Origin of the sequence: Winogradskyella pulchriflava (assembly GCF_042434315.1) — a bacterium.
Classification (GTDB): domain Bacteria; phylum Bacteroidota; class Bacteroidia; order Flavobacteriales; family Flavobacteriaceae; genus Winogradskyella; species Winogradskyella pulchriflava.
Genome location: NZ_JBHLTQ010000005.1, coordinates 173,015 through 575,225, shown reverse-complemented (window position 1 = coordinate 575,225; position 402,211 = coordinate 173,015). Strand labels below are relative to the sequence as shown.

General features: G+C 33.6%; 355 protein-coding genes and 1 pseudogene (1 of these 356 only partly in view). 188 read left to right on the top strand and 168 right to left on the bottom strand.

Going from position 1 to position 402,211, the window contains the following annotated elements:
* The 7 genes from ACFFGA_RS11975 to ACFFGA_RS11945 all read left to right on the top strand — a co-directional run.
* The coding region (locus tag ACFFGA_RS11975; RefSeq protein ID WP_386064333.1) for a T9SS type B sorting domain-containing protein at positions 1-1,235 on the top strand (1,235 nt) is incomplete at its 5' end.
* 34 nt (positions 1,236-1,269) lie between these two features.
* Positions 1,270-2,199 carry a PorP/SprF family type IX secretion system membrane protein gene (locus tag ACFFGA_RS11970; RefSeq protein ID WP_386064331.1) on the top strand — a complete coding sequence of 310 codons (930 nt, stop codon included), beginning with the start codon at positions 1,270-1,272 and terminating at the stop codon, positions 2,197-2,199.
* 10 nt (positions 2,200-2,209) lie between these two features.
* The gene (locus ACFFGA_RS11965; protein WP_386064329.1) at positions 2,210-4,183 is read left to right on the top strand and encodes an OmpA family protein; all 1,974 of its coding nucleotides are present in this window, start codon (positions 2,210-2,212) and stop codon (positions 4,181-4,183) included.
* 108 nt (positions 4,184-4,291) lie between these two features.
* Positions 4,292-4,819 carry an isopentenyl-diphosphate Delta-isomerase gene (gene idi, locus ACFFGA_RS11960; RefSeq protein ID WP_386064327.1) on the top strand — a complete coding sequence of 176 codons (528 nt, stop codon included), beginning with the start codon at positions 4,292-4,294 and terminating at the stop codon, positions 4,817-4,819.
* Positions 4,816-5,226 carry a 6-pyruvoyl trahydropterin synthase family protein gene (locus ACFFGA_RS11955; RefSeq protein ID WP_386064324.1) on the top strand — a complete coding sequence of 137 codons (411 nt, stop codon included), beginning with the start codon at positions 4,816-4,818 and terminating at the stop codon, positions 5,224-5,226. Before idi ends, ACFFGA_RS11955 begins: the two co-directional genes overlap by 4 nt.
* Positions 5,227-5,230: 4 nt before the next feature.
* Complete coding sequence (locus ACFFGA_RS11950) at positions 5,231-6,202, top strand: type I phosphomannose isomerase catalytic subunit (RefSeq protein ID WP_386064321.1); 972 nt, start codon at positions 5,231-5,233, stop codon at positions 6,200-6,202.
* Between the two features lie 71 nt (positions 6,203-6,273).
* A complete protein-coding gene (locus ACFFGA_RS11945; protein ID WP_386064318.1) occupies positions 6,274-6,543 on the top strand; it encodes a hypothetical protein in 270 nt (89 codons plus the stop codon).
* A 119-nt stretch (positions 6,544-6,662) separates the two neighbouring features.
* Here ACFFGA_RS11945 and ACFFGA_RS11940 read toward each other — a convergent pair whose 3' ends face one another.
* The 8 genes from ACFFGA_RS11940 to ACFFGA_RS11905 all read right to left on the bottom strand — a co-directional run bounded on the left by ACFFGA_RS11940 (position 6,663) and on the right by ACFFGA_RS11905 (position 12,797).
* Complete coding sequence (locus ACFFGA_RS11940; RefSeq protein ID WP_386064315.1) at positions 6,663-7,373, bottom strand: DUF4369 domain-containing protein; 711 nt, start codon at positions 7,371-7,373, stop codon at positions 6,663-6,665.
* Between the two features lie 52 nt (positions 7,374-7,425).
* Entirely contained in the window at positions 7,426-8,709 is a 1,284-nt protein-coding gene (locus ACFFGA_RS11935; protein WP_386064352.1) for a DUF819 family protein, read from the bottom strand.
* A gap of 129 nt (positions 8,710-8,838) precedes the next feature.
* Entirely contained in the window at positions 8,839-9,018 is a 180-nt protein-coding gene (locus ACFFGA_RS11930) for a type II toxin-antitoxin system antitoxin (protein WP_386064313.1), read from the bottom strand.
* Entirely contained in the window at positions 9,011-9,520 is a 510-nt protein-coding gene (locus ACFFGA_RS11925) for a hypothetical protein (protein ID WP_386064310.1), read from the bottom strand. The genes ACFFGA_RS11930 and ACFFGA_RS11925 overlap by 8 nt, the downstream gene beginning before the upstream one ends.
* On the bottom strand, positions 9,520-9,687 hold the full coding sequence (locus tag ACFFGA_RS11920) for a DUF4177 domain-containing protein (RefSeq protein ID WP_386064308.1): 168 nt from the start codon (positions 9,685-9,687) through the stop codon (positions 9,520-9,522). Before ACFFGA_RS11920 ends, ACFFGA_RS11925 begins: the two co-directional genes overlap by 1 nt.
* 2 nt (positions 9,688-9,689) lie before the next feature.
* The gene (locus tag ACFFGA_RS11915; RefSeq protein ID WP_386064305.1) at positions 9,690-10,550 is read right to left on the bottom strand and encodes an SPFH domain-containing protein; all 861 of its coding nucleotides are present in this window, start codon (positions 10,548-10,550) and stop codon (positions 9,690-9,692) included.
* 292 nt (positions 10,551-10,842) lie between these two features.
* On the bottom strand, positions 10,843-11,769 hold the full coding sequence (locus ACFFGA_RS11910; protein ID WP_386064303.1) for an alpha/beta hydrolase family protein: 927 nt from the start codon (positions 11,767-11,769) through the stop codon (positions 10,843-10,845).
* Positions 11,770-12,203: 434 nt separating this feature from the next.
* Entirely contained in the window at positions 12,204-12,797 is a 594-nt protein-coding gene (locus ACFFGA_RS11905) for an alpha-ketoglutarate-dependent dioxygenase AlkB family protein (protein WP_386064302.1), read from the bottom strand.
* Between the two features lie 120 nt (positions 12,798-12,917).
* Here ACFFGA_RS11905 and ACFFGA_RS11900 point away from each other — a divergent pair, with 120 nt between their 5' ends.
* On the top strand, positions 12,918-13,598 hold the full coding sequence (locus tag ACFFGA_RS11900; RefSeq protein ID WP_386064299.1) for a M15 family metallopeptidase: 681 nt from the start codon (positions 12,918-12,920) through the stop codon (positions 13,596-13,598).
* On the opposite strand, the gene ACFFGA_RS11895 is transcribed toward ACFFGA_RS11900, so the two are convergent.
* The 4 genes from ACFFGA_RS11895 to ACFFGA_RS11880 all read right to left on the bottom strand — a co-directional run bounded on the left by ACFFGA_RS11895 (position 13,599) and on the right by ACFFGA_RS11880 (position 15,910).
* Entirely contained in the window at positions 13,599-14,141 is a 543-nt protein-coding gene (locus ACFFGA_RS11895; protein ID WP_386064297.1) for a hypothetical protein, read from the bottom strand.
* Between the two features lies 1 nt (position 14,142).
* Positions 14,143-14,499: a DoxX family protein gene (locus tag ACFFGA_RS11890; protein ID WP_386064294.1), complete on the bottom strand. Its 357-nt coding sequence runs from the start codon at positions 14,497-14,499 to the stop codon at positions 14,143-14,145.
* Complete coding sequence (locus tag ACFFGA_RS11885; RefSeq protein WP_386064291.1) at positions 14,492-15,466, bottom strand: peptidase associated/transthyretin-like domain-containing protein; 975 nt, start codon at positions 15,464-15,466, stop codon at positions 14,492-14,494. Before ACFFGA_RS11885 ends, ACFFGA_RS11890 begins: the two co-directional genes overlap by 8 nt.
* Positions 15,467-15,565: 99 nt before the next feature.
* Positions 15,566-15,910, bottom strand: a complete 345-nt coding sequence (locus ACFFGA_RS11880) for a CPP1-like family protein (RefSeq protein ID WP_386064289.1) — start codon at positions 15,908-15,910, stop codon at positions 15,566-15,568.
* Between the two features lie 144 nt (positions 15,911-16,054).
* Between ACFFGA_RS11880 and ACFFGA_RS11875 the strand changes: the two genes are divergently transcribed.
* From ACFFGA_RS11875 to ACFFGA_RS11855, 5 genes are all read left to right on the top strand, one after another.
* Entirely contained in the window at positions 16,055-16,639 is a 585-nt protein-coding gene (locus tag ACFFGA_RS11875; RefSeq protein ID WP_386064287.1) for an RNA polymerase sigma factor, read from the top strand.
* Positions 16,626-17,030 carry a hypothetical protein gene (locus ACFFGA_RS11870; RefSeq protein WP_386064284.1) on the top strand — a complete coding sequence of 135 codons (405 nt, stop codon included), beginning with the start codon at positions 16,626-16,628 and terminating at the stop codon, positions 17,028-17,030. The genes ACFFGA_RS11875 and ACFFGA_RS11870 overlap by 14 nt, the downstream gene beginning before the upstream one ends.
* A gap of 130 nt (positions 17,031-17,160) precedes the next feature.
* Positions 17,161-17,709 carry an RNA polymerase sigma factor gene (locus ACFFGA_RS11865; RefSeq protein WP_386064282.1) on the top strand — a complete coding sequence of 183 codons (549 nt, stop codon included), beginning with the start codon at positions 17,161-17,163 and terminating at the stop codon, positions 17,707-17,709.
* Positions 17,693-18,208, top strand: coding sequence for a hypothetical protein (locus ACFFGA_RS11860; protein ID WP_386064279.1), 516 nt, complete (start codon positions 17,693-17,695; stop codon positions 18,206-18,208). The genes ACFFGA_RS11865 and ACFFGA_RS11860 overlap by 17 nt, the downstream gene beginning before the upstream one ends.
* Positions 18,192-19,355 (top strand): hypothetical protein, encoded by a 1,164-nt coding sequence (locus ACFFGA_RS11855; RefSeq protein ID WP_386064276.1) that lies wholly within the window; start codon positions 18,192-18,194, stop codon positions 19,353-19,355. The genes ACFFGA_RS11860 and ACFFGA_RS11855 overlap by 17 nt, the downstream gene beginning before the upstream one ends.
* Positions 19,356-19,467: 112 nt before the next feature.
* Here the strand turns inward: ACFFGA_RS11855 and ACFFGA_RS11850 are convergent, their stop codons facing one another.
* The 8 genes from ACFFGA_RS11850 to ACFFGA_RS11815 form a co-directional block, all read right to left on the bottom strand.
* Positions 19,468-20,703: a DEAD/DEAH box helicase gene (locus ACFFGA_RS11850; RefSeq protein WP_386064273.1), complete on the bottom strand. Its 1,236-nt coding sequence runs from the start codon at positions 20,701-20,703 to the stop codon at positions 19,468-19,470.
* Positions 20,704-20,778: 75 nt separating this feature from the next.
* Positions 20,779-21,735, bottom strand: a complete 957-nt coding sequence (rlmF, locus tag ACFFGA_RS11845; RefSeq protein ID WP_386064271.1) for a 23S rRNA (adenine(1618)-N(6))-methyltransferase RlmF — start codon at positions 21,733-21,735, stop codon at positions 20,779-20,781.
* A gap of 115 nt (positions 21,736-21,850) precedes the next feature.
* Positions 21,851-22,528, bottom strand: coding sequence for a DUF4377 domain-containing protein (locus ACFFGA_RS11840; protein WP_386064268.1), 678 nt, complete (start codon positions 22,526-22,528; stop codon positions 21,851-21,853).
* Positions 22,529-22,604: 76 nt separating this feature from the next.
* Positions 22,605-23,390 (bottom strand): class I SAM-dependent methyltransferase, encoded by a 786-nt coding sequence (locus ACFFGA_RS11835; protein ID WP_386064265.1) that lies wholly within the window; start codon positions 23,388-23,390, stop codon positions 22,605-22,607.
* Between the two features lie 10 nt (positions 23,391-23,400).
* Entirely contained in the window at positions 23,401-26,853 is a 3,453-nt protein-coding gene (locus tag ACFFGA_RS11830) for a pyruvate carboxylase (protein ID WP_386064263.1), read from the bottom strand.
* 16 nt (positions 26,854-26,869) lie between these two features.
* The gene (locus ACFFGA_RS11825) at positions 26,870-27,931 is read right to left on the bottom strand and encodes a hypothetical protein (RefSeq protein ID WP_386064260.1); all 1,062 of its coding nucleotides are present in this window, start codon (positions 27,929-27,931) and stop codon (positions 26,870-26,872) included.
* Between the two features lie 373 nt (positions 27,932-28,304).
* Positions 28,305-30,215, bottom strand: a complete 1,911-nt coding sequence (gene htpG / locus ACFFGA_RS11820) for a molecular chaperone HtpG (RefSeq protein ID WP_386064257.1) — start codon at positions 30,213-30,215, stop codon at positions 28,305-28,307.
* Positions 30,216-30,474: 259 nt separating this feature from the next.
* Positions 30,475-32,916 carry an alpha/beta hydrolase family protein gene (locus ACFFGA_RS11815; protein ID WP_386064254.1) on the bottom strand — a complete coding sequence of 814 codons (2,442 nt, stop codon included), beginning with the start codon at positions 32,914-32,916 and terminating at the stop codon, positions 30,475-30,477.
* 199 nt (positions 32,917-33,115) lie between these two features.
* Here ACFFGA_RS11815 and ACFFGA_RS11810 point away from each other — a divergent pair, with 199 nt between their 5' ends.
* The 3 genes from ACFFGA_RS11810 (at position 33,116) to ACFFGA_RS11800 (ending at position 35,683) form a co-directional block, all read left to right on the top strand.
* On the top strand, positions 33,116-34,126 hold the full coding sequence (locus tag ACFFGA_RS11810) for a 3-oxoacyl-ACP synthase III family protein (protein WP_386064251.1): 1,011 nt from the start codon (positions 33,116-33,118) through the stop codon (positions 34,124-34,126).
* A gap of 134 nt (positions 34,127-34,260) precedes the next feature.
* Positions 34,261-34,836 (top strand): calponin homology domain-containing protein, encoded by a 576-nt coding sequence (locus tag ACFFGA_RS11805; protein ID WP_386064248.1) that lies wholly within the window; start codon positions 34,261-34,263, stop codon positions 34,834-34,836.
* A 115-nt stretch (positions 34,837-34,951) separates the two neighbouring features.
* Positions 34,952-35,683 carry a hypothetical protein gene (locus ACFFGA_RS11800; protein WP_386064246.1) on the top strand — a complete coding sequence of 244 codons (732 nt, stop codon included), beginning with the start codon at positions 34,952-34,954 and terminating at the stop codon, positions 35,681-35,683.
* A gap of 473 nt (positions 35,684-36,156) precedes the next feature.
* Here ACFFGA_RS11800 and ACFFGA_RS11795 read toward each other — a convergent pair whose 3' ends face one another.
* Complete coding sequence (locus ACFFGA_RS11795) at positions 36,157-38,643, bottom strand: TonB-dependent receptor (RefSeq protein WP_386064243.1); 2,487 nt, start codon at positions 38,641-38,643, stop codon at positions 36,157-36,159.
* A 92-nt stretch (positions 38,644-38,735) separates the two neighbouring features.
* On the opposite strand from ACFFGA_RS11795, the gene ACFFGA_RS11790 reads away from it, so the two are divergent.
* Complete coding sequence (locus ACFFGA_RS11790) at positions 38,736-39,098, top strand: CoA-binding protein (protein ID WP_386064240.1); 363 nt, start codon at positions 38,736-38,738, stop codon at positions 39,096-39,098.
* Positions 39,099-39,110: 12 nt separating this feature from the next.
* Here the strand turns inward: ACFFGA_RS11790 and ACFFGA_RS11785 are convergent, their stop codons facing one another.
* Positions 39,111-40,571, bottom strand: coding sequence for a sodium:solute symporter (locus ACFFGA_RS11785; RefSeq protein WP_386064237.1), 1,461 nt, complete (start codon positions 40,569-40,571; stop codon positions 39,111-39,113).
* Between the two features lie 78 nt (positions 40,572-40,649).
* Here ACFFGA_RS11785 and ACFFGA_RS11780 point away from each other — a divergent pair, with 78 nt between their 5' ends.
* The 5 genes and pseudogenes from ACFFGA_RS11780 to ACFFGA_RS11760 form a co-directional block, all read left to right on the top strand.
* On the top strand, positions 40,650-43,196 hold the full coding sequence (locus ACFFGA_RS11780) for a T9SS type A sorting domain-containing protein (RefSeq protein ID WP_386064234.1): 2,547 nt from the start codon (positions 40,650-40,652) through the stop codon (positions 43,194-43,196).
* Positions 43,197-43,281: 85 nt separating this feature from the next.
* Complete coding sequence (recR, locus tag ACFFGA_RS11775) at positions 43,282-43,899, top strand: recombination mediator RecR (RefSeq protein ID WP_386064231.1); 618 nt, start codon at positions 43,282-43,284, stop codon at positions 43,897-43,899.
* Positions 43,900-43,906: 7 nt separating this feature from the next.
* A complete protein-coding gene (locus ACFFGA_RS11770) occupies positions 43,907-45,007 on the top strand; it encodes a glycosyltransferase family 2 protein (protein ID WP_386064229.1) in 1,101 nt (366 codons plus the stop codon).
* 88 nt (positions 45,008-45,095) lie between these two features.
* Positions 45,096-46,436 (top strand): dihydrolipoamide acetyltransferase family protein, encoded by a 1,341-nt coding sequence (locus ACFFGA_RS11765; protein WP_386064226.1) that lies wholly within the window; start codon positions 45,096-45,098, stop codon positions 46,434-46,436.
* Between the two features lie 62 nt (positions 46,437-46,498).
* Positions 46,499-46,699 (top strand): annotated as a pseudogene (locus tag ACFFGA_RS11760) (IS110 family transposase); the annotation flags it as partial.
* A gap of 48 nt (positions 46,700-46,747) precedes the next feature.
* Here ACFFGA_RS11760 and ACFFGA_RS11755 read toward each other — a convergent pair.
* Entirely contained in the window at positions 46,748-47,137 is a 390-nt protein-coding gene (locus ACFFGA_RS11755) for a hypothetical protein (protein WP_386064223.1), read from the bottom strand.
* A 234-nt stretch (positions 47,138-47,371) separates the two neighbouring features.
* Between ACFFGA_RS11755 and ACFFGA_RS11750 the strand changes: the two genes are divergently transcribed.
* The 10 genes from ACFFGA_RS11750 (at position 47,372) to ACFFGA_RS11705 (ending at position 55,093) form a co-directional block, all read left to right on the top strand.
* A complete protein-coding gene (locus ACFFGA_RS11750; protein WP_386064220.1) occupies positions 47,372-48,148 on the top strand; it encodes an exonuclease domain-containing protein in 777 nt (258 codons plus the stop codon).
* Between the two features lie 41 nt (positions 48,149-48,189).
* Positions 48,190-49,107, top strand: a complete 918-nt coding sequence (locus tag ACFFGA_RS11745) for a carboxypeptidase-like regulatory domain-containing protein (protein WP_386064218.1) — start codon at positions 48,190-48,192, stop codon at positions 49,105-49,107.
* Between the two features lie 32 nt (positions 49,108-49,139).
* On the top strand, positions 49,140-49,751 hold the full coding sequence (locus ACFFGA_RS11740; RefSeq protein WP_386064215.1) for a fumarylacetoacetate hydrolase family protein: 612 nt from the start codon (positions 49,140-49,142) through the stop codon (positions 49,749-49,751).
* A complete protein-coding gene (locus ACFFGA_RS11735) occupies positions 49,752-50,093 on the top strand; it encodes an Hpt domain-containing protein (protein WP_386064213.1) in 342 nt (113 codons plus the stop codon).
* Complete coding sequence (locus tag ACFFGA_RS11730) at positions 50,093-51,340, top strand: competence/damage-inducible protein A (protein ID WP_386064210.1); 1,248 nt, start codon at positions 50,093-50,095, stop codon at positions 51,338-51,340. The genes ACFFGA_RS11735 and ACFFGA_RS11730 overlap by 1 nt, the downstream gene beginning before the upstream one ends.
* 114 nt (positions 51,341-51,454) lie before the next feature.
* Positions 51,455-51,691, top strand: a complete 237-nt coding sequence (rpmB, locus tag ACFFGA_RS11725; RefSeq protein ID WP_386064207.1) for a 50S ribosomal protein L28 — start codon at positions 51,455-51,457, stop codon at positions 51,689-51,691.
* A 25-nt stretch (positions 51,692-51,716) separates the two neighbouring features.
* Entirely contained in the window at positions 51,717-51,899 is a 183-nt protein-coding gene (gene rpmG / locus ACFFGA_RS11720; protein WP_008271040.1) for a 50S ribosomal protein L33, read from the top strand.
* Positions 51,900-51,905: 6 nt separating this feature from the next.
* Positions 51,906-52,058 carry a DUF4295 domain-containing protein gene (locus ACFFGA_RS11715; RefSeq protein WP_008271041.1) on the top strand — a complete coding sequence of 51 codons (153 nt, stop codon included), beginning with the start codon at positions 51,906-51,908 and terminating at the stop codon, positions 52,056-52,058.
* Between the two features lie 176 nt (positions 52,059-52,234).
* On the top strand, positions 52,235-53,209 hold the full coding sequence (ftsY, locus tag ACFFGA_RS11710) for a signal recognition particle-docking protein FtsY (protein WP_386064201.1): 975 nt from the start codon (positions 52,235-52,237) through the stop codon (positions 53,207-53,209).
* Positions 53,210-53,416: 207 nt separating this feature from the next.
* On the top strand, positions 53,417-55,093 hold the full coding sequence (locus tag ACFFGA_RS11705; RefSeq protein WP_386064198.1) for an amidase family protein: 1,677 nt from the start codon (positions 53,417-53,419) through the stop codon (positions 55,091-55,093).
* Here the strand turns inward: ACFFGA_RS11705 and ACFFGA_RS11700 are convergent.
* Positions 55,090-56,169: a serine hydrolase domain-containing protein gene (locus tag ACFFGA_RS11700; RefSeq protein WP_386064195.1), complete on the bottom strand. Its 1,080-nt coding sequence runs from the start codon at positions 56,167-56,169 to the stop codon at positions 55,090-55,092. The genes ACFFGA_RS11705 and ACFFGA_RS11700 overlap by 4 nt on opposite strands.
* Before the next feature lie 83 nt (positions 56,170-56,252).
* On the opposite strand from ACFFGA_RS11700, the gene rimO reads away from it, so the two are divergent.
* Positions 56,253-57,557, top strand: a complete 1,305-nt coding sequence (gene rimO, locus ACFFGA_RS11695) for a 30S ribosomal protein S12 methylthiotransferase RimO (RefSeq protein ID WP_386064192.1) — start codon at positions 56,253-56,255, stop codon at positions 57,555-57,557.
* A 58-nt stretch (positions 57,558-57,615) separates the two neighbouring features.
* On the opposite strand, the gene ACFFGA_RS11690 is transcribed toward rimO, so the two are convergent.
* The 26 genes from ACFFGA_RS11690 to ACFFGA_RS11565 form a co-directional block, all read right to left on the bottom strand.
* The gene (locus ACFFGA_RS11690) at positions 57,616-58,548 is read right to left on the bottom strand and encodes a cadherin repeat domain-containing protein (RefSeq protein ID WP_386064189.1); all 933 of its coding nucleotides are present in this window, start codon (positions 58,546-58,548) and stop codon (positions 57,616-57,618) included.
* Between the two features lie 628 nt (positions 58,549-59,176).
* Positions 59,177-59,725, bottom strand: a complete 549-nt coding sequence (locus ACFFGA_RS11685; RefSeq protein ID WP_386064186.1) for a VOC family protein — start codon at positions 59,723-59,725, stop codon at positions 59,177-59,179.
* Positions 59,726-59,881: 156 nt separating this feature from the next.
* Complete coding sequence (locus ACFFGA_RS11680; protein ID WP_386064183.1) at positions 59,882-60,511, bottom strand: hypothetical protein; 630 nt, start codon at positions 60,509-60,511, stop codon at positions 59,882-59,884.
* 161 nt (positions 60,512-60,672) lie between these two features.
* A complete protein-coding gene (locus ACFFGA_RS11675) occupies positions 60,673-61,176 on the bottom strand; it encodes an Imm63 family immunity protein (RefSeq protein WP_386064180.1) in 504 nt (167 codons plus the stop codon).
* A gap of 112 nt (positions 61,177-61,288) precedes the next feature.
* Positions 61,289-61,774, bottom strand: coding sequence for a hypothetical protein (locus ACFFGA_RS11670; RefSeq protein WP_386064177.1), 486 nt, complete (start codon positions 61,772-61,774; stop codon positions 61,289-61,291).
* Positions 61,775-62,004: 230 nt separating this feature from the next.
* The gene (locus ACFFGA_RS11665) at positions 62,005-63,042 is read right to left on the bottom strand and encodes an alpha/beta hydrolase-fold protein (RefSeq protein ID WP_386064174.1); all 1,038 of its coding nucleotides are present in this window, start codon (positions 63,040-63,042) and stop codon (positions 62,005-62,007) included.
* 251 nt (positions 63,043-63,293) lie between these two features.
* Positions 63,294-63,743: a DUF7832 domain-containing protein gene (locus ACFFGA_RS11660; protein ID WP_386064172.1), complete on the bottom strand. Its 450-nt coding sequence runs from the start codon at positions 63,741-63,743 to the stop codon at positions 63,294-63,296.
* A gap of 30 nt (positions 63,744-63,773) precedes the next feature.
* Entirely contained in the window at positions 63,774-64,310 is a 537-nt protein-coding gene (locus ACFFGA_RS11655) for a hypothetical protein (RefSeq protein WP_386064169.1), read from the bottom strand.
* A gap of 149 nt (positions 64,311-64,459) precedes the next feature.
* Positions 64,460-64,858: a hypothetical protein gene (locus ACFFGA_RS11650; protein WP_386064166.1), complete on the bottom strand. Its 399-nt coding sequence runs from the start codon at positions 64,856-64,858 to the stop codon at positions 64,460-64,462.
* Between the two features lie 175 nt (positions 64,859-65,033).
* Complete coding sequence (locus ACFFGA_RS11645) at positions 65,034-65,699, bottom strand: hypothetical protein (RefSeq protein ID WP_386064163.1); 666 nt, start codon at positions 65,697-65,699, stop codon at positions 65,034-65,036.
* Between the two features lie 164 nt (positions 65,700-65,863).
* The gene (locus ACFFGA_RS11640; RefSeq protein WP_386064160.1) at positions 65,864-66,568 is read right to left on the bottom strand and encodes a hypothetical protein; all 705 of its coding nucleotides are present in this window, start codon (positions 66,566-66,568) and stop codon (positions 65,864-65,866) included.
* Between the two features lie 183 nt (positions 66,569-66,751).
* Positions 66,752-67,555, bottom strand: a complete 804-nt coding sequence (locus tag ACFFGA_RS11635; RefSeq protein ID WP_183490593.1) for a DUF6090 family protein — start codon at positions 67,553-67,555, stop codon at positions 66,752-66,754.
* Between the two features lie 357 nt (positions 67,556-67,912).
* Complete coding sequence (locus tag ACFFGA_RS11630) at positions 67,913-69,040, bottom strand: hypothetical protein (protein WP_386064156.1); 1,128 nt, start codon at positions 69,038-69,040, stop codon at positions 67,913-67,915.
* Between the two features lie 324 nt (positions 69,041-69,364).
* A complete protein-coding gene (locus tag ACFFGA_RS11625; RefSeq protein WP_386064153.1) occupies positions 69,365-70,090 on the bottom strand; it encodes a DUF6090 family protein in 726 nt (241 codons plus the stop codon).
* 164 nt (positions 70,091-70,254) lie between these two features.
* Positions 70,255-70,821, bottom strand: coding sequence for a DUF4411 family protein (locus tag ACFFGA_RS11620; protein WP_386064150.1), 567 nt, complete (start codon positions 70,819-70,821; stop codon positions 70,255-70,257).
* Positions 70,821-71,918 (bottom strand): ImmA/IrrE family metallo-endopeptidase, encoded by a 1,098-nt coding sequence (locus ACFFGA_RS11615; RefSeq protein ID WP_386064147.1) that lies wholly within the window; start codon positions 71,916-71,918, stop codon positions 70,821-70,823. The genes ACFFGA_RS11620 and ACFFGA_RS11615 overlap by 1 nt, the downstream gene beginning before the upstream one ends.
* Before the next feature lie 244 nt (positions 71,919-72,162).
* Complete coding sequence (locus ACFFGA_RS11610) at positions 72,163-72,708, bottom strand: hypothetical protein (protein ID WP_386064144.1); 546 nt, start codon at positions 72,706-72,708, stop codon at positions 72,163-72,165.
* Positions 72,709-73,265: 557 nt separating this feature from the next.
* Positions 73,266-74,579, bottom strand: a complete 1,314-nt coding sequence (locus ACFFGA_RS11605) for a DUF3570 domain-containing protein (protein WP_386064141.1) — start codon at positions 74,577-74,579, stop codon at positions 73,266-73,268.
* A gap of 13 nt (positions 74,580-74,592) precedes the next feature.
* Positions 74,593-74,805, bottom strand: a complete 213-nt coding sequence (locus ACFFGA_RS11600) for a DUF4266 domain-containing protein (protein ID WP_386064138.1) — start codon at positions 74,803-74,805, stop codon at positions 74,593-74,595.
* Positions 74,802-75,743 (bottom strand): FAD:protein FMN transferase, encoded by a 942-nt coding sequence (locus ACFFGA_RS11595; protein WP_386064135.1) that lies wholly within the window; start codon positions 75,741-75,743, stop codon positions 74,802-74,804. Before ACFFGA_RS11595 ends, ACFFGA_RS11600 begins: the two co-directional genes overlap by 4 nt.
* Positions 75,744-75,783: 40 nt before the next feature.
* Positions 75,784-76,224 (bottom strand): thioredoxin family protein, encoded by a 441-nt coding sequence (locus ACFFGA_RS11590; RefSeq protein WP_386064133.1) that lies wholly within the window; start codon positions 76,222-76,224, stop codon positions 75,784-75,786.
* Positions 76,225-76,806: 582 nt separating this feature from the next.
* On the bottom strand, positions 76,807-77,349 hold the full coding sequence (locus ACFFGA_RS11585) for a DUF4287 domain-containing protein (RefSeq protein ID WP_386064130.1): 543 nt from the start codon (positions 77,347-77,349) through the stop codon (positions 76,807-76,809).
* A gap of 226 nt (positions 77,350-77,575) precedes the next feature.
* Entirely contained in the window at positions 77,576-77,947 is a 372-nt protein-coding gene (locus tag ACFFGA_RS11580; protein ID WP_386064127.1) for a VOC family protein, read from the bottom strand.
* Positions 77,948-77,992: 45 nt separating this feature from the next.
* Positions 77,993-78,352 (bottom strand): bleomycin resistance protein, encoded by a 360-nt coding sequence (locus ACFFGA_RS11575; protein ID WP_386064125.1) that lies wholly within the window; start codon positions 78,350-78,352, stop codon positions 77,993-77,995.
* Positions 78,353-78,364: 12 nt separating this feature from the next.
* Entirely contained in the window at positions 78,365-81,187 is a 2,823-nt protein-coding gene (locus ACFFGA_RS11570) for a M16 family metallopeptidase (RefSeq protein ID WP_386064122.1), read from the bottom strand.
* Between the two features lie 26 nt (positions 81,188-81,213).
* A complete protein-coding gene (locus ACFFGA_RS11565) occupies positions 81,214-83,694 on the bottom strand; it encodes a M14 family metallopeptidase (RefSeq protein ID WP_386064119.1) in 2,481 nt (826 codons plus the stop codon).
* A 119-nt stretch (positions 83,695-83,813) separates the two neighbouring features.
* On the opposite strand from ACFFGA_RS11565, the gene bshC reads away from it, so the two are divergent.
* The gene (bshC, locus tag ACFFGA_RS11560) at positions 83,814-85,412 is read left to right on the top strand and encodes a bacillithiol biosynthesis cysteine-adding enzyme BshC (protein WP_386064116.1); all 1,599 of its coding nucleotides are present in this window, start codon (positions 83,814-83,816) and stop codon (positions 85,410-85,412) included.
* A gap of 24 nt (positions 85,413-85,436) precedes the next feature.
* On the opposite strand, the gene ACFFGA_RS11555 is transcribed toward bshC, so the two are convergent.
* Positions 85,437-87,128 (bottom strand): tetratricopeptide repeat protein, encoded by a 1,692-nt coding sequence (locus ACFFGA_RS11555; protein ID WP_386064114.1) that lies wholly within the window; start codon positions 87,126-87,128, stop codon positions 85,437-85,439.
* Between the two features lie 348 nt (positions 87,129-87,476).
* Here ACFFGA_RS11555 and ACFFGA_RS11550 point away from each other — a divergent pair, with 348 nt between their 5' ends.
* The 10 genes from ACFFGA_RS11550 to ACFFGA_RS11505 all read left to right on the top strand — a co-directional run bounded on the left by ACFFGA_RS11550 (position 87,477) and on the right by ACFFGA_RS11505 (position 102,226).
* The gene (locus ACFFGA_RS11550; RefSeq protein WP_386064111.1) at positions 87,477-88,124 is read left to right on the top strand and encodes a hypothetical protein; all 648 of its coding nucleotides are present in this window, start codon (positions 87,477-87,479) and stop codon (positions 88,122-88,124) included.
* A gap of 73 nt (positions 88,125-88,197) precedes the next feature.
* Positions 88,198-88,746 carry a COA_001 N-terminal-type choice-of-anchor domain-containing protein gene (locus tag ACFFGA_RS11545; protein ID WP_386064108.1) on the top strand — a complete coding sequence of 183 codons (549 nt, stop codon included), beginning with the start codon at positions 88,198-88,200 and terminating at the stop codon, positions 88,744-88,746.
* A gap of 33 nt (positions 88,747-88,779) precedes the next feature.
* On the top strand, positions 88,780-91,101 hold the full coding sequence (locus ACFFGA_RS11540; protein ID WP_386064106.1) for a hypothetical protein: 2,322 nt from the start codon (positions 88,780-88,782) through the stop codon (positions 91,099-91,101).
* A 34-nt stretch (positions 91,102-91,135) separates the two neighbouring features.
* Positions 91,136-96,598, top strand: a complete 5,463-nt coding sequence (locus ACFFGA_RS11535; protein ID WP_386064103.1) for a T9SS type A sorting domain-containing protein — start codon at positions 91,136-91,138, stop codon at positions 96,596-96,598.
* Entirely contained in the window at positions 96,595-97,296 is a 702-nt protein-coding gene (locus ACFFGA_RS11530; RefSeq protein ID WP_386064101.1) for a hypothetical protein, read from the top strand. Before ACFFGA_RS11535 ends, ACFFGA_RS11530 begins: the two co-directional genes overlap by 4 nt.
* Positions 97,297-97,457: 161 nt before the next feature.
* Positions 97,458-98,993, top strand: a complete 1,536-nt coding sequence (gene guaA, locus ACFFGA_RS11525) for a glutamine-hydrolyzing GMP synthase (protein WP_386064098.1) — start codon at positions 97,458-97,460, stop codon at positions 98,991-98,993.
* A 102-nt stretch (positions 98,994-99,095) separates the two neighbouring features.
* Positions 99,096-101,000 (top strand): LysM peptidoglycan-binding domain-containing protein, encoded by a 1,905-nt coding sequence (locus ACFFGA_RS11520; RefSeq protein WP_386064095.1) that lies wholly within the window; start codon positions 99,096-99,098, stop codon positions 100,998-101,000.
* A 1-nt stretch (position 101,001) separates the two neighbouring features.
* A complete protein-coding gene (locus ACFFGA_RS11515) occupies positions 101,002-101,403 on the top strand; it encodes an OsmC family protein (RefSeq protein ID WP_386064092.1) in 402 nt (133 codons plus the stop codon).
* Positions 101,404-101,949 (top strand): DUF922 domain-containing protein, encoded by a 546-nt coding sequence (locus ACFFGA_RS11510; protein WP_386064089.1) that lies wholly within the window; start codon positions 101,404-101,406, stop codon positions 101,947-101,949. It begins immediately after the preceding gene.
* Positions 101,950-101,998: 49 nt separating this feature from the next.
* Positions 101,999-102,226 (top strand): DUF3820 family protein, encoded by a 228-nt coding sequence (locus tag ACFFGA_RS11505; protein WP_386064086.1) that lies wholly within the window; start codon positions 101,999-102,001, stop codon positions 102,224-102,226.
* A 76-nt stretch (positions 102,227-102,302) separates the two neighbouring features.
* Here the strand turns inward: ACFFGA_RS11505 and ACFFGA_RS11500 are convergent, their stop codons facing one another.
* From ACFFGA_RS11500 to ACFFGA_RS11485, 4 genes are all read right to left on the bottom strand, one after another.
* Entirely contained in the window at positions 102,303-102,962 is a 660-nt protein-coding gene (locus ACFFGA_RS11500; RefSeq protein ID WP_386064085.1) for a hypothetical protein, read from the bottom strand.
* 162 nt (positions 102,963-103,124) lie between these two features.
* Positions 103,125-103,406 carry a hypothetical protein gene (locus ACFFGA_RS11495; RefSeq protein WP_386064082.1) on the bottom strand — a complete coding sequence of 94 codons (282 nt, stop codon included), beginning with the start codon at positions 103,404-103,406 and terminating at the stop codon, positions 103,125-103,127.
* 4 nt (positions 103,407-103,410) lie between these two features.
* Positions 103,411-103,845, bottom strand: a complete 435-nt coding sequence (locus tag ACFFGA_RS11490) for a hypothetical protein (RefSeq protein WP_386064079.1) — start codon at positions 103,843-103,845, stop codon at positions 103,411-103,413.
* A gap of 200 nt (positions 103,846-104,045) precedes the next feature.
* Entirely contained in the window at positions 104,046-104,606 is a 561-nt protein-coding gene (locus tag ACFFGA_RS11485) for a hypothetical protein (protein ID WP_386064076.1), read from the bottom strand.
* 185 nt (positions 104,607-104,791) lie between these two features.
* Here ACFFGA_RS11485 and pyrG point away from each other — a divergent pair, with 185 nt between their 5' ends.
* Positions 104,792-106,411 carry a CTP synthase gene (gene pyrG, locus ACFFGA_RS11480; RefSeq protein ID WP_386064073.1) on the top strand — a complete coding sequence of 540 codons (1,620 nt, stop codon included), beginning with the start codon at positions 104,792-104,794 and terminating at the stop codon, positions 106,409-106,411.
* 166 nt (positions 106,412-106,577) lie between these two features.
* On the top strand, positions 106,578-108,485 hold the full coding sequence (gene yidC, locus ACFFGA_RS11475) for a membrane protein insertase YidC (protein ID WP_386064071.1): 1,908 nt from the start codon (positions 106,578-106,580) through the stop codon (positions 108,483-108,485).
* A 104-nt stretch (positions 108,486-108,589) separates the two neighbouring features.
* Here yidC and ACFFGA_RS11470 read toward each other — a convergent pair whose 3' ends face one another.
* Complete coding sequence (locus ACFFGA_RS11470; RefSeq protein WP_386064068.1) at positions 108,590-109,588, bottom strand: fasciclin domain-containing protein; 999 nt, start codon at positions 109,586-109,588, stop codon at positions 108,590-108,592.
* A gap of 67 nt (positions 109,589-109,655) precedes the next feature.
* On the opposite strand from ACFFGA_RS11470, the gene ACFFGA_RS11465 reads away from it, so the two are divergent.
* From ACFFGA_RS11465 to ACFFGA_RS11445, 5 genes are all read left to right on the top strand, one after another.
* Complete coding sequence (locus ACFFGA_RS11465) at positions 109,656-110,366, top strand: toxin-antitoxin system YwqK family antitoxin (RefSeq protein WP_386064065.1); 711 nt, start codon at positions 109,656-109,658, stop codon at positions 110,364-110,366.
* 214 nt (positions 110,367-110,580) lie between these two features.
* The gene (mnmA, locus tag ACFFGA_RS11460) at positions 110,581-111,768 is read left to right on the top strand and encodes a tRNA 2-thiouridine(34) synthase MnmA (protein WP_386064062.1); all 1,188 of its coding nucleotides are present in this window, start codon (positions 110,581-110,583) and stop codon (positions 111,766-111,768) included.
* 142 nt (positions 111,769-111,910) lie between these two features.
* On the top strand, positions 111,911-113,518 hold the full coding sequence (locus ACFFGA_RS11455) for a S8 family serine peptidase (protein ID WP_386064059.1): 1,608 nt from the start codon (positions 111,911-111,913) through the stop codon (positions 113,516-113,518).
* Between the two features lie 203 nt (positions 113,519-113,721).
* Positions 113,722-114,663 carry an NAD(P)H-dependent flavin oxidoreductase gene (locus tag ACFFGA_RS11450; RefSeq protein WP_386064056.1) on the top strand — a complete coding sequence of 314 codons (942 nt, stop codon included), beginning with the start codon at positions 113,722-113,724 and terminating at the stop codon, positions 114,661-114,663.
* A gap of 192 nt (positions 114,664-114,855) precedes the next feature.
* Entirely contained in the window at positions 114,856-115,206 is a 351-nt protein-coding gene (locus tag ACFFGA_RS11445) for a lipocalin family protein (RefSeq protein WP_386064053.1), read from the top strand.
* Positions 115,207-115,379: 173 nt separating this feature from the next.
* On the opposite strand, the gene ACFFGA_RS11440 is transcribed toward ACFFGA_RS11445, so the two are convergent.
* Positions 115,380-115,754, bottom strand: coding sequence for a winged helix-turn-helix transcriptional regulator (locus ACFFGA_RS11440; RefSeq protein WP_386064050.1), 375 nt, complete (start codon positions 115,752-115,754; stop codon positions 115,380-115,382).
* Positions 115,755-115,867: 113 nt separating this feature from the next.
* Between ACFFGA_RS11440 and ACFFGA_RS11435 the strand changes: the two genes are divergently transcribed.
* Entirely contained in the window at positions 115,868-116,248 is a 381-nt protein-coding gene (locus ACFFGA_RS11435) for a DoxX family protein (RefSeq protein ID WP_386064047.1), read from the top strand.
* A gap of 212 nt (positions 116,249-116,460) precedes the next feature.
* Here ACFFGA_RS11435 and ACFFGA_RS11430 read toward each other — a convergent pair whose 3' ends face one another.
* On the bottom strand, positions 116,461-116,736 hold the full coding sequence (locus ACFFGA_RS11430; protein ID WP_386064351.1) for a winged helix-turn-helix transcriptional regulator: 276 nt from the start codon (positions 116,734-116,736) through the stop codon (positions 116,461-116,463).
* 157 nt (positions 116,737-116,893) lie between these two features.
* Between ACFFGA_RS11430 and ACFFGA_RS11425 the strand changes: the two genes are divergently transcribed.
* The 8 genes from ACFFGA_RS11425 (at position 116,894) to ACFFGA_RS11390 (ending at position 123,199) form a co-directional block, all read left to right on the top strand.
* Positions 116,894-117,406, top strand: a complete 513-nt coding sequence (locus ACFFGA_RS11425; protein ID WP_386064044.1) for a lactoylglutathione lyase family protein — start codon at positions 116,894-116,896, stop codon at positions 117,404-117,406.
* Between the two features lie 242 nt (positions 117,407-117,648).
* A complete protein-coding gene (locus tag ACFFGA_RS11420) occupies positions 117,649-119,106 on the top strand; it encodes a potassium/proton antiporter (protein ID WP_386064041.1) in 1,458 nt (485 codons plus the stop codon).
* Between the two features lie 19 nt (positions 119,107-119,125).
* Positions 119,126-119,500 carry a hypothetical protein gene (locus tag ACFFGA_RS11415; protein ID WP_386064039.1) on the top strand — a complete coding sequence of 125 codons (375 nt, stop codon included), beginning with the start codon at positions 119,126-119,128 and terminating at the stop codon, positions 119,498-119,500.
* Between the two features lie 111 nt (positions 119,501-119,611).
* On the top strand, positions 119,612-120,082 hold the full coding sequence (locus ACFFGA_RS11410; protein WP_386064036.1) for a hypothetical protein: 471 nt from the start codon (positions 119,612-119,614) through the stop codon (positions 120,080-120,082).
* A gap of 153 nt (positions 120,083-120,235) precedes the next feature.
* Positions 120,236-120,745, top strand: a complete 510-nt coding sequence (locus ACFFGA_RS11405; RefSeq protein ID WP_386064034.1) for a DUF3124 domain-containing protein — start codon at positions 120,236-120,238, stop codon at positions 120,743-120,745.
* Between the two features lie 107 nt (positions 120,746-120,852).
* Positions 120,853-122,229 (top strand): MATE family efflux transporter, encoded by a 1,377-nt coding sequence (locus tag ACFFGA_RS11400; protein ID WP_386064031.1) that lies wholly within the window; start codon positions 120,853-120,855, stop codon positions 122,227-122,229.
* 137 nt (positions 122,230-122,366) lie between these two features.
* The gene (locus ACFFGA_RS11395; protein WP_386064029.1) at positions 122,367-122,594 is read left to right on the top strand and encodes a DUF8828 family protein; all 228 of its coding nucleotides are present in this window, start codon (positions 122,367-122,369) and stop codon (positions 122,592-122,594) included.
* A gap of 14 nt (positions 122,595-122,608) precedes the next feature.
* On the top strand, positions 122,609-123,199 hold the full coding sequence (locus ACFFGA_RS11390) for a phosphatase PAP2 family protein (protein ID WP_386064028.1): 591 nt from the start codon (positions 122,609-122,611) through the stop codon (positions 123,197-123,199).
* Positions 123,200-123,228: 29 nt separating this feature from the next.
* On the opposite strand, the gene ACFFGA_RS11385 is transcribed toward ACFFGA_RS11390, so the two are convergent.
* The 3 genes from ACFFGA_RS11385 to ACFFGA_RS11375 are packed head-to-tail and all read right to left on the bottom strand — an operon-like array spanning position 123,229 to position 125,645.
* Positions 123,229-123,945, bottom strand: a complete 717-nt coding sequence (locus tag ACFFGA_RS11385) for a glycosyltransferase family 2 protein (protein WP_386064025.1) — start codon at positions 123,943-123,945, stop codon at positions 123,229-123,231.
* 42 nt (positions 123,946-123,987) lie between these two features.
* Complete coding sequence (gene meaB, locus ACFFGA_RS11380; RefSeq protein WP_386064023.1) at positions 123,988-125,067, bottom strand: methylmalonyl Co-A mutase-associated GTPase MeaB; 1,080 nt, start codon at positions 125,065-125,067, stop codon at positions 123,988-123,990.
* A gap of 14 nt (positions 125,068-125,081) precedes the next feature.
* Positions 125,082-125,645, bottom strand: coding sequence for a DUF2911 domain-containing protein (locus ACFFGA_RS11375; protein WP_386064020.1), 564 nt, complete (start codon positions 125,643-125,645; stop codon positions 125,082-125,084).
* 300 nt (positions 125,646-125,945) lie between these two features.
* Here ACFFGA_RS11375 and ACFFGA_RS11370 point away from each other — a divergent pair, with 300 nt between their 5' ends.
* The 4 genes from ACFFGA_RS11370 to ACFFGA_RS11355 all read left to right on the top strand — a co-directional run bounded on the left by ACFFGA_RS11370 (position 125,946) and on the right by ACFFGA_RS11355 (position 129,505).
* On the top strand, positions 125,946-126,443 hold the full coding sequence (locus tag ACFFGA_RS11370) for an RNA polymerase sigma factor (RefSeq protein ID WP_386064018.1): 498 nt from the start codon (positions 125,946-125,948) through the stop codon (positions 126,441-126,443).
* Positions 126,427-126,993, top strand: a complete 567-nt coding sequence (locus ACFFGA_RS11365) for a hypothetical protein (protein WP_386064015.1) — start codon at positions 126,427-126,429, stop codon at positions 126,991-126,993. Before ACFFGA_RS11370 ends, ACFFGA_RS11365 begins: the two co-directional genes overlap by 17 nt.
* 72 nt (positions 126,994-127,065) lie before the next feature.
* On the top strand, positions 127,066-128,697 hold the full coding sequence (locus ACFFGA_RS11360; protein ID WP_386064012.1) for a hypothetical protein: 1,632 nt from the start codon (positions 127,066-127,068) through the stop codon (positions 128,695-128,697).
* Between the two features lie 121 nt (positions 128,698-128,818).
* Positions 128,819-129,505 carry a peptidoglycan DD-metalloendopeptidase family protein gene (locus ACFFGA_RS11355; RefSeq protein ID WP_386064009.1) on the top strand — a complete coding sequence of 229 codons (687 nt, stop codon included), beginning with the start codon at positions 128,819-128,821 and terminating at the stop codon, positions 129,503-129,505.
* Here the strand turns inward: ACFFGA_RS11355 and ACFFGA_RS11350 are convergent.
* Positions 129,497-130,021: a nuclear transport factor 2 family protein gene (locus tag ACFFGA_RS11350; protein ID WP_386064007.1), complete on the bottom strand. Its 525-nt coding sequence runs from the start codon at positions 130,019-130,021 to the stop codon at positions 129,497-129,499. The two genes, ACFFGA_RS11355 and ACFFGA_RS11350, sit on opposite strands and share 9 nt — an antisense overlap.
* 177 nt (positions 130,022-130,198) lie before the next feature.
* On the opposite strand from ACFFGA_RS11350, the gene ACFFGA_RS11345 reads away from it, so the two are divergent.
* The gene (locus ACFFGA_RS11345; protein WP_386064004.1) at positions 130,199-130,621 is read left to right on the top strand and encodes a DoxX family protein; all 423 of its coding nucleotides are present in this window, start codon (positions 130,199-130,201) and stop codon (positions 130,619-130,621) included.
* Between the two features lie 79 nt (positions 130,622-130,700).
* Here ACFFGA_RS11345 and ACFFGA_RS11340 read toward each other — a convergent pair whose 3' ends face one another.
* Positions 130,701-131,246, bottom strand: coding sequence for a hypothetical protein (locus ACFFGA_RS11340; RefSeq protein WP_386064002.1), 546 nt, complete (start codon positions 131,244-131,246; stop codon positions 130,701-130,703).
* 112 nt (positions 131,247-131,358) lie between these two features.
* Between ACFFGA_RS11340 and ACFFGA_RS11335 the strand changes: the two genes are divergently transcribed.
* Positions 131,359-132,009: a GNAT family N-acetyltransferase gene (locus ACFFGA_RS11335; RefSeq protein ID WP_386063999.1), complete on the top strand. Its 651-nt coding sequence runs from the start codon at positions 131,359-131,361 to the stop codon at positions 132,007-132,009.
* A gap of 26 nt (positions 132,010-132,035) precedes the next feature.
* On the opposite strand, the gene ACFFGA_RS11330 is transcribed toward ACFFGA_RS11335, so the two are convergent.
* The 8 genes from ACFFGA_RS11330 to ACFFGA_RS11295 all read right to left on the bottom strand — a co-directional run bounded on the left by ACFFGA_RS11330 (position 132,036) and on the right by ACFFGA_RS11295 (position 141,987).
* On the bottom strand, positions 132,036-132,599 hold the full coding sequence (locus tag ACFFGA_RS11330; RefSeq protein ID WP_386063996.1) for a hypothetical protein: 564 nt from the start codon (positions 132,597-132,599) through the stop codon (positions 132,036-132,038).
* Positions 132,600-132,777: 178 nt separating this feature from the next.
* Positions 132,778-133,449, bottom strand: a complete 672-nt coding sequence (locus tag ACFFGA_RS11325) for a hypothetical protein (RefSeq protein ID WP_386063994.1) — start codon at positions 133,447-133,449, stop codon at positions 132,778-132,780.
* 186 nt (positions 133,450-133,635) lie between these two features.
* The gene (gene secA / locus ACFFGA_RS11320) at positions 133,636-136,992 is read right to left on the bottom strand and encodes a preprotein translocase subunit SecA (protein WP_386063991.1); all 3,357 of its coding nucleotides are present in this window, start codon (positions 136,990-136,992) and stop codon (positions 133,636-133,638) included.
* 182 nt (positions 136,993-137,174) lie between these two features.
* On the bottom strand, positions 137,175-137,396 hold the full coding sequence (locus ACFFGA_RS11315) for a DUF2795 domain-containing protein (RefSeq protein WP_008272287.1): 222 nt from the start codon (positions 137,394-137,396) through the stop codon (positions 137,175-137,177).
* Between the two features lie 162 nt (positions 137,397-137,558).
* Positions 137,559-138,134: a cob(I)yrinic acid a,c-diamide adenosyltransferase gene (locus ACFFGA_RS11310; protein ID WP_386063984.1), complete on the bottom strand. Its 576-nt coding sequence runs from the start codon at positions 138,132-138,134 to the stop codon at positions 137,559-137,561.
* Positions 138,135-138,339: 205 nt separating this feature from the next.
* Entirely contained in the window at positions 138,340-139,029 is a 690-nt protein-coding gene (locus ACFFGA_RS11305; RefSeq protein ID WP_386063982.1) for an ABC transporter ATP-binding protein, read from the bottom strand.
* 182 nt (positions 139,030-139,211) lie between these two features.
* On the bottom strand, positions 139,212-139,982 hold the full coding sequence (locus ACFFGA_RS11300; RefSeq protein ID WP_386063979.1) for an O-methyltransferase: 771 nt from the start codon (positions 139,980-139,982) through the stop codon (positions 139,212-139,214).
* Between the two features lie 142 nt (positions 139,983-140,124).
* On the bottom strand, positions 140,125-141,987 hold the full coding sequence (locus ACFFGA_RS11295; protein ID WP_386063977.1) for an ABC-F family ATP-binding cassette domain-containing protein: 1,863 nt from the start codon (positions 141,985-141,987) through the stop codon (positions 140,125-140,127).
* Between the two features lie 102 nt (positions 141,988-142,089).
* On the opposite strand from ACFFGA_RS11295, the gene ACFFGA_RS11290 reads away from it, so the two are divergent.
* From ACFFGA_RS11290 to ACFFGA_RS11130, 33 genes are all read left to right on the top strand, one after another.
* Positions 142,090-142,890, top strand: a complete 801-nt coding sequence (locus ACFFGA_RS11290; RefSeq protein ID WP_386063974.1) for a polysaccharide biosynthesis/export family protein — start codon at positions 142,090-142,092, stop codon at positions 142,888-142,890.
* A gap of 4 nt (positions 142,891-142,894) precedes the next feature.
* A complete protein-coding gene (locus ACFFGA_RS11285) occupies positions 142,895-145,378 on the top strand; it encodes a polysaccharide biosynthesis tyrosine autokinase (protein WP_386063971.1) in 2,484 nt (827 codons plus the stop codon).
* A gap of 19 nt (positions 145,379-145,397) precedes the next feature.
* Complete coding sequence (locus tag ACFFGA_RS11280) at positions 145,398-145,988, top strand: sugar transferase (protein WP_386063968.1); 591 nt, start codon at positions 145,398-145,400, stop codon at positions 145,986-145,988.
* Positions 145,985-147,280, top strand: a complete 1,296-nt coding sequence (locus tag ACFFGA_RS11275) for a nucleotide sugar dehydrogenase (protein WP_386063966.1) — start codon at positions 145,985-145,987, stop codon at positions 147,278-147,280. Before ACFFGA_RS11280 ends, ACFFGA_RS11275 begins: the two co-directional genes overlap by 4 nt.
* A 21-nt stretch (positions 147,281-147,301) precedes the next feature.
* A complete protein-coding gene (locus ACFFGA_RS11270; RefSeq protein WP_386063963.1) occupies positions 147,302-148,279 on the top strand; it encodes an SDR family oxidoreductase in 978 nt (325 codons plus the stop codon).
* Between the two features lie 185 nt (positions 148,280-148,464).
* Positions 148,465-149,160, top strand: a complete 696-nt coding sequence (locus tag ACFFGA_RS11265; RefSeq protein WP_386063960.1) for a WbqC family protein — start codon at positions 148,465-148,467, stop codon at positions 149,158-149,160.
* A complete protein-coding gene (locus ACFFGA_RS11260; protein WP_386063957.1) occupies positions 149,157-150,080 on the top strand; it encodes a glycosyltransferase family 2 protein in 924 nt (307 codons plus the stop codon). Before ACFFGA_RS11265 ends, ACFFGA_RS11260 begins: the two co-directional genes overlap by 4 nt.
* On the top strand, positions 150,073-150,696 hold the full coding sequence (locus ACFFGA_RS11255) for a class I SAM-dependent methyltransferase (protein WP_386063954.1): 624 nt from the start codon (positions 150,073-150,075) through the stop codon (positions 150,694-150,696). Before ACFFGA_RS11260 ends, ACFFGA_RS11255 begins: the two co-directional genes overlap by 8 nt.
* A gap of 3 nt (positions 150,697-150,699) precedes the next feature.
* Positions 150,700-151,359, top strand: coding sequence for an acetyltransferase (locus ACFFGA_RS11250; RefSeq protein WP_386063951.1), 660 nt, complete (start codon positions 150,700-150,702; stop codon positions 151,357-151,359).
* Complete coding sequence (locus ACFFGA_RS11245) at positions 151,359-152,282, top strand: glycoside hydrolase family protein (RefSeq protein ID WP_386063949.1); 924 nt, start codon at positions 151,359-151,361, stop codon at positions 152,280-152,282. Before ACFFGA_RS11250 ends, ACFFGA_RS11245 begins: the two co-directional genes overlap by 1 nt.
* A gap of 5 nt (positions 152,283-152,287) precedes the next feature.
* Entirely contained in the window at positions 152,288-153,832 is a 1,545-nt protein-coding gene (locus ACFFGA_RS11240) for a hypothetical protein (protein WP_386063946.1), read from the top strand.
* The gene (gene rffA / locus ACFFGA_RS11235) at positions 153,829-154,950 is read left to right on the top strand and encodes a dTDP-4-amino-4,6-dideoxygalactose transaminase (RefSeq protein WP_386063943.1); all 1,122 of its coding nucleotides are present in this window, start codon (positions 153,829-153,831) and stop codon (positions 154,948-154,950) included. The genes ACFFGA_RS11240 and rffA overlap by 4 nt, the downstream gene beginning before the upstream one ends.
* Before the next feature lie 3 nt (positions 154,951-154,953).
* Positions 154,954-156,165, top strand: a complete 1,212-nt coding sequence (locus ACFFGA_RS11230; RefSeq protein WP_386063940.1) for a hypothetical protein — start codon at positions 154,954-154,956, stop codon at positions 156,163-156,165.
* Between the two features lie 111 nt (positions 156,166-156,276).
* Entirely contained in the window at positions 156,277-157,218 is a 942-nt protein-coding gene (locus ACFFGA_RS11225) for an NAD-dependent epimerase/dehydratase family protein (protein ID WP_386063937.1), read from the top strand.
* A gap of 60 nt (positions 157,219-157,278) precedes the next feature.
* Entirely contained in the window at positions 157,279-158,151 is an 873-nt protein-coding gene (locus tag ACFFGA_RS11220; RefSeq protein WP_386063934.1) for an ABC transporter permease, read from the top strand.
* The gene (locus ACFFGA_RS11215; protein WP_386063931.1) at positions 158,151-159,431 is read left to right on the top strand and encodes an ABC transporter ATP-binding protein; all 1,281 of its coding nucleotides are present in this window, start codon (positions 158,151-158,153) and stop codon (positions 159,429-159,431) included. Before ACFFGA_RS11220 ends, ACFFGA_RS11215 begins: the two co-directional genes overlap by 1 nt.
* A gap of 20 nt (positions 159,432-159,451) precedes the next feature.
* Entirely contained in the window at positions 159,452-160,240 is a 789-nt protein-coding gene (locus ACFFGA_RS11210; RefSeq protein WP_386063928.1) for a hypothetical protein, read from the top strand.
* Positions 160,241-160,271: 31 nt separating this feature from the next.
* Complete coding sequence (locus ACFFGA_RS11205) at positions 160,272-161,177, top strand: class I SAM-dependent methyltransferase (protein WP_386063925.1); 906 nt, start codon at positions 160,272-160,274, stop codon at positions 161,175-161,177.
* 12 nt (positions 161,178-161,189) lie between these two features.
* Positions 161,190-162,032 (top strand): glycosyltransferase family 2 protein, encoded by an 843-nt coding sequence (locus ACFFGA_RS11200; protein ID WP_386063922.1) that lies wholly within the window; start codon positions 161,190-161,192, stop codon positions 162,030-162,032.
* Positions 162,029-163,195 (top strand): glycosyltransferase family 4 protein, encoded by a 1,167-nt coding sequence (locus tag ACFFGA_RS11195; RefSeq protein WP_386063919.1) that lies wholly within the window; start codon positions 162,029-162,031, stop codon positions 163,193-163,195. The genes ACFFGA_RS11200 and ACFFGA_RS11195 overlap by 4 nt, the downstream gene beginning before the upstream one ends.
* Before the next feature lie 12 nt (positions 163,196-163,207).
* Positions 163,208-164,200, top strand: coding sequence for a glycosyltransferase (locus ACFFGA_RS11190; protein WP_386063916.1), 993 nt, complete (start codon positions 163,208-163,210; stop codon positions 164,198-164,200).
* Entirely contained in the window at positions 164,201-164,869 is a 669-nt protein-coding gene (locus ACFFGA_RS11185; protein WP_386063913.1) for an acylneuraminate cytidylyltransferase family protein, read from the top strand.
* Positions 164,862-165,905, top strand: coding sequence for an N-acetylneuraminate synthase (gene neuB, locus ACFFGA_RS11180; protein WP_386063910.1), 1,044 nt, complete (start codon positions 164,862-164,864; stop codon positions 165,903-165,905). Before ACFFGA_RS11185 ends, neuB begins: the two co-directional genes overlap by 8 nt.
* Positions 165,905-166,564, top strand: a complete 660-nt coding sequence (locus ACFFGA_RS11175) for a TylF/MycF/NovP-related O-methyltransferase (RefSeq protein ID WP_386063907.1) — start codon at positions 165,905-165,907, stop codon at positions 166,562-166,564. The genes neuB and ACFFGA_RS11175 overlap by 1 nt, the downstream gene beginning before the upstream one ends.
* A 2-nt stretch (positions 166,565-166,566) precedes the next feature.
* The gene (gene neuC, locus ACFFGA_RS11170; RefSeq protein ID WP_386063904.1) at positions 166,567-167,685 is read left to right on the top strand and encodes a UDP-N-acetylglucosamine 2-epimerase; all 1,119 of its coding nucleotides are present in this window, start codon (positions 166,567-166,569) and stop codon (positions 167,683-167,685) included.
* Positions 167,678-169,066 (top strand): hypothetical protein, encoded by a 1,389-nt coding sequence (locus tag ACFFGA_RS11165; RefSeq protein WP_386063900.1) that lies wholly within the window; start codon positions 167,678-167,680, stop codon positions 169,064-169,066. Before neuC ends, ACFFGA_RS11165 begins: the two co-directional genes overlap by 8 nt.
* Positions 169,066-170,220, top strand: coding sequence for a glycosyltransferase family 4 protein (locus ACFFGA_RS11160; RefSeq protein ID WP_386063897.1), 1,155 nt, complete (start codon positions 169,066-169,068; stop codon positions 170,218-170,220). Before ACFFGA_RS11165 ends, ACFFGA_RS11160 begins: the two co-directional genes overlap by 1 nt.
* Before the next feature lie 5 nt (positions 170,221-170,225).
* On the top strand, positions 170,226-170,777 hold the full coding sequence (locus tag ACFFGA_RS11155) for a serine O-acetyltransferase (RefSeq protein WP_386063894.1): 552 nt from the start codon (positions 170,226-170,228) through the stop codon (positions 170,775-170,777).
* Entirely contained in the window at positions 170,778-171,914 is a 1,137-nt protein-coding gene (locus tag ACFFGA_RS11150) for a glycosyltransferase (RefSeq protein WP_386063891.1), read from the top strand. It abuts the gene before it with no gap.
* Positions 171,914-172,993, top strand: a complete 1,080-nt coding sequence (locus ACFFGA_RS11145) for a glycosyltransferase (protein WP_386063888.1) — start codon at positions 171,914-171,916, stop codon at positions 172,991-172,993. The genes ACFFGA_RS11150 and ACFFGA_RS11145 overlap by 1 nt, the downstream gene beginning before the upstream one ends.
* A 22-nt stretch (positions 172,994-173,015) precedes the next feature.
* A complete protein-coding gene (locus ACFFGA_RS11140; protein ID WP_386063885.1) occupies positions 173,016-174,365 on the top strand; it encodes an O-antigen ligase family protein in 1,350 nt (449 codons plus the stop codon).
* Positions 174,325-175,332 (top strand): glycosyltransferase family 4 protein, encoded by a 1,008-nt coding sequence (locus ACFFGA_RS11135; RefSeq protein ID WP_386063882.1) that lies wholly within the window; start codon positions 174,325-174,327, stop codon positions 175,330-175,332. The genes ACFFGA_RS11140 and ACFFGA_RS11135 overlap by 41 nt, the downstream gene beginning before the upstream one ends.
* 53 nt (positions 175,333-175,385) lie before the next feature.
* Entirely contained in the window at positions 175,386-176,780 is a 1,395-nt protein-coding gene (locus ACFFGA_RS11130) for an exopolysaccharide biosynthesis polyprenyl glycosylphosphotransferase (RefSeq protein WP_386063879.1), read from the top strand.
* 3 nt (positions 176,781-176,783) lie between these two features.
* Here the strand turns inward: ACFFGA_RS11130 and ACFFGA_RS11125 are convergent, their stop codons facing one another.
* Together ACFFGA_RS11125 and ACFFGA_RS11120 are read right to left on the bottom strand one after the other, a co-directional pair.
* Complete coding sequence (locus ACFFGA_RS11125) at positions 176,784-177,953, bottom strand: lipoprotein N-acyltransferase Lnb domain-containing protein (protein WP_386063876.1); 1,170 nt, start codon at positions 177,951-177,953, stop codon at positions 176,784-176,786.
* A 40-nt stretch (positions 177,954-177,993) separates the two neighbouring features.
* Positions 177,994-179,064, bottom strand: coding sequence for a putative type IX sorting system protein PorV2 (locus ACFFGA_RS11120; protein ID WP_386063873.1), 1,071 nt, complete (start codon positions 179,062-179,064; stop codon positions 177,994-177,996).
* 144 nt (positions 179,065-179,208) lie between these two features.
* On the opposite strand from ACFFGA_RS11120, the gene ACFFGA_RS11115 reads away from it, so the two are divergent.
* Together ACFFGA_RS11115 and ACFFGA_RS11110 are read left to right on the top strand one after the other, a co-directional pair.
* A complete protein-coding gene (locus ACFFGA_RS11115) occupies positions 179,209-179,967 on the top strand; it encodes a CDP-alcohol phosphatidyltransferase family protein (protein WP_386063870.1) in 759 nt (252 codons plus the stop codon).
* 22 nt (positions 179,968-179,989) lie between these two features.
* Positions 179,990-180,808 (top strand): TerC family protein, encoded by an 819-nt coding sequence (locus tag ACFFGA_RS11110; protein WP_386063868.1) that lies wholly within the window; start codon positions 179,990-179,992, stop codon positions 180,806-180,808.
* Positions 180,809-181,168: 360 nt separating this feature from the next.
* Here the strand turns inward: ACFFGA_RS11110 and lptB are convergent, their stop codons facing one another.
* From lptB to ACFFGA_RS11090, 4 genes are all read right to left on the bottom strand, one after another.
* The gene (gene lptB / locus ACFFGA_RS11105) at positions 181,169-181,909 is read right to left on the bottom strand and encodes an LPS export ABC transporter ATP-binding protein (protein ID WP_386063865.1); all 741 of its coding nucleotides are present in this window, start codon (positions 181,907-181,909) and stop codon (positions 181,169-181,171) included.
* Between the two features lie 73 nt (positions 181,910-181,982).
* Positions 181,983-182,330 (bottom strand): carboxymuconolactone decarboxylase family protein, encoded by a 348-nt coding sequence (locus ACFFGA_RS11100; protein ID WP_386063862.1) that lies wholly within the window; start codon positions 182,328-182,330, stop codon positions 181,983-181,985.
* On the bottom strand, positions 182,323-183,147 hold the full coding sequence (tatC, locus tag ACFFGA_RS11095; protein WP_386063859.1) for a twin-arginine translocase subunit TatC: 825 nt from the start codon (positions 183,145-183,147) through the stop codon (positions 182,323-182,325). The genes ACFFGA_RS11100 and tatC overlap by 8 nt, the downstream gene beginning before the upstream one ends.
* On the bottom strand, positions 183,147-184,112 hold the full coding sequence (locus tag ACFFGA_RS11090; protein ID WP_386063856.1) for a KpsF/GutQ family sugar-phosphate isomerase: 966 nt from the start codon (positions 184,110-184,112) through the stop codon (positions 183,147-183,149). Before ACFFGA_RS11090 ends, tatC begins: the two co-directional genes overlap by 1 nt.
* 87 nt (positions 184,113-184,199) lie before the next feature.
* Between ACFFGA_RS11090 and recQ the strand changes: the two genes are divergently transcribed.
* The 7 genes from recQ to ACFFGA_RS11055 all read left to right on the top strand — a co-directional run bounded on the left by recQ (position 184,200) and on the right by ACFFGA_RS11055 (position 190,704).
* Positions 184,200-186,401, top strand: a complete 2,202-nt coding sequence (recQ, locus tag ACFFGA_RS11085; RefSeq protein WP_386063853.1) for a DNA helicase RecQ — start codon at positions 184,200-184,202, stop codon at positions 186,399-186,401.
* A gap of 109 nt (positions 186,402-186,510) precedes the next feature.
* Positions 186,511-187,170, top strand: a complete 660-nt coding sequence (locus ACFFGA_RS11080; RefSeq protein WP_386063851.1) for a hypothetical protein — start codon at positions 186,511-186,513, stop codon at positions 187,168-187,170.
* A 19-nt stretch (positions 187,171-187,189) separates the two neighbouring features.
* Positions 187,190-187,561, top strand: coding sequence for a hypothetical protein (locus tag ACFFGA_RS11075; protein ID WP_386063848.1), 372 nt, complete (start codon positions 187,190-187,192; stop codon positions 187,559-187,561).
* A 169-nt stretch (positions 187,562-187,730) separates the two neighbouring features.
* Entirely contained in the window at positions 187,731-188,423 is a 693-nt protein-coding gene (locus ACFFGA_RS11070) for a hypothetical protein (RefSeq protein ID WP_386063845.1), read from the top strand.
* A gap of 52 nt (positions 188,424-188,475) precedes the next feature.
* Positions 188,476-189,240 carry a DUF6090 family protein gene (locus ACFFGA_RS11065; protein WP_386063842.1) on the top strand — a complete coding sequence of 255 codons (765 nt, stop codon included), beginning with the start codon at positions 188,476-188,478 and terminating at the stop codon, positions 189,238-189,240.
* Between the two features lie 160 nt (positions 189,241-189,400).
* Positions 189,401-190,039 carry a DMP19 family protein gene (locus ACFFGA_RS11060; RefSeq protein ID WP_386063839.1) on the top strand — a complete coding sequence of 213 codons (639 nt, stop codon included), beginning with the start codon at positions 189,401-189,403 and terminating at the stop codon, positions 190,037-190,039.
* Positions 190,040-190,233: 194 nt separating this feature from the next.
* The gene (locus tag ACFFGA_RS11055; RefSeq protein ID WP_386063837.1) at positions 190,234-190,704 is read left to right on the top strand and encodes a DUF2207 domain-containing protein; all 471 of its coding nucleotides are present in this window, start codon (positions 190,234-190,236) and stop codon (positions 190,702-190,704) included.
* A 246-nt stretch (positions 190,705-190,950) separates the two neighbouring features.
* Here the strand turns inward: ACFFGA_RS11055 and ACFFGA_RS11050 are convergent, their stop codons facing one another.
* Entirely contained in the window at positions 190,951-191,394 is a 444-nt protein-coding gene (locus tag ACFFGA_RS11050; RefSeq protein ID WP_386063834.1) for a hypothetical protein, read from the bottom strand.
* Positions 191,395-191,508: 114 nt separating this feature from the next.
* Here ACFFGA_RS11050 and ACFFGA_RS11045 point away from each other — a divergent pair, with 114 nt between their 5' ends.
* The 3 genes from ACFFGA_RS11045 to ACFFGA_RS11035 all read left to right on the top strand — a co-directional run bounded on the left by ACFFGA_RS11045 (position 191,509) and on the right by ACFFGA_RS11035 (position 193,831).
* Positions 191,509-192,444, top strand: a complete 936-nt coding sequence (locus tag ACFFGA_RS11045) for a peptidylprolyl isomerase (RefSeq protein ID WP_386063831.1) — start codon at positions 191,509-191,511, stop codon at positions 192,442-192,444.
* A 91-nt stretch (positions 192,445-192,535) separates the two neighbouring features.
* Complete coding sequence (locus ACFFGA_RS11040; protein ID WP_386063829.1) at positions 192,536-193,255, top strand: tetratricopeptide repeat protein; 720 nt, start codon at positions 192,536-192,538, stop codon at positions 193,253-193,255.
* Positions 193,256-193,408: 153 nt separating this feature from the next.
* Entirely contained in the window at positions 193,409-193,831 is a 423-nt protein-coding gene (locus tag ACFFGA_RS11035; protein ID WP_386063827.1) for a hypothetical protein, read from the top strand.
* Positions 193,832-193,980: 149 nt separating this feature from the next.
* Here the strand turns inward: ACFFGA_RS11035 and ACFFGA_RS11030 are convergent, their stop codons facing one another.
* The 3 genes from ACFFGA_RS11030 to ACFFGA_RS11020 form a co-directional block, all read right to left on the bottom strand.
* Positions 193,981-194,775 carry an anti-sigma factor gene (locus tag ACFFGA_RS11030; RefSeq protein WP_386063825.1) on the bottom strand — a complete coding sequence of 265 codons (795 nt, stop codon included), beginning with the start codon at positions 194,773-194,775 and terminating at the stop codon, positions 193,981-193,983.
* A gap of 2 nt (positions 194,776-194,777) precedes the next feature.
* Complete coding sequence (locus ACFFGA_RS11025; protein ID WP_386063822.1) at positions 194,778-195,308, bottom strand: RNA polymerase sigma factor; 531 nt, start codon at positions 195,306-195,308, stop codon at positions 194,778-194,780.
* Between the two features lie 89 nt (positions 195,309-195,397).
* Positions 195,398-195,973, bottom strand: a complete 576-nt coding sequence (locus ACFFGA_RS11020) for a superoxide dismutase family protein (RefSeq protein WP_386063820.1) — start codon at positions 195,971-195,973, stop codon at positions 195,398-195,400.
* Between the two features lie 148 nt (positions 195,974-196,121).
* Between ACFFGA_RS11020 and hemN the strand changes: the two genes are divergently transcribed.
* From hemN to ACFFGA_RS10990, 6 genes are all read left to right on the top strand, one after another.
* Positions 196,122-197,486, top strand: coding sequence for an oxygen-independent coproporphyrinogen III oxidase (gene hemN, locus ACFFGA_RS11015; RefSeq protein ID WP_386063818.1), 1,365 nt, complete (start codon positions 196,122-196,124; stop codon positions 197,484-197,486).
* 12 nt (positions 197,487-197,498) lie between these two features.
* Positions 197,499-198,332 carry a universal stress protein gene (locus ACFFGA_RS11010; RefSeq protein ID WP_386063815.1) on the top strand — a complete coding sequence of 278 codons (834 nt, stop codon included), beginning with the start codon at positions 197,499-197,501 and terminating at the stop codon, positions 198,330-198,332.
* Positions 198,333-198,562: 230 nt separating this feature from the next.
* Entirely contained in the window at positions 198,563-200,008 is a 1,446-nt protein-coding gene (gene nirK, locus ACFFGA_RS11005; protein WP_386063812.1) for a copper-containing nitrite reductase, read from the top strand.
* 8 nt (positions 200,009-200,016) lie between these two features.
* Complete coding sequence (locus ACFFGA_RS11000) at positions 200,017-200,796, top strand: formylglycine-generating enzyme family protein (RefSeq protein ID WP_386063809.1); 780 nt, start codon at positions 200,017-200,019, stop codon at positions 200,794-200,796.
* A gap of 146 nt (positions 200,797-200,942) precedes the next feature.
* Positions 200,943-201,563 carry an SCO family protein gene (locus ACFFGA_RS10995; RefSeq protein ID WP_386064348.1) on the top strand — a complete coding sequence of 207 codons (621 nt, stop codon included), beginning with the start codon at positions 200,943-200,945 and terminating at the stop codon, positions 201,561-201,563.
* Between the two features lie 9 nt (positions 201,564-201,572).
* Positions 201,573-202,835, top strand: coding sequence for an alginate export family protein (locus ACFFGA_RS10990; protein WP_386063806.1), 1,263 nt, complete (start codon positions 201,573-201,575; stop codon positions 202,833-202,835).
* Here the strand turns inward: ACFFGA_RS10990 and ACFFGA_RS10985 are convergent.
* The 13 genes from ACFFGA_RS10985 to ACFFGA_RS10925 all read right to left on the bottom strand — a co-directional run bounded on the left by ACFFGA_RS10985 (position 202,832) and on the right by ACFFGA_RS10925 (position 215,090).
* A complete protein-coding gene (locus tag ACFFGA_RS10985) occupies positions 202,832-203,281 on the bottom strand; it encodes a pyridoxamine 5'-phosphate oxidase family protein (protein ID WP_386063804.1) in 450 nt (149 codons plus the stop codon). The two genes, ACFFGA_RS10990 and ACFFGA_RS10985, sit on opposite strands and share 4 nt — an antisense overlap.
* An 84-nt stretch (positions 203,282-203,365) precedes the next feature.
* The gene (locus ACFFGA_RS10980; RefSeq protein ID WP_386063801.1) at positions 203,366-203,827 is read right to left on the bottom strand and encodes a hemerythrin domain-containing protein; all 462 of its coding nucleotides are present in this window, start codon (positions 203,825-203,827) and stop codon (positions 203,366-203,368) included.
* Positions 203,799-204,956, bottom strand: coding sequence for a hypothetical protein (locus ACFFGA_RS10975; RefSeq protein WP_386063799.1), 1,158 nt, complete (start codon positions 204,954-204,956; stop codon positions 203,799-203,801). Before ACFFGA_RS10975 ends, ACFFGA_RS10980 begins: the two co-directional genes overlap by 29 nt.
* 168 nt (positions 204,957-205,124) lie before the next feature.
* On the bottom strand, positions 205,125-205,856 hold the full coding sequence (gene ric / locus ACFFGA_RS10970; RefSeq protein ID WP_386063796.1) for an iron-sulfur cluster repair di-iron protein: 732 nt from the start codon (positions 205,854-205,856) through the stop codon (positions 205,125-205,127).
* A gap of 50 nt (positions 205,857-205,906) precedes the next feature.
* Positions 205,907-206,341, bottom strand: coding sequence for an RrF2 family transcriptional regulator (locus ACFFGA_RS10965; RefSeq protein WP_386063794.1), 435 nt, complete (start codon positions 206,339-206,341; stop codon positions 205,907-205,909).
* A gap of 72 nt (positions 206,342-206,413) precedes the next feature.
* Positions 206,414-207,115 (bottom strand): sulfite exporter TauE/SafE family protein, encoded by a 702-nt coding sequence (locus ACFFGA_RS10960; RefSeq protein WP_386063792.1) that lies wholly within the window; start codon positions 207,113-207,115, stop codon positions 206,414-206,416.
* Complete coding sequence (locus tag ACFFGA_RS10955; RefSeq protein ID WP_386063789.1) at positions 207,116-207,562, bottom strand: FixH family protein; 447 nt, start codon at positions 207,560-207,562, stop codon at positions 207,116-207,118.
* Positions 207,563-207,614: 52 nt separating this feature from the next.
* Entirely contained in the window at positions 207,615-209,039 is a 1,425-nt protein-coding gene (ccoG, locus tag ACFFGA_RS10950) for a cytochrome c oxidase accessory protein CcoG (protein ID WP_386063786.1), read from the bottom strand.
* A 30-nt stretch (positions 209,040-209,069) separates the two neighbouring features.
* The gene (locus ACFFGA_RS10945) at positions 209,070-210,044 is read right to left on the bottom strand and encodes a cbb3-type cytochrome c oxidase N-terminal domain-containing protein (protein WP_386063783.1); all 975 of its coding nucleotides are present in this window, start codon (positions 210,042-210,044) and stop codon (positions 209,070-209,072) included.
* Entirely contained in the window at positions 210,041-210,226 is a 186-nt protein-coding gene (locus ACFFGA_RS10940) for a CcoQ/FixQ family Cbb3-type cytochrome c oxidase assembly chaperone (RefSeq protein ID WP_386063780.1), read from the bottom strand. The genes ACFFGA_RS10945 and ACFFGA_RS10940 overlap by 4 nt, the downstream gene beginning before the upstream one ends.
* 4 nt (positions 210,227-210,230) lie before the next feature.
* Positions 210,231-212,444 carry a cytochrome-c oxidase, cbb3-type subunit I gene (ccoN, locus tag ACFFGA_RS10935; RefSeq protein WP_386063777.1) on the bottom strand — a complete coding sequence of 738 codons (2,214 nt, stop codon included), beginning with the start codon at positions 212,442-212,444 and terminating at the stop codon, positions 210,231-210,233.
* An 8-nt stretch (positions 212,445-212,452) separates the two neighbouring features.
* The gene (ccoS, locus tag ACFFGA_RS10930) at positions 212,453-212,641 is read right to left on the bottom strand and encodes a cbb3-type cytochrome oxidase assembly protein CcoS (protein WP_386063774.1); all 189 of its coding nucleotides are present in this window, start codon (positions 212,639-212,641) and stop codon (positions 212,453-212,455) included.
* A 73-nt stretch (positions 212,642-212,714) separates the two neighbouring features.
* Positions 212,715-215,090 (bottom strand): heavy metal translocating P-type ATPase, encoded by a 2,376-nt coding sequence (locus tag ACFFGA_RS10925; protein ID WP_386064347.1) that lies wholly within the window; start codon positions 215,088-215,090, stop codon positions 212,715-212,717.
* Between the two features lie 152 nt (positions 215,091-215,242).
* On the opposite strand from ACFFGA_RS10925, the gene ACFFGA_RS10920 reads away from it, so the two are divergent.
* Positions 215,243-215,878, top strand: coding sequence for a Crp/Fnr family transcriptional regulator (locus tag ACFFGA_RS10920; RefSeq protein ID WP_386063771.1), 636 nt, complete (start codon positions 215,243-215,245; stop codon positions 215,876-215,878).
* Positions 215,879-215,950: 72 nt separating this feature from the next.
* Here the strand turns inward: ACFFGA_RS10920 and ACFFGA_RS10915 are convergent, their stop codons facing one another.
* From ACFFGA_RS10915 to ACFFGA_RS10820, 20 genes are all read right to left on the bottom strand, one after another.
* Positions 215,951-217,900: a S9 family peptidase gene (locus ACFFGA_RS10915; RefSeq protein WP_386063768.1), complete on the bottom strand. Its 1,950-nt coding sequence runs from the start codon at positions 217,898-217,900 to the stop codon at positions 215,951-215,953.
* A 20-nt stretch (positions 217,901-217,920) separates the two neighbouring features.
* The gene (locus ACFFGA_RS10910) at positions 217,921-221,133 is read right to left on the bottom strand and encodes a VPS10 domain-containing protein (protein ID WP_386063765.1); all 3,213 of its coding nucleotides are present in this window, start codon (positions 221,131-221,133) and stop codon (positions 217,921-217,923) included.
* 107 nt (positions 221,134-221,240) lie between these two features.
* Positions 221,241-221,849, bottom strand: coding sequence for a YdeI/OmpD-associated family protein (locus ACFFGA_RS10905; protein ID WP_386063762.1), 609 nt, complete (start codon positions 221,847-221,849; stop codon positions 221,241-221,243).
* 19 nt (positions 221,850-221,868) lie between these two features.
* On the bottom strand, positions 221,869-222,057 hold the full coding sequence (locus ACFFGA_RS16130) for a GIY-YIG nuclease family protein (protein ID WP_512701470.1): 189 nt from the start codon (positions 222,055-222,057) through the stop codon (positions 221,869-221,871).
* Between the two features lie 154 nt (positions 222,058-222,211).
* Entirely contained in the window at positions 222,212-223,852 is a 1,641-nt protein-coding gene (locus ACFFGA_RS10895) for a M1 family metallopeptidase (protein WP_386063759.1), read from the bottom strand.
* Positions 223,853-223,898: 46 nt separating this feature from the next.
* A complete protein-coding gene (locus tag ACFFGA_RS10890) occupies positions 223,899-225,245 on the bottom strand; it encodes a M28 family peptidase (RefSeq protein WP_386063756.1) in 1,347 nt (448 codons plus the stop codon).
* A 7-nt stretch (positions 225,246-225,252) separates the two neighbouring features.
* A complete protein-coding gene (locus ACFFGA_RS10885) occupies positions 225,253-226,395 on the bottom strand; it encodes a DUF6265 family protein (protein WP_386063753.1) in 1,143 nt (380 codons plus the stop codon).
* Positions 226,396-226,415: 20 nt separating this feature from the next.
* Positions 226,416-226,988 carry a Pycsar system effector family protein gene (locus ACFFGA_RS10880; protein ID WP_386063751.1) on the bottom strand — a complete coding sequence of 191 codons (573 nt, stop codon included), beginning with the start codon at positions 226,986-226,988 and terminating at the stop codon, positions 226,416-226,418.
* 31 nt (positions 226,989-227,019) lie between these two features.
* Positions 227,020-228,060 carry an adenylate/guanylate cyclase domain-containing protein gene (locus ACFFGA_RS10875; RefSeq protein WP_386063748.1) on the bottom strand — a complete coding sequence of 347 codons (1,041 nt, stop codon included), beginning with the start codon at positions 228,058-228,060 and terminating at the stop codon, positions 227,020-227,022.
* Entirely contained in the window at positions 228,060-228,434 is a 375-nt protein-coding gene (locus ACFFGA_RS10870; RefSeq protein ID WP_386063745.1) for a response regulator, read from the bottom strand. Before ACFFGA_RS10870 ends, ACFFGA_RS10875 begins: the two co-directional genes overlap by 1 nt.
* Before the next feature lie 33 nt (positions 228,435-228,467).
* Positions 228,468-230,549, bottom strand: a complete 2,082-nt coding sequence (locus ACFFGA_RS10865) for a tetratricopeptide repeat-containing sensor histidine kinase (RefSeq protein ID WP_386063742.1) — start codon at positions 230,547-230,549, stop codon at positions 228,468-228,470.
* Positions 230,550-230,639: 90 nt separating this feature from the next.
* The gene (locus tag ACFFGA_RS10860) at positions 230,640-237,941 is read right to left on the bottom strand and encodes a sensor histidine kinase (protein WP_386063740.1); all 7,302 of its coding nucleotides are present in this window, start codon (positions 237,939-237,941) and stop codon (positions 230,640-230,642) included.
* Between the two features lie 4 nt (positions 237,942-237,945).
* Positions 237,946-239,361, bottom strand: coding sequence for a nuclear transport factor 2 family protein (locus ACFFGA_RS10855; RefSeq protein ID WP_386063737.1), 1,416 nt, complete (start codon positions 239,359-239,361; stop codon positions 237,946-237,948).
* Positions 239,362-239,364: 3 nt separating this feature from the next.
* Positions 239,365-240,417 carry a sensor histidine kinase gene (locus ACFFGA_RS10850; protein WP_386063735.1) on the bottom strand — a complete coding sequence of 351 codons (1,053 nt, stop codon included), beginning with the start codon at positions 240,415-240,417 and terminating at the stop codon, positions 239,365-239,367.
* Positions 240,414-241,574, bottom strand: coding sequence for an FIST signal transduction protein (locus ACFFGA_RS10845; protein ID WP_386063733.1), 1,161 nt, complete (start codon positions 241,572-241,574; stop codon positions 240,414-240,416). Before ACFFGA_RS10845 ends, ACFFGA_RS10850 begins: the two co-directional genes overlap by 4 nt.
* A 2-nt stretch (positions 241,575-241,576) precedes the next feature.
* Positions 241,577-242,740: an FIST signal transduction protein gene (locus tag ACFFGA_RS10840; protein WP_386063730.1), complete on the bottom strand. Its 1,164-nt coding sequence runs from the start codon at positions 242,738-242,740 to the stop codon at positions 241,577-241,579.
* A 3-nt stretch (positions 242,741-242,743) separates the two neighbouring features.
* On the bottom strand, positions 242,744-243,883 hold the full coding sequence (locus ACFFGA_RS10835) for an FIST signal transduction protein (RefSeq protein WP_386063727.1): 1,140 nt from the start codon (positions 243,881-243,883) through the stop codon (positions 242,744-242,746).
* A gap of 16 nt (positions 243,884-243,899) precedes the next feature.
* On the bottom strand, positions 243,900-244,208 hold the full coding sequence (locus tag ACFFGA_RS10830) for an EthD family reductase (protein ID WP_386063724.1): 309 nt from the start codon (positions 244,206-244,208) through the stop codon (positions 243,900-243,902).
* A gap of 15 nt (positions 244,209-244,223) precedes the next feature.
* A complete protein-coding gene (locus ACFFGA_RS10825) occupies positions 244,224-245,363 on the bottom strand; it encodes an FIST signal transduction protein (protein WP_386063721.1) in 1,140 nt (379 codons plus the stop codon).
* A gap of 296 nt (positions 245,364-245,659) precedes the next feature.
* Positions 245,660-247,270, bottom strand: coding sequence for a nuclear transport factor 2 family protein (locus tag ACFFGA_RS10820; RefSeq protein ID WP_386063718.1), 1,611 nt, complete (start codon positions 247,268-247,270; stop codon positions 245,660-245,662).
* A 310-nt stretch (positions 247,271-247,580) separates the two neighbouring features.
* Between ACFFGA_RS10820 and ACFFGA_RS10815 the strand changes: the two genes are divergently transcribed.
* On the top strand, positions 247,581-250,826 hold the full coding sequence (locus ACFFGA_RS10815) for a RemA C-terminal-like gliding motility protein (RefSeq protein WP_386063715.1): 3,246 nt from the start codon (positions 247,581-247,583) through the stop codon (positions 250,824-250,826).
* Positions 250,827-251,091: 265 nt separating this feature from the next.
* Positions 251,092-251,928: a T9SS type A sorting domain-containing protein gene (locus ACFFGA_RS10810; protein ID WP_386063712.1), complete on the top strand. Its 837-nt coding sequence runs from the start codon at positions 251,092-251,094 to the stop codon at positions 251,926-251,928.
* 111 nt (positions 251,929-252,039) lie between these two features.
* Here the strand turns inward: ACFFGA_RS10810 and ACFFGA_RS10805 are convergent, their stop codons facing one another.
* The 9 genes from ACFFGA_RS10805 to ACFFGA_RS10765 all read right to left on the bottom strand — a co-directional run bounded on the left by ACFFGA_RS10805 (position 252,040) and on the right by ACFFGA_RS10765 (position 268,299).
* Positions 252,040-253,848 carry an acyl-CoA dehydrogenase FadE gene (locus ACFFGA_RS10805; protein ID WP_386063709.1) on the bottom strand — a complete coding sequence of 603 codons (1,809 nt, stop codon included), beginning with the start codon at positions 253,846-253,848 and terminating at the stop codon, positions 252,040-252,042.
* 27 nt (positions 253,849-253,875) lie between these two features.
* Entirely contained in the window at positions 253,876-255,066 is a 1,191-nt protein-coding gene (locus ACFFGA_RS10800) for an acetyl-CoA C-acyltransferase (RefSeq protein WP_386063706.1), read from the bottom strand.
* An 81-nt stretch (positions 255,067-255,147) separates the two neighbouring features.
* A complete protein-coding gene (locus ACFFGA_RS10795) occupies positions 255,148-257,556 on the bottom strand; it encodes a 3-hydroxyacyl-CoA dehydrogenase/enoyl-CoA hydratase family protein (RefSeq protein WP_386063703.1) in 2,409 nt (802 codons plus the stop codon).
* 1 nt (position 257,557) lies between these two features.
* Positions 257,558-258,013, bottom strand: a complete 456-nt coding sequence (locus ACFFGA_RS10790) for a MarR family winged helix-turn-helix transcriptional regulator (protein ID WP_386063701.1) — start codon at positions 258,011-258,013, stop codon at positions 257,558-257,560.
* 176 nt (positions 258,014-258,189) lie between these two features.
* Entirely contained in the window at positions 258,190-259,962 is a 1,773-nt protein-coding gene (locus tag ACFFGA_RS10785; protein ID WP_386063699.1) for an AMP-dependent synthetase/ligase, read from the bottom strand.
* 298 nt (positions 259,963-260,260) lie between these two features.
* A complete protein-coding gene (locus ACFFGA_RS10780) occupies positions 260,261-261,067 on the bottom strand; it encodes a helix-turn-helix domain-containing protein (RefSeq protein WP_386063696.1) in 807 nt (268 codons plus the stop codon).
* Between the two features lie 257 nt (positions 261,068-261,324).
* Entirely contained in the window at positions 261,325-265,011 is a 3,687-nt protein-coding gene (purL, locus tag ACFFGA_RS10775; protein ID WP_386063693.1) for a phosphoribosylformylglycinamidine synthase, read from the bottom strand.
* A gap of 158 nt (positions 265,012-265,169) precedes the next feature.
* Positions 265,170-267,065: an endonuclease gene (locus ACFFGA_RS10770; protein WP_386063690.1), complete on the bottom strand. Its 1,896-nt coding sequence runs from the start codon at positions 267,063-267,065 to the stop codon at positions 265,170-265,172.
* Between the two features lie 22 nt (positions 267,066-267,087).
* Positions 267,088-268,299, bottom strand: a complete 1,212-nt coding sequence (locus tag ACFFGA_RS10765) for an RsmB/NOP family class I SAM-dependent RNA methyltransferase (protein WP_386063687.1) — start codon at positions 268,297-268,299, stop codon at positions 267,088-267,090.
* 76 nt (positions 268,300-268,375) lie between these two features.
* On the opposite strand from ACFFGA_RS10765, the gene ACFFGA_RS10760 reads away from it, so the two are divergent.
* The 10 genes from ACFFGA_RS10760 to ACFFGA_RS10715 all read left to right on the top strand — a co-directional run bounded on the left by ACFFGA_RS10760 (position 268,376) and on the right by ACFFGA_RS10715 (position 276,437).
* On the top strand, positions 268,376-268,954 hold the full coding sequence (locus ACFFGA_RS10760; RefSeq protein WP_386063683.1) for an RNA polymerase sigma factor: 579 nt from the start codon (positions 268,376-268,378) through the stop codon (positions 268,952-268,954).
* Between the two features lie 39 nt (positions 268,955-268,993).
* A complete protein-coding gene (locus ACFFGA_RS10755; RefSeq protein ID WP_386063682.1) occupies positions 268,994-269,308 on the top strand; it encodes a hypothetical protein in 315 nt (104 codons plus the stop codon).
* 77 nt (positions 269,309-269,385) lie between these two features.
* Positions 269,386-269,817 carry a Spy/CpxP family protein refolding chaperone gene (locus ACFFGA_RS10750; protein ID WP_386063681.1) on the top strand — a complete coding sequence of 144 codons (432 nt, stop codon included), beginning with the start codon at positions 269,386-269,388 and terminating at the stop codon, positions 269,815-269,817.
* Between the two features lie 131 nt (positions 269,818-269,948).
* Entirely contained in the window at positions 269,949-270,233 is a 285-nt protein-coding gene (locus tag ACFFGA_RS10745; protein ID WP_386063678.1) for an EF-hand domain-containing protein, read from the top strand.
* Positions 270,234-270,266: 33 nt separating this feature from the next.
* Positions 270,267-271,877: a carbohydrate-binding domain-containing protein gene (locus ACFFGA_RS10740; RefSeq protein WP_386063675.1), complete on the top strand. Its 1,611-nt coding sequence runs from the start codon at positions 270,267-270,269 to the stop codon at positions 271,875-271,877.
* Positions 271,878-272,004: 127 nt separating this feature from the next.
* Entirely contained in the window at positions 272,005-273,132 is a 1,128-nt protein-coding gene (locus ACFFGA_RS10735; protein ID WP_386063672.1) for a YHYH protein, read from the top strand.
* A 72-nt stretch (positions 273,133-273,204) separates the two neighbouring features.
* On the top strand, positions 273,205-273,954 hold the full coding sequence (locus ACFFGA_RS10730) for a YHYH protein (protein ID WP_386063670.1): 750 nt from the start codon (positions 273,205-273,207) through the stop codon (positions 273,952-273,954).
* 1 nt (position 273,955) lies between these two features.
* Entirely contained in the window at positions 273,956-274,573 is a 618-nt protein-coding gene (locus ACFFGA_RS10725; RefSeq protein ID WP_386063667.1) for a toxin-antitoxin system YwqK family antitoxin, read from the top strand.
* A complete protein-coding gene (locus ACFFGA_RS10720; RefSeq protein WP_386063664.1) occupies positions 274,548-275,243 on the top strand; it encodes an SCO family protein in 696 nt (231 codons plus the stop codon). The genes ACFFGA_RS10725 and ACFFGA_RS10720 overlap by 26 nt, the downstream gene beginning before the upstream one ends.
* A 90-nt stretch (positions 275,244-275,333) precedes the next feature.
* Complete coding sequence (locus ACFFGA_RS10715) at positions 275,334-276,437, top strand: WD40/YVTN/BNR-like repeat-containing protein (RefSeq protein WP_386063661.1); 1,104 nt, start codon at positions 275,334-275,336, stop codon at positions 276,435-276,437.
* Between the two features lie 33 nt (positions 276,438-276,470).
* On the opposite strand, the gene ACFFGA_RS10710 is transcribed toward ACFFGA_RS10715, so the two are convergent.
* Genes ACFFGA_RS10710 through ACFFGA_RS10700 form a run of 3 tightly spaced genes read right to left on the bottom strand, consistent with a single transcriptional unit; the run spans position 276,471 to position 278,019 of the window.
* Complete coding sequence (locus tag ACFFGA_RS10710; RefSeq protein ID WP_386063658.1) at positions 276,471-276,914, bottom strand: Spy/CpxP family protein refolding chaperone; 444 nt, start codon at positions 276,912-276,914, stop codon at positions 276,471-276,473.
* 5 nt (positions 276,915-276,919) lie between these two features.
* Positions 276,920-277,420: a hypothetical protein gene (locus ACFFGA_RS10705; protein ID WP_386063655.1), complete on the bottom strand. Its 501-nt coding sequence runs from the start codon at positions 277,418-277,420 to the stop codon at positions 276,920-276,922.
* A 56-nt stretch (positions 277,421-277,476) separates the two neighbouring features.
* A complete protein-coding gene (locus tag ACFFGA_RS10700; protein WP_386063652.1) occupies positions 277,477-278,019 on the bottom strand; it encodes an RNA polymerase sigma factor in 543 nt (180 codons plus the stop codon).
* Positions 278,020-278,391: 372 nt separating this feature from the next.
* Between ACFFGA_RS10700 and ACFFGA_RS10695 the strand changes: the two genes are divergently transcribed.
* Positions 278,392-280,398: a phage tail-like protein gene (locus ACFFGA_RS10695; RefSeq protein WP_386063650.1), complete on the top strand. Its 2,007-nt coding sequence runs from the start codon at positions 278,392-278,394 to the stop codon at positions 280,396-280,398.
* Positions 280,399-280,404: 6 nt separating this feature from the next.
* On the opposite strand, the gene ACFFGA_RS10690 is transcribed toward ACFFGA_RS10695, so the two are convergent.
* From ACFFGA_RS10690 to ACFFGA_RS10675, 4 genes are all read right to left on the bottom strand, one after another.
* Entirely contained in the window at positions 280,405-282,231 is a 1,827-nt protein-coding gene (locus tag ACFFGA_RS10690) for an ABC transporter ATP-binding protein (protein ID WP_386063648.1), read from the bottom strand.
* 4 nt (positions 282,232-282,235) lie between these two features.
* Positions 282,236-283,963 carry a phospho-sugar mutase gene (locus tag ACFFGA_RS10685; protein WP_386063645.1) on the bottom strand — a complete coding sequence of 576 codons (1,728 nt, stop codon included), beginning with the start codon at positions 283,961-283,963 and terminating at the stop codon, positions 282,236-282,238.
* Positions 283,964-284,040: 77 nt separating this feature from the next.
* Entirely contained in the window at positions 284,041-284,991 is a 951-nt protein-coding gene (locus tag ACFFGA_RS10680; RefSeq protein WP_386063643.1) for a glycosyltransferase family 2 protein, read from the bottom strand.
* A 55-nt stretch (positions 284,992-285,046) separates the two neighbouring features.
* A complete protein-coding gene (locus ACFFGA_RS10675) occupies positions 285,047-285,562 on the bottom strand; it encodes a DUF4199 domain-containing protein (protein WP_386063640.1) in 516 nt (171 codons plus the stop codon).
* A gap of 162 nt (positions 285,563-285,724) precedes the next feature.
* Between ACFFGA_RS10675 and ACFFGA_RS10670 the strand changes: the two genes are divergently transcribed.
* The 4 genes from ACFFGA_RS10670 (at position 285,725) to ACFFGA_RS10655 (ending at position 289,061) form a co-directional block, all read left to right on the top strand.
* Complete coding sequence (locus tag ACFFGA_RS10670; protein ID WP_386063638.1) at positions 285,725-285,976, top strand: type B 50S ribosomal protein L31; 252 nt, start codon at positions 285,725-285,727, stop codon at positions 285,974-285,976.
* Between the two features lie 206 nt (positions 285,977-286,182).
* Positions 286,183-287,358, top strand: a complete 1,176-nt coding sequence (locus ACFFGA_RS10665; protein ID WP_386063635.1) for a GlmU family protein — start codon at positions 286,183-286,185, stop codon at positions 287,356-287,358.
* A gap of 4 nt (positions 287,359-287,362) precedes the next feature.
* Entirely contained in the window at positions 287,363-288,271 is a 909-nt protein-coding gene (locus ACFFGA_RS10660) for a TolB family protein (protein ID WP_386063632.1), read from the top strand.
* A 97-nt stretch (positions 288,272-288,368) separates the two neighbouring features.
* Positions 288,369-289,061, top strand: a complete 693-nt coding sequence (locus ACFFGA_RS10655; RefSeq protein WP_386063630.1) for a lysoplasmalogenase family protein — start codon at positions 288,369-288,371, stop codon at positions 289,059-289,061.
* Positions 289,062-289,093: 32 nt separating this feature from the next.
* Here ACFFGA_RS10655 and ACFFGA_RS10650 read toward each other — a convergent pair whose 3' ends face one another.
* The gene (locus tag ACFFGA_RS10650; RefSeq protein ID WP_386064346.1) at positions 289,094-290,653 is read right to left on the bottom strand and encodes an ABC transporter substrate-binding protein; all 1,560 of its coding nucleotides are present in this window, start codon (positions 290,651-290,653) and stop codon (positions 289,094-289,096) included.
* A 174-nt stretch (positions 290,654-290,827) separates the two neighbouring features.
* On the opposite strand from ACFFGA_RS10650, the gene mtaB reads away from it, so the two are divergent.
* Complete coding sequence (mtaB, locus tag ACFFGA_RS10645) at positions 290,828-292,162, top strand: tRNA (N(6)-L-threonylcarbamoyladenosine(37)-C(2))-methylthiotransferase MtaB (protein WP_386063628.1); 1,335 nt, start codon at positions 290,828-290,830, stop codon at positions 292,160-292,162.
* 190 nt (positions 292,163-292,352) lie between these two features.
* On the opposite strand, the gene ACFFGA_RS10640 is transcribed toward mtaB, so the two are convergent.
* Entirely contained in the window at positions 292,353-293,693 is a 1,341-nt protein-coding gene (locus ACFFGA_RS10640) for a vanadium-dependent haloperoxidase (protein WP_386063626.1), read from the bottom strand.
* 116 nt (positions 293,694-293,809) lie between these two features.
* Complete coding sequence (locus ACFFGA_RS10635; protein ID WP_386063624.1) at positions 293,810-295,204, bottom strand: short-chain fatty acid transporter; 1,395 nt, start codon at positions 295,202-295,204, stop codon at positions 293,810-293,812.
* Positions 295,205-295,380: 176 nt separating this feature from the next.
* On the opposite strand from ACFFGA_RS10635, the gene ACFFGA_RS10630 reads away from it, so the two are divergent.
* Entirely contained in the window at positions 295,381-296,469 is a 1,089-nt protein-coding gene (locus ACFFGA_RS10630) for a DUF2911 domain-containing protein (RefSeq protein ID WP_386063621.1), read from the top strand.
* Between the two features lie 175 nt (positions 296,470-296,644).
* Here ACFFGA_RS10630 and recG read toward each other — a convergent pair whose 3' ends face one another.
* Positions 296,645-298,747 carry an ATP-dependent DNA helicase RecG gene (gene recG, locus ACFFGA_RS10625; RefSeq protein WP_386063619.1) on the bottom strand — a complete coding sequence of 701 codons (2,103 nt, stop codon included), beginning with the start codon at positions 298,745-298,747 and terminating at the stop codon, positions 296,645-296,647.
* A gap of 79 nt (positions 298,748-298,826) precedes the next feature.
* Here recG and ACFFGA_RS10620 point away from each other — a divergent pair, with 79 nt between their 5' ends.
* Together ACFFGA_RS10620 and ACFFGA_RS10615 are read left to right on the top strand one after the other, a co-directional pair.
* Positions 298,827-300,800: a M1 family metallopeptidase gene (locus ACFFGA_RS10620; RefSeq protein ID WP_386063616.1), complete on the top strand. Its 1,974-nt coding sequence runs from the start codon at positions 298,827-298,829 to the stop codon at positions 300,798-300,800.
* Positions 300,800-301,684: a patatin-like phospholipase family protein gene (locus tag ACFFGA_RS10615; protein ID WP_386063613.1), complete on the top strand. Its 885-nt coding sequence runs from the start codon at positions 300,800-300,802 to the stop codon at positions 301,682-301,684. The genes ACFFGA_RS10620 and ACFFGA_RS10615 overlap by 1 nt, the downstream gene beginning before the upstream one ends.
* A gap of 51 nt (positions 301,685-301,735) precedes the next feature.
* Here ACFFGA_RS10615 and ACFFGA_RS10610 read toward each other — a convergent pair whose 3' ends face one another.
* From ACFFGA_RS10610 to ACFFGA_RS10600, 3 genes are read right to left on the bottom strand one after another with little or no spacing between them, the layout of a single operon-like run.
* On the bottom strand, positions 301,736-302,254 hold the full coding sequence (locus tag ACFFGA_RS10610; protein WP_386063611.1) for a DUF7935 family protein: 519 nt from the start codon (positions 302,252-302,254) through the stop codon (positions 301,736-301,738).
* Between the two features lie 25 nt (positions 302,255-302,279).
* On the bottom strand, positions 302,280-303,833 hold the full coding sequence (locus tag ACFFGA_RS10605; protein WP_386063608.1) for an FMN-binding glutamate synthase family protein: 1,554 nt from the start codon (positions 303,831-303,833) through the stop codon (positions 302,280-302,282).
* A 2-nt stretch (positions 303,834-303,835) separates the two neighbouring features.
* Positions 303,836-303,961, bottom strand: a complete 126-nt coding sequence (locus ACFFGA_RS10600; protein ID WP_386063605.1) for a hypothetical protein — start codon at positions 303,959-303,961, stop codon at positions 303,836-303,838.
* Between the two features lie 133 nt (positions 303,962-304,094).
* Here ACFFGA_RS10600 and ACFFGA_RS10595 point away from each other — a divergent pair, with 133 nt between their 5' ends.
* Positions 304,095-306,425, top strand: a complete 2,331-nt coding sequence (locus ACFFGA_RS10595) for an ATP-dependent helicase (protein WP_386063603.1) — start codon at positions 304,095-304,097, stop codon at positions 306,423-306,425.
* A 2-nt stretch (positions 306,426-306,427) separates the two neighbouring features.
* Here ACFFGA_RS10595 and ACFFGA_RS10590 read toward each other — a convergent pair whose 3' ends face one another.
* From ACFFGA_RS10590 to ACFFGA_RS10580, 3 genes are all read right to left on the bottom strand, one after another.
* A complete protein-coding gene (locus tag ACFFGA_RS10590; RefSeq protein ID WP_386063600.1) occupies positions 306,428-307,369 on the bottom strand; it encodes an early set domain-containing protein in 942 nt (313 codons plus the stop codon).
* Positions 307,366-308,340 (bottom strand): pepsin/retropepsin-like aspartic protease family protein, encoded by a 975-nt coding sequence (locus ACFFGA_RS10585; RefSeq protein WP_386063597.1) that lies wholly within the window; start codon positions 308,338-308,340, stop codon positions 307,366-307,368. The genes ACFFGA_RS10590 and ACFFGA_RS10585 overlap by 4 nt, the downstream gene beginning before the upstream one ends.
* Before the next feature lie 65 nt (positions 308,341-308,405).
* Positions 308,406-309,269, bottom strand: a complete 864-nt coding sequence (locus ACFFGA_RS10580) for an alpha/beta hydrolase (protein ID WP_386063594.1) — start codon at positions 309,267-309,269, stop codon at positions 308,406-308,408.
* 47 nt (positions 309,270-309,316) lie between these two features.
* Between ACFFGA_RS10580 and ACFFGA_RS10575 the strand changes: the two genes are divergently transcribed.
* On the top strand, positions 309,317-309,937 hold the full coding sequence (locus ACFFGA_RS10575) for an L-threonylcarbamoyladenylate synthase (protein ID WP_386063592.1): 621 nt from the start codon (positions 309,317-309,319) through the stop codon (positions 309,935-309,937).
* On the opposite strand, the gene ACFFGA_RS10570 is transcribed toward ACFFGA_RS10575, so the two are convergent.
* A complete protein-coding gene (locus ACFFGA_RS10570; protein ID WP_386063589.1) occupies positions 309,934-311,139 on the bottom strand; it encodes a multidrug effflux MFS transporter in 1,206 nt (401 codons plus the stop codon). The two genes, ACFFGA_RS10575 and ACFFGA_RS10570, sit on opposite strands and share 4 nt — an antisense overlap.
* A gap of 82 nt (positions 311,140-311,221) precedes the next feature.
* On the opposite strand from ACFFGA_RS10570, the gene ACFFGA_RS10565 reads away from it, so the two are divergent.
* Together ACFFGA_RS10565 and ACFFGA_RS10560 are read left to right on the top strand one after the other, a co-directional pair.
* Positions 311,222-311,668: a DinB family protein gene (locus ACFFGA_RS10565; protein ID WP_386064344.1), complete on the top strand. Its 447-nt coding sequence runs from the start codon at positions 311,222-311,224 to the stop codon at positions 311,666-311,668.
* A 4-nt stretch (positions 311,669-311,672) separates the two neighbouring features.
* Positions 311,673-312,206 carry a GNAT family N-acetyltransferase gene (locus ACFFGA_RS10560; RefSeq protein WP_386063586.1) on the top strand — a complete coding sequence of 178 codons (534 nt, stop codon included), beginning with the start codon at positions 311,673-311,675 and terminating at the stop codon, positions 312,204-312,206.
* Here ACFFGA_RS10560 and ACFFGA_RS10555 read toward each other — a convergent pair.
* The 6 genes from ACFFGA_RS10555 to ACFFGA_RS10530 form a co-directional block, all read right to left on the bottom strand.
* A complete protein-coding gene (locus ACFFGA_RS10555; RefSeq protein ID WP_386063584.1) occupies positions 312,203-313,744 on the bottom strand; it encodes an acyl-CoA carboxylase subunit beta in 1,542 nt (513 codons plus the stop codon). The genes ACFFGA_RS10560 and ACFFGA_RS10555 overlap by 4 nt on opposite strands.
* 124 nt (positions 313,745-313,868) lie before the next feature.
* On the bottom strand, positions 313,869-315,308 hold the full coding sequence (accC, locus tag ACFFGA_RS10550) for an acetyl-CoA carboxylase biotin carboxylase subunit (RefSeq protein ID WP_386063582.1): 1,440 nt from the start codon (positions 315,306-315,308) through the stop codon (positions 313,869-313,871).
* A complete protein-coding gene (locus tag ACFFGA_RS10545) occupies positions 315,309-315,785 on the bottom strand; it encodes an acyl-CoA carboxylase biotin carboxyl carrier protein subunit (RefSeq protein ID WP_386063579.1) in 477 nt (158 codons plus the stop codon).
* An 82-nt stretch (positions 315,786-315,867) separates the two neighbouring features.
* Positions 315,868-316,542: a PrsW family intramembrane metalloprotease gene (locus ACFFGA_RS10540; protein WP_386063576.1), complete on the bottom strand. Its 675-nt coding sequence runs from the start codon at positions 316,540-316,542 to the stop codon at positions 315,868-315,870.
* Complete coding sequence (locus tag ACFFGA_RS10535; RefSeq protein WP_386063574.1) at positions 316,539-317,099, bottom strand: NUDIX hydrolase; 561 nt, start codon at positions 317,097-317,099, stop codon at positions 316,539-316,541. Before ACFFGA_RS10535 ends, ACFFGA_RS10540 begins: the two co-directional genes overlap by 4 nt.
* A gap of 47 nt (positions 317,100-317,146) precedes the next feature.
* The gene (locus tag ACFFGA_RS10530) at positions 317,147-318,235 is read right to left on the bottom strand and encodes a M42 family metallopeptidase (RefSeq protein WP_386063571.1); all 1,089 of its coding nucleotides are present in this window, start codon (positions 318,233-318,235) and stop codon (positions 317,147-317,149) included.
* A gap of 127 nt (positions 318,236-318,362) precedes the next feature.
* Between ACFFGA_RS10530 and ACFFGA_RS10525 the strand changes: the two genes are divergently transcribed.
* A complete protein-coding gene (locus ACFFGA_RS10525; RefSeq protein ID WP_386063568.1) occupies positions 318,363-319,058 on the top strand; it encodes a DUF4294 domain-containing protein in 696 nt (231 codons plus the stop codon).
* Positions 319,059-319,685: a PAQR family membrane homeostasis protein TrhA gene (gene trhA / locus ACFFGA_RS10520; protein ID WP_386063565.1), complete on the top strand. Its 627-nt coding sequence runs from the start codon at positions 319,059-319,061 to the stop codon at positions 319,683-319,685. It abuts the gene before it with no gap.
* On the opposite strand, the gene ACFFGA_RS10515 is transcribed toward trhA, so the two are convergent.
* Genes ACFFGA_RS10515 through ACFFGA_RS10505 form a run of 3 tightly spaced genes read right to left on the bottom strand, consistent with a single transcriptional unit; the run spans position 319,682 to position 321,524 of the window.
* A complete protein-coding gene (locus ACFFGA_RS10515; protein WP_386063563.1) occupies positions 319,682-320,110 on the bottom strand; it encodes a DUF4268 domain-containing protein in 429 nt (142 codons plus the stop codon). The genes trhA and ACFFGA_RS10515 overlap by 4 nt on opposite strands.
* Complete coding sequence (locus ACFFGA_RS10510) at positions 320,111-320,785, bottom strand: ZIP family metal transporter (RefSeq protein ID WP_386063560.1); 675 nt, start codon at positions 320,783-320,785, stop codon at positions 320,111-320,113.
* Between the two features lie 7 nt (positions 320,786-320,792).
* Positions 320,793-321,524: an SAM-dependent methyltransferase gene (locus tag ACFFGA_RS10505; protein WP_386063557.1), complete on the bottom strand. Its 732-nt coding sequence runs from the start codon at positions 321,522-321,524 to the stop codon at positions 320,793-320,795.
* A gap of 211 nt (positions 321,525-321,735) precedes the next feature.
* Here ACFFGA_RS10505 and ACFFGA_RS10500 point away from each other — a divergent pair, with 211 nt between their 5' ends.
* The gene (locus tag ACFFGA_RS10500) at positions 321,736-322,902 is read left to right on the top strand and encodes a THUMP domain-containing class I SAM-dependent RNA methyltransferase (protein WP_386063554.1); all 1,167 of its coding nucleotides are present in this window, start codon (positions 321,736-321,738) and stop codon (positions 322,900-322,902) included.
* Positions 322,903-322,906: 4 nt separating this feature from the next.
* Here the strand turns inward: ACFFGA_RS10500 and ACFFGA_RS10495 are convergent, their stop codons facing one another.
* The 9 genes from ACFFGA_RS10495 to uvrA all read right to left on the bottom strand — a co-directional run bounded on the left by ACFFGA_RS10495 (position 322,907) and on the right by uvrA (position 336,708).
* The gene (locus ACFFGA_RS10495) at positions 322,907-323,713 is read right to left on the bottom strand and encodes a class I SAM-dependent methyltransferase (RefSeq protein ID WP_386063552.1); all 807 of its coding nucleotides are present in this window, start codon (positions 323,711-323,713) and stop codon (positions 322,907-322,909) included.
* A 56-nt stretch (positions 323,714-323,769) separates the two neighbouring features.
* On the bottom strand, positions 323,770-324,243 hold the full coding sequence (locus tag ACFFGA_RS10490) for a hypothetical protein (protein WP_386063549.1): 474 nt from the start codon (positions 324,241-324,243) through the stop codon (positions 323,770-323,772).
* A 109-nt stretch (positions 324,244-324,352) separates the two neighbouring features.
* Positions 324,353-325,957 (bottom strand): class I SAM-dependent methyltransferase, encoded by a 1,605-nt coding sequence (locus ACFFGA_RS10485; RefSeq protein ID WP_386063547.1) that lies wholly within the window; start codon positions 325,955-325,957, stop codon positions 324,353-324,355.
* A gap of 81 nt (positions 325,958-326,038) precedes the next feature.
* On the bottom strand, positions 326,039-328,450 hold the full coding sequence (locus ACFFGA_RS10480; RefSeq protein WP_386063544.1) for an alpha-ketoacid dehydrogenase subunit alpha/beta: 2,412 nt from the start codon (positions 328,448-328,450) through the stop codon (positions 326,039-326,041).
* Positions 328,451-328,605: 155 nt separating this feature from the next.
* Positions 328,606-331,443, bottom strand: a complete 2,838-nt coding sequence (locus tag ACFFGA_RS10475; protein WP_386063542.1) for a gluzincin family metallopeptidase — start codon at positions 331,441-331,443, stop codon at positions 328,606-328,608.
* Positions 331,440-332,714 carry a T9SS type A sorting domain-containing protein gene (locus ACFFGA_RS10470; protein WP_386063539.1) on the bottom strand — a complete coding sequence of 425 codons (1,275 nt, stop codon included), beginning with the start codon at positions 332,712-332,714 and terminating at the stop codon, positions 331,440-331,442. Before ACFFGA_RS10470 ends, ACFFGA_RS10475 begins: the two co-directional genes overlap by 4 nt.
* A 26-nt stretch (positions 332,715-332,740) precedes the next feature.
* Entirely contained in the window at positions 332,741-333,427 is a 687-nt protein-coding gene (locus ACFFGA_RS10465) for an LOG family protein (RefSeq protein ID WP_386063536.1), read from the bottom strand.
* Between the two features lie 171 nt (positions 333,428-333,598).
* Complete coding sequence (locus ACFFGA_RS10460; protein ID WP_386063533.1) at positions 333,599-333,766, bottom strand: lmo0937 family membrane protein; 168 nt, start codon at positions 333,764-333,766, stop codon at positions 333,599-333,601.
* Positions 333,767-333,873: 107 nt separating this feature from the next.
* Positions 333,874-336,708 carry an excinuclease ABC subunit UvrA gene (uvrA, locus tag ACFFGA_RS10455; protein WP_386063530.1) on the bottom strand — a complete coding sequence of 945 codons (2,835 nt, stop codon included), beginning with the start codon at positions 336,706-336,708 and terminating at the stop codon, positions 333,874-333,876.
* Between the two features lie 609 nt (positions 336,709-337,317).
* Between uvrA and ACFFGA_RS10450 the strand changes: the two genes are divergently transcribed.
* The 19 genes from ACFFGA_RS10450 (at position 337,318) to ACFFGA_RS10360 (ending at position 360,829) form a co-directional block, all read left to right on the top strand.
* The gene (locus ACFFGA_RS10450) at positions 337,318-338,358 is read left to right on the top strand and encodes a S1 family serine peptidase (protein ID WP_386063527.1); all 1,041 of its coding nucleotides are present in this window, start codon (positions 337,318-337,320) and stop codon (positions 338,356-338,358) included.
* Complete coding sequence (locus tag ACFFGA_RS10445; RefSeq protein WP_386063525.1) at positions 338,348-339,235, top strand: FlgO family outer membrane protein; 888 nt, start codon at positions 338,348-338,350, stop codon at positions 339,233-339,235. Before ACFFGA_RS10450 ends, ACFFGA_RS10445 begins: the two co-directional genes overlap by 11 nt.
* Positions 339,235-339,936 carry a hypothetical protein gene (locus tag ACFFGA_RS10440; RefSeq protein WP_386063522.1) on the top strand — a complete coding sequence of 234 codons (702 nt, stop codon included), beginning with the start codon at positions 339,235-339,237 and terminating at the stop codon, positions 339,934-339,936. The genes ACFFGA_RS10445 and ACFFGA_RS10440 overlap by 1 nt, the downstream gene beginning before the upstream one ends.
* On the top strand, positions 339,933-340,817 hold the full coding sequence (locus ACFFGA_RS10435) for a hypothetical protein (protein WP_386063519.1): 885 nt from the start codon (positions 339,933-339,935) through the stop codon (positions 340,815-340,817). The genes ACFFGA_RS10440 and ACFFGA_RS10435 overlap by 4 nt, the downstream gene beginning before the upstream one ends.
* Before the next feature lie 120 nt (positions 340,818-340,937).
* Positions 340,938-342,023, top strand: a complete 1,086-nt coding sequence (locus tag ACFFGA_RS10430; RefSeq protein ID WP_386063516.1) for an adenylate/guanylate cyclase domain-containing protein — start codon at positions 340,938-340,940, stop codon at positions 342,021-342,023.
* A 169-nt stretch (positions 342,024-342,192) separates the two neighbouring features.
* Positions 342,193-348,261: a PKD domain-containing protein gene (locus tag ACFFGA_RS10425; RefSeq protein ID WP_386063513.1), complete on the top strand. Its 6,069-nt coding sequence runs from the start codon at positions 342,193-342,195 to the stop codon at positions 348,259-348,261.
* 7 nt (positions 348,262-348,268) lie between these two features.
* Positions 348,269-349,270 (top strand): PorP/SprF family type IX secretion system membrane protein, encoded by a 1,002-nt coding sequence (locus ACFFGA_RS10420; RefSeq protein WP_386063510.1) that lies wholly within the window; start codon positions 348,269-348,271, stop codon positions 349,268-349,270.
* 220 nt (positions 349,271-349,490) lie between these two features.
* Entirely contained in the window at positions 349,491-350,477 is a 987-nt protein-coding gene (locus ACFFGA_RS10415; RefSeq protein ID WP_386063508.1) for a hypothetical protein, read from the top strand.
* Positions 350,478-350,644: 167 nt separating this feature from the next.
* The gene (locus tag ACFFGA_RS10410) at positions 350,645-350,935 is read left to right on the top strand and encodes a DUF2188 domain-containing protein (RefSeq protein WP_386063505.1); all 291 of its coding nucleotides are present in this window, start codon (positions 350,645-350,647) and stop codon (positions 350,933-350,935) included.
* A gap of 136 nt (positions 350,936-351,071) precedes the next feature.
* Positions 351,072-353,441: an EcoAI/FtnUII family type I restriction enzme subunit R gene (gene hsdR, locus ACFFGA_RS10405; protein ID WP_386063502.1), complete on the top strand. Its 2,370-nt coding sequence runs from the start codon at positions 351,072-351,074 to the stop codon at positions 353,439-353,441.
* Between the two features lies 1 nt (position 353,442).
* A complete protein-coding gene (locus ACFFGA_RS10400) occupies positions 353,443-353,877 on the top strand; it encodes a hypothetical protein (protein WP_386063499.1) in 435 nt (144 codons plus the stop codon).
* Positions 353,878-353,881: 4 nt separating this feature from the next.
* Positions 353,882-355,312 (top strand): class I SAM-dependent DNA methyltransferase, encoded by a 1,431-nt coding sequence (locus ACFFGA_RS10395; protein ID WP_386063496.1) that lies wholly within the window; start codon positions 353,882-353,884, stop codon positions 355,310-355,312.
* Positions 355,305-356,648: a restriction endonuclease subunit S gene (locus ACFFGA_RS10390; RefSeq protein WP_386063493.1), complete on the top strand. Its 1,344-nt coding sequence runs from the start codon at positions 355,305-355,307 to the stop codon at positions 356,646-356,648. Before ACFFGA_RS10395 ends, ACFFGA_RS10390 begins: the two co-directional genes overlap by 8 nt.
* 5 nt (positions 356,649-356,653) lie before the next feature.
* Entirely contained in the window at positions 356,654-357,664 is a 1,011-nt protein-coding gene (locus ACFFGA_RS10385; protein WP_386063491.1) for a PD-(D/E)XK nuclease family protein, read from the top strand.
* 30 nt (positions 357,665-357,694) lie between these two features.
* Complete coding sequence (locus tag ACFFGA_RS10380) at positions 357,695-358,018, top strand: hypothetical protein (RefSeq protein WP_386063488.1); 324 nt, start codon at positions 357,695-357,697, stop codon at positions 358,016-358,018.
* Positions 358,019-358,098: 80 nt separating this feature from the next.
* A complete protein-coding gene (locus ACFFGA_RS10375) occupies positions 358,099-359,193 on the top strand; it encodes a HipA domain-containing protein (RefSeq protein WP_386063485.1) in 1,095 nt (364 codons plus the stop codon).
* Complete coding sequence (locus ACFFGA_RS10370) at positions 359,190-359,843, top strand: HIRAN domain-containing protein (RefSeq protein WP_386063482.1); 654 nt, start codon at positions 359,190-359,192, stop codon at positions 359,841-359,843. Before ACFFGA_RS10375 ends, ACFFGA_RS10370 begins: the two co-directional genes overlap by 4 nt.
* A 207-nt stretch (positions 359,844-360,050) precedes the next feature.
* Entirely contained in the window at positions 360,051-360,179 is a 129-nt protein-coding gene (locus ACFFGA_RS10365; RefSeq protein ID WP_386063480.1) for a hypothetical protein, read from the top strand.
* 8 nt (positions 360,180-360,187) lie between these two features.
* On the top strand, positions 360,188-360,829 hold the full coding sequence (locus tag ACFFGA_RS10360) for a hypothetical protein (RefSeq protein WP_386063478.1): 642 nt from the start codon (positions 360,188-360,190) through the stop codon (positions 360,827-360,829).
* Positions 360,830-362,468: 1,639 nt separating this feature from the next.
* Here ACFFGA_RS10360 and ACFFGA_RS10355 read toward each other — a convergent pair.
* Positions 362,469-363,269, bottom strand: coding sequence for a hypothetical protein (locus ACFFGA_RS10355; RefSeq protein ID WP_386063475.1), 801 nt, complete (start codon positions 363,267-363,269; stop codon positions 362,469-362,471).
* 1,065 nt (positions 363,270-364,334) lie between these two features.
* Here ACFFGA_RS10355 and ACFFGA_RS10350 point away from each other — a divergent pair.
* Positions 364,335-364,481 (top strand): hypothetical protein, encoded by a 147-nt coding sequence (locus tag ACFFGA_RS10350; protein ID WP_386063473.1) that lies wholly within the window; start codon positions 364,335-364,337, stop codon positions 364,479-364,481.
* A gap of 95 nt (positions 364,482-364,576) precedes the next feature.
* Here the strand turns inward: ACFFGA_RS10350 and ACFFGA_RS10345 are convergent, their stop codons facing one another.
* A complete protein-coding gene (locus tag ACFFGA_RS10345) occupies positions 364,577-364,927 on the bottom strand; it encodes a hypothetical protein (RefSeq protein WP_386063470.1) in 351 nt (116 codons plus the stop codon).
* Between the two features lie 187 nt (positions 364,928-365,114).
* Here ACFFGA_RS10345 and ACFFGA_RS10340 point away from each other — a divergent pair, with 187 nt between their 5' ends.
* Entirely contained in the window at positions 365,115-365,639 is a 525-nt protein-coding gene (locus ACFFGA_RS10340; RefSeq protein WP_386064342.1) for a DUF8685 domain-containing protein, read from the top strand.
* Positions 365,640-365,777: 138 nt separating this feature from the next.
* On the opposite strand, the gene ACFFGA_RS10335 is transcribed toward ACFFGA_RS10340, so the two are convergent.
* On the bottom strand, positions 365,778-366,509 hold the full coding sequence (locus ACFFGA_RS10335) for a hypothetical protein (RefSeq protein ID WP_386063467.1): 732 nt from the start codon (positions 366,507-366,509) through the stop codon (positions 365,778-365,780).
* 305 nt (positions 366,510-366,814) lie between these two features.
* On the opposite strand from ACFFGA_RS10335, the gene ACFFGA_RS10330 reads away from it, so the two are divergent.
* Positions 366,815-367,006, top strand: a complete 192-nt coding sequence (locus ACFFGA_RS10330) for a hypothetical protein (protein WP_386063465.1) — start codon at positions 366,815-366,817, stop codon at positions 367,004-367,006.
* Positions 367,007-367,011: 5 nt separating this feature from the next.
* Here the strand turns inward: ACFFGA_RS10330 and ACFFGA_RS10325 are convergent, their stop codons facing one another.
* From ACFFGA_RS10325 to ACFFGA_RS10315, 3 genes are all read right to left on the bottom strand, one after another.
* Positions 367,012-370,290 carry a S41 family peptidase gene (locus tag ACFFGA_RS10325; RefSeq protein WP_386063463.1) on the bottom strand — a complete coding sequence of 1,093 codons (3,279 nt, stop codon included), beginning with the start codon at positions 370,288-370,290 and terminating at the stop codon, positions 367,012-367,014.
* A 90-nt stretch (positions 370,291-370,380) separates the two neighbouring features.
* Positions 370,381-372,087 (bottom strand): gamma-glutamyltransferase, encoded by a 1,707-nt coding sequence (ggt, locus tag ACFFGA_RS10320; RefSeq protein ID WP_386063461.1) that lies wholly within the window; start codon positions 372,085-372,087, stop codon positions 370,381-370,383.
* Positions 372,084-372,686 (bottom strand): acyl carrier protein phosphodiesterase, encoded by a 603-nt coding sequence (locus ACFFGA_RS10315; protein WP_386063458.1) that lies wholly within the window; start codon positions 372,684-372,686, stop codon positions 372,084-372,086. The genes ggt and ACFFGA_RS10315 overlap by 4 nt, the downstream gene beginning before the upstream one ends.
* A 79-nt stretch (positions 372,687-372,765) precedes the next feature.
* Here ACFFGA_RS10315 and glmM point away from each other — a divergent pair, with 79 nt between their 5' ends.
* Together glmM and ACFFGA_RS10305 are read left to right on the top strand one after the other, a co-directional pair.
* Entirely contained in the window at positions 372,766-374,154 is a 1,389-nt protein-coding gene (gene glmM, locus ACFFGA_RS10310) for a phosphoglucosamine mutase (protein ID WP_386063455.1), read from the top strand.
* A gap of 36 nt (positions 374,155-374,190) precedes the next feature.
* Positions 374,191-375,696, top strand: coding sequence for an aminotransferase class V-fold PLP-dependent enzyme (locus tag ACFFGA_RS10305; RefSeq protein WP_386063452.1), 1,506 nt, complete (start codon positions 374,191-374,193; stop codon positions 375,694-375,696).
* Positions 375,697-375,702: 6 nt separating this feature from the next.
* Here the strand turns inward: ACFFGA_RS10305 and ACFFGA_RS10300 are convergent, their stop codons facing one another.
* Positions 375,703-376,593, bottom strand: coding sequence for a lysophospholipid acyltransferase family protein (locus ACFFGA_RS10300; RefSeq protein WP_386063449.1), 891 nt, complete (start codon positions 376,591-376,593; stop codon positions 375,703-375,705).
* Between the two features lie 62 nt (positions 376,594-376,655).
* On the opposite strand from ACFFGA_RS10300, the gene ACFFGA_RS10295 reads away from it, so the two are divergent.
* Entirely contained in the window at positions 376,656-377,306 is a 651-nt protein-coding gene (locus tag ACFFGA_RS10295) for a rhomboid family intramembrane serine protease (RefSeq protein WP_386063446.1), read from the top strand.
* 76 nt (positions 377,307-377,382) lie between these two features.
* Here ACFFGA_RS10295 and ACFFGA_RS10290 read toward each other — a convergent pair whose 3' ends face one another.
* Together ACFFGA_RS10290 and ACFFGA_RS10285 are read right to left on the bottom strand one after the other, a co-directional pair.
* Entirely contained in the window at positions 377,383-378,177 is a 795-nt protein-coding gene (locus tag ACFFGA_RS10290; protein WP_386063443.1) for a cation efflux transmembrane domain-containing protein, read from the bottom strand.
* A gap of 73 nt (positions 378,178-378,250) precedes the next feature.
* Complete coding sequence (locus ACFFGA_RS10285) at positions 378,251-378,967, bottom strand: DUF4369 domain-containing protein (RefSeq protein WP_386063441.1); 717 nt, start codon at positions 378,965-378,967, stop codon at positions 378,251-378,253.
* Positions 378,968-379,110: 143 nt separating this feature from the next.
* On the opposite strand from ACFFGA_RS10285, the gene mnmE reads away from it, so the two are divergent.
* The 17 genes from mnmE to ACFFGA_RS10200 all read left to right on the top strand — a co-directional run.
* Entirely contained in the window at positions 379,111-380,517 is a 1,407-nt protein-coding gene (gene mnmE / locus ACFFGA_RS10280) for a tRNA uridine-5-carboxymethylaminomethyl(34) synthesis GTPase MnmE (RefSeq protein ID WP_386063438.1), read from the top strand.
* 273 nt (positions 380,518-380,790) lie between these two features.
* Positions 380,791-381,390: a helix-turn-helix domain-containing protein gene (locus tag ACFFGA_RS10275; RefSeq protein WP_386063435.1), complete on the top strand. Its 600-nt coding sequence runs from the start codon at positions 380,791-380,793 to the stop codon at positions 381,388-381,390.
* The gene (locus ACFFGA_RS10270; protein WP_386063432.1) at positions 381,383-382,522 is read left to right on the top strand and encodes a tyrosine-type recombinase/integrase; all 1,140 of its coding nucleotides are present in this window, start codon (positions 381,383-381,385) and stop codon (positions 382,520-382,522) included. Before ACFFGA_RS10275 ends, ACFFGA_RS10270 begins: the two co-directional genes overlap by 8 nt.
* On the top strand, positions 382,509-383,477 hold the full coding sequence (locus tag ACFFGA_RS10265) for a hypothetical protein (RefSeq protein WP_386063429.1): 969 nt from the start codon (positions 382,509-382,511) through the stop codon (positions 383,475-383,477). The genes ACFFGA_RS10270 and ACFFGA_RS10265 overlap by 14 nt, the downstream gene beginning before the upstream one ends.
* Before the next feature lie 174 nt (positions 383,478-383,651).
* Positions 383,652-383,984: a helix-turn-helix domain-containing protein gene (locus ACFFGA_RS10260; protein ID WP_386063426.1), complete on the top strand. Its 333-nt coding sequence runs from the start codon at positions 383,652-383,654 to the stop codon at positions 383,982-383,984.
* Between the two features lie 18 nt (positions 383,985-384,002).
* Entirely contained in the window at positions 384,003-384,671 is a 669-nt protein-coding gene (locus ACFFGA_RS10255; protein ID WP_386063423.1) for a hypothetical protein, read from the top strand.
* Position 384,672: 1 nt separating this feature from the next.
* Positions 384,673-385,407 (top strand): P-loop NTPase family protein, encoded by a 735-nt coding sequence (locus ACFFGA_RS10250; RefSeq protein ID WP_386063420.1) that lies wholly within the window; start codon positions 384,673-384,675, stop codon positions 385,405-385,407.
* Between the two features lie 55 nt (positions 385,408-385,462).
* On the top strand, positions 385,463-385,912 hold the full coding sequence (locus ACFFGA_RS10245; RefSeq protein ID WP_386063417.1) for a hypothetical protein: 450 nt from the start codon (positions 385,463-385,465) through the stop codon (positions 385,910-385,912).
* A 343-nt stretch (positions 385,913-386,255) separates the two neighbouring features.
* Positions 386,256-390,518, top strand: coding sequence for an NACHT domain-containing protein (locus ACFFGA_RS10240; protein ID WP_386063414.1), 4,263 nt, complete (start codon positions 386,256-386,258; stop codon positions 390,516-390,518).
* 251 nt (positions 390,519-390,769) lie between these two features.
* Positions 390,770-391,183 (top strand): HYC_CC_PP family protein, encoded by a 414-nt coding sequence (locus tag ACFFGA_RS10235; RefSeq protein WP_386063411.1) that lies wholly within the window; start codon positions 390,770-390,772, stop codon positions 391,181-391,183.
* A gap of 108 nt (positions 391,184-391,291) precedes the next feature.
* Positions 391,292-394,999 carry an efflux RND transporter permease subunit gene (locus tag ACFFGA_RS10230; protein WP_386063408.1) on the top strand — a complete coding sequence of 1,236 codons (3,708 nt, stop codon included), beginning with the start codon at positions 391,292-391,294 and terminating at the stop codon, positions 394,997-394,999.
* Entirely contained in the window at positions 394,996-396,231 is a 1,236-nt protein-coding gene (locus tag ACFFGA_RS10225) for a TolC family protein (protein WP_386063405.1), read from the top strand. The genes ACFFGA_RS10230 and ACFFGA_RS10225 overlap by 4 nt, the downstream gene beginning before the upstream one ends.
* Before the next feature lie 3 nt (positions 396,232-396,234).
* Complete coding sequence (locus ACFFGA_RS10220) at positions 396,235-398,736, top strand: heavy metal translocating P-type ATPase (RefSeq protein ID WP_386063403.1); 2,502 nt, start codon at positions 396,235-396,237, stop codon at positions 398,734-398,736.
* Between the two features lie 2 nt (positions 398,737-398,738).
* Positions 398,739-399,323 (top strand): DUF2911 domain-containing protein, encoded by a 585-nt coding sequence (locus tag ACFFGA_RS10215; RefSeq protein WP_386063400.1) that lies wholly within the window; start codon positions 398,739-398,741, stop codon positions 399,321-399,323.
* Positions 399,324-400,031, top strand: coding sequence for a PepSY domain-containing protein (locus ACFFGA_RS10210; RefSeq protein WP_386063398.1), 708 nt, complete (start codon positions 399,324-399,326; stop codon positions 400,029-400,031). It begins immediately after the preceding gene.
* A gap of 23 nt (positions 400,032-400,054) precedes the next feature.
* A complete protein-coding gene (locus ACFFGA_RS10205) occupies positions 400,055-400,537 on the top strand; it encodes a DUF305 domain-containing protein (RefSeq protein ID WP_386063395.1) in 483 nt (160 codons plus the stop codon).
* Positions 400,527-402,211, top strand: the 5' portion of a protein-coding gene (locus ACFFGA_RS10200; RefSeq protein WP_386063393.1) for an efflux RND transporter periplasmic adaptor subunit. It continues 94 nt past the right edge of the window; 1,685 of the gene's 1,779 nt are visible here — the first part of the coding sequence; it begins with the start codon at positions 400,527-400,529; the stop codon falls past the right edge of the window. Before ACFFGA_RS10205 ends, ACFFGA_RS10200 begins: the two co-directional genes overlap by 11 nt.

The following is a 402,211-nucleotide window of genomic DNA, read 5'->3' as shown; positions in this document are numbered from 1 at the left end:
TCGAGCAGGATGCTGTAGATGCCGGAGGGTTTAGCAACAGTGTAGTAGCCGATGGAGACAGTCCAGCGGGAACCAATGTCGATGACACGAGTGATGATGATGACGATACAGACGGCAACACAGAAGATGACCCAACAGAAATTACAATACCACCAAACCCTAGTATTAGTTTAATTAAGACTACACTTCCATTAGAAGATACTAATGGAGATGGTATTGCAGGAAGTTTAGGTGATATTATTTCGTATGTATTTATTGTTGAAAATACAGGGAACTTAACATTAACTAATATTGAAGTTCAAGATGTATTACCAGGCTTAAACTTAGTTGGTGGACCAATAGCTCAATTATTACCTGGTGAAATTGATAGTACAACATTTACTGCTACGTATGAAATCACACAGGATGATTTAGATACAGGATTCGTAATGAATTCTGCGACAGTAAGTAGTGAAGCACCGGGAGGAGATTTAGGTGATCCAACAGATGATATTAGAGATATTAGTGATGACCCTAATGACCCAAGTGATAATGATGATAATGGAGATGGTGATCCAGATGATCCAACTGTGACTCCAGTAAATTCAATCTTTGATTTAGAAGTTACTAAAATTGTAGATGAAGTTAGACCTGTTGTGGGAGCTGAAGTTACATTTACCATTGAAGTAGCTAATATTGGAAACGTTACCGCTACAAATATTGTTATTAGTGAGCAAATTCCTAGTGGATATGTATTTGTGTCAGCAATAACAACAGCAGGTACTTATTCAGAATTTGATGGTGAATGGACTATTGCTCAGTTAGATCCTGATCAAGTAGAAATACTTCAAATTACTGTAGAAGTGCTAGGATTTGGTGACTATGCTAATACTGCATTTGTAAGTAGTGCAGATGGAGGTACAGATGTTAACCCAACTAATGATGAAGATACTGCAATAGTTGATCCAATATGTTTAACCATTTACAACGAGTTTTCTCCAAATGATGATGGTGTTAATGAAACCTTTGTAATTGATTGTTTAGAACGATTCCCTAATAACAAATTAGAAGTCTATAATAGGTGGGGTAATATTGTTTACTCTAAGAAAGGCTATCTGAATGATTGGAGAGGAACTTCTAACGGAAGAGCAGTAATTAATGAATCTGATAAATTACCTGTAGGTACGTATTATTATGTGCTTGATTTAGGAGATGGTTCAGATCCACGAGTAGGATGGTTATATATAAACAGATAAAACTAATTAACACTTAATTATAAAATACAGAAAAATGATACATAAATCATCACTAATAAAAGGATTAATAGTTCTAGTATTTATACTACTTAGTGCTAATAGTTTTGCACAACAAGATCCTCAGTATACGCATTATATGTACAATACGCTTAGTGTTAATCCAGCTTATGCAGGACAGCGCGAAACATTGAGTGTTGTGGGATTACATAGATCGCAATGGGTAGGTATTGATGGAGCTCCACAGACACAATCATTAGGTATTCATTCACCATTACGTAATGAGCGTATAGGTTTGGGACTAAATATTGTAAGTGATGCTCTAGGTCCAGTGAGAGAAACTTATTTAGATGCTAATTTTTCTTACACTATTCCATTAAATGCTAATGATCTAAAATTATCATTTGGAGTGAAAGGAGGTTTCCATAACTTACAATCAGATTGGTCTTTAGGTGTTATTCGAGAAGTTGGTGACCCTACATTTGCAGATAATTTAAGCACATGGTCTCCAACTATAGGAGCAGGTTTATACATGCACACTAGAAAATGGTATTTAGGATTAGCAGTTCCAAATTTTTTAGAGACAGAGCATTATGATGATGTTCAAGTTTCTTTAGCTAGTGAGCGAATGCATTTTTACGCAATTGGTGGTTATGTGTTTAATCTAAGTGAGACCTTAGAACTGAAACCTGCTTTCTTAGTAAAAGGGGTTTCAGGAGCACCACTCATTGCAGATATATCGGCAAATTTCTGGTACAAGAAGAATTTAACAGCAGGATTAGCTTGGAGATGGGATGATTCAGTAAGTGCATTAGTTGGTTTTCAGGCAACACCTGGTATGTTTATAGGCTATGGTTATGATTTAACTACTACTGGATTAAACAATTATAATAGTGGAACTCACGAAATAACTTTAAGATTCGAAATTAAACGATTAGGTAGAATTTTATCACCACGTTTCTTTTAAAAATACAACTATGAAAACAATTTCAAGATATATATGTATAGCATTTGTAGGTATGTTTGCCTTATCTACTTATGCACAGAACGGAAAAATACAAAGTGTTAAAGACGACTATAGAGATTTTGCCTACGTAAAAACAAGTGAGGTGCTCTTGGAAGTAGCAAATAAGGGCTACAAGTCAGTTGATCTTTTTCAGAAGTTGGCCAACTCCTATTATTTTAACAACGATATGGAGAATGCTGCTAAATGGTATGGTGAATTAATGGCTATGAACGAAGTCATCGATCCTGAGTACTATTTTAGATACGCCTTGGCTCTAAAAGGAATTGAAAATTATGAAGACTCTGATAAATGGATGAAAAAATTCCATGAGCTTAAGCCAGATGATTTAAGAGGAAAAGCATTTCTTTCGAGTGTAGATTATAGATCTAATATTGAAGAAGCTAGTCGTGATGATATAGAGCCACATAATTTAGAGATTAATACAGAACTTTCAGATTTCGGTACAACCGAATACGAAAATGGTATTGTATTCGCTTCTGCAAGAGGTGGTGGAAGAAAATACCGTTGGAATGAAGAACCGTATTTAGATTTATATTCTGCTGAAAAGACAGAAAACGGATTTGGTGAAGTAACAGAAATTGGTGGTAAGGTAAATACAAAATATCACGAGTCTAGTGCTGTCTTTTCCCCAAATGGAAAATATATGTTCTTTACCAGAAATAATTTTTTCAGATTAAAGTACAAAGAAGATGATACAGGGATTAATAGATTACAATTGTATAGAGCTACGTTGAGCGAAGATGGTACTTGGGACGAAATTCATAAGGTACACTTTAATAGTGAAGATTATAGTGTCGCTCATCCAGCGTTAAACCTTACAGGTTCTAGGTTATACTTTGCTTCAGATATGCCAGGTACTTTTGGACAATCTGATATTTTTGTAGTTGATGTAAATGATGATGGTACTTTAGGCGAGCCTGAAAATTTAGGTTCATCGATTAATACAGAGGGTCAAGAATCATTTCCGTTTATAAACACTAATGGCGATTTATTTTATTCTTCTACAGGCTTTCCAGGCTTAGGTGGCTTAGATGTTTTTAAGTCTGAAGGATTGGACCAAAAAGTCTCAACCAGTAAAAATAGAAGCTTTCCAATAGAAAATGTAGGAAAACCAGTAAACAGTGCTTTTGATGATTTTGGGTATTACGAAAATTTAGTAACTAAGCGTGTTTATTTTAGCTCAAATAGAGAAGGAGGAAAAGGTAGTGATGATATATACACGTTTGAAGTGCCAGAATGCGAACAACTTGTTGCAGGTACAGTTCAAGATAAAAACACAGACGAGTTAATTCCTAACGCAACAGTTATTTTATTTGATGGTGAAGGTAATGAGCTTGAACGTAAAACCGTTGGTGCTGATGCAGCTTTTGAGTTTCAACTTGAATGTGAAAAGGAATACTTAATTAGAGGAGAAAAGGAAACTTACGCTTCTGATGAAAAACGTTTTACAACTCCAAAAAAGAAACAAGAATTACAACTTCAATTATTACTTGAAAAAGATGTACAAGAAATTAATCCTTGTGATGATTTGGCCAAAATTTTAGATATTCCAATTATCTATTTCGACTTTGATAAGTTCAATATCAGGTATGATGCCGAAATAGAATTACAAAAAGTATTGGCTGTACTGAACAAGTATCCAACAATGAAAATTGATATTCGTTCTCATACAGACTGTAGAGCAACAATGGCTTATAACGAAAGACTTTCAGAAAATAGAGCACAATCTACACGAAAGTATTTAATAGATAATGGCATTGCAGCAGACCGTTTAACCGCTAAAGGTTATGGAGAATCACAATTAGTTAATGATTGCGGTTGCGAGCCAACAAACGAATCTAACTGTACAGAAGAAGAACACCAGTTAAACAGACGTAGTGAATTTATCATTACTAGTATTAATGGTAAATCTTGTGATGATTAACTAGAATTTTTGAGATATAATAAAACAATAGCCATTTAATTTTTTTAAATGGCTATTTTTTATGAATTCCTTTACCTTTTTTAAAGCTTTAGTCATTAATTTTGCTTTATGACAGAAGAACAAGTCATCCTTGTGGATGAAAACGATAATCAGATTGGTCTAATGCCTAAAATGGAAGCGCATGAAAAAGCACTTCTTCATCGTGCGTTTTCGGTATTTGTTTTTAATGATAAAAACGAATTAATGCTTCAGCAACGTGCTTTACATAAATACCACTCTCCAGGATTATGGACCAATACCTGTTGTAGTCATCAGCGTAATGGTGAAAACAATTTACAAGCCGGTAAAAGACGTTTACAAGAGGAAATGGGTTTTGTTACAGATTTGGAGGAAACAACATCTTTTATATACAAAGCACCTTTTGATAATGGACTAACTGAGCATGAATACGACCATATAATGATTGGTTATTATAACGATAAGCCAAAGATTAATGCAGACGAAGTTGCCGATTGGAAATGGATGCAACTAGAAGAAGTAAAAGTTGATATGGCTTTACATCCAGAACATTACACAGCTTGGTTTAAGATTATATTCGAAAAGTTTTACGAATTTATAAACGTTAACAACTCATGAAAGTAACCGTACACAGAAAAGCACATTTTAATGCAGCACACCGACTTTATAGAAAAGACTGGAGCGATGAAAAAAATGAAGCTGTTTTTGGTCTGTGTAACAATCCAAATTTTCATGGACATAACTATGAATTAATTGCTAGCGTAACTGGCGAAATAGATCCAGAAACAGGTTATGTTATTGATGTTAAGGTTTTAAAAGATATTATAAAAACTGAAGTTGAAGATGCCTTTGACCATAAGAATTTAAATGTAGAAGTTCCAGAATTTAAAAACCTAAATCCTACTGCAGAAAATATTGCAGTGGTTATATATAATAAGATAAAACCAAAATTAGATTCTAAATTTCATTTAAAGATTACGCTTTATGAAACGCCACGTAATTTTGTAACCTATTCTGGCGAATAACCATATGAAAAATGTTTTACATCCTTTAAGGTTTTATCCCATCTTACAAGACAAAATTTGGGGTGGTGAAAAGCTCATAACACAATTCAATAAGGACTCAGATTCTAAGCAATTGGGTGAGAGTTGGGAGGTAAGTACAGTGCCTAATGCTGTTTCTATAGTTGCTAATGGAGAATTAAAAGATAAATCATTACAAGAACTTTTAGAACAGTATAAATCTAATCTTCTAGGCGAAAAAAACTATCAACGATTTGGTAACGACTTTCCGTTGCTTATAAAGTTTATTGATGCTAAAGAAGACTTAAGCATTCAGTTGCATCCAAACGATAGATTGGCAAAAGAGCGCCATAATTCCTTTGGGAAAACAGAAATGTGGTATGTTATGCAGGCTGATGAGGGAGCTAATCTTATTGTAGGATTTAATAGAGATATGGATAAAGAAACATATCTAAAACATCTGGAAAATAAAACACTTACCAAGATTTTGAATTTTGATAAGGTAAAAGAAGGAGATGCTTATTTTATTGAAGCTGGGCGAGTTCACGCTATTGGAGCAGGAGTATTGTTAGCAGAAATTCAGCAAACAAGTGATATTACCTATCGTGTGTATGATTGGGATAGAGTAGATGAGGAAGGTAACGAACGTGAGCTTCATAACGACATCGCTCTTGATGCTTTTGATTTTAATTTGAAAAATGATTTTAGAGTGGAGTATAAAAAATGCGCTAATGTTTCTAACGAAATGGTTAGTTGTCCTTTTTTTACCACAAATTATTTAGAAATAGATACAGAAATTGAAAAGACAAATACTCAGGATTCATTTCTTATTTACATGTGTGTAAACGGAAAAGCTGAAATTTTAACGGATAATACAACTGATGTAATTTCTAAAGGTGAAACTATTTTAATTCCTGCAGCAATCAAAAATTTTAGACTTAAATCTAACGGAGCCAAACTTCTTGAGGTGTATGTTTAAAACTTCAAAATTAAATTCAGTAAATAAATTTAAGGATTCCTTACATTTGCACTTAAATAAACACAATTATTATGGCGAATAAAAGAGATTTAAAAAAAGATATAAATTACGTTTTAGGTGATATCATAGAAGCAGTATATGTTTGGGAATTGACTAATTCAGAAAAGCCAACAAAAGAGAGTGAAGCAATTATAGATGACGCTATTACTACTTTTGATGAGCTTATTGCACGTGTTAATGACAGAACTGTTGAAGATAAGAAAGGGCACTTTAAGGCTATAAATAGCGATTTAGAATCCAAAGGTAAAGCGTTAATTGAACGCATTAATAAACTTAAGTAAGCATATTACATTTACTATATTTATAAACAAAAAAACCAATCATAATTTGATTGGTTTTTTTGTTTTACCTCTTTCCCATACCATACTGAAATTGATTCAGAATTAGATGAACAGTGATTTTATTCCTCAAGTTTTCTATTAGCGATAACTTCTGCTAACTTCTTTCCATATAACGATTGCTTTATGTTATCAGTCAAGCCATTGTAAATTGAATCTATATAAATAGGGTTTGCAGATTGCATCTCGTACACAGCCAAATAAGGCGCAATAATATTATCTCTATTATTTAGTGCAAACTGAATAGTATAAGAATACTTGCGTTTTATTATGGTTTCTGAAAGTTTATTTAGGGAATCCATAGCAATAGTATCCTTGTTTTTTTGCGCTAAAAAATTAGCTTCTATATTTTCTAAATGCTGATCATTAAAACGAGATAAAACCTTTCTGTATTCATTTAATAATTCTTGTTGTTTTGAGCCATTAATTTCAGCATCAAAATTAAAATTCTTTAACGATGTTTTTATTTCAGTAATTCCTTTGTCAGCAAAAAACGGGATGTAATGTTCTTCTCCATCATTCTTAAAAAGCTTTAGATATAACAGAATAGGCTCATCTAAATTGGTGTGCAGTGTAAATTCTGGTTGACCTGTAATTACTAATGAGTCCAAGTCAACAATGCTAGAATCTCCTTCTTTCTGAAGGTAAACAATGCCCTTTTTTAGACCTTTTATTTCACCTTTTAATGTAAAGTTTGAGTTGTTTTCTTTACTGCAAGAAACTACTACTAATACTAAAAGTATAAGGCTTAATGTTTTATTAAATATCGTCATGGTTGTTTTTAATGTTTAGGTGCGCAAATATCTTATTTTGAAATATAAAATACTAACCACCAGCAGCAATTTTCATAAGTTCTGCACAAAGAATTGCTCCATAGGTTCCTACTACATATCCAAATACAGCTAATAAAGCACCTACTGTTGCTAAAGATGGGTGAAAAGCTGCAGCAACAACAGGAGCGGATGCTGCACCACCAACGTTTGCTTGACTACCAACGGCTAAGAAAAAGTATGGCGCCTTGATAATTTTAGCTACAAGAATTAAAAGACCTGCATGTATCGCCATCCAAACCAAACCGATTAATATTAGTCCTGGGTTTTCAAGAATTTTACCCAAATCCATTTTCATACCTATTGTGGCAACTAATATGTATATAAAAACACTTCCTACTTTACTTGCTCCAGCACCTTCGTAATTTTTTGCTTTTGTAAATGACAACAATACTCCGATAAGTGTTGCAATAGAAATTAGCCAAAAGAAGCCACTACCAAATGAAGATAATGCGCTTTTAGGATCGCTAACAGCTTTAAAATTATCCTTTAAAAATGCAGAAATATTATCAGCTCCAAAATGGGCAATACCTACTGCGCCAAAGGCAAGAGCCAATATTATAATAAGGTCTGTTGTTGTTGGGATTTTGGTTATTTTGTCACTAAAAGTTTGCACTTTATGTTGTAACTCATCAATGGCTGTGTTATCTGCTTTTAGCCAGTTGTCTATCTTTTTTCGTTTACCAATTCCAAGTAAAATAATTGCCATCCAAATATTGGCAACTACAATATCCACTAATACCATTCCGCCATAAAGCTCTTGGTTAAACTCATAAATTTCTAGCATAGCGGCTTGGTTAGCTCCACCACCAATCCAACTACCAGCTAAAGTTGCTAAACCTCTCCATGTGGCATCAAAGCCTGCTCCTCCAACAGTTTCTGGTGAAAACGATGAGATTAACAAAATAGCTATAGGTCCACCTATTATTATACCAGCTGTACCAGTAAAGAACATCACTAAGGCTTTCCATCCTAGATTAAAAATAGCTTTTAGGTCTATACTTAGTGTCAGTAACACTAATGAAGCAGGTAGCAGATAGCGACTGGCAATAAAATAGGTTTTAGAAATTTCATCCGAAATTAAACCCAATGAGTTAAATATCGCAGGAATTAAATAACACATTAAAAGTCCTGGGACTATTTTATAGAAATAATACCAATAACCTGATTTTTTAGATTCAGTAAAAAACACAAAACCTAAGGCTACCATTAATAAGCCAAATACTATGGCATCATTTGCAAAAATTGGCTCTTCTGGTTTTTCGTAAAAAAAATACATTAGAACAGAAGCAACGGCAATGGCTAGGACTGTTGAAATGAGAGCTACGATGTACTTATTTTTTGAATTCATAAATTAAATTTGCCACAAAATACAAAAATTAAAAACTAAAAAAGTGACCACTCAGGATCACTTTTCTTCTTTTGGGTTATCTTTCTTTTTTGGTTGCCTGTTATGCTCTTTTAGGTATTGCATTAGCATCCATTCTATCTGGCCATTGGTACTACGAAACTCATCAGCTGCCCATTTTTCAACGGCTTTTAGCATGTCTTCATTAATTCTTAGAGCAAAGGCTTTTTTCTTAGACATTATCGTTAATTTTTGTTTTATAAGTCGCTAATACACTTTCGGCTTCATCTTTCTTTTGTGTGCCTATCAAAAGTTTTTTACCGTTTTTTAATTCTAATTGAATACCTATATCACCAGCTACATTAATAGCTCTTCCTTTAGATTTTTTCCAAAGCGGACCACCTTTAAATCCCCAACCTCCATATTCGCTCAAGGCATCATATTTTCTAACATATATATTATTTATTTCGTTCCATTTTATGGTTTTAAATTTAAAATGAAACGGAAAGAATTTATAATGGATTCCATTTTCGTCTATCCGAGATGTTAGTTTAAACAAAAATATAAAAGCCGAAGCCAACACGATAATGCTAATTAATAACACTAATTCCATAACAGAAAAACTACTTGGGTCTTTTATGTAAGTGCCAATTATAATTGCAATAGGCACCAAGAGGCTTACCATCATTAAGATGATAAGCCATAATTGGTTAAAGCGTTGTTCTTCTTTAAAGATTCTCATTATCTATTTTTGTCGCGTTCAAAAACTATGAAGGATATGATATGCTGGTTTGGTGTTATTTCGACCAATTTCCAACCTTCCTTAGCATATTTGTTGAGGATTTCTTCCATCTTTTCTACTTGGTTTCGCCAGCCTAATTTTGGTTTAATAACTTTATATTCTTTCATTATTAATGACTTAAAGTTCCTGTATTTACTATTGGAGAAGCGTCTTTGTCTCCGCATAACACTACCATAAGATTGCTCACCATTGCAGCTTTACGCTCTTCATCTAAATCTACAACTTGTTTTTTATTAAGTTCTTCAATAGCCATTTCTACCATACTTACAGCACCTTCAACAATTTTATGCCTTGCAGCAACAATAGCTGTAGCTTGTTGACGCTTAAGCATTGCATTAGCAATTTCTTGTGCATAAGCTAAGTAACCTATACGTGCTTCCAGGACTTCTATACCAGCAATGGATAATCGCTCGTCGATTTCTTTTTCTAAAGCATTACTCACCTCATTAACGCTTGAGCGTAATGTTATGTCTTCGTCAACACCTTCATCTGCAAAATTGTCGTATGGATACATACTTGCTAACTTACGTACTGCTGCATCGGTTTGCACACGTACAAAATTCTCATAGTTGTCAACATCAAAAGCTGCTTTGTAGGTATTTTGTACGCGCCATACTAAAATAGTACTAATCATTACTGGGTTTCCAAGTTTGTCGTTAACCTTAAGACGTTCACTGTCAAAATTACTAGCTCTAAGTGATATTTTCTTTTTGGTGTAAAATGGGTTGACCCAATAAAAACCATTCTTTTTTACTGTACCTACATATTTACCAAATAAAAGTAAAACTCTTGAACCATTTGGTTGTACCATTAAAAAGCCAAAAGCGAGTAGTAGAGCTACAACAATACCAAATGCTGACCAACCAGTTTGTGTTATTGGAATTAAGGCGATACTCCCAAAAAAGAGTATGATAAATAAAAACAGCATTAAATAGCCATTTGCTGGAACGATAATTTTTTCTTCTTTCATAATTAAAAGTTTAATTGATTAATTACTTTGTATTTTATTATGATATTAAAATGATATCATAAAGATATAACTTATAATGTTAGTATGCAAATAGATTTTTTTGTTACAATTTTGCAAAAGAAAATAAAATTTAAAGTTTGGCACGCGGTTTGCTATATACTAAATGTAATGGTTACAGCGATAGTTACAATCGTAACAACACTACAAAATCGCAACATTACGTTTGGTTGGTTAGTTAGTAAAAAAGCATCTCGTTTGAGATGCTTTTTTAATTTATGACAATTTGAAGGAACTAAGATTTTATAAATTCTGTAATACTATCAATGAGTTGTGGTGAAATAGGCCTAAACGATTCGTTATAAGATTTTGAGTTTTCCAGATCATCACCTTCTATTTCAAAAAGGACATGATTCATATTCTCAATAATCGTTAATGTAGCATTTTCGTTTGCAGTTTTTAATAATTCTGCTTCACTTTCAGAAACTTGAAGATCTTTAGTACCATTAATAATTAGGATGGGCATTTTTAGTTCTTTTATAACTTCGGTAGGATTGTATTGCATCCAGTTGATCATAAAAGGTTGTAAATCTTGTCCAAAAAATGAGGCTAAGGCATTTGGGTAATCTGTTGTGGTCTTTCCTTCTTTTAGAATATTTACAATACGTTGTGTTTCTTCTCCTAATTTAGGTGCCATTTTTGTCACTTGCTCCACCAGGACGTCTCCGATATTATTTCCTGCTCCTGCTAGTGAAATAAAGCCATCAACAGTGTCTTTAGAAGCCAGCATACCAACCAAACTGCCTTGACTATGACCAATAACATAGATTTTTGAATACTTGTCTTCTTCCTTAAAATAGTTGATAACATCAGATGCGTCACTTACAAAATCATCAAACATTATGTCTTTATCTACATTTCCTTTTTTGATTTGTTTTACAATACGTTTATCGTACCTAAATGTAGAAATGCCATTATTGGTAAGGCTTTCGGCTAGTTTTTTAAGCGAATTGTTTTTTAGGAAATTCTGATTACCATTTCTATTTGTTGGACCAGAACCAGCTATGATAATTGCTAAAACTTCCTTGTCGTTAGTGGTAGGGCTTAGTAGAGTACCATCTATCCATTTTGAAACTGAGATGTCTTCTTCAGTATATAATTTATCTTGACTATAATTTCTAGTTGAAAAAAGAATAAGAACTACAAATAAATAATATTTCATTTTAGAAGTTTTTATAGATGTAAATGTAATTGATATGGAATCTAATAATAAAACTGAAACACTTTTTATGCCAATTTATTTTAAACGATTGCTGTTTTTTGATTTAATTTAAAATGTATTTCATCGATGAAATACATTATTTCATCTTCAAATGTTAAAATTATATGCTTTTTATCGATTTAATATGTTTTTAGACGTTAAAATTAAAACCTAATTATATATTTGAAGTGTACTAAAATTTAGTTTTTAGTTCAATGGATTAATTAATTAATATTTGCATATGTTATGTTGACTTAGAGACCCTGAATCTACTGACATATATTAAAAAGCAAATTAGAGAAACCGGGTTTGAGGGAACCCGGTTTTTTGTTTTTTAGACTTCAACTAAGCTTAATATCAAGTTTCTTTATCTGCTTAAATAAACGTTTATAGCTTCATATTATTTTCCTGAATGTGAGATTTATTCTCGGTCCAATTTTCTTTTTTGTTTTTGCTATTTGATGTAGCCAATGGTGTTGCATTTCACCTTTCATAAGCAACAAACTTCCGTGTTCAAGAGTTAGCTTGTGCCTTTCTTCTTTTAGTGTTCTGTGTTTAAAGTGAAACGGACGTTCTTCACCAAAACTAACAGAGGCAATTACTGGATTTGTTCCTAATTCTTTTTCATTGTCTGCGTGCCAACCATTGCTGTCATTGCCATCGCGATACAAATTAATGAGTAAGGTATTGAAGGCGCGCTCGGAAAAATTTTCAACCTTATCTTTTATATTTTGAAGTGTTTCTGTAAAAGGTTCAGGATGCATTGTAATATTAGAATAACTGTAAGGCTTATCACCAAATAAAGCGGTTAATCTTGGTTGTTTGTAGTTTTTTCCAAAGACAATAATAGTATCGTGTTGCCAATTGGTTTGGGCTTCAATCGTTTTAAAATAAAGGTCTGCTTCAGTATTGGAAAAGAAATCTGAAATATAGACAAGTTCTGCATTTGGCAATTTAAAATGCTGTTTCTTTTTAGAAAACAAGTCCATAGTATAATTTTTCTCTAAATTAGTGCTACAATAGGAACCGAGCACATCCACTAATATTGTTGTTTGTAAAATTAGTGAATAGTGAACAACATGTGACTTCTAAAAATAAATAATGACCACATGAAATATAAAATTCTTACATCTTTAATTTTAATAGCTATTTTAACTTTAGGGTTGAATAGCAAGCAGGATTTACCAGAAGGTTTTGTGTATGTTAAATCTGTAATTCCAGATTTGGATGTAGAGTTACGTTATTATGGTCCTAACAACTTTGTAGGAGATACTATTAACGGTTATAACGCAAATAAACTAATCCTTACCAAGGCAGCAGCTGAAAAGCTAAAGCTTGTACAAGCCGAATTACAGGAACAGAATCTTTGTCTTAAAGTTTATGATGGTTACCGACCGCAACGAGCGGTTAATCATTTTGTGCGTTGGGCAAGAGTGCTGAATGATACTGTAAACAAATCTGTTTTCTATCCTAACGTAAAAAAAAGAAACCTGTTTAAGGAAGGTTATATCGCTTCAAAATCTGGACACAGTAGAGGCAGTACAATAGATTTAACTATTATTTGCGGTATCAATGGTGAACCGCTGGATATGGGGAGTGCTTATGATTTTTTTGGTGAGGCATCATGGGTAGATTACCAAAATATTACTGAGGAACAAAAACAGAATAGACAATTGCTACAAACTGTAATGTTAAAACATAATTTTAGAAATTATCCTAAAGAATGGTGGCATTTTACCTTGCGTTGGGAACCTTTTCCTGATACTTATTTTGATTTTGTGGTGGAATAACTATTTTCTTGTAATTTTTAAATCTATCTCAATATCGTCGTCACTGTTATTTTTTAGAAAATTAATGTCAATATCATACTTAATTCCATAAAGACTTAAAATTGTATCTAAGTTTTCTTTTTTTACTTTAATTAGTTTAAAGTTATTGAGATAATGAGATAAGTAATTTGTAGCAATAGGAAAAATAAATAATATGCTTCCCAGAATTAACATTACAGCAGCTGATCCGGTATATCTGTCAAACTTGTGGCCGTAATTCCAATTTTCAAATAAAATCCAACCGATATAACAACCTGCTATAATTGATATCGTACCTATTATTAAAAACGTAATAAAATAAATATATGCACGCCATTTAGTTTTGAGTATGTTTTCGTATTCAACGTTAATAGAATTAATTTCATACTCGAGTTTATTGTCAAATTTTGCATTTACACATTTTCCGTGAAACTCAGGTTTTCTATTGGTTAAACCGCAATATGTTCCTGTTTTAAAATCAATTTTTTGATAGTCGCAAAGCTTGCAGTGTTTTGTAACGTCCATATTAGTTCAAATAAACCCAAGCCCAATACATCAACACAAACTGAAGTGGAATACGTAAAACCAAAATCCACTTAGGGATTCCTGCAGAAGCTTTTTTACTAGAGAGCATATAAAAATGAACTACTAAAAATACCAGTAGCATTGCTATAATTCCAAAAATTGCAATTGCTTTTAGTTCTGGTATACACAACCCTATACCTAAGAGTATTTCTACAACTCCACTCCATAAGACTAAGGCTTTATGATCAGGCAAGTATTTTGGTATAATGCGCATATACATTTCTGGTTTTACAAAATGCATGATACCGGCTAAAATATATAAGCCAGCCATAATGTATAGTCCTAAAGGTTCATTCATCTTTATAGGTTTTAAAAGTTAATCCAATACCGTAATTAAATAGGTCTCGTTTTAGTAAACTAGATTCAAAACCATTGCCTTTTTCAAATTTCACCCAATTATTGCCATTGATGAATACGCGCTTTATATAGGTGTTTTTGGTTTCAATTTCGTCTGTAAAGGGTAAAAGTGGTCTAAAATTGGTCGGAATCTTAACGACTCCATTTTTTGTTTTTATCTCTTTATACTTTTTGTTGGGTAATAATTTTCCAGCTTTATCTGTATAGCCCATAACTTGTATTGACACAAAAAAGCCGTCTTTTGGTATATAAAGGTCATAAGCTTCAGTATTGAGTGTGTAAGCATCACCATTTTTTTCTGTAGCTCTAAAAACGATGGTTTCGTAGGTTAATACTTTTCCAGGAAGTCCATTGTTGTTGGCATAGAACTTCACTTTAAACAAAGTCGAAAATTTCTTTTTATCGCTATTAGCACGCTTTCGCTTTTCCCAATCTTTAGACTCTAAAGCAATAGGGAAAATGACTTCTGTTAGCTTTTGATCTTTGGTAGTGGTTTTAGGAAAATAAACTGCAATTTCAGATTCTATGGTTGGCAACCAACAGTTGTAGTAATCATCGTCTAGGTAAGGTTTAAGCTGTTCTTCCTTAAATTTTCTGTTGAGTTTGGTGTCTATGACCACCTCGTCCAATTCATCTGCTTGTGGCTGCAATAGTAGTTGATTGGGTAGATTATCAGTAGAAATATTCAAATCCTTAAAACCTAATGCAGAAATAAATAACGAATCGATATCTGGATACAATTTCTTAGTAAAGAAAAATTTGCCTTCATCATCCGCAAAAGTTCCGTTGCCATCACCAAATGAGATCGTGGCATAGCTGACAGGATATTTTGTAATGCTGTCTAACACTAGGGTTTGGGCAATACATATCTGGCTAACGAATAGAATAAAAATAAAGATCTTGGGCATGCTTAAAACTTTAAGCTTAAAGATACATTTTTTATGCCATAAAAAACGCCTCATAATCATGAGGCGCTTTAGTGTTTTTTGATTGATTAGTTTTTATATCTAGTCGTCCATTGCTTTTTTGGTCTGCGTATAGCCTACATAAAGCCCTAAACCTGCCATTAAAAAGGTCATAGCTGGATAAATGACATTATCATCTAAACTAGTAGTGCTTTCTAACAAATTAGCAATGAAAAGACCTAAGCCAATACCCATAAGAAGAAATGCAATATTTATTACAACGACCTTCCATGCTGAGCCTGAGCGCTTTCCTAAGTTAAATATACTGGCATCAGCTCCTTTTTCAATAAGCGCTAAACGTTCTTTATTTCTTGTTGAGAAATACAAATACACGATTCCAAAAATTGCTAAGAAAAGACTAATTGGTATTAAAATTTCTTCGTCCATAATGTTTGTTTTTTAATTGATTAATTTTATTCGGTTCATAGCTTATGACGACAAGTTTTGTTCTGAGGTTACAAATTTTTCAAAAAAAATAATTTTTATCAATTGTTGTAACCTATAATAGATTAATGTCGTCTTAAATACAGAATGACCACCAACGACGAAAACATACTTATCCAATCCATTAAGGATGGCGATGCTAAAGCCTATGCGCAATTAGTCAATCGGTATAAGGCTATGGTATATACTTTAGCGTTACGTATGCTTAAAAATAGGGAAGAGGCAGAGGAGGTGGCACAAGACACATTTATAAAAGTGTTTAGGTCATTACATAAGTTTAAAGGAGATTCTAAGTTTTCTACTTGGGTTTATAGAGTCGCTTATAACACCTGTTTAGATACTATTAAAAAGAATAAAAAGTATATAAATGATGTTGCAATAGATGAATTTACCTTTAATAAATTAGATGTTATTGATAATGCTTTAGAAAACATTATTAAAGAAGAAAAAAGTGCATTAATAAAAGCGTGCATCAATAAACTACCAGAAGATAGTAGTGCGTTGTTGACCTTATTTTATTTTGAAGAACTATCTTTAGATGAAATATCTACAATCATTAATATAGAAGCGAACACAGTAAAGGTGAAACTTTTTAGAGCTCGAAAAAAATTAGCTGTTATTTTAGAACAGTATTTACAACCTCAAAACAGTATGAATTATGGAACGCGATGAGAAAAAAATAGAAGATTTTATAGATAAATTAATGTCTAGTGAAGCATTAGAACAACCATCTTTAGACTTTACAGATAAGGTAATGGCTGAGGTTGAAATCATTTCTAATTCCACAGCAACGGTTTATAAACCCTTGATACCAAAATCGGTGTGGTGGTTAATAGCTGCAGGTTTTATAACTTTATTTGGCTATGTATTATTTAATAAATCGAGTAATACTACGAGTTTTTTAGACCGTTTTAATCTTCCTGAAGTTTCCTTAAATCTATTTGAAGGTTTTTCATTCGATTACTCTAGCACGTTGATGTACGCAACTGTAGTATTAGCAATAATGGTTGGTATTCAAATTCCGTTGTTAAAACAATATTTTAATCCAAAATTGTCGTTTTAGTCTGGATAATTTAAATTTTTATACATTAAGAATTCAAAAATTAATTTTTGAATTCTTTTTTTTTATCCCAAAATTGAAACCCTTTTGTTTTTTATTCGTTTTTTAAAAATAGAGACGCTAACCAAACTACATGCAAAACCAAATTAAAAGTTTAATAACCGCTAGCAAAAAAGGTAATCAAGTAGCACAAATGCAGATTTACGACAGCTATTGCAACGCTATATTTACAGTTGCTCTGCGTTATTTAAATAACGAAGAAGATGCAAAGGATGCTATGCAAGAAGGGTTTTTAAAGGCTTTTTTAAATATTGAAACCTATCAGCCAAAAGCAACTTTTGGATCTTGGTTAAAGCGAATAATCATCAATCAATGTTTAGACGTTTTAAAGAAAAATCAATTGAGATTTGATGATGTAGAAGTTTCAGATTTACAAATTATAGATGAAGATAATTGGCATTTTGATAACACAATTACAAAGCAAGACATTCTATATACTATAGATCAATTAAGCGATAAATACAAAATAGTGGTAAAACTCTATTTAGTTGAAGGCTATGACCACGAAGAGATTTCAGAGATATTAGAAATCCCAGTGAAGACATCAAGAACACACCTAAGACGAGGAAAATTAAAATTACAAGAACTTCTAAAAGTAAAGTACAATGAAGCGAGATATTAGAGATTTATTTAAAGAGGAAGAGGAATTACAAACACCTCCAGCAAAACATAGGAATGAGTTTTTAGGAAAGTTAAAAGAACAATCCAACGCAAAGCGAAAACCTTACACTTTGTTAGGTGTTGCAGTTGTCTTAATTGTTGCATTAACAGTAGGATTTAGCATTTTTGATACAACTCCAAAAGCTAAAGAAAAATCACCAATAATCGCACAAATTGAAGCCGTTGAAGCCGAATACTTGCGAGATATAGAAGCAGAATGGGAAAGCTTCGTAGCAATTACAGACGATGAAGTTTTGGTTGAACGTTTCAGAAATAAGTTAGATGATTTAGATAAAGATTATCAAATGATTTCATCACAATTTAAAAATGACCCAAACAATATTTTAGTGATAGAGTCCTTAGTGGAAAATTTACAAACGCGACTTCAGATATTAAAAGATATTCAAAAGCATATCAAAATATTAAATCAAAAAAACGAACAGCATGAACAATCAATTTAAATTATTATTTCTGATGCTCATCACATCAGCAATAGGTAACACACAAGTAAAGGAAATTTTCAAGAAAAGCTATGAAACAAACGATTTAGAGTCTATTTATCTCCACCTGAATGGGACGTATGTAGAATTTTCATTGTCTGAGGATGATAAAGTACATTTTGATTATAAAATTGAGTTTGAAAACTATTCAAAAAAAGAGATAGAAAATAAGCTCAATGAGATTAAAATCGAAGCATTAATAAAAGATGATGTATTAGAATTTAAAACAGGCGGAAGTGAAGTCAAAAGTGATATTTCCTATAGTTTAGAGACACTTTACGGCATTACTTTTGAAGGTGATTTTATAAACTTTAAGGAAAAGACAAATCGTGAATTTAGAAAATCTAAACAATATTTTTTAGATATAAACAGTAGCTCAAGAGGGAAGAGCCTAAAAGAATTTTTAAAAAAATATAGTGAAGTAGATAAACAAGGAAATAAGAGAAAAATTAATACCAAAAATGTAAAGATTTTGAAGACTAAATTTTTTATAAAACTTCCTCCAGAAATTAAGCTTCGTGTAATGACAGAAAACTCTAATTTAATCTTTAAGAATGATGTAAAAAATCAGTTGGTTGTTAACGCTAGAACTACGAAATTAAAATTTCAGAATATTCAAAATCCATTCAATGTTTTTGATGTGGTAAACGGAAGTCTTAGAGCAAATTTTTTAGAAGGAGGAAAATATAAATTCACACATGTTGATGAGGTGCAAGTGGCACAGTTAAAAAAAGTAGATGTTGATACCGAGTTTAGCGATATTAAAGTTGGTGAAATAGGTGAGAACGTAGAAATTGTCGATTTTAACAGTAAATTCTGGATACATAATTTTTCTAATGATTTTGGAACCCTTGTTATGAATACTGAATACTCTGAAATCAACTTATTCTTTCCGGAAAATATGAAGTATTTTATTGAAACTTATGGAAATAATACAGTTCATTATATGAATGGAGTCACAACAGAAATTCCTCCTAGTAGAAAAAATGAACGTTCAAAAATGATGTTGATAGGCGAAAAAACAAATCCAAATAAAATTAAGATTAATATCACCAATGGCATTATTAGATTTGGTGAAGACTTTATTGATTTCGGTGACAGAGAATAAACCAAAAAGACCTCAAATGTTTGGCTTCGGCTTCGCTCAGACACCAAAAACCTTTGAGGTCTAAACTATGTTTTCAAGTCTAAGTTCTAAAATCTGAAGTCTAACGACTCAATTAATACCAACGCTTTTTCTTCTTCTTAGAAGCTTCACTTTTACGTCCTTTTTTATACTTGCTACCTTTCTTTTTATGAACGATAGGTTTGGCCTTAGGGTCTAAAGGATAAGGATGTTCTTGCTCAACAGGAATCTGAACATTAATGTATTGTTCAATAGTTTTTACATAGCTTTTTTCGTCTGCGGAGCACATGGCATAAGACTTTCCAATATTGCCAGCTCTACCTGTTCTACCAATTCTATGAACATAGGTTTCTGCAACATTTGGCATATCAAAATTGAGCACATTATCGAGTTCGTTAATATCAATACCACGTGCAGCAACATCGGTTGCAATCAGCACTTTTACATAACCGTTTTTAAATTTATTTAAAGCAGTTTGTCGTTCGCTTTGCGCTTTATCACCATGAATACTATCAACTGTATAACCGTTTTTAAGTAAGGTTTGCTCTAGCTTATTTACGCCAAATTTGGTGCGTCTAAAAATGAGTACGTTGCCTTTTATGGTGTTTCGCATTAAATGCAAACACAATTCAATTTTATTACGTTTTGGTACATAATATAACACCTGACTCACATCTTGCGCCACAGATTTAGTAGGAGTAACGTCTATACGTTCTGGACTTTTAAGAATGGTATTAGCTAACTCTTCAATTTTGTATGGAATAGTTGCCGAAAACAGTAAAGTCTGTTTGTTTTCTGGGCAAAGGCGTTCAATCTTTTTTACATCGTCTATAAAACCCATAGCTAGCATTAAATCGGCTTCGTCTAAAACAAAAGTTTCAATATAATCTAGGTTAATGTAATCTTGTTTATGTAAATCGAGTAAACGACCAGGAGTTGCTACTAATATATCAACACCTTTTTTCAGTACATCAATTTGAGGTTCTATTGATGCTCCTCCAAAAATCACCAAAGAACGTAGGTTTGTAAACTGAGCGTAGTTTTTAAAATTTTGCTGAATCTGTACCGCTAATTCTCTCGTTGGACTCACAATAAGCGCTCTTATTTTCTTGCCCTTTTTTGGAGCATCTTGCTTATCGAACAATTGTTGCAAAATTGGTAGTGCAAAAGCTGCTGTCTTTCCAGTACCAGTTTGCGCAGATACAATAACGTCCTTTTTTTCTAGTATTAAAGGAATAGAACGTTGTTGCACCAAAGTAGGTTCAACATAGCCAGAAGCTTCAATAGCTTTTTGTAAGGGTTTTATGAGTTTTAAGTCTTTGAATGACATATAATTTTGTTTATAAATCTGTCATTCCTGCGAAGGTAGTAATGACAGAGAGGCAACAAAGGTATGATAAATGTTTTACCAACGTTCTACCATCCAATTCTTTTGTTCTTGTTCGGTTAAAAACGTCCAAGCAATAAAACGGCTTATTTTCTGTCCTTGTCCCATTTCAATAGTTTTTACTTCGGTAGTTTTTACTTTTTGTAAAATCTTGTAGGTCGGTTTCAGTGTAAGTTCTTTGGAAATTAAGCTTGTAAACCAAAAGCATTGTTTTGCAAAATTTCTACTTTCATAAATCATGTCTTTTACAAATCGCGCTTCACCACCTTTGGTCCACAATTCGTTTTGTTGTCCACCAAAATTTAATTGCGCTTTACTAGGTCGTTTTCCTTTAAGGTTTTTGAGTTTTCTTAAACTTGCTTTTTGAGCATCTTCCAATGATGAATGAAAAGGTGGATTGCAAATGGAGAAATCAATTTTTTCATCAGGTTTTAAGATCCCTTTAAAAAAAGCATTCGATTGTTCTTGGTGTCTAATATCCACTTGAGACTTTAAACTTGAATTTTCTTCAACTATTTTTTTTGCTGAGGTAATTGCTATTTCATCCGTATCACTAGCTATAAACGACCAGCCGTATTCATGGTTACCAATAATGGGATAAATACAGTTGGCACCAACACCAATATCTAATCCATTTATGTGATTTCCTGTTGGTATTTCAAAACTATTTCCAGCTAACAAATCTGCTACATTATGAATATAATCTGCTCTACCAGGAATTGGAGGACATAAATAATGCTTTGGAATATCCCAAAACTCTAATCCATAATGATGTATTAATAAAGCTTTATTTAATGCTTTAACTGCTTCAGGATTAAAAAAATCTACAGACTCATCACCATATTTATTTGGTGCTACAAAAGCTGCTAATTCTGGTGAACTACTTATGAGTTCCTTAAAATTATAACGCTCACGATGTTGGCTTCTGGGATGAAGTTGAGATTTTACTTTAGGATGATCTTTCTTCTTTTGCAAGGTGCTGTGCTTTGGTTGTCCAAAGGTAGTTATTATGAAATTAAGTTATTACAACGATCCGTCCGAGAAACTTAATAACTCAATAACTTTTTTACTTTATTTCATTAAGAAGCTATCAATCTACTTTATTAAACCTAAGAACTTCTCCACCGTTTTCATCATAAAAAGTTAAAGTTAAATCGTCTTTTTTATAACTAGAAGTATTGTAGAGTGCTTTGTCATAACTGTCAGGAATAGCCATATCTAAACACATTTTTCGTGTTGAAGCAATAGGTCCAAAAGCGATGGTTTTAGATGTTAGAGTCTTAATTTGACCGTTGTAGTTGTTACAACCGTTTGAACCAAAAACTCGCATTTCTGTTGTATTTATTTCAAGATTTGGTGCTTTGGTTCTATCGATCTCTTTACCATTGATGTGTGTCGCTACCCAAATATCATGTATAGCCAATTTTGGGTCAGTTATTTTTTCTAAAACCTTAACCAGATCGTACTGAATGCTCGAAGCATCTGCAGGAACATTCTCTGAATCCAATTTTGTTTCAGTTACTTCAATTTTTTGAAGAAAGCCTGGTTCAAAAGTGAAACCATTTATGGGAGCGTAAAAATTAGACCATTCTGCGTTTTCATGGTTGTCTGCAGTTGTGACTTGTAGGCATGTTGTTTTTCCAGCACCAGCATCGCAATCTACCTTTGCGCTGTTAACCCAATAGGTTGCTGTTGTTTGTTTTGTTGTGCCACAAGAGGTCATCATAACAATTAGTGTAAGGATTGAAAATGTTTTATATAAGTGCATGTTTTATATTGGTTTTTGTTAGAAGTGTTAATTTCAAAAGTCTTGCCAGCACTTGTGCTAAAACGTTAAAACTATGTTATTTTAATTGTGCTATAATGTAGAGGTAATCGCCTAAATCATTTTTGTAAGATGCTATGACTTCGTCTATTTTTCCATTGTCTATATCTGTTCGTAGTTTTCTTAAACCATTCTCAACTTCATTTTTATTGGCTAGAGCGCTAAACGAAGAAATACCGTGTCTTATGCTTTCATCAAAATACAACTCAGGATTTTGTTTACCACAATACAAAAATTGATCTTTTAAATCGGGTTGAATATTATAAATTTCTGTCGATGAGATTTTGAGTCCAACTAAGTTCATAGCGTCTTTAACAGCTTCAAACGTTGGCATTTGTGCCATTGAATTTTCTAACATTTTCGGAAAATAATGATTCAGCCAATACCCTTTCATTTGTTGTGGAGTAGAGGTAAAGATGACAATCTTGCCATTGGGTTTTAGAATATAAGCTAGTTCAGAAAATGCTCTTGCTAAATTTGTCCAATGATGAATGGTTAGCGTGGCAATTATACCATCAATGCTCTGCTGGGCTAAATCTGTTTTCTCTGCAGTTCCAATTTTCCATTGAATGTTTTTGTTTTGGGCTTGTGCCTTTTGAAGCATTTCTATGGATGGATCAATACCAATAAAGTTAAAGCCTCTTTTTTGAAATTCGTTGGTGTAATTGCCTGTGCCACAACCGATATCTAAATACAAACCTTCTTTGTTTGGATTTAGGTGTTTTAATAACTGCGAGGTTAAATAAGGATCAGCCTTCCGTGTCTGATTATAGTTGATACCTATTTTGTTGTATTTGGTTGACATTACATAATATTTACTCCATAGTAATAACTAAATCATCTTGTTTTACCATGCTTCCTTCATCTAAGATAATGGATTTTATTTTCCCAGATTTGTGAGCAGTAACTGTTGTCTCCATTTTCATGGCTTCTATGATAAATAACGGATCGTTTTCTTTTACTGCTTGTCCCTTTTTTACCAACACTTTATAAAGCGAACCTTGTAGCGGAGCACCAATTTGATTGGCGTTTTCTGGATCAATTTTTATATTTTCTTCATTCTTAATATTGAGAGATTTATCTAAAACTTCAACATATCTATTCTCTCCATTTACTTTGAAAAACACAATACGTTTTCCTTCGTCATTAGGAATACCAACCGATAAAAGTTTGATGATGAGTGTTTTTCCTGGTTCTAAAGTAATTAAGGTTTCTTCGCGCAGTTTCATACCGTAGAAGAAATTCTTTGTTGGTATCAGTGCTACGTTTCCGTAATTCTTATAATTTTCGTGTGCTTTGTCAAATACTTTTGGGTATAACGTGTAGGATAGAAAATCTTCCATCTCAATAGCTCTGGTAAATCCTTTTTGATATTTCTTTTTGAAGGCGTCATATTCCTTATCAAAATCAATAGGTTTTAAGTGCGCATTTGGTCTGTCTGTGTAAGGCTTTTTGTCTTTCAGAATAATGCTTTGCAGTTCTTTTGGAAAACCTCCTGTAGGTTGTCCTAAATCTCCCTTAAAGAAACTAATCACAGATTCCGGGAAAGAGAGCTCCTTACCACGAGTCATGACATCTTCTGGTGTAAGGTTATTGGTAACCATAAAAATAGCCATATCACCAACCACTTTAGAACTTGGTGTAACTTTTGGAATTTCACCAAACATGTCGTTCACTTGTGAGTACATTTTTTTGACTTCGTCAAAACGATCTCCTAAACCTAAAGCTTCAGCTTGTGGTCTTAAATTTGAGTATTGTCCACCAGGAATTTCATGCTGAAATACTTCAGCAGTTCCAGCTTTTAAACCAGATTCAAAAGGGTAATACATTTCGCGTGTGTCTTCCCAGAAATTTGAAAACTGATTGAGCGTTGACATGTCAAAATCATGTGAACGTTCATGGTACTTCATCATTTCTACAACAGCGTTAAAATTAGGTTGCGAAGTCAATCCGGAAAGGCCTCCAAGTGCCACGTCAACCACATCAACTCCAGCTTCAATAGCCTTAAGATACGTGGCAGTTTGAAGCGAAGAAGTATCGTGCGTATGTAAGTGAATAGGAAGGTTAACAGTGTCTTTTAAAGCTGTAACCAGTTCAGTAGCGGCATAAGGTTTTAGCAATCCTGCCATATCCTTGATGGCTATCATGTGTGCACCAGCATTTTCTAAATCCTTGGCGAGTTGCGTGTAATATTTTATGTTGTATTTGGTCTGCGTAGTATCTAAAATATCACCTGTATAACTCAGTGCAGCTTCGGCAATTCCACCAGTTTTGTTACGGACATAATTAATGCTTGGTTCCATAGCTTTTACCCAATTGAGCGAATCAAAAATTCTAAAAATGTCGACACCATTTTCCCAAGATTTTTCAACAAATTTTTCAATTAAATTATCAGGATAGGCTTTGTAACCTACACCATTAGAGCCACGCAATAACATTTGAAATAAGATGTTAGGCACAGCCTCTCGCAATTTTTTGAGGCGTGTCCAAGGGCTTTCGTGCAAAAATCGCAGGCAGACATCAAAAGTTGCTCCTCCCCAAACTTCCATACTAAAGGTGTTTGGATGATTTTTAGCGAAGCTTTCAGCGACTTTTAGCATATCATAAGAACGCATACGTGTGGCCAGTAATGACTGATGCGCATCACGCATTGTGGTATCTGTAAAATGGATTTTTTTATCAGCTTTTAGCCACGCACAGAATTTATCTGGACCAAGTTCGGTCAATAAATCTTTGGTGCCTTTTGGAAATGCATCTTTACTACTAAACTTCGGGACTTTTGCTTCTCTAAAGACTTTGCTTTCATCAATAAATTTTACATCAGAATTGCCGTTGACAATAACTTCCGCTAAGAAGTTTAAGGCTTTTGAGGTACGATCTTGCGGTAGCCTAATGTCAAAAAGTTCAGGTGTATTTTGAATAAAATTGACATTCACCTTACCATCTCTAAAGGTTTGATGCTGAATAACATTTTGTAGGAAATGAATATTGGTTTTTACACCACGTATTCTGAATTCTTTCAGTGCACGTGTCATTTTTCTGATGGCTCCATCTAGCGTTCTACCATGGGCAGAAACTTTAACCAACATGGAATCAAAAAACGGACTAACACTGTAACTTTGATAGATACTACCAGCATCTAATCGAATTCCCATACCAGATGCGCTGCGATATGTAGTGATGTCTCCGTAGTCTGGTGTAAAATTATTTTCAGGATCTTCAGTTGTTAACCGGCATTGTAATGCAAAACCATAAGTTGCTAAACTTTCCTGATCGTAAATTTTTATTTGCTTATCAGATAATTTGTAACCACCAGCAATAAAAATTTGTGTTTTCACCAAGTCAATTCCAGTGACCATTTCAGTAACCGTATGTTCTACTTGGATTCTTGGGTTGACTTCAATAAAATAAATGTTATCATCATTATCTACTAAAAATTCAACCGTTCCAATGTTGTTATAGTTGACTTCAGAAGTAATATCTACGGCATATTTGTAGAGGGCATCTTTTACTTTTTGCGAAACATTATAGGAAGGAGCAACTTCCACCACTTTTTGATGGCGTCGTTGCACAGAGCAGTCACGTTCAAACAAATGACGAATATTACCATGTCTATCTGCCACGATTTGAACTTCTATGTGTTTAGGGTTTTCAACATATTTTTCTATAAACATAGTGTCGTCACCAAAAGCATTTAGCGCTTCATTTTTAGCAGAATTAAAATTAGATTCTAAATCTTCATTGTTTCTTATAACACGCATACCACGACCTCCACCACCTGAAGCTGCTTTCAGCATTATAGGATAACCGATTCTGTTGGCTTCGGAAATAGCAATTTCTAGAGACGATAAATCTTCTTTATTGCTTTCAATAATTGGTACATTGCATTGTACAGCAATTTTCTTGGCAGTAATTTTATCACCAAGCGCATCCATAACTTCTGGATCTGGACCAATAAAAATGATGTCGTTTTCTGCACATCGTCTGGCAAATTCCGAGTTTTCAGAGAGAAAACCATAACCAGGATGAATGGCATCCACGTTTTTAGATTTAGCCAAAGCCACAATTTCATCGATATCTAAGTATGGTCTTAAAGGCTCGTTGTTCTCGCCAATTTGGTAAGATTCATCTGCTTTATAACGATGTTGCGAGTAGCGATCTTCGTAAGTGTATATGGCAACTGTGCTTACATTGATTTCTGCACAAGCCCTTAAAACTCTTATGGCAATCTCACTTCGGTTGGCAACTAATATTTTTTTGATCTTCATGATTGGATGGTTAGGTTTATTTTATGAGATACGGATTTTCGTTGATATAATTTCTTGTAATAAAGTCTAAACCGTTGCTGAGTAGTTCACCCATATTCTTCGATTTTTTAAAGTTAACATCCTTGGTTAACTTGAATAAGGCAGCTCTTAACTCGTTTATTTTTTCAGGAGTAGAAATGGTATCGGCTTTCATGCATTTTACAAGATCATCCAAACGCTCACGTTCACTTGTAGCACGTTTTGCCAAAAGTGAACGTTCTTCTTTTTCATACTGTTCTATGGACTCCTTTGCTAATACACTTAGGGTCATTTCTACATAAGCATTATTCTCTTTTAAAAATTGAGGTTTGTAAACTTTTGGATTGCCTTCATAGCATTGCTGGTCAAAATCTATAGCACGAATACGGTATTGTACACGATCAAAATCTTGGGTTATGACAATAACATAGTTGTATGAACGCATATCTGCTAATAAGCGTACAAAACAGCGTTCGTTAAACTTTACAAACTCTTTAGCCAAAGCACGCTTGTCTTGTTCAGAAAGTGTTTTGATATGATTACTAACAAATGTATCTCCAGGAATACCTGAAATATGTTCTTCGATAAGCGTGTCTTTATGGACTAAGAAGTTAATATGGTTGGGAGATAATAAATGTTCTAGTTCAAGACCATAAATACGTGAAGCATCTGCTTTTTTGATGTAGAGAAAGATATAGTTGTCATTAAGAATGTTTCTGACTTTAACTCGGAATGGTTTTGTGTTTCCAAATGTGCAGAAATCGATACTGTCGATATTGAGATAGGGAATGATATTATCACTACCATCTGAATGTAGAATAGAATACATTTGCTTTAGACTATGCTCAATTTCATCACGCTCATATTCAGCATAGTAACAGCTAATCCATAAAGTGTCTTTGCCTTCATTATCAAAAATCTCTATGGCTCCCTGAAAACGCAAAAGGTCATCATAAAATATAGGAATTTTTATGTTTCTACCTTGCTCGCTGAGATAATTGGAAAGACAATTACTTATTGGGTATGCAGGTTTTTTTTTGGATATCAGCTTTTCACTCATTACAAATTTAGATTTGGTTCGAGGTAGTTTTTGATAAAAATAAGCAAACTTACTACAACGTTTTCGTGAAAATTACATAATTTATTAATGTGCTGCTTTTTAGGTACTTAGATTATAGATGTATGGTTGGTAATTGACTATGAATTGATGAGGTTTTCAAAAATAATCGATGTAATTCCTATTTCTTATTTTTAATTGTTATCTCAAGATGAATTTTAAGCGTTTTTTAATACGTTATTATTAAGTTTGGTATAATCCATTTTGTTTTATGTAGAAGTCTTTTTTAGAATTAACAAAAAAACCACTTTGAATCAACAAAGTGGTTTTTTGAATATGTGAGATGCTGAAACTCGTTCAGCATGAAAAATTGAGATTATTTAATCATCTCATAACTACGTTTAATAAAGTTAGTCAACTCTTCACCTTTAAGTAAACCTTGAGATAAACGTGCTAAATCTAAGCTTTGATTAATTAAACGCTCTTGTTTCTTTTTGGTTTTGGTGTTTAGAATTTCATTAACCAATTCAGAATTTGTATTTACGATGAGGTTATACATTTCTGGCATATGTCCAAACATATTCATTCCGCCACCACCTGTTTGCTGCATCTCTTTCATACGACGCATAAATTCTGGTTGTGTAATAATAAATGGAGACGCATTACTATCCATAGCCTCTAATTGTACAGAGAATTTTTCAGAAGGCACTACTTCTTTCAGTATCTCATCTAATTTTGTTTTTTCTTCATCAGATAATTTAGAAATTGTAGTGTCATCTTTTTTAATAAGGTTATCAATGTGGTCACCATCTACACGTGCAAAAGAAATATTCTCTTTTGTTGTTTCTAATTTCTGAATAAGATGTGAAACTATCGGTGAATCTAATAATAAGACTTCATAGTTTTTGTCTTTTGCTGCTTGAATATAGGCATGTTGATCATCTTTATTTGACGCATAAAGAATCACCATTTTATCATCCTTATCCGTTTGCTTCGCTTTTATAGCATTGGTTAACTCTTCAAAAGTGTAGAATTTACCATCAACTGTTGGGTAAAGTGCAAATGCATCTGCTTTTTCAAAGAATTTTTCTTCTGACAGCATTCCATATTCAATAACAATTTTGATATCGTCCCATTTCTTTTCAAAATCTTCACGATTATTATTGAATAATGATTTTAATTTGTCTGCTACTTTACGAGTAATGTAAGATGAAATCTTTTTTACATTACCATCCGCTTGTAAGTAACTACGCGATACGTTCAATGGAATGTCTGGCGAATCTATAACACCACGTAACATGGTTAAGAACTCCGGTACAATACCTTCAACATTATCTGTAACAAATACTTGGTTTTGGTACAGTTGAATCTTATCTTTTTGAATGTTAAGATCATTCGTCATCTTAGGGAAATACAAGATTCCGGTTAAGTTGAATGGATAATCTACATTAAGATGAATGTTGAATAACGGCTCTTCAAATTGCATTGGATACAATTCTCTGTAGAAACTGCTGTAATCTTCATCCTTTAAATCTGCTGGTTGTTTGGTCCAAGCCGGATTTGGATTGTTGATGATATCATCTACAGTGATTTTTTTATGTGGCTCAGTGGTTTCCTTACCATCCTTATCCTTCGTTGTTTTTGGTGTGAAGTTTGGATCGTTTATTTCCTTAGTTCCGAATTTAATTGGAATAGGCATAAACTTGTTATACTTATTCAGTAATTCACGGATACGAGCTTCTTCTAAAAACTCAGTAGAATCTTCAGCGATATGAAGAATGATTTCTGTTCCTCTATCTGTTTTATCGGCTTCTTCTAATGTAAACTCAGGAGAACCATCACAAGTCCAATGAGCCGCTGGTGCACCAGTGTGTGATTTTGTAATAATTTCAACTTTTTCTGCTACCATAAAAGCCGAATAAAAACCAAGTCCAAAATGCCCAATAATTCCTGAATCTTTTGCTGAGTCTTTGTATTTGTCTAAGAACTCTTCAGCACCAGAAAATGCGACTTGGTTGATGTATTTTTCAACTTCTTCTGCTGTCATACCAATACCTTGGTCTATGATGTGAAGTTTCTTTCCTTCTTTATCAATCTTTACTTCAATCTTAGGGTTTCCGTATTCAGATTTAGACTCACCAATACTGGTAAGGTGTTTTAATTTTAGCGTGGCATCTGTACCGTTACTAATAAGCTCACGTAAAAAGATTTCGTGATCAGAGTATAAGAATTTTTTAATTAACGGAAAGATATTCTCTACCGATACATTAATACTTCCTTTTGTCATGATATATAGTTTTTTGTATAATTAATTTGAATACTATCTCATAGTCAAATAAAATACCAAGACATCATTTGTGACAAGATGGCATAAAAAATTCCCCTCCTGGGAGGGGATTAAGGGGTGGGTTAATTTTTTAAGGAATCATTTGGTTTTGATGTTGCTCTGATTAAAACCCATCGCTAACCCTTCCAAGGAAGGGAACCTCAAGTATTTGAAAAGAAAGAAATTAGATGACTTAATAGGCTTCAATTTTGCTTGAACTTTAATTCTTCATCGTCTCCTCATTTTCAATTTTTTCTTCTTTTTCTTCTCTATTTTTTACGTGTTTTTCTAACCATTGGTCTTGTTCCCAAAGCATGTGCATAATAGATTCTTTTGCTCTGTAACCGTGACTTTCTTTTGGCAACATTACTAATCTTACTGGAGCACCCAGTCCTTTAAGCGCATTAAAATAACGCTCACTTTGTAATGGATAGGTGCCAGAATTATTATCTGCTACACCATGGATTAAAAGTAAAGGAGTTTTCATTTTATCTGCATGCATAAATGGTGACATATTATAGTAAACCTCTGGCGCTTCCCAATAACTGCGCTCTTCACTTTGAAATCCGAAAGGAGTCAGCGTTCGGTTATAAGCACCACTTCTAGCAATTCCTGCAGCAAATAAATTAGAATGTGATAATAAATTAGCCGTCATAAATGCCCCATAACTGTGCCCTCCAACTGCTACTTTATTTCGGTCTATATAACCAAGGTTATCAACTGCATCTATGGCTGCTTTTCCGTTGGCTACTAACTGTGTTCTAAAAGAATCGTTTGGTTCTTCATCTCCTTCACCAACAATAGGAAATGCTGCGTCATCTAATACAACATAGCCTTTAGTAACCCAATATATTGGTGAGCCCCAATATGGATATACAAATTCGTTTGGATTGGCTGTACTTTGCGATGCACTTGCTTTGTCCTTAAATTCACGAGGATAAGCCCATAAAATCATTGGGTATTTTTCTCCTTCTTTATAATCTAAAGGCAGGTACAAGGTGCCTTCTAAATCCAGACCATCATCACGCTTATAATTAATAACACGTTTATCTACTGCTTCTAGACTTTTAAAAGGATTTTCAAAAGCTGTAATGGCAGTAAGATCATTCTTTTTTATATTTCTTATGTAGTAATTTGGATATTCAGTTTTGGATTCAATACGAACAAGGATATCTCCTTTTTTCATATCGATTGCATAGTTTAAGCTTTCTAATTTATCAGTATATTCAGATTGGTATAAACGCTCAGTTTTATTTGTTTTTATATTGTACTCATCAATAAAAGGAAATTGACCATCTTTTGTGTAGCCATCACCCATTAAATACAATTTGTCTCCATTCATGTTAAGAGTATAGCGTCCAAATTCATTCCTTGCACTTACAAAATTTCCAGGGTCACTATACACATCTTGATAATTTCTGTCTGATATTATTTTAGATTTAGCATTAGATGGGTTAAACATATACGTTTTTGTGTTTCTTGTATTCCACCAGTAGTCGTAAGCTATAGCAGTTTTATCATTTCCCCATTCTATTCCGGCAAAGCGTTGTTTTGTTTTTAAGATGAGTTTTGGTTTTCCATTAAAAGGTGCATCTACTTCATAAACAGCATCTCTAAAATCTGCTTCAACAGCAGGATCTCCTTTGTCTAAAGCTTCTGCCCATACCAATGTTGAAGGTTTGTCATTTCTCCAGGTCATATTACGTTTTCCCATTCTCGTGGCCATAAATCCTTTTGGCCTCACTTCATCTAAAGCAACTTCATTTACGGTTTTGATTTTGTCACCATTTACATTGTACATAATACTTTCACTAGGAAATCTTGTGTAGGTTACCAAGTAGGAAAACGGACGTTTTATTTTAGTCACCATAACATAGTTTCCATCTGGCGAAAAACTGATGCCACGATACATATCTGCACCAAGGAAATCTTTAACCTCACCAGTTATAGACACTTTTTTAATTTCTGAACGTGCCAGTTGCTCAAAGTTAAATTCGTCATTAGGTGTCTTTAATAAATCTTGGTAAGTTCTGTTTTGTGCCTTAGCACCATCACTTTCAGACACTGTTGGACCAGTTGGTACTGCTATATCAGTGTTAATTAATGGTTTTCTATCTGAAGGAAGCATTTTTACTAAAAGGTGTTGGTTGTCTTTAAACCAATTTATTGTGCTTCTCATATTGGCATTAACATTGGCATCTGTTATTTTGGTAGCTGTGGCTTTTGCTATATTTAATACCCAAACTTCAACACCAGTTTGGGTGGTATTGAGACAAGCAATCATAGTTTCGTCTGGAGACCAACTAAAGCCAGATAATCTAGCATTTTCTGGTAAGCCAGATACTTGTGTAGCATCCTTATCTTTTATTTTTTTAACTTTTATGTTGGTGTAGTAATTTGTTCTACTACCAATGTTGGTAACAGGATTAATTCGCAAACCAGCTAATCTTAGTTCTGTTTCGGAGAGTTCTGCTATGGATTTGTATTGATTACGATAAAGTAATACCATGTGTTCTCCTTTACTGTCTATTTGGACACCTGGCGCTAAATCTACATCAGCTAATTCCAGAATTTCTTCTGAGGGCTGTTGGTACGTTAAACTCTGCTGAGCGTAGCTATTGCACAGAATTAAAAATGCAAATAATTGGATAAATTTTTTCATGTTTTTTGAAATTGATTAAAGCCCTTAAGTTAGTTAAAATTGAAGCCCATAACTGTGAGAGAGTTGTTAAAATTTAGCATAAAGCTATGCGTGCATAACGAATATAAAATGGAATAAAAATAAATTGTATCTTAAGGTTTAAATTCGCACAACTAAATAACAAGTTTTTCGATGTCTCGGAAACGAAAATAGATTTTCAATGTACAACTCAAAAATAATAGGCTTAGGTAAATACGTGCCAGACAATGTAGTAACAAACGACGATTTATCAAAGATGATGGATACCAATGACGAATGGATTCAAGAACGCACTGGTATAAAGGAACGTCGTTGGGTAAAGAAAGGTAGCGATGATACCACTGCCACTATGGGAGTAAAAGCTGCTAAAATTGCAATTGAACGCGCAGGTATAGATAAGGACGATATAGACTTTATTATCTTTGCTACATTGAGTCCAGATATGTATTTTCCTGGTCCTGGAGTACAAGTACAGCATGCCTTAGATATAAAAACGGTCGGAGCGTTAGATGTACGTAACCAATGTTCTGGTTTTGTATATGCACTTTCTGTAGCCGATAATTTTATTAAAACTGGGATGTACAAAAATATTTTGGTTATTGGTAGTGAGTTACACTCTTATGGATTGGACAAAACCACTAGAGGTAGAGGAGTGTCTGTAATTTTTGGAGATGGAGCAGGAGCGGCAGTTTTAACTCGAGAAGAAGATACTTCTAAAGGTATTTTATCGACACATTTACACTCGCAAGGAGAACATGCTGAGGAACTAGTTTTAATTGCGCCAGGAATGGGTAAACGTTGGGTAAATGACATCTTAGCAGAAAACGATCCTAACGACGAAAGTTATTTTCCTTATATGAACGGACAGTTTGTATTTAAAAATGCCGTAGTACGTTTTAGCGAAGTGATTATGGAAGGTTTAGTGAAGAACAATTTACAAGTTGAGGACGTAGATATGTTAATTCCACACCAAGCTAATTTGCGTATTGCGCAGTTTATACAGCGTAAGTTTAAGCTTAATGACGACCAAGTTTTTAACAACATACAAAAATACGGAAACACTACTGCTGCTTCAATCCCGATTGCTTTAACTGAAGCTTGGGAAGAAGGAAAAGTAAAAGAAGGTGACACTGTTGTATTGGCCGCTTTTGGTAGTGGTTTTACTTGGGGAAGTGTTATAATTAAATGGTAATAGTTATGCTTGTTTTTAAATGGGTATAGTTTTAAGTCTTTACCTATCTTTCTGTAAAGTTTGAAAACCTTAGTGTATTTCCAGCAATAAGCAATATACAAACGCTTTTTAGGTAATTTGACCTAACCAAGAAAATGATAGTAAAATATAAAGATTTCGAAGTTGAAATAACAAATGAACCTCATTTGGATTCAGCGGAATTTGGTCAGAGATTTAAGAAACTTTATCCAGTCGATTTAGGACTTGAGTTGGAATTTAAACCATCCTCAAAATATGGAATTCGAATAATAGATAAGGGAATTGAAAAGTGCAGCGCTTTATTGTTAGAGTCTGGAGGAGCGACTGGAATTTTTGAGAATTCATTTCTAATTAAAAATGACCGAATCTATATTTGTTGTTCTAACCAAATATATTCATTGAATTTAACGGATTTATCAGTCAATTGGAGAAATTCATACGATTGGGCAACTTGCTTCGGAATACATGAGTTCAAGAATGATTTTATAATTCATGGTGAAACTCAAGTCAGCCGAATTAATGAAAACGGAGAAATTGTTTGGGATTTTAGTGCTAGAGACATTTTTGTAAATCCAGACGGAAAAACTGAATTTAAGATCATCGAAAATAGAATTGAATTAATAGATTGGCAAGGTTATAAATACGAACTGAATGCTGATGGAAAAATATTAACTGAAATAAAAACTAAGTAGAATACTTTTTATAAATAATTCCTTAGTCACTATTAGCATACTAACATCCCTAGGTATATTTTATTTGTAGTTTATTTGCTAAATTAGACAACTACAACCAACATGTTATCACTGCATGAAAATTACACAAATAGTACTATTAATAACCATTGGATTCCTTTTCAATTCTTGTTTAGATAAAGAAAAACCTGTTTCACCTTCTGAAAATACCGAAACTGATAATTGGAACATGGAAAGATTAAGCCACATAGCTACACAACACCTTGATAGCAGTAAGTGGGACTTAAAGCTATTTCAACAAGACATTGAAACCTATAACAAATATTCTGAAATATTTAAAAGCTATCCTTTAAACAAATCACCTTTTCCTGTTGCAGAATATGACTATGCTGTGTCTAGCATTCCATTTACAATAGAAACCGATAAAGTTTTTTTTAAAGGTGTACGAATTGGTGAATACAAAAACCCTGAAAGCGAAGACATAATCGATAAATTAACTTTGCTAATTCTAACTAATGACAAAGATTCTAAAGAAAATACATTGGTCGATTCTAGAAATTATCCTTATTTAACAGCGCAAGGAATATTTGAAGTAAAGAACAATGAATTTGATTGGGTTTTTTCGGCAAGTCCAGATGGATTTTCAACTTTAATTCTCAATATGAAGCTTTTTGATTTAAGATATGGAGAAACCATCATTATTTATCCTCAAATAGATCAATCATTCCTATATGAGCAGATTAAAGATTCTCCTAATAATTACAGCAATTTTGATGAATTTAAGAATACGTTATTAAATAACCCAAAAGTTCAAAATCAGCTAAATTCTCAAAAGAATATTAAGTAAAAACATTTACAATGCTAACTTTGAGTAACTATTTTCTTATGCCGTTTGGAAATTATGGGTTTAGTTAGTTGCACCTGATTCATATCAGTTTTATTTGCTACAACATTCACTTAACCATATACATACATATAAAAACACAAAGCCAACCTTTAAAACCAAAAAAGCCCAAACATTACGTTTGGGCTTTTTCAGCTATTAACCAACTTAACTAACACTATTATAAATTCTCATTTATAATCTCATTACTTAAAACTTATCTACATACTTAGACGTTGTATTTCTGTTTTTATTTCAAAATTTAACGTATTTAACGCCTTTTTAACAAAAACCCGAAACAAGACGTTTCGGGTTTTCTTATTTAATAGCTAAACATTAACACTAACCATCAACTATTTATGTAAACTATTAAATATCACTTTATATCATAAAGACAGTTAATCACGATATGTGTGACACTTTAACGTCTTAAAATTTTATAGGAATCCTCCGCTTCCAGATTTTTCTCTGCTATCGCGTTGCTTTCTTCTTAAGGCTTGGTATTTACCACCACCAAATCGGTAAGCTAAAGCTACGTTCCATGTATTGCTTTCCCAGTTAAATTCTCCAACTTGAGGATACGGTCTATCTCCTTCAAATTCAAACTTCATAGTGTTAAAAATATCACTATAGTTAAAGCTAAATGTTGCTCTTCGGTCTTCCATAAAACTGTAACGTAAACCTGTATTAACCATAATCATTGGTTTTCTGGTAAACTGTAAGCCTTTTTCTTCGCCTCTATACATTGAAAACAGTGATAAACTAAGCTTTTCCGTTACTTTAAAGTTGTTAAACAGTCGTATATTATAAACAATGTTATCTACTTTTACTGTAGAGCGTACAATATCATCTACTGTGGCAACCTCTGGTGATGCAGTTAAGGTTTCTGCTATTCCTTTTTGTTGTCTCGCAAATAAATCAAAACTACCATTAAGGCTCCACCATTTTGTTGGTCTGTAATTACTGCTCAGTTCAATACCGTAAGCTGTAGTGTTTTCAAAATTATCATACGTTAAGATGTTTTTATTTAAATCCAAACGATCTACAAAAACGGCTCTATTGATCTCGTCTTCTACCAATCTGTAAAATACACCAGCAGTAATAGTACCTTTTTCTAATTTTCTGGTATAATTTACTTCAACTGAGTTGGTAAACTGTGGTTCTAGTTCGGTATTTCCAAATGACGATACTAAAGGCGTACTCCATTCTCTAATAGGATTTACTTGTTGCAAACCTGGTCTATCCACACGACGACTAAAACTCATTTGATAAGTGTTTTTGTCACTAGGATTGTAAGTAAAGAAAGCCGATGGATATATTTGAAAGTAATCATTCTCAAAAGGCGAAGTTTCACTGCTGTTTTCTAATTGTCTGATAGCTTTAGCCTCTTCCTTAACACTTTCTGCCCTTGCACCAACTTGGTAACTCCATTTTTCAAAAGTCTTTCCGAACGTCGCATATAATGAATAAATATCTCTTTTATAAGTAAAATCTGTTGATGGAGTTGGTATAAACTCGTCTCCATTGTTTGGTACATTATCCTGGTTTTCATTTACTGAAAGTCCAGTAGAATTATAGTCTATATTGGTTTCAAAAATTCTGGCTTCTGCACCAACTTCAAGCTTTGCTTTTTCGGATAAAGGATTTACATAATCCAAGTTCACAACAGTTTGGTCTCTATCTGTATCTACAAAATCTCTGTAGTTTGGAGGAAATGCAATGTTTATAAAGCTAAAATTTGCTATTTCATCTTGTGAGAATGTGCTATAATCTACCTCTAAATCTAATTTTTCACCCTCTTTCTTAAACTCATGCTTGTAGGCACCATTGTACTGTGATACTTTGTTTTCTGTATCATTATTAAAGGTTTGTAATTGTAAGGGCTCGTTTACATACTGAATTCCTGTAGAGCCATCACCAGTACCGTTAAAAAGATTCTGATTGGTAAAGAATGAAATAGTGTTGTTATCATTCATATAAAAATCAACACCAACTTTATAAAGGTGAGATTTGTTGTTGTTTCCAAAATCGAATAGTTGTTGCGAGTTATCATCCAAACGCTCTATGGTTCCATAATTGGCATATTTACCAACATTGTTACCGTAATTTCCATAGAAGTTGAATTTTCCGTTACGGTAATTCATATCTATTGAGCTATTGAACTTAGCAAAAATCTCTTTAGTTAAACCAAGATTAATGTTTCCATTAAAGCCTATAGTTGTGTTTTTATGAAGAATTATATTAATGATACCGCTCATTCCTTCAGGATTGTATTTAGCTGAAGGGTTGGTTATCAATTCAATTTGCTTAATTGATGTTGAAGGAATTTGTCTAAGTAACTGCGCAATTGGCACGTTAGATAGTTTTCCATCAACCATAACACGCACATTCTCATTACCGCGAAGGCTAATGTTTCCTGTTTGCTGATCAACGTTTACAGATGGTAAGTTGTTCATTATATCACTTGCGGTTGCACCTGCAGTTGTAAGATCTTTACCAATATTGATAACTTTTCTATCTACTTTTTGCTGAATTGTGGTGGTCTCTGCAACGACAACAACTTCATCTAGACTTGCAACATCTTCCTCTAATAAGATATCACCTACATCTATTTTGTAACTGTTTTTGCCAATGTTAACGTTTTTGGTAATGGTTTTATAGCCTATAAAAGATATTTCAACTATTACCGTCCCTTCTGGGATTTTTTTAATTTCAAAATTACCACCATCGTCAGTAATGCTACCAGTGATAATTTTGCTTGACGCGTCCTTAACAATAACGTTTACGTAAGGTAAGGGCTGATTAAGCTGTGCGTCTAATACACGTCCTGAGATGGAACCGTCTATTATATCGGAATTTGAATTAGGTTGTGCACTTAAAATAGTTGATGAAACTATAATAAGCATTAAAAAGAAATGCTTCATTTTTTGATTGATTTGATAGTTTATTAATGTGTAGACGACTATTTTTATATCATGTTACTCTTTTTAACACTACTTAACATCTTTTTAACATTATGAAGAAAACAACTTTAGTTTTTGGTGCATCGCTTAAGCCAGAGCGTTATTCTAATTTGGCAATAAATAGACTTATAAATAATGGGTTTACTGTGAAAGCTTTTGGTATGAAAAAGGGCGAGGTAGCAGGAATTACTATCAATACCGAGTTGATGCCTTATAAGGACATAGGCACAGTGACTTTGTATATAAATCCTGAAAGGCAAAAAGGCTATTACGATTACATAATTGCACTAAAGCCAAATAGAGTTATTTTTAATCCAGGTACAGAAAATCCTGAGTTTTATAACTTACTAAAACAGAATAATATTCATTTTGAAGTAGCATGTACTTTAGTATTGTTAAGTACTGGGCAATATTAAAGCGTGAATAACTTATTCTATACTTAAAGCCTTTTTTCTTTTAATTAAAAGCAAGCCAATAAAGGTTAGTAGACCATTGATAATCAATATTTCAAAACCTATTTCATAGCCATTGAATAGCTCTTTAGAATAGAGGTTTAAAATATAAGATAGTAATGGAGCAAGTATTGCTATAATCCACACATAGTTATCTTTTATTTGAGATTTAGTTAGTAAACCAAAAGCAAATAAACCTAATAATGGTCCGTAGGTGTAACCTGCCGCTTTAAAAAGTTCCCATATAACAGAGACGTCTTTGAAAATTAAATCGAATAACAAGATAACCACTACCAATACAACACTAAAAGCGACATGTATTTGTTTCCTTATTCTTTTTCTTTCGTGTTCTGGTTTGTTTTCTATCTCAACAATATCTATACAAAATGAGGTGGTTAATGATGTTAAAGCAGAATCTGCACTTGAATAAGCAGCTGCAATTAAACCTAATAAAAAGAAAGCAGATGTTATAACTCCAATTTCTGGTAACATAGCTATTGTGGCAAAGAGGTCATCTTTAGTGGCACTAATGTTATTGATTTCAGCATATTGCGTTAACATCAATCCAAGAACTAAAAATAGAATATTCACAAAGATTAAAACAACACTAAAAGAAACCATATTTTTTTGAGCATCTTTTAGGTTTTTACAAGTAAGGTTTTTTTGCATCATATCCTGATCAAGACCAGTCATGGTTATGGTAATAAATATTCCTGAAAGAAAACTTTTCCAGAAGTACTGCGAATTATTTACATCATCAAAAAAGAAAACTTTGCTCAAACTGCTTTCTTTTGCATTACTGATAACATCGCCAATACTATTTAAGTCTAAAGCAGAAGCTAAAAACACAATAGTAACAACTACAGATACTAACATAAATAAGGTCTGTAGCGTGTCTGTAAAAATAATAGTTTTAATACCTCCTTTAAATGTGTAGAGCCATATCAACGCAATGGTAATGACAACTGTTATAGCAAACGGAATATCAAAAAGATCAAAAACCAAAAGTTGCAATACTTTAGCCACTAAGAATAATCTAAATGAAGCGCCAACAGTTCTGGAAATTAAAAAAGCAAATGAACCAGTTTTGTAACTAACATTACCAAAGCGATCTCTTAAGTAGGTGTATATAGAAGTGAGGTTTAACCTGTAGTAAAGTGGTAGAAGTACATAAGCTATGATGAGATAACCAAAAAAGTATCCAAAAACAACTTGTAAATACCCAAACTGTTTAGCTTCTACTGCACCAGGAACAGATATAAAAGTTACACCAGATAATGATGCGCCTATCATACCAAAAGCCACTAAATACCAAGGAGCAGTTTTGTTAGCTTTAAAAAATGCAGCATTACTATCTTCTTTACCAGTGAAATATGAAATTAAAATGAGTACACTAAAATAAGCAAGGATTAAAAGTAGAATTGAAAAAGGACTCATGTTTAAAATGTTTTATCAGATAAATTTTATGAAAAATAGTACATTTGGAAAAAAGAGCTACTTAAAAAATAATAAAATATGAAAAAGATTACTTTGTTATTCACATGTTTCCTATTTGCATTTAGTCTTTATGGACAAGATTATAAAGAGCTTATTGCTGAAGGAAATCACACCGTAGAGTCCATTGTTGCTGTAGCAGAGCAGCATTTCGATTCAGTAGGTAGAGGTCGTGGAACGGGATATAAACCTTTTAAGCGCTGGCAATATTTTGCAGAACGTGCCATGGATGAAACAGGAAAACTAAAGTCACCAGAATATTATTATAACGAATTACAAAATTATAATGCGAGAATAAATGACGAAGGTCTGGCATCTAGAACCGTTGTAGGTACTTGGGAAGAAATGGGACCAACATATTGGAATGCAACTTCAGGGTACAATCCCGGAGTTGGAAGAATTACTTCAGTTGCTGTTGATGAAACTGATTTAAACCATATTATAGTTGGTGGTGAAACTGGTGGTGTGTGGAGAAGTATTGACGGAGGTGCAACTTGGACCGTTTTAACCGATAATTTAGCTAACATAGATGTGTATGCACTTGCTATAGACCCTCAGAATAGTTCACACTATTATTGGGGATCTACTGGTGGTTCAATATTTAAATCTACAGATAGTGGTGCAACATGGACGTTGCATGGCAATTTGTCTTACGGAACCGTGAATAAAATTTTAATTCACCCAACAAATGCTTCAATTATGTATTGCAGTGTGCAAGGAAATGGGCTATACAAATCTGTGGATGGAGGTCTAACATGGAGCTCTATTTATTTCGTGGCTACAGGAACAGGTTATGATATTGAGTTTAAACCAGGTGATCCTAGTGTTATTTACGCTTCAGGAAGTAGTTTTTACAGGTCAACCAACAATGGAACCAGCTTTTCGCAAATAAGTGGTGTAGGAGCAGACCAGTTTTCTAATGGCCCAAAAATGATTGGTGTGTCAGCAAACGATCCTACTGTGGTTTATGTTCTTGAGGCTTCTGGTGGTGCTTTTGGTGGTTTGTACAAATCTACCGATAGTGGAGCCACTTTTACTAAGTTAGACCATACAGGTAAAAACTATTTTGGTTATTCTTCTGACCCAGAGGATGTAGGTGATGTTGGAGTAGGGCAAGCTCCTAGAGATATGGATATTGTTGTACATCCAAATGATGTTAATGATGTTCATATAGCGGGAGTAAATACATGGAGATCTATTAATGGAGGAATTGACTTTCTTAATACGTCTCAATGGGTGCCATTTAATGCTGCAAGTCAAAATATAGGATATTGCCACGCAGATGTTGACATTTTGTTATTTGCAGGTGCAGGAGCAAATGCTAAACTTTTTTTAGGGACAGATGGAGGTATTTATAAAGCAGAAACCCCTTCAATTGTAAATAGTAATTATTATACAGATTTAACAACAGGATTAGGTATAAGACAATTTTATAAAATTGGTATAAGTCAAACAGACCCAGTAGTTGTTACTGGTGGATCGCAAGATAATGGGTCTTCTGTATTAGGTTCTGATGGTAATTGGACTGATTGGTGGGGAGCAGATGGAATGGAAGGTTTTGTGGACAAAAACAATTCGCAAATAATATACGGAACTACTCAATTTGGCTCATTTATTAAATCATTTAATGGTGGATCTAGTGTTTCTGGTGTAACACAACCAGATGGTAAAGGCGGTCAAAATACCTGGAACTGGGTTGTGCCTTTTGAGCAAGATCCAATAACTCAAGATGTTATTTATTGTGCTTTTGATGAAGTATATAAGTCAATAGATGCAGGGAGCACATGGACATCTATATCTCAAAACTTCGGAGCTGATGTTGATCATTTTAAAGTTGCTCCAACAAATAATCAAATGATGTATTTGGCTATTAATGGAGTATTTTGGTATACAACTAATGGTGGAACAACTTGGACGGCATCTTCTTTAAACTTAGGAGGTGGCTGGATTAATGAAATTGCAGTGCATCCAACAGATCCTTCTAAAATTGCAATTGCTACAACCAACAGTCAAAAAGTTTATATAAGTACAGATAATGGAGTGTCTTGGACATCTATGTTATGGGATTTACCTAGTTTCTCAGCGCAGGCTCTAGCTTGGCAAAATAATGGTCAGGATGGTCTATATGTTGGGATGAACTATGGTGTGTATTACACGGACAACGATTTAGGGAATACTTGGGTTCCGTTTAATAATGGTTTACCAAATGTTAGAATTAATGAGTTAGAAGTAAATACTGCAGACAATAGACTATATGCTGCAACTTATGGTAGAGGTTTATGGAGATCTAATGTTTATGATGAAGCTTTAAATGTCAATGATTTTGAATTTAACGATTTCGCTATTTACCCTAACCCAGCAACTAACGAGTTAAATATAAAATGGAACACTTCTGAAAATGTAAGTGTGAGAATCTTCAATACGCAAGGGAAGCTAATGTTTTATGGAAAGGATATTAATTTGTTAAATGGATTTAAAATGGATGTATCATCCTTTAATTCTGGTGTTTATTTTGTGAAATTAAATAGCACTAAAGGAGAAGTGACTAAAAAACTTATCCTTAAATAACTAGAAACAATTTTTAAGAAAAGCCCAATTGTAATTCACTTGCAGTTGGGCTTTTTTATATCCAAAAATCAGTACCTTCGCAATTATGGAATTTTCTTCAAAACTTTTAGAAAATGCGGTTAACGAAATGGCACAATTACCAGGCATAGGTAAACGTACCGCTTTGCGTTTGGTGCTACATTTATTAAGGCAGCCAAAACAACAAACATTTCAGTTGTCAGAGGCTTTGTCTAAAGTTAGAGCAGAAATAAATTTCTGTAAATCTTGTCATAATATAAGTGATAAAATCTTGTGCGAAATATGCGAAAACCCAAACCGTAATGAACAATTAATTTGTGTGGTTGAAGATATAAGGGATGTTATGGCAATTGAAAACACAAGCTCATTTAAAGGGTTGTACCATGTTTTGGGAGGTAAAATTTCTCCTATGGATGGCATTGGTCCTCAAGATCTAAATATTAATTCTTTAGTAGAAAAAGTAAAATCAGGACAAGTTAAGGAACTCATTTTTGCTATGAGCCCAACAATGGAAGGTGATACCACAAATTTTTACATCTTTAGGCAAATCCAAGATTATAATGTCGAAACGTCAACTATAGCAAGAGGAGTAGCTGCTGGTAACGAATTGGAATACACGGACGAAATCACACTAGGTCGCAGTATCATAGACCGAATTCCTTTTGAAGCCTCTTTAAAATCGTAACCTTATTTTGAAGCTATCCGTTATCATACTCAATTATAATGTGCGTTACTTTTTAGAGCTCTGTCTTAAAAGTGTTGAAGCTGCTATAAAAGAGTTGGATGCCGAAATTATAGTTGTGGATAACAATTCTCCAGACGATAGTTGTGAGATGGTAAAATCGCTATTTCCAAATGTTAAATTAATTGAGAATAAAGAAAACTTTGGGTTCTCTAAAGGAAATAACATTGGAGTAGCTGAAGCCAAAGGAGAATATTTATGTATTCTTAATCCAGATACGGTTGTTGCCGAAGATACCTTTTTTAAGCTTTTAAAATTTGCAGATTCCAAAGAAAATCTTGGGATAGTTGGTTGTCAGCTTATTGATGGTAAAGGGCAATTTCTTCCTGAAAGTAAGCGCAATGTTCCAACTACAAAAATTGCGTTTCAAAAGATGGTTGGCTACGCAAACAATTATTATAATCTTAATATTGATAAGGATGGTATTGGTAAAACCGATGTATTGGTTGGTGCATTTATGCTCTTAAAACAAGAGGTTTATAATAATGTTGGAGGTTTTGATGAAGATTATTTTATGTATGGTGAGGATATTGATTTGTCTTTCAAAATTTTAAAGGCAGGTTATGCTAATTATTATTTTGGTGAGGCAACCATTATTCATTTTAAAGGCGAAAGTACTTTGAAGGATAAGGTTTATGCCAAGCGTTTTTACGAAGCCATGGAGATTTTTTACAAGAAACATTTTAAGAAAAATTCATTGTTTTCAGTATTGGTAAAATTGAGTACTAAACTGGCTTCTAAAAAAGGCAGACACATTCCAGAAGTAAAGACCAACAATATTTCACAAACTACGGTTGTGTCCAATGATATTCCAGAATCGTTAAAAACAAAGTTACAGCAACCTGTGTCTATAACAACAGAACTCTCTGGTGCGTTTGAAAACACCTTATTGGTTTTAGATGCGCATTACCTTAGTTATAAGACGATTATCGATTTTATGAAATCTAAAACTATTTCAAAATCGAATTCGTTTAGAATTTTATCAAAAAATAGTACTTTTATCCTTGGTAGTGACAGCAGTGTTGGTAGAGGGCATGTGCTTCATTTTTGAATATTTAATTGAATAAAAATCAGAAAAACATCTTGTTTTTTATTAATTTTGCAGTCAACTAACAAATAAAGACCTTCAAATTATAGATATGGCAAAGTTTGAACTTAAGTTACCTAAAATGGGAGAAAGTGTTGCTGAAGCAACAATTACCTCATGGCTTAAAGATGTTGGAGATACTATTGAGGCAGATGAAGCCGTTTTAGAAATCGCCACAGACAAAGTTGATAGTGAAGTACCAAGCGAAGTGGACGGTGTTTTGGTTGAAAAACTATTCAACGTTGATGATGTTGTACAGGTTGGGCAAACTATAGCAGTTATAGAAATTGAAGGAGGAGATACTGTTGAAGTAAAAGCTCCAGCAGCAGAGACTGTAGCTGAGCCAGAACCTCCAAAAGCTGTTGCTGAGGTTGCTCAAACCGTTGTAGCAGCTAAAGAAACTGTTGCGCCTGTGGTATCTTCAGAGGGTCGTTTTTACTCTCCATTGGTTAAGAATATTGCAAAGCAAGAAGGTATTTCTCAAACAGAATTAGATGCTATTCCTGGTACGGGAAAAGATGGTCGTGTTACTAAAAATGATATTAAATCTTATTTAGAATCACGTGGTTCTGCACCAGTTGCAACACCAAAAGCCGATCCTGTGGTTGAGAAAAAAGTAGAAACCTCACCTGAGGCACCTAAACCAGCAGAAAAAACAGTCGCTCAACCAGTTGTTACTTCTGGAGATGATGAGATTATAGAAATGAGCCGAATGGGTAAACTTATTTCTAAGCACATGGTAGATTCTGTACAAACCTCTGCTCACGTGCAGTCGTTTATAGAAGCAGATGTTACTAAAATCTGGAATTGGAGAAACAAGCATAAAGACAACTTTAAAAAGCGTGAAGGTGAAAATCTTACGTTTACACCAATATTCATGGAAGCTGTGGCAAAAGCCATTAGAGATTTCCCTATGATAAATATCTCTGTTCAAGGAGATAGTATTGTAAAAAAGAAGCATATCAATTTGGGTATGGCTGCTGCGCTAGGAGATGGTAATTTAATTGTACCAGTAATTAAAGATGCAGACCAACTTAATTTATTAGGTATGGCTAAGAAAGTTAATGACTTAGCTAATAGAGCCAGAGAAAATAAATTAAGCCCAGACGATATACAAGGAGGAACCTACACGGTTACTAATGTTGGTACTTTTGGTAGTATTATGGGTACACCAATAATCAATCAACCACAAGTAGCCATTTTAGCTTTAGGAGCTATACGTAAAGTACCTGCAGTTATTGAAACAGCAGAAGGAGATTTTATTGGCATACGTTACAAAATGTTCTTATCACATTCTTACGACCACAGAGTAGTCAATGGAGCACTTGGTGGACAGTTTGTAAAAGCCGTTAAGGATTATTTAGAAGCTTGGGATTCAGATAGAGAGATATAACTATAACTAATGTTTTGTCATGCTGAACTTGATTCAGCATCTCACATATATTAAAAAGCACAGTTTTAGGACTGTGCTTTTTTTATGCTTGTAAATACAACAAACCTTGTAGAGATTTATATGAGCGCATTGTAGCCAAAGGAAAGAGCAAAAAATTAGCGTTAATCGCAGTATGCAATAAACTATTGAAACAAGCCTTTGCAATTGCTAAATCGGGATTAATATATGATGATACTTATAGAAGCACGTTGGTGAAAAATTAATGCTATTTTACTTGTTTTTTACCACAGTACTTTGTTGTGTACAGTATTTTATTTTTCGTATTTATAATATTCAGTTTCTTTTCCGTCCGTTATCAAAATCAGTTTGTTAGAATTCAAGTATTTCAATTCCGAAATCCAATTTTCGTAAGGATAAGTGAAATTGATTTTAAATCCACCGTCATATTTAATTATTTCTACAAATGGTTGAACTTCGATTTCAATTAATTCGTCTCCATTTTCGGCAATTTCAATTTCCGATAAATGACCTTTTCCATTTTCAAACCAATATTCATAAATAGTATTAGATTCGTCATTCTTTTCTTTCCACTTTCCGCTCAAATATGTTTCTACTTCTTTTTCCGATTCACAACATTTTAACTGTTGTCCGAGTAAGGTCAGAGGTAAAAATGTCATTATTAAAATCAGAATTTTTTTCATTTTCAGAGTTTAGTGGATATTGTACACAACAATTGAATATAGATATTAACTATATCCTTACTATAACGACTAAGATAATAAATCTTTTCAATGTTTTTATCAAGCATCATTGAATCAGGTTCAGCATATATAAACGAAGTTAACTTTTTTAATTTATAAAGTTTAGCCAGCTTTTTCAATACAAACAATGCTATTCAGCTAATTCTATTTATCTTTGGTTTTCAAAATTTTAATATGCAACTCAACCTTAGCAAACCCATTTGTTTTTTCGATTTAGAAACCACAGGAATCAATATTTCTAAAGATAGAATTGTTGAGATTTCAATACTAAAAGTCTATCCAGATGGTAAAGAAGAAACGTATACAAAGCGCGTAAATCCAACAATTCCTATTCCGCCAGAAGTAACGCTTGTGCATGGCATATCTGATGCAGACGTGGCAGATGCGCCAACGTTTAAGGAAATTTCTAAAGAAGTTTATAATCTAATTAAAGACTCGGACTTAGGAGGTTTTAATTCTAACCGTTTCGATATTCCGCTATTGGCAGAAGAAATGTTGAGGGCAGAAATTGATTTTGACATGAAAAACAGACAGTCTGTAGATGTGCAGACTATTTTTCATAAAATGGAACAACGCACATTAAGTGCTGCCTACAAATTTTATTGCGATAAAAATTTAGACGATGCACATAGTGCCGAAGCAGATACAAAAGCAACTTACGAGGTCTTAAAAGCACAATTAGAAAAATACGACGAGTTAGAAAACGATACTAAGTTTTTAGCAGAATTCAGCTCAAGAAAAAAGTTTGCCGATTTTGCAGGTTTTCTAATCTATAATAAAAAAGGAGAAGAGTGTTTCTCTTTTGGAAAGCACAAAAACAAACGCGTTGTAGATGTTATGGAACAAGAACCTGGTTATTTTGGTTGGTTGCTCAATGCAGATTTTCCGTTATATACCAAGAAGGTGTTAACTGCTATTAAGTTGCGACAGTTTAATAATAAGTTAAGTTAGTTGTCATTCCAGCGAAGGCAGGAATCTTAGTAATTAGTAGAATGAAGTTCCTTTTATTATTTATCCCGTTTTTAATATTTCCTCAAGCACGAATAGCAGAAGGTTTTGCTTTAGATAAGGTTACAAAAAAACCTATCCCTTATGTTAACATTTCTATTATTGATTCTCAAATTGGAACATCCAGTAATGAAGATGGCAGTTATTCACTTCAAATCAAAAAAGAAGACCTTAACAAAACTGTAAAGTTGTCGTCACTCGGTTATAAGGATACAATGTTTGTAGTTAAATCCTTATTGAAATTGAAAGCACTATTTCTTCAGTCTAAAGTTGAACAATTAGATGAAGTTGTTATTTCTGAAAAGTTTGAAGAAGAATTCTTAGAGATTAATCCCATTAAAAAGAATGAAATCGTTGGTGGCATTGGTGGAATGCGAGAACATCCTTATATTTTTGCACTTTACATACCATTTGACTCTTTATTTTCAAAGACAGAATATATTAATAAAGCGAAGATTCTATTAAATAAAACTTCACCGTTAGGTGGCAGTCAATCTATGTCATCAAAATTTAGATTTCGTATGTTTGCTGTTGGTAAAGACAGTCTTCCAGAAAATGATTTGATTTCTAAGAATATAATTGTGGAGACTACGAAAAAGCAAAGACAGGTTGATATTGATTTATCAGAACTCAATTTAGTTTTTCCAAGGGAGGGAGTTTATGTAGCAATTGAATGGCTATATATAACCACCAATGCCTATAAATTTTCTTATACCAAAAAAAAATCGAGAAAAAAATATGTTGAAACTAGATATGCACCAAGAATTTCTTGGATTAAAAGAAAAGGAACTACAAATAATCTAGCTGTTTATTCTAGTGGGACATGGTATGCTATGCCTATACCATCTTCGAAGAAAAATGAATATATAGTTCCGGCAATAACCTTAACTTTGTCTAATTAAACTTTGCGCCTTACGCGCCTTAGCGAGAAATCATGAAATTAATCTGCATAGGTCGAAACTACACAGACCACATCAAAGAGCTAGAAAACGAAAAACCATCAGACCCTGTTGTGTTTCTAAAACCAGATACAGCCATTCTGTTGAAAAAACAACCGTTTTTTATTCCAGATTTTTCTGATGATGTACACCATGAAGTAGAATTATTGGTAAAAATCAAAAAAGTAGGAAAGTATATTGATAAAAAATTTGCGCACAAATATTATGATGAAATAGGACTTGGTATAGACTTCACTGCACGCGACCTTCAAGCACAGTTAAAAGCAAAAGGCTTACCTTGGGAAAAAGCCAAAGCCTTTGATGGTGCTGCTGTTATAGGGAAATGGTTGCCAAAAACTAAGTTCGCAAACATTGATAACATCAACTTTAGTTTAAAGAAAAATGATGAGGTTGTTCAGTCTGGAAATACCGAATTAATGCTTTGGAAAATTGACGAACTTATAGAATATGTCTCAAAATATTTTACTTTAAAAATTGGAGATATTATATTTACGGGCACACCAGCAGGAGTTGGTAAGGTTTTTGCAAATGATACTTTAAAAGGATATATTGAAAACGAGGAATTGTTTTCTATTAAAATAAAATAAATGCCACAACATTATAAATTAGATCGCGTTCGCGAAATGGCTGATAACGACGAAGACTTCGTTATGGCTTTAGCAGCAGCTTTTATAGAAGAAGTTCCAGCAGATGCAGAACGATTAAGAGTAGCAGTACCAGAAGGTGATTTTTACGAAACTTACCAAGCAGCACATAAAATGAAACCAACAATAGAGTTGTTTGAATTAGGTGTTTATGACGAGCTAATCGTTGTACAGGATTGGGGAAAATTTGAACAGTCCGATAAAAATGTGGACGAAGAACTACAGAAAGTGATTACTGCAGTAGAAAATGCTACAAACGAGATAAAGTCTGATTTTGGTCTGTAATGCAAGTAGAAATCATCACTATTGGCGATGAAATTCTCATTGGTCAGGTTGTAGATACAAATTCGGCTTTTTTAGGAAAGGAATTCAATAAGATAGGTGCTTCAATCTATCAAATTACTTCGGTACAAGACGATAAAACGCATATTCTAAAAGCGTTAAAGGAAGCAGAAGATAATGCTGATATTGTGATTGTAACTGGTGGTTTAGGACCAACCAAAGATGATATTACCAAGCATACACTTTGCGAATATTTCAATGATACTTTAGTTGAAAATAAGGAGGTTTTAGCGCATGTAGAAGAATTGTTTTCAAAATATATCAGCACACCAATTTCAGATTTAAACCGTCAGCAAGCCCTTGTCCCTTCAAAAGCTAAGGTGCTTAAAAACCAATTTGGTACTGCGCCTGGTATGTGGTTAGAAAAAAACGGAAAAGTGTTTGTGTCGCTTCCTGGTGTACCATACGAAATGGAGGCTTTAATTAGTAATGAGGTGATTCCGGCTCTGAGATCGAGATTTAAGTTTCCATATATAAAACATAAAACCATTTTAACTTTTGGTTTGGGTGAAAGTGCGCTTGCAAATAGAATTGAAGCTTGGGAAGATGCATTGCCAAACTTTATTAAGCTTGCTTATTTGCCAAGTTTAGGCAGTGTAAGGTTACGATTGTCTGGTAAAACTACTGACAAAGCACAATTAGATAATGAAATTGATAAGCAGGTAGCGTTGCTTTTACCCCAAATTGAAGATATTTTTATTGGTTTTGAAGAAGATCTATCCATAGAAGCTATTATTGGTAAACAACTAACATTAAAAGAAAAAACGATTGCCATAGCAGAGAGTTGCACAGGAGGACGACTAGCAGAATCCTTAACAGCTAATGCAGGTGCATCAAAATATTTTAAAGGAAGTATTGTAAGTTATGCTACGGAATCTAAAGAGAATATTTTAAAGGTTTCTGAAGCTATAATTAATAAACATTCTGTAGTAAGTAAGGAAGTTGCTGAGGCTATGGCAAAAAATGTCAGATTGCTTTTTAATACAGACTACGGAATGAGCACAACAGGAAATGCTGGACCATCAAAAGGAGATTCTGATGCAGATGTAGGAACAGTTTGGATAGCTATAGCAACAAAAACAAAGGTATATTCCGAAGTTTTTAACTTTGGCAACCACCGTAAAAAAGTAATTATAAAGGCAACAAATAAGGCTTTTGAAATGCTTCTAAAAGAAATTTCGAAAAAGTAGGATTATATGTTTGCTGAAACGTAAAGTTTTCTTAAATTTGCACCCTGTTTTAAAATATCTGTTGTAGGATTGTAAATAAACAGGAAAAATTAATAGACCTAAAGAAAGAAAACAATGTCAAGAGTTTGTGAACTTACTGGGAAAAAGGCGATGGTTGGAAACAATGTTTCTCACGCTATGAATAAAACTAAACGCAAGTTTGATGCAAACTTGATCAAAAAGCGTTTTTACATTCCTGAAGAAGATAAGTGGGTAACATTAAAAGTTTCTACATCTGCATTAAAGACTATCAATAAAATTGGTATTACTGCAGCATTAAAAGAAGCTAAAGCAAAAGGATTTTACAAATAATAGCGTACGCTAAAGTCAATTTACAATGGCAAAAAAAGGAAATAGAATACAGGTTATCTTAGAGTGCACAGAGCACAAAGCTTCTGGTCAGCCAGGAACTTCTAGATATATTACAACGAAAAACAAAAAGAATACGCCAGACCGTATGGAGATTAAAAAATTTAATCCTATCCTTAAGCGTATGACAGTTCATAAAGAGATAAAATAAGAAATCATGGCAAAGAAATCAGTAGCGTCTTTACAGACAGGATCAAAAAGATTGACAAAAGCTATTAAAATGGTGAAATCACCAAAAACTGGAGCCTACATGTTCGTAGAATCAGTTATGGCACCAGAATTTGTCAATGACTTTTTAAACAAAAAATAATCTTTATTTTAATATAGATTTAGTAAACTGCTTTCATTTGAAAGCAGTTTTTTTATGGCTATATTTGAGCGGATATGACAACTTAGCAGTAAAGCATTAAAGGCAAGGTTGTTGTTTGTATGATTTTATAATAATGTCACACTGAGCGCAGTCGAAGTGTGTTTTTAAGCAACAAAATGAGTTTTTTTAAAAAAATATTCTCTTCAGAAAAGAAAGAAACCTTAGATAAAGGTTTAGAGAAATCTAAATCTTCTTTTTTCAATAAATTAAATAAAGCTGTCGCAGGTAAGTCTAAGGTAGATGATGATGTTTTAGATAATCTTGAAGAAGTACTAGTAACAAGTGATGTTGGTGTTAATACAACTTTAAAAGTTATAGAACGTATTGAAGAGCGTGTAGCTAAAGATAAATATCTAGGTACATCAGAGCTAAACAAAATTCTTAGAGAAGAAATAGCAGGTTTACTGTCCGAAACCAACTCTGGTGAAGAAACCGAATATATCATTCCGAACCTACCAGCTCAAGAAAACGGTAAAAAAACACCTTATGTGCTTATGGTGGTTGGAGTCAATGGTGTTGGTAAAACGACGACAATTGGTAAGTTGGCTTATCAGTTTAAAAAGCAAGGTTTAAAAGTAGTACTTGGTGCTGCAGATACCTTTAGAGCTGCTGCAATCGACCAATTACAAGTATGGGCAGATCGCGTAGATGTACCAATGATACGACAAGAAATGGGTTCTGATCCTGCTTCTGTAGCTTTTGATGCTCTGCAATCTGGTGTTAACCAAGAAGCAGATGTTATTATTATAGATACAGCTGGTCGTTTACATAATAAAATCAATTTAATGAATGAGCTCACCAAAGTAAAACGCGTAATGCAAAAAGTAGTAGGTGATGCACCACACGATGTATTATTAGTTTTAGATGGCTCTACAGGACAAAATGCTTTTGAACAAGCTAAACAGTTTACTGCTGCAACGGAAGTGACTTCGTTAGCCGTTACAAAATTAGATGGTACAGCAAAAGGAGGAGTTGTAATTGGTATTTCTGACCAATTTCAAATTCCTGTAAAATACATTGGAGTAGGAGAAGGTATTGAAGACTTGCAAGTCTTTAATAAGTACGAGTTTGTGGATTCTTTTTTCAAATAATATACGAAACTTGTTATACTGAACTTGTTTCAGTATCTCATTAATAATACATCTTCGACGAGTTTAGCATTATTTTAAATTTAGTTGAAGTCAAATTATAATATTTTAAATCGACCTCAAAGGTTTCCGTAACCTTTGAGGTCTTTTTTGTTTAGTTCAAAAAGTTTTAATAAAATCCATTTAGTATTTTTATAAAAAATACTAACTATGCGTCATATCCTATCTCTTCTAGTTTTTGTTTTTGCACTTTCCTGTAAGAACTCTAATTCATCAGATGTTAGAACACCTATAGAAAATTCTGAACCCACTGAGCAATCTTCAGCCGATGAATCTTCAGACCTATCTGCCATTTCAACCAAAGATTTCAGGGAATTTAAAATCTTGGATTCTAAAAATTTAACCAAATCTGAAATTTGGGAAACTATTAATCCTCAAATAGAAGATTTTAAAGAGGCTGATTATGAGCGTTTAAAACCATTTATATTAGAGAAGGATATTACGGAACTGCAAGTCAATAGAACTCGTAACAAATTTACTTATGAGGAATTGACCAAATTTTATCTCTATCGCATAAGAAAGTTTGACAGAGAGAATCCTTTATCATTGAATTCTGTAATTGCCATCAATCCAAATGTAATTGAAGAAGCTAAAGAAAAAGATCGCTATTTTGTTGATAGAGGTCTGAGTAAGCATCCAATTTATGGAATGCCAATTCTACTTAAAGATAATGTTAATGCTTTAGGCATGGCAACAACTGCTGGAGCTGTAGCATTGAAAGATAACATTACAGATGATGCTTTTATCGTTAAACAACTAAAGGCTAATGATGCATTAATCCTCGGAAAAGCAAATCTAAGCGAATGGGCTTATTTTTTCTGTGGTGACTGTCCAAGTGGATATTCTGCCGTTGGTGGACAAACTTTAAATCCCTATGGACGACGCATTTTTGATACAGGTGGTTCAAGTTCGGGTAGTGGAGTTGCTGTTGCAGCTAATTTTTGTGCAGCTGCCATAGGAAGTGAAACCGCTGGTTCTATTTTGTCGCCTGCGAGTCAGAATTCAGTGGTTGGGTTAAAACCAACGATTGGCTTGGTGAGCCGAAGTGGCATTGTGCCTATTTCTTCAACTTTGGATACAGCTGGTCCAATAGCAAGATCTGTTAGAGATATAGGTATTGTGCTCAGTGCTATATATGGTTATGATATATCTGATTCTAAATCTGTGGATCTCAACCAGTCTCAAGGCTATTTTGAGAAACCATCTTTGGGTGCCATACAGGGTAAACGTTTTGGCGCACCTAAGCGCTTAATGGAAGATTCACTATACCAAAAGGCTTTAGAAGTATTAAAACAGCAAGGTGCTGAAATTGTAGAAATTGAAGAGGAGAAATTAGGATTGCCAAACTTTATTCGCTTATTGAATTTAGACATGAAGAAGGATTTACCAACGTACATGCAAAATTATGCCAATACGTCCATTAAGTTTAGAACGGTTGAAGATGTTATGGATTTTAACTTAAAAGACTCATTAAAAACCATGCCTTACGGTCAGAAATTATTTAAAGGAATAGCTGACGATAAAGGTGATGCCAAGTATTTGGTGGCAATAAAGGATACTTTAAAAACAAACGGTTTACAATATTTTAACCATCCTATGAAAGATAGAAGCCTTGATGGTTTCTTGTCTATTAATAATTATCATGCTGCATTTGCTGCTGTTGCCGAATATCCTGCATTAACAGTACCAATGGGTTATACGGAAAAAGGTGAACCAAAAGGATTGACGTTTATTGCAAAGCGGTTGCAAGAAAAGCAATTGTTGCAATGGGCTTATGTTTATGAGCAAGCCTCAAAAGCCAGAGTTGCACCTAAAGATTATAACTAATCAATTAATGCGTTGATTTTAATCCAAAGGTCATTATCAAACGTTGAGAGTGCAAAATTCTCTTCGTCAGCAGATTCTCCCATTCTAATTACCACTAATTTTTTACTTGGGACCACATATATTTTTTGGTCATTTTTACCTAAAGCAGCATACATATCATTTGGTGCATCCTGAATAAGTTTGCCGGGAAACTCAACTTGACTTTGCGGTAAATGATAAGAAGATTTCCCATTTAGCCACCATAAATAACCATAAGCTAAGTTAATATCTTGCGACGTATTTGTTGCTTCATTAAGATAAGCTTCGCTTACAATTTGCTGGTCTTCCCACATACCATTTGCATAAGTTAGTAAGCCAAAACGCGCCATGCTTCGTGTGTTACTCCAGTACACATTAAGACTTCCTAGAGCAAACCAACTACCACTCATGCCAATAGGTGCTTTTAATTTTAAATTAAAATAGTCATCCCAAGTTTGATTTGTAGCTTCAGCAACAACGTCTTGCATTTTTACATAGACGTTATGATATGCCCAACGTGTGCCTGCATCAGCAATGTAATTTAAGTTGGCAGGAGAAATATCATCGCCAGCTTCATCATCTAAGCCAGAAGACATTGATAACAGATGTTTACATGTAATTAGGTTTTCTTTTTCTAAAGGTGCATTTGTCCAACCTGTTCCTACATAGTCAGAAACTTTATTACTGATATCAATAAAACCTTCATCTTCAGCAATACCAGATAGTGCTGTTGTAAGTGTTTTTCCTGCACTTGCCCAATACCAAATAGCGTTACTATTATGGTCGTTCATGTATTCTTCCACAACTATTTTTCCGTTATGTAGTATTATGAATCCTTTTGTATTTTTTTCTTCAAGAAAATCTAATAGCGGCTGTAGTTGGTCTTCATTCCAGTTTAATTCTGAAATCGTTTTGGTTTCCCAAGTATCAGAATTTAAAGGTGGAAAATAGATATCTTCATTTTGTGGGTCTTGATCATCAGAGGATTCATTATCACTAGAACACGATAATAGAATACAGAAAAGCGTAAAGATGAATGTATATCTAATAAGTTTCATATGGTGGTTTGCATTTTTAGACTCGTAAATATACTAAAGGTTTAATTTACGTTGTATCTTTGCCCACTGATTTATACAATGGTATGAGAACAAAAACACTTAAGAAAAATAGAATTAATGTTGTAACCCTAGGCTGTAGTAAAAATGTTTACGATAGCGAAGTACTAATGGGTCAACTTAAAGCTAGCGGCAAAGACGTGGTACATGAGGAAGAAGGAAACGTTGTTGTAATTAACACTTGTGGTTTTATAAATAATGCCAAAGAAGAAAGTGTAAATACCATTTTGGAGTACATGCAAAAGAAGGAAGATGGTGAAGTGGATAAGGTTTTTGTTACGGGTTGTTTAAGTGAGCGCTACAAACCAGATTTAGAAAAAGAAATACCAAACGTAGATCAGTATTTTGGTACAACAGAGTTACCAGGCTTATTAAAAGCACTAGGAGCAGATTATAAACACGAATTAATTGGTGAACGTCTAACGACTACACCAAAGAATTACGCATATTTAAAGATAGCCGAAGGCTGCGACAGACCTTGTAGTTTCTGCGCTATTCCTTTAATGAGAGGGAAACACAAAAGTACTCCAATAGAAGAGATTGTTATTGAAGCAGAAAAATTAGCTGCAAACGGAGTTAAAGAATTGATATTAATTGCTCAAGATTTAACCTATTATGGTTTAGATCTTTATAAAAAGCGAAATCTCGCTGAATTATTAGAACACTTAGTAAAAGTTGAAGGTATCGAGTGGATTCGTTTACACTACGCATTCCCAACAGGTTTTCCAATGGATGTTTTGGATGTAATGAAACGAGAGCCAAAGGTGTGTAATTATTTAGATATTCCGTTGCAACATATTTCAGATGCTATTTTAAAAAGTATGCGTCGTGGTACAACAAAGGAAAAAACCACAAAGTTGCTTAAAGATTTTAGAGCAAAAGTTCCTGAGATGACCATTAGAACTACATTAATTGTTGGTTATCCTGGTGAAACACAAGAAGATTTTGAAACGTTGAGAGATTGGGTAAAAGAGATGCGTTTTGAACGTTTGGGTTGTTTTACATATTCACACGAAGAGAATACACATGCTTATAACTTAGAAGACGATGTGCCAGAAGCCATAAAAATGCAACGTGCCAATGAGATTATGGAAATTCAATCCCAAATTTCCTGGGAATTGAATCAGGCTAAAATTGGGCAAGAGTTTAAAGTGGTGATTGACCGTAAAGAAGGGAATTATTTTGTTGGACGTACAGAATATGATTCACCAGACGTTGATAACGAAGTGTTGATTGATGCTACCACAACTTACTTAAAGACAGGTGAGTTTACAACTATCAAAGTTATTGAAGCTGAGGATTTTGATCTTTACGGTGAAGTGTTGCTTTAGACAAAAGCAGGCTTGCGCCTGCTCTTTATCAACCAACTAAATAATATATATATTAAAATTAATCCCATTGCTTTACAGTTGTGGTTAGCCCTTGGTATAAGGCAATGCCTGTCCAATTATACGGAAGCTCATTGACATCAAAATCTCCGTATTTAAAATTGAAACCAGAAACTCCACTAAAATACCCAAAGCGTTCTGCACTCACAGCCATATAAGATGTTTCAGGCGTTGGGCTTGAGTTACCTTTGAGAACAAAATAATTTTCACCACTATTGTGCATTGGTACATTGCCTCCAATATTGGTATAACCTTCTGAAACACTTGTCGATGATAGTTTTACCTTGGTGTTAGTAAGGTTATCCCTATTGCAAGTATATTTAAATGCAAATAAATAGTTTTGTTGTGCTATAGTGGCACCATTATCGTTAGCATAGGTATAATAATTGCTATCGTAAGATATTTGGTTGTTTCTATTGTATTGCGAATCCGTAGAACCACATTTTGTTACATCGAATAAATTGTTTGCCAAATGGTTATATTCTCCTTCGGTTATGGCAATCCAATCTCCTGCTGAGGCGTTTGCATAATTATCTCTAGAGCTGTTAAGAAAAAACCAAATATCATCCATGTTGTTAAGGTTTACAATAATGATTTTGTTTTCCGAATCCGTTCCATTAGACACAGATACTGTTGCTGTAATTATCGGATTGATTTCGTAATCATAAACCTGCCAAGCTGCCACGCGTAATTCACCTGAGTTTGAATCTAGTGTAAATGCTTGAGAAATGGATTCAGAAGTTAAACTATAGCTAACATCACCTGAAAGACTAGTAGTTATCGTAGTTACTAGATGTCCACTCGAAGGGTTTTCGTTAATACTTATTTCAATGGTATCGTTAGAAGAGGGATTATCGCTGTCGTCTGTACTGCTACAGGAAACAATAGTAGTTAGCAGTACAATAAGGGTAAAAAAACTAATTAAATTTTTCATAATGTTTGTGTTTTGTGGTTTTTAATTTAGTTTTCGTAGCGACTTGCAGCTGGAAGTCTGCAGCCATATCCAGTGCAAGGCACCACAAAACTGGTTTGCCATTAATTAATGACAACACAAACTTATAGCTACACTAGGTTGAAGAATAAAATACATCGTGGACATAAAGTGGACAGTCTGTTAGAAATACGCGGACAAAAGGTAGACGCTTTTGGTTAATAAGTTGAATATCAGTATTTTAAATGTATTAATCAAAGACTCCAAACATTGTGCTAAAAGACGAGTCAGGATTATAAAAGGCAATAGTCATCCATATAATCAGCTTCTTATAACCAATCAATTACTTAGTTGTTTTTCAATTTCAGTCAGCGTTTTTTGTCTAATATTTCGAAAAAAATATAATTGTTTATTGGTTGGTCATAATGAAGACAATGGTAGGTGTATGGTTAATTACCTGTTTTAGTAATTAATTTAGTAAACAAAAAACGAATGCGAGAAAATTCCGGAGGTGTTTTTCCAATAAATAACGACCAAAACAATTATTTACACATGTTGTTTGCAATTGGCTTTTTTTTCATTTAGAACTCCGTTTAGTCTTAAATTCTAGATTATTCCAATTTGCAATATCCTATTGTAAGTTTAGTTGCCACGAAACTCCAAATTGGTCTTCTACAAATCCAAATTTTTGGCTAAAGCCATAATTATTTAATGGCATCATTATTTTTCCGTTTTCAGATAGTTTTTCAAAGAGGTTTTCAAGTTCAATTTCATTTTCACATTCAATGTAGTTAGAAACTGCAGGTGTGAAATCCCAATCGTGAATGGGAGGACTGTCGCTGCACATAAATAGGTTTCCGTTTAAATTAAACGTGGCATGCATAATTTTTCCTTCTTCAACTGGTCCTTCTTTTCCCCAACGTTGTACATTGATAATTTTGGAATTATCGAACAATTCCACATAAAAGTTCATAGCTTGTTCTGCATTGCTCTTTTGAAATGTTAGAAACGTAGTAATTTGTTGTTTCATTTTAGGTTTATCTTTGATTAGTATTTTTTTTAGACTATCATTTTCAGTCTGTAACCTCTCAATTTGTACAGCCGTATTTTTGTCGGATTTAAAATCTGAACAACTACTTGTCGTTAAGATTAAAATTAAAATATAAATCGCTTTTTTCATATAGATTGGTTTCAAATTTTGCTAACGTGTTCGTGTTATGATGAGTTACGGAAAAGGACATAAGTCATTTTCCGTTAAGTTACTAAGTTAATTAAATTTAAGGATTTTTGGGCAGGTAAATCATTAGCAATTAATTATATACGTTGTTTTGCAACGTTATTTTTCCCAAACTATCAAAATTCCTTGCGTAAATCCATATCCATAGCCACCACCACCAACTTCATGAACTCCATATGAAATATAAGAACTTCCAGACTGTATTCCTTCAATTTGTTTTATAGACCAACCATTATTATTCATATCTTTAATTATACTGTTGAGTTCATTTAAATCGTCAATTTCAATTCTTTCATGTAAATTGGTCTGTTCGACTAGCCTTTTGCTTTTTTCATATCTCTTAAAACGATTGTTGTATTCTTTTTGCAAGATTAATTCGTTAAGCTCTTCTAAATTAAATTCTGAAGCAATTTTGATATGAAGGCGTTGTTTTACAGGGTTGTTGTTTAATTCCGACTTTAATAATCGTTCGTCAATATTATTAATATCAAGACTATTTTTATCTTTTATCGATAATTCAGTTATAAACGCCTTCTTTATCTGACTATATTTATCTAGAGTTAGGTTTTCGTTTTTGCTTAAAGTTCTATGTTTTCTATTAGGTTTACTATCTAAATAGTTTTGTAGTTCTTCTAGAGTTTCTTTTGTATTAACTTGTTCATTTCTCAGATCCTGGTCGAAATAAGATTTTGAGTTAGAAAATCTAAAAAAGGTAATTTTATTTGTCATTTGTGATTTTACGATAATGTTGCACGATGGTCTCGTATAACCGTCAGTTACGGGATTAAAGTTAATGTTTTTCGGTTTAGTACTGATGTTATCAATTCCGAGTGAATTTGGACGTAGTCATATGCGCCGTAATTGCCGTTATACATTGTTCTGTAACGTATTTATTCAGGATATTTTTCATAAGCGAGTTTATCAATTTCAGCTTCAGAAAATCCTTTTGCTCTCAATTCTCCGCAGTATGTTGCTCTTAATCCAGCTAAATCATCAAATGGACTATTTACAAGAATAGATAGGTGTTCTTTCCTTTCTTTTTCCTCCCATTTTTTATCCAAAATTCCGAGTAATTCTTCCTGTTTTTCGAATATTATTCTTCTACAATCTTTATCCTCAACTCTGTTTTTTAATTCATAGTCACAAGCCATTGAAAAAGACACAGAAGAAAATATCCAGTATAGTAATTCATTCAAGTCAGAAGTCAATTTCCTTTCATATTCATTTCCTCGTTCCGAAATCACATAATTATAAAGACCTGAATTATCAACTTCAATATTCGGTGTTGCATCTCCAATTGGTGAGCTAAATGTCGGAAGTAAATAGCTTGGTGCATTTATCTTTTCAGCCAATTGATTTACTATGGTTTGTATTTCAGTTATGGTTTTTGTCATGTGTTGCAAGATGGTCTCGACTATGAGTAGTTGTTTGTTTTAGCAACTAATTTAGCAAACTAATAACAGATAGAAAATTCTAGCGGAATTTTTGTAAGTAGGCGAGTATTAACTATGAATAAAACAAATTATTGCTTACAGTTTTTACCTGCTTAATGCGTTTAATAAAAAATCCCAAATTCCGTATAATATTTTTTTTTGAAGTCGGTAACGGTTTTTCTTGATTAGGGTCTTCTAACCAATATCCACAAACGTTGCAAATTATTTCATTTTTATAAGTTGCTCGTCCACCAATTCCGTCCCAAGTTGCTACTTCGTCTCCAATTCCAATTCCACCACCAGTGTTTGTCCATTCCACTTTGTCTTTTCGGATTTTGTCAGAATAACAACGTGGACATCTTTTTCTGTCGTCATTTAATTTTGACTTCGGGTTTTCCAAAATCAATCGGTCAATTTTTGATTCATTCAGGTTTCTTTCAACGAGATATTCTTTTATTTCTAATTGAGTATCTTTCATATAAGTCTGAAGCTTGAACTTTGTAAAATATGCTAATTCATAGTCATCTAATTCAGTCAGAAAGTTTTTTACTCTGCTCATATTTTAAATTGTGTACAACGGTTGTTATAAGAATAGTAGCCGACTACAGAAATCGAAATTTTTATGTAATAATTAAATTCTATGCGTGCTTAAGCTTTCATATTTCCTACTATCTCAGCTATTATTTTTATCCTTTGTTTAGGTAGTTATTTTGTTCTTTTTAACGCTTCTATTTCTTTAAGGAAGTTTATTCGATCAGATTCTGAAACGGATTCATCCTTATTTATGAGTTAAATAGCTTTGTTGAGGTATTGATTTCCTTTGTCAATCTTTTTTTGAGTCATATAGATTTCTCCTATCCAACTATAGTAGCTAAAATTTTTTGGATCCTTTTCTACTGCCTTCAGCAGAATTTCTAGCGTAAAATTCAGATTGTTGTTACCGTATATATTGTCGTAATCATTGTAATATTCCGAAGCAATACTATTGAAAAATAACTCAGATGGTTGGATTTTTAAACCTAGGTCAGAGGATATGGATGAATATAAATCTTCAAATTCTTCCCATGGCACTTTATTTCTCGATTCTTTTGCAAGATCAAAACAGATGTCTATTCTCCTACCGTAGTTTTTAAAAATTTCACTTAAAGCTTTATTCACGGTTACACCTGGTGTAAGATCGTGTGCTACTTTATGTTTAAAGTATTTCCATTCCAAATTATCGGGTAATGCTTTGGATGTTAAATACATGTTTAAAGTATCTACTGCCGATTCATGTAAATCTCCATAGGATTCTTCTCCTACAGAAAAGTAGTAATAGTAATTATGGGAACTAGATGGAATCTTATTCAAGAAATCTTCAAACTGTGCTTGCTGTAGTTTATCTCCAAAATCGAAATTTGAAACACTATTGGCTATTGCTCCATTAAAAAAATCAGGACTTTTGGACAGCGCGTAAGATGAAAATATGGCTGTACGTGAATGCCCTATCAATAGATTAAAATCTGAAATAGGGTATTTCTTCTTCAGTTCATTATTCAATTCCTGCTCAATAAATTGTATTAAATCATCGGCTTGTCCTCCGTTGATATTAGGATTGGTCCACGAATTTCTATTTTTCCAAGAAAAGGTAATCCCAACAATTATAGCCTCAGGCATCCATTGTAAAGTACTTAAGTAGTCTATTGTGTATAGATTGTATTTGTAATTACTCTGCAGCTGTTTGTCTAACAAATAAATAATAGGATATTCTGTGTTTGTGTTGTTTTTTAGTTGTTTTGGTAGGGTTATCTCCAGACTTATAGAGTCGTTTAGTGCCTCTGAATACATCTTTGTTTTAATAGGACTTTCGTACGAAGAGAAGTCTTGAGCCTGTGACCAAAAAGTAATAGTCAATAGCGAAAAAAATAAACAATAAAATCTCATATATTATTTAATCTTCATTTAATTACGTACAACGTGTTTGTGTTTGGTTTGTTGCGTGGTTTAGCAAGTACACACCAAGCTAAAAATCCTTGCGGATTTTTAAGAAATAGGCGAGAACAAGCAATTACTTGTAACCATTGTTGTACACCGTTTTTTTATTTCCAAAACTCCCAAAATTTCTTGTTTTTACGAGAGTTCCATTTTTTAAATCTTTGGTCTAATTTTTCTTTAATTAGAGAATAATTTTGTCGATTGTCATTAACTTCATAAATACTGTCCAATTCGTTTGCCAAAACCTTGTTATAATCTCCGAAATATTTGTCACTTGAGTAATAACTTTCGGTAAATTCAAGTCCAATTTCATTTAATTGTTCATTCCAAAATTTTCCATCACAATAATCGAATAGAAAATCTCTTCCTGTAATTTTTCCAGATTTTACTTTTTCAATCCCATCTTTTGATTCAATCAAATGAAATTCACTTATTAGCTCATTTTCAATTATCCAATTTAAGTACATACCAATATGAGTACCTCCATTTTCCTCTGGAAGGTTTTCAGGAAAATCATTTCCGTAATGCCAATCAGCTCTGTCAATACTTGCCATTAGTTAGTTTTAAATCTTATGAAACGCTTTTTATTCTATTTTAAACGATTTAATTATGTTTTCAAGCTCACACAATTCCTTTTTACCGTATTTGTTTTTTGAAACTGCAAGGTTCAAAGTATAGAATAAATCATCTGTTGGATGCTCAACTGTCACATATATTCCAATTATTGGAATCGTATCGAATTTTTCTTCTACTAGATTCCAAATCGCTTTTTTTTCAAAAACGTCTGTAATTCCATTCTCAATTACTTCATACTTACTTTCAATATCTTTTTGTTGCTCCGCAAGTGTCATCCAAGGTTTTGCTTTTCCCATTTCTGTAAGTCCGAAATATTTAAAAGCATTTTCTTCAAAAATTCCAGCACTTATTCCATTATCAGTAATTTCTGGATTCCAGTTATTGCTTGGTAATTTAATTGAATATCTATGTTCCATTCCAAACAAAGTAACATCACTATCTAAATTGATTTTTTTACATTCGCAATCATTTAGAAATTCCGATTTTTCAGAACAAGAAATCAGAAATAAAATTCCAAAAATTAATAATGAGATTTTGTTTTTCATCAAATGTTGTACAACGTGTTTGTGTTTGGTTTGTTGCGTGGTTTAAGCACCTAATTTAGCAAATAAAACCGAATAGAAAGTTCGCGAGGATTTTCGTAAGTAGGCTAGAACCAGCCATTAATTATACAAGTTGTTTTATACAGTTTAGCTTATTCAAAAGTATACTCAATTGATCCCACTTGATTTTCTTGAGTAATTGTGAAAACCTCACTTTTTACAGATTGATTATCAACTAAAATTTTTAACTCTATTTCTTCGCCAATTGTAAATGACTGAGTTTGAAATTGGACTTTTAAATAAGTTCCAATGTTTACTTCTTGTTGTGCATAGGTATATGAAAAAGGTAAGGTTTCTAGATGATCTTCAGAATCATTATCTATTGTTGTTGCTAGGACTTGTAAATTTCCACCAGTATTAGCTAGAGCTTCAAATTTAATGTTTACTGTTTGAGGGTAATTGCTTCCACCTGAATCATCATCACTAGAGGATGAACATGAATTTAGAGTTAGAAAAGATAATGTGATTACAAATAATAAGACTTTTTTCATTCAATTAGTATTTTAATTATTAATAGGTTAAAATTGTGTACAACGGTTACGGCTATGAGTAGTTGCGTGGTTTAGCACGTAATTTAGCAAATAAAAACCGAATAGAAAATCCGCGAGGATTTTTGTAAGAAGGTTAGAACTAGCAATAAATTATATACGTTATTGCCAGTAGTTTTTATTTTTCCACTTTATTATTTTTCATTATCATTTTAATGTCCGAATACAAATACATTCCGCAAATTCCGATTCCAAATAAGGTTAAAAAGATGCTTTTTATTCCATTCGAAAATAAGCTCCAAGCACAAATAGTTATTACAAAAATCGCAAAAGGATAAGTAAATAATCTTATCAGGATATTTTTCAGCGACCATTCATTTTCAGGTGCTTTTTTCTCAATTTCAATATCCAAAATCTCGTATATTTCCTCAAGTTGATTTTTCCTTTCCATTTTGTAAATCTTTCGAGAAACCCAAGCTACTAAAAAGACGAAAACAGCAATTATCGTAATCCATTGCCAATTATCAATTGGATTAAATTCAGTCGGATTGTTAGGGAAAATCAAATACAGAAACCATAAAGAGGCAATTCCAATCAGAGTTTTTCCAACAGGATTCATCTTATCCGTTATGTTTGTCAGATGATTATTAGCATTAAATTCGAATATAAAAATCGAATAGAAAGTCAGATTCCACATATTTTGGCTCCATACTTTTATTTCATTCCGATTTATTTCTCCTTTCGCTCGCATATCACCTGAAAAGATATTCCAAAAGTGATTAAGAAAACTGTCTTTTTTTCTTAATTCAATTAGTTCTTCAACATCTTTTTTTGTGACTTCCATTCGGTTTGGTCAAATTACTGGCAACGGTTTTGTGGATGGTTAGTTGCGTGTTTAAGTACCTAATTTAGCAAATAAAAACCGAATAGAAAATCCGCGAGGATTTTCGTAAGTAGGCTCGTAGCAAGCAATTAATTTTATACGTTGTTAGGTGGCGTTTTTTATATTCAGTTATTAATTTTTCCGTTTATTTCATTCGAGTAAATTTTGTTGTCTCCAAGTCGAAATCTCACTCTAAATTTTGTTTTATTCGTTCCATAATTTTGTCTCAAAGCAGAAATTGCAATTTGATTTGGTGGAAGATAAAATTCAGTCAAACCTGTTCCACAATCATATATAAATTGTCTCTCAACTTGTTTCCAATTACCAATCGAGTCTTTCACTTCTGTTAGCATAGGTAATACATCTCCAAATCCGATACTCAAAGTGTCAGAACTTTGGTTTTTAATAAAAATAGGATATGACTTTTTATTTACGCGATGTTCAGGTGCTTTATAATATTCCCATATCCACATTGGAAATCCGATTGTTTTTGTTGTGTCAATGAATATATTTAAGTCTGTAGCCTTTGGGCTTCTATATTTTCCCCAATCAGTATCCTCAATTCTATGTCCGATTTTTGAGGTTTTGTAGCATAATTCAATTGAGTCCGCTATTTGTCCAATATAAACCGGTGAAAATTGAGATTCCCTTCTTTTTGAAATAGTGTCAAGAATTAATTCATTGTCAAAATTGTCATAAAGGATTAAGTCCGAATACGGTTCACTGATTTGTTTTTTTAGTTCAGTTTTGGCAATTCCGTTATTCTCCTTTTTGTTTTGGCAAGAAGTTAAAATCAGAAGTAGTAATATGATGTTTACAAGATGTTTCATTCAAATGACACCTAACGTGTTGTGTATGATTTCGTTGTGTAGGCTAGGACTAAATTAATAAAAGAAAACTGACCAGAGGAAAATTCCGCAGGAATTTTCCGAGTACACACGAACCGAACAATGAATTATACACGTTGTTGTGCTTTCGTTATTTAAATAATTTGTTTGATTTTTCGAAAGACCTTAATCATCGGCTCTGTTCTCTATTTCCAATGCAATTAAATCATTTAATTCTCTGACATCGCTTTCTAATTTTTTGAAAGCACTTAATTGTCTATGATAATTATCGCTTAATACGTCTAAATTATTCATAACAAGTTTGTTATCAATCATATTTGATATAGAGTTTTTCAAAGCGCTCATTGCGTTTTCAAAATCTTTTTTAGCGAATTTTATATCTACATATTCAGAAAAAACAGGACTTAAAGGCGCAAAATCTTTGGCATTATAAAGACCTTCTGAATGCTGCATAATACGTTTGTGAGTAGTTTCAGATGTTTTGTCCCAATTTATTATCGACGTATAATTATTGTTCAATGCAATTAGTTTTATTTTAATGGAATCATTTTTTATGATGTCTAAATTCCCACTACTCAACATTTCTGAAAATGTGTCTTGTGTTGGATTAATATTATTCCACGTTACAGCGAATTTCAAATTCTCTGCTAATTTTATATAGTCAATGGTATCTTTTTGTTTATTAAAATTAAGAGCTATTGTATTTTGTATATGCTGCACTTGAGTTTTACGTCTTGTGTGAGTGTCTTTCCATAGAATTTCGTTTTTATTTAAATCAACTAATAATCGTTTTAAGTAACTTATTTCAACTTTTCGTTGTTTACTTCTTTCATTGCTGTTGTTAATTTGCAATGCTATTAGTATTCCAATAACAACAAGAATGATTTCTCCAACTGCATAAATCAAATACTTACTGAATTTATTTTCAGAGAGTAATTTTTGTCTAATTTTTCTAAAGAATTTTATCATTGGTTAGTTCTTTCTCTAAAGTTAGAATAATTTTTTTATTCCGTAAGAGTGAGAAATAATGAAGCACAACGTCCGCGCAGCTATGCGCAGTTTTTCGAAGTTGAAAATAGTGAAACATTTTCACTTTGTGAAATTGCGTATAGCTGACTGTTCTGCGGCGTCCTCGCCGAAGGGCAGGCAACGTAGCTGCGCGGACGTTCGGCGGTATTTGGTCCGATAGGACCGGATGCCGCCGAACGTGTTTGTATATGGTTTGTTGCGTGGTTAAGCACCTAATTTAGTAAATAAAAACCGAATAGAAAATCTGCGAGGATTTTCGTAAGTAGGCTAGAACCAAGCAATAAATTATATACGGTGTTACCTGTTGTTATTTCTCAAATATTCCTTAACTCCATCGTAGTAAAAATTCGGCTTTCTATTCCCGAAAAATGATTTATATCTGTTTTCTGCAAATGCCCATTCATAACCTGAAACAGGCTTATCATATTTCGATAATACTACGTCAATTTCAACGTTGTCTTTTACCATTCTTGATAACAACTGGCGAAGTTCAAAATCTGCTTGTGGTAATGAATACCCAATGAAAACAATTTTATCAGCCTCGGCAAGTTCAACACCTGCATTTTGCCAAATTAGTTTTATTTGAAAATTATTTAAGTCTTTTAAAAAAGTAGGCATAAGAAGATTACTTCTTAATTTTAAAGAATTGTTGTTATTTTCAGTATAATTCTTTTTACAATGTCTGCAATGTTGATTGTGAAAAACAATATCTCCAGCAATTTTTTCGTAAAACTTAACAAATACTCTTTGGCATTTTGGACAATGTAGCCAATTCATTGAGCCGTGTAATTTTAAAAGTTTGACATTAAACTTTCCTTTTCCCAAAGCGTAAAGTCCAGGTTTTATTGAATGGTCATATTTATCTAATGAGCTTACATAGCAACAATAGTCAACAACTCCTTCAAAATCTTCATTAGGTTTCTTTAAATTCTTTAATTTTCTTTGTAATGAATTATCTAATAAAATATCCCAGTTTGTTGTCAAAACAGAAACTTCGTCTAATTGAGGATTATCAATTTTAGGCTGTGTTTTTTTTATAAGAAAATCTGCAAATTCATCTATATAGCCAGTATCTGCAACTTTTAGTTTTTCACGTAAAGCAACTATTATTAAATTATAAATTACTTCACGAATTTCAATTAATTTTTTAGGCTCAATTGAGCGATACGAAGCATTTTCTATTATACATCTATCTATTGGTGTAAAGATGTCTTCAAGTGCTACATCTTTCAAGTCATCTTTGTCTGTTAGTAGTTGTCTTTCCAGAAACTCCTCAAATTTTTCAAAATACTGCTGAAGAATTTTGTTGTCAGTATATAAGCGAGTAGCTTTTAAATCAAAAATTGCTTTTGTTAATCCTGCTTGTGTTGGTGCTCCAGCAGGTATGCTAAATCCTGCTCCTAAAATGTAAACTGTTTTACTCATAGTTGGTTTTTCTTAATAACAGGTAACGTCCGCGCAGCTATGCGCAGTTTTGCGAAGTTGAAAATAGTGAAACATTTTCACTTTGTGAAATTGCGTATAGCTGACTGTTCTGCGGCGTCCTCGCCGAAGGGCAGGCAGCGTAGCTGCGCGGACGTTCGGCGGTATTTGGTCCGATAGGACCGGATGCCGCCGAACGTCTCCGGCTATGAGTAGTTGCGTGGGTTAGCACATAACTTTGCAAGTACACACCAAACTGAAAATCCGTTAGGATTTTCAGAAGTAGGCGAGAACAAGCAATTACATATAGCCATTGTTGTGCTTTCGTTATTTTTTTATTTCTGATTCGATTGCGATATTAACTTTTTTAAGAAATTCCAATAAATCATTCTCTTCTTCCAATCCTGATTGCCTAACAGTTGTAATGAAATCAACCCAAAAAATAAATTCAGGATTACGAAAAGATTTTTTGTTGTCCCTTGAGAGCTTGTTATAATCAATTATTTCTTTTTTTGATGCAATCATTGGCCAATAATATTCTCCTCTTAATTTTTCTATAACTTTAGTATCTTCATCTGCGTCAATAATAAATTCATTTATTGATGATAACATATATCTAATTTCTTTATTCTGTATTAAGTTAATTCTCCCTGAATTTATTACTGAATTCAAAATTCCAAGTTTAGGGTCATAGGTATAATTATAATTCATAACAATTAAGATAGACTGCAAGCTATCATTGGAAATACTATTTAGCTTATTAGTGTCAGTTATCATTGATTTAATTTCCTTTCCTGCAACCAAAGATTTTTCGTGTTCAGCTATTATTATTTCCAGTGCTTTTATATTAGATTTTATCTCTGTATTTAAATCAAAAAGAGCTTCTTTTTCAGAATCAGAGTCAATTCTTTTTTTGTTCCAATTACTAACTTGCAACGCAATTAAAATTCCAATAACTACGAGTATAATTTCTCCAATTGCGTAAATCAGATACTTACTGAATTTGTTTTCAGTTAGCATTTTTTGTCTAATTTTTCTAAAGAATTTTATCATTGGTTAATGGTTGGCTATAATGAAGCACAACGTGTTTGTGTATGATTTCGTTGCGTGTTTCAGCAACTAATTTAGCAAATACAAACTGAATAGAAAATCCGCGAGGATTTTCGCAAGTAAGCCTTTACTAGCAATGAATTATACACGTTGTTGTACGCTGGCTTTTACTTAAATTCAATGTCAATGCCTTGGTAGATTTTTAGTAAATCAGGTAAGGTCATAACTTTAATATCAAGCATTTTACAAATAGAAGGTATCTTTTTAAATGCTTTGTGGTCATTTCCATTTTCAGATTCCTCCGTAACAATTGCTATTTCTTCTTTTTCATTTTTCTTAATCAATGCAAGTATTATCATTCTAGCGTCTGCTGTCTCTAGAAATTCTTTTTTACGTTCTTCAAATTCTGCATCATTAAGTCTTCTAGATAATGGTGTTCTGAAGTTGTCATTTAATAGATTGTAAAATTTCTTCGTCGAAGGTGGAAGTAAATCTTTTGTTTTTAAAGGAACTTTAAAGTCTTTTTTGAAATCTTTATCTTTTAAATAATCTAAAGATTTTAAAACTAAACCTTGTGTAGTGTATGCACATTCCTGATAAACAGCATCTATAATAATTAAATTCCCGTTTTCAATTTCAGATTTTATGAAATCAAATAATTTTGTTTTTTGGTCAAATGGTAAGTAATAACGAACCAAGGACAGTAAGGAACTTGTATCTATTATTACTTTCATCAAATGTATTTATCTAATTTTTCGGGTTTGATATTAAGTTTTTTACAAACTTCATATTCGTTTAGTACACCTTCATAATAAGCAGTTTGAATTGTTGATAAGAACAAAGGTGAAGGTATTGGTTTTGCGACAGAACCTCTTTGTTTAATTCCTTGTTCTTTTAATAATTCTTTTTCTCGTTCTTTTTCTTCTTGCCTTTGTCTAAAAATTTCTTCAAATTCTTCTCTGACTAAATTATAGTTAGACTTTGATATTTTACCTTGATAAAGAAGTCTGGTGAAAAGTGATAACTGACTTAAATGAGTGTGTTGAGAAACTTTCTCAATAAAGTCGTGATGATAATCATTGCTTGATGATGCTTTTTCTAATGAATCTAATGTTTTAGAGTAATTACCTGCTAGAAAGAAAAAAGCAAAATCATTACACCATCTTTCTATTGCCGAAAGATTTTTATTGTAAACACTATAATTTATTTCTTCAATTTCTTCTTCATCAAGTAAGTAATGACCTAATTCGTGAGCAAGAGTAAATATCTCTCTAGAAAAAGATTGATGTCTTTTAAGGACAATCATATTTGGTTTCAGATAAAATCCATCAATATTTGCTTTCTCTTTTTTATTCCAAGTCTCTATAAATTCAAAAACCATTATGTTTTTGGTAGCCAATGAAGAAATTAAAGCTTTTAAAAAATTACGTCTGTTTTTATCGAACCTAGGATATAAAGCTTTTCGAGCTTTTAAAGCTATTTCTCTTGGATTATCTGAAATAGAATATTTTTTTATTTGTCTTTTAAAATCTAAATCTGAAAGTTTTGCAATTGCCGAAAGTGAAAGTTTTAACTCTTCGAATTGGTTTACAATTTTTATAGCACCTAGATTAAGCTCATCGTTTTGAAAATTTTGCTTTCTAAAGAATACACTCGCTTCTTTTGATTTTTCTGGTGCTTTTGGGTCAAGATAATAGTGAAGCCCTTTTTCAAAAATTTTGTCAATTCTTTTTAAGTAAGATACTTGAATTTCTTTACCAAACACATCTTCTTTAGTAATTGGGTTTTTAAGTCCACTACTAATTTTTTGCAAGAAGTCTTGTACGTCCATTCTGTACATTTCTAGCAAATGTCTAATTCGTGATATGTTATGTTCTACTTTCAATATAGTTTTTAAAACTTTTGTTCAAAGTTACGATTTCTTTTCAGCTTGCGTACAACGTCTCCGTGTATGGTTAGTTGCGTGGTTTGGTTACTAATTTAGCAAACTTGGACGAACCTGAGAAAATTCCAACGGAATTTTCGTGATAAGCAAATAACCAGCAATTAATTATACACAATGTTGCCAGTAGTTTTTATTCAGATATAAATTTTTCAAATTCCGATTTATTTATTTTCTGTTCTATTCTTGGTTGTTCAAACTTCAGTCGTCCATTTTCCGAAACGGAAACAACTTTATTATTAGGCTTCTCGATAAAATATTCGAACGTGTCAATGGTAAAGTCATATTCCGACCATACGTAAATTCCTTCTTTGTTTTCGTTTTTATAATAGTCGTTTTCCGATTTCACGTTTAGAATTCCGTATTTGATTATTTTCTTAAAATGTCTATCAGACTTATCATCATTCCACCACGAAACAGTGTATTGGTCAGAATCATATTTTCTGTTCTCCCAAGTATTCCCAATTTTTGGTACTCCGAGTTTTTCTCGTTCCGAATTAAACTCAATTCCGTGATTTTTATTGAATGGTATTACTAATTCATAGATTGCGTTCAAACCTATTAGAAAACCAACATACACAAGTCCTTTAAATATTCCTTTTCCTAAAGTTTTAATTGAGAAAGTAAATTCTTTTGGGTCTTTTTTGTAGTCATAATAATATGCGATTCCAATTGGCACAATTATTAATATTATTATCAAAATTCCGTAAATCATTCGTGGTCTCTTAAATTACTGGCAACGTCCGCGCAGCTATGCGCAGTTTTGCGAAGTTGAAAATAGTGAAACATTTTCACTTTGTGAAATTGCGTATAGCTGACTGTTCTGCGGCGTCCTCGCCGAAGGGCAGGCAGCGTAGCTGCGCGGACGTTCGGCGGTATTTGGTCCGATAGGACCGGATGCCGCCGAACGGTCTTGTATATGGCTCGTAGCGTGCAAATTATCAATATTTTTTCGGTTTAGCACGAGCCGAATTTTTTAATTTTCTTATTACTTTTTCTTTTCAATAAGCCAAATTAAAAAATTTGGCGGACTTCGCAAATACGCCTTGATTTTGATTAAGCAACTAATTAGCTATGAGCTATATACGTTGTTGTGCATAGTGCTTTTTCCGTCCTGCTTGGTTTTCCGATGCTTCTTATTTAGTTAAGATTGAGCGTTGGCAAGACATACTCTTTTACAGTTTTGGTGGTGCGTTGGCTTGAGCGACTGTAAATGTGTATGGCTTTAGCGTTGGATTAATCCATTACAAACTTAAATCCTGCTGTTATAATACTAGAACTAAAAGATGTATCTCTATCGTACTGATAAAATTTTAAATCAATACTTTTTAAACCTAGTTTCCAAATATGTGCCTTTGCGAAAATATCTGTATAAGACACGCCAAACCCAAATTGATTAGCAGAATATTCGGAAAGGTCATAATCAGACGTATAAAACTCATCGGTAGATAACGCACTTTCGTATGGTCTAAAATAATCAGCTGCTGTTTGGTTGTAAAATCTATACGATGGATACAACGTAAATTTATTTGTTATCTTAATTGGCACTTCAATACTTGCGGTATGCGAGGTAATTCCCCAATCATCAAAATAATAGCGATAGAATGTTCTTACTGTAAATGTTTCATTTAAATACCAATTTAAACGTCCACCAGCTGCTACTTTAAATCTTGAATCTGGCAAACGCTCAACTGCATCGGCAAGTTGAAAATTATCTATAAATGAATCTGCTACATCACTAAAATACACGCGTTGAAATGGTGTAGATAATAAACCTTGTTGTTGCACAAAATCTAATGCTAACGAACCTTGTACATTCTTATGAAGAATTTGAGAGAATCCGAAACCTAAAGAATAAGAATTACGCCCTTCATCTTTAAACTCACTAAATCTAGGATTGTAATTTGTGTTTCCTGTAATTGTGTTTTGAGTAAATAAACTATTGTTTAAACCATTTCCATTTTCTCCAAACGGTCTTAATTCAGTTGGGTATATTGCATTCCAAGTATCGATGTAAACATTTGCGTTTACGCTTAATTCTGTGTTCTTTTCGTTTAATAATTTGGTGTAGCTACCTCCAACACCAGCTGAAAAGTAATCGTATTCTGATGAAATAGATATTTTTGCAGACCAAATATCATTTCTATCGTCAGAGCTATGGCTATAACTACCTGTTAAATTTACCCAAAGGTCACTACTTGATGCACCAGAAGATGCTTGAAAAGGGTCTGCTGGCCCATCATCAAATGGCCCAACGTTACTTGATGATGCTGATGTGTATGCAGAAACTCCTGCATCAATGGTTAATACGTCATCATCATTTAGTGGGATTGAAACGACAAAAGTTCCTGTAATATCTGTTAATTCTTCAGTGCCTATTCCTCCACTTACCGCAGCGTTATCTCCATCTTGAGAGTAATAACTTGTTAGAAAATCTACTTCTGTAGTTTCTAATACACGTTTTTTATAAACTTTGGTTGAGTCTTGTGTTGCTTGCGAATATGATTTAGCAAAAGCAAATACGCAGAATATTAAAATTATTTTTTTCAAATTTCTTGTTTTATTAATTACAGCCGCAGCCTCCACCAGTTTTTCCTCCATTTGCTCCTACAGCTGCTTCACGATAGGAATGCATAGTGGAAACATTTCTGTCACATTTCTTATCTGCCAATGCCATATCTGGGTCATTTATATTTACTTTTTCGTATTCTTTAACCACAACACAACTACTAAAACAAGTTGTTATTAATGCAGTGCATATCAACTTTTTAATCATAATTTATCTATTTCTATATTCTTTGATTTCGTAATATTTCCTTTATCATCTATGATAATACATTCTATTTTTGGTAATTGATTAATGCGGTCTAAACCAGCTTCTTTTCCCATAACAAACACTGAAGTTGCTAGTGCATCTGCCAATTCTGCTTTTGGCGCAAATACGGTTACACTTATAATTCCGGTAGAAGGATATCCAGTTCTTGGGTCAATAATATGTGTGTATCGTTTACCATTAAAGTTTACATATTTTTCATAATTTCCAGAAGTAACTACAGCTCCATTTGTAATAGGTAGTAATGCAAAGACTTTATTTTTATCCATTGGGTTTGTGATGGCTACTTTCCATTCATTTCCATTGGGTTGTTTTCCCCAAGTATTCATATCGCCAGAAGCATTAATAATTCCAGAGCTTACACCTTTTGAAATAAGAAGTGTTTTTGCCTTATCAGCTGCGTATCCTTTTCCAATAGCACCAAAACCAATTTTCATTCCTTCTAATTTAAGAAATACAGTACTATTCTGTTTATCTAAAACAATATTTTGATAGCCAACTTTTTCTACAGAAGCAATTATTTCCTCTTTTGAAGGCATTTTGGTCATACTGCCATCAAACTTCCAAATTTTGTCCATTGAAGCATAACTAATGTCAAAAGCACCATCAGTTAATTTTGAAATGCCTATTGCTCTTTCAATTAAATCAAACAATTCTTTGTCAACTTTCACAGGTTTAATTCCTGCATTGCGATTAATCTCGGATGTTTGAGAATTATCATCCCAAGATGAAATTAAATTTTCAATTCTTGATATTTCTGTGACAGCAGTATCAATATATTTGTTTGCTTGTATAGAATCGTTTGCCACAACAGTAATATCAAATCGACTACCCATTAGTTTGAGTGTTCTCTTATATGGTTGTTGTGCTGAACAAGCCATTATTGAGAATAAAAATAATAATGTGATTAGATGTTTCAAATTACTTTGTAAAAGCGTTTAATTCTTTAATATAATTTTCTGGTGTAGTTTTTTTGTAACTACTTTCTCCTAATACTTTGCCATTAGAGTCTAGTACCACAACAAAAGGAAAAAATCCTTGCTTATTGTATTTTTCAGCAAGTAATGCGTTCGCTTTTGTTTGTTTTTCTGATAATGTGTTTTTCTTTCTTCTCGGAAAATCTGCCTTTAGCATAACATAATTATCTTTTGCGTACTTTTTGAAAGCTTCTGTACTCCAAATCTCACGGTCTAGTTTAATACAAGGTGCACACCAATCGGAACCTTGAAACACTAAAATAATGGGCTTACTTTCTTTAGTTGCAATTTCTTTAGCCACATTAATATCTGTTTGCCATTCTTGAGCCATTGTTGTGCTTACACTTACAAACATTACAAATAATATTACAATTATTTTTTTCATTTTTACTTTTACTTTATATTCATAAATCTATAGTCTACAATTAGACCAATACCTATCAACGAATGTTTTATTTTTTTGTTATATGAATAGCTCATTTTTTTAGTTGAATATTAGAGTCAATTCGAGCGTTGGCAAGAAACAGCTCTTTTATTTTTTTAGCAATGGCTTTAGTGTCGGCAAAAAAATAAATGTGCTGTTTGTGCGTTGGCTTTTTTAGTTCATATGTTCAATTTTAGCTGGATTTCCGCATTATGCACAACGTCCGCGCAGCTATGCGCAGTTTTGCGAAGTTGAAAATAGTGAAACATTTTCACTTTGTGAAATTGCGTATAGCTGACTGTTCTGCGGCGTCCTCGCCGAAGGGCAGGCAGCGTAGCTGCGCGGACGTTCGGCGGTATTTGGTCCGATAGGACCGGATGCCGCCGAACGTTAGTATATGTAAACTTAGCATTTTTTGTAACGATATACAACGTAAATAGGTAGGTTATAGACACTTATTTGGCAATTACGCCATAACCTCTCAGCTAAGCGTTATGTCACACTTTTATAGATTTTATAAAAAAATTGTTGCTAATTCTAGTTCTATTCAGCTTTTTCGTAAGCCTCTTGCATCCAACGCACCAGTTCCTCGTCCACATCATTAACCGAAGTAATTTGAACACGATGTGTACACATGGTACCAAAAGGACCAGAATCACCAAGTCGGTTTGTAGTTGGTTTATTGGGTAGTTTTAAACCTAAATCTATACGTGTTTTGGTTGCAGGCTTTATTAATACAAACTGACGTTTTCTAATAACGCTAACACTGCCTTTTTTTGGTGTTATAGTTACGTCATTACCAAAACTTTTAACTATTGGCAGGAGTTTTTCGTAGATAGGAAATAGAGCTTCTTTGCCTTTATATTGATTGGTAACTAAGTCTTCATCAGAGTTGTTTGCCTCCTTAGATAAAAGTACAATGGTATTGGCAAAGCCATGAGTGACTCCGTGTTCTTTTTTTAGAAAATTGACAGCTTCAGAATGTTTGGCAAAGGCTTTTGTTTTTAAAATTTTCTTCCAGTCTTCTAAAGACTTACCTGTTTTTTCAGGCATGTTGTTAATCATGGTTTGTAGTGCGTCGCTCATAAATAGTGTGTTTTAATAATTGTGTCATTCCGTACTTGATTCAGAATCTATAATATATCTTTCTATTTGGATTCTTGCCTTGCATCTCCGCTAAAGCTATAGCGACACACAGACTTAAGAATTACAAAAATTAATTTTAGTCTATAGTTTTTAAACCTGTTAGGTGTTTGCTTTGGTTTTAATGTAAAATGTAAGCAAAACTCTGTTCAAAATAGTTGACCTTAAACTAAATATGTTGATCTATTAAGATGGCATTACCATCTGGATCTAAAAGCACAAAGCTTGCAGGTCCTGAAGTGGCTTCATCGGCTTCATGTTCTAATTTAATGTCATTTGATTTTAAATGTTTCTGAATTTCACGGACATCATCAAATTTAGATAGTGTATTAGCATCTTGATCCCAACCTGGATTGAAGGTTAAGATGTTATTTTCAAACATACCTTGAAACAAACCAATTAAGGAAGATTCGTTTTTCATAATAAGGTAGTTTTTTTCTAAATCACCAGCAAAAACTTTAAAACCTAAAGTTTCGTAAAATGCTTTTGAGGCTTTTATGTCTTTTACAGCAAGACTTACTGAGAATGCTCCGAGTTTCATAATACGTCTGTTTTAGTTAGCATTTAAAGATACTAAAACTAAGCTTTATAACACGTCTTGTCCAAAAGTCAGCAAATTAGTATCAGGATCGAGCAAAGAAAATTCTTTTTGTCCCCAAGGTTTTATATCTAATTTTCCGTTTGGGTGAATAGCTACATTTTTGTCTAATAAATCTTGGTATAGTTTATCAATATTATCAGTTCTTATGTAAACTTGACCGTAATTCTCTTTTGGATTTAAATCTTTAAATTCAAAAAAATGAATCTCGATGTTGTCCTTTTTTAGCATTAAATACCCATCATAATCTACACTGCCCAGTTGTTGAAAGCCTAACTGATTAATGTAATAATCCTTGGTTATGGCTTTATTCCGCATTGGTAGCTTTGGATGAATTGCAGTGAGCATTAAAAAATAGTTTTAATTCAACAAAACAGGCTTCCCAAAACCTAAACCTTCAAGTTTTTCTAATTGTGTTTTTGCATCACCCACAATTAAATATATCATTTGGTTCGGTTTTATATAATGCTCTATTAAGGCTTTTACATCATCTACAGTAAGATCTTTTACAATGGTTTCGCGTTGCTTTGCATAATCGTCTGCAAAACCATAATTACTGATGTTTGTAAGCATATTGAGTTTAGCTCCTAAGGTTTCAAAGGCTCTGGCATTACTTTTTATGGTATAACCCTTTGTGACTTCTAGATCTTCTGCACTATAGTTTTTACCATAATCCTCTAAAATCTGTTTCACTAAGCTCGAAGCTTCATAAGTAACATTGGTACGTATGCCACTGCTTATTCTAAAATAGCCTTCATGAGCTGTGCCATTAAATGCCGACCTTATGCCATACGTATAACCTTTGCTTTCTCTTAATTCTTGAGTTAATTGCGATGCAAAACCACCTCCACCTAGACGATAATTCATCACTGTAGCTGGATAATAATCCTTATGCGTAGCCTTAAGTGCTGGATAACCAAAACTAATTACGGATTGTTTAGCGTCTGGCACGTCGTAAAAATAGACGGTTGATTTTTCAGGATACAATGGCATTGGTAATTCTGGCAACACAACATCTCTTGCTTTCCATTTGGTATTGATGGTTTCTAAGGCTTTAACAACACTTGCTTCTGAAATAGCACCCACAACATGCATGTTGGTTAGTTTTGGCGAGAGGTTAGTGTTATAGTAATTCTGTAAATCTGCTATAGAAATACGTTCTACAGAGCTTTCAGTTCCTCTATTGTTATAGGCTAATATGTTGTTTTCTCCATATAGTAATTTAGCGAATTCATTAGAAGCGATACTATTAGGATTCGCTTTACTACGTTGAATACCACTAATGGTACTTTGTTTTAGCAAATCGAATTCTTTTTCGTCCCAACGTGGTTCTAATAAAATTTCTGAGACCAATGCCATTGTTGCATCAAAATGCTTTGAAAGGGTAGTGCCAGAAATTGTAATGTTATCCTCTGAAGCTCTAGCATTAATTGATGCTCCGATGCTTTCTATGGCATTTTCTAATTCTTCTGGTGTTTTGCTTTTGGTGCCTTTGGTCATGAGATTGGCCAAAAGGTTAGAAACACCAACTTTGTCCTTGTTTTCGAGTAATAAGCCACCAGCAATCTGCATTTCAAATTGTACTAATGGCACTTCATCATTCTCAATACCAAACACCTTAATGCCAGAATCTAGCTCGCGTTTCCATACTTGTGGAATGGTTAGCTCTGGACTTTCTCCATAAGGTGGCTCAACACTTCTATCAAAACTACTAGGTGTTTTTTCGTAAGTGGCAGCTATGCTTGGGTCAAAAGCTTCCTCTGCACCTTCAATAATTTTTTCTTCAACCACATTAGCCAATTGCGAGTTTTCTAAAACCAAATTTATTTGACCTTTAGGTACAAAGCTTGTGGCTATATAATTTTTGCCTTTTACATAAGTATTGTAAACGCGCATAACATCTTCTGGTGTTACGGCTAAAATGTTCTTTACATCTTGGTTGATAAATCCAGGATCGCCTGCAAAAATCTCGTATTGCGCCAGTTGAAATCCTTTGCCCAATACACTTGAAAGCCCATTGTAAAACTGTGTTTCTTGTCCGGCTTTAATACGATTTAAATCCGTTTCAGAAATACCATTCATTTCAAATTCCTTGAAGCCATCATTGATAGCTGAAGCCACTGTGTTTAAATCCACTTTGTCAAATGCGGTAACACTAAGCATTAATTGTCCTGCAATTTCTGATGAATATTGATACATACTTACATCACTAGTAAGTTGTTGGTCTTCCACTAAAACCTTGTGTAATGGTGCTTTTTTACCTTCAGTTAAATATTGCGATAAAACACTCAAAGCATAAGAATCTGGATGGTACTCATAAACTGCTGGCCAAGTCATGGTCAACCTTGGTGCACGTGCAAAATTATCTTCGTAGAATAAGCGTTTAGACGATTTTAGGATTACAGGTTGTTTTTCAATTTTTGGAATGTCTTCACCTCTTGGAATTTCATCAAAGTACTTTTTTACCCAAGCTTTAGTTTGCTCTACATCTATATCTCCAGCAATGGTTAAAGTTACATTATTTGGCACATACCAACGTCTGTAAAATTCTTTAACATCCTCTAAAGTGGCATTTTGTAAATCTTCTAAGGAACCTATGACTTCCCAACTATAAGGATGACCTTCAGGATATAGATTGCTGTTTATTACTGCAGAATTATGTCCGTAAGGCTGATTGTCCACACGCTGGCGTTTCTCGTTTTTTACCACTTGTTTTTCTTTGGCTAAAACAGGCTCAGTAACTGTATTGATAAAGAAGCCTAGTTTATCAGCTTCTGCCCAAATCATTTTTTCAAGAGCATCTTTTGGTACGGTTTGAAAGTAGTTGGTACGATCTCTACTCGTAGAACCATTGGCACCAGAACCACCAATACGAGCACTCATTTGGTCGAGTCCGCCTTTGCCTAAGTTTTCAGATTCCAAAAACAATAGATGCTCAAATAAATGAGCGAAACCTGTACGACCTTCTTTTTCTCTTGCAGAACCCACATGTGCCGTTAAAGCCACAGCAGCAACAGGATCTGATTTATCTACATGAAGAATAACTTGTAAGCCGTTATCTAAAGTGAATTTTTCGTAATCGACTTTAAATTCTTTGGTTTCCGTTTTGGCTTCGTTTTGTTTGCAGGATGCAATAGTGCATACAAGAACTAAGCTTAAGATGAGTGATTTAAAATGTTTCATAATATGATTTTTTGATTGATGTTGCATTAAAGTTCAAAAGCATTGTTATTCACAAAGAAAACAGCGTTGACCAAAAACAGTTTTCCATTTTCCCAAAAACTTCTAAATAAGGTGTTGTCCACCATATAGATAAAACTACCGCTTCCCATTCGTTCTTCTCCAAATACTAACGTTTGGTTGAGGTTGCTTAGTGCGTCCTTACCAGCAAAACCAGAATAGACTTTTGTGTCATCTAAATGTGCAACATTATAACCGCTTTCCAATAAACTATAAGCAGAGCTGCCTAGTTTTAATGTAAAATAGTCATCGCCATAGCCAAATGCCATAGGATGGGTTTTATCTACTTTAGTTTTAAAAATGGCACCAGTTATAAGTTGGTTGGTATATTCACGTTCGCGATCTGCGTAAGACGTTAAATTATCGTCTTTTTCATCATTTTCAGTGTCTTTATATTTTAGACTGAATCCTTCTTTACCAGCAAAACTTCTCAAAGCTCCATCAATAGCAATGACTTTTCCGCCAGCGCGAACCCAATCTTTTAGTTTGGTCATATTGCTTTCATTTAACACGCTTCCATAATAACCATCCGGAATAATGAGTACATTGAATTTATCCAAATTAGTTCTACTAAAATTATCAGTGTTTATGGAGGTTAAAGGATAGTGTAATTGTTGTTCAAAGAAATGCCAAATAGCGCCATAACTTAGTGATGACGTACCTTCGCCAGACAATACAGCAACTTTTTGTTTGTTAATTAATTTAATATCTGGTGAACCAACATCTGGTGTGGTTTGTGAGAATCCAGAATTAATTTGTGTTAAAGGTTGTGCATGTTCTTGTGCAATGGTGTTGAGTTTTGTAACAAACTGTTCAATATGTTTATTGTCTCCTTTAGTTATGATTAAAGAACCACGTTCAAAATTAGAGCCATTAGATGTAAAAGGTTTTTCTGTAAAGCGAACTTTGAATTTTTGTTTTAATAATTCGGCTAGAAACTGAGCGTCTTTAAGTGAATTCCATTTGCTTACATAACCATAAGCATCATTTAAAGTTTGTAAGGCTTTTTTCTCCAATAACTTAGAACTCGGAACTTTAGTAGTACTTGCAATAGCATCCAAGCCATAGGCATAAGGTACAGACCAAGCCGTAATATCGTAGGTCAACGAATCTGAAAGTTTTGCGTTTGGTTCAAACAACACTTTTACCATTTTTCCTTTTGGCTGATTGGAGTGTACTACTAAGTCAAAATAGGAAACATTCATATTACCTTGCAATCCTGTTTTATAATTGTAACCAGAAACCGATTTAGCAGTTGGGTTTTCAAAAGCAATTTCATGTTTACTCAATAGTGTTTTTAAGCTATTGATTTTATCAGCATTTCCTGAAACCACATAGCTCTTATATTTTAAGTTGGAATTATCAAAGAACTTAGCAAATTCAGAATTTAATTTTGAAGCATTTTTTGAAGCAATTTCAACTGTTGAAAGTCCAGTTGTGGTATGATGGGTTAACCGTTCTACTAAAGTTAGTACATGACCTTCATCATTCAAAATACCTAATCCAGCCATACCATGACCACCTTGTTCGTAAGTCATACCAATCGCTCCCATATACGTTGGATACGTATCTCCGTAACTCGGGTAAAACAAATCGAAACGCTCTCTGGTGAAAAATAACCAACCTTCGGCATCAAAATATTTGGCGTGATTTTTTCCTATTTGAGTCTGAAAATCGCGTTGCCAATCGCTAATAATTTCATGAAATGGTTCCGCTGCTGGCGCAAAATAATAAGGCTCATTTATGCCTTGCTCATGAAAATCGACATGAATATGTGGCATCCATTTGTTATAGACTTTTAAACGTTGTTGTGTTTCTACTTGTGTAGCCCAAGCCCAATCTCTATTTAAATCAAAGAGATAATGGTTTGGTCGTCCTCCAGGCCAAGGTTCGTTGTGCTCGCTTGCATTTCGGTCAATATCATATGGCTGACTAGCCGTTTCGTTATACCAGTTTACGTAGCGATCTCTTCCGTCAGGATTAATTGATGGGTCAATGATGACAACCGTATTTTTTAATAAATCTTTGCGTTCTGTAAGTAGTTTATACAAAGTAAGCATTGCGGCTTCTGTACTCGATGCTTCATTACCATGAACGTTATAACTTAACCAAACAATAGCAATATCTGTAGCCGTAGGTGTGCCTTCTAACAAGCCTGTATTTTTTAGATTGTTTTCACGAATTGTCTCAAGGTTTTTAATGTTTTCTTCGCTCGATACATAAGCCAAATACAAAGCTCTACGCTCATTAGTTTTGCCATATTCCTCAAGTTTTACTTGGTTAGGTACTGCATTTGCAACAGATTTAAAATAATCGATAACTTGATGATGACGACTAAATTGTGTGCCAATTTCATAGCCTAAAAAGTCGCTTGGAGACTGAATGTTTTGTGCAGATGTTAAGGTTAAGCTACCAAGAGCGACCAACAGAACTAAAACTAATTTTTGCATTTAATAATTTATTTTTTGGTTGAAAGCTAGTAAAGATAGTCAGCCAAACTGAATTAACTAAAAATTAGCAGTTAAAAAATAGAAGTGCATTATATTTATGCCATAATTTAGACTTGTGTATGCCAACCGACTGTATTCCGTTTAGAGAAACCAATTATTTTTCGGATTTTATTTGCGATTATTTAGATCAGAAATCAGAGTTAAAGCCTTTGTACAATAGGTTTCCGATGCTGGAGAATTTTAAAGCTCAGATAGAAGAGAAAGCAAAAAGTTATGAAGTTAAGAGTCGAAAGGTCTTGATTGATGTGCTAATGGAGCAATACAGTAAATTAGAAACTTCGGATGTAACACTTGAAAATATAGAAAGTCTTAAATCTGAAAATACGTTTACCATTACAACAGGTCATCAATTAAATTTATTTACAGGACCGTTGTATTTTTTATACAAGATCATTTCAACCATAAATCTTACCAAAGAGTTAAAAGAACAATACCCAGAATACAATTTTGTACCTATTTATTGGATGGCGTCTGAGGATCATGATTTTGAAGAAATCAATTATTTCAATTTTAGAGGAAAGAAAATTCACTGGAATTCTAACCAAACTGGAGCTGTTGGTCATTTTAATACTGAAGGTTTAGATGCTGTTTTTGAAGTGGTTTCGGCAGAATTTGGACCAGGAAAAAATGCAGAACAATTAAAAACCTGGTTTAAAGAAGCATATTTAAACCATGATAATTTGGCTGATGCCACGCGTTATTTAGCCAATGAATTATTTGGTGCACATGGTTTAGTGATTTTAGATTCTGACCACGCTGATTTAAAACGTTTATTTATCCCAAATATTAAAAAGGAACTTATAGAGCAAACGGCTTTTAAAACGGTTTCTGAAACCAATAATACGCTTGAAGATTTAGGGTTAAAAATTCAGGTGAATCCTAGAGAGATCAATTTCTTTTATATTAAGGATGGTTTGCGAGAACGTATTGTTGAAACTGATGGTGTTTTTTCGGTTTTAGACACAAACATCACTTGGAGTAAGAGTGAGCTACTAAAACACCTCGAAGAGGTGCCTGAACGATTCTCACCAAATGTTATAATGCGACCTTTATACCAAGAAGTAATTTTGCCAAACCTCTGCTACATAGGTGGAGGTGGAGAAATGATTTACTGGCTGCAATTAAAATCTAATTTTGAAGCCCAACAAGTTACTTTTCCAATGTTGTTATTGCGAAATTCAGCATTGGTAAAAACCGTGAAACAAGCAGAGAAGTTAGAAAAGTTGAATATTTCGGATAAAGATTTATTCTTAGATAGAAATTCCTTCATCAATAAAAAAGTGCGAAAAATATCTAATATAGATATTGATTTTTCAGAACAAATTCAACATTTAGAAGCACAGTTTAAAAATCTACATCAACTTGCAGAACAAACCGACAAATCCTTTTTAGGTGCAGTTAAGGCTCAAGAAGTAAAGCAAATAAAAGGGTTGCAAGCTTTAGAAAAGCGATTGCTAAAAGCCCAAAAAAAGAAACTAGCAGATCAAATTAGTCGTTGTACCGAGTTGCAAGAACAACTCTTTCCTGGTCAAAGTTTACAAGAACGAAATACTAATTTCTCGGAGTTGTACCTAGAATATGGAGATGAATTAATTCCTGAATTAATGAAATCACTCAAACCTTTAAAAGGTGAGTTTACAATAATCACCATCTCATAAACTTTTATTTGTCAACTTAATATTTTATAATTCTATAACCAATTCTTGTAATGATTCTTCACTACTGAGATTTAGTTTTTTACGAAGGCGATAACGCGCTTTTTTAACACCTTCAATTGAAATATTTAAGATGTTTGCAATTTCTTTACTAGATAAATTCATTTTTAAAAGTGACATTAAGCGTAGATCATTATTACTGACATCAGGATAATTTCGCATGACTTTAGAGTTGAAATCCTTGTGTACGTCTTCAAAATAATTTCTAAATTGTTCCCAATTGTTATCATTATTGATATCGAGATTGATAGTGTTTATCACCTTTTGATAACTTCTGGCATTTGGGCTTTCAGATTTTAGTTCTTTGAGCTGAGATTTTAAATCCAATAGCACTTCATTTTTGTGTGCCAAGTGTAGGGCATGTGTTGTAAGTTCCTTTTCCTTAAATTCTAAATCACTGTTTAATTTTTCGCGTTCTATTTTGTTTCGTTTCATTTTTTGCCTTAATCCATATACAATGGCAATAGCTAATGCCAAAGCACCAATAAGTGAAATTAAAAGAAACAATTTCTCGTTTTCAGCCTTTTGTTTTCGTTCTTCAAGCAGTTGTAATTCCTTTTGTTTTAAAATGAGCTCTTTCTCTTTCTTTTCGGTTTGGTACTGCACTTCTAGCTCATTCATTTTTTTAATATTTTCTTCCCCTAGAATTTCATCGTGTAGTTTGTGATAATCTGTATGAAACTCATAAGCTTTTTTGTAACGTCCAAGACCAGCATATGCCTTTGACATTTCTAAAAGATCACCAATCATTTTTTTTCTTGTACCTGTTTCTTCGGCATTTTTTAGAGCATCTTTGATATATCTCAACGCTTTGCGATACTCTCCTTTTTTATTATAAAGTTCTCCTAGGTGTCTTTGATTTAGACCAATAAGAGAGGTTTCGCCATAATTTTGACTAATAGCTAAGGATTTCATATAATAATCTTCTGCAAGCTGAAGACTATCTTGTTGCGCATAGATCCAGCCTAAATTGTCATAAAGTCCAGCTAAGTCATTGTTATAGTTTTTTTCGATATAATAAGGCATGGTTTCAATAAATAAAGCCTTAGCTTCTTCGTATTCTTTTTGACCTTTAAGGTTAATAGCTAAGTTAATATTGATACTAGCGATATCATCTTTTAAATCTAATTTCTCATAGATCACTTTAGCTTTGTTATAATAATCATTTGAAATATCATAATTGCCTATATCTCCTTGTATGTTTCCTATATTCCAATAACTGGCTGCAATACTTTCTTCTGTATCTCCTATCTCTTCTTTTAGTTTTAAACTTTCCATATGCACTTCCAAACATTCATTATAACGACCTAAACTTCGAAAAGAATTTGCTTTATTGTTCATAGCTGCACAAACTTGAGTCATATCATTAAGTTCTGTGTACATCTTAATAACATCATTGTAGATAGGAATAGACGCTTCATATTGAGATGTCATATTGTGATATACACCTAAATAGTTGGTGGTTCTGGCAATAAACTTTTTATTGTTTAGGCGTTTTGCTAAAACCAAAGTACTGTCCAAATATGGTTTTGAAGCTAAGGGATCTACATAAAGGTGTTCTGCCCATAACATAGCATAAGTTATTATTTGTGTGGTATCCGTTTGTTGGGATGCAACCTGTAATAAACTATCTACACGCTTTTGATTTTGACTTTGCATACTGTGAGCACTTATCAAAAATGCAAATAGGAGAAGCGGAAACAATTTGTCCACTTTAACGTGGACTTCTGCACAAATTTTGATTAGCCGGACAATAAATGGTCTTTTTGAGATGGTCATGGTTTCTGGTTGTTAGGTTATCTAAGATAACATTATTTATTTTTTTAATATAAAACACTGATAGTCAAATCATTGAGATTTTTAAAAATCACTATGTCTACTTATAATAAATATCATCAAAAATTTAAAAAGTCGGTTTTTTAATAGGTGGACAAATGGTGGACAACCCACTTTTGATGTAATCTGAGTGCTTTTATTACATAACTTGGCTTAACAAAAACTGGTTTTATGGTAAAAAAATATACCATTATTTTATGTGCTTTATTGATTAATGAGATTTGTTTTAGCCAACAACTTTACTTTGAATTTGGTACCACAATTTCCTCTTTCGATTACGAAAATTCAGAAGGCAATTCATTAAACAATTTATTGTCCAAATCAAAATCATATTACGGAATGGGTTATAGACAATCTATAAATAATGCTAACACATTGTTTCTGTCACTTGGTGCTACTTATAACAGTTATGGTGCTATTGGCAGCGAGCCTAGTATTGATAATTATTTTGAATGGGATGTAAGTTACTTAGGTGTAAGGGCAGGTTTAGGGATAAAGTTATTTGAATTAAGGGATCTTACCTTTTTTAGCAATGTATCTATAGCTTCAGAATTTTTAATAAGAGGCAACCAAACTATAAATAACGATGTGTATAACCTTGTTGGTGAGGAAGAGTTTAACAATAGCATATTATTCTTTAGAGGAGGTTTGGAGATGCAATATCCAGTTTCGAGGAGCACAGCCATTTTTGTAGGTTATAATTATGGTACATCTGTTTTGATAAGCAGTGGTGAAAATGCCGAAAAATTAAAACTAAATGCCCATCAATTTGGACTGGGCTTTATTATAAACCTCCCTAAATGTTACTGTGATTATTAATTTTTTAAAACCCTAGTAGACAAAAGGTGGACACAATCTAATTATCTGATAGTCAATAGAAATAAATTATAAATTGAAAAATAAAATAAATGAAGCCATGAAAACGTATCAATTAAAAGGACTACTTAGCTCAGTGTTTCTGTTATGTTTTGTAACTGAATTTTATGCACAAAGCAATTCAGGATATAGAATTATTAGAACCAATTTAGGAAGTGCTGGCTCGTCCACAACAGTACAAACTTCTAATGGAAAATATAATGTGAGCCAAAGTATTGGACAGTCTAGTGTTATTGGCACGTATTACAACAATGGCTATTATTTAAGACAAGGCTATCAACAACCATCTTCTAAGGTAAAAGTGGACAAAGAGAAAAATTACACATTAGATGCCAAGGTGTTTCCCAATCCATTTAGTCAATATGTTACTATAGGGTTTAGCGATAACATTATCAACGATATTTCTGTAACGATTTTAGATGTTAATTCTAAGCATATCTATTCTCGTAGGTTTTCGCCATCACAAACTGTAAAACTCAATATAATTGATATTTCAAATGGTATATATTTTTTAAATGTGATATCTGGTATCAAACAATTCAATACAAAACTAATCAAGATATAAAGCCTAAATAAAAGCAACCAAAATTCAAGAATTATGAAAAAAATACTAACCTTAGCCATACTTTTATGCCTATCTTCATTTGTCTTTTCACAGTCAGAAGGCATTTCCTATCAAGCTGTTATTATTTCTCCAGATAATTTAGAATTACCTGGTGTAGATTCCGAAGGGAATTATTTGCCTAATACAACTGTAGCCCTTAGGTTTTCAATTCTCTTTAGTACCAATCCGTTAGAAACTCCAGAATTTCAAGAAGTACGTGTGGTAGATACTGACGAATTTGGTCGTATCAATTTAATTATTGGTGAAGATAATGATGATTTTGAAGCTATCGAATGGGACGGAACAACGAAATTTTTAAAAGTTGAAATCGACTTTGAAGGTGGGTCTAATTTTGAAGAAATAAGCAGAGAACGACTGACTTATGTGCCATATGCACTCCACAGAAAAATAAGAGCCACAGATAGCCTTACCGTTGAAGGTCATACCTTGTTATATGGTCATTTAGATGTGGAGTTACCAACAAATCTAAATAGTACTTTAAATGTAAATAATGGTAATGCCACCAACTTATCGGGTAATTTAACTGTGGTAGGCGAAACCAATTTAGAGAGCATTTTCAATGTTAATAATGCTAGTCCATCGCATTTAACAGGTGATTTGACTGTTGACGGTAATTCGTCTCTAAATGGTACTTTAGATGTCATTGGGCAAACTACACTCAATGATTTAACCGTAAATGGAGAAGCAAGTTTTGGTGATTTAACAGCAGAGTTTTTGCAGGTAAGCGATTCTACCAGTATTGCAGGTGGTTTAAATATTGCTGCCGATTCACAGGTAAAAATAATCAGTAGTGTAAATGGCTCTGATAAAAACATTAATAACTATCCATTATTAGTAGACGGAGGCAGCCAAGGTATTGCCATAAAGGTTAACGTTGTTGGTGCTAAAAATCAGAATAATTTTATTTCGTTTTGGGACAATACATCACCAAGTCCATCATTAAGAGAGCCAGCTTACGATGGTATTGGGATAACCGATGCTATAGTCGATCTGTTTGATGGTTTGGAGGTTTTTGATATTCCCACTACAGATGACGCTCCAGCTGGTAACACAACTTCTTATGAAACCGTGGCAGAATATACTGGTGCACCAATGATGTGGGGAAGAATAGAGGGAGAAACGGATGTTTCAGAGTTTACTAATAATGCAGATTATAACATGGGTAGATTAAGCTATACTTATGATATGATAGATGGTAGTTTAGATTTAGCATGGCAAACTATAGATCTAATAAAAGCAGGTAACGATGTCCTAGCCGCTGCAACTGAGGTGCAGCCATGTCTTGGGCTTGGTGGTTGTCTTGCTGGTCCAGCGCCATCAAATATATATGCTTCATTGGCTAATCTAGCTTTGGAGATTATTAAAGAATTAGCGGCTGTTGCTAATGAATCTTTTGCTGTAAGAAATTTAGAGGTTTTTCATTATCACAAAAGACGATTTAAAGGTGTTTCATATGCATCTGGAGCAGGAGATTATGCTGAATATTTACAGAGAATAGATCCAGCGGAAAAAATGACGTATGGAGATATTGTTGGCTTATACGGAGGAAAAATATCCAAAAACACTAAAGACGCACAACAGATTATGGTAATATCTTATAAGCCTGCTGTACTTGGTGCTTTACCACAACCACATGAAGAAAAAAACTATGAAAAAGTCGCTTTTATGGGCCAAGTATTGGTTAAGGTTTTTGGAACGGTAAATATAGGTGATTACATAATACCCAGTGGTAACAATGATGGTTTAGGTATAGCGATTGCACCACAAAATTTAACTTCAAAAGATATTAAAAATATTGTGGGAGTCGCTTGGGACGCATCGGATAATAAATATGGTTTCAAGCTGATTAATGTTGCTGTTGGTATCAATAACAACGATAATACGGTGGTTATAGAAAAACTGGAAAAACAAGTTAGCGATCAGGCACAAGAGTTAAACGATTTAAAAACATTACTGTCTGAAACAATTAGCAGACTAACAAATCTTGAAAATAATAATAACAATTCGGGAATAGCATTAAATGCTGCTAAATCCGATTACAATCATAATGAAGATCTAGAGACGAGTTATTCAGGTGATATTGTGTATTATAAAATTACAGATGCAGATATAGAAAAAGCGCTTGTAATGGTTGAAGATAAGTTGAGAGAGGAAGGAATAAATATTGAAAAGCATCTATTTAATAAAGTAAAAACGGATCCTTCATTTAAATCTAAGCTTGTACAAAAAATAAAACAACGCGTAGAAAACGGACTTCATTACCACAAAAAATTAGACGAACAAGCTGGACATTAAAAAATGTACTTCAAACTCATTTAAAAAATCAAAAATGAAAAAGCACATTTTATATTCTGTATTAATGGCATTGTTGTCTGTACTATATCTTAATGCGCAGACAACACCTATACCAGATTCGAATTTTGAGAATTATTTAGAAACGCATGCCTCAGATGGTTCTGTTGTTAGTGTTGGAGATGTTAATAGCATGGGAGACGGTATTGCGGATAACGGTCTGGTGTTTACGGATCGAATTTCTAATATTACTTCTCTGAGTATTATTAATCTTGGTATAGATGATCTTACGGGAATCGAAGATTTTACAAGTTTAGAGATTTTAGTGTGTAGTAATAATACTTTATCAAGTGTTGATGTTTCATCTAATGTCAATTTAAAATTGTTAAATGTATCTAATAATAGAATAGGTGGTGAACTCATAGTAAGTAGTAATACCAATCTCGAAAGCTTGTTTTGTGCTTCAAATCAAATTACTACTATAGACCTCTCTTCAAACACGGTTTTAAAAAACCTCGATGCCTCTGAAAATGCCATTACAAGCATAGATTTAAGTAATATAAATACTTTGGTTTGTCCAGAACCTCAAACTAATCCTTTAACAATTTGCCAAGGCGTAGGTTCTGTCAATGTATCTAGAAACCAATTAAATTCTTTAGTTGTTAATAATGGATACAACGATTTAATTACAGTTTTTAATGCTACAAATAACCCGGATTTGTTTTGTATTCAAATAGATGCGGGTTTTACTCCTACGGGTTGGTTAAAAGACGATTGGACTTATTTTAGCGAAAATGCCTGTGTAGATATATTTACTTATGTGCCTGATGATAATTTTGAGCAATCTCTAATCACAGATGGACTTGATGACGTATTGGATAATCTGGTGTTAACCGAAAACATTGATACAGTTGTAAATTTAGATGTATCTAACGCCTCTATTTCTAGTTTGGTAGGAATTGAAGATTTTTTAGCACTAGAAACACTGGATTGTAGTAACAATACCATCGAAGATATTGACCTTTCAAACAATGTGCTTCTTCAAGAATTGGATGTTTCTAATAACAATTTAACCGTTTTAGATATAAGCTCAAATCCGGCTTTGACCATATTGAATTGTGCAAATAATATAATCAATGCGTTAGATATAAGCAGTGTTACAATGTTAACTATACTCAATTGTTCAATTAATGTATTGGCAAATTTGGATTTAAGTGCAAATGTATTATTGGAAGATTTAGATGTTTCGTTTAATGAAATAGAAAGCTTAAATGTTAGTGCAAATAATGCATTAACTAGTCTATTGTGTAATAACAATAATTTGTTTGCATTGAATGTTAATAATGGTAATAATGCCTCAATAAACACATTTAATGCTACAAACAATACCAGTTTATTCTGTATTGAAGTCGATGATGTTGCTCTAGCTAATGCAGCTGCTGGCTGGCAAAAAGATGCTTCTACTAATTACAATCTGGATTGTGGTACTTATGTTCCTGATGATAATTTTGAACAAGAATTGATTGATGCTGGAATTGATTCGGATGGCACACTTAATAATTATGTGGCAACCTCAGATATAGTTGGGATCACTTCTTTAATCATTTCTGGACTATCTATAGAAGACTTGACAGGAATTGAAGATTTTACAGCACTTCAGGATTTGGACTGCTCTAACAATAATTTATCAATTTTAGATTTAAATGCTAACACAGTACTACAAACTTTAGATTGTTCCAACAATCAAATCATCGACTTGAATTTAAGCACTAATACAGCTTTAACTGCGTTATTATGTAATGATAATGCCCTTTTAACCCTTAATATTGAAAATGGCAATAATGCATCAATGGCGACATTTAATGCCACCAATAATCCCAATCTTTATTGTATTAATGTCGATGATACCATAGTAGGAAACATTCCTGGAACATGGCAAAAAGATGCTATAGCTGATTATAATGGAGATTGCTACAATAGCCGATTTACAGCCATTCCAGATGCTTTTTTTGAACAAGCTTTAATTAATCTAGGTTATGACGATGTTATAGACGCACAAGTGCTTACCTCGAACATTGAGCATATTACAAACCTGAATGTTAATGACAAAGGTATTTCGGATTTAACAGGAATACAAGACTTTAAATCGTTAGTAGAACTCGATTGTAGTGGGAATTATCTAGAGAACCTTGATGTAAGTGGAATGATTTACTTAGAGCGTTTAAACTGTAGTTTAAATTATTTACTCACCAATGATACCAATGCCACAAATGGCATATTAAATATTACAGGAACTGTAAGTTTAGTTGAGTTGTATTGTTCAGGTAATAATTTAAATGATTTAGATATGTCTCAAAACCCAAATTTAGAACTTTTGGACTGCTCAGATAATGATATCTTGAGTTTAGATGTCAGTAATAATGGGCTGTTAAGAACTTTAAATTGTTCCAACAATGATTTAACGACTTTGGATGTAAGCGCAAATTCCTCATTAGAAAATCTCAATTGCAATAGTAACGAACTTAATGATTTAACAACTATAGGAATACCAAATACCACATTAATTAGTTTAAGCTGTGCAGACAACGATCTATCTAATTTAATAGTTGAAAATTATCAAAGTTTAGAAGTGTTGAATTGCTCAACAAATGAACTTACACAACTAAACGTCGTTGATAATGTAGACCTACATTACTTATCCGTTTCAAACAATCAAATTTCTGATATCAACCTACTGAACAATACTAATTTATTAGAGTTTCAAGCTTCTCAAAATAGTTTAACTCAGCTCGATATTTCGACAAATGTAGTGTTAGAGCAATTAAACTGTAATTTTAATCAGATATCGCAGTTAGATTTCAACTCTAACACACTTTTGGAATTAATTACATGTACAAATAATTTACTGTCAGAAGTAAATGTTAGTAACAATATTAATTTAATAGAACTTAATGCGAGTGCAAATAATTTAACGAGTTTAGTTCTAGCTAATAATCTTGGGACATTAAAAACACTAAATGTAAGTAACAACCAAATAGAAGGAGATTTGGATTTAACAACCATGGCAATTTCTGCTTGTGTATACCAAGCTAACCAAACCGAGTTTTGTCCTGAAAATGTTTCAATTAATGTGTCCAATAATCAATTGACCTTTATCAATCTGCAAAATGGTATCAATGACGATATCATAAATTTTAACGCTTCTGGTAATCCAAACTTAGATTGTATTCAGGTTGATGATGTCAATAATATTGGGATCAATTGGATTAAAGATGCAGACACGTCGTACAATATCAATTGCAATTTTGGTGAAACCTATATACCCGATGATAATTTTGAACTAGCTTTAATTACAATGGGTTACGATTCTGGACCATTAGATGACTATGTTCTCACAGCTAATATAGATACCTTAATGAGTTTGGATGTTAGTGGAAATGCCATTGCAGACCTAACTGGTATAGAAGATTTTGAAGCTTTAGAAATTCTAAATTGTTCTAATAATGCTTTGATTGAAATCGATTTAAGTTCTAATTTCAATTTGCTAAACATTGATTGTTCAAATAATCAATTATCGAGTTTGGATGTTTCTGAAAACATTCAATTAACAAATTTAAATTGCTCAACCAATACTATAGAAACATTAGATCTCAGTGCTAATACAAATCTTCTTAGTTTAAATATTTCTAGCAATTCATTTGCATCTTTTACACCAAGTGAAGTGTTGTCCTTACAGGAGTTTAACTGTGATAATAACAGTATTGTTGAGCTCAATTTTCAGCTTAATCAGTCTTTAACAAGTATCAGTTGTCAAGATAATTTATTAGAGGTACTTAATATTAGAAATGGCCAGAATGCGATATTGACTAATCTAAACGCTCAGAACAATCCTAATTTAACATGTGTTGAAACAGATACAGGTACAATTCCTGCAAATGCCACTTGGTTGATTGATCCTACTGCTCAATTTGTTGTAGAATGTTTCTTCGGACAAACCTATGTGCCAGATGATAATTTTGAACAGGCTTTAATTGATTTAGGTTTTGATTCAGCACCATTAGACGATTACGTATATACTGAAAACATTGAAGATATTAACTTTTTGAATGTTAGTGGACGCGAAATATTAGACCTAACAGGTATTGAGGATTTTGTGAGTTTAACGCATTTGGATTTTAGTTTAAATAGTGTTTCAAGTGTAGATTTAAGCAACAATACACTTCTTGTAAACTTAAATGTTTCTAATAATGAATTATCAGATTTAGATTTAACAGCACTATCAAATTTAACATCCTTAAATGCTTCTTATAATTTTTTAACTCAACTGGATTTAGATAATAATGTAAGTGTCATTAATTTAAATGTTTCCAACAATCTATTGACCAGTTTGATGGTTGATGACTTAATGAATTTAGAAGATTTTAATTGTGGGTCTAATGCAATAACGAGTTTAAATCTGGCTCAAAACCCAAATTTGTCTTTAGTTTTTTGCCAGGCCAATATGCTAATTGCTGACCAGCTCAACCTTCAGAATGGCAACAATGAAAGTATACTTGTTTTTAATGCAACAAACAATCCTGATTTAGGCTGTATTTTAGTGGATGATCCTGTGGCAATTATTACAAATACTGATGGTATCTATGATAATTGGCTAAAAGACGCAACAGCGAGCTATCAATTAATATGTGAAGATGCCGATAATGATGGTGTGCCAAACGAAGATGATTTGTGTCCCAATACAGAGTTTGGAGCTTCAGTAGATTTATTTGGTTGTGCTATAATCGATTTGCCTAATGACAACTTTACGATTCTAATTACGGGAGAATCTTGTATGAACAGTAACGACGGCAAAATTACAATTGATGCGCAGCAACTATATGCATATACAGCAACACTCACAGGTGAAAACTTTTATCAGGAATATAATTTTACCAATGATGTAGATATGCTAAACCTCTTAGCAGGTGCCTACGAAATGTGTATTACCATTGAAGAATGGCCAGATTATTATAGTTGTTATACAATAGTTATTACGCAACCAGATCCGCTTGAGGTCTTTGCCAGTAGAGCTGCTTCAGGCACAGAGGTTTCAATAGATATGTCTGGTAGTAATTCCTATACAATAGAGTTTAATGGTACTTCTTTTATTACACATAATTCAAACATTACCTTACAATTACAACAAGGTATTAACCATTTAAGAGTAAGTACTGATTTAGAATGCCAAGGTGTTTATGAAAAGGAAATATTGATGACCAATGCCTTTTTTATATATCCAAACCCATTCAAAGATGCTATTAATCTATATCATAATAACATAGGTGAAGAAAAAGTAACAGTAAGTGTTTACTCTAATTTAGGTCAATTAATGATACAAAAGAGCTATAAAGGTGAAGGAGATGGTTTTAATATAGATACAAGCAATTTAGAAGCAGGATTATATATCGTAAAAATAAAGTCACTGACACAAGCATCAATTCATAAAATCATAAAACAATGAGAAGAGTAAGTTTCCTATTTTGTTTAGTCGTTTTAATGTACGGATGTAAAGATACAACCGATGACATTTCTGATAACAACGGAAATGGTGCACAAGATCCTCCGGATGGAGTTCAGTTAATATTCCCCTTTGAAGGGTCCTTGTGTAACGAAGGGCTTAATATAACACCAACAGAAAGCACGGTGAATTTTGAATGGGAGCCTAATGACAATGCGTTAAGTTATAAGCTAAGTGTGAAAAATTTAGATACAGATATTATAACAGAATACTTTACAGAAGATTTTATAATGCCAATAACCTTACAGCGTTCTCAGGCGTATAGATGGGTTGTAGAATATGACATTCAGGATGAAACTAAAACAAGTGCCACTTGGAATTTTTATAACGCAGGACCAGGCGAACAAACCTATGCTCCATTTCCTGCAGAAGTAACGTCTCCAAGTATGGCAGAAGCTATTTCTGCTACAAACGCTGTAAACCTACAATGGAGTGGAAGTGATGTTGATAATGATATAGTGGACTATGATGTGTATTTCGGCATGGAAAATCCTCCAGATATACATACAAGCGACATTTCTACAAGTCAGCTCACAGTTTCTGTTTCTCCAGGGAATATTTATTATTGGTATGTAGTTACCCATGATTCAGCAGGCAATTCTTCAGATTCTGGTGTGTATCAATTTAGAGTTTTGGATTAGTTAAATAGATTTACTTTTTAACAACTAACATCAACTTAATTATTTATAAATCTTAACGTTTCATAATTATTGAGTTTTAAGAAATAAATACTTTCTCTAAATTAGATATAAAATTTGTTTGGTTGTTATACTAATTTTAGTTGCAATTGCTATTTTTGCACATGCAACACAACAAAGTCCTAATATTAGATTTCGGATCGCAATACACGCAGCTGATAGCGAGACGTGTAAGAGAATTAAACATCTATTGCGAAATTCACCCATTCAACAAAATTCCAGCAGATTCAGACAGTTTTAAAGCTGTTATTTTATCTGGTAGCCCTAATTCGGTTAGAGGAGAAGATGTTCTTCATCCAGACCTCTCAAAAATTCGTGGTAAAAAACCAATGCTAGCCGTATGCTATGGTGCACAGTATTTAGCACATTTTTCCGGAGGAGAAGTGGCTGAGTCTAATACCAGAGAATACGGTAGAGCTCACTTAAACTTTATAAAGGAAAATGAAGACTTCTTTACAGGAATTTCTAAAGGAAGTCAGGTTTGGATGAGCCATAGTGATACAATTAAAGCCTTACCTACAAACGGAGTGTTATTGGCAAGCACACACGATGTAGAAAATGCAGCTTATAAGATTGAAGGTGAAACAACCTATGCAATTCAATTTCACCCTGAAGTGTATCATTCTACTGACGGAAGACAATTGCTAGAAAATTTCTTAGTGCATATTGCTAAAGTAGAGCAGGATTGGACACCACAATCATTCGTAGAAGAAACCGTTGATGAATTAAAAGCGAAGCTTGGTAATGATAAAGTTGTACTGGGATTATCTGGTGGAGTAGATAGTTCTGTTGCTGCTATGTTATTGCATAAAGCTATTGGTAAAAATCTGTATTGCATCTTTGTAAATAACGGTTTACTTCGTAAAAATGAATTTACAGATGTCCTTACCCAATACGAAGGCATGGGATTAAACGTTAAAGGTGTAGATGCTTCGGCACGCTTTTTGGAAGCGTTAAAGGGATTAAGTGATCCAGAGCTTAAGCGAAAAGCTATTGGAAAAACGTTCATTGAGGTTTTTGATGATGAAGCACATCATATACAGGATGTAAAATGGTTGGCACAAGGTACTATTTATCCAGATGTTATAGAAAGTGTTTCTGCAACTGGTGGACCTAGTGCAACGATAAAGAGTCATCATAATGTTGGTGGATTGCCAGATTTTATGAAACTCAAAATAGTTGAGCCACTTAAGGCTTTGTTTAAGGACGAAGTAAGACGTGTTGGTGCTTCTATGAATATGGATAAGCAATTATTAGGACGTCATCCATTTCCAGGTCCAGGTTTGGCAATTCGTATTCTTGGAGATCTGACTGAGGAGAAAGTTCGTATATTACAAGAGGTAGATGCTATTTTTATAAATAACCTTCGTACTTGGAATTTATACGACAAAGTTTGGCAAGCTGGTGCTATGTTACTACCAGTAAATAGTGTTGGTGTTATGGGAGACGAACGTACCTATGAAAAATGTGTGGCATTAAGAGCGGTAGAAAGTACAGACGGTATGACTGCAGATTGGGTAAATTTACCATATGAATTTTTACAAAAGACCTCAAATGAAATAATAAATAAAGTGAAAGGTGTAAATAGAGTTGTGTACGACATCAGTTCTAAACCTCCAGCTACAATTGAGTGGGAATAACAAACTTCCTGCGAAAGCAGGAATCTCTTTGGAAATTGCTATAAGACTAAATTTTTGAATTTAGTCTTATAAAATTCGAAGGGATGATAAATTCAATACTAAATGAAAAACATTTTAACCATAATAGTAATCGTCTTAACTATTAACTTAAGTGCCCAAAACTATATTGAGCACAAAATAAAGGATGGAGAAACTATTGAGAGTATAGCCAAAAAATATATGGTGACTCCTTTCGATATCTATGCTTTAAACCCAGATGCTAAATCCAAATTTCAGACGAATACAGTTCTTATTATTCCTAATTCCAAAGTTAAAAACCAACCTATTGAAGAACAATCACGCGAGTTAATAGGTTATAAAACCCACAAAGTTAAACGTAAAGAAACGCTCTACGGTTTATCCAAGAAGTACAATATCTCTGAAGAAGAAATAAAAAAAGCCAATCGGTTTTTATATTCAGAAAATTTAAAAAAAGGTGATAAAATACGTATTCCAAGATATAAGACATTTGTTTCTAAGCAATCTTACACCAATACCATAAAAAAATATACCGTTCAGCCAAAGGAAGGCAAATGGAGAATAGCATACAAATTTGATATTACAGTTGCAGAACTAGAGGCTTTAAATCCTAATATGAAACCAGTGCTTCAACCTGGTGACGAGCTTAACGTGCCTAATATTGAAGATAAAGAAGAAAAGGTAATTGAATCGGCTTACAATTATTATGAAGTTTTACCAAAGGAAGGTTTTTATAGGTTGAAAGTAAAAACAGGCTTAACACAAGAACAGCTTGAAGAACTAAACCCTGAGCTTAAAGAAACAGGTTTAAAATCAGGCATGATTTTAAAAATTCCTGCGTCAGTTGATACTAAAGCCAATCTTTCAGATGTTGAAACTACAAAACTAGAATCTAAACTAAAGAACTTTAAAACCAAACGTTTGGCTTTAATGATGCCATATCGTCTAAACAGAATTGATACCGATTCTGTTGCCGAAGCTAAGGCTATGATAAAAAACAATAGGCTGCTATCCATTGTTTTAGATTTTCATATTGGAGTAAAGATGGCATTAGATTCTGCAAAGCAATTGGGTATTTCTACAGATTTAAAAGTTTTAGATACACGTTACCAACCATCAACTACTAGCAAACTGTTAGAAGAGAATGATTTTTCAGAGTACGATGCGGTTATTGGACCAATGGAAGAAACCAGCTTCGATAGAGTTGCGAATGCACTTAAGCAAGATCGAGTGCCTGTAATTGCAGCATTAAATAAGCCAAAAGAGGTATATGTTAATGTGTTTCAAACCATTCCTGAAAATAAATTATTGGAAAAAGCCATGATAGACTTTGTAAAAGCCGATAGTTTAAAAAGAAAGGTTGTAGTTATTTCAGATCAGGATAATCGTCCTACGGCAGAGTTGCTTAAAACGGAATTTCCTGATGCTAAGGTTATCTATTCGCAAAAGCACAAAAAATCGGGTAAGGATGCCCATTATATCTATCCTGTACAATTAGAAAATGTTTTTCCACAAGGTAAAACTGTAGTGTTTCTAGAAACCGATAACAACGAATTTGCATCAAGTGTTATAAGCATACTTAATGGTTTGGTAAGTGATACTACTGAAATTGTTTTAGTAACACTCGATAAAAACAAAGCCTTTGATGGCAAAAATATTGATAACAACAATTTGTCTAACCTTAAGTTTCATTATCCATCAGTACACAAGGAATTTGATGAAACCGTGTCTAATGGTTTTGTAAAAGCTTACCGAAATGAGTATGGTGTATCACCAAGTAAATATGCTGCACGTGGCTTTGATATTACTTTAGATATTTTACTACGTCTGGCTACTGAAGAAAACTTGTACGATGCCTCTAGCGATGTTATTGAAACCGAATATGTAGAAAACAAGTTTAGATATAACAAATCGTTATTTGGTGGTTATGTAAACGAAGCGATTTACATTGTAAAGTACGACAATCTAAGAATTGTAAAAGCCAACTAAAATGACATCAAAAGTAACTTATCTAGGCAATCTCAGAACCGAAAGCGTTCATGTAAAATCCAATAATTCTTTTATTACAGACGCGCCAATAGACAATAATGGTAAAGGTGAAGCGTTTTCTCCTACAGACACTGTTGCTACAGGATTGGCTAGTTGTATGCTAACCGTTATGGGAATTAAAGCAAGGGATTTGGGAGTTAATATGTCTGGTACCACAGCAGAGGTTACCAAGACTATGGCAAGCAATCCAAGACGAATTTCTAAAATAGAAGTCGTTCTTAATTTTTCTTTTGAAGCAGATGACAAAACAAGAAAAATTTTAGAGCGTACTGCAAACACTTGTCCTGTGCATTATAGTTTACATCCAGATATCGAAAAGGATATCACGTTTAACTGGCAATAAATGCAATTAAAATATGTAATAGTTTGTGTTGTTTTTCTTTTTGTTGGAATGACTTCCAATGAAGAGACCATGTCTTGGAATGAAACACAGAAACTCACTTGGGCAGATTTTAAAGCAAGTCCAGATCCAAATTCTGATGCTGTAGCATTAACAGCCTCAGGGATTACTTTTGGATATTCCGTTAAAACTTCTGGTAGAAGAATCATAGCATTTACAACAACCGTTGAAGCCCATTTTTATCCTAATAAATCGTGGTATATTAAGGATAGAGGAGACGATCATATTTTACGACACGAGCAACTGCATTTTGATATCACAGAATTGTATGTCCGTAAGTTTAAACAACAATTAGAGCGTTTGGTAGTTAACCAAAATATAAAAGAGCAAATGGCTCAGGTGCATACAGCAATCAATGAAGCCTTAGGGAAGACCCAAAAAGAATACGACGCACAGACCAACCATTCTATCAATGTTGAAGCACAAAGGTATTGGGAATCGTTTATTGCTGATGAGCTCAAAAAATTAGATGAATACAAGTCACAATAATTTCCCAATGTCACACTGAGCGCAGTCGAAGTGTCTTCAAATAAAATTTATGCAACCAGACAAGAAAGCTTTGATAGAACTAGCGCATTACAAAATGCCCTTCGGAAAATACAAAGGTGAATACTTAGTAGATATTCCAGAATACTACTACACTTGGTTTAAGCAAAAAGGCTTTCCTGAAGGTAAATTGGGTAGAATGATGACCCAAATGCACGACATTAAAATCAACGGACTAGAAGAGTTGATTTATACGATTAAACGGGATTTCAGGCGGTAGTTTTTTTGAGATTCTCTAACGGTTATACATTGTTAGCCACAGTTTTTTAATTTCCAAAAGAAAATTTCGTCTCATTCTATGCTTTATGTCTTGTAATAAAATCTTGAATACTTGAGATGAATAATTTTACCTGTTCTGAATTATATTCATCATAATTACCGTGTGCAGCTTTATTTCTTAAATCGAGCCAAGCAGTTACATTTTTATTGTCAAGTTTTTCATAAACATTCGCTTTTGTAAGCTCTACATTTATATTACTTGCTTTTTTTGGATTTCCCTTTGCATCTAGTAAATCAATACTATGCTTTGTAGCAAGTTGTTTTAAATGGTTCTCTAATGTTGAACCTGCCAAAACTGCTGCTGCATCTTTATATCCTGTTTCGTTTAAGTGGTTAGACATTTCTAAAAAATCCGAAAACACATTTGAATGAACTAGTTCAACCAAACTTTGTAAGTAGCCATTCTCAATGTCATCTTTTAACGAACTTACTACACCTAAAATGTCAGAAGTATGCTTATGTAAGTAAGGATTTAATGCTTGAATTTTGTTTATTTCTTTACTGTATGTAGAATTTTCCCCAGTGATTCTATGAATTGCGGCTATTGAACTTGTCACTAAACTTTGCCTATCTATTTTGGGCTTATCACTCAAATCATTGTATTCCGATGTTCTTCTATATTGGTGATATTTCTCAAGAAGTCTGTTTAATTGATTTAAGTGGAGTTCGTTATTCATAATGGTTTTTCAAATTGTGGCTAACGGTTTGGCTATGATTCCGTTACGAGAAAATCCGCGAGGATTTTCGGAGTAGGAATCAAGCCAAGTTAAATATACAGTTTTTTGGTTTAGCATTTAGCGAGCAATGGATTATAGCCAGTGTTGTGTGCTGTTTTTTTATTAACTTAAAAATTCTAATGTCCAGCTGATATTGGTTTTTAAAAAATTAAGTTCAGTTCCGTCAATATCACAAGTCTGCCATAGTCCATCTTTCCTAGTTATTGTGAAATCTCCGTGTTTTGAATTTAGCCCTATGTCATTTAATTTGATATGAAAACTGTCAATATTATCACTAGTTGTTTCAGTAAACACAGCACTAGTTAAAAATGCAGTATCACTTTCTATAAATTGCTTCTCTTTTGGTAATGGGATATACCAGAAATTTATTTTATACTGTTTCATTTCATTATGAATTAGCAAATTCCAGAACCTCATTTAAAAAATATATACTTTTATTTCTGTAATCTTGATAATTTAATTTAACTAAAGAATTATCTATTTTTTCAACTTCTTCTCTGATAACTTTAAGAATATCATCAATATTATCATTTGTTACTCCCCATCGGAATTGTTTTGTTTCTAAACATTCTAACGAAAAAACAAATAAAGGCATATCTTCCTCATTGATAATTTGGCCTATTCTATCATAAAATTCGGCCAATAAACTACCTCTATTTCTTAATTTGTCTTGGACTGATATTCTGAACTCGTAAATCTGAAAATATTTTTCTTCATTTGATGAAATTCCAAAATTAGTTTGCTTGTACAATTTTACAATTGCCCTTGCCGTATGCCCAGGCGAACCAGGTCCGTTTCTTAAAATCCATTTTGAGAATCCCATAATTTGATTAAGTTATTTGAGTCTTGTTTAAAATTGCACACAAATTTAGTGATATGAGTCCGTTTTAATGACTCATATCAGACCTTAACGAAGTTAACCGAAAATTTTCACAAAGTCAACCGTTAAAATTAACAGTAAAGTGTTTTCTAGTTTTTTAGACTTCATTAAAGCTAAAAAGTACACTGTTAGGTCTATTTTATTTAGAATAATTTATACGTTGATATCACATCGTATTTTCCATATTCACCAACTTTAAGGAAATAATCTCCATTGGGTTTTAAAATTAAAAAACCGCCATTGAGCCCTTCATTCTTAAAAAAGAAATTTCTAATGACATTATTTTTATCTACTTTCCAATTAATTTTCTTTCCGTGATAATAATGCAAGTCTTTAACTCTTTTATTTATAATCCAAAAGTGATTGCATTCCTCTATCTTATCTAAATTCTTTTTAATGTTTCCAGAAAATATATCCCAAGGAACTCTATAACCCTTTCTGTATATAGTTGGATCATTGTCTATGAAATTTATAATGATTTTTTTATCAAAATCAATATCGTGGTCAATAATATTTAATAAATGACTTTTTAAGATTTCATAGTTTTCATTGGATAATTTTCCTGTGGTATGGCTTTTTACTTTAGTTTGTGTGCCATCATAGTTTTCTATAGTATATACGTAAGGTTTTTCGTTAATCAAATTTTTAGATGAAGAACATCCAAGTATAGCTATTATGACTAAAATTTTTAGCAGATTTTTCATTGTAGTTGCCAAGTTTTATAGTTTAAATCGAGCATTAACGAAGTTAGTTGAAAAATTTTATAAACTCAAAATAGATATATTCTGAATTTATTTCAGAATCTTAATAAAAAATTGATTTATCCTTACTTTATAATTGTACTAAAGCCATTTTTTATTGTAAATTTGCCTGCGTTTAACAACGCATCATGACCACAAACCCTAAGTATATTTTTGTAACTGGCGGAGTGTCTTCCTCACTTGGAAAGGGCATTATCGCAGCTTCTTTAGCCAAACTCTTGCAAGCTCAAGGTTACAGAACTACCATCCAAAAATTAGACCCATATATTAACATAGATCCTGGTACACTAAATCCATACGAGCATGGCGAATGCTACGTTACGGATGATGGTGCCGAAACCGATCTAGATCTGGGACATTACGAACGTTTTTTAAACGTGCCAACATCTCAGGCAAATAACGTTACAACTGGTAGAATTTACCAAAGTGTTATAGACAAAGAACGTCGTGGTGAATTTTTAGGAAAAACAGTACAAGTTATTCCACATATTACGGATGAAATTAAACACAGAATTCAAATTCTTGGTAATTCTGGTGATTACGATATTATTCTTACTGAAATTGGTGGAACCGTTGGTGATATTGAGTCTTTACCTTATATAGAGGCTGTACGTCAATTACAATGGGATTTAGGCGAAAACAATGCTTTGGTTATCCATTTAACCTTAATTCCTTATTTATCTGCTGCTGGTGAGTTAAAAACCAAACCAACTCAGCACAGTATTAAAACCTTAATGGAAAGCGGAGTACATGCTGATATTTTGGTATGTAGAACAGAACACGAGCTACACGATGGTCTAAAAACCAAGTTGGCACGTTTTTGTAACGTAAAGAAGGAAGCTGTTATTCAATCTATTGATGCATCTACTATTTACGATGTGCCAAATTTAATGCTCGAGGAAGGTTTGGATAAAGTAGTTTTAGATAAACTTAATCTAAAGAGCGACGTACCAGACTTAGGACGTTGGAATGAATTTTTAAAGCGTCACAAAAATCCGAAGAGTGAAGTAACCATTGGCTTAATTGGTAAATACGTAGAGCTTCAAGATTCCTATAAATCTATTCTCGAAGCCTTTATCCATGCAGGTGCAGAAAATGAAGTTAGTGTTAATGTAGAGCCAATTCATTCTGAATATTTGAATGAAGATAACATAGAGTTCAAACTACAACATTTAGATGGTGTTTTGGTAGCACCAGGTTTTGGTGAGCGTGGTATAGAAGGAAAAATTGAAGCCGTACGTTATGTTCGCGAAAACAATATTCCATTCTTAGGTATTTGTTTGGGTATGCAAATGGCAGTTATAGAATATGCAAGAAATGTATTAAACCTTAAGGATGCCAATTCTATTGAAATGGATGAAACCACTAAGAATCCAGTAATCAATTTAATGGAATCTCAAAAAAATGTGGTTAATAAAGGAGGAACAATGCGTTTGGGTGCTTGGGATTGTGAAATTACAGACGAAAGCAGTATAGCGTATAAAGTCTATGGAAAGTCGCACATTAAAGAGCGTCATAGACATCGTTTTGAATTTAATGACGATTATAAAGCGCAAATTGAAGCAGCTGGATTGAAAGCTACAGGATTAAATCCTGAAACTGGTCTTGTAGAAATCATAGAAATACCAAGCCATAACTGGTTTGTTGGTGTACAATACCATCCTGAATACAAGAGTACTGTTGCTAATCCACATCCACTTTTTGTGGCATTTGTTAGTGCAGCATTAAAATATAAAAACAAAAAATAATGTGTCACATTGGCACAAATGCTATTTTTGGATAGCTTTTTGGGTTGTCCAATTAAAACAGATAAGCCTTTTAAATTTGTTATTCTGAACTTGTTTCAGAATCTAGGCTTTTTTGATAAAACTAAACTAAGTAAGAAATCAGATTACCGTTTTCACGGCAAACAATATGGAAGAAAAGAAACTAGACATTAACTCAATAATAGGATTTATCCTCATTTTCGGAATCCTGTTATTTATGATGTATCAAAATAGTCCTACTCCAGAAGAGATTGAGGCACAAAAAAAGGCAGAGCAAGAGCAGGTTGAAGCTGAAAAGAAAGAGAGCAAGCAAAATGAAGCTGTTGTAACTACAGCACAGGATTACACTAATATTAAGACTTTAGATTCTACACAACGCGTAGCTGCGGAGAATAAAGTTGGTGCGTTTGCATATGCATTAAACCAACCAACATCAGGAGATGGCCAGACAACAGTAGAAACTGATGTGTTTGAACTAAGGTTCAACAATAAAGGTGGGCATTTAGCAGAAGTAAAATTAAAGAAGTTTGTCACTTTCGATTCGGTACCTATTTATATGGTAAAGGATAATAATAGTAATTTTAATATTACGTTCGGAACATCAGACAACAGAACACTTAATACCCAAGATTTACCGTTTCAGCCAACAGTTTCTAAAAATGGGGAAAACACTGTAGTGTCAATGAAACTTAAGGTTTCAGAATCTCAATTTTTAGAGTACAGATACGAGCTAAAACCTGATGATTACATGATTGATTTTTCAATCAAATCACAAGGCTTAAGTAATGTTTTCAATACATCACAACCGATTACTTTAGATTGGAAACAAAAAGGCATAAGGCATGCTAAGAGTATTAGTTACGAAAATCGTTATACACGATTAACCTATATGCATGATGAGGACAGAGTAGATAAATTGTCGCAAATGGGTGATGATGATGAGACTATTGAAGATGTAGAGTGGTTATCGTACAGACAGCATTTCTTCAGTTCTATTTTGGTAACGGATGATAGTCCGTTTAAAAAAGCGGAAATCACATCTACAAATTTGGTTGAAGATGAAGAGGTCGATACTTTATTCACCAAGCTTTATACTTCTAAAATGCCTTTAGCGTATAGCGGAGGAGAAATTAATAAGGATTTAGGATTGTACTACGGACCAACAGACGCTAAGACTTTAAAAGCTTATGATAAGGATTTAGAAGAAAGCATTCCATTTGGCTGGGGAATTTTTGGTTGGATTAACAAAGCTTTATTCATTCCTTTATTCGGGTTTTTAAGTGGATTTCTTCCTTATGGTATTGCTATTATAGTGATGACTATTTTGGTAAAAATCATGTTGTCATTTGTGCAGTACAAGCAGTTTTTATCTCAGGCTAAAATGAAAATCTTAAAGCCAGAGTTAGATGCGATTAGAGAAAAGTATAAAGACAACAAATTAAAAGCACAGCAAGAAACAATGGCATTGCAGAATAAAGCAGGAGCTAGTCCGTTGAGTGGTTGTTTACCTGGTTTAATGCAGATACCTGTATTCTACGCTTTGTTTATGTTTTTCCCAACAGCTTTTGATTTAAGACAAAAAAGCTTCCTTTGGGCAGACGATTTAAGTTCTTATGATTCTATAGCAGAGTTACCATTTAATATTCCTTTTTATGGAGACCACGTAGCATTATTCCCAATATTAGCAGCAATTGCTATCTTCTTCTATATGAAGATGACGACAGGTCAACAAATGGCAACACAGCCAACACAAGAAGGTATGCCAGATATGGGTAAAATGATGAAGTATATGATTTACTTCTCGCCATTATTAATGTTGGTGTTCTTTAATAATTATGCTTCTGGATTAAGTTTGTATTACTTCATTTCTAACCTAATTAGTATTGGTATTATGTTAGTGATTAAAAACTACATCATTGACGAAGATAAAGTACTTGCTAAGATTGAAGTGAGTAAAAGCAAGCCTAAAAAGCAAAATAAGTTTCAGAAGAAAATGGCTGAAATGATGGAGCAAGCAGAGCAACAAAAGAAGGCGCAACAGCGAAGAAAAAAATAATTTTTTATAATATATAAAATGAAAAAAGCCGTTTGAAAATATTTCTTACGGCTTTTTTACTTACTAATTAATTAAGGTAATCACCCTTAAAGCTTTCTTTTTCATTAATCTTCAGATTGTAGTGGTAGTATAACTCTATCAATCACATGTACAACACCATTCATAGATTGAATATCCACTAAAGATGTTATAATATTACTTACTCTTCCATTTGGGTCTGTTAACGTAAAATTACTGGTGTCTGCAGTAATATTACCTCCAATTGTAGCTACTGTACCAGTTGATAATTCATCAGATTGTACATTTGCACCTACTATATGATAAGTCAATACAGCATCTACTGTTGCAGGATCTAGGTCTGCTAATGTTGTATTTCCTGAAGGATCTAATTCTAATAATAACGCAGCGAAAGCTTCATTTGAGGGTGCGAAAACCGTAAACGGACCAGCTTCGGCATTAGATACCGTAGAAATGTATGGTACGGTTGGCGAACCAGAGTCTGCTAATTGTAAAGCACTTACCAAGTTGCTTAGAGCAGGATTTGTTGTGGCAAATGTTGCAATAGTTGGTAAGTCAATTACCGTATCTACAATATGAAGAACACCATTTGAAGCTAAATAGTCTGCATTAGTTACTGTAGACATTCCATTTATCATTACACCAGTAGTAGTAGTGTAATAAAGACTTAAATTTTCACCGTTTGGACCAACTGCAGCTGTATTTGCATAACCCGAACCAGAACTTATTAATGAAGATGATGTTATAGTACTACCAATTATAACATGATTTAACAAAATGTTTCTAACTAAATCTTCTTCTTCAGATGAAAGATTATTCAAATCTAATCCAGTAGCGTTTAAAAGTTGAGCAAATGCAGCATTTGAGGGAGCAAATACCGTAAATGGACCTTCACCTTGTAAGGTTGTTACTAAATCTGTAGCCTGAAGAGCTGCTGCCAAAGACGTTAAGTTGTTTTGCAAAGCGATATCCACAACAGTTGTAATTTGACTACTATTTGAACTGTCGTCATCACTACAAGCAGTAACTGACGCCATAAGTAAAAATACTGCTAGTAATTTGAGTGTTTTTGAAATAATTTTCATTTTTTTGAGTTTTTAAAATTGTTCAACATTTTCAAACTTTTATTAGTTTGTTTAACAAATTTACAAAATGATTAAACAAAAAGTTTATTTCTTTTTTATTTTAACATTAATTTTAACAACTGTTAATGCACAAAATGCAGTCAATCAATTTGATAAAGACGGCAAACGTCACGGTTTGTGGACTAAAAATTATCACAAAACAGATCAAATACGCTATAAAGGAAACTTTAGGCATGGTAAGGAAATAGACACGTTTAAATATTACACCTTGTCTAATGGAAAGAGTGTGTTGAGCGCAACTAAAGTTTTTAATGATAAGGATAGTATTGCCGAAGTCATTTTTTATACCTCAAAGAAAAAGATAATTAGTAAAGGAAAAATGAACGGTAAGCTATATATAGGCGAGTGGGTATATTATCATAAAAACACTTCTCAGATAATGATTACCGAAAACTTTAATGACAAAGGCAATCTGGAAGGTGAACGTACCGTTTTTTACGAGAGTGGAAAGATAGCAGAACAGACTTTTTATGAAGATGGAAAACTAAATGGTGTCTGCAAATGGTTTTACAAAAGTGGCAAACCGCTGCGTCAGTCGCATTACAAAGACGACTTATTAAACGGTAAAACCATTAACTACGATCCTGATGGAAATATCATCTCTGAAGGTGATTATGAAAAGGACATGAAAGCTGGAATTTGGAAATATTACAAAAACGGTAAAATCACCAAGGAAATAGACCATACCAAGCAAAAGGTTATTAAAAAATACGAATAGTTTTAAGCTATACTGATAATAGAATTTTGAAATGGTAATCCTAACGCGATTACCTTTTTTATTTTGTAATTTTGCCGAAGTTTTTCAGACAAAAAAGTAATTCATTCGAGTTCCCTTTCAGGGAAGGGCTAGGGATGGGTTTTAATATATTAATAAAAAAAATGCCTTGCGCCTCCGCTAAAGCTTTGGAGACAAGCGGACGTAGGAAATAAACATGAAACGTGTTATAGTAGGACTTTCAGGAGGAGTAGATTCTAGCGTTGCAGCCTATCTTTTAAAGGAGCAAGGCTATGAGGTTATTGGCCTGTTTATGAAAAACTGGCACGATGATTCCGTAACCATTTCAGATGAATGTCCTTGGTTAGAAGACAGCAATGACGCTATGTTAGTGGCAGATAAGTTGGGCATTCCGTTTCAAACGGTTGATCTCAGTGTACAATACAAAGAGCGTATTGTGGACTATATGTTTAACGAATACGAAAAAGGACGTACACCAAATCCAGATGTGCTGTGTAATCGCGAAATAAAATTCGATGTCTTTATGGATATCGCTATGGAATTGGGCGCAGATTATGTTGCTACGGGTCACTATTGCAGAAAAGCTACTATTGAAACTGATGGTAAAGAAATCCATCAACTATTAGCTGGTGTCGATAACAACAAAGACCAATCGTACTTTTTATGTCAGCTGTCACAAGCACAATTGGCAAAAGCCTTATTTCCAATAGGTGAATTAACCAAACCTGAAGTTAGGGAAATTGCTAAAGCACAAGATTTAATCACTGCCGAAAAGAAAGATTCGCAAGGTTTATGTTTTATAGGTAAAGTAAGATTACCAGACTTTTTGCAACAACAATTAAAACCCAAAGAAGGTGTCATTGTTGAGGTTGAGGATTCCTTTGAAGTTTATAACCAAGCCATTCCAGAATTCAATTCAAAAGAAAACGAATTGGCATTTTTTGCCAAAAAACCTGAGTATGCTATTTCAGACGGGAAAGTTGTTGGTAAACATCAAGGAGCGCATTATTTTACTAAAGGTCAGCGTAAAGGCTTAGCTGTAGGTGGTACTACGGAGCCGCTTTTTGTTATCGATACAGACGTTAAGGAAAATGTAATTTACACTGGTCAAGGCAAAAATCATCCTGGTTTATTGCGTAATGTGCTATTTGTAAGCAATGACGAATTGCATTGGATTCGTGAGGATTTGGCACTAAATGATGGCGAAACTCTAGAGGTTATGGCAAGAATTAGATATCGTCAACCATTAGAAAAAGCAACACTTTATAAAGTCAGTTCAGGACTCTACGTAGAATTTGCAAACAAACAATCTGCCATTACCGAAGGTCAGTTTGTAGCGTGGTACAATGGTGAAGAATTATTAGGTTCAGGAGTTATTTCTTAGTAAAGTATAACGTCACTTCGAGTGTCCCGACAGCAATTGTCGGGATGTATCGAGAAGGCATTACAAACATTTTGTTCCTTAGATGTATTGTGAACATTTAAGAATTCCCAACAAATCCTTAACTTGCACTAAAAGCAAAGCTATGATAAGTAAAATCACCATGCTTTTATTGCTCCTCATCACAATAAACAGCTACGCTCAAGAAGATGCTTGGGTTTACCTTACTGACAAGCCAAACGAAGCGACAGCTTTGGCTAATCCTATTTCAATTCTAACCCAAAAAGCCATAGACCGAAAGCAAAATCATGGTGTTGCAATAGATGCCAGAGATGTGCCTGTTCACGAGCCTTATATTGCCAATTTAAAAACCCAAACAGGCATTACGGTTTTAGCAAAATCAAAATGGTTTAATGCTGTACACGTGAGAGGAACAGAAACCGATATCAATGCGTTAAGCGCATTAGCTTATGTAGATAGCATTGATTTTGCCAATAACAATTTAGATGCTCCATCGCGTGCTTCAGTAGTTAACAATAAAACCAAAATAGAAGATCAACTTGTGGATTTTACTTATGGTGATACCCAAAACCAGGTTGAGATGATTAATGCAGACAATCTTCACCTTTTAGATTATACAGGAGAAAACATTACCATTGCGGTTTTAGATTCTGGCTTTCCTAATGTCAATACAATGGCTGCATTTCAGCGTTTGCGTACCAATGGAGACTTGCTAGATGGTTACGATTTTGTGACCCGAAATGCAGATGTCTATGCCAACACAGCAAGTTCGCATGGCACACGAGTATTGAGTACTATGGCAGCTTTTATACAAGACGAATTTGTTGGTACAGCACCAGATGCATCGTACTATTTGTTTATAACAGAAGATGCAACCAGCGAAAATCCAGTAGAAGAAAGTTACTGGGTTGAAGCGGCTGAACGCGCTGATAGTTTGGGAGTGGACATAATAAATACCTCTTTAGGTTACCGTGTGTTTGATAATCCCAATTACGATTATACTCCTGCAGATATGAATGGTCAAGTGGCTTACATCACAAAAGGAGCGTCCATTGCAGCAGAAAAAGGCATTTTGATAGTTGTTAGTGCGGGAAATTCAGGTGCTACAGCTTGGCAAACCGTTGGTGCGCCTGCAGATTCACCAGATGTGCTCACCGTTGGTGGAGTAGATGATAATGGAGATTATGTATCGTTTAGTTCACAAGGTGGAGCAGCACAAGTTGGTTATCAAAAACCAGATGTCGTAGCTAGAGGTGGATTGGCTTATGTTGTGGATGAGGATAATAACATTAACCAAAATAATGGCACATCATTAAGTGCTCCAATTTTATGCGGAGGTATTGCATCGTTATGGGAAGCAATTCCAGATACAACACCAACTGAAGTGATGGATCTTGTTAGGCAATCGGCTTCACAATACACAACACCAGACGATTTGTTGGGTTATGGTATTCCAGACTTGGATTTGGCAAGGAGTTTAGGACTAGGTGAAGAACAAATAGACAGTTTTAACTTTTATCCTAACCCAGTTACAACGCAATTAAATTTTAGCTTGATTTCTAATATTGACTATACAATTACGCTCAATAACCAGTTAGGTCAAGAGGTTTTAAGAACCAAACTTAATGCAACACATAATGCCATAAATGTTGAAGGATTATCAACAGGATTATATGTCATGCAAGTATCTTCTGAGTCAACTACAAAAACCTTCAAACTGATAAAGCAGTAATTTAAGTTTCAGCTGTCAGTTTGAGTGAATTTGAAACATAAAAAATCGTATCGAAAACATTTTCAATCATGAAATTCAATCGACACGAGACAAAGTAGAACTTAGCAAAGCTAATTGTCAAATTTCATAAAAACATTTCCTTGTTATGCAGAACTTGATTCAGCATCTTTTTACATAACTTTACCTGATAAATTTTTAAATTCATGACGAACAGAATCACAAACCTTTTCAATATAAAATACCCAATCATACAAGCAGGAATGATCTGGAACAGTGGTTGGCGACTAGCGTCAGCAGCAAGTAATTCAGGGATTTTGGGTTTAATTGGAGCTGGCTCAATGTATCCAGAAGTTTTAAGAGAACACATCCAAAAATGCAAAGCAGCAACCGACAAACCGTTTGGAGTAAATGTGCCAATGCTATATCCAAACATTGAGGAAATTATGAATATCATTGTAGAAGAAGATGTAAAAATTGTGTTCACTTCTGCCGGAAATCCAAAAACCTGGACCAAATGGTTACAGGACAAAGGGATAACCGTAGTGCATGTGGTAAGTAGTGTAAAGTTTGCTCTAAAAGCACAAGAGGCTGGAGTAGATGCTGTAGTTGCCGAAGGTTTTGAGGCAGGAGGCCATAACGGACGCGATGAAACCACAACACTCACCTTAATCCCAATGGTAAAAGAGCATTTGCAAATCCCACTAATTGCAGCAGGAGGCATTGCCACAGGAAAAGCCATGTTGGCCTGTATGGTTTTAGGAGCCGATGGAGTGCAGGTTGGTAGCCGTTTTGTAGCTAGTGAAGAATCCTCAGCACACCAAGCCTTTAAGCAAGTTGTGGTCGATGCTAAAGAAGGAGATACACAACTCACCTTAAAAGAATTAGCACCAGTACGATTGATTAAAAACAAATTCTACAACGAGATACAAGAACTGTATAAAACCGCACCAACACCAGAACAACTCAAAGAACTTTTAGGCAGAGCCAGAGCCAAACGTGGCATGTTTGAAGGCGATCTAGACGATGGCGAACTAGAAATTGGGCAAATAGCAGGCTTAATCCACGATGTAAAACCTGTAGCCGAGATTGTAAATGCTATGGTAACCGAGTTTGAAGAAGCAAAGCAAAATGTAGCCTCACTATAGACAAAATACGTAGTATTACGTATTGGTTTTGTGGATTTTATGTTTTAGTTTAGTGGTTGGTATCGTGTGGATATAGTTATTGACTATATTCAGTTGTTGTGTGTAATTTGGCTCAATATTTGCGAATAACATAGAATGACAAAAATAATTTCACTTTTTTTATTTATCAGTATCAGTTTTAACTCAAACGAGATGAAGCGAACTACGACTGAATTAAATATAAATTACCTAACTGGAACTTGGAAATATACTTCAAAATTGAATCACAGTCTTTTAGTTCTTTATAAAACATCAAATACAAAAAAAAGTTATGATGAAGGAATTATGAAATTTTCAGCAGACGGAAAAATGAGTAAGCAACTTTCTGGTAATTCAAGAAAATGTGGAAATGACAGAAGCTCTAATCGATATTTAGGTGGAAATTGGACTTTTGATAAAGAACATAGTATTTTAACAATAAAATTCGGGAAGTTCAGTACTACCGAATATGAAATTTTGGAATTGTCATCTAATAAATTAATCTTAAAAAGAATAATTAGATAATAAAAAAATAAAAACTACACACAACAAAGCGTATAATTAATTGCTAGTTCACTGCCGACTTACGAAAATTCCGCTGGAATTTTCTATCTGTGATTTGTTTGCTAATTTAGTTGCTGAAACACGCAACGAAATCATACACAAGACCGTTGGGAGTAATGTAATCCGAATTCACACTATGCACGAACTGAATTATTTGTGTATGACTTATCTCCAAAGATTTTCTTTCTGTGATTGATACCCCAATTATGCAATTCAAAAATGACCTTTTCCAGCGTTTTGGAATGCTCTGTAGGCATATATTCTGTTCTGACAGGAAAACCATTTAAAACAGTTCTTGTAATCAACTGATTTTCTTCCAAATCTTTCAATTCCTTTGACAATACTTTGGTACTTAACTTTGGAATACTTCGCTCTATTTCCCTAAAGTGCTTGTTTCCTTCCCAAATTGAAATTAAGATTAAAAGTTTCCATTTTCCACCTATTACATCTAAAGTGTCCCTTACAGGTAACAAAGCGGACATACACTCTTTATGTTCCTTTTTCTTCATCTCTACTAATTTAATGATTACCTTAAAGTAACTGATTACCTAAAGGTAGTTGATTACTATTGGTAATCAAAAATAGTTAATTTTGCCATATTATTAATAGCAACAATTTAAAAATGAAAAACAAGATTTTTACAGCTTTATGTATTCTATTCGGATTAATGATGATTAATTCAGGATTAAACAAATTCTTCAACTATATGCCTATGCCCGAAATGTCTGAAGAAATGATGCAAATTATGGGCGGATTTATGACAATTAAATGGATTTTTCCGCTTGTAGCAATTATTGAAATCATTGGAGGTGCTTTAATGGCAATCCCAAAAACAAGAGCATTGGGAGCAATAGTAATTCTTCCTGTCATGGTAGGAATATTTGTTCATCATTTAGTACACGACCTATCAGGAATTGGAATCGCATTAATACTATTTGCTATTAATATTTGGGCAATTATTGTCCACTGGAATAAATACGAATCAATCATAAAAGGCGAATAGAAAAGAATAAAAAAAGAATTCTATTCTATGAGTAGGAAGTAATTAAAACATTACTGCCAACATTGTATATGAGCCATAGCTGAGTTAATTCTTAACCAATGGCTTTTTTGTATATTTATAATCTGAGTAAAACCGAAGAAATAGCATATAAAAATCCGCTACGGCTCATATACGAGATCTTTGCCAACAAGCTTAAAATCGAGCGCTTTTAATTAATTTTGACAATCTTCCAAACCCCATTTATCCAAACTTCTTAAAATATTCTCAAGTGATTTCCCTCTAGTCGTTAATCTGTATTCCACTTTAGGAGGAACTACAGGAAAAACTTTTCTAGATATAAGTCCATCTTTTTCTAAATCTCTTACTGTTTGTGTAAACATTTTATTTGAAATCCCTAGAATTTTCTTTTGTAATATTCCTGAACGCAAACCTCCTTCTAATAAATGAAATAAAATTAAAGGCTTCCATTTTGTCCCTATTAAATTCATTGTGTAATTTAGAGGACAACTAATTTCTTTATTCAAAATTTAAACTTTATATTATTGATTATCATTATTTTACTCTTTTAAGTAACTATACCACTTTTTAGTAAGTTATTGCCAACTAGGCAAATATAGATTAATATTGCAATATAAAATATAACTTATGACAACTGATAAAAATTATCCAAAATCATTTTCGCATATAGGAATTACAGTACCTAACATTAATAAAGCCGTTGAGTTTTATGAAGAAGTTATGGGATGGTATGTAATTATGAAACCATCAAAAGTTAAAAAGGAAAACGATACAGCAATAGGGCAAATGTGTATTGATGTATTTGGTGACGATTGGGAAGAATTTGATATTGCTCACATGTCAACATCAGACGGTATTGGAATTGAACTTTTTTCGTTTCCACATGGCAAAAAAGAAGCACCGGAATTTAACCCTTTCAATACAGGACTTTTCCACTTTTGTGTTCAAGATCCAGACATCGAAAATTTAACTAAAAGAATAGTAGAAGCTGGCGGCAAACAGAGAATGCCAATACGAGAATACTATCCTAACGAAAAGCCTTATAAAATGGTTTATGTAGAGGATCCATTTGGTATCGTATTCGAAATTTATACCCACAGTTACGAATTAACATATTCATCAGGTGCATACCAACAGTAAAAAAGGTATGTAATAATGGCTATATGTAATTGCTAGGTTTAATCTATTTCTGTAAATCCGCAAGGATTTTTGTTTACGCCAGTTAATTGCACTTGTGTCCTGCGGATTTTTAACTTGGCAGTATTTAATAAGTAATGTGCTAATCTACAGACTAAAACTTTAAACTTCTTTTAAGTAAACTAATTCATTATCTTTTTATAAAAGACTTAAATTTGCGCTGTCTAAAAACAAGGCAAACACTAATGAATTTAACCACCGAAAACATACTATTAGTAGGCTCGCTATTACTTTTTATAAGTATAATAGTTGGTAAGACCTCTTATAAATTTGGTGTGCCAACACTTATTCTCTTTTTGGCTATAGGTATGTTGGCTGGTTCTGATGGTATTGGAGGCATTCGTTTTGATGATCCTAAACTCGCACAGTTTATAGGTATTGTATCCCTTAATTTTATATTGTTTTCAGGTGGTTTAGATACCAATTTTAAAGCTGTAAAACCCATTCTTAGGGAAGGTATAATGCTTTCTACGTTGGGAGTTTTACTCACAGCAGTGTCATTGGGTACCTTTGTTTGGTACGTTACAGATTTTACCATTTATGAAAGTATGTTGTTGGGTTCTATTGTGTCTTCCACAGATGCAGCTGCGGTTTTTTCGATTTTACGTTCTAAAAACCTGGCATTAAAGAATAATCTAAGACCAACACTAGAGTTAGAAAGTGGTAGTAACGACCCAATGGCTTATGTGCTTACCTTGGCATTTTTAACCTTGGTGATTAATCAAGATCAAGGTTTAGCGTCTATTATTCCGTTGTTTTTACAACAAATGATTTTTGGTGGTATTGCAGGCTTTGGTTTTGGCAAACTAAGCAAACTCATTATAAATAGAATTCAACTTGGTTTTGAAGGACTTTACCCAGTTTTAGTCATTGCACTGATGTTTATCACATTTTCGGCAACAAACTTTGTAGGAGGAAATGGCTTTTTGGCCATTTATATCTGTGCTGTGTACTTAGGTAACCAGGATTTAATTCATAAATCAACCATCTTAAAAATGTTTGATGGTATTGCATGGTTAATGCAAATTGTATTGTTCCTTACTTTGGGCTTACTGGTGTTTCCTTCTCAGATTATTCCTTATATGGGTATTGGATTACTGATTTCCGTATTCCTTATTGTGGTAGCAAGACCAGTTGGAGTGTTTTTAAGTCTTATGTTTTTCAAAATGAAATTACGTAGACGTTTTTATATTTCGTGGGTAGGTTTGCGTGGAGCAGTGCCAATTGTGTTTGCTACGTATCCGCTTTTAGCAGGTATAGATAAAGCCAATATCATCTTTAATATTGTGTTTTTTATTTCCGTGACATCGGTTTTAATTCAAGGTACAACCTTATCCATTTTTGCAAAATGGCTCAATGTAGCATTACCAGAAAAATTAATGCCTGTAGAACAAAATGATAGATATATCCTTAATTTACCTAAGTCGGCAATGGAGGAAATTACAATTCTGCCAGATAGTCCTGCAGTAGATAAAAGAATTGTAGATTTGCATTTTCCAAGTTCGGCATTTATTATAATGATAAAACGAGATGGTAAATATGTGCGTCCTGGAGGCGCTACAGTTATTGAAGCTAATGATATCTTAATGATATTATTGGATAATGACGATAGTTTAAAAGAAGTCCAAGACGTGCTGTTTTAAGTTATACAGTGATAAAAAAGTGAAGAATACCAATCACATACTAAAAGTACTACTGCTCATTACAATTTATTGTTTTGGGATTTATGCATCTGCAAAAACGGTACATTATCCAAGTGTGTTAACGGTTCAAAACACCAATGAACAGCAAGATTATTTGGTTAACACTTCTAAAGTTCACTTTCTTCACACACAACAAGCAGAAAATATACTGACCTCTGTAGAAATTAATGTATCTCCAGATTTTAAGTTGTCTTTTGATGATTTTTGTAAGCTTACATTTTCTAACGAATTACAGTACTCAGCAAAATATAAGCAGTATAAAGATCACTTACAAACCCTTAGGATTAGGTATAGAAAATCCGATCTCATTTTTCCTTTCCATAATTTTTGGTAATTCCTGTTTTTTAAAAACTACAATTTTAGTAGTTCAATTTATCGTAACCGTATGTTGTGGATGACCACTTCATATAGGAATTAGTATATCAAAAAATTAAACAAAATAAAAATGGATTTAGGAACAATCCTTACAGGAATGGTATGCGTTGTTATATGCGCTTCACCTTTTGTACTTATAGGTATAGGTAGAAAGAAAAAAGAAAAACAATTTTTAACAGTGCTTAAAAACATAGCCAAAAAGCACGAGAGTGAAATAACTCAATATGAAATTTGTGGAAGCTACGCCATTGGTGTAGATGAAACTAAAAAAACACTGATTTTTGTGGAAAAAACAGAGGATGCTTACAAAGAGCAATTTGTAGATTTAAACTCAGTTATAGATTGTAAAACAGCTAATGTTTACAGATCAATTAAAGGCAATAAAATAATTCAACGTCTTGCTTTACAATTGAGTTTTGCAGATCGTCTTAAACATGAAGTTGTCTTAGAGTTTTACAACGCAGATGTCAACTATCAATTAAATGGCGAATTTGAAACTATTGAAAGATGGAACAAAACCATTAACAACGTATTGAATTAGTTAGAAATAAGTAAATAGCATTAAAGTATGTAAGCCAAAATTTATATACTTTAATGCTTAATTAAAATAAGAATAGAATCTCTTAAAATTAATTCTATAAACTAACTACAAACTGTTATTTTTGTAAGGTATCGTAAATCAAATCATTGCATTATGAAGAAAATAACACTTTTACTTTTCGTAGCCATTAGCTTTTATTCTTGTGATGAAAGAGCTGTAGAAGAAGAATTTGAAAAAATACATTGGGAACGTAGAATTGCAGATGTTTCAAAATTAGATTCTTTAGAAAGCGGTAGATCTTACCTGTCTATATATTCACAGATTTATAGTATTTCCCAGCATAAAAAATACAATCTTACTGCGATGATAAGTCTAAGAAACACAAGTATTACAGATACGATTTATTTATACAAAGCAAACTATTATGGTACACATGGCGAATTGCTTAAAACATATATTACAAAGCCAGTGTATTTAGGACCTTTGGAAACTTTGGATATTGTCATTAAAGAACTTGATGTTTCTGGCGGAACAGGATCCAACTTTTTATTCGATTGGAAAATTCCAGAGCATTGTTCTGAGCCAATTTTTGAAGGAGTCATGACATCTACAGCAGGTCAGCAAGGATTATCCTTTTTAACACAAGGCAAAAGGATTGATTAAAGCGTTTCTTTTTGGTCTGCAACATGTTGAAAATGGTTATTCGAGATTTTAAATATTTTGTAAAATAATTAGACTTTTTTACCCAACCGAAGTGTTACTTTTGCACAATGGTTTTAAGCAACTATACCAAAGAATTTAAATACAACCTTAAACTGGCATCTCCTGTGATGTTAGGCATGCTTGGGCACACTTTTGTCAGTTTTGTCGATAATGTTATGGTTGGGCAATTGGGAGCCGCAGAATTGGCTGCTGTTTCTTTAGGCAATAGTTTTATTTTTATTGCCATGTCTATAGGTATTGGCTTTTCTACAGCCATTACACCTTTAGTTGCTGAAGCCGATTCGGAGAATAATTTTGAAAAAGGAAAATCAGTTTTTAAACATGGTTTTTTTCTTTGTACGGTTTTAGGCTTGTTACTGTTCTTAATGCTATTGCTTGCCAAGCCATTGATGCACATTATGGACCAGCCAGAAGAAGTGGTAGAATTGGCCATTCCGTATCTAGATTTAGTAGCATTTTCTTTGGTGCCATTAATCGTATTTCAGGCATTTAAGCAGTTTATTGATGGTTTATCGCTGACGAAGTATCCAATGTATGCAACTATAATTGCTAATATTTTAAATGTAGCTATTAATTACGTACTCATCTTCGGAAAATTTGGTTTTCCAGAAATGGGCATTGTAGGTGCTGCAGTTGGTACCTTGGTATCACGATTTGTCATGCTGTTTTATCTATGGTGGTTATTAGCCAAGCGCGAAAAATCGAAAGCTTTTGTTACCAATATAAAATTCTTTAAATTAAGTAAACAACCACTCAGAAGGCTTACTAATTTAGGTTTGCCAAGTGCAATGCAAATGTTTTTTGAAGTAGCCATTTTTACAGCAGCCATTTGGTTAAGTGGAACCTTAGGTGCAAATGCACAAGCAGCCAATCAGATTGCCCTTAATTTATCTTCAATGACCTTTATGGTGGCTACAGGTTTAAGTGTAGCAGCAATGGTAAGAGTAGGCAATCAAAAGGGCTTAAAAGATTTTAAAGCCTTAAAACGTATTGCAGAATCCATCTTTTTAGTCGGTTTTATTTTTGCAGTTGTTTTTGCATTGTTCTTCGTGATTTTTCATCAGTTTCTTCCAGATTTATATGTAGATTTAGATGATCCAGAAAATGCTGTAGATACTGCAGAAGTAGTAAGTATAGCAGCAACTTTGTTATTGGCAGCAGCAGTTTTTCAGATTAGCGATAGTTTACAAGTGATTGCTCTTGGTGCGCTACGTGGATTGCAGGATGTAAAAATGCCAACCTTAATTACTTTTATTTCGTATTGGGTTATTGGCTTTCCAATTAGTTATTATTTAGGCAAAGAAGAAGCTTACGGAAGTCTAGGTATATGGATAGGACTTATTGCAGGTTTAAGTGCTGCGGCAGTTTTATTGTTCTTTAGGTTTAATTATCTCACCAAGAAGTTGATTGTTAGTCGTGCTTAAAACTTTAGGCACTTCAAGTACTTTTAACTTTTTAGAGACTTCAAGTACTTTCAACTCATAACTAAATTTGTATTTTTGCCACAAGAGTAAGAAAAACTTTAGGCACTTTAAGTACTCAAAAACTTTTAATTAATAAGATGGAGCTACCAAAATTCATACTAGGCGATAATACAGATTATCCGGATGCCATATTTATAATTCATACAGAATTTCCGAGATTCATCATCAATCTAGAAAATGATGAGGTAGAATGGTTTGAAGAGTTTGATGACCATGACCAAAAGGAATTGGAAACAGAAATGGAAAACTATATCCGGCAAGCAACAGACTTTTACGATAGAGAAGTTGCGAGATATGAAGATTAAAAAAATACAATTGCATGCTAGAACAACTTGTTGAGTTTGATAGAGAATTATTTTTATACCTTAATGGACTAGGCACAGATAGCTGGGACTGGTTTTGGATGGCTTACACTACAAAATGGCATTGGATTCCCTTATATGCTTTTTTACTTTACCTTTTATACAAACGACTAGGAACAAAAATGGTGGTGCTTACATTAATTACAGCGGTATTAATGGTTTCTTTTACAGATCAGGTTACTAATTTGTTTAAACACGGATTTGAACGTTTTAGACCATGTCATCAAGATGGTGTAAAGGATCTAATGCGTTTGGTTAGAGAAGGTTGTGGAGGTAGATTTGGTTACTTTTCTGGACATTCAAGTAATTCAATGGGTGTGGCTATTTTAGTTGGTTTAATACTGCGAGAAAAATATAAATACCTAGTCTATATTCTCGTTTTTTGGGCAATTTTAATGGGTTACAGTCGTATTTATATTGGTGTGCATTATCCGTTAGACGTACTTTCAGGATTTATCTTTGGTGGTGTATCAGGCTATGGTTTTTATAAGCTTGATAAATATGTACAATCTCGTTTTACGATTAAGGAAGTTGACGAAGGTCTTTAGCTTAGCATTGCTAATAAATCCATAAGGCATTATTTACTGGATTTGGTAACTTCATAGTTAATATAGTTTTTCTTCATCCATAGATAGGCAAAACAATCTATTAAAGGGCCAAAAAGCCGATTCCAAAACCCGTATTTTGAAGTGCCAGCAACTCTGGGGAAATGCTGTATTGGTATTTGCACTATAGTACCTTTTTGAAGCATTATCATAGCTGGCAAAAAACGATGCAAGCCTCTAAACATAGGAATACGCTTGGCATAATCCGTTTTTATAATTCGCAACGGACAGTTAGTATCGTCCATACCATCTTTCGTAAACATTCGTCTAATGCTATTAGCAATTTTTGAAGACATCTTTTTTGCAAATGCATCTTTTCGGTTAGTACGTACACCAGTAACAAGTGCATGAGCATCAATATGTTCTAATAGTATGTTGAAGTCTTCTGGCTTGGTTTGTAAATCTGCATCAATATAGCCAACAAGTTCAGTATCAGTATAATCAAAACCTGCTTTTATAGCAGTGCTTAAACCTCTGTTTTGTTTAAAAAGAATATACTCAAACGCTTCATTTCTATCGCAAATATCTTCTATTAAAGTCTGGCTGCGATCTGTAGAACCATCATTAACAAACAATACGGAAGAAGGTACAGAGGCTATTTTAAGATAGTTGGCAAGTTCAGTTTCTAAACGCTCAAGGTTTTCTTCTTCATTATAGACGGGAACGATGATGTTCAGTTTATACCTCATGCGTTTTGATGCTTAGTCTATACAAAAGTATAGTTTTTTAAACTACAAGGAAAGCAAGTATTCTGCAGCAGCAAAAGGAGTTGTTTTTCCAGCTTCAACCAAATCGATTTGTTTTTGTAATTCTAATTTGATTTTTGGAGATTCATAGAAGTTGGATTTTAAGTGCTCATCTATGGTTTGAAGCAACCAAAACTTATTTTGATTATTACGGTTGTGTTCAAAATACTGATTAGAAGTGGTTATTTCGCAGTAGTCTTTAATTAAATTCCAAGCATCGGCAATACCTACTTTTTTTAAGGCACTACACAAAGTTACTTTTGGCGACCAACCTGATGCTTTAGAAGGATAGAGATGCAAGGCTCTGTTAAACTCCACCTTTGCAGATTTTGCAGCTTTAAGATTAGATCCATCAGCTTTATTAATAATTATAGCATCTGCCATTTCAATAATACCACGTTTAATGCCTTGCAATTCGTCACCAGCACCAGCAAGTTTTAAAAGCAAAAAGAAGTCTACCATGCTATGCACAGTGGTTTCACTTTGTCCAACACCAACGGTTTCAATAATTATAATATCAAATCCTGCAGCTTCACATAAAACAATGGTTTCTCTGGTTTTGCGCGCAACACCACCTAAGGAATTTCCAGAAGGTGATGGTCTTATGAAGGCATTTTCGTCTTTTACAAGGTCTTCCATCCTTGTTTTATCTCCCAAAATACTGCCTTTACTCAAGGTGCTACTTGGGTCTACGGCCAATACAGCAACCTTTTTGCCAATACTTGTGAGATAAGTGCCAAAAGCTTCTATAAAGGTGCTCTTACCAACACCTGGAACACCAGTTATACCTATTCTAATGGATTTGTTAGCGTAAGGTAAGCAAGCGGTAATAATATTACGAGCTTTGTCTGTATGAGCCTTATTGGTGCTTTCAACTAAAGTTATGGCTCTACTTAATGCAGTTATGTTTCCTGACGTTATGCCTTCTACCAAATCATCAACGGATGGTTGTTTTTGGCGTTTGGACTTAATGGATATAGCAGAATCCTTACTTAATGTTTTAGGAGGATCAATACCATCTTTTTCATGCAAAGCAGATTGATATGTCTTGTCTTTTTTTGCCACTTTGCAATTTCATTTTAAGATTTACTAGGTGAGACTTTCATTGGGATTTCAATTAAGGTTTGATCCCAAGCCATGGTTAATTTTAAAGTGCCTAATTTATTATCAAAGGCAATGGTGAATTGCTCAACGGTTTCTTCAAGGTCTTGAGAAGGGACTACAATTTCTAATACATCATAGTTAGGATCCCACATAGGCTCCATCTTTTCATCAACTCCCCATTCGTATTGTTTTGAGTTGAACATCACTTTCCATGAATTCTCCATTGGTACCGTCCAAAGTGTATATTTTCCTTTCTTAAGTAATATACCATCAATCAATAAATTTTGATTGGTTTCAAACGTAGTGGCTTCGTTTGCTCCAGTTCTCCAAACTCTATCATAAGGCACAAGAGCACCAAAAACAATACGGTCGCGTTTAGATGGTCTGTTGTATTCAACTTCTAATTTTAAGTCGTTAAGCGTAATTTTAGCAGTATCTTTTGGACTTAAGCGCGGTGCAAAAATATTTTCAACAAATACAGAATACAGAAGCAAGCCCAAAGCTATGATGGATAATGCAATAAGGAGGCGTTTTAACATAGTTCTTTTTCTAGCGATTTTTTATGGAACATAATTTTTAAAAATTAAAGATAATTCAATTCCCTAAATTTATAGAACGAAACGCTGAATTTTAAGTAAATGTTATAAAATGTAAAATTTTTCAAAGTTTTTTGCCACACTTAGAATTTTGTGTCGTCTTTAGAGTGAAATTAGTTTGAAATAAGTTTCAACTATTTAATCTCGATTATCGAGTATAACCAATCAAAAATTAAAACCAAAATCAGCACGTTTCAAATTCATATTGTTGAAAAATGCAAGCAGAATGATAGACAAGCGCAAATGCAATTGTACAATCAATACTGTAATGGTATGCTTATAGTTGCACTTAGGTTTGTAAAGGACACTATGGAGGCTGAAGATATTGTGCAAGAAGCCTTTATAAAAGCGTTTTCAAAATTAGAACAATATAAGGCAGAGGTGAGTTTTGGAGCGTGGTTAAAACGCATCGTAATTAACAGATGCATAGATGTTTTAAAGTCTAAACGTCAACGATTAATTGAGTTGGAAGAACATCATCTTAATGTTGTTGATGCAGATTATCAAAGCGAATGGTTGGTTGATGATGAAATAACAATAAAAGACGTAAAAACTGCTATTGAGCAGCTACCAGAAAAATATAAATATGTAGTAATGCTCTATTTGATTGAAGGTTACGATCATCAGGAAATATCTGAAATTCTGGATATTTCTGAAGTGGCATCAAGAACACAATTATCTAGAGGGAAACAAAAATTACAATTAGCATTAAAAACAGAAAAAAATGGCACAAGATCTTAGAAACTTATTTAGTGAAGACGCAAAGGAGCAAGATGTGAAAATGTCTAAAGGTCATGAAGCACGCTTTTTAGACAAGCTTGAAAAAGAATTGCCTAAGAAAAAAGCACCTAGTCGTTTCAGTTACTTAAATATTGCAGCTAGTGTAGTTGTTTTATTAGGGCTGAGTTATGGTGCATTTCAGTTTTTTCAATTACCTGATTTACCTGATGAGCCTGTTAAGGTTGTAGAAACTGATATAAAAACCTTAGGTGATGTTTCACCAGACCTAAAGAAAGTAGAAGACTATTATTTAGCAAGTATCAATTTAGAATTGTCTAAAGTACAGCTAACACCAGAAAACAAAGAGTTGTTTGATGGTTATGTACTTCGTCTTAAAGAGTTAAATGAAGAATACGATAGACTTACTATAGAACTCAATGAAAATGGGCCTAATGAAGAAACTTTAGATGCATTAATTGACAATTTAAAGTTCAGATTAAATCTAGTCTTACGTCTTAAGGAAAAGCTTCAAGAGTTTAATGACGATTCCTTTGAACCAGAAAGTATCTAATCAATATTTATAAATCAAAAAACGAACAGATTTTACTCAGCTTTACTGAGTATCTCTAAAAATCAAACAAACATGAAAAAAACAATCAAAATTTTAATGTTGTGCCTTTTAACCACAGTTGGTTATGCGCAAAAGAAATTAAGTAAAACGTCGCAGTCCATTAAAGTGAACAAAGACGTAGTAGTTGATTTAAACACAAGCTATGTAGAAATTGAAATCGATACATGGAACAAGGATGTTGTAGAAGTTGAGGCTTATATAGAAAGTGACAAACTTTCTCCAGAAGAATTAAAACGTGCTTTAGAAGCCTGGAATTTAAAAGTTGAAGGCTCTAGCGATCATGTTATTATATCGTCTAGTGGAGGAAGGTCTATAGGTTTATTAGGTGAAGGAGATTACGTAGATGTATTACGAGATTTAGAAATGGACTTGGCAGAAATACCAGAAATGCCTGAAATAGCAGTAATGCCTCGTATGCCACTAATAGGAGGCTTTCCGGATATGCCAAAAATGCCTAAAGTTCCTGAGATGCCAGAAATGCCAAAATTGCCAGAACTTCCAAAGGGTATTAATACGATTAGGTTTGATTATGAAAGATATCAAAATGAAGGTGAAAAGTATTTAGAAGAGTGGAGTAAAAGGTATGAGAAAGAAGGTGGTAAAGAACTTCAAGAGCGTATGGAAGCTTGGGCTAAACAATTTGCTGAATCTGGTTATCAGGAAAAAATGAAGAAATGGGGAGAAGAATACAGCAAACGTTTTGAAGGCAAATGGGCAAAGGATATGGAAAAATGGGGTGAGAAGTTTGGAGAAGAGTATGCAAAAGATATGGAAAAATGGGGAGAAGAATTTGGTGAAAAATTCGGAAAAGAATGGGCAGAAAAAATGGAAGCTTGGGGAGAACGCTTTGGTGAAAAATATGAAAAGGAAATGGAGGAACGTGCCAAGATTATGGAGGAAAGAGGCAAGGCTATGGAAGAGCGCCAAGAAAAAATGGCAGAGCGTCAAGCAGCAATAGCAGAACGTTATGTTGAACGTGCAGCACAAGCTCAAAGCCGTAATGATGTATTACGTGCTAAAAGAGATGCTATTTTAGTAAAGCGTTTGGGTGAAGGCAGCAACAGTAAAGTAAAGAAGATTATTAAAATTAAAATCCCTAAAAAGGCAAAACTTAAAACCAATATAAGGCATGGTGAGTTAAAATTATCTTCGGTTATTTATAACCTTAAAGGAGATATATCGCATGCATTTTTAATAGCAGAAAACATTGATGGAAGTGAAACTTCCATCAATGTTTCTTACTCACCTGTTGTTATAAAAGATTGGAATTTAGGAACACTCAATCTAAATTATGTAGAAAGAGCTCAGATTAGAAATGCCAAAAATTTAGTGCTGAACTCTAAATCGTCTAACATAAATATTGAAAATTTAACGGATACTGGCATTATTGATGGAAGTTTTGGTGACTTGACAATTTCTAACCTTACGGAATCGTTCAAAAACTTAAACCTAGTTTTAGAGAACAGTGATGCATTAGTCAATTTACCGAAAAACATAGATTTTAGTTTGTATTTTAAAGGGAGTCGTTCTAAACTTAATAACAAACCGACTTCACAGAAAACTATTAGAAACTATCCAGATGGCCAAAGCTCTAATAGAAACATAGTGATTAATGCAAAGTATAGCAACCTGATTATGAACTAAAACTACTTTTACTATGATTTAAATGTTTGCCATTCTGAAGTTATTTCAGAATCTTTTTTTCAATTTTCTTTTGCTGCTTTCCATTAAAATAGAATCGTATTTTTATGGAAATTTTCTTTTTATGGCACTATCTTCTTTTGAAGTTTTTTTTAAATCAATTAATCCTCATCCTTTGTTAGAGGTTTCAATTCCTAAGAGTGCCTATAAACCTATAGATTTATCAGTAAATAATCCTACGTTAAAAGCAGTTAATATCTCATCTTCTGATGACTTGGAAACCTTTATTTGGAATTATATAAAAAGCCATAATGCCAAAGTTGCTTTTGGAGGTTATTTAGAACAACGTGGTATTTACGAACGAAGTACTTACTTTAATCAATCGAATCCTGAAACAGAACGTAATATTCACTTAGGAATGGATATTTGGATTGAAGCCGAAACACCAATCTATGCACCTTTAGCAGGAACAATTCATAGCTTTAAAAATAACACCAATTTTGGTGATTATGGTCCGACGCTAATTTTGAAACATCATATTGAAGATCATCAGTTTTTTACGCTTTACGGACATTTAAGTACAGCTTCAATTGAAAATATAAAGGTTGGAGTAGAAGTGAGGCAAGGAGAGCAAATAGCAACATTAGGAACGGCTGAGGTTAATGGAGATTATCCACCACATTTACACTTTCAAGTTATAAGGGATATTCAAGATTTTAGTGGTGATTATCCTGGTGTATGTAATCAATTAAATTTAGAGTTTTACAAGCAGAATTGTCCTGATCCTAATTTACTTTTAAAGTTAGTTTAAGAATTTATCAAAATCATCAATAGCAAAGGCTTTCTTGTAATCATCTTCGTCAATAGTTCCACTTTCAGAGGAATCATAGTCCATAGTAATTTTCCATTCATCATTTATTTTTTTTAATACCACATGAAACTGACCATAATATGCCTGTTCGTTGTCTGTACCTTTATTTCTTACCAATTTATAAATGCCACGTTCACTAGCCGTAAATTCGTTACTAATACGCTCAAAAAAACGCAATGAAATAGTACTGGTTTGACCTGCTTTTTTATCGCTTTCAAAGCCAACTTTGTAATTATTAATATAGGTATCGTAATCTAAAATACGTTTGCCTCCGGAAACACGAACTAAATCCTTGGAATGGATGTCTGCCATTAAGGTGTAATCTAGGGTTTCAAAAGCCTTATAGAATTTTGCCCAAACAATGTTTATTGCTTTAAGGTTGTCTGCTTTTTGAGCGTACATTGTAGTGCTGGTAAACACCAGAAATACTAATGGTAAAATTATTCTTTTAATCATGTCTATGAGTTTTTTGTAGATTGGTTATTGGTATCAAGATACTAAAAAGGTTTATTGACTTTTAAGGACATTAACACATTTTAACTATTGATTTTCAGTTGGTTTTATAAATATTTCGTTCTATATCTCAAGAAAATTGAGTAACTTTAAAGAAGTGAAACCAATATCAGTTGTATTATGGGTTATATAAAATCACTAAACAAATGGGCAAATGCGCATACGTATTACCCTCTTGATCTTTTACGAGTTGCATTAGGTATTTTTTTGTTTTACCAAGGCGTTTACTTTATGTCTAACCTGCCACTTTTAATGAAACTTTACGAGCCAATTAAACCGTTAATAGGTGATGTATTTTTAGTGCATTACATCGCTCCAGCACATTTTGTTGGTGGCTTCTTAATTGTTTTTGGATTGTTAACACGTTGGGCTATAATTGCACAATTACCAATACTCATTGGTGCTGTGTTGATTAATTTTATTGGCGAAATGAATGCTACAAACCTTATCCTTGCTACAACTGTATTACTAATAAGTATTTTCTTTTTGTTTTACGGCTCTGGAAAGCATTCGGTAGATAAGTATTTAAAAATGCAACAGTAAACTTTGTATGTTAGCACTTTTACAAAAAAAATCCTGATGGTTTTGCATCAGGATTTTTTGTGATAAAATGGTGACTTATTTAATCAATACCATTTGGTGCTAAATAATTACCATCATAACTACCAGAAATTACTTGTCCATCATTTCTGGTAAATGTAAACGTAAAAGCAATATTATATTCTGTAAAATTGGTAACCGTTACAGAACCTGATTGCGCATAGACATCAGATTCAGAATCATTGTCTGAGAGTAATATAGTACCATAATTAAATTCGCTATCTACAATAGTACCATTGATTGAAATATTGTAATCTTCAATTTGGGTATAGGTTGTATTCTGTATGGTAACAGCTTCAAAATCGAAATAGACATAGCTAATATCGTTTAAGTTACTATTTCCGGTAATTTCAGAACTTGTTTTGTTGAATAAGCTAATGCCAATTTCACTTGGCTCATTAGTAGATGTGTTTTCGTCTGTAACTATTGCTGAGATTAAATTATACGTCACACCATTGACTATAAATTCATTGGTTTCTTCTTCAGTTGTGTTATTGCTTTCTGGAGAGCAAGCGGTAATTATAATTGCAAAAAACAACGTGAGTAGGTAATACAGTTTTGGTTTCATAACATTAAAATTATAAGTAGGTTTGGAGTCTAAATATAGAATAAAAAGTTTAAACCTGTTTAGAGCCGTAATTTTTAAATCCTATTTTTACAAGGCAATAGATTCTATTAATATGAAAAAAATAGTACTCAGACTTTTAGATTTAATAAAAAAAGGGGAACTAAGATTTCTTATTAAAGGCATCTCTAAACGCGTCTTTTCAAAAACGGAAGCCTTTGGTTTAAAGCGCGATTTAACTGAAGAGTTTTCAACACCAAATGCATCCATAGCCATTTCTATACGACCTTATAAACCGAGTGATAAAACTCATTTTGTGGCAGATTTGCAAAATGATGGGCTTATAGAAAAGGACATTCCTACCTGTTATATAGCAACAACAGATAAAGATATTCCCTGTTACCGACAATGGTTAATGGATGCTAAGCAGAACAATAAAATTCAGGAATTTTGGGGAGATGCATTTCCGATTTTAAAAGATGATGAAGCCATTGTAGAAAGTGTGTTTACAATCCCTGAATTTAGAGGGAAAGGTATTATGCCAACGGCATTAGATCGTATTTCTAGAAAAGCAAAGGATTTTGGTGCAAGATATGTGATGCTTTTTGTTGAGATAGACAATATTCCATCACTAAAAGGTTGTCATCGTTCAGGATTTTCGCCTTATGTGTTACGTACGGAAAGGTGGTTCTTTTTAAAACGTACTATTGTTTTTGAAGCGGTACCGAAGGAGGTTATGGATGCTTATCTTACAAACGTTAAGTAAATCAACTAAAGTATAAAAATGTGTAGTTATAAAACAAGGAGTTTATCTAGTATATCAAAATGGTGTTGTTTAGATCTTAGTTCGATATTAAGTTTTTCATTGATAAGTTCAACTTTATATATTTCTCCTGATACAAAAAGTGGTTTTAATATTTCAATAATTGATTTTAAAACCCTAATTGATTCTCCTTTGGAATAAATGATGTATTTATCAGTAATGTCCAAAATTGATAAGGACTTATTGAAATGTAGTATAAAACTATCTAAACGTTTTCTTTTCCGTATTTTAACTTCAGAAGTATAAGTTCCTTTAAGTTCGGTTTTCCACTCAGCTAATACTAAAAGGCTTTGGGATTCTGAAGAAAGCAATAGATTACCTGTAGATGTAAAGGTGGATTTCTTATAGATTAAATTCCATGGTTTTGGATTTATTATTTTACCATATACGAGATAGGAATAAGCATTGTATATTCCTTTTACTTTGCCGTTTTTACTTGCTATATAATGTTCAAATGTAGAGCAAAACGTTTTGTTTTTATCGTAAAAAGGTGATGATAATTCTATAGGTAATGCATTGGATTTTATTTTCATAGTATGAAGATGCTTAATTATATGTAGTAATATTTAGCATTCTGTTACAAGAACATGAAAAGTGTTTATTACGCCTGTTAAATTTATGAGATTGCGTTGTCACTTTGTTCCTCGCAATGACGTATAATTAAAAACCCTGATAGTTACATCAGGATTAAAAAAAGCGTATTTATATTTTTTATTCTGGTAATGGTGAAATCATAATATGTGCTCTATGTGTTCCAGGATTCATAATCCAAGGATGGTTAGAGGCTGCTGGTGCTTCTGGTAAACCTGTGGATTCAGCTGTTGCATAAGGCATATAAACCACATAGCGGAGTCGTGCATCATCTACTTTTGAAGTTTCAGGGTCATAAAGCGTGTTTTTGCCATAGTAGATGTGCAAGGTGGCACCTGTAGGTATTTTAAGTTTACCTGATTTTACTTCCTCTTCTCTTATATCAAAGATTTCTTGGTGTTTCTTTCCTTCTGCTTTTAAGGCTCGTCCTCTTGCCATAAAGGGTTCGAGGTCTTTATGATAACATGCGGCACTAAACCCATCTTTTTTAGGGTCATCTGCTAGTACGATAAATTCATTGTTTCCTTCTTTTAAAGTTACAAATTCACCTGCCATATTATAGCCAATAACTTTACAGTCTGCTCTACTTACTTCTGGCGCAGCCATTAATGCTGTTGCAATTAATGCTTCATCAGAATCTATAGGTTTTAAATTTTTAGTGGCTTCGTTTGATGCACTTTCAACTGTAATTTCCTTTGTAACAGTTTCTTCTGTGGTCGATTTCGTTTTGTCCGATGAATTACAAGACCATAAAATTCCTGCAAAAACAAGTGCTATAATGATATGTTTCATATTCTAATATGGATAAGTGATTTTTAAAGTTACTAAAATCTATGCACTTTTATTTATTACAATGCATAATTAACAAACTGCTTCACTTGGTTTTGCAATGACGAAAAAAAATCCTAATGGTTTACATCAGGATTTTTAATGTTTAGATTCTGAAACGAGTTCAGAATGACAAAATGAATAGTTTTGCTAATTATTAACCAAAACCCATTCGCCTTTTTCAATTAAAGGAATGGCTTGCTTATACTTTACAGTTTTGTTTTCACCACTCATTACATGCTTAATTGTTACTTTATCATTACGGCCAATTTTTGGTTGTTCTCTTACAATAGTTTCAACCACTTGTTGTTGGCGAGATGCACCTTCACCAGCAGCTCTACTTTGAGAAGAACGCTCGTCTAAATTAGGGATTTCGTCTTTTTGCGTTTCTAACTTTTCTTGCTTTCTACGCTTAGCTTCTTGGATGTTATTAGCAGTTTCCTGCGGAATTTCACCTTTAAATAAGAATGAAATCACATCTTTGTTCACTTGGTCAATCATAGACTTAAACAGCTCAAAAGACTCAAACTTGTAAATCAATAACGGATCTTTTTGCTCGTGTACTGCCAACTGAACAGACTGCTTCAACTCATCCATTTTACGTAAATGCGTTTTCCAGGCATCATCTACTATAGCTAGTGTAATGTTCTTTTCAAAATCATTAATAAGCTGTGTTCCTTTGGTTTCGTATGCTTTTTCAAGATCAGTTACGACTTGAAGGTTCTTTACACCATCAGTAAAAGGTACAACGATACGTTTAAATCTGTCGCGTTGTGTGTTATATACATTTTCAATTACAGGGAAAGCTAAATCTGCAGCACGTTGCATTTTTTCGCGATAGTGCTTAAAGGCTTCTTTATAGATTATTCCTGCAATTTTCTGTGCATCCATTTTTCCAAATTCAGCTTCAGAAATTGGTGATGACATTGAGAAGTAACGAATTAATTCAAACTCAAAGTTTTTATAATCGTTAGCATCCTTATTACTTATAGCAATACCTTCTGAGGTATCAAAAATCATGTTGGCTAGATCGACTCTTAGACGTTCACCATGCAAAGCATTACGACGACGTTTGTAAACTACTTCACGTTGCGCATTCATTACATCATCATACTCTAGTAAACGCTTACGTACACCAAAGTTATTTTCCTCTACTTTTTTCTGTGCACGTTCAATAGATTTTGAAATCATGGAATGTTGAATTACTTCGCCTTCCTTAAGTCCCATTCTATCCATCATTTTGGCAATACGTTCAGAACCAAATAGACGCATTAAGTTATCTTCTAAAGACACATAGAACTGTGAACTTCCTGGATCTCCTTGACGGCCAGCTCTACCACGCAACTGTCTATCTACACGACGCGAATCGTGACGTTCCGTACCAACAATGGCTAAACCACCAGCTGCTTTTACTTCGTCACTCAATTTAATATCTGTACCACGACCAGCCATATTGGTTGCAATGGTTACTTGGCCAGCATTACCAGCTTCTGCAACAATCTCTGCTTCCTTTTTGTGCTGTTTTGCATTTAAGACATTATGTGGAATCTTACGAATGCTCAACATTTTGCCTAAAAGCTCTGAAATTTCAACGTTGGTTGTACCAATCAATACTGGTCTGCCAGCGTTAGATAAGTTAACAACTTCGTCAATAACTGCATTGTATTTTTCGCGCTTGGTCTTATAAACCAAATCTTCTCTGTCATCTCTTGCAATAGGTCTGTTGGTAGGAATTTCTACAACATCCAACTTATAGATTTCCCAGAATTCGCCAGCTTCCGTAACCGCAGTACCAGTCATACCAGAAAGCTTGCGGTACATTCTAAAGTAATTTTGAAGTGTTACCGTAGCAAAGGTTTGTGTGGCAGCTTCAATCTTTACATTTTCCTTAGCTTCAATCGCTTGGTGAAGTCCGTCACTATAACGACGACCATCCATAATACGACCCGTTTGCTCATCTACAATCATTACTTTGTTGTCCATAACAACGTACTGAACGTCTTTTTCGAACAAGGCATAAGCTTTAAGTAACTGGTTAAGCGTATGAATACGTTCTGATTTAATTCCGAAGTCTCTAAATAAGTCTTCCTTAAGGTTGGCTTCTTCCTCAGAAGATAACCCTTGACTTTCAATCTTAGCGATTTCTGTACCCATTTCTGGCATTACAAAGAAGTTAGGGTCATCTTTACCTGAAAGGAATTCTACACCTTTGTCAGACAATTCTACCTGATTATTCTTTTCATCAATAACATAGTAAAGATCTGCATCTACTTTTGGCATCTCTCTATTGTTATCTTGCATGTAGAAGTTTTCGGTTTTTTGAAGTAATTGTTTTACACCTTCTTCACTCAAAAACTTTATAAGTGCTTTATTTTTTGGAATACCTCTGTAAACTTGTAGTAGTTTGAAACCACCTTCTTTAGTGTCTCCTTCGGCAATCAATTTCTTGGCTTCTGCTAAAACACCTACTAAATATTTACGCTGAACGGCTTCAATTTGTTCAACCTTAGGTTTTAAGGCATCAAACTCATGCTCATCTCCTTTTGGAATAGGACCCGAAATAATTAATGGTGTACGTGCATCATCGACCAAAACAGAATCCACCTCATCCACAATAGCATAATGATGGCGACGTTGTACTAAATCGTCTGGCGAATGCGCCATATTATCACGTAAGTAATCGAAACCAAATTCGTTGTTAGTTCCGTAAGTAATATCTGCATTGTATGCTTTACGACGTGCGTCAGAGTTTGGTGTGTGGTAATCAATACAATCTACACTTAATCCGTGGAACTCAAAAATTGGTGCCATCCAAGCGCTATCACGTTTTGCTAAGTAATCGTTTACTGTTACCAAGTGTACACCTTTACCAGCTAGAGCATTAAGATATACTGGAAGCGTTGCTACCAATGTTTTTCCTTCACCAGTCTGCATCTCAGCAATTTTACCTTGGTGCATAGCAATACCACCAATAAGCTGTACATCATAGTGAATCATATCCCAAGTAATAGGCTTACCTGCAGCATCCCAAGAATTTGCCCATACAGCTTGGTCACCATTTAAAGTAACATAATCTTTTTCACCAGAGACTTCCCTATCAAAAGCGTTAGCTGTTACAGAAATTTCGGTATTATGTACAAAGCGTTTTGCGGTTTCTTTTACCACAGCAAAGGCTTCAGGTAAAATGTCGTTTAAGACTTCTTCGGTAACTTCATAGATATCGTCTTCAATTTTATCTGCTTCTACGTAGATATCTTCACGCTCGTCAATATCTTCAGTAACTTCGGCTTTAGCTAAAAGTTCTTCTTTCTTTTCAAGAAGAGGTTTTCTGGCTTCGGCAATTTTTTCTTTAAACTCAGCAGTTTTTGCTCTAAGTTCGTCATGCGACAAAGCTTCGAGGGCTTGCTCAAAGGTTTTTATTTTATTTACGATTGGTTTAATTGCACTAACATCTTGTTTGGATTTATCTCCAACAAAAACCTTAAGTACTTTATCTAATATGCTCATGTTATATATGTTGTAAAAGATGGATTGATGCCATCCTTGTTTTTAATTCGTTAGTTATTAAGACACTTCTATAGTTCCTTCAAGGAAACAATTGAAGTGGGCTTATTTTTCGAGTTTTCGAAAATAAAAAAAGTCTCTCAGTTAAGATAACGCAAGAGACTTTTTTGTGATAATATTATATGTTAATATTCATCCTCATTCCAGAGGTAATCTTCATCAGTTGGATAGTCTGGCCAAATTTCTTCAATAGAGTCATAGGAATCACCTTCATCCTCTATCGCTTGTAAATTTTCAACAACTTCTAAAGGAGCTCCTGTTCTAATTGCGTAGTCAATAAGTTCGTCTTTTGTTGCTGGCCAAGGTGCATCACTTAAATAAGATGCTAATTCTAATGTCCAATACATTTGCGTTGTAATTTTAATTTTTGCAAAAATAATTTTTTAGTTGAATAATTCAAGAAAAAATCAAATTAATTAATCATTAATAGAAAGAACGTATAATCTTCAACTTTTATTTAGGGTTAACTATTGCAATTGTTAAACCTAAACTGGCTCTGGAAAAATGAATTACGATTCTTTATTAGGAATCCATTTAATCTCTTCGGCCTGCAAATCATGTGACAACTTCCGTGCCAATACAAAAAGATAGTCAGATAGTCTATTAATATACATTAAAGTCTCAGGTTGAAATGGTTCTAATTCGTTAAGGTGAGACGCCAAACGTTCGGCTCTACGGCAAACTGTACGAGCAATGTGACAGAATGACACGGTTTGATGACCTCCTGGTAATACAAAGTGTGTCATTGGAGGTAAGCTGTTTTCCATTTGGTCCATTTCTTTCTCAAGACGTTCAATATCTTCGTTGGAAATCTTTGGAATATTTAACCGAGCCTTACCGCTTTTTAATGTTGCTTTTTCTGGATCGGTTGCTAAAATGGCGCCAACTGTAAATAAACGATCTTGAATATGCATCAAAGTGTTTTTGTATAATTGATCTATATCCTGATCTCTTATGAGCCCAATATGCGAGTTAAGCTCATCAATAGTGCCGTAGCTTTCTATGCGAATATGATGTTTAGGAACTCGTGTGCCACCAAATAGGGCAGTAGTACCTTTATCTCCTGTTTTTGTGTAGACTTTCAATGGTTTGAAGTTTAAAATTCAATATTCAAAGTTACGTATTTAAGCTTGAAGTACGAAGCATGGAGTTTGAAGTTTGAAGTTCCTCGCAAAGTCGCAGAGACGAAAAGAATTGAAATCGTAAAAGTATAATTTAGAATAATCTAGTAATTGTTAGTTCCACTAATCACTAATCACTAATCACTAATCACTAATCACTAACCACTAACTACTGATTATAAGTGTCACTCTCAATAATACCATCACGCAAACGAATAACACGTTTAGCGTGCGCTGCAATTTCTTCTTCGTGCGTTACCATAATAACGGTGTTACCAGCAGCATGGATTTCATCGAACAAAGCCATAATTTCTGTACCAGTTTTAGAATCTAAATTACCTGTAGGCTCATCTGCTAAGATAATAGAAGGTTTGTTAACTAATGCTCTGCCTACTGCAACACGTTGTCTTTGACCACCAGAAAGCTGATTTGGTTTATGGTCCATACGGTCTGCCAAGCCAACATCAGTTAGAACTTGTGTTGCACGTTCTTCTCTTACTTTTTTTGATGCACCAGCATAAATCATTGGTAATGCTACATTATCTAAAGCTGTGGTTCTAGGTAGGAGGTTAAAGGTTTGAAAAACGAATCCGATTTCAGTATTTCTAATCTCCGCTAATTCATCATCCGACATTTGACTAACATCTTTTCCATTAAGTCTATACATTCCTGCTGTAGGTGTATCTAAGCATCCTAATAAATTCATCAGTGTAGATTTACCAGAGCCAGATGGTCCCATAATAGCGACATATTCGCCACGTTTTATGTCTAAATCTATGCCTTTTAAGACATGAACAATTTCTTGTCCTAATTTAAAATCTCTAATGATGCCTCTAATCTCAATGACGTTGTCACTCATAGTTACAGATGTTGGTTGCTTTTATCTTGCAAGATAAAAGAAATTAAAAGTCAGTTCTCAAAATTAGACGTTAAAGTTGTAAGGTTGTTACAATATCAATAAAATAAAAAATAAGAATTGGGTTTCGCCTTTCGACTGTGCTCAAGGTGACATTATAAAGCGGTATTTGTCATTAAAGAATTTTAAATTCTAATTTTAAAATGTTCTTTGACTTGTTCTTTTCTGAAAAATACAAAACCTAAATGAAAACAATCCACAGTTACCATAACATCAGGATGCGTTTTTATGTATTTCCATGCTTCGGTCATGCCTTTAGACCAATAGATGTCGTCAAAAATAAAAACTGAATCGTTGTGAGCCTTTGGTAAAAGCGCATTAAAATATTGAATTGTAGCATCTTTGTTATGATGACCATCAAAATAGACGCAATCAAAATGAGTTTCGTCTAATTTTTGAATTTCTGAAGAAAATGCACCAATTTTAAAATTGATATTGGTTGTAAGTAGATTTTTGAATTGAGATTTTGTGAAATTGGATGTATTGGCACAACCTTCAATGGTAATGATTTCGGTATTTTTATTTGCTAAAGCTAAAGCATATGTTCCCATGCCTAAGGAAGTGCCTAACTCTAGGATTGTTTTGAAATTGAAATATTTTGAAACCCTAAACAATAGCTCAGATTCTTGTTTTGAGCTGCTCGAAGTCTTTATCATATGGCTCACTTTCCGTTTGCTTGAGCCTAAAACTCTAGAGCCTTCGCCTAGGTCGGTAATTTCTAATTCTATTTTTGAATGTCTTAAAACGCTTCTGTAATTATTTAGCTCCGTGTATGCAGGATGTTTTTCTTTGTCATACAAACATTTTGTAACAAAATCATACACAAATGGCGAGTGTACACCGTGTTGGTTGGTGGAGTTTAGGAGGAATTTTATGTAGGATACTAATTGATGCATTTGTTTCTTTCAAAGTTGTTCTCGCAAAGGCGCAGATGCCAAAGTTGTTAAGCGTAAGTTATTCAGTTATTGGGTTATTGTTTTTATTCATAATAATCGACCATCTTTCTTCTTTGCGTCTTCGCGACTTTGCGAGAAACCCTTATTCTTCCAATCGCTCAGCCAACTCAAACCAACGCATTTCCTTTTCTTCAATAGTATCAATGATGCCCTGTAATTCTTCTGACAGTTTATTAATATCGTCTTGGGATAATTCAGGATTGTTGAACTTAGCTTCTAATGCTGTTTTATCTAACTCTAACGATCTAATTTTAGATTCTAAATTTTTATACTCTTTCTGCTCGTTGTATGATAATTTATTAGCTTCATTTTGTTTTATAATCTTAGTATTATCTGTTTTTTCAGTTTGTTCTATTTGTTTTGGTTGGCTGCTGTCATAAGCTCTAAAGTCTGAGTAATTGCCAGGAAAATCATCAACCAAACCATCTCCTCTAAATACAAATAAATGATCTACGATTTTGTCCATAAAGTAACGGTCGTGAGAAACGACCAATAGTACTCCAGGAAAATCCATTAAGAAATCTTCTAACACGTTTAGGGTAACGATGTCCAAATCGTTAGTTGGCTCATCTAAGATTAAAACATTTGGGTTCTGAATTAAAACTGTACATAGATACAAGCGTTTTTGTTCACCACCACTTAATTTTTCAACAAAATCATATTGTTTTTTACGATCGAATAAAAAACGCTCCAGTAATTGTTGCGCGCTTATTTGTCTGCCTTTTGCTAGAGGAATATAATCACCAAACTCCTTAATGACATCAATGACTTTTTGTTCTGGTTTTACTGTAATTCCACCTTGGGTGTAATAACCAATTTTTACGGTTTCTCCAATGACTATTTTACCACCATCTGGTTGTAAACTCTGTGTCAATAAATTTAGAAAAGTGGATTTTCCAGTGCCATTTTTTCCAATGATACCAATACGTTCTCCTTTTTTAAAGGTGTAATCAAATCCATCTAAAATGGTCTTGTCCTTAAAAGATTTTGAAACATTATGGAATTCTATAATTTTACTACCTAAACGTTCCATATTAATTTCAAGTTGTACTTGATGGTCTTTTCGTCTTTGATGCGCTTTTTTCTTTATTTCAAAAAAATCATCAATTCTACTTTTGGATTTAGTGGTTCTAGCTTTTGGTTGACGACGCATCCAATCGAGTTCCTTTTTAAATAGTTGTTTTGCCTTGCCGACTTCGGTAGTTTCGTTTTCAATTCGAGCTTCTTTTTTCTCTAAGTAATAAGAGTAATTGCCTTTGTAGGTGTAGAGTTGTCCTTGGTCTAATTCAATAATCTCATTACATACACGCTCAAGAAAATAACGGTCGTGCGTTACCATAAAAAGGGTTTGCTGTGTTTTTGCAAAATAATCCTCTAGCCATTCAATCATTTCTAAATCGAGATGGTTGGTTGGCTCATCTAAAACCAATATATCTGGTTTACTCAGTAATGCTTGTGCTAGTGCTAAACGCTTTTTTTGCCCTCCAGAAAGTGTGCTCACCTTCATGGTTAAATCATTTAGCTTAAGTTGGGATAAAGTTTGCTGATATTGTGTTTCAAATTCCCAAGCATTGTTTCTGTCCATAGCTTCAAAAGCGAGTTGATAAGCTTCAGTATCTTCAGGATTTTTTAAAGCTTTTTCATAAGCTTCAATTATTTTTAGAATCGGAATGTCTGATGCAAAAATGGTTTCTTCAACTGTAAGCTTGGTGTCTAAATCTGGTTCTTGGTCTAAGAAAGCAAGTTTTAAGCCTTTTCTAACAACTACTTGACCTTCATCTGGAGTGTCTTTTCCAGATAAAATATTTAGAATAGATGTTTTTCCACTTCCGTTTTTGGCAACAAAAGCAATCTTTTGATCTTTATGGATGCTAAAAGATAAATCTTTAAAGAGTACAAGCTCTCCGTAAGACTTGGATATATTTTCTACGTTAAGGTAATTCAAATCAATTTTTTTACAAATAACGTAAATAAACCAAAAAGAAACTCAATTGTTTTGTTATTGCTGTTGATACATTATATTTGTCTGTAAACATATAATTTACCTATGAGAAGCATTAAGCTTTTGATTGTTGTTCTAAGTTGCATCATCGTTTCATCTTGTATTCCGCATAAAGACACTGTTTATTTACAGAACAAAGGAAATGCCACTAATGATACTATTCCATACAATCTATCTGAAGTACAAAAACCTTACAGAGTACAGATTGATGATATTTTGAATATTAGGATTAAGGTTTTAGACCAAAAGAATGTACAGATTTTTAATCCAATTGGAGATGGTAATCTTAATGCTAGTAGTGCTGAGCGTGCTTATTTTGATGGTTTTACAGTAGATGTTCATGGGAATATTCGTATTCCTACTTTAGGAGAGCTTAATGTATTGGGTTATACAACTTTTGAAATTGAGGATAAGATAAAAAAGCAATTGTTAGACGAACAGTTTAAAGAAACTTCAAATATTTTTGTTACTGTAAAACTTGCTGGTCTACGATATACTACAAATGGTGAAATTACTAATCCTGGTACAATAACATTGTTTAAAGAGCGAGTTAATATATTTGAGGCTATTGCAAATGCAGGTGATATACCTGTTACAGGAAATAAGAAGGAGGTGATGATTATTCGTCAATATCCTCAGGGGCAAAAGATACATAGTTTAGATTTGACTGACATTAATGTTATGAAATCTCCGTATTACTATATACAGCCAAATGATATTATTTACGTTAAACCACTTAGGCAAAAATCAATTGGAACTGGAGAAACAGCTGTGTCTAGTTTAAGTACAATTGCTACAGTAGTATCGTTAATTACTTCAGGAATATTAATTTTTTCACGCTTATAATAGAATGGATTATAAAGACTTTGAAGATAGTGAAATAGTTGATTCTCAGCGTGTAGGCTTTGATTTTAAGGGTTTTTTATTTAAAGCCCTTAACCTTTGGAAAATGGTATTGCTTTGTGTGGGTGTAGCATTGGTTATTGCATATTTTATTAATGTAAGAAAACAGAATATTTATAGATTAGATTCGTTGATTACCGTAAATAATGACCAAAATCCTTTTTTTACAGCTAATACAAGTATATCATTTAATTGGGGCGGAGTATCTGGTAAGGTAGGGAGCATTATTACTGAAATCAAAACAAGGACTCATAATGAACTCGTTGTTGACTCATTAGAATACTATAAACAATATCTAAAAGAAGGAAAATACCACCTAGAAGATATTTACAAAGCTGCACCATTTGAAGTTATCACAGATAAATCTAGACCTCAAATGCTTGGTAAGCCTATTGAGGTTAAAATCATTGATAATTCAACTTATGAATTGCATTATGAGTTTGAGACTGAAAGTGTATTGTGTCAAGTATATGAGACAAAAGATAAGTTAAATGTTACAGTTCAAAAAGGAATTTTCTCTCGGAAATTTAATTTTGGACAAACTGTAAACCTTCCTTTTTTTAATGGAATAGTTACCTTAAAGCCAGATGTCAATATATCTAAAGACGATGCTTTTTTTATTAAATATTTGAATTTTGACAGCGTAGTAAATAACTATAAAAATAGTATTAAAATAGAGCCTACATCTAAAGACGCATCTTCTGTGTTAAGCTTGTCTTTAATTGGTAATAATAAATCCAAGATTGTAGATTACCTAAATGCTACCTCTGCGATATTAAGCAGAACAGAGTTAGAGCGTAAAAACCTATATGCTACTAACACAATTAAGTTTATAGATAGTAGTCTTGGTGCTGTGAATTCAGATTTAAAGGCTATCACAGATGAAATGAATGATTTTAGAAAAACTAATAAAGTTTTTAATGTTGAAGAAGAAATTGTTCAAAAATCTGATTTATTAAAAGAATTTGACAAAGAAAAATTAGAGGAGCAGTCTAAACTAAATTACCTAAATAGTTTAGAAAAATATTTAATAAACCAAAATGACTACACTAAGATTTCTGCACCATCTTCAGTAGGTATTGAAGAACAAAATATCTTATCTAGTGTTAGCAAAATAATAAGTTTATCTGTAGAGCGTCGAAATTTAGAATACTCTACAAAAGAAGGGTCTATTCTTTTTGATGAATTAGATAGGCGTATAGAAACAGAAAAAAGTGTTTTACTAGAGGCTATTGGTGTTACTAAGCAAACAATAGGTGTTCAGTTAAATACAATAAATCGTAAAATTGCTAATATCGAAGCGGAACTGTTGGATTTACCTGCCGATCAGCAAGAATACTTAAAAATACAAAGAAAGTTAGATTTAAGCAGAGAGGCTTATAATATTTACCAAGCAAAACGAGGTGAAGCTGCAATAGTAAAAGCAGCAAATGTATCTGATATTAATGTGATAGATGAAGCAAAGGATATTGGTAATGCGCCAATAGGTCCTAAGAAATCGCTTAACTATATGATGGCATTAATGATTGGTTTTTTTACACCAATGTTTTTAATATTTGTCATTTATTTATTAGATAGCACAATTCACGGCTCTGATGAGATTACTAAAATGTCTAAAATCCCTATTTTAGGACTCATTGGTAAATACCGTTACAAAAACAATTTAGTGGCTTACGAAAAGCCTAAGTCTGCTGTTGCGGAATCATTTAGGGCTATTAGGTCTAGTTTGCAATTTATTTTTAAGAATAATCCTCCGACTTCAAGAGCTAATACATTAATGGTAACATCTTCTGTTAGTGGAGAGGGTAAGACATTCACCTCTATTAATATAGCTACTGTTTATGCTATTTCTGGCAAAAAAACTATTTTATTAGGATTAGATTTACGTAAGCCTAAAATATTTGACGATTTTAACATTACTAACGAAAAAGGAATTGTAAATTATTTAATTGATGATAGTAGTTTAGACGAAATAGTTACCCATACTCATATAGAGAATTTAGATGTAATACCTTCAGGTCCTATACCTCCAAACCCATCAGAACTTTTAATGGGTGGGAAATTAAGAGAGCTCATAGAGACGTTTAAACAGAATTATGATATAATTATTTTAGATACGCCTCCATTAGGTTTAGTAACAGATGCTTTAGAATTAACACAATATGCAGACGCAACCATCTTTATGGTGAGATTAGACTATACCAAAAAGGGTATGCTTCAATTGGTAAATGCTAAGCATAGAACAGGTGAGCTAAAGAATATTAGTTTTGTGCTTAATTTCTACAGGCACAAAAATAATCACAATTATGGTTATGGTTATGGCTACGGCTATGGCTACGGTTATGGATATGGTGTTTATGGAAATGCTTACCATGAAAAAGATAATCTATCATTCTTTAGAAAAGTTAAGAACTTGTTTAGGAGACTGTAACTAGAATAAATTTCAAATTTTGATTACTAGAACGCAACTTAGAATTAAACGCATTTTTGATGTTGTTTTAGTATTGGTTTTGCTCCCTATACTGTTAATACCCATATTAATTTTAATTACTATTGCTACTATAGACACAAAAAGATATGGAGTGTTTTCTCAGTGGCGTGTTGGTCAACATGGTAGATTATTTAAAATCTATAAAGTAAGAACATTAAGAGAAGAGCTTCACCAGCTTGGACATCTAGATATGAGTGCTACATATATAGGTAAATATCTAAGGAAGACAAAACTAGATGAGCTGCCACAATTATTTAATGTGCTTATTGGTGATATGAGTTTTGTCGGTCCAAGACCAGATATTCAAGGTTTTGCAGACGAATTAGAAGGGGAGGATAGAATTATTTTAATGGTAAAACCTGGAATAACTGGAGAGGCAACATTAAAATATAAAGATGAAGAGCGTGTATTAGAACGACAAAAAGACCCAGAGCACTACAATAGAACGATTATTTGGGTAGATAAAGTGAAAATAAACAAAAACTACGTACTGAATTATAGTTTTTATTTAGATTTGAGGCTCATTTTAAAATCTACTTTAAACAAATGACACATTCAGAAGACAAAATTGCAATCATAGGATTAGGTTATGTCGGTTTGCCCCTTGCCGTAGAATTTGCAAAAAAATTCTTCGTTGTTGGTTTTGATATCAACAAACAGCGAATCAACGAGTTAAATTCTGGTTTAGATAAAACACTAGAAGTTGAAAATGACAACCTTAAATCTGTTTTAACAACAGATCTAAAAGCAGAAAAAGGGTTATATATCACAGATAGTTTAGAAGCATTATCAGTTGCTAACGTTTATATAATTACTGTACCAACTCCAACAGATGCTTTAAATAAGCCTGTGTTTACACCTTTAATTAAAGCAAGTGAAACTGTAGGTAAAGCCATGGAAAAAGGTGATATTGTAGTATATGAATCTACAGTATATCCAGGTGCTACTGAGGATATTTGTATCCCAGTTGTAGAAAGCACATCTGGCTTAGTATATAATAAAGATTTTTACGCAGGTTATTCACCTGAGCGCATCAATCCAGGAGATAAACATCATACGGTTACAAAAATTTTGAAAGTAACCTCTGGATCAACACCGGAAATTGCAAAAAGAGTAGATGATTTATATAAAACTGTAATTACTGCTGGAACACATTTAGCACCATCAATTAAGGTTGCTGAAGCTGCTAAAGTTATTGAAAATTCTCAACGTGATATCAATATTGCTTTTGTTAATGAATTGTCTAAGATTTTTAGACTTCTTGATATTGATACCAAAGCAGTTTTAGAAGCAGCAGGTACTAAATGGAATTTTTTAAAGTTCTCACCTGGTTTAGTAGGTGGACATTGTATTGGAGTAGATCCTTATTATTTAGCTCAAAAAGCAATAGAGTCTGGCTATAACCCAGAAATTATATTAGCAGGTCGTAAGATGAATGACAGTATGGGAAGTTACGTGGCGACTGAGACTGTTAAAATGATGATTAAAAAAGGAGCAACAATAAAAGGCTCTAATGCACTTGTTTTAGGAATTACTTTCAAGGAAAATTGCCCAGATATTAGAAATTCTAGAGTTATAGATATTATAGAAGAATTACAATCCTATCATGTAAATGTAGATGTATATGATCCATGGGCTTCAGCAGAAGAAGTAAAACATGAATATAACTTGGATTTAAAATCGTCAACATCTGAATTAAAATCAGATTATGATTCCATAATATTAGCTGTATCACATAACGAGTTCTTAGAAATGTCTATAGACAATTTAAAATCTGACAAATGTGTGGTTTTTGACGTAAAATCTTTGTTACCACACGATGCTGTAGATGCTCGCTTGTAAACCAAATCACCCTACTAAATTATGTACTCAAACCCACATCATACCGAAGATTTATCTCAATTAAGTTTTTTAATTACAGGAGGCGGAGGCTTTATTGGCTCTAATCTTGTGGAATACTTACTTAAGTATAATGCTAAAAAAGTAAGAGTTTTAGATAACTTTTCTAACGGTCATCGTAAGAATTTAACCGAGTTTCATGACAATCCAGCTTTTGAGTTAATTGAAGGTGATATTAGAGATTTAGAAACCTGTAAAAAAGCAATGGATGGTATGGATTACGTGTCACATCAAGCGGCTTTAGGTTCTGTACCTCGATCTATTAATGACCCAGCAACAACTAATGAAGTTAATATTTCTGGTTTTTTAAATATGATGATTGCTCTTAAGGACAGTCCATCTGTTAAACGTATGGTTTATGCAGCTTCAAGTTCTACTTATGGAGACAGTAAGTCTTTACCTAAGGTAGAAGATACTATTGGAAAGCCATTATCACCATATGCTGTTACTAAGTATGTGAATGAATTGTATGCAGATGTTTTTGGCACGACATATGACACCGATGTAATAGGTTTAAGATACTTCAATGTTTTTGGTCCTAAGCAAAGTCCTGATGGTGCTTATGCTGCTGTAATTCCATTATTTATGCAAGCTTTAAAAGACAATAAGCCTTCAAAAATAAATGGTGATGGAGAACAGACAAGAGATTTTACATTTATAGATAATGTTGTGCAAGCGAACATAAAGAGTTTCTTTGCATCTAAAGATGCTAAAAATGAAGTCTTTAATGTAGCCTGTGGTGAACGAATTACAGTAAACTATCTATGGGAATCACTTCGAATAGCTGCTAACTCTGATTTGAAAGCCGTTTATGGTCCACCAAGACAAGGTGATGTTAGGGATTCTTTAGCAAATATTTCTAAAGCAGAAAAGCTTTTAGGTTATAAACCGCAATATACAGTTAGAGAAGGATTGAAAATTACCTGGGATTATTTTAATTAATCTTATAATTCTCTTTATAGAGAATAGAAAAACCTGTACTTATACTTTAGTGCAGGTTTTTTTAATATAATTGTTTGTCACAAAAACTATGTAGTAATATTTCGCCAATATTATTTTAAAATTTTCATACTGATATTACTATATTTGAGGTAAGTAAAAATCTTTTAAATTAGGAATTTCATTTCATGAAAATTGCAATATCTCAATCTAATTACATTCCTTGGAAAGGTTATTTTGATAATATTGCTTTAGTTGATGAATTTGTATTGTATGATGATATGCAATACACTAAGCGCGATTGGCGTAATAGAAACAAAATAAAAACACCCCATGGTTTAAAATGGCTAACTATACCAGTAGAAGTAAAAGGTAAATTTTACCAAAATATTAATAAAACTAAGATTAGTGAAGTTAGTTGGTCTATAAAACATTTAAACATCTTAAAGCAGAATTATAAAAAAGCACGATGTTATAATGATGTTATAGATTTTATTGAAAGTATGTATTTATCAGCTACACAAGTAACAATTTCTGAAATTAATCATCATTTTTTAAGTCATATTTGTAATTACCTTGATATCGATACCAAAATATCCTTTTCAAGTGATTATCGCCTATTAGAAGAAGGAAAAACTGAGCGTTTAGTGGATTTGTGTAAGCAGTTAAATGCTACTGAATATTATACTGGTAGCGCGGCTAAAAATTATATGGATGAATCTTTATTTACATCAGAAAATATAGATGTTAAGTATTTTGATTATTCAAATTATGCAGAATATGACCAATTATATGATGATTTTGAACATGCAGTTAGTATATTAGACTTAATTTTCAATGAAGGCCATAATGCAAAATATTATTTAAAACACTGCAAAAAATGAAAATTTCGGTAGTCAGTCCTGTTTATATGGCAGAAAAAATTGTTCCAGAGCTCGTAAAACGAATCACAGCAGAATTGGAACTTATTACCAACGACTTCGAGATTATTTTAGTGGATGATTGTGGACCTGATAACTCATGGCAAAAAATTCAAGAAGAATGTAAAAATAAATCATTTGTTAAGGGTATAAAACTTAGTAGAAATTTCGGACAACATTATGCAATAAGTGCTGGAGTAGCCAATGCAAAAGGAGATGTTATTGTTTTGATGGATTGTGATTTGCAAGATAACCCTAAAGACATTCATCTATTATTACAAAAACACAAGGAAGGTTATGATGTGGTTTTTACTAAAAGAAAAAAACGAAAACATACGTTTGTAAAGAGGGTAAATGCTTATATCTACAATAGGTTATTTACCTTTTTTTCAAAAGGTGATTATGATATAAATTCAGGTTCTTTGGTTTTGTTTACAAAGCGAGTTGGTGAAGAATTTAATAAGTTGCAAGATACAGATAGACTGTATTTACAAATGCTGAAATGGATAGGGTTTAAATCTACGGTTGTTACAGTTGAGCATAATAAAAGATTTGAAGGTAAGTCAAGTTATAGTTTTTTTAAGCTTGTAAAAATTGGAATTCAAGGTTGGACATCGCACTCTGACAAACTGCTTAAGTTAAGTGTTTATTTGGGGTTGGTGTTATCACTTATTTCATTCATAGCAAGTATTTCTATAGTAATAAAATATTTTTTCTATAACCTTCTTCCTGGATGGCCTAGTATAATTGTTACAATTTTATTTTCAACTGGTGTAATCTTAATGAGCATTGGTGTTCTAGGACTTTATGTAGGTAAAATATTTGTTCAATCCAAAAACCGACCTTTATATATCATAGATAAATCAGTAAATATTAATGAATAAGGATATTATAAATAAAGTAGATAAATATTACACTGATAAAATACGTGAATATGGTACTACGAGTAAAGGTGTTGATTGGAATGGTAAAGCTTCTCATTTCTTAAGATTTGATCAATTAAGCAAAGTACTAAAAGAAAAGGAGAACTTTTCTATTATGGATTATGGTTGTGGGTTTGGTTCTTACATTGAGTATTTGATAGATAATAATTATAAGGATTTTGAATATTTTGGTTTTGATATATCTGATGATATGATAAAAGAAGCTAAACAGAAATATAATATGCCTAATATTGAGTTTTTGAATAGTATAGACTCTATTGAAGCGGTTGATTATATTATTGCTAGTGGCATTTTTAATGTTAAGTTAGATACCGATACAAAAGAGTGGGAAGCATATATAGAAAAGACCTTAATGTCAATTAACAATAAAGCTAAAAAAGGGTTCTCGTTTAATATTTTAACATCATATTCAGATGAAGAGTATATGAGGCCTCATCTTTTTTATGCAGATCCAATGTTTTACTTCAAATTGTGCAAAGAGAGGTTTTCAAGAAATGTAGCACTCTTGCATGACTACGATTTATATGAATTTACAATAATTGTTAGAAAAGTGTAATAAATGGCAAAAATCATAATTTTTGGAACTGGTGATATAGCACAAATAGCGAATTATTATTTTGAAAATGATAGCGAATATGAAGTTATAGCTTTTACGGTAGATAGGGATTATATAAATAGCAATTCTTTTGAAGGTAAGCCTTTAGTTGCTTTTGAAGATATAGAAACTTTATATCCTTCTTCCAACTATAAAATGTTCATTGCTTTAAGTTATTCAAAAATGAATAAAATTAGAGAAGCAAAGTACAATGAAGCTAAGTTAAAAGGTTATGAATTAGTGTCTTATGTTAGTTCAAAATGCTCTTATGTGTCTCAGTATGCTCATGGTGATAATTGTTTTATTTTCGAAGACAATACTATTCAACCTTTTGTGAAAATAGGAAATAACGTGACGCTTTGGAGTGGTAACCATATTGGACATCATTCTCAAATTGATGACCACAATTTTGTAAGTTCTCATGTAGTCATATCTGGTCATTGTAGAATAAAATCCAATTGTTTTTTAGGTGTTAATGCTACACTTGCACACAAAATAACTTTAGAGAAAGAGACATTGCTTGGAGCTGGAGCAATTATTTCCAAAAACACTATAGAAAAAGGTGTTTATGTAGCTCCAAGAACCGTGAAAATAGAAAAAAACAGTGACCAAATTAAACTATAATGACTTGGAAAAAATTAAAGCATTTATTTGTAGCTGATAAGCAATATGAGTGGATGTATTCTCATGGATCTAATCCTGTTTTTTCTAATCTAGAAGGTTCTATAAACCGCATATACTTTACATGTAGAGATGCTCTGTCCAGAAGTCATATTGCTTATATTGATGTTGATTTTGATGATGATTTTAAAGTTGTTAATATAGCAAAAGAACCAGTTCTTAAACCAGGTAAACTAGGTATGTTTGATGATTCTGGAGTCGTTATGGGTTGTTTTCAAAATGTAGGTAAGCGTAAATTTCTATATTATTTAGGTTGGAATTTAAAGGTTACTGTACCTTGGCTAAACACAATAGGTTTAGCTATTTTAGACCCAGAAACTGATACTTGGGTAAAAGCAAGTAATGCTCCAATTATGGACAGAAGTCATGAAGATCCTTTTTCTATTTCTTACCCTTCTATATTATTTGAAAATAATGTTTATAGAATGTGGTATGGCTCTAATTTATCATGGGGAGAAAAACAAGAGGATATGAAGCATGTATTTAAATATGCCGAATCTACAGATGGTATCCATTGGGAGAGAACTAATAAAATTGTTGTTGGTTTAGAGCATAAAAATGAATATGCTCTTTCTAAACCATGGGTAATTAAGGATGGTGGCATATACAAAATGTGGTATTCTTTCCGTGCGAATAATAATATTTCTACCTACAGAATAGGTTATGCTGAGTCATCTGATGGCATAAATTGGCAGCGATTAGACAAAACTGTAGGAATCGATGTTTCTAAATCAGGATGGGATTCTCAAATGATAAGTTATCCTTGTGTATTTGATTATAATAATAAACGTTATATGTTATACAATGGTAATGATTATGGGAAAACAGGTTTTGGAATAGCGGTTTTAGAAAACCCAAACGGCTAATCAAGATGTTTGCACGATCTATCTACAGATTAGTTATTGAAAAATCGTACTTTCCAAAGGTAAAATCGGTTACTGATGAACTTAGAAAATCGGGCATTCTTAGAATTATCTTAGGCTTAATAATGTTTGTTAGATTTTTTGAAATCACCTTCGATTACAGCCTGTTTTATGGTTATAATTCATGGTTTTGTGTTGCTAACCTTATTTTAATAATTCTCTTTACTGTTGGTTTTTCAGTTCCGTTAGTAACAGCATTATTGTTGTTTTTTGTAAGGTTTAATGATGCTGTAGCTAATACAAGCACACTTGGTACAACCATTTTAATGCAGACGTTGTTTGTGTTTTTATTGATGAATTCTGGACAATATTTTTCTGTTGATAATATACTATTGAAAAGGCAATATTTTTTATCTAGATTTTTAAGGTTTCAATATAATATCATTGGAAAACATACAACATCATCATTAACATTCGTATACTTTTTTGCTTTTTTTGTATATGGCTTAATTAGTTTTGGTGCATTGCTTATGCATGTACAAGATTATTTTTGGATAAATGGTTTAACAGTAAAAAGTTTGCTATCTAATAGTTATTTGTCTTTATATTATAATGAGTTCAGATGGTTTGAGACCAATTTCCCAAATATTTCAAGTGTATTTAGTATTGTAGTAGGTATACTACAAAGCATCTTTCAGTTTTTTATGATTTTTCTTGTGTTTTCAAAAATTGGAACCTTCTTCGTGAAGTGGTGGGGAATGCAATTCTTTTTAATATCATTATTTGTTATTAACCTTTCCTATTTGCCACATGTTGAAATTATACTTTGGTTATTAATACTTTTCCCATCATTGACAATAAAAAGAAATGTAAATACGAGTAAAATAGCTAAATATGAATATAATAATGCTAAAGAAAATGCTCAGCCAAAATTAAACACAAAACTTTTAAAGACATTTTATTCTTCGTACAGTGTACTGTTAGTAATATTAGTGTTTACATATTTTCCGTTTATTTCAAAATATACATCAAATTTTTTAGGTGATAAGAGTAAATATGTTAGACTTGCTCTCTATAGGTCAGGATTAGAAGTGCCTTCCGTTTTTAATGTAAAAGACTTATCTATGGGAGATCATTGGATGGTCTTATACAGAAAAGAAAAAAATGCCAATGATTGGGAACTTGTGCCAATAACCAGTGAGAGTGGAGAACGGTTAACATATAACGGAAATAATATTTTTATATTTAGCAATCATAATTCTGATTTTCTTTATTTTGGAACTACTTTACTTTACAGAAGAAATGTGCTGTATGTAAAAGACTATAAGACATTTCATGAAGAAGGAGTAGGTTACCATTCTTTAACAAAGCGAATAGCCTATGATTATAAAAAAGAAAGACTAAAAGGTGTTTACCATTATAAGATTACCGTATATAAAAGCGAAAGCTCTAAAGTAACGCACCATATCGAAGATTTCTATAGACACGAAAAGCATGTTGTATATTACAAAGAACTTACTTATGATGGATTAAACTTTATAATAGACAAATGAAAATAGGATTCAATAAACCGTATTTTACTGGTAAAGAAACATTTTATATAGAAGATGCTGTAAAACGGAAAAAGATTTCCGGAAATGGTTATTACACAAAAAAATGCCAAAACTACTTTGAGTCCAATTACGGATTTAAAAAAGCATTGCTCACAACATCTTGTACAGATGCTTTAGAGATGTGTGCTATACTTTGTGAAATTAATAATGGAGATGAAATCATAGTACCTAGTTTTACATTTGTGTCATCTGCTTTAGCTTTTGTGAGGCAAGGGGCCAAAATAGTTTTTGCAGATTCTTACAATGATAATCCTAATATAGATGCAGATAAAATTGAAAGTTTAATAACTCATAAAACTAAAGCAATTGTAGTGGTGCATTATGCTGGTGTAGCTTGTGATATGAAAAAAATTATGGCATTATCAGAAAAGTATAACCTAATAGTTATTGAAGATGCCGCACAAGCCATTTGTTCAAAAAGTAATGGTCAGTACTTGGGGTCTATAGGTCATTTTTCTACATTTTCGTTTCATGAAACAAAAAATATAATATCAGGTGAAGGTGGACTTTTAGTGATAAATGATGATCGTTTTATAGAGCGTTCTGAAATCATTTGGGAAAAAGGGACTAATAGAGCTGCTTTTTTTAGAGGTGAAGTTGATAAGTATGGATGGGTTGATACAGGTTCTTCATTTTTGCCATCAGAAATTATCGCTGCTTTTTTGTGGGCGCAATTAGAGAATATTGTGGATATTCAAAATAAAAGATTAAGTCACTGGCATTATTATCAAAAACATTTACAATTATGGTCAGAAGCTAATAATATTCAGTTAATGCCAATTCCATCAGAAGAAACAAATAATGGACACATGTTTTATATTGTTTGCAAATCTGCAGATCATCGTGGACAAATTATAAATCATCTTCAAAGAAATGATATTTCAGCGGTATTTCATTATATAAGCTTGCACTCTAGTAAATTCTATAATGATAGGCACGATGGTAGAGTACTTAGTAATAGTGATAAATTCACAGATTGCTTATTAAGATTGCCAATGTATTACGAACTGAATCCTTCGCAAGTTGTTGAGGTGCTTACAAAATTTAAAAACCATTAATTAGTGAAACACATATTTAGCAAAACTCTTCTTGTTATTACTATTATATATGCGCTAATTGGTGCTTATTTTATGTTAAACCTCTCTATTGGAAGTGGAGATGAACAATTGTTTATATCTGATTTAAATTTTATAAATAAAGAAGGTTGGATAAAAGCAATTGAAAAAGGTATATCCTTACCACATGCACTGATAGTATATCCATTGAGTAAAATTTTAGAACCTTATATTGCTTTAAGAGTAACAAGTGTGTTTTGTCTTTTACTTCTATATTACTATATCTACCGTAGAAATAAGCCAACGCTTTGGTTTTTTATATATTTCACTTTTTTTATAGGTACAGCCAAGGTCTTTTTTATTGGAACGAATGATGCCTTTTTTATTATGGCTTTAGTCATATTTTTAAATGAAATTCATAAAGTAATTATTGGAAAAGAATGGAAGCCATCTCTAGCATTAATAGCACTTGTTATTGCTATTTTTACACGAGAACTAATAGTTATATATATGCCTATTTTACTATTAGGTATGTTTATTGCATTGAAAACTAAAAAAATAATATCAAAACAAATAATTGCTCCAAGTATTGTTTTGGTGATGTGTTTGATTGTAAACATCCCTGCTTTTATGTTAAATGGTAAACCATCTTATGATGCCAAAAAACCACCAGAGAATGTAAATGTCAATTGGACACAGAGGCAATATTTAGCCCAATTACTGGTTAACGAAGGCAAATTACCCAACTATCAACATCCTTCTTTTGTTGAAACTCAAAATTATATTAATGAAAATGGTGAGGATGCCTTGCCAAAATCGTTATTGCAAAGTCTCTTTTTTAATCCTCAATTAACCATATTGGAGTTTTATAAAGATTTTTGGAGTATTATTTATTTTGGCTCGAGACAATTAAGTTTAATTTTATTAATTGTAATTGGTTGTTTCTTTATAAATATTAAGAAACTTTCGTTGTTAAATGTCAAAAATTATATACCATTTTCATTGGTGGCGCTTACTTCTATATTTGCATTACTAATAATATCTTATGTAGAGTTGCGTTGGTTGGTTCCCATTTTTATAATGGCAATCATTTATTATGCCTATCTAGAAAAAGTGGGCGATATTACCAAAAAGTTGTCTGTTGCTAATTTAGCCCTAATGTTAATATTAATTGTTTATGGTGTGTATAGAATTGTTCCAGAATTGATTATGATATAAATAAGAAATGTTTTTTGTTTGTTTAACAACAATTACTACATTTATATCTAATTTTAAAAGTCTATTATATTCCCTAAGTATATAAGTCTTTAATAAAAAGTTTTTCTATTAATGACAAATATTTTAATTACGGGAGGGGCAGGACAGCTGGGTAGCTCCTTGGCAACAAAATTAGCTTTAATTGATAACGTTACAATAGTTATTATAGACAATCTCTCAACAGGAGATATTTCTAAAGTCCCTAAACGTAAAAATGTAAAATTTATTAGAGCTAATGTTAATGACTACAATGACATAATCTCTATTTTTGCTACTTTTAAATTTGAATATGTATTTCATTATGCAGCCGTTGTTGGTGTTGAGCGAACACTTAGTAACCCTATAAATGTACTTAACGATATTGATGGTATTAAAAATATATTGTCTTTATCTAAAAACTCAGGTGTAAAAAGAGTTTTTTATTCAAGTTCATCTGAGGTTTATGGAGAACCGTTTGAAATTCCACAAAATGAAAAAACAACTCCTCTAAACTCAAGGTTACCGTATGCCATAGTTAAAAATGTTGGCGAAGCATTTTTTAAAGCTTACCAAAGAGAATATAACTTAGATTATACTATTTTTCGTTTTTTTAATACTTACGGTCCAATGCAAAGTAATGACTTTGTGATGCCAAGATTCATGAGATTGGCCTTAAACAATCAACCAATTCCTATTTATGGTAATGGTAGCCAAACCAGATCATTCTGTTATATTGATGATAATGTAGATACATGTATAAAAGCGTTGTATGACAACAAATATGTCAATGATGTACTCAATATTGGTAATGACATAGAGATTAGTATATTAGAATTAGCAGAGAAAGTCATAGAGATTACAAATTCTAAATCTGAAATTATTTTCCTACCGTCTTTAAAGGAAGGTGATATGAATAGAAGGTGTCCGGATATTTTTAAAATGAAAGAGTTATTAGGTAGAGATTTAATTTCATTAGAAGAAGGTATAATTAAAATGAAAAATCATTATAGCAGATACTCAATAGAAAAAGCATAGTATTATCCTTACTTACCTCTTTTTCATTTCTTATATTAGCCATTATAAAACACATTGTAATTGAAAACTGCTGAAGAGCGCTGGTTATACATTATTTCCTCTAAGAAAAGCCTAATAGATTTTAATTTTAGAGAGATTTGGCGATATAAGGATTTGTTGTTTTTGTTTGTAAAAAGAGATATTATAACACTCTATAAACAAACTATACTTGGACCACTTTGGTATTTAATACAACCATTATTTACATCTTTAATTTTTACTTTAATTTTTAATAATTTAGCCGATATACCCGTTAATGAGGGAGTTCCTAACTTTTTATTCAATTTGGCAGGTATCACATCTTGGAATTATTTTAAAGAGTGTTTAGTAGGTACTAGTGATACGTTTAAAAAGAATGAAAATATTTTTGGTAAAGTCTATTTTCCTAGGGTAATTATGCCAATGTCTATTGTTATTTCAAACTTATTAAAGTTTGGTATCCAACTTTTGGTTTTTGCAGGTTTCTATTTGTATTATATATATATTGCCCAACCAAGTTATAATATATTTCCTCAGGTTAATTTATTGTTCTTTCCGGTATTAATATTTTTAATGGCCTTATTGGGTTTAGGATTTGGAATGATTATATCTTCAATGACTACAAAATATAGAGACTTATCATTTTTAGTTCAATTTGGTGTACAATTACTAATGTATGGATCGGCTGTAATGTACCCAATGTCTTATTTTAAGGAAAAATTACCACAATATTATTGGTTAATCGAGTGGAATCCTATAGCGATTATTGTAGAATCATTTAGAACTATGATATTTGGTGCTGGAGAATTGGAGGTAAATAAGATAATTTACGCTATAATATGTAGTATTGTCGTTTTCCTAATTGGATTGATTATATTTAATAAAACAGAAAAAAGCTTTATTGACACTATATAATGAGCTCGGATATAATTTTAAAAGTAGAGGGTGTAGGAAAGCAATATCGATTAGGTCTTGTGGGTACAGGAACATTAAGTCATGATTTAAATCGATGGTGGAATAAAACCATAGGTAAAGAAGATCCTTATTTGCAAGTTGGAGAATCTAATGATAGAAGTAAAAAAGGAAAATCAGATTATGTTTGGGCAATTCAGAATATTAATTTCGAAGTTAAACGTGGTGAAGTACTTGGAATTATAGGAAAGAATGGAGCAGGAAAATCAACATTGTTAAAAATATTGTCTAGAGTTACAAGCCCTACAACAGGACAAATAAAAACAAAAGGCAGGATAGCGTCTTTATTAGAGGTCGGTACAGGGTTCCATCCCGAAATGACAGGGAGAGAAAATATATATCTTAATGGTGCTATTCTTGGCATGACCAAAAAAGAGATAAATAGTAAAATTGAAGAAATAGTTGATTTTTCAGGGTGTTTAAGATACATAGATACACCTGTAAAACGTTATAGTTCAGGAATGAAAGTGCGTTTAGCTTTTGCTGTAGCTGCACATTTAGAACCCGATATTTTAGTTGTGGATGAAGTATTGGCAGTTGGTGATGCAGAATTTCAGAAAAAGGCCATTGGAAAGATGCAAGACATTTCTGGCTCGGACGGGAGAACAGTTTTATTTGTAAGCCATAATATGGCAGCCGTAAAAAATTTGTGTACTAAAGGTATTGTTTTAGAGGATGGCTTATCAATTTTTGAAGGGACTTCAGAAGAAGCTGTACATTTTTATCTTAATCGGCAAAGTAACCTTAATACTCAAAATTTATTAGAAAGAACCGACAGAAAAGGTTCTGGTGAAATAAGGTTTTCTAAAGTTGAGTTATTAAACGATAACAATATCTCTGTAATAGAACTGTTATCTGGTGAATATGCTAAGTTCAGGTTACATATGGTTTTTAACAAAGAGATGAACTATAAAGATTTGGTTTTTGGATTGGTTATATACGATCAAAATGAAATTAAGATAGCCGATTTTTATTCTGATGAAATGGGTGTAATCTTTAATCATCTAGACTCTTATGTAGATTTAGAAATACCAAGATTGATGTTAAGGGGTGGAAATTATTATATCTCTATTGTAGTACAAACTGCAATTAGAGTAGTGCAGCAATTAGATGTAATGCATCGTGTGTTTAACTTTAAGGTGTTCTCTGGTGATTATTGGGAAGCAGGCAAAGTAAATAGGGCTACAAATGTAGCCTTGCTCGAAGGGAAGTTTAAAAATTAAAGTACTCAAAAAAACCAAAAATGATTAAAAGGATAAAATGGGGTTTGTTCAAATTGGTAAAAAACCCATATAAACTCTATAAGAAGAACTCAGAGTTAAAGCAAACCTTTTCTAAGTACAAACAAGCAATTATATTTGGATCAGCCGATTCTATAAATAAGTTAGATGTTACTCAGTTTTCTAAAGATTTGGTGGTTACAGTAGGTAATTTTTATGAACATCCTAAAATTGATGAGATTGATCCCAAGATACATATTTTTGCTGCTTCACATCCACCAATAACGACGCAAGTGTTACAGAATTGGTGGGCAAGATGTAATAATGTTCTTCCAAAATCAACTTTATTGCTTATAGAAAAGCGAGATAAAATTGTTGCGGAACAAGTTTTTACAAATAGAAAAATATATTACTATTCCTATGGAGGAAGTTTACCAGCAGATTTCACTAAACCAATTATGTCGCCTTGGAGTGTTACTATTGTAGCTTTGCAATTAATGGTTTATTGCAAAATTTCTAGAATTGGTTTGTTAGGCGTTAATCACGAATGGCAATGTATCAACGATTATAAACATTTTTACGATCACAATAAACCATCGCTAGAATATTATTTACATGAAGCGGGAATTGAAATAAGTTACGAAAAGCAAAAAGCGCCATTGCCAAAAGATCGATTGTATAAAGAATATGAATTGTATCAGCAATATGAAGCAATTAAGCAAAATGCTGAAGAAATAAATATTGAAATCTATAACGCAGATCCGTACTCTAGTTTTGATGTTTTTAAAAAGGAACCAATCAAACAAGCCTAACGTTTATAATGTTATGTAAACAAAATATTAAATGAACGTTTTAAAGAAGATAATAAACAAACTACCCTATGTAAGGGGATTATACAGACAATCTCAATTATATAGAGACAATGCATATTTTCCTCCGGGTCATTTTTATTCTGTTATACCTAATATAGATGAAATTAAAAAAGACGAAGCCAAGATATGGAAAGGTTTAGATGTAGATAGTATAGAAGGCGTTGATTTGAATACCAATATTCAGTTAGAACTGACTAAAAAAATTTCAGAATTTTATGATGAACTTCCTTTTACAGAAGAACCCTCAGAAGTTCTAAGGTACAATTTCAACAATCCATACTATTTACATACAGATGGAATAGTGTTATACGGAATGATGAGATTTATAAAACCAAAACATATTATAGAAGTCGGTTCAGGTTACTCATCCGCACTTATGCTAGATGTCAATGATAAATTTTTTAATAATAGTATAAAATTTACATTTATTGAGCCTTATCCCAATCGTTTAAACTCTATTTTAAAACCTACTGATAAAAATACAGTTGCGATTATAGAAAACAGAGTTCAGGATATAAGTTTAGAGCATTTTATAAGCTTAAAGGCCAATGATGTTTTATTTATAGATAGTACTCATGTTTCAAAATGTGGCAGTGATGTTAATTATATTTTATTCGAAATTCTCCCAGTTTTAAATAAAGGGGTCTATATTCATTTTCACGATGTGTTTTTTCCTTTTGAATATCCCAAGGAATGGGTGTTTAAGGGATACAACTGGAATGAGAATTATATGTTAAGAGCATTTTTAATGCATAATAAAAATTATGAAATTAAACATTTTGCCCATTACTTGCATACACATCATAAAGATGTATATAGAGATATGCCTTTAGCCTATAAAAATACTGGTGGTAACTTATGGTTAATGAAAATATAAAAACAGCCTAAAATGTCCTTTCAACTATCAATAATTACTATCAATTACAATAATGCTTTTGGACTAAAGAAGACCATGGAAAGCGTTGCTGTACAAACATGGAAAAGTTTTGAGCATATTGTTGTAGATGGTAATTCTACAGATGAAAGTGTAAATATTATAAAATCCTTTGATTACAAAAACCTCAATTGGGTTAGTGAGCCAGATACAGGTATCTATAATGCAATGAATAAGGGCATTGATAAAGCATCTGGAAAATACTTGTTGTTCTTAAATAGTGGTGATGTATTAGAGAGCACAAATGTTCTTGCAAAAGTACATGGGTATTTTGAAAAGAATTATTCAGTTCTGTCTGGTAATATTATATTTAATGAAGAGCGAGGTGCAAGGTTAAGAGTACACCCAGAAAAAATGACTTTCTCATATTTGGTAGGTAATGCTATTTCTCATCCTTCTACATTTATAAAAAGGGAGTTGTTTGAAAAATATGGAAAATATGATGAGGATTTTAAAATAGTTTCAGATTGGGCTTTCTTTATAAAAGTGTTAGGTTTGAGCAATGAGACTTATATGATGTTGCCAGAAACAATCACGATTTTTGATGTAGAAGGTGTATCTACCCAACAAGAAAATTTAAAAAATATTTATAAGGAAAGAAATGAAGTATTAAAAAAATATTTCCCTAGAATATATAATAATAAGAATGACACTTATATCTTTAGCAAGTTCATTAGTAATCATAAGCGCTTAAAAAATCTAATGCTTATTGAAGAATTTCCTTTCTTTAGAAAAGTAACGACAATAATTTTGACAACCATTGGGTTTATTCTTAAACCATTTAAATCATCTAAATGAAATATAAAGTTTCCATAATAGGTCCAATTGGAGATATTGGTGGTAGGGAACTAGAATCTGGTTTTATTAGTAAAACTTTACAAGAAAATGATTATGATATTAAGGTTGTTTCTACAATAAACTATACTGCCGATTCTCAAATATTTGATTTTGTAGATCAGACAAATGTTCAAAATATCAATAAAATAATTTGTGATAAAAACCTTTGGTTTAGGTTTTTAGCTTATTTGGGTTATCTTAAAAGTAATAGAAAGAAGCCCTTAAGTTATTACGTTTCTAATGCTATTTCAAAAAAAACATGGCTTAAGAATTTTACAGTAAAAATTATAAAGAAAATTGTTGAACAAAGTGATATAATAATCTTATGTGTCCAAATAAGTAGTGTCTATGTAAAAGAGATAGTAGAATATGCACATATAAAAAAAAAGCCAGTAGTTATAAGAACATCTGCAACTATAAATGAAGCAGATAGGAGCCATAAGGAGTGGTTAGAAAAAGTGACTTTATTTATACATCATTCAGAGTCTAATGCTTCTAGATTATCTTTTCTAAATAAACATAACTATAAAATAATTGACCAATGTACATACAAAGAAAATGAGCTCTTAAAGTTAAACCCAAGTACCACGTTCAATAATTTCCTTTATATAGGTCGACTTTCATCAGAGAAAGGGATTATTGAATTCGTAAATATGTTTAAAAACTTAAATGAGAATATTCATCTTAAAATTATTGGTGATGGTGAGTTGGCAAATGTTGTTTGTCAAAATATTAAAGATTTAAAAAATATTGAGTTTCTAGGTTATTTGAGTCAACAAAAAATAATTAAGCATATAGAACAATCTGATACTATTGTAATATCCTCGTATGAAGAATCTGGACCGCTTGTAGGTGTGGAAGCAATGGCAGCAGCTCGATTGATTATATCTACAAAGGTTGGTGCTATGCCACAACGCCTTAATGGTTTGTCCAACCAATTTTGGTTTAATATTAAGGAGCAAGACAGTTTGGCATTGGTTGTTAATAAATTAAAGGCTTTAAGCTCTCAAGAAATTAAAGCCATTGCTAATGAAAATAGAAAACATTATTTAGCTAATTATAGGGAAAACACTTTAGGAAATCTTTATAAAAACGCTATTTTTAACCTTGTTAAAAACCAATAGATAAAGTGGAATATGAGAGTAGGAATGAATCCTCAAAAACAATCTAAAAAAATACAATTAAAATGTCAACACAGACTTATTATTGTTGTCTTTATTCCTGCTTTAGATGGTTACTACAAAAATGTTCTAGAAGTATTCAAGTTATGTTTGGACTCCGCTATTACAACTACTAATTCTAATTGTGCCATTACCGTAGTTAATAATGCTTCTTGTAATGAAGTAGATGAGTTTTTAGAAAAAAAACTTAATGAAAACAAAATAGATACTATAATCCATCATAAAGAAAATATAGGGAAAATTGATGCACTAATTGGTGCAGCTAGGGCAAGTAGAGAGCCAATAATTACAATATCAGATGTAGATATTTTGTTTACACAAGGTTGGCAAGAAGAGACAGAAAATATTTTTGCTAAAATGAGCAACGTGGCTTCTGTATCACCAATACCGTGTAGAAAATTTCTTGAATACGAAACTTCTTCAACTTTGAGTAAAATTTTGTTTGGACAAGTAAAGTTTAAATTTAAGTCTATACCAGAAAATCATATGGCACACAATCGATTTTTAGAGAGTTTTCATTGGGATTTGGAAACTGATAAAAATTGTTTATGGCCAGTTGTTGAGTCTAATGGAACTCAAGCTATCGTCGGTAGTGGTCATCAAATTTTAAGTATGCGTAGAGAACTTTTTTTTACAACAGTTCCTAAAGAGCCTTCATTAACTTTAGTTGGTAATAATTCGGAGTACTTGTACTGTGACCAACCAATTAATTACTCTGGTGGAATGAGATTGGCGACCTATAATAATTATGCCTTCCATATGGGTAATACCGTAGAGGAGTGGATGCGAGAAGTTCAAAAAGAAAATCTTACAAAAAAAGCATCCAAGAATAAACAAGAGAAGCTACCATTATCCGCATTTTTGCCTAAACAACCTAATAAATCATGGTATGTGTTAAAAAAACGAGCTGTGCATAAATTGTTTAATTTATTTTATAAAAAGCGTTAAATGGGTAAGACTATAGCAATAATTCCTGCTCGTGGTGGTTCAAAAAGGTTGCCTAATAAAAATATAAAGCTTTTATGTGGTATACCATTATTGGCATATTCCATTAAATATGCTTTAACAAATTTAGATAAAATTGATGATGTATATGTATCATCAGATAATGAAAATATAAAACAAGTAGCATTAAAATATGGTGCAAAGGTAATAGATAGACCAGCTGAGTTGTGTGGTGACTCAGAACCTACAATTACAGCATTAAAGCACGCTCTGGAAGTTATAAATGATGAGATAGATACTGTGGTTTTGTTGCAAGCTACAAATCCTTTAAGACCAAAAGACTTATTAAAAAATGCACTTAACGTTTTTAACGAGAAAAAATTAAATAGCTTATTTACAGTAAGCCGTGATCATAAAAAACTAGGAAAAATAATAGACCATAAGTTTAAGCCATTTAATTACAAAATAGGACAACGAAGCCAGGATTTAGAGCCTCTATATTACGAAAATGGTTTGTTGTTTATTACCAAAACTAGTTTAATAAAAAAGGATATCATTTTTAATGAATTGTCCTATCCATTAATTGTAAATCATAAATTTACAGAAATCGATATCGATACTCAAGAAGATTTTGAGTATGCAGAATATATATTAAAGAATTCTAATGAATAACCCGTTTATAGAAATATCAGGTAGAAAAATAGGAAGAGATTTCCCTCCAATGGTGATTGCGGAAATAGGTATAAATCATGAAGGGTCGCTTTCTGTTGCAAAAGAAATGGTAGATGCAGCACATAGAGCAGGAGCAGAAGTTGTAAAGCATCAAACCCACATTGTAGAGGACGAAATGAGTAAAGCAGCCAAGAAAGTTATTCCTGGTAATGCTGATATCTCTATTTATGAAATTATGGAGCGTTGCGCTTTAGATGAAAAAGACGAGTTAGAACTAAAGAAATATGTAGAAAGTAAGGGTATGATTTTTATATCTACACCATTTTCACGAGCTGCTGCTGAGCGCTTAAAGAAATTCGAAATACCTGCGTATAAAATAGGTTCTGGCGAATGTAATAATTATCCATTGCTAGAGCATATTGCCAAATTTAGGAAGCCTGTGATTTTAAGCACAGGAATGAATACAATTGAAAGTGTTACAAAAGCTGTCGAAGTTTTTAAGAAGCATAACACACCATTAGCATTATTGCATACTACAAATTTATATCCAACACCAGCACACTTAGTACGTTATGGTGCAATGATGGAATTGTATGAGGCATTTCCAAATAATGTATTTGGTTTAAGTGATCATACGTTAAACAATAATGCATGTTTGGGTGCTGTTGCTTTAGGTGCATCTATATTAGAGCGCCATTTTACTGATCATATGAAAAGGCAAGGCCCAGATATCGTTTGTAGTATGGACGAGCAAGAATGCGCCAATCTCATAAAGGGAAGTAAAGAAATTTGGTCTATGCGTGGTGGAACCAAAGAACCTGCTAAAGAAGAAAAAGTAACCATAGATTTTGCGTTTGCTACAGTTTGTACAATCGCAAAAGTCGTTAAAGGAGAAAAGTTTACAGAGCACAACATTTGGGTAAAGCGCCCTGGTACTGGAAAAATATTAGCAGAGGACTACAATAAAGTTTTAGGCAAAATAGCTAAAAGAGATATTGAAGAGGGTGAACATATAGACTATAAAGATTTTGAATAATGGGTGATTTATACAATTTAGAGAGGCGTTTTGAATACGAAAACGGATTTTATGCAACTGCTGACCCATCAAGGTTTAGTAAATTTATATCACATTTAGAGTTCTTTAAACGAACCTCAAAAATTAGAGGAGAAATTGTAGAGTTTGGTATTTTTAAAGGCAATTCATTTTTTAGATGGATAAAATTTAGAGATTTACTAGAACAAACCAGCAGTCGTAAAATAATTGGGTTCGATATTTTTGGTGATTTTCCAGAAGCAAATTTCGAGCAAGATAAACTTAAAAGAGATGCTTTTGTAGCAGAAACAAAAGGAGGGAAAAGTATTTCATACCATGAGATTATAGAATTACTTAATGAGCAAAATCTTAATAAAAATGTAGAAATTATTGAAGGCGATATTCTATTAACATTAGATAAATATTTAGACAATAACCCTCACTTAAAAATTTCATTATTGCATATAGATGTTGATTTATATGAGCCAACAAAAATTGTTTTAGAAAAGTTGTACAAAAGAGTAACAAAGGGTGGAATTATTGTTTTAGATGATTATGGTGCCTTTGCAGGTACAAACAAAGCTGTCGATGATTTTTTTGAAAATAAAGTGGAAATAAATAAGTTACCATATTCTAATGCTATTTCTTATATAGTAAAATAATAATGAGAAAAATAGTTTTTTTAACAGGTACTAGAGCTGATTTTGGGAAAATAAAAGCATTGATACAAAGTGTAGAAAACCACTCCGATTTTATGCCTTTTATATTTGTAACTGGCATGCATCTTTTAGAGGAATATGGTTATACCTTAATTGAGGTAGAACGTTGCGGATTTAAAAATATTTCCACTTTTCATAACCATACAGATGAAGCTACAATGGACTTAACTTTAGCTAAAACTATCAACGGTTTTTCAAATTACATTAAGGATATTCAGCCAGACTTAATAGTTGTTCATGGTGATAGAGTAGAGGCGCTTGCAGGTGCTATTGTCGGTAGTTTAAACAATATTTTAGTGGCACACATTGAAGGAGGTGAGCTGTCGGGAACAATAGATGAGTTAATTAGGCATTCAGTTTCTAAGTTGAGCCATATACACTATACATCTAATGAAGAGGCAAAAAAGCGTCTGATTCAAATGGGTGAGTTAGAAGAGTCAATCTTTACTATCGGTTCACCAGATGTAGATATTATGTTTTCAGATAATTTGCCAAATATTCAAGAGGTTAAAAACTATTATCAAATAAATTTTGAAAATTACGGAGTAGCCATGTTTCATCCAGTGACCACAGAAATTGATTTAATTGCAAATAAAGCTGAAGAATTTGTTGAGGCTCTCATTGAAAGCGAAAAAAATTACGTGGTTATTTTTCCAAATAATGATTTAGGAAGCAAACATATTTTAAAAGCTTACAAGAAAATTCAAAATAATTTGAGATTTAAAATTTTTCCATCTATTAGGTTTGAGTATTTTTTAACGCTTTTAAAAAAATCAGAATTTATTATTGGTAATAGCAGTGCAGGTGTAAGAGAAGCGCCATATTATAATGTTCCAACAATTAATATAGGAAATAGGCAGCTTAACAGAGCTAGTTCATCAAAGATAATTAATGTGCCATGTAAAAAATCGGAAATATTAGAGGCGTTTAGTTATTTATCAAATACATCTGATGAAACTATAAATGTCTTTGGAAAAGGTAATAGTGCTAAGCTATTTTTAGATAGCCTTACATCTTCCAAAGTTTGGTCTATAAACCATCAAAAGCAATTTAAAGATGCCTAAAAAAAAGCATATTCTTTTTTTAGTGCCTGATGGTGTAGGAATTAAAAATTATCTTTTTTCTGATATTATAACACTTATAAAAGAAGATTGTGAAATAACAATTTGGTCTACTTTACCAATTGAAGCATTTAAGGATGTAAAAAGGATTCATAGTATAGACTTTAATTATAAGCAAATTCGTCTAAACCCGGAAAATAGCCTTACAAGATTTTATAGAGAGGCTACTACATTTGCAAGATTAATACACAATAGTAAGTTAAAGAACAACCCTACTATATTAACAAATTGGAGACGACCAAAGTATAGCTTTAAAGTAAAAGTGTTGTATAGATGCGCTGAGATTTTTGGTAAATTTCTTTCAAAAAAATACAATAGAATACTAAATTTTGAAAGCAAAAGTAGAAATAGCATACCTCAAGCTTCTATATTAAAATATACTGAAGAATTAAAAGCTATAGAACCTACTTCTATTTTCATAACACATCAACGTGTTGCTGGTTTAATGCCAATTTGTTTAGCTGCAAGAGAGTTAAATGTAAAAACGACTAGTGCTATTTTTTCTTGGGATAACTTGCCCAAGGCGAGATTAACCGTAGATACAGATTATTATTTGGTTTGGTCTCAATGGATGAAAGCAGAAATGAAAGACTATTATCCAGAAATTCCCGAAGAAAGAGTACTTCTGGTTGGTACACCGCAATTTGAATTTTACTTTGATAAAGAAAGAATATCTTCTCGCGAAAACTTTGCAAACCAGCACGGATTAGACAGTAATAAAACATGGATTTGTTTTAGTGGTGATGATGTTACTACATCTCCATTCGATCAAGTTTTTTTAAGAGATGTTGCTGAAGCATTAAATTCTGAAAAAGATAATATTCAAATTATATTTAGAAGGTGTCCTGTGGATTTCTCTAGTAGGTACAATGATGTATTAAGTAAATTTAAAGATTTAATTATACCTATTGATCCAATATGGAACATACAAACTCAAAACGGGTGGACAGGTTATTTTCCTAAATACGAGGATATTAATATGCAGATTAATTTAGCATATCATTGTAGTTTAGTTGTAAATTTAGGCTCCACAATGGCCTTAGATTTTACTACTTATAATAAACCGAGTTTGTATCTTAATTATAATCCAACAGATGATGCTGACTGGTGCAGCGAAACTATTTACAGTTTTCAACATTTTAGAAGTATGAAGAGTTTAAATCCAGTTGGTTGGATTACAAGTAAGAGTGAGATTGAAACACTTGTTTTAAAAGCACTAAATAAATCAGAAGAAGTTGGTCCTGATAAAAAAGAATGGATGCAAACACTTGTGCTTCATCCACTAGAAGAAAATTCTGTTAAAATAGCTAAAGCAATATTATAATGCATATTTGTTTTATAACAAATGAATATCCTAAACAAAACTATGCTCATGGAGGTATAGGTTCTTTTATTTATACGATGAGTCATCAATTGGTGAAAATAGGGCACCAAGTTTCGGTAGTAGGCATTAATGTTTATACAAAAATAGATGAGAGCCAAATTGATAATGGTGTTTCTGTTTTTAGAGTAAAACCAAGAGTTATAAAAGGTCTAACGTGGTACCTTAATAACCAAGCTGTAAATAAAAAAATAAATGAAATCCACAAACAAAGCCCTATTGATATAATAGAAACCGCAGAACTTGGACTTGCATTTATTAAAAAGATAAAATCAATAAAATATATTATTCGTCTCCATGGAGGTCATCATTTTTTTGCCGAAGCAGAAAATAGAAAAGTTTCTTGGTGGAAAGGGTTTCAAGAAAAAAAATCATTTAAAAGGGCAGATGGTTTTATAGCCGTTTCAAAGTTTGTGAAAACCCATACATCAAAATATTTGAGTTATCATAATAAGCCAATTGAGATTATTATGTCACCAATAAATCTAGAAATTTTCAAGCCTAAACCAGATATTAAAATTGAAGAAAATACAATTATGTTTGCTGGTACAGTATGCGATAAAAAAGGAGTGGAGAAATTAATAAAAGCTATGCCAAAAGTGCTTCAATTACGTCCAGAGGTTAATTTATATATTTATGGTAGAGATTGGTTTTTTAACAATGGTAGATCTTATGTTTCTTTTTTAAAAGAAGATATTATCTCAAATCTAGGAAAGTTAAAAGCACATATTCATTTTATGGGCGCAGTACCTATTACAGAATTGGTGAATAAATATGCGTCTGCAGAAGTTTGCGTTTTTCCTTCTTTAATGGAAACTCAAGGTTTGGTAGCACCTGAAGCTATGGCCGTTGGAAAATTAGTTGTGTTTTCTGAGCTTGGTCCAGGCACAGAGACTGTAGAGCATAAAAAAACAGGCTTACTTTGTAACCCTTACGATGAAGATGATATTGCTGACACTATTTTGTGGGCTTTAAATCATAAAACAGAAGCAAATAAAATTGCTGAAAATGCGAGAAAATTTGTGCTTTCAAATTTTAATATGGATATAGTTATTAGTAAGAATTTAGAATTTTATAATTTCGTGATAAATCAATAATATTAATGGGGTTTTTTAAAACCGATATAAAAAAATATAAGCGTTATAGTGGTAATAAATCAACTTTGGTTTTATTACTAACCACACAAGGTCTCTGGGCGCTTTCTGTATATCGCTTTTCTAACAAAATCTATCGTTCAAAGCTACCCTTTGCTTTAAGGAAACCCCTCTTGGTTTTATGTGTTATTTGGCAAAAATGGATAGAGATTACTACTGGTATATCATTACCATATTCTGCTACAATAGGTCACAGTTTTTATATAGGTCATTTTGGAAATATAATTATAAACTCAGCAACTATTATTGGAAATAATTGTAATATTTCTCAAGGTGTTACAATTGGTATTAGTGGCACATTAGAAAAGCGAGGTGTTCCAGTAATAGGAGATAATGTTTATATTGGTGCAAATGCTGTAATTGCCGGAAAAATAATGGTAGGAAACCATGTTGTAATTGGTGCAAATTCAATGGTAAATAAAAATGTTGAAGATAATAGTACCGTGCTTGGTGTACCAGCAAAAAAGATTAGTGATAAATCATCTGATGGTTATATTTAAATGAAAAAAAGTAAGATAAAATTCTTAGTAGTCACATATACACCTACTTTAAATAAAGATGGTAAATTTTATTCGTATTCGCCATATGTAGATGAAATGGATAAGTGGTTTAGTTATGCAGATGAGTATAGAATAATTTCACCTAATACTTACCCAACTGATTTTCTTTCAAAGCCATTTGAATCAAAAAAAATAGGATATTATCACATTCCATTTATTGCTTTTAATTCATTTATTATGGCAATAAAGAGTATCATTTTTTTACCATATATTTTTTTTCAACTGTTTCGGTCAATGTTTTGGGCTAATCACATTCACTTTAGAAGTCCAGGTAATATAACTTTGTTAGGGAGTATTGTTCAGATTTTTTTTCCGTCAAAGAGTAAATCAGTCAAATATGCTGGTAATTGGGATCCGAATAGTAATCAACCCTTCAGTTATAGATTGCAAAAAGCAATTTTTAGAAACACATTTCTATCTAAAAACATAAAAGTATTAGTGTATGGTGAATGGCCAAATGAAACAAAAAATGTTTATCCATTTATATCGGCAACATACAAAGATTCAGAAAAATTAGCTTTAGAAAAGCGTAATTATAATGGTAAGTTAAAGTTTGTTTTTATTGGAGCTATGGTTATTGGAAAACGACCTAAATTTACAGTAGAGATTATAAAGGAGCTTATAGAAAAAGGTATAGACGCAGAATTGCATATGTTTGGGGATGGCAACCTAATCGAAGAGGTTAAGACTTATATTATTGACAACAATCTTGAAGATTCAGTTTTTGTTTACGGTAATAAGGATAAAGAAACTTTAAAAAACGGTATTAAGGATGCACATTTTACAATTTTACCTTCTAAAAGTGAAGGTTGGCCTAAAGCTATAGCAGAAGGAATGTTTTTTGGCGCAATACCTATTTCAACAAAAATATCTTGTTTGCCTTGGATTTTAGGTTTTGGTAATCGTGGAATTTTAATCGAGGCAAATCTAAAATCAGCCGTTGATGAGATCACAAATGAATTACAAAAAGGAAATGAGTATTTAAATGAAATGTCTAAGCAAGCTTATGATTGGTCACAACAATATACTGTAAATAGACTTACAGCCGAAATACAAAAAGTAATAGAACAAACATAATGCGTATAATACAAATTATAGATTCCTTAGAGGCAGGTGGTGCTGAAAGAGTAGCTGTAAACTATGCTAATGGGTTGTCTAGCTTAAGGATTCAATCATATATATGCGTAACAAGAAAAGAAGGATTGCTTAAACAAAATTTAAGTTCTAATGTTGGTTATATATTTCTTAATAAAAAGTCGACTTTAGATCTGAACGCTTTTTTGAAACTTAAAAAATACATAACTAAAAATAAGATAGACATACTTCATGCGCATTCAACATCTTATTTTATTGCAGTTGTAATGAAGTTTTTTAATCCAAAGCTCAAGATAGTTTGGCACGATCATTATGGAAATAGTGAATTTCTTAGTGTAAGACCATACAAACTATTGAAGCTTAGCTCATTTTTTTTCAACTATATATTAAGTGTAAATCCTAAACTTGCTGATTGGGCTAGGTTAAAATTAAGCTGTAAGAATATAGAATATGTTAAAAACTATCCCATTTTATCTAGTTCTGCAACTGATAACACAAAATTAAAAGGAAAAGATGGTAAAAGAGTCGTTTGTTTAGCAAACCTTAGAGAACAAAAAAATCATTTAATGCTTCTAGAAGCGTTTAAAACAGTTACTCAAGATCATCCTGATTGGAGCTTGCATTGTATTGGTAAAAATTTCGAAGATGATTATGCCAATTCTGTTTTTAATAAGGTCAGAGATTTAAATTTAGACTCTAATGTGTATTTTTATAATAGTAAATCAGACATTTTAAATATCTTACAACAATGCCAAGTAGGTGTACTGGTTTCTAAGTCGGAAGGGTTGCCATTATCACTTTTGGAATATGGTTTAGCTAAATTGCCAGTTATTGCTACAGATGTCGGTGACTGCAGAAGCTTAATTAATGACTCCAATTTAGGGATACTAATTGAAGACATAAATAAGCAAACAATATCGGAAGCAATAACTAAATTTATTACTAATGAAGATTCTGCCCAATTATGTGCCAATAACTATATGATAAAAATAAATAAAGAGTATTCTGAAAATGCAGTTTTAGATAAATTGAAAAAGATTTATAAAACTATAATTGAATAATGCGTTTAAGCTAAAGGGCTGTATGGACAACAAATACATTTTTAAAATATTGCTACATATAGGTCTAGGTGCAATGCTCTATTTTATTAATATATTCCCTAAACTGTTTTTTTATGGCGTAATAGTTTATTTTTTGTTTCAGATAATTGTATCACCAAAAAAAGATAAAATTACTGAAGTTCTAAAGGCTTGTGCTTATCTAGTAGGTGCTGAGGTAATTTTTAGGATGACTAATGCAGGTATTTTCTATGAATCCTCAAAATACTTCGTAATTATATTTGTATTGTTTGGGATGTTCTATAATGGAGTTTCTAACAAATCCTACCCATACTTTTTATATTTAATTTGTTTAGTACCCTCTATAATTGTTGCAGGAGTTAATATTGATTTTGATTCAAATTTAAGAACTAATGTTGCTTTTGTTTTAAGTGGTCCTGTTTGCTTAGGTATATCTACATTATATTGTTATAATAAGAAAATTAGCCTAAAACAATTGCTTGATGTACTACTGTATTTGGCATTACCTATAGTGTCCCTAACAACGTATTTGTTTTTTTATTCCCCAAGTATAAAAAGTATTTTATCTGGTACACAGTCTAATTTTGCTGCATCTGGAGGTTTTGGCCCAAACCAAGTTGCTACTACGTTAGGCTTAGGCATGTTTGTCTTTTGTGTTAATTATTTTCTAAATTCAAAGACACTAACATTAAAAATAATCAACGTTATTTTATTTGGTGCTATTTCTTTTAGAGGAATTGTAACCTTTAGTAGAGGAGGAGTTATAACTGCTATTATAATGATTATAGCTTTTTTGTTTGTTATTTATTCTAAAACCAATTGGCGCCAAAAAAATACAATTTTAACCTCTCTGTCGCTACTATTGGTGTTTTCCTTTGCGGTATGGGTTATAAGTTCTAATCAAACAGAAGGATTAATAGATAAGCGCTATGCAAATCAGGATATTACAGGAAAGCAGAAAAAAGATGTATCTGCTGGTAGGGTAGAGCTATTTACAGGTGAGTTAGAAGGGTTTTTTAATGAGCCTTTTGTGGGTGTAGGTGCTAGTGGAATGAAAGAACAACGCGAGGAAACTCTCGGAAGAGTAATAGCAACTCATAATGAGCTCAGTAGGTTGTTGTCAGAACATGGAATATTGGGTGTTATTATATTATTAATATTAATTATTCACCCACTTGTTTATAGGGCTAAGAATAAGAGTAATTATTTTTTCTACGCTTGTTTAGCTTTTTGGTTCGCTACAATAAATCATTCAGCAATGCGCATTGCAGCACCTGGTTTTATTTACGCTTTAGCACTTTTAAATATAAGAAATGAAAAACGTTCTCTACATAGGAAACGCGTTATCCAATAAAGGAAAAACAACAACTTCAGTAGAAAGTTTGGGTGCTAAATTAAGTGAGTTTTGCGCTGTTAAAATAGCATCTAATAAATCTAATAAAATCTTACGCTTATTAGATATGATGAAGCTGGTTGTTGCTAATAGGTCTAGTGCAGAGTATGTACTCATTGACACTTATAGTACTACAAATTTTTATTATGCACTTATAATTGCACAATTATGTAAGCTATTTAAAATTAAATATGTTCCGATACTACATGGTGGAAACCTTGAAAAGCGTTTAAAAAATAACCCTAAGCTATGTCGTTTAATTTTTAATAAATCGTATAAATTAGTCTCACCCTCTAGTTTTTTGAAAAGCGTATTTCAAAATTATGGCTATGATAATATTGAATATATACCTAATTCCATAGAAATCATGGATTTTGAATTTCAAAATAAAGATATAGAAACTATAAGCCTATTGTGGTTAAGATCTTTCGCCTCAATTTACAATCCAGAGCTTGCGATTTTAGTATTAGAAACGTTACAGTTAAAGGGGTATAAAGCTGAACTAACAATGGTTGGTCCTGATGTAGGTGGGCTGATGAACAGGATTAAAAGCTTAGCAAACGATAAAAACCTTAAGGTTAATTTTGCAGGTAAGCTTTCAAAACAACAGTGGATTACAATATCTAAAAATTGTAATATATTTATTAATACCACCAATTTTGATAATATGCCCGTAAGCCTTATAGAAGCCATGGCTTTAGGTTTGCCAATTGTCTCAACAAATGTAGGAGGCATACCATTTTTAATTTCAAATAACGAAGACGGTCTTTTGGTGCCACCAAATGATGTTGCAGCAATGACGAATGAGATTATAAAATTAAAAAATGATAAAAAACTAAAAGACAAATTGGTAATTAATGCCAGAAATAAGGTGGAGCATTTCGATTGGAAGACTATAAAACCAAAATGGCAATCTCTTTTATCTTAATTTGTTTTAAAATTGGATTTACTTGTTATCTTTACATCACACCAAAACTAACAATGAAGCGTAAAAAAGGCATCCATTTCGAGGTCTCTGAGAGAAAAATTCTTCTTAGAATTGTGGATTTGGTTATGGTATTTTTGGCCATCTATAGTTTAAGTTTTTTTTTAGATTTTGAATACATAATATTCAATGAAGAAAATACAGTTGCTTTAGTTTTACTAGGAATCTATATAACAATTTTCGGAACTGTATTTGAATTATACGACTTACAAAAGGCGAGTAAGTTAGACACAACTTTCAGAAACATAGTTATTACAACTTCTACAGTTGTATTGTTTTATCTTTTAACACCAGTGTTGTCGCCTTATTTACCTGAAGAACGTATTCAGATAGTCTATTTTTATCTCGCTATTATTATATCCATTCTTTTATGGAGATTAATCTACATAAACCTTATAGAGTCACCAAGATTCTACAAGCGCGTTCTTTTAGTTGGGGAAGTTTCAAATATTGATGGTTTAGTAAAAGCTCTAAATACATCCGATCCTAATTATAAAATTGTTGGATTTATAAACAGTGAGGTTTCTACAGATGAGTCGATAAAGTTTAAAGGCCTTAAGGAATTTGAGGCGAAACATTTTCTTGATATAATTGATAAAGAAAGAATATCAGAAGTATTGGTAGCAAGTTTTAATACCGAATCTATTATTGCTGAAGTTTACCACGATTTAATGTTGTTGTTGGAACGTGGATTTAAAATAAGAGAATATACACAAGTATATGAAGAGCTACTGTATAGAGTACCAATACAATTTGTAGGAAAAGATTTTTATAAATATTTCCCTTTTAGCAGAAGTAATGAAAATAAGCTTTATATATTTTTTCAACGTGGTTTTGATGTTGTTTTTGCAATCTTTGGATTAATTGTTGGTATAGCCCTATTGCCTTTAATTCTTTTGGGTAATTTATTGGGTAATAGAGGACCGCTTTTTTATTCTCAGGAGCGTGTAGGCAGAAATAGTAAAACATTTAGAATATTAAAGCTCAGAACAATGATTGTCAATGCTGAAAAAGACGGTATTAAGTGGGCAAAAAAAGATGATAAACGTGTCACTGCATTCGGAAAGTTTTTAAGACGTTCGCGATTAGACGAAATTCCACAGTTTTACAATGTTCTAAAAGGTGAAATGAGTATTATAGGTCCAAGACCAGAGCGACCTTTTTTTGTTAGCGAGTTGTCTCGAATTATTCCTTTTTACGAAACAAGACATATCATAAAACCTGGTCTTACAGGGTGGGCTCAGGTAAATACAAGATACGGCTCTTCAGTTGATGATAGTTTAACTAAGCTTCAGTACGACTTGTATTATATTAAGCACAGAAGTATGTTCTTAGACTTTAGTATTTCTATTAAAACTTTAAGTACAATATTATACTACAGAGGTCAGTAACGCTTAACTTTTACTAAAGAATTTTAATATATAAAAGTATCTTACCAGTACTGCAAAAAGTAATGGAATTAAGCCAATGGCAAATATTTGAACGCCAATAAGCCAATGCAAGGTTAAAAGGCAAAGCATTATAATTAAGAACTTTATATAATTTTTAAACCAATTCTTAACCTGTTTTTTAAATAACTGACCAATAACAAAAATGTTAAGCGGTACAGCCCATAAAACATTATAATTCTGAGCAGTAGCAGAATGGTCTGTGGCAAACCATAAAAGTAATAAGAGCACTCCTATAATACCTGTAATACTAAACAAAGAAACATCTAACCAATTACTTCTTTTATTGTTTTTATAGTCTCTATAAGTGATATATAATATCAATAAAGCAAAAACACCTAATATTGCTAAAGGACTAAATAAGAAATTTGAAGTCGATTTTGTATCCCTCTTTTCAAAAAGCGTAGATCCACTTTTTACTAATTTTTTATCGGTACCGATTTTTGCAACTTCAAAAAAAGAATGAATGTATTTTGGTAAAAACATATAATCCTTTGCAGTAGCATTTTTATCTATCACCGAACCTAAAGCTATATCAATACCCAAACTTCCCCAAGTATTTCTATTTAAATGCTCGTGTATAAGTTGTCTAAAGGTTTTTTGCTCAAAGTTAGCTGGTAAATCAAACTGAATATTATTACCCGTTACATTATTTGCTACATCCCTAATTCTGGTTGCACAATTGTCATAAAAGAAATCGTACAAATACCTTCTGTTTTCGGGTTTGTAATTATTTTCTAAGAAATTGAAAAGCTTCTGTTTTTCCTCAGGCAAGAGATTGAGAACTTGTTCGTTTATAGAACGATTATAGCTTGAATAATGATAATAAATATCGGAGAAATTATGCCTGCTGATAAGGTAATTTAATTTGCCTCTAGCAAACTTGAGATAAAAATTTGGAGCGTCAAAATCGTATTCACCATAACCATAAACGACATCAATACCTCTGCTTTTATCTTTAATTCTAAAGGCGTTGTGTCCAAAAGCATCATTTAAAGATGAACCAGGTCCAAATGTTAATACAGAGACTTCAGTATCTTCGGTTAGTGTGTATTGCTGACCAGATGCCAACAACATGGTAAAAAGAAACAAAAAGGTGAGTATTTTTTTTATCACAAAATCCAAGTTTTATTTGCTAAATGCCCTTTGAGGGTTACTATCTAAAAACACTGAAATCTATTTTTAAAGAAAACACATTAGAGTATAAGGCAGCACTTTGGTCACCAATGTCTGTAAATGCATAATCTATTTGTATACCTTTATATTTAAACCCAACACCAAAATTTGGTTGAAAGGTTAAGTCTTCAGAATCATCAATTTGTCTTTCGTTCTGAAAATTACCAACACCACCTCTAAGGAAAACTAAATCGGTATAGCCAAACTCAAATCCCAATGCAGGATTTATGCTTGCGAAAGATGTTGAAAACACATCGTTATTTTCTTCAAATCTAACATTTAGGTTTGCTGCAGCTAAAAGAGAATAATCATAATGAAAAATCCATTTTTTAGACATTCCCAATTGCAGTTTTGGTATTGTTATCTCTGTTGTTTCTGGTAATTCTTGGTTTTGTCCTTCTACTGCACCGCTTATTTGTTCAAATTTGTCTTCATCTATGGACCACGAATTGTATGTTGTGGTAATATCTCTTGCCATTAAACCAAATTTCCATCCTGAGTCGTTTTCAAACTGAATTCCAGCATCAAGACCAAATCCCCAAGACGAAGCAAAGTCTCCTATAATACGTCTAATAACTTTAGCATTGACTCCAAAATTAAGACCATCTAATGGTAATTTTCTGGCGTATGAAAATGTTAATCCATAATCTGCAGTAGAAAAGGTACTAATTCTATCATAATTAACATTGCCTTGGTCGTCTATGAGTTGTGTTGTGTCCAAAATATCATCAACACCAAATCTAATGAGCGATATACCTACTGCACTTCTATCATCAAGAGGCATTGCATAGGCTATATAATTGTAGTTGGCAATATTTGCAAAATAACTAGAGTGCATTAATGCGAGTTGATTGTCTTCTAGATGCACCAATCCTGCTGGATTCCAATATCCAGAATTTACATCACCAGTTTGTGACACAACAGCGTTACTCATTCCTAAAGCAGCAGCATCAACACCTATATTCATAAATTCGTTAGAATATTTTCTGGTGGTTTGAGCCGAAGCAAAAAGTGTGGCAAGTGTTAAGACAATTACAATGTAATTTTTCAACAGCAAAATTTTTTACAAATATGCACAATTTTTCTATCTATTTAACTTCAAAATAGGCTTCTTATTGTTTAATTAATAACGCAATTTGAAAAAAATAATAAGTTAAGCTCAAATACTTTTATATTTTTACAAAAAGTTAAATCGATGAGTTTAAAACGACACATACCCAATATAGTTACGCTTTTAAATTTGTTTTCGGGTTGTATTGCCCTAATTTTTGCGGTACATGGCAATTTTGTAGCAGCCGCAATATTTGTGTTTTTAGGAATATTTTTTGATTTTTTTGATGGTCTATTGGCCAGAAAACTTAATGTGCAAAGTCCGTTAGGCATTCAATTAGATTCTTTAGCAGATTTGGTGACGAGTGGTGTGGTACCTGGTGTTATAATGTTTGAACTAATTTCATTGACAGTAGATGCACCAGATTATTCAACATACAGTGATAGCTGGAACTCAATGTTTCACTGGCAAGGTTTTAAGTTGTCCGTTCTACCACTTATAGGTTTGTTAATTCCATTAGCATCAGCATATCGTTTGGCTAAGTTTAATCTAGATGAAGACCAGCAAACCTATTTTAAAGGACTTCCGGTGCCAGCAAATACATTGGTCATTTTATCCTTACCACTTATTTTAGAGTATCAGAATAGTGATGTAATAAATGATATTATAATTAACAAATGGTTTCTAATAGGCTTAACGCTTTTAAGTTGTTATTTGTTGAATTCTAGCATAAAACTATTTGCTCTAAAATTTAAAGATTGGAGTTTTAAAAACAATGCTACGCGTTACATATTTTTAGTTATAAGTTTGGTTGTTTTAATCGTTTTGCATTTTGCAGCAATTCCACTTATTGTTTTCTTTTATATTGCACTGTCATTATTAGACAGAAAGAACATTCATTAATCATTTTAATAGTTTATAACCTATGGCTGAAGTAATTTTTACACTGTTAATGCTTGTGATGCTGCAAGCAGTTTTAGGGTTTGATAATTTGCTCTATATCTCATTAGAATCTAAAAAAGCACCAGTATCAGATCAAAAACGTGTTAGAAAAGTAGGTATTCTTATAGCAATTGTGTTGAGGATAGCACTTCTTTTTATACTGGTTTCGGTTATTGAGTACTTTCAAGAGCCCTTTTCATTCTTAACAGGGAAAATAGAAAATGTATTAGATTTTGCCTTTAATGGGCATAGTTTAATAGTACTTGCTGGTGGAGGCTTTATAATTTATACAGCAATAAAAGAGATTTGGCACATGATTTCTATTAAAGATTTGAATCATGATGTAGAAAGTGATGGAACCTCAAAACGAAGTAAATCTGCCAATGCAGCAATTGTAAGTATTGTAATTATGAATTTGGTCTTTTCTTTCGATTCTATTTTGGCTGCCATAGGTTTAACTAGTGATATTGAAAACTCAACAACAGCATTTATCGTAATGGCGATTGCCATTGTAGCAAGTGGATTATTGATGCTTTTATTAGCTGATAAAATCTCTGTATTCTTGGCAAAAAATAGAATGTACGAAGTCTTAGGACTGTTTATCTTATTTATTGTAGGTATAATGTTAGTCACCGAAGGAGGTCATTTAGCACATCTTAAAATCTTTGGAAACGAAATTGTGCCAATGAGTAAAACCACATTCTATTTTGTAATTGCTGTATTGGTAATTGTAGATATTGTACAAGGTCGTTATCAAAAGAAGTTGATAAATGAGGTTGCTGATTCACAGAAAATGGATTAGGTATGAATAGGTTCAAAACGAAATTCTTTTTCAAAGTATTCTTCGTGTTGATGCTTATTGAGTTTTTAGTTGGACTCTTAGATGCTTATTTAGCTTTCTACAATTCTGATTTAAATACAATTACCTCTTGGTTAATGTTTGTTTTTAGTTTACCTATTAGTTTTATAAGTCGGGACTTGCCTTTTTATGTAGCTGAAGGTACAGTTGCCGCTATATTATATTGGGTGCTAAACCTCTTAATTCAAACTACCATTATATATGTTGTGATAGAATTATTTAAAAGCAGAAAAACATTCAAAAATTAGTAGATTTCTGCCTGCACAGGAATGACAAAGAGAATTGCCAAATAACGCTTAGCATTTAAAACTCAAGCTTCTTCTTACGAAGCTCAAAGTTTTGCCCTAAGTAAACCTTACGTACCATTTCGTCGCTAGCCAATTCTTCAGGGACTCCTGCTTTTAAGATACCTCCTTCAAACATTAAATATGTTTTGTCGGTTATAGCAAGTGTTTCTTGTACGTTGTGGTCTGTGATTAAAATGCCAATATTCTTTTTTGTAAGCTTGGCAATAATACGCTGGATGTCTTCTACAGCAACAGGATCTACACCTGCAAAAGGCTCATCTAAAAGGATGAAATTTGGGTCAGTTGCCAAAGCACGTGCAATTTCTGTTCGACGACGTTCACCACCAGATAATAAATCACCTCTATTGGTTCTTATATGTCCTAAACCAAATTCCTCAATTAGGGATTCCATTTTAAGATGTTGCTCTTTCTTGCTTAATTTAGTAAGTTGAAGCACGCTTAAAATATTATCTTCAATACTCAACTTTCTAAATACAGAAGCTTCTTGTGCCAAGTAGCCAATACCGTTTTGAGCACGTTTGTACATCGGGAATTTTGTAATGTTGGTATCGTCTAAAAAGATATTTCCACCATTAGGTTTAATGATACCAACAATCATATAGAACGATGTTGTTTTCCCTGCACCATTAGGTCCAAGCAAACCAACAATTTCACCTTGGTTAACTTCCAAAGAAACGTCCTTTACTACTTTTCGTCCACTGTAGGACTTCATTAAATGCTCTGCTCGTAACTTCATAACTTTACTATGAACGCTAAAAATAACAAAATCATATAGATTGTGGTGGAGTTAGCGTTCATTTATAATAAGTTTAACCTTGATTCTCTAATGCTTCCCAATACTCATGGGCACGCCTTAAGTGCGGAATTACAATCGTACCACCAATTAAAGTTGCTATGCCTAGAGCTTCGCTAATTTCTGATTTAGATAAGCCTTCTTTATAGGAAGATTCTAAATGGTACTTTACACAATCATCACATCGCAACACAGCAGAAGCAACCAAACCTAACAATTCTTTCGTCTTTTTATCTAAAGCACCTTCTTGAAAAGCATTAGTGTCTAGATTAAAAATACGTTTTACAATTTTATTGTTATCTGCTAAGATTTTATCATTCATTTTAGAACGATAATCATTAAATTCTTTGACGATATCAGACATTTTTCATTTTTCTTTTTTGATTTCTAACAACAATTGCAGAAATATAAATACTAACTTGATATAATATTAAAATTGGTATTGCAACGATAACTTGACTTGCAATATCTGGAGGTGTAATAATTGCAGATAGTATTAAAACAATAACTAGTGCATATTTTCTGTATTTTCTTAAAAATTGAGGAGTTACCAATCCTATCTTAGTTAAGAAGTAAATAATAATTGGCAATTCAAAAACAAAACCAGATGCTAATGCAGACGAACGCACAATAGCAATAACTGAGCTTACATCAAATTCATTAGAAATCTGATCACTAATGTTATAGTTAGCTAAAAAGTTAATTGATAAAGGCGTTACTATATAGTATCCAAATAAGACTCCTGTAAAAAATAGAAGCGAAGCAATAACTAAAAAACCTCTTGAGTTTTTACGCTCACTAGATTTTAAACCAGGACTTATAAAACTCCACAATTGGTAGAGTACATAAGGAAATGCAACAATAAAACCAGCATAAATGGATGTCCAAATATGTGCAGAAAACTGACCTGCAACTGTTCTGTTTTGAATTTTAAAAGGAAACTTTTCAGCACAAAACGTTGTGTCTGTCATTCCGAAAAACTTAGAGACTTGACAAAGTCCATTGTAGGTGGCAAAATCCATACGTGTCGGACCAAAAATAATAACATCAAAAATGAACTTATAAAAAATACCAGCTAGCGTAGCAGCAATTACAATCCCTAAAGTTGCTCTAATTAAATGCCATCTTAAATCTTCGAGATGGTCTAAAAAAGACATCTCGTCAATATTCTTCTTCGCCATTATATAATGCCTTCTTTTATTAAATCATGAAGGTGAACAACACCTGCATATTTTCCTTCGTGTTCTACAAGCAATTGCGAAATACCAAATTCTTCCATAATCTCTTTAGCATCTACAGCCATAGCGTCTTCTGCAATGCGTCTTGGGCTGTTACTCATAATATCTTTAGCTTTTAAGCCTGTAATATCGTCACTTTTGCTTAGCATACGTCTTAAATCACCATCTGTAATAATGCCAACAATTTTGTCATTATCAATAACAGCGGTAACACCAAGCATTTTTTCTGTAATTTCAACAATGACTTCCTTTAAACTTGCCTGTAAACCGACTTGTGGTTTTAAGTTTTGAGATGATAAATCGTTTACTCTTAAATACAGTCGTTTTCCTAAGGCTCCACCTGGATGGTATTTTGCAAAATCTTTACTAGAAAAACCTCTTAATTCCAAAAGGCAAATTGCCAAAGCATCTCCCATTACAAGTTGTGCTGTGGTACTTGTTGTTGGTGCTAAATTATTCGGGCAAGCTTCTTGCTCAACATAGGTATTCAGAATATATTCTGCTTGCTGACCTAAAAAAGAATCTTTATTACCAGTAATGGCAATCATTTTGTTTTTAGCATTCTTAATAAGTGGTACTAGAACTTTAATTTCTGGTGTGTTGCCACTTTTAGAGATGCAAATCACAACATCATCTTTTAAAATTAATCCTAAATCACCATGAATAGCATCTGCAGCATGCATAAAAACAGCTGGTGTTCCGGTAGAATTTAGAGTTGCTACTATTTTATTGGCAATAATTGCACTCTTACCAATGCCTGTAATTATGACTCTTCCTTTAGAATTATAAATCAATTCCACGGCACTTGCGAAGTCTTCTGTAAGTAATTCTGACAAATGTGCTATCGCTTCACTTTCGGATTTTATGGTGCTTTTTGCAGTATTTAAAATAGATTGAGCAGTGTTCAAAATTAATTATTTATTGTGTTTTTTAGAATTAAAGAAATTGTTATCTTTAAGGTTATGCAAATGTATATAAAATACTAATAAGGATTAATGAGTATTGCAGAAATTGACTTACACTCCGCACTAAAAAAATACTTTGGTTTTTCGGGATTTAAAGGTCTTCAGGAAGAAGTTATTAAAAACGTCGTAGCTGGCAATAACACTTTTGTTATTATGCCTACTGGTGGTGGAAAATCACTATGTTATCAACTACCAGCGCTTATTAAAGACGGAACAGCAATTGTGGTTTCTCCACTTATTGCTTTAATGAAAAACCAAGTTGATGCTATTAGAGCGGTATCGGAACACGAAGGAGTAGCCCATGTTTTAAACTCTTCTTTAAATAAAACAGAAGTACAACGGGTGAAAGATGACATTACAAACGGTATTACAAAATTACTATATGTAGCTCCAGAATCTTTGACAAAAGAAGAATATGTTGACTTTTTAAGATCTGTCAAAATTTCTTTTATGGCTGTAGATGAAGCACACTGTATCAGTGAATGGGGACACGATTTTAGGCCAGAGTACAGAAATTTAAGACATATTATAAAGCGTATTGGTGATGATATTCCAATCGTTGGACTTACGGCAACAGCTACGCCAAAGGTACAAGAAGACATTCTTAAGAGTTTAGGTATGAGTGATGCTGTAACATTTAAAGCCTCATTCAACAGACCTAATTTGTATTACGAAGTACGTCCTAAAACAAAAAATGTGGACGCAGACATTATTCGTTTTGTAAAACAGAACGAAGGTAAATCTGGAATTGTCTATTGTCTAAGCCGTAAACGTGTTGAAGAATTAGCACAAGTATTACAGGTTAATGGTGTAAAAGCTGTGCCTTATCACGCTGGTTTGGATGCTAAAACAAGAGTGAAGCATCAAGATATGTTCTTAATGGAAGACACCGATGTTGTTGTGGCAACCATAGCTTTTGGAATGGGAATTGACAAACCAGATGTGCGTTTCGTCATTCACCATGATATTCCTAAGAGTATTGAAAGTTATTACCAAGAAACAGGTAGAGCAGGTCGTGATGGTGGCGAAGGTCATTGTATAGCTTACTATGCTTATAAAGATATTGAGAAGCTCGAAAAATTCATGTCTGGCAAACCTGTAGCCGAACAAGAAATTGGTCATGCACTTTTACAAGAAGTCGTAGCTTTTGCCGAAACTTCTATTTCTAGACGTAAGTTTATACTGCATTATTTTGGTGAAGAATTTGATAATGAAACAGGCGAAGGTGGTGATATGGATGATAATGTCCGTAATCCTAAAAAGCAGGTCGAAGCCCAAGATGAGGTAAAAATACTTCTAGATACAGTTCAAAAAACCAATGAAAAATACAAATCAAAGGATTTGGTACAAGTCATAGTTGGTAAGTCTAATGCTCTAATTTCTTCACACAAAACTGATGAACAACCGTTCTTTGGAGTAGGTAAGAGTAAAGAGGCTAGATATTGGATGGCATTGATACGTCAAGTTATTGTTGCTGGGTATTTAAAAAAGGATATTGAAACCTATGGTGTATTACGCTTAAGTGATTCTGGTAAAGATTTTATAAAAAAGCCTAAGTCCTTTATGATGGCTGAAGATCATGTTTATGATGATGAATCTAATGACGGCATTATAACCAATACTAAAGGTGGTGGAGCAGTAGCAGACGAAAAGTTAATGACCATGCTCAAGGATTTGCGTAAGCGAAATGCTAAAAAATTAGGTGTGCCACCATTTGTTATTTTTCAAGATCCATCGTTAGAAGATATGGCTTTAAAGTATCCTATTACTTTAGACGAATTATCTAATGTGCATGGAGTAGGTGAGAGTAAAGCCAAAAAATATGGTAAGGATTTTATTGCTCTAATTGCCCAATATGTAGAAGAAAATGATATTATGCGACCAGATGACATGGTTGTAAAATCTACAGGATCTAATTCGGCTTTAAAACTCTATATTATACAGAATGTAGATAGAAAACTACCTTTAAATGATATTGCTTCTTCAAAAGGTATGGAAATGCCAGCGTTTATTAAAGAAATGGAATCTATAGTGTTTTCTGGTACGAAACTGAATATTAGCTATTGGATAGATGAAATTCTGGATGAAGACCAGCAAGAAGAAATCCATGAGTACTTTATGGAATCTGAAAGCGATAAAATTGATGATGCTGTTGAAGAGTTTGATGGCGACTACGAAGATGAAGAGTTACGTCTCTATCGTATTAAGTTTATGAGCGAAGTGGCGAATTAAAATTCCAGATTCTTACTATAAATTATAAAAAGTTGTGTTATCCTGAGATTTTATCAGGATAACACAAATGATTATTACTATATAACGAGTTGGGCATAATAAGAAAAAAATGAGTTATGAAATAATTAACAACATCACAGGACAATTTCTTTTAAGTTCTGACATTGATAAAGGTGCTGTCAAGAAATTACTCAAGCATTCAAATTTGAATTCTATACAATTTAGCGAACCAGTAACTGACAAAAATGTTTGGATTAATATCAAGGAAATAATAATTCCAAGAAAACCAAAATTGGAATTATTTGTTTACTCAAACCACAACAAACCTTGGGATTTGTCATTTTTAGAATTATTTCCAAATCTTAAAACTTTTGGAGTCAGCGGTTATATGGAATGTTCGAATATTAACTCAATTGGCAATCTTGTTAACTTAAAATCTCTATCAATTAATGTTTATAACATAGAAAATATTGATTTTTTAGATAAGATTAATTCTTCTTTAAAATCACTAATTTTAGGCAACACTAAATCAAAAAAAATTGACATATCAATTTTATCAAGATTTGATAATTTAGAAAATTTATCAGTTTGGGGACATAAACGAGGTGTCGAAGAAATTTCTAAATTATCCTCTTTAGTGAAACTTCAACTTTCTGTTAATCTCGAAAATTTAGATTTCATTTCGCATCTAGACAAATTACGGTCTGTCAAATTGAGTTTTAGTGAAATTAAAAATCTAAATGCATTAACTAAATTAAAGTCCCCTTAAATATCTTGATATTTATCAGTTGAGAAAATTAGGCAATATTGAATTTATTTCAGAGTTAAAAAGTCTTCAATATCTTGTATTGGCTAATTTACCAAACATTGTGAATCTTCCTGATTTTAGTCTTAATAAGCAACTAAGAAGAATTGATTTTGAAAATTTGAAAGGATTAACAAATTTAAAGAGTTTAGAATTTGCAGAAGTTCTAGAAGAATTTCGATTCGTGAATTGTAGTCACTTACAACCTGATGACTTACTTCCTGTTTTAAGGAATAAGTCCATAAAGGATGCAATAGCCGGTTTTGGGAGTAATATAAAGAATAATAAATTTGACCAACTTAAGACTGAATTCGGATTGAAAAAACATAATTGGAATGAATTTATATTTAAGTAAACTACTATGCCCAACACCGTATAAAAATAATTGCGGTTTAGTGCTAAATCAAAGGTCGTTGCGTATTTGTAACGTCTGATTTTCCGAAGGAAAATCTTCGTACGCAAACACGCAACTTTTCATATACATACATGTTGGCAATAATTAGACTCAAAACCTGAATTGAACTATGAACATAAAATTTCTGATTTTTTCATTACTAATCTATTGCAATATCTATTCTCAAAATTCAGTAGAAGAAAATCAGATTAGTGTAATGCTAATGAATTGCTATGAAGGAAGCGAAATGGATGAATCGAAAATTGATTTTTCTGACTACTTCGCTATTTATGAAAAAGAAAAATATTTAATAACTAATTTCAAAATAAAAAAATATAATTCCGATAGTATTGCTCAACCAAAGTTCCTAATCAAAGGATTGAACTCAATAAAGGATTCTACAAATGGTAGATGGATTAATCGGAAAATGTATCCTGGTGAAACAATAATATTCTCTGTCCCAAACTTGGAAAATGAAGAAAAAAACAAATACTATTGGATTTATATAAAAGGTGAGATAATAGAAACTGAAAACAATGAATTCCCATACTTTAAAGAAATTAAAGATTATGAATTGAGAGTAGCTTCTGGAAAAACTAATGAAAGTATAGTCAAAATGGATATTGACTCTTGGTCAGCAGGTGGATTTGAAGGCGGAATTTATCTTTATTGGATTGGAGATTTAAATGGAGATAATAGACTAGATATGTTGGTTGGAACTTCATATCATTACGCTGGAATTGAATTAATTCTCTATTTATCTGACAAAACCGACAAAGAATTATTTGTGAAACATACAGTTGGAAGTTGTTCTTCCTGCTAAAAATAACTATGGTAAACAGAGGCTATAGTTAATTACCAGAAACCAATAACCAATGATTAAGTTTTTTAGAAAAATACGCTACGACCTTATGGGAAAAAATAATGCTGGAAAGTATTTAAAGTATGCTATTGGAGAAATTGTTTTGGTCGTTATTGGAATTTTGATTGCGCTGAGTTTAAATAATTGGAATGAATCAAGGAAAAATGAGATAATTAAACAGCAGTTAATTGAAGACTTAATTGTAGAATTACAATCATCGAGGGTTATAATAAATGATGCTATTGCCCTTGGTGATTCTCTAATTGCAGACGGTCAATTGTATTTAAAACACATCGGATCTAGAGAATTGACAATTCAAATAGATTCACTGAAAAAACTTGGAGATTTTATAACATATGGTATTCCTTATGATCTCAATTTACCAATTTATGAAGATTCAAAATCGTCAGGCAGGCTTAGTATGATTAATAATAAGAAAGTACTAATACTTTACGCTGAGATAATGTCTGCCGACATTGGTGGAACCATTCACCGTAAAATTAGTAATGATATGTATTATAATGGTTCTGACTGGGAACTAAGAAAAGAAATAGGATTAAACGAAATTTTATCTACGCCTAATGAAATGATACCTGAAAGATTTAGATTAACTGAAAAAGATTTTTTGGAAATCCTAGCACGTCCTTCTACGTTTGCCACATTAAATAATTCTTTACAGATGAAAGTTGTAAGGATTAAATATATGAATAGAATAAGCAATGGAATGACAGAAGTTATTGGATTACTTGAAGAAGAAAAAAATAATCTTAAGTTATAAAAATAACGAAAGCACTACACCGTGTATAATTAACTGCTTGGTCACTGCCGACTTACGAACATTCCTGCGGAATATTCTATCTATGATTTATTTGCTAAATTAGGTGCTTAACCATGCAGCTAACCATACACAACAACGTTAGCCACAATGTGACCATCTAATGAACAAAAAGATAATAACGATAATGATTCTATCTTCCATATTAAGTTTTTTCGGCTGTAAAAAAGAAAAAGAAAAATCTGAAGTTGACCTTGAAATCGAAAAAATATTAAATTCTGTGGATGATTGGAAAAATAGAAAAATCTATAAAGTTCTGACTAAAGAAATTTTAGATTCCATTCCTGATGATGAACTTGAACAATCTGTTTTCGACAATATTTACGAAATAATTGGAGACGATTACGAAAATGAACTATCAAATATCCAAAAATTGACAAATGGGCAACAAAGTTTTTGGTCAACTTGGATTATAGAAGGAGAAGTAAATAATGGTGGATTTAATCAATTCTATTTTAATTCGAGTGGGCAGTATGCAAAAATGGCTGAAATCGGATTTAAAACAATTGGAGCGGAAAAATATGCGGAATTAACTTCTCGCGCGAATGATATTTATGCAGAAAACAAAGAGAGACTTGCAGAATTTGATGATGGAACTATGGAAAGTTTCAGTGAATCTTATAAAGACAATCCTTTAAATAAACTTGATAATGAATTTTACGAATTAGGAGACATAGAAAGTATTAGTGATTTACGGATTAAATATATTCGGGAACACGTAAAAGAATTTACAACTGAATAAAAAACACAGTGGCTAACACCATATATAATTTATTGCTGGTTCTAGCCTACTTACGAAAATCCTTTCGGATTTTCTATTCAGTTTTTATTTGCTAAATTAGTTACTGAAACAAGCCACCATTCATACGCAAACCCGTTGTGTATAATATCTCAATCTTATCCTACAAATTGTACGGAATTCTAAAAATAAAAGATATGAAATATTTAATCTTCATTTTAACGCTTTCACTATGTTACCCATTAAATGCTCAAGAGAAAGCCGTTAAATCAAATACATTTTTGAGAGTTTACAATTTAGAGGGTAAAAAAATTGCTAAAGGAAAGTTATTGTCTGCCGACGAGTTTAATTTAAAGTTAAAAAGACATAAAAAAATAATAACAATCTCTTTGGATAGTATCGGTAAAATTAAAACTAGAAGGTCTTTTGGCAATAATATATTAATAGGGTCATCAATTGGTGCTGGAGCTGTGATTCTCATAAGCAGTGGCTCTAGTGAAGCACCTTATGAAGGGTACACAGGTATTGGAACTTTATTCTTCTCTGGAGTTGGTGCTGGATTAGGTGCTATTTCTGCTATTGGTAAAAATGCAAGAACTTTTCAGATTAATGCAGATAAGGCACAATGGGAAGCATTTAGAAGTCTTTTAACTAATATGTCTGATTAACTTATTTTCTAATGGTAAGTGAATTAACATACACAATACAGTACTGAGTTAAAAAGACAAATAAAAATCCATAAGTACTTTATGGAGTCTGAAAGCGATAAAATTGCTGATGCTGTCAAAGAATTTGATGGCAACTACAAAGATGAAGCGTTACATCTCTAGCGTATTAAGTTTATGAGTGAATGGAATTAGTTTTCAGTTGCGGTAAACAGTGTTTCTTATAAATTCTAGATTTTAATTTAGCGGTTATTCCTCTTCATCAGAGGCAATATACTTGCTAAAAGTAATCTCTTGTTGTTTTACTTTTAATAAGACCTGCTTTAGTTCAGCTTCTTTTAATCGTTCTATATCAGTTTCTTCAATTAAAAAATCAATTTTAGTTACAAATCTGCCTTTTACATCTGTATGGTCAGATTCAAATTCATTGGAATCAGAATTTAAGCGCAGTTCAAAATCTTTACCTATAAAGGTGAGTTTTGCACCATTTTTACATTTCACCTTAAACGCTCCAACAATAACGGTCTGAAAGAAAAAATAACCACCTAATTCATTTAACCCAGAAAAAAGCACATTGTTTTTAGAAACACCGTACGGTTCATTACCTACAGCTTCAATAATAGCTTCTATAGAATCATTAGATGATGATTCTGGTTTAGTTTTTCCTAAAAATTTAGAAAATGAAAATCCCATAAATTATGTTTTCAGCAAAACTAACTTTTATAAACTAATTCTCAAATCTTCGTCCTAAATTCGTAAATCATAAATCATTGACTATCTTTGCAGCCTTAAACAAAAGAGAAAACAATGCAAGACGGTTTATACGCAAAATTCAACACTTCAAAAGGTGAAATATTAGTAAACTTAGAGTTTGAGAAAACTCCAGGAACAGTTGGTAACTTCGTTGCTTTAGCAGAAGGAAATTTAGAAAATTCTGCTAAACCACAAGGCACTCCGTATTATGATGGGCTAAAGTTTCATAGAGTAATTCCAGATTTTATGATTCAAGGTGGTTGTCCTCAAGGCACTGGTACAGGAAATCCTGGTTATAAATTTGATGATGAGTTTCACCCAGATTTAAAACACGATGGTCCTGGTGTATTGTCTATGGCAAATGCAGGTCCTGGTACTAATGGGAGTCAATTTTTTATCACACATATCGCTACAGATTGGTTAGATGGTAAGCACACTGTTTTTGGTAAAGTAGTAGAAGGACAAGATGTTGTAGATGCAGTTGCACAAGGTGATACTATAGAGAGTTTGGAAATAGTAAGAGTAGGTGAGGCTGCTGAAAAATTTAATGCTATTGAAGCTTTTAGAACTTTTGAAGGTTCACGAGAAAAGCGTATCGCAGCAGAGCGCGAAGCAGCAAGAGCTGAGTTAGATAAATTAGCAGCAGGTTTTGAAGAAACAGAAACAGGATTACGTTATAAAGTTATCCAAAAAGGTGATGGTAAGAAGGCTGAAAAAGGAAATATGGTTTCTGTACATTATAAAGGTCAGTTAGCTGACGGAACGGTATTTGATTCGTCATACAAAAGAAATTCGCCTTTAGATTTTCAAGTAGGAGTAGGACAGGTTATTCCAGGTTGGGACGAAGGTATTTGCTTACTTAATGTTGGTGATAAGGCACGTTTAGTAATTCCAGGTGATTTGGCTTATGGTGCTGCTGGTGCTGGAGGCGTAATTCCACCAAATGCTACTCTGGTTTTTGATGTAGAATTGATGGATGTAAAAAGTTAAAAGCTATTTTTTAACGTAACAAAATCTATATAAAATCGTCTCACTTTTAGTGAGACTTTTTTATTTTTAATCAACCGATCATCTTATCACAATGAAAACTCAAGCCGTAATTTTATTCCTATTATTTGCAACCGTTAGTTTTAGTTGCTCAAATTCAGTAGAATATTCTAAAGAGTTTAAAGAGCAAACTTCAGGAAAATATCTTTACAATCCAGACGAGCTTATAGAAGTTTACTATAAAGAAGATAAGCTATTCTTAAATTGGAAAGGTGGTGAGATTAAGCCTGTGTCCTTGGCACAAAATGAATTTTTTGTGCCAGATATGTACAATAAGTTTCGCTTTGTACAGCATCCTAAAACTAAAGAACGTTATTTATCAATTATAGATGAGGATGACGAAAAAAAGATAACTTACGATTATATAAAAGTTTCTAAAGACTATAAAACGCCCAGTCAGCATTTGGCAGCAGGTAATTATGAAAAAGCGCTGTCGGGTTATTTGGAAATTAAAAAACAAGACTCTACAAGCTCTTACATTAGAGAAAAGGATTTTAATTCCATCGGTTATCAGCATCTTAGAAAAAATGAATATGAAAAAGCCATTGCGGTTTTTAAACTAAATGTTGAATTGCATCCTACCAGTGATAACGTATATGATAGTCTAGCAGAAGCTTACTTAAGAAGTGGTGATAGCTTGCAAGCTTATAACAACTATAAAATAGCGTTAGAAATAAATCCAAGAAACCCTCGTGCAGAACAATATGTAGATGCTTTTAAGGCTAAGGGCAAAGTAGAAAGTTTACCAAAGTAAAATTGGTAAGATATTTCTGTGAATTTTTTTATTGCAATTGGCTATTACAGTTGTAGTAAAATATTAGCATTTTTTACTTTCTTAGACATCTTTGTCACTATAAAATAATTGATAGCATTTTTTTCTTTAAATGAAAAAGTCTAACTTAACGTTATGGTCAGTATATCAAAGACAGGTTTATATAGTGAAGTCCTTAAAGAAGTTAACTACAAATTTGGTAATGTATTTATTTTTGATGGCTTTATTATTTCTGAAATAAATGAAGGAGTAAGTTTCTCTTGGGAGAATCATGCACAACTTATAGTTAAAGATGTTACCGATTTTACTAAATGCAACGGTAGTGATTTGGTTTATCTATCTCACAGAATTCACTCTTATTCCGTAGTACCAATTGATTGGCTTAAGTTTTTTAAGAATAGTTTTGATATTAAAGGCTATGGAATCATAGGGTATTCTAAAGTTAGTTTTGTAAATTCTGTTATAGAAAGCCTATTTTTTAAAAAGAAAATAAGACGTTTTACATCTATTGAAAGTGCCGTACATTGGGCCAAAAGATTCGATTTGGTTGAGGTGTAATTACCTAGTATCTAGATAAAATTATATATTAAGAAAGCGCTATTTAGAGTGCTTTTTTTGTTAAGATTTTATCTATTAAAATTTACTTTTTAATAAAAAAATCACCAAGCAAAGCAAAAAGGTTTTAATTTATAATATAGACTCAGAGATTATGGCTGAGTATTCACTACACCAAGTGTGTAAAGCTGCTCCATTGTTGGACTTTCACTACCACCAGCTGGTTCTAAAGTTATACCAAAAGCTTGACTTTCGTTAGCATTGGCAATAGTAAATATTTTGTTGTCGTCTGTGTTAAAGTTGTCTATTGTACCTAAACTGGTAGGTGTTAACGGATTTAAAGTTAATGACCATACTTGCCATACCTTACCTTCTGGTGCGTTTGGTAAACCTTCCGCATCGAGGTAAATGGTATTATCTGCTTTGTTCCAATAGACCTTAGCATAATTAGAAGCATAGTCTCCTTGACCACCAAGTGGTACAGCGATAATGTCTTTGTCTCTTATAGCATCCAACAGATTTTTAGTTGCTGCCAAATCGGTTCTGGCATCTTCTATTTGAATCTCTAAATAGCGTTTTTCTGTTTCTGCAGTTTGTAATTGGTCTTCTAACTGATTTTTGTTATTCAGTGTCCATAATAATCCACCAGCCAGTAATATTGATGCTGCCCAACCTGTGTAAGATATCCAATTTGGTTTCTTAGGTTTAAGATCTACTACTTTAGTATCTGTTGCGTTTAATTTCCCTTTAAAAGAATCAAAATCTATAGCATGTGGAGATACTGCAGCAGTTAATTTTACAACAGCTGCTTCTATTTCTAAGACTTCTTGTAATAATTCTGGATATTGTTGCAAAAGGTCATAGACTTCCTGATTTTCTTTTTCAGAAAGTTGGCCTGCTACGTATAGCTCTAAAATGCCAGATTCTATATATGCTTTAATATCCATAACTATAATACCATGTCTCTGAGCTGTTGTATACAGCTTCTGTTTCTTGTTTTAATTGTGCCTATCGGCATTTGTAATTCTTCTGAGGCTTCTTTTTGTGTAAATCCTTTAAAGTAAAGGAGCTCAATTACCTCTTTGCATTTTTGACCTAAATTGGTCACAAACTTTTTAATTCCGATAGCATCTGTACTAGCGTCTAAATTATCATTGCTTGTTATGATATCTACGAAGAAATCTGAGTTGAGGTTTTGTTTGGATTGCTTAAATGCCTTAGAACGTGTCTTGTCTATAGCAGTATTGCGTGCTATGTTAAGAATCCACGTAAAAAATCTTCCTTTTTTTGATGAATAAGTGTCTGCTTTTTTCCATGCCTTTATAAAGACATCTTGCATAAGTTCATCTGCAATATAGGTGTCTTTTACAATGTTGTAAACAACTCCATGTATGCTTTTACTATACATACCGTATAGTTTTTCAAATGCAACCTGATCTTTATTCTGAAATTGCACTACAAGGGTATCTAAATCTGCCATTAGAGGTTTGTTTTAGAATTTTTGCAGTAAAAGGGGAAGAAAGTAGTGCTGCAATAGCTCTATTAGTTAATTGTTATGTTGTTGATGTTTTATTCAATAATGCCACCACAACTTATTCTACTGCCAGCAGCACCAGAAGGTTGAGATGTATAGTCGTCTGTACCTTGATGAACAATAATGGCTTTTCCTATAATATCTTTTGTGTCATCTCCGCAGCCAATACACCATTCATCAGTTGTTAAGGTTACAATACCTTCACCATCAGCAGCAACTTTAAAGTTACCAATATCTCCTTTATGGTAACCTGTCTCAGCTTTCCATTTTCCGTGTGGTTGATTTGTAGGATTCCAATGACCACCAGTAGAAGTGCCATCTGCAGAAGAACAATCTGCTTTTTCGTGTATATGAATAGCATGTTCTCCCTCGCTAAGTCCTGTCATTTTAGCCGTCATACTAACGATACCATCTTTTTCTTTAAAAGTTACGCTACCTTCAACTTTGCTGTCGCTTTTTGGCGACAAACTAATCGTTAATTTTTTTTCGGTTGATTTTTCCGTTACAATTTCTTCTACTTCTGTTTCTGTAACTTCTTCTTTTTTCTTCTTTTTACAAGATGTTGCAAATACGAGAGCAAAAACAATAGCGACTAGTTTTAAGTTTTTCATAATCGGTGATTTTAGTTTTTAGTAAAGTTAATAATATAACTGCGCTTCTGCAAATGTTGTGTCGATATTGCTGTATTTTCTAGAGACATGATAAATATCATATTTTAAAATTGGACATACCAGTACTTTTGAAGTATAAGAATTAATTATGTGTCAATCTTTAATCAATAAGTACAACGTTTCAGGTCCTAGATATACTAGCTATCCTACGGTTCCGTATTGGGATATGGATTCGTTTTCATTGCAAAAATGGAAGACATCTTTAAAGCAATCTTTTAATGAATCTAATAGGTCTGAAGGTATAAGTTTGTATATACATTTACCTTTTTGCGAAAGCTTGTGCACTTTTTGTGGCTGCCATAAACGGATTACAAAGCGACACGAAGTGGAATCTCCTTATATAAAAGCGGTTTTAAAAGAGTGGAATTTGTACTTAAATTTATTAGGAGAAAAAACAAAAATTAAAGAATTGCACCTCGGAGGTGGTACACCAACATTCTTCTCTCCCGAAAATTTAAAATTTTTAATTTCAGAATTATTAAAATCCTCTGAATTAGCCCAAGGTTATGAGTTTAGTTTTGAAGGTCACCCTAATAATACTACTGCAGAACATCTTCAGGTGCTTTACGATTTAGGTTTTAGACGTGTGAGTTTTGGAGTTCAGGATTATAATTTAAAAGTTCAGAAAGCTATTAACCGCATTCAACCTTTCGAAAATGTAAAAAAGGTTACGGAATTAGCCAGAGAGATTGGTTATACTTCTGTTGGTCATGATATAATATTTGGTTTACCTTTTCAAACAGAAGCCGATGTTATAGAAACCATAAACAAGACTGAAAGCTTGTTGCCAGATCGCATAGCCTTTTATAGTTATGCGCATGTGCCTTGGATAAAAGGTAATGGTCAACGAGGTTTTAAGGACGCAGATTTGCCTTCAGGTACATCTAAGCGTCAGCAATATGAAACAGGAAAATTACTTCTTGAAAAGATTGGATATACTGAAATAGGTATGGATCATTTCGCTTTAAAAAGTGATTCTTTATACAAAGCAGCAGTTCAAGAAACTTTGCATCGTAATTTTATGGGTTATACGGCTTCTACAACACAGGCTATGATTGGTTTGGGAGTATCTTCAATAAGTGATAGCTGGTATGGTTTTGCCCAAAATGTAAAAGCTATAGAGGAATATTATCATCTTATTAACGAAGGAATTATTCCAGTGTATAGAGGTCACATTTTAAATACTGAAGACCTTAAAATAAGAAGACATATCCTTAACCTTATGTGCAATTTTAATACCTCATGGCAACATACAGCGTTAAATTTTGATGAGTTGCCAGAAGTTCTTATGAAGTTAAAAGAGTTTGAACAAGATAACCTACTTGAGTTTGGAGATAAGCAAATCATTGTAACAGCAAAAGGAAAACCTTTTATAAGAAACATTTGCATGGCTTTTGATTTGCTATTGCAACGCAAAAAACCTAATACTCAATTATTTTCAATGACCATTTAAAAATATATTAATATGAAACGAATTATAGTACCAATAGATTTTTCAGAACATTCTGAATATGCTTTAGAAACTGCAGCTTCAATTGCAAAAAAATATAACTCAGAAGTGTATGTTCTACACATGTTGCAGTTATCAAATGCTATTATAACTGCAAGTGCAAATTCCTTAAATGAAGAGGCTGTGTTTTATTTAAAGTTAGCCGAGCAAAAAATGGAAACTTTTTTGGATAGGCCATACCTAAAGGGAGTAAATGTAATTCCTGTGGTAAAGCACTTTATGGTTTTTAAAGAAATTAATGAGTTAGTTAAGGCGCACGATGCAGACTTAATTGTAATGGGGTCTCATGGTGCTTCTGGTGCAAAAGAAGTGCTATTAGGTTCTAACGCAGAAAAGGTTGTGAGATATGCAGATATACCTGTTTTAATTGTAAAGCATAATCCAATTTTGGTAGAATTTAATACTGTTGTTTTTGCCAGTGACTTTACAGATGAGTCTGTAGAGAGTTATATAAAAGCCAAAATGATCTTCGAAAAATTAGAAGCAAATGTTCGTTTGGTATATGTTAATACACCAAACACAGATTTTAAAAGTTCCATAGAAATTGATCGATTAATATCAAGATTTTTAAAGAAAATAGAAGGAAATTTAGACAAGTTTAAAGAAGTTACTGTGGTTTCAGATTATTCAATAGAAGAAGGCATTCTTAATTTTGCAAATAAGGTTGATGCAGATTTAATAGCTATTACCACGCACGGCAGAAAAGGATTGGCGCATTTCTTTGAAGGTAGTATTTCTGAAGATGTTGCCAACCATTCTACATTACCAGTAATGACATTTAAATTATAATTCTTGATGTTTAATTAGTTAGGGTTATTTCAATGTCAAGACTAAACGCCAAAGGAGAATTCTTTTGGCGTTTATTTATTAGTAATTTATTTGATTATAGTTTTCAGAACTGATAAATGTCATGTTTTATAATGCAATTGCGTTGTATCTTCGCTTATAAATAGGATAAAATTGTCTTATTTAAAACAATGTTTAATTCAGCAAATTAAAATAACCAAAAACGATATAAAATGAAACATCTAAAATTTTTATTTGGCATTGCAATATTAGGAACGCTCTTTTTTACATCTTGTAAAGAGAATGATACAAAAGTTAATCCTACTACAGCAGATATTCCTGTGAGCAGAGAAATGATAGCAGAACTAACTGCTCCACCTCATGTGCCTACTCCCGTAGGAAGACGAAAAGCAAAAAAGCTTATCGTTAATATGGAAATCCTTGAAGAAGAGGGCGAATTAACGGATGGTGTAAAATATGTGTATTGGACCTTTGGAGGTTCTGTACCAGGAAGTTTTATAAGAACTAGAGTAGGTGATGAGGTTGAGTTTACATTGTCTAATCACCCAGACAACAAGTTACCACATAACATAGATTTACACGCTGTAACAGGTCCAGGTGGTGGAGCCGAATCTTCATTTGTAGCTCCTGGACATGAGAAAGTGTTTTCTTTTAAAACCTTAAATCCAGGCCTGTATGTTTACCACTGTGCTACAGCTCCTGTAGGAATGCATATAGCAAACGGCATGTACGGTCTTATTTTGGTGGAGCCTGAAGGAGGTTTGCCACAAGTAGATAAGGAGTATTACATTATGCAAGGTGATTTTTATACCAAAGGAAAAAATGGTGAAAGAGGATTGCAACCATTTGATATGCAAAAAGCAGTTGATGAAAATGCAGATTATGTAGTTTTTAATGGTAGCGTTGGTGCTTTAACTGGTGATAATGCTATTACAGCAAAAGTCGGTGAAACGATAAGACTTTTTGTTGGTAATGGTGGTCCAAACTTAGTGTCGTCTTTCCATGTCATTGGTGAGATATTCGACAAAGTCCATGTAGAAGGTGGAGATTTAGTAAACGAAAATGTGCAAACAACATTAATTCCTGCTGGTGGTGCCGCAATTGTGGAGTTTAGGGTTGATGTACCAGGAACATTTATTTTAGTAGATCACTCTATTTTCAGAGCATTCAACAAAGGTGCCTTAGGAATGTTAAAGGTTGAAGGCGAAGAGGATAAAAAGATTTATTCTGGTGAAATACGCGAAGGCATTTATTTACCTGAAGGCCCAGGAATACAAACCATGCCAACAACTGATGAGATTGTAGAATCTGAAATTCCGGCAAAATCTTTTGACGAGCAGATGGAGTTTGGTAAACAAATCTATATGCAAACGTGTTTTGCCTGCCATCAAGGTGAAGGACAAGGTATTCCTAACGCATTTCCTCCATTGGCAAAATCAGATTACCTAAATGCAGATGTAGATAGAGCTATTGGTGTTGTCGTTAACGGATTGAGTGGAGAAATAACCGTAAACGGTGAGAAGTACAATAGTGTAATGACTAAGCAGTTAATTTCTTCAGATGATGTGGCCAATGTATTGACCTATGTTTATAACAGTTGGGGAAATTCTGGTAAAGTAGTTACCAAACAAATGGTAGAAAAAGTAAAAAATAAATAAATATTATCATGAAAACCAAAGTCTTCAGCTTGCTTTTACTGTGTTTTATGTTTCAATCTTTTGGTTTCGCACAAGTTGAAGACATGGTTCTCATTGAAGGTAGTCGTTATATTCCTTTGTATGGTCGCGATTCAACAGTTGTCGAGGTCAAGGATTTTAAAATGGATATTTATCCGGTAACTATTGCTGATTATGAGGCTTTTGTAGAAAAATATCCGAAATGGAGAAAATCAAATGTGATTTCTCTATTTGCTGATGACAGCTATCTGTCTAATTGGAAAAACGACTTAGAAAGTATAGATTCATTAAAATCCCAAAGCCCAATAACGTATGTCTCTTGGTTTGCTGCTAAGGCATATTGTGAATGTCAGAACAAACGCTTACCAACAGTAGATGAATGGGAATATGTAGCTATGGCAGACGAAACCACACGAGATGCTCGTGTTAAGCCAACCTACAATGAGAAGATCTTAGCTTGGTATGAAGCTCCACGAACTAACCAAAATCTAATTGGAGAAACACCAAAAAATGTTTGGGGAGTTTACGATTTACATGGTTTGGTTTGGGAATGGACATTAGATTTTAACTCGGTATTAATTACTGGTGAATCTCGAAAAGATGTCGATAAGGATAGTAATCTTTTTTGCGGAAGTGCAGCAGTTAACGCTACGGATTTAATGAATTATGCAGCATTTATGCGCTATGCCATTAGAGGAAGTTTAAAAGCTAAGTACTCCATGAAAAATTTAGGGTTTAGATGTGTTCAAGATATTAAAACAGACAACTAATGAAATTTTCAAAAAAAAATCACGAAGACTTAATCAATAAGTATGGCGTGCGTAAACATTTTAAAATAATAATATCAGCATTTGTATTGCTTGTAAGTATAACTGCTTGCAATTCAGATAAAACGAAAACAACAACCGATCAGTCACTGGTTTATCAATGTCCTATGCAATGCGAAGGAGATAAAATTTATACTGAATCTGGCAGTTGCCCTGTGTGCAAAATGGACTTGAAACAAATAAAAAATGCTTCAAAAAAAATAGAAACGGATGCGATTTCTGAAGAATCTATTTTCAACTTAACAAGCAAATGGCATACTGAAGAAGGAGAAGAAATTCAACTGGAAGATTTAAAAGGCAAAACACTTGTTATGGTAATGATTTACACGTCTTGCAAAGCAGCTTGCCCAAGATTAGTGGCAGATATGCGCAATATTGAAGCTCAAATTCCTGATGAAAAAATAAAAAATCTAACGTTTGCATTGGTCAGTATCGATCCAGAAACCGATACTCCAGAACGCCTAAAAGCCTTTGCGATAGAAAATGCAATGGATGATGAACAATGGACTTTTTTGCAAGGTACAGAAAGTGGAGTTAGAGAATTTGCTAATGTTCTATCTGTGAAGTATAAAGAAATCTCACCTATCGATTTTTCGCATTCAAATATTATAAGTGTGTTTAATGCTGAAGGAGAATTAATTCACCAACAAGAAGGTCTAGGTGTTGACAATAAAGAAACTATAGAAACCATCCTTAAGCTAACTCAATAAATAATAGTGATGAAAACAATTCTAACAATCCTATGTATAGGCGTTGTAATGACATCCTATGCTCAAGAATTTGAACTATCAACAGAGTTAAGGCCACGTTTTGAGTACAGACATGGTTACAAAACTCTAATTCCTGATGATGTGGATGCAGCTTCATTTATATCGCAACGTACGCGATTAAACCTAGGTTATAAAGGTGAAAAGTTGAATGCTTATGTGGCGTTTCAGAATGTAAGAATTTGGGGAGATGTGGAGACATTATCGGTTTCGGATAAAAATGGAATTACAATACACGAAGCTTGGGCACAATTAATTTTAAGCCCTAAGTTTTCATTAAAAATGGGACGACAAGAGATTAGTTATGACGACCACAGAATATTCGGAAATGTAGGTTGGGCACAACAGGCACGAAGCCATGATGCCTTTATTGCCACTTATCAACCCAATTCTAAAAACCGTTTAGATTTTGGGTTAGCAATGAACGAAAATGCTGAAACATTATTTAATACGGATTATTTGGTTAACGACCATAAAGCGTTTCAATATTTGTGGTATCATACCGAATTTAAAAATGTTGATTTAAGCGTTTTAATATTAAATAATGGTTTAGCTTATTTAGATGATAATGATGAGCAACAAGTAGATTATAACCAAACTATAGGTTCTAGATTTAGCTTTAAGAAAAACAAGTTGAATGCAGATGCATCTGTCTATTATCAAACTGGAAAAATCGCAAATACAGATTTGAATGCTTATAATATTGCGGCGAATGTTTATTATAGTATCAATGATGATTTTACCACTGGTTTGGGTGCGGAATATCTTTCTGGCACGGATATGAATACAACGGATAATACGCTAAAATCATTTAATCCTTGGTTTGGTACCAATCATAAGTTTAATGGGTTAATGGATTATTTTTATGTTGGTAATCATGCAAATTCTGTAGGGTTATTAGATATCAATGCCACATTTGGCTATCAAAAAGATAAGCTTTCGGCAAAACTCGTGCCTCATATATTTTCATCAGCCGCAGCTGTAATTGATAATTCTGGACAAGAATTAAGAAATAATTTAGGTACTGAACTCGATTTAGTTTTAGGTTATAAATGGACAAAGGACATCCATTTTCAAGCAGGATATTCTCAGTTGTTTGCAACGGAAACTATGGAAGTTTTAAAAGGTGGGAACAAAGACAATACCAACAATTGGGCTTGGTTAATGATAACGGTTAAGCCGAGTTTGTTTAAAACAACTTTTAAAGCTGATTAATTATTTCTTATTCTTCCTGTGATGTCATCAATATTAATGACAAAAACAATTGGAATATTTTCATTGCTGATTTTTGCTGAAAACTCACTGATAAAATTAAGATCCCTAAGCTCACTTCGCATAATAACATCCTTTACGCCCAACGAAAAAGTGTGTAACATCGCTTTTGCATTACTGCCACGAAGTTCTTGGTATGTGCCATGCACTAAAACAGATTTCCATTGATTTACAGAAGTTATTTCAGAGACTTCTAGCGCAACCGCGTTGTGTTTGCGTAGCGCATCAATTTTATGACCTTCACCAGAATAGCAAATAATTTTATCGCCTTCATAGAAATACGTAATAGGGATAACAAACGGTTGGTTTAGGTAGGTGTATCCTAAATGGCCAATATAATTCTGCTGCAATAAACGTTTGCAAGCTTCTTGTTTTAATTTACTTATCATAATAACTTGGTTTTATTAACTATAAATTTATAGCTAACATTGAGCATAAACTATGATAAATATCAGTTCAGACGCAATAACAAACTATTTCCAAAACGGGTCACTTTCGTTATCCACAAATTTTTCTGGTTGATGAATCTTTTCAATTTGAAGCATTTGAGTTTCAGTAGCTATTTTTTGAATTTCAGGGAAAAGAATGCGTTCTTCAAATCTTATGTGTTGATCTAATTTTTCTTCAATATTGCTTAAGGTTTTTGTATCATCTCCTGTTTCTTCAAACAAACGTTTTAATCGTCTGTGATCTGCCAAAGCACGCTTTACCAATTTATTTTCATCTTCTAGAATAGGAAAAATATGATTTTCTTCAATTTCAAAATGTGGAATTAATTGATTTTTAAAAAACCAATCAGCGTAAACGCGCATACGTTTGGGATCAACTTCTTTACTAAATCCAGCTCTAATTTTCCAGGATAATAATAACCCATGATGATGCTCTCTGCTTAACGGCTGAAGCGCTTTATGTCGTTTTTGGGGTTTTGGTTGCATAGTTTTTACGTTTTAGAATGTTGTGGATAAGAAAGCCAATGCCAAGCGGTAATAAGATACTTGAAATAAATAATAACAAGTAATAATTTGAGAGCATTCCACTTCCGAAGTAAAATTTAACACCTTGAATGAGTAATAAAATTTCAGTTGTAACAAAGCCTAAAAGAAAAGTGTAAATACCGATGTATAAAGTTTTAGAATAAGTAACTAATCCACCTTTTAGAATAAAAGCTAGCAAAAATCCTGAAATAGCACCTAGCATTAAGAGATGAATAAAACCAATTACAAAATTGCGATTGCTGTAAATCACTTCTGAAAATTTTGGTAAAATACTCATGAGCTGAAAAAATATTTTCAGCGCAAAGCAAATCAAGGCAAAACTGTACAAATAGAATTGAGGTTTTGATGTTTTGTTAATTACATTAAGTCGTTTGGGATTTATAATTAATATGAATAAATAAAACATTACAGCTTGTATAATAACACCAAAGCCATTTACAGCTAATAATATTTTATGCGGAGCAAACCATTGAATTGGCAGAGCAAGGGTTAATAATGTTGAAGAGATTAATAGCCAAAAATACGTTCTGAATAATTTAGAATCTTTAATCTTTAAAAGATGAAAAAATAAGGCAGTTACCGCAATTAAAAACCAACCATTAAACTGAAAATGTAAAAAGAACTGAATTGCAATTTGATAAAAAGCAGAAGCTTGTCCTAGCATTGTAACTGCTGGACCCAAACACCAAACACCTATGGTAGACAATACCATAAATATAAGTGAGGCTTTTAATAATTTTTTGGTTGCTAGAGATTGGGTTTTGTGATGTTTCCATATAAGAAAGGCAAAGCAATAACTACAGAAAATATGTAGAGTTGAAAACGAAATTGAAATGGCTGCATATCCTTGAAATGGAAAGCTTAACATCATACCAACTACAGAAATTTGTGTGAGCCAAAACAAACGAATGTAAATAGGTTTTTTGTCAGGAATAAAGTAATATACAAAAAAGGTATATAGCATTAAATACACCCAACCTAACATGGCTCCATGAGAGTGAGCGTGGGTTAAAAACCTGTAATTTATGCCTATGGGTTCTAAAATCGAAAAACGTAATACTAATCCCATAAGGGCAGCAATAAGAAAGTTAAATAGGCATATTATGGTTAATTTTTTAAGCATTGAACATAAAAGTAAAGGTTTTCATTTAAAATCCCAGAAGGCAAATATTAATGCCTTCTGGGATTATACGCTACTAATCTTGAGTTGCTATTAATCAAAATAGAAGTAGGTTATTTAGGTAAATTGTTTTTCGAGTTGTATGGCTTTAGGAAATAGAATATTATTCTCTAAATGAATATGTAAATGCAAGTCTTTTTCGAATTCATCTAGCATGGCAAAAGTGACTTTATAGGTATTACAAGCATCTGCTGGTGGATTGTAATTAGAAGTCAATTCTGCAATTTCTCTAAAGCGTTCGCCTTCAGTATCATGTTCGTGTTTCATCATGTTAATTGGATTTTCCACTGTGCCAAATTGAGGCGATTGTACAACTCCATTTTCTAATTTTGCTTTTACCATTTTTTTAATGAAAGGGAAGAGTATAAGTTCCTCTTTTTTCATATGCGATGCTAATTCACCTGCTGAAGAAGTGAATAGTTCATTTATTTTATACAACTCAGGATGACGTTCTCCATGCACGCGACATAATTTATCTAAAAACTGACATAGTACTGGGATTTTTTCTTCAACATACCTGTGATGTTTTTTTTCAATATATTCTGCAAGTAGATCTAATGGCCACGATTTATAATCAATAGTTTCGCTTGAGCTAGAATTTAAAACTTGATTAAGTTCTTCCATTATAATTTTGCTGTCAATTCCTTTTTTTTCACAAGCCTCTGTTAGTGTTCTGTTGCCATTACAACAAAAATCAATTTTGTATTTAGAGAAAATGGCAGCTGTTCTAAAGTCATCAGCAACATATTTTCCTATTTCTTTTTCGGTGTTTTTTTGTAGTACTTCCATATTATTTATTTTATTTCGGACAAAATTATCCTATTTATATTCAAATTTTTTTAGATTTTTAAAAATGAGACACCAGATTTAATGTCTAATGCTAATTGTTCTATTGTTGTATTTTCTAGCATGTTCCTTAGTTCGTCTCTAATCACTTTAAATCTATCGTGTACAGGACAAGGATGATTTTCATTGCAAGTGTGTAATCCTAAACCACAACCTTTATAAATATTATCACCATCAATAGCATATACAATTTGAGATAGTTTTGTAGAAGCAATTTTATCTTTATCCATCTCAAAGCCACCATAAGCTCCTCTTACAGATTTTATAACTCCGTGTCTAACTAAGGCTTGAAGAATTTTTGCAGTAAAGGCTGTTGGAGAATCAATTTCAGCGGAAATTTCACTAGGTGTCACACGCTTATTTTCCGACGAATTTACCGCAATAAAAATTGTTGCTTTTATGCCATATTCACAAGCTTTAGAAAACATATTGAGTGTATTATTATGTTACAAAGATAAGTCAAAAATCTTAATTAAGATAAAAATATCTTAATTAAAAAATTAATGACATTCCATTGCACTAGAGGCCATTTCTACAATTGGAGCAGGTGAGATGTAAGGGATTCCTAAACCTAATCCACGTAGAATAAATAGAACACCTATAACAACCACAAAAACAGGTATTGCTTTTTGGATGCGTTGTTTTACAGTGCTATTTAAAAATTTACCTAAATAAATTGCTGTAGTCATCAGAGGAATTGTGCCTATTCCAAATAAAACCATGTACAGACTTCCTTCTAATAGACTTCCTGTTGCTATAGATCCAAAAACTGCCATATAAACCAGGCCACAAGGTAAAAAACCATTTAGAAATCCTATAGTTAAAAAGGTGTCTGCGGTTTTCTTTTTTAAGGCTTTACCTAAAGATGATTTTACCTTGGAAATTAATTTATATAAGGGTTTAGAAAGGTTGTATTTGCCAATTATTTTATGAGGTAAAACAACAATTACAATCATTAAAATTCCGATAATTATAGATAATTGTTGTTGCATTCCAAACAGATAAAGACTTTTACCTACTAAACCAAACACTAAACCAATTAGGCTATATGCAACTATTCTGCCGATGTGGTATACGCCAATCTGACTCACTTTTTTAAAAGAGTTAGAACGATCTACAGGTAACATAAAGGCTATTGGTCCGCACATGCCAACGCAATGCAAACTTCCTAATAAACCTAATATGAGAGCAGAAATTAGCATTTAGTATATAATTTCAGTTTTATATAAATAGGCTTCTTCGTTGTAATTCCAATCAACTTTAATGTTCCAACGACCACCTAATAAACGTTTGTCAGGTATGAGCAAATTGCGGTTAGATAATGAAATAGGTATTTCAAAATCAAATTGTTTATTAGATGGTCTATATAGGAACACTTTTCCCTCTATTTTTGTGAGATCTAAATCCTCTGGAAATACTATAACAATACCATCGTTTGTTTTTTTCCAATTGATATTTTCTGTTAAGGCTTGCGAATTTTTTTCTTTATTTAAATCTGCTTGAAACTGTAATTCTTGACCATAGTAATCTTCGGTTACTAAATCAAAATCATACTTATCGTTTGTACTCATAGTAATAATAAAATACAATATGAAGCTTATAAAGCCTATAAATGCTAGTACAATGCCTGTTCCCCAATTTATTTTCATGGAAAAATTTATTTTGTCATCCTGAACTTGATTCAGGATCTTATTAATTCAATTAATTATAACTTCTAGGTCCTAAAAAGTTAACCGTAGTTGTTTCTATCAATTCCTCATTACTGTAAACCTCGATCACTAACTTGTTTTTGTCACCAGATAATTCATTTTTATCAATTTCAATAAATAAGGTGCCTTCTGCTAATTCTTGAGCAGGAACCATAAAATTATCAGTTGTAGAAACCAATTTGATTTTTCCTTTATATTTTCTGAGTTTAAAGCTAATGTTATTGATATCTTTAGTTGTTTTATTGACTAATTTATAGGTAAATACATTACTTATAAGATTACCTTCTTTACGTTCGTATAATTGACCAGGAAGTCTAAGTATTGTTGCTTCAACATCGTTGCGTAGAAAGAGCAAGCCTATAAAAATACCTGTTAAAATGGATAATACGGCTATGTAACCTTTCATTCTGGCCGTGATTTTAAACTTGGCTTTCTTTTCGATTTCGTCTTCACTTGCAAAACGTATTAACCCTTTAGGAAGATTAATGCTTTCCATAATATGATCGCACTCATCTATACAAGCCGTACAATTCACACATTCTAATTGTGTACCGTTTCTAATATCTATTCCTGTTGGGCAAACATTAACACATTGCATACAATCTATACAATCTCCATAACCTAAAGCTTTGCGATCTTCGTTTTTTCTGAATTTCTTTCTTCCATTTTCTGCTTCTCCTCGTTTATAGTCATAAGCTACAACGATGGATTTATTGTCTAATAGAACACTTTGCAACCTTCCATAAGGGCAAGCGATAATACAGACTTGCTCTCTAAACCAAGCAAATACAAAATAGAAAACGGCTGTAAAAATAATAAGCGGAATGAGCGTTCCTAAATGATTTAACGGATTGTCAGAGATGTATCTTAGAAGTTTATCACTACCAATTAAATAGGCCAGAAACACATTTGCGATGATAAAGGAAACGATTAAAAATATAAACCATTTAAAGCCTTTCTTTCTAACTTTTTCAGCATTCCATTCTTGCCTATCTAGTTTACGTTGTTTGTTTCTATCTCCTTCAATCCAATATTCAATACGTCGGAAAACCATTTCCATAAAAATAGTTTGTGGACAAATCCAACCACAAAATACTCGTCCAAAACTTACAGTAAATAAGGTTATAAATACAACACCTATTAGCATTGACATAACCACCAAATAAAAATCTTGTGGCCAAAATGGCAATCCAAAAACATTAAAACGGCGTTCTAGAATATTGAATAATATAAACTGATTACCATTAATTTTTATAAATGGTGAAGCCAATAAAAACACCAACAAACCATAACTTACAATCTTGCGGTAGTTGTAAAGTCTACCACTAGGCTTTTTAGGATAAACCCAAGCGCGTTTACCATCTTCGGTCATTGTGCCAATCGTATCTCTAAAAGATTGGTTTTCTGATGGTTCCATTTAATTAGGGTTTGTTTAAAGTTCGGTTAATTAAAAATCAATTGAAGTGCCTATTGAATCAGGAATGACTTTTTTTACTTCAATCTCAACATCATGTACTTTCTCTCCTGTTTCTGTGTCTTTTAAAGTGGCATCAATCCAAATATCACCTTCAGCTGGTTTTCCATTAGCTGGTGTTGTGCCCTGAAATTGTAATACATAACTAGCTACTTGAGCAATTTCTGATGGCTTTAAGCTTTGTTTCCAGGCAATCATACCTTTTCCATCTCTACCACCTTCTGATATGGTTTTAAATACATTTTTAATACCACCACCTAAAATCCAATTGGTATCTGTTAGGTTTGGTCCAATGCCTCCTCCACCATCTGCTTGATGACAAGCTACACAATTGGCTTCAAATATTTTCTTACCACTATTCAGATCTGAAGCATCTGTAAGGACTTCTACAGTATTAAAATCCACAAGATCTTTAGCTGTTTTTAAATATTCTTGTAGTTCAATTTCTGCTTCTGCATATTCCGTTGCTAATTCATCAACCTGGTTATCTCCATTAAAGACTTCATATTTAAACAAATAGATTACAGCAAAAATGATGGACGCATAAAACCCATAAAGCCACCAAGGCGGAAGGTCGTTGTCTAATTCTTTAATACCGTCGTAATTGTGGTCAAGAATAATTTCATGTTCTTCTTGAATTGGTCTTGTACCTATTAGTTTTTTGTAAGTCGTTTTTACCCAACTAACAAATTTAGATTCTTTTTGCTTTTTGGCATTGTAACGTGCTTTGCCTTCTTCATCTAAACTTTGATATAGAATATTCTCTAAAGAACCAGAAATTGCTTCGATTGCAATTAATATTAGAAGGACTAATAAAAGAAACAATAATATGGCTGGTTGTTCCATAAAAGCTGGCTTGTCTCCAGATTCTACGAAGTATTCTATAAGTCCGAAAATGATAAAAAAGACAATCGGCACTCTTAACCAAGATGGCATTAAATTTCTCATAATTTTGTATCGTTTTGGTTATCTAATGGTAAGTTGCTAACGGTTGTTATATAATCTTTTTTTGCGGTGATTACCCACCAAAATAGAGCTACAAAAAAGATGAAAAAAATAAGTAATGATATGATGGGATAAATCTCTATTCCAGATATACTATCCATATGATTTTTTACAAATTTTAGCATGATTCTAGTTTTCTGTGGTTTGTAAATCTTTTACTTTTATGTCTGTTCCTAAACGTTGTAAATAGGCAATAAGTGCTACTATTTCTCTGTCTTTTACTGCAATGAATTCCTCGCCGTTTGCTTGAGCTTCTTTTTTACCTTCTTCAAAAGAAATCGATAAATCGGAATCCTCATATAGGTTTTTTTCAATTTCAGAACCTTGTTCTGTCATCTGTTGTTGTGCATTAGCAATATCCTCTTCTGTGTATGGTACACCAAGTGATACCATAGTTCTCATTTTGGCTTCGGTTTGTGATTTGTCTAATTTATCCCTAATAAGCCATTGATATGCTGGCATTATAGATCCACTAGAGACACCTTGAGGATCGTACATATGTTTAAAATGCCATGAGTCTGGTCGTCCACCTGTCATTTTTCCGCCAACTCCTTCTCTAGCTAAATCTGGTCCTGTACGTTTACTTCCCCAAAGGAATGGATGATCGTAAACAAATTCTCCAGCTTTAGAATACTCACCATAGCGTTCTACTTCAGATCTAAATGGGCGAATCATTTGAGAGTGGCAGCTTACACAACCTTCACGTATATAGATGTCCCTTCCTTCTAATTCTAATGGTGTATAAGGCTTTACACTCGAGATAGTTGGTATGTTAGATTTCACCATTATAGTTGGTACAATCTGCACAATACCACCAATTAAAATAGCAATAGTCGCGTAGATGGTTAATTTTACTGGTTTTCGTTCTAAAACGGTATGCCATCCTTCGCCTGCAACTCTGTGTTTTGAAACACGTTGTAATGCAGGTGCTTCCGCTAACTCGTCTGTGACTCCTGCCTTAGAGGTTTTAATAGTTAGAATAATATTATACAATAAAATAAGCATTCCTATAATGTATAATGTTCCACCAATAGCACGCATCCAGTACATTGGCATAATTTCGGTTACTGTTTCTAAGAAGTTACCATACATTAATGTGCCATCTGGATTAAACTGCTTCCACATACTTGCTTGTGTAAATCCAGCTACATAAAGCGGTAAAGCATAGAAAATAATTCCAAGAGTTCCTATCCAGAAATGCGCGTTAGCCAATTTTGTTGAGTATAATTTTGTTTTAAATAATCGCGGTATTAACCAATATATCATACCAAAGGCTAAGAAACCATTCCAAGCTAATGCACCAACGTGTACGTGTGCAATGATCCAATCGGTAAAGTGACCAATAGCATTAACGTTTTTAAGCGATAGAAGAGGACCTTCAAAAGTTGCCATACCATAACCAGTAAGCGCCACGACCATAAATTTTAACACGGGTTCTGTACGTACTTTATCCCAAGCACCACGTAAGGTTAAAAGGCCGTTTATCATTCCGCCCCAAGATGGCATTAAAAGCATTACCGAAAATGCAACTCCTAAATTCTGAGCCCATTCTGGTAAAGCAGTGTATAATAAGTGGTGAGGTCCTGCCCAGATGTAAATAAAAATTAATGACCAGAAGTGAATGATGGATAGCCTATATGAATATACAGGTCTATTTGCAGCCTTTGGTACAAAATAGTACATTAAACCTAAAAATGGTGTTGTTAAAAAGAATGCTACAGCGTTGTGTCCATACCACCATTGCACTAAGGCGTCTTGTACACCAGCATAAACTGAGTAACTTTTTAAACCACTAACAGGAAGTGCTAAACTATTAAAAATATGAAGTACAGCAACAGTAACAAATGTTGCTATGTAAAACCAAATGGCAACATACATGTGGCGTTGACGACGTTTTAAGATGGTACCGATTAAATTCCAACCAAATACGACCCAAACAACTGCAATAGCAATATCTATAGGCCACTCAAGCTCAGCATATTCTTTTGAAGTAGTATATCCCAAAGGTAATGTGATTGCTGCAGCAACGATGATGGCTTGCCAACCCCAAAAATTAATTTTACTTAGAGTGTCATTAAACATTCTGGCTTTAAGCAAACGTTGTGATGAATAATATACACCAGCAAAAATGGCATTACCTACAAAGGCAAAAATAACAGCGTTGGTGTGTAATGGTCGTAATCTACCAAAGCTTAGCCACGAGATGCCATCAGTTAAGTTGGGGAAAACAAACATGAATGCTAATAGTAACCCTACCAACATTCCGATAACGCCCCAAAATATAGTGGCGTAGAGGAAATTTTTAACGATTTTGTTATCGTAATAGAATTGTTGTACTTCCATAGTATTAATTAATTGGTCTTATTGGTTTTAATAGTTGATTTTGGTTTTTCTTTTACCAGTTCGTCTTCAAAAAGCATGCGTACCGAAGGAGTATAGCTATCATCAAACTGACCATTTCTAACTGCTACTATAAAGGCGACGAAGAAAATGATAGCCACAATGATGCTAATCGTTAATAAAATATAAATAACACTCATACCTACTGAAGTTATGGTTCAAAATTACTGTTGATCTTATTCTTAAAACATGATATTTATCATATTGAATAAATTATTTTAATTTTCGTCCTAGAAGATTTGTAGCAATGGTTGTAAATACTACAATACTTATAGAACTCAGTGGCATTAATATCGCTGCTACTACAGGTGCTAATTGTCCTGTAACTGCAAAGTATAAGCCTATAATGTTATAGAAAAATGAAAGCACAAAGCTCCATTTAATAATCTTTATAGCAGATTTTGATGCTTTTATATAAGCATAAAGTTGTTTGAATTTTGAGGCATCTAGTATGGCATCGCAAGCAGGGGAGAAGACATTAACATCTTCAGAAATTGCTATGCCTACATCACTTTGCGCAAGAGCACCAGCATCATTTAATCCATCTCCTATCATAAGAACTTTTGCTCCTTCAGACTGATGGTATTTTATAAACTCTAATTTATCTTCTGGTTTCTGATTAAAAATTAGTTTTGTTTTAGCAGGAAGCAGTTTCTTTAAATTTTCGAGTTCTCCTTCATTATCACCTGAGAGAATAACTAAATCATATTGTTTTTTTAACTGGTTAAAAAGTTTCGACACACCTTTTCTGTAACTATTATAAAAGGTATATTTTCCTTTGTAAACAGCATTACTGCTTATATGAACTGTGGTATTTAAGACTGAAGTTTCTTGAGGGTTACTTACAAAACTTGCAGATCCGATTTTTAGATTAATAGTGTTATGCTTGGCTTCAATCCCTCTGCCAATATGCTCTTCAAAGGCGTCAAGTGTTACAATGTCATGCTCTTCAAGAATGTTATACAATGTTCTGCTTAATGGGTGATTAGAGCCACGAAGAGAATTTTTTAATACTAAAGACTCTTGTTTAGATAATGTCTCTCCTTCGTACTCTGCATTACTGTGTTTGTTAGATGTTATAGTTCCGGTTTTATCAAAAATAATAGTATTGATTTGTGCCAATTGCTCTATAACGCTTGCATTTTTTATATAGAACTTTAGTTTTCCAAAGATTCGTAATAGGTTCCCAAACGTAAAAGGCGCAGAAAGTGCAATGGCACAAGGACAAGCTATAATTAAAACTGCGGTAAAAACATTCATTGCTTTACTTACATCAGTTATTAGCCAATAAGTTGTTGCAATGACAGCAATTGTTAAAATGGCAATAGTAAAGTGTTTACTGATGTTATTGGTGATAGTTGTAAAGCCTTCTTCTTTATTTTTATTAAAGACGTCATTGCTCCATAATTGGGTTAAATAACTTTGCTCTACTGACTTTAGAGCTTCAAGTTCAATAACACCAGAGGTTTGTTTGCCTCCAGCAAATAATTTGTCACCAGACTGTTTTGATACGGTTTGCGATTCGCCTGTAACAAAACTATAATCGATTTTGGCTTTACCATTAATTAATATGCCATCTACTGGAATTAACTCTTCATTCCGAATTAAAATCCGGTCTCCTTTTTCAATATCATAAACTTGAATGGTTTCTTCATAACCTTCAGTGTTTATCTTAGTTACTGCAATAGGGAAGTACGATTTATAATCGCGTTCAAATGACAAGAAATCATAGGTTTTTTGCTGAAAATATTTTCCAACTAACAGGAAGAAAACTAAGCCTGCTAAACTGTCGAAAAAGCCAGAGCCCAGATCAAACATAATTTCAATTGTACTTCTAATAAAAAGAACAGAGACACCTAGAGCAATTGGTACATCAATGTTCAGTAACCTAGCTTTTAAACCTTTATAGGCTGAAATAAAATAATCTTGAGCAGAATAAAATACTATAGGAAGCGATAGAGCAAACATTAACCATCTAAAAAATGGTTTGTATTGCTCTAGCCAAAATTCGTTAACTTCAAAATACTCAGGAAATGATAAAAACATTATGTTTCCAAACCCAAATCCAGCAACTCCTAATTTGTAAATTAAAGAGCGATTGATCTGCTTTTTACCCGATTTAAAATCATCTAAACTGATATAAGGCTCGTAACCAATAGAACTCAATAAGATGACCAAAGACTTTAAATCAGTTTCCGTAGAATTGTAAGTTACGCGTACTGTTTTCTTACCAAAATTAACTTGAGAATCTGAAATATTAGGATTGAGCTTGTTGAGGTTTTCAAGAATCCAAATACAAGAACTACAATGAATATGCGGAATATAAAGGGTTACAATTTCTAATGTATCACTTCTAAATTCTGTTAGTTTTTCTATAATATTTTCTTGGGATAGAAAATCGTATTTCCCTTCAATTTCTTTTGGGATAGCACCTGGTGAGTTTTGTAAATCGTAATAACAGGTTAAGTCATTTTCGTTAAAAATCTCGAAAACGGTTTTACAGCCATTACAACAGAATGATTTTTCTTGAAAAGAAATGACATGATTGCCACACTCATCACCGCAATGAAAACAAGTGTTGTTTTCCATTTTTAATTTGCTCATTTATACCTGTAACAAAAGTCACAAAACTTGTGCTTTTAAAATATGATATTTGTCATGTTTTATATAACTTTGAAAAGGTTGAAAACTAAACAGGTATGAGTAGATGTGAAAGTTGTATTGCAAGGCAGTTAAACTCAATGAAATCCCTCACAAAAGAGGAATTGAAACGTGTTTCGGATTGCAAGACAACAAAATATTATAAGAAAGGTGAAGTAATTTTTGATGAAGGGGAATCGCTACACGGTGTTTATTGTGTGCGTAGTGGTGTTTGCAAAATGACTAAACTAAGTGCTAACGGAAAAGATCATACTGTAAAGTTATTAGGAAAAGGAGAACTTATTGGCCAGCGGTCTATAATTAGCGATGAACGAACGAATCTAAGTGCAATTGCACTTAATGATATTGAATTATGTTATGTGCCTAAAGATCAAATTTTAACGAATATTCACGAGAATAAAGATTTTTCTTTTGATGTATTACAACATTTAGCTTCTGACTTGAAAGGTGCCGAAGATGATTTAATTAATATGGCTCAGAAGTCTGTAAAGCAACGATTGGCTGAGGCTTTAATTTATGTTGAGCGAACATTTGGAAGTGACTCTAATGGCTATTTTAACTTGGTGCTTTCAAGGGAAGATTATGCCAGTATCGTTGGTACAGCAACGGAATCCGCTATCCGGATTCTTTCGCAATTTAAAAAAGATGGACTTATTTCTACATCTGGAAAAAAAATTAAGATAGAAGATGATAGTGGACTTAAAAGAATAGAGTAGATATTGGCATTAAAATTAAAAAGGCTGTCTAAAAAGAATACTTTTTAGACAGCCTTTTTTTATTTAGATAGCTTAGTTAGACTCCGTCTCTATCTTTTTTGAAGGTGTTTCTCCATCTAGAGGTTCGTTTTCCTTTTTTAAATGAATATCTAAAAATTCTATAATTTTACTATAAGCTTCAATTTGGTTTTCCTTTTTAATAAAACCGTGACCTTCGTCTTCAAATAAAACGTATTCAACAGGTACACCATTTTTTCTCACTCCAGCAACAATCTCATCAGACTCTACTTGCAAAACTCTTGGGTCTTTTGAACCTTGTAATACTATTAAAGGCTTAGTAACTTTATCGGTATGAAATAATGGTGAAATCTTTTTGAGCCTTACAGAGTCTGCTGAAAAAGGATCACCTAATTCTTTGTAAAGTGCCTCTCTAAAAGATTCCCAATATGGTGGAATACTTTTAAGTGTACGCATCCAGTTGGTTACACCAAATAGATTAACACCAACATCAAATTCTTCGGGAGCATAGGTTAATGCAGCCATAGTCATATAACCACCATAAGAACCTCCAATAATTCCGATTTTATTACCATCAATCTCAGGTTGAGTTGCCAACCAGTTTTTACCTTCAACACAGTCTTGTAAATCTTTTTCTCCATGGTTTTTATCATCCATTTGATAAAAGGTTTTACCATAACCACTACTACCACGATTATTTACGGCAAGAACCGCATAACCTTGATTAACCATATATTGGATTAACGAATTAAAGTTTTGACGTGTTTGCCCTCCAGGACCACCATGTACCCAAACCATTGCTGGAACTTTACTTTCTGCTGAAGCTTGATGAGGTAAATAATATATGGCTGGAATTTCCACTCCGTCAAATGATTTGTAACGAATCACTTTTGCAGTTACTAAGTCCTCTGAATTTATTTCATCATTAAGAACATTGGTTAATTTGTGTTGTTCCTTGGTATTAAGATTATAAGTATATAAATCTGAAGGTGCATTAGAGCCGCCAACGTACATGCGCATCCAAGTTTCATCATCGCTAAAACTTACACTTGTTATGCTTTTTCCTTCAAAATCTGGTAATTCAATTGGTTTCATTGTTTTAGCGTCTAAAACTTCAATGGCATTCTTTCCATCTTCATTAACGTAAACGACCATGTATGTTCCTTCGGAAGTAAAACCACTACCCATAATGTCCCATGACTTCTCAATTTCCTTTTTCTTTTCTTTGGTTTCAAAATTATAAGACATAAGGTATGAGAATTCTGAGCCATCATCTGTTGTATAGTAGAATTTTGAATTATCCTTAGAAAAATCTTGAACTGAATTACCACTAAGATTGTCATTTATTTTAATAGTTTCCTTGGTTTTGGCATCATAAACAAATAGATCGCTATCATTGGTGTTTATGGTTTTTGACAAAGCGAAATAGTTTTCGTCTTCAGACATGCCACTAAAATCCATTCCATCATTGTTTTGATATAATAATTCTGATGAATAATCTTCAATAGACATTTTGTAAACGTCAAAAAAACGTGGGTCTCGTTTATTAGAGCCGTAATAAAGATGTTTATCGTCCTTAGACCAACCATAGAAGTCTGCCTTTGCACCTTCAACAGGTGTAATATCTTTAATGTCTCCATTTATTTCCCTAACAAATAAGTGGTCAATTTCATCACCATTACCATCAGCACTTAACAACATTCTATTATCGTTTGGAAAATAGGCATTAGCAAAGTATGAAGTGCTATCTGATGCTGTAATTGGAGTCATTTCACCACCTTTTGTCGGTATGGTATAGGCATTGTAAATACCAGAGCGGTTACTGGAAATTAATAAATTACTATTATCTGGGGAGAAACTACCTCCTCCAACGGCTTCATTATCCATAAATTGATTTATGGTATAATTTTGAATTTCGCGTTGTGCGATCTTTTGGTCTTTCTTGTCTTCTTTGCAAGAAAACATGGAAAGCGCAATGCATAATGTTAAAAATTTTGTTTTCATATGATATTGTTTTTTGATTGTTAGTCTATGCTAAAAACTTTGGTTTCTTTAAATGGATCCATCTGAATTTGTTTCATTTGGTTTTGATAATCTTTCCATTCCTTATTAAAGAAACTATTGGTTTCTCCTAATAATTTGTCTAAAGCATCTTTTGCATGCTTTATTAATGTGGTTTCCGTTGAGGTTATACCTGTTTGACTATTATTAACATAGCCTTGAGCAGCCCTCAATCTTTGTATTGGTGTAACTTCAGGGTTTCTGGTAATACCTTGGCGTTTATCTTCTTTACCTAAATATTTATCAATTAAACTGTCTATAGCTTTAGCGGTATTTTTTGACGCTTCTATCTGTGTTTTATACTTTTCTTTGTCTAGCTCAGCCAGCTCTTTTTTATACTTTTCTGCTATGTCTTTGCTTTCAATTAATTGTTTTACAGCATCTGCAGTTGTTTCTTGCATTTTTTCCAACTGTTTAGAAGCAGCATAAACTTCGTCTATGTTTTTTTGAGATACATTTAATCGAGGATCTGATTCTACTTTTATAGTTGTCTCAGACATCTGATCTCCGTAATGTAAAACGGCCTTGTAAGTTCCTGGCTTTACACTAACACCACCTGGTTCTCTTGTTTGTTTTCTTATGCGACGCGATGGTCTGTTTACGCCAGCTTCATCCATATACCATGTCCATTTATGAATGCCGTTTTCTTTTGGAGCCTTTTGTTTTAGCGTTCTAATGAGTCGTTCTCCATCATATAATTTAAGTGTTAAAGAATCCCATTTGGAATCTTTTTCTAATCCAACTTTCTTATCACTAATAGCTTTATCACCTTTTTTTGCATCTGATTTAATATCAGATTTTACAGCATCTTTTTTGTTGAATAAATAGCTGAATCGAGCTCCACCACCACGATTATCACCATGATACATAGCATCTGCTCCAAAACGACTTCCCGTTGGTTGCTGATATGCTGCTTGGTACGCTGTAGGAGGATTGAATAACGCTATGTTTGAAGTCATAACAGAACTATTCTTTGCCATTTCTCGTAAAGGTCTAATATCATCTAAAACCCACGCAGCACGACCAAAAGTTCCAATGACCAAATCGTGTTCTCTTGGATGAATTACCAAATCCTTAACCGATGTTGTTGGGAAACCTTCGGTCCATTTCGTCCATTTTTCACCAGCATTTATGGATACATATAAACCATCATCAGTGCCTAGAAACATTAAGTTGGGTTCTTCTAAATCTTCAACAATGGCAAGCGTGTAGCTTTCTACATCTTCTGCATCAACAATACGTTCCCAAGTTTTACCATAGTTTTTTGTTCTGTAAGCGTAAGGCGTATAGTTAAAACGTCTATAATCGTTTGCGATGAGCAATGCTTCTCCTTTATTTTTATTTGATGCTTTTATTTGAGCGATCCAACTGCCTTCTGGTAAACTTTTTATTTTTGAAACATCATTCCAAGTTTTTCCTCCATCTTGTGTGTAATGAATTCGCCCATCATCTGTGCCAACCCAAAGCATATCTTTTTCAACTGGCGAAGGCTCTACGACCAAAATAGTACAATGATTTTCTGCACCAGTGGCATCCATAGTTAATCCACCACTTTCTGATTGCTTTAATTTTTCAGGATCATTAGTACTTAAATCTGGCGAGATGACTGTCCAAGTTTCGCCTTTATCGGTGGATTTATGCACAAATTGACTTCCGAAGTAAACAGTACTATTATCAAATGGATCGATATTAATAGCAGCATTCCAATTGAATCGTAATTCTACATCAGTATCTGGATGCGTAGGTCTAACACCATAATTATTTCCGGTTTGCCAATCGTAACGGCTTACGTAACCTTGTTGACTCATCGTCCAACCATAACGAGAATCGTCTCTATCTGGAATGACATCAAAACCATCACCAAAACTAATTTCTTGCCAATAGCTATTTCTTATACCTTGCGCACGCCAAACATAAGCTGGTCCTCGCCAAGAGCCATTATCTTGCATACCACCATAAACATTGTAAGGAAATTCGTTATCTACATTAATATGATAGAACTGTGCTACAGGTAAGTTGCCAATAAAACGCCAAGTTTTCCCTCCATCTTTAGTAATGTTCATGCCTCCATCATTTCCGTCTAGCATAAAATTGCCATTTTCTGGATGAATCCACCAAGCATGATGGTCTGGATGAATACCATTATCTACGCCATAAGCTGGCATCAGTTGTGTGAAATTTTTTCCACCATCTTCTGAAACATTAACATAGGTAAAAACCGAATAGACGCGATTTTCGTTTTGAGGATCTACATAAATTTCAGAATAGTAAAATGGACGGTTGCCTATATCGGATTTATCATTTATTTTTTTCCAATTAAAACCACCGTCTTCACTTTTGTACAATGCATTTTTCTTGGCTTCAACTATTGCGTAAATTATATTCGGTTTGTTTGGTGCTATTGCCACTCCAATCCTCCCTAAGTCTCCTTTTGGAAAACCATCATCTTCAGTTATTTTTTTCCATGTTTTTCCTCCATCATGCGTGATGTGTAAGCCTGAGCCCTTTCCTCCAGAATTGAAGAACCACGGATCGCGTTTGTGTTCCCACATGGCAGCAATTAATTTGTTAGGATTTGTAGGATCCATTACCAAATCAGCAACACCAGTTTTATTATTTTCAAAAAGAATTTTAGTCCAAGTTTCTCCTCCGTCTGTGGTTTTAAAAACTCCACGCTCTGGATGTTCTCCCCAAGGTGAACCAATGGCACCAACGTAAACCACATCTGGATTTGTTGGATCAACAATGATTCTATGGATATGTCTCGTTTTTTCAAGACCCATAGCCATCCACGATTTTCCACCATCCAGAGACTTGTATATACCATAACCTCCGTTAAGTGAGTTACGAGGATTACCTTCACCAGTACCAACCCATATAACACTTGGATTAGATTGTTGAATTTCAACGGCTCCAATAGAAGCAGTCACTTCTTTATCAAAAATGGGTTCCCATTTAATGCCTCCGGAAGTTGACTTCCAAAGGCCACCAGAAGCTGTGCCAACATACATTATATCAGGGTTTTTGGTAACCACATCTATAGCTGTTACACGACCAGACATGCCACCAGGACCAATATTACGTGGTGCCATGTTTTTAACCATATCCATTGAAAATTCTTGTGCAGAAGTAAGTGCTATGCAAAACAGCATAACGAGCGTGACTAATTTCTTCATTATTTTAAGGTTAGTTAAGTAAAGCTTAAAATTAATGAAAAGAAATCATAGATTTCTAAAAGAGATGTTAAGTTGTTAAAGGTTTTAATAAAATTATGGCTAGGCTTTTACCATGCATTACGACTTTTAACATTAGCATCGCAGAGTTTAATTATCTCTGCGATTCTTTTTTGTTTGGTTTCGTGTCGTTTGGCTTGATTCAACCAGTACAAATAATTTTTTCTATAACTAGGAGCAAAGTTGAGGTAATTGGTATAAGCATTTTTATTATTGTCGAATGCTTTTTGAAGCTCATCAGGAATAATGCCATTTTCAACATCATCCAAGGCCGACCAACTTCCGTTTTCTTTAGCAATTTTAATCGTATTAAGTCCGCTTTTATGAATTAACTTTTGCTGCTTTAATTCTTTAATGTAGGTTTTGTTTAGCGCACTCCAAACGCTTTTTGGTTTTCTAGGGCAGAAGTATTGTCTTCGTTTTCCATTGCCCAAACTTTTTACTGTAGAGTCTATCCAACCATAGCAAAGCGCAACTTTAACAGCTTCTTCCCAACGCATGGAATCGTTTTTATGTTCTACTTTATAGAAAATAAGATGAACTCCATTTACTGAGTCATGGTTTTGGTGTAACCATTCTCTCCATTCGGTATCGGTTTTGAAATATAGCTCTGGTAATTCCATTTTCTTTTCTAGTAATTTTTTGCTGAGTTTTGTCATTCCAGCGTAGGCAGGAATCTTATTCTTCAAACCAATCTACAGACAAATCAGACCAATCTTTATTGTTTTCTTCAATTAAGTTAATCTTCCAATCTCTCTTCCATTTTTTCATATTCTTTTCTCGTTTAATAGCGTCATTTCTATATTGAAAAGATTCAAAATAAATCAATTTATCAAGGTTATATTTTGAAGTAAAGCCCTTTACTATTTTCTTTTTATGCTCAAGTATTCTTCTTTCTAAATCGTTTGTAACACCAATATAAAGACTCCATTTTTCTTATTTGTTAAAATATATAGATAATGTTGATGAACTGTTTTATACATATTATAGATTCCTGCTTTCACAGGAATGACAATCTATATTATTTTTTAATAACATTAGAATTCACATAGAAATCTCTGTCAATTTTGATAGCATCAGTCTTAATTTTTTTCGTTTGCCATACCGCTTTAGGAAACAGCCATTCAGATTTTCCATCAATTTCAATTTGTATAGGCATATCAAAACCATCAACAATTTCTGTCCAACGGTAAGTTAGTTCACCATTTTCAATTTTGTATTCTAGTGTTGGAATTTTTGTGGTTCTTAAATACTGATTGAAAAACTCGGTTAAATCAATACCAGTTTTTAAACTGATATAATCTTCTATCTGTTTCGTAGTCACTGTTTGATGATAGAATTCTGAATTTAGACCTCTGAGAATTTGTCTCCACTTTTCATCGTCCTCTAAGAGTTGACGTAGTGTATGCAATATATTAGCTCCTTTGTAGTACATGTCACTAGAGCCTTCATTATTTACGTTGTAAACACCAATTAATGGTCTGTCATTCTGAATACTTTCGCGCGTACCAATAACATAATCGGAAGATGCTTCTTTACCATAATAGTAGTCTAAAAAGAGGTTTTCAGAGTAGGCTGTGAACCCTTCGTGTATCCACATATCTGCAATGTCCTTGTTGGTGATATTATTTGCAAACCACTCGTGACCACCTTCATGGATGATGATAAAATCGAACTTTAAACCCCATCCTGTTTGTGATAAATCATAACCTAAATAGCCTTTTTTATATTGATTACCATAGGTTACAGAACTTTGATGTTCCATACCTAAATAAGGGACTTCCACCAGTTTAAAACTATCTTCGTAAAATGGATAGGGTCCAAACCAATGCTCAAATGCTTTCATCATTTTTGGTGTATCTTTAAAGTGTTCTTTAGCTTTTTCAAGATTATAAGAAAGCACCCAATAGTCCAAATCTAGCTTTCCTTTTTCACCTTCATAAACTTCAGAGAAATTTACATAATCACCAATGTTAACATTTACACCATAATTATTGATTGGATTGCTGACAAACCAATGAGATTTTACTTTATCTCCTAAGTCTTCCAACTTTCGCAATCTGCCATTTGATACATTTGTTAGCCCTTTTGGAATTGTTACACTAATCAACATACTATCTACTTCGTCGTACATATGGTCTTTATTTGGCCACCAAACACTAGCTCCAAGTCCTTGACAAGAGGTGGCAATAAAGTGTTTACCATTTTTATCTTTTTTCCATGAAAATCCACCATCCCAAGGAGCACGTTTGGCTTCTCTTGGATTACCTTTATAGTAAACTTCAATTGAATTTATATCTCCAATATTTTGATTTTCGGTAAGTGTAATAAAATGTGCGTTACCGTTATGTTCAACTTGTAATTCTTTACCATTCTGAAGTACTTTGGTCATTTCCATTGGTTCTTGCAAATCAATTTGCATTACCTGATGCGGTTTTAATACTTTGTACTGAATGGTGTTCTTTCCTGAAATAAACTTTTCTTCCGGTTTAACTTCAATATCTAAATGGTAATAGGTTAAATCCCACCATTCACGCTCTGGTGTGATGCTGCCTCTTAATGTATCTTGACTTGTAAAGCTGTTTTTTTCTTGAAGCAGTTGTGCATGGGTTACTAGACTAAAGCCTAAAAAGACTGTAAGAGCTATAAAATTTTTAATCATACTTTTATTAATATTAAAATTCCTGCCAACTCAGGAATGACAAAATCTATCTAATTATTTTATTAGGAAACACTACAACGCTTTCATGTCCATCTTCACCAATTGCTGCAACGCCAAAGAAGAAATTATCAATAACGATACCATCTAGTGTAAATTCAGTAACATTTTCTACATAACGACTATGATTCCAGGTTGGTGAAGTAGTATTTCGCCAATATATTTTATAACCTTTTGCACCTTCAACTTTAGTCCATTTTAACTTAGCAGAAGCTTCTACAATACCTCCAATACCAACTTCGGTTGGTACAGGTGGAGCAGAGGCGAGGTTAGCCATGGTAATCGCATTAACTGTGGTTAGTTTTTTGCAATACGGAAAATTGACATGCTCAAAGGTATCTCCATACTCAATACCATTTTCGGTACGAATATCTTGATGTTGTTGTGTGTAATTTTCATGCGCTTCCATAATTCTAATACCTGCGAAACCAACATCATTAAAAGGTCTGTGATGTCCACCACGACCAAAACGGTCTAATCGGTAAACCATCATTGGATTCATTTCTGGCATGTAGGTTCTAGTTGTTTCATAGACGTACCTCGCTAATTGACGAGATGTGCCATCAACCTCTCCACCATAAAAACGGCGACTTCTGGCTTGTCTTGCTAATTTTTCAGGATCTGTTTCTGCAGTTGTTATAGGCTCGGAGAAAATTCTGAAAGTACGGTTGTCAACAACACCATCAACACCAGAAATATTGCCAATCATATCGTTATTTAAAACTCCGATGATGTCCCAATTGTTTTCCTTTGCATATTTCGCCATACCTTGACCACCAAACAAACCTTGTTCTTCACCTGCAAGTCCTAAATAAACAATGCTGCTTTCAAATTTATATTTAGAAAGCACTCTTGCAGCTTCCATAGCACCTGCCATACCTGTTGCATTATCATTCGCACCAGGTGAATCTGAAGTAAAATCTGTTGGGTCTGATACTCTAGAATCAATATCGCCACTCATTATAATATAACGGTTTGGATATTTTGTGCCACGTTGAATGGCAACAACATTAACCACATTGACATCTTTTACGATGCGCTGGTTAGTGCCTTTTTCAATTAAATTACTTTGATAAAAAACTTCTAAACAGTTATTACAATCTTTAGAAATATTATCGAATTGCGATTTTATCCATCGACGAGCAGCTCCAATACCACGTGTTTGTGAAACGGTGTCGCTAAGCGTATGCCTTGTGCCAAAGTCGGCAAGTGTCTTTACATCGTTACGCAATCGCTCTTCTGAAATAGCATCTATTATGTCATAGATTTTTTGATCGGTTTGAGTGAAAGATTTTAATGAAAAGAAAATAACAAAAAGCGTGATAATATATTTCATAGCAGTCTTAATTTGTAAGCTTTAAAGTTCCGAAAATATTGGCATCAATCCAACCTTTGTTTTTGTCTTCTCCTTCTACATAGATGGATCCAATAAAATTTTCGCGTTCGACACTTTTATCGTTATCGCAGTAGGCTAGGGCAAAGCCAACAGTTTTACCAACATGGAGTTTTACTGGTGAATTTTGAGCATCGTCTTTATATGTATCATCAAATAATGAAATTTTTACTTCCCAAACTGAAGTATTGCCTTTAGTAACTCTTTTAGACTCTATATGCGAATTATATAATTTCCCGTCTTTTTTTGTTGACATATCAACTACGTTGCCATCCAAGGCAATATGATAAGCAAAGGCATTATGGTTGTATTGATGTTCGCCACCACTGTTGTCTTCATCAACAAAAATTTCAAGGCAATCATCGTCCCACCATGCTTCGAGAGGATTACTATTTTTGTCTAATAATACATCATCTTTTATTTCGGCTAATAGATATAATGCGTCTTCTGACCAAGCTAATTTGTAACGACCAGAAAAATCGTCTTTAGTGTAAGCTTCACCTAGCCATAATTCATTCAATGGTAGCCAATCTGTATGCGACCAAATAAAATCATCAGCTATTCCATTGATAATAGGGTTTGTTTTTGCTTTTTTTACAGTAGTGATTTGGCAATTACGTTTATTAACTCGTTTTTTATAGTGTAATTTTACGGTTTCGGTTTTGCCTTTATCTTTGATATCTACATAAACATTCATTTCCGTGTCATTTACTTTTTCAAAAGACATACCTTCAAAGACTACTTTGTTCTCAGTAATTTCTTTAAGCGGAAAATCGACCGTTTCCTCTTTAGTTTCCCAACCTTTTATATCTGGTCCAAAATGTTTGAGTTGAAGAATTAATGAGTTTTCAATTTCTCTGATGACTTCGATTTCATAAAAGGTAACTTTTCCATCATTGATTAATTTGAATGTAGCCATCATAGAACCTCCAGAGGGTTCACTCCAGATTTCTTCGGTTTTACCACCAAAAGCTTCACCATGCCATGTGCCAGCAATCCAAGCAATGTTTTCTAGTTTTGGTTCTAATGTTTTGGTGTTTTGAGCGTTACTATTTAATGTAAATACGATTAATATGAACAATAATAATTTCATTTGCTAGGTTTCAAGTTTTACTAGCTCAAGATAAAAAGAAAATGGTATAAACCTGTTATAAACAATATAATTAGACCAATTGCTAAAAGACTAATTGCGCGTTTTACGTTTCTAAATTTCCAATCTGATATTTTCGAAATAATAAATATTTGCTCTCCCAGTTGCATAAACAATTGGTCCTCATTTTTACTCATGGTAAGAAAGGTTTGAGAAAACTCTTTTACATCACCAAATTTTGTAATGATGTCCTTAAAGAAAAACATGTTTTTGGAAAATTTCCCTTCAATTTTTGGAATAAAACAGCGAATACAAAAAAAGATGGAGGCAGAGGTACAAAGGATCCAAGCACCTATAAGAATATATAAAACAGTATCGTTAGTCAACTTATCTGAAAAATTTTCAGTGCCTTGATAAATGAAATTTAGAAGAATACCATAAAAAGATAGAATTAAACCAGCTTTGAGCTCAGAAGCCTTTATTAAACTGGTTAAATAACCAATGGTTCCCCAATAATGATCTACTAATTCTTCAGTATGGTTATTTTGACTTACCTTCTTGGTGGATGGTTTCTTAATTGGTTTTTGTTCTTCCATGATTTATAATGGTTGGTTAAATGTCTTAAAGTTATTCCTTTACTTGATAAATTGTTAAAGGTTGAGCTTTATTTTTTAAGGTTATGCTTCCAACCTTTTCACACTTAAAAGATTCCTTTACCTGATTATAACAATCTTCTGAAATAATAATTTGGTTTTCCTTCGCGGCATCTTGCAGTCGCGCTGCTGTATTAACGGTATCACCAATTACGGTGTAATCTAAACGCTTTAAACTTGCAGACCCAATATTTCCTGAAATCATTTCTCCACTCTTTATACCTATGGAAACTTTTGGTTTAAAGTCTAAATTATCATCAAGTGCAGGCAGATTATTGATTTTTTCGCAAACTGCAAGTGAAGCATCAATAGCTCTGTCTAAATGGTATTCGCCTCTAAAAACAGCCATAATAGCATCACCAATAAACTTATCAATATAGCCTTTGTGCTGCATAATTTCTTTAACCATTTCATCAAAATAAGCATTGACTAATGCGACAACTCTATCGGCTTCTGCATTTTCACTGATTTTAGTAAATCCACAGATATCAATAAATACTACTGTAGCTTCAATAGTTTCATTCGCCATAATGGTAGATTCGTATTCACGGTTTCCCATAAAGTTCAGTACATTTTCATCCACATACATTTTTAAGATATTGTTCTCTTTTATGGCTTGTAGTGTTTCCTTAATATGCTGTGCATGTTTTAAGGTTTTTTCCATTGTAACGGTTAAATCTTCGAAATTGATTGGTTTGGTTATAAAATCGAAAGCACCTCTATTCATGGCAGTTCTTATGTTTTCCATGTCGCCATAAGCCGATACAATTACTGATTTTATTAATGGAGTCAACTCACTGAGTTTGCTTAACAAAGTAAGTCCGTCCATTTCTGGCATATTGATGTCGCTCAACACAATATCAACATCAGGTTCTTCATCTAATTTTTCTAATGCATGACGCCCGTTTTCAGCAAAAAGAAATTCGTATTCCTTTTCTCGTATTTTTTTTCTGAACTTTTGTTTTATCAAAACTTCTAAATCGGCCTCGTCATCTACTACTAATATCTTTGCCATTATATTTTTTGAATTAATTTTTCCTTTAATAATTTAAAATCAACAGGTTTGGTGAGAAAATCATCAGCGCCTAATTTTTTTGCCGTATTATAATTTTCTTCATCACCATAAGCTGTAACCATCATTACCACTGGAGGTGGTGCTATAAAATCTTGTTTTATTTTTTCCAAAAGTTGAAGTCCGCTCATGCCAGGCATATTAATATCAGATAGAATTAATACGGCTTCTTGCTCTATGGATCTTAATGTTTCTAACGCTTCTTCGCCTGAAAAAGCAAACATAAATTCTAGTTCTTCTTTTCTTATTTCTTTTCTGAAGCGTTGAAGAAACAATGTCTTTACATCTTGTTCGTCATCTACTACTAATATTTTCATTGTGCTAAGTTTTTAAATTAATCCCCTTTTAATTTATGTTTTTGGAAGGCTCACTGTAAAAGTGGTACCTTCTTTATCTTTACTTTCTACTTGTAATTTTCCATTATGAGCTCTAATGATATCATAACTCATGCTTAATCCTAATCCTGTACCTTTTCCAGTAGGTTTTGTGGTGAAAAACGGTTGGAAAATTTTGTCTAGGATGTTTTCAGGAATACCATTGCCATTGTCCTTAATAATTATTTCAATAGTATCTTTTAATTTTATAGTACTTACTGAAACCGTAGGTTTAAAATCTTTGGATTCGGAATTTGATTTCTTCTCATCAACCGCATAAAATGCGTTTGTGATCAGGTTTAAAATCACACGACCAATATCTTGAGGAACGACGTTAAGGGTTTTTATATTTTCATCAAAATCTGTTTCTAATTGTGCATTAAACGACTTGTCTTTTGCTCTCAGACCATGATAGGCTAATCGAAGATATTCGTCTGCTAATTTGTTAATATCCGTAGGTTCCTTTTTGCCTGTATTACTACGACTATGCTGTAACATGCCTTTTACAATACCATCAGCACGCTTGCCATGATGATTAATTTTTTCCAGGTTTTGTTTAATATCTGAGGCAATATGCTTTGCTTCTTCAATATCTCCTTTGTCCAGCTCTTCATTCATTTCATCAACGAGTTCATTACTCACTTCAGAGAAGTTATTGACAAAGTTTAGTGGATTCTGAATCTCATGCGCGATACCAGCAGTTAACTCTCCCAAACTTGCCATTTTTTCAGACTGTATTAATTGTGCTTGTGTGGCTTTTAATTCATCTAAAGACTGCTGAAGTTTATTGTTGGCAGCTTCTAAATCCTTTTGGTTTTGAGCGAGTTCCGTATTAAGTAGTGCGAGCGCTTTTCTTTTCTTTCTGATATTCTTCATGGTAAAATACATGCCAAAAAGAATTATTCCCAATAATACAGCAATGCCTATGTATAAAAGTTGTGTTTTACGTTGACGACTAATGGTAGCATCTTGTGTTTCAATGGTTTCATCTTTTTTCTCAGATTCGTATTTTATTTGAAGTTCAGACTCTAACTGTTCTATGATTTGCTTAAGTTCATTAATTCTGGCATCGGAATAAAGGTGATTGTATTCTAATGCTTTTTGGTAATCTTCTAAAGCTTCATAAGAATTTGAAGCATGCATATAGTTTTCCCTGAGATTTGGTGTGTTTCCACTCTTTTTCATCAACTCAATGGCTTCCAAAGTATAAGTCAATGCCTCCTCATTTTTATTTTGAAGTCGGTAAACATGTCCAATATTAGCCAAAGCTGGAATAATTCCTCGTTCTATATTGTAATCCTTAGCAATTTGGTAGCATTTTTTATATTCTGCAATAGCATCGTCATAGCGTTGCATATACTTATAGATGTTACCACGTGTGTTGTAATTTTTAGCTAGAGCTGTTTCGCCACTATTCGCAGCAGTTAATACTTCGATGGCTTTGTTTATTGTATTGAGCGCTTCATCGTATTTTTCTAATATTAAAAGATTGTCTGCTTTATACCTATAACTTAGAGCCAATTCATTAGGTGTATCAAGTGTTTTTTGGATATCTATAGCTTTTTGACAATAATCAGCTCCTTCACTATATTTTTCTTGGTAATACAGAAGGTCGCAAAGTCTGGTGTAACATCTTGCGACACCATCTTTTGCATTAAGGGTTTCATATAGTTTTAAGGCTTTAAAATCTTCAGTCATAGCTTGGCTATATTCACCACGTTGCTTGTAGGCATCTTCCTTTTTTAAGTAGGTTTCGGCTTCAAGTAGTGGAAGTTTTGCCTCTTTTGAAACTTTTTCGGCGTTTTTGAGATAAAATAAGGTTGAATCTATAGACGTATTGCCTTGGTGCCATTTGGCGAGATTATGGTAAGATTTTATAAGGTAGGTTTTATTGTCATTTTGTTTTGAACTGTTAACGGCATAAAAAAGGCTTTTATATACTTTAGTTGAGTCTGTTATAGGTTGTGTAAGTTGTTCTGAAATTGATGAAACCAATGCTTCAACATCATTTTGGTTTACTGTTGATGTGTTTTGAGCAATGCAATTAATGCTAAGCATAAACATTGCGACTAATAGTATATAGCCTTGAATGTACTGTCTGAAAATATGTCGTAAATACTGCTGCCTCATCATTATTTTTTATGTAATTTATCCATTTAAAGGTAATTGAATTGTAAAAGTTGTGCTTTCACCTTCTTCTGTTTCAACTTCTAGTTCGCCATTATGTGCTTTTACGATATCAAAACTCATGGACAATCCTAAACCAGTTCCTTTCCCAGTAGGTTTAGTGGTGAAAAAAGGTTGGTATATTTTGTCAATAATATGTTTAGGTATGCCATTACCATTATCTTTTACTGAAATTATGACCTTGTCTTTTAACTTTTCTGTTTTCACTGAAACGGTAGGTTTATAAGCTTTGTTTTTAGAATTTGATTTCTTTTCACCAACAGCATAAAACGCATTAGTAAATAAGTTAAGAACTACACGTCCAATATCTTGTGGTACTATATTCACAGTTTTTATACTATCATCGTAATCCGTTTCTAGTTGTGCGTTAAATGATTTGTCTTTTGCTCTTAAACCATGATAAGCTAATCGAAGATATTCGTCTGCTAAAGCATTGATGTTTGTAGGTTCCTTTTTGTCTCCACTAGCGCGACTATGCTGTAACATCCCCTTTACAATGCCATCAGCACGCTTACCATGATGGTTTATTTTTTCTAAATTCTGAATGACATCATCCATGATAGCTTTAACTTCTTCCATATCACCATTTTCCATTTCCTCAAGCATTTCGTCTAACAACTCTTTACTAACTTCGGAAAAGTTATTGACGAAGTTTAATGGATTTTGGATTTCGTGAGCAATACCTGCAGTGAGTTCACCCAAACTCGCCATTTTTTCAGACTGGATAAGTTGTTTTTGGGTTGCTTGAAGATTAGACAAAGTCTTTTCTAATAACTTTTTTTCAGCCAAAAGTGCACTGGACTGCTCCTCTTTAATTTCAATATCTCTAAAACGTACATAAGCCTGTTCAAAGACTTTTGCAAACCGTATAAGAATTTGATTTTCCTCATCAGTATAGGGTTCTTCGGAATATCTTACTATTTGAATACCAGACGACTTGCTATAAGAGATTGACGTGGTAAAAGCATCAGACTCTACCATAATTTTCTCTAGCTTTTTTGGGAATGAATTAGCGGCTAATAGATAGTCGATATATTCTTTTTTAATAGCACCAGTATATGTTCTTGTAAATAATTCATCTCTATTGGCATTAATAATGTTATAGTCGCGCTGAACTTTTGTGGCTTTACTATGCGGTATCGTTAATGGCTTTTTAAAGGTAGAGCCACCTATCCAAACATCATAATCTTTCGTAGCATCCATTTCACCACTCATACCAACAGCATCCATTTGTAATCCAAGAGCCTGCATTTGGTAGAAGATTTCATTTGCTACATCTTGCATCTCATTAGAGCCATCCATAGCAAGCGAACGTGACCTTACTTTTTCTAAACCAGCTTCAATATGGGCTTCTCTTGTTTGCGCTTCTGCTTTTTTAAGATCCATAAATCGAATATAAGCTTGTTCAAAAACCTTTGAGAAACGTATCAGGATTTCTTTTTCAGAATCCGTAGGCAAGACACCTGTATTTGATGGAATAAGTATGGCCGAATTTTTTTGCCAGGCAAAGGAAAGAACGTGTTTATCATTATTAAAAATCCATTCCTTGACTTTTTCAGGAAAATATTTGTAGTCTGAATGTTCAAACGCATGTTCAAAAAAACTGTTTTTCTTTTCAACTGAATATGATTTTGAAAAATAGGCTTCGCCACTTTCTTTAGATTGCCATGCGTCTTTAAAAATAACATGGTCGAAATAGGGAAGAAGGTACTTGCCCACATGGCTAAAATCTGGCGAAGCAATCCAATGCAATACATCTTTTGAATCTGGAAAATAGGTGCAGAGGGTAACTCCATTGGCATCTAAAATAACTCCTAATTCCTTCAATTTTTCTACGATCACCACGACTACATCCTTGAGTTCATTGGCGTTGTGCATGGCAAGGGAACGTGAACGCACTTTTTCTAAAGCGGCTTCAATCTGTGCTTCTCTAGCCTGAGCTTCTGCTTTTTGCAGGTCGAGGAAGCGTTGGTAAGCCATCCCAAACTCATTGGCAAACTTTATGACGATTTGTTCCTCTTCCTCGGTTGCAGGACGTACTTGGTTCATACCGATGTAGCCAAAGGGATGTTTGCCTGCGGTGTGATAAATGCCGTCAGGATAATCTTTTGGTGTGATGCGTGAATCTTTTGGCATCGATGCAAAAGACTCATGGAATACATCCCATACTGTAGATAGTTGTTCTTTAGGGAAATGTAATTTGTTGATGGCCGTGGCTTTGTCTGCTTTCCATTTATCAACCGTTTCTTTCCAGTTGTCCATGGCATCTAGTGCGACGGTTTGCTCGCCAAAACTTCGGTTACCAAATTTTCCCGTTTCCCGAAAGGTAAAGGTGTTGTTCTCAAAGTCTAAGACCGTCATGTGTGTGCTCATGGGCACAATTCCTAAGACATCAAATTGCTCACAAAGTACCGAAAGCACCTCATCCAATTCATTGGAATCGTGCATTGCCATAGCTTTGGCTCTTACACGTTCCAACGAGGCTTCGATTTGTGCATTTCGTGCTTGTGCTTCCGCTTTTTTAAGGTCGAGGAAACGTGTATAGGTACGTTCAAACTCTACACTAAAACGTTGTAATATTTGATTTTCTTCTTCAGTAATGGCACGTTTAATATTAATACCGAAACAACCGTATTTCATGAAGGCTTCGGCGTAATACAGTCCATTTGAAAAGTATTTTGGTGTCAAATTTTTGGCATCCTTCAACAGTTCTTCCCATGCCATAAAGAACGTTGTAACCTCCTTGGGTTTAATATGGTGGATGTGTACCGGCACACCACTTTCCCAATCCTTAAAACATTTAGCCGTATAAGGTTCGGATTTATCCAAAGGATAGACAATGGCCTTACTTTGCGTTGAAGTATTCTGTTTTCCATTTAGGTTCCATGCTACCCAAAATTGATGCTCGTTATTGGCTTCATCTGGCAACCATACATAGGAAAATTCAGTCTCTATTCCCAACAATTGCAACTGCTCGTGGAATACCTTTGACGTGGCATCTATTTCTTCCGAACGTTGCATGAGCATACTTTGGGTACGCGTGCGCTCCAATGCTGCTTCAATTTGTGCTTTGCGTGTCTGTGCTTCTGCTTTTTGTAAATCCAAAAACCTTGTATAAGTCTGTTCAAAGACTTTGGCAAAGCGTTGAAAGATTTCGTGGGCTTCAGGTACACGTTCATAGGTAATAAACAAAAGAAAACCATTTGTAAACTTCGCTAAATGATTGACCTGAAAGGTTGGTAAGGTAATATTAGCATCCCTTAATTGTTTGAAAGTATCTTGAAGCTCTGGCAGGCTTTGCATGTAATCGTAATGTTCCTCTAAATCCTTGTCACCTTGTTCATAAACAAAAAACTGTTCATTGTTTAAAATAGCGTTGTGCCATGGCTTAAGACTTTTATGTTCTGTTAAGGGTAGTATAAAAGGCGACTGAATCTCACCTTCGCTACTCATGATACATGTACTCGATTTTTTATCTTCGGAAAGAATATTGTAACCACAACTCCAAGCAGGAATTCCTAAATTCTGTACTTCTGTAAATAACACGTTGGCAGCTTCTGGCAGTTCCTCACTATGTTGCATGGCCATGGTACGACTTCGTACTTTCTCTAAAGCTGTTTCAATCTGTGCTTCTCGTGCTTGGGCTTCTGCTTTTTGTAGGTCTTGAAACCTTATATAAGCTTGCTCAAATGCATGGGTCATTTTGATGACAATATTTTTAACGTCCTCATCGGGTGGTTGCACCATATCAAAAGCCAAGAGACCATTGGCTAAGCGTCCACAAGGGTTCCATTGGTGGGTGAGATTTCCTTCTGTGATTGCTTTCTTGAACTCCGCAGCAATAGCTGGATTAATGTCTCCCCATTCTCTAACAGCCTTATTAAGTCGTTTTAAATCATACTCGAATACCATGTAATTTTTACCTTTCTTCAGTTCGTCCAAAAGTTCAGTTCCGAGCAATTGATAGTCGTGCGCATTGTATGTGCTGAGTTGACTTTTTGGGTCGCCAATATTTCCAGGCGATGAAAAATCCCACCAGGTAAAGTAATCGTTTTCATCCCTCAACCCGATAGATGCACCTGTAAAGCCGTCCAATTCAAGATTTTGGACCTGATTTAAGAGTTGTTGGGTTACTTTTTCAAAATCGGTTGTAGTGTGCATAGCCATTGCTTCTGCACGAACCCTTTCAACAGCCACCTCAATCTGTGCTTCTCTTGCTTGTGCTTCGGCTTTTTTGAGGTCAAGAAAACGGGTATAAGCTTGCTCAAATACTTTGGCAAAGCGTTCTAATATTGCATTTTCATTAGGTGCAAATGTTTTACCTTTATGATTAACCACTAATAGGGTCGTATTCTCAGATACGTAAAATGATCTAGAATATCCTCCTGAAGTATTCAGTGTTTTTGACTTTTCTTTTTTACTAAGGTCTGACCAAGGTTTTTGTTTTAATAAAAAACTAAAAAATTTCGTTTTTTCTTCATGGGTAAACTCTTCTGTATAAAGCCCATTTCCGTTCTTAACATATTGCAATAAGTTGGTGTAGATGAGATTTTTAGTATATGGAATTTTTGTTTCCATAGCAGTATCAGTTGTACCTCCAGAACCCCAAATAAAAAGTTCTTCGTCAATGTCTTCATTAACAATAATAAATGAGCCGCCATCAATACCAATATTTAATCTTAATAACTCCTGATGGACTGTATGAATGACCTCTTGTAGCTCTTTAGTTTGATGCATGGCCATACTTCGGGAACGGACACGTTCTAAAGCGGCTTCAATCTGTGCCTCTTTTGCTTGTGCTTCTGCTTTTTGTAAGTCAAGGAAGCGTGTATAGGCTTGTTCAAACACCTTAGCAAACCGTTTAAAGATGGTCTCGTTTGGATATGGTTCAGTTGTAATAACTAGCATATAGCCATATTTAAAATAGGCGGCATGCCACTTTTGCCATGTTGGGAAAGCAATACCTTCGTTTAACATGCCTTGAAAAATAGGTTGAACATCAGGAACCGTAAGCATGTATTTATAATGATCCTTGAGTTCTTTACCTCCTTTTTCAATTGAAAATAAATCTAGATTTTTCTTCCAGCCTTGGTACATTTTTTTATGAGCTGAATCTTTGGTGTTAGGGATTTTTAAATGAGGCATGATGCCCTTTTCATTGGCAAACCAAAACTCATCGACATCGGAATCAGTTTTACAAAAACCAAATCCAGTTCCCCAAAGTTCACCACCTAAGCTCTTTAGCTGTTCGAAAAGGACGAATGCTACATCACCAATTTCCTCGCTTTTATGCATTGCCATACTACGAGAGCGCACTCTTTCTAAAGTTGCTTCAATCTGTGCTTCTCGTGCCTGTGTTTCTGCTTTTTGAAGGTCAAGAAATCGGGTATAAGTTTGCTCAAATACTTTGGCGAAACGTTTAAAGATAGCATGTGAGTCAGGTACATGTTCTCTTGTGATAAATAGCAGATAACCATATTTAAAATAAACAACATGGTCTATTTGGTAGGTTGGAAAACCATGGTTTGTTTCTTTTAAGGTTTTTAATACATCTCCTATAACAGGAAGTGAGCTCATATATTCGTAATGAGCTACACAGTCGTCACCAGAAAATTCTTGAATGACAAGTGTTTCACCTTTTTGACCTTTGTCGTAATAATCCTTAAATATACCTTCTCGTGGAACTGTATAGGTGTGTAAAACACCAGCTTCGTTACCAAACCATTCGGTTGATTCGTTTTCTCCGTAAATATTAAAAGCGCAACCCCAAGTTTTAATGCCTAAAGCTCTTACTTGTTGATCGAGTAAGAAAGAGGCTTCTTGCAGTTCGTCACTGTGCTGCATGGCCATGGTTCGGCTTCGTACTTTCTCTAAGGCGAGTTCAATTTGGGTTTCTCGAGTTTGTAATTCTGCTTTTCTAAGGTCGAGGAAACGTGTGTAGGTTTGCTCGAAAACTTTGGCGAAACGAATCAATATAGATTGTATCTCTTCGCTTAAGGCTTCTCCAGTAACAATCAATAGATGACCATATTTAAAATTTGCGCTACTCAGCACCAAGCAATCCGGTAAATCTTTTAATGATGATTTTTTCCAAGGTGCGTATTTAGCAATTATTTTATGGTGCTTAATATTAGCATCACCTTTAAGTTCAGTGCTGTGAAATGGTTTCTTTTTTTGCCAATTTTCGTATCTATCTTTAATATGTTGGTCTGCATTATAAGGTAGTGTCCAAAAACTTTTGAAAGACTCATCATTGGCATCGGTCATCCAAACATTCCATTGTTTTTCTGTATCATTATTGATAAGATAACCACAAGAGAAAGGCGTAACTCCTAGTTTGTAAAATTCTTTATAGAGTATTTCTGCGGCATCTGATAATTCATCACTTTTTTGCATAGCCATGGATCGACTCCTTACTTTTTCAAGTGCCAATTCAATTTGGGTTTCTCTCGTTTGTGCTTCAGCTTTTTTAAGGTCTTCAAATCGTTTATAGGCCAAATCAAATACAGAGGCAAAACGGACTAAAATATCTATAGATGCTTGTGGTGGATTATCAATTTTTCCAGCAAGACTAAAACCAATTTCACCATGGGTTGTACGTGCCATGATAAAGGTCAATCCGCCAATATGAAGGATGTCTTCTTCAGTAGGTGCATGCGGATCTACTAACTTATACTTGCCATAAGTATTCATTTTGTCAATATAATCCCAAGCGTCTTTACCATTGAGTGCAAGTACAAAATATGGACTGTTGCTTTTTTCCCATTGGTGTAAATCTTCCATTTGTTCATGAACGAACTTTGGAACTGTTATGACCATGCCAAGACGACCACCATCTTCGGCTGTCATGGACATTTCGTAGTTGTCTTTAGCCCAATTCATGTGCCAGAAATAGTCAGCTTCATGACCTAGTGAAAGGAATTCATCACGCATGGTTACCACAATATCAAACAAATCAGAAGACGCTTGCATAGCCGTAACTTGCGAGCGAATACGTTCTAGAGACAGTTCAATTTGAGTTTTTTGCGCTTGGATTTCCGCTTGTTGCAGGTCGAGAAAACGTATGTAGGCTTGATTAAAAACCTTCGCCACTCTTTTAATGATTTCAATGTCATCCGTAGATAATTCTTTGCCTTCAAAATCATTCACATTAAAAACAACATGCTTTGAAGCTACCATTGTAATGGTATATGAAGGACTTTCGAAAATCATATTAAGAATATCTTCAGGTAGGTCTTTGAACTCTACGGTATTTTTTAACACATACTTATAAAAAGTGTCCTTTTGTTTTTTTGTATAATGACCAACATAAGTATCTATTTGCTTTTCGATGGCAGTACAGATTCTTGGAAATTTTATTATTAAAATAGGGAAGCCTATAGTTAGAAATAACTAAGCCTGTTTCATTTTCTCCACAAACGTAAGTATTGAGATCCTTTGAGCCTTGTATTTGTATTCCAATGCCAACAGCAGTAGCTGGAATATTCAACTCTTTTAATTTTTCGAAAACAATACTTATGACCTCATTAAATTCTTCGGTCTTGTGAACAGCCAAGGAACGTGAGCGGATTTTTTCTAATGCTAATTGTATCTCAACTTCCCGAGCTTGTTTTTCAGCTTTCTGTAAGTCTAGAAAACGTTGATGTGCTAAATCAAAAGCACCAGCAAATTTTACTAAAATATCAATGTCTTCTTTTGGTGGATTTTTTACGACTCCTGGTAAACTGTACCCAATTTCACCATGTGTAGTGCGAGCCATAATGAAGGTTAAACCACCAATATGCCTGATGTCATCTTCAGTAGGTGCTTGTGGATCTATATTTTGAAAATCGCCAAGTGTCACCATTTTATGGACATAGTCTAAAGCGTCGTCAACATTCATAGCATGTACAACAGTTGGCTTTTTACTTTTTTCCCATTTAGCTAATTGAGGAATATCACCATGGATATGCCTTGGTAGTTTCATTACAAAACCAATTTTACTACCATCACCAGAAGTCATGGCTTTTTCATAGGTTTCTGGTAACCACATCATATGCCAGAAATAATGCGCTTCATGCCCAAGTTTGATAAACTCCTTACGCATCGAAACCACAATATCCAACAAGTCTGAAGATTCTTTCATGGCGACAGCTTGTGCACGAATGCGTTCTAAAGCGGTTTCAATCTCTAATTCACGATTTTTTTGTTCAAGCTCAATTGTCCGCTTTTGTACAGCTTTTTGAAGCTTGATGTTTTCGGCTTTGATGGCATCAACTGCGAAAGCCTCACCTTTTTGTGTTTTGGAATCTGGGAAAGAACCATGTTGGTGTAAAACGATCCAACCTGTATCTTGTTTTTGTATGAGTGATGACAATCTGATAGGCGCATAGAAAGTCCACTTTTTTCCATTTTTTATATAGAGGTCACCAAGTTCATGGGTCATGATATAAGGATCGTAAGGAATAATTTGAACAGTTTTGTTGCGAACAACAGCATTGCCAACCATTTGGTCTAAAACTTTATTGGTGTAATCTAAAATCTCTCTTTTACTATTCCATATTTCCTCCTGATTGGTACCAATATTTTTATAATCTTCAGTTATAAACGACTGCCACTGCATAAGATTACCTTCAAAATAGGTTTCCCAATACTTTTGTAAGAATTGTGTTATTTCTGTTTCTATTTTTTTTGTCAGTTTCATTAATTAGAGGGTTGTTGGTATCGTGATTATAAATTTGGTGCCTTTGCCTTCTTCTGTTTCAACATTTAATTCGCCGCCATGCGCTTTAATAATGTCATAGCTTAGGCTTAGCCCTAATCCAGTACCTTGACCAGTAGGTTTGGTTGTGAAAAAAGGCTGGAATATTTTGGCTACAATATCTTTAGGAATGCCGTTTCCATTATCTTCTACAGAAATTTCAACGCTTTGATTTATCTTTTGGGTATGTACTGAAACGGTAGGTTGATATTCATTTTTTTTAATGTCTGCCTTAGTATGTAAACGCTGGTTACAAGCATAAAACGCATTCGTAATGAGGTTTAGAACCACGCGTCCAATATCTTGAGGTACGATGCTTTGCTTACCGATAGAGTCATCATATTTTGTTTCTAATTGCGCATTGAAGGATTTATCTTTAGCTCGTAAACCATGATAAGCCAATCGTAAGTATTCATCTACCAACACATTGATGTCGGTTGCTTCTTTTTCACCAGAATTTTTCCGACTATGTTGTAACATCCCTTTGACAATACCATCGGCTCGTTGTCCGTGGTGATTTATTTTTTCTAAATTTTCTATGACATCTTGGGCAATGGCATTGACTTCTTCCATATCGCCATTTTGGATTTCTTCCAGCATTTCTTCTAATAATTCTTTACTGACTTCAGAAAAATTGTTGACGAAGTTGAGCGGATTTTGAATTTCGTGAGCGATGCCAGCCGTTAATTCACCCAAACTTGCCATTTTTTCGGATTGAATTAATTGTGATTGTGCAGCTTTTAATTCTTTTAAGGATTTTTGTAAGGCTTCGTTAGAATCTTCAATAGCTTTTCGTTTTAGTTCAAGCTCTTCAATCGTTTCTTCTAATAAGATAGCTGTGGTGCGTTTTACTTTTTCGGTACGTTCTAATTTAAATTCCGAAATCAGTAAATCTTTATCTGCGCTTTTAAGAGATTTTAATAAGGCAGCTTTGTCTTCTTCAGAAAGATGATTTAAGCTTTCAATAAAATCTTGAATATGTTGTAGGTGTTGATTCATTCTTTTTCTTTAAGTGTTACCCAACAGCAGGCTCCTCCATGGAAATTTTGTCTTCCGTTTAAAACCCGTCCAAACTCACCATAGGTAAAAAAGCCTGCCATTGGTGTGTTCCACAATTCGGCTAGTCCTTCATTTTCATCGGTTACCATAGGACCAAGAATCGGTTTTCTACCACCACAAGAAAATATCAAGAGCGCATCTGCCTCTGTACCTAAATCTGTTTTTAACTGGGTAGCTTTTTCAATGACTTCTTCGACTATATCAAATTCTGGTGGTTGCGTGAACCAAAATTTTGTCCCTTCTTGCATTGGATTATCCATAACCAGCGCATTTGTTGCATGATCAATTTTTGTTGGTGATTTTATAACGGTTTCATTGTTGTCACGTTCTACTAAAAATGGATATTCTATTGCTAGATCCTCAAAAATCTTAAAATCTTTTTCGGTTATTTTATCTGACTTGCCCAAGTATTTTAGGTATAGCTCTACAGCAGATTTCCCATCTATTTCGAGGAGTAACTTGCCTTCACTTTTTGTAACAGTTCTTGCGATTCCCATTGGTTTCCATCCCGTAATAGCCATCCCATTCAGGGAAATTTTATCTCCATTTAGAGCAAGTGCAACGATTCCATAGTTGGATTCTTTTGTATTGGTAAAAACGAATGTTTCTTTTAGTGCCCAATCATCGCCTGCCATACCGCCAAAAAATAACTTTTCTGCTCCAAGCTGTTTTTCTAAACTTTTAACCAGTTTTTCCCCTTCAAAATGTTCTCCTTTTTGGTTGATGCCTGGACCACATACGATAAGTGATGGATTCGCAAATTGTTTTAGAGCGTTATTCGCCAACTTGGAAACGGCATTATCCATATTTCCGTCTTCCATGTTTTCAAACAAAACGGTATAGTGTTCCTTAGCTAATTCTAAAAGTAAAATGGCAATTTCTCCTTCAGTTTGATGACCATTAATGAATTCACCACATGATGTCGCACCAAAGACATCCATGTTTTTGGAATCCAATAGCTCACAAATGGCTTTTCTGTCTTGTTTTACAGATATGAATACTAAGGCAATTGTTGGTGCAAAACCATCTGTTAGACTATCTTCTAGTTTCTTTTTAATGTCTTCTGTGGATTTGCCACTTATGGATTTACTTTTCATATTTATTTCTCTTTTAAAGCAATAACGCAGCATGCATTGTTATGAAACTCATGTGTGCCAATTTTTGATTTTCCATATTCACCATAGGTAAAAAAGCCAATCATGGGAGCATTCCAAATATTTTGCACCTGTTCAATTTCTTCTTTTATTAAAGCGCCAAATGATAAATGCCTGCTTACGCATGAAAACATAATAAGGGCATCGGCATTTTGTTCTGTATTGTCTTTTATGCTTTCACATTCTGCGACCACGGTTTCTATAGCATCAAAATCTGGTGGTAAGGAAAATTTTATTTGTGATCCTTGAGGCACACTTCCTGTACAAATTAGTGAACGGTCTTTCTGATTGGCAAATCTTGTTGCTCTTATCACCGTGTCGCCATTGTCGCGTTCTAATTGCAAAGGATAATACCAAGAGTTTAAAAATGCGACGATTTCCTGGCTTTCATCTAATTTTACATCAACACCAAGATACTTCATCAATGTATCCAATGCTGGTTTGTTGTCTATAGTGTAAACGATATTACCTTCACTTTTTGTCACTGTTTTTGAAGTTCCGATGGCTTCCCATCCACAGGTTGCAATGCCTCTAACATCTATTTTGTCTTCATCTATAATGAGCGCAATAAGTGCATTGTCCTTGCTTTTTCCGTTGGTAAACACAAGTGGTTTTTCAGCTATTAAATCATCTCCTGCCATGCCACCAAATATGGTGACTTCGCTCTCGTTTGATGAGTTTCCATCACCAATACCTTGCATAATACCTTCAATAACGAGGTCACCATCTATAAATATGCCGCCTGTAGCTATAATTAAGGCAGGATTTGAAAACGATGCTTTTGCCGTGAAACCAAGTTTTTTTGCATCTTCTAGTGTGGTTGCTTGACTTGTTTCAAGAAATTCTAATTTGAAATAATCAGGATTTATATCAAGCAACATCATGACGATGCTACCTTCTTCAACATCACCATCTATAAACTCGCCCGCAGTTGTTGCTCCAAAAATTGTAATACCCTTTTGATCTAATAGGTCGCTAACGGTTTTCCAATTTTGTTGTATTGAAGAAAACACGATAGCTAAAGTTGGTTTAAAACCATCAGAAGTTGCCTTATCAATGTCTTTGATTAGTGCTTCAGTAGAATTTGCTTTTATGGTTTTAGATGTCATTGTTTATTTCTCTTTTAAAGCCACTACGCAGCATGTGTTATTATGAAACTCATGTTTTCCAGTTTTAGATTTCCCGAATTCTCCATAGCTAAAAAAGCCAACCATTGGAGCGTCCCAAACTTGCTTCACCTGTTCAATTTCTTCGGTCATTAAAATTCCAAATGATAAATGACGACTAATGCAGGAAAACATGATAAGTGCATCGGCTTCCTGTTGTCTTTCATTTTTTACATCTTTGCATTCGTCAATCACCTGCTCAATAGCATCAAAATCTGGAGGCAAAGAAAACCTGACTTTTGCCCCTTGAGGTACTGTACCTGCACAAATAAGCGAACGGTCTTCCTTATTTCCCCACATTGCTGTGCGCATCACTGGTGATACATTTTCTCTTTCTAATTGCAAGGGATAGTAAGCTCCAATATTAGTTAACACATCATTACCAGAATCTAAATCTATATCGAGACCGAGGTACTTCATCACCATATCCAGAGCTGGTTTGTCATCAATGGTGTAAACGATATTGCCTTCACTTTTTGTAACTGTTTTGGTGGTTCCAATAGGTTTCCAACCACAAGTTGCAATACCGTTGATTTCAATTTTATCTTCATCAATAACTAGTGCTACTAAACCATTAACAGCACTTTTATTGTTGGTAAAAACAAGTGGTCCTTGCATAGCCAAATCATCACCTGCCATACCTCCGAAAACAGTTACTTCTTTGCCAAAGCCTTGTATGATGCCTTCAATGATTTTTTCGCCATCTATATGCAACCAACCTGAAGCGATAATAAATGCTGGATTCTTAAAGGTGTTTTTTCCAGCGATGCCAATTTGTTTCGCATTTTCGTGGGTTGTATGCTCACCTGTTTCAAGGAATTGGATTTTAAAGTGCTCAGGGTTTATATCGAGTAGCATTATTACAATGCTGCCTTCTTCTATATCACCATCTATAAACTCTCCAGCTGTTGTAGATCCAAAAACAGCAATATCTCTTTTGCTTAATGCCTCACTTATGACTTTCCAATCTTGTTTTATAGACAGAAATACAACTGCTAATGTTGGTTTGAAACCATCTGAAGATGCATTATCAATTTCTTTTATAATGGTTTCTGTAGAATTTGCTTTTATGGTTTTTGAAATCATGTATTCTTATGAATTGTTAATCATTGTCGACAATACCCACAATCACATTTACTCCACCTGTAGCAAAATTTGATAAATCATCTGTAGTTGCTTGTCCTTCAGGTGAGCTCATGGTTTCTTGCATTTGTTCAGGGCTAGTAAAATATAGTTCTGCCATACGATAATAGTCAGCTTTTTGACCATCTGGAGTACCCATAAATTTGGTCAACTCCATTTTAGCAACACCTTCCATGGTTGCCGCTTGTGGCAAGTGGTTTTCACTATAATAGTTTTCAAAAGCTTTGGCATCTTTAGGATGACCATATAAAACAGTTAATTTTAGCATATCATTTCTATTAAATTATTTTTCTTTTAGTACGACACAGCAAGTCGTAAGGTTGTGCATTTCTAGATTTCCGCCAGTAGCACGTGCTAATTCGCCATTAGAGAACATACCGATCATTGGCACGTTCCATACATTTTTTACTCCTTCTATTTCTTGGTTCATTAACGGACCTAAGGATAAAATCCTACCAGCACAACTAAACACAACTAAAGCATCTGCTTCTGGCATTTCTGTATCTTTTAAGCTTTGAACTCCTTTAATAACTTTTTCCATGACATCAAAATCTGGAGGTAAAGAAAAGCGCACTTTAGAGCCTTGAGGCACAGTGCCACTACAAAGAAAGGAACGGTCGCTCCAATCTACAACCAAACCAGGACGCATTACAGGGTCACCTTTTTCTCTTTGAAGTTGTAGAGGGAAGTTAGCCGCTATCTCAAGCAATAGATTTTCGTTTTCTGGAGTAACATTTTCTAATCCACCATATTTTGTGGTAATATCTAAGACGGGAATATTATCTACAGTATAAACATGGTTGCCTTCACTTTTGGTAACAGTTCTTACTGTTCCTACAGCTTTCCAACCACAGGTAGCAACACCTTTGATGTTTATCTTATCCTCATCTAAAACTAAAACCACTGTACCCACTTTGCTTTCTTTGCCATTTGTAAAGACAAACTGATCTGAAAATGTATAATCATCTCCAGCCATAGCACCAAATACATTTACATCATTTCCAGTAATATCAGATATGCCAAAGAGTAATTGTTCGGCATCTGTTTCTAAATGGCTAGCTGCAATTAAAAATGCTGGTTTTTGAAAATCATTTATGGCTTTTGAAGCAATGTTTTGTGCAATTTCACGATAATTTTTTTTAGGATATTCTTCGAGATAAATGTTGAAATGCTTTCTTTTCATATCGAGCAATAAAATTGCTACAGATTCTTTTTCGGTATTTTCATCTATAAACTCTCCGTTGGTTGTTACTCCAAAAACTGAAATTTGTTTGTCGTCCAATAATTGGATAATTGCCTTGTGATCTTGCGCTATTGACAGAAACACAATGGCTAAAGTTGGTTTAAAACCATCGCTTAAACAATTGGTTAATGCAGTTTTTATTTCAGCAGTGGAGTGCCCTTTTATTGATTTTGATTTCATTAGTATATGAATAATACATTAATTTAGGTTTTAAATGCTATTAATCAATTTAGGGTAAAGGGATTGCTAAATTTAGTGAAAAATACAATGGATTCTAAATGAAGTGAATAATAAAAGTCACTTTTATTTTAGAATTTGTTATCTGTTTTTCATTATGATTTTGTTTTATCAAAAATGTTTTTGGTATTGGTTTATATACCAAAGTAGCTCCATAATGATTGGTTTTACAATGTAGGACATCATGGATAGTTGTTGGTGTGCTTATTATTGGTGTATGAAAAAATGAAATTGTTACACTATTGTACAAAAGTTACTTTAGAAATTAAACCGTCATTTACTTCGTAGATTGCTATGGCATAGAATGTTTTTCCGTTAATGACAACTTTTTCCTTATCAATAACTTTGTTGCCGAGGACTATTCTGTTTACAATTTCTGCGTTTAGGTCTGGTGTTTGCTGAAAAAATATCCCATATTCTGTTTTGAGTGCTGATTGCCCTTCTAGGGTAACTGTGTTTGGTAGTTTGTATAGCTTTATATCTTCACTGTAGGTTTTTATAAAATTTTTGATATCTCTTTCGTTGTATTTTTCTAATTGTTCATTGACAATAATTTCAGGATTTGAAGTGGTGCTTTTGTTTCTAATGAACGTCATAGATTTTATCTTATCATTATCAACCTTGTATATTGTGGCTTGCCTAACAGTTATATTATTAATAGTCACCAATTCTTCATCAATAACGATGTCGTTTAAAACCATTCTATTAAGGACTTTTACATTTGCTTTATCATAATTTTTAAAGAAATTTTTATAATTTTCTTTAAGTGTGTTAATACCAGAATACATATGTTCGTTTGGAAACTTACTTACAATAATGTCATTTGCAAAGGCATCAACAAATTCGTCTAATTTTTTATTATTAAAAGGCTCAATATGTTTTTGTACAATACTTCCTGCTTGTTGCTCGGTGAGTTGTAGGGTATTTGTCTGGCTGGTTTCTGAGGTATTTGATGTATTGGATTCTGAGTCTTGATTTGAGGTGGTTGGCTCAACCTCTCCTGCAATTAAAAGTTTTGTTGCATTACTGTTCAAAGCCATACGTGTAATATTTGTAATGCCATCAGCAGTTAAGTCTGCTACTTTTTTCCAATTATTATCGTGTCTTAAAGTTAGTTTGTACAAAATACCTCCTTTACCTGAAAGGATGGTGTTATTGCTTAACCAACAAATATCTTCTATACCTTCTATGGTATTGGCAATGAGTCTTGTTCTTCCTGTCAATGGATTAAGAGATCTTATTTGCCATTGTTTATCACTTTCTTTATATATGAAACTTACTAGGTTAGAATTAGGTATTTTATGAAACGAGCGTCCAACATTAGTAGCATATCTTTCACTTTTACCATCCAAAACATTAGTTACGTACAAATTAAGGTTTTCATCTTCTATTACAGCCGATACCACAGTGTCTTCATTATACCACGTGTAATAAGCAACTACTAAATCTTTAATAAGTTCAGTAGATTCTCCATTACTTAAGTTATATGAATACAAACGCTGTTTTCCATCTTCGTCTAGTCTTACAGCTGATACAGCATTTTTATTCGGAATCTTTAAAGGTGTATATTCTCCTCCCTGAGTAGAGTTTATAAATATTTTTGATTTGTAATTAATATTGTATTGTGCTATATCTGTTTGCCCATTTCTAGTAGATGCAAATAATATGTTGTCTTCATTTAAAAATGATGGTTGATTATCATAACCTTTATTATTAGAAATGTTATTAGCATTTTTAACTTGAATTTTTGAATTGTTTTGTTCTATATCAAAAAGAAAAATTTCGGTTTCTGATTGAGAGAAAACTATGGAAATAAATAAGGAGCATAGGATTAATAATAAATATTTCATCAGGTAGCAAGATTGATTTTTTAAATATAATAATTATCTGCGTTAAACATATTAGGATTCTCTTAATTACTAAAACAAAAAATAATATAATAATTAGATGTGATAATAGTTGAAGTTGTTGTAACTGTCTAACTAACTTGGTGTTACGCTTTGTCGGTAAGAATTGCAAAACCATTTCATTTTAACGAATTATTGAGTCATTGGTAGAGATAATTGTCTTTATAACTTTAAATGTTGAAATCTTTGAGTCCCCTCATCATCAGACAGTTGCCCCTCAAATCTGTTTGCAACATTAAAACTTAACCGAGTTATGAAAAATTTTACTTCTATTGTAAAGATGGTAATGTGTATTACCAGTTTTACCTTTGTTAACTTATGTTTGTCTCAAAATTCTGGCGTATGGACGGCTTCAGGTAGTGGAGCGAGTACAACATGGAGTACTACAGCAGGAGGTATTGGTATAACTGCTTCTGCTACAAGTTATGGATCAGGTACATCCTACACATTAAATGATTTTCAAACACATGATACTATGGGCTGTAATAACTCGGCTTATAGTGATGGATCAATTGTAGGCAACCCATCTTTAAGTATTAGGCATACGTTTCCTAATACGGCTCAAATCACTTTTAATTTTAGTACAGCTGTGGAGAACCCAGTTTTGCACTTTGATAGATTAGGTGGTGGCCAAGTAAGTAATAAAACTTCATCGTCACTTGTTAAAATACTTACTCCAGGAATTACTTATACCAGACTATCTGGAAATGACGTTCATTTTGAGTGTACTTCTACAACAGTTGGTAGAAAAGCTGGTCAAAGCTATACAAGTTTACCGTCAGAGTGTGGACCGCCTTTGGCAGGAACCGCTTCAGGTAGCGCACGTCTAAATGGAGTTTTTAGTACTATAACATTTGAAATATCTATGGATGCAGTTGGTAGTTCATCCAGTATAAACGATAGATTTGAAATTGCCTTTAGTGATGTAAGGAACTTAACTTTAGATTTTGATGGTGTGGATGATTATATCAATAGATCTGCCTTTTTAGGCAACAATTCTGAGGTTACTATGATGTCTTGGATTAAATTAGATAATGGTTTTGATGGAGGAGAGGTAATGGGTCAACGTAATTTTAGAATCTTTTTGGATTCTTCTAGAAGGTTAAAGACTTATGTAAGAACTAATGGAATTACCTTAAATAACATAACTACACCAAATTATGATGCTCCGGTTTTAGAAACAGAATTATGGTATCATGTAGCAGCACTCTATGATGCAAGTAAAGGCACTATAAAGTTGTTTTTGAATGGTGAATTGGAATGGGAATACAACCTTTTATTAGGTAGTGTTATTAATAATAGTTCGTCATGGAATTCTAACCATGATTTTGAGATTGGAAGAAACTCAGAAAACGATAACAATTATTTTGAAGGTTCTATTTACGAAACCAGAGTCTATACAAAAGCTTTAACTGACGACCAATTACAGAAACAGGTATATCAAGAAATTGAAAACAACTCAGGGCAAGTTAGAGGTGCAGTTATTCCTAAAGATATTGATGGTTTATCGTGGAGTGATTTAAAACTCTATTACAAAATGGATGTTCTTAATACAGGTAAAACACCAGATGAATCTATTAGTAATGTAGATGGTAACTTACATAATATGCGCACGTACCAAGATCGCACAGCACCATTACCTTATGTTACAAGATCTGGAGGTAATGGTGATTGGGATAACCCAGATAATTGGCTATACGGTAGTGTATGGGATATACCTAATAAGCATAATGCTTGCGCTATCATAAAAATAGCCGACGATATCACAACTGATATAGATCATTCTACTATTGGATTAATTGTAGAAAACGGAAAACAATTGACTATTGAAGGAGATTCAGGATTATTTAATTCATGGTATGTTAAATTAGATGGAAAAATTGATCTAGTAGATGAGTCACAGTTCATTCAGACAGAAGATAGTGATTTAGATACTGCCAGTTCTGGTTCTTTAGAAAAAGACCAGCAAGGTACTAAAGACCTTTATACTTATAATTATTGGTCATCTCCTGTAGGTGTTACAAGTACCACATCTAATAATACAAGTTATAAAATTCCAGATGTATTGAGGAATGGTACAAATCCAAGTGCTCCTACAGCAATAAATTTTATAAATGGTTATGATGGTTCAGTATCTGGATCTAATATTTCTATTGCAAAATACTGGATATGGAAGTTTAGTAATTTAGAAGATGATAACTATTCCTTATGGCAACAGATTGGCAATACAGGAACCATGTTGGCTGGTGAAGGTTATACTATGAAAGGAGTATCTAATACCAACGGCAGTGTTTCTCAAGAACAAAATTATGTATTTGTTGGAAAACCTAACAATGGTACAATAGAATTACAATTAGATGCAGGTAACGACTATTTGGTAGGTAATCCATATCCTTCAGCTATAGATGCAAGGCAATTTATATTAGACAATGGACCTTTAATTACAGGTAATGGTAATACTACAGGAACTTTATACTTTTGGGAGCATTGGGGCGGAGGATCTCATTTGTTAGCAGAATATCAAGGCGGTTATAGTACTTATAATTTGTCTGGTGGTGTGCCAGCAGCTTCTAAAGCAATTGCAGATGAAGATGTAGATCAATCTTCTCTTGTCGGAACTAAAACACCAGGACGTTACATTCCAGTAGGACAAGGCTTTTTTGTTATTGGTGAAGCAAGCGGAAAAATAGAATTTAATAATGGTCAACGTGTGTTTGTAAAAGAGGATAGTGGTTCTTCTGTGTTTTTGCGTGGCGCAAATAATTCAACTTCCAGAGCTAAAGTTAACACAGAAGAAAACAATGAAAATGGAGATAATAGAATGAAAATCCGTTTAGGATTCGACTCTGTAAATTCTATACATAGACAATTGTTAGTAACTGTAGATGAAGCAGCAACTATGGATTATGATTGGGGATTTGATGGTATATTATACGAAGATCAAATGGATGACATGTATTGGATGATTGATAATGAAAAATATATTATTCAAGGTATTAATGAAATAGACGAACAAACTTCGGTGTTGCCTTTGGGTATACATACTAATATAGAAGGTAATAATTCTATTACCATAGACAGTTTAGAAAATGTGCCAGATGAGTTACAGGTATTGTTACATGACATGGATTTGAATATCTATCATAACTTAAGAAATGGACATTATAATGTGTTTTTACCAGCAGGAGATCATTTAGATCGTTTTGAAATTGTATTTACAACACCAGAATCATTGAGTACAAACGACAATGATTTAAGTGAACTTAATTTGTATTATTCAATAGTAAGAGAAAAAGTAATTGTTTTAAATCCTAATAATTTAAACCTTAAATCTCTAGAGATATATAGCATTGAAGGTCAATCTGTATATACCAATAATCAGTTATGGGAAGGCAATTATGGAGAGTATGAAATAAACAATCTAAGTACAGGTGTGTATATCGTTAAGCTTAAAACCGACGAGAATGTAGAGGTTACAAAAAAGATAATAGTAAAGTAAATTTTTAATTTTTATATATTTTAGTTAGTAAGTAAAGTGCCCCAAAACAATATGTTTTGGGGCACTTTTTTATAATTTTCTTCATTTAAGTATGCTAATTGCATCTTAATCAAAATCCTTAGTCAATAAAAATATGTTTTTCATCGGAAATATATGTAGCTTAAAGTACTACAACGAATTATTATACGTCTTAAAGAAGCAATGTTTTAAAACAAGAAATAAGTAATAGGTTTGTTTAGCCCTCAATAATTAAAAGTAACTACTTATGAAAGTCTCTAACTTAAAGCTTACAATTACTACTGTATTAGTTTCATTAGTTTTTATAGGAAAATCATTTGCCAATACTACGGTTGTAAATGAAAATGTTTCCATTTCTCAAGAGAACTCCTCATTTAGTATACCAAATGATAACAGACGTAAGATTAGATTAGGTTTTACAGCTCCTAGTACAATGCACAGACAGTTACTTTTAACAGAAGATGCAAACGCTACTTCAGGTATTGATTGGGGATATGATGGAGAGTACTATGAAACGGAATATGATGACATGTATTGGTTAATTGAAGGACAGTTATTTACAATTCAAGGAACGAATATTGTTGATGAGACTTCAAATTTTCCATTAGGATTTCATATTAATGACAGTGGTTTAAATACAATTGGTATAGATGCTTTAGAGAATATCTCTGATGAGTTTAATCTTTACTTATTAGATAAAGATCTAGGTGTTTATCATAATCTAAGAGATAGTGCCTATGAGTTTCATGCAGATGCAGGTGAATATCTTGAACGTTTTGCATTGGTTTTTAATGTACCTGTTGAATCTTCTTCTGTTTTGCCAACAAATGAAAATGATGAGTCAGATATTAAGATATACTATAAAAGCCCTTTAAATATATTGGTACTAAATAATCTATCTGATTTAACATTAAAAGAATTATCAATCTATAATATAGCTGGTCAACTAGTTTATAATTATGCATTAAACGAAACTTCAGCTAGACAAGAAATTCAATTTAATAATCAACCTATTAAAGGCACTTATATTGTATTAATTGAAACGGATGATGGCACTGTATCTAAAAAGACCATATTGTATTAGGTAATAATTAGCTTTACTTCGTTAAATTAGTATTAAATATTTTACATTTTATAAGAATAAAAAAGCCAATTCAATTGAATTGGCTTTTCTCATTTCCAACTTAAACCTAACCTAAAAGCAGTACTTGTTCTCTGCTTTTACTTTTTCAGCTATCTCAATACGTAAGTCTACAATATCTGGATAGTTTACATATTTTGTAAAGCGTTTCAGTCCCATTAATAACATACGTTGCTCATCGCCTTCAGCAAAAGAAATAATACTTTCTTTTCCTTTCTCTTCAACAATATCAACAGCATGGTATAAATATAGTTTTGCCATAGCAATTTGTGCCGATTGAGACTCTGCACCAAAACGCTTCGCATTTTTCTCTGTTCTTAAAATTGCTGATTCTGCCATATAGATTTCAATCAATATATCTGCAGCAGCAATTAATAGTTGTTGGTGTTCTTCTAATTGAGGTCCAAATTTTTGAACAGCTCCACCAGCAACCATTAAAAACGTCTTTTTAAGTTTCTTAATCATTTCTTTTTCTTCTGAAAACAATTCAGAATAATCTGGTGTTTCAAAAGAAGGAATACCCATTAATTCTTCTTGCACTGCTTGAGCAGGGCCTAATAAATCAACATGACCTTTCATTGCTTTTTTAACTAACATCCCAACAGATAACATTCTGTTAATTTCGTTAGTACCTTCATAGATACGAGCAATACGAGCATCTCTCCAAGCTGCTTCCATTGGTGTTTCTTCCGAGAATCCCATTCCTCCAAAAATCTGAATACCTTCATCTGCACAATTTTGTACATCTTCTGACACGGCAACTTTTAAGATAGAACACTCAATGGCATATTCTTCAACACCTTTAAGTTCTGCTTCCTGATGTGAATTACCAGCAGCTTCACGTATAGCGATACGATCTTCAATATTTTTAGCAGCTCTGTATGTTGCAGATTCTCCAGCGTAGGCACTAGCGGCCATTTCGGCTAATTTTGTTTTAATAGCACCAAAATCTGCTATAGGAGTTTTAAATTGCTTACGCTCATTAGCGTATTGAACAGCAGTTGTTAAAATTCTTCTTTGTGAATCTAAACAAGCAGCAGCTAATTTAATACGGCCAACGTTTAGCGCATTCATAGCAATTTTAAAACCTTCACCACGACCAGCTAACATGTTTTCTACAGGAACTACTGTATCATTAAAGAATACTTGTCTTGTAGAAGATGCACGAATACCTAATTTATGTTCTTCTTCACCAAGTGTAATTCCGTTAGGATTTTCAGGATCATATTCAACTATGAAACCAGTAATGTTTTTATCATCTTCAATACGTGCAAAAACAATCATCAAACTACAGAATCCTGCATTTGATATCCACATTTTTTGACCGTTGATTTTGTATGATTTTCCATCAGAGGAAAGTTCGGCAGTAGTTTTACCAGAGTTAGCATCAGATCCTGCACCTGGTTCTGTTAAGCAGTAAGCTCCAAACCATTCTCCAGTTGCTAATTTTGGCACGTATTTTTGTTTTTGTTCTTCGGTGCCATAAAGCGTTATTGGCATTGTACCAATACCTGTATGTGCCCCAAAGGCTGTGCTAAAAGAACCAGTTCCAGACGATATATAATCGCATGTTAAACATGTGGAAACAAATCCCATTCCCAGACCATCGTAAGCTTCTGGAACAGCCACACCTAAAAATCCCATTTCACCAGCTTTTCGCATAACTTCTTCAGTTAGTGCATAATCTTTGGCTTCAAATCTTGGTTTATGAGCAATGATTTCTCGTTCATTGAATTCCATAACGGATTCCTTCATCATTTTTTGTTCTTCTGAAAAATCTTCAGGAGTAAAAACGTCTTCACATTTTGTTTCTTTTACTAAAAACTGACCTCCACGTAGGATGTCTTTTTCTAACTCTGCCATTTTATAGTATTGTATTAAGTTCTTTTATTAATTCAAAAATTCAAAAATTCCACATGCACCTTGGCCTGTACCAACACACATGGTTACTGCACCATATTTACCTTTCAAATCACGTTTACGCATTTCATCAAATAACTGTACCGATAATTTTGCTCCAGTACAACCTAATGGATGTCCTAAAGCAATGGCACCACCATTAACGTTGATGATATCAGGATTTAAGTCTAATTCTCTAATGACTGCTAAGGATTGTGATGCAAATGCCTCATTAAGTTCTATTAAACTTAAATCAGATTGTTGTAATCCCGCTTGTTTTAATGCTTTAGGAATCGCTTTTACAGGTCCGATTCCCATGATGCGAGGTTCAACACCAGCAGCAGCATAGCTCACTAAGCGTGCAATAGGTTCAATGTTTAATTCTTTTACCATGTCTTCACTCATGACCATAACAAACGCGGCACCATCACTCATTTGAGACGAGTTACCTGCTGTGACACTTCCACCAGCAGCAAAAACCGCTCTAAGTTTTGCTAAAGCCTCTTTGCTAGTACCTGCACGCGGACCTTCATCTTTGGTTACTGTATAAGATTTTGTGGCTTTTTTTCCATTTTCATCTATATAAGTTTGATCTACAGTAATAGGAACGATTTGATCTTGAAAGCGATTTTCAGCTTGTGCTTTTAGGGCTTTCATATGTGAGTTGTATGCAAACTCATCTTGATCTTCACGAGAGACATTAAACTGATTGGCAACCGCTTCTGCTGTATTTCCCATGCCCCAATAATATTCTTCGTGCCCAGCTTTAACCGTGTCATAATTAAGTTCAGGTTTAAATCCTGTCATTGGAACCGAACTCATACTTTCTGAACCACCAGCGATAATACAATCGGCCATTCCAGCCTGAATTTTTGCTGTTGCAATTCCGATAGTCTCAATTCCGGAAGAACAGAAACGGTTGACGGTTACACCAGGAACATCCACACTATTTAATCCGATAAGCGAAATAAATCGTGCCATGTTTAAGCCTTGAGAACCTTCAGGCATAGCATTTCCAACAATGACATCGTCAATACGTTTTACGTCAAGTTGTGGTAATTCCTTCATCATATGCTGAATGGTTTCAGCACCTAATTCATCGGCTCTTTTAAAACGGAACACACCTTTTGGTGCTTTACCAACTGCTGTTCTGTATGCTTTTACTATATATGCTTGTTTCATTTTTTTAGTATTTAGTTGTTAGTAATCAGTAGTTAGTGAGCCACTTGCTCCTAATGACTAATTCCTTTTTACTTTTCGCAACTAGTTGCGAAGTGGTTTTCCTGTTTTTAACATATGCTGAATGCGTTCTAAGGTTTTACGCTCTGTACAAAGCGACAAGAATGCTTCACGTTCTAGATCTAATAAGTATTGTTCACTTACTAATGTTGGTTCAGATAAATCACCACCAGCCATAACGTAGGCTAGTTTGTTAGCAATTTTATGATCGTGTTCACTGATGTAGTGGCTTGCTTCCATGGCATCGGTTCCTACTAGAAACATTCCTAAGGCTTGTTTACCTAATACTTTAACATCAGTTCGTTTAACAGGTTGTGTATAGCCAGCATCTGCCATTAATTTGGCATGTGCTTTAGCCGTAGCAATTTGACGGTCTTTATTGACCACCACTATATCTTTTCCTTTTTGAAGAATCCCTAAATCGAATGCTTCATAAGCCGAAGTTGCCACTTTAGCCATACCAATGGTTAAGAAATATTCCTGCAGTACATTTAGTTCTACATCACCTTTTCTGAAAGTATCCTGTGCACGTAAGGCCATTTCTTTAGAACCACCTCCACCAGGAATCACACCAACACCAAATTCTACTAATCCGATATAGGTTTCTGCTGCAGCAACCACTTTATCAGCATGCATTGATAATTCACATCCACCGCCAAGTGCCATGCCGTGAGGCGCAGAAACTGTTGGGATAGCAGAATAACGCATACGCATCATTGTGTCCTGGAAGTATTTGATTGCCATATTAAGCTCGTCATATTCCTGTTCGGCAGCCATCATGAAAATCATTCCGATATTTGCCCCAACAGAGAAGTTTGCCGCTTGGTTACCAACAACTAAACCAGCAAAGTCTTTTTCAGCTAAATCAATAGCTTTATTTAAACCAGCAAGAACATCACCACCAATGGTATTCATTTTAGATTGGAATTCTACATTTAAAATGCCGTCACCCAAATCTTCAACAACAACACCTGAATTTTTAAAGACTTCATTTGATTTTCTGATATTGTCCAGAATAATGAAACTGTCTTGTCCAGGGATTTTCTCTTGAGATTTCTTCGGAATATCATAAGCATAAGTTGCGCCATCTTTTACTGTGTAGAATGAGGTGCTACCAGAAGCTAACATCTCGTTAACCCAAGCGTTAGGTTCTAAACCTTCGGCTTTCATCATTTCGATTCCTTTTTCAACACCAATTGCATCCCAAATCTGGAAAGGTCCGTGTTCCCATCCGAAACCTGCTTTCATGGCGTCGTCAATTTTGTATAAATCGTCAGTGATTTCAGGAATGCGGTTAGAAACATAGGCAAATAATGCTGCGAAGCTTTTTCTGTAGAATTCTCCAGCTTTATCTTTTCCTTTGACTAATATTTTAAAACGGTCAACCACTTTGTCTACCGTTTTGGTCAATTCTAAGGTTGCAAACTTTGCTTTTTGAGCCGATCGGTATTCTAGTGTATTTAAGTCTAGTGATAATATTTCCTTCTTACCTTCAGCTGAAACCGATTTTTTGTAGAATCCTTGACCGGTTTTACTTCCCAGCCACTTGTTCTCCATCATGGTATTAATGAAGTCTGGTAAGACAAATAATTCATTACGTTCATCCTTCGGACAGTTTTCTTTGATACCGTTAGCGACATGTACCAACGTATCTAAACCAACCACATCAACTGTACGGAAGGTTGCCGATTTTGGGCGACCAATAACAGGACCAGATAACTTATCGACTTCTTCGATGGTTAAGTCTAAATCTTTAACCGTATGGAACAAACTCATGATGCTAAAAATCCCGATTCGATTTCCAATAAACGCAGGAGTATCTTTAGCGACTACAGAAGTTTTTCCGAGGAATTTTTCACCGTATTCATTTAAGAATTCTAAAACAGACGCATCGGTTTTAGGACCTGGAATGATTTCAAATAATTTTAAGTAACGTGCAGGATTGAAGAAGTGTGTTCCACAGAAATGTTTCTGAAAATCTTCACTTCGGCCTTCGCTCATAAATTTAATAGGAATTCCAGAGGTGTTGGATGTAATTAAAGTTCCTGGCGTACGATGTTGTTCTAGTTTTTCAAAAACCTGTTGTTTAATATCTAAACGTTCAACAACAACTTCCATAATCCAATCCACATCTTTTACTTTAGAAATATCATCTTCAAGATTTCCTGTAGTGATACGGTTTGCAAAAGAAGGATGATAGAGTGGAGCAGGCTTCGATTTAATTGAAGCTGCTAATGCTTCATTGACCAAGCGGTTTCTAACCACTTTATCTTCTAAAGTTAAACCTTTAGCTTTCTCTTTATCATTAAGTTCTCTAGGTACGATGTCTAATAACAAAACATCAACACCAATATTGGCAAAATGACAAGCGATACCGCTTCCCATGATACCAGAACCAATAATGGCTATTTTTTTTATTCTACGTTTGCTCATTTTATTTAGAAATATTTTCTTTTTGATTGTATATCTGTTTGTTGGAAATCATATTATTAATGATTTCTGCTACTTTATAAAAGTTAGTTAATTCTTCATCAGAAACATTGTCTTTAATGGTTTCGTTGAATGTTATTACTTTTTCTTTTGAATATGCTCTTTTTTCCTTTCCAAAATCGGTTAAAAAAATTAGGACACCACGACCATCTTCTGGATTTGGCTTTCGGATAATTAAGCCTTTCTTTTCCATCATTTTTAATGTTCGTGATAGGCTTGTGGCTTCCATGCCCATTTTTGGACCAAGAGAGGTAGAAGGAGTTCCTTTCTCAGGGTCAATACTTAGTAATGCAAAACCTGTTGCCATTGTAGAATCGAACTTTGCAGCTTCCTCGTTATACATTTTATTGACAGCTAACCAAGTGGTTCGCAATACATAATCTATAGTTTTATCTTTCATTTTAAAATCTTGCGATTCCAAAGATAATAAAAAATACTATGCACGCATAATAAATTTATAAAATTTTAACTAGGATTGTTTCAAAAAAAACGCCTCAGTTAGAGACGCTTTTTTTAGAATGTTAGTTTAATCTTTAAGAGATTTTTCTTCTTGTAGAAGTATTGTGGTAATTGTTTTTATCTATATATTTTGTCGTATAGATCTTGATAAATTTCTTTTATAACGCTACGTTTCATTTTTAAAGTAGGCGTGAGTTGTCCACCATCAATGGACCATATATCTGGTGTGAGTTCAAAACGTTTTATTTGTTCCCATTTACCAAAATGTGCATTGTATTTATCAATTTCTTTTTGAAAACGTTGAATTACTATATCGGATTTTGCAATTTCGGCTTCAGAAGTACCAATATCATGACCTTTTAGTTTTATCCAATCTCTAACAAATTCAAAATTTGGTTGAATTAAGGCTGCTGGCATTTTTTCGCCTTCACCTATAACCATTATTTGTTCTATAAAAAGGGATTGTTTCATATCGTTCTCTAAAAGTGGTGGAATTATATATTTACCACCAGAGGTTTTAAACATTTCCTTTTTACGACCTGTAATTTTAAGGAAACCATCTTCATCAATTATTCCTTTATCTCCTGTATGGAAGTAATCACCAGTCATTACTTCATTAGTTTTTTCGGCATCTTTATAATATCCCAACATTACATTAGGACCTTTAATTAACACCTCTCCGTCATCAGCAATTTTTACCTCGACATTCGCAATTGGTTTGCCAACGGTACCTACCTTATAATGTGCATTTGCATACATGCCAACTGAAACAACAGGAGAGGTTTCTGTTAAGCCATAACCTTCCATGACTCTCATCTTTGCGGCACCAAAAATTCTTGCCAACCTAGGTTGTAATGCAGCACTTCCTGAGACCATAGTTGTTAGTTCTCCACCTAATGCTTCTCTCCACTTACTAAAAATTAGTTTGTTTGCAATTTTTAGTTTAAACTCATACCACGTACCATTAGCTCCATAAGGTTCCCATTGTTCGCCAAGTTTTACAGCCCAAAAGAATAATGCTTTTTTTATGCCAGTTAACTCTTCGCCTTTGAGCATTATTTTATCAAATACTTTTTCGAGTAATCGAGGCACAACACTCATTAAATTTGGTTTAATTTCTTTAGCGTTATCACCAATTTTGTCAATAGCTTCAGCATAATAAATCGATGTGCCTGCATATTGATAAATATAAATTAATACACGTTCAAAAATATGGCAAATAGGTAAAAAGCTTAAGATTCTAGTCTCACCACTTGGTGGAAGAGGAACACGAGGCGAGCTATCTAAAACGTTACTGGTAATATTCCAATGCGATAGCATAACGCCTTTTGGTTTTCCTGTTGTACCAGAAGTGTAAATTATTGTAGCTAAATCTTCAGGTTTTACTGCGTTTTTTCTTTCTTCAACTTCAGGTTGATTGCTTGGGTCTTTTCCTAATTCAAATAATTCGGAATAGTGTTTACAACCTTCAATATGATTGAAGGAATACACTTCTTTGATGCCTGTATTTGCTTGTACTTTTCTTACCTTTTCAAGTACTTCTTCGTCCGAAACAAAACAGTATATAGAGCCACTATGATTTAATACATATTCATAATCTTCAGCACAAATAGTTGGATATATAGGAATGTTTTGAGCACCAACTTGTAAAATACCAATGTCCATGATATTCCATTCCGTTCTATTGGTTGAGGAAATAACAGCTATTTTATCGTTCTTTTGGACACCTAAGTTTAATAATGCTCTACTAACCATATTAGATTTCTCTAAATACTCATGTGTAGACATAGGCTCCCATTTTCCGTTATACTTTGTAACCAAAGCAGACTTATTTGGTTTATTTTCGAGTTGGTAATATGGAAAGTCAAAAAGACGTGTTATTTCTGTCATATCTAGTAATACTTGTTAAGGGATTTTACGAAAATATGAAATTTAAGGCTATTATTTTATAGTACTAATATTAATAAGCTAAGAAAAATCATTTTTTGAGAATTACTTGTACTGCCTTCAATTGAAAAATAAAAAAGAGCTCTAAATATAGAGCCCTTTTATATATTGATACTTTTAACCCTAACTACTAACAAAATCTGTTATAATAACCCTAAGTAATTAATCATTTATTAGCAAAAAAAGTATCATCACAAAACTACTGACATTTAGCTGTCATTTGTTGTAAATTATCGAAAAGCTACCTGTTTAAATATTTATTTAGAAATGGATGCTCTGATTTGAAGTAATGTTTTGGGGATTGTTTCATAAAATGCTTAAAGTCTTTAGAGAAGTGAGAATGATCATAATAGTTATACATATATATTAAATCCTTTAGTTTTATTTCCTTACCCTCATATTTGCGCATTAAATTCACAAAACGATAAAGACGGATATATTTACCAGGAGTTAAACCAACAATTTTTTTGAAATGTGTTTCTAAAGTCTTTTGGCTAAAACTTACTTTATCTAATAATTCATAAGTGTTAAGCATGCCTTCCTTAGTATGGATGAGATCTATGACTTGGTCTATCTGGCTAACCACGTTATCATTGTCAGTAGGTAATTTTAAAATAACTTTTTTTAAACATTGAACTAATTTTGGTATATCGTTATGGTGTGCCTGAAATATGGGATATAACAAATGGTGTAATTCATTAGAAAATTCAATTAATGGTATGTGCTTGTTTTTAATTTTTGACACATTTAATTTTGTTAACTTATAAAGTGAAGTAGGATGTAATGATATTCCTAAAGAGTATCCTTTATTGTTAACTGAAAATTGGTAAGAGTCGTAAAATTGGCCTGAAACAATTAATCCGTTGAGTTCAGTTTTTTTCTTTTTGTATGTAAAACGATGAGAGTTATTATAAATAAATATTATTGTAGTAGAGCATATTGGTAGAATAGTAGATTCAAAAGGAATGTCGTCTTCATAAAAAGACAGATGGAAAAATTCTTCAACTAAAGAACCTACATCGTCAACATCATAATATTCAAGTGTCATAGTTAATATTTGTTGTGTAAGTAAATTACGACAAAAAATACTAAGAACTCAAATTTTATGTTATAAAAATATAATATTATTTATAATATAATAATTAGTGCGTAAGATTGTTATAAGTTTTGACAAATGTTTGAATTTTAATCAAAAAAAAAATTAGATAATTTTTTAATCATAAAAACTTTTTACTCTATTAAGTGACTAATGTTTTTAATTCAATCAGACTTCAAAACATTTCTTAAATAATAAAACCAAAAAGTTTAATGAGTGTTTAATAACCATTTTCTTGCATTAACAAAAGCTTCTAACCAAGGTGAAACATCGTCCTTTCTACCTTCTGGATAGTGAGCCCAATTCCACTGAAAAGTTGAACGCTCAATATGTGGCATCGTCACTAAATGACGACCAGTTGAGTCGCACATCATAGCTGTATTAAAATCTGAACCATTTGGATTATGCGGATAAGCTTCATAACCATATTTAGCTACAATATTGTATTTGTCTTCATTATAAGGTAGGTTGAATTTTCCTTCTCCATGAGAAATCCAAACACCTAAAGTAGAGCCTTCTAAACTAGAAAGCATTACAGAATTGTTTTGTTGAATTTTTACAGAAGTAAATGAGCTTTCGTGTTTTTTAGAGTCGTTATGAACCATTTTGCCATGAACTTCATGCTCTGGATTGATGAGATCTAATTCCATCCATAGTTGGCAACCGTTACAAATACCAACTGATAATGTGTCTTCTCTTTCAAAAAAGTTTTTAATGACTTTATTGGCTTGCTCATTATATTTTATAGCACCAGCCCAACCTTTGGCAGAGCCTAAAACATCTGAATTACTAAAACCACCAACGGCTCCTAGAAATTGAATATCTTCTAAAGTTTCTCTACCCGAAATTAAGTCGGTCATGTGGACATCCTTAACATCAAAACCTGCTAAGTACATCGCATTTGCCATTTCTCGTTCTGAGTTGCTTCCTTTTTCTCTAAGAATTGCTGCCTTTGGTCGTTTACTGTCATTGCGAGGAACTGGTGACGTGGCAATCTCATCAAGTTTACCTGTAAAATGTGATGGAAATTTATATTGCAATGGCTGGTTTTTATAATTATCAAAGCGATCTTGTGCTAAACCATTTGCTGTTTGTTTTTGGTCGAGTAGGAAAGAGGTTTTAAACCACATATCTCGTAATCTCGAAACCGTCATGGTAAAGACTTGATTATAATTAATCACGCTTAGCGTGTCACTTTCAGTTACTTCACCTAGCTTATGGAATTCTATTGCTGCATTAGATAATATATTTTCAATCTCATTATCATTTTCTGCTTGAAACACAATTCCTGCATTTTCAGCAAAAAGAACTTTGAAAGCATCTTTTTCATTAAGACTTGTTATATCTAATTCAGCACCTATATTATTGTCAGCAAAACACAGTTCTAATAAGGTTGTAATTAAACCACCAGAAGCCACGTCGTGTCCAGCAACAATTTGATTGTCTTTTATTAAATTTTGAATGGTGTTAAAAACCGTTTTAACGTAGTCTGCACTTTTAATGTTTGGTGTAGTGTTACCAATTTTATTATTAATCTGTGCAAAAGAACTGCCACCGAGTTCGTAAGAGTCTTGAGAAATGTTGATATAATAAATTGAGCCTTTTCGTTTTTGAAAAACAGGTTCAACAACTTTAGTTATATCGTTACAATTAGCTGCTGCTGAAATAATAACTGTACCAGGAGAAATAACATCTCCATCAGGATATTTTTGTTTCATAGAAAGGGAATCCTTTCCTGTTGGAACATTGATGCCTAAGTCTATTGCAAATTCTGAAACGGCTTTTACAGCTTCATACAAACGAGCATCTTCACCTTCATTTTTACAAGGCCACATCCAATTTGCAGAAAGTGAAACGCTTTTTAGTCCATCTTTTAAAGGTGCCCAAATAATATTAGTTAACGCTTCTGTAATTGAGTTTCTACTACCAGCTTCAGGATTAATTAATCCCGAAATAGGTGAGTGACCAATACTCGTTGCAATACCTTCTTTCCCTTTATAATCGAGAGCCATTACACCAACATTGTTCAATGGTAATTGTAAAGGACCAGCACATTGTTGTTTAGCAACTTTGCCACCAACACAACGGTCTACTTTGTTAGTTAGCCAGTCTTTACAGGCTACAGCTTCAAGCTGAAGAACTTGATCTAAATAATCGTAAAATTTGTCTGTATTATAAGAAATTTCACTGTATGCTTTCTCTACTGTAGTATCTGTCATTATAGTTTTTGGTGAGCTACCAAACATATCTTCTAAAGCTAAATCCATTGGTTTAGCACCATTAGTTTTAGATTCAAAAGTAAATCGATGTTTCCCTGTGACTTCTCCAACATCGTAAATTGGAGAGCGTTCTCTATCCGCTATTTTGTGTAAGGTGTCTAAATGTTTATCTGCAATAACTAATCCCATTCGTTCTTGAGATTCGTTACCAATAATTTCTTTAGCAGATAAAGTAGGATCACCAATTGGTAATTTATCTAAATCTATGTGTCCACCTGTGTCTTCAACTAATTCTGATAAACAGTTGAGGTGGCCACCAGCACCATGATCGTGAATTGAAACAATGAAATTTTCATCACTTTCTACCATACCTCTAACAGCATTTGCAGCACGTTTTTGCATTTCTGGGTTAGAACGTTGCACAGCATTTAATTCGATACCAGAAGCAAATTCGCCTGTATCAGCAGAAGACACTGCAGCGCCTCCCATTCCAATTCGGTAATTGTCACCACCAAGAATAACAATTTTATCACCTTCTTTTGGTGTATCTTTTAATGCTTGTTCTGCTTTTCCATAACCAATTCCACCAGCTTGCATAATTACTTTGTCATAACCAATTTTTCCGTTTTGGTCTTGATGCTCAAAGGTTAAAATTGAGCCACAAATTAAAGGTTGTCCAAATTTGTTTCCAAAATCAGATGCTCCGTTACTCGCTTTAATTAAGATGTCCATTGGTGTTTGGTAAAGCCACTTACGCTCTGGAAATGCCTTCTCCCATGGACGCTCATCGTTCAGTCTAGAATATGAAGTCATATAAACCGCAGTTCCTGCAAGAGGTAAAGAGCCTTTTCCACCAGCAAGTCTATCTCTAATTTCACCTCCAGAGCCTGTAGCAGCACCATTAAAAGGCTCTACAGTAGTTGGGAAATTGTGTGTTTCGGCTTTAAGGGAAATTACAGATTCAAAATCTTTGGTTGCATAATAATCTGGAACATCGGCACGCTTTGGTGCAAACTGTTCCACAACTGGACCTTTTATAAAAGCGACATTATCTTTATATGCTGAAACAATATCATTGGGATTTTGTTTCGAGGTTTCTTTTATAAGTTTGAATAACGACGTTTCTTTTTCTTCACCATCAATAACAAAAGTCCCATTGAATATTTTATGACGACAGTGTTCTGAATTAACTTGAGAAAACCCAAAAACTTCAGAGTCGGTTAATGGTCGTCCTATTTTTTTTGAAACACCTTCTAGGTATTCTACTTCTTCATCACTTAGCGACAACCCTTCTTGTTGGTTATATGCTGAAATATCTTCAATGTTTAAAATGGCTTCAGGTTGAATATCAATTTTAAAAACATCTTGATTTAGACTCGAAAATTTTTCAGAAATCATAGGATCAAAATCCTTGAAATCTTTGGTTGTCGAAGTAAATTCTTCAATTCTAATGATATCAGAAATTCCCATGTTTTGGGTGATTTCAACAGCATTTGTACTCCAAGGAGTAATCATTGCTGCTCTTGGCCCAACAAAAAAAGCATCTAGTGATGCTTGTTCTATTTTTGGCTGGTTGCCAAATAACCATGTCAATTTAGAAATGGTTTCGGTTGATAATTCTTTTGTGGCTTGAACAGCAAATACTTTGCTGTTTTGGTTTCCAAAGAAATGAATCATTTATAGGTTGTGTTTGGTGTGAAAAATAAAAACACAAAGTTAATTCATTTTAAGCTAATGTACGCTATAAATTGGATTACAAAAACAAGACTTATTCAACAGGTTTTGAACAAAAAAAAGCAGCTGTAAAAGCTGCTTTAATATAATTTTGCTATCGGTTAATTCTTAATCAATCGTTTGCTAATACTAGAATTTTCTTGAGAAATCTTTACGATATAAATACCAGCTTTTAGAGATTGTACATCTAAGGTTGCCGATGCGCTTATTGTTTTGTTAAAAACAAGTTTACCTAAGATATCGTAGATTTCAATTTTAGTCTCTAAATCTGATTTTAAACTAATGTTTAAATGAGATTTTACAGGATTAGGGTAAAAAGAAATGGTTTTAATCGTAGCATCAACAATACTCAAAGTTTGTGTATGTGAACCCAAATCATCACAATTATTTGATGCATAGTTATCCCATTCATTGATATTAAATGTTGTTGTCGGTCTGTCAATTGTAGATTTTCTAACTAAAGTTGTGTTTTGTGCATAATTAGCACTACTGTTAAAATCTCCAATAATATCAATTAGTACATCGTTCTTAAATAGTCCTATGGCATCATTACCATTAAAGGAAGTTATAGCGTTATTTAGGTCATCATATTCACTCGTACAAACCGCAGCCGCACCGTTAGCAACTACAAAAACATCTTCGTTGGCAATAGTAGAACTAGATGGGAATGTGTATGGTGAACCCCAAGAAGCATTTCCATTTGTGCTAAGTTTTAAGGTGTATATTGATAAACTTACACTTGCCCCTGTAAAGTTGGCTATTTCTAGAACTTTATTATTGCTAGAGCCTTCAATGTATTCTGAAAAAAACAAGTCTATATCACCACCACTAGAACCATTATCTGTAGTTGTTTCACAGTCTTGGTTGCTAAAACCAGATTCATTTCCAGAAGTGTCTTTAGCTTTTAATGTAAAACAATAATTTGTGTCAGCAAGCAAACCCGTAACAGTTGTGCTTGTATTAGTATTACCAGTATTATATGCAAAAACACCATCAATATAGACATCATAAGAAGCAACAGCAACATTATCTGTTGATGCTGTCCAATCTAAATCTATTGAATTATCTGTTGGGTTAGAGGCTACTAAATTTGTTGGGTCTGTTGGTGCTTCAATATCTGGATCTGAAACCCATATATCTGTGACGTATTGTGGATTGTCAACAAATGGATTTCTATTATTTTGATAATTAAAAATGGCATTGTTTCTATCAATTTCCTTTTGAGATACTGGGTCGTTTTGGTGCCAAGTCAGTAAGATATTTAGAAAAGGATCTGCAATGGCTTTGTCATTAGTACCGTCAAACATTGCATAAGCACTCCAATTGTCCACTTGGTCTTCGTAGCGTGTTACGAAATAAAAATACATTCTTGCCACATCACCTTTAAATTCATCTATTGGTTCAAAAACAGTACCTGTGTAGCCAGCAGAATAGCCGCTGTTTAAATTTCCACCCAATTTAGAACCATTCATAGTTGGGTTAGAAATTCCACTTTGAGAAACCAATTGAGAATCATCCACAACACCAAAAGGGTAGTTGCTTCTAAAACCATTAACACGTCCATCAGTTGGTACAACATGATGTGCATCGTGAATCATAGGGCTTCCGTCGTTTACTGCTGATTGTGGAATTATATGCTCCTTATTGTAGCAATCGGACTCACTATTGTAATTTCCACATTCGTCTGAACCATAATCATAAGTATATGGGTCTGTGCCTGTTGGGTTTTCAGAATAAATATCAAGAATGGTATTATCATTCTCATAATAAATATCCCTATCGCTAATGGAATAAAGCCCATCTAAATTATCACCTTGATTATTATGCGTGTATTCTGGCGATAAGCCGTCATTTGTGCTATTGATTATTTCTTTTAGTTGGGTCTTAAGTGCATAACCTGTTAAACCGTCAGCAGAGCTATAATAATTAGCTGGAGCTTGTGCGCTCGCTATAGCGCATAGTAGTGTAGAGACAACAAAAAAGTAAAGTTTTTTCATAAGTAATTAAAATGTAGAGTGGCTATTTTTTTTCTAATAGTGCCATATAAAATCCATCAAAACCAGATTTATGGGCTAGTATTTTTTTATCTTTTATTAAGGAGAATTCTTTTCCAGTTTCCGAAGTTAAGAATTTTTCTACTTGTTTTTGGTTTTCTGACGGTAAAACTGAACAGGTAGCATACACCATTTTTCCGCCAGATTTTACCATTTTAGAATATTGTTCTAAAACTTCTTGTTGTGTTTGTTTAATATTTTCAACAAACTCTGGTTGTAGTTTCCACTTGGCATCCGGATTTCTCCGTAATACACCTAATCCTGAGCATGGAGCATCAATAAGTAAACGATCTGCTTTGCCATGTAATTTTTTAATCGGTTTCGTAGAATCAATAACTTTCATCTCAATATTATGCACACCATTACGACGTGCTCTAATTTTGAGTTTTTTCAATTTACTTTCGTAAATGTCCATAGCTATAATCTGACCTTTATTTTCCATTAAGGAAGCCAAATGCAATGTTTTTCCTCCTGCGCCTGCACAAACATCCACCACTTTCATACCTGGTTTTACATCTAAAAAGTCTGCAACCAACTGAGAGGATGCATCCTGTACTTCGAACCAACCATCTTTAAAAGCCTCTGTCATAAAGACATTGGCGCGCTCTTTTAATTTTAACGCATAGGGATGATTTGGTAAAGTTTCAGTTTCGATGTCTTCAGATTGTAGCTTAAGCTGTAAATCTTTTTTGTTGGTTTTTAGAGTGTTAACTCTTAGGATGACATCGGCTTGTTCGTTTTGTTTTGCTATTTCCTTAGTCCATTCGGTTTCGCCTAATTCTTTTGAGCCTAACTCATCAATCCAATCCGGAATAGACTCTCTGTATTTTCTAATTTTAGACAATTCATCAAAACGCCCTTTTATTTTTCGAGACGGAGTGTCGGTAAAGTATTTCCAATCGGGTAATTTAATACCTTTTAAAGTTGCCCAAACAGCAAATATTCTCCATAGATTATCTCTGTCATAAGGTGCTTTTACATTAGCAATTTCAGCATAAAGTCTTTGGTAGCGTACAATTTCATAAACGGTTTCTGCAACAAAACCTCTGTCTCGACTTCCCCAGCGTTTATCTCTTTTTAGTAATTGTTGAATTACCTTATCGGCATATTCTCCTTCATTGAAGATTTTATGTAAACCATCTATTACCGCAAAGCATAAGTTTCTGTGTAGTCGCATTATAAAATTTTATAGCGTGCAAATTTACGCTTAATTACTAATAAATTTTGTTAATTTTCCACCGAAATTATAATATTTGGAAGATAAGAATTTTATTCAGGCCTTAAAAGACAAGGATACCTCTGCTTATAGTCGACTATTAGACGACTTTCAGCAAAAGGTTTTTAGTACTTGTATTTCTTTTGTTCCTAATAAAGAAGATGCAGAAGATATTGCTCAAGAAGTGTTTGTAGAAGTTTTTAACTCTATTAATAAGTTTAAGGGAGATTCAAAATTATCAACTTGGATCTATAGAATTACCACCAATAAATGTTTAGAATTTATTAGAAAAAAGAATACTAAGAAGCGTTTTGCTTTTCTTCAGTCGATAACAGGAAATGCCATACCTATAGATAAAACAGATTATTTTACAGAAATGAACCATCCTGGAATATTATTAGAGAATAAAGAGCTAAATGCTACTTTATTTAAAGCTATTAGTAGTTTGCCAGAGAGTCAATCTGTAGTTTTTACGCTTCATAAAATTGATGGTAAGAGCTATCAAGAAATTTCTGAAATAACTCAAAAAAGTTTGTCTTCAGTGGAATCAATAATGTTTAGAGCCAAAAAGAATTTACAGAACATTTTAGAGAATTATTATAAAAATGAACATTAGCACAAGTTTTTCTAAACTTATGCATCTAAATATATAGTTATGAAAACTAATGTTGAAATGAATAAAAAAGTTAAAGAGACGTTGGATTCTATTGAGTCCATTAAAGAGGTGGAAGTGTCTCCTTTTTTTAAGGAAAAGGTGATGCATCAAATTAGAAATGCGTCTGAAGATTTACAAGAAGCCACTTGGTCTTGGTTTACTCCAAAAGTGCAACTAGCCACCTTGGTATGTGTTGTTGTTTTAAATGTTATAGCTTTTAATAATCTACAAAAAATGACCTACAATGAAAGTGTAAGTTCTTTTGCAGAATCCTATGGACTATCAACTGACACTGAAAACTCAATACTATATTAGTCATGAAAAAAAATACAATTCTATACGTTTTACTTATTTTTTTAATTGTGGTGAATGGTTTTTTTCTATTAAATTATATGGGAAAAAGCAACAGTAAAACCCAGCATGAACCACAAAGAGATAAAGATTTTATAGTGAAAGAACTTGAATTTAGCGAATCGCAAATCGCTCAATTCAAGGAAAATAGTAAAGAGCACCATAAAACAATGAAGCGCATTTCAGATGAGATTAAAATTCTAAAAGATGAACTTTTCGGCAAATTATCTGACGACTCTGTAGATGAAGCAACTATTGATTCTATTTCCGCATTAATTGGTGAAAAAGAAAGCGTAAAGGACAAGGAAGTTTTTTATCATTTTAAAATGATTCAAGAATTATCTAATGCTAAACAAAAGGAAAAATTTAAAGCGATAATTATGGATGCCTTGAGGCAAGGAGATCAAGGAAACAGGCCACCACGGCTAGGAGAAGGGGAAGGACACAGACCGCCTCCACCGCGTAGAGATTAATATTAAAGTATTGTTATCTATAGACCTTCAAAATAATGAAGGTCTTTTTTTTTGTGATTTTTTTAACAAACCTACACACAAGTTAAAAAAAAGAAGTGCATCTAAAACCATATAACTTAAAAATTTAAAATATGACAAGTAGCACTTTAAAAACAGCAGTATTAGTATTTGGTATAGCAATTATTTCAAATATATCGTATGGTCAATCTGGTGATAAACAAGAAAGAAAAGGACCACCAACATTTGCGCAATTATTAAAAGAGATGGATAAAAATGAGGATGGAAAACTTTCTAAAGATGAATTAAAAGGCCCTTTAAAGGAAGATTTTTCTAAAGTTGATACCGATGAAGATGGATTTATATCAGAAGAGGAATTTAAAAAGGCACCAAAGCCAAAAAGAAAGGAAAGAAATTAATACGTAGATAAACTAATTTAAAAACGTAAAGAGATGAAAAGAGTTAAAAAGAATTTTTTCCGTGTATTTGTAGCAACAATATTTTTTGCTCACATAATAACTTTTAATTCATGTAGTGATGATGAAAGTGACAGTATAGTATCAGTATCAGAAGAAATTGCCATAACCGACAATAACTTAACAGGTACAGCTGAAGGCGACACCAACAACACAGGTTACGACGAAGATGATTTAGTAGAAAACGTAACTTTTGAAAATACAGTTCAAATTGTATTTTCCAATACGTCGGCTACAATAACTAATCCTGTTCCTAATGATGTAGTCATTACACAAAACGGAGCTGAGGTCACCATAAATTCCACTATTTCAAAAGTGGCATATGAAGTTTCTGGAACAACAACCAACGGTATGTTGAAAATTTATAGCGATAAAAAATTCAAATTAGCGTTGAATGATGTAAGCATCACTAATGCTGATGGACCTGCGATAAATATTCAATCTTCAAAAACAAGTTTTGTGATATTAGAAGGTACGAACAATTTGACCGATGCTTCAACTTACAGCAATATACCTGATGATGAAGATGCCAAAGCAACATTTTTTAGTGAAGGACAACTAGTTTTTAGTGGCTCAGGTGCACTTAATGTAGCTGGACTCTACAAACATGGAATCGCAAGCGATGATTATGTAAGGGTTATTAGTGGAACTATAACTGTGTCTGAAGCAGCATCGGATGGTATTCATACCAACGATTACATCATTGTAGATGGAGGTACCCTCAACTTAACGGTTGATAGCGACGGCATGGATTGTGAAGAAGGCTATATAATCATAAATGATGGAACATTTATAATAAATGCTGTTGATGATGGCATTGCTGCTTCGTATGACATTGATGATGAGGAAGAACCAGATGATTCTATTACCCCTTATGTAACCATAAATGGAGGAAATCTTACAATAAACACTTCTGAAGGTGAAGGTATAGAAGCGAAAGGCGTAATGACCATTAATGACGGAACCATAAATGTCAGTTCTTATGATGATGGCCTTAATTCTGGCGGGAATTTATATATAAATGGAGGCAACATCTATGTGTACACTACGCTTAATGATGCCATAGATAGTAATGCAGGCATTACCATTACAGGAGGTACTACCATTGCTCTAGCAGTTAGAACGGATGAGCCTGATGGTAGCTTTGATTGCGATGATAGTTCATTCAAAATTACCGGAGGAACCATTTTAGGATTGGGATTAAACACGTCATTTCCAACAGAAAGCGAGAGCACACAAAATTCAGTGATTTTTGATGGAGTCGGTGCAAATCAGTTATTGAATATTCAATCAGAAGATGGTACAGAAGCCATTACGTACGAAGTACCTAGAAGCGTAGTTACTATTATTTATTCCAATGCAAAATTAGAAACGGGTCAAACGTATAAAATCTATACAGGCGGAACTGTAAGCAATGGTACAGAAGTAAACGGACTATACACTTCTGGAATTTATAGTGGTGGAACAGCGTCAGGTGATTCGTTTACCATTAACAGTAGAGTTACACAAATTGGTGGAGTAATGGGACCAACTGGTGAGCCTGGAGAGGGAGGGCCTGGAGGGCCTGGAGGACCTGGAGGTAATTAGTGATCTTTAAAATTTCACTAAGCATCAACCATTAAAACTGAAGAACGAAAGGCATCAGATAGACTATAAGGCTATAGGTTAATAATTAAAAAATATTAAAGCGATATTATCTCATAAAAATTAAAAAATGAAAAATAACTTATTCTTTTATGCCATTGCAATGATTGGAATATTTAGTTTCGTTAGTTGTAATGGCCATAAAAATACTGCTGGTCACACGCACGATGGCTCAGAAAACCATTCCCACGCAGAACCCGAAACGCCTAAGAATTATTATGGTAATTATACCTTAAAAGATGCCAACTATGGTACGGAAACTGTTGTCACTGTAAATGGCAGCACAAGAACGATGCGAACCAATGCTTTGCCCAACCATAAGACAGGTGATTTTCCAAATCAAGGGAATCCAAATACCATTTCTGCACAGAATAGAACTTATACATTTCCAGTCAATCCAAAATATACAGGAAATGCACAATGGATAAGAGAGCCAGGTGTAGCAATCAACGGTATTAAGTTTGAACCAGGAACAGCAGAAGTTGTGGAATGTGAAACGGGTGAAAACTATCGTGTTGAAGCGCTTCAGGATGTGATTGATTTGGGCTTAGATTTTAACCACGCACATGTTCAGCCAACGGGAGCTTACCATTATCATGGTACACCAACTTCTGTTATCGAAAATTTTGATACAGGTGAAGATTTGGTGCATATCGGTTTTGCACACGATGGGTTTCCAATGTACTATTCAAAAAGTGGAAAATATAAACCTAGCTATAAAGCAATATCCGGAGATAGAGAAGGAGAGGACTGCACGTATGAAAATCCGCATCAATCCATGGATATTTCTGTGGGTGGACATCATGATGGTACATTCACTTCAGATTTTGAATATGTTGATGGTTCGGGTGATTTAGATGAGTGCAATGGCATAAACATAGACGGAAAATACATGTATTTGGTCACTGCGGAATTTCCATACGTTAGCCGTTGTGTTATGGGAGAGGTTGATGCAGATAAGCAACGAGAAGTGGGTATGCAGGGAGGACAAGGGCAAGATGGCCCACCGAATATAAATGAGTTGTTTATTAAAATGGATACTAATAAAGATGGCAAATTATCTAAAGCCGAAGTTAAAGGTCCTTTGAAAGAAAATTTTGATAGAATTGACGCCAATCACGACGGTATGCTAACAAAGGAGGAATTGGAAAATGGTGGTCAACAAAATAGACCGAGACCAGGAGGTAGAAGAAATTAAATTAAACTAAAGCGCAAGATTTTTTTAATAACCGCATCTAAACATTTGTACAAACTAAAAAAATAATTAAACATGAAGAATTCCTTTAAATTTATGTTATTGATGATATCAATAGTTTTATTAAATATTGCCTGCTCATCAGATGATAGCTCAACATCAACTGATGATGGAGATGATGGAGTTGTTGCAGAATTACATCCAGCGTTTGCAGCATTCAATACAGATGCAACAACGATTTATGTTGATGGCTCTAATGTTGTCATAGAAACCACGGGTTTGCCAGACCATGAAACTGTATATTGGGGAGAAGGTCATGCGCTTTATAGAGACGAGCCAGATGTAGAATTAACACCAAGTATTATGTCTAGTAACAACAATGCTGTAACAATCACTGTAGATGCAACTCCAGATTTAACAGGAAATACAGTCTCAACAACTTTTAATACCATTGGTATTGCTGTAAGTGGAGCATCCATTTTTAATGATCAAGAAGGTGGAGGTCCATTAAATCAGGCTGCTGCTAGTTTAGATTGGACAGGAGCACACATTGGTCCAGGTGTATATCACTATCACTTAGAGCCAAAAGCATTTAGTAATGATGATGAAAATTTAGTCGGAATTCTTTTAGATGGTGTTTTCTTATACGGTAGAAAATGTAATTCTACAGGAACTTACCCAACTGATTTAGATGTTTCTGGTGGACACACATCAACAACACAATACACAAATGGTGAAGAAGAATATCATTACCACATAATTAATGAAGTCTATTCTACAACTGGGTCGTACTTAGCATTTGCTGGACCTTACCAAGGATATTAATATGAAGCCAATAGTATTAGCAATTATAATATGTTTATTGAGCTGTAAAGAAGCATCAATAAGTAATTCTTCTGATATCTCAAGCACGAATGAGAAAGAAGACATAATTGCTATTAAGACTTTTGAAGTCCTAAAATCTGATTTAAAGCTCAACCAGTTAGAAGGCATTTGGTATTATAAAGAGCAACCTTATAATGGATATGCTGTAAAGTTTTATGAAAATGATACCTTAAGAGAAAGGCTAGGATTTTACAATGGTAAAAGACAAGGCGTAGCTAAAACGTGGTCAGCAAATGGTAATTTACGTATTGAGTGTAGCTACAATCAAAATAAATTAACAGGAGATTATAAGAGCTATTGGGATAACGGAAATTTAGCCTTGCAGGTCAATTACGTTGATGGAAAAAAGCAAGGTGAAGAAAAGCAATGGTATTCCAATGGTGAAATCTCTAAATTACGTCAGTTAGAAGATGGAAACGAAAAGGGAATCCAAAAAGCTTGGTTACCAAACGGAAAATTGTATGTGAATTACGAAGCTAAAAATGGACGCGTGTTCGGAATGATGCGTGCTAATTCTTGTTATAAATTAGAAGATGAAAAAGTTATTAAAACAGAATAAAATAAGTTTAATAATATTTTGCTTAGCCGCTATTGCTTTAAGTTGTAAAGAGCAAGTAAAGAAAGAAGCTATACAAGTAAAGGAAACAAGTAGAGTAGACTATCTGCCTTATTATAATGATGAATCTTTTACACCAAATTGGCTAATACCTGGAACGAAAGAAGAGCAACAGTTTCATAAAATTCCAGATTTTAAATTAACCAATCAACTAGGTGAAACGGTAACACAAAAAACGTTTGATAATAAAATTTACATAACAGACTTCTTTTTTGCGAGTTGTCCCGGAATTTGTCCGCAGATGACAGGTAATATGTTTAAACTTCAAGAAGAATTTATAGATGATGATGAAATTTTGTTTTTATCACATTCAGTTACACCAACACAAGACTCTGTTCCTGTACTAAAAAATTATGCAGAGAAATTTGGTGTTATAGACCATAAATGGCATTTAGTTACTGGAGACAAATTAGAGATCTACAACTTAGGACGCGAGCAATATTTTGTCGAAAATGACCTAGGTGAACCAAAGAATATTGAGGATTTTCTACATACCGAGAATTTCTTACTTATAGATAAAAACAAACATATACGTGGAATTTATAACGGATTAAATAGGGCATCAATGCAACAATTAATTATAGATATTAAAGCATTGAAAACAGAAAGCTAGAGTGATGACCTAGTTTATTTTTGATTGATTGATGAAAAGCTTCGCGGTTATATCGTGAAGCTTTTCTATTTTTATGGGAAATATAGAAGGATGAAAAAAATTATATTGCTTTTAATAAGTCCAATACTAATTATAGTTTTTTGCGCTTGTGGGTTATTTAATTACGACATCAATAACAAGGAATCTCAGATACTTAGAAATTTTTCTAAGGTTGAAAATAAAACTTTAGTTAAAGACTCACTTTTAAATGTTAGGGCTATTCAGTTGATAGATAGTGTAGGTGTGACCTATTTAACTTCCAATGGTGAATTGGGTGTGATTTTTAATGAAGCGTTAGATTTGCCTAAAATTATTCAAGATCGCTTTCCTGTGCAAGTTAAGTATGATTCTTTAAAATTGAATTTTAGAGCACTGGCAGTAACAAATAAAAAGTGTTTTGGTATTACAATAGGTTCGCCAGCTTTATTATTTTCCTTAGATGTTGATGCATTTAAAAACAAAGTAGTCTACAAAGAAAACCACCCAAAAGCCTTCTACGATTCTATGGACTTCTGGAACGACCAAGAAGGCATTGCTATTGGTGACCCAACAGACGATTGTATGAGTATTATCATTACACGAGATGGTGGTGAAACTTGGAATAAACTCTCATGCAACAATTTACCCAAAGCTAAAGAAGGCGAAGCTGCCTTTGCTGCAAGCGATACCAATATTGCTATTGTAGGTGACCATACTTGGGTTGCAACAGGAGGTAAAACAAGTCGTGTTTTATATTCACCAGATAAAGGAAAAACTTGGGAAGTCTTTGACACACCAATAGTTCAAGGGTTAGAAACCACAGGAATGTATTCCATAGACTTTTATGATGAAAAGAATGGTTTTGCTATTGGTGGAGATTACACCAAACCAAATGACACTTTAAACAATAAAATCAGAACCACAGATGGCGGAAAATCTTGGGAAGCTGTTGCTAATGGAAAAGGTCCTGGTTATAGAAGTTGTGTGCAATATATTCCTAATAGTAACGGTAAAGAATTAGTGACTGTTGGTTTTAAAGGAATTGACTATAGCAATGATGCTGGTGATACATGGAAACATCTAAGCGATGAGGGTTTTTATACCATTCGGTTTCTTAATGATTCTATCGCTTATGCTGCAGGTAAAGGACGAGTAAGTAAACTCACATTTAGATAATAAAAAAGGAAGCAATTTTGCTTCCTTAATTTATTATTTTTTATTACGTCTGTTAGTGTGTCGCTCTTTAAATTCTTGTATTATTTTTTGTTTAAATGAACGTTCTGCTTGCACTAAAGCAATGATTTTTTTTGCGGGTAAAATTTCTAACAAATCATTTAGCATTTTAGATCTGAGTGCTACGCGCTCTTTTTCTATGCTAACCATTTCTAATAAAAGTGCTTTTGCTTCGCTCTCTGATAAATCATCTGATTTATTGTTTTTTCTTGCTTCATTAGATCTAGCTCTTAACTTGTTTTCGGCTTCTTCGTTAGCATTATAGATAGGCCAAAATTTTTGAGCTTCTTCTTTTGTTAAGTCTAGTTGCTCTGTGATATGAGCAATTTTTAAAGCTTCAATCTTTTCTCTATTTGGTCTTTGAGCAAATACACTCGCAGAGATAAAAAGTAAAAAGATTAATGTGTGTACTGTTTTCATGTTTTTTAATCTAAAATAAGTTCTTCAGTATCTATAGTTTCTAAATATTGATTTAATGTTTCGTCGCTAATGTTTAAATCTATAAAATCATTTACAGAAATCTCATTAGGTTTAAATAAGGATGCTAATTCATCATTTGAATAATCCTCTTGGTATAAATAACTTTCAATGGCTAAGGTATCGATACTTTCAATCGAGATATCCTTCTTAAGGTTAAATAAAACACCAAAAAGTAATATAAAACTTGCAGCTATACCAGCAATATAATATAATTTTCGTTTTGGTTGTAGTGTAATTACAGGCTTATCTTGGTTTATGTTTTCCAGAAGATTATCCTCAAATGATTCAAAATAACCTTTAGGAACAACATAGCCTGTATGTTCTACACCTTCAATTGTTTCTTTGTTAGATAAGCGCTTCTGTAACTTGGCTTCAAAAGATACAAAGTAGTTGTCTGGTGTTTTAAAACCAGTAGATGTAATGTTATTTAATTTATCTTTTTTCACGTTGTGCTGAACTTGTTTCAGTATCTATATCTTTGACTATAAATTACTAAAATGGTTTAATCTGATGTTAAAAAGCTTTCAATTTTTTTTACTGCAATATGATATGAAGCTTTTAAAGCTCCTTCACTTGTATCTAAAATTTCAGCCATTTCTTTATATTTAATGTTGTCAAAATACTTCATATTAAAAACCATTTGTTGTTTTTGAGGTAATGAGGCTATGGCTTTTTGCAATTTTAATTGAATTTCATCTCCTTCAAAATAAACATCGGCTTCTAGGTTATTTATAGTATTTGTTTTATGTTCTTCATTAGATATCTGTAAGCGTTTTGCATTTTTATTAAGATGTGTTATAGATTCGTTTGTTGCTATACGATACATCCATGAAAACAACTTACTGTCTCCTTTAAATTTATCTATGTTGCGATATACTTTTATAAAGGTATTTTGAAGTACATCATCTGTATCATCATGCGATATCACAATTTTACGTACGTGCCAATACAGTCGCTCTTTGTAGAGTTGTAATAACTCACTAAAAGCTGTTTCCTTAGATTTAGCGTCTTGTAAACGTCGTATAAATTCTTCTTCGTTAATCAAAAAAAGTCTTTAGTCTTTAGACTTATGAAAGTACTAAAAGTTTAATTAAAAACTAATTATTTCAGCCAATACTGATTATCAGGTAGTTATACTTATTAAAATCGATTAAAAGCAAAAAAACACGATAAAAAGCATTTTTTTCTTGTTTTGTTGTATTATTTAGTTTATGTTTGAACCAGCTTAACCTATTAACCGTTATCAGTTTCCCCAAATCTGGTAACAAATGGAGAGGATGCACGTAAAAGTGCATCCTTTTTCTATTATGATGTTTAACCTATTTGGCTGATTTTTTTGAGGTTACATAAGGTTTATAATAGTTTTATCCGTTAATTGTTGTAAATTTAGAATACATATTCTTAAAATTTAAAAGCGATGAAATTATTCTCCCTACTTTTTTCACTGTTTCTGCCTATATTGCTGTTTGGGCAAGTGGGTGTCGGGACAACAAGCCCAGATGCATCCTCAATTTTAGATATTTCTGCTTCAGATAAAGGTGTTTTGGTACCAAGGGTTAGTTTAGTTGATGTGAGTAATCTTACAACTCCAATTAGCACACCAGCAGTTGGTTTATTGGTTTGGAATACAAATGCTGTTGTTACAGGAGGTGATGGTATAGGCTTTTATTTTTTTAATGGAACCCAATGGGTGCCAATTCAGCAAACATTAAGTGATGATGCTGATTTTTATCTTGAAAATACAACTGCTGCACCAACAGATATAAATGATGATATTTATACGCAAGGTAATGTTGCTATTGGTAAGAATACTGCGGATTACAATTTAGATGTCATAGAGATTATTGATACGAGAACCATTAACCTATATAATGGTGCCACTAGTGGAGAGACTTCAGGGATTTTTAATCAAGTTTCTGGAACTATGATAAATACTGATTCGCAACGTGGTCTTTATAATTTATTGAGTGGAACAGGAAACAATCCTCACTATGGTGTTTACAACAACTTATTAAGCGAAGGGGCTGGTCCTAAATATGGAAGCTCTAACATATTTTCTGGATCTGGTACTGGTGCCATAACAGGTCTGTACAATCATATTACAAATACAGGAGGAGCTGCTCATTATGGATTACATAGTATCTTTGATGGATCATCTTTTGATGAGAGAGGTATATATAATAATTTTATGCAATCTGAATCCGCTACGAGATACGGTCTCTACAATAGTTTTGATTCTTCAAATTCTCTTAGTCCAACGGATTACGGTGTTTTTACGTCTATGACAGGTGACTCTAGTTCTAATCAGTATGGCGTTTTTCAATTTATAGGAAATTCTGGTACTGGTACCCATTACGGAATCGTCAATCAAATGCAAGCTGGTGCTGGATTTAAATTTGGTTTAACCAATGAGATTTCTCTAGCTGGCAGTACTGAGGGTACAGGTGTGCATAACACATTCTCAACATCAAGTACAGCTAATTTAATAATTGGTAGTCATAATGAATTTAGTGGATCAGCTTCTGAGATATCAGGAGTAAAAAATGAGTTCTTAGGAAGTGAAGGTCTTATGACAAAGGGAATTGATAATGATTTTTCTGGTACAATTGCAACTGGTGCTTATAATTATGGTGTTTATTCAGCATTTAATAATTTAGCAACGGGAAATCAATACGGTTCTTATAATGAATTCACATCTTCATCAGGAATTATGTATGGTGTTTCTAATGTGGTTAATGGAGGGCAAGATTTTTGTGGTTTATATAATAATGTGACGAGTGCAAACCCAGGAGATAAGTATGGAGTCAACAATTATTTTAATCCTGCTGCAGGTGGAACTCATTATGGTGTTTATTCTGATGTTAGAAAATCGAACAGTTACTCTGGTTATTTTTTAGGTCGTGTTTCTATAGGAACTGATGGTACAGATAATTATATATTGCCTGAATCGAGAGGAACAGATGGGCAAATCATGCAGACTGATGCTACAGGTAATGTTACTTGGGTCGATAATATTAACCCAATTTCTTCCATACCAGTTTATTCTAATGGCAATTACAATATGAATCACGGAACAGGAGGTATTGATTTGAGCTCTATGGATTCTTCATTAGAGCCTTCTATTTATAATGCAGCTGGAAACATTCAGGTAAAATTGGTGATTAGATATACTAATGCTTTAGGAACAAATAACTTTCAACTTAGAGCTCATGATGGTACTACTGAAACTTTTCCTATAACTAATGCCTCTGGTTGGACGTTTGCTGCAACACAAAATGGAGGAGTGGCTACAAGTGCTTGGGTAGATTGGAATGCAGGAACAAACGCACAAGAAATACATGTTTTTGGTTGGAGCAACTCAAACAATCCTGCATCAGATAGTATTACTATTATAAATGCTTATTTATTAGTACGCTCTCAATAGTATTAATTATTCAAAACTTTGCATTTCTACCAGGCTTTTGTAAACACCATTTTTAGCCATAAGTTCTGAATGTGTACCTTGTTCTGAAATTTCTCCTTTTTGCATTACGACAATGACATCGGCATTTTGAATGGTAGAAAGACGATGGGCAATAACAATAGAAGTTCTGTTTTTCATCATTTTTTCTAAAGCATCTTGTACTAGGCGCTCACTTTCAGTATCTAGTGCTGAGGTTGCTTCGTCTAATATCATTATTGGTGGATTTTTTAATACTGCACGTGCAATATTAATACGTTGCTTTTGTCCACCAGATATTTTGCCACCAGAATCTCCTATATTGGTATTAATGCCGTTAGGTAAATCTTTTACAAATTCCCATGCATTTGCAATTTTTAAGGCTGCTATAATTTCTTCGTCTGTAGCATCTTGTTTTCCAACTTTTAAGTTGTTGGCTACAGTATCATTAAATAGTATAGAATCTTGGTTAACCAAACCTAGAAAACTTCTTAAAGACTTTTTAGACAAATGTTTTATGTTATCATCGTCTATGCTTATGCTACCTTCATTTACATCGTAAAAACGTGTAACCAAATTTGCAATTGTGCTTTTGCCACTTCCAGACTGTCCAACGAGTGCCACCGTTTTGCCTTTAGGAATATCTAGACTGAAATTTTTCAAGACATAAGTGTCTTCATACTTAAAAGACACGTTATCTATAGTGATTTTATTTTCAAAAGTCTCTTTTTCAATTGGGTTTTCAACCTCCACAATTTCATTTTCAGTTTCTAAAAACTCTAAAATTCTGTTTGCAGCTCCATTACCTCGTTTTACACTGTAACTTGCTTTAGCAATAGCTTTTGCAGGTGTAAGGATGTTATATGCTAATGAAATGTATCCAACAAAAAAACTAGCGTCCATAGTTTTATCTACAAAAACAAGATAGCCACCATAAACCAGTAAAACACCAATAACAATTATACCTAACAACTCACTTAATGGTGATGCAAGGTTTTGCCTGTTTAATAATTTGTTTGAATATTTATAGAATCTGTCATTACTGTCTTCAAACTTTTTGGCAAACATTTTTTCAACGTTGAATGCTTTTATAATTCTAAGACCAGACATGGTTTCTTCTAAAACGGATAAAAATATACCTTGCTCTTTCTGAACCTTTAATGAACCTTTTTTTAACGACTTACCAATTCTTGAAATAATGAAACCAGATATAGGTATAAATATAAGTACAAACAACGTAAGCTTTAGACTGAGAATAAGCATTGTAACTAGTGAAAATAGAATGGTAAGTGGTTCTCTTACAATCATTTCTAAAATAGCTAGAAAGGAGTTTCTAACTTCGTTAACGTCTGCACTTACTCTAGATATAGTATCACCTTTTGACTTCTCTGAATAAAAAGCGAGAGGTAATGATACGATCTTGTTATAGAGTTTATTCCTAATATCTTTTAAAACACCATTTCTTAAAAAAGTGATGAAGTACATCGCCAAATAGTTGGAAATATTTTTAAGTAAAAACATACTTATTATAATACCAACCATCATCATAAGTACTTTAAAGTCACCATATTTTTCAATATTGTCAACGATAAAATAATTTAGAAAATCTTCACCGTAATCTTGCAGTTTTAGCCAACCTTGCCACTCTGGCTTAGCACTTACTTTACGTTGGTCACTAAAAATAACCTTAAAAACAGGTATTAATGCCACAAAAGAGAGTGTACTAAATAGTGCATATAAAATATTGAAGAAAATATTTAGATAGGCATACTTTTTATACGGTAAGGCAAAAGGTATGAGTTTTTTTATATAATCCATTAAGCTAGATATTCATATCCCTTAGGATAGCGTCAATTTGGTTTTCCAACAATTGCTCCGTTTCTTTAAAAGCAGACACATTGTCAAGTTTAGTGTTAACGCTAATGTAGAATTTTATTTTAGGCTCTGTTCCACTTGGTCTTAAGGCAATTTTACTTCCATCTTCAGTATAATAGATTAATACGTTAGATTTTGGAATATCAATTGTTGATTCCTTACCTGTATTTACATCTTTAACAATAGATAATTGATAATCTTCAATTTTCACCACTTTAGAGCCATTAACTTCTTTTAATGGATTTTCCCTGGCATCAATCATCATTTGTTTTATTTCCTGAGCGCCTTCAATGCCTTTTTTAGTTAGGGATATTAAACGTTCTTTATAGAAACCATGCTCTACGTACAATTCAATTAAAGTCTCATACAGTGTTTTGCCATTAGCTTTAGCTTGTGCTGCAATTTCGCATGCCAAAAGGGTAGAGGTTACAGCATCTTTATCTCTAACAAAATCACCAACCATAAACCCAAAGCTTTCTTCACCACCACCAATAAAATTAAGTTCTGGAAAATCCTTAATCATCTTAGCAATCCATTTAAAACCTGTTAAACCAATTTTACATTCTACGTTGTAGGCATTTGCAAGAACTGACATCATTGGTGTAGAAACAATTGTAGAGCCTACAAATTGTTTACCGTTAATTCTACCAGAATTTTTCCATTGCTTTAAAAGGAAATCTGTCATTAAAAGCATGGTTTGGTTACCATTAAGAATCACTAGTTCGTTTTCTAAGTTCCTAACCACAACACCTAAACGGTCACAATCAGGATCTGTACCAATAACAATATCTCCATCTACTTTCTCAGCTAGAGCCATTGCCATTTTTAGGGCTTCAGGTTCTTCTGGATTAGGAGATACCACCGTAGGGAAATCACCATTTGGCTCACGTTGTTCTTCTACGATATGTACATTGGTATATCCAGCACGTTTTAAGGTCTCTGGAATAGACATAATTGATGTACCGTGTAAAGAGGTGAAAACCACATTAAGATTTTCCTTGGCTTCAGAGGAAGTGTCAAAGCTTCCATTTTCAATTGAAGCATTAATAAAGACATCATCAACATCTTTTCCTATGTACTCAATTAAATCAGAATTGGCTTCAAACTTAATTTCAGAATAATCTAAACGGTTTATTTCTGCAATAATTTCTTCATCTTGAGGCGGTACTAATTGCCCACCATCTTGCCAATACACCTTATAACCATTATATTCTGGTGGATTATGAGATGCTGTTAATACAATACCACAATGACAGTTGAGATGTTTTAGAGCAAAAGACAATTCTGGAGTAGGTCTTAAATCTTCAAATAAATAAACCTTAATGCCATTTGCAGAAAACACATCAGCAACGACTTTGCCAAAGGTTTTACTATTGTGTCTGCAATCGTAGGCAATTGCCACTTTTGCCTGTTCGTTTGGAAAGGATTGTTTTAAATAATTACTTAAACCTTGCGTGTTTTTTCCTAAGGTATATTTATTGATTCGGTTGGTGCCAAGTCCCATAATACCTCGCATTCCACCAGTACCAAATTCTAAATCTTTATAAAAGCTTTCTTCTAATCCCTTTGGGTCAGAAGCAATAGTATGTTTTATTTGATCTTGCGTCTCACTGTCAAAAGCAGGTGTTAACCAAGAATTAACACGTTCTAAAATCTCTGGTTTAATGTAAATCATAAGTAAAAAGGTATAACATTACAAAAGTAAACAATCTTGAATATGCGTCCTTTAATATAAAAGATAAATCTGTGTAATTATGATAAATTTATGGCTTCTTTTATAAAATAACGTTGTTCTTGTCGTTTTGAACGCAAAATAAGTTCGCCTAAAAAGCCAGCTATAAAAAATTGCGAACCAATAATCATAGTTGCCAAAGCAATATAGAACTGAGGCCTGTCAGTTATAAGACGACCAGTTGGGTTAAAGAACAATTTATCTAAGCCAAGATAAAACGCAAATGAAAATCCAATAATAAACATAATAACACCTAGCGCACCAAAGAGATGCATAGGTCTTTTTCCAAATCGTGAAATAAACCAAATGGTTATTAAATCTAAAAAACCATTGATAAAACGGTTCATGCCAAATTTAGTTTTGCCATACTTACGCGCTTGATGCTGTACAACCTTTTCGCCAATGTTCGTAAAACCAGCATTTTTTGCCAATACAGGAATGTAACGATGCATTTCGCCATACACATCAATATGTTTTACAACGGTATTTCTATATGCTTTTAAGCCACAGTTAAAATCATTGAGTTTTACACCAGAAGTTCTTCGTGCTGCCCAATTAAATAATTTTGAAGGCATATTTTTTGATATCACAGAATCGTAGCGTTTCTTTTTCCAACCAGAAACCAGATCGTAGCCTTGGTGAGAAATCATTTGATACAATTCTGGAATTTCTTCAGGATTGTCCTGTAAATCCGCATCCATTGTAATAACAACATCTCCTTTTGCTTTTGCAAAACCTGCATGCAATGCTTGTGATTTTCCAAAGTTTTTTAGAAAACGAATACCTTTTACGTAAGGATTGGTGTCTGAAAGTTCTGATATCACTTTCCATGAACCATCAGTGCTGCCATCATCTATAAAAAGAATCTCGTAAGAAAACTGATTGGATAGCATCACAGATACTATCCAATCATGTAGTTCTTTTAAAGATTCTTCTTCGTTTAGTAGTGGTATAACTACTGATATATTCATATAAATGTTGTCTAATTTCTAGACTTCAAAAATAATGAAATTATTTAACGCGTAATTACGAATTGTTTTTCATTACTAATCCTGCAATCAATGACCATATTAAGCCAAAAATTGCACTCATCGCAATCCAGAACGCAGAACCAATTAATGGATTGGTAAACATTTCAATCATTTTTAGACTTTGCTCTATTTGCTCTTCGGTCATGTTAGGATTTTCGAGCATTTTATCTTTAGCGACCTCTAATGCTTGTCCCATAAATTCTGGATCTATAACATAATTAAAAATAAAGCCATAGATAATATATGCGATTGCACTTACTACAGCTATAGCCAATCCTACTTTTATGGCATCTCCAAGACTTAATACATTAGCGTTTGCTTTTTTGTACTGACCAATTGCATAAAAAATCACTACAGGAAATATTATATAATATAGATAATTTGGCCATTGAACTCCTTCAAGTGCCATGCCAGTAACATACATTATTACTGCAATAGAAATCATTACTAATCCTAAGATTAGACCGTAGTTAATCGCAAATTTACCAGCCTTTGGTTTTAAATTTTCCATAATTAAAGTTGATTATTTAGTTAATATGCTTAGTTAGTACTCAAAGATAGTAATATGTTACATCAAAATTGTAAAATAAAAATTATTAAAAAGATTGTACATTTATAAAAAATACTTAAATTTGCACCTCGAAAAAATCGAATTATTTTAAAGCATTTAGTGATGAAAGCAGGAATACATCCAGAAAATTATAGAGTAGTAGCGTTTAAAGATATGTCTAATGACGATGTGTTTTTAACTAAATCTACAGCAAATACAAGTGAAACTATTGAGGTTGATGGTGTTGAATATCCATTAGTAAAATTGGAAATTTCTAGAACATCTCATCCATACTATACTGGTAAGTCTAAATTAGTAGATACAGCTGGTCGTATTGATAAATTCAAAAACAAATACGCTAAGTTTAAGAAATAAACTTAGCTTACAGATAATCGATAAAGCCTTTCTATCAACAGAAAGGCTTTTTTGTTTTATACAATTAACCTACTTTTGAGATAAATAAATACCTCACAAAGTGCAAACATAGGTTTAGAAATTTTGTAATTGGTGTTTATGCAACTGGTTTTTAAGTTGAAGTATATAAAACTTCAAACTTTTAAGCTTTTAATATTAGACTTAAAATGAATTACATATTATTTGACGGACCTTACCGTAACAACCTGTTACCATTTACATTTACAAGACCAGTGGCTGATATAAGAGTAGGTATCCTAACGATTCGTCAGAAATGGGAATCTTACTTAGAATATACCACCACCACAGTAACCGAAGATTATCTTGCAGATAAGTTTCCTATGGTGGAAATGGAAGAAAACATTATGATTAATGCTTCTTTCTTGCCAAATATGGAGGTTGTTGAGTTTGTAAAAAACTTGGAAGTTAACCAAGCTTTATTTAAAGGTGATGACGTTGTCGCCTTTTTTGCTAAAGAAGGTGAAGAGGTTAATGATTTTTCAGGCTTTGAATCCATTGAATTTGAAGGTGAAATTCTATCTATTGAAAATACTTGGGATATTTTTTCTAAGAATGGTGAAGCCATACAAGAGGATTTTGCGTTAATTACAAAAGATAGACAATCGCAACCAATTCCTGCGACTGTAAACACAATCAATCCAGAAAACATATTTATAGAAAAAGGAGCGACTCTAAATTTTGTAACGCTCAATGCAAGTTCTGGTCCTATTTATATTGGTAGAGATTCTGAAATTATGGAAGGCTCTGTGGTTAGAGGACCATTAGCACTTTGTAATAATGCGACTCTAAAACTGGGCACAAAAATTTATGGACCTACAACTGTTGGGCCGCATAGTAAAGTAGGTGGTGAGGTAAATAATTCAGTGATTTTTGGATACTCTAACAAAGGACATGATGGATTTCTAGGAAATTCAGTTTTAGGTGAATGGTGTAATCTTGGTGCAGATACAAACAACTCAAACCTTAAAAATAATTACGCTGAAGTTAGACTTTGGGATTACCAAACCGAAGGCTTTGCAAAAACCGGATTACAATTTTGTGGACTTATGATGGGAGACCATAGCAAATGTGGTATCAATACTATGTTTAATACTGGTACGGTTGTTGGTGTAAGTGCTAATATCTTTGGTAGTGGTTTTCCGCGTAATTTTGTGCCAAGTTTTTCTTGGGGAGGAAGTAAAGGTTTTGTTACCTATAAAACCAATAAAGCCTTTGAAGTGGCTGAGGTTGTAATGGCAAGACGCAAGGAAGAATTTACAGATAAAGACAAAGCTATTTTAGAGCATATTTTCGAAGAAACAAAGCAATATAGAAGAGAATAAAGTTATGTTACGAACCAAATTTACAGGACTACTTTTACTTATCTTAACCTATGGATTTTCGCAAAGCGAAGATATTGAAGTAAAAAAACTAGACATTAATAACGAACTCGATCATTTTGCAGCGCGAGTGGTTGGAGAGAAAATTTATTTTAGTCATAACCTAACTACAAAACGAGGGCGTCCTATCAAGGATAAGTACGATGGATTTATCTATATTATGTATGAAGCTCCATTAAGCGAAGACGGTGAAATTAAAAATGAAAAGCCAGTAGAAAAGACAGAACTTGGTAGGTTCAATATGTCTTCAGCTACATTTTCTAATGATGGTAAATACATGTATTTTACCACTAACCATATAGATAAAGGAGAGAATAAATTAAAAGGTGTTGAAACCTACAACTTACAAATTCAGCGCGCCGAATATGTAGAAGGCAAAGGTTGGACCAATTTTGAAACTTTGCCTTTCTGCGATCCCAATCATAATTTTGCGCATCCAGCGTTGAGTCCAGATGGATCTACTTTGTATTTTATTGCTGATGTAAAAGGAACAAAAGGTAAATCTGATTTATATAAGGTTTCTGTCTCTAATCATAAAGCTTATGGTGAAATTACACCCTTAGGAGAAACCATTAATTCATCTCGTACCGAAATTTTCCCTTTTGTAAGCTCAGATAACAAATTGTATTTTACTTCAAACAGACGTGGAGGAAAAGGTGGCTTGGATATTTACGTTTACGATTTAGAATCGGAAGACGAGGGACAGGTTCCGGTATCTTTAGATGAGCCTATTAATAGCAAAGGAGATGATTTTTCCTTCTTTTTGAATGATGATCTAACCACAGGTTATTTGTCCTCAAGACGTTATAGAGGCGAAGGTGGTGATGACCTTTATTACTTTTCCGGTTATAAATAATTAAAATGATTTAAACTCTATTTGAAAATTAGATAAAAATCATTATACTTAATTGGTTTTCAAATTATTATTAGTGTGCAGTGAAATATTGTGAGCTATGCGTAAAATTTTATCTTATCATTTTGTTGGCTATATAACCTTAATCATTGTAGTTTTAATGATTAACATAGTTCTGAAATATGAAGATAATTCAAGTTACTACCGTTATTTCTTAAAGCCAATTGTCCCAGCCCTTATAATACATTATTTTTTTAAGAATATTCAAAATTATAAAAGAGAAAAGGCTGCTTTAGTGGTTTTTGGGATACTATTATTTTTTCTTGGGGACCTATTTTTTTTAGACCGTTATTCTGTTTTCAGTTTTAACATTGCAATAGTGTTATTGGTTTTTGCCAGAATTTGTTTTATAGTTCGTTTTTTAAATTACGAAGATTTTAATATTAAGCGTGTAATTCCATTCTTAATTTTCTGCAGTTTGTATATACTCTTTATTTTAACAGCTATTATTAACAACTTAAAGGATATTTATTTTGTTCAGGTTTTGGTTTATTTCTTCATTACGTTGTTATTTGGTTTGTTTACTTATCTAAGGTACAGGGCGGTAAATAAAATTAGTTTTATCCTAGTTTTAGTGGGTTACTTATTAATGTTAGTTGTAGATGGTTTAACTGCTTTAAACATGTTTTCGCCTGGTTTTCAATATAATTTTTTTAGTAGCACTATTATTGCCTTAGCATTTAACCTATCACAGTTTTTTATTGTTGTGGGACTATTAAATGAAAATCCATAAACCTTACATATTAAACCATAATGCACTATCTTCTAGTGTTTTTCAACGTATTTTAATTCTAACAAATTAGTAGCATTAATCCCAAGACCTTTTACTTCTTTTCTTGTAAATCGTACCACTTCATCATAGAATAAAGGTACAATTGGAGCAGAAGCCATGATAAGAGAGTCCATTTTTGTGTACAACTGCGCACGTAAATTTGGATCAGTTTCTAGATAAGCAGATTCATACATTTTGTCAAACTCTTCGCTTTTAAAATGGGTGTAATTTGGGCCATTGGGAGCAAAATTCTTACTGTAATAAAGTGATAAATAGTTCTCAGCGTCAGGATAATCGGCAATCCAACTGGCTCTAAAAAAATCGAGCTGACCTTTGGCCTTACCATCTTTAAGGCTAGAAGCAGGTATAACATCAACATTAACTTGTAAACCGGTTTTTTGCAATTCACGTTGAATAAACTCGCAAAAGCTTAGGTAGTTACTCGTGGTTGTTAATGTAATTTCTGGATTTGTAATTCCAGTTTCAGATTTAAACTCCGCAACCAATTGTTTAGCTTTTTCTGGTTGATAGGTAAAACCAATGGTGTCATTATAACCAGGTAAGCCTTTTGGAATAAAACCACCATAAGCAGGAATTCCAATACCATTTCTTAAGTACGTCATCATTTTTGCTCTGTCAAAACCTATATTAATGGCTTTTCTTAGCTTTAAGGATTGCAATTCAGAAACTTCTGTTTCCATAAAAAATGCCAGATATTCTGTGTTTAGATATGGGCCTCTAATCATGTTTACATCTTCAGAATAGTACGGTTTTAGTTTTCCATCAGAAGTTAAAATTTCATCTTTATAAGAACCATCTAGGCCTGAAACAAAATCAATATTACCTTGTGCAAATTGTAAAAACTCACTTTGTTTATCTGGTAAAAAGGTAATGGCTACTGCTTCTAAATAAGGTAACTGTTTGCTATTAATGTCTTTTTCAAAATAGTTTTCATTTCGTCTAAAGACTAGTTTTATATTTTCTTCCCAACGTTTAAATTTAAAAGGACCAGTTCCTATTGGGTTAGATCTAAAATCACTACCGTAATGTTCAACAATTTCCTTAGGGACAACGGAACAATATTTCATAGTCAACAAGCCTAAAAAAGCAGGAAATGGTTGCTTAAGTTTAATTTGAAATGTTGAATCGTTAACAGCGGAATAGCTTTCAACTTTATTCAATACCCAGCTTCCTGGTGATGCTATGTTTTTATCTTTTAATCTGTTGAAGCTGTACTCAAAATCTGATGCTTTTACAGTTCTTGTGGAATCCTTTCCAAATAACTCGTGTTTATGAAAAAACACGTTATTTTTTAATTTAAAGGTGTACATTGTAGCACTGTCAGTAATCTTCCAGTTTTCTGAAATACAAGGCTTTACATTCAGTTGGTCGTCCATTTGCACCAAGCCATTATACAGTTGGTGATTAGCCCAGTTATCTGCATTGTCTTTTGAAAATGCAGGATCTAATGTGCCAATGTTTTTGTGCTCATTGTATCTAAAAACAAGGTGGTCTTGTTCTTTGTTGGCTTTTGAACCGCAAGATAATAGCATTAAAATCAATACATAAAAAGGTAATTTACTGATTGAGAATTTGATGGGTTTTCGCATATAACTTATATGTTGTAAATTTGCAGCCACAAAATTTGTAAGATACTTTTTGCTCATAATACACGTGCTAAAGGTAAATTTAAAAAGATCCTGAAACAAGTTCAGGATAACAAAAAAATGAAAACAAAAAAAGTCGCATTTTACACTTTAGGCTGTAAGCTCAACTTCTCAGAAACATCTACGATAGCTAGAAGTTTTAAGGACGAAGGTTTTGACCGTGTAGATTTTAAAGATAAAGCAGATATTTATGTTATAAATACGTGTTCGGTTACCGAAAATGCAGATAAGCGCTTTAAAACTATTGTAAAACAAGCTCAAAACGTTAATCCAGATGCTTTTGTTGCTGCTATAGGTTGCTATGCGCAGCTTAAACCAGAAGAATTAGCAGATGTTAATGGTGTGGATTTGGTTTTGGGTGCGACTGAAAAATTCAAGATTACAGATTATTTAAACGACCTTACCAAAAATGATTTTGGCGAAGTACATTCTTGCGAAATTGAAGAAGCCGATTTTTATGTTGGTAGTTATTCTATTGGAGACAGAACCAGAGCGTTTTTAAAAGTACAAGATGGTTGCGATTATAAATGTACATATTGTACAATTCCTTTAGCAAGAGGGATTTCTCGTAGTGACACTATGGAAAATGTGCTTAAAAATGCTAAAGAAATTTCAGAAAAAGGGATTAAGGAAATTGTTTTAACTGGCGTAAATATTGGTGATTATGGTAAAGGTGAATTTGGGAATAAAAAACACGAGCATACGTTTTTAGACCTCGTAACAGAGCTAGATAAGGTAGAAGGCATTGAACGCTTAAGGATTTCATCTATTGAGCCCAATTTACTAAAGAATGAAACTATAGACTTGGTTTCAGAATCCAGAGCATTTGTACCTCATTTTCATGTGCCTTTGCAAAGTGGAAGTAATACTATTCTTAAAAAAATGAAGCGTCGTTACATGCGCGAATTATACGTAGATCGTGTTTGTAAAATAAAAGAAGTAATGCCACATGCCTGTATTGGTGTGGATGTTATTGTTGGTTTTCCTGGTGAGACAGATGAGCACTTTTTAGAAACTTATAATTTTTTAAATGAGCTAGACATTTCTTATTTACACGTTTTTACATATTCCGAACGCGATAATACTGAAGCTGCTGCTATGGATGGTGTAGTGCCAAAGCATATAAGAGCAAAGCGAAGTAAAATGCTTAGAGGTCTTTCTGCAAAGAAACGAAGAGCTTTTTATGAAGCACAATTAGATACAGAGCGAACTGTTTTATTTGAAGGCGAAAACAAAGAAGGTTATATTCATGGATTTACGGAAAACTACGTAAAAGTGAAAACACCTTGGAATCCAGGCCTTGTAAATACACTTCATAAAGTAAGTTTAACAAGCATTGATGAGGATGGTTTAGTGCGATTTGAGTTTGTAAACGATTTGGCGTCTATAGCTTAATGATGTTAATGACTTGATTTTTTTGGTCTTACAACTTTAGATATACGATTCCGTTTCTATACCAAACTATTTGAACGCTAGGTGATTAAATTAGTCTTTAACATAAAGCATAAAAAAACAGCAGACAATTTTTAAGATTTGTCTGCTGTTTTTGATTTCTATTGTTCTCTTAGGTTTAAGAAACCTTTATTTATTTAAACTGCAAAGTATTTATGTTTTCTCCAATTGAAATACCTTGGTCAACACCAATATATATAGCAGAGCTGTAGTGTATGCCTCCGTAAAGTCTGCTAATAGCAGCTTCGTCAGCAAAATCATAGAACGAACTAAAACTTCTAGGAGAACCATCAATATCTGTTCTGTTTATATGTGTGCGGTCAGTAAAAGCATAGTTGTCACCAAACAAATCGGTTAAAATTTGAGCTGTCGCACCAGATTGTACAGAGTGTCCTGAGGTATATTCTGGGAAAGGTGGTGTTGCTAAAGGTATAGACCAAGTATTATCAATATGATCATGGATGTAGGTAATAGGTCTTACCAAATTATAATGGTACTTGGCATTCCAGCAAGAAATAAAAGCATCGTGTACTCCCATCCCAAGTTTAGCATACACTTCTGCAGTAAATGCAAGGTCAGCACCTTCATCAGATAGTATTTGCATCATAATAGAATAAGAATGACCAGGTGGTGTTGCCGTATTTCCAGGATCGTCACTCCAAAACTCAGCAATTACAACTTGTTCTTCAGTTAAATTATTAACTGCGTTATAAACTTCCATAGCTTCTGCATAAAAATCAGAATTTGTATCTGTTGAATAAGCTGGAGGAGGTACAGGTAATAAGTCATCTATATTAGATTCCATGAAAGGCCTAACATTTCCCCAATATGGTTGTAATGGAATAGGGTTGGCTGTACTGGTTGGTTCCCATAATCCATCACCTACAGGAACAACATAAGAAGAAGGGAAGTTAGAATTATAACATTCCGATTGTCCATCACTGTGTGCATAAGCTAATAAAGCGTTTGCAACAGCTTCACCGTAAGCAATGGATCGATCTATAATTGCATCTGAAGCTTCTGATCTAAATTGAGTTTCATACTGTGCTTTCAAATCACTAATTAATGTAAGGTTTTCAGTAGAGGTAGTTTGAAAGCAATTTTGTAAAAACACTCCCAATGTACTATTAGCTACTGCTCCCCAATGATAGTCTTTGTTTTCTTCTATAGCAGGAATAGTGCCTTCGTTGAATTCTGTCAATTGTCCTTCAAGAGTTTTGTAGCCAGGCATTCCGTGTCTTACACTTTCATATAAAGCTAAACCAGAATAGCCATATACTCTAGCTGCTACTGGAGGTGAAAATCCAGGAGTTTCTTTGGTTAATTGTAAGGTCAGTTCAATCCACGATAAAACAACATCAGCAGAATAGTCTGCTGTGTCTAATCTAGTAGGTTGATCGTCATCTTTATTACAGCTATTAAGGCTTAATGCAGCTATAACAAAACAGGTTAAGTAAAAAATGGGTTTTTTCATAACTAATTATAATTTCTGTGAATAAATATTACATAGGTTTATGAGATAAAATTAGATTTTAAAATATGAAATTCAATAAGTTATAATGTAATTATCGATGTAATTTATAAATTATTCTACAACGGAATGAAAGTCACCAAAAATGTCTGTAAAATGCATAAGACAATAAATGGGATAAACAAATAACCAATAACATCTCTAGCTTGTATTTTGATGCCTTTTCCCATTACAGGAAATACTACCAATAAGAAAAAGGGTTGCAAAAGATTGCTTAAGCTTTCGCCGTAAGCTACTGACATAGATGCTCTGGCGATCATAGCAGTGGTTTCAGTAGGTGAGAGGTTGCTACCTAATTCTTGAACCATATTAATAATACTTGGGCCTATTACTGCAAACTCTCCACCTGCAGAAGGAATTGCAAAATTGATTATTCCACCTGTGAGGTAAGATATAAATGCGTAAGACTCTGGAGTAGCTATAGAGATTAAGCCATTACTTATTTTTTCTCCCAAACCAGAAGCCATCATTATACCCATTATACCTGCATAAAATGGATATTGAAACAATACTCCAGAAATGTTACTACTGGCGCGTTTCATGGCAATAGTGTAGCGCATAGGCGTTATGTGCAATAACATACCAACAATTAAAAAGATAAAAATCATAATGTTGAAGTTTAAATCAAAACCATTGGTGGTAAAATGGTAAACGATGTAAATCACACCTAAAAATGCAACACTAAGTTGTAGCCAACCAGCATTGTTTAAAGCATCAGACATAGCTTTGAATGGTAGTTTGTAAGACAAAGCTTCTTCTTTTATAGTGTTATCGTCTTCAGTAGTATTTGTTTGTAAATCTTTAAGCTCTTTACCGGCAAACGATTTGGGTATAAGTATCCAAAATAAAACAGGTGAAACCACTACAAATAGAATAATCATAAGTAAATTTAGAGTAGAGCCTAAACTATAACTTGTTGAAATGGTTTCGGAGAGCACACCACTTTCAATTAAAAAATTATTGTCTGTGTTTAATAACAGCGCAATTGAACTCGATAAGCCACAAACCCAACCATTGAACGAGAAATACACACAAGCGACTAAAAAAGGGTAGTGGATGCCTTTTATCCTAAGAGCAAGTTCACGACCTAAAATAGCGGTTATAACAACCATACCAAAGCTAATTAAGGATAGTAATGAGCCAAGGGCTATGATAACAAAATAGACTTGCGTTGGTGTTTTTATAACTCTAGCTAATTGGTCAATGCCTTTTTTTACAACTGAAGATTGTGCTATACAGTAAGCGGTAATAATGATTAAAACAATCTGCATTCCAAAGGAAAGTAAATTCCAAAAGCCGTTGTACCATCCTTCTAAAACTTCAATAGGCTTACTTTCTGTAAGTATTAAAGCTAAAATTGCTGTTAATATAGTTAATAGCAGTGCAAAAACATATGCACTTGGCATGTATTTGGTAAAGCTATCAGTAAACTTTTGACCGAATTTGGTAATCATAATATGCTTAGTTGGTTGACTAATATAAATGATTTAGTGGAATTATTTTTCTGAAGATTTACTGTTCTTAACAATACGTTAATTAACAGAGTTGGTTATTTCTTTAACAACTTGCTAACAGTCATGCTTTTATAATCAGACTAATTTGTGGTACTACTAATCTAAACCCTATTAAAATGAAAACGACAATTACTTCTTTTGTAACATGTTTGTTGCTGTGTTTTTCTTCTTCAGCAATGGCGCAACTAAACACTCCGCGTGGAAGCCAAATGGCTTCGGTGATGCAACGTGTAGGTACTACAGATATTACTATAACATATTCAAGACCAAGTGTAAATGGTCGTGAAATTTGGGGAAAGTTGGTGCCTTATGGTATGAATAACTTAGGCTTTGGAACGTCTAAAGCGGCACCTTGGAGAGCAGGAGCTAACGAAAACACTACAATTACATTTACACACGATGCTAAAGTTGAAGGTAAAGCTATTGAAGCGGGTACTTATGGTCTTCACATTAATGTAAAGGACGCAGATAATGCTACCATTATTTTATCTAAAGACAAGGATGCTTGGGGAAGTTACTTCTATGATCCTGAAAATGACGCCTTGCGAGCTGATGTAAAACTTAAAGACATTGACCATACCGAATTGTTGACATACGATTTTGATGAGGTGACTGCTAATTCTACTACAGCGACATTAAAATGGGAAAAGAAAGCGATTCCTTTTAAGGTTGAAGTTGATGTTAGTGAAATTGTATTGGAAGACATAAGAGCTCAGTTTAAAGGGCAAACTGGCTTTACAAGACAAAATTGGGAGCAAGCAGCAAGTTTTGCGCTGAATAATGGTGGTGATTTAGATGAAGCTTTAGGTTGGATTAATTCGGCATTAGAAGGGCAATTCTTTAGTCAGAAAACAGTAAATGGATTAACCATTAAAGCACAAATTCTTCAGAAAAAAGGGGATGTGGAAGGCTTTGGAAAAACTATGGATGAGGCTATTACTATGGCGAATCCCAATCAAATTAATAGAATAGGCTATGCTATGATTGCTGCAAAGGACTACGATAGAGCTATTGAATATATGAGTATGAATGTAAAAAATGATCCAGATAATGCTAATTGGCACGATAGTCTAGGTGAAGCTTATAGAGCAAAAGGCGAAAATAAAACTGCAATTAAGTGTTTTAAAAAATCTTTAGCTTTAAATCCTCCAGCTAATGTTAAAGCAAATTCCGAAAAGAACCTAAAAGAATTAGGTGCTATGTAAGATATTCATCAATCAAAAACACGCACAGTTGTGTTTTGGAGGTCTGGTTATGTTGGTGCCAGACCTTTTTTTATTCTTGAGAGGACAGAAATCTGATTATAAACAATAAAACTTAACTTTTAACCATTACGAGTAGTCGTTCAAAATTTGTTTCAGAATCTAAAAAATAGCGTCGTCAACTAATATAATTCCAAATATTACGATACTTACTCATTTGTCTGTAGGTGTTTAAAATGGGTTGATGCTCTGGAAAGCTTAAGCTTGGGTCTAATTTCAAAATACTTTTAGCATAGTAACGTGCTTGTTGTAAAATGTCTTTATCTTTTACGATATCCGCAATTCTTAGGTTTAAAACACCACTTTGTTGTGTACCCATTATATCACCAGGACCACGTAGCTTTAAATCAACTTCTGCAATCTCAAAACCATCGCTACTACGTACCATAGTTTCTAAGCGTGTTTTGCTATCTTGACTAAGTTTATGGCTCGTCATTAAGATACAATAGCTCTGCTCAGCACCACGACCTACACGTCCACGCAATTGATGTAACTGTGATAATCCAAAACGTTCTGCGCTTTCAATAATCATTACTGATGCATTTGGTACGTTAACTCCAACTTCAATTACCGTGGTTGCAACCATGATGTTGGTTTCACCATTGGCAAAACGTTGCATTTCATAATCTTTATCTGCAGGTTTCATTTTGCCGTGTACAATAGAAATCTGATATTCTGGCATTGGAAATTCCCTAGATATGCTTTCATAGCCATCCATTAAATCCTTATAATCCATTTTTTCACTTTCCTGAATTAACGGATAGACCACATAAATTTGTCTCCCTTTGGCAATTTCATCTTTCATAAACCTGAAAACTTTCAGTCGATTGTTATCATATCTATGAACTGTTTTTATCGGTTTTCTTCCTGCTGGTAATTCGTCAATAATTGAAATATCTAGGTCGCCATAAACAGACATTGCCAAGGTTCTTGGGATTGGAGTTGCAGTCATCACCAACACATGTGGAGGTGAGGTGTTTTTGTGCCATAATTTACTTCTTTGCGCTACTCCAAAACGGTGTTGTTCATCTATAATTGCAAGTCCTAAATTCTTGAATTTTACCTTATCTTCAAGTAGTGCGTGAGTGCCAACAAGTATCTGTAAATTGCCATTTTCTAAATTTTCATGAATTATTTTTCTGTCTGAAGTTTTAGTTGAACCAGTTAATAATGAAATACTGATATTCAATTTATTACACCATTCAAGTAATCCGTTATAGTGTTGAACTGACAAAATTTCAGTTGGTGCCATAAGGCAGCATTGAAAGTCGTTGTCAAGTCCCATGAGTATTGACATAAAGGCGACTATGGTTTTTCCAGAACCCACATCTCCTTGTAAAAGACGATTCATTTGTGCATTGCTCCCTAAATCAGCTCTTATTTCTTTTAAAACACGTTTCTGAGCATTGGTCAATTCGAAAGGTAAATGATCGTTAAAAAATGTGTTGAAGTAATCTCCAACTTTATCAAAAGTGAAGCCTTTTATTTTTGATTTGTGGATTAAATTCTTCAAAATTAATTGCAGCTGAATGTAAAATAATTCTTCAAATTTCAACCTGAATTGAGCTCTCGCAAGTAACTCTGGAGACTTTGGGAAATGCACATTAAAAAGCGCATCGGATTTTGATAATAATTTTAATTCTCCCTTAACGGTTTCCGATAAAGTTTCTGAAAATCGTCCCTTGGTTTCCAAAAACAGTTGTTGCATTATCTTGGTAACAACCCTATTGGTAATTCCTTTGTTTGATAATTTTTCGGTAGATGGGTAAATGGCTTGCATGGCAGAACGGAGATTGGTCTCGTGTTTCGATTTTAATTCAATTTCAGGATGTGCCATATTATATTTACCGCTAAACCAATTGGTTTTTCCAAAAATAACGTAAGGTTGTCCGGTTTTTAGGCTCTCTCTAATCCATTTCTGGCCTCTAAACCATACGAGCTCCATCATTCCTGTGTCGTCTTTAAAGTCAGCAACTAGGCGTTTTCCTCGTTTTTGGGCAACTTCTTTAAATCCAGTGATAACACCAATAACTTGAACTTCGGCATTGTTGCGTTGTAGTTCATTAATTTTGTAATATTTAGTGCGATCTATATAGCGATTTGGGAAAAGATTAATCAGGTCTTGATAAGTATGAATACCTAATTCTGAGCGCAATAAGTCTGCTCGGTTTGGGCCAACGCCTTTAAGATAGTCAATGGGAGTTTGTAAATTCACACTCATAAGGCGAATTTAAGTCATTTCTTTAAAAGTTGTAAACTGAGATTTGTAATTTGGCGTTATACTTGTATAGTTTTATGATATGAAGAATACTTTTATTGTTTTTTGCCTTTTTATTGTTAATTTTTGTTTTGCTCAACAAGCAGATTTTGTTGATTTTAAACGTGTTGAATCGTTAATTGTATTTAATCAATTGGCAGTGGATAGTACAACGTATAACTCTTACGATGTTAGTTTTAAAATTTTAAAAGCTACGGACTCTATCTATTTAGATGCTGTAAATATGGAGTTTAAACATGTGGCTCTAAATAATTCTGCTGCTAAATTTAAAAATGATGGTAAAAAACTTATTATTTATAATGATTTTCAAAAAGATGAAGAACATAAGTTAAGCTTCATCTTTTTTAACGCTCCTAAAAAAGCCATGTACTTTTTGGGCTGGGAAAATGATGGTAGAAAACAAATCTGGACTCAAGGGCAAGGAAAATATACCAGTAATTGGTTGCCAAGTATCGACGATGTTAATGATAAAATAGAATTTGATTTAAAGTTTTTAGCTCCTCGTGGTTATGAAGTTATTTCTAATGGTAAGCTAAAATCAAAGGCTGATAGTGGTAGTGGTTTGCTTTGGGAATATGATATGGAAAAGCCTATGTCTAGTTATTTGGTTGCTGTTGCTGTTGGTGAGTATAGCAAGAAAAGTGAGTTGTCAAAAAGTGGCATTCCTCTAGAATATTACTACTATCCAGAAGACTCCCTAAAAGTTGAGCCGACGTACCGCTACAGTAAGCAGATGTTTGACTATCTCGAAGACGAAATAGGTGTGCCTTATCCGTGGCAAAATTACAAACAAGTGCCTGTGCATGACTTTTTGTATGCTGGTATGGAAAATACGAGTATCACTATTTTCTCAGATGCTTTTGTGGTGGACTCTATTGGTTTTAATGATAAAAACTATGTTAATGTCAACGCGCACGAGTTGGCACATCAGTGGTTTGGTGATTTGGTGACTGCAAAATCTGGTGAGCATCATTGGTTACAAGAAGGTTTTGCTACCTACTACGCTTTACTAGCTGAGCGCGACATATTTGGTGACGAATACTTTTACTTCAAGCTCTTTGATTCTGCTCAGGATTTGGGTAGGCAAGATATGGCAGGTGATGGCACATCGCTTTTAAATCCAAAATCGAGTAGCTTAACATTTTATCAGCGTGGTGCTTGGGTGCTTCATGCGTTGCGAACTGCTGTTGGTGATAATGTCTTTAAGCAAGCTGTAAAAAATTATTTAAACAAATATCAATTTTCTAGTGCGGAGACTAATGATTTTATTCGTGAAGTGGAGCGATTATATGGCGCAAAATTAACAGGCTTTGTAAATCTATGGCTAAAACAAAAAGAGTTTCCGTTTGATGAAGCTATTACGCTTCTGCAAAAGCAATCCAAGAGGGTTAACGAGTATATAATGGTGAATTGTGAAGCTAATTCATCAAAATGTGCAGAGCAGTTAAAATATTACATATCAGATAAGGCGAAAATTAAAATTATAGCTCAAAATCCGCAATTGGTTACAAAAGAGTTGTTTAATAATAGCTTGAAAGTAAGGCAAGCCATTTCGCAATATGTAACTATTATTCCAAAGGATTTAAAAGAGCACTATGAATCATTGCTTGATGATAAATCTTATATCACTATAGAAAGTGCTTTGTATAATCTTTGGGTTAATTTTCCTGAGGAACGCGCTAAATACCTAACAAAAACAAGAAATATAGAAGGCTTCAAAGATAAAAATGTTCGTTTGTTATGGATTTTGTTAAATCTCAACACACCATTTTATCAAGCTGATAATAAACAAGGTTTATTTGATGAGTTAGTGAACTATACCAGTGATAAGTATAATGCGGATTTAAGGATTAATGCGTTTAATTACTTAAAGCTAATTAAGTCTTGCAACGAACGATGTAAATCTAATCTTGAAAATGCAAAAACACATCACAATTGGAGATTGGTTAAGTTTGCAAAAGAAATGTCTGACGAATTAAATCAAAAACAAAACTAATGCGAGCATTGGTAATCTCAGGAGGTGGAAGTAAAGGGGCATTTGCTGGTGGAGTAGCGCAGTATCTCATGGAGCGCGAAAAACGTGAGTATGATATGTTTTTAGGGACTTCAACTGGGAGTTTGTTGGTACCACATTTGGCTGTAAATGATATTTCTAAACTTTATGACATCTTCACTAATGTACAACAGCAAGATATTTTTAGCGTAAGCCCTTTTGTGCAGCGTAAAAAAGGAGATAGGGAATTTGTATCTATTGATTTTGTGAATTCCATATGGCAATTTATAAGAATGAAACGGACGTTTGGTGAAAGTAAAGCGTTGAGAAGACATATTCGCAAGCATTTTACGCTTGAGGAATATCAAAAAATAAAGAACACAAAGCATGATGTAGTGGTCACGGTCTCTAATCTTTCTATGAATAGAGTGGAGTATAAGTCTATTAACGAATGCTCTTATGATGAATTTTGTAATTGGATATGGATTTCATGTAATTACATTCCGTTTATGTCTTTAGCTAAAGTTGATGGTTATGAATATGCAGATGGAGGTTTAGGTTGTGTAATTCCAATAAGAGAAGCGATATTAAGAGGTGCAACAGAGGTGGATGCGATTGTTTTAGAGGCTGAAACTTTAGGGAAACAAAAAGTATTAGGGAAAAACCCATTTTCGTTAATGATTAGCCTTTTTAGTCATTTGCTAGATCAGGTAGAGCGAAGTGATATTGTTATTGGGAAATTAGCAGCCAAGAATAAAGATGTTAAGCTTAATTTGTATTATACACCAACAAGTTTAACTGAAAACTCATTAATATTCAGTAAGCGTCTTATGGAAAAGTGGTGGCAACAAGGTTATAATTATGCTGAAAAACGACATGATACATAACTGTGCAGTCTTGGTGTTGCATATAAATTGTTTATTTTCTACTAACTAAAACTACCACAATTCACCAACTTCTTGCTTAATATAAGACAAAGCTGCTTTACTAGGTGCTGGCTTGTCCATGAGCTCTGTTAGAATAACTTCGCGCAATTTATTAGCAGTATCGGTTTTGTCATTCATAGTAGCTTTTCTAATAAGTTGGATGGTCGCATTTTTTGCAGCGATTGTTATGTTCCAACATTCATCACTTAGGTAGATTTGTTGTGATAAATTATGCTCAAATTCCTGTTCAATTGTAGCTATAAGTAAATTTTCGTAATCTTCTTTATTTGAGGATGTTGGGTTAACTCTAGTTAGTAATTTTGAAGGAGCTATTCTTTCAAGGAAAAGCGACATACGTTCATAAGCCTGAAGACGAATTGGAAACGCTTCTTTTTGTAAATCTTTTGTGATTAAAAAATTACGACGATTGTTTTCGTTTTCAATATGTTCTCTAAAAAATAAATAAGCAATAGTACCTGTAACTAAAGCAGGTATCGTGTACATTAAAAGATTGATAAGTTGTTGTTCCATTTTATAACTTTATTATTCAGTCTTCTCAAATTTTTCCGCCAAGATACTCACAATCTTTCAAATGCTGCATAGATTTAAAAGGAACTGGAGTTTTTTTGTATTGATAGGTGTTGCTTAGCTCTTCAGAAAGATTATGGTCGTCCACATTAACATCAATGTCATCCATGGTAAATTGGCATGGATGCTCATAACCTGCAGCATGTGTTATTTCTACAAATTCTTTTCTAAAAGTTTTAAAATACTGAGCTAAACGTTCAGATTTTAAAGGAATATCAATACCACGTTGTAACCATTTATTTTGTGTGGCTACACCACTCGGACAACGATTAGTGTGGCAAATTTGTGCTTGTATGCAGCCAATACTCATCATAGCTTCACGAGCAACATTAATACAATCGGCTCCCATAGCAAAAGCCATGGCTGCCTTAGCCGGAAATCCAAGTTTACCACTACCTATAAACACAATGCGCTCAGTAAGCCCTTTGCTTTTAAATAGTTTGTACAAATCGCCAAAGCCGTAAACCCATGGTAATGACACATGATCCGCAAAACTTGGTGGAGCTGCACCTGTTCCGCCTTCACCACCATCAACAGTGATAAAGTCTGGTCCCTTACCAGTTTTAATCATTATATCTGCTAGTTCTTCCCATTGCTCTAGCTTACCAATTGCCGCTTTTATACCAACAGGTAATCCAGTTTCTTCTGCTATGGCTTCAATAAAATCTACCATTTCTGGTACTGTAGAAAAAGCTTTATGGTTTGGAGGCGATAACACAGTTTTACCAACTTCAACGCCTCTGATGTCTGCAATTTCTTGAGTAATCTTTGCTCCGGGCAGCACACCTCCTTTGCCAGGCTTTGCTCCCTGAGACAACTTAACCTCAATGGCACGTATAAAAGGGTTATCTTGTACAAGTTTTTTCATTTTTTCCATTGAAAAACCACCATCTTCTGCACGTACTCCGAAATAACCTGTTCCGAAATGAAAAACAACATCTCCACCATTACTGTGATATGGAGATAATCCACCTTCTCCAGTGTTGTGATAGGCGTTTGCAATTTTAACTCCTTTATTTAGGGATTCAACAGCCCTTGCAGATAGTGAGCCAAAACTCATTGCAGAAACATTAATTACAGATGCTGGACGATACGGTTTACGTCTTTTGTTATATTCGCCCATCACTTTTGCGCAAGGCAGAAATGTTTTGTCTATAGCGTTTGGATGGTTACCTTCAATCTTAAAGGGAAACATTGCGTTGTTTATAAAGATGTGCTGATGCGCATAGATATCTCTATCTGTACCAAAGCCTTCATAATTATTTTCATTTTTAGAAGATGCATAAACCCAGCTACGCTCAATACGATTAAAAGGCAGTTCTTCTCTGTTGTTTGCTACAAAATATTGCCGAATTTCTGGACCAATACCTTCAAATAAGTAGCGAATACGACCAATTACAGGAAAGTTGTGTCGGATGGTGTGTTTTTTCTGAATGATGTCTATAAAAGCTAAAATGGCTAAGATGATAATAATCCATAGCCACCAAGAAATAGAACCTAAGAATTCTAAAATGGAATCCATAATTAATTGTTTAAATAATCTAATGTAAGTTGTGTAAATGTTTCGGTATTAATAATATCTTGATTAATAGTATTTTGAGCAAAAGTGCATGAACATGCAAACAGTACTAATACTAAAAAGGTCTTCATAGATTTATAATTTGCACTAATATATTGATTTTTGATAAAAATGAACTCTTAATATATTGTTTATAATTATTGACTTTTAAATATGGTAAAACCTAGGACAATGGTTATTTTCACAGTTCGAAAAATTTAGCTTTTGGAAAAGTATCTCAATCAACTAAACGACGCTCAATTAGCACCAACATTGCAGAAAGATGGCCCAATGATAATCATTGCTGGCGCAGGTTCTGGTAAAACACGTGTACTAACTTATAGAATAGCTTATTTGATGAGTCAAGGTGTTGATGCATTTAATATTTTGGCTTTAACGTTTACCAATAAAGCGGCTAAAGAGATGAAAGGTAGAATTGCTGACATTGTTGGTGATAGTGGAGCCAAAAATCTTTGGATGGGTACGTTTCACTCAGTGTTTGCAAAGATTTTACGTTTTGAAGGACATCACTTAGGTTTTCCAAGCAATTTTACTATTTATGACACTCAAGATTCTCAAAAACTTTTAGGTTCTATTATCAAAGAACTGGGATTGGATAAAGACATCTATAAAACCAAACAGGTGTATAGCAGAATCTCTTCTTATAAAAACAGTCTTATTACTGTTAAAGCGTATTTCAACAATCCTGAACTAATGGAAGCCGATGCTATGGCGCGACGTCCTAGAATGGGAGATATTTACAAAGAATATGTAGATAGATGTTTTAAGGCTGGCGCTATGGATTTTGATGATTTATTGCTCAGAACTAATGAATTGCTAACACGATTTCCTTCGGTTTTAGCACAGTATCAGAGTAGATTTCGTTACATTTTGGTAGATGAGTACCAAGATACCAACCATTCGCAGTACTTAATTGTAAGAGCTTTGTCTGATCGTTTTCAGAATATATGCGTGGTAGGAGATGACGCACAAAGTATATATGCATTCCGTGGTGCAAATATTAATAACATTCTCAATTTCCAAAAGGATTATGACAATGTAAACGTGTATCGTTTAGAGCAGAATTATCGCTCTACAAAAATGATTGTAGGTGCGGCTAATTCGGTAATAGAGCATAACAAAACAAAACTCGACAAAATTGTTTGGACGGCTAATGATGTTGGCGAAAAAGTAATTGTGCATCGTTCTATGACTGATGGTGATGAAGGTAGGTACGTTGCCAATACTATTTGGGAAACCAAAATGAATGAACAGCTGCCTAATAGTGATTTTGCAGTGCTATATCGTACTAATGCACAGTCGCGTGCTATTGAAGATGCTTTGAGAAAGCGCGATATACCTTATCGTATTTATGGAGGTTTATCATTTTATCAACGTAAGGAAATAAAGGACGTTACGGCATATTTGCGCCTTATCCTTAATACGGCAGATGAAGAGGCTTTAAAACGAGTTATTAACTATCCTGCTAGAGGTATTGGGCAAACTACAATAGACCGATTAGTGGTTGCGGCTAATGCTACAGGTAAAACGATGTACGATATTATGAAAGATATTGATAACGTTTCTATCAATATCAATAACGGTACAAAAAACAAATTAAAAGACTTTGTGACACTTATAGAGAGTTATAAAGTAATGAACCAAAACTCCAATGCTTTTGATTTGGCTGAGCATGTTACAAAAACCAGCGGCTTAATTAGAGAATTGAATAAAGATGGTACTCCAGAAGGTGTAACCAAAATGGATAACGTACAAGAATTGCTCAATGGTATTAAAGATTTTGTTGAAGGCCAAATTGAATTAGCAGATGCTGGTGATTCTTTAGCAGAATTTTTGGAAGATGTGGCTTTGGCTACTGATTTGGATGGAGATAAGGGAGACCCAAACCATGTTGCATTAATGACCATTCACTTAGCAAAAGGTTTAGAGTTTTCGCATGTGTTCATTGTTGGTATGGAAGAAGATTTATTTCCAAGTGCCATGAGTATGAATACTAGAAGTGAGCTCGAGGAAGAACGGCGTTTGTTTTATGTGGCATTAACCAGAGCAGAAAAACAAGCATATCTAACTTATACATTATCGCGTTACCGTTGGGGAAAATTAATAGATGCTGAGCCTAGCCGATTTATAGAAGAAATAGACGAAGAATTTGTAAACATTACGACTCCGTTAAAAGAGCAACGTATTAACCCAATGTTAGATGCGTCTATTTTTGGGGATATTGAGCCTAACAAAATCCGATTTGCAAAACCAAAATCACCAAAATTTCAAAAGAAAGCTCCAAAGCAAAAGACAGAAAATTTTAAGATAAGTACTCCTAAGAAATTGAAACCAGTTGCTCAATCTAATGGAGCTTCAAACCTTTTTGATACGAAACTCACTGTTGGTAATATTGTTAATCATCAACGTTTTGGTAGAGGAGAAGTCTTAAAAATTGAAGGATCTGGTGGTGACCTTAAAGCCGAAATTAAATTTGAAAATGGTGATACCAAGAAGTTGCTATTACGCTTTGCTAAGCTTGAAGTTATAAGCTAGGCTTATTTTACCATGCAAACCGAATTGATATTACCATCATAATCGTATTCTTTAACACTATTGGCAGGATCAGTAATCCATTCGCCATCAACAATAAACTTGTAATGGTACTTACCACCTGAGAGTTTTTGGTTGTAAACCCAACAGCCATCTACTTTTGTCATTTTGTAGTCGTGTTCTGTCCAATCATTAAATTCCCCACTTAATATTACAGTTTTAGCGTTTGGATACTCGCACAGCCTAAAAGTCACAGTTTTTTGAACATCAATAACCGAGTTGTAACCTTCGTGCTCATTTTCAATTTTTGATGGGTTATGAGGGTCTGTAATCCATTTTCCGTCTACAATGAATTTGTACTGGTATATATCTGGTTTTAGTTGTAGTGTTACTTCCCAGCCGTCATCAGTTGGTTTCATCTTAAAACCAGTTTCGTCCCAACGATTAAATGTACCACTTAGAATTACTTTTTTGGCGTCTGTATATCCTTTCAGCTTAAAAGATACATTACCGTAATCTGTTGCAAAAGCACTATAAAGTTTTAGGTTGTAAACACCGTACGACCAACCGTAGTCAGATCTAGCGTCTGTTATATTTTTAAATTCGCGAGAAGGTTCTGCCCAATGCTTGCTATTTACAATAAACTTAAATTCCCAATCAAAATCTGAAGTAAAATCAGCTAAGTCCTTTTTTAAAGTGTATATGGAGTCATTTACTTTGGTCATTTGCCATTGGTCTTTTGCCCAGTTGTTAAACTCACCAGAGACAAAAACGTTCTCTACAGGATCGCCATTGTTTTCAATATTAGGATAATCCTTTATATTAAAAATAAAAGTAACCTCTTCACCTTGTATGTCGTACCCTTTTTTTGTGTTGCTCTGCGCAACGATACTAAGGCTAGATACTAGGAAAACAAAATATAAGATATAGTATTTAGTTATTTTCAAGGCTTTATTATAGGACTCTTTATAAAGTAAAGTTTCCTTTTTTTGTAATTGATTATCGTTCGTTTTTGAGCGAAGAATTCAAAGCCTAATATACCATCGAGGTTAGTGCCAAATGCACTTTTCATGTTTTTCAAGTCAGTAAGCACAGTTTTCATTGGACCTAGATAAATTGAATCGTTCAAACTAACTCTATACAATTTCCCTGCCAAAACTTTTCTTTTTTTACCGCTAGCACCTGAAAGCTTCAATTCTTTGCTAGGATAAAAATACTCTAAAATTTCAGAATCTATGTCTTTATTTAGCTGATTATACTCTGCAGCCGTATCTAAACCAAATATAACATCTTTGTCTCCAACAAGAGCATCAATAATAATCGTGTGTTGTTTCAGCTTAAAATCTATACTATCGTGTATGGTTTCTGCATAGACCTTGTCGCTTAAGTGGTCACCATATTTATCAGTTTTGGTTAAGGTAATCTGATTTAAGTGCATGTCTATAAACACTTCAAAATCTTTAAGAATACTATAGCCAATAATTCCTAGTAACTCTATCCTTTTTACCTTTTCTATATGAGAAAGGTCAATAACATCAGCATCAATATTTTCTAAACTAAGGGTTTTAATGCTTAACTCATCGAGGTATTTTTCTTTTACATTTTCTATATCGTCGTGGACACCACTTTTAGACTTTCCGTCGTCTCTATATTTTCTGGTAGGTTGAAAATGAACACTATTGAGTATTAACGCCTCCGAGCCTGTGTCTATAATAAAATTACCTTCTTTGTCCAGGATTTCCACTTCAACGATAATAAGCTGGTCGATTATTTTAAAAGGAATACGTGTTGTTGATGCGTTTACAATTTCGGCTTTAGAAAAAATAATAGGAGGTTTTGCTTCTAAAGGAATGTCTTCGGTAGCAAAAAGATTCACTGTGATTAGCAGTGCGATGATGATTTTGATTGATTGATGCATACCTAAAAGACTACAATACAGCCCTAAATGTTACATTTTTTTTATTTTTTAACATTTTAAAATGATTACATATGTGTTTCAATAAACGAATGTAGTTTTATAGTGGTATCTAATAAATTGAGACCTATCCAGCCGTGAGCTTCATTTGGGTACAGTGTAAATTCGTGTGTTACGTTTAATTCTGCTAGCTTATCACGCATATCAGTGCCTTGGGTTGTAGGTATTAAAGGATCTTGTCCACCATAAAACAAAATTGTTGGAGGAGCTGAAGACGTTACTTGGTGGTACGGACTCACTTCTTCCAAAAATTCAGTGGTCATATCAATTCCAAAAGTGTCTAAAACTTCTTGTAAAATTGGATTGCTGTTATTCAGATAAGCAGGATCTGTAAAATTGGTTGGGCCAACAACACTACAAACCATATCTACTTGACTAGCGTTATCAAAAGCATAACTCCATAGAAGCGACAAATGAGCTCCTGCACTCACTCCAATAAAACCTAAATCATCAGAAATTGTATAATAATTTTCATTATCCTCTAAATAATCCACAACCGTTGTAATGTCATTTATTTGCATTGGATACGGTTGGTTATTAGCATCTGCCAGTCTATAATTCATGTTCACAATGGCATAGCCTGTCATTTGTGTCTTTATATAATCCTTAAAGGCGTTCATATCGGCTTTATCACCAGTTGTCCAGCCACCTCCATGAATTAAAATGATAGTTTTTGTATCAGCATTACGGTTTGGTGGTAAGTACAAATCAAAAACCTGATCACTGTCATTACCATAAGAAATATTAAATTCTTCGTAAGCAGTCAAAGGGTCTAACACGTTAGAATTGCCATCATCAGAACTGTCCGACGAGCATGAAATAAGTGCTACAACAAAAAATAAGTTGATGAAAAAGAATTTTAAAGCTTTCATAATGAAAATAATATTTACTTTGTAAACGTATTTGAAAGGTACAAATTATGGCTGAGTTTATTAAAATATATCCTGAAAACCCAAACCAAAAGGAAATACAGAAGATTGTAAAGGTTCTAAAGAATGGCGGATTGGTCATTTACCCAACAGATACCGTTTATGGATTGGGTTGCGATATCACTAATGTTAAAGCTCTAGAGCGTATAGCAAGAATAAAAGGTGTAAAGCTCGAAAAGTCTAATTTCTCGTTTGTATGTGAAGATTTAAGTAATCTCAGTGATTATGTAAAGCAAATTGACACGACCACTTTTAAAATCTTAAAACGTGCTTTGCCAGGTCCTTATACCTTTATCTTACCAGGTTCTAAAAATTTGCCTAATCCTTTTAAAAAGCGAAAAACAGTTGGTATAAGAGTACCAGATAATTCTATTGCTTTAGCTTTGGTGAATGCTTTAGGAAACCCAATAGTTTCTACATCTATAAGAGATGAGGATGACGTTATTGAATATACCACAGATCCAGAATTGATTCTTGAAAAATGGGACAATCTTGTTGATGTTGTCATTGATGGTGGTTATGGAGGTAATGAAGCATCTACTATTATTGACTTGTCAGAAGACGAGCCAATAATTGTTAGAGAAGGAAAAGGGGATTTAGAGATTTTTTAAATCTTAGCTGGTTTTACTCTCACAGGCTTTTTTAAACTATAGAATAAACCCATAGTAATAAGACCTGTAACTAAGAAACCTATAAATAGGGGCAAAACAGAAGTCTTTACAAAACTACCTATAAAGTTCGCTATAGGCACAGCCATTACTGTAGAAATAAAGCCATTTAGTGCAGATCCAATTCCGGCAATATGTCCCATAGGTTCCATAGCTAGAGCTCTGTAATTCCCAAACAAAAAAGCAATACTTGCAAATTGAAGGGCAAAAAACAAGAGTAATATTTCAATACTTGGATTTTGTCCAGACCAAAATAAAACAACATAAATAAAAGAAATGGATACAAATGCGATTAATGCTAGATTAACTAAGTTTCGCATACCAAATCGCATTACTAGAGTACTATTTAGATAAGTAGCTAAACCAATAGTTATGGCTAGACTAGCAAATATATATGGGAAATACTCACCTAAATTATATTGTTCTTGAAAAATTTGTTGCGATGTGCTCAAATACACCATAAATGAACCTGTGATAAAACCTGAAAGTAAGGTGTAAATTACAGCAGGTTTTATTTTAAAAAATTCAATTGCACCTGTTTTAAAAATGGACAGCCGAAAGGTTTTTTTATGATGTTCGTTAAGTGTCTCTGGTTGACGTCTCCAAAACCATAACATTACTAATAAGCCAAAGATTAGGTTTACAGTAAAAATTGATTGCCACCCAAAATTAAATAATAAGAATTGGCCCAATATTGGTGCAATTACAGGTACTAAAATAAAAGTCATAACCACAATAGAAAGGATCTTTGCCATATGATCTCCACTATAAGAATCCCTTACAATAGCAATGCTCATAGTCCTTGGAGACGAAAGACCGATACCTTGTAAAACACGCCCCAATAGCATAACTTCAAAACTACGCGTAGTAACACATATAATTGATGCAATTACAAAGACACCAAAACCAAAATATACCATGGGTTTTCGTCCAAAACTATCAGAAAGTGGTCCAAAAATAAGTTGTCCAACTCCAAGCCCTAAAAAAATAGTAGTTATGAGTTTTTGGTTTTCGGTTGCATTAACACTATTTAAATAGTCACCTATTTCTGGTAGTGCAGGTAACACCGCATCAATAGATAAAGCTACAATAGACATTAGTGCTGCCATTAAGGCAACGAATTCAAGTTGTGACCGTTTTTGCATGGCGCAAAAGTAATTTAAATATTGCCTATTTTTGGTATATCTTATATTAAAAACCGATATTAATATTCAATTACCACATAGCATGCTAAAGCATACGTTAATAAAGCTCTTTAAGAGGGATTTAAATAAATTAAAAGAAGAAATAAATTTATATAAAGATGAAACAAACCTATGGAAGGTTGAAGGTTTGGTAACCAATTCTGCTGGTAATTTATGTCTTCATCTGTTTGGAAACTTAAATCATTTTATAGGTGCTATACTAGGAGATACTGGTTATGTTAGACAACGCGATTTAGAGTTTTCGCTTAAAAATGTTCCAAGAGCTGAACTGATTGAACAAATAGATGATACTATTAAAGTTGTTGAAGAAACTATAGATGGATTATCCGAAAGTGATTTGCAAAAGCAATATGAATTATTAGTCTTTAAAGAACAAACTACCACTGAATATTTTTTAGTGCATTTAGCGATGCATTTAGCTTATCATTTAGGACAGATTAATTACCATAGACGATTATTAGACAAGTAATAGAATGATGACTTTCGATAACTTTAAAATTAACTTGATGCAACCAAATGAAAGTGAGGCCTTTTTCTATTTGATTGAAAATAACAGAAATCGGCTTGAAGATTTTTTTGCTGGTACCGTTGCTAAAACTCTAACCTTAGAAGATGCGCTAACTTATGGTGAAGAAATTCAAGAGCGGATAAGTCAACAAAGCTATTTTCCTTTTTTAATTACTGATACGACAACTGATACTTTTGTGGGTTTAGTAGATGTTAAAAACATTTCTTGGGATATCCCAAAAGCAGAATTAGGTTATTTTATAGATGCTAATTATCAAGGAAAAGGTTTAACCTCAAAAGCTTTTAAATTGGTCATAGATTATCTGATTGAAACCTATAAGTTCAAAAAAATGCTTTGCAGAGTTGGTAGCAAAAACACGGCTAGTATTAATGTCGCATTGAAAAATAACTTTCAGCTCGAAGGTACTATTCGTAATGATTATAAAACTACTAAAGGTGAAATTGTGGACTTAAATTATTATGGACGTGTGTTCGACTAAAGCGGAATATTCCCATGCTTACGCTGAGGTCTAACAACTTCTTTGTTTTTAAGCATACTAAACGCTTTTATCAGTTTACGTCTTGTGTTTTGAGGTAAAATCACTTCATCAACAAAACCTCGCTGTGCAGCACTGTACGGATTTGCAAATAACTCGGCATATTCGGCTTCTTTTTCTTTCCACTTCGCTTCTTTGTCTTCTGCAGCTGAGATGTCGCGTTTAAAGATGATTTCAGCAGCACCTTTTGCTCCCATTACGGCAATCTCGGCATTTGGCCACGCAAAATTCATATCTGCTCCAATGTGTTTAGAATTCATTACATCGTAAGCTCCACCATAAGCTTTACGTGTAATAACAGTTACTCTCGGTACTGTAGCTTCACTAAATGCATATAATAGTTTTGCTCCGTTTACAATAATACCATTCCATTCTTGGTCTGTTCCTGGTAAAAATCCTGGCACATCTTCTAAAACTAACAACGGAATATTAAAACAATCGCAAAAACGTACAAAACGTGCACCTTTTTTGGAACTGTCAACATCTAATACTCCTGCTAAGAACATAGGTTGGTTAGCAATAATACCAATAGACTTTCCTCCTAATCGAGCAAAACCTACTATAATATTTTCAGCATAGTTTTTATGAATTTCATAAAACGAACCTTCATCTATGATGCCTTCAATAACCTGATGCATATCGTAAGGTTTATTAGGATTTTCTGGTACTATGTCCGAAAGCACATCTCTAACCTCATCATCAAGCTCAAAAGCTAAATCTTCAGGTTTTTCTTTATTGCTTTGTGGTAAATAGCTCAATAAGGTTTTGATACCCTCTAAACATTCCACATCGTTTGATGAGGTTTTATGAGCCACACCAGATTTTGAAGCATGTACACTTGCTCCACCAAGTTCTTCACTTGTAACCTCTTCATTAGTTACGGTTTTTACCACGTTTGGACCTGTAACAAACATATAGCTTGTATCTTCTACCATCAAGGTAAAATCGGTCATTGCTGGAGAGTAAACCGCTCCACCAGCACATGGACCCATAATAGCAGAGATTTGAGGAATAACACCAGAAGCTTGTACATTTCTGTAAAAAATATCTGCATAACCTCCTAATGAACGCACACCTTCTTGGATACGTGCTCCACCAGAATCGTTAAGTCCAATGATTGGAGCGCCAACGTTAACAGCCATATCCATAATCTTACAGATTTTCTCCGCATGGGTTTCTGATAAAGAACCACCAAACACTGTAAAATCTTGAGCAAAGACATAGATTAATCTTCCATTTACCGTTCCATAACCTGTAACCACACCATCACCGTAGAACACTTGTTTATCCATACCAAAACTCTTGGTTCTGTGCGTAACTAATGCTCCAATTTCTTCAAAAGAGCCTTCGTCAAGTAAATACATAACACGTTCTCTAGCGGTTAACTTTTTCTTTTGGTGCTGTTTGTCAATTCGTTTTTGTCCACCTCCTAATTTGGCTAAGGCAAGTTTATCGTTTAGTGTTTTTATTTTGGAATCCATATTGTCTTATTTTGTCATTCTGAACTCGTTTCAGAATCTATAATATTGTGAGTTCTTAAGCATTTCGACTGCGCTCAATGTGACAGCAGAACTTAAAACTACTATCTGAGACTGCGACTGAAAACTAACCAGGTACTCTTAATAATTTCTGATCTTTTAAATAGCGTTTTAATGCAATTTTTGCTGCAATTTCAGCTTCTTTTTTATGTTGTTTCTCAAGTAGGCTAGGTGAGTAGTACTTTTTTACAAAGTGCGTATCAAAATTACCACTTCTAAAGGCTTCGTGTTCACAAACAAAACGTCCAAAAGGTAAAGTGGTTTCTACACCTTCTATATGATAATTGTCTATAGCTTGAAGCATGGTTCCAATAGCCTCTTCACGTGTTTTTCCGTAAGTAATCAATTTTGAAAGCATTGGGTCGTAATAGATAGGAATATCCATACCTTCTTCAAAACCGTTATCAACTCTAATGTTATTTCCTACAGGAAGTCTGTAAACCTCTAAGTTTCCAACGCTAGGCAAGAAGTCGTTCATTGGGTCTTCTGCATAAACACGTAGTTCTAATGCATGGCCATTGATTTTTAAATCCTCTTGTTTAATATCTAGTTGTTCACCTCTGGCTACTTTTATTTGAAGTTCTACCAAATCTACACCAGAAATCCATTCGGAAACGGGATGCTCTACTTGTAATCTGGTATTCATTTCTAAGAAGTAAAAATTTAAATTTTCATCTAAAAGAAATTCTACAGTACCAGCTCCAATATAATCGCAAGAACGTGCCACATTGATTGCTGCTTGTCCCATTTTTTCTCTTAACTCCGGTGTTAAAACCACAGAAGGAGCTTCCTCTACAACTTTTTGATGACGACGCTGTATGGAACATTCGCGCTCAAAAAAGTGAAGTACATTGCCATGCATATCTGCCATCACTTGTATTTCGATATGGCGAGGAGAACCCACATATTTTTCAATAAATACAGAGCCATCACCAAAAGCATTTGTGGCTTCACTGATAGCTCTATCCATTTGCGATTCAAATTCAGATTCCTTTTCTACAACACGCATGCCTTTTCCTCCACCTCCTGCAGAGGCTTTAATAAGAATAGGAAACCCAATTTCTGAAGCTATTTGTTTTGCTTTCGAAATATCGGTTATGGCTTCGTCTGTACCAGGAACCATAGGTATGTCGTAAGCTTTTACAGTTTCTTTAGCTGCTAACTTACTTCCCATTACTTTTATAGCCTTAGAACGAGGTCCAATAAAAATGATATCGTTTGCTTCGCATAGCTCCGCAAAGTCAGCATTTTCACTTAAAAAACCGTACCCAGGATGTATAGCATCTACTTGTAGTGATTTTGCAACATCTATAATTTTATCTCCTTTTAAATACGATTCGTTAGAAGGTGCAGGACCTATACAAACCGCTTCATCGGCATATTTTACATGAGGAGCATTTCTATCGACTTCAGAGAAAACAGCAACTGTTTTAATACCCATTTTTTTCGCAGTTCGCATGACACGAATCGCAATTTCTCCACGATTTGCAACTAATATTTTTTTCATTTACTCAAATTCTATTAAAAGTGCATTTTTATCTACTGTTTCGCCTTTGTTCACCTTAATGGATTTTATAATACCATCTCTTGGTGATGTCAATACATTTTCCATTTTCATGGCTTCAAGAATTAAAAGCGCATCACCTTCTTTAACTTCAGCACCTTCATTGATTGTGATTTCCAAAATTAAGCCTGGCATTGGTGCTTTAATATCGCTAACGGCTTTTGAAGCTCCAATTTCAAAACCTAAGGCTTCTATTTGTTGGTCTAAAGCGTCATGGATATTGACTTTGTACGTATTGTTATTGACTTTAACCGTGTATACTTTGGAGTTGAAATCAGAATCTAGGATTGTTGATTTTATTGAAGTGCTTTTGTCTAACACATGGAAGTTGTTGGGTGACGATTCAACACTATCTAAACCATCAACATCTTGTTTTGAAATATCAAATTGGTGTGATGCGTTCACTTTTACTTTATACATGATAATCTATTTTAAAATTCAAGGATTATGAATTTAAAGGTATCAAAATTATGAAATTAATAATTTTAAGCCGATAATTTTTTTAAGTTTTAAAATGAGAAGCCTCTTGATGGCTTTTAATGGCTTTTTTTGATAAATATATGGCGATTGCCAATGAGATAAAAGCTCCAATAGAAATACCAGGAATAAACCTTATAAACAAAAAGAAATCATAGGCTCCATGAAATAAAACTGCCAAAAATAATCCTGCCATATTAAGAGCAAACCTATTATTTGAAAACTTTGCTTTTCCCATAAAATAACCCATTAAAATTCCAAATGTAGCATGTGCTGGGACTGCTGTAAACGCTCTTAGTATAGCAGTTTCGTAGCCACTTTGTAAAACGTACATAATATTTTCGGTACAAGCAAAACCCATAGACACCATAACAGCATAGATAATACCATCATAAGGTTCGTTAAAGGCCTTTTTTGGTTGGGCAAAATATTTTACGATTACATATTTGCTAAATTCTTCAGCCAAGGCAACCACAACAAAAGCCTGTACAAACTGTTGCCATATACTATACTCATCTGTTAACGGAATTAGTTTTCCGGTAAAAAGGTATAATACGGTAACAATGATAATACTAAGAATGGCACCAAATAAAAAGCCTAATAACAATAAACCTTTAGGCTCTTTTTCATATTTATCCTGAAAATAGATATAAAGTATAATGGTGAAAACTGGTGCAACTGCTAGTAAGATTAGATTCATTCAAAGGTGAGTTCATTATGTATTTCAAAATTAACAAAATGATAATAGCCTTGATTACTATCAACAAAATGCATGTTTTTGGCACTATTAAGCGCTAGGTCTGTAAAGGTTTCTAATGTTACAAGCTTAAGCGCTTCTACTTCATTGGGCTGTGGAACTAAATCTTCAAACGGTACTTTTAATTCTGATATAAAAACATGATGAAATTCGTTATCCTGTATGGCTCCATTAAAATAAGTAGCTTCGTGAAATTGTGTAGAAATTCGTCTTAAATCGTTACGATGAATTTCTAAACCAATTTCTTCTTTGGTTTCCCTTACAGCTGCGTCTTCAATAGATTCGCCAGCATCTACATGTCCTGCTACCGAAACATCCCAAAGCAATGGACATATTTTCTTTTTGTGAGATCGTTGTTGCAAAAGTATACGACCATCATTTGTGTAAAACCAAACATGAACCGTATTGTGTAACCATCCGTTTTTATGAACTTCGGATTTTAATGCTACTTCTCCTGTTGGTCTACATTTTTCATCTACTATGTCAAGATACTCGTCCATAATAAAAATTTAAAGTCTTAATAAATCCTATAGAGCGACCTATTAATTTATTTAAAATAACTAAATGTCTCTCCTTCTTTTATTTTAAGGAGTGTTTCGTAAATCAGTTTAATCACATTTTCCACATCGCTTTTGTGTACCATTTCTACAGTTGTGTGCATGTAACGTAATGGTAAGGAAATCAATGCAGAAGCAACTCCGCCATTGCTATAAGCAAAAGCATCTGTGTCTGTACCTGTTGCTCTAGATAATGCAGCGCGTTGAAAAGGTATTTTCTTTTTCTCAGCAGTATCAGTGATTAAATCTCTTAATTTTTGTTGTACAGCTGGTGCATAAGCAACCACAGGTCCTTTACCAATTTCTGCATAGCCTTGTTTCTTTTGGTCTATCATTGGAGTAGTGGTATCATGAGTTACATCTGTAACAATGGCAACGTTTGGCTTTATGGTTTCTGTAATCATTTCTGCACCACGTAAACCTATTTCTTCCTGCACAGAGTTGGTAACATAAAGCCCAAATGGTAATTTCTTTTTGTTTTCGTGTAGCAAGCGTGCCACTTCAGCAATCATAAAACCACCCATTCTATTATCTAAGGCACGACAAACAAATTTATCTTTGTTTAAAATATGAAATTCATCAGGATAGGTAATAACACAACCAACATGAACTCCCATTTTTTCAACTTCCTCTTTATCTTTTGCACCTATATCAATGCAGATGTTATCTGGTTTTGGTGCTTCTTCTTTTGATTTATTTCTTGTGTGTATTGCTGGCCATCCAAAAACACCTTTTACAATGCCTTTTTTGGTATGTATGTTTACAATTTTACTTGGTGCAATTTGGTGATCGCTACCACCATTACGAACAACATAAAGTAAGCCTTTATCAGAAATGTAATTAACATACCATGAAATCTCATCAGCATGACCTTCTATAACTACTTTGTATTTGGCTTTTGGGTTTATAACGGCAACTGCTGTGCCATAAGTGTCAGTTATAAATTCATCTACATAAGGTTTTAGATAATCCATCCAAATTTTTTGCCCTTCCCATTCATAACCAGTTGGTGATGCGTTATTTAAATATTTTTCTAAAAAGTCCATTGACTTTTTATTTAGTAATTGTTGTTTCGCCATTCTTGTAAAATTTTCCCCTAAAATAATAATATTAATACTAATTTATGGTTAGTGGTAGTATTAATTATTAATTTTGAAAACCGAGTGAAACCATAACTTTGGAATGATTTTGGTACAAACAAATTACATGAAGTATATTACATACATAGCGTTATTGTTTTCCTTTATGGGTTTTGCGCAAGAAGATCCTGTAAAGCAAGATTCAACAGAAGTGCATTATATCATTATTGAAGGAGATTCTATTCCTGTAACTTCTGTAGAACTGGACGAAGTTTTAGTATTGCCAAATCTTAATTTTGAAGACAGAGATGCTAGGATTAGATATATCATTTTAAGACGTAAAACGCTTAAAGTGTATCCTTATGCCAAATTGGCTGCCGAACGTTTGGAAACCTTACAAAAGCGTCTTGATCAATTAGAACGTAAACGCGATAAGAAGAAGTACGCTAAAGTCATTCAAAGATATATTGAAGACGAATTCTCAGAAGAGTTGAAAAAACTGACTAAAACCGAAGGGCAAATCCTGGTAAAATTAATTCACAGGCAAACTGGCAAGACCACCTTTGAGCTTATAAAGGAACTGCGAAGTGGTTGGCGCGCCTTTTGGTTTAATAGTACTGCAAATTTGTTTAACATTTCCTTAAAGAAGGAGTTTGCGCCCATTGATGTAGAGGAAGATTATTTAATAGAGGATATTCTTCAACGTGCTTTTCAGAATGAACAGCTAAAGCGCCAAAATCCTGCGTTTGATATCGATTTTTATGCTTGTGTGAATAAATGGTCTAAACCAAAAACTGGCGATAAAACAAAAGCTAAGCAATAAATGCGCATACAGACCAAACTCGAAGAACAGCTTAATGCATGGTCGCATGGTATTGGAGCAGCCTTAGGTATTGCAGCCTTAATTTTACTGATTGTTTATGCAGATGACTCTAAACCTTGGAGTTTGTTTAGCGTTATTGTTTATGGCATTTCTATCATTATTTTGTTTTTAGCATCAACATTTTACCATGCTGTAAAAGGGGAGAAACGCAAACATTATTTTAGAATTGTAGATCATATAAGCATCTATTTATTGATTGCAGGAACTTACACACCTGTATTATTAATTACACTTTCAGATAGTTTGGGTTGGCCATTATTTTGGACAGTTTGGGGAATTGCAGCTTTTGGTGTTATTCTGAAACTCTTTTTTACAGGCCGATTTGAGCTGTTTTCAACGCTTTTGTACCTGGTAATGGGTTGGCTTATAATATTTGACTTCACTAACTTATCTAATGCTATTGGACCAAACGGAGTGTTGTGGTTGTTTGCTGGTGGATTATCTTATACAATAGGCATCATTTTTTATGCTTTGCATAAAGTGCCTTATTTTCATGTGGTTTGGCATTTATTTGTGCTTGGTGGTGCTATTTGCCATTTTTTTATGATATATAATCATGTGATTTAAGGTTTAATAATATCGTGATATTCTTCAAAAAAAGTTTCAAACAAAATCATGTTGGTATTAAAGAATTCCATAACATCGCGCCAGGTGTTTTTGTTATGGATAGATACCTTTTGTTTTAACGGTAAATAGATGCGTGAGATTTCTTTTCCGTTTTCAAGATAGTATTCTTCTTCGTAAATGGCTTCTGGTAAGTATTCCTCTATAAGAATGCTTTTTAGGGCTACAAGTTTTTCCCAGCAATTAATACGGTTTTCTAAATCGTCCTCTAGGTCTAGCGCTATCAATGCAGACTTGGTGTCGAAATGAAATTTAAAGGCTAAACCTTTTATTTTGGTATTGTACAATAGCCATTTTCTTGGAAAGGATTTGCCAAAACTGGTCCAAAATTCTTGTCTTAAAAGTCTGCTTTGTTCTTTGCTAAACATTTAGATAAAATACGCAATTAACACACCCAAACAAATCGCTAAGAGCTTAGATAAATTAAATTTATGACCTTCGCCTGTTTCAAACAAAATAGTGGTTGAAATGTGTAAAAAGATACCAATAACGATTGCATTAACGACATCTACATAATCGGCTACAAAAGAAACATTATTAGATACTATAGTCCCTAAAGGCGTCATAGCAGCAAATACAATTAAAAAGGCTGCAATTTGAAGTTTACTATAATTAGAATGTAGTAAAAATGCCGTAATTAAGGCAGCAATGGGTATTTTGTGAATTAGCACTCCGTACACCATGTCATTATGTTGGTGAATAGGAAAACCTTCTAAAAAACTATGAATACATAAACTAATAAACAATAACCACGGAAAGACTGTATCTTCTTTATGAATATGGATATGGCCATGCTCAGCTCCTTTAGAGAAAAACTCTAAGATAATCTGTAGCAAAATACCACACATTATAAAAAGTCCAGTTTGTTTGGCTTCTATATGGTGATATACTTCTGGCAACAAATCAAAAAGTGTAAGTGCTAATAAAAATGCACCGCTAAAGGATAATAGAAGTTTGGTGCCTACAGATTTTTGCTTTTTGGTTAAAAAAGCGATAATAACACCAATTATAATTGCATATACAGGAAACAGGTATTTGTTCATGTTTACTTTACTTAAAAATCATAATCAAACGTTCTGATGTTTTTGAGTGGTATTTGCGTAGTTTATAATCACCAAAAACATCCAATAAATAGACTCCAGCTTTTTTAAAAAGCAATTGAAAATCTTCTAAAGTAAACGCTTTTACACGTTCTTGAAACTCATAGATTTCACCATCTGCTTTAAAGCTTATGTCTTTAACTATATAACCATCTTTTACACTTCTTTTCTGATGAAAGTCTATGCCTTCAACAGTCTTAACATCTTCGGTAACTAAGTTGTCAATCACATAATTTACGTTCATAAAGTCGATAACTCCAAAACCAAAATCATTAAGTTCAGCCTTAATGGATTCAATAGTGTGAAGATTACAGTTGTCGTCTTCAAAATAGCCAAAACTTGTAAAAAGATTAAACACAGCATCAAAACGATCAGGATAAGGTTTGCTCATATCGTGCACATCGAACTTTAAAGTGTCATTTTCAAATTGTTTGGCGTGTGCAATGCTTTGCTCAGATAAATCAACACCTGTAACTTGGTAACCTAACGTATTTAAATACACAGAATGTCTGCCTTTTCCGCATGCCAAGTCTAAGATTTTTCCACCTTCAGGAATATTTAGGTAGTTGGTAAGATTATCCATAAACACTTGGGCTTCTGCATAATCTCTGTCTTTATATAGAATGTGGTAATATGGTGTGTCAAACCACGACGCATACCATTGTTTAGTTGATTTACTCATATCATTTCCTGCGAAAGCAGGAATCTTTTTAATTATTGGTTGTCATTCAGAGCAAAGCGAAGATTCTCTAAAAAAAAGAGAGCGATTTCTATAACTTTGCCCAAAGTTTTGCTTGTCTGCCAGTTAGAAAGACAATGAGGTCTCCTATTGCTATTTTTAGGATGCCGTCCTGCAAAAATAGTGTAAATTTGCAATCTATTAGACGTACTACATGGACAATAATTTCAAGATGGTTGCCAAAACCCTATTTGGCTTCGAAGATATTTTAGCAAAAGAATTGACACAACTTGGTGCCATGGATGTGGAGAAAGGTGTTAGAAATGTGAGTTTCGTGGGCGACAAAGGTTTTATGTACAAAGCTAACCTTGGTATTAGAACAGCTATTAAAATTTTAAAACCTATTAAGTCGTTTAGAGTTACAAGGGAGGATGATCTTTATAAAAATGTAAAGAACATTAAGTGGGAAAACTACTTAAAGTCTTCGGGTTCTCTTGCGGTAGATGCAACGGTACATCATAGTGTGTTTACGCATTCGCAGTACACGGCTCTAAAAACTAAAGATGCTATTGTAGATCGTTTTAGAGAAAATGGTGGTACACGTCCTGATGTAGATTTGCGTTTTCCGGATTTAAAAATCAATGTGCATATAGACAGACAACGTTGCACAATTTCATTGGATACTTCTGGCGAATCTTTACACAGACGTGGTTATAAAACGGCTACCAATATAGCGCCAATAAACGAAGTCTTAGCTGCTGGATTGATAATGATGAGCGGTTGGGATGGTCAGACCGATTTTATGGATCCTATGTGTGGTAGTGGTACGGTGTTGGCAGAAGCTGCGATGATTGCATGTAATATTCCGCCAAATTTAATGCGAAAGGAATTTGCTTTTGAACGTTGGGAAGATTGGGATGTGGATTTGTTTGAAACCATTGAAGAATCACTATTAAAAAAGACACGCGAATTTCATCATAAAATTATCGGTTACGACAAGTCTCCTTCTGCAGTAAGAAAGGCTATTGAGAATATCAAAAATGCACATTTAGATGAGTTTATCCATATACAGCACGAAGATTTCTTTAAGACTCAAAAAGCAGGAACAGATAAGTTGCACATGGTGTTTAACCCTCCATATGGTGAGCGTTTAGAAAACTTAAACGTTGAAGAGTTCTACGGAAATATAGGCACAACCCTAAAACATGGTTATCCTAATACGAATGCGTGGTTAATTACATCTAATCTTGAAGCCTTAAAATTTGTTGGTCTTCGTCCTTCGCGAAAAATTAAAGTGTTTAATGCGAAGCTAGAATCACGTTTGGTGAAATACGAAATGTATGAAGGTAGCCGAAAGGCTAAGAAGCAGGATTTGAGTTAGGAATCTAAGATGTCTTTCTGATAATCCAAATATCCTGAGGCACCCAATCCTTACTTGTTGAGGTTTGTATAATATGGTCTAATATTTCAACATCCTTAAATAAAGTTTCCACAAATGGTTTTGGATGAAAGGCAGAGTAAGTACGATGACCTTCTTTAACATTGCCTCTAACAACAATTTTTCCTTGTGAATAGGTGTTGAGTTCTGTTTCCGATAGCTTTACCTTAAAATTGTCTCCTTGCATTGTTAGCAACATTATACCTCCTGGTTTTAGTACACGATGCAACTCATTAAACCAATCGTAATGTAACTGTTCAGAGAGGTGTGTAAATATAGAAATGCCATAGATAACATCCATATAATTACTCTCGTAAGGAAGGTTTGCTGTTAATTCGTTTTTGTTGAATTTTATATCTGGTAGATTTTTAGAACACCAATCAATTGATCTTTCATTGTAATCTGTACCAAAAAACTCACAGCCATTATTTATAACTTTTGGCATGTGTCTTATAATACGTCCTGGTCCACAGCCCCAATCTAAAACTCGTACATTCTTTAATTCAATATGTTTTGAAAAATGCTCAGTTAACCACTTTGCCATATTTAAACCACCATTATAGTACTTGTCATAATCCATTTGAAAAGATTCGTACATAAGATAGTCTGGTGGTAACTTAATGTCTTTATGATTGTTTTTAAAGTTAGAGTTTACACGCCTATTCTTGTACTTTTGAAGATGATAACGCACCTTGTCTGTGAGGTATATAAGCCTTAATTGACGTAATAAATTTGAAATTTGACTTTTCTTCATGTGTAAAAAAACCTTGCTGTTTAAGGTGTGTTGGGCAAATATAATATAATGCTTAACTATTGCAGTTCTTGAAGCTGTAAATTATAATCGTACTGCAAATCTTCATGCAGAACACTGATTTTTTTCTTGATAGATTCAATCTGTCTTTGGTACAAATTGCTTAGCGTTGTGTTTCTATGGATAGAAGGTCTTAGCTCATTTAAACGTTCGCAAAAATAGAGTAGGAGTTCAATCTCAGTAGTTTTCTTTAATGAGTAACGACTATAAATTCTAATTTGCCTAAGAATCTTTCTTATGGTCTTTTTCATGTAGAAATAACTATCTGTATTTATACCTTCAAATAGTTCGTCTAATGTAGATTTTACGCTTAGCACATAGCCATCTTCATCATGTGCTTCAAATAATAAATAGGTGAGGAGAGCTTTGTTTTCCTTTTTAAATTTTCCCAGACGTAAACACAATTCCAAAAGTTCATCTTTTGTATGGTGTTTTAGCTCTTTTTTTATGGTAACAATAGATTCAATTTTCATCTATTTAAAAATTTTCAAGAACCTGTGATTCTATGATTTAATTATGTTGGTGGCAATGTCTATTGACTGCCAAATGCCCATTATGGGTTTTCATGGTGTAAATTTACGATTACCCTTTTAAAAGATTGATACTAACAGTAGCTAAATCGCTATCAGGAAATCTGGCAAAATGATTATCATCTGGTTTTAAGCCTGCTTTTTCGGATATGGCTCTAAAAACATCTACTTCTAAAATGTATTGGTCGCTATAGCCATGCGTAGCATCGTAAGCTGTTGCTGCAGTTTTGCCAATATTGTTAGATGTTAGTTGAGGGCTTATAGTATGTAATTCTATGATGAGCAGTCCAAATTTTTCAACATAAGGTTTCCATCTGCTTAAATGTTCCAATAACGAAGCTTCTACATCATTGTTGCTTAAGCGTACACCTTCTGAAGCATAAGCACCAGAAGAATTGCTAATGATATTATGATTGGGTTTTGGTGCATTCCAAATACGGTTGTGGTCTAAAAATGTTCTTACATTTAATAAATCGTGAAGTTCAATATTGTAGTCTTCCTTTAAATCATTAGCCAGTAAGTCTGGTCTGCCAATATCTCCCCAAATAACTTTGGCCCAAATGTCTGCTTTAATAAGGTTCGCTCTTGTCACTTTTAACGCGGCTTTATTAAAATCAGCTCCTACCAAAAACAGAGGATATTCATCTAACAATTTACCTCGTAAAGTTTGCTGGTCTATAACATTAAAAATATGTTCTATAAAAGCGCCATTACCACAACCCATATCCAAGATACCTTTGGGTTGTTCTTCAATAGGCCTGTTAAACAAGTCAATAATAACTTTATCTATGACTTTAAAATAAGTAGCATGTGCACCACCACTTCCCCAAACATTCATTTCACGATGAACGTGTTTTTCTGTATCGCTTGGAGACTCGGTTTTTAGAACGAGTGGATTTCCAAATATAAGTTCGTCTAATTGTAAAAACGTTGGAATATAAGAAACCGTAACACCATAAGCACTGGCACGTTTAGCAAAAAATAAACCTTTGTCTGTAAATTGGTAGGTGTTCTTTTTCTTGTTGAACCAACCTAAATGGGTTAAGAAATCCAGGATTTTTTTGAAACTTTCTGGGTCTTTGTGATATTCTTCTGCTGTAAACGAAGCTTCCATAAAGTATTTATGAAATAACCCATTAACACCAAGTAATACAATAATTGGTCCAGCTATAACTCCTTCAATATGTTTTAAAACTTGAAATGCTATGGAGCTTTCGTCAGATGTGTCTAAACCAAAATCGCTTTCAAATTTTTTAAAGACACGTTCTAAAGCTATAAAAGCATCAGAACTTATCATTTTGTCGTCCGCAAATCGGTCAGAGTAATGCAACAAGTTTACAGCATCTTCATAAAGGTTGACCAGATTAAAAGCAGTTTTAGAATTTGAGTTTATTGAATAGTTTACTGTATTTGCTTTATTGTCTAAATGCTGATCTAACCAACCTTGAGAACTCAATACACGCAGCGCAACGTTTAAGTAGCCTTCGTTAGCATTGTGTTTTAGTGTTAGTTCTGCTAATGAAACTGATTCCTTTTTTAGAATGTAGTCCAGAACCCCTTTTTTATGAAGTGAAAATGCTGAAGTTGCTGTTGCAATGCCATCCAAGTGACGAAAGATGATACTTCTAAGTTGGGATTTATCAGATTTTGTAAGCATACATTATAATCGGTTAGATTATAAATATAAAAAAAACCATCACGTAGGTAATGGTTTTAAGTTTAAAATATGCTTTTACTTTTATCTCAGTTTTGGAAAATCTTCAGGATTCAACTCGTGCATCACATCGTAAACAGCTTCAAAAATATCCTCTACAGATGGTTTAGAAAAATAATCTCCATCTGTGCCATAAGCTGGTCGATGTGCCTTTGCTGCTAATGTTTTTGGTACACTGTCTAAATATTGAAAAGCATTTTGAGTATTTAATAATTCATTCAGAATGTATGCTGAAGCACCACCTTCAACATCTTCATCAATTACAATGAAACGGTTTGTTTTGGCAATACTTTTTACGATATCATGATTTAAATCAAAAGGTAATAACGACTGTACATCAATAACCTCTGCGTCAATACCTACTTCCAATAATTCCTTAGCAGCTTGTTCAACAAGTCTAAGGGTAGAGCCATAAGATACTAAGGTAATATCCTCACCTTCTTTTAGAGTTTCAACAACTCCAATAGGTGTTTTAAATTCGCCAATATTATTTGGTAACTTTTCTTTTAAACGATAACCGTTAAGACATTCTACAACCAATGCAGGTTCGTCACTTTCTAAGAGTGTATTGTAAAAACCAGCGGCTTTAGTCATGTTTCTAGGAACTAGCACATGAATGCCTCTTATAAGATTTAGAATTCCTCCCATTTGCGAACCAGAGTGCCAAATACCTTCTAGTCTATGACCACGAGTTCTAACAATTAAAGGCGCTTTTTGGCGTCCTTTAGTTCTATATTGTACGGTTGCCAAATCATCGCTCATGATTTGAAGCGCATACATGATGTAATCTAAATATTGAATCTCGGCAATAGGTCGTAAACCACGCATAGCCATACCAATACCTTGTCCCATGATGGTAGCTTCTCTAATACCTGTATCAGAAACCCTTAGTTCACCGTATTTTTCTTGTAAGCCTTCTAATCCTTGGTTAACATCACCAATATAACCTGCATCTTCACCAAAAATTAAAGCTTCAGGATAATTGCTAAACAAAGCATCAAAATTTTCTCTTAGCACAACGCGTCCATCAACATCTTTTGCGTTGTTATCATAAGTTGGAAGTACTTCAGATTGATTTAATGCATTAAGATTGGATTCGCTATGTAAATGCGAGCTGTATTTTGGTTGAATGGCATTGAGGTAGTTTGTAATCCAGTTTTGAAGCACTGTTTTTTCAGAAGAATTTTCTGAAACCAAATAGCGTAATGCTTTTCTGGATGTAGACAGTAAATCTCTACGTAATGGCTCTTCAATTGCAGCTAAATCATTTTTTAGTTTAGTTACAAAAACTCCATTAGGACTTGATGCAGCTACCTTTTCTAGTATAGAGATAATTTCATTTCTTTCTGCTAAAATAGGATTTATAAAAGCCGACCATGCTGCTTTTTTACCATCACGTACTGCTTTTTTTATTTCCTTTTCTAATTTGGTTAACTCTTCGTCTGTAGCAATATTATTGCTAATTACCCATTTACGCATTTGGGCGTTACAATCATACTCAGATTCCCAATTTAAGCGGTCTTGGTCTTTGTAACGTTCGTGAGATCCAGATGTAGAATGCCCTTGTGGCTGCGTTAATTCGTTAACATGAATTAATACTGGTATATGTTCTTTCCTTGAAATTTGAGCTGCACGCTGATAGGTGTCTATTAGCTCAGGATAGTTCCAGCCATTAACTCTAAAAATTTCATAACCGTTATGGTTTTTATCGCGTTGAAATCCTTTTAAGATTTCAGAAATATTTTCTTTTGTAGTTTGATGTTTTGCATGAACAGAAATACCATACTCATCGTCCCAAACACTTACTACCATTGGTACTTGCAATACACCAGCTGCGTTTATGGTTTCAAAAAACAATCCTTCACTAGTACTTGCATTACCTATAGTTCCCCAAGCAATTTCATTTCCGTTTTTTGAAAAGTTGGTGGTATCAATACCTTCCACGTTTCTGTAAATTTTAGAGGCTTGTGCTAAACCCAAAAGCCTTGGCATTTGCCCAGCAGTTGGTGAAATATCAGAGCTTGAATTTTTTTGTTGGGTAAGGTTTTTCCAATGACCGTTTTCATCTAAACTATGCGTTGCAAAATGCCCACCCATTTGTCGGCCTGCAGACATTGGCTCTTCTTTTAAATCTGTATTTGCATAAAGTCCTGCAAAAAACTGTTCAATAGTAAGTTCTCCAATGGCCATCATAAAGGTCTGGTCTCTATAGTAGCCAGATCTAAAATCGCCATTTTCAAAAGCTTTAGCCCAAGCAATTTGTGGAATTTCTTTACCATCACCAAAAATTCCAAATTTGGCTTTACCAGTTAAAACTTCTCTTCGACCCAAAAGGCTACATTCGCGGCTCGTAACTGCAAGCTTATAATCATTTATAACTTCAGCTTTGAAATCTTCAAATGTAATTTCTGTTTTTGAATCGGAGTTTGTCTTCATAAAAGGTCGATTTTAACTCTTGCGAAGGTACAAAATTTAGTAATCGTATGCAATAGTTAAATATGTTATAATATTGAATTATTCTCAATAAAAAACTGCAAAAACTAAGAATTAATTAAATTAATGCAAAAAATCGACTTTTGAATAAGAATTTGCTAATACCATTTACGTCTAAAAAGACCTAATAATACCTGTGGATCTGCAGTAATAATAAAACGAATGCGCTCACCATAATTAGGCTGGGCGATTTCCCAACCTAGATTGGAATACACAGGGAAATAGATTTCGAAATAGTCTTCAACTAAATTTAAGCGTATACCAGAATCGTACACAAACTTTGCGGAATCATACTTATTTTTAACCAAACCTGCATCTCCATAGGCTTGAATATACCTCCAGATAGAGGTGCTAAAGTTGGCAGTAGTCATCCATTGGTTAGCAAACGGTGTATCTAGCTTGGATTTAAAGCCACCTTCTGCTATGATAATTTGTTGGCTAAAGAAACCAGCTGCCTCGGAGCGCCCAAGGTAATTTAAATCAAACAGGTAATCTGTTGGTCTGTCCAATGCAAAGCTAAAATAGTTAGAGAATGGGTCTGTACTATTCTTTAAAAAGGCACCAGCAAAAAGTCTAAGGTTGATATTCCTGTTGCTTTTGGTAAGTTTTCTAAATTCATAATTAACAGATAGTTTACTGAAACGATCTGCAATTTGAAAGTCAGTAGTAAATTTAGAATAGTTGATAATACCTGGGTTAAAGTGCGTATATCTTAAATTGAAGACTCCATAATCTGGTTCGTCAACATCAATAACAGCATTAACACCAACGTCCCTGTTGATACTGATATATCTGGCTAAAATATTGTCTAGTTGATCGGATCTAAAATCGTCATCATTTCTAAACGTAAACGATATTGAAGGCCGTAAGGTGGTAAAAAACGCATCTTCTGCAAAGGATTGGTATCCTGCATATACACCATAGGTAATATCAAAAAGGTTTTTATTTTCAATATTATGGGTGTAGAAAATTGAGGAAGTTCCAGTTAAGGATTTTGATTTTGTCGCGTATTGTGGAGAAAATCTATAGTTTAAGCGTTTTCTTAAAATAGTTTTGTTGTAAACTTTAGCACCAAAGGTTAATCCATCATAGATGTTGTTGAATTCGGCCAACGGCATAAAAAATACTTGGTTGTAGTTTGGGTCTTCAATATCCTTAAAAAGTCTAAACTGAAGCGGTTTGTTATTAAGAAAAGAACCATTAACAGCTTTATGATTATCACGTTGGTTAAATTCCGGAACCACATTATTGTAATCTATTACAAACTTGTCAGTATTGTCTTTTGGTAAGCTAATGATCCTTGTATCTTTAATATTCTCTAACCATATTTTCTCAGTAACGGAATCCTTAGATAGTTTAAAGAGTGGGATAGGCATACTATTATTCCGTTTGTTTTTTACTGTAACTTTTATGGAGTCTTCTGTGGTTTCAATAGTTTTAATGGTAAAATCTATTTTCTCTCTCGAGTCAATGTAATCCTTAAAAAACCAGTCGATATCCTTTGCTGTTTTGGACTTTAAAAACGATTCAAAATCAGCAATAGTTATAGGTTGCAGTTTGTTGGTTTCTATAAAAGACTTGATGACTTCAGTTAGTTGAATGTCATCTGTAAAGTCATCTAAATAATTTAAACCAACACCAGCTTTGTATTTTCCAGCAATGTTAGAGTTGAATTTAATTAAGGAGTCCTTTGAGGTTGATAAGGGTTGGTCTCTATTCTTTCTGGCAATTTCCATAAAATAGAGGAAATATTGAAAGTTAAAATCTAAATCAGAAGCATGAAACGCTCTTATGCCCCAAACATTAGCTAAGTCTCCCAGTAGTTTAGTGTCTGGGTAATATTCCTCAACATATTTCATCATATAATAAATCTGAATCCCTTCGCTGAGCCAATGTTCTTTTCTTGGATTTAGTAATAATGTATTATCGAGATACTTTTTTAAGGATGTTTTTAGGAGCTTTAATTCGTATTGAAAATTATCTGGAAATGGTCTAAGAAAATCAGGTAATTGATTAAGACCATATAGCGGATTTTTGTTGTATTCAATACGAGAAACTAATAATCGTCTATGAGGATAAGCGCCTAATTTATCGGTTAAAAACCGAGCAATCTTATCGGTTAGTATGGCTCTCTCGCTTGGAGCAAGCCCTTTTTCGTTAATATTTGAAATTAGTATTAAATCATCAGTTTGTACATAGGTGTACTGCGGAAACTTCCTAAGGGATAAATAACTGTCAACTCTGTCAAGGCCAGTTAAAATAGTGGTTTGCGTTCTGCTTTTTACATCAGGTTTCAAGGAAACGATATCCAGCTCTGAAGTGACAGCATAATTCATAGGATGTGTAATGACTATATCAATATCTGCTTTTGGAACGAATAAATCTCCTAAATTCTTATTACTGTAATAATGCCATTTACCGTCATAGACTGTTGGGGTAATATACCAATATTTAAGCTCAAAATCTTTGGTCTTGGTAAAACCGTAATCTGTAAAAGTGGCATCTGGCAGCACCAAAATGTAACTAAGTTTAAGCTGATAAGAAGCGCCTGGTTGTAAAGGGTTTTCTAGGTTAACTTTTATAACATCAGGATGTTCGGTTAAATAGTTAAAGTTTAAATTGTTGCCATTTTCAGCAATTGAGGTAATTAAAGTAAATCCACGTGCTTCACTTTTTGCCAAATGAAACTTAGTACTGAATTCTTCTTCAAAACGTTTGGCGAGCGGAGTGGATTTATTGGAGAAACTATTATTCCAATCGTTTAAGTATATGTCGTTTAAGACATCATTGGTTGTATTTTCATATACAATGGTTTGATTGATGGAAATGGTTTTTGTTTCCACATCTACAATAGCTTCAATATCAATTTTATTTTGAGCAACACTAGTTGAACAAAAGCCGATATAAATAAATAATATTAATAGGAGTTTATTCAATGTTGTACGATGAATTTAAAAGATTTGGTATTGAAGTTTTCAAAAGTTAAAAAGTATAGACCGCTTTGTAATTCTGAAACATCATATTCTTGTCTATTGTTAGTGTTTGTTTGTATAGTTTTTACATGTTTACCTAAAGCATTATAGATACTAATTGTAGTATCTAATAGTTGAGGTGAGTTTATATAAAAAACTATAGATGAATTTATTATGGTTTTTTCAATATTGAAATATTCACTAATATCAAAGTCATTGACATTTAAAAAGGTAGCATCAGTTTGCAAGGATAACGTCACTGGTAAATGGTCGCTAAAATTGTGCAAAGCATCTCTTATTGGAAAGGGAAATTGTGATTCTGGTGTAGCACAATTTGATGAGTTAATGGCACTATTATAACAAGAGGATAAGCCATTGTTGCCATACACTTGATACGAATTTGCAACATATGTAAGATTAGCTGTGCTTAGCATGTTTTCAGACGTTAAAATAAAATCAAAACGATCATCAAAGCCACCAGTTGTACCACCCATTCCGCTTTGGGTTCTTGTGGATTGCGTAAAGACATCTGCATAGTTTGGATTGTTGTTCCAGCTACCAATTCTATTTGCAGGATCTACAAAGGTAATGTTGTTGGTGTTGTCAGTTAATTCCTGAAAAGCTGCTTCGGAAGCTGTATAAATGTTTAAATCACCTCCTAATATAACGTTAGTGTTAGAAGGTAAAGTATTTAGATAACTATCTAATTCTACAACCATTTGAAAACGACGTTGCGCATTAATTGTACCACTCGAAGCTTTAAGATGACAAATAACCACATAAAACTCAATTGGGTTAGTAGCTTGCTCAGTCGTGTTTAATTTTAGTTTATAGACATTAAAATCCCTTAAATCAGTAGGTACAATAATCTCTTCCTCTATAATAAACTTAGTGCTGTCGTAATACAATAAATTCTGCAAATCGTTCTGGTCTCCAAAGGTGTCATCGGAAGTATTAGAGACGTAAGTAACCATTTCAAAATCTGAGTTTATAGCACTTCTGGCAATATTAAGCACATTATTAGCCCCTGTTATATTGTTGAGTTCGCAGACAAGAAATAAGTCGGGTTTGTAATCCGATAGTATAAAATGCAAATCGGCTTCACGGTTTGGTACAGCATCCTCTAACGGATAGTTGAGGAGATTGTAGAACATTACTTTAAAGGTCTCTTGTGCAGAAACATTTAAAATAGTTAAAAAACCAAGTATTAAAAAACAAACCGATGTCTTTTTCATAGCATTGAAATAACAATAGTGTTTTTTTAGAAGTTTGGACTTAAATCATAGTTTTTGTAGAAATCGTTTAATATATCTATTACTTCATCTGCTGTATCTACTAAATGTATTAAGTCTAAATCTTGTGGGCTAATATTACCTACTCCTAAAAGTGTTGTTTTTACCCAATCAAATAAACCTCCCCAAAACTCTTTTCCTACCAAGATAATTGGGAATGTTTCAATCTTATGAGTTTGTATAAGGGTTATAGCTTCAAACAATTCATCTAAAGTACCAAAACCACCTGGCATAACCACAAAACCTTGAGAGTACTTTACAAACATTACCTTACGTACAAAGAAGTAATCAAAGTCTAAACTCTTGTCGCTGTCAATATAAGGGTTGTCGTGTTGCTCAAAAGGCAGTTCTATGTTTAATCCAACAGAAGTACCACCTGCTATATGTGCACCTTTATTGCCGGCTTCCATAATACCAGGACCACCTCCTGTAATAATACCGTATCCATGTTCAACAATTTTACTGGCAACGTCTTCTGTAAGCTTATAATATTTGTGGTCTGGTTTTGTTCTGGCTGAACCAAAGATAGAAACGCATGGTCCTATTTTACTCATTTTCTCATAGCCATTTACAAACTCTCCCATAATCTTGAAAATTGCCCATGAGTCGTTTGTTTTTATTTCGTTCCAGCCTTTATGTTTACTTTCTTTTCTCATAAAATCATATTGTTATACGTCCTATCAATATAAAAGCCATACGATAATATGGCTTTGTCTCAATTAAGACTTTCAAATTTAAACTAAAAAGGGATATATGGAAGTGAATTAACAAAAAAATAAGCGTACATAGTTAACTACATACGCTTACTTGTATTATAAATAAGTATTTTATAAAGGTTTTCTTCCTGAAATAATATTATACAGAATTACAATAACTGCAATTACTAATAAAATGTGAATTAGATTGCTACTACTCATTCCTGGTATAATACCTAATAAACCTAATAACCAAATAGCAATACATACTACTGCAACTAGCCAAAGAATATTTTTCATAATATTTTAGTGTTTATGTTTATAGGCCTAAATTACATAATTAAACTTATATATTCGCAACAAAAGCGTTAATTTATTTGTAATTTACTAAAATACACTGCTTATTATTAAGATTTTATTAACTCCTTTCTTAAAAACTTTGCGGTGTAACTCTTTTTGTCTTTAATAATGTCTTCAGGTGTGCCTTTGGCAACAATCTGTCCACCACCTTTACCACCTTCGTAGCCTATATCGATAATATAGTCAACGGTTTTTATCACATCGAGGTTGTGTTCTATAATTAAAACTGTATTGCCTTTATCTACTAATTTATTAAGCACTTTCATTAAAACTCTAATGTCTTCAAAGTGTAGTCCTGTTGTAGGCTCATCTAAAATATAAAAGGTGTTTCCTGTGTCGCGTTTACTTAATTCTGAAGCTAATTTAATACGTTGTGCCTCACCACCAGAAAGTGTTGTGCTCTGTTGACCTAAAGTAATATAACCTAAACCAACATCTTTTATAGTTTTGAGTTTTCGGTATATTTTTGGGATATGCTCAAAGAAACTTACAGCTTCTTCAATCGTCATGTTAAGAACATCACTTATGGATTTACCTTTGTAGCGAATCTCTAAAGTCTCTCTGTTAAAACGTTTACCTTGACAAGTTTCGCACTCTACATAGACATCAGGTAGAAAGTTCATTTCTATAACACGAAGTCCACCTCCTTGACAAGTTTCACAACGACCACCTGCCACATTAAAACTAAAGCGACCAGGTTTGTAACCTCTAATCATGGCTTCTGGAATCTGAGCAAATAGCTTTCGGATTTCATCAAAAGTCTTGGTGTAGGTTGCAGGATTGCTTCGTGGTGTTCTGCCTATAGGAGACTGGTTGATGTCAATGACCTTATCAATATGCTCTAAACCTTTTATGCTTTTGTAGGGCATTGGTTTTTTAACACCATTGAAGTAATGCGCATTAAGAATAGGATAGAGGGTTTCGTTGATTAAGGTAGATTTTCCACTTCCTGAAACACCAGTAACACCTATCATTTTACCTAAAGGGAACTCTACATTTACATTCTTAAGATTGTTGCCTGTGCAGCCTTTTAAAATAAGTTGTTTACCGTTGCCTTCACGACGTTTGGAAGGGACTTCTATTTCCTTTTCGCCATTAAGGTATGCTGCTGTAAGAGTATTTTGGCTTAAAAGTTCTTTGGGTGTGCCTTCGCTAATAATCTCACCACCATGCTTACCAGCAAAAGGACCAATGTCAATCACATGGTCGGCACGTTGTATCATGTCTTTGTCATGCTCTACAACAATTACGGAGTTCCCAACATCTCGTAAAGATACTAAGGAATTGATAAGCTTTTCATTATCGCGCTGATGCAAGCCAATACTAGGTTCGTCTAAAATATAAAGTACACCAACCAGTTGTGAGCCTATCTGTGTTGCTAAGCGAATACGTTGTGCTTCACCACCAGATAAAGATTTTGAACTTCGGTTGAGGGATAAATACGTTAAGCCTACATCAAGAAGAAACTGAACTCTACTTCTTATTTCTTTGATAATCTCAGCAGAGATTTGCTGTTGTTTGTGGCTTAAGCGTGCGGTTAAACCATCGAGCCAATCTCCTAACTCAACAATGTCCATTTTTACCAAATCGGCAATGCTTTTTCCATCTACTTTAAAGTAAAGGGATTCTTTTCGTAAGCGTGAACCTTCACACACCGGACACTCTACATTGTCCATATATTCTTTTGCCCAACGGACTAAAGAGGACGAGTTGGACAGGTACTGATTTTCAATAAAGTTGGCAACACCTTCAAAATCGATATTATAATCTCTGGCAACACCCAATAACTTACTTTCTACTGTAAAGCTATCCTTTCCACCATACAAAATAACTTGTTTGGCATCCTCTGGAATGTCTTTCCAAGGGTCACTTAAGGCAAACCCAAAGCGTTGTGCAATGATATCGAACTGCTTAAAAATCCAACTCTTTTTTTCAGGGCCATGAGGTGCTAGCGCTCCATTGCTTATGGAAAGGGTGTCATCAGGCACCAGTTTGTCTGGATTAACAACATACAAATCTCCAATACCATTACAGTTTTGGCAAGCTCCTTTAGGAGAGTTAAACGAAAAGTTATTAGGCTCTGGGTTAGGATAGGATATCCCAGACGATGGACACATTAGATTTCGGCTGAAATAACGCGGTTCGTTAGTGTCCTGGTCTATCACCATCAATACATCTTCACCATGATACATGGCTGTATTTATGGATTCCATAAGACGCTTTTCATTATCTTGGGTATCATCTATCTTTAGGCGGTCGATGACAATTTCTATATCGTGGGTTTTGTAGCGGTCTAACTTCATGCCTTTTTCAAGGTCAACGATCTCGCCATCCGTACGCACTTTTACAAAGCCTTGCTTGGCAATTTGTTCAAACAACTCACGGTAATGGCCTTTACGCGATCGGATGACAGGTGATAAGATATTAATGCGTTTGCCTTTGTACGATTGTAAAATAAGGTCTTTAATCTGCTCATCGTTGTAACTCACCATTTGTTCTCCAGTTTCATAACTGTAGGCATCAGCAGCTCTGGCAAACAGAAGTCGCAGGAAATCATAGATTTCTGTAATAGTACCAACGGTAGAACGTGGTGATTTGCTGGTGGTTTTTTGTTCTATAGCAATAACAGGTGAGAGTCCATCAATTTTATCCACATCTGGACGCTCTAAACTGCCTAAAAACTGTCGTGCGTAGGCCGAAAAGGTTTCGATATAACGGCGTTGTCCTTCGGCATAAATGGTATCGAATGCCAATGACGATTTTCCACTTCCAGATAAGCCCGTAATCACCACTAGTTTTTCTCTAGGTATGCTAACATCAATGTTTTTTAGGTTGTGAACACGTGCTCCCTTTATTTCAATAGTATCGTCCATTAGGCTCATAAATGAATTGTAATCTTTCTTTTATTTGGCAAAGTTGCAAAGGTACACTTTTAGATGTTAATTTGTTGTGAAGGGTTGGGTTGATTATTGGTTTTTATGTTCATTTTGTATTCGTCTATATTCACTGTTTAAGAACTCATGATGTGCTTCGCAGTTCTTGATGCAAAACGAACCAAAAGATCAAAACGATTTGTTAGGAAATTAATAAAGTACCATTCGCTGTTGCATTTGTATTATATGTATGTTTTTACTTTCTCTTTCGATCCTTGATTTGTTTTCACAACAATAGTTGTTGCTCATTATTTCTGCAAATCGTTGTTTCCGACGTTGTCGGAATATCAAGTGCGATAATGGTTTGGAGTAATGATGGGTATTATTATTCGGATGTTTTTTTTGTAGGAAAAAACGTTGGTTCACCCGAATATAACCCGCTTATTACCCGAATTAGACCTGGATTAGACCTGCTTTTTTGTTGATGAATTGCTTATTTATTCGATATAAGAATTTTCTAATTAAAATTTAGTGTATATATTTGGTTATTAGATTATTATTGCCCGTAAAATCTTTATTTAATTGAACCTGCTATAAAATTTTGATGGATTAGGTTTAATGAAATACTACATACTCACAGTTTTTTATTTCAGCTTTTTTTTATTTTGTTTTGCACAAGATCCAATTTTTGTAAATGCCTCTGAGGTAGGAAATGGTATTGGTTTTCAGCGTTTAGGTGAATCATTTATACTTACACCAGCCCATGTTGTTGAAAGTACTTCTAAAACCATAACGTTGAGTGATGAACGGAAGGCAACTTTTAAGGCAAATTTGTTGGAATCATATGCTAACGATATTGCTATTTTGCGTGTGGAAGATTCTAAGACAAGTTACTTGCCATTAGCCTTGCATGAGAATTACGCTGCTGCTATTGCCAATGCTAGTACAGGATTTGTAACTTATTTAGATGCGTTGGGTATTGTTAATTATATCCATGTTAATATCACTTCAAAAGACCCAAGTAGCTTTACCGTAACACCACAATCTAATGCACACACTTTTGGTAAAGGTATGAGTGGTAGCCCTTTTTATGTCATGTATAACGATGTAAAGGTTTTGGCAGGAATGCTAATGTCTTTAGAAGAGGGAGCTACAGATGCTTTTGTGTATCAGTTTGATGATATTATTACCTCTATCTCATCTTTTATTGAAACTACTGCTAAAACCAAACTTAAATTAGGTTTAGTCTGGCAAACACAGAACGCTGAAGATGTATCTATACACAATCGTGTATCATCAGCATTACAAGAACTAGATAACTATACAATTATTAGTCGTGTGCCAGAGCGTAATTATATTGACAAGCATTTTGAAGACATACAGCGCGGTATTGCTATTAACTCTATTCCTAAAAAACTAAAAAACACCATAGATGCTTTAGTGTTTGGAAATATTAGCATAACGGCTACTACCAACTCTAACGATATGGCTATTGTTAATATAAAATTTGAAAGTGCTATCTATAACAGTTCCGATTTTAGTTTGGTAAAAACTATTACTATTACTACAAAAGGTTTGGGGTATAAGACATCTTCCGCTAAGGAACAAGCCATAAAATCATTACTAACCAAATTAAAAGACCGATTCAATGAAAATTAAAAACGTATTATTTGTACTGTCGTTTTCCTTGTCAATACCATTTTTAGGGGCTCAGGACTTCGATTCTAAATTAGAAGGTTTAGCAGAAACTATTGCAGGAAAAATCAGTGAAAATTCTAAAAAGAAAATAGCCGTATGGGGTTTCTTTGAAGCTAATGGACAACAAACAGCTTTGGGTAATTATCTTACGGAAGACTTTTCAGTTTACATTACCAATTTTGGAGACAAGTTTGAAGTAATAGACCGTAACCATTTAGACCTTTTGCTTAAAGAACACAAGCTAAATGCCGAAGGTTTTATAGATAGCGATACAGCTAAGGAAATTGGAAAAATTACTGCAGCAGATGCCATAATAACTGGCACTTATTCTATGGTTGGGGCTGATAAGGTAAAAGTAAGGGTAAAAGTTTTAGACACGGAAAGTGCTTTGCAGTTTGCTGCCACCATGGGTTTGTTGCCTTTAAATGAAGGTTTAAAGGAGATTGCGGGTACATCGTACGATAATGGAGGTACCAAAACTACGGGTTCTTCTACTGGCTCTTCTAGTGATTGTGAAAGTGAAAAAGGAACGTTGTGTTTTTCTAACACCACTTCTGAAAAAATGGTTATAGGAATTGTGCATATGAAATATGCGCGTTCATCTAATAAAAAGAATACAGAAACAAAATCCTTAATAATTGATTCGGGTGAAACCAAATGTATATATGAAATATACAATCGTGAGGCTATCTATTATATTGCTACATTCGAAACTTATGAAAAGGAACTAAATGGTCGTAATTATATGCTTGTTAGTAATAGCAATATAAAATATTTGAAAGATAAAGGCGAAATCATGGTTGAAGCATGCAAAGAAAAAACTTTTACTATTAAATAATGCGCAATCATTTCATCATCTTATTTGTATTGTTGAATTATGCGGGTATGGCCCAGACCTATCCAGACGAATCTGCCTTAGAAAATGATTGGGAGCAGTGGCAAGATAAAGTACCTGTAAGTGGACATATACGTGTAGGTTTAATGATAGACCAAAAGGAAGAGGATTTTAATCCGGCTGAATTCTATGTGGTTATTCCAGAAACCGACATTACTAATTTGTGTGTAGAGCTTAGTTCAAAAGATGGTCGCTATTCTGCGAATATTAATTATGATATTTCAGCATTGTCAGCCGGAATACAGCAATTTGTTTTACCTACAAAATACAAATCAGAATTAAGTGACTATACCTCTAATGAAGTTGTTATTTTATCATCCTTAAATTCGGATTGCAAGGAAGATGATGATTCTAAAACTTTTTTGCTTAGTGGTTGGGTGCAGAATATAGCACCAGATACAGTGTCTGTTTATGTAAATTTACCTGTGCCTACCTCACTTGTCGCTATTCAGAATGATAGTACAGAGCATAGTTTTAACTGTGAGGCCTTAAAGTTTCCTAAGGTAGCTTATAATAAAAAATGTCAAATACCAATTAAGGTCATTGAAACCACTACAGAATTGGTTATAAAAGCACGTGTTGGGCGTGGACATAAAGTTCATGTTATGGATTATGAGATGCCTGTTAAAATTGTGAAATTTTGAGTAAGAAGAAACATAGAAAACGTAAGAGGTTGAGGTGGATTTTATTAAGCCTAATTACATTATTGCCAATAGTGTTGATTGTGCTTTTAAGTATTCCTATTGCGACAACTTTTAATGTATCTGTGCAAACCGAATTGGTAACTTATGAAGTAACTGATGCCGTAAACTCCAAATTGCCATTTCGTAATGCTATTAAATATAACATTGATGGTGATAGTATTGGTGTGTTTGAAGGTGATTTTAAGGCTTCAGTTGGAGCAATTATTAACGTAGAGCGCATAGCTCATGGGCCACTTTCTGTTCAGATTGTAGGAAAGGATACTAGTAGTGCGGGATCTTATTACTCACCCTATACAGATTTTAAAACCGGTGATGCACCAAATTTTATAGAATTTGTTATCTCAAATATAAATGATGGTGTAAATGATGGTGTTACTCATATCATCCCTATAAATGGGGAAGTTACTCTTGGACGTAATATTGCTTATGAAACTTACGGTAACTCAACAGCTTTATTACGACAAGGTGAAGTAGTGGTAATAGGTAAATCTTTGTTGAGTAACAATTATTATAAATCTGCAACATACGATTTAAATATTGGTGATGAGTTTATGATTATTGAACCACAGAGTAAGGCCTATGGTTTTGCTACTATAAATGAAAATGCTGGTATGACGGTTGCTTATAAAGTTATAGGCAAGGAAGGAAGGATTTTAACTCCTGGTCCGCGAGATAATACATCGGGTTATCCCATAGCATTAAGTTTTTTGAGTAAAGTTGAAAATGACTCTTTTTTTAAAGGCATATCCTTGTGTATTGCGCTATTAATTTCTTTAGCTACCATTATTCCTTTTTTTTCAGGATATTATGATGGGAAATAATGATTTTTTATGATTATTATAATTGTTTTGAGCTTTTCATCACTCCTCCTTATAGGAACAAGATACCTTTTAGCAGCATTTCAAATAAGTTAATTATCTTGTTGTTGCATTACTCTAGATATGATTTCAGCGCGATTTAAACGTTTATTGAGTCAAATTTTGCCGATAGGGTTAATTTGGTTACTCACAGGTTGGGTATTTCTATGGACAGAATATGCTATTATAGGTGCCCAACAAAACACTCCAGCAACTGCTATAACTATTACGCCAAAGATTATTGTGTTTGCTAGTTTAAGCATTATCCTAGTTGGTTTCTTTGTGGGTGTTATAGAGTTTACTTTTATCAACAAACGATTTCAATCCTATAGTTTTTTGGTAAAGCTTATTGGTAAATTCTTGTTTTATGTGCTACTGATGGAGTTTGTTATTTTGGTTACCTATATGGTTGCAGCTAGTATAGAGTTAGAGACAACAATTTTCTCTTTTGCAATTTGGGATAAATATCAACTGTTTTTTTTCAGTATAACTCATGTAAGCACAATGATACAACTTGGCTTTTCTTTAATGTTAACCTTGTTTTATGTTGAAATCAGTGAAAATCTTGGACACTCTGTACTTGTTAATTTCTTTATGGGTAGGTACCATAAACCACAATCTGAAACTCGACTGTTTATGTTTAGTGATATGAAGTCTTCAACACAGATAGCAGAGACTTTGGGGCATTACACTTATTTTGAGTTTCTAAAATGCTATTATAATGATTTGTCTGATGCTATTCTTAAGCATCAAGGAGAAGTCTATCAATATGTAGGAGATGAAATTGTTATCTCATGGCAACAAAAAACTAAAGGCTTTGCTCAACTGAGTTTGAAGTGCTTCTTTGAGATGAAGCAGCATTTAGAACAACGCAAGACTTATTATATGGAGTGTTTTGGAGTGTGCCCAGATTTTAAGGCTTCGCTTCATATCGGAGAGGTTACCACAGGTGAGATTGGAGCTTTAAAAAAGGCTATTTTTTTTACAGGTGACGTTTTGAATACTACAGCACGAATGCAAGCAGAGTGTACAACTTATAATGTTGATTTAATAGTATCTAAAGCTGTGGTAGATTTAATTCCAAATTCTGAGCGCTATGTGTTTAAATCATTGGGTAAAGCTGTGTTAAGAGGTAAAAGCGAAACTTTGGAGCTATTTACAGTGGGTTGATTTAAGCAAAATTTACCCATTGTTGGGTATAGGTTGCTATCGATCAATCATTTAGTTTTAGGGTTTGTTATGTAATTCATAGCGAATAAATTAATCTAGTCGAAAAAAGCGCTTGTGATCTACATTAATTTTTAAATTGGTCATTATTAAATAATAAGCTATTAAAAATATGGGGAAGTATAAAATTAACCTGCTAATCATAGCAGTTTGTCTTGTTGTAGGTTTTACCAGTGCTTTTAATGTTTCCGGTTTATTTATTAAAGAAAAAAAATTAAATTCTCATCTCAATACTTCCGCTTATGCTTTACCACCTTCAGCAACAATAACTGGAACTACAACTGTATGCCTTAATGAAACTCCACTGCCTCAAATTACATTTACGGGATCAGGTGGTCCCGCTCCTTATGAATTTACATATAGCTTAAATGGCGGTGTTAATCAAACTATTTCAACTACAGGTAGTAATACATCGATCACCTTACCAGTTGACACAAGTGTTGCGGGCAATTATGTTTACAATCTTATATCAGTGTCAGATGCATCTGATGAAATCGCTACTATAAATGAAACGGCTACGGTTACTGTAGCAGAACCACCAACTGTTGATTTTACTTTTAACAGTGGTGATTGTTCTGCTGACCCTGTAAATTTTAACGCTTCAGTAACTGGTGAAGGTCCTTTTGAGTATGATTGGACTTTTGGTGATGGTACAACGTCAACCTCAGAAAACCCCTCACATATTTACGATGCTTTTGGTTGTGGTTTTTCTAATTATACTGCGAGTTTAGAGGTGACAGATTCTAATGGATGTACAACGTTTGTGTCACATTCGGTCACAGTAGAGCAGAGGCCTAATATGAGTTTTGAAGATTTGGATGCGCAATTTACTCCGCCTTTTGATAATTGTGGTAACAATACGGTAGATCCTGCATATACGATTAATGTAGGTAATACTTCAGCATCAACAAGCTGTATTACTTCTTATGATATAGATTGGGGAGATGGCAGCTCTGAAACCAATGTTACTTTTCCTATTTCGCATACTTATGCAAATTTAGGGTCATTTAATATGGTTATTACCGGTTATGGAGATAGTGGTTGTAATGCCACGGAAACCATTTTAGTTAAAAACTCAAGTAATCCTATAGGTGCTATTATTAATCCAGGGAATACGGTAAACTTATGCTTACCCACTAATGAATTGGATTTTGCTATTGGGTCTTGGGGTGCTAATCCACCAGATACCACTTATTTTGTAGATTATGGTGATGGCTCACAGGCTATATATACCCAAGCTGACCTTATTGCTGGTGTTGCCAACTACGACCCTAATAATCCACAATTAGCAGATCCATTTGGGATACCGCATTTGTATACCGAATCTAATTGTCCTAACCCTAGTTATACCATTACGCTAATTATTGCAACCTCTTGTGGTGAAACGGTGTTAACAGCTGGTCCTATAATTATTTTAAAACAACCTGATGTCGATTTTGAATATGATACTCCTGGCTGTGTAAATACAATAGTGCAATTTACTAACACCACAGAAGGTGGTTTTGGTCCAAATTGTGTGACGCAAGCAGCGCATATGTGGGACTTTGGTGATGGGACAACCTCTGATTTAGAGCATCCTACACATGTTTATACAACTCCAGGAACCTATACGGTAACCTTAACTGAAGAAAATTTTTGTGGTGTTTCAGACCCGGTTATAAAAACCATTTGTATAGCGCCCGATCTTGTTCCTAATTTTGATCTCGATATTGTTGAAGGTTGTATTCCGCTAGATGTTACGGCCAATAATACAACTGATTTGTCACAATCTTGTGGGGACGAAACCTATTTGTGGGAGGTGTCTTTTTCACCATTATATTGTGATACCGTTGCATCGTGGAGTTTTACTAACGGAACTGATGAAACAACAGAAAATCCTTCGTTTCAATTTGATGCTGCAGGTACCTATACCATAAATATGACGGTAACCAATGCCTGTGGTGATTTTACAACATCACAAACCATAGAAGTGAAGCGACCACCAGAAGCAAGCATCAATGCTATTGCAGATGCTTGTGGTTCGGCTAGTTTTAATCCTTCAGCTACAGTAAATGCCTGTGCACCAAATACGGATACCATAACTTACAATTGGTCTTTTCCAGGAGGTGTACCAGCAACATCCAATCAATTAGACCCAGGAACAATTGCTTATAGCACACCGGGAAATTATACAGTAACCTTTAGTGTCACTAATGCCTGTGGTACGGTTACGGTTACAGAAGATTTTTCAGTCAATGAGAGTCCAACCATTACCAATACTGATTTTGACCAAACCTTATGTTCTGGAAATGATAGTAATGCTATTGTACTTACATCTGACAACGCAAATACAACGTACACATGGACGTCTAATAATCCTGCTGGTTTAACAGGATTTATCCCTAATGGCACAGGAGATACTATTCCAGCGCAAACACTTATCAATACTTTAGGGACATCTATCAATTTAACTTATACAGTAACACCAGAGATTAACGGTTGTGTTGGGCCATCCCAAAATTTTACGATTACTATAGAACCTGCACCTTTTATTGATGTGCAACCACAGCCCGAAGCCATTTGCCTTAATGGAACACCTAATGATTTAACCGTAAGTTATCAAGGTACTGGCACTCCAAGTTATCAGTGGTATGTAAATACAGTAGATGATACTACAAGTGGTACAGCTATTGCGGGAGCAAATGGACCAACATACACTCCGCCAACGGCTAGTGTTGGAACTTTATATTATTATGTGGTCATCACTTTTACAACAGGTGATTGTAATGAGATTATATCTGATACTGCTGAAATAACAGTAGAGGAGATTGCACAAATCGACAGTGAGCCTATACCTACACAATCTATTTGTGTTGGTGGTATGTCCGAAGAACTTTTAGTTAGTGTAACTGGTGGAGCAGGAACTGTAAGTTACCAATGGTATAGCAATACAAGCAACACCAATACAGGAGGTACTGCAATTGCTGGAGCTACATCAGTCAGTTATACACCACCTGTTTTTACAAGTTCAGGGACGTTTTATTATTATGTTGAAATCAGCCATACAGGCAGTGGTTGTTCGGAATTAGTGAGTACCGTTGCTGAAATCATTGTGGTTGATGACCCAGACATTACGAGTCCTGATTTTGGAATGCAAAGTGTTTGTCAGAATAGTGTTGTAGATCCTTTGGATGTTGTGGTATCAGGCGGATTAGGGAACATCTCATACCAATGGTATGTTAATACAGTAAACGATTCCACTACAGGCACACCAATAGCAGGAGCAACATCAGCGAATTATACACCACCTTCAAACGTTGTTGGTACATTTTATTATTACTGTATCGTTACGCAAGATGTGTCAGGTTGTGCGGTTACAAGTTCTGTAGCCACTATGGAGGTAACAGCAGCAGCGCAGTTTAGTACACAACCACTTTCAGACGTTTTGTGTTTAGGGGAAACAACATCTGCATTAAGCGTGTCTTATACCAATGGTACAGGCACACCAAGTTACCAATGGTACCAAAATACCGTTAATGATATTACAACAGGAACTCCAATTGCTGGTGCTACAACAGATACCTATCAACCCTTAGTAGCTACCGTAGGCACAAACTATTATTATGTGGTCATTACGTTTAATACCGGAGGCTGTTCAGAAATTGTGTCTAATACAGCAGAAATTATAGTTAATGATACTCCAAGTATTAGTGATGCTACAGCTTTGATATGTAGCGGTACAAGTTTTGAGCATATTCCAGATGCTAGTAATGGAGATAATGTGCCAGTAAATACACTTTATACATGGACAGACCCAGTGGTTACTCCAGCAGGTAGTGTTACAGGAGCATCTGCTCAAGCTACTCCTGTAAACACCATAAGTCAATTATTAATTAATACCACCATTAATCCTGCCACGGTGACCTATACCGTAACTCCAAGTGCTGGACCCTGTGTGGGAGACGATTTTACGGTAACGGTAACTGTTAATCCTTCAATAACTGTAAGTGATGTGGTAGTAAATAACAGTTGTTTTCAGTCTAATGATGCCTCTATAGCTATTACCATTGAAGGAGGAGTACCGTTTACAACCGGCAGTCCTTATGTAGTAAGCTGGACAGGTCCTAACGGTTTTACAAGTTCTAACGAAGACATTTCTAGCCTTGAAGCCGGTACATATACACTCGAAGTTTTAGATGATGGAGGCTGTCCGTTTACAGCTAGTTATACCATTACTGAACCCGATATTTTAAGCTTTAGCACAATTGATTTTGACCCAGACAGTATTTCTTGTTTTGGAGCTAATGATGGAACGATTGGTATCAACATTTCAGGAGGCACTTTGCCATATACTTATAGTTGGACACTAAACGGAGCACCATTTTCGGCTAATGAAGATTTATCTAATCTTGGACCAGGTACTTATGCTGTTTCTGTAACAGATGCCAATAATTGTGGCCCTATAACACAATCCTTTGAGCTTATTGAGCCAACCTTGTTGGAGGTGAGTTTAGACAGTCAGACTAATGTGCTTTGTTATGGTGATGCTACTGGTGCCATTACAGTCAATGTCAGTGGAGGACGACCAGACTACACCTATAGCTGGGTAGGACCAAATGGTTATACCAATGTTATTCAGGATATAGATAATTTACTAGCAGGAACTTATACACTCACATTAACAGATACCTCTGGTTGTGAAGCTGTTTTAGATGTTGAAATTATTCAGAATGACGAAATCAATATCGCTGTTACGGTTACGGAAATAGAATGTTACGGTGATAATAATGCCTCAATTACAATTGATACCATCACAGGAGGTGTGGCACCTTATACTATTGCTTGGAGTAACTTTGGTACAGGTATGGTTCAAGATAACCTTTCAGCAGGCACCTACACCATTACCATTACCGATGCATTAAACTGTATGCGTGATTTTCCTATTGTTATTGACGAAGCACCACTATTTTTAATAGATCCAGTAGTGACACAAATGTCGTGCTCTGGTGAAAACGATGCCAGTATTGTCCTTAACTTTCAAGGAGGTATAGCACCTGTAACAGTGGTTTGGGATGATGATGCCACAGCAGGTATAGAGCGTCATAATTTAGCTCCAGGCACATACAATGTTACCATTACAGATGGTATGCCATGTGTTATACAAGCTAGTTTTACCATTTTCAATATTCTACCCTTACAGCTGTCTGCCAATACAAGCGATGCCTTAGATTGTGATGACCCTAATAGTGGTAGTATAAATCTACTTATACAAGGAGGAACACCACCATTTACAGTGCAATGGTCTAACGGTGCAACTACAGAAGATTTAATAGCCATACCACCAAACACCTATGTGGTTGAGGTTACGGATGCCAATGGATGTACTATAGAAGGCAGTTGGGATATTAACCGTTTTGACCCACTTGAGGTTACAGTAGAAACGCAGTCTGATGTTGATTGCGATGCCAAAACAGTCCATCAAACTTTTGTAGCCACAGCAACAGGAGGTGTGCCACCATTTCAATACACCTGGTCTAGTGGTACCGTAAGTGGAACCAATAACGAATTAATGACCACAACAGAAGATGGCTTAGTGCTTTTAGAGGTGACTGACAGCCTGGGTTGTACCACCAATTACAGCCTTAATGTTGCTATACCTGTGTTGGGAGACCCAGATTTTGATGTGTCCTCATTTGGATATCTTAATTATGGTGTTTATGCCATACAAGACCCTATAACTTTTACTAATACAGCAACTGGTGATTATCAAAGCATTCTGTGGGATTTTGGTGATGGTAGTTTTTCTTCAGAAGAAAACCCTGTGCATACCTATTTCCAAATAGGGAGTTATGTAGTGACCCAAACCGTAACCTATCCTTTTGGATGTGTGTACGAACGTGTTATAACGCTCATTGTAGAAAAAGGCTATAAGCTAGTGATGCCAGATGCTTTTACGCCCAATGAAGATGGTATTAACGATAATTTTGGACCTGTTTATATCGGTCTCAATAGTATAGAACTCAATATCTATGATACTTGGGGCAGTTTAGTGTATTCGGATTCTGGTGACGCTATAGAAGGATGGGATGGTAAGATTAAAGACGAAATTGCTGAGAACGGAAATTATTACTACACACTTACCGCTAAAACATTTTATGATAAGGAAATTAAAGCACAAGGCGCATTTGTATTTATTAAATAACACCAGAATGACATTACGATATATAGTACCTATAATTTTTGTTTTTGGAGTGTGGAGTGCAAAAGCGCAAGACCCTATTTTTACACAATCTAATTACGTACAAGAAACTATAAACCCTGCCTTTTCTGGTTTTGAAGATAACGACCGTATAAGTGCCGGTTTGCTTAGTAGAGTGCAATGGCCTAATCTCGATTTGCAAATCCATACACAATATGCTTACGCCAATAAATCGTATGATTATGGCCCTAGTTTGGCCTTTGGTGTTGGAGTAAATGCCGTATGGCAATACGAAACCTTCAACAATTATAACTACGCGCAGATTAATTTTAATTATGCCCATAGGATTAACCTTAATGGAGGTTGGTATTTTAGACCAGCCTTAGAAGTAGGAGTAGGTAATAAGAGCAATAGGTTTCGTAATTTAACCCTTGCCGATCAGATTAATATCAATTCGGGTACTATTAACCCAGTTAGTGTTGATCCTTCAGTTGACCGTATTAATACCATTTTCTTTTTAGATATCGGTGCTGGTTTTATTATCGAAAAAGAAGAGATTAATGGTATAGCATATTGGGGAGGCATATCTGCAAAGCATCTAAATAGGCCTAATATTTCTATTGTAGAAGGAGGCAAATTACCATTAGACCTGTTTTATTCAGCGCATGGTAATTTTAGATTTCCTTTTTTGTACGATAACAGTATTATGCTCACCGCCAATTTTATGCAGCAAGGCAAGTACAATCGTTTTGATTTAGGAACGCTATTTCAAATGGATTTACTTTTGTTAGGGCTTACTGCAGCAACTAATCCTGCTAAAAATGATGGCAATAGCCATTTGCTTACCTCTATTAATGCCTTTGTAGGTATAGAATACCAAGCCCTTCGTTTTGGTTTTTCTTATGATAAAAACACAAGCAAAATAGGGCGTACCGATGGAGTGTATGAGTTGTCCGTAACCTACTTGTCCAGGTGTCGTCGTTGTAATACCGACCGTGGACGTAAGCGTTGAGAAGGGTATTACATAAGAGCAATATGAGTCTAAAATTGTAATAATGTATTCCAAAAATTAGTATCTTAATGCCAGTTCCCCATATACCGCCTCCTTAACGGTGCGGGACTACATAATTCGTTGTTGACTGCACAGCACCTAAAATATACCTTGAACTGGGTATGGTTTGCTATGGTAATTGCTATTAATTTTGAGTATTAACCAACTAACTATACGGATTATGAAAACTAAAATTTCCCTTATTATTATATTTATTAATATGAGCATATTAATTGCTCAAAACCGAATAACTGTTGAAGGAGTTATACTCAATAGCGATGGTGATCCTGTTGCTCATGTAATTGTTAGTGAAAAAGATGCTAATAATTCAGTTTTAACGGATGATTCAGGATTCTATAAAATACTAATTGATCCTAAATCTCAACTGGTGTTTTTTAAAAACGGAACTATTATAAAGCGATTAGATGCTAACAATTTTGAAAGTAATAATGACGTTGAGTCTTTAGGTGCAGATATATATAGAGCAAGTTTTATTATGCAAAGTTCAGGTGGAGGAAGTACTTCAATGAATAACTATTGGCTTGGAGCTAAAGTAGGTTATAACTTCATTGGGGAAACCGATGATAACTTTTTTGTTGGCTCTGCCTCAATAAATCTCAATCTATTTGAAGGTTTTGCTAATAAGAAAGACGAGGATTGGCATAGCTTTTTTGGTATTATTGGAAATATTGGGAATTTTAAATTCGACAAAGAGACAGACAGTAGTGATGATGTTCAAAAAGTAGCACAATCCATTAATGGGCTATCAGTAGGATTTGGATATACATTAGAAAATAAATTAGATTCACCCAAGGATACTTATGTGAGATTTTTTACCAGAACTGGTGTAAGAATGACAACCTTTGATGGTGTTGGTGAAGATGAAGAGTCAATAAACCTTGCTCAATCTGAGACAAACGCAGGTGTTGAGTTTGAACTAGGTAATTTTAAGAACGGAGGGAGTGTGTCAATTGCTACTGGAGTGACTATGTATTTATTTGATGAAAGTGTTTACAATAGAATTTTTGAAGAAGAAAAAGGAAGTCTGTTTACTATAGATGCTACTATGATATTGCCAATATCCAAAGATCTTGGATTTTTCATTAATGGTACTTTCACAAAAAGAGCCTCAGCAGCTTACATTTTAGGTATAATCTTTAGATCATAAATAATACTATTATAACATCTTAATTGTCATAGTTTCTAAAAATGTTCACTATAGTGCCCTTGCCAACCCAAGGGCTTTTTTTATCTTAGAGCAACATTACTTCGTCATTGCGAGGAAGCGAGGTACGAGTAACGAAGTAATCTCATTATATAGAATAAAGAATAACCATGCCAAAGCAAAACACCCTTACCGATGCCATTCAAAAATTAATAGAAGCCATTCTCAAAGCTTTAGGCTATGGCAGTACCAAAAAACGCACTTGGCACCAACATGTTGTGCCTTATGAAGATGGTTGGGCCGTACGCAGAGAAGGCAACAAACGCATCACTTCCAAACACCGTAAGCAAAGCACTGCTATTGCCAAAGCCAAAACCTTAGCCAAACGCTATGATGCCGATGTTATTATTCACAGAGAAAGTGGTGGTATTCGGGATCGGATTAGTTATCGGGAGGATTAATTGATAAAGCCTTGTAAATTTATGGGCTTTTTTTATCTTTAAAGTCCCTTAGAATAATTCATAGTTGACTATTTGTGTTTTTAGTTAAAAGACAAATGGTTTTTTTATGTCTTTTTGAATGTAAAATTGTATTATTTTGAATAAAAAAAAACTTTCCGAATCTGATATTAAAGCAAAATTTATCACACCTGCGATTTTGAAGTCAGGTTGGGATGAGCAAACACAATTAGGTCGTGAAATTTTCTTCACAGATGGTCGCATCTATGTGAAAGGAAAACTGACTGCAAGAGGAAAACGAAAATTTGCAGACTACATACTTTTCTACAAACCAAATGTTCCGATTGCCATAATTGAGGCAAAAGACAACAAACACAGTATAAAAAGTGGAATTCAACAAGCTCTTGGCTACGCCAACACCTTGGATATACCTTGTGTCTTTAGTAGTAATGGAGACGGATTTTATTTTCACGATAAAACAGCAACAGATGGAGAGATTGAAAAAGAACTAACATTAGACGAATTTCCTAGTCCAGAAATCCTTTGGCAGAAATACAAAAAGTATAAAGGAATTGAAACCGAAGAAGTTGAAGAAATCGCCAAACAAGATTATTTTCAAGATGGCTCTGGCCGTAGTCCAAGATACTACCAACAAATTGCAGTAAATAGAACAATCGAAGCAGTTGCTAAAGGTTTAGACCGAATTCTTTTAGTTATGGCAACTGGAACTGGAAAAACCTATACAGCTTTTCAAATCATTTACCGACTTTGGAAAAGTGGAGCAAAAAAGAGAATCCTATTTTTAGCAGACAGAACTGCCTTAATTGACCAAACAGCTCGTGGTGATTTTAGACATTTTAAAGATGCTCTAACAATCATAAAAAAGAAACAAATTGACACAGCTTACAATATTTATTTAGCATTATATCAAGGCTTATCTGATAGTCAAGGGGCTGATGCATACAGACAATTTAGTCCTGACTTTTTCGATTTAGTAATCATAGATGAGTGCCACAGAGGAAGTGCAAAAGAAGATAGCAAATGGCGAGAAATTTTAAAATATTTTGGTAATGCAACTCACGTAGGTTTAACCGCAACACCAAAAGAAACAACGGAAGTTTCAAATATTGATTATTTTGGGGAACCGATTTATACTTATTCTTTAAAACAAGGAATTGATGATGGTTTCCTTGCACCTTACAAAGTTGTAAAAGTTACTTTAGATATTGATGCAGAAGGTTGGCGACCACCACAAGGGTTTTTAGATAAAAACGGAAATCCAGTTGAAGACAGAATTTACAATAGAACAGATTTTGACAAAAATATAGTTGTTGAAGAACGCAGAAAATTAGTAGCAAAAAAGATAACTGAATTCTTAAAAGGCTACGACAGATTTGCAAAAACAATCGTTTTCTGTATTGATATTGAGCACGCAGAAGGAATGCGTTCCGCATTGGCTAACGCCAATGCCGATTTATTTGCTCAAAATAATAAGTATGTAATGCAAATTACAGGAGATAACGAAGAAGGAAAACGTGAGTTAGATAGTTTTATCAATCCAAGTGAGCCATATCCAGTTATTGCGACTACTTCTAAACTAATGACTACAGGAGTTGATGCTCAAACTTGTAAACTCATTGTTTTAGATAGCAACATTGGTTCAATGACCGAATTCAAACAAATCATTGGTCGTGGTACAAGAATCAATGAAGAATATGGTAAAACATATTTTACCATTATGGACTTTAGAAATGTAACCAACTTATTTGCTGACCCTGATTTTGATGGAGACCCAGTAATGATAAAACAAGTTGGTGAAGATGATGATTTATCTGGTGCAGAAGATGAAACCACAGAAGAAGTAATCACAGACATTTTAGATGGAGAAGAAGTAGAGTTTCCAGACATTGAAGGCGGTGGAGAAATAGAGGAAGATACAAGACGTGAAAAAATTCGAGTTGATGGTGTTCAAGTTAAAATTGTAAATGAACGTGTTCAATATTTGGGTAATGACGGTAAAATCATAACAGAAAGTCTAAAAGACTACACCAAAAACAGCGTAACCAAACAATATCAAAGTTTAGAGAAATTTTTGAATACTTGGAACAATGCTGAAAAAAAAGAAGCCATTATTCAAGAATTAGAAGAACAAGGCATTTTCTTTGACGCTCTTAAAGATGAAGTTGGGAAAGAGTTTGACCCTTTCGATTTAATCTGTCACGTTGCTTTTGAAGCAAAACCATTGACAAGAAAAGAACGAGCAAACAACGTAAAAAAGAGAAACTATTTTACCAAGTATGGAGACAAAGCACAAGCAGTTTTAAATAGTTTACTCGATAAATATGCAGAAGATGGTTTATTAACCATTGAAAGCACAGAAGTATTAAAACTTGACCCTTTAAATAAATTAGGTACAGCAATGGAACTCATTAAATCTTTTGGTGGTAAACCAGAATATTTAAAAGCATTAAAAGAGTTAGAAACAGAACTATATCATACACCAGCATAAAATGAATATAGAGCAAACTCAGCAAATAGTTCATCATTTTATGAAATCAAGTGATTTTAATAAGCACACTGAAGATAAAGTTCTTTTGCTAAATAGGGTTTCGTATAAAATAAGACCCGATGATTCATTTTATTTTAAAGACAAAATTATCTTAATTGAGTATGAAAATAACTTACGTCCAGTTGAGAGTATTTCTAAATTTTATTGGCTTTTTGAAAAAACAAAATGGCTTCAAGAAGCAATGCCTATTCATCTACTATTTATTATTACAAATGATAGAGTAGAAAAAAAGTATAGAATTAGAACTGAAAGTATTGAAATACTCGGCAAAAAGTTAATGCAATTACATCCTAAGCATTTTAAGTTTAGTTTTATTAATAAAAGCGATATTTCACAAATAAAAATAAAGTCTGAATTAAAACGACTATTAGAATAATCATATGGCAAACGTAGCAGCAGTAGTAAGCAGTATTAGAAATATAATGCGTCAAGACAGAGGGATTTCTGGTGATGCACAACGATTAGAGCAATTAGGTTGGATGCTCTTTTTAAAAATTATAGACGATAAAGACCAAGAATTAGAAATCTTAAAAGACGATTATCAATCTGTAATTCCAGAGAAATTTCAATGGAGAACTTGGGCAAGCGACCCAGAAGGTATTACAGGAGACGATTTATTAGAATTTATAGATAGCAACGCACAAAGCAACAGAGGTTTGTTTGCCACCTTGCGTAATTTAACAAGCGTAACCAACCCAAAACGTGCTGCAATAGTTAAAGAAGTGTTTGATGGCTCGAACAATTATATGAAAAGTGGTTACGAAATGCGTAAAGTCATTAACAAACTCAACGAAATTGACTTTAACAATTCTGACGATAAACACATTTTTGGAAACATTTACGAAAGCATTTTACAAGAATTGCGTGATGCAGGAAATAAAGGTGAATACTACACACCAAGAGCTGTTACGCAATTAATGACACAAATGACTGACCCAAAATTGGGCGAAAAAGTGCTTGACCCAGCAGCAGGAACAGGAGGATTTTTAACCGCAGCAATTGACCACGTTAGAGACCACTATGTAAATACAGTTGATGATGAACATACCTTGCAAAATAGCATTACTGGTTGGGAATTAAAACCTGTAGCTTATGTTTTGGGTTTAACCAATTTAATTTTACACGAAATGGATGTTCCAGACTATCATTACATTGATAGTTTAAAAAAGGAATACAACAGTATTGGACGTAAAGACCAAGTAGATGTTATTTTGGCAAATCCACCTTTTGGTGCAAGTATAGCAGATGGTGTAGAAACCAACTTTCCTGCAACGTATAGATGTAAGGAATCTGCCGATTTATTTGTGATTTTAATGTTGCAACTCTTAAAACCCAAAGGACGTTGTGCTATTGTGTTACCTGATGGCTCTATTACTGGTGATGGTGTAAAAGCAAGAATTAGAGAAAAATTATTGACAGATTGTAATTTGCACACCATTATTCGTTTACCACAAACTACGTTTTTTCCTGCCACAGTAAGTACCAATCTATTATTCTTTGAAAAAGGAAACAAAACCAAAGACATTTGGTATTACGAACACAAATTACCCGAAGGTCAAAAAAGTTATTCTAAAACCAAACCCATACAGTTTAATGAGTTTGAACCACTAATTAAATGGTGGAATAACCGAGAAGAAAACGACCAAGCTTGGAAAGTAAATATTAATGATTTAAAAGATTGGGATTTAGATATTAAAAATCCTGTTCAAGAAGAGGAAGAAAAATTAGAATCTTCTGACGAAATATTGAAAAGATTAAAAAAGTCTTTTCAGAATAGTATTGACCTAATAAGTGAACTTGCAAATGAATAATTGGAAGAAAGTAAAGTTAGGTTCTATATTAACAGAAAGCAAAATTGAAGCAGTAGAGTCAAACGCAGATTCGAGAATTCGTGTCCTTTTAAATGCTAATGGTGTTATTAAACGTCCATTAACTAAAGAAACTAAAGGAGCAACTAAATATTTTAAAAGGTCTGAAGGTCAGTTTATTTACGGAAAGCAGAATTTACATAAAGGTGCTTTCGGTATTATTCCTAAAGAATTAGATGGATTTACAAGTTCTTCGGATTTACCAGCTTTTGATGTAGATAAGTCTTGTTTGCCAGAGTGGTTAGATTACTTCTTAAAACAAGGAGATTTTTATTTATCATTAATTGATATTGCAAAAGGTGCTGCAACAAAACGTATTCAACCTAAAGCTTTATTTGAAGTTGAAATACCACTTCCAGACACAACACAAGAACAACAAGAAATAATAGAAGGGTTTAAAAATAAAGAAAGGTATAATGAATTATTAGATTCTGAAATCCAAACCCAAAAACAACTCATTTCGCAACTAAAACAAGCCATTTTACAAGAAGCCATACAAGGAAAACTTACCCAAGAATGGCGTGAACAATACCCAAATACAGAACCTGCAAGTGAATTATTAAAACGCATAAAAGCTGAAAAAGAAAAGTTAATAAAGGACAAGAAAATTAAAAAGGAAAAACCTTTGCCACCAATCACAGCAGAGGAAATTCCTTTTACAATTCCTGAAAGTTGGAGTTGGTGTAGGTTGGGAGAAATAAGTGATATCCAAAGAGGTTCTTCACCAAGACCAAAAGGAGATAAACGCTATTTTTCAGAAGAAAAAACAAATAGTAACTGGATTACTATAAGTGACATTACAAATAATAGTGAGCAAGATATTCTATTAAAAACGAAAGAATATTTGACGGATTTAGGCACAAAATATAGTAGATACGTAAACAAAAATGAATTTATAATTGCAGTTAGTGGTTCAACTACTGGCAAATGTTGCTTGACAGGAATTAAAGGGTTTATTTATGATGGTTTAGCTGTCGTTCGACTTCATAACAAAGAGTTATATCCGCAATTTCTATTAAATTATATGATTCAGTTATACACTCACATTAACAATTCAAAAGAAGGTGCTTCATTCCCAAATATTAATACAGGTTTTTTAAAAAATATGGTTTACCCTTTAATGTCACTTGAAGAACAAAAAGCTATTGTAGAAAAAGTAGTAACTCTAATGCAAAAATGTAATGCGTTGGAGCAAGAAATCACCCAAAGTGAACAATACGCTAATATGCTAATGCAAGCGGTTTTAAAAGAAGCGTTTGAGAGAGAAACTATAGTCTAAAACCTATGTTTAACAATCTGTATAAATTATACAGCAACACAAATAGCAACAGAACACCGTTAGAAGATTTTACTACCGAGTGTTTTGCGGGTGTATTACAATGCAATCCAGCTATTTTGGCAGATTTTGTAAACTTATTAAAACTAGATGCTGGTGATTATAAAGTAAACACACAAGTAAAATATACCTTACCAAACGACCCTAACTGTATTGTAGATATGGTTTTAGAAAACGAAACCACCATTTGCTTTATAGAAAACAAAGTCAACTCAAAAGAAGGTTGGGAACAATTATCGCGTTATGTCAAAGTACTTGATGAAATAGATAAAGAAACGCATTTACGCTATTGCACTAAACATGTAGATACCAAAAAAGAAAACCAGCATCATTTTAAACAATTAAGATGGTATAACATAAGTAACTTATTAGAAAAAAAGCATAGCAATAACGTTATGGCTATGCAATACGTACATTTTTTAAAACAACAACAAATGGCAATGGACACCTCAATAACAACAAACACGGTTATTACCTTAAAACATTTTTTAAACACCTATGAGGCTATGAATTTTCACATACAAAACGCATTACCAGAGTTTAAAAAAGCGTTTCCAAAAACGGCAACAAAAAAACAAGAAAAAATTCCCATGTTAAGAAGACATGATAGAATAGGTATTATGTTGCCCAATCCGTTGCAAGACAAATCAGAACATACAGAAATATTGTATTGTATTCAATTTGAGCTTTGTAAGTTGCAAACCCAAATATGGGTACATAAATCGCATCCACAATGCAACGAGATTTATGAACGTGGAAAAGCTTCTGGCCTATTTGAGTATTGCCAATTAGATGACTTTGGATTAGGTTTAAGAAACTACAAAAAACTTTTTCACTTTATAGATAGTAAAAACTCCGACGAAGATATTAAACAATGGTTTGAAGATAGTTTCGGTAAGATAAAGCAGTTCATCAAAGCCAACCCAGACTTAAATTGGATAGAAAGTGTAAAACAATAAAAAATAGTTAAAAACCAAAACCATATAACTATGGAATTAGAACATTTAATAGAAGCTATTGAAGCTTATAACGATAATCTCGTTCAATTTAATAATGGTGAAGCTGTACATTGCTTTTTATATCACAATACGTGGTACCCTTTAAGAGCAACAATTAATTATGCTTCTGATCTAGCAAACGAGAGAAATGATTTTACTAAAAACGAAGCCATCAATGAGATTCATAAATTATTGCCATATGTTGCAATTCAAAAAGTTAATATAGAAGACGGAAACCTTCCCGAATTGACTAATCAACAAAAGCAAAATAGAATTAAGGATTTGGCAAAATTGATAACTACATTGGTAGAATAAAAGAAGTTTAAACACTAATATGGTCGAGCAACCTAAACTAATAGAAGCATTTCAGAATGGTTCAGAACATTATGAGGTAAATGGATAAATACATACCAACATTCACCGATGTTTCAGAGTGGGACGTAAAAATTTATGAAAATACTACTGGTACCAGAAGTAAGCAAATTGTCATCCAGCCAGCTAGTGATAAGGAGTTTTTTTTTAAAGGGTCCAAAGAATTAGATACTGGTGAAATAAGATATCCTATGGAGTTTTGGTCAGAAATTGCGTCATCAAAAGTTGGTCAGTTTTTGGGTTTTCCTTTATTAGATTATAATATAGCCTACAGTGAACATACAATTCAAAAAGTGGGTTGTATTTCAGCTTCTATGGTTGACGACACAAAGAATAATTTAACTGAAGGGGTAGTGTATTTAACAGGTAAGAAGCCATCATACAATCCTGAAACTGATAAAAAAGATTACACTTTCCAATTTATTCTAGATACATTAAAACTGTTTAAGCTAGAAAAGCACCTAGTAAAATTTTTAGAAATGTTAGTATTTGATGCTTTAATCGGTAATTCTGATAGACACCAAGAAAATTGGGGTATAATAACATACTATAATGAAATATTAAATGAAATAGAAATTAATTTAAAAAAATCAGAAACCAATTATTTAAAAAAACAACTTATAAAACTAACTAGATATTTCATAAAGTCAATTCCTAATCAACTGAGATTTTTAAAGCCCAATAGTAGATTTAGAAAAAATGCTCTTATGGCGCAATCAGAAATAATTAAGAATGAATTTTCACCAATTTATGATAGTGGATGTTGTTTAGGAAGGGAGTTTGTAGACGAAAAAGTAGTTAAAATGCTTTCAGATAATCAAATGCTTGATAAATACCTCAGAAAGGGGATGTCCGAAATTCACTGGGAAGGCCTGGAAGGAAAACTAAACCACTTTGAACTCTTAGAAAAATTGCAAGTAGATTATAGGTTTGATATTAAGAGAGTTATAAGTAGAGTTGTAAGTGAATTTGATGAAAATAGTATTAGCTATATTATTTTAAATTTAGATAAAAATTTGCCCGAAAAATTAAATGACTACAAACTTTCAGAGGATAGAAAGAACTTGATGATTAAATTGATAACTTTGCGGTACAACAAATTAGCATCCCTTATTTGAAAACTATTGGCAATATATTTCTAGTCTGGCGTAAAGGTAGAGGTGGCAGACGCATTACTATAGGTGTTATAAAACGCAATGCTAGTGAGGGTGTGCGTTTTCAATACGTACAAGAAGGACTTGCAGAGGCTTTAAAACTAGGTTTTAAACATTATGAAGGCTTTCCTGACACAGATAAAGTCTATACTGAAAATGTTTTAGATATATTCGGCCAACGTATTATCCGTTCTGAGCGAAATGATGTAAAAGACTTTTACAACTTTTGGCAAATAGATAGAAAGTATAAAGAAGATGATTTTTATATGCTTGCATACACTCAAGGATTATTGCCTACTGACAATTTTGAATTTCTAGCCGATTTTAATCCAATTAAAGGTCTTTCATTTATAACAGAAATAGCAGGTCTTTCAACCTATAAGATTCCAAGTAATTTTATAAGCGTAGGAGATAGGTTAGTTTACCTGTTAGAAAAGAACAATGAATACGACAATAATGCTGTTGTGCTAACTAAAGCTAATAAAAAATTAGGCTATGTTAAATGTATCCATAACAAAGTATTTCATAAAACTGATAAGTATTTTGAGGTGCAAGTACATCGTATAGAAAAGAATGGATTATTGAATAGAGTATTTCTTAAAGTTTCAATTTAATTATTACCAGTTTAATATTGAACAAGTGTTGGTTTAATGAGATCGATTCACTTTGCTTTAAATGATATTGTAAGGCTAATTTCCATTTTATTTTTTGTTATATGATAATGTTGTAAATAGTATTAGAACTAGAACCGTCAATATCTAGAAACACCAAATTTTTGTGATTTACTTTTGGCGTATATTAATACTAAAATCATTAAAATTATGAGTAAGCAAAACAATCACAAAGCCAATCAAGCTAATGCAAACAAAGGTACATCTGGTACCAACAGCACATACAGTAAAGTGCATGGTAATAAAGGTGCACAGTTAAATCCCAATAGAAAAAAATAACCATCAAAATGTCTGTGACAAACAATAACGAATGGAAAGATTTAGTACAATCCCTTTTACCAACAGGTCACAGATGGAAAAATGGAACGCATTTTTTTCTAGTTCTATCCAGCTACCTTCTTAGTGACGATTTTAAATCATCAAGGAGGTGGCTGGTTTATGTGATGCATCATGCTAACTGGTTAAACCTTAGGGATACACCTTATAACACTCTGTCAGACCAATCGCTAGCAGATATTACTGATAGACATATACCCAATAAATTTGATAAGGAATCTATTTATAAGTTGTTCGGGACCAATCGTAATACATTTAAAAAAAACTATGCAAAATACCTTCAAATAAAACAGCCCACAATAGGGCAGATTATGTTAGCCCTTTTTAACCAGTGGAGAGATTCTAATCAAGAATTATCAGAGCCAATTAAAAAGAAGGATATATCTAAGCTTCAAGGGTTTTACCCAAAGAAAACTGCTAAAATGCTTGTCGTAGTTCCTCAGCTAGAAGACTATTTAGAGACCATAGGATTATCTTATGAAGAAGTTAGAGAGTTTCCACCGCGATTAATAGAAACCTTTTTTGAAGAAATAGGAGAGCCAGAAAGGTACAAAGAGCTTGTAGAAATTCTAAGTCAAGATGAAGAGGCATAAAAATGGTAACAACTCCTTCAATAGTATATCCTTAAAAATGAAATCTAGATGCAGTATCAAGCATGCTATTTTGGTCATTCCTAGCACAGTGAAGGAATCTCATGGAGTTTAAGGGTATCATTAAACAGATTGCCACGCTCGTACCTCACTCGCAATGACACTTCCATTAGAGTATTTGTCGTTACCACCCAAACACCATAACCATTCCCAAATCATAATCGCACTTGCCATTCCGACACGGTCGGAAAAGCTGTCGGCAGTATATATAACTAAAACCCGTAAAAAATAGCTGAAGCCTTGGAAGCTATTTAGGGTTTTAGTTATGGTTTTTTAATAGCATGATGATGCTATTAAAAATACCTTCGACAGTAAAAGCTTTTTTTGGTAGCTTTTTTAGGCATAAAAAAGTACATATAAAAAAATCCAGGACAGTAAGACCACACGGTATCATAATTACAAAACCAAAAAGCAGACATTATAAAACAGAAAAAAATGAAACAGATTGCCACGCTCGTACCTCACTCGCAATGACACTTCCATTAGAGTATTTGTCGTTACCAACCAAACACCATAACCATTCCCTAACCACCATCGCACTTGCAATTCCGACACGGTCGGAAAAGCTGTCGGCAGTATATATAACTAAAATCCGTAAAAAATAGCTGAAGCCTTGGAAGCTATTTAGCATTTTAGTTATGGTTTTAATAGCAAGGGAATGCTATTAAAAATACCTTCGACAGTAAAAGCCTTTTTTGGTAGCTTTTTTGGCATAAAAAAGTACATATAAAAAAATCCCGTGCAGTAAGATCACACGGTATCATAATTACAAAACCCAAAAAGCAAACATTATAAAACATAAAAAAAATTAAACAGATTGCCACGCTCGTACCTCACTCGCAATGACACTTCCATTAGAGTATTTGTCGTTACCACCCAAACACCATAACCATTCCCAAATCATAATCGCACTTGCCATTCCGACACGGTCGGAAAAGCTGTCGGCAGTATATATAACTAAAATCCGTAAAAAATAGCTGAAGCCTTGGAAGCTATTTAGGGTTTTAGTTATGGTTTTAATAGCATTGAATGCTATTAAAAATACCTTCGACAGTAAAAGCCTTTTTTGGTAGCTTTTTTAGGCATAAAAAAGTACATATAAAAAAATCCCGTACAGCAAAACCACACGGTATTATAATTACAAACCCAAAAAGTAGGCATTATAAAACAGAAAAAAAAATGAAACAGATTGCCACGCTCGTACCTCACTCGCAATGACACTTCCATTAGAGTATTTGTAGTTACCACCCAAGCACAATAACCATTCCCCAACCACCATCGCACTTGCAATTCCGACACAGTCGGAAAAGCTGTCGGCAGTATATATAACTAAAATCCGTAAAAAATAGCTGAAGCCTTGGAAGCTATTTAGGGTTTTAGTTATGGTTTTAATAGCAAGGGAATGCTATTAAAAATACCTTCGACAGTAAAAGCCTTTTTTGGTAGCTTTTTTGTGCATAAAAAAGTACATATAAAAAAATCCCGTACAGCAAAACCATACGGGATTATAAAATTAATTTAGCTAACAGCTAACAGCTAACAGCTAACAGCTAACAGCTAACAGCTAACAGCCAGCAACAACCTACCCAACCACAGCAATTTTCATACAGTGGCCTTGTGCCAACTCATACAGTTCACCATTAACTTCCTGGTAAAACACAATCGCCGTACCAGCAAACAAGGCTGTAGTTGCAGGTATTGGAGCATAAGCTGTGAGGTCAACCTTAATATCGGTATCCGCACCAACCATAGCACCTAAGGCAATAGCATCACTATAGGTAACGCTACCCACACCATTTGGAGTGTCTTCTATTGGCTCGTAAGCTTGTAAAGCAGACACCCATTCGTAATTACTAGTGTACCCAGCGGCAAGCACCAGCTTAAAATGTGTAGCACCTTCTGGTTTTTTAATGTAAGTATCGGTATTAAAATCGGGTATCATCCAGTTAACCGTATCACGATTGGCATTTATAGTAGGTCCTGAATTAGGAGCATTAAAATGACTATCAAACGGCTTCTGCTCGTTAAAATTAAATCCAATAAATGGTTCTATATTATCAACAAGGTTAAGCGTACGTTGTCCACGCAGACCAGCACCATTATTAATAATTCTACGCATAATACCCACAACACGACCCGTAAGGTTAGAACTACTTACCAAGCGCGAAATAGATGAAAAACTATCTCTAAAGCTCTTACCACTCTTTGTGGCACACTTAAACTCTTGCATGTTCTCACGTGTTCGCTGATACTCAGGAGCGTTCATTATACGGTTTCTACTCACACGGCTTTTGGTTTTTACAAAATTATTACCGTCTTTTCTGTAAAAGGTCAACCCATCCAAGGTACCTTCTAATCGAATAAAAGAATTATTCTTTGCCATAATAAAAAGGTTTTAGGACATGCGTAGCTATGGTTTAATTAAACTATGCACATCTGATTAGTACAACCCAAACTCGTTTCGGGTCTTTTAAGGTATAAGGGGAATTGTAACAGCAATCTATAAATCCGGATTTTATAGCTAGCAAGTATACGTCTGCTAAACTGCTGTGGGTCAAACATATAAAAAATTATTTTAACCGTTCACTGACATAAATTAACATATTATCGATAAAAAATGCATTATACCGATGATTTTTTAATTTCCTAGCCCAATTTTCCGCATCCTTTAAAAATTTTTTAAAGCCATCCGAATACCGATTGTGAATTTCATAAAAATGAAAAAATCTAAAAATAATCATGTAACTTACAGTTTTATAGGGTTTTACAAGTTGTTGTAGAATCAAAGAAAACAAATTTTAAACCCTGAAATTTAACCAAGAGCTCCTCCGACGCTCCTCCGACGCTCCTTCGACTCTCCTTCGACTCTCCTTCGACGTTCCTTCGACGCAACTATAAAATAACCATAGAAACCTCCAAACTGTCAAAAAGCCTCTTACTAGTAATAACAAATAAATAAGCACTACAAAGCACAAAGCAGTCTTTTTAAGAGTAAGAATTACAATAGCTAATTACCTTTAGAGAATTAGCTGTTAACCAAAAAAGCACCATAACCTTTTCCCAAACAACATCGCACTTGAAATTCCGACACAGTCGGAAAATGCTGTCGGCAGTATATATAATTAAAATCCGAAAAAAATAGCTGAAGCCTTGGAAGCTATTTAGGATTTTGATTATGGTTTTATTGGCGTCAGTAAGCCAATAAAAATACCTTCGACAGTAAAGGACGTTTTGGTTCGTTTTTTGTCCTTCAAAAATGAACATATCTAAAAAAAAGTCCCATAAAGCGAAACCACAGTGCTCATAAAAAAACCACCAACTTTATCACAATACTACCTAATTGTTAAATGATTGCTAAATCTTTGATGTTTAACCTGTTTGCAGTCATTTTGGACATCCAAACCCCACACTTATATCGTATCTTTGGTAACACCAAATGACAAGTGCTATGAAATTATTACAAGACCTCAAAAAACGCCTATTCAAATCCAAAGATGCCACATATGCAAACCATCAAAATGCAGGTGACACAAAAGCCAAATCTAGAATAACAAAAGCCTTTTCTAAAGACGAGGATAGGTTTATGTTTATATAAGCTGGCGTTTACAACACCATCTAAGGCATAAAAAAAAGTACACTAAACTAATAGTGTACTTCATCATATGTTTGTTTAATAACGGTAGGGCGTCCTTATTTTACGGCTACCAGTTCCTTAGCAGCAATAGCTGCGTTATAATCTGCTGTAACTTTCTTTTTAAAGTTAAAAAACTTTCCGCCATCTTTTTGTTTTAATACCACAACCACAGTACCATCTGCTTTGGTATTAACTTCTTCAATAACAACGGTATTGCCTACAACACTTTTGTAATTAGCAACGCTACCACGTTTGATTAAGATATTGGGCTTCGGAAAGTCAATATGCTCATACGTGCTCGATTCAGTTGCTTTTATTACTAATTCATCCCCAACTTGTGGAGTGTTCTGCGCACTTAGGAAAATAGTAAATCCTAAAAATAATACGGTAATAAATAGTTTTTTCATAGTTAATGAGTTGTTTTTTAAGAATATAACAAAAATATCAAGATTTTTCGAGCGTTGCAATACCTTTTTATATTTATTAACATTTCTTTTGGTGTTCTGTTTTACGACTTGGATATTTTACTATTTTAGTCGCGAAATACAAGTTTAATAGCACTCCCATTGTATGGGCATAACATCACATATTAATATGAAATTACTAGGTATAGGCTCAAGAATCAATCACCCAGAATACGGAAAAGGAGTCGTCACTAACGTCACCTCAAAACACTATTGGGTTACCTTTATAGACAACGGTTTAGAAACTATAGATTTAGACGCTGACTTTGAAGTTATTGAAGCAGCAGAAGACGATGTGGATACCATTAGTTTTTATGAGGTTGAAAGAAGCCTGAAAGCTATACTTAAAAAGTGGTCGGATGTTTCCGAAGTTGTTGCCATTGCCGATAAATGGAAAGGTGGTACACTGATTATGCAACCTGGTGATGAGAATCTGAAAGCCAGTGAACTGCCGATAGATAAATTCTTCCATAAAATTACAATGGTTCGTGATCGCTTGCGTGTAATGGAACAGAAGATTAATTCCAGTAACCTAGAAGAACAAGAAAAGATTGATCTTCAGCAATACATCACAAGAAGCTATGGTAGTCTTACCAGTTTTAACGTGTTGTTTAAGTTGAAAAGTCAGCAGTTTGTAGGGCAACGGTCTAAGTAGGGTTTGGTTGTGTTTTCAGTCAGTTGTGTAATGCTTGTTAAAGAGTGATGAGCGACGAGCTAAGCGTGAAACTGGTAACTGATGTAGTGATCTTATGAAATACTAAATTGAGAGATCGCGTCGTACCTCGCGATGACGTTAGAATGACAATCCTCTAACGTCTCCCATTTCTAAATCGAACACCAATAATTTATGCGATGTTGGTAAGAGGGCTCCGCTCTCTGTGGTAATCCAATTATCCCATGTGGCTTCCAAACCACCAATAGGTAGGATATCTACCCACATTTGATAGCTTTTGGGTTTGCCTGTATCATCAAAATGCCATAAGTAAGAGTCGCCAGGTGTTGTACCTCCGGAAGTGTAGGTGACTAGTAGCGCATTTTTGTTGTCTTCGGTTTTAACTAATCTGCGTTCGGTGCCTATGTCAAAAACTTTGTAAGGAGCAACGAGCCAGAACGCATCATTGTTAAAGTAGTTTTCGGCTTTAAGAATATAGTCGTGTTTTTCTTTTCCATTGTACTCCTGTTGTCCGGCAAACACTTTTGAATTGTCACGCTTTTCTAAATCCAAAATGACGGTCATCTCATCCCATGATACTTCACAGGTTTTTTCGGATTTATACCATTTGTAATGGTGCCTCCCTTTAAATGTCCACTCTAAATAATCCGTGTTTAAATAAGCTTCTTCATTCAAGGATTGCAGCATTTGTGTGGCGAGTTGGTCAGCAGCTTGCCCTTGTTGTCCTGTTGGTAGGTCTTCGTTGTATTTTAGGTACATAAACCCAAAGAACAGGAGTGAGGGTAAGGTTAGGAAGACGATGATGCCTCCAATGATTTTTAGTGTTTTTTTGAGTTTACTTTTTTTTGCCATGAATGGGTTTGTTTATTATCTGTTCATTTTGTCTTGACACAAAACGAACCAAAAAGTCAAAACGATTTGTTAGGAAATTACTAAAGTACCATTCGCTAATACATTAATGATCTAATATTTAATTGTACTTTATCTTTCAACCCTTGTTTCATTTTCAAAACATTATTTGGGGCTCATTATTTCTGAAAATCGTTGTTTCCGACTTTGTCGGAATTTCAAGTACTTTGTTAATTTGAACTAATTTATTGTCATGCTGAACTCGTTTCAACATCTGATGCTTAATGAGATCCTGAAACAAGTTCAGGATGACAGGGCTCAACTATAGAATACGTTTAGCTTTTGATGGTTTTGATACTTATGGTATTTTCATTGTGATTCCTAAGTCTATCGAGAAGCTATCTTACCACGCTTACGTCACTGCGAGGCACGAAGCAGCTAACATTAAACAGATTGCTTTACTTCGATTGCGCTCAGCACAGGCTCTAGCCTCGCGATGACTTTATTAATTATCAGATTTATACCCTTCAGGTCGTTTCCAGCGAACAGGAGCTTTAGGTTCTGGTTGTAATTCAAACTCATTGCCTTTTAATAAACTTAAAGCTTCTTGTACAGCACGCTCTAATTGTGGGTCATTACCTTTTGATGTTTCTTTTGGTTCTTGGATTACTTCAATATCTGGAGCAATACCTTCACCTTCTACAGCCCAGTTGCCATTAACATCATAAAACCCTCCACGCGGTGCCACCATACGTCCTCCATCAATAAATTGAGGAGTGTCCCAAGTACCTACTAAGCCTCCCCAAGTTCTGGTACCGATTAAAGGTCCTAGTTTTTTCATCTTAAACATATAAGGTAATAAGTCACCACCAGAACCTGCACGTTCGTTAATGAGCATAACTTTTGGTCCCCAAATCCCTGCGATTGGAGTTGTCCATGGACGTTTGTCTCCCGCTTTACTGTTAAAGTAGCCAAAGAGTTCTCTAGACATAATATCAATCATATAATCTGCAGCTGAACCACCACCATTGTTGCGTTCGTCTATAATCACACCTTTTTTATCTTGCTGCGAAAAGTAATACCTGTTAAATGACGTAAAGCCACCTCCACCAGTGTTTGGCACATAAACATAAGCTAGTTTTCCGTTTGATAATTCATCAACCTTTCTACGATTACCTTCTACCCAGTCAACACTTCTTAAGCCTCTTTCATTACTTATAGGTTTTACTAAAACAGTTTTGGCATCCGTCATAGATGGTTTAGAATTCACCGTAATATTGATTTCCCTACCAGCGGTTTGTTCTAATAAACTATAAGGGTTGGTATCTGCAGTAAGTTGCTTACCGTTTATAGCCAATAAATAATCTCCCTCGTTAACATCAATGCCTGGTTTGGCAAGTGGTGCATCTAAATTAGGATTCCAACGTTCCCCTGTATAGATTTTAGAAATCTTAAAATTACCGTTTGTTAAGGTGATATCGCAACCCAATAAGCCAACAGGTACTTGATTTACATTTGGAAAATCACCACCAGATACATAGGAATGTCCTACAGCAACTTCACCACTCATGATATCTACTACGTAGTTTAAGTCAGTTCTATGGCGTACATGATCTATCCAAGGTGAATACCATTTATAAACTTCATCCCATGGTGCTCCATGTACATTATCAACATAAAGGAAATCGCGCATGTAGCGCCAGCCTTCCTTAAAAATTTGATGTGCTTCGGCCTTAGGGTCTATCTTAATTTTAATATTGGTTTTTAAGTTGTCCTTTCCAGGTTTTGGAGGTGCCGAAGAATTTGTTAACACCCAGTTTCTATTTTGAAAAAGCAGGACTGATTTTCTATCTTCAGAAGCCACCATTTGATTAACACCTTCGGCAAAATCCGTTGCTTTGCCTTCTTCGAGATCATAGGTATGGACTTTGAAGCCATTGGTATTAGGAATTGCTTCTGCAACAAACACTTTCTTTTCAGGGGCTTTTAACAATGCGACGTAGTTTCTTGCAGGCATTTCTAGAGCAACAGCTCTATTAAAGATGCCTTCCTGGTCAATTGTGACAGTAACTCCGTTGGATTTATCCTTGTCTTTCTTTTCCTCTTTTTCCTTGTCTTTCTCCTTGTCCTTACCCTCTTCATCTTTTGAAGTGCTATCTTCCATGTCATTTTTAGGCAGTGTAGGTGATTTATCCTTTGCGCTCAAGACTACAGCATATAAATTTCTAGTGAGATTGGCAGCAGGATCGTAGTTACTCATATCTAACCAGCCCGACTGTAAACCATAGTTGGTACTTGCCAAAGTATAAAGGTATTTGCCATTGGCATCCCAAACTGGTGAAATGGCATCTGCAATTGGGTCTGTAATCTGAATGATTTTCTTGGAATCAATATTATAAGCGAAAATGGCCTTGAAGTGGCTTTCCTGTTGTTTAGCATAAGCAATCCACTTGCTGTCTGGTGACCATACCGGATTCATGGAGCGGTTAGGATGTGCATAGCGATCTGTATCTACTTTAGTTGTTTTTTTAGATTCTAAGTTGATAATCCAGATGTTGTAGTGAGTATCTGTGTATGCTATATGTTTTCCATCAGGTGACCAATCGGGTTGAAAGTAGAAGGTAGGGTTTGGCAGTTTTATAGCTTCAGCATTTTGACCATCTTGGTCTGCTAACATTAATTGATATTCACCACTAGCATCAGAGAACCAGGCTATTTTATCACCTTTAGGCGACCAAATTGGACTTCGGTCTGCAACTCCAGGTGAGTTGGTAATATTTTTCCAGGTGCCGTTTTCCTTTGGGACAGTAAATATTTCTCCTCTATGCTCAAAAATAGCACGTTTGCCTTTTGGTGAAAGGTTTGGATTGGATAATTGTCTTTCCGATACATCTTTCCACTTGGTACGGTAGAAGTTTAGATCTGCCTTAACATCAATATTCAATTGCTTTGTGACTCCTGAGCTTGGATTGTAAACATGAAGATAGCCTCCTTGTTCGTACACGATTTTATCGTCGCTAGCATCTAAGCTTTTAACATCAAATTTTTTATGAAAGGTGATTTGTTTTTCTTCTTTGGTTGAAGGATTGAAAGACCAAATATTCATGGTATAATCGCGCTCGGACATAAAATAAACCATTCCATTTAACCAAACAGGGTCAAGGTGACGTTCTTTAGTAGGTTGCGTTGTTCTGGTGAGCGCTTTGGTATTTAGATCCACAACCCAAATTGGCATGGCTTGTCCACCACGGTAGTTTCTCCATTCGGCATCCCAACCTGTAATTGGAGTATAGGCTAAATGTTTCCCATCAGGGGACATTTCGCCATAAGCTGCTCTGGGAATATCTAAGGCTTTTGGTAAGCCTCCTTTAGTAGAAACTGTAAAGAATTTATTGGTCATTGTAGGTTGTGCTTCTCTACTAGAACGAAACAGCACTTCTCCATCTGGTGTCCAGCCTTGTACATAGTCGCCACCAGGATGATAGGTAAGTCGTTTTGGCTCACCACCTTCAGCTGGCATTACAAATACATCAACATTGCCATCGTATTGAGCTGTAAAAGCAATCATTTTTCCGTCGTTAGAAAAATGAGGATTCGATTCATAGCCGTCATCACTTGTTAAACGAATAGCTGTTCCTCCATTTACTGAGGCTTTCCATAAATCGTTGGCATAGACAAAGACGACATCATCTCCATGCAATGTGGGTTGTCTTAATAATTGTGTGCCTTGTGAAAAACTAAATAACGAATAGCAAAACGCTAGTGTAACAATAAATCGTTTCATTTTTTGATTGGTTTTAAGAAGTGGTTATGTTCTATTCAATTTAGGTGCTTAAAGATACAATTTTGAGGTTTTGGAAATTGTTAATTGATGTTAAAACCCAACAGCAGTATCATCACCTCGATAATCTGCACCGCCTTCTAGTCTGCCATCTTCAAGAACAAGTATAGCTTCTACACGTGCCGTGATTGGTGCGGCTTCTTCATTAATGTCATAGCCTTTGGCTTCGAGTTGTTGTTTTAATTCTTCGGAAAATAAATCGACTTCCATACGAATATTATCTGGTAACCATTGGTGGTGAAGGCGAGGTGCGTCAACGGCTTGTTGCATGGTCATATCAAACTCAATAACGTTTAAAATTGTCTGTAAAACTGAAGTGATTATAGTAGAACCTCCAGGTGTACCCAATACCATAAATAATTCTCCATCTTTTTCAACAATGGTTGGAGTCATAGCACTTAACATGCGTTTTTCCGGAGCTATACTATTTGCCTCTCCACCAATAAGACCGTAGATATTTGGTTCACCAGGTTTACTGCTAAAATCGTCCATTTCGTTATTGAGAAAAAAACCAAGGTTTTCTGCATATAGTTTTGAGCCGTAACCACTGTTTAAGGTCGTCGTAACCGAAACCGCATTTCCATAAGTATCCACAATAGAGTAGTGAGTGGTTTCCTCACTTTCGTGACCTAGAATTTTACCGTACGAAATAGCATCGGAAGGTGTCGGGTTTTCAAAAGAGAAATCACTCATACGATTGTTTAAATACACATCACTTAATAGTGTCTCAGTTGGAATATCAACAAAATCAGGATCACCTAAAAAGTAACTTCTGTCGGCATAGGCTCTGCGCTCGGCTTCAACCATCACCTGAATACTTTTTAGGGAATTATGACCATACGATTTAAGGTCGAAAGGTTCCATCATTTTCATGATTTGCGCTAAACACAGACCTCCACTAGAGGGAGGAGACATTGATATAATGTTATAGTCTTTGTATTGAAATTCAACAGGTTGCCTCCATTTCGCTTCATAACGCTCTAAATCTTCTAGCGTCATAATGCTGCCATTTGCTTTAAGGTAGTTAATTAACTGTTGTGCTGTTTCACCTTTATAAAACTCATCACGACCATTTTTGGCGATTCGTTTTAAGGTTTGTGCAAGTGCAGTATTCTTTATGGTATCTTTGGGTTTTACGTTCTTGTTGAACATTATTTCTTTACCGTTTACCGCTCTAATAATACTATCGTAATCCTGAAATTTAAGATGTTGCTTTTCGGTAACTGCAAATCCGTTTTCTGCCAAAGTGATGACAGGTTTTAGTAATTCTTCAATAGGAAGTGTTCCGAACTTTTGGTGGGCTGCAAAAATTCCAGCGATAGTTCCAGGTACTCCAACCGAATGTACACCAACTGTACTTTTGTCTTTTATTATATTTCCTTCCTCATCAAGATACATGGTTTTGTTAGCAGCTAAAGGTGCTTTTTCTCTATAATCTAATGCACCTGTTTCACCATCAGCTAAGCGATACACCATAAAACCACCACCACCTAAATTTCCAGCATAAGGATACACCACAGCCAATGCCATTTCTGTGGCAAACATGGCATCAAAAGCGTTACCTCCTTGTTTTAAAATCTCAGCTCCAATTTTTGAAGCTTCTTCACGCGCACTTACAACCATTGCTTTATTTGCAATGACACCTCTGTTTATGGACTGTTTTGTAGTTTCCTTTGGATTTTCTTTACAGCTTAAGCAAATGAAAAAACTAAAAAAGATAATTGTAATTAGATGTTTCATAAATTAAATCGTTTTTCAATTTCGAGACGTTTGTTGGTACTAAATTCTATAAGTTCCTTAAAAAAGAGTGTGAAATCATTTTCAAAAGCCTGGTAGTTTTCTCTCAGTTCCTTAGTAGCTTCATTCATTTTAGAACGGCCTTTCGTTCTTCTATTCATGCCATTTAAAACCAGTTGAATACCATCAATCGTAGCGTAACTCAATAGCCAATTTCCTTCAATCATAATCGGAGTCATCTTTTTAAAACGCTCTGGTAAATGATGTAGGTTTCTGATTAAACTTTCATAAAAATCATCAATGTATTCCGCTAATGGTTCATCGGAATAATTTTTCCAGTTTTTAGCAAGAAAATGATCATAAAAAATATCGACAATGACTCCACTGTAATGGCCATAAGCTTTATGAAGCCGTTTAGTACTTTTTCTAACAATAGGATGCGCATCTGTGAAGGTATCGATTTCACGGTGTAATTGAATTCCGGCTTGCATTGCTATAGGAAAACGTGTATAGTTTTTTCCTCTAACACCATCACCAGCAAAATTGCCTATGGTTAGAAGTTCATTATTGCTAGAAAGGTATATGTGGGCGAGAAAATTCATTTGTCGAATTTACAAATTCATAATAACAAAATAGTTATAAACGGTATATCTATTTATATTTGCTGAAAATCAGAAAAAAATGACTTTAATAAAATCTATTTCAGGAATTCGAGGCACTATTGGAGGACCAGTTGAGGAAAATTTAACACCAATTGATGCGGTTAAATTTGCAGCAGCTTATGGTACGTGGATTAAACAACAACGCAACAAGGACAATTACAGAGTTGTTGTTGGTAGAGATGCACGAATTTCTGGAGAAATGATTCAGAGTTTAGTTATGCAAACCTTAGTTGGTTTAGGTATCAATGTTATCGATTTAGGATTGTCAACCACACCAACGGTTGAGGTTGCCGTACCAATGGAACATGCTGATGGAGGTATAATTTTAACGGCAAGTCATAACCCAAAACAATGGAATGCGTTAAAGCTTTTAAACCACAAAGGAGAGTTTTTGAATGGTGCTGAAGGACAGAAGATTTTAGAACTTGCAGAATCTAATGAATTGATTTTTGCTGATGTAGATGACTTAGGTAAAATTACTAAAAACGAAGCCTACATAGATATGCATATCGATGAGGTTTTAGAATTACCTCTTGTTAATAAAAAGGCTATTGAAGCTGCTAATTTTAAAGTGGTTGTAGATGGTGTAAATTCTACAGGAGGAATTGCCATTCCTTTGTTATTAGAGCGTTTGGGAGTACATCCTGTGAAGTTATATTGTGACCCAACAGGACATTTTCCGCATAATCCAGAGCCACTTAAAGAACACTTAGGAGATTTAGCTAAAGCCGTTGTAAAAGAACGTGCGGATTTTGGTATTGTCGTAGATCCAGATGTGGATCGTTTGGCTTTTATGGACGAAACTGGTGAGATGTTTGGAGAAGAATATACATTGGTGGCTTGTGCTGATTATGTGCTAAGTAAAAATCCTGGTAATACGGTAAGTAATATGAGTTCTACAAGAGCCTTGCGTGATGTTACTGAAAAGCATGGAGGTATGTACGAAGCCAGTGCTGTAGGTGAGGTAAACGTTGTGGAATTGATGAAGAAGAACAATGTTGTTATTGGAGGAGAAGGTAATGGTGGTATCATTTATCCTGAATTGCATTACGGACGTGATGCTTTGGTAGGTGTAGCTTTATTTTTAAGCCTATTAGCTGAGAAGAAAATGAAGGTAAGCGAACTTAGAGCAACGTACCCAAATTACTTTATGAGTAAGAAAAAAATACAATTAACACCAGGCTTGGATGTTGATGGTATTTTGAGCACTATGGAATCTAACTATAGCCATGAAAAATTAACCACAATTGATGGTGTAAAAATTGACTTTGCTGATAGTTGGGTGCATTTGCGTAAAAGTAATACGGAGCCAATTATTAGAATTTATACTGAAGCGCCTTCTCAAGAGGCTGCTGATAGTTTGGCAGACCGATTTATTGCCGAAATAAAAACAATAGCTAATATTTAGTATCTTTAAATTACTGAATTAAATAGGAAGAGGATTATGATTTCTGAAACCACTACAACTGAAACAACTGATTTAGAAACTTACTTTGATCAGTTCAGAAAACATATTATCGGTCAAGAGCAAACCTTTGTGTCACCTTATGGTGAGCAAAAAATCATTTACACAGATTGGACAGCATCTGGTCGTTTATACAGACCTATTGAAGAAAAATTGTGTAATGAGTTTGGCCCTTTTGTAGCTAACACACATACTGAGACAACGGTTTCTGGTACTGCAATGACCAAAGCGTACCATAAAGCTAAGCAGATAATTAAAGATCATGTGAATTGTAATGAAGATGATGTCTTAATTATGTCTGGTAATGGTATGACAGGTGTGGTGAATAAGTTTCAACGTATCCTTGGCTTAAAAATACCTGAGAACTTAAAAGATTACACAAAGGTTCCAGATGAAATGCGACCAGTAGTTTTTGTAACGCATATGGAGCATCATTCTAATCAGACGTCTTGGTTAGAAACTATGGCTAAGGTTGAAGTTATTCCACCAGATGAAGATGGTTTGGTTTGCCTTAAGAATTTAGAAAAACTACTTATACAATATAAAGATTGTACTATTAAGATTGCTTCAATTAGTGGAGGATCTAATGTTACAGGAATTCAAACACCACATCATGAAATTGCTAAATTGATGCATAAACATGGTGGAGTTTGTTTTGTTGATTTTGCGTGTTCTGCACCCTACATTGAAATAGATATGCATCCTGAAGACGAAGCTGCTCAATTGGATGCCATTTTCTTTTCACCTCATAAGTTTTTAGGAGGTCCTGGTACTTGTGGTGTTTTGGTTTTTAATAAAAAATTGTATAAAAATATGATTCCGGATTGTCCAGGTGGAGGAACTGTAAGTTGGACAAATCCTTGGGGAGAACACAAGTACATTGACAATATTGAAGATAGAGAAGATGGAGGAACTCCTGGTTTTCTTCAAACTATAAAAACGGCACTTTCTGTTAAGCTAAAAGAGCAAATGGGAGTTGCTAATATGTTGAAGCGCGAACATGAATTAATTGACACTATTTTTAAGAAATTGGATCCTATTTCTAATATTACTATTCTAGCTGGTCAGCATAAAGACAGATTAGGAGTGATATCATTCTACATTGATGATTTACACTTTAATTTAGGTGTAAAATTACTCAACGATAAATTCGGCATACAAACACGTGGTGGCTGTAGTTGTGCAGGTACTTATGGACATTTTTTACTTCATGTAGATCAACAAACTTCGCGACAATTGACGGATGAAATTTCTATTGGTGAATTGGTACGTAAACCAGGTTGGATTCGTATGTCAATACATCCAACAACAACCAATGCCGAAATAGTATATGTTTGTGATAGTATTATTGCTTTAGCTGAAAATCATCAAGATTGGGCTAAGGATTATGAGTACTCAAAATGCAATAATGAATTTATCCATAAATCATTAGTTGGTAAACCATGTAATGCAACCAATGTAGATGTTTGGTTTAATTTGGATTAAAATCTTCTACTGGAATTTTGGTGGTACTTTATTTCTATGTTTCCAACGTTTGTGCGTCCAAAGGTAATATTGCGGTGCTTCAAGAATTTGTTCTTCAACCTTTTTAAAGAAGATATCTGTAATCTCGTAGTTTTTGTATTCGTTTGGGTTTTCGGTAATAGTCTCGAACGTTAACTCGTAGTAACCACGTTTTTTTCTTTCCACTCTAAAAAACACGACAGCCATATCAAGTTTTTTAGCTAAAATTTCAGCACCTGTGTGCATAGGGACTTTAATGCCCATAAATTCATTCCAATAATAGGCTTTATGTGCTTTTGGTGATTGGTCTGATATAAATCCGTTTAATGTTAATTCTCCTTTATTTTTAGCTTCAATTAATGTGTTTATCGCTTGTTTGTTGGTTATGAGGTATGTGTTGTATTTAGCCCTTATACGCTTTACTAATCTGTCAAAATACTTGTTTGTTAAGCGTTTGTATATCGCATAACCTTTATAGTTAATGTAACGTTGCAATATAAAGATCCACTCCCAACTTCCATAATGTGCACACATTAAAATGACTGACTTGTTCTTTTTTTCTAGGTCATGCAGGAGCTCAATATTTGTAGCTACAAATCGTTTTTTTAGTTCTTTTTCAGATATGGTTAACGATTTTATAGATTCTAAAATCATATCACATAGATGATGGTAAAATTTGCTAGCAATATCTAATATTTCTTCTTCCGACTTTTCAGGAAAAACTAATTTTAGGTTAGGGATAACTGTCTTTTTTCTATATCCAAAAATTTTATAGACGAAGATATAAGCTATATCTGATAGGATATACAATAATCTAAAAGGTAAAATAGAAATTAACCAGAGAAATGGATAAATTAAAATATAGGCAATAAGTTGCATTATTATTATGTTAGCTTTTAAGCGCAAATATATGTTATATTTGACTTATAAGTTTAGATTTTATGAATTTAGATCCTGTAACAATCGCTATTATTGCTGCTAATGTAATTATATCTTTAAAAGGCTTTGATGACCGGTTGTTTTTTGAAAAGTACAAGTTTAATGTCGGTAGTATTAGGCGTGGTGAACAAATAAGAATGTTTAGTTCTGGGTTTCTTCATGTTGATACAACCCATTTGTTGTTTAACATGTTGACTTTGTATTTCTTTGCCAATGCCGTGATTTTTGAATTAGGGCAACTTAACTTTATTATCATCTACATTGCCAGTCTTATTTTTGGAAACCTGCTGTCACTTTATTTTCATAAAGATGAATATTGGTATAGTGCTGTAGGAGCTAGTGGAGCGGTAACAGGTATTTTGTATGCCGCAATTTTGCTACGACCAGAAATGAATTTGTATATGTTTTTTGTGCCAATTCCAATTCCAGGTTATGTGTTTGGTATTGGCTATTTGTTATATTCTATCTATGGTATGAAGAAAAGAATAGGCAATATTGGTCACGATGCCCATTTTGGTGGAGCAGTAGGTGGTTACATGGTTACTTTAATTTTATTGCCAAGTTTGTTTAAAACCGATTTAGGTCATATTGGCTTGCTGGCTATACCAATTATAATTCTATTTGTATTGTATAAAACAGGTAAGCTAAAATAATTTAGTTAAATACTGATGAAGTAAGAAGTAGTTGAGAATAAGCAATTACTTTTAACCATTATTGTGATTGTGTTTTCTATTTACTTAATTTTAGTATTCTGAAAGCTCCTTGAATCACAAGAACAAAAACAATTGTTCCGACAATCAAATCAGGTTTACTAGAGTTTATCCAACTTACTAAAAATCCAGCGATAATAACTCCTAAATTAATAATGACATCATTTGAAGTGAAGATCATACTGGCTTTCATATGTGCCTCTTCTTTACTTTTTGATTTTTGTAATATGTAAAGACAGATACCATTTGCGATAAGGGCAAAAACTGAAACGATTATCATTGTTGAAAAATCGGGAAGCTGCTCGTCTCCAAAAAACCTTCTCAAAACTTCAACAAATCCAATTACTGCAAGTGTTATTTGAAAATAACCAGCTAGTTTTGCAATTCGTTTTTTTCTTACCAAAGTTCCACCAACAGCAAACAAACTAATTCCATAAACAAAACTGTCAGCAAGCATATCCAAGCTGTCGGCAACCAATCCCATTGATTTTGAGATAATTCCTGTTGTCATTTCTACAATGAAAAAGGTAAAGTTGATTGCAAGTACAGACCAAAGTAGTTTTTTCTGGTTTGCATTTTCTTTAAATTCCGTTTGGTCGGTTAGTTCGGTGGATATTTTCTTTCCACCTAAATTCAGTTCTAGAATTGAATTTTCGATTTGGTTAATTTCTCCGCTGTGAAAAACGATCAATTTCCGGTTAGGAATATCAAAGTCTAAATTCACAATATTTGAGATTCCATCCAATTTCATTCGGATTAGATTTTCCTCCGATGGACAGTCCATTTTGGTAATCTCAAATATTGTTTTATTCATTCACTTTGTTTGCTTTTCAACATTAACCAAAATAAGATTTTATTGTATTAATGTTTTTTTAAGCCTATGAACTTTAGTTATTTTGGCTAGCAGTTTTTTGATGCTCTTCGTAGAGTTTGTCTAACTTTTGCTTAACGATAACCCCTTTTTTAGAGTCTTTTAGCTTTGATGTAAAGTTCTCAAAGGCTTCTCTATACTCAACAACGTTAAAACCAGGTCTGCTGGATTCTAACTCAACAAGGTTAAGGCTAAAATAACTGTCCTTATGCTCTTGAATAAAAATCAACGGATAGTTTATTTGTCTTTTTCTTAAGTCATCCATTGCCTTAGCAATAGAGTCTCTTTTCTCAGGAGCTGGTTCATTACCCAATTCGTTATATTCGGACATGATGGCACTTCCTTCTTCCCTGAATTTTAGCATTTCGTTTTGAAACGCTTCATAGCCTGCATTAGACTCTGAACCTGTTACTTTAGATTCCATAGGAACCTCCTTGTTAAAGTCTATTTGAATATCACTGTTTTCTAACATAAAAACCGCGTTATTAAATGTGCCGTCTAATGCTAAAAAGTAGATGTTAGGTTCTTCTACAGCGCCTTTTAAGGTAAATTCTTCGTTTGTAATTACAGCAGAATCCTTAATAACTTGTTTTCCTACTTCATTAATTTTTGCTAAACGAATTAAAGTACCATCGCTAACGCCTTCGGCTTTGCCTTTAACGGTATAACTTGGTTTGTCTGCACAGCTCGTAAATAATAATCCTGTTAAAAATAAAGTAAGTAATTTTTTCATTTGTTTTTTCTAATTATAGCGTTGTATATATTTCAACAAAGCTAAGAAAACATTATAAATGCAAGGTTAAAAAAGTATAAAACTAAGTAATAGATTATAGCCATGTAATATTTTACAATACTTTTGCAACAAAGAACAGAATTATGCATAACGATACTATTGTGGCTTTGGCAACACCATCTGGAAGTGGTGCTATTGCTGTTATACGATTGTCTGGTAAGGATGCCATTGGGTTAGCTTCTAAGTCGTTTAAATCTGTTTCTAATAAAAACTTAAGCGCACAACCCACTCATACCATTCATTTAGGTCATATAATAGATGGTGATAAAACGCTTGATGAGGTTTTAGTGTCCGTTTTTAAAAACCCAAATTCGTATACAGGAGAAGATGTTATAGAGATTTCTTGCCATGGCTCTAACTATATTCAACAAGAGATTATTCAATTGTTTTTGAGGCAAGGCTGTCGTATGGCAACTGCTGGTGAATTTACGCTACGTGCTTTCTTAAACGGAAAGCTAGATTTGAGTCAGGCGGAAGCTGTAGCCGATTTAATATCTAGTGATAATGAAGCCTCACATCAAATTGCAATGCAGCAAATGCGTGGTGGTTTTTCTTCTGAAATTGCTAAGCTACGCGAAGAGCTTTTAAACTTTGCGTCGTTAATAGAATTAGAACTCGACTTTGCTGAAGAAGATGTAGAGTTTGCCGATAGAACCCAGTTTAAACAACTCATTGAGCGCATTCATTTTGTGTTGAAACGCTTAATAGATTCGTTTGCTGTTGGTAATGTGATAAAAAACGGTATTCCTGTTGCTATTGTTGGTGAGCCCAATGTGGGGAAATCGACTTTACTTAATGCTTTATTGAATGAGGATAGAGCGATAGTTTCTGAAATTGCAGGAACTACCAGAGATACTATTGAAGATGAAATATCCATAGGAGGTATTGGTTTTAGATTTATAGATACTGCAGGTATAAGGGAGACCAAAGATGTTGTTGAGAGCATTGGTATAAAAAAGACGTTTGAAAAGATTGAGCAAGCGCAGGTGGTGATGTTTTTGGTTGGTAGTCCTCAGTTGGTCGCTGGTAGTGAAGCCATAGCGTTGTTTAAAATAGAAATCGAAAAGATAAAGAACAAGTTTCCGCAAAAGCAGTTACTGGTTATCTTGAATAAAATAGACCAAATTACAGATGCGGATTTAGCGCACTTAATCACCAGCCTTAGTCCTTATGCTGAAAACCTTATACCTATTTCTGCTAAAACAGGGTTTGGTGTAGAGCAATTAACCAATTCACTTCTTAATTTAATAAATACTGGTGCGCTTAGAAATAATGAAACCATTGTGACCAACTCTCGTCATTATGATGCTTTACTGAAAGCTTTTGAAGAAATCCAAAAGGTACAGCATGGCTTGGAAACCGGTTTGTCTGGAGATTTGTTGGCGATAGATATCCGACAGGCCTTGTATCACTTTGGTGAGATTACAGGTGAGATTACCAACGATGACCTGTTGGGTAATATTTTTGCTAATTTTTGTATCGGAAAATAGATTTGTGCAGAATTACAAATTATAACAAACAAAACCCTTTATATATAGGGTTTTTTTTGTTTTGTACTTTTTCTTCATTTGTTAAATTATATTGTTTTTCTTGTTTTTTTTGTACCTCAATTGTACCTTTTTTTTGTTTTTTTATTAAGTTTGTTTTTATGTTTGTCGGATGTCGTGTAATATGATGTATATAGAATAATGGAGACAATAACAGGAGTGTATGCTTATTTGTAGGTGTAACTAAGTAATATAAATGAATTTCAATATTTAGACGTGGTAGTAAAAAAACGCTGTACTTTTTGTGGAAAGCAATTTCAAGCACATACAACGAAGACTCGCTTTTGCAGTCACAGTTGCAATCAGAAAGATTATAAACTTAGAGCGAAGGAAAAGCGTTTGAAAGAAAATGTTGTTTCACGAAAAGAAACAACGATTCCTTATAGAGATTTATTAGAAATTGCAAAGTGCAAAGCATATTTAGAGATTAAAGACTGTGCCTTATTGCTTAATGTGAGTCAATCAACGATTAACAGATTAATTCGTAGTGGCGAACTAGCGCACTTTCGTATAACGAGTCGAGTTTTGATTAGGCAGGTTGATTTGGAAGAATATTGTAAGAATAAATTAGTTAAATCAAATGTAAATACAAAATCAATAAAAAATTCCTCTGATGAAACTATTAGTTTCAACAAGGAGGACTATTACTACATGAGTGAAGTACCAAAGTATTATAATGTGTCTGCCAAGTCAGTAGAAAGACATATTAAATCAAAAGGAATTGAAAAGATTAAAATGGGAAGATTTAATTACGTATTAAAATCTGAGATTAAAAGAATATTTGGAGCACCCTCAAAAACAATACTTAATGATTAATGTAACAGTTAGAAAGAAAAAAATTACCGATGGTAAATACAGTTTATATTTGGACTACTATCCTGCAATAATTAATCCTACTACAGGGAAGGAGTCGAGACGCGAGTTCTTGAAGTTAAAAATTTATGCTAATCCAAAGTCAGAAATTGAGAAAGCCCATAATAAAGAAACGATAGAGTTTGCGGAATTGATTAGGTCAAAACGGTTAATTCAATTAAGAGATAAAGAATATGGTTTTAAGGAAAACGTAAATTTCAACTTTAATTTTCTAGCCTTTTATGATGTAATAGTTGATCGGTCCTTAAATAATGGGAGTTATAATAATTATTTATCTTGGAAGGCATCTAGAAATTATTTATCGGCCTGTTTCGGTAGCAACTTAACAACAAATCAACTGAGCCTATTGCATGTAAAAAAATACAGAGAGTTTTTATTGAACGCTAATAATCTAAGAACTAATAAAGGTAAATTAGCAGTTAATACAGCTTCTTCTTATTTTAAGAAGTTTATAAGAGTATTAAAAGAGGCTTATAAAGAAAATTTAACAATTAGTAATTTGGCACTACACGCTGAATATATCAAAGAAGAAGAAACTCACAGAGAGTATTTAACAGAGGAAGAATTAAGTGTATTATGGAAAAGTGATATTAAACATGATGTCATAAAGCATATGGCATTCTTTTCTACCCTAACAGGGTTGAGATTTGTAGATATTAAAAATTTATCTTGGGATAAGGTATATAAGGATAAACATCAAGGATATTATATTCAATTAAAAGAAAAGAAAACAGGAAACTCTTTTAATCATCCTATCTCCGAAACTGCCCATAACTTATTGGAATTGCAACCTACAAAAACTGGAAAGATATTTGTTGGTATTAAGTATTCACAAATTGTACGTCCACTTAAAAAATGGATTGAAGATTCTGGAATTAATAAGAAAATTTCGTTTCATAATTTTAGACATAGTTATGCAACATTACAACTTGCTAATGGAACGGATATATATACAGTTTCAAAATTGCTGGGGCACAAAAATGTTTCTACAACACAGATATATACTAAAGTAATGGATAAGAATAAAATAGAAGCAGCTAACCGAATAAATTTAGATTTAGATGGATTGTCTTAAAACTTATAATCATTTTTATAAAAAAGCACAGGATGTTTCAAAGCGCATGATAATTGCTAAAATGCGGCAAGCAAAATTAAAAAATCGACCTTTTTCAACTATCCACAATAATATTACTCGGGATTTACATCATTATATTAATGATAATTACACCAATAATCTTGAAACTAATTTTAATGAGGCATATTCTATGTTTCAAAAAAAACATACCTATTATGATGGCACTGAGAGTGATAGAATAAAATGGATTTTGGAAGATGAAGTTAAGAAAGCGTTTGAAAAAAATCACGTTAGTTCTTACGCCGCTTTTATCTCAGATTTGGCTGTAGAGGCTTCTCTAAATATGGCATTAAATCATTATTATAATTATAGAGATTATTATCAATTAGTTTATGACTTAAATAAATATGAATTTTTCTTTTTCAAAGATTTTGTTGGTATTTCATTTAAAGATTCTGAGTATTTTAAAAATATGATAGATGATAAATATCCACAGAAGGCAAAAGAACGAGAACAAAAAATGAAAATGCTAGCTCCCCAAAGCCCAATTAAAAAAGAAACAAAAGATATCACCGACAAAAGTAAATCTGAAAAAGAGCTAAGCATCATGGAATTACTTGATAGTTTTTCGGATGACGAGAAGTTCTTAATTATTCATATAATTAATATACTTATATCTAAATCTTCACCTTTACAATTAACGGACTTAATGAAGCTAGTGAGGATAGTAGGCACTTATGATGATTTAGCTATTTTCTTAAAGAGTGCTAAAGGGGTAACTGCCTATACAAAAGTGTCAAAAGGAGTAGATTATTACAGGGGCGATAACCAACTCAAAATAATAAATAGTACTATCCAAAAATTATCATCTTTCAACATTGAAATTGTAAACCATCAATTATTGCAAATGAGGCATATACATCTTAATAACAAAGTAAATATTAGAAAATCTTAAATAATTAAATCAAATATCAGATGTATTTTAGATATGCTTAGCAATACTAATCGATATTAAAGTATTGAAAATGAGCAATTAAAATATTCCAAACACTTTCCGACAGTATTCCGAAGCATCATTGTTTTATTTCTTCTTGGTTATATCATTGTATCAAATTAAAAACATTTAACAATGAGTAATCAATTATTTATGATTAGTGAAGACCAAATACAAGACTTCGCTAACAAATCCTTTGAAAAAGCTAAGGCTTATTTTGAGGCTCAAAAAGGTAGAGAGCAAGAAATACCCATTTCAATAGACGATGCTGCTCAAGTCGTTAATTTAACTAAACCTACAATTTACGGACTTGTCCATAAAAACAAAATTCCTTATCGTAAGAAAGGAAAGAGGTTATATTTTCTTAAATCAGAATTAATAGATTGGATAAACTCTGGTAGGAAAATTAGTAAGTCATCTTTAAATGAAAAAGTTGATGAATTCTTGTTAAAAAAACAATTTCAATAATTCTTGGCAATAAACTTTATGAATACAACAGGGTTTATAATGCTTAATCGCAATATAGTTGATTGGGAATGGTATACAGACGTCAATGCAAAAGCATTATTTATGCACTGCTTGCTGAAAGTAAATTATAGTGCGAAACGGTGGCAAGGCATACTAATTAAAAAGGGGGAGTTTATCACGTCTTATGAGAAGCTTGCTATAGAGACAGGACTAACGATTAGCAAAGTTAGAACAGCCTTATCCAAGCTGCAATTAAGTGATGATATCCATATTGAAACCACGTCATCATTCACCAAAATTAGTATCGTCAATTTAAAAAAATATGTATCCAAATCAAACCGTGAGCGAACTGACGAATCAAATGACAAACAAATCAGCACACGTAATAGCAAAGCTTTAGCAAACGCTACCCAATCAAATAACAATCATTTAGCAACTACTAAGAGTAATAATATAATAAATAGAAAAAAAATATTTAGAGATAAGGTTTTTGCACACACTCAGTATAGTGAAGAATTATTAAATGATTTTTTTAATTACTGGAGCGAGACAGATAGAGATGGAAAATTAATGAAACATGAAAACCATGTGTTTTTTGAAATTGACAAACGCCTGATGAAATGGAAAAAGAACGAAAAACCAATACACGGTAAAATTAAAACTTTAGTAACAGCCACAAATAGATAATATGAGATTAATAAACACAGAAGGCACGGATTGCGATTTAATCTGCAATAGAATAATAGATAATATTAGTAAGAATACTATATCTAATAAAATTAACCACCCATTTAGCAAAGCATGGTTATGGGAACAATTTAAAATGGAATTTAAATCTTATACAGGTTTACCATTCGAATACACTAAGAATTACATCAATGAAAACCTTTCTGCAATTTTTTTATACTTCATGAGTGATATCGCATTTCTTAATTGTGAAAATTTGTATAAAGAGGGAGTTGCTCCTTCTTTTGACAAAGGTTTGCTATTAGTGGGAAAAGTAGGTTTTGGAAAGACAGACCTTATGAAAAGCTTTGAAGCAGTAATGAAGGGATACAAACCGCACCATTTTAAAATGGTTTCGGTAGATGATGTTGTAGATCAATATGAAGCAATCAAATCTCCACAAGACAAAATAGATTTTTACGATTACTATAATCGAGGAACTATTTTATTTGATGATTTATTTTCAGAAAAAATTGCTAATAATTATGGTCATGTGAATATTATGAAAGAACTAATTATGCGACGTTCAAGAAAAAAACTAAAGACACATTTTACAATGAATCCTGTTGAAGGATATGAAGATGACCCAAAGGGTAATCTCCTTGTTTTGGAAAGTTTTTATGGAGCAAGAGCAGTCGACAGGTTGTTTAATATGTGTAATTACATAAATTTAAACGGAAAGAGTAAAAGAGTGTAAAAGGTTAAATTAAACCTTATTTAACGTATTTAGTATTAAAAATGTCCCAAAAACTATGAGGAAAACCAAAAATTGCAAGCATTGTTATCAATTATTTGAGCCGAGAAGAAGTAATCATATTTATTGCACTACGAGTTGCAAAACAAAAGCGAGCTATAAGAGAAATGATTATAAATATGTTTCAGGACACTATCAAAAAGAAGAAACAGCGTCAAAAGCTGAAGGTTTGAGCCTACCAGCAAAAACTGATATTATAGATTCAATAAAAATCTTAGAAACTAAGATTGAAAGTATTAAAAACGCACCAAAGATTGATGTAAATTCTATTTCAAATACGGCTATAGGTTCAGCTACAGCAGATGCAGCAATTTTTGCAGCAAAGAAATTATTTGCACCAAATTCACTACCTGCTACAAAAGAAGATATTACTACTTTAAAGAATGAGTTAAATCAACTAAAAAGAATGATTCAGGATATCAACTTAAATAAGTTACTTTTATTTTGAAATTAGACAATTATTCAACTTATATCTCATGACATTTCTTACTTTTATGTAACCGCATCATTGGTGTTTGAATTTATGACATTTACCAAACAGAAGTATTAAAAACATATTTGTAAAATAAGACACGGCTATAGTCGAAAGTGCTTGTAAAATATTCATAAAGTAGTTTTACAACATTACGATTCAAGAAGATATCAAGAATTCTAAGTAGGAGGAGCGTCAAGCCAAGTTTTTGGACGAATAGATTGTTAATGTTTTGGGTTTATATACGTTATTAAACTAAAGTTGAATCAAAAACAACGAAGTACTTGCTATTTTTTATAAAATTGACTAAACTTCATTAATGAAAAATGACGGTAAAAATTTTGAAAAATTAACTAAAAAATTCTTCTCTTTTCTTTTCAATAAATTAGGATATATTGTTCACAAAGAGCGTATCCAATTTAATGGAACACAAGATGGTTTTGATGTTCAAATAGCTATTGGTAAAGATTATAAAGAACGTATTTTTTATATAGAGTGTAAAGATTACTCAAAGGATGTGAATTTTGCTAGTATAGTTACGAAATCATATGAGCTTTTAACTAATTATAAATTGAGTAAGAACGACATGGCGCTATTCGTTAGTCCCAAATCGGATTTTAAAAATAGTAAGAATGCAGAAAAATCAGAACCAACATTAAATGGAATTTTTCCTTTCAATATAAGACTATTAGAGAAATCAAATGGGATTAAAAACTTGTTTGCTTTAAACAAAGACATCTACAAGGAAATTTACAAACAAGAGCTTAGTTTTGAAATAAATGAGGAAGAGGAAATTGAAAAGTTTAAAAGTATTATTTTTTCGAGAGGAAAATTTAGGAAAATCATAGTTAATGCAGAGGATAAAGAAAAATTTATACCTAATGCTAAAAAATGTACAAATTACATTCCACGGAATTTAATAAAAGAAAGAAAAACTAAACCATCTCATAGATATTTATTTCACGAAGACGATGATGCAGAAAGCCTAATTACTATTGTAAAAGATAATATTTCAAATCCAGAAAATGATGGATTAGCTTTATTGGGTAATCCAGGATTGGGAAAATCTGTCGAATTAGCTGAATTGGCATTGTACTTTTGGGAAAATAGGGAAGAAACTAGTATCATCCCTTTTTACAGAGTAATAAACAGTTTTACCGTTGATAGTAAAATAAGCGATTTTCTTCCAAAAGACTGGGATAAAATACCAAACTTATTAATTATTTTGGATGGCTTGGACGAAATATCCTATATAAACGAGTTTAAGGCTAAACTTCAAAATTTTATTTCTAATAACAAAGATGAATTACAGAATATTTATTTTGTACTTAGTTGTAGAACCAACATTTATGAAAATATTGTAAAAGGGATACCAAAATTTGAATGCTTTTTTCTTGCTGGTATAAGCTATCAAAGCGCAATAAGTCATTTACAGTCAGTATTCAAATTTCCTCGTAAAGTAATATTAGGTTTATATGTTAATGAAGACCAAAAAGAGTTTTTAGAAAACCCTTTTTATTTAAACCTTTTCGGGGAATACTATTCAGAAAATTCAAGCTTACCGAAAAACAAAACAGACTTAATTGAAAAATACGTTGACAAAAGGTTAGAGGAAGACAGAATTAGAAAATTTCAAAATAAAGAGTATGATAAGTCTATCATACTTTCTGCATGTAAAAAAACTGCATTAACTATAGAGGCAATGCAGTCAAGAGTAATTGAAGATTCCGAACTAACAATGCTAATTCCAAATCATAAAGCAGAACTAATCAATTCTTGTTTTATTGAAAAAGTTTACAACTCAGATAAGTGGCAATTCGAACATAAAAACCTTCAAGAATTTTTTGTTGCCAAGGCATTATTAAAACTTCCATTTGAAGAAATCATAAGTTTTATAAGTCTTAACTCTGAAAACAAAAAAACTCATCCTTCATGGCTAAATTCTATAACCTACTTAATTAATTCTTTAGATTCAACCGATGAAACTTATATAAAATTGATTGATTGGCTCAAAAAGAATGATTCTGAGGTATTGTTCAAGTCTGATTCTGACCGAATATCTATAGAGATAAGATCAGATGTTTTTCAAGAATATTTTATCGAGAGATGTAAAAATAATACTTTATGGATAAGGACTAATGATAATGAAACGAGAAAGATTGCCGAGTTCGGAGACAACAATAAAAATATTGACTTCTTAATCTCAGAAATAAATAATAAAGCAAATCATAGGAGAACAAGAATTTCGGCTTTTGACTTATTAACTTATATGAATTTATATGAAAGAGAAAAAGAGATAAAAGCAATGTTCTTAAAATTTTTAGATGATAATAACAAAGATTTTGATTTAGATGCTAAATCAGATTTGTTAAGACTTTTGAAGCGATTAAGTTATCATTTAGATGAAGAGTTTTTTACAGAGCTTCTATCTCACATAGAAGAAAACGATTATCATAGAACTTTTACTTCTATATTGGAATGCTTTCAAAAAGACCTATTTACTAATGAAAAATCCATAGATCCTAATAACCATATCGATTATATTAAGAATGTAGCCAAAGTAATAAGTGGTGATAAAGAGCGAAAACACGAAAAAGATAGAAACATCGCTTCTAACGAAAGACAAAATTTAAAGAATGTACTTTTACAATTTCATGATATTGACGACTTATTATTTGCATTAGATTTTCTTTTAATAAGAAAGGACAATTATCATCTAAACGATAGTGAGATTATAAATTTAGTTAAAAGGCTTTCTTTAATGTATTCTGAAGATGAAAAAGTCTTTGATAAAGTTGTGAATTTTATTTTTATCGGTATTGAAAAAAGAAAATATCTTTTTGAGTTTGAAAAACGATTTTGTGAGTTTTTTAAAATCACAAATACCCGACACAAAGGCTTTTTGAAATTCTATGAATTACGAGAAAAAATTGGTGTACGATTTATGTCTTATATAGCCACAGATAAGTGTATTAGATTTTTGACACAAGAGTATAAAAATAATAACATTAAAGACAAAACTGTTCTTCACTTTAGAAATAATCTAAGTTATGAAGATTTAGAATTAAGTTTAGAATTTCAAAGAATTATACTGGAAGAAACAAGTTACGATTTTGAAGGCGATATTCTAGAAGAAGCAGAAAGAACTGAATGGCAAGAGTTCAATGAGGTTAAAGAGAGTTTAAGTTTTGATTTGCTATTTGATAAAAATAAAATTAAAGGTGTCTTAAAGACTCTTTTTAAAAACTTTGGTGCGGATAGGGTAAATTGGGAGTTAGTGGATGATTTTAGAAAGAAATATTGGAAAAATCTTGAACTACAGAAGTCTATCCCTCAGTCCGCTATTAACATTGTTCATGATGCGCTGCACCTTTCTGAATTCAAACACGTTACTTTCGATGATGTTTTTAAATTAGTCAATAGCGAATTATACCTTATAAATAAAATTAAAGAAGTAATACATTCTAAACGTAAAAACAGACTAAGTCAAGGTACAAGACAGGGAACTAAGATTACAAGGAAACAATATGATTTTATAAATAATTGGTGCCAAAAAGCCATTAAGTCCGTAAAGCTTAAATCAGAATCTATAGTAAATAAAGAAGAATGCGGTCTGATTTGGTATTTTAGAAATTTACTCAACTTAGAGTATCCTGAAGAAATCCTTTTGGAATTATTAGAAGTTGATGGTATAATGAATTTTAATGAACAGCATCACGGTATTGACTATATCAGTAAACTAGTGGATAAGTCTAAAGTTGATAATAGAATTGTTAAAAATATAGAAAAAGGATTTAACATTGAACAAATAAGAAAAAACCACTTCATTTATGCGATAGATAACCGTCTAAAAATCGTTTATCCTATCATAGAAGATTACTTATTAGACAATAATCGAAACCATTATTTCAGAAAAGAAATTTTAAAGAAATATTGCCAAAGTAACCTTTCATTAGATTTACTAAAAAGAATTGCAGATAACACAATGCAGAAAGAAGTTCAAGATGATATTATTTGGATAGTTTTAGATATCCTTATTGAAAATAACGAAAGTGGTTTTGTTATAGATAAAATACTGCATTACTATGACGCAGATGAAAAACGTTTTAAAGAGTTAATTAGCATTAAATATCTTATTAAAGCAAATTACGAAAAGGCATTTCTGTACTTCAATAATTGGATTAAAGAACAAAAAGTTTATACAAAAAAAACTAAAAATAGTCTACGTACTGAGGATTTTCCAAAGCATACTAACCAAAAATCAATCCCTTACATAATTGAGTTAATTAATACTTACTACGACAACAATGAGTTTAAATTTGATGAGTATAGCAACCCTATTAGATTTATAGTTGAATCAATTACTGCAATAGCCCAGAATAATTCACTTGAAGTCTGCAAACTACTAATTAAAGAGTTAGAGAGATGTAGAGAGTCACTTAACAAAATTGAAAATGATTTGTATTATATCAATCAAACTTTACTAGATTTAAAAGATATAAAAATAAAGGTTGAATCTAAACCAATGACGTTTCATTCAATTGCAAGAAAAATTAATGAATGTCAATACTATTTTGCATAGAGATAAGTAACATAATTAACTATTATAATTGAATTGCTATTATAGCAACATTTATAATTGTTATCTGTTTTTATAGTAAAATGGAATAAATAATTTTAAATCAAACATGGGAAAAGGAAATTGACCAAATGGTGTATGCATTGTATGGCTTAAGCGATGCGGAGATTGCTATTGTAGAGGGTAGTGTTAAGCACTAAACTTGTGTTAAACAAAATTAATAGTTGTTAAAATTTTGTAACTTCGTAATCCGTATGAAACAAGTATTCCATAAAATAATGTCTTTAGCAATGGCATTTGTAGTGTTATTCTCTACAATGTCATTTACTATGAATATGCATTATTGTGGTGGTACTTTAGTTGAAACCGCTATTTTCCAAAAAGCTAAAGGTTGCGGTATGGAAATGGACAAACCTTCTACCGAAGGCTGTTCTATTGCCAAGAAAAATTGTTGCGATGATAAGCAATTAGCCATTGAAGGTCAAGACGAACTGCAACTAAAAGTTGACAAAATTACGTTTGAACAACAGGTATTCATTGCTTCATTTGTTTACACTTATATTAACCTTTTTGAGGGTTTAGAAAATAATGTGTATTCTTTCGAAGAATACAAACCACCACTCGTCGTCAGGCAAATCTTCAAGATTGATGAGACTTATTTAATTTGATTTTTAAACTTTAGACTGTTTTATCCTATGGCTTTATGCTATGTGGATAATTTGTTGTATTCGGTGTTTTGACAACGCCAATGTCTAACTGTTTAATAATCAAACTATATGCTTAATAAAGCAATCAAATTTCTTATAGAGAATAAACTCGTTGCAGTACTACTACTCGTTCTTTTTGTAGGATGGGGAACAGTAAATGCACCTTTCAATTGGGATACAGGATTTTTACCAAGTAACCCTGTTGCTGTAGATGCCATACCAGATATTGGAGAAAACCAACAAATTGTATTTACAAAGTGGGATGGTCGTTCACCACAAGATATTGAAGACCAAATTACCTATCCATTAACCACATCCTTGTTAGGTATTCCTGGAGTAAAAACCATTCGTAGTTCGTCTATGTTTGGCTTTTCAAGTATCTATATCATTTTTGAAGAAGACATAGAATTTTACTGGAGTAGAAGTCGTATTCTCGAAAAACTAAACTCATTACCAAGTGGTTTATTACCTGAAGGCGTTAATCCTGCTTTGGGTCCAGATGCCACAGGATTAGGACAAATATTTTGGTACACTTTAGAAGGTCGTGATGAAAACGGAAACGTAACTGGTGGCTGGGATTTACATGAGTTACGAAGCATACAAGACTATTATGTTAAATATGCGCTATCCTCTGCAAGTGGAGTATCAGAAGTTGCTTCTATTGGTGGTTATGTGCAAGAATACCAAGTCGATGTTAATCCAGAATTGATGCGTCAATATAATATTGGATTGCATCATATTGTAAAAGCAGTTAAGGAAGGTAATAAAGACATTGGTGCGCAAACCATTGAAATCAATAATGCTGAATATTTAGTGCGTGGTTTAGGTTATGTAAAATCCATTTCAGACATCGAAAATGCGGTTGTTACTTCCAAAGATTATACAGCAATACGAATTAAAGACATCGGAAAAGTATCATTAGGTCCAGCAACAAGACGTGGTTTATTAGATAAAGAAGGTGCAGAAGTTGTAGGTGCTGTTGTAGTAGCGCGTTATGGTGCAAACCCAATGGAAGTAATCAATAATGTAAAAGAGAAAATTAATGAATTAAGTGCAGGATTACCTTCAAAAGTATTAGCAGATGGTAGAACCTCACAAGTAACCATTGTACCATTTTACGATAGAACCGTATTAATTCAAGAAACATTAGGTACACTTAACGAGGCATTGACTTTAGAAATACTTATTACCATTTTGGTTATTATCATTATGGTATTTAATCTTCGAGCTTCAGTATTAATTTCTGGATTATTGCCTGTTGCGGTTTTAATGGTTTTTATAGCTATGAAGTTCTTTGGAGTAGATGCAAACATTGTCGCTTTATCAGGTATTGCAATTGCTATTGGAACAATGGTCGATGTTGGTGTTATACTTTCAGAAAACATTATAAGGCATTTAGATGAAGATGATGGAACACAATCTATTAATACAGTAGTTTATAATGCGACAGCAGAAGTTTCAGGTGCTATTGTAACCGCAGTAATGACAACCATCATCAGTTTCATTCCTGTATTTACAATGATTGGTGCAGAAGGAAAACTATTTAGACCGTTAGCATTTACTAAAACCTTTGCATTAACAGCTTCTATAATTGTAGCCTTGTTTTTAATTCCGCCATTTGCAGCATTTTTATTCAGAAAGAAAAGTATTAAAACCACTTTTAAATATGGTTTAAATGGTGTTTTAATAGCTTTAGGTATTGTAGCAATAGTCTATGGGTATTGGTTAGGATTGATTTTGATTGCTTTTGGAATTACAGCACTTCTCAATCTTCAAAATAAGATAACAGACAAACAAACTAACCTTATCAATATCATTATTTCAGCATCTACGATAGTATTCCTGTTAGCCGAATATTGGCGACCATTAGGCGTTGATAAAAGTATCTTCTGGAATCTCATTTTTGTAAGTGTTATATGCTTTGGTTTGTTAGGCATATTCTCACTATTCATCAAATATTACACACGTATTTTAAGGTGGTGTTTAGATCATAAATTATTGTTTTTATCTGTACCGACAGTTATTGTAATTGCAGGGTTTTTCATTATGAAGAACACAGGCAAAGAGTTTATGCCATCCTTAAATGAAGGCTCATTTCTATTAATGCCTACCTCAATGCCTCATTCTGGCGTAGAAGAAAACAAACGGGTTTTACAACAATTAGATATGGCAGTAGCCAGTATTCCAGAGATTGAAACGGTAGTTGGTAAGGCAGGAAGAACAGAATCAGCTTTGGACCCAGCACCACTATCAATGTACGAAAACATCATTCAGTATAAATCAGAATATATGCTGAATGCAGATGGAGAAAGGCAACGCTACAAAGTCAATGAGGATGGTTTGTTTGAATTAAAAGATGGTCGTTTTATTTCTAATCCAAATAATTCCAAAAATGTTACTTATGGCACAGTCAAAAGCTCTCAACTAATCGAAGATGACGATGGTGAATACTATCGCAATTGGCGACCAGAAATCGAATCACCAGACGATATTTGGAATGAAATTGTAAGAGTCACCAAATTACCAGGAGTTACGTCAGCACCAAAACTACAACCTATTGAAACCAGATTGGTAATGCTTCAAACAGGAATGCGAGCACCTATGGGAATTAAGGTGAAAGGTCAAGACTTAAAGCAAATTGAAGCGTTTGGAGTGCAATTAGAAAACATCATCAAGGAAGCTGAAGGTGTTAAAAAAGAAGCTGTCTTTGCAGACCGTATTGTTGGCAAACCGTATTTGTTGATTGATATTGATAGAGAGAAAATCGCACGATATGGCGTTTCAATACAAGATGTTCAAGATGTATTGAAAGTCGCAGTTGGTGGTATGGTTTTAACACAAACGGTTGAAGGTCGTGAGCGATATGGTGTTCGTGTGCGATACCCAAGAGAATTACGGGCAAATCCAACAGACTTACAACAGATTTATGTGCCAGTTGAAAAAGGCAGTCCTGTTCCATTAAGCGAATTAGCAACCATTCGTTACGAACAAGGGCCACAAGTCATTAAAAGTGAAGATACCTTTTTAGTAGGTTATGTACTGTTCGATAAATTAGATGGTTTTGCAGAAGTAAGCGTTGTTGAAAATGCACAAGCATTGATTCAGGAAAAGATAGATTCTGGTGAATTGATAGTTCCAAAAGGAATCAACTATGCATTCACAGGAACTTACGAAAATCAATTACGAGCAGAAAAAACCTTATCTGTTGTTGTGCCATTAGCATTGGCGATAATCTTTTTAATACTGTATTTCCAATTCCGTTCTGTGGCAACCTCATTAATGGTGTTTACAGGTATTGCAGTAGCGTTTGCTGGTGGATTCATAATGATATGGCTCTATGGCCAAGATTGGTTTTTAAACTTCAATTTCTTTGGCGAAAACCTTCGGGATTTATTCCAGATGCACCCAATTAATTTAAGTGTAGCGGTTTGGGTTGGTTTTATTGCGCTTTTTGGTATCGCAACAGATGATGGTGTGGTTATGGCAACGTATTTAACGCAAACTTTTGATAGAAATACACCAGAGAATAAAAAGGAAATTAGAGCGTCCATAGTAGAAGCAGGAGAAAAACGTATCAGACCTTGTTTAATGACTACAGCTACAACCATTTTAGCATTATTACCAGTATTAACCTCTACAGGACGAGGAAGCGATATTATGATTCCAATGGCAATACCAAGTTTTGGCGGAATGCTCATAGCCTTAATAACCCTATTTATAGTGCCAGTATTATATAGCTGGAAATCCGAAGTTCAACTTAAAAGAGCAACAAAATGAAACACATAAAAATCAATATAAAAACAGTCTTTGTTCTTTGCTCTTTATGCTTTGTGCTTTCTGCACAAAGTCAAGAGTTAGAAACACTTATTGATGTAGCATTAAATAACAGTCCAGAAATTCAAAAATTTGAGTTGCAATACAAAAGAGTTTCCGAAAAGGTAAACGAGGTCAATACAATTCCTAATACTGAATTTGGTGTAGGTTATTTTGTAAGCGAACCAGAAACGAGAACAGGAGCGCAACGATTTAAAGTATCTGCCAAACAAATGTTACCGTGGTTTGGGACAATTACATCAAGAGAAAATTATGTCAGTTCATTAGCTGATGCAAAATATGAAGACATTGTTATTGCAAAGCGAAAATTGATGGCTTCTGTATCACAATCCTATTATAATTTATACGCTAACAAAGCGAAACAAAGGGTGCTAACAGAAAACATTAAACTATTGGAAACCTATGAGACATTAGCACTAACATCTGTTGAGGTTGGTAAAGCATCTGCTGTAGATGTGTTGCGATTGCAAATGCGTCAAAACGAAATGCAACAACTAAAAGATGTTTTAAGTCAACAGTTTTTAGCAGAACAAACGAATCTTAATAATCTTTTGAATAGAGAAAATGATGTTGCTGTTACTGTGGTAGATAGTTTAATGATGCCTTCAGAAGACTTTGAAATCATTACTGAAAATTTAGCATTACATCCTGAATTGTTGAAGTATGATAAACTATATCAATCCATAGAACAATCAGAATTACTAAACCAAAAAGAAAGTAGTCCTATGATTGGTTTTGGCTTGGACTATATCAATGTTTCCGAAAGACCAGATATGAATTTCTCGGATAACGGAAAAGATATTGTGATGCCTATGGTTTCCGTGTCAATCCCAATTTTTAATAAAAAATATAAATCTCAAACCAAGCAAAATGAGTTAGAACAGCAAGAAATAACAGCTCAAAAACAAGAACGATTAAACACTTTGGAAACGCTTTTAAGCAAGGCGATTAATGAACGTATTTCTGCAAGAATAAGTTATGCTACGCAAACCAAGAACTTAAAACAAGCCAAAGATGCTGAAGAAATTTTAATCAAAAGCTATGAAACAGGAACGATTGATTTTAATGATGTTTTGGATATTCAGGAATTGCAATTAAAGTTTCAAATGAACCAAATAGAGTCTATTAAGGGCTACTATGTGCAAAGCACAATTATTAATTATTTAATTCAGTAAACTATGAAACACACATATCACATACACGGAATGACTTGCAACGGTTGTCGTACTCACGTAGAAGAAACACTTTCAAAAGTAAAAGGTGTTTCAAAAGCAACTGTTGATTTAGAAAAGGCAGAAGCAAACATCGAAATGGTATCACATATTCCTATAGAAACATTTCAAGAAGCCTTAAAAAATGATGGTGGGAGATACAGTATTCATAAACAAGGTGAACATCATCACCATTTAGAAGATAAAAAGGAAAACCAACCAAAAGCAAAAGGCACAGGTACATTTTATTGTCCTATGCATTGTGAAGGCGATAAAACGTATGATAAAGCAGGAGATTGTCCTGTTTGCGGAATGGATTTGGTTGAAGAACAAAATCTATCATCAGCTACAATAGAACAATGGACGTGTCCAATGCATCCAGAAATCGTAAAAGATGAAGCAGGTTCGTGCCCTATTTGCGGTATGGATTTAGTACCAATGCAACCAGATGTTTCAGCAGAAGAAAAGACCTATAAAAAATTATTGAAGAAGTTTTGGATATCAACTGCATTCACATTACCAATATTCTTAATGGCTATGAGCGAAATGCTCAATAACAATCCATTGTACGATATAATGGAACAGAAATATTGGAATTGGATTCAGTTTGCTTTATCCATTCCAGTTGTATTTTATGCGACTTGGATGTTTTTTGAGCGTGCTTATAGAAGCATAAAAACGTGGAATCTCAATATGTTCACACTCATTGGAATCGGTGCAGGTGTGGCTTGGTTATTTAGTGTGTTTGGGATGTTATTTCCAGATGTGTTTCCGGCACAGTTTAAAACTGAATCAGGTGCTGTACACGTCTATTTTGAAGCAGCAACGGTTATTCTAACCTTGGTGCTTTTAGGACAGTTGTTAGAAGCGCGAGCACATAGCAAAACCAATTCGGCAGTAAAAGAATTATTAAAGTTAGCACCTAATAAAGCCATAAAAATAATAGATGGTGAAGAAGTTGAAGTCAGTATAGATAAGATAGAATTAAATGATATTCTAAAAGTAAAACCAGGTGATAAAATTCCTGTGGACGGTGTAATAACTGAAGGCGAAACAACTATTGATGAATCTATGATTACGGGAGAACCTATTCCTGTAAACAAATCTCAAGATGATAAAGTAAGTAGCGGAACAATTAATGGGAATCAATCATTCTTGATGAAAGCGGATAAAGTAGGAAGTGATACGTTACTCTCACAAATCATTCATATGGTTAATGATGCCAGTAGAAGTCGCGCACCTATTCAAAATTTAGCAGATAAGGTATCAGGTTATTTTGTGCCAGTTGTAGTTCTTATTTCTATTATCACATTTATGGTTTGGGCAATTTGGGGGCCAGAACCTGCTTATGTGTATGCATTAGTCAATGCAATTGCAGTACTAATCATTGCGTGTCCTTGTGCTTTAGGTTTAGCAACACCAATGTCTGTGATGGTTGGAGTAGGTAAAGGTGCTCAAAATGGTGTATTGATAAAAAATGCCGAAGCTCTCGAAAAAATGGATAAGGTAAATACACTTATAGTTGATAAAACAGGAACTATTACAGAAGGGAAACCAACAGTAGAAACAGTTGGTGCTTTTAGTGATATTTTAAACGAAAAAGAGGTATTACAATACATCGTTTCATTAAATACCAATAGCAAACACCCATTAGCAGAAGCAACTGTTAAATATGGAAACGAGCATAATGCAGAAATAATAAAATCTAAAAATTTTAGTGCTGTCACAGGAAAAGGTGTTGAAGCTATAATAAATGATAAAAAAGTAGCATTAGGAAATCCTAAAATGATGGAATATGCCAAAGCAGACATTACTTCTATAATGAAAGACGAAGCTAAATCTTACCAAAAACAAGGTAAGACAGTTTCTTATTTGTCGATAGATAAAACCGTTGTTGGCTTTGTAGTTATTGGAGATAAAATAAAAGAAACAAGTGCCAAAGCAATTAAAACACTTCAAGATAAAGGCATTGATGTTATAATGCTTACAGGCGATAATCACGATACCGCACAAGCAGTAGCTTCAGAACTTAATTTGGCAGATTTCAAAGCCAGTATGCTACCAGAAGATAAACTCAAAGAAGTAGAGAAACTGCAAGAAAAAGGAAAAGTGGTTGCTATGGCAGGTGATGGTATTAATGATGCACCAGCATTGGCAAAAAGTGATGTAGGTATTGCAATGGGTACAGGAACGGATGTAGCTATAGAAAGTGCAATGATAACGTTAGTAAAAGGCGATTTACACGGAATAGTAAAGGCTAAAAATTTAAGTCATTCCGTAATGAAGAATATTAAGCAGAATTTATTTTTTGCACTTATTTATAACACATTAGGTGTGCCAGTTGCAGCAGGCGTATTATTCCCATTTTTTGGCATTTTATTATCGCCTATGATAGCTGCGTTAGCAATGAGTTTTAGCTCTGTTTCTGTAATAGTAAACGCATTAAGATTAAGAAATATTAAAATATAATTATGAAGAATTTAATAGTAGTATTTGTGTTAACAATTTCAGTTTTAAGCTGTAAAAATCAGGAACAGAAAAAAGAAGAGCACAACCATCAAGAGACTCAAACTCAACAGGAAGATGTTCCTAAAAAGAAACCTTTAAGCCCACATACATCTACAATGGCAATGATTGGAGATGCACATATTCATATAGACTATTCATCACCAGGAGTTAGAGGACGAATCATTTTTGGTGGATTAGTTGGTTATGATAATGTCTGGCAAGCTGGAGCACATATGGCAACGTGGATTGAAACAAATAAGGATTTAATTATAAATGGTGAGGTGCTTCCAAAAGGGAAATATGGATTTTTCACGATTCCTTCAAAAGAGGATTGGACTATAATGATCAATAAAAATTGGGATCAGCATGGTAAAGATGAATACGATGAAAAAGATGATGTTATAAGATTTAAAGTCACACCAAGTATTTCAGATAAAATTACAGAGCATTTAGAGTATAAAGTAAATAAGATTAGTGAAACTGAAGGAAGTATTTCTCTTGCTTGGGAAAAGGTGACAATTAGCTTTCCATTCAAAATAAATCAATAAATGGTAAACAGGCATACAGCATTAAAAATAAGGAAAACACATCGCTATTTAGGTTTGTTTTTGGGTATTCAATTTTTGTTTTGGACTATTAGTGGTTTATACTTTAGTTGGACAGATATTGATGAAATACACGGTGACCATTTTAAAAATATGGAATACCAGCCTAAAGCATTTAACAACCTCATTAGTCCATCACAACTTAATGGTTCTCAAGGTATCAATACTATTGAATTGAGAGACATTAATAATTCGCCTTACTACTGGGTGAATAACAATCAGCTATACAATGCTATCGATGGGAGTTTAAAATCTAATTTAACAAAAGAAGAGGCTTTGTATATAGCACAACTTAATATGAAAGATGGCTTAAAGGTAGTATCTATAGAGCAGATTAATGAAACAGGAAAACATCACGAGTACAGAGAAAAGCTATTACCTGCTTATGTAATATCCTATGAATCTGATGAAGCTCTTAAATCCTATGTATCTATTACTGATGGGAAGTTTCAAACCGTAAGACATCGGAGTTGGCGTTGGTTTGATTTTTTATGGATGACACATACGATGGATTATGAAGGAAGGGATAACTTTAATACAATTGTTTTAAGAGCCTTTTCTCTATTAGGCTTAATTACTGTATTAAGCGGATTTTTACTTTGGTTTACTTCCTCACCTACGATTAGAAAATTGAAAAAGAAAAGAAAATAATATTAACACAAAAACCAAAAATTATGAACACACAAGAACACAAAAACGGAATGAGCAACTACACAAAGTTCTTCTTAATGTTGGGAGCATCTTTTGTTGCAATGTACATCACTATGTATCTCAATACTTACGAATTTGACCACGTTTGGTTTAGTCTAACGAGATTCTATATGGTTTGTTTAGGCATCTCGACAATGGCATTAATTATGTTTTTCTTTATGAGAAATATGTATAAAAACAAAAAGAAGAATTTAGGAATTGTTATAGGTAGTATAATACTTTTTCTTGGAGCTTTAGGATTAGTACGTGACCAAAAATCAACAGTTGGTGATATATTATGGATGAAAGGTATGATACCACATCATTCTATAGCAATTTTAACAAGTGAAAGAGCAGATATAAAAGACCCAGAAGTCAAAAAGTTGGCAGATGATATTATAAAAGCACAGAAGAAGGAAATAGAAGATATGAAAGCAATGATAAATCGATTACAGAATGAAAAATAATAAAATAGTCATATACGTAGGTATACTCGCAGTTGGTTTAATGTTGGGTTGGTTGCTATTTGGAAGTTCGTCCAATGAAAGTACAGAGCACAACCATAAGGAAACAACTGAAACCAATCAAATGTGGACGTGCTCAATGCATCCACAGATTATGCAACCAGAAGCTGGTGATTGCCCAATTTGCGGAATGGATTTAATTCCAGCAGAAAGTAGTGCAGATGGTTTGTTGGCAGACCAATTCAAGTTAACTGAAAATGCGATGGCATTAGCCAATATCCAAACAACCATTGTCGGTAATGGAAATGTTGATGGCAACACAATTAAATTATCTGGTAAAATTGCTGAAAATGAAGAAGCTAATGCAGTACAAGTAAGTTATTTTTCAGGTAGAATAGAACGTTTGAATATCAGTTTTACAGGCGAAGAAGTTCGTAAAGGTGAGTTGTTAGCCACCATTTACTCACCAGAATTATATGCTGCGCAACAAGAGTTAATTACAGCATCATCTTTAAAGGAATCACAACCTGCATTGTACAAGGCGGTTCGCAATAAATTGAAGTTGTGGAAGCTATCTGAAAATCAAATCAATCAAATAGAAGAAACTCAAAAAGTAAAAGAAAACTTTCCAGTTTATGCAACCGTTTCAGGTACAGTAACAGAAAAATTAGTAGAACAAGGCGATTACATTAAACAAGGTCAACCATTGCTTAAAATTGTAAACCTCAATACGGTTTGGGCAAATTTTGATGTCTATGAAAATCAAATCGATTTATTTAAAAAGGGACAAGAAGTTTTAGTGACTACAAACGCTTATGCTAATAAGGAGTTTAAAGGGAAAGTAGATTTCATTGACCCAATTTTAAATACTAAAACAAGAACAGTAACCTTACGTGTGGTGCTTAATAATAAGAACGATGTATTTAAACCAGGAATGTTTGTAACCGCAAATATTGAGCGAGTTGCAAGTAGTAATAATGAGGTATTAACAATTCCAGCATCTGCTGTACTTTGGACAGGAGAACGTTCTGTTGTCTATTTAAAAACCAGTCCAGACCAAACCATTTTTGAAATGCGTGAAGTTGTTTTAGGCAATCAAATTGGTAATGAATATGAAGTTTTAGAAGGATTATTTGTTGGAAATGAAATCGTAACTAACGGAACTTTTACGGTTGATGCAGCAGCTCAATTACAAGGTAAAAAATCAATGATGAATAAAGATGGTGGCAAAGTAATGACGGGTCACGAAGGACATTTAGGAATGGATAATAATGCATCAAAAAAAGAAAGTGACCATACTAATATGAACGAAAGATTGACAGTATCAGAAAAATTTCAAGAACAACTAAAAGTTGTTTACAATGACTATATCAATTTAAAAGATGCTTTAGTTAAAGAAGATTCAAAAAATACTTCAGTTAATGCAACAAGTTTATTAAACAGTTTAAGTAAAGTGGATATGAAATTATTATCAGACAATAATGCTCACACACATTGGATGTCATTAGTAAAAGAAATACAATCTTCTGCAACCTCTATTTCTAAAACGTCAGATATAAAAGAACAAAGAGACCACTTCAAACATCTATCATCACACTTAATAAATGCTGTACAACTGTTTGGTGTCAATGAAAAAGTGTATGTAGAATTTTGTCCAATGGCAGATAATAACAACGG

Bases quoted from the DNA above. Each gene is read 5' to 3' on its own strand.
- ACFFGA_RS10575 (WP_386063592.1), top strand. From the start codon at position 309,317: ATGGCTGAGTTTATTAAAATATATCCTGAAAACCCAAACCAAAAGGAA.
- ACFFGA_RS11655 (WP_386064169.1), bottom strand. From the start codon at position 64,310: ATGAAAAACAAAATCTCATTATTAATTTTTGGAATTTTATTTCTGATT.
- ACFFGA_RS11215 (WP_386063931.1), top strand. From the start codon at position 158,151: ATGAGCTCGGATATAATTTTAAAAGTAGAGGGTGTAGGAAAGCAATAT.
- ACFFGA_RS11925 (WP_386064310.1), bottom strand. From the start codon at position 9,520: ATGAGAATCTTTAAAGAAGAACAACGCTTTAACCAATTATGGCTTATC.
- ACFFGA_RS11250 (WP_386063951.1), top strand. From the start codon at position 150,700: ATGGCAAAAATCATAATTTTTGGAACTGGTGATATAGCACAAATAGCG.
- ACFFGA_RS11375 (WP_386064020.1), bottom strand. From the start codon at position 125,645: ATGTTAAAACGCCTCCTTATTGCATTATCCATCATAGCTTTGGGCTTG.
- ACFFGA_RS10675 (WP_386063640.1), bottom strand. From the start codon at position 285,562: ATGGAAAATTTAAAACCAAAGGCTGGTAAATTTGCGATTAACTACGGT.
- ACFFGA_RS10555 (WP_386063584.1), bottom strand. From the start codon at position 313,744: ATGGATTCCAAAATAAAAACACTAAACGATAAACTTGCCTTAGCCAAA.
- ACFFGA_RS10235 (WP_386063411.1), top strand. From the start codon at position 390,770: ATGAAACAAGTATTCCATAAAATAATGTCTTTAGCAATGGCATTTGTA.
- ACFFGA_RS10325 (WP_386063463.1), bottom strand. From the start codon at position 370,290: ATGAAACGATTTATTGTTACACTAGCGTTTTGCTATTCGTTATTTAGT.
- ACFFGA_RS10955 (WP_386063789.1), bottom strand. From the start codon at position 207,562: ATGAAAATAAATTGGGGAACAGGCATTGTACTAGCATTTATAGGCTTT.
- ACFFGA_RS11020 (WP_386063820.1), bottom strand. From the start codon at position 195,973: ATGAAAAACTTAAAACTAGTCGCTATTGTTTTTGCTCTCGTATTTGCA.
- ACFFGA_RS11930 (WP_386064313.1), bottom strand. From the start codon at position 9,018: ATGTCTAAGAAAAAAGCCTTTGCTCTAAGAATTAATGAAGACATGCTA.
- ACFFGA_RS10905 (WP_386063762.1), bottom strand. From the start codon at position 221,849: ATGACAAAACTCAGCAAAAAATTACTAGAAAAGAAAATGGAATTACCA.
- ACFFGA_RS10870 (WP_386063745.1), bottom strand. From the start codon at position 228,434: ATGAAAATATTAGTAGTAGATGACGAACAAGATGTAAAGACATTGTTT.
- trhA (WP_386063565.1), top strand. From the start codon at position 319,059: ATGCGCATACAGACCAAACTCGAAGAACAGCTTAATGCATGGTCGCAT.
- ACFFGA_RS10300 (WP_386063449.1), bottom strand. From the start codon at position 376,593: ATGCAACTTATTGCCTATATTTTAATTTATCCATTTCTCTGGTTAATT.
- ACFFGA_RS10340 (WP_386064342.1), top strand. From the start codon at position 365,115: ATGAAATTACTAGGTATAGGCTCAAGAATCAATCACCCAGAATACGGA.
- ACFFGA_RS10620 (WP_386063616.1), top strand. From the start codon at position 298,827: ATGAAGAATACTTTTATTGTTTTTTGCCTTTTTATTGTTAATTTTTGT.
- ACFFGA_RS11195 (WP_386063919.1), top strand. From the start codon at position 162,029: ATGAAATATAAAGTTTCCATAATAGGTCCAATTGGAGATATTGGTGGT.
- ACFFGA_RS10365 (WP_386063480.1), top strand. From the start codon at position 360,051: ATGAGTAAGCAAAACAATCACAAAGCCAATCAAGCTAATGCAAACAAA.
- ACFFGA_RS11535 (WP_386064103.1), top strand. From the start codon at position 91,136: ATGAAAAAGCACATTTTATATTCTGTATTAATGGCATTGTTGTCTGTA.
- ACFFGA_RS10315 (WP_386063458.1), bottom strand. From the start codon at position 372,686: ATGAATTTTCTCGCCCACATATACCTTTCTAGCAATAATGAACTTCTA.
- ACFFGA_RS10450 (WP_386063527.1), top strand. From the start codon at position 337,318: ATGAAATACTACATACTCACAGTTTTTTATTTCAGCTTTTTTTTATTT.
- ACFFGA_RS11455 (WP_386064059.1), top strand. From the start codon at position 111,911: ATGATAAGTAAAATCACCATGCTTTTATTGCTCCTCATCACAATAAAC.
- recQ (WP_386063853.1), top strand. From the start codon at position 184,200: ATGAGTATTGCAGAAATTGACTTACACTCCGCACTAAAAAAATACTTT.
- ACFFGA_RS10660 (WP_386063632.1), top strand. From the start codon at position 287,363: ATGTTACGAACCAAATTTACAGGACTACTTTTACTTATCTTAACCTAT.
- ACFFGA_RS11670 (WP_386064177.1), bottom strand. From the start codon at position 61,774: ATGAGCAGAGTAAAAAACTTTCTGACTGAATTAGATGACTATGAATTA.
- ACFFGA_RS11640 (WP_386064160.1), bottom strand. From the start codon at position 66,568: ATGAAACATCTTGTAAACATCATATTACTACTTCTGATTTTAACTTCT.
- ACFFGA_RS10920 (WP_386063771.1), top strand. From the start codon at position 215,243: ATGAAATCCCTCACAAAAGAGGAATTGAAACGTGTTTCGGATTGCAAG.
- ACFFGA_RS11010 (WP_386063815.1), top strand. From the start codon at position 197,499: ATGAAACGAATTATAGTACCAATAGATTTTTCAGAACATTCTGAATAT.
- ACFFGA_RS11505 (WP_386064086.1), top strand. From the start codon at position 101,999: ATGCAACCAGACAAGAAAGCTTTGATAGAACTAGCGCATTACAAAATG.
- ACFFGA_RS11765 (WP_386064226.1), top strand. From the start codon at position 45,096: ATGGCAAAGTTTGAACTTAAGTTACCTAAAATGGGAGAAAGTGTTGCT.
- ACFFGA_RS11420 (WP_386064041.1), top strand. From the start codon at position 117,649: ATGAATTTAACCACCGAAAACATACTATTAGTAGGCTCGCTATTACTT.
- ACFFGA_RS11570 (WP_386064122.1), bottom strand. From the start codon at position 81,187: ATGAAACATTTTAAATCACTCATCTTAAGCTTAGTTCTTGTATGCACT.
- recR (WP_386064231.1), top strand. From the start codon at position 43,282: ATGGAATTTTCTTCAAAACTTTTAGAAAATGCGGTTAACGAAATGGCA.
- ACFFGA_RS11520 (WP_386064095.1), top strand. From the start codon at position 99,096: ATGAAAAACATTTTAACCATAATAGTAATCGTCTTAACTATTAACTTA.
- ACFFGA_RS10470 (WP_386063539.1), bottom strand. From the start codon at position 332,714: ATGAAAAAGACATCGGTTTGTTTTTTAATACTTGGTTTTTTAACTATT.
- ACFFGA_RS10650 (WP_386064346.1), bottom strand. From the start codon at position 290,653: ATGCTATTATCTTGCGGTTCAAAAGCCAACAAAGAACAAGACCACCTT.
- ACFFGA_RS10445 (WP_386063525.1), top strand. From the start codon at position 338,348: ATGAAAATTAAAAACGTATTATTTGTACTGTCGTTTTCCTTGTCAATA.
- ACFFGA_RS10815 (WP_386063715.1), top strand. From the start codon at position 247,581: ATGAAAAATTTTACTTCTATTGTAAAGATGGTAATGTGTATTACCAGT.
- ACFFGA_RS11135 (WP_386063882.1), top strand. From the start codon at position 174,325: ATGAAAAACGTTCTCTACATAGGAAACGCGTTATCCAATAAAGGAAAA.
- purL (WP_386063693.1), bottom strand. From the start codon at position 265,011: ATGATTCATTTCTTTGGAAACCAAAACAGCAAAGTATTTGCTGTTCAA.
- ACFFGA_RS10210 (WP_386063398.1), top strand. From the start codon at position 399,324: ATGGTAAACAGGCATACAGCATTAAAAATAAGGAAAACACATCGCTAT.
- ACFFGA_RS11650 (WP_386064166.1), bottom strand. From the start codon at position 64,858: ATGAAAAAAGTCTTATTATTTGTAATCACATTATCTTTTCTAACTCTA.
- ACFFGA_RS11470 (WP_386064068.1), bottom strand. From the start codon at position 109,588: ATGAAAATTATTTCAAAAACACTCAAATTACTAGCAGTATTTTTACTT.
- ACFFGA_RS11100 (WP_386063862.1), bottom strand. From the start codon at position 182,330: ATGTCTGATATCGTCAAAGAATTTAATGATTATCGTTCTAAAATGAAT.
- ACFFGA_RS11970 (WP_386064331.1), top strand. From the start codon at position 1,270: ATGATACATAAATCATCACTAATAAAAGGATTAATAGTTCTAGTATTT.
- ACFFGA_RS10295 (WP_386063446.1), top strand. From the start codon at position 376,656: ATGAATTTAGATCCTGTAACAATCGCTATTATTGCTGCTAATGTAATT.
- ACFFGA_RS10535 (WP_386063574.1), bottom strand. From the start codon at position 317,099: ATGGACGAGTATCTTGACATAGTAGATGAAAAATGTAGACCAACAGGA.
- ggt (WP_386063461.1), bottom strand. From the start codon at position 372,087: ATGAAACATCTAATTACAATTATCTTTTTTAGTTTTTTCATTTGCTTA.
- ACFFGA_RS10910 (WP_386063765.1), bottom strand. From the start codon at position 221,133: ATGAAGAAATTAGTCACGCTCGTTATGCTGTTTTGCATAGCACTTACT.
- ACFFGA_RS10225 (WP_386063405.1), top strand. From the start codon at position 394,996: ATGAAACACATAAAAATCAATATAAAAACAGTCTTTGTTCTTTGCTCT.
- ACFFGA_RS11285 (WP_386063971.1), top strand. From the start codon at position 142,895: ATGGATTATAAAGACTTTGAAGATAGTGAAATAGTTGATTCTCAGCGT.
- ACFFGA_RS10545 (WP_386063579.1), bottom strand. From the start codon at position 315,785: ATGTATAAAGTAAAAGTGAACGCATCACACCAATTTGATATTTCAAAA.
- ACFFGA_RS10335 (WP_386063467.1), bottom strand. From the start codon at position 366,509: ATGGCAAAAAAAAGTAAACTCAAAAAAACACTAAAAATCATTGGAGGC.
- ACFFGA_RS11700 (WP_386064195.1), bottom strand. From the start codon at position 56,169: ATGAAACTTATTAGATATACATTCATCTTTACGCTTTTCTGTATTCTA.
- ACFFGA_RS10825 (WP_386063721.1), bottom strand. From the start codon at position 245,363: ATGAAATCAAAATCAATAAAAGGGCACTCCACTGCTGAAATAAAAACT.
- ACFFGA_RS10260 (WP_386063426.1), top strand. From the start codon at position 383,652: ATGAGTAATCAATTATTTATGATTAGTGAAGACCAAATACAAGACTTC.
- ACFFGA_RS11615 (WP_386064147.1), bottom strand. From the start codon at position 71,918: ATGGACGTACAAGACTTCTTGCAAAAAATTAGTAGTGGACTTAAAAAC.
- ACFFGA_RS10725 (WP_386063667.1), top strand. From the start codon at position 273,956: ATGAAGCCAATAGTATTAGCAATTATAATATGTTTATTGAGCTGTAAA.
- ACFFGA_RS11745 (WP_386064218.1), top strand. From the start codon at position 48,190: ATGAAGTTCCTTTTATTATTTATCCCGTTTTTAATATTTCCTCAAGCA.
- ACFFGA_RS11920 (WP_386064308.1), bottom strand. From the start codon at position 9,687: ATGAAAGAATATAAAGTTATTAAACCAAAATTAGGCTGGCGAAACCAA.
- ACFFGA_RS11585 (WP_386064130.1), bottom strand. From the start codon at position 77,349: ATGAGCGACGCACTACAAACCATGATTAACAACATGCCTGAAAAAACA.
- ACFFGA_RS11335 (WP_386063999.1), top strand. From the start codon at position 131,359: ATGAAAAAAATAGTACTCAGACTTTTAGATTTAATAAAAAAAGGGGAA.
- ACFFGA_RS11245 (WP_386063949.1), top strand. From the start codon at position 151,359: ATGACTTGGAAAAAATTAAAGCATTTATTTGTAGCTGATAAGCAATAT.
- ACFFGA_RS10790 (WP_386063701.1), bottom strand. From the start codon at position 258,013: ATGAAAGATAAAACTATAGATTATGTATTGCGAACCACTTGGTTAGCT.
- ACFFGA_RS10975 (WP_386063799.1), bottom strand. From the start codon at position 204,956: ATGGGATTAGTATTACGTTTTTCGATTTTAGAACCCATAGGCATAAAT.
- ACFFGA_RS11145 (WP_386063888.1), top strand. From the start codon at position 171,914: ATGCGTATAATACAAATTATAGATTCCTTAGAGGCAGGTGGTGCTGAA.
- ACFFGA_RS11800 (WP_386064246.1), top strand. From the start codon at position 34,952: ATGAAAATTACACAAATAGTACTATTAATAACCATTGGATTCCTTTTC.
- ACFFGA_RS10715 (WP_386063661.1), top strand. From the start codon at position 275,334: ATGAAAAAAATTATATTGCTTTTAATAAGTCCAATACTAATTATAGTT.
- ACFFGA_RS10850 (WP_386063735.1), bottom strand. From the start codon at position 240,417: ATGAATCAACACCTACAACATATTCAAGATTTTATTGAAAGCTTAAAT.
- ACFFGA_RS11905 (WP_386064302.1), bottom strand. From the start codon at position 12,797: ATGGACTTGTTTTCTAAAAAGAAACAGCATTTTAAATTGCCAAATGCA.
- ACFFGA_RS11445 (WP_386064053.1), top strand. From the start codon at position 114,856: ATGAAGCGAACTACGACTGAATTAAATATAAATTACCTAACTGGAACT.
- ACFFGA_RS10875 (WP_386063748.1), bottom strand. From the start codon at position 228,060: ATGGCAAAGATATTAGTAGTAGATGACGAGGCCGATTTAGAAGTTTTG.
- ACFFGA_RS11850 (WP_386064273.1), bottom strand. From the start codon at position 20,703: ATGTCATTCAAAGACTTAAAACTCATAAAACCCTTACAAAAAGCTATT.
- ACFFGA_RS11000 (WP_386063809.1), top strand. From the start codon at position 200,017: ATGAAAACCAAAGTCTTCAGCTTGCTTTTACTGTGTTTTATGTTTCAA.
- ACFFGA_RS10965 (WP_386063794.1), bottom strand. From the start codon at position 206,341: ATGTTTTCTAAAGCTTGTGAATATGGCATAAAAGCAACAATTTTTATT.
- ACFFGA_RS11035 (WP_386063827.1), top strand. From the start codon at position 193,409: ATGGTCAGTATATCAAAGACAGGTTTATATAGTGAAGTCCTTAAAGAA.
- ACFFGA_RS11345 (WP_386064004.1), top strand. From the start codon at position 130,199: ATGGGTTATATAAAATCACTAAACAAATGGGCAAATGCGCATACGTAT.
- ACFFGA_RS11735 (WP_386064213.1), top strand. From the start codon at position 49,752: ATGCCACAACATTATAAATTAGATCGCGTTCGCGAAATGGCTGATAAC.
- ACFFGA_RS11620 (WP_386064150.1), bottom strand. From the start codon at position 70,821: ATGAAAGTAATAATAGATACAAGTTCCTTACTGTCCTTGGTTCGTTAT.
- ACFFGA_RS11825 (WP_386064260.1), bottom strand. From the start codon at position 27,931: ATGAGTGAAAAGCTGATATCCAAAAAAAAACCTGCATACCCAATAAGT.
- ACFFGA_RS10245 (WP_386063417.1), top strand. From the start codon at position 385,463: ATGAGGAAAACCAAAAATTGCAAGCATTGTTATCAATTATTTGAGCCG.
- ACFFGA_RS11965 (WP_386064329.1), top strand. From the start codon at position 2,210: ATGAAAACAATTTCAAGATATATATGTATAGCATTTGTAGGTATGTTT.
- ACFFGA_RS11730 (WP_386064210.1), top strand. From the start codon at position 50,093: ATGCAAGTAGAAATCATCACTATTGGCGATGAAATTCTCATTGGTCAG.
- ACFFGA_RS10330 (WP_386063465.1), top strand. From the start codon at position 366,815: ATGACAGGGCTCAACTATAGAATACGTTTAGCTTTTGATGGTTTTGAT.
- ACFFGA_RS10890 (WP_386063756.1), bottom strand. From the start codon at position 225,245: ATGAAATATATTATCACGCTTTTTGTTATTTTCTTTTCATTAAAATCT.
- ACFFGA_RS10220 (WP_386063403.1), top strand. From the start codon at position 396,235: ATGAAACACACATATCACATACACGGAATGACTTGCAACGGTTGTCGT.
- ACFFGA_RS10720 (WP_386063664.1), top strand. From the start codon at position 274,548: ATGAAAAAGTTATTAAAACAGAATAAAATAAGTTTAATAATATTTTGC.
- ACFFGA_RS10360 (WP_386063478.1), top strand. From the start codon at position 360,188: ATGTCTGTGACAAACAATAACGAATGGAAAGATTTAGTACAATCCCTT.
- ACFFGA_RS10680 (WP_386063643.1), bottom strand. From the start codon at position 284,991: ATGAATATATCAGTAGTTATACCACTACTAAACGAAGAAGAATCTTTA.
- ACFFGA_RS11500 (WP_386064085.1), bottom strand. From the start codon at position 102,962: ATGAATAACGAACTCCACTTAAATCAATTAAACAGACTTCTTGAGAAA.
- ACFFGA_RS10805 (WP_386063709.1), bottom strand. From the start codon at position 253,848: ATGGCAGAGTTAGAAAAAGACATCCTACGTGGAGGTCAGTTTTTAGTA.
- ACFFGA_RS10430 (WP_386063516.1), top strand. From the start codon at position 340,938: ATGATTTCAGCGCGATTTAAACGTTTATTGAGTCAAATTTTGCCGATA.
- ACFFGA_RS11955 (WP_386064324.1), top strand. From the start codon at position 4,816: ATGAAAGTAACCGTACACAGAAAAGCACATTTTAATGCAGCACACCGA.
- mtaB (WP_386063628.1), top strand. From the start codon at position 290,828: ATGAAAACAAAAAAAGTCGCATTTTACACTTTAGGCTGTAAGCTCAAC.
- ACFFGA_RS10375 (WP_386063485.1), top strand. From the start codon at position 358,099: ATGGATAAATACATACCAACATTCACCGATGTTTCAGAGTGGGACGTA.
- ACFFGA_RS10770 (WP_386063690.1), bottom strand. From the start codon at position 267,065: ATGAAAAAACTTTACTTTTTTGTTGTCTCTACACTACTATGCGCTATA.
- ACFFGA_RS10990 (WP_386063806.1), top strand. From the start codon at position 201,573: ATGAAAACAATTCTAACAATCCTATGTATAGGCGTTGTAATGACATCC.
- ACFFGA_RS11635 (WP_183490593.1), bottom strand. From the start codon at position 67,555: ATGATAAAATTCTTTAGAAAAATTAGACAAAAATTACTCTCTGAAAAT.
- ACFFGA_RS10985 (WP_386063804.1), bottom strand. From the start codon at position 203,281: ATGATAAGTAAATTAAAACAAGAAGCTTGCAAACGTTTATTGCAGCAG.
- ACFFGA_RS11385 (WP_386064025.1), bottom strand. From the start codon at position 123,945: ATGAGGTATAAACTGAACATCATCGTTCCCGTCTATAATGAAGAAGAA.
- ACFFGA_RS11950 (WP_386064321.1), top strand. From the start codon at position 5,231: ATGAAAAATGTTTTACATCCTTTAAGGTTTTATCCCATCTTACAAGAC.
- ACFFGA_RS11880 (WP_386064289.1), bottom strand. From the start codon at position 15,910: ATGGACGAAGAAATTTTAATACCAATTAGTCTTTTCTTAGCAATTTTT.
- rpmB (WP_386064207.1), top strand. From the start codon at position 51,455: ATGTCAAGAGTTTGTGAACTTACTGGGAAAAAGGCGATGGTTGGAAAC.
- ACFFGA_RS11265 (WP_386063960.1), top strand. From the start codon at position 148,465: ATGAAAATTGCAATATCTCAATCTAATTACATTCCTTGGAAAGGTTAT.
- ACFFGA_RS11255 (WP_386063954.1), top strand. From the start codon at position 150,073: ATGAATAAGGATATTATAAATAAAGTAGATAAATATTACACTGATAAA.
- ACFFGA_RS10960 (WP_386063792.1), bottom strand. From the start codon at position 207,115: ATGCTAATTTCTGCTCTCATATTAGGTTTATTAGGAAGTTTGCATTGC.
- ACFFGA_RS10390 (WP_386063493.1), top strand. From the start codon at position 355,305: ATGAATAATTGGAAGAAAGTAAAGTTAGGTTCTATATTAACAGAAAGC.
- ACFFGA_RS11300 (WP_386063979.1), bottom strand. From the start codon at position 139,982: ATGCATCAATTAGTATCCTACATAAAATTCCTCCTAAACTCCACCAAC.
- bshC (WP_386064116.1), top strand. From the start codon at position 83,814: ATGCCAACCGACTGTATTCCGTTTAGAGAAACCAATTATTTTTCGGAT.
- ACFFGA_RS11130 (WP_386063879.1), top strand. From the start codon at position 175,386: ATGAAGCGTAAAAAAGGCATCCATTTCGAGGTCTCTGAGAGAAAAATT.
- ACFFGA_RS10465 (WP_386063536.1), bottom strand. From the start codon at position 333,427: ATGAGAAAAGAAAGTAAACATAAAGGCTGGAACGAAATAAAAACAAAC.
- rffA (WP_386063943.1), top strand. From the start codon at position 153,829: ATGAAAATAGGATTCAATAAACCGTATTTTACTGGTAAAGAAACATTT.
- ACFFGA_RS10750 (WP_386063681.1), top strand. From the start codon at position 269,386: ATGGGAAAAAGCAACAGTAAAACCCAGCATGAACCACAAAGAGATAAA.
- ACFFGA_RS11055 (WP_386063837.1), top strand. From the start codon at position 190,234: ATGAAATATTTAATCTTCATTTTAACGCTTTCACTATGTTACCCATTA.
- guaA (WP_386064098.1), top strand. From the start codon at position 97,458: ATGCAACACAACAAAGTCCTAATATTAGATTTCGGATCGCAATACACG.
- ACFFGA_RS11325 (WP_386063994.1), bottom strand. From the start codon at position 133,449: ATGAAACATATCATTATAGCACTTGTTTTTGCAGGAATTTTATGGTCT.
- ACFFGA_RS10410 (WP_386063505.1), top strand. From the start codon at position 350,645: ATGCCAAAGCAAAACACCCTTACCGATGCCATTCAAAAATTAATAGAA.
- ACFFGA_RS11210 (WP_386063928.1), top strand. From the start codon at position 159,452: ATGATTAAAAGGATAAAATGGGGTTTGTTCAAATTGGTAAAAAACCCA.
- yidC (WP_386064071.1), top strand. From the start codon at position 106,578: ATGGAAGAAAAGAAACTAGACATTAACTCAATAATAGGATTTATCCTC.
- ACFFGA_RS11600 (WP_386064138.1), bottom strand. From the start codon at position 74,805: ATGATTAAAAAGTTGATATGCACTGCATTAATAACAACTTGTTTTAGT.
- ACFFGA_RS10615 (WP_386063613.1), top strand. From the start codon at position 300,800: ATGCGAGCATTGGTAATCTCAGGAGGTGGAAGTAAAGGGGCATTTGCT.
- ACFFGA_RS11115 (WP_386063870.1), top strand. From the start codon at position 179,209: ATGAGTTTAAAACGACACATACCCAATATAGTTACGCTTTTAAATTTG.
- ACFFGA_RS10250 (WP_386063420.1), top strand. From the start codon at position 384,673: ATGAGATTAATAAACACAGAAGGCACGGATTGCGATTTAATCTGCAAT.
- ACFFGA_RS11070 (WP_386063845.1), top strand. From the start codon at position 187,731: ATGAACATAAAATTTCTGATTTTTTCATTACTAATCTATTGCAATATC.
- ACFFGA_RS11590 (WP_386064133.1), bottom strand. From the start codon at position 76,224: ATGAAAAAAATAATTGTAATATTATTTGTAATGTTTGTAAGTGTAAGC.
- ACFFGA_RS11485 (WP_386064076.1), bottom strand. From the start codon at position 104,606: ATGAAAAATCTGCTAAAAATTTTAGTCATAATAGCTATACTTGGATGT.
- ACFFGA_RS11490 (WP_386064079.1), bottom strand. From the start codon at position 103,845: ATGGGATTCTCAAAATGGATTTTAAGAAACGGACCTGGTTCGCCTGGG.
- mnmE (WP_386063438.1), top strand. From the start codon at position 379,111: ATGCATAACGATACTATTGTGGCTTTGGCAACACCATCTGGAAGTGGT.
- ACFFGA_RS10540 (WP_386063576.1), bottom strand. From the start codon at position 316,542: ATGAATCTAATCTTACTAGCAGTTGCACCAGTTTTCACCATTATACTT.
- ACFFGA_RS10640 (WP_386063626.1), bottom strand. From the start codon at position 293,693: ATGAAAAAACCCATTTTTTACTTAACCTGTTTTGTTATAGCTGCATTA.
- ACFFGA_RS10505 (WP_386063557.1), bottom strand. From the start codon at position 321,524: ATGAGTAAATCAACTAAACAATGGTATGCGTCGTGGTTTGACACACCA.
- ACFFGA_RS10400 (WP_386063499.1), top strand. From the start codon at position 353,443: ATGAATATAGAGCAAACTCAGCAAATAGTTCATCATTTTATGAAATCA.
- ACFFGA_RS11515 (WP_386064092.1), top strand. From the start codon at position 101,002: ATGACATCAAAAGTAACTTATCTAGGCAATCTCAGAACCGAAAGCGTT.
- recG (WP_386063619.1), bottom strand. From the start codon at position 298,747: ATGAGTGTGAATTTACAAACTCCCATTGACTATCTTAAAGGCGTTGGC.
- ACFFGA_RS11895 (WP_386064297.1), bottom strand. From the start codon at position 14,141: ATGGACGTTACAAAACACTGCAAGCTTTGCGACTATCAAAAAATTGAT.
- ACFFGA_RS10515 (WP_386063563.1), bottom strand. From the start codon at position 320,110: ATGTTTAGCAAAGAACAAAGCAGACTTTTAAGACAAGAATTTTGGACC.
- ACFFGA_RS11155 (WP_386063894.1), top strand. From the start codon at position 170,226: ATGGGGTTTTTTAAAACCGATATAAAAAAATATAAGCGTTATAGTGGT.
- ACFFGA_RS11270 (WP_386063963.1), top strand. From the start codon at position 147,302: ATGTACTCAAACCCACATCATACCGAAGATTTATCTCAATTAAGTTTT.
- ACFFGA_RS10845 (WP_386063733.1), bottom strand. From the start codon at position 241,574: ATGAAAAGTAAATCCATAAGTGGCAAATCCACAGAAGACATTAAAAAG.
- ACFFGA_RS11565 (WP_386064119.1), bottom strand. From the start codon at position 83,694: ATGCAAAAATTAGTTTTAGTTCTGTTGGTCGCTCTTGGTAGCTTAACC.
- rpmG (WP_008271040.1), top strand. From the start codon at position 51,717: ATGGCAAAAAAAGGAAATAGAATACAGGTTATCTTAGAGTGCACAGAG.
- ACFFGA_RS11810 (WP_386064251.1), top strand. From the start codon at position 33,116: ATGTACAACTCAAAAATAATAGGCTTAGGTAAATACGTGCCAGACAAT.
- ACFFGA_RS11030 (WP_386063825.1), bottom strand. From the start codon at position 194,775: ATGGATATTAAAGCATATATAGAATCTGGCATTTTAGAGCTATACGTA.
- ACFFGA_RS10800 (WP_386063706.1), bottom strand. From the start codon at position 255,066: ATGAAACAAGCATATATAGTAAAAGCATACAGAACAGCAGTTGGTAAA.
- ACFFGA_RS10685 (WP_386063645.1), bottom strand. From the start codon at position 283,963: ATGATTTACATTAAACCAGAGATTTTAGAACGTGTTAATTCTTGGTTA.
- ACFFGA_RS11685 (WP_386064186.1), bottom strand. From the start codon at position 59,725: ATGAAAAAAGCGATTTATATTTTAATTTTAATCTTAACGACAAGTAGT.
- ACFFGA_RS10395 (WP_386063496.1), top strand. From the start codon at position 353,882: ATGGCAAACGTAGCAGCAGTAGTAAGCAGTATTAGAAATATAATGCGT.
- ACFFGA_RS10835 (WP_386063727.1), bottom strand. From the start codon at position 243,883: ATGATTTCAAAAACCATAAAAGCAAATTCTACAGAAACCATTATAAAA.
- ACFFGA_RS10730 (WP_386063670.1), top strand. From the start codon at position 273,205: ATGAAGAATTCCTTTAAATTTATGTTATTGATGATATCAATAGTTTTA.
- ACFFGA_RS11815 (WP_386064254.1), bottom strand. From the start codon at position 32,916: ATGAAAAAATTTATCCAATTATTTGCATTTTTAATTCTGTGCAATAGC.
- ACFFGA_RS11355 (WP_386064009.1), top strand. From the start codon at position 128,819: ATGGCACTATCTTCTTTTGAAGTTTTTTTTAAATCAATTAATCCTCAT.
- ACFFGA_RS10630 (WP_386063621.1), top strand. From the start codon at position 295,381: ATGAAAACGACAATTACTTCTTTTGTAACATGTTTGTTGCTGTGTTTT.
- ACFFGA_RS11715 (WP_008271041.1), top strand. From the start codon at position 51,906: ATGGCAAAGAAATCAGTAGCGTCTTTACAGACAGGATCAAAAAGATTG.
- ACFFGA_RS10420 (WP_386063510.1), top strand. From the start codon at position 348,269: ATGACATTACGATATATAGTACCTATAATTTTTGTTTTTGGAGTGTGG.
- ccoN (WP_386063777.1), bottom strand. From the start codon at position 212,444: ATGGAAGTACAACAATTCTATTACGATAACAAAATCGTTAAAAATTTC.
- ACFFGA_RS11595 (WP_386064135.1), bottom strand. From the start codon at position 75,743: ATGGCTTGTTCAGCACAACAACCATATAAGAGAACACTCAAACTAATG.
- accC (WP_386063582.1), bottom strand. From the start codon at position 315,308: ATGAAAAAAATATTAGTTGCAAATCGTGGAGAAATTGCGATTCGTGTC.
- ACFFGA_RS10495 (WP_386063552.1), bottom strand. From the start codon at position 323,713: ATGAAGAAAAGTCAAATTTCAAATTTATTACGTCAATTAAGGCTTATA.
- ACFFGA_RS11580 (WP_386064127.1), bottom strand. From the start codon at position 77,947: ATGAAACTCGGAGCATTCTCAGTAAGTCTTGCTGTAAAAGACATAAAA.
- ACFFGA_RS10635 (WP_386063624.1), bottom strand. From the start codon at position 295,204: ATGATTACCAAATTCGGTCAAAAGTTTACTGATAGCTTTACCAAATAC.
- ACFFGA_RS10820 (WP_386063718.1), bottom strand. From the start codon at position 247,270: ATGAAATATTTATTATTAATCCTATGCTCCTTATTTATTTCCATAGTT.
- ACFFGA_RS11065 (WP_386063842.1), top strand. From the start codon at position 188,476: ATGATTAAGTTTTTTAGAAAAATACGCTACGACCTTATGGGAAAAAAT.
- ACFFGA_RS11290 (WP_386063974.1), top strand. From the start codon at position 142,090: ATGAGAAGCATTAAGCTTTTGATTGTTGTTCTAAGTTGCATCATCGTT.
- neuC (WP_386063904.1), top strand. From the start codon at position 166,567: ATGAGAAAAATAGTTTTTTTAACAGGTACTAGAGCTGATTTTGGGAAA.
- ACFFGA_RS10485 (WP_386063547.1), bottom strand. From the start codon at position 325,957: ATGCTTACAAAATCTGATAAATCCCAACTTAGAAGTATCATCTTTCGT.
- ACFFGA_RS10655 (WP_386063630.1), top strand. From the start codon at position 288,369: ATGCGTAAAATTTTATCTTATCATTTTGTTGGCTATATAACCTTAATC.
- neuB (WP_386063910.1), top strand. From the start codon at position 164,862: ATGAATAACCCGTTTATAGAAATATCAGGTAGAAAAATAGGAAGAGAT.
- ACFFGA_RS11340 (WP_386064002.1), bottom strand. From the start codon at position 131,246: ATGAAACCAAAACTGTATTACCTACTCACGTTGTTTTTTGCAATTATA.
- ACFFGA_RS11275 (WP_386063966.1), top strand. From the start codon at position 145,985: ATGACACATTCAGAAGACAAAATTGCAATCATAGGATTAGGTTATGTC.
- ACFFGA_RS10840 (WP_386063730.1), bottom strand. From the start codon at position 242,740: ATGACATCTAAAACCATAAAAGCAAATTCTACTGAAGCACTAATCAAA.
- ACFFGA_RS11495 (WP_386064082.1), bottom strand. From the start codon at position 103,406: ATGAAACAGTATAAAATAAATTTCTGGTATATCCCATTACCAAAAGAG.
- ACFFGA_RS11790 (WP_386064240.1), top strand. From the start codon at position 38,736: ATGAAGAAAACAACTTTAGTTTTTGGTGCATCGCTTAAGCCAGAGCGT.
- ACFFGA_RS10670 (WP_386063638.1), top strand. From the start codon at position 285,725: ATGAAAGCAGGAATACATCCAGAAAATTATAGAGTAGTAGCGTTTAAA.
- ACFFGA_RS11795 (WP_386064243.1), bottom strand. From the start codon at position 38,643: ATGAAGCATTTCTTTTTAATGCTTATTATAGTTTCATCAACTATTTTA.
- ACFFGA_RS10915 (WP_386063768.1), bottom strand. From the start codon at position 217,900: ATGAAAACAAAATTTTTAACATTATGCATTGCGCTTTCCATGTTTTCT.
- tatC (WP_386063859.1), bottom strand. From the start codon at position 183,147: ATGGCGAAGAAGAATATTGACGAGATGTCTTTTTTAGACCATCTCGAA.
- ACFFGA_RS11680 (WP_386064183.1), bottom strand. From the start codon at position 60,511: ATGACAAATAAAATTACCTTTTTTAGATTTTCTAACTCAAAATCTTAT.
- ACFFGA_RS10425 (WP_386063513.1), top strand. From the start codon at position 342,193: ATGGGGAAGTATAAAATTAACCTGCTAATCATAGCAGTTTGTCTTGTT.
- lptB (WP_386063865.1), bottom strand. From the start codon at position 181,909: ATGAAGTTACGAGCAGAGCATTTAATGAAGTCCTACAGTGGACGAAAA.
- ACFFGA_RS10560 (WP_386063586.1), top strand. From the start codon at position 311,673: ATGATGACTTTCGATAACTTTAAAATTAACTTGATGCAACCAAATGAA.
- idi (WP_386064327.1), top strand. From the start codon at position 4,292: ATGACAGAAGAACAAGTCATCCTTGTGGATGAAAACGATAATCAGATT.
- ACFFGA_RS10785 (WP_386063699.1), bottom strand. From the start codon at position 259,962: ATGACAGAAATAACACGTCTTTTTGACTTTCCATATTACCAACTCGAA.
- ACFFGA_RS11160 (WP_386063897.1), top strand. From the start codon at position 169,066: ATGCATATTTGTTTTATAACAAATGAATATCCTAAACAAAACTATGCT.
- ACFFGA_RS11865 (WP_386064282.1), top strand. From the start codon at position 17,161: ATGCAAAACCAAATTAAAAGTTTAATAACCGCTAGCAAAAAAGGTAAT.
- ACFFGA_RS10980 (WP_386063801.1), bottom strand. From the start codon at position 203,827: ATGCAACCAAAACCCCAAAAACGACATAAAGCGCTTCAGCCGTTAAGC.
- ACFFGA_RS11855 (WP_386064276.1), top strand. From the start codon at position 18,192: ATGAACAATCAATTTAAATTATTATTTCTGATGCTCATCACATCAGCA.
- ACFFGA_RS11840 (WP_386064268.1), bottom strand. From the start codon at position 22,528: ATGCACTTATATAAAACATTTTCAATCCTTACACTAATTGTTATGATG.
- ACFFGA_RS10610 (WP_386063611.1), bottom strand. From the start codon at position 302,254: ATGGAACAACAACTTATCAATCTTTTAATGTACACGATACCTGCTTTA.
- ACFFGA_RS10885 (WP_386063753.1), bottom strand. From the start codon at position 226,395: ATGAAATTATTATTGTTCATATTAATCGTATTTACATTAAATAGTAAC.
- ACFFGA_RS11370 (WP_386064018.1), top strand. From the start codon at position 125,946: ATGCAATTGTACAATCAATACTGTAATGGTATGCTTATAGTTGCACTT.
- ACFFGA_RS11110 (WP_386063868.1), top strand. From the start codon at position 179,990: ATGGCTGAAGTAATTTTTACACTGTTAATGCTTGTGATGCTGCAAGCA.
- ACFFGA_RS11860 (WP_386064279.1), top strand. From the start codon at position 17,693: ATGAAGCGAGATATTAGAGATTTATTTAAAGAGGAAGAGGAATTACAA.
- ACFFGA_RS11175 (WP_386063907.1), top strand. From the start codon at position 165,905: ATGGGTGATTTATACAATTTAGAGAGGCGTTTTGAATACGAAAACGGA.
- ACFFGA_RS10710 (WP_386063658.1), bottom strand. From the start codon at position 276,914: ATGAAAACAGTACACACATTAATCTTTTTACTTTTTATCTCTGCGAGT.
- ACFFGA_RS10745 (WP_386063678.1), top strand. From the start codon at position 269,949: ATGACAAGTAGCACTTTAAAAACAGCAGTATTAGTATTTGGTATAGCA.
- ACFFGA_RS10940 (WP_386063780.1), bottom strand. From the start codon at position 210,226: ATGCTAAAATTTGTAAAAAATCATATGGATAGTATATCTGGAATAGAG.
- ACFFGA_RS10380 (WP_386063488.1), top strand. From the start codon at position 357,695: ATGGAATTAGAACATTTAATAGAAGCTATTGAAGCTTATAACGATAAT.
- ccoS (WP_386063774.1), bottom strand. From the start codon at position 212,641: ATGAGTGTTATTTATATTTTATTAACGATTAGCATCATTGTGGCTATC.
- ACFFGA_RS11390 (WP_386064028.1), top strand. From the start codon at position 122,609: ATGCTAGAACAACTTGTTGAGTTTGATAGAGAATTATTTTTATACCTT.
- ACFFGA_RS11740 (WP_386064215.1), top strand. From the start codon at position 49,140: ATGAAATTAATCTGCATAGGTCGAAACTACACAGACCACATCAAAGAG.
- ACFFGA_RS11870 (WP_386064284.1), top strand. From the start codon at position 16,626: ATGGAACGCGATGAGAAAAAAATAGAAGATTTTATAGATAAATTAATG.
- ACFFGA_RS11410 (WP_386064036.1), top strand. From the start codon at position 119,612: ATGGATTTAGGAACAATCCTTACAGGAATGGTATGCGTTGTTATATGC.
- ACFFGA_RS11435 (WP_386064047.1), top strand. From the start codon at position 115,868: ATGAAAAACAAGATTTTTACAGCTTTATGTATTCTATTCGGATTAATG.
- ACFFGA_RS11400 (WP_386064031.1), top strand. From the start codon at position 120,853: ATGGTTTTAAGCAACTATACCAAAGAATTTAAATACAACCTTAAACTG.
- ACFFGA_RS10925 (WP_386064347.1), bottom strand. From the start codon at position 215,090: ATGGAAAACAACACTTGTTTTCATTGCGGTGATGAGTGTGGCAATCAT.
- ACFFGA_RS10570 (WP_386063589.1), bottom strand. From the start codon at position 311,139: ATGCAAAAACGGTCACAACTTGAATTCGTTGCCTTAATGGCAGCACTA.
- ACFFGA_RS11425 (WP_386064044.1), top strand. From the start codon at position 116,894: ATGACAACTGATAAAAATTATCCAAAATCATTTTCGCATATAGGAATT.
- ACFFGA_RS10500 (WP_386063554.1), top strand. From the start codon at position 321,736: ATGGACAATAATTTCAAGATGGTTGCCAAAACCCTATTTGGCTTCGAA.
- ACFFGA_RS10765 (WP_386063687.1), bottom strand. From the start codon at position 268,299: ATGCGACTACACAGAAACTTATGCTTTGCGGTAATAGATGGTTTACAT.
- ACFFGA_RS11890 (WP_386064294.1), bottom strand. From the start codon at position 14,499: ATGAATGAACCTTTAGGACTATACATTATGGCTGGCTTATATATTTTA.
- ACFFGA_RS10305 (WP_386063452.1), top strand. From the start codon at position 374,191: ATGATTTCTGAAACCACTACAACTGAAACAACTGATTTAGAAACTTAC.
- ACFFGA_RS10565 (WP_386064344.1), top strand. From the start codon at position 311,222: ATGCTAAAGCATACGTTAATAAAGCTCTTTAAGAGGGATTTAAATAAA.
- ACFFGA_RS11625 (WP_386064153.1), bottom strand. From the start codon at position 70,090: ATGATAAAATTCTTTAGAAAAATTAGACAAAAAATGCTAACTGAAAAC.
- ACFFGA_RS10240 (WP_386063414.1), top strand. From the start codon at position 386,256: ATGAAAAATGACGGTAAAAATTTTGAAAAATTAACTAAAAAATTCTTC.
- ACFFGA_RS10690 (WP_386063648.1), bottom strand. From the start codon at position 282,231: ATGGATTATATAAAAAAACTCATACCTTTTGCCTTACCGTATAAAAAG.
- hemN (WP_386063818.1), top strand. From the start codon at position 196,122: ATGTGTCAATCTTTAATCAATAAGTACAACGTTTCAGGTCCTAGATAT.
- ACFFGA_RS10355 (WP_386063475.1), bottom strand. From the start codon at position 363,269: ATGGCAAAGAATAATTCTTTTATTCGATTAGAAGGTACCTTGGATGGG.
- ACFFGA_RS10440 (WP_386063522.1), top strand. From the start codon at position 339,235: ATGCGCAATCATTTCATCATCTTATTTGTATTGTTGAATTATGCGGGT.
- ACFFGA_RS10510 (WP_386063560.1), bottom strand. From the start codon at position 320,785: ATGAACAAATACCTGTTTCCTGTATATGCAATTATAATTGGTGTTATT.
- ACFFGA_RS11875 (WP_386064287.1), top strand. From the start codon at position 16,055: ATGACCACCAACGACGAAAACATACTTATCCAATCCATTAAGGATGGC.
- ACFFGA_RS11315 (WP_008272287.1), bottom strand. From the start codon at position 137,396: ATGTATTGGACATTAGAATTAGCATCTTATTTAAGTGATGCACCTTGG.
- ACFFGA_RS10780 (WP_386063696.1), bottom strand. From the start codon at position 261,067: ATGACACTTGAATATTATGATGTTGACGATGTAGGTTCTTTAGTTGAA.
- ACFFGA_RS10895 (WP_386063759.1), bottom strand. From the start codon at position 223,852: ATGATTAAAAATTTTATAGCTCTTACAGTCTTTTTAGGCTTTAGTCTA.
- ACFFGA_RS11395 (WP_386064029.1), top strand. From the start codon at position 122,367: ATGGAGCTACCAAAATTCATACTAGGCGATAATACAGATTATCCGGAT.
- ACFFGA_RS11900 (WP_386064299.1), top strand. From the start codon at position 12,918: ATGAAATATAAAATTCTTACATCTTTAATTTTAATAGCTATTTTAACT.
- ACFFGA_RS10490 (WP_386063549.1), bottom strand. From the start codon at position 324,243: ATGAAAATTGAATCTATTGTTACCATAAAAAAAGAGCTAAAACACCAT.
- ACFFGA_RS11645 (WP_386064163.1), bottom strand. From the start codon at position 65,699: ATGGAAGTCACAAAAAAAGATGTTGAAGAACTAATTGAATTAAGAAAA.
- ACFFGA_RS11915 (WP_386064305.1), bottom strand. From the start codon at position 10,550: ATGAAAGAAGAAAAAATTATCGTTCCAGCAAATGGCTATTTAATGCTG.
- ACFFGA_RS11305 (WP_386063982.1), bottom strand. From the start codon at position 139,029: ATGAGTGACAACGTCATTGAGATTAGAGGCATCATTAGAGATTTTAAA.
- ACFFGA_RS11945 (WP_386064318.1), top strand. From the start codon at position 6,274: ATGGCGAATAAAAGAGATTTAAAAAAAGATATAAATTACGTTTTAGGT.
- ACFFGA_RS11575 (WP_386064125.1), bottom strand. From the start codon at position 78,352: ATGCTCACTGCAATTCATCCAAAGCTACCAATGCGGAATAAAGCCATA.
- ACFFGA_RS11260 (WP_386063957.1), top strand. From the start codon at position 149,157: ATGAAAATTTCGGTAGTCAGTCCTGTTTATATGGCAGAAAAAATTGTT.
- ACFFGA_RS10810 (WP_386063712.1), top strand. From the start codon at position 251,092: ATGAAAGTCTCTAACTTAAAGCTTACAATTACTACTGTATTAGTTTCA.
- ACFFGA_RS11910 (WP_386064303.1), bottom strand. From the start codon at position 11,769: ATGAAATATTATTTATTTGTAGTTCTTATTCTTTTTTCAACTAGAAAT.
- ACFFGA_RS10580 (WP_386063594.1), bottom strand. From the start codon at position 309,269: ATGAAAGCTTTAAAATTCTTTTTCATCAACTTATTTTTTGTTGTAGCA.
- ACFFGA_RS10605 (WP_386063608.1), bottom strand. From the start codon at position 303,833: ATGGATTCCATTTTAGAATTCTTAGGTTCTATTTCTTGGTGGCTATGG.
- ACFFGA_RS11060 (WP_386063839.1), top strand. From the start codon at position 189,401: ATGAACAAAAAGATAATAACGATAATGATTCTATCTTCCATATTAAGT.
- ACFFGA_RS11025 (WP_386063822.1), bottom strand. From the start codon at position 195,308: ATGGCAGATTTAGATACCCTTGTAGTGCAATTTCAGAATAAAGATCAG.
- ACFFGA_RS11780 (WP_386064234.1), top strand. From the start codon at position 40,650: ATGAAAAAGATTACTTTGTTATTCACATGTTTCCTATTTGCATTTAGT.
- glmM (WP_386063455.1), top strand. From the start codon at position 372,766: ATGACTTTAATAAAATCTATTTCAGGAATTCGAGGCACTATTGGAGGA.
- ACFFGA_RS11785 (WP_386064237.1), bottom strand. From the start codon at position 40,571: ATGAGTCCTTTTTCAATTCTACTTTTAATCCTTGCTTATTTTAGTGTA.
- ACFFGA_RS10735 (WP_386063672.1), top strand. From the start codon at position 272,005: ATGAAAAATAACTTATTCTTTTATGCCATTGCAATGATTGGAATATTT.
- ACFFGA_RS10585 (WP_386063597.1), bottom strand. From the start codon at position 308,340: ATGCATCAATCAATCAAAATCATCATCGCACTGCTAATCACAGTGAAT.
- ACFFGA_RS10830 (WP_386063724.1), bottom strand. From the start codon at position 244,208: ATGCTAAAATTAACTGTTTTATATGGTCATCCTAAAGATGCCAAAGCT.
- ACFFGA_RS11200 (WP_386063922.1), top strand. From the start codon at position 161,190: ATGTCCTTTCAACTATCAATAATTACTATCAATTACAATAATGCTTTT.
- ACFFGA_RS11805 (WP_386064248.1), top strand. From the start codon at position 34,261: ATGATAGTAAAATATAAAGATTTCGAAGTTGAAATAACAAATGAACCT.
- ACFFGA_RS11350 (WP_386064007.1), bottom strand. From the start codon at position 130,021: ATGATTAAAAGAATAATTTTACCATTAGTATTTCTGGTGTTTACCAGC.
- ACFFGA_RS11465 (WP_386064065.1), top strand. From the start codon at position 109,656: ATGATTAAACAAAAAGTTTATTTCTTTTTTATTTTAACATTAATTTTA.
- ACFFGA_RS11330 (WP_386063996.1), bottom strand. From the start codon at position 132,599: ATGAAAATAAAATCCAATGCATTACCTATAGAATTATCATCACCTTTT.
- ACFFGA_RS10530 (WP_386063571.1), bottom strand. From the start codon at position 318,235: ATGGCGAAACAACAATTACTAAATAAAAAGTCAATGGACTTTTTAGAA.
- ACFFGA_RS10600 (WP_386063605.1), bottom strand. From the start codon at position 303,961: ATGAAGACCTTTTTAGTATTAGTACTGTTTGCATGTTCATGCACTTTT.
- ccoG (WP_386063786.1), bottom strand. From the start codon at position 209,039: ATGGAACCATCAGAAAACCAATCTTTTAGAGATACGATTGGCACAATG.
- ACFFGA_RS11530 (WP_386064101.1), top strand. From the start codon at position 96,595: ATGAGAAGAGTAAGTTTCCTATTTTGTTTAGTCGTTTTAATGTACGGA.
- ACFFGA_RS10695 (WP_386063650.1), top strand. From the start codon at position 278,392: ATGAAATTATTCTCCCTACTTTTTTCACTGTTTCTGCCTATATTGCTG.
- ACFFGA_RS11050 (WP_386063834.1), bottom strand. From the start codon at position 191,394: ATGGGATTTTCATTTTCTAAATTTTTAGGAAAAACTAAACCAGAATCA.
- ACFFGA_RS11440 (WP_386064050.1), bottom strand. From the start codon at position 115,754: ATGAAGAAAAAGGAACATAAAGAGTGTATGTCCGCTTTGTTACCTGTA.
- ric (WP_386063796.1), bottom strand. From the start codon at position 205,856: ATGGAAGTACTACAAAAAAACACCGAAAAAGAAATAGGAAAATATGTT.
- ACFFGA_RS10215 (WP_386063400.1), top strand. From the start codon at position 398,739: ATGAAGAATTTAATAGTAGTATTTGTGTTAACAATTTCAGTTTTAAGC.
- ACFFGA_RS11040 (WP_386063829.1), top strand. From the start codon at position 192,536: ATGAAAACTCAAGCCGTAATTTTATTCCTATTATTTGCAACCGTTAGT.
- ACFFGA_RS11630 (WP_386064156.1), bottom strand. From the start codon at position 69,040: ATGAGTAAAACAGTTTACATTTTAGGAGCAGGATTTAGCATACCTGCT.
- ACFFGA_RS11750 (WP_386064220.1), top strand. From the start codon at position 47,372: ATGCAACTCAACCTTAGCAAACCCATTTGTTTTTTCGATTTAGAAACC.
- ACFFGA_RS11190 (WP_386063916.1), top strand. From the start codon at position 163,208: ATGAGAGTAGGAATGAATCCTCAAAAACAATCTAAAAAAATACAATTA.
- ACFFGA_RS11405 (WP_386064034.1), top strand. From the start codon at position 120,236: ATGAAGAAAATAACACTTTTACTTTTCGTAGCCATTAGCTTTTATTCT.
- ACFFGA_RS10290 (WP_386063443.1), bottom strand. From the start codon at position 378,177: ATGAATAAAACAATATTTGAGATTACCAAAATGGACTGTCCATCGGAG.
- ACFFGA_RS11665 (WP_386064174.1), bottom strand. From the start codon at position 63,042: ATGTATTCAGAGGCACTAAACGACTCTATAAGTCTGGAGATAACCCTA.
- ACFFGA_RS11935 (WP_386064352.1), bottom strand. From the start codon at position 8,709: ATGTATTTTTTTTACGAAAAACCAGAAGAGCCAATTTTTGCAAATGAT.
- ACFFGA_RS11185 (WP_386063913.1), top strand. From the start codon at position 164,201: ATGGGTAAGACTATAGCAATAATTCCTGCTCGTGGTGGTTCAAAAAGG.
- ACFFGA_RS10755 (WP_386063682.1), top strand. From the start codon at position 268,994: ATGAAAACTAATGTTGAAATGAATAAAAAAGTTAAAGAGACGTTGGAT.
- ACFFGA_RS10945 (WP_386063783.1), bottom strand. From the start codon at position 210,044: ATGAGAAATTTAATGCCATCTTGGTTAAGAGTGCCGATTGTCTTTTTT.
- htpG (WP_386064257.1), bottom strand. From the start codon at position 30,215: ATGACAAAAGGAAGTATTAATGTATCGGTAGAGAATATCTTTCCGTTA.
- ACFFGA_RS11360 (WP_386064012.1), top strand. From the start codon at position 127,066: ATGAAAAAAACAATCAAAATTTTAATGTTGTGCCTTTTAACCACAGTT.
- ACFFGA_RS11540 (WP_386064106.1), top strand. From the start codon at position 88,780: ATGAAAAAAATACTAACCTTAGCCATACTTTTATGCCTATCTTCATTT.
- pyrG (WP_386064073.1), top strand. From the start codon at position 104,792: ATGACCACAAACCCTAAGTATATTTTTGTAACTGGCGGAGTGTCTTCC.
- ACFFGA_RS11150 (WP_386063891.1), top strand. From the start codon at position 170,778: ATGAAAAAAAGTAAGATAAAATTCTTAGTAGTCACATATACACCTACT.
- ACFFGA_RS10855 (WP_386063737.1), bottom strand. From the start codon at position 239,361: ATGAAACTGACAAAAAAAATAGAAACAGAAATAACACAATTCTTACAA.
- ACFFGA_RS10265 (WP_386063429.1), top strand. From the start codon at position 382,509: ATGGATTGTCTTAAAACTTATAATCATTTTTATAAAAAAGCACAGGAT.
- ACFFGA_RS11550 (WP_386064111.1), top strand. From the start codon at position 87,477: ATGGTAAAAAAATATACCATTATTTTATGTGCTTTATTGATTAATGAG.
- ACFFGA_RS11430 (WP_386064351.1), bottom strand. From the start codon at position 116,736: ATGAATTTAATAGGGACAAAATGGAAGCCTTTAATTTTATTTCATTTA.
- ACFFGA_RS11555 (WP_386064114.1), bottom strand. From the start codon at position 87,128: ATGCAAAGTCAAAATCAAAAGCGTGTAGATAGTTTATTACAGGTTGCA.
- ACFFGA_RS11510 (WP_386064089.1), top strand. From the start codon at position 101,404: ATGCAATTAAAATATGTAATAGTTTGTGTTGTTTTTCTTTTTGTTGGA.
- ACFFGA_RS11835 (WP_386064265.1), bottom strand. From the start codon at position 23,390: ATGTCAACCAAATACAACAAAATAGGTATCAACTATAATCAGACACGG.
- uvrA (WP_386063530.1), bottom strand. From the start codon at position 336,708: ATGAGCCTAATGGACGATACTATTGAAATAAAGGGAGCACGTGTTCAC.
- ACFFGA_RS11705 (WP_386064198.1), top strand. From the start codon at position 53,417: ATGCGTCATATCCTATCTCTTCTAGTTTTTGTTTTTGCACTTTCCTGT.
- ACFFGA_RS11830 (WP_386064263.1), bottom strand. From the start codon at position 26,853: ATGAAGATCAAAAAAATATTAGTTGCCAACCGAAGTGAGATTGCCATA.
- ACFFGA_RS11240 (WP_386063946.1), top strand. From the start codon at position 152,288: ATGTTTGCACGATCTATCTACAGATTAGTTATTGAAAAATCGTACTTT.
- ACFFGA_RS10255 (WP_386063423.1), top strand. From the start codon at position 384,003: ATGAATACAACAGGGTTTATAATGCTTAATCGCAATATAGTTGATTGG.
- ACFFGA_RS11205 (WP_386063925.1), top strand. From the start codon at position 160,272: ATGAACGTTTTAAAGAAGATAATAAACAAACTACCCTATGTAAGGGGA.
- ACFFGA_RS11940 (WP_386064315.1), bottom strand. From the start codon at position 7,373: ATGACGATATTTAATAAAACATTAAGCCTTATACTTTTAGTATTAGTA.
- ACFFGA_RS11045 (WP_386063831.1), top strand. From the start codon at position 191,509: ATGCAAGACGGTTTATACGCAAAATTCAACACTTCAAAAGGTGAAATA.
- ACFFGA_RS10285 (WP_386063441.1), bottom strand. From the start codon at position 378,967: ATGAAAAAATTACTTACTTTATTTTTAACAGGATTATTATTTACGAGC.
- ACFFGA_RS11080 (WP_386063851.1), top strand. From the start codon at position 186,511: ATGAGTTATGAAATAATTAACAACATCACAGGACAATTTCTTTTAAGT.
- ACFFGA_RS10415 (WP_386063508.1), top strand. From the start codon at position 349,491: ATGAAAACTAAAATTTCCCTTATTATTATATTTATTAATATGAGCATA.
- ACFFGA_RS10345 (WP_386063470.1), bottom strand. From the start codon at position 364,927: ATGAAAAAACTATTTATTACCGTATTATTTTTAGGATTTACTATTTTC.
- ACFFGA_RS10230 (WP_386063408.1), top strand. From the start codon at position 391,292: ATGCTTAATAAAGCAATCAAATTTCTTATAGAGAATAAACTCGTTGCA.
- ACFFGA_RS10480 (WP_386063544.1), bottom strand. From the start codon at position 328,450: ATGAAGACAAACTCCGATTCAAAAACAGAAATTACATTTGAAGATTTC.
- ACFFGA_RS11140 (WP_386063885.1), top strand. From the start codon at position 173,016: ATGGACAACAAATACATTTTTAAAATATTGCTACATATAGGTCTAGGT.
- ACFFGA_RS11690 (WP_386064189.1), bottom strand. From the start codon at position 58,548: ATGAAAAATTTAATTAGTTTTTTTACCCTTATTGTACTGCTAACTACT.
- ACFFGA_RS10740 (WP_386063675.1), top strand. From the start codon at position 270,267: ATGAAAAGAGTTAAAAAGAATTTTTTCCGTGTATTTGTAGCAACAATA.
- ACFFGA_RS11675 (WP_386064180.1), bottom strand. From the start codon at position 61,176: ATGACAAAAACCATAACTGAAATACAAACCATAGTAAATCAATTGGCT.
- ACFFGA_RS11660 (WP_386064172.1), bottom strand. From the start codon at position 63,743: ATGGCAAGTATTGACAGAGCTGATTGGCATTACGGAAATGATTTTCCT.
- ACFFGA_RS11755 (WP_386064223.1), bottom strand. From the start codon at position 47,137: ATGAAAAAAATTCTGATTTTAATAATGACATTTTTACCTCTGACCTTA.
- ACFFGA_RS11450 (WP_386064056.1), top strand. From the start codon at position 113,722: ATGACGAACAGAATCACAAACCTTTTCAATATAAAATACCCAATCATA.
- ACFFGA_RS11225 (WP_386063937.1), top strand. From the start codon at position 156,277: ATGACAAATATTTTAATTACGGGAGGGGCAGGACAGCTGGGTAGCTCC.
- mnmA (WP_386064062.1), top strand. From the start codon at position 110,581: ATGAAACGTGTTATAGTAGGACTTTCAGGAGGAGTAGATTCTAGCGTT.
- ACFFGA_RS10795 (WP_386063703.1), bottom strand. From the start codon at position 257,556: ATGAGCAAACGTAGAATAAAAAAAATAGCCATTATTGGTTCTGGTATC.
- ACFFGA_RS10460 (WP_386063533.1), bottom strand. From the start codon at position 333,766: ATGAAAAATATTCTTTGGCTAGTTGCAGTAGTATGTATTGCTATTTGG.
- rimO (WP_386064192.1), top strand. From the start codon at position 56,253: ATGAGAACAAAAACACTTAAGAAAAATAGAATTAATGTTGTAACCCTA.
- ACFFGA_RS11165 (WP_386063900.1), top strand. From the start codon at position 167,678: ATGCCTAAAAAAAAGCATATTCTTTTTTTAGTGCCTGATGGTGTAGGA.
- ACFFGA_RS11885 (WP_386064291.1), bottom strand. From the start codon at position 15,466: ATGCCCAAGATCTTTATTTTTATTCTATTCGTTAGCCAGATATGTATT.
- secA (WP_386063991.1), bottom strand. From the start codon at position 136,992: ATGAGCATATTAGATAAAGTACTTAAGGTTTTTGTTGGAGATAAATCC.
- ftsY (WP_386064201.1), top strand. From the start codon at position 52,235: ATGAGTTTTTTTAAAAAAATATTCTCTTCAGAAAAGAAAGAAACCTTA.
- ACFFGA_RS10350 (WP_386063473.1), top strand. From the start codon at position 364,335: ATGAAATTATTACAAGACCTCAAAAAACGCCTATTCAAATCCAAAGAT.
- ACFFGA_RS10385 (WP_386063491.1), top strand. From the start codon at position 356,654: ATGTTTAACAATCTGTATAAATTATACAGCAACACAAATAGCAACAGA.
- ACFFGA_RS10665 (WP_386063635.1), top strand. From the start codon at position 286,183: ATGAATTACATATTATTTGACGGACCTTACCGTAACAACCTGTTACCA.
- nirK (WP_386063812.1), top strand. From the start codon at position 198,563: ATGAAACATCTAAAATTTTTATTTGGCATTGCAATATTAGGAACGCTC.
- ACFFGA_RS10270 (WP_386063432.1), top strand. From the start codon at position 381,383: ATGATTAATGTAACAGTTAGAAAGAAAAAAATTACCGATGGTAAATAC.
- ACFFGA_RS10880 (WP_386063751.1), bottom strand. From the start codon at position 226,988: ATGGAAGAACAAAAACCAATTAAGAAACCATCCACCAAGAAGGTAAGT.
- ACFFGA_RS10865 (WP_386063742.1), bottom strand. From the start codon at position 230,549: ATGCTTAGCATTAATTGCATTGCTCAAAACACATCAACAGTAAACCAA.
- ACFFGA_RS10525 (WP_386063568.1), top strand. From the start codon at position 318,363: ATGAAGTATATTACATACATAGCGTTATTGTTTTCCTTTATGGGTTTT.
- ACFFGA_RS11365 (WP_386064015.1), top strand. From the start codon at position 126,427: ATGGCACAAGATCTTAGAAACTTATTTAGTGAAGACGCAAAGGAGCAA.
- ACFFGA_RS10205 (WP_386063395.1), top strand. From the start codon at position 400,055: ATGAACACACAAGAACACAAAAACGGAATGAGCAACTACACAAAGTTC.